Below are 461373 nucleotides of genomic sequence, written 5' to 3' on the forward strand. Positions count from 1 at the left end.
TAAATGATTTTTTTCCATCATAAATTAGCTGATATGTTTTTTTGAGGTCGTCTGTACTTTTAACGGTCTTAAAAGTGATATCCATAATATCTTTAACCAAAACATTTTTATTGGAGTTGTCAATAATGTTTTTATGGTATAAGATGCCTACAACTTTGTGGTCTTTAACTACAACAAAATTAGTTTCGGTGCCAGATATTATTTTATTAACAACCAAATCTAAGGCGTCTTCTGGACTGAAGGTGGTTATGTTTATTATCATGGCTTCTTCTATTGTGTGGTCCTTGAGCAATTCTAAATGTTGTACCATTTGATTTTCGCCATAAGCACCTAAAAAAATAAACAGTGCAATAATGACTAAAAAGGGGTTGTACAATAAACCTATTAATAAAAAGAAAACTGCGATAACTTGCCCTACACTAGAGGCAATTTTAGTAGCCTTAACACGACTCATTTTCATGGCTAATAATGCTCTTAAAATGCGCCCGCCATCCATTGGAAACGCCGGGATGCTATTAAAAAGGACCAACCCTACATTAACTATAAATAAATAAAAAAGAAAATTTTGTAATGTAAAAGCCATTAATACATCAAAGGTTTCTGTAAAATTTAAATCCATATATTCATTTACAGGTACGATAAAATATAGGAGTAACGCAATTATGATATTAACCAATGGGCCGGCCAAGGTTACCAAAAGTTCTTGTTTTGGAGATTCTGGAATACGCTCCAAACTTGCCATACCACCAATGGGCAATAAGGTTATTTTTTTAGTGTCTATGCCAAACCTTTTAGCAGTTAAAGCATGGCCTAATTCATGCAATACCACACATGCAAAAACAGTTAAAACCAGTGCGACATTAAAGAATATACTTTCGTTAGTGCCTCCTCGTTTTAATTCGCTAAAAACAATCCAGGCTATTAAAAAAAAGAAGGTCCAATGTACTATGATTTTAATGCCAGAAATACTTCCTAAATTTAGATTTGCTTTCATTTAAAAGGATTCTAGTTATTAATAGATACAATACTCCATTTTTTATTCTCGTCTAAAACTGCATAGAGATTATTAGAAATCTTTTCAGAAGTAATTTTAGGTGGCGTGCGCAGAAATTTCTTATCTAAAGCTATATTAATTCCTTTTGGGTTTAAAAAGTCTTTAATGTTTCCATCAGTATCTATTGTGACTTCGTAATATCTGTGATATACTATGTTCTTACCTAACAACTCATTCTTACCGAGTTTCTCTTTAATCACGTGTAATACCAAAGCTTTGTCATTATCGAAGTTAGATGCATTTAAAAATTTTGGTTGTATTATCGTTTCACCTTTTTTATCTATATAGCCAAAATAGGTGATGCCGGCTTTCTTTTCTGAAATTAAACACCTGCCATCTTTAAAAATAGGGTAACGACCATCATCAAATTTGGTTAAAACTAAATCGTTTCTAAAATCTATAATAATGGCGCCTTTATCATTTACAAAACCCCAGGAATTATCTTTTTTAATGGCAGCTACACCGTCGTACATGGGTGCTACAAAGTCTAGGGCTTTTGTAGTTTGTGTAAAAGCAAGGACAGGAATAATTAATAAAATAATTAGTACTTTTCTCATGAGTAAATATTTAAAGTTAATATTTAAAAGTATCATGTTTGTTTGTTCTACAAAATGATATTCATCATGAGTTGTGATTTTACTGATGTTGTTTTATTACTGAGATAATATCATTTTTTTGTAGAACACCAGATTGTCGCCAAAGCTGTTTTCCGTTTTTAAAAAGGATCATGGTTGGAACACCTCTAACTTGATATTGAGCTGCTAAGGATTGATTTTTATCCACATCAATTTTAATGATTTTTATAGAATCATCAAGCTCATGTTTAACTTCTTTTAAAATAGGTGCTAGCATTTTACAAGGACCACACCAATTGGCATGAAAATCGATTAAAACGGGTGTTGTAGAATTTATAATCGTATTGAAATTATTTTTCATGGGACTTTATTTTCTTTAGTTCTATATCCAATTTTGCGAGCATGATTAATTCTGATTTGTTTATTCCAGAAAATGATGCTGCTATGGCACTGGCTGTTTTTAAAATAAGTTGCTTTACTTGATTTGTAAACAGATGCTGTTGTTCATTTTTGAAATTTACAAAATCATCAAAACATTTTTTTGCATTTATCGCATTTTCTTGATTTAGATGATTAAAAACGAATTCTATTTGGTGGGCTGCATCAGTATTAAATCTGTTATTTGTATCATTTATCTCTGGCCATTGTTGTCTTATTAATGCTTTTAATTTATCAAATTCCACTTCGCGCACTTGCTTATCTGCTGCTGCTATGGCATAAAATAACTTGCCGAGGTTTTGATAAAACTTGAGTGTCAATTTCTTTTTAGCGACCATTTTAAGCAAAGTTGAATTTTAGTAAAATTACATACATGTTTTTTATTTTTATATGATATAAATCAGTATAAATATAATGGATTTTTCATACTTTTAATGTACCATCCAAAAGCATAATTTTTTATGTTTCCGCAAGACCAACAAATATTCAATATTCTTTTAGAAACCGTCTCAGATGGCGTTATCATTGTTGATAATCATCAAAAGATTATGGAGGTTAACACCTCTGCAGAATATATTTTTGGATATGCTAAAAGTGATCTCATTGATAAAGATTTAAATTTACTGCTCCCTTCAAATTATCATAAAAGCCATTCAGGGTATTTTGAAAAATTCACCCAAAGAGGTAAGCGTCGAAAAATGGGTGAAACCACTGATATTTTTGCTTTAAAAAAAGATGGGACTATTTTCCCAATAGAGGTTGAATTGAATCCTTTTACCATATACAACCAAACCTATGTTATGGCTTTGGTTAAGGATGTTTCAGAAAAAAAGGAGATTGAAAAAAACCTCATGCTTCACTCTAAAGCTTTACAATCTGCCAACAATGGTATCATTATTACCGATGCTTTAAAACATGATAATCCGGTTATTTATTTTAATTCGGCTTTTCAAAAGCTTACCGGGTATTCTGAAAAGGAAATACTAAATCATAATTGCAGGTTTTTGCAGGACAAAGACAGAGACCAAAAACCACTTAAAAAACTTCGTGAAGCTATAAAAAATGGTGAGAGCTGTCAAGCAACACTCCGCAATTATAAAAAGGACGGTACCATGTTTTGGAATGACTTGTTTATTTTTCCGATAACAAATACTCAAGGCACGGTTACAAACTTTATTGGCATACAAAATGATGTGACGCTGAGAAAAAAAGCTGAGGCAGAACAACACCACCTAGCGACTATTTTTGATGAGTCTTTGAATGAGATCTATGTTTTTGATGCTAAAACATTAAAATTTATAAATGTAAACTTCGGAGCACAAAAGAATATTGGGTATACTTTAGAGGAATTAAAGGAGATGACACCTTTGGATATTACAACGATTGACAGTAAAATTGAATTTATAAAAACTATTGAGGTCTTACTGAAAAAGAATGTAGAAAAAATAGAGTTCGAGACGGTACACCGTCGTAAAGATGGGACTATTTATCCGGTGGATGTACATTTGCAGTTATCAAACTTGGGTGAAAAAAATGTTTTTGTGGCCATCATTTTAGATATTACCGAACGTAAAAACTACACCACAAAACTAGAATACAAAGTTGAAGAGAGAACGCAGCAACTTCAAATCGCGCTTAGTAAAGAAAAAGAGCTTAATGAATTAAAAACTAATTTTCTATCCTTGGTTTCGCATGAATTTAAAACCCCTTTAAGTGGCATTTTAACCTCGTCTTTATTATTGAGTAAATATCAATTAACTGAGGACCAACAAAAACGCGATAAGCATATTAAAATAATTACAGATAAAGTACATTTTTTAAACAATATTTTAAACGATTTTTTATCGGTAGAAAAACTGGAGAGAGGTAAAGTGAATTATAGGTTTAGCCATTTTAAACTGAGCAAGGTTGTTAATGAGGTAGTTTATGATGCCAACATGCTTTTAAAAGAAGGACAACAAATTAAGTACCCAGAAAATATTGATGATTTATCGCTTTACCAAGACGAAAAAATTATTCAGCTGATATTCTTTAATTTAATCCATAATGCCATTAAATATTCATCTGAAGGCACAGTTATAAGCTTAAATCTTAAGCAGGATCAAAACTTTACGACGTTTGCTATAAAAGATGAGGGGATAGGCATTCCAGAAAAAGATCAAAAAAATATTTTTGAACGCTATTTTAGAGCAGAAAATGTTATTAATACACAAGGTACGGGCATAGGCCTAAACATTGCTAAAAACCACTTAGAAAATCTGGGAGGCTCTATATCTTTTGCAAGCAAAGAACATGTTGGCTCAACCTTTACAGTAACTTTTCCAAATACAGTAAACTTATGAAAACAGTTTTACTTATAGAAGACGATATTGTTTTAAGAGAAAATACAGCCGAACTTTTGGAGCTAGCGCATTACAAAGTACTAACGGCTTCAAACGGCAAAGTAGGCATAACTTTGGCAAAAAAACACCTACCAGATATTATTGTATGTGATATTATGATGCCGGAACTAGATGGTTATAGCGCCCTGAAAATACTTTCTAAAAGCAAAACAACTAAACACATTCCTTTTATATTTTTATCCGCAAAAACAGAGCGCTCCGATATAAGGAAGGGCATGAATTTAGGGGCAGATGATTATATAACCAAGCCATTTTCTGAGGACGATTTGATTAGTGCTATTGAGAGTCGTTTAGCAAAGGTTTCGATTCTAAAAGATTTAGGGAAAAAACTTCATAATATAACAGAAGAAGTTCATGAAGAAGATGAAATAAAAACACTCAATGAGTTAAAAAACTTTTTTGATGATTATGGCGATGAATTTGAGTTTAATAAAGACGATGTTATTTATCATGAAGGCGACCATTCTAATTATATATATCTAATAAATCGAGGCGCTGTAAAATGTTATAGGATTGATGAACAAGGTAAAGAACTTGTAACCGCACTGTATAAAGAAGATGATTTATTTGGTTATACATCCTTTACGCAAAATATAGCCCATAAAGAAACCGCGACAGCCATTGCAAACACTAAATTATTTGGGGTTTCAATTATAGAATTTAATACTATTCTTGATAAAAATCACAAAGTAGTATTAGAACTTATAGAATTATTAACCGATGATTTGTCTGTTATCAAAGAACAACTCTTACAAATGGCCTATGGTTCGGTAAATAAAAAAACAGCGGATACTATTTTAAAATTTGCAGAAAAAATAAACAAAAAACCAGGTGACCCTATTCAAATCTCTCGAAACGATTTGGCAAGCGTTGCAGGCATCGCAACAGAAACTTTAATTAGAACCTTAACATTATTTAAAAAACAGGGCATAATTGAAATAAATGGCAGGAATATTAAGGTAGTAAACCTGGATAGATTGAAAAGAATTAATTAGATTAATATTAGATTTTATAAAATGACATTTATCATTTCATGTAAGTCGACTAAAATATAAATTTGGTTTTGTAAAGATGATAATAAATGAAAAATATACTATTACCAACAGATTTTTCAGAGAATTCATGGAATGCTATTAAATATGCTCTCAATTTCTTCGAGAATGAAACCTGTAATTTTTACTTACTACATGTAAGCAGTTTGAGATATATTGTAATTGATGACTCTCCATATATTGGTGCAGAAAAGAGTTTAGAGGCTATTTATACTACACCAGCAAAACAAGAATTACGTAAAGTCTTAAAACGTATTGCTGAACAGTTTTCACCCAACAAAAGCCATAGGTTTTATACACTTTCCGACTACAGTTTTTTTATAGAATCAATTAGAAAACAGGTTGAAGAAAAGAAAATCGATATTATTGTAATGGGCACTAAAGGTGCTTCTGGGTTAAAAAAAGTAATTGTAGGAAGCAACACCGCGGATGTTATTACCAAAGTAAAATGCACCACTTTAGCCATTCCAGAAAATGCTAATTTTAAGAGTTTAACAGAAATAGCATTTCCAACAGATTTTTCATTAAGCTATGATATAGATACGTTGAACACTATTTCGGAACTATTAGAAAATCATTCTGCCTCATTAAGAATTATTCATATAAGCAAAAAGCGGCAAGACTTAAATAGTAGTCAAAGGAAACACAAAGAGTTATTAGAAGATTTTTTTATTCATCATCCGGTTGTGTTTCATTTTTTAAAAAATAAAAGTGTAGAGGACGCCATTCAATGTTTTGTAGAAAGTAGAAATATTGATCTCATTTGTATGATAGCAAAGAGCTTGAATTATTTTCAACAAATTTTATTTCATTCAAAAGTTAAAGAAATCAGTTACCATACAGATGTTCCATTTTTAGTGTTACATGAAAAAAAAAGATTATGAACCATTCTATTTTTTTAGCGAAGTTTTGGGGTTGGTACCTTATTATTTTCTTTTTGATATTAAGTTTTAACCCCAAACGGATTCAGCAGATTTTTAATGATCTTAAGGATGAGAAATTTTTAATTATTGGTGCATTTTTGGTTCTTCCTCATATTTGGGGAAACATCAACCAGTTTGAGATAATATCACCTTCTTACGCAATAGATCAAAGCTAGCCCTGCCATACATTTGTCTTTTTATACTCTTTATCCGGTTTACATGGCCTTCCACAGCACCATTGCTCCAGGGCATGTTAATTCCGTTTTTAACGGCTTTAATATCCCTCAATAAACCATTGGCAAAAGAGGTTAAGCCCGGCATTTTGTATTTTGAGCGTTTTATAAATTCAATCCATCGGTTTATATTGCCACATCCTCTTTTTAACATCGTTTTGAAAATCTGCACCAATTTTCGAATGACCTGTAGTTCTGATATATTATCTAATAGTGTTTGTGGATACTTTCGCTCATCAGGATCTTTAATAACAGTTAAGCAAGAACCAATATATTTAGCCAGTGTCCTTGAACTTAAGGGTTTTATATAGGGGATTTTTGAATTTGTGCAAAATCCGGCGTGGATATTTCAAATCTTTCCTTTATGATATTTATATTGTGGTAAGCCTGCGTTCTACTTCCTTTGTATCCCAATTCATAAATCTCGTCTATTATATCTTTCATCATATATCCTTGGTCATTTAATCGAGCAACAATGTGCTGGGCAAATAACTCAATATTGGTTGACTTAGAGCTTATTCTGGGAGGTAATGATTCTAGTGGGAGATATGAATGAACAGTATTACGGCTTATGCGCAAATCCCTTGCAATCTTTCGTTTAGATATGCCCTTAGCCTGTAATTCCTTAACCTTATTGAAGGTATCCTGCCTCTGGTCTACTTTTATTTCAACTATTTTTTGGACTTTTGATAATGGTTGCGACTTTTTTCCCTTATCACAGCCTGCATTCTGACCATCGGACATATTTAAAAGCCCATTGCTTTTATCTTTAATAAGCTTTTTAATTTTTGGATTCACACTTTTGAAATACTTGTCCAAAGCATCGGATAGGTTCATTAATAAATGAAATCGGTCCGCGACCTGTTCAGCATTTGGACAAACTTCATTGATAGCAGAAGCATACGAACTGGCCCTGTCTCGAAGGTAAAATATCAATAGGCTTTGAAGTCTCCATATCAATGAGGATGGTTCCGTAACTTATCCCTTTTCGGTATGCAAAATCATCAACGCCAAGCACCTTTGGCTGTATTATTGGTGGTAGTTGTTGTCTGTGGACTATTCGTGTAATGGTTGGGCTGCTAACCGAAATTAGTAGTTGTTTAGACAGTATACTGCCCAGTTTTCCTGTTAATTCAATTGACAAGGCATCCAGTATCTTTGATACCCTTTTTGTCCTTCTTGAATACCTCAGAATATATGGTGTTTGTTCTGAGAATACTTTTCGGTTACATTGTGGGTTTTGGCATTTAAATTTGCGCGTCTTTAGGATAATAGTGGTTTTGTTTTGAAATACTGGAAGATCTGATAGTGTTCGGGTATAATGATCGTGGACTTTATTGCTATATTTTTCACATTTCGGACATTTTGATCGCTTAGCTTTTACTGATGCGTATATTTTAACAATGGAGCAAGAGTAATCAATATTATTTACAATTAGCACAGGCATGCCAATCAGTCGTTTTATGGTCATAAGTAGTTGTCTGATAACTACTTAAAGATAATAAATATGGTCTTACAAAACAAAAGAATATGCTTTTATTTATCTGACTATCAACAATATAAGACGCCAACCAATGTTTGTGGATTTCCCCAAATATGAGGAAGAACCACTTTTACCGGATTATCCACATTATCAATTCGGGACATTAAATCTACATAATTTGCAGTTTTTTCATCATCCTCAAATATGATTTCTATATTCGAATAATCTTCTCCGTACTTTATGTAATCTTTTTTACCGACTTTCAGATATCTGTTTTGTTCAACTTCTAAAAGGTCTTTAAATTTCTGTCTTTTTAGTTCAATCAATCCATCTAAAATATTGCCTAATAAAAGAGTTTTACCAGAACCGTTTTTACCAATAAAAACTATAGGTTTGGGATTTCCATTTTCCTTAAATTTTGGCTGTATATCCAAATTAGATATTGGTCCATAATTCTGGAATTTCAAATTCTTTATATACATTCTATTATTTTTCTATCAGGCAGTCAAAATGGTTGCCAACGTTTATGTGTATGGTTTGCGTGGTTAAGCAACTAATTTAGCAAATAAATCACAGATAGAATATTCCGCAGGAATGTTCGTAAGTCGGCAGTGACCAAGCAATTAATTATACAATGTTGAACTAATCCTCGTACCTCGGAAGCTTTTAAGTTCGTTATAAAAATACAGTAACTTCATGACTTCACAAAAACCTGAAGATATGTATTTAAAAAAAAGCGAAGACAATTTTAGAAACTGCCTTAGCACAAGTACCTGAATTTAAAAAACTTGCAGATACCTTAGAGAGAAATTTTGCCATAAATGGTAAAGCAACCAGTACCTTAAACAATTACTTGCGCTGTTTAGCGCACATCACTATTCATTATAAATGTAGTCCAGAGCACCTTGAAGAATCTCAGATACACGATTATCTCTATCATTGTCAAAATCTGCACAAAACACCTTCCGAGAGTTTTTTTAAACATACCATTTATGGGCTCCGAACCACTTACAAGGTTCTGGGGATGGATAAAAAGCGCATTCAACTTCCACAAATAAAAAGGCAAAATGACCTTCCTCTTGTTTTGAACAAACAAGAGGTTCGCGAATTATTAAACGCTCCTAAATATCTAAAACACCGGTTAATTCTGGGTATGCTTTATGGCTGCGGATTGCGCAGTTATGAACTTTGTAACCTGTTACAGTCTGATGTAGATTTTGAACGAAAAACGGTATTTGTAAAAAAGCAAAAGGGAAAAGCAGACCGTTATGTGCCTTTAAGCACACACCTTGTTCGAGGGCTAAAAAGATATTTTGCAACCGAGAACCCTGTAAAGTATGTCTTTAATAGTCAGGTTACCAAAGACGGGGTTGTGCAACCACTTACCACCGTTGGTATCCAGTGGGTTATAAAAGAGAGTCGTTCCAAGGTAAACACCCAAAAGAAGTTTACCACCCATACGCTTCGCCATTCTTACGCCACGCATTTGCTTGAAGACGGGATGAACATTATGTGTTTAAAGGAACTGCTAGGTCATGCTCGTATTGAAACGACCATCGTGTATTTGCAGGTATCTAATTCCGGGAGCTCGGTTAAATTTAGTCCGTTGGACACCTTGTTTGCAAGGTAATGCAAGGGATACATAAAGTGGCAGATGTGTTAAATTTAGAAGTAGACCATCTGCAGGACATCGCGCATACCAGTTGGAATTCAAGGGCTTTGCATGCCATTAGAAAATGCCGTACTAAGGACCTAGGTGGGCATTTAGATTGGTGCATGCATTGTGATAAACTACATTTACAATTTAACTCTTGTCGTAATCGGCATTGTCCTACCTGCCAAGGCCATAAACAGCAGCAGTGGATTGCCGCTAGAACACAAGAACTGCTTCCTGTGCCTTATTTTCATGTTGTTTTCACACTTCCCGATACTCTAAATCCTTTGGCATTACAACATCCGCGAGTGCTTTATAAGCTGTTATTCGCGAGTGTTTGGGAAACACTTAGTGCTTTTGGGAACAACCCCAAACATCTAGGGGCAAAACTGGGCATGATTGCCGTATTGCACACTTGGGGTCAGAACTTAAGTCTACATCCACATCTGCATTGTATCGTCCCTAAAGGTGGCGTATCTAAATCAGGGTTTTGGAAAAAAGGTAACGCAAAGGATGATTTTCTATTTTCAGTAAAAGCCATGAGCAGAAAATACCGAGGTGTTTTTGTAGCAAAATTACGAAGGGCACTTCCAGAATTACCACAAAGTTTATACGATACCCTGTTTAAAAAAGAATGGGTCGTTTATGCGAAACCCCCTTTTGGCAGACCAGAGCACGTGATTGAATATTTAGGAAGGTACACCCATAAAATAGCCATTGGCAACCACCGCATCTTGAATATTGATACGGTAGATAAGATCGTTACCTTTGGTTTGAAAGATTATAAAAAAGGAGGTGAGAAAACAACCTTAACACTACAGAGCAAAGAATTTATACGGCGTTTTCAACTTCATATATTACCTAAAGGGTTTACTAGAATACGGCATTATGGATTTTTGAGTAGCAGTTGGAAGAAAGACAGGTTGCCCATGTTGCAATTACAATTAGCAGACAAGGATTTAACACAAATAGAACACCCTATCAATCAAAAGGAAGCACTACATCGCTGTTGCCCGAGTTGTAAAAAGGGACGGTTAATAACGCTTTTAACCTTTGGTAGCCGTGGCCCGCCCAAGAATTATATACAAATTATAAAACGTAAACTACTAAACTACAACACTTAAAAATGGTTCTAAAAGGAACCCTAACATACTAGTGCCTAGAACGAAATAAAGCAACAAAAGCAAGGCAAATTCTCATAAAAAAATGAGAATTAATCTAAATAAATTTTTCTTATGTTAATACGCTTAGAAAAAAGAAACCATAAGAGGTATAAGCACAACCTTCTTGTTTGCTAAAGATCTTGTAAACTTCTCGTATTCCCCCTTATCCTCAAATCCCGGATCAGTCAACATAGCATATAGCGTTGGCCTATCGGCACGCCATATGCTTAGTTATTGTGGTTAGTTTTTATTTTCTTCCTTCAAACCGTCCACGAATTATATTGCCTGTTATTATATCAGCCCAAGCTTCATATCCAATCCCATAACCTAAATATAATTGGTTGTCTTGAATACTCAAATTTGATACTTCAAATTCATGCTCGCCAAAGACAGGCTTATTTAACTTTAAAAGCCCCGTTTTGTATATTAAATTACCTTGTAGGTCAAACTTCAGTACATTATTCTCTTTGGTGTTTCTAAGTTCGGGATAAGCTTTACTCATGTATTCTGTTAAATAGGTACATACATATATATAGTCATCATTGAGTATAAATTGATTGATTCTTCTTTTATTCAAATGTTTACCAAGCGTAATGGTTTTATCATTTAATTGTATTATGCCTAATGAGCTAAATGAAATCATATTTTTAAATTAATTAAAGAAATTTGAAATTACCTCTGTTGTTTCTACCCAAGCTTCTTGGACTGTTCCATTAATAAAAAACTGAAAACCACCTCCATCAAAACCATATAGCCCATTAGCAGAACCAGAATAAATATTAGTTCCAGCGGGTACGGTCATAGTGCTATAGTGAGTTAGAGAATTTGAAGATGGTATGGAATAGAAATTTCTTATTTCGTCTATTGAATTAAATCCTTTAACATCTGACAATTTCATTACCCAAGGGTGTGCAGGATTAGCTGTATTATGGAATCTAACAAACTGTTCAGATTCTTTGGTTGCAAATTATTTCTTAAAAACATACTCTTCTCTTATGAATTTTCCAGAGTCTATATCACACCAAGCTTCATAGTTGGATTGATAATATAATTTTAAATTTTCACCTTCTATTTCAATATAATCTGAATAAGAAATAAAGTCATTATTCTCTTTTCTGCTACCGAAATTAGATAATAAGCTTCCTTGGAGATCAAAAACAAAAACATTATCCTTACTGAAATCTTTATCTATATAATCACAAGGAGGAGTAAGATGTCTTTTAGGCATTCCTAGTATAATAATTTTATCTCTGAAAAGAATTACCTGTTTAATTTCTAATTTGTACTTGTTAAAAATTGAAATAGTTTTTTCTTTAAATGAAATATTTTGGAATTGTATATTTATATTTATCATTGGTTTTAATTTAAAAAAGTAGAAATAGGTATTGGTGGACTAAAGAATGATGAAGGAATAAAGGCATCATTTCCTCCAAACTGAACTCTATCTATAAAGAATTGACTACCACCCCCGTCAAAACCATAAAGTCCATTTGCTTTTCCATTAAACAACTTAGTTCCTGCAGGAATATCCACATAACTAACTAATGGAATAGAGTTATCAACAGGTATAGCAAATAAATTTCTTATTTCAGATTCTGTCAAATTTTGAACATCTGAAGCTTTCATAATCCAAGACCTTGCTTGATTCCCTGAATCGTGAAATCGAACAAATTGACCAGACTCTTTAGTCACGAACTCAACTACGTTACCAACAAAAGGGGGATCTATGTAACCCTGCAATTTTACTAGATTATTGGTTTCACCAGCAGTTCTAAAAATCACAGAACCATCCACAGCTTTAATACCATGTTTGGAAACCGTCATGACTCCGTCCACAATTTTAGCCACTTGATTACCAGAACTGTCAATAAGCTTTAAAATACCACTACTATCCAAAACAGTTTTAATACCGTTCTCTATTGCAGTTGCAATACTCGCCAAAAAGTTATAGGCAATCTTAAAAATCTTAAAGGCACTTTTGCCAATATCGTAAATCTTTGAGGCTATTTTAGCAAGTTTAGCCCAAGGCACAAACTCCATAATAATGCCTACCACACCAATTACGGCGGTTGTGTAATCTCCGCTACTTAAACCAGCTAAAGTATCTTTACCAGCATTGAAAACGCCACCACCGGGCAGGAACTCAATACCAATTTCCAACAAAAGTGGCCCCATAAGGTTAAAGAGTACGCCCCATTCCTCGCTATTTTTGGGCCAAAACTCACCAATAATAGATTTTACGCTAGAAAACAAGGCCATTTCTGTGGTATTCTTGGTATAGCTTTCCTGTTCCTGTGCATCCAGACTAGAGAAAAACGTATTGAATGTACTAGGTGAAGTAGGGTTGTTGTTCTTTACAATATCATAAAGAGCCTTACTCTTTGCCCATAAATTAGCTCTATCTGTAACATTAAGTGTACTGTCATAAAGGTTTATGGCCAATAAAGTGCTTAAATCTTGAAATACAGGTTGGTTGGTCTCCATGAGATAACCAATCAAAGCACTATTTTTTTGTGCGATCTCACCTTCAGATGGAATTCTGGACAAGGGCGCTTCAATAATTTCGGTAAGTACATCAATAACATTAAAATCTTCTTCTTGCCCAGCTGGAGGAGGCATGGTTGTAATTGGAGATGGTGTTCCCCCATTATCAGGAACATCTCCAACATACCCACCGCCTGTGTCTGTTCCCCCACCAGAGCCATCAGAACCGCCTGTATCACCACCAGTTCCAGAACCACCACCACCGCCAGTACAAGTAATTGTGTACTCAATAATAACATCGCATTCACCAGGATGTTGACAAACAGAACCCTCGCCATATACAAATTCTCTGCCATCAGGGATGCGGTGGTAGACCACAAAGGTTACTGTACAATCACCACTTGATTTTGCAGATAAGCCTTCTTTGGAAGATGATTTTCCCGAAATAGCAGAAGTATCGTTACTGGACGAAAAAAAATTATAATCTGTGTCAAACTTTGAAACGGATAGAAATTTTTTAGAGTTGTTTTTAACAAACTCCAATTGGTCATATTCATATCTCAAAATGAATTCTTCAATCGTTCCATCATGATTTTTTTGAATTACATAATTGTCAAATGTAAATAAGGGTTGGTCTTGGTTTTTAATTCTAAAAGTATAGGCTTCGTAATCTTTGAAAGATGCTTTTGAAATATCATCGGTCAATATACTATAATCGTTAGTGTTTTTTGAGCTTGATGAAGTTTTGGATTTGTAAACGTCAATTTTTGAAGTTTTATTAGAAATAATTGAACTAAAAAGCGAATTGTTCTCAATCTCATTAAGGGAAACAGTTTCAACAATGAGGTTATTGTTTTTAAATTCTTGTAAATCGATGATTTCATCTTTATTACAAGATTGAAAGAAGAGCGAAATCCCGAGAATCAGAATTCCGATTTTAAAATAGTTTTTTAAGTTTTGTTTGTTCATGCCGTTTGGCTTAATTTTAATAAAAATGTTTAATAAGTGGTCAAATTAACCACAACTGTCTCGGCTATGAGTAGTTGCGTCGGTTAGCACTCAACTTTGCAAGTACACACCAAGTTGGAAATTCCGCAGGAATTTCCAAAATAGGCGAGAACAAGCAATTACTTATAGCCATTGTGTGTGCCCAGCATGGGCATCTTTAAATTTACCGAAAGGTAAATAATTAATCTAGAGGGTGCAAGTCCCTTATGGGCAGGGGTACGGCCTTGAACCATTAGTAAGCTGCAAGGTTGCTAGTTGCGAAACTAGGACTAAAGGAAGCAGGACTACAAAGCTCGGTACTGACGAACAGAAACCGTATACGAGGCATTTATGCACGGGTAAGCAAGCACATCATTGTAACGCCCAAAAGATTACCAAAAGTGTATTTATGTAGATACGGCAGCGATTGAGTGAAAGAAGATGCCATTACCTGGGGAGGTCTCTATAACCACGAGTTGGTAAAGTAGAGAAGTCAGCAGAAGTCATAGTAACCGACCGCCTGATAGGTTGGTGAAGGACAGAACGATAATGGTCTTTAATAAACTCAGGAGTTGTTTTACGTTACGGATAGCTTTCCAGTAAAATAATAGCCTTTGATTAAGCGAGACAGCAAATCAATTTAGTATTAATGATTAAACAATTAACAAGTAAAAAGAATCTAAACTATGCCTATGAGCGGGTATATCGTAACAAGGGTTCAGCAGGCATAGACAGAGTTCATATCACTGAACTCAAATCTATATTGCAAACCCAAGGTAACCGATATATCTGGCAAATAGAAAGAGAGATGTATCAGGTGTCTCCAATATTGGGCGTTGAAATACCAAAAAGCAACGGGAAGAAACGATTACTCGGTATTCCCACGGTTGTTGACAGGGTGTTTCAACAAGCATTACATCAAGTTTTGCAACCTATATTCGAGCCAGACTTTCAACAGCATAGTTATGGATTCAGACCACAGCGCAACGCCCATCAGGCAATTGCACAGAGCCTAGAAAATATCAATTCAGGCTCTAAGGATATAGTAGATATAGATTTAAAGAGTTTCTTTGATGAAGTAGAACACTATATTCTTTTAGAATTGATTTACAAAAAGGTAAAATGTAAACCGACGATGAAGCTACTGCGCTGTTTTCTTAAAGCCCCGATACTAATCAATGGTAAATTACACAAACGGAAAAAAGGTGTTCCACAAGGTTCGCCTTTAAGTCCATTGCTCTCTAATATCCTGCTCAATGAGTTGGATAAAGAATTAGAGCAACGAGGACATCGCTATGTAAGATACGCTGATGACTTCAGTATTTATGTTAAGAGTAAAATGTCTGCAAAACGAGTAGGTAACAGTATCTACAAGTTCCTGAAAGACAAACTTCAACTGCCAATAAACAGGGAGAAAAGTGGTATACGTAAGCCTTTAAGTTTCCAAGTATTAGGGTTTGGTTTTGTACCGACCTACAAGAAAGGAGAAAAAGGTAAATATCAACTGGTGGTAAAACCGTCCAAATGGAAGGAATTCAAAGCAAAGCTTAAATACCTTACCAAAAAGACGATACCCGCAAGTTTTGAAGAACGTATCGACCGTATCAATCTGCTAATACGTGGTTGGATAAATTACTTTAGACCGGCATCCATTCAAGCGAAACTTAAAAAGCTGGAAGAGTGGTTAAGAAACCGATTACGGTATTGCATATGGCATCATTGGAAGAAACCAGAACGAAAACGGAAAAACCTGATTCGTCTAGGAATTGACCAAGACCATGCCTATGCGTGGAGTCGTACAAGAATGGGAGGATGGGCAGTCGCTCAAAGTCCTATACTACGGACTACCATTACCATAAAACGTTTAAAGAGGAAAGGTTATGTTAGTTTAATTGAATACTACAAACGATAAGTTTCATTATCGAACCGCCGTATACGAGACCCGTACGTACGGTGGTGTGAGAGGCGCACTCTCCTTTAGTCAGGAGAGCCGTCTACTCGATGTGTGCTGTGAGGTGTCTATTGACACCGTAACTAAAATTAAGATGGAAGTAGACCTTCCGATTAGGGCTTTTAGGAGCACTAATCAAACCACTTTTATGATGTGCCAGCGGTAACAACGGTGCATGAAGCGATAGAAGAAAAGGCTGTTTAAAACAGTCAGGTGTGAATAAGAGAGATGAGCGAAAGCGAACCATCCGATGAAGTGACGAAAAGGCAAGTTGTTGTCAAAACCTAAGGACTATCGAGGTTTTAGGGATAAGTATAGCGGCAACCTAATTACTGGCTATACGGCAACCGTCATAAAGGAGGCATGACTTTTATTTAGGCTTTATTTTGGAACACAGGAAACCTAAACAAAGTATGAAAGGGAAAAACCAAGCAGGAAGTACCTGTAAGGCGATTACCAATATTTGTTTAGGTGGCGGATGAATCCGTATTAGTGTTGAAGCCTCTGTAATGGAAGTGGAGCAAAGGGATTCAATTATGTAGTTTAGAATTAAAAACAACTTAAAAAGTAAGGATGATTTTTAAGGAACAAACAAAGTCAGTACCCATTACAAAGATGATGGTATGGGATGCGTATAAACTGGTAAAAAGGAACAAAGGAAGTGCTGGAGTGGATTTACGGACCTTGGAGGAATTTGAAAAAGTTCGTTCTAAAGAATTGTATAAAATCTGGAATCGGTTATCTTCTGGGAGTTACTTTTCATCAAATGTTAAACGTGTAGATATTCCAAAAGACGGCGGTAAAACACGTCCATTAGGAATCCCAACGGTTGGCGACCGAATCGCACAGCAGGTTATCAAAACGTATATCGAACCGCGCTTGGATGCTGAATTTATGGACAACTCTTATGGTTATAGACCAAACAAGAGTGCGCACCAAGCTGTAAAAGAAGTGCAGAAAAACGCACGAAAATACAGTTGGGTAATAGATTTAGATATTCAAGAATTTTTTGAGAATGTCAACCACGAATTACTCTTTAAAGCGCTACAAGTTCATGTTCCTGAAACATGGGTGCAAATGTATATTAAGAGATGGTTAGAAGCACCTATCCAACTTGAAGATGGTACATTAATACACTCAAAAGGAAAAGGAACTCCGCAGGGAGGAGTAATTAGTCCATTGCTATCCAATTTGTTTTTACATTATTGTATAGATAAATGGCTTGCAAGTCATTTTCCTGAAATACAAATGGTTCGTTATGCTGATGATATGATTATTCATTGCAGCACACAACGGGAAGCAAAGTATTTGCTTGATAAAGTAACCGAACGTTTTAAGCAATGTGGGCTCCGTGTTCATCCGCAAAAGACGAAAATAGTGTACTGCAAGAAACAGGGAAGAAATCTAAAAGGATTACCAGTGCAGTTTGATTTTCTAGGTTTTAGTTTCCGTCCTATTATGATTAAACTAAGAAAGGGAGGATTCTTTTTACAATATGATTGTAAGATGAGCCGAAAATCTAAGAAGCGAATTCTAAAAGATTTAAGGGAATTGAACATTCATAACAAAACTCAATCTAATTTACAAGACCTAGCATTTATGCTAAACCCTAAAATTAGGGGTTGGATAAATTATTATGGGAAAATAAAGCGTAACGCTCTTAAACCTGTTTTTTACTATCTCCATCATCGCATTATTAAATGGATTTTGAACAAGTATAAACGCTTCAAAAGAAGTCGGGTTTTAGCCGTAAAATGGTTAAGACGTATTACTAAAGATTATCCAAATATGTTTTATCATTGGGCGTTGGGTTATCAGTTAACCTAACTATTGACTACATAATAAGAGCCGTATGAATTGAGAGGTTCACGTACGGTTCTGTGAGAAGTTAGGGGTGAAAATCCCCTGGCTTACTCGACTGTGGTTAGTTTTTATAAATCAGTTTCATCAAATGTCAAATTAAAGTCTCTCACACGGTTTGATGTTGAACTTCCATTCTTTTTCTCATATTCTGCGAAATATAATACATCTCTCCAGTCAGAAATGGCTGTTTTAATATTATGTTTTAATTCAAATAAACTCCCATTTGATAGGTATATAATAGACCTAATAATTCTAGGGTGATTTATACATTCATTTTCATTTATATTTTTATTTAAAATAGTCAATGCTTTTTCTGAATCAATTTGAAAATCTTCTTCAATTTTTTTTATTATATCTTTTTCAATTATCATATCTTATATATTATGGTGTGAATTCAAATGTATTAGGATTAAAAGTATATCCTGCTAGATTTAATCTATTTACCTCTAAACCAAAAGGAGTCAATTCGTTGGTAACATTCCCAAAAGAATCTAAACGAAATAAGTTTCTATCATCCAATGGATTTGAAACGACTCTAATAACATCATTTCTTTGAATAGCTTCATTTAGCCAATTCAAGTTAAGTTCTTCCGTCCATGTTCCAGGTGGTGCATCTAGTATATTAATACCTCCTATGTTTTCACCATAATTAAATAGGCCGCTTTCTTTTATCTTACTGACACCTCCGCCGTGTATGGCATCATTTATTACATTTATAATTGGAGGATAAATACCGTCATAAAATCTGACAATTACTGTGGTTGTGGTTAGTTTCTAAAGTTCATTTCTTTTAATTTGATTAAATATTCTCTATAAACTAATTCCGATTTATTTTTATACCATTTTATAAATTTTTCAACTTCATCTTTTTTATTTAATACTAAAAACAGACCTGTTTCAAATACTAATTTATCAAAATACTTTAATATTTGATTTTCAGTTTTATCACCTAGCCTTTTACTAATTAGATATTCTATACTTAAATTATCTTCAAAAATCTCAAGAGTAAAGTCTAATTTTATATTATTGCTCGATGAATTTGAAAAGTATATCTCAATTTCATTGAATCTTTGCTTTATAAGTTTGAAAACGATATTTTTTTTTGTGAAGTATAAGATAGAATTATCTTCATTTACCTTGTATCCATATTTTTCAAACTTACTTTTTAGATTATCAATCATGGGATGTATATTTTATTAATAGTATCGTAGGTGTAATTTGCAATATTGATAAGATAATCATGCTCCATGCCAAAGTAGGATAAACCATTAAAAGTATTTGGGTTTGCAAGATTTGAAGCTACATTTGGGTCAGAAACAGCTCGAATTATATCACCTCTTGAAACAGCTGCTTCTAACCATGGTTTATTTACAGTATTCCAAATTTCTGAAGATGAAAGACCATCAACGACTTCATTAAGAGCATTTATACCGCCTAAATTTTCACCAGATTTAGAAAGACCAGATTCGATAATTTGTTTTGTTCCTCCATCATTAACACTATCTATCCATTTTCCAATAACCGTAGTAGTTTTATTAGGATTTGTAACAATATCTCCACCATAACCCGAATATTTAAAAGTCAAAATATTATTTACAATCCTACCCACTTGGTTACCAGAATTATCAATAAGCTTTAAAATTCCACTGCTGTCCAGTACGGTCTTTATACCATTTTCAATAGCCGTGGCAATACTAGCCAAAAAGTTGTAGGCGATCTTAAATATTTTAAAGGCACTTCTGCCTACATCATAAATCTTGGTGGCTATTTTGGCAAGTTTTGCCCAAGGCACAAACTCCATGACGATGCCAACTATACCTATAACGGCAGCAGTATAGTCATTATTAGCAAAACCTGCCAAGGTATCCTTGCCCGCATTAAAAACACCGCCACCGGGAAGGAACTCAATACCAATTTCCAGCAATAGCGGCCCCATAAGTTTAAAAAGCACGCCCCATTCCTCAGCGTTTTGAGGCCAGAACTCACCAACAATGGATTTTACACTTGAAAACAAAGCGGTTTCCATAGTGTTTTTCGTGTAGCTTTCCTGTTCCTGTGCATCCAGACTAGAGAAAAACGTATTGAATGTACTGGGTGAAGTAGGGTTGTTGTTCTTTACAATATCATAAATAGCCCTACTCTTTGCCCATAAATTAGCTCTATCTGTAACATTAAGTGTACTGTCATAAAGGTTTATGGCCAATAAAGTGCTTAAATCTTGAAATACAGGTTGGTTGGTCTCCATGAGATAACCAATCAAGACGCTATTTTTTTGTGCGATCTCACCTTCAGATGGAATTCTGGACAAGGGCGCTTCAATAATTTCGGTAAGTACATCAATAACATTAAAATCTTCTTCTTGCCCAGATGGAGGAGGCATGGTTGTAATTGGAGATGGTGTTCCCCCATTATCAGGAACATCTCCAACATACCCACCGCCTGTGTCTGTTCCCCCACCAGAACCATCAGAACCGCCTGTATCACTACCAGTTCCAGAACCACCACCAGTACAAGTAATTGTGTACTCAATAATAACATCGCATTCACCAGGATGTTGACAAACAGAACCCTCGCCATATACGAATTCCCTGCCATCAGGGATGCGGTGGTAGACCACAAAGGTTACCGTACAATTACCACTGGATTTTGCAGACAAACTGCTATTAGAAGATGATTTGTTAGAAATGGAAGACGTATCTTCACTAGAAGAAATAAAATTATATTCAGTGTCAAACTTTGAAATTGAAAGAAATTTTTTAGAATTGTTTTTAACAAACTCCAACTGGTCGTACTCGTACCTTAAGATGAATTCATCAATTGTTCCATCATGATTTTTTTGAATGACGTAATTATCAAAAGTAAATAAGGGTTGGTCTTGGTTTTTAATTCTAAAAGTATAGGCTTCGTAATCTTTGAAAGATGCTTTTGAAATATCATCGGTCAATATACTATAATCGTTAGTGTTTTTTGAGCTTGATGAAGTTTTGGATTTGTAAACGTCAATTTTTGAAGTTTTATTAGAAATAATTGAACTAAAAAGCGAATTGTTCTCAATCTCATTAAGGGAAACAGTTTCAACAATGAGGTTATTGTTTTTAAATTCCTGTAAATCGATGATTTCATCTTTGCTACAAGATTGAAATAATAGCGAAATTCCGAGAATCAGAATTCCGAATTTTAAATAATTTTTAAGTTTTTGTTTTTTCATACCGTTTGGTTTAAAGTTAATAAAAATGTTTCTTGTGTTGGTCAAAATTAACCACAACGGTCTTGTATATGAAAAGTAGCGGATTTTATGCACGAACTTTTCGGTTTAACACAAACCTTTTTTTATATTTACTTACTTTCGTTTAAGCACCAAAGCCGCTATTTTTTTTTATATACGTTGTGTGTGCCCAGCATGGGCATCTTTTATTTACGGAAAGGTAAATAATTAATCTAGAGGGTGCAAGTCCCTTATGTACAGGAGTAACGTCTTGAAGCATTAGTAAGTCGCAAGGGTGAAAACCGTGAGGTTCTATCTGAAGGAAGCGGAACTACAAAACTCGGTACTGACGAACAGAAATCGTATACAGAGGCATATTTACTTGGGTAAGCAAGCACATCATTGTAACGCCCAACGAACACCAAAAGGGTAAATATGTAGATACGGCAGTGATTGAGAGAAAGAAGATGTCATTACCTGGGGAGGTCTCCAAAACTACGAGTTGGTTATTTGGAGAAGTCAGCAGAGGTCATAGTACCTACGGGAAACGAGTTGAGGCAATACCTCAGATGGTCTCACAAGTAGGGAAGGACAGAACATTAAATTACGTTGGAATTCGATTAGGATGCCTAGCTAGCCTAGTTTTAAACCAACAGGAGTACACGAATTATTAAACCTATGATTGAAAACGTATTATCAGCAACAAACCTTTTTAAAGCAACACGACAAGTGGAGCGCAATAAAGGCGCGAGCGGTGTAGATGGTATGAAAACAACGGAGCTTTCCGCTTATATATTAGAAAACCGTTCGACTATACTATCGACTATTCGCACAAACAGCTATAATCCAAATTCAATATTAGGAGTAACCATTCCAAAAGGACAGGGTAAAACCCGACTATTAGGAATACCAACTGTAGTCGATAGGTGGCTTCAAAAAGCGGTAAGTCAACAATTAATGGTTCATTTTGAATATGATTTTGAACCCGTTAGTTACGGTTTCCGTCCACAAAAGAACATCCAAAAAGCAGTATTACAAGCTCAAACGTATATCAATTCTGGTTATCAAGATATTGTAGATATTGATTTAGAAGGATTCTTTGACCAAGTAGACCACTGTATCTTACTGCAACTTATTTACCACAAGGTAAAATGTCCGACCACTTTGCGATTAATCCGAAAATGGCTTAGAGTTCCCATATTAATAGATGGAAAACTCCAAAAGCGCAGAAAAGGCATCCCGCAAGGCAGTCCAATTAGTCCCTTATTATCTAATATTATGTTAGATGTTTTGGACAAAGAAATGAAAAGCATGGGCTTGCGTTATGTTCGCTACGCTGATGATTTTAGCGTTTACGCCAAAAGCAAAAGCGAGGCTAAACAAATAGGAAATAGACTGTTTGTCTTCTTAAAAGATAAACTTAAATTACCTATAAACAAAGCCAAAAGTGGCATCCGCAGACCTGTAAACTTTGAGTTACTCGGGCATGGTTTTGTACCCATCTATAAAAAGGGTGTAAAAGGACAATATGTACTAGTGGTAGCCAATAAAAGTTGGGCAAAGTTTAAACGTAACCTAAAAAGTATAACCAAGAAAACCAAACCCATGTCGTTGTTAGAACGACTCGAACGACTTAATCAAGTCTGCCGAGGCTGGATGAACAATTACCGCTTAACCAACATCTATGCAAAAAGTAAAAAGCTAGATGAGTGGCTAAGAAATCGGTTGCGCTATTGTATTTGGCACGATTGGAAGAAACTAGAACGGAAACGTAAAAACCTAATTCAATTAGGTATAGAAATCGGACAAGCCTATGCTTGGAGTAGAACAAGAATGGGAGGCTGGGCAGTTGCTCAAAGTCCTATTCTAAAGACTACTATTACAGTCTCTAGACTTAAACGAAAAGGGTATAAACCTTTGTTAGATTACATTAATAATACGCAAACTTCAATTTGGTGAACCGCCGTATACGAGACCCGTACGTACGGTGGTGTGAGAGGCGCAGTGACGACTTTTAAGTCGTCACCCGTCTACTCAATTGGCAACTGCTATTTTAGTAAATATTCACACTTCTATAATTATAAAAATTACTACTATTATTTATAATAGATTCGTTTTTAGTGTCGACATTTATTTTAAGTAAATTTCCAATGTCTAATAAAATATCATTGGTTTCGCTAAAAGAAATGATATCAGAAACACTAGGTGAGCCCGTATTTTCAAACTCTTTTATTATATCGATTTCATCTCCATTATTAATATTTACCTCTACAATCCCATAAAAAGTAATTTCTCCTAAGTTTGGATCATATGTTTTCTTGACAGCAAATAAGCGACCATTTCTCCCTAGGGTAATGTCTTCATAATGATTTGTCTTAACAATTTTTTTTGCACCTGAATTAGCATCAATTTTAATTAAGTCGTCTATTGCACCAGGAAGGAAAGAAGTTCTTCTAGGGATTATTAACTCATTAGTGTCATAAGAATAGTATATACTTGACACACCTGTTTTGTCATTACTTGGTGCGTTCTCTAGAGCTTCAAATACTTGCATTGTAGAAATTTTTGAAGCATTTTCTGCATTAATTTCTACTAAATTTATTGATTGAAGTTCTGTATTAGCAACAATGCGTTCGAGACCAAACAGTTTTCCATTTCCAGCAATTATTGTACTGTAATTTTCTGAACTAATAATAGTTTCTTCTTTAGTATCAATATTGACCTTTATTATTTGAGGTCCAATTCCGTTTTCATAAACGTTTCTTCTAATGAACAATTGATTGGTTGTATTAAAATATGTAAAATCAAAGTCTACGCTGGCTTGCATTGGTTCAAAATCTAAAAATGTTGAAGTTGAAACGCCACTTGTAGGATTTACTTCAACAATTTTTAAGTTACTACCAAATCCTTCAATGGCAAGTAACTTGCTTGTTGATTGATTAAAACTATTTTCATTTTCGTTGTCATTGCTACAACTAAATTGTATCAATGTCATTATTGCGAAAATTGAAATTTTAAAAAAAGATTTTAATTGTTGTAATTTGGTTACTGTCATAATTTTCATTTAGGGTTAATGTTCGTCATAGTTGTTGCCAACGTGATTTTATATGATTTGTGCGCCTAAAAATCGGAGATTTTTCGGTGGTAGCAAATCGTTTGTTGATTGTTTGTCGGTTTGTACTAGTTCAAATTTGAGCATAAATTATATGCAGTGTTGGCATTTCGTTATTTTTTTATTTCAAATCGAGTATGAATTCTTTTATAAACCATTCCGTTTTCTGGACTTGACCTTTCTTTATCTATTTCAAATATTCCTTTAAATTTATATAAAACGAAACCTAAATTATCAATACTTCTTGGAAAGGCAATTCTTTTTATCGGACTATTAATTAAATCAGAATAATGTGTGTCTATTCTTCCGTCGATTTTACACTTTTCAAATATGGTTTCTCCGTCGTCTGATATTTTATTATCCCAATCTGCATTTTCGTAGAATTTCGGAAACCACAGATAATGATTATCATAAATTTTGCTCTTAAAATAAGCACGTTGAACTCCTTTGTAATTTTGTCCTAAACAATTACTTGCGTCTAAAATTGTTCTAAATGCGGGATTTTCTTTTATATCCAAATATCCTTTTTTTCTATAAAAATCAGGACTAAATTCTTTTTCTAAATCCCAAGGCTCGTATGTGTTATTTTTTGTTTTTTTTCTTCTCAAGTTTTTTATTAACTCAATGATTTTATCAGTTTGCTCATTGATAGCGTTTGTGCTATCCGTTATTGCAATTCGTTCAAAACAGTGATTTGTTGAGTTTATAACATCAATCTCTCGTTTTTTATCCAGTTCTTCACGACTTATATGTGCTGGTTCATCAATCTCAATATGTAAATCAAATTGAGGAAAAAACATATCAGTTAAGGCATAGCCATTCGGTCGATTAACATATTGTTGAGTTACAAATTTTATGTCTAAACAATTCAAACCGTGCCAAATTCTGGTTACAACATAATTTTCGTAATTCTTTTTATTTGTTTTAGAAATCTGTTTAATTATATATTCTAATTCTGTCATTTTTACGCTTTTTTTTAATGAATGCCAACGTGTTTTTATATGATTTGTGCGACTAAAAATCGGAGATTTTTCGGTGGTAGCAAATCGTTTGTTGAATGTTTGTCAGTTCGTTATTTAGTTTAAATGTAAGCATAAATTATATGAGGTGTTAGCTAAAGTTTTTTTAAATATTTGGGATGTCTCTAATAAAAGTTTCTCCTTCCCAGATTGCACAAAGTCGAAACTCTTGGTTTATAGAATGACTTTTAGCTAATTCTACTTTATCTGTCATATTTAAAAAATCATTTAAAAATAATTGATAATCCTTGTCTCTTTTTGGAGCAATAAAAATAGTCATATCAAGACCTCCATCTTTATAAGTTCCTATTTGTTTTTTTCTTCTCAAAGCTTTCTCTAAATTCATTTTCTTTCTTTTTATTTCATTAATCTTTTATGCAACGAACTGTATAACCATTATTAATATCTTGTTCAACAATTCTAATAGTAGTTTCATTGTTTAAGAACATTGTAAAGACATCAGAATTTACTTGGCTTGAACTTTTTTTCGTAGTAGTCCACCATTCAGCTCTTCCGTCTGGGGAACTACTAAAAGTTCCTCCCATACGAGTTCCAGTTGGGATAGCTGAAAAGCCAGAACTATTAGTTTGGTCATTACCAACCCAACCACTTTTAGACATTAATGCTTTTGCAGATTCTAATCCACCTACGCTAGCTGATAGGTTTAAGAAATCAGTATAACTAGATACTTGCCAACCTTCAGGAGCCAAGCCACGCGAATCATTTACTGCATACCAATTATAGATTTTTCCTCGGTCAGTTACTAATGTACCGTTTCCATTTTCAAAATAACACCAAGCTCCTGTTTTTAAAGAAGCCCATTCAGAACTATTTTGAACTTGTGGAATATCATCTCCATTGCGATATTTTGAAGTGGATAAGTTTTCTTTCATCCAGCATTTGTCTCCAATTGTTACAGTTGAATATATATTTCCATCAATATCTTCAATTTTACCACAGTTAGGAAATAATGAATTTGTTCTAAAACTTAATTCATTTCCATATGATGTTCCAATACTATTTGTTGCGTAAGATCTTAAATAATAATTGGTATCTTCGTTGAGATTTAATATACTTGATTTGAACTCTCCGATTTCGGTTCCATCAGATGTAATATTATCTAATATTGTTGGTAATGTGTTTAGACTCCAACAAACTCCTCTTGAAATTATTTCTTTTCCTCCATTTGAGGTTATATTTCCTCCTGAAACTGCTGTGAATTCTGTAATTTCAGTTATCGTTAATGTTTCCAAAATTGGTTTAGTAAAATTTGTTTCTTCAATTTCAGTTTGATTCAAATCTTCATTAGCACAATTTAATAGTATTAAACTTGTTGCAATTAAAAATAGATGTCTTGTAATTTTGTTCATATTTAGGGTTTTTGTGGAAATTTTAGCTAACTGGTTATATCCGTACATATTATACTGTTTATCGGTTTCTGTTTCCGGATAAACGTAATAAGTATTAATCTTTATTGGTACGTTATATTATTAAAATTAGTAAATTTCCGTTTCAAATATATGATTTTTCTTCAAATTTATTTATCAAAAGCAATATGCCCTTTTAGTTTTACACTAAATTAATGTATTTCTATTATGGAAAAATATTAATAATACTTTAATTGACTTAGAGCGCCCTGCTTATTGGGTTCTCTACCTATCTTTTTCACAGCAACATCTAATGGACTTTCTATTCTTAATAAATCCTTTTTTGAGACGTGTGTATAGATCATTGTTGTTTCTGGTTTGGAATGACCTAATAGTTCTTGGATATATCTTAAATCAATACCATTCTCTAATAAATGGGTTGCATAGCTATGTCTAAGAGTGTGAGGTGTCACTTTTTTAGTGATATTGGCTGCTTTACATGATCTTTTTAAAAATGCTCGGACACTTTCTGGACTATACTTTTCCGAGGGTTTACCTTCTGCGAAATATATGTTAGGTTTATAGGTGTTTAGATAATTCAACACTAATGGAATACAACTCTTCGCTAATATTATATTCCTATCCTTTCTCCCTTTGCTATTTTTCACAATAAGTTGCCTTCTTTGAATATCTATATGTGATAGTTCTAAGCTTAAAAGTTCACTTATCCTTAATCCCGCTGAGTAAATCATAGCTAGTATCGCTCTATGCTTTAAATTTTTAGTACATCTAAGGATATTAATAATTTCTTCATTTGAAAGCACCGTTGGTAATATGTATGACTTTTTAGGTCTATCTAAAGTAAGGTTATCTATTTTGCTATCTGGATAAAAATTAACAAACAGTTTCATAGCACTTATAAACTGACGATGTGTACTGATACTGTATTGTCTTGGTATAAACACCTTTTCAATAAATAGCTCTACATCTCTGTTTGTTAATGATTCAGGAGGAACATGGTTAATAAAGTCAAAAAAATCGGCAATAAATGAGAAATAAGTCTTAATCGTACTTTCACTGTAGCATTTCCCTCTTAAATAGGACACATAAGCTCTAATGATTTCTTTGTTCTTTTCTGAAATAACTCGCTTCTTTTTGGTTGATGGTTGAGTGGGTAGTTTATTGATGGATTGATCAATATTAATTACAGCAATTGTGTCAAAAATTTGGTTTGTGAGTTTTAGGCTATGATTTGTAAATGGTGTGTACCAACATCGTTTTGAAATACTCCATTTAAATGCCTTTGTACGTTTTACGACAGTAATTAATTGATCGTTATATTTAAAGTAAACAAAAATCGAGTCTTGATTTTTGTAATACCCCCTTTTAATGCTAACAGTTGGTAATGTATTCATATGCTAAAATTCATAAAAAAAAATGCTATATTTGATTAATAAACGTTTATATACGTATATAAACGTTTAAAAAATGATTAATGAATACATTATATTGTTTGACTTGTGGCAAAGAACTTAAAGGGCGTTCTGATAAAAAGTTTTGTGACACTCAATGTAGAAGCTCTTTTCATAATACTAATAGAGCTCCCCATGAAGTAACGATTCAAAATATAAATAGTGCATTACGTCGAAATAGGAGTTTGATGGCTCATTTTTGTCCTAGTGGCAAAAGCACTGTTGATAAATACGTTTTGATAAAATTAGGTTTTAAGTTTGATTTATTTACTCATATTTTTCCCTTTAGTAGTGGAACCTACTTTTTTTGTTATGATTATGGGTTCTTACCTATCAAAGATAAAGGAACTGAAAAGATGGTCATTGTTCAAAAACAGAGCTATATGGAAAATCTAAACTTCCATCCTTGGGATTTTAATATTGTAAAAGACAAGTAGTCTTAATATTGTTTAGAGTGAAAATAATATTTCAAAAAAATCCGTAATTTTTTATTAATGAATCAAACTAAATTTTTGTAATTCACCTATAATTAGGTTCGACATTTTTTCTGTTCGGTCAAATTAAATGGGGCTTATTTTCCTTTTATATTTTAAGCTTACTTATTGCAGATAATATTTAAAATAATTTATATTTGATATTGGTAATGAAAAATTGATATTTCGCTATTATTTCACCAATTCTTTTGAAAGGAATTATAAGTCAATAGATAAAACGGGATAATGAAAATAGCTCGAATCCTTCAGGGCTCACTTAAAGCTTCACTATTTTAGTCAGGCTTTTTTGTTTTTAAGGTTTATTGCACACCAATATAATTTTCTCATTATTTAGGTTTGTTGAAAAAAATAAATACAAATCCCCTCCATGTACAATTTTAAATTTTTTCCGAATTTGTTCTACGCTTTCTGGAAAATTTCGCGTGGTTATATTGGCTTTATAGAACCCTGCCTTTTTTAAAGTACGTTTGTTATAGGGAATAGATTTCAAAACTTTAAAAACCCGTCCTGGAAAATCAAGTAAATCATCACTTGTATATAAATGGGAATGTTTATGAAGTTTACTTAATACTAATTTGATAGCTATAGAATTAAAACCTCCAGCCTTTAATATGGCGCTATTTGGCTCGTATAAATAGGCAAGGGGATGGGACAGAATTATGGCATCTTGCTTTTCATCTTCAAAATTAAAATGGAATTGCTCTTCTTCATTTTTTTTAAAATTGATAGTTTGAATTGAGATTCCTTTAGTATGGCCTTTCTCCAAAACCCATAGTAATTCTTTAACATCATTATTAACAGCAACCACATGTATCGTCTTAACGTTCTTCAATTCGTTTAGGCCCATAGAGATATCTAACAATGGTGACGTTTTTATCATGATGTTGTTTGTATGCTCGAAAAGCATTGCTAAATGTTCGGGAACTTTTGGAAGACAATCTTTTAATAAGAAAACCTTGCCTTTGGTATTGTGCCGTCTTGAAGGGTCTATATAAATCCAATCAAAAAAGATCTTAGAATTTTTTACAAATTGAATGCCATCTTCATTAATAGCTTGAATATTATCAACTTTTAAAACCCCATAATTGTGAGCTACAATAGCAGATAAACGGCTATCAATTTCACAATGAATAACCTTATCTGTTTTTTTTGAAAAGTAATACGCGTCCACGCCAAAACCACCTGTTACATCAACTACATATGTCCCAGAGATGCAGCTAGCTTTATATTGTGCTGTACGTTCTGAAGACGTCTGTTCTATATTTAATTTATTGGGATAGTAAATGTTTTTACTATGAAACCATGTAGGGAGTTTGTGTTCTGAGTGCTTTTTGGCTTCAATTTGCTCAATAATTTCCTTGGTATTAACCTTTACAAACGACGTTCCTTTTAGGGCTAAATCAGAAATGGTATCATTTATTTTGTTATTAATATATTCCTGAACATCACTATTTAAAACATCCTTATTCAATTAATTTTTATAGGTTTTTAGTGAGTTTCTTTATTATGGCATTTTCAGATAAAAACTCTTTCATGATAACTTTCATTGCCGTATATGCAGGTACGGCTATAATTAAACCTATTATTCCAAAAAGGATTCCAGCGATGAGAATGACTAGAAAAATTTCTAGAGGGTGCGCTTTGGTGGCTGTTGAGAAAATTTTTGGTTGACTTATAAAATTGTCTACGAGTTGCCCAATGATAAAAACTAAAAGCACCCAAAAAGTTTTGGGTAAGATAACCTCGTTAAAGCTTTGGCCCAAATTACTGGTCATGGTTAGCGTGAGCATTAAAAAGGCTCCAATTAAAGGACCAACATACGGGATTAGATTTAGCAAAGCACATAAAAATGCAATAACAATGGGGTTTTCAACGCCAATAATTAAGAGACCGATGGTATAAATAATAAATAAAATAAGAATTTGAAAAATAAGCCCGACAAAATATCTTGAGAGCAGATCTTTAATTTTTGTGGTCGATTTTTTCCAACGTGATTCTTTGTCTTTAGGCATAAATGTTAAGATGCCATTTTCAAAGAGTTTATTATCTTTTAAAAAGAAGAAGGAAATAAATAATACCGAAAATAAGGCAACACTAAAACTTCCCAATCCGCTAATGATTAAATTTAAAAAATCGGGAATTAAGGAATAATCAATTTTTGCTAAAAAATTAGATTTCTTAATAGATGATTCTAAATCAATATCATAAATATTAAAATAGGTAATAATCTCAGTATAAAGATTTTCTATGGTGCCTTGCAATTCATTAATATCTAAAAGTGATAAGTTTTCACCCTGTTTCAATATGAGTGGAACAAATAAACCCACAAGCCCTAAAAACATACTCAATAGTAAGATTATGGTTATGATAACGGCTACTGTATTATTAAATTTTAAGCGCTTTTCTAAAAAGATAACAATGGGTCTACCTATTAAAGATATTACGGCGGCCATGGCTATATAACTGATGACGGATTGAATTTTATACAGAAATACGGCGAGTAAAACCACACCCAAAATGATGGCTACCGCCTTTAAAATTCCTTTTGTTATTGTTTGTGAAGTCATCCGAGCTTTATATATCTTTTGTTAAGTGCTTCACAATCTTATATTCCGAAAGAAATTCTTTTGCTATTACTTTTATGGTCGTATAAACTGGAACGGCTAAAATCATTCCTAAAATGCCAACTAAAAGACCTCCAATAACAATAACCACAAAAATTTCTAAGGGATGTGATTTGACGCTTTTACCAAAAATGACGGGTTGCGAGATTAGGTTATCAATAAGTTGAACTATGGCTACCCCAGCTAGTACGACTAATAACAAAGGGAATAATTCTGAAGAAAAATCAGCAGAAAGATTGTTACTAATCACTACTAAAATCATAACCACTAAACCAATGAGTGGCCCCAAATAAGGCACTATATTTAAAAAAGCACAAATAAGCGCAATGGCTAATGTGTTTTCTATATCGATATAAAGTAAAAGGAAAAAATATAAAACGGCTATGATAAGCGTTTGAAGAAATAAGCCCATAAAATAGCGTGATAGCAATATTTTTGATTTTTGAAGCACAAGATAAAAGCGACGCTCCTTACCATCCTCGGCAAAAACCGATACGGCCTTACCAATTAAACGGTCATCTTTTAACAGGAAATAGGATATAAATAAAATTGAGAATATACCAGCAACCATGCCTCCTATATTATCAAAAAATACGCCTATAAATTCGAGAACCAGCTCTGAATTAAAATTTCTAGCAAATTCTGTGTTTTTAATATATTCTATAATGTTAATCTGTTCTACACCCAAAAATTCACTGGCCTGTATATTAAGCTCGTTTAAATCTTGTTTCACCATATCGAAATCAATCTCAGATATTTGCTGGCCTTGATTTATAATTATAGGAAAGAAAATCCAGATAACAAATGAGAAGAACCCAATAACAAAAACTAACGTTAAGAAAGCCGATAGGGTATTAGACAACTTTAATTTGTTATTAAAAAAAGCAACAATAGGCCTACACAACAGGGAAATGACACTAGCAACAAAAATATAAATGATTAGACTTTGTATTTTGTATAGAAAATAAATGAGTAAAATAAAACCGAGCACAATAGCTATGGTCTGCAAATGACTCCTTGTAATCTTGTTTGATTTCATAAGTTAAATATAAAGTAAAAATTATATATACCTTGAAATTATATGAATTTAAAAGTGTACAAAACTTATAAAGGTTTTAGTTGTTTAATGATTTCATATAAGGCAAGTGTTGTTGCCTGTACGACATTCATACTACTATTTTGACCATACATGGGAATATGGAGAACAGCATCAGATAATTTTAAGATATCTTCTGAAACACCAAAATTCTCGTCACCTAAAATAAGTGCAATAGGTGTACTAGTGTTAAATTGAAAGGTAGCAAGCGATTGACTGTTTGTCGTTATTTCCAATGAAATAATTTGATAATTTTTGTTTTTTAAATCTTTTACAAGCGCTATGGCTGATTTACAGATTTCGTAGTCCACCACCTTTTCAGTGGATCTGGAAGTTTTTCGAAGTTTCTTACCTACTGAAATATGCTCTCCACAAAGTATTAATCTTTCAATACCAAAAGCGTCGGCAGTTCTAAATAAACTACCCAGATTAGGGGCATTGGTGATATTATCACACACTAATACAATGGGAAATTTTTTGGACTTAAAGTTGGTATTGTAATGAGTTAATTGCAAAATTTGTTTATTTGTTTAACCGTTAAGTCGTTTAAGAGATGATAATTTTTTATCATTAGTGTCCGATTAAAGAATCAAGACCGCTTTGCTGTTAGAACCAAGAACAAAGACTTGATTGTAACTAATTGATAAACAGTGAACTTTAAATTCATAACTTTCTAAAAAATAAAATTTTTCAGTAACAGCAAAAAGCAAGCCCCTCTTTTTTATAAGCCTTGAAAACCCTGTGTTCGCAAAGGTTTTCTTTAAATGAACTATTTTCAATCGGACCACAATATAATTCTTTCATTAATTATTTGCAATTTAGTTGAATCTCAATTCTCAAAAGCATACTTCACAATGTTTGCACCCATTTTTAGGGCTTGTTGCCTCACATCATAGGGGTCATTATGTACTTCAGGATCTTCCCATCCGTCACCTAGGTCACTTTCAAAAGTGAATAATAAAATCAATCTATCTTCATGAAATAGGCCTAAAGCTTGTGGTCGCTGTCCGTCGTGCTCATGAATTTTAGGAAGTCCATTTGGAAAAGCATAAGGGCTATAAAACAACTCATGATCTGCTGGGATTTCTAGCAAGTCTTTATTGGGAAAAACTGTTTTCAAAGCTTCTCTTAAATAAGGTTCCATGCCGTAATTGTCATCTATGTGCAAAAACCCTCCAGAGATTAAATAATTACGTAAATTTTCAGCATCACTGTCGCTAAAAAACACGTTGCCATGGCCAGTCATATGCAAATATGGATATTGAAAAATATCGCTGCTACCCACTTCAACTATTTCTGGTTTCGGATTTATTTTCGTTTTTATATTTTCATTGCAAAAGGTAATCAAATTTGGCAGCGCTGTGGGATTACCGTACCAATCACCACCACCATTGTATTTCAAAATTGCGATATCTTGTCCAATTAAGAAAAGAGAATTAAGAATAAAGAATAAAGAAAAAATTAACTTCATGTTATATTATTCGTTTATAAAAGCGACACTGTGACAAGCAACTATGGCTGCTGTTTCAGTACGCAATCTGGTATTTCCCAAAGTTACGGGAATAAACTTATTTTGGATTGCAGTTTCAATTTCTTTAACAGAAAAATCGCCTTCAGGACCAATAAGAATCATAATATCTGTTTTTGGTTTTAGAACTTGCTTTAAGGATTTTCTGTCTGTTTTCTCACAATGCGCTATAAATAAATCGCCTTTATGCTTTTGATTTAAAAAGTCTTTAAACGACATGGCGTCATTCAGTTTTGGTAGGTAACAATTTAAAGATTGCTTGGTAGCCGATTGTAAAATCTTTTCAAATCGATCGGTCTTAATAATTTTTCGTTCGCTATGGGCACAAATAATGGGCGTAATGGTATCAACGCCAATTTCTGTTGCTTTTTCCAAAAACCATTCGTAGCGATCGTTCATTTTTGTTGGAGCAACTGCTAAGAGCAAATTATAATGTCGCTTTGGTTGTAATGTTTTAGACACTATTTTAACCACGCATTTTTTAATGTCTGGAATGGTAACTTCAGCAGTAAATAACCAGCCATTTCCATTCGTGATATGCAATGTGTCTCCAGAGGATTTACGTAAAACTTTCACAATATGTCTGCTTTCTTCTTTATCAAAAGAAAAGTCTTTTGTGGTTTCGGTAATATTTGGGTTGTAAAATAGCTGCATTATGCGAAGATAAATGGATTTTTAAAATTATGGGTTTCTACTTCTAATAATAAAAATATACTTTGCAATTGAGAAAAGAGAACTGAAAACTAAATCTTCAATCTCGCAGAAGCCATAATATCTTGTTTGGCAAAATCCTTATCAAGGTATTTTAAATAGCCTACAATAGCTATCATAGCCGCATTATCTGTGGTAAATTCAAATTTAGGCACGTAGGTGGTCCAACCGAATTTCTGTTCACCATCTTTTAAAGCTTTTCTTATGCCAGAATTTGCCGAAACACCACCGCCAATGGCAATGTGCTTAATACCTGTTCCTTTGGTGGCCATTTTTAGTTTATCTATTAAAATACCAATGATAGTAAATTGAATGGATGCACAAATATCATTAAGGTTCTCTTCTATAAACTGCGGATTAGCTTTAGTTTGTTTTTGAATAAAATAGAGAATGGCCGTTTTTAGTCCTGAAAAACTAAAATCCAATCCTGCCACTTTGGGTTTGGTAAACTGAAACGCTTTCGGGTTTCCCAGTTGCGCACGTTTATCAATTTCGGGGCCAGCTGGATACCCCAATCCTAAAATCTTTCCGCTTTTATCATAGGCTTCACCTACGGCATCATCAATGGTTTCCCCAATAACAGTCATGTCAAAATAATCATTAACCTTAATAATTTGAGTGTGTCCTCCAGAAATAGTCATAGCCAAAAATGGAAAGGGAGGTTTACTAAAACCTTCCTCATCAATAAAATGCGCCAAAATATGACCTTGCATATGATTGACATCTATTAAAGGAATATTTAAACCATAGGCCATTGACTTAGCAAAAGAAGTACCCACTAATAAAGAACCCATTAAACCGGGACCTCTTGTAAAGGCAATGGCGTTGAGGGATTCCTTAGTAATATTAGCTTTTTTCAACGCTTGGTCTACAACGGGTACAATGTTTTGTTGGTGTGCTCTAGAGGCCAGTTCAGGAACCACACCACCGTATTCAGCATGAATATTCTGGTTGGCTACAACATTACTTAAAATACGACCGTTGTGTATTACAGACGCCGCCGTATCGTCGCATGATGACTCAATTCCTAGTATGTAAATATTTTGTGATGACATTAATTAATATTAGGCACAATAATTGTTAATTTTGACAATAATTAAATGTCACTAAAGAAGGCACTTAATTATTGCATGCAAAACTAGTCATTTATTTTTTCTAACAAATATTGATCGCTTTAATATCAATGTTTAAAATGAAATAGTAAATAATAGTGCTTCGTAGTTGCTGTATTATTATTAAATTATAAATTTAGGCCTTATCAAAAAAGTCATAAAATTAATATCAAAAATAGTAGCAATTTTGCTGCTGCTCTTCATCATTTTGATGTTAATTTTAGCTATTCCAGCAGTTCAGACGCAATTGGGAAGGGTGGTTACCAAACGGATAAACAATGACTTTGGCACGAATATCAATATCGATAAAATTGGACTTCAATTTAACGGTGATGTTGAACTCAAGGATATTTATATTGAAGATTATAAACAGGACACCCTAATTAGTATTGCGGAACTGAACACCTCAATAATCAGTTTTAGGAATGTTTATAATGGCAAGTTGGTTTTTGGTGATATTGATATAATCGATTTATTTTTTAATGTTAAAACATATATAGGAGAAAGCAATACCAACTTGGATGTTTTCGTTGCCAAATTCGATGATGATAATCCACGAGACAAAAAAAGTTCATTCCTATTAGCTTCTAGCGATGTTTCCATCTATAATGGTACATTTAAATTATCTGATCAAAATAGAGAAACATCTAAAGTTCTTGACTTTAATAAGGTGAACATCAATGCTACCAACTTTTTAATTAATGGAAGTGATGTGAGTGCACGTATCAATAAACTTTCATTTAAAGATACAAGAGGGCTTACCTTAAAAAATATGATGACCGATTTCAGTTATACATTAGCTGATATGACCTTTGGGAATCTGCAAATAGAGACACCGCATTCGGTTTTAAAAGGGGATTTGAAATTTTCATACAACAGAGAAGATTTTAAAGAATTTGCCGATAAAGTTGAAATAAAAGCGAGTTTTAGAGACTCTAATCTCTTATTAGATGAGCTTAATGTCTTTTATAATGAGTTTGGTGAAAATCAAATCATTAAATTTAGTTCAGACATATCAGGGACATTAAATGAATTAAAAACTACAAACTTACGCTTAGATTCCAACAGAAATACTAGGGTTTATGGCGATATCAGCTTCAAGAATCTATTTAATAAGGAAGTAAATAATTTTTATATGGATGGTCAATTTTCCAACCTATCATCTACGTATAGAGATTTACGAACCATGCTTCCTAATGTTTTGGGTGAAGCGATTCCATCTTCATTTAGCAGATTGGGCAGGTTCACTATTGTTGGAAATACTCAGGTGTCCACAACAAAAGTTATTGCGAATGTTAGAATTAGAACCGATTTGGGCTTGGTGGATTCCGATTTAGAAATTTCGAAAATAGACGATATTGATAATGCTGGTTACAAGGGAAATGTGGTGTTTGACGATTTTGATTTTGGCACCTTTTTAAATGATCCTAATGTGGGGCGTGCTTCTTTAAACTTTGATGTTGATGGTCAGGGTTTTGTGATGGAGAAAATTAACACTCAAGTGATTGGTGATGTTTTTAAAGTTGAATACAACAATTATACATACACGGGTGTAAAGGTTTTAGGAAACATTAAGAATAATATTTTTAATGGAAACTTAATAACAGACGATAAAAACTTAAAACTCAATTTTACGGGACTCGTCGATTTTTCCGAAAAATTAAATAAATACGACTTTGAAGCGGTTGTAAGTTACGCCAATTTAAAAGAATTGAACTTTTACGAAAAGGATAGCATTTCAATATTTGAAAGCACCGTTAAAATGAACATGAACAGCAGTAATTACGACGATGCCTATGGAAATATTGCCTTCACTAATACGGTCTATAAAAATGAGCACGACACCTATTATTTCGATCAGTTTGATATGTCATCGACGTTCGAAGATGGTGTACGTCTTATAAAAGTAGAATCTCCAGATATTATTGAAGGGCAAATGAAAGGTGATTTTAGGTTTAGGGATATCCCTAAATTATTCGAAAATTCTGTTGGGAGCATTTATACCAATTACCAACCTCATGAAGTAAGACCAGATCAAGTTATAGACTTTAATTTTAAAATTTATAATAAAATCGTTGAAGTGTTCTACCCTGAAATAGAGCTCGGTAAAAACACATTTATTCGTGGGAGGGTAGAGACTGATGAACGGAAATTCAAATTAACCTTTAAGTCGCCAAAAATTATTTTGGGAGATAATTATGTCGATAATGCCACACTGCAAGTAGATAACGGAAACCCTGTATTTAATACCTATGTCGAAATTGATAGTTTAAGTACGAAATATTATGATGTTTCTAAGTTTAATCTTATTAATGTAACGGTAAATGATACGTTGTTTATGCGCTCAGAATTCAATGGGGGAAAGCGTAGCAACGACAAGTTTAATTTGAGTTTCTACCATACCATTAACGAAGAAAATAAATCGGTGGTAGGTTTCAAAACTTCAGATGTGACCATTAAAGAAAATAAATGGTTTATAAATGAAGAAAATAACCGCTACAATAAAGTCACATTTAGTAAGGATTTAACCTCAATTGATATAGATCAATTTAGAATTAACCATAATAATGAGGAGATAAAACTCTCTGGGTTCATTAAAGATTCCACACAAAAAGACTTAAAGCTTAATTTCAAAAATGTAGATCTTGCGAAAATAACGCCTAATATAGATAGTTTGTCATTAGCCGGAAACGTTAATGGAAAGCTTGATATTCTTCAAAAAAACGGAACGTATTTACCAAACTCTACAGTAGTAATTGATGACTTCCAAGTTAATGATTACATGCTGGGATCCTTTGATGCGTCTGTTACAGGCAATGCAGACCTCACCAATTACACGGTAGATGCTACGATTAAAAATGATGTTGCCAAATCGTTTAGTGCAAAAGGAGACATTAATGTGAATGGAAGGCAGTCCATCATCGATGTGGATGTTGTATTTAACAAGTTCAATCTACAACCTCTTAATCCGTTATTGCAAGATGTTCTAAGTGATATTCGTGGCTTAGTAACTGGAAAGGTTGACGTTGTTGGAAACCTTAGGAAACCTGATATTAATGGCGATTTGACGATTTATAATGGGGGAATGGGCGTGCCATTTCTAAATGTAGATTATAAATTCGATAATAAGGCTTCAGTCACTTTGAAAAATCAAAGTTTTATATTTAACAGCATTCAATTAACAGATACCAAGTACAATTCCAAAGGCCTTTTAAATGGATCGCTAAGTCATATTAACTTTTCCAAATGGAGCTTAGGCCTATATTTGAGCACCTCAAGACTTCTGGTGTTGGATACCAAAGAAGCAGAGGAATCTTTATACTATGGTACAGGGTTCTTAGGTGGTACCGCTAGTATCACGGGGCCAACCGATCAGTTGAACATTGATGTTGTTGGAGAGACAAAATATGGTACGGTATTCAAAATTCCATTAAATAATACAGAATCGTTTGGAGACAATTCGTTTATTCATTTTATTACAAAGGAAGAAAAACAAGCCAGGGAAAATGGAGAAGCCTTTACATTTAATGAGGTAAAAGGCGTGGAGTTGAGTTTTGATTTAGATTTAACTGAAGCTGCCGAAGTAGAAATCATCATTGATAAAAACACAGGACACTCATTAAAAGGCCGTGGTAGAGGAGGCCTGTTAATAGAAATAAACACGAACGGAAAATTTGATATGTGGGGGGATTTCTCTGTATTTGAAGGGGTCTATAATTTTGCTTTTGGAGGTGTTATTCAAAAAGAATTTTCGGTGGAACCTGGCGGAACGATTGCTTGGGAAGGCGATCCTTTGGATGCCATAATAAATATGCGTGCTATTTATAAAACACAAGCCAATCCATCACCGTTATTGGATAACCCTATAAATAGAAGTATTCCAGTAGAATTGAATATTGCGTTAACGGGGAATTTAGAGCAGCCAAAACCAGATTTCACTTTTGAGTTCCCAAATGTAAATTCAACTATAAAATCTGAGCTTCAATATCGGTTAGAATCGTCAGATGATAGGGAGAACCAAGCCTTGTACTTAATTTCTACAGGGTCTTTTTCAAGAGGGCTTAATGAACTCAATTTTTCAGGAACCATCGCAGAACGTCTTAACGGCATCATAAATGGAATTTTCACGTCTGATGATAGTAAAATAAATATTGGCCTAAATTACGAAGCTGGGGAGAATAGACCAGACTACAAAACCGGAGATCGTTTTGGTGTAACTTTGCAAACCCAAATTAGCGATCGGGTACTTATAAATGGTAAAGTAGGTGTTCCTGTTGGTGGCGCAGCAGCTTCAGAAACTGTGATTGCGGGTGACGTGGAAATTTCATTTCTTTTAAATGAAGAAGGCACCCTGACTGCAAATGTTTTTAATCGTGAAAATAGTATCAGAAATTTTGGAGAGGCTATTGGTTACACGCAAGGTGTCGGACTTTCTTATAGTGTCGATTTTAATACCTTTAGGGAACTGATTCAAAACTTTTTCAAAAAAACGGATTCAGAAGCGGAAGAAAATCTTATTATCGACGATGATGTGCCAACTACAGAAAACCCTTTACCAGATTTCGTGACAATTAAATCCTCCACAAACGAGTAAATTCACCAGTATTTCCTTGATTTTATTAATGTTATCTTAGTATTTTACATTTATTTATTAACTAAAACGTTATAGTTTAACAGCTTTTATTAAAATTCTGTAAATGCTATCGTTTTATAGTTTTTGTTTAGTAATTTTACTATTTAATCATAATAATTAATGCCAAAAGCAATAAAAAAAATAGGTGTTCTAACCTCTGGAGGGGATTCTCCAGGAATGAATGCAGCCATACGTTCTGTAGTCAGAACCTGTGCATATCATAAGATTGAATGCGTCGGAATTTACCGAGGTTATGAAGGTTTAATGGAGGGTGATTTTAAGGAAATGGATGCGCGTAGTGTGAGAGGCATTCTTAATAAAGGAGGGACCATATTGAAATCTGCACGTTCCGATGGATTCAGAACCAAAGAAGGCAGACAACAAGCCTTTGATATGTTAAACGAAGCGAACGTTGATGCCTTGGTTACCATAGGTGGTGACGGTACGTTTACAGGTGCTATGATTTTTAAACAAGAATTTGACTTTCCAGTTATGGGTATCCCTGGAACAATTGATAATGATATTGTTGGAACCTCGCATACATTAGGTTTTGATACAGCATTAAATACTGTGGTGGATGCTATTGATAAAATTAGAGATACAGCAAGTTCACATAACCGTTTGTTCTTTATAGAGGTTATGGGGCGTGACGTTGGTCACATTGCCTTGAATGTTGGAGTTGCTGGTGGAGCAGAAGAAATTTTAATACCAGAAGAGGATTTAGGATTAGATCGATTGGTTGAATCTTTAAATAAAAGTAAGAAATCCGGAAAAACATCCAGTATAGTTATTGTAGCAGAAGGCGATAAAATAGGAAAGAACATTTTTGAGCTTAAAGATTACGTTGATGAAAATATGCTAGGTTACGACGTTAGAGTGTCTGTGCTAGGGCATATGCAACGCGGTGGTTCGCCATCATGTTTCGATCGTGTATTAGCAAGTAGAATGGGCGTAAAAGCGGTAGAATCCTTAATGGAAGGTAAAACCAATTTTATGGTTGGCTTAATTAATGGTAAAATGGAATTAACGCCATTAGAAAACGCCATTAAAGGTAAAGCAAAAATAAATTTAGAATTATTGCGTGTCTCAGATATCATGAGCACTTAACATTTATATACAAGAATATGTCAAAATTAAAATTAGGAATTAACGGATTTGGAAGAATAGGTAGAATTGCCTTTAGAGTTGCCGCAGGAAGAGCAGATATTGAAGTCGTAGGAATTAACGATTTATTAGATGTAGATCATTTAGCTTATTTATTAAAATATGATTCTGTTCACGGACAGTTTGATGGTACTATCGAAACTAAAAATGGAAATTTAGTTGTTAACGGAAATGAAATCAGAATTTCTGCTGAACGCAATCCAGAAGATTTAAAGTGGGATGCCGTTGGAGCAGATGTTGTTTTAGACTGTACAGGGATCTTTACATCACTGGAAGGCGCTCAAAAGCACATTACAGCAGGAGCTAAAAAGGTCGCTATTTCAGCACCATCAGTCGATGCACCAATGTTTGTTATGGGTGTAAACCATAAAGATATTACTGCAGATGATACCATTGTTTCAAATGCATCTTGTACCACAAACTGTTTAGCGCCATTAGCTAAGGTTATTAATGATAAATTCGGGATTGTAGAAGGTTTGATGACAACGGTTCATGCAGCAACTGCAACACAATTTACTGTAGACGGGCCTTCAAAAAAAGATTACAGATTAGGTCGTTCTTCATTAGTAAACATTGTACCGGCATCTACAGGAGCAGCGAAAGCAGTAGGAAAAGTGATCCCAGAATTAAACGGAAAATTAACAGGTATGGCATTTAGGGTGCCAACAGTTGATGTTTCAGTAGTAGATTTAACTTGTAGAATTGAAAAAAGCGCTTCTTGGGATGAGATTAAAGCCGCTTTAAAAGATGCCTCTGAAAATGAATTGAAAGGTATTTTAGGATACACTGATGAAGGTGTGGTATCACAAGATTTTGTTTCAGAACCAAAAACAAGTACGTTTGACGCTAATGCCAGTATGGCATTAAATGATAATTTCATTAAATTAGTATCTTGGTACGATAATGAATATGGTTATTCAACAAAACTAGTTGATTTGGCACAACACATTGGTTCAATATAATAATTAACTACTAACGCCGCAGAATGAATATGTTTATACCTGTTGATTCTGTGGCGTTTTTTTATACATAAAGCTCATGATTTTAATTGTTGATAGTGGGTCTACAAAGTCTGATTGGATTGCAGTAGATAGCGACGGAAATAAATTATTGGAAAAGATTCGAACTAAAGGGCTAAATCCAGCAATTTTAACAGAGAAGAAACTAAAAAAAATAATTAACAAAAATGAGGATTTAAAAGCCCATAGTGAATCGGTTACGCATGTGTTTTTTTATGGTGCTGGCTGTGGAACGGAGAAACCTAGTGCGCTACTTAAAGGAATTTTAGAGGAAATATTTTCGAATGCCCATGTAGAGGTAAGTGAAGACACCTTTGCAGCTGTTTACTCTACAATTAACGATATTAAAGAGGCAGCTGTAGTTTGTATTTTGGGAACAGGCTCTAACTGTTGCTATTATGATGGCGAAGCCCTACATCAACGTGTTAAATCGCTTGGTTACACCTTAATGGATGATGCTTCTGGCAACTATTACGGCAAACAACTTATACGGGATTACTATTTTAACCATATGCCAGAAAATGTTAAAATTGCTTTTGAAACAAAGTATAACATGGAGGCAGACTATATAAAGTATAACCTATATAAACAAGCTAACCCAAATGCCTATTTGGCCAATTTTGCAGAGTTTATGTTTTTGCATAAAGATTCTGAATATACTATTGAGCTTATTAAAAAAGGTATTCGCTTGTTTGCAAAAAACATGATTATGCAATATAAAGAAGAACTTAAAACCGTTCCCGTTCACTTTGCAGGTTCGATAGCTTATTTTGCTCAAGAAGAAATACAGCAAGTAGCTCAAGAAATGGACTTCAATGTTGGTAATTTTGAACGCAGACCTATAGATGGTTTGGTGTCTTTTCACACTAAAAACCTCAAAGAGAGTTAAGAATAAATCTGATTTTCCTGTTCATTTACCCGAATAAACGTAGTTCGCTTGGTAAGTTCCTTTAAGCGTTTTGCGCCTACGTATGTACAGGTACTTCTTAAGCCGCCCAAAATATCCAGCAAGGTGTTTTCAACTTCTCCTTTATAAGGGACTTCTACAGTTTTCCCTTCACTAGCTCGATATTCAGCGACACCACCTACATGCTTTTCCATAGCGGTTTCAGAGCTCATGCCATAGAATTTCCGAAATGGTTTACCATTTTTTTCTATATGCTCTCCGCCACTTTCATTGTGGCCCGCTAACAGACCCCCAAGCATCACAAAATCTGCCCCAGCACCAAAGGCTTTAGCAATATCGCCAGGCGTAGCGCATCCGCCATCACTTACTATCTGTCCTCCTAAGCCATGAGCAGCATCGGCACATTCAATGATGGCCGAAAGTTGTGGGTAGCCAACACCCGTTTTTACACGCGTGGTACACACAGAACCTGGACCAATACCAACTTTTACAATATCTGCTCCAGACAATAATAGTTCTTCAACCATTTCGCCAGTAACGACATTTCCAGCAATAATTACTTTGTCTGGGTATTGTGTCCGTGTGGATTTTACAAAATCTGAAAAATGCTCCGAGTAACCATTAGCCACATCAATACATATAAATTTGATTAAAGCATTATTTTGAAGAATGCTTTCTAATTTTTTGGAATCCTTTTTACTTATACCAGTACTTACCGCAATAAAGTCTTCCATTTCAGTTGAAATATTTGATGCAAAGGCATGCCATTCATTAATAGAATAATGCTTATGAATTGCTGTAAACAGTTTTTTTCCAGATAATGCCTTGGCCATTTCAAAGGTACCCACCGTATCCATGTTAGCCGCCATTATTGGTATTCCAGTCCAAACTAAAGGGCTGTGTAAAAACTTAAAATCACGTTCTAAAGTAACTTCAGATCTGCTTTTTAAGGTGGAGCGTTTAGGGCGGATCATGACGTCTTTAAAGCCTAGTTTTATATCATGTTCTATGCGCATATGTCAATAAAAGTATAAGGAATAAAAATACAAATTAAAAAATTGATAATTATGAGGGCTTTAAATTATTGTTGGATCCAAAACTTATATTGTTTTGTTAATTCGCACAATTATAGATAAGTTTGTTAAAACATTTGTATCAATGGGGTTTTTACCTTCATCTATAAAGTCAGTTAAGAAAAAGCGAAGTATGTCCATATTCATCATACTTTCGATTGCCACTATCTTATGTGCTGCTTTTTTTTATTTGGAAAAAGTAATGGATGTTAAAATTATTGTACTCATTCTCTTTTTACTGGCTGTCGGGCAAGTGTTAGTACTGCAATATTTCTATAAAAACCAGCTGAAGAACGACTTTATAAAGTCTAGTTTAAGTGAACGCATCGAAGAGGTAAAAGAAGAATTGGAAGCGTCACGTAATATGGCTGAACATAACTCAATATATTTATCGAATATGAGTTATGAAATTAGAACGCCTTTAAGCACGGTTCTGGGGATGTTAAATATGCTGAAGCTAACGGAGCTGGACGGGGATCAGTTTGCACAGGTAGAAATTGCACAATATTCTTCAAAGCACTTGTTGCAGCTTATTAATATGATAACGGATAATTCCGAAGTGGACACCGGTGATTTTGAGCTCAATACATCTGCGATGGATTTAAAAACGGATCTCACCAATCTGTTTAAGGTTTTTGAATATCAAGCTTGGGAAAAAGGACTTGAATTTGAATATTCTTTTTTACTTGAAGAAAATAGCAAATTTTCGTTGATAGGTGATACATCTAGAATACAGCAAGTACTCATCAATTTAATAAACAATGCTATTAAATTTACTAATACGGGTAAGATCGCCATTATAGTAGACCAAACAGTAGGTATTGACAATGAACAAATTGTAACCTTTTATATTAAAGACACGGGCGTAGGGATGCGTCCTGAAGAAGTGAACAGAATTTTTAAAGCGTCAAAAGATAATGACGCATCACTTATTAAGGACTACAGAGGCAATGGCATCGGACTTTCCATTTCCCACCAACTTGTAAAAATTATGGGTGGTGAATTAAAATTGGAAAGTAAAGAGAACGAAGGCTCTACATTCTATTTTAGTTTGCAACTTAAGAAAACCTTGAGTGTTAAAGGTGAAACTACCGAATCAAAGCCTATTTTAAACGATAAATTTAGCGTATTGGTAGCAGAGGATAATAGGATGAACCAGAGGGTCATTAAGTTTTTATTGGAGCAACAAGGAGCCGATTGCACCTTTGCTAAAAACGGTCTTGAGGCAGCTCAGTTATATAAAATATTAGATTTTGATATGATTTTCATGGATATTTACATGCCCGACATGGATGGATATCAAGCCACTGAAGCTATTAAAAAAACACAAAAATACAAAAATAACAAAACGCCTATTATAGCAGTTTCTGCTAGTGCTTTTGAAGAAGATATTGCCAAGGCCAAATTGGCAGGTATTGATGAATTTCTTGCCAAACCTATTGAGGTAAAAAAACTCAAAGGGCTCTTGCTTAAATATTCAATAATTAAAGAAACGTCTGCTTAATAATACCAATCACATTACTTTACAGCAATCATGCTTATTTCAACGTTCACATTTTTTGGTAAGCACGCCACTTGAACTGTTTCTCTCGCTGGTGCGGTGCTATCATTAAAATAGCTTCCGTAAATTTCATTTATTGCTACAAAATCATCCATATTACTTATAAAGATGGACGTTTTGATAACGTTCTCAAAAGTCATATTAGCAGCTTTTAAAACGGCTTTTAAATTCTGCATAACCTGTTTTGTTTCTGTTTGAATAGAATCTAAAACGAGTTCGCCGGTATTTGGATCAATGGCAATTTGACCTGAAGTATATAAGGTGTTTCCACTAAGAACAGCCTGATTGTATGGGCCAATAGGAGCAGGGGCATCTGTGGTAGTTATTATTTTTTTCATAGTTTGATATGTTTAGATAATCAAATTATAATCGAACATCGGGTTGACGCCGTTGTTCGTATTTTAAATCTTTCAAAATGCTTGATTTGATACCAATAAAGAAATTCCAAGAACTTCGTGTACTAAAAGGGACCCAACTAAAATTCATTCGCCAACTTAATAAATCACGTTCAAAACGCAATTGGGTATATGTAAAGCCTTGATTTTTCAAATCGTAACCAGAAGAGGCGCCAACAGACCATTTTTCTGAAAGATCAATATCGCCAGAAAACATTAAGGAATGTGAAGAGATTTCATTTTGGCGTGCTGAATTTGAATAGTTAACCGCATAGGCCAAACGCAAAGACCAGGGTATTTTATAGTTGTAAAGATCGCTGGGAACTTCTTCTTCCTCAACCTCGTCATCAGCAAATTGCTGATTCGCAAAATCTTCAGAAACGCCGAATAAATCATCGGCACGACCGCCACTTCTTAAATTCTCTCGGCTACTATCGCTTTCATCATCATCCTTCTTCCCATCCTTACTAGAAAGCGACCAACTAGCGGTTAAGTTAGCGCTGGTCAATCTAAATAAACTGCCCCCATTATCAATATTAAATTTATCGATTTTCTTATTATTGCTATCTAACGCATAGGGGTCTAAGGTAGCCCCAAAATTGATACTCATTTTATTTTTAAAGAGTTGTGTGCCACCAGACATTCTAACAGCACTCCACTGTAAGGAATCGCCGGCAAAATTATAGGAGGTTGAGAAGTTTAAATTATTTAGAAGGATAACTTTCTTTGGCTCCGTAGCAGTGCTATCTTTATCGCGAACTTTAGCTTCAAAGTTATTGGATAATGACATGCCCATGGAGCTCGAAAAATTTTTATTTGGTGTACCAAAAATGGAGCCTTCAAAACGGGTGAACTCAACATCATCGGTAGTTTGTCCGTCGGCACTAACCACTTCATAGGTGTCGTAATATTTATCAAATGATGGATTAATATTATAACTCAACGAGGGTCTCATAACATGGCGTATCGCCTTTATTTTTTTGTCTTCACCTTCCTTTTCAAAATTAAACATCCCATAAATAGTAGTTCCTAAACTGGTACTAAAATTATAGGTTCTAAAGGTGTCAAAACCGTTAATGGTTTCTGTTACCGGTTGCCTTTCAACAGGGTCATAGGTTCTGTCAATGGTTTTAAAGGTCCATACCTCGTTGTAATTGGTACTGGCACTAACGCTAAAATACTTGAATACCTTAAAATTTGTACTTAGGGGAATGGTGTGTTGGAATCCAGTTTTAGCATCGTCGAACATTTCCTTTTTAAAGAAAAGGGAATCGGTAGTTTGAATTCTATTCTCCGCCCTTAAATTATATTGTAGATTAATGTTTTGAATGACTCCTTTTTTTGAACCGACCTTTGGTGCCAACGGGAATATTCTGCCAACGCTTCCTTGAAAGGTTGGAAGCGTCATATTAATCTGTTCGGTATTCGTATTTTGCGAATGCGTAGCCGTAACACTAAAATTCACTTGGGGTTCTCCTTGAAATGTTTTGGAATACGATACAGAAGATGCTAGCGTATTATTTAAAAAAGACCCAGTGTTTACCTGATTGATAGAACTACGGTAATAGGTGCTACTACCCAAGTTCACAGAAGCCGAAAACCTAGAGTTGGGATTGGATTTTGAGTCTTGGCTGTGAGACCACCTTAAATTATAAATGGTGTTTTTTCCATAATCTGGAAAGCCACGTTCACTGGTTATTAAATTTTCATAACGAAAACTAAGGTTTCCGTTGAATCTATATCGAACTCTGTATTTATTTTCAACGCGAAAGCCATAGCTACCATTCGTATAATAATCACCTAAAACAGCCAAATCAAAATAGTCACTTATGGCAAAGTAGTAGCCACCATTTTGAAGAAAGTAACCGCGGTCATTTTGTTCACCAAAACTTGGAATAATCACACCAGAAGTTTGTTTCTCAGACTGTGGAAAAAAGCCAAACGGGAGTCCAAGAGGGGTAGGGACGTCATAAATAAAGAGGTTAGCTAAACCCGTAACTATTTTTTTTCCAGGCACAATTTTGGCCTTTCTAAGTTTGATATAATATTCTGGATCTTCTAAATCTTTGGCGGTCGTATATTTAGCATCTTTTAAAAAGTAGACCGAATCGTTTTCCTTTTTCGTGATTTCAGCAATAACAGTACCTTCACCTTGCTCAGTTTTAGAATTGAAAATAAGCGCTTTTTTGCTTTCTGTATTAAAAACAATAGAATCAGGTTCTACAACATTGGCCCCTTGTGTAAAAATTGGTGCCTGTGTATAGCCTTCGATAGAATCAGTAATACCACGTGCATATACCGTATTGGTGCTGTAATCTATAATAATATTACCCGCTTTTATATTCATGTCACCATAATCAATAACGGCTTCATTATAGAGATAGAGCTTTCGTTTTTTATTGTTGAATTTGGTATAATCAACAGCACTGTATTTGACAATATATTCTAAAAGATCTTTCTTCTTTTGCGCAGTAGAATCTGTTGCTGTAGTATCCTGAATGGCCTCAGAAATTTCAGGTTTAACTTCTAAACTATCAGTTGCTATAATGACCGTATCTTTTTTGCTCGGATTAATGCTGTCCTGTTTTCTTGGGATATCTTGGGCGAAGCTAAACGTGTTGATAAACACTGTAAAACTTAATGCAAAAAGTATTTTAAAGTTGTTTGTACGCAACGCTTTTAAATGTATTTTTGTAAAAGTATGGCTCGGTTTTTGAATTGCCAAAATTACATATATTTTTCTGTGATTGATTTATTTATTCACTTAAAAATTGAAATTTAAAATAAACCAAGTTTTTTAATCGTTAAGTTCCTCATAGCTTACTGTTTATGGGTTTTTTGTTTAAAAAGGCATAAAGCATAGTTTTGATAGAATGGATTTAAAGCAACAATAGCATATCACATGAAAACGGGTAACATATTACTTTTCGTATCTTTTATAATAGTATTAACATTTTCATCTTTTGTAATAAAGCAAGAAGATAAGTCTTCGGGCAAGTTTATTGTCGTATTAGATGCAGGTCATGGTGGTAAAGACCCTGGTAAGCCTTCTAAATATGGTTACAAAGAAAAAGACATCGCCCTTAAAATAGTATTGCTTGTAGGAAAGCAATTAGAGAAAAATCCAAACATAAAAGTGGTTTACACAAGAAAAAAGGATGTATTCATTGAATTGAAGGACAGGCCAAGAATAGCAAATAAAGCTAAAGCCGATTTGTTTGTTTCCGTACACTGCAATGCCCATCATACCCAGGCCTACGGGACCGAAACCTTTGTTTTAGGAGTGGCGAATACCCAACGTAACTTTGAAGTTGCCAAGGCTGAGAACGAGGTAATATTTTTAGAAGATGATTATGAAAAGAAATATGAAGGGTTTAATCCAAATACTCCTGAAATAGGCATAGGGTTGGCGCTTATTCAAGAGGAATACACAGATCAAAGTATTCTATTGGCTAGTCTAATTGAGAAGAATTTTGCCAATAAGATTAAAAGAAAAAGCAGGGGAGTTAAGCAAGCGAGTTTATGGGTGATGCATCAAACTGTTATGCCTAGCGTTTTAATAGAAACAGGTTTTGTAACCAATAAGAAAGAAGGGTCGTATCTAAACTCTAAAAAAGGTCAACAAGAAATTTCAGAATCCATTGTAAATGCCATTCTAGAGTATAAGAAAAGTTTAGATAATAATATAGGAGATTCATTAGAGGCTGAAGATGATATTTTATTACCTACTGAAGAACGCATTGTTAACGACGTTATCTTTAAAGTGCAAATTGCAGCAAGTTCCAAAGTTCTAGAACCAAGATCTTATAATTTTAAGGGTTTAACTGATATTTCGCGTATCCAAGTTGGTAGTATTTATAAATATTATTATGGTAATACCTCAGATTATAACAAGACCAAAGTTATGGAGCAGGAAGCTAAAAAGAAAGGCTACACCTCAAGCTTTATTGTTGCATTTAAAGATGGAAAGAAAGTCGCTTTGGCAGAAGCTTTAAAATCAACTGCGAATTAAAGGGTATTCTTTTCAAATTTATTTTAAATTTGTGCTTCTAAAACAATCAATTTGAAATTATCTAGAGAAGTTAAAGCCGGAATTTTAGTTATATTAGGGATCGCACTTTTTATATTTGGGTTTAACTATTTAAAAGGCAAAAACTTACTCGATTCCTCCCGAACGTATTACTCAATCTATGATAATGTGGAAGGCTTGTCCACATCAACCCCCGTAACTATTAATGGTTTAACCGTAGGAAAAGTGATGTCAATATCATTCAACGAAGATGCCTCTGGTAAACTTTTGGTTAAAATGCTTGTTGATAATGATTTTCAGTTTTCAAAAAACAGCAAAGCTCAATTATACGAAACTGGACTTATTGGCGGGAAAGCCATTGCCATACTTCCGGCTTTTGACAATGCCGAAAATGCTATTGGTGGAGACTTTTTAGAAGGTTCCACGAAAGCAGGGTTAACCGATTTGGTAAATCAAAGGTTAACGCCTCTCCAAGAAAAAATTGAAACTATGATGGTGAGTGCAGATATCTTGTTAAATAATATCAACGATATTTTTGATGAGCAAACCAAAGCGAACTTAAAAAGTAGTGTTTCAGGTCTTAACTCAACCATAGCCTCTTTCCAAGAAACTTCGATCTCACTTAACCAATTGTTAAAAACTAATGAAGTAAAATTAAATAGCGTACTAACCAATGCCAATAACGTAACCAGTGACTTGGCAGAGGTAACAAAAACTATTGCAGATGCAGATTTAGGGAAAACGATAAAGAATTTAGAATCAACCCTTCAGAATTTTAATAACATCATATCCAATTTAGAAAACGGACAAGGGTCTATGGGTAAATTACTGGCCGATGAACAATTGTATAACAATCTAGAAGGGGCTTCTAAACAATTAGAACAGTTACTTGAAGATATGAAATTAAACCCAAAACGCTATGTTCACTTCTCGCTATTCGGCAAAAAACCAAAACAATATGATGCTGATGGGAATGAAGTCAAAACCGATAATTAACCCAACCTGATTATGGATTACTTACCAAATATAATCTTTGCCATTGCGCTTATTCTCGGACTTGGTTTTTTTGCAAAAAACGTAAAGAAACTTAAACGAAATATCATGTTGGGCCATGATGTCGATGTTAGTGATAACAAATCACAACGTTGGAAAAATATGGCGATGATAGCATTGGGGCAAAGTAAAATGGTGCGTCGCCCCATTGCCGGTTTTTTACACGTGATTGTGTATGTAGGGTTTGTGATTATAAATATAGAGGTTTTAGAAATTATCATTGATGGTCTTTTAGGAACGCATAGGGTGTTTTCTTCAATAGGGCCTTTATATGGCATATTAATTGGAGCATTTGAAATTTTGGCGCTCTTGGTATTTGTGTCAGTTGTACTTTTTTGGATTCGTAGAAATGTAATTAAATTGCAACGTTTCTGGAAAAGCGAAATGACCAGTTGGCCAAAAAATGACGCGAATTTCATATTATACTTCGAAATGGTTTTAATGACCTTGTTCCTTGTAATGAATGCGACGGATACCAATTTTCAAGATTTAAATTCAGGGAATATAGTCAGCCAGTTTATCGCCCCTTGGTTCGATGGATTTTCCGAAACCGTACTGCATACTATAGAAAGAGCGGCTTGGTGGATTCATATTTTAGGCATTTTGGTTTTCTTAAATTACCTATACTATTCGAAACACCTTCATATTTTATTGGCCTTTCCAAATACCTATTACGGGCGTTTAAAGCCAAAAGGTGCTTTAAATAATTTGGAAGCGGTAACTGCCGAAGTAAAAATGATGATGGATCCTAATATCGATCCTTTTGCAGCACCAGAAGAAGGAGTAGAGGACGATGTGCCTGCAAAATTTGGAGCCAGCGATGTTCAAGATTTAAACTGGGTCCAGCTATTAAGCGCATATACCTGTACCGAATGTGGACGCTGTACCAGTGAGTGTCCGGCAAATCAAACGGGCAAAAAGTTATCCCCTCGTAAAATAATGATGGACACTAGGGACCGTTTGGAGGAAGTTGGCAAAAACATAGATGCTAATAACGGCGAGTTTAAGGAAGACGGGAAACAACTTTTGGATACGTATATTACCCGTGAAGAACTTTGGGCCTGTACATCCTGCAACGCCTGTGTCGAAGCCTGCCCCGTAAGCATTGATCCACTTTCAATAATTATAGATATGAGACGCTATTTGGTGATGGAACAATCTGCAGCACCAGTAGAACTAAACAATATGATGACCAATATTGAGAACAACGGTGCACCATGGCCATATAACCAGATGGATCGGTTGAACTGGAAAAATGAATAATTAAATAATTTTGGGCGTTACCAATCCCTAACGCAAAAACAACATACATCCTGCGAGGTTTTGAACCTTGTAGGTATTAAACTTTAAACAATGAGCGAATTACTTAAAGTACCTACGATGGCCGAATATATGGCACAAGGCAAACAACCAGAAGTATTGTTTTGGGTGGGCTGTGCAGGTAGTTTTGATGACCGAGCAAAAAAGATAACAAAAGCATTTGTCAAGTTATTAAATAAAGCAAACGTCGAATTTGCAGTATTAGGAACTGAAGAGAGCTGTACCGGAGATCCAGCAAAAAGATCGGGCAACGAGTTTTTATTTCAAATGCAAGCGGTGACCAATATTGAGGTCATGAATGCTTATGAAATAAAGAAAATAGTCACGGCATGTCCGCACTGTTTCAATACCATTAAAAACGAGTATCCAGAATTAGGTGGGAACTATGAGGTGATGCATCACACACAATTCTTAAAAACACTGCTTGACGATGGCCGTTTGACCATTGAAGGTGGTAAATATAAAGGCAAACGTATTACCTTTCATGATCCTTGTTATTTAGGTCGTGCCAATAACGTTTATGAAGCACCGCGAGAACTCATTCAAAAACTTGAGGCGGAGTTGGTGGAAATGAAAAACTGCAAACGCAATGGCTTATGCTGCGGTGCTGGAGGAGCTCAAATGTTTAAGGAACCTGAAAAGGGTGACAAAGATGTGAATATTGAGCGTACAGAACAAGCGCTGGAAGTAAAACCAGATATTATTGCAGCAGGTTGCCCGTTTTGTAACACGATGATGACGGATGGCGTAAAAGTAAAAGAACAGGAAGGCGATGTTCAAGTCATGGATGTTGCAGAATTGATTGCGAACGCACAGGATTTATAATTTAGAATGAATACTATAAGAATTTCTGGGATTGTCATTTTAATAGTTGGTATTATTATGAACAGATTTTTAAATAACGACGGAATAGATTTTGTTTCTGGATTATTAATTGGATTGGGAATAGGGACTATTATTACAGGACAAATAAGCACCAAATACAATCATAAAAAATGCTAGTAGATTTTAATACCTTACCAGAAGAATCACGTGTTTGGATATACCAAGCCAATCGCTCTTTTACAGAAACAGAGCTTACCGAAATAAAATCGAAGCTCGACGTATTTATAGATAACTGGACGGCTCATGGCAGTAATCTAGAATCAGGCTATATTATTAAATATAAGCGATTTATAGTTATTGGCTTAAATCAAGACTTAAATAATGCTACAGGATGTTCTATTGATGCATCCGTTCATTTTATTCAACAATTAGAGAAGGATTATAACGTGGATTTAATGGATAAGATGAATGTTTCTTATAAGCAAGGCGACTTTGTAGCCTATAAAACACTTACCGATTTTAGAAAAATGGCTAAGGATAAAGCTGTGTCAAAAAAAACGATTGTGTTTAATAATTTAGTAAACAACATCACAGAGTTCAAAGAAAATTGGGAAGTTCCAGCAAGCGAGAGTTGGCATAGTCGATTTATAAAGTAAATTATCAAAAATTTGATATACAAAAACTTTCATGTCTCACCGAGAATAATCATTTTTACACCATTCTAAAAGTAATCATGATATTATGACTAGCGAGATTGTCTTATTAAATATTTCAGGACCAGATAAACCTGGTTTAACTTCTAGCTTAACCTGTGTTTTGGCAGAATATGGTGCTAAAGTATTGGATATTGGTCAAGCCAATATTCATGACACATTATCCTTGGGCATATTATTCGAAATTCAGTCCAAGAAAAAATCTGCAGCGGTTTTAAAAGATTTACTCTTTAAAGCCTACGAACTTGGTATCACAGCGAAGTTTACGCCGATTAGCATGGGAGATTATGAGAATTGGGTTGGTCTTCAGGGAAAAGATAGATATATCATTACTATTCTTGGAGAAAAACTGGCTGCCGAACAGATTTCTGAAGTGACTAAAGTGATATCAGATAAAAACTTGAATATTGATTCTATAAAGCGGCTTACTGGTCGAATATCCCTGATTACAAAGGATGAATATCCTAGAGCTTCCATACAGCTTTCAATTCGGGGAAAAATCGATAACAAAGCAGAGTTTACTGAAAAATTCATGCAAATTTCTAGCGATTTAGATGTAGATATCGCATTTCAAGAAGATAATATTTACAGACGTAACAGACGATTGGTGTGTTTTGATATGGATTCAACGCTTATTCAAACCGAAGTTATTGATGAATTAGCAGAATTAGCAGGTGTTGGTGATGAAGTCAGAGCCATTACAGAGTCGGCGATGCAGGGAGAAATTGATTTTAAGGAAAGTTTTGTGAGGCGTATGAAACTCTTAAAAGGCTTACGCGAAGATGTGCTTCATGATGTGGCCATCAATTTACCAATAACAAAAGGGGCAAGACGCCTTATCGATACCTTAAAAAGCTATGGCTTTAAAACCGCTATACTATCAGGTGGTTTTTCATATTTCGGAAATTATTTAAAAGAAGAGCTTGGTATGGACTATGTGTATGCCAATGAACTGGAGATTGTCGATGGTGTGCTCACTGGCGGGTATCTTGGGGAAATTGTGGATGGTAACAAAAAAGCAGAGTATCTTAAAGAAATTGTTGAAAAAGAAGGCATACACATCAACCAGACCATTGCAGTTGGCGATGGCGCAAATGATTTGGCCATGCTGAACCTAGCCGGATTAGGCATAGCATTTCATGCCAAACCTAAGGTAAAAGACAATGCACAAAATTCTATTTCCAGTATTGGTTTAGATGGTGTTTTATATTTGTTAGGCTATCATGACAGACATATTGATTTACTGGATTAGGTCTAAAAAGATTGATCATGAATTTAGATAGTATTAAGTTAACTAATTCTTTATAAATCTATCTTAAAGTCTTTTTATCTTCTTCTTAAATGTATTAATTTGGCACGGTTATTAGGGGTACGTTGTAGGATCCCTAAAACATTATAATGAATCATTCTATGCGCCAAATTTCAATCATATTTATATTTTCTCTATTTACGATCACTTCTTTTTCTCAAAGTAGTCATAACCCTTTGTTATCGTCAGATAAGGAAGCCCAAGAAAAATGGGTGGATAGCATTTATAAGTCCATGACCCTGCATGAACGTGTTGGTCAATTATACATGGTCCAAGTCATGTCTAATCAAAATAATGCAACTAAAAACAACATCATCAAGCTTATTAGGGATTACCATATTGGTGGATTAATATATTCTAATGGCGGCCCTGTGAGGCAGGCCAAGTTAAATAACGAATTACAATCCCTTTCTAAAATACCCTTGTTGATAGGTATGGATGCCGAATGGGGTTTAAGTATGCGCTTGGATTCTACCTATGCTTTTCCTTGGAACATGACTTTAGGTGCCATAAAAAACAATAAGCTTATTGAACAAACGGGACGGCAAATAGGAGAACACTGCAAACGTATAGGAGTTCATTTTAATTTCGCACCGGTTGTGGATATCAACACAAATCCTAAAAACCCAATTATTGGAAACCGCTCATTTGGTGAAGACCGAGACAATGTAACCAACAAAGCTTTGGCATTCATGAAAGGGATGCAAAGTGCAGGCGTATTGGCAAATGCCAAGCATTTTCCTGGACACGGTGATACTGATCAAGACTCGCATCATACCTTGCCAACTATAGCATTTAATGCAAAACGAATTGATTCCATAGAATTATATCCCTACAAGAAATTGATTTCTAAAGGCTTATCAAGCGTTATGGTAGCGCATTTAAACGTGCCTAGTTTAGAATCGCGAGATGGCTATCCATCATCACTTTCGTCGCATATCGTGACCGATATCTTAAAAGAGCGTATGGACTTTAAGGGGCTTATTTTTACTGATGCTTTAACTATGAAGGGTGCTTCCAATTTTAGTGAAACCGGCGCTATTGATTTGGCAGCGTTTATAGCAGGAAATGATGTCATGCTCATGTCTGAAAACGTAAGTATTGGAATGTCAAAATTAATGGATGCCTATAACAAAGGCACTATTACCGAAAAACGATTAGCCCACTCCGTTAAGAAGGTTTTAATGGCGAAATATAAAGTCGGTTTAAATCAATATAAGCCTGTAGGATTATACGGTTTGGTTTCAGATTTAGACCGAATTGAGGATGATGTTTTATATGAAGAACTGATCGAAAATGCCTTAACGATTACGAAAAATGATAAAAAGCTATTACCCTTCCAACAACTGGAAAAAAAGTCTATAGCTTACGTTGCACTTGGCGATGATTCTGGTGCTGTTTTCTTCAGCGAGTTAAAAAAGTATGGCAAAGTTCATAAAATTACATCAAAGACGCTAGAGGATTTAAAGAACAAACTTCAGCCTTATAATACGGTGATATTTGGGTTACATAAATCGAACGAAAGCCCATGGAAGAGCTATAAATTTTCAACTAAAGAAATTGTTTGGGTTGAAGAAATAGCAAAAACGCATCAAGTCGTTTTAGATGTTTTTGCAAAACCTTATGCACTTTCAGATTTCCAAAATATCGATAACATAGAAAGCATTATTATTAGTTATCAAAATAGTAAAATAACTCAAGAAAAATCGGCACAACTTATTTTTGGTGCCATTCCGTCAAAAGGCGTATTACCAGTTTCAATACAACCTTTTTTTAAGGAAGGCGAAGGCATTTTTAATAATACAGTTAGTAGATTAGGTTATACTATTCCTGAACGCGCCGGTATGAATTCATACAAATTAAACAGGATAGACTCCATAGCTAAGATCGCGGTTGATTCTATGATGACACCAGGAATTCAAATTTTGGTAGCCCGAAAGGGTAAGGTGGTTTATAATAAAAATTTTGGACATCACACCTATGCAGAAAAGAATCAGGTATCATTTGATGATATCTATGATGTGGCATCACTAACAAAAATAGTTGCCACGTTACCACTTCTCATGGAATTGGTAGAGCAGGGTACAATCTCTTTAAACACAAAGTTGTCCGATATGCTTCCAGAGTATAAAAACTCAAATAAAGCGAATATTACCTTAAAGAGCATGTTATCGCATTATGCAAGACTAAAACCTTGGGTGCCGTTCTATTTTAACACCTTAGACGAAGACAGTAAACGACCAAGTGCCAAGTATTATAGAAATTCAAAGAGTGAAAAATTTAATATTGAAGTATCAAAAAATTTGTTTTTAAGAAGTGACTATCAAGATTCTATTCAAGGCATTATTAAGGATTCAGAATTACTTAACAGACTTAGATACCGTTACAGCGATTTACCCTATTATATTTTAAAAAAGTATATTGAAAGGCATTACGGTAAACCTTTAAACGTGTTGGCTCAAGAGCATTTTTACGAGTCTTTAGGCGCTAATTACACTCTATACAATCCGTATCATAAAATTAGCAATAAAAAAATTGTACCTACTGAAGAAGACGACTATTATAGGTTTCAGAAAGTGCATGGTTATGTTCATGATATGGGAGCGGCCATGCAGAATGGCGTAGGTGGGCATGCAGGCGTTTTTAGCAATGCTAATGATCTGGCCAAAATTATGCAGATGTACTTACAGAAAGGGTATTATGGAGGCAAACGCTATTTAAATCCAGAAACTGTAGATAAATTTAATACCTGCTATTATTGCGATGATAATAATAGAAGAGGTATTGGATTTGATAAACCTCAATTAGGTGAAAGTGGGCCAACTTGCGGGTGTATTTCCATGACTAGTTTTGGGCATTCTGGATTTACGGGAACCTATGCCTGGGCAGATCCTGAAGAGGAGATTGTTTACATTTTTCTAGCTAACAGAACATATCCAAGAGCAGGTAAAAACCTACTTCTTAAAGAAAATATTAGAACAGACATTCAGCGTCTTATTTACGAGGCTATTGAAGATAAATAAAAATAAATAATGAAAATTGGCATAGTATGTTATCCTACGTTTGGAGGAAGTGGCGTTGTAGCAACCGAATTAGGTTTAGAACTTTCTAAACGCGGTCATGAAATCCATTTTATAACCTATAACCAACCAGTAAGGTTAGAGTTATTGAGTAATGATGTGCACTACCATGAGGTTAATGTGCCTGAGTACCCTCTCTTTCATTACCAACCCTATGAGTTGGCGTTATCTAGTAAATTGGTAGATATGGTCAAGCTTCATAAAATTGAAATTCTACATGTGCATTATGCTATTCCACATGCCTATGCGGCCTATATGGCAAAGAAAATGCTGATTGAGGAAGGTATTTACGTTCCTATTGTGACCACACTACACGGTACAGATATCACGCTTGTTGGCAGTCATCCATTTTACAAACCAGCGGTGACTTTTAGTATCAATAAATCGGATGCAGTTACAGCAGTATCTCAAAGTTTAAAAGAGGATACCTTGCGCTTATTTGATATTAAAAACACCATTTCGGTCGTGCCAAACTTTATTGATTTGGACAAGTATAAATTTAAATTCACAGATTGTCAACGCGGAATGATGGCAACAGATGAAGAAAAAATTATCACACATATTAGTAATTTAAGAGAGGTAAAGCGCGTACACGATGTTATTTCGGTTTTCTATAATATTCAAAAAGCAATGCCAGCAAAACTAATGTTGGTTGGGGAAGGCCCTGAGCGTGAGAAGATTGAATTACAATGTCAATCGCTAGGAATTTTGGATAAAGTCGTCTTTTTTGGTCGGAGCAATGAAATTGATAAAATTTTATGTTTTAGCGATTTGTTCTTGTTGCCCTCTGCCACAGAAAGTTTTGGGTTGGCAGCATTAGAGGCTATGGCATCTGGTGTGCCTGTAATTTCAAGTAATACGGGTGGTATTCCAGAAGTCAATATCCACGGTGTTTCAGGGTTTCTAAGTGATGTTGGCGATGTTGAAGATATGACTAAGAATGCACTTTATATTTTATCAAGTAGTGAACGACTAAAAAGCTTTAAACAAAATGCAAGAAAAGAATCTAATAAATTCGATTTGCATCAAATAGTGCCTCAATATGAAGCAATCTATGAAGATACTTTGGCGAAGTGTTTAGTGTTATGATATTTTAAACAACTATAACAACTCACCTATTCTGCTGCTTTAATCCGGCAAATAAACCATTAACTTAAATCAAAAGATTTAATATTTTGTTTCCAATTTTAGTCATATAACTAAAAAAACAAAAATATTATGAATTCTAGATTTCAATCTTGTATAGAGGCTTGTTAAGCATGTTTAGTGGTTGTCAAAGTTGTTTAATAGACCCCATAATAATTTTATGCTTGTTCCCTTAGATTATCAATTTGGTCTTGAGCAGTTTTTAATTCCTCGGAAGTAGGAGGGGTAGGTTCTTGCTCGTTAGCTTTTTCGGGTTCAAAACTCAATTCTGTATAAAACGGAAAATGGTCAGAAGAAATATCACTACAACTTTTAAGTGTTTTTACCCTAAATTCTGGGGAAACAAATATATGATCTAAGGGCCATCTCAATAATCTACTGTCCGCACTAAATGTACTAAACATACCGCGCCCAATTCTTACATCCAATAAGGTACTGGTGCGCTTAAAAAGTTTTGAAGTTACCGACCAAGCAACATCATTAAAATCGCCCAATACAATCACGGGTAGCTTTGATGCTCTACTTAATTTTGCAATCATCATCATTTCTGCGTCCCTATCTGTAGATAATGGGTTTTCTTGTGGCATTGGAGGTGTTGGATGAATGGCATATAACTGTAAAAGTTTACCGTTTGGTAATACCACCTTAGTATGGATGGATGGAATGCTATCATCTACCATATAATGTTCTTCAGTATCAGTTAGTTTTAATTTGGAATATAGCAACATGCCGTAAGTATTACCAATAGGAATTTCGTATTTATATTTATAATCCGGACTTAAGTCCTTACTAATATCCTTTAGCCAACGTTCATCTGCCTCAGTAAATAGCATAATATCGGCATCAAGTGCGTTCATTTCTTTAATTAAATGCTCGCTTTCTTCGTTATCTTGTAAGACGTTTGCTGTGAAAACCTTTAGGATTGTATTCGCATCGGCACTAGCATTTTCTACCTCGTACTTATTAAATGCAGTATACGGGTAGATTTTAATAAATTGAAATATAAAACAACCGATTAAGGTGGCTATAAATAAGTAGTCTTTATAATTCTTAAAATCAAACTTTATTATATAGGTTATTATCGCTAAGGCGGTCAAGAATGTGAGTTGAATGTGTGGAAAGTCAAACATTCTAATCCACCAGTGGTCTAAAGGGATATAGGGTAAAATGGTTAAGCCAATGGCCACTATTCCAAAGCCTGTTAAAAAAATCTTTAAGTTCATTAATTTGAATTTTGCCCAAAATTAACAAATTAAACGGGATTTAACCTATTATAAAATTATTAGGCAATATTGTAACTCTGATCAACAGTTGCAGTGAAGTTTTCATTTGAACAAATATTTGAATCTTTCGAGCAAAAACACACCTTGATTATTATTTAAATTGCTATTAATTAATAATCTAAAAAATACAAACATATGAAAACCTTACAAGATTTATTCGAACACGAAATTAAAGATTTATATTCAGCAGAGAAACAATTGGTAGAGGCTTTGCCAAATATGGTGAAAGCCGCTTCAGATAAAAAATTACAAGAGGCATTCTCAAGTCATCTAGAAGAGACCAAAGAGCAATTTGATAGAATACATCGTATTTGTGAATCATTGGATATCAATCCAACAAGTACAAAATGTAAAGCTATGGAAGGCTTAATTGAAGAATGCGATGGCATGATAAATGAAGATGCCGATGCCGATGTTAAAGACGCTGGATTAATTGCCTGCGCGCAACGTGTGGAACACTATGAGATTTCAGGATATGGAACTGCTGTTCGTTTCGCAAAAGAATTAGGGCACAAGGACATTGCTAAAAAATTACAAACAACTTTAGATCAAGAATACCAAGCAGACCAGCATATGGATAATTTGGCTCAAGGACGTTTGAATAAAGAAGCGATGGCATAGAAAAATAAGTTTTTGGAATAGCTCTAAAGCTAATTCTAATTTGAAAACTGAGTAAAAACTAAACAACGGTAATTCCGTCGTTTAGTTTTTTTGTTTTATAAAGTCTATTAATTGAATTTGTGGATAGCAAATTAAAAGAGAACTTTCCATCGTTTATGAAAACACCAATTCCATTTTAATATCACTACGGTCATAAGGGCTTTCCGCTTCTATAGGAATTTCAAAAAAGCCATACTTTTTATAAATATAAATGGCGTTTTCTAATTTGGTATTAGAGTAAATAATTAGTTTGGGAATATCATTTGTCTTTGCAAAATCTAAACAATGCTGCATGAGTTTTTGACCAATTTTAAAACCACGATGTCGAGGAGATACGGCCATTTTTGTAAGTTCGAAAGCATCAAGGTTATTCATAGGCATCAATGCCACGGTGCCCACTACTTTATTCTCCAGCGTAGCGAAGAAAATATGACCACCTCTTTTTATTATATAAGTTTCAGGATCACTCAAAACCTTTTCATCATAAGGTTCTACGTAAAAGAATGTTTTTAACCACTCCATGTTTAGATCATAGAAATTTTTAGAATATTTGGTAGTAAAGGAGCAAATACTAATATCCATTGGCCTTTATAAAATCTGTTATTAAATAAGAAATAAATTTACCAGTTTGTGAAGCCGTTTTCTTTTTTGCAATAGCCTCACAAATGTGTAAATACTTAACATTTTCATGTTTCCCAATAGTATAAATAAAATGTCTCGCTTGTTTAGAACTGAAACCGCTTGGTGTTAAAGCACTACTAGATATGTTTTGAACGGCGTCACAGTCTATTTCGATACCAAAAGCATCAGTAGAGACATGTTCTAGGGCACGGATAGTTTCTTTTTTAAAAGAGAGCTCTTCTCTAACCTCCAGAGCATCGTAGGTATTATATTTAATACTTGGTAATTTATTGAGCGTATCAAATATCTTTTTTGAGGTATAGCTTTCATGTAATCCGAAAATGAAATAGTTTTCAAGGAACCCTTCCGCGTAAGCGTAAGAAAACCCATTGCCACTGTGTCTTCCTTCTTCTGCTCTAAAATCGGAATGTGCATCAAAATTAACAACATTAATTTTACTGTTTAGGGCCAGCGCTGTTCCTTTAATGTTTCCGTAAGCATTATTATGGCCTCCACCAACTATAATTGGAATTTTACCTGCAGAAACAATTTGATATATCAAATTAGAAACATCTTGGTCAATGGTTGAAACCAATTTTCTAGCTTTTAAAATATCTTTCTTCTTATCTACATTGAGATTTGATACTTGAGTTAAAGCGTCTGAAAAATCGAGATGCCCTAAAATTAACACCTTATTTGCATCAATAAAATCATTATTTTGAATATTTAATAAACTTTTAAGAACTGCAATCCAAGTATTGCAAGCGCCTGGTTTTCCATGGTTAGCAATCACGCCGACATCTTCCGGTAAACCTAATATTACATAATGGACATCTAAATTTAGAAGTTGCTCGTATATATTAGTAATATTGGATAAAAGCTGAACGTTCTGCCCAAATTTGGATTCACCTGAGCGTTTAGTTAAAAGTTTTTTTCTTGATGAATCATTAAATAAAACAAGTTTATCCATAAAATAAATTAATTTTGATTATTAAATGTACATCATTATTTAATTATGGCATTAAAAAAATAGTTATTATTAGAATTTAAATAACCTTAGACTTAAAAAACACTTAAAACAATTAATTATGGAAAGTAACAACAGCAGTACTGGATTAAAAGTAGCATTAGGTATCGCATTGGTTTTATTTTTGGCGACAGGATTTTACACGCTTAATTTGTATAATGAAAGTAACGATACGAAAAAGGAATTAGCTCAAGAGAAGCAATTGGTAATGAACGATTTAAATGCTATGGCAAAAGAATATGATGCTGCTATTAGCGAAAACGACGTCGCAAATTCAAATTTGGTTGAAGCTAGAACAAGAATTCAAGGTTTAATTGATTCTTTAAAGATTTCTGAAACTAACGTAAAGAGTTTATGGAGATATAAGAGTAAATATCAATCACTTCAAAAAGAAATGAAAGTATTATTAACTCAAAATGATTCTTTAAGAGTTGAGAATTCATATTTAGCGACTTCATTAGATAGTACAAGAGTACGTTTAGAAGAGCGAACTGTTTTTACGGATTCTTTATTGGTGCAAAATACAGCTTTAGCTGAAGTAGTAGAAAATGCAGCTGTATTATCTACAGTTGGTTTAAAAGGTTTTGGTGTAATTGAAAGAACATCAGGAAAATTGATACCAACAGAACGTGCTAGTAGAACTGATAAAATTAGAGTTTGTTATACGGTAGCTAAAAATGCATTAGTACAAGCTGGAGATCAAGAATTGTATGTTCAAGTAATTGACCCAAAAAACAATACATTAGGTTTAAATGAACAGGTTCAATTTGATGAAAAGACATTAAATTACAGTATGATAAGTAAGTTTAACTACGAAAACGGAAACCTTAATATTTGCGAATTTGTAGCTTCAAAAGGAGAAGATAGATTTGAAAAAGGGCGTTACGTTGTGAACGTTTTTAATGAAAAAGATTTAGTATCTAGTACAGAGTTTACTTTAAGATAGTAAAATATAACACTTAATAATTTAGCCTCAAGATGATTCTTGAGGCTTTTTTATGCTGTAGTTTTTCCGTTAATGATTACAGTTTCTATATTATTTTCTCCGAAGGCATAAGGCAAATAGTTGTAGTTTGGAATGGATTTGGTGAGCATAACGTTCGCTTTTTTACCAACGGCTATACTTCCATAATCTTTAGATACTCCCATAGCATAGGCGCCATTAATGGTGCATGCATTAATAGCTTCTTCAGGTGTCATTTTCATTTTAATACAAGCTGCACTCAATACAAAGTTCATATTGCCGCTTGGTGTAGATCCAGGGTTATAATCTGTAGCCAGGGCCAATGGCAAACCAGCTTCCATAATGCGTCTAGCTGGTGTGTAGGGAATACTTAGAAAAAATGAGCAGGAGGGAAGCGCAACAGGCATGGTTATACTGCCTTTAAGAGCATCAATATCTTCTTGTGACAATTCTTCCAAATGATCTACAGACAAAGCTTTGTGTTTTACTCCTAAAGCTACACCATCGAATGTATTAAATTGATTTACATGAATTTTAGGAATTAAACCATATCGCTTGCCAGCTTTAAGGATTCTTTCGGTATCCTCTAAATTGAAATAACCCTTTTCGCAAAATACATCAATATAGTCTGCTAATTGCTCCTTATCAATAATGGGTAACATGTCGTTTATAATCAAATCGATATAGCCTTCCTTATTATTTCTATAATCTTCTGGTATGGCATGTGCACCAAGAAATGTAGATTTTACCTTAATAGGAAAAGTTTCCTTTATGCGCTTGATAACACGAAGCATTTTTAATTCGGCTTCTACAGTTAGTCCGTATCCAGATTTAATTTCAATAGCACCTGTTCCTAATTGCATTACCTGCTTTACACGTGCGATGGATTCGTGATAAAGTTTGTCTTCATCTATATTTTGAAGCATTTTCGCCGAATTTAAAATACCGCCACCGCGATTGGCAATTTCGGTATAACTTAAACCATTGATTCTATCGACAAATTCTTGCGACCTGTTTCCTGCATAAACGATGTGTGTATGACTATCGCACCATGTTGGCAGAACAATTTTACCGGTAGCGTCAATCGTTTTATCAGGATTAAAACCGTTGCAATTTTCCATACTTCCAAACGCCACTATTCTGCCTTCTTCCATATATAGAAATGCATCGTTTATAGTTGGTAAAACCTTCATGTCTTTACCCGACACTTTTAAGACCTCACTGTCTCTTATTTGAAGCAGTTGTTTAATATTTGTGATGAGTAAGGACATATCTATTTGTTATTTATTTAAAAAGCATGGATAGTTAATTAATCAAAAATTTGAACTTTATTTAAGGGCACCTACCATATCTTCTGGTTTTACCCATGCATCATAGTCTTCAGCAGATACATATCCTAAGTTAATGGCTTCCTCTTTTAAGGTCGTTCCATTTTTATGCGCTGTATTAGCGATTTCTGCAGCTTTGTAATATCCGATTTTTGTATTTAATGCAGTAACCAACATTAATGAGTTATTCAGAAGTTGCTTAATAACCTCATGATTGGGTGCAATGCCAATGGCACAATTTTCATCAAAACTGACGCAAGCATCACCTAATAACTGAGCAGATTGTAAGATGTTAGCAGCCATTACAGGTTTAAAAACATTTAGTTCATAGTGCCCTTGCATACCACCAACCGCAATAGCCACATCGTTACCTATCACTTGTGCACAAACCATAGTTAGAGCCTCACATTGCGTTGGATTCACTTTTCCTGGCATGATAGAACTTCCTGGTTCATTTGCCGGTATGCTAATTTCTCCTATACCACTACGCGGACCAGAGGCCATCATGCGAATATCATTCGCTATTTTATTTAAGGAGACTGCCAACTGCTTTAAAGCGCCATGAGTTTCAACAATAGCATCATGTGCTGCTAAAGCTTCAAACTTGTTTGGTGCTGTAATGAATGGGAGATTGGTGAATTCTGAAATAAATTTAGCAACAAGTTCACTATAACCTTTTGGCGTATTAAGTCCCGTACCTACCGCAGTGCCTCCTAATGCTAACTCGCTTAAATGTGGAAGCGTATTTTCCACAGCCATAATACCATGATCCAATTGTGCCACGTATCCAGATAGTTCTTGACCTAGTGTTAATGGTGTAGCATCCATTAAATGGGTACGACCAATTTTAACAACATTTTTAAATTCCTCAGATTTCTCCTTTAAGGTATTTCGTAATTGAATGACGCCTGGAATCGTAGCTTCTACAACTTTTTTATAAGCTGCAATATGCATGCCTGTTGGGAAGGTGTCATTAGACGATTGTGACTTGTTAACATCATCATTCGGTTGAATGGTTTTGTCACCTTCTCCAATGGTTTTTCCTGCGATTTGATGGGCTCTATTGGCGATGACCTCATTAACGTTCATATTACTTTGTGTACCCGAACCTGTTTGCCAAATAACCAACGGAAACTGGTCGTCGTGTTCACCTTCTAATATTTCATCGCAGACTTGAGAAATTAAGTCGCGTTTCTCTACATCAAGTACTCCTAGTTCACAGTTGGTATGGGCCGCTGCTTTTTTTAAATATGCAAAACCATATATAATCTCTAGAGGTATGGAGGCGGGAGATCCAATTTTAAAGTTATTTCTGGAGCGTTCGGTTTGGGCACCCCATAGTTTATCGGCAGGTACTTTTACCTGCCCCATGGTATCTTTTTCTATTCTGAATTCCATAATAAAATTTATTAAGTTGGAATTGTAAAGTTAATTTTTTTTGAAGCGTTTTTATTATATTTTAGGTGTGTTTTTTAAAAGTTTTTTAACAGCTTTTTTTTTAAAAAAACCATTTAAAAGAATTAACTTTATAAACTTTCTTAAAGTTTTTAACAAGAATAATATATAATCATTCATAAAAACATTCACTACTATGGCAACAATTAGATTAGGCGATGAAGCGCCAAACTTTTCAGCAAAGTCTACAGAAGGAACTATTGATTTTCACGATTGGTTAGGTGATAGCTGGGGCATATTGTTTTCTCATCCTGCAGATTATACACCAGTTTGTACCACCGAGTTGGGTACCGTGGCTAAATATAAACAAGAATTTGATAAGCGTAATGTCAAGGTGGTTGCCCTTAGTGTAGATGGTGTTGACTCACATAATGACTGGATCAAAGATATTAACGAAACACAAGGCACCGTAGTTAATTTCCCTATTATAGCAGATGAAGACAGAAACGTATCAGAGCTTTATGATATGATTCATCCCAATGCCGATAGTAAGTTAACCGTTCGTTCGGTTTTTGTTATCGACCCAGAGAAAAAAGTAAAACTTATTATAACCTATCCAGCATCTACCGGTCGAAATTTTGATGAATTATTACGCGTTATCGACTCGTTACAATTAACCGCTTACCACAAAGTAGCGACACCAGCAAATTGGAATAATGGCGATGATTGTGTGGTCGTTCCTTCTGTGGCAACAGCCGATATTCCGAGTATTTTTCCAAAAGGCTACAAGGAGATTAAGCCTTATCTGCGTATGACACCTCAACCTAATTTAAACTAGTTTAAAAGCGTGATAATAAAATCTATTTTGATATTGTGTAACAATTAGCTTTGCATTATCTTTGCTATATATTTAAATAGATAGTTACCATTATGTTCGAATTTGATCAATATTTAGGCTTTTTAGCATTTTTAACCATTTTGACTATAGGATTCTGGTTAATGATTTTTTTAATAACCTTTGTGATACCTTATTGGATTGGTGGATCTTTAATTGAAAGATTAAAAGAAATCAGGGATGAAAAGAAAGCAAAGCGTCAAAATTTGGAACATTAATGACTTTATAAGTTAAAAAGGGAAGCTGATCAGCTTCCCTTTTTTTATGCATTTACATTTCAATATCACCGCCACCGCCAAAGCCACTGCGTTGTTGTTTCTTTTTTTGATTAAAACGATACGTGAATGATAGATTATAAGTTCTACCACCACGGAACTGAATATCTCTTTCGGTAATAAAATCTTCTGTTTCAACGGTTCCAGTAAATCTTCGACTATTTAAAAGATCCCTCACGTTAAAAGAAAGAGACGCTTTGTCCTTAAACAAATCTTTACTAAAGGCCAAATCTGCAGTGAAAATGCCATCACGATTATTTTGTGCGTCTTGACTTGGCCCTCTATAATTTAAGTTTGTTTGCCAATCGATTCTAGCAGGCAATGTTAATTTATTACTAAAGCGAATAGTATATCTAAGGTTTTCCGAATCAAAATTTTGTCCATTAAAATCACCATCAACCTCAGAATTAAAAATATTGAAGTCTGTATTCATGCGCCATTTTTTTGATGGTGAATAGGTGAGGTTAAACTCAAAACCATAACGCGTTTCTTTCCCTACATTTGCAGGCCCTCTAACAATAACTGGAACATTTTCACCATCAATATCTACCGTGTCACCAGTATCATTACTTACAAATCGAATGATGTTTGTGGAATACTGATAGTATAGTGATGAGCTAAAGGTTACTTTCTCAAAACGCTTTAAATAGCCTAAATCAACTTTGCTAGAATAAGTAGGTATCAAAGACGGGTCTCCTTGAAAAATATTTGTAAGGCTACTTCTGGATGGAAATGGATTTAAGAAAAACGATCTGGGCCTTGAAATTCTCCTATTAAAACCAAGCGAATAGCTTTCAGATTGATTAACCTCATAGTTAATATTTACCGTTGGAAATAATCCTGTATAGCTGTTTTTTTGGAAATCACCACTTGTAGGTTGGTCAATTGTGAGTTGTGTGTTCTCCAAACGTAATCCCAGTAAATATGAAAACTTATTAATTTTGCTACCAAACTGCGTATAGGCAGAATGAATATTATTTCTGAAGTTTAAAAAATTAGTTAGGTTTCTGTCTACTTCGAACACATTGGTCTCAGGGTTTAGAAGTTCTACTCTGTAGTCGGTTGCCGTCTCGCTAAAATCTCCTCTGTAACCAAATTCAAGTTGACTATTTTCGCCAAGGGGTTTCACATAATCCGTTTGCAATAATATTTGAGTTTTTTTGTCATTATCTGACAGGAAGTCTGTGTTGATGCCGCCAGAATTGATTAATGAACTTTCGTTCTCTTCATTATTTTCATACTGAAAATCAAAACTCAATTTATGGCCACTTTCATCAAAATCTTTATTAAAATTAAAAGAATATTGAATGGTCTTATTATCACCTTCCATGGGGTCTAATCGTAGGCTTTCACTTGTGATACTTTGATTGGGGTCAAGCTGTGTTAAAACATTTGTAGACCTTCTGTTATTTGAACCATCATTATAAACAAGAGCCGTAGTTATTGAGGTAGATTCATTTATATACCACTCAATACCAATATTATTGGTGAGCCCTTTTCTAGTATCTGTCCAGTCCCGATTTTCTTTAGCGAAATTTCCTGAGTTTTTGAATTCTGTGAACGTATCCCAATTTCCAATAGACTCATTATATCTATAAGATGTAGTATTAAAAATATTAACATTGCCCGTACGGAAATTTAAATTTCCCGAAATTCCTGCAGCGTCTGGATGACCAACGTTTGCCGTAATAGCACCATTTAGTCCTAACAATTTACTTCGTCTTAAAATAATGTTCAATATACCAGCCGTTCCTTCGGCCTGATAGCGGGCAGATGGTGAGGTGATCACTTCAACACGTTCAATGGCTTCGGCAGGTAATTGCTGCAAGGCTTCAGCAGAATTTAAACCTACTAAACCAGAAGGTTTTCCGTTTATTAGAATACGAACATCGTCATTTCCTCTAAGCGAGACATTACCCTCGGCATCTACTGCCACAGATGGGACGTTGTCTAAAACATCACTTACTGTCCCACCTCGCACCGTAAGATCTTTACCTACATTGTAAATACGCTTGTCAAGTTTTATTTCCACGGTAGTGCGTTCAGCAATAATCTCAACTTCACCTAGTGCTTCCACATCCAAATCTAAGTAAACGACTCCTAAATCGAGGTTTGAATCTATTTTTTTGTTCTTAATTTCAAATGATGTATAAGAAATATATTCGATTTTTATATCATAAATACCATCGGTAATTTTTATTTCAAACTTACCCTCGCCATCGGTAATGATGCCATCAACAATTTTTTGTTCTGAATAGCTGTAGAAAGACACGGTTGCATATTCCAAGGGGAGTTTCGTCTCTTTATCTAAAACGGTTCCTTTTATAGTTCTGTTTTTTAACTCATTCGTTTTGCCGGAAGCAAACAGTGAAACAAAAGTGATAAGCAGGATAGTGAGTGTAATTCTTTTCATAGGTGATTTTGAAATGAATTGCAAAAGTAGAAGTTCAATTAAGAATGTTTGGTTAAAGTCATGTTAAATAAGTAACACAAAAGATTAAACAAAACTATAAGATTCTTTGAATGTTTTCTGGTGGTCTTCCAATCACGGCTTGGTCTTCGTTAATAACTATGGGACGTTCTATGAGCTTTGGGTTATTTACCATGGCATCTATAATCTCAGAATCTTCTAGCGATTTATGTTTGAAGTCTTTCTTCCAAATGGCTTCATTCGTTCTTACGAGATCCATAGGTTCTATGCCCAAAAGTAAAATAATAGCTTGCAATTCTTTTTTTGTGGGTGGATGTTCTAAATAATTTATAATTTCGAATGGCTTTCCAGACGCCTCTAAAATTGCCAGACCTTGGCGCGATTTGCTACAGCGATTGTTATGGTATATTTTAATCATTACAAGTGGATATTGTATGTTTTTAGCTGATTTATAAGTTGCTCTGGATTAGAAAAATGAATGCCTCGAATTCCCAATTTTTCAGCAGCTTCTATATTTCTTAAATTATCATCAATGAAAAGTGACGTTTCAGCATTTAAATTAAAGCGGTTTATAGTGAGGTTGTAGATGGCGTCAAATGGCTTTCGCGTATTTTCTTCACCTGAAACAATGATGCCTTCAAACCATTGGAGAAATTTAAATTTTTTCAAAGCAATAGGAAAAGTCTCGTGACTCCAATTTGTTAAAGCAACAATTTTGTGTTGTTCGCTTTCTTTAAATTTTTTAAGAATTGCAACTGTACCTTCTATGGCTTCACCAAGCATATCTTCCCACTGGCCGTAGAACATACGTATTTCCTTTTCGTACTTTGGAAAAAGAACCACGCGTTCTTCAGTCGCCTTAGCCATAGAATAACCAGCATCTTGATTTTCATTCCAATCACTTGTACAAATGTTATCGAAAAACCATTGCATTTTTTTTCTGTCATTATCAAAAAATTCCAAATACACGTATTCGGGATTCCAATCGATAAGCACGCCGCCTAAATCGAATATAATAGCTTCTATTTTTTTCATAAAGTATTGGTGTCTTCTTGTTTCTGTCCCATCATCATTAAAAAGGCCTTTAGAAACGGTTCTATATGTCCGTCCATAACAGCATCTACATTGCCAGTTTCATGAGCGGTTCGAACATCTTTTACTAATTTATACGGGTGCATCACATAATTACGAATTTGGCTGCCCCATTCAATTTTCATTTTATCAGATTCTATATCCTCACGTTGGGCTAGTTGTTTTTGTAATTCTATTTCATAGAGCTGCGATTTAAGCATAACCATGGCTCGGGCTCTGTTATCATGTTGCGAACGCGTTTCTGAACAGGAGATTTGAATCCCCGTAGGCTTGTGTGTCAACTGCACCTTAGTTTCTACCTTATTCACATTTTGTCCACCAGCACCACTAGATCGAGCTGTTGTAATTTCGATATCTGCAGGATTAATTTCAATTTCAATGGTATCATCCACTAAAGGATATACGTAAACAGATGCAAAGCTCGTATGTCGTTTTGCATTGCTATCAAATGGCGATATGCGCACCAAACGATGGACGCCATTTTCACCTTTAAGCCAACCAAACGCAAAATCCCCCTCAATTTCTAGAGTTACCGTTTTTATACCAGCTACATCGCCTTCTTGAAAATTGAGTTCTTTGACTTTAAAACCACTCTTCTCGGCGTACATTAGGTACATACGCATGAGCATACTCGCCCAATCACAACTTTCTGTACCTCCGGCGCCAGCGGTTATTTGTAAAACAGCACTCAGGCTATCGCCTTCTTCAGAAAGCATATTTCTGAACTCGATGTCTTCTAATAATGCAGTTACCTTTTCGTATTGTTTTTCAACATCTTCAAGAGTGTACTCGCCTTCTTTATAAAAGTCATATAAAACCTCAAGTTCTTCAAGTTGTGATTTAATGATTCTATAATCATCAACCCACTTTTTCTTAACTCTGAGGGATTTCATAATAATTTGAGCCGATTTGGAGTCGTTCCAGAAATTAGGGTCAAACGTTTGTTCTTCTTCGTTTTGAATTTCTACGAGTTTGGCATCTATGTCAAAGATAGTGCCTTAGTTTGTCAAGGCGGGTATTGAGATCTTTAATTTGATCTGAGGTTATCATGCAGTATTTATTTTGAGCAAAAATAGGATATAAAATTACTGAATAAAAGAAAACAGCTTTTATTTTAAGGACATATTGCGTCTCTTAACGATTATTTTTAATAATCAAATTTATTCCATTTATGTTTACAACTCAAAATAGTTATTAAATGAAGCTTAGTATCCTAATTCCAATGTATAATGCCAGTGCGTATATTGGGAATTGTTTAGATAGCTTGATCCACCAAGATTTATCCAAAGACGATTATGAAATAATTGTTATGGATGATGGGTCTACGGATGATTCAGTTAATATAGTTGAGCGGTATATTTTAGAAAATTCTAATATAATTTTATTTAAAGAAGAGAATGCAGGGGCTTATCCTACGAGGAACAAATTACTGAAATTAGCAAAGGGTGATTATATTTACAATCTGGATGCTGATGACTATATAGCCCATAATTCTATTGGCATTTTAATAGAAATAGTTTTAAAGAATAATTTAGATATTTTGGCCTTTGAGACCATAGCAACAAATAAACTTAATATAAATTATAATGACACCAATATCAATCATAAGGAATTAAAGGTTACTAATGGTTATGATTTTTTATGCAATAATAGAAACTTCAGGTTTGAAATTTGGTGGTATTTTGTTAGGAGGAAATTCCTATTAACCCACAAGCTAAAGTTTGAATTTGGCAAGTATTTGGTTGATGTACTTTTTACAACGAGTGTTTTCATCAAAGCTGAAAGAGTTATTAAACTCTCAAATGTTATTCATAGGTATGTGGAAGCTCCAGAATCCATAATGAATAGCAGTGATGTTGAGCATTTAAAAAGTCTTGTATATGAGTACGTCAGTGTTATATCAAGGTTTCAATCGTTAATCGATTCTCAATCAGACAACATCTATTTTGATGAGATTAATAGGATGAGGTATATTAATAATTTAAAATATAAAATGAGTGTAGTTTTGTATTTTATGTTTTATAAGTTAATAAAATCCAATCTTTCTATAAAAAAAATAAATAGCATTCTAAACAAATTTAAGAAGATTAATGTGTATCCAATAACATCTTTCTTAGGAGAAGAATATTATAAAAAAAAGTTTGTGATAACTGCGTTTATATTCAATAATAAATTTTTATTTTTTAGTGTGCTGTATCCTATAAGACTACTTAGTAAATTGAATATAATCAAACTTCCGTAGTCTATGAAACTGAGTATTCTAATATCCATGTACAATGCAGAAGCATATATTGAGAGATGTCTCTATAGTCTCATAAATCAAAATATTCCGGAAAAAGAGTACGAAATACTAGTTTATAATGATGGCTCTGATGATGGTAGTTTAAAAATAGTTGAAAACATAGCGGTATTACATAGCAATGTTACTATAAAATCACGTAAAAATTTAGGTGTAATAGCAACGAGGAATGAGCTCATATCCTTAGCAAAAGGAAGCTATATTTATTTTGTGGATGCTGACGATTATGTTGCTTATAATAGCTTAGGCGGATTATTGGAAGTGGCTTTACAGAACGATTTAGATCTTGTAGGTTTTGAAACTGTGATAACAAATGTAGTAGATAAACTTGAACTAGAGGTTGCTGAAAAGATTCCTAGTTCGCTAAATATCATTGAAGGAAGAGATTTTTTGGCAAATCATAGAAATATGCGATATGAGATTTGGTGGTATTTTATTAGAAAAGATTTTTTATTGAGTAATCAGCTTTTATTTGATAAGGTAGGCTATGATGGTGATGTTGTCTTTACTTTAAAAGTGTTTGGTGGAGCTAAGAAAGTTTTCTTTAGTCCTAAACCAATTTATAGATATTTTCAATCAGATGAATCTACTATGAGAAGTAATAATGACTTTAATAACAAAAGAATAATTAATTACCACCTTTTTTTGATTGCTGATTTCAGTAATTATATAAATTTAATAAAACATAAAACGTGTCAATTTAATAAGCAAATTGTAAACAACCTAACCTTTAGAAGAGATGCCTTTACTGTTTTTACAATTATAAAAATGGTTAAAAATGGATTAGGCCTAGAAGATTTTAATGTCGAGATTAAGAAACTGAAAGAAGTTGGCGCATATCCCATTCATAATTTTATTGGTCCTGAATACAACTCGCTATGTTATAAAACATTGAATTTTATTATAAATAAGGAATCTCTAATTTCACCAATTGTATATTTGAGGAATTTATCGATGAAAACAATTAACATGATAACTCTGAAAAAAATCACTATTGAAGCTTAGCATTATTATACCAGTTTATAATGTAGAACAGTATCTTGCTAGATGTCTTGACAGCATTTTAAATCAAAACATGCTCTCAAAAGATTATGAAATACTTATAATTGATGACGGATCACAAGATAATACTATAGAAATTGCAAATACTTATGCTAAAAAACATACTCAAATTTTAGTGTATAGTAAAACCAATGGAGGTGTAGGTAGTGCCAGAAATAAAGGTATAGAATTATCAAGAGGGACGTATCTTTATTTTATCGACCCAGACGATTATATAGCATTTTATACTTTAAATACTATCATTTCCCATGCATTTCAATTTGATTTAGATATTTTGACGTTCAATTCAATTTCTACAACTCCAGCAGATAGAATTGATTCATCTGTTTCTAAAATTAAAAACTTTGATCTGACTACACAGACTGGTATTGAATATATTGCTCAAAATGGTTATAAGAATGAGGTCTGGTGGTATGTTATTAAAAAGGATTTTTTAAAGGAAAAAGGTATACAGTTTATTGAAGGGCGATGGATGGAAGATGCCATTTTTACTACCGAGCTATTTATTAAAGCGACTCATATAGCTCACATTCCATACGATGTGCACCGACATGTTAAAACACCAGAATCTGCAATGACGAGTAAAGAGCCTAGTCATTATTTAAGAGTGATTAGAGATAACGCAAATGCAGCAGTTGTATTTAAACCATTAATTAGTGATATTGATTTAAAAAGCACTGTTAATCAAATGTGTGTTCAACGACTGAAAGCTAGACAACAATCATTTGTTTTTTTTCTGATGATTAGGATGTTACAATCTACTTTAAAGTTTCCTGAAGTTAAATTGATTATTGAGCAAGTCTCAAAAGCTGGAGCTTATCCCTTAAATTCTTTTTTAGGAACCGATTACAATAGTAAAATTTATTATATTTTAGTTAGATTATTTAATAATAAAAATCTTTTTTATTTTATATTCATAATAAGTAACCCCATTTTAAAAATGAAGAATCCCATAAAGAAAGCATCTTATAACCATACTATCAGTTCCAGAATATGAGCAATGTGTTAATCACTTCTGGAGGACGTCGCGTGTCATTGGTAAGAGCTTTTAAGAAGGAGCTAAAAAGCCTAATTCCTAACGGTGAGGTTTATGTCACTGATGTTAACCCAAAACTCTCTGCCGCTGCACAGGTTGCAGACAGAGCTTTTAAAATATGTAAAATAGAAGACGAGAATTATATATCCGATTTACTTAAGCTTTGTCAAGATCATGCTGTAAGGATTATCATCCCAACTCTTGATCCAGAACTTAATGTTTTGGCTAAAAACGAAAGTAAGTTTAAAGAATTAGATGTTCATTTGGTATTATCAAGCAAAGAATTTATCGACATATGTTCCGATAAGTTAAAAACTCATGACTTGTTTGAAAGCGTCAATATTGACGTGGCAAAGGTGTATGATAAGACTAATTATGAATTGCCAATATTTATCAAGCCAAAAAATGGAAGTAATAGCGTTGATACTTACATTATTGAACATGCAAGTCAAATTTCAGAGTATCATTTAGAAAATGGGAATCTTCAATTCTTCGAATATTTTAACAAGGAGGAATATGACGAATATACTTGTGACTTATATTTTGATAAAAGGAGTCATTTGAAATGCGTAATTCCACGAAAACGAATAGAAGTAAGAGGAGGAGAGGTAAGTAAAGGAGTTACTTGTAATAATTATGTTAAAACCGTACTTGAGAACAAGTTCAAAACATTAAAAGACGCTCGTGGATGTATTTGCATACAGCTTTTTATGAATAAGGATAAAGTTATAAAAGGCATAGAAATCAATGCCCGTTTTGGAGGGGGCTTTCCCTTGGCTTATTTAGCGGGTGGCAATTACCCAAAATGGATTATTCAAGAATATATACTAAATGAATCAATTAATTATTTTAATGATTGGGAAGACAACTTACTAATGTTACGATATGACGACGAAATTATAATTAATGATTATGAGAACTGATAAAGTTGTTGTTTTTGATTTAGATGACACGCTTTACAATGAAATAGACTTTTTAAAATCAGCCTATGCAGAGATAGCTAAAAAAATATCGAATGAAGTTGATGTAAAACAAGAATTGATTTTTGATAAGATGCTGTTTTATTATGGGAACAATAAAAATTGTTTTAAAGAAATATTAAATGAATTTAAATCATTATGTTCTACATCAGATTTGTTGTTCATCTACCGCAATCATAAACCAAATATAACCTTATTGCCCGATAGACTTTTGGTGCTAAATCATCTGAAAAAATTAGGTGTACCTATGGGCATGATTACAGATGGTAGAAGCATTCAACAACGCAATAAACTAAGAGCATTAGGGATAACAGACTTTTTTTCTGAAATTATAATTTCTGAAGAGTTTAAAAGAGAGAAGCCAGATATTAAAAATTTCAAATATTTTGAAAATATTTTTGGAAACGCCCAATATTATTATATTGGCGATAATGTTCGAAAAGATTTTATTTCACCTAATAAACTACATTGGACTACCATCTGTATAAAGGATAACGGCTTTAATATTCATTCTCAAAACACTGGTGCCGTTGATGATTCATCTTTACCCAAATTTTATGTAGCGCACTTTGATCAAATTATAACTTTGTTGAATTTATAGATTGATTATACTACATATATGTAAGCATCCGAGCAACTACATCTTTCTTAACTTTAGCCTCTGACATACCTTTGTTGCAAACAAATATATTGTTATGACAAAAAAAGATACGGCATCACGGATGCACAAATTGGTAAAACAGTATCAGGGTTCTGGTCAGAGTCAAAAGGAATTTGCTGCTTCCCATGACATAAAAGAGGGGAAGTTATATTACTGGGTTTCTAAGTTGACAAAGCCACGTCAAGTGGTTTCTGGGTCTGGGTCTTCTGAAAAGAATTTTGTTCCCATAGCATTCCCTGCATTACAAGAACAACAAGTCCGTAGTATTATCATTCGATGCAGTAGTGGCGTTGAGATCGAAATTTCGTTATAGATGTTTGCATTAGGAACATCCCATCGTTTTCAGCTGTACAATCATCCCACGGATATGCGTAAGAGTTTTGACAGCCTTCGAGGGCTCGTGATCAATGATTTGGATCAGAATCCCGACAATGGCACAGTGTATATCTTTATCAATAAGGTCAGAAACAAGGTAAAACTCTTGCACTGGCAAACTGGAGGGTTTATGTTGTATTACAAAAGGCTAGAATCTGGTACTTTTGAACTGCCATAATATGATAGTGAAGTAGGGGGTTTACGTCTAAGCTATGCCCAACTGATCCTTTTGATCGATGGCATTTCCATTACTCAAACATGTTTATGTTGAAGACATATTACTAAAACAACGCACTAGTAAACTAAAGCCTAATAAATTAACGTTTTGTTAACTTAATGTTGTAATTTGGTTGAAACCAACCAACCAAAATTTTGAAATTGCTAGTTTTTATGACCTTCATGCTCATAGGCATGGCGGGCATCTCTCAAAGTATCAAAATTCCAGATCAAAATTTTGAAAAAGCACTTATCGATTTAGGAATCGACAGTGACAAAAAAATCAATGGTCTTGTGTTAAGAAAGGATGTGCAATCTGTTGCTTTTCTGTATTTACGAAATAAAAATATTCGAAGCTTAAAAGGGATTGAAGCCTTTACGTCTCTAATTTCTTTAGATTGTAAAAAAACTATCCGTTGTCCAGGTTAGATACCTCAAACAATCTTTGCTTGTCCCAGTTGAGTGCCGATGTTCAGGATTTAAAGTCCAATCAAAGTAATATGGCGTTTCTAAATTGGCTAGATTAAGCCAGGTTTAAATGAGTTCATTATCAAAAGAGATCATTCAGAACTTTGGCTAAGCGAATGCCGGCAATTTGAAGCTGACTTCTAACCGTTTTAAAATGGTCGTAAGAGTAGCGGTATCTTAAATTTTCATCAGGTTGTGTAGACTTATAAACCTGTTTCGTTAATTGGTGCGTTTCGTTTACCCAATCTACAATACTTCCTGCTTGAATCGCTTTTACTTGTTTTTTACTTAGTACATCAGCATTTTCGGCGAGTTCGCTATAGCTCATATCAAATTCATCAATCATTTGGGAATCCCAAACACGATGTAAATTGGAATCTTTATAAAACCATTGAAGTTTAAAATCATTGCCACCTTTGTCTTCTTTTAAGCCCACATGCATGGGTTGGTGTAAATCACCAACTAGATGGATAAGCAGTTTTAAGTAAAAGGCCTTATCATCATCTGAAGCATTTTTATTGCGTATCACGCTTTTACAAAACTCAATACCCGTTACTAAATCACCTTGTGGATTTTTTTTAGAAGTTTCATAATTTTCATCCATTGGCATATTGATATAATGCCAAGTATAGTATTTATTATAGCGTTTATCTGACTTTATTTCATCGCCAAAGGTAGAAACGAAAGCCAAAGATTTCCGCTTTAAAAGTTTGGTTACTTCTCTTTTTGCTTTGCCACATAAATAGTTATCCGCTATTTTACCAACCACACGGTGTCCAGTTGCACCCCAAAAATCGTTTGGTGTTTCAGTGTTTTTTGGGATTAAAAAGAATAGTGAAATTAAAAAAATAGTAAGTGTTTTCATTTTACAAATTTATGAATTACTTATCGAGAATTGCACTAATTTTTATAGTTAATAAAAGTTTAATTTAGGAAAGTTCTATGGAAGTTATTATACTTATAAATAGGTTTCAAGAACTTGTAAAACGTCTTTTTTATAACTTCTACTAATAGTTAATGTGGTATTATGGATTGTTATTTCTTCGTTAGTGAATGATGAAATATGTTTTAATGCTATAATGTACGACCGATGGATTCTTAAAAATTTTTTAATCGGTAGTTTGGCTTCAATAGCGCTAATTGTTTCTCGGGTGACAATGGTTTCGTTGCTTAGGTGTATTTTAATATAATCGCTATAACTTTCAATGTAAATGACCGATTTAAAATCAATTTTTATCATGCGCCTATCTGCTCTAACAAACATAAAGTCGTTGCTGTCTGTTCCTAAACTTTCTGTGTGTTTAATATCTGTATGAATATCAAAATAGGTATTTACTGCTTTCAGCAATCTGTCAAACGAAATAGGTTTGAGTAAATAATCTACAGCCTGTAATTCGAAACCCTCCACTGCAAAATCGCGATAGGCCGTTGTAAAGATAATCTTCACCTCTTTATTAATAGACTTAGCAAAGGATATTCCAGATATTTCTGGCATGTTAATATCAAGGAAGACTAAGTCAACATCATGGTTTCTCAACACATTAAAAGCCTCAATAGCATTCGTGCAACTCGCCACGATTTTAATATTTGGTAGTTTTGATAAATGTGTCGCTATCACCTCTCTAGCAATAGTTTCGTCATCTACTATAATACACACTATGTCTTTGTTTTGTGGCATAAATTAAGCGGTATCAAGCTTTAAATTTACTTTAAAAATACCGTTTTCGTTATTAATGTCTAACAGGTATTGGTTTTTATATAACAAATCCAGTCGCTTTTTTATGTTTTCCAACCCAATGCCCTTTGCTGAAATATTATTGGTATTACTTGTGTTTTCAATTTCAAAATGAATGCTTTTATGATCACAAAACAAGTTTATGTCGATATTTAAAACACCGTTTTTAAGGCTCCCATGTTTAAAGCTATTTTCAATAAAAGGTAATAAAAGCATGGGCGCAATTTTTGTATTTTCTAAAACAGCATCCGTTTTAAAATGGATCTGTAGGGTGTCATTAAAACGCATTTTTTCTAACGCGATATAATCATTAATATGATGTATTTCATCGCTAAGTGCCACGAAAGGCTTATCAGCCTGATATAACAAATAATCTAACAGGTTAGAAAGCTTTAATATCATTTCGGGCGTTTCATCAGCTTTTTTTAGGGCAAATCCATACATGGTATTCAAGGTGTTAAACAGGAAATGCGGATGAATTTGCATTTTTAAATAATTCAGCTCTTGCTCTTTTAATTTAAGTTGGGTCTCTAAAATCTTGGTTTCAAGTTTTTTGGTTTCATCACTGTGCTTCAAATTCAGCTTTAAAATTTTAAATGCGCTAACTAATAGGACCACCATATACACGGCTACAGCAACAAAAATAAGGTTTCTGCTAATGGGTGCCATACCTTCATATTCGAAATTTGAGAGATAAACAAGTCCGTAGAGTACAGAAATAACAATAAGGTAAGCCGAAATGATTACCGTATACATGCTATATAAACCAAACAAATTATAGCGTTTGGTTATTAGATATTCAGGTATTAATTTATAGATAAATACATAGGTAACGGCAATGGTAATGGGCATTAAAAACAATGAGAAAGCCAGCACGTAATTAAAATCGCTACTGTCAAAACCAAAAAAGTAGGTGTAAAATAGCAAGACACCACACCAAAAAATCGTGTGCAGGATAATCTGTCCTAGTTTTTTTAAAATAAATCGCTTTGTAAACATCACTCGATATGAACTACAATAATACTATAAATTTAGAGCGCTTAAAGATTTTGTAGACGAATAACAGGTTTAACAATGGTTTTAACATCCTGTTGTTTTCATGGTAAAACAAGTCATCTGTCGCATTTTAATTTATACCATGTATTTTGGCTATATGTTTGTACCACGTTTAATTAAAACCATGAGTTATGTATGTATTTTCAATAATAGTTTTGAATCCTTTTGTAGACCGGTTTATGGAGGGCGGTCCCGTATTTATGTCCCTTATCCTAATATGCCTTTTACTAGCTTTAGTTTTTGTTGTAATGGGATTTGTTAACCTTAAGGAAGATGTTTTAAAATCGAAAAAGATGTCCAGATTAGCTTCAGATATTAGCATTTTAGGACTGGTGTTTGGTTTTTTAGCCTCTACCATAGGCATGATTTCTGCGTTTGATGCCATCGAATCCATTAGTTCTATAAGCCAAGGCATGATGGCTGGCGGACTTAAGGTCGCATTTTTAACCACTGTATTTGGATGTGTCACGTTTATTTTCCCAAGAATTGGCATCATTATATTAAAGGGCTTACAAAAAAGTTAATATGTTTTAGCGGTTCTTCATCAATCAATTCATCAATCCTAAAAATCTCTTTTTCATGTCATGTATTTGAAGTGGGGATTTTTTTGTTAATAACTGTTGGTAATTACGTACAGGTACGTATTGTTTTTTGGTAAGAAGATTCTAATTTAGCTTAGCGTCTATTATTAATTTGTTAAAATGAAGGCATTTTATTAGAATAACTTACTATCTAAACAAACTATAGTATTAAACAATAATCATATTCAGATTCTAAGTTAGAGTATTTATTGCCTAAAAAAGCCTGAAACAATATGTCTCAGGCTTTATATCTTTAAATGGAGTTATATTTTTTTACTCAATAGTGCACAACTCGCCACCTTCGCGACTTGCTCCACTTATAACTGTAAAGTCACCAAAAATAGCACCTGGCCCTATGGGAACAGAACAACTTGTGTGTATCTTTTGAGCTACTTCGCCATTTACGTAAATTGTAATTTCCGTTCCTAAGGTGCCTTTTTTATCATTACCAACAAAACTAAATGTTCCGCCAGCACTTACATCACCTTCAAAAACAATGGGGTTGATGTCTTCATCATTATCATGACCTTTTTTCTTTTTCTTTTTTTCTTTGGTTTTAACTATGATCGTAGCATCTTGGTCACCGTTATATTGTAATTCCAATTCGGTTACTTTACCTTCACATTCACTACAATCTTCACCAGGGGGTGTTTCCGCAGGACATAATTCGCCACCTTCTCTACTGGCGCCTGTTACAACCGTATAGTCACCAAATATAGCTCCTGGTCCTATTGGTTTAGAACAGCTCGTATGGATTTTTTCGTCTTCAGACCCATTTGCATAGATCGTGATTTCTGTTCCTAATGTCCCTTTGTCATCATTACCAACAAAACTAAATGTTTCACCAGGGTTTACTAAGCCTTCAAAAACAATTGAGCCTTCTTCTTTACCTTTGCCTTTTGTTTTAACTATTAAGTTAGCAGCTTCATCACCATTGTATTGTAATTCTAATTCTGTGACTTTACCTTCACAAGGCTGGCATTCTACTTCAGGACATTCAATACGGAAATTAAAATCAATAACATACAAACGAGCGCCTAGTTCTATAGAACTCCCACAAAGCGCACCACCGTTTCTGCTAGAACCAGCTGTTACAAGGAAATCTCCACCAACATAACCAGGTACTACTTTAGGATCAGAACAGCTTGTATGCATTCTAGTGTTTTCTACACCATTAACGTATACTGTAATTTCGGTTCCTAAAGTTCCTTTATCGTCCTGACCTGTGAATGAAAATTCATCACCTGGTTGCACTGTACCTTCAAAAGCGACTAGACCGTCTTTCTTTTGTACTACTTTAATTGTAGCGGCCGCACCACCATTATATTGTAACGTTAAAGCATTTAATTTACCATCACAATCATTACAATTGGTGGTGGTAGATTCATTTATTTCAGTTAAATATCCCCAAGTACTTAACCCAATGGCTCCAATATTAGAATCATAATTAGCACCACCTGGACCTATATGTGCTCCATAATTCATACCATCTGTATATGGATCAGGTCTTTGTTCTACTGCAAAAGTTCCTGTAGCAACACAGTCACCTTCAGCACTAATAATACTCCTTTGAGAATCTATAACATAAAATCGCATGTCCTCAGAATTTGAAGCATCACCAGCAGTCCCTTCTTTTTTATGTGCCCCTGGTATTCCATTTATCTCGGTAGTGCTCCACTCATCCCAAGACTTTTCATCCTTTAGCCAAACATCTACAGTTACAACACATCCTCCATTTACGGTTGTTCCGCTAATATTAGCGGTTCCATTTTCATATTCCGTAAAAACTAAGTTATTATCTGCATCAGAAGAGAAATAAGTTGATCGATCGAAATAATCTGTACCTCCGTTTTTTGACCACCAGAAATTGGCAGGCTGTTGTCTTGCTCCATACGGAGAACGATCTGCATCAATGACTATACATTCTCGGTATTTAACGTCATCATCATGTCCTTTTTTCTTTTTCTTCTTATCACTAGATGATGAGGACGTTAGCGTTCCTTCTTCTTGAACTTCCAAGAGTTCAGTTTGACATGAAAAGAATAAAAAACAAATTCCAATCATAATTAATACATGTTTCTTCATAATTTTTAAAAGTTAATTTATTGATTAATAGCTTTTCTATTATTAAATAATAGGTGATTACCCAGCAATAATATAAGATTGTAGGCCAAAGTCATAATATTTTAGCTAATCTTGAAAAATTATCGGTAAATGGTTTAAAGTCAGTTTTTTATCGATAATGTGATTTTAAAACAATAATACGATTGATAATTTCTCGATAATTATTTACATATTGCAAATTGAAATTTTTCTCATTGCCAAAAAATAAGGAATGACTATAGACCTAAGAAGTGACACCGTAACAAAACCAACAAAAGCGATGTTGGAAGCCATGATACAAGCTCCAGTTGGGGATGATGTGTTTAGAGAAGACCCCACAATCAATAAATTGGAAGATCGCATGGCACAAATGTTTGGTAAATCTTCGGCTTTATTTTTTCCTAGCGGCACCATGGCAAACCAATCAGCATTAAAGCTGCATACCAACCCTGGAGATCAAGTAATTTGCGATAAGTACGCGCATATTTATAATTATGAATCTGGTGGTGCTTCCTTTAATAGCGGAATCTCATGTAAACTAATTGATGGAGAACAAGGCAAATTCAAAGCAAATCAAGTATTGGAAGCTATTAATCCAGATGCCTATTATTACAGTAAAACGACTTTAGTTGAAATTGAAAACACCACCAATAAAGGCGGTGGGGCCTGTTGGGATTTTAATGAAATTTTAAAAATCAGAAAAATCTGTGATGATAATAATTTAGGATTTCATTTAGATGGCGCCCGTTTATGGAATGCATTGGTGGCCAAAAATGAAACGACATTGCAATATGGAAATGTATTTGACACGATATCAGTCTGTTTAAGTAAGGGACTCGGTTGCCCTATCGGTTCGGTTTTGATAGGAGATGACCCCATTATGCAGAATGCTATTAGAATCAGGAAAATATTTGGCGGAAACATGAGACAAGCTGGCTATTTAGCCGCTGCTGGTCTATATGCCCTAGATCATCATATTGAACGCCTTGCCGAAGACCATAAAAGAGCAAAGGAAATAGGGGATGTGTTAAATGATTTGTCCATCATAAAAACAGTAGAACCCATTGAAACCAACATTGTTATTTTTGAATTGCAAACGCATATTGATGAAACCATTTTCATCCGGAAATTAGCAGACAAAAATATTCGTATTATAGGTATGGGTGGCGGAAAATTAAGAATGGTTACCCATTTAGATTATACGAATATCATGCATGATAAATTACTGACTACTTTAAAACACCTAAATTATTAGTTTTACCAATAGCCAACAACTACTTAAACAAATCCATTCCAGGAATATTGGGCATGCCTTCTTTGGCAACCGCAGCTAATTCTGCTTCATTAATGCTAGTCGCTTTTTCAATAGCCTTATTTAAGGTTAATATCAAATAATCCTCTAATTGTTCCTTGTCTTCTAGTAAATCATCGTCAATACTTATGGATTTTATTTGCCTGTTAGCCGTAAGTGTGATTTTAAGTTTTTCGTCATTACTACTTTGGTCAACTAAAACCGTATCTAAACGCTTTTTTGTGTCTTCAACCTTTTGTTGGGTTTCTTTAAGTTTACCCATCATATTCATCATATCTCCAAACATAATATTATATTTTTTTAATCTCTACAAAGCTATTTAATTTTTCTATTTTTGAAGGCTTTAATGTGAAGAAAATAACGATTTGAAAAAAATAATTCAGGCTCCAAAGGCTACCAAGAAACCAAAAGAACTAAAAATTCATAACGATTTACGAATTGATAATTATTATTGGCTGAATGATAAGGATAATCCCGAGGTGATAGATTATCTAAACGCCGAAAATGATTATACCGAGTCTCTACTGGGGCATACGGAAGCGTTTCAGAAGGATTTGTTTGAAGAAATGAAAGGGAGGATTAAGGAAGATGATGCTACTGTTCCCTACAAACTCAATGGGTATTGGTATTTAACGCGTTATGAAAAAGGAAAGGACTATCCCATATACAGCCGAAAAAAAGAAAGCTTAACAGCACCCGAAGAAGTGTTGTTTGATTGTAACGAGATGGCAAAAAATCATGCCTATTTCAACTTAGGTGGTATCGCCATTAGTCCTGATAATACATTGGCTAGTTTTTCAACAGATACGGTGAGTAGACGTCAATATACTATTCAAATTAAAAATTTGGAAACGGGTGAAATCTATCCTGATAAAATAAAAAATACCACAGGAGCTTCAACATGGGCCAATGACAACAATACGCTCTTTTATACCATGAAGGACGACGTGACTTTACGATCTGAAAAGATATTAAAGCACAAATTGCACACCAATTCAAATGAGGATGTTGTTGTTTTTCACGAAGAGGACGAAACCTTCAACACCTTTGTTTATAAGACAAAGTCGAAGAAATTTATAGTCATTGGATCATCTAGTACTTTGAGTTCAGAATATCGAATTTTAAATGCCAATACGCCAGATGCCGATTTTAAAATCTTTCAGAAACGCACAAAAGATTTAGAATATAGTATTGCACATTACGATGATTCGTTTTACATCATTGCAAATGCTGATGGAGCTACTAATTTCAAGATTCTAAAAACCGATGAGCGGTTAACAGGAAAGAAATATTGGCAGGAATTTATGGCACACAGATCAGGGGTTCTTATTGAGGATATTGAAATTTTTAAGAATTACATGGTTGTGAACGAGCGTGAAAATGGTTTGAATAAACTACGCATCATGAGTTGTAATAAAAAAGAGGATTACTACCTGCCATTCAATTCAGAAACGTATACAGCCTATATCGGTAATAACCCAGATTTTGACAGTGATACGTTGCGGTATGGGTTTAATTCACTCACATCACCAAGTGCCGTATTGGAATATAATTTTAACACAAAAGCCACTGAGGTTAAAAAAGAACAAGAGGTTTTAGGAGGTAAATTCCAAAAAGAGCATTACACCTCAGAACGTATTTGGGCAACAGCCAGAGATGGTGTTAAAGTGCCAATATCTCTGGTTTATAAGAAATCCACAAAATTGGATGGAAGCAGCCCATTGCTGCAATATGCCTATGGATCTTACGGTTCAACCATAGACCCTTCGTTTTCGACCATCCGTTTGAGTCTATTGGATAGAGGGTTTATTTACGCGATAGCACATATTAGAGGCGGGGAGTACCTTGGACGCCATTGGTATGAAAAGGGAAAGTTGCTCACAAAGAAGAACACATTCACCGATTTTATTGATTGTTCAAAACACCTTATTAATTTAAAATACACGTCCACCAATCATCTATACGCTTATGGTGGTTCAGCAGGGGGTCTGTTAATGGGAGCCATTATCAATATGAATCCAGAATTATACCATGGTATTTTAGCGGCTGTACCTTTTGTTGATGTGGTTACAACCATGCTTGACGATACGATTCCTTTAACAACAGGGGAGTATGATGAGTGGGGAAACCCTAACAATAAAGAGTATTATGATTATATGAAATCCTATTCACCCTATGACAACGTAGTAGATAAAGATTATCCGCATATGCTTGTCACGACGGGTTTACATGATTCTCAAGTACAATATTGGGAACCTGTAAAATGGGTGGCTAAACTTCGTGATATGAAAACCGATTCCAATAAACTGTTATTACATACTGATATGGATTCAGGTCATGGTGGCGCTTCTGGACGTTTTGAAAGTTTAAAGGAAGTAGCCATGGAGTATGCGTTTTTACTAGATTTAGAAGGAATTAATGCGTAATAAAAAAAAATGTCTTATTTTTGCGAGGTTTTAAGTTGCAATTATTATTAGTAAATTATTGTAGCTTGTAATAAATATGTATGAAACATAAAAATCAAGTTTTTGATAATGTCTTGGATTTAGTAGGCAATACACCGCTTATTAAGCTTAACAAAATAGCTTCGGAATATAATGGTGATTTCTACGCTAAGGTAGAAGCCTTTAATCCGGGTCACTCTTCAAAAGACAGAATTGCGCTTTACATCATAGAACAGGCAGAAAAAAAAGGTATCCTATCTCCAGGTGATACGATTATAGAAACGACTTCTGGTAACACAGGGTTTAGTATTGCTATGGTGAGTATTATTAAGGGTTATAATTGCGTTTTAGCAGTGAGTTCAAAATCTTCTGCAGATAAAATTGACATGCTCAAAACAATGGGAGCCAAGGTGTATGTTTGTCCTGCTCACGTTAGTGCGGACGATCCTAGATCTTATTATCAGGTAGCAAAGCGTTTACATGAGGATATGAAAGGCTCTGTGTATATTAACCAATATTTCAATGAGCTAAACATTGATGCACATTATAAATCTACGGGCCCGGAAATTTGGAACCAAACAGAGGGAAAAATAACGCATTTAGTGGCGTGTAGTGGTACAGGTGGAACCATATCTGGAACCGCGAAGTACTTAAAGGAGCAAAATCCTGACATTAAAATTATTGGAGTTGATGCTTTCGGATCTGTGATTAAAAAATATCACGAAACTAGAGAGTTTGATGAAAAAGAAATATATCCGTATAGAATTGAAGGATTGGGTAAAAATCTGATTCCTTCTGCTACAGATTTTGATGTTATCGACGATTTTGTGAAGGTGACTGATGAGGATAGTGCACACACAGCTAGAGCTATCGCTAAATCTGAAGGTTTATTTGTAGGCTACACTTCGGGAGCTGCCATGCAAGCTATTAAGCAACTAGGTGAGCAAGATTACTTTAAAAAAGGAGATCATGTAGTCATCATTTTTCCTGACCATGGGTCACGCTACATGAGTAAAATTTATAGCGATAAATGGATGAACGAACAAGGCTTCTTTGATAGCATTAACGAGGCTGCTGCTGAAAATATTCAGTATATAAAATAGATATAAAACACACTATATAAAAGAGATAACAATTGTTAAAATAGCAATTTGTTATCTCTTTTTTTATTTTATAAATAATTGAGCGCCAAAAATTATGCTCAAACCATTTAAATATTTAATTTTGCACAACTAACTAAGGACTAAACGCTTTCATGAAATCCGCATAAACACGCCTATTTAGTGTTTATGTTTTTCCTAAAAAGCAACTACCTTACTGTAGTTATGTCTTAAAATAATAGCAATACATTTATAATAGATGAAAGATTTATTTGAGAAGATTTATAAAGATAAGGGACCATTAGGAAAATGGGCATCTCAAGCTGAGGGGTATTTTGTTTTTCCAAAATTAGAAGGAGAAATTTCTAATCGTATGAAATTTCAAGGAAAGGATGTCATTACTTGGAGTATCAATGATTATTTGGGATTGGCAAATCATCCTGAAGTTCGTAAAGTGGATGCTGAAGCGGCAGCACAATATGGTTCGGCTTACCCAATGGGAGCACGAATGATGTCCGGGCATACAGATTTGCATGAGAAACTTCAAAATGAGTTAGCGGCTTTCGTTAGTAAGGAGGCAGCATACTTATTAAATTTTGGCTACCAGGGTATTTTATCTACAATTGACGCTTTAGTTGGTAAGGATGATATTATCGTTTATGATGTTGATGCACATGCCTGTATTATTGATGGTGTTCGTTTGCACATGGGTAAGCGATTTACATATAAACATAACGATATTGTAAGTTTAGAGAAAAACCTAGAACGTGCTACAAAAATGGCAGAACAAACAGGAGGTGGTATTTTAGTCATCTCTGAAGGCGTTTTTGGAATGCGAGGCGAACAAGGTCGATTAAAAGAAATTGTTGACTTAAAAAAGAAATATAATTTCAGGTTTTTAGTTGATGATGCTCATGGTTTTGGGACATTGGGAAAAACTGGCGCTGGTGCAGGTGAGGAGCAAGGTGTTCAAGATGGTATTGATGTATATTTTGCAACATTTGCAAAATCAATGGCGAGTACCGGAGCCTTCATTGCTGCAGATCAAGAAATTATTGATTACTTAAAATATAATTTACGTTCGCAGATGTTTGCAAAATCTTTGCAAATGCAATTAACCGTAGGGGCTTTAAAGCGTTTAGAAATGCTTAAAACCATGCCAGAACTTAAAGAGAATCTTTGGAAAATTGTTAATGCCTTGCAATCTGGTTTAAAAGCACGTGGATTTGATATTGGAACTACACAAAGTTGTGTGACCCCAGTATATTTAAAAGGTAGTATTCCTGAGGCTATGGCTTTAGTTAGAGACCTGCGTGAAAATTATGGAATATTCTGTTCTATAGTGGTTTATCCTGTAATACCTAAAGGTTTAATTCTATTGAGAATGATACCTACAGCCACACATACCTTACAAGATGTTGAAGAAACTCTAGACGCTTTTGATGCGATTAGAGACCGATTGGACAACGGAACATACAAGCGTCTTTCAGCAGCAGTAATGGCGGCTATGGGCGAATAAGAATTTTATCAAATGCATAAAGAAAATCCGATTCATATGAATCGGATTTTCTTTATGCAATATCTTTTCGAAATGTTTTTCTGCGTTTGTAAACTACGGGAAAGAAATGTTTCCAAATTTGATGGATGGCCGTGTTATCTTCCAATTCTGGAGTTCGAAAGCATGTTTCAATACCTTTTTCTTTAAATTTGTTATAATACTCATTAAAGATAACTGCATGAACCCCTTTGTTTTGATAATCTGGGTGTATTCCTATTAAATAAAAAATAACGTCTTTACTATGTTTTTTGGCGTGCATGATATGGCTGAATCCAAATGGAAATAATTTGCCGTTAATTTTTTGCAAGGCTTTTGAGAAAGCAGGCATAACAATAGCAAAGCCAACCATATTGTCATTTTTGTCTACAACAAATTTGATGTATTCCGGGTTCACAAAACTTATAAACTTCTTTTTAAAGTATTCTTTTTGAACATCATTTATCGCTACAAAAGAGGATAGAGAGGCATAACTTTCGTTAAATAAATCAAACATTTTGTCAGCATAAGGCATGACCTCCTCCGTTTTAGTGAGTTTGAGCGCTTTAAGCTGGTAGCGTCTTTTGATGAGTTCTTGGGCTTTAAAAAAGAATTCTGGCTTTACATTTTCAAAGGGAAACTTGCTTTCTGAATAAGATTTTTCTACAACATATCCGGCTGCCTCATAATGCTTGACGTAATATGGATGGTTGTACCACGTAACCATTGGAGCTATAGAGTCAAAACCTTCTGTCATCACGCCGACTTTGTCTAAATTAGAAAAGCCAACAGGTCCTTCTGTAAAATCTAAATTATGGGCTTTACCAATTTTTTCGATTTCTTTAAAAAGAGCTTGCGATACACTTAAATCATCAACAAAATCAAACCAACCAAAACGCATTTTTTTTTGATTCTGGTTCTTTACTTCTAGCCAGTTGATTATGGCAGCAATTCTTCCAACAATTTCATTGCCTTTATAGGCTAAAAACAAACGGGCATCAGCATCGTTAAATACAGGGTTTTCTTTTTTACTGAATGTTTTCATTTCCTGACTGATAATAGGAGGAACCCAGTATTTTGAATCTTTGTAAAGTTTAAAAGGAAATTTTACAAAGGCTTTTAAATCCCTTTTGGATTTAACTTCTTCTATTTTAATCATATAACTGCTAAGAGATTTGATTGGTTAGTCATCAAAATCATTGTCTTTTCTTTTTCTTTTTTTCTTTGTGTCGCCATCTTGTGAAAGATCATCATCACTTTTTCGTTTTCTTTTTTTTGATTTCGATTGTTTTTTGCCATCTAATTCAAAGGGATTTGAGCCTTTTTCCACCTTATCTTTATGAAAATCCAGACGATAAGACATGCCAAAATTAACACTTAATACCGACGGCGTATCTTTCGTGTTGAAAGTAAGCGCCGTATCTAATTGAAAATCTTGCCCCCATAAATAAGCGCCCCCAAATCTAAATAAATTATCTGCGTAAAAATCGCTTTGGATGCCTTGAGTTTCACCAAAAATAACCCACTTAGGGCTAAAGGAATGTGTTAATGTTAAAATATACTGAAAGTCCGATTGATCTGTACCAATTCTATCTTTAATTAAATTCATAACAAAAACCCAACCGCCAGCAAAATTATTTTGAGTGGCAACCATCACCTTAGGACTAAAACCTTCAATAGCCGGAGCGGTATAAGGATTATCCTTAGTATCATAATTCCCTCCAACATAGACGGCTACTGCAGGAATTAAAGAACTCCATTTAAAGCTATGGTTGGCTTTCCAGCTATATAAGTTGGGTTTATCGTTCTCTGGACTTTTGTACGGATCGTAAACTAAGTATTTTGCGCCAACTGCAATGGTTTTGAAATTTGAACGTTTATCTTCTGCTGAAAGGTTAGAAGAAAAGGTCTTTGTATCATTCTGGTAGGTTCCTTCAATATTTAACTCCAACTGTTCAAAAAATAAACCATAACGTACTGCAAAATCGGCTCCAAAACCAGAAACTTCATAAGGAATAGCGGGTGTTCGTTCTTCTTTTATTATATATGGTCCCACTTCAAATTGGGCAACACCGGTACCTACGGAAAACGCACTACGCGATACACCTGGTCTATTAGAATTTATAACATCGGTGTATTGGCTAAAGGCATTTGTAGCCATTAAACTCATTAATACAATTAAGGTAGATTTGATTGGGTTCATAGTCAACATATTGTATCATTATCTATTAAAGCGAACTAATTCGATTATTAAACACCTTTTTAAAGGTTCTCAAATATAGATATTTTATACTTTTTTTATCATTTTTGAGCGTTTTTTAAATTTTTAGATTTGTATTTTTACAAAAAAAATAGATTTATGCTACAATATGCATCTGTAACTGGATTTGTTAGAACTATTCTTATTCTTCTTCTAGTTTATTTTGGTATTAAAATTTTGGCTAGGTTATTTACACCTTTTCTTGTGAAATTTGTCGCCAAAAAAGCGGAACAGCGCTTTGGTGGCCAATTTCAAGGGCAATCTAAACCCAAACAGCCTATGAACGAGGGGGAAGTGACCATTGATAAAGTGCCAAAAACAAAGGCTTCTAATAAAAATGTTGGCGATTACGTGGATTACGAAGAAATTGAATAAGCCATACATCAATTAAATTAGTTTATAATCGGGATAGCTATTCTACAAGGATTAAAAAATTATGATTATTTTCACAATCATGGTTTCTAAAATATTTTCATGCAATTTTCAATAAAAAAAGTGCTTCCGCATTTATTAGTTCTAGTAGGGTTTGTCATCTTGTCATTGGCCTATTTTAGTCCTGTTTTGCAGGGTAAAAAAATTGATCAAAGCGATATTAGACAATACATTGGAATGTCTAAATTGCAAAAGGACTTTAAAGCTCAAACTGGTAAAGAAACCTATTGGACAGACAGTGCTTTTTCTGGCATGCCCACTTATCAACTTGGCGCAAAATATCCACATAATTACATTAAAAAACTAGATTTATCGCTTCGTTTTTTACCAAGACCTGCAGACTATTTATTTCTATATTTGCTGAGTTTCTATATTTTATTGCTGGTTTTAAAAGTCGATTTCAAATTAGCGGCTTTAGGCGCTTTGGCTTTCGGATTTTCAACCTATCTAATTATTATTTTGGGCGTCGGCCATAATAGCAAAGCCCATGCGATAGCATATATGCCCTTGGTTTTAAGCGGAATTCTGCTAGTTTTTCAGAAAAAGTATATTTCAGGATTTCTATTAACTTGTGTTGCCATGGCTTTAGAGCTTGTCGCCAATCATTTTCAAATGACCTATTATTTAATGTTTTTGGTCATAGTAGTTGGCATTGTATATTTAATTGATGCTTATAGAAAGAAGGTGTTGCCACATTATTTTAAGTCCGTTGGTATTTTAATGACAGCTGTTTTGCTTTCAATAGCTCTAAATGCAACAAATATCTTGGCTACTAACGAGTATGTAAAAGAGAGTAAACGAAGTAAAAGTGAACTCACCATAAATCCTGATGGTTCACCAAAAGAAATAACTTCTGGTTTAGATAGGGATTATATCACGCAGTTTAGTTACGGTATTGCTGAAACTTTTAACCTGTTCATCCCTCGATTTATGGGAGGAGGTAATGGGGAGAACCTTGGCAAAGATTCGGCGACCTACGACGCTTTTAGAAAACTGGGAGCAACCACCACCCAAGCACTGGAAGAGTCTAAGCGTGCGCCTATGTATTGGGGAGACCAACCCATAGTTGAAGCCCCCGCTTATGTTGGATCCGTAATCTTATTTCTTTTTGTATTTGCGCTGTTTTTGGTTAAAGGCAGATTAAAATGGTGGATTGTGGGTGGAACTATACTATCATTGTTGCTATCCTACGGAAAGAACTTCGGGATATTAACAGACTTTTTTATAGATTATGTCCCGTTGTATAACAAATTTAGAGCGGTAAGCTCCATTCAGGTCATTTTAGAATTATGTATCCCGTTATTGGCAATTTTTGGTTTGGTCAGATTGTTCAATGATTTTGAGAAAACTGAAGAAAAAATAAAGGCTTTAAAATATGCCGTAGGAATAACAGGTGGAATTGCGGTAATCTTTTTATTATTTAAAACATCGTTATTTGATTTCGTTGGTGTTAGCGATGGCTTTTATCGTCAAAATTACGGACAGGATTTTGTTGATGCCTTAAAGTCTGATAGACAATCCATTTTCACGTCAGATACCCTAAGAAGTTTAGCATTAGTCTTACTTTCCGCAGGAGTAGTCTTCGGTTTCTTAAAAGGTAAATTAAAAGAAACTGCCGTTGTTTTGCTTTTTGCAGCCCTTATCTTATTTGATTTAGTAGGTGTTGATAAACGTTATGTGAATAATGATGATTTTGTTTCGGCCATAAAAGTGAATAAACCATTTCAAGCCAATGCCGTTGACCAAGAAATTTTAAAAGACACCACTTATTATAGGGTTTTCGACTTAGTGTCGGGGCCATCAAAGCCATCCTATTTCCATAAGTCATTAAACGGTTATAATGCAGCAGAATTAAAAAATTACAGTGAAATATTCGATTTTTATATTTCTAGAAATAATATGAACGTTTTAAATATGCTTAATACCAAGTATATTATTGCTCAAGATGAAAAAGGGACTATGTTTCCTTATGTGAATGAAGAAGCCAACGGAAATGCATGGCTAGTAAAGCATCTTAAAGTGGTAGAAACTGCCAATGATGAAATTTTAGCTTTAGATAGTTTAGATAATAAACATACGGCGCTTATTCGAAAGGATCTGTTTAATAACGAAAAGTTAAAATCCAACTACCAATTGGATTCTTTGGCGACAATTAATTTAGTAGAGCATCAGCCGAATTATCTTAAATATAAAAGCACGAATGCTAAGGACGGATTTGCTGTATTTTCTGAAATTCACTATGGTAACGGCTGGAAAACATATATAGATGGCAACAAAACGGATCATCTTAGGGTGAATTATACATTAAGAGGCATGCAGATACCGAAAGGAAATCATACCATAGAATTTAGGTTTGATCCTGATGTTGTGAAAACAGGAAGTACTATCGCGTTGGCGAGTTCGGTATTGTTTGGACTATTACTTCTGGCAGGATTGCTTTTTGAATTTAAGAAGAAGTAGCCGAGTATTGATGTGCACTCCAATAATTATCGAGAAGGGATTTATTATAAAATAACTTTCCATTGGAGCATGTTGCTCCTTTGAAAGCATGATAAAAATGGCAAAAAAAAAAGTACTCATTGTTACCTATTATTGGCCTCCCGCTGGAGGTCCGGGAGTACAGCGCTGGCTAAAATTCGTTAAATATTTACCAGAGTTTAACATTCATCCTGTGGTGTATGTGCCTGAAAATCCAACGTATCCCATAGTAGACAAAAGTCTTCAATCTGAAATACCGAATGAAGTTACTGTTATAAAACAGCCTATTAAAGAACCTTATAAACTGGCCAAATTTTTATCAAAAAAATCATCAAAAACCATTAGTAAGGGTATTATTTCAGAGCGCAAGAAGCAAGGTTTTTTTGAAAAAGCCTTGTTATTTATCCGTGGTAACTTCTTTATTCCAGATGCACGTATCGCTTGGGTAAAACCATCCATCGCATATCTTTCCGAATATATTAAAAATGAAAATATTCAAACCGTAATTACAACGGGTCCTCCACACAGCCTGCATTTAATAGGATTAGGGCTTAAGCGCAGACTTGATATCAAATGGATAGCAGACTTTAGAGATCCATGGACTACCATTGGCTATCATAAAAAATTAAAACTTGCCAAGCGCAATCAAAAGCAACATAAGCTACTGGAACACGAGGTGCTAAATAGCGCAGATACCGTGATTGTAACCAGTGCTGTGACAAAAAAGGAATTTCAAAGAATCACATCAAAACCGATACAGGTTATTACAAATGGTTATGATGTTTCACTAAATTTACAACTTCCTTTAGATTCTAAATTTACATTATCCCATATTGGATCTCTTTTATCAGGAAGAAACCCAAAAATATTATGGCAGGTTTTGAAAGAACTGATTGAAGAGCAACGGGATTTTTCTAACGACTTTCAATTGAATCTGGTGGGTGTTGTTAGTCACGATGTTCTTAATACCATGAAAGAATATAATTTAACTAATCATATAAATGAGGTGGATTATATATCTCACAAAGAGTCTATTATGTTTCAAAAAAAATCACAAGTATTGCTTCTTATTGAAATTGATTCAGAAGACACATCTTGCATCATTCCAGGTAAGTTGTTTGAGTATATGGTTTCTAACAGACCTATTATTGCTTTAGGGCCAAAAGGTTCTGATGTGGCGAATATTTTGAAAGAGACCAATACCGGGAACTACTTTTTTTATGATGATTATGCGTCGTTAAAATCCACTATATTTGATCACTATCAAGCTTATAAAGAAAGTAAATTACAGTCACACCCGATTGGTTTGCAAAAATATAGTAGAAAATCGCTCACCGAATCCTTATCTAAACTTATATAATGGGCATTGTAATTGCACAATCATTCAAAAACACGGTAACTACCTACACGGGTTTTGTTATTGGCGCAATTAACACCTTATTTCTTTATACCGAATTTCTTTCAGATGAATATTACGGTTTGGTTGGTTATGTGCTATCTACCGCAAATATTATGATGCCACTTATGGCTTTTGGAGTCCATAATACTTTAGTAAAGTTTTATTCTACTTTTAAAACGCGGGTTTCTGTAAACAGCTTTTTAACGCTTATGTTGTTTTTGCCTTTATTAATTATCATTCCTGTAAGTCTTATCGGTTACACTGCCTATGGTACCATTGCCGATTTTTTAGCCAAGGAAAACCCCATTATTAAAGGCTATTTGTGGCACATAATTATTACTGCTGCAGCTTTGGCGTATTTTGAAGTATTTTTTGCCTGGGCCAAAGTGCAAATGCAAACGGTGTTTGGTAATTTTATGAAAGAAGTGTTTCATAGAGTAGGAGTAACAGTTCTTTTGTTTTGTGTTTTTTATAACTTTATAGATGTGCATCAATTCATTCAAGGCTTGGTTGGGGTTTATGTGATTAGAATGTTGGTGATGATGCTTTATGGCTTTAGTATCAAACTACCTTTGATAACGCTTAAAAGGGTGCCAGGTCTACATGATATTTTAAAATATTCGTCGTTAATAATTTTAGCAGGATCTATTGCCACTATTTTTTTGGATATTGATAAGTTTATGCTAGGGTTCTACATCCCTATTGAGGAAGTGGCCTACTACAATGTTGCCATTTTTATAGCTACAGTAATTGCAGTTCCGCAGCGGTCCATGCATCAAATTTTATTACCGCTTTCAGCAGAATTGCTAAATAATAAAGATTATAAAGGCTTAAAAGAACTGTATCAAAAAAGTTCGCTGAATCTATTTATTGTAAGCGGTTTTATCTTCTTACTTATTGTTCTTAATATTAACCAGCTATACGAGATTATTCCTGAAGAATTTAGTTACGGTATTTTTGTTGTTTTCGTTATCAGTCTCGCTAAACTGTATGACGCTATTTTAGGTAACAATAATGCCATTTTATTTAATAGTGATTATTATAGGGTGGTGCTTATGTTAGGGCTTGTACTTGTGTTAATAACCATAGTTTTGAATATTGTTTTTATTCCGCTTTATGGTCTGAATGGAGCGGCTTTTGCCACGTTTTTGGCTATTTTTATTTATAATACCATAAAACTGATATTTATTAAAAAGAAATTCAGCATGCTGCCCTTTAGTAATGCGACATTTAAAGTAGGAGGGGTGATTATATTGAGTTTTGTATTGTTCTATTTTTGGGATTTTTCGTTTAACCCCATTTTGAATATCATCATTAAATCTGTATTAATAGCTGCGTTATACGGATTCATTGTGTATTACTTTAAATTTTCAGAAGATGTTTCAAAAATTATAAATAGAATTTTAAATAGGAATTAATACCAATTTCATTTTGTAATTGGTACAAAAGAGAAAACCCCACGATGCTGCTTTGAGGCATACATGTCGCGGGGCTTTCCAAACTAACCAACCAAACTTTTTATGATCGTCTCTTTCTTGAAGTCGATTTTATATTTTTACTAGATTTACTTCTACTTTTTGTGGCCTGTGGTCTGTTTTGCGTTTTTCTAGATACAGTTCGTTGTGCTGTTCTAGGTTTGCTAGGTGCAGATCTTTGGGTAACTTGCTTCGGCGATCTAGTACTATTACTTTTATTGTATGTACGTTGATTTGAGCTGTTCGGTTTACGTGTAACCGCTTTTCTATCTCTACTAACGTTATTGGTACGGTTGCCATTCGTTTGAGGTCTAGAATTTTTATTTACAGTTCTTTGATTTCTATTCGTATTGTCAACACGTGTATTTGGTCTAGCACCTCTTTTAGCAATAGCTTTATTATCTCTTCGGTTAATAGTTCTATTGCCTGTTTGAGAGTTTTGTCTTGCACTTCTATTTATAGTATTGTTATTACCGCGCTTTTGTACATTTCTATTTCCATCAGTTCTGCTAACATTTCTATTTCCATCAGCTCTATTAACAGTTCTACCAGCATCGTTTCTAGATACTTTTCTGTTAGATATAGCATTGTCTCTTCTTACATTTCTTGACTGTGCTATATGTCTTCTAGAGCTTGCTTGTTTATTAATACGTGTTCTATTTTTTGAGCTTCTATTAACTGTAGCATAACCTCTATTCTTTTGAATTTTATAACCTCTTCTGCTAGCAACAGATGTTCGTGGTCTGTAATTGTTATAGAAAGGTCTATTGTAAACATAACGTACCGGGTTGTAGTATTGTCTGTAAGGTCTATTAAATACCACACGGAAATTAATTGATGGTATACTGTAATAATTATGCCATGGTCTGTAGATATATCCTCTGTTGTATACGTTTATAAAGCCAGAATGGTGAGAATACCTGTTATACCTATCGTAATGCACATATAAACCACCTACACGAGATACATACCCGTAGTTATTGTAATTAATGTTTACATTTCCAGCTTGGGAAATACGCCCATAATAGTCATAATAAATAGGAGTATTTTCAATTTGAATAATAGCGCCGAACTCATCATACTGCACATAAGCATTATAATCATAACCTGAGTTAAAACTCAAATTTAAGTTTGGTGAGCCTACGGAAACATTTACGTTAGGGCCGTATTGTTGCATCACAAAATCAAACTGTCCATCGGGGAAAACCGAAAATTCAATACCGTCTTCAACAAATATGAAAGAATTCCCATAACCTCTGTTAAATGTCGTTGTTGCATTTGTTTCGGTTTTGGTTGTCGTTGCGTTAACAGTATATCCTGTAAGGACTAAACCTGCTAATAAAAATATAAATTTTTTACTCACGCCATTTAATTTGTTTAAGTGTTCGCGAAATTTATTTGAAATTTTCATAATTGTGAGTTTTAATACTGAACTAGATCCAGTGATTCGTTTTCAGCTAGGTAATTACAAACAGCGTGCCAAAAAACCTGAATGAGGTTTAACTGACTGAAAATCAATATAAAATAATTAATTTTGGATTTTACACTACCTAAAATGTATAATACTCTATAGAAGAACATTTTCGAATTGACGAATTTCTAAAATAAATTACGTCCATTAAAAAACCTCTAAAGCATATATCGCTCTAGAGGTTTTAATCAAATAACAAAAACTAAACTAATGTTTCTTCTTTTTATGTTTTTTTACTTTACCGTTTTGTTTATAGTAGTAAGTATCATCATCATATCTATCATGGTGTCGTTCCTTGCCATATTTTTCATGCTTGCCAAAGGTGTGCTGTACGTTACAACCAGTTACCCCGCAAATATTGCAATATGTATCATCATAGTTGTTCACATGGCCACGTAAATCCATGATTTCTCCCCATTTGTTATATTTTACATGTAAACCACCTACATGACTCACAGTGCCTTTGCCACGTTTATAATCAATAAAAACAGAACCTATTCTGCTTATATTCCCGATACGGTTATAGTTTAAATACACACTACCAATACGTCTTATTTTGCCGTATCGATCACGAGAGATGGATACATCCCTTGGAGTTCTTGCACGGGTATTTGTGTAGTGCACTGTAGCTCGTGGTCCGTGATAAGTTGCATTGATTGTGCTTCGTTTAGAACGACGATTTTTATAAAACACGTCATCATAAAATGGCATGTTATAATTGGTGTTAAAATCAAAACTGCCGTCGGGAAAAATTAAAAACTCCACATCGCGCTCTACAAACATAATAGGTTGCACATAACGATAGCGATTTGTAATATCTAAATTAGTTCCTTGTTTTTCAGATGTTATATCTGATGCTGATACAGTGGTTAAACTCATTAACACGCCTGTAATTAAAAGTACTATTCTTTTCATAGTATTAGGGTTTTAGATTTTGCCTACTCTTTAGCTTTTCGGCTTACGCTATTGGGTAATGACTTTTCAATATGCGTGCCAAATATTTAATTGATTGAATCATAAGCGTTTATATGATCGATATGTTTTGTTGAAATCAATAATCTTTAAAATTTCAAGTTGTCATGTTTATTTCAAGAAAGAAAACAGCCTGCTTAGGTTCTAAATAATTACTACATTTATACAAACCAATTCCTAGCCAATGGAAGACCAACCAGAAACATGTAAAAATTGCGAAAAAACCTTTGATGAAAGTTTTGAGTTTTGTCCGTACTGTGGGCAGAAATCAAAAGATGAATTGACTCTGGGTGTTTTATTTTATAATACCATTAGTAATTATTTTTCCTTTGATGCACGTTTTTTTAAAAGCTTTATTCCTTTAATGTTCAAACCTGGCGTTTTAGCAAAACGCTTTATAGAGGGTAAGCGATTATTGTACTTGCATCCTGCTCAAATGTATTTGTTCATTTCAGTTGTATTTTTCTTTTTATTGTCTGTAACCGTGGTGAGGGATCAGGTTAAGGATTTAGATGCCAATTTAAAAAGGACTTTGGTAAAGCCTTTAATTTCAGACAGCACAAAAGTCAGGGCACAAGCTGCCATAGATTCTCTTGAGTTAGATAGTATTTTGCAACCTTTAAGGCAAAAAGGAATTCCAGGAGTGAACACTGCCGATGTTAGAGCGCTCGATTCAATAATTAAATTGAATGTAAAAAAGACAGATGGGAACGATATAAGTTTTGATTTTAATGAAAAAAAAGTGGATTCGCTAATTGCTATAAATGCTACAGATGATGAAATCTTAAAGGGTATGGGTATGCATGCAGAGGCAGGCCGCTTTAAAAGAAAATTATACACCCAAGCATTAAAATTTTATAAGCAGCGTAATGGCGGACAAATTTTAAAAGCGGTCTACGATACGATTCCTATTGCGCTTTTCGTGCTATTACCAATTTTTGCATTGATTTTAAAATTGTTATTTTACAGAAGGGGTCTTTATGCCCACCATTTGGTGTTTAGCTTTTATTTCTTTTCGTTTTTATTTACCGTGTTTAGTATAATTCTTGTTTTTAATAATTTTTGGGAAGTGCCAGATTGGATTGATTGGCTCATAGTAGTATCTACTTTTATTTACTTATTCATCGCCATTAAACACTTTTACCAACAGGGCTGGTTTGTTAGTTTTTTTAAAACTAGTGTCGCTACTATTTTTTATATGAGTTTTGTTATACCCATAGCTGTAATTATAGTTGGCTTTATAAGTTTTTTATATTACTAAGTGCAGTGAAAAGGAGAGAAGATCAAAAAAACTCAAGTTATTTGAATATTGAAACTATCGAAAAAACATAAATTTTAGCAAATAAACGCATGGATTAATACTTCAGACTAGAGCTTGTCTTTTAAATATTTTGCAGTTTCTGAAGCTTCTACATTAATAATATGTTCTGGAGTTCCCGAAGCCACTAAATAACCGCCGCTTATACCTCCGGTAGGACCCAAATCGATAATATAATCTGCACATTTTATTAAGTCTAAATTGTGCTCTACAACAATGATGGAATGTCCTTTGGCTATTAATGCATTAAACGATTTTAATAATTTTTGAATGTCATGAAAGTGTAAACCTGTGGTGGGCTCATCAAAAATAAATAGTGCTTTATCCTTAGTATTTCCTTTACCAAGAAAAGAAGCCAGTTTAATACGCTGCGCCTCACCGCCAGAAAGGGTAGAGGAGCTTTGACCTAAAGTGACGTAGCCCAAACCAACATCTTGAAGTGGTTGTAATTTAGTCTTGATTTTAGTTTGATTTTCTGTTTCGAAGAATGTTATGGCATCATCAATAGTTAAATTTAAAATATCATCAATATTTTTCTCACCAAAAGTGACTTCGAGGACTTCTTTTTTAAAACGTTTACCTTTACAAGTTTCACATTCTAAATGCACATCGGCCATAAATTGCATTTCAATAGTTACTTCACCTTCGCCTTTGCAAGTCTCACAACGTCCGCCATCTACATTAAATGAAAAATGTTTGGGCTGATAATTTCTAATGTTGCTTAATTTTTGTTTCGAAAATAAAGCTCTGATATCATCATAAGCCTTGATATAGGTTACTGGATTGGAACGAGACGACCGACCGATAGGATTCTGATCTACAAATTCAATGTGTTTGATGTTACTAAAATTACCGTCCAAACTTGTGAACTGCCCTGGCTTATCTCCAAAATCAGTTAGTTTTTTCTGTAAGGCTGGAAATAAGATCTTTTTAACGAGTGTGCTTTTTCCGCTTCCTGAAACACCTGTAATAACAGTGAGCATCCCTAATGGAAATCTAACATCGATATTTTTTAAATTATGTTCACGAGCGCCTTTAATATCTACAAAATACTTCGATTCACGACGTGTTTTGGGCACTTCAATTTTTAAGGTTTCATTTAAATATTGTGCCGTCAATGAATTTGATGCTAAAATATCAGCATAAGTACCATTGGCAACCACATGGCCTCCTAGAGTCCCAGCTTCTGGACCTATATCTATAATATCATCGGCAGCCTTCATAATATCTTCATCGTGTTCTACAACGATGACCGTGTTTCCTAAATCCCGTAATGCTTTTAATACCACGATCAAACGTTCGGTGTCTTTAGGATGCAAACCAATACTAGGCTCATCGAGGATATACATGGAGCCTACCAAGCTACTGCCCAATGAGGTTGCTAAATTAATACGTTGGCTCTCACCTCCTGATAGGGTATTGGATTTTCTGTTAAGCGTTAAATAATTTAATCCGACATTGGCTGAAAATGATAACCTATTATTGATTTCTTTTAAAAGGCGGTTGGAAATTTTGGTGTCGTGATCGTTTAATTCCAATTGCTTAAAAAAGCTAGTTAAAGTATCCAAGGGCATTTCCACTAAATCTGTAATCGTAGCACCACCAATTTTTACATAATTAGCCTCAATACGTAAACGTTTACCACCACAGGTTTTACATCTTGTCTTGCCGCGATAGCGAGATAACATCACTCTATTTTGAATTTTATAAGCCTTGGCTTCTAATTCAGCAAAAAACGAATGTAATCCTTCAAAATGTTTATTCCCGTTCCATATCAATTGTTTCTGCGCCTCACTTAATTCAAAATAAGGCTTGTGAACAGGGAAATCGAATTTATGTGCATTGTTAATTAATTGATCTTTATACCAACTCATACTCTCACCGCGCCATGGAAAAATCGCGTTTTCGTAAACTGATAATCCAGTGTTTGGAATCACCAAATCATCATCAATACCAATAATATCACCGTAGCCCTCGCATTTAGGGCATGCACCATAAGGGTTATTAAAACTGAATAGATGCACATTAGGTTCTAAAAATGTGATGCCATCCAATTCGAATTTATTACTGAATTGACGCTGCTCATTATCTGTAAGTGTTTCTATAATGCATGCTCCATTACCTTCAAAAAAAGCAGTTTGAACAGCATCTGCCAAACGATTTTGAAAATCTTCCTCGTGCTTTATAATGATGCGATCCACCACTAAAAACACGTCTTCTTTATCTTTTATTTGCGCTTCATCAATTCTTAAAACCTCATTTTTTACTTTAATTCTTGCATACCCTTGTTGTTGTAGCGCTTTAAGTTTATCTGTAATAGCTCTGCCTTCTTCCAAATGAATAGGAGCGAGGAGTAACAGTTTCTCACGCTCTGGAAAGGTTTTTAAGTAATTAAGTACATCACTCACAGTGTCCTTTTTAACTTCAAGACCAGAAACAGGAGAATAGGTTTTACCAATTCTAGCGAATAACAACTTTAAATAATCATAAATTTCTGTGGTTGTTCCAACGGTTGAGCGTGGATTAGTGGAATTCACTTTTTGCTCAATAGCTATTGCTGGTGCAATCCCTTTAATATAATCTACTTTCGGTTTGTTGAGTCTCCCTAAAAACTGGCGGGCATAACTGGACAAGCTTTCCACATAGCGTCTTTGCCCTTCTGCATACAGGGTGTCGAAAGCCAAACTTGATTTTCCTGAACCCGATAATCCTGTTATAACTACAAGTTTGTTTCTTGGAATAACCACATCGATATTTTTTAAATTGTGCAATTTTGCACCTTTAATGATGATGTTTTCTTTAGGGTTTACTTCTGAAAGCTTAGGATACATAGGCGTAAAAGGGAATAATTTTGCAAAGATACTATAAGTATTTTATCTATGTTAAGTTTTTAAGAGGCATTATAAGGGCGCGTTGAGCTTTGATACCCCTATCTGTTTTTCAACATAATTTTAACACATTTTTATAATAGAATTGATTGCCATACGTAAAATAAAATTTAAAAAACTGCGTTTATTTTTGCTTTTTAGGAATGATTGTTGTTATATTTGATTCATCAATTAAAATAAAAAAGCACTCTCGCCTATAGCATAATATTACTTTTAAACTTTAAACCCCAAGCAAAGAAGCCCTCTTCTATGCACTAAAAGTAATGATTATGCAACACAAACTTATTACAGATGCTACATTAGTGAGCAACTACATCCAAGGCGATGAACGTGCTTTAGAGATGCTTATTAAAAGACATAAGCAGAAAATTTATAGTTTTATTTATTCAAAAGTTTATGATAGAGACGTTGCTGAAGACATTTTTCAGGATACCTTTATTAAAGTCATTCGCACACTTAAACGTGGTGCTTATAATGAGGAAGGTAAGTTTTTACCATGGGTTATGCGAATTTCCCATAATCTCGTCATTGATTTCTTTAGAAAAAACAGTCGCATGCCAAAATTTGACAATTCGGGTGAGTTTAGCATCTTCTCTGTACTAAGTGATTCCAGTTTAAATGCTGAAAAAACAATCATTAAAGAACAGGTTGAAAGTGACGTGAGACGTTTGGTTGACGAATTGCCTGCAGACCAAAAAGAGGTGCTTATGATGCGTATGTATAAGGACATGAGTTTTAAGGAAATATCGGAGAGAACCGGTGTTAGTATTAATACGGCTCTGGGCAGAATGCGATATGCGCTTATTAATTTAAGAAAGATTATAGATAAACACAATATAATTTTAACCAATTAAACAATAAAGTAAATAGTGCCACGTTTATAGGATATAATCAACCTAAAAACCATTGAAATGGCAAAACTTTACCCTGAAAATTCTATTAAAAAATCAACAGATCTTGAACCGACAGAAGAAACGGTCAATTTTCTTCTAAGTTACTCTAAGGCTTTAAGTGTTATAAATTGTAATAAAATGAAGTTTGAAGCGCTTCTAAACTAAGTTTTCAAAAAGTCCTAATTAGTCATTAGGACTTTTTCATTTTATAGTCTTTTAAAACAGTTTGTCTTCCAATTGTTTTTGTGATGACGTCCTTTTCTAAATTCCATCCTCGCGCTGGGGAGTATTGCCGACCATACCAAATTATTTGCAAATGTAAATCGTTCCATAGTTCCTTGGGGAATAATCGTTTGGCATCTTTTTCTGTTTGAACCACATTTTTCCCGTTGCTCAAATTCCATCTGTACATCAGTCTATGAATATGGGTATCGACAGGAAATGCAGGAACACCAAAGGCTTGGGACATGACTACACTTGCCGTTTTATGCCCCACAGCAGGTAATTCTTCTAAATAAGCAAAGCTTTTAGGAACTTCCCCGTTATGTTTATCAATAAGTATTTTCGACAATCCGTGAATGCCCTTGCTTTTCATAGGCGACAACCCCACAGGCTTAATGATTTCTCTAATCTCTTCCACGGTCAATTTAATCATATCATAAGGATTGTCTGCGATTTCAAAAAGTAATGGTGTTATTTTATTAACGCGAACGTCTGTGCTTTGCGCAGACATTAATACCGCAATAAGCAAGGTATATGGGTCTTTGTGGTCAAGCGGAATTGGAATCGTTGGATAAAGTTGATTTAGGGTATTAATAACAAACGTAACACTTTCTTTTTTGGTCATTCCATCGTATTTTAGCAAGTACAAAGTTATAAAATATGAATACATTAAAAGCAGGAGATCAAGCACCAAATTTTGAATCTTTAGACGAGCAAGGAAATACTGTAAAACTTTCTGATTATAAAGGGAAAAAGCTAGTCGTTTTTTTCTATCCAAAAGCAAATACGCCAACCTGCACCGTTGAGGCTTGTAACTTGAGCGATAATTACCAAACGCTAAAAGATGCTGGCTTTGAAATTATTGGGGTTAGCGCAGATACACAAAAGAAACAATCAAATTTTAAGAACAAATATGATTTCCCGTTTCCTTTATTAGCAGATGTTGATAAGGAAGTTATAAAAGGGTTTGGTGTTTGGGGTGAAAAGAAATTTATGGGACGAACATTCGATGGCATTCACCGTATTACTTTTGTTATTGATGAAAGCGGTGTCATTTCAAAAGTGATTGACAAAGTAAAATCTAAAAATCATGCGTTGCAGATATTAGGATAGCATAATAAAGTCCTGATTATAAAATTCAGGACTTTATTATTTACTATGTTGTTTTATTTAGTTCGTTTCTTTAACGACAATGGTTTCAATGGTTTACGCGTATAACCAAACAATCTATAATCTTTAATTAGATCAGCAGTGCCTTCAGGAACCATGTCTTCCCATCCGCGTTCTCCATCTTCGATTTGCTGTAAAATTTCTCTTGAAAATATACTCATGATGCTTTCATCATAATCTGTGATATCCACAACTTTTCCATTGTATTTAAAGAATTTATATAATTCCTTCATACGTGGATACACTTTTAAATTCTCGCTGTTAATTAATTCACCCGTCTTAGGATCAAGCATAGGATAGAGATAAACTTTTAAATCTTTAAAGAATAATTTACCGAATGCTTCAAGGATGCCACCACTTAAATGACGGTAATACTTTTCATCAAAAATATCAACTAAGTTGTTGACGCCCATAGCAAGGCCTAAACGTGCTTTGGTATAGTTTGAGAAATATTCTACCACCTTATAATATTCTTGAAAATTAGATATCATAACCGATTGCCCTAATGAGCATAATAAATCGGCTCTATCCATGAAATCTTGTTCGTCAATTTCGCCTTCCGCACGTAGATTAGACAGCGTGATTTCAAAAACAACCACCGTTTTTTCTTTATCAACCTTCTTTTCTTTAATAAACATGTCATACGATTTCTCATACATAGCCATGTTTACCTTAGTAACAGGTCTGAAACTACCTCTTAGCGCAAGAATATTTTTCTTGTAAAACTCTTTTGCAGGCAATACGTTCTTTCCATCAGGGCCAAACATCACCGCATCGGTCATACCATTTTTAACCAACTGTAAACTCATGAGGCGATTATCTACATTTTTAAAAACGGGTCCTGAGAAATTAATGGTATCGATCTCTAGTTGATCCTTGTGCAGATGATCGTATAAGTAACGCAATAATTTCTTGGGCTCGTTATATTTATAGAAAGCACCATAAATTAGATTAGTGCCTAATATGCCCAAAGTTTCTTGTTGCAAGCGAGCATCCGTTTCTTTAAAACGTAAATGCAATATAATTTCATTATATTCTTTGCCTGCTTCAATTTGATATTTAATTCCTACCCATCCATGACCTTTGAATTGTTTTGCAAAATCAATGGTAGCAACAGTATTGGCGTAGGTGAAGAAAATTTTATTAGGGTTTTCGTCTCTGGTTAAACGTGTTTCTATCAAGCCCATTTCATGAGATAGCATCTTACGCAAGCGCGCTTCGGTTACATAACGTCTGTCATCCTCAATACCATAAATAGCATCACTAAAATCCTTATCATAAGCAGACATGGCCTTGGCAATGGTTCCAGAAGCACCACCGGCTCTAAAAAAATTCCTCGCAGTTTCCTGACCTGCACCAATTTCGGCAAATGTTCCGTAGATGTTTTCATTCAAGTTTATACGAAGCGCTTTTGATTTTGATGACGGGACATCGTCAAATTCCTTATCGCCTTTTATGGTAATTTCCATATCATTTATAGGTTATAACTGTTGCAGACAAAGGTATTAAATAAGTAAGGCAAACAAAAAAATAACCCTATTTTTGTATAAATTTTAATTTCTTGAAAGTTACATTTCTTGGTACCGGCACATCCCAAGGCATTCCAGTTATAGGAAGTACCCATCCTGTATGCTTAAGTAAAAATCCAAAAGATAAAAGATTACGGGTTTCGGTTTTGGTCGAGTGGGATGATTGTACCTATGTTATTGATTGCGGTCCAGATTTTCGATATCAAATGCTTCGGGCGCAATGCACGAAGATAGATGGCATTCTTTTTACGCACGAGCATTCAGATCACGTTTTGGGTATAGATGATATTAGACCTTTTTATTTTAGACAAGGCGATATTAATTTGTATGCGCACAAACGGGTGTTTTCAGAAATAAGAAAACGTTTTGATTATATTTTTAAAACTGAAAATAAATACCCAGGTGCTCCAACGGTGGTTGAAAACCTTATTGAAAATAAAATGTTTCAGCTTAAAAATCTTTCAGTAATCCCGATAACAGGAATGCATTATAATTTACAGGTATTTGGATTTAGGTTTGAGAACTTCGCCTATTTGACAGATATGAAAACTATAGAAGATGATGAAATTGAGAAGCTGAAGCATGTGGACGTTTTAGTGGTGAATGCTTTAAGAATAGAACCCCATGTTTCACATTTCAATTTAGAAGAAGCCTTAGAATTCATTAAAAAAGTAAATCCGAAGCAAGCTTATTTAACTCATATTAGCCACCTGCTTGGATTTCATGACGAGGTTGAAAAAGACTTACCAGATCATGTTTTTCTAGCTTATGACGGACTAAAATTAAACCTATAAAATTTTAAAAATGAAACAACGAATTTTTATGTATTTATTTATTTTTGCCACATTGTTGATCTTATTTCAATATGCAAATGCAAAACGGGTTTTTGAAGACATGGACAACAAATTAGTAGGGCGCACCGAGCAGTTAAGGAAGTATAAAGATTCTGTAGCAGTTTTATATAACGAGAATTTAGAGCTATCACATTTTAATTTTGAACGAAACGAAGATGCTATTGGTTATTTTGAATCTGATGGCTATGATGTTTCTGCATTGATTCCTTTTATTAAAGACGAACTCTATCAGTTAAACTTAACTAAAGGCGAGCATCCCATAATTCCGTATGCATCTAGCGAGGGTAGAAGAATGCTTATTAATACCGTTAAAATGCTTAATCATAAGTGGATTATTGCTGACTTTTCGGATGGCGAATTTTGGGGAGAACTATTTATCACCTATCATGTAAGCCCAGAAAAGCAAGTGACCTTTAATCTTGTGGAATCCTTTTTATATCCCTTGCAATAAGCTTAATTCACTTTATAAGCCATACCTAGTTGCTTTTCCTATTTTCACATATTTTCGAAACATCTTTTAAATCATTACTGTCTGATAAAAGAATTAAGACCGCTGTGCTGCTAGAACATCGAATCTAGACTTGGATTTAACTAATTGATAATCAACATATAATATATTTATCATTTCAGAAAGGATATAATTTTTTATTTTTTGTAAAAATAAGGTGCAAATCCTAAAAAAAATCTTTTGACCTTGTCCAACTTATGGTTCGGACTGTTTTACCAATTTTAATCGGACATTAATTGCTATAGAATTTATAAATTGAAACTCAAATCATCCATGCTACTTGGAGTTCCGACTGGCATCGGATTCAACGATTTTAAGAAATAATGAGCAAAAGGCAAAGTAGAACAGTTCGATTTAGGATTGAAACATAAACGTCCTTAAAACCTAAAATCAAGCATGTATTGGCGAATGGTGCGTAGCAATTTCACTATAAATCGTTTTGATTTTTTGGTTCTTTAGTATCAAGGCAAAAGAACAAAGAAAAGTAATCTTGTGGCTGACATCGAATGTCAACTATCGCTTGGGAGTTATTCCTGTTTTTTTTTAAACATTTTTATAACATTCTATAAAAGCCTTGTAAATAATGGAAAAATTTTGAGATTTGTTTTTTGAAAAGCGGGAAGCAGGAGTTAAATCTAATTCATCTTATAAGCCACACCAAGTTGCTTTTTAGTTTCCCCAACATAGGAGTATTCGAAAGTATATGAGGAATCTGTTGTAACCAATATCTTTAAATGAACATCTTTTTGTTCTGCCATGTTTTTCGGATGGATGGTTTTAAAAATAACCTCACAATCATTTATCCAGCGCAAACTTGAGGAATCTATCTTGCCATCATATTTTTCAACTTGTAAGCTGGCTGTTCTTTCAAAACGAGAGCGGTAGATCTCATTGTCAATTTTGACTTCGCTATAGAATTTGCCTGTTTTATAATCTTTACAATTTCGAGGTGATTCGTAACAACTAGTCGCAAAAAACAATAAAATCAAAATTAGAATCCTCATGAATATATTTTGAGGCAAATTTAATTAAAGTAAAGCACTAATCCATATAGTTTTTGAAAGTACCATCAGAATAAAAAATAACAATCCGTTCTATGGTTTTAGATTCAGCATGTTTCGTTATGTTTAATTTCTCCGAAACTTTTGATTCACTAGATGGAATATTGTCATCAGATTGAACTTCATTTGGGAATTGTCCTTTACCATTAATAAGCCAATACAATTCAACTTCTGGAAAGGATGAGAGAATTTTTAAAATAAAATCAAGACTGGGTTTGTTTCTGCCAGAAAGAATATGCGAGATACTAGAACGCTGCACTCCAATTTTTTCAGAAAAGGATGCAGCAGATTCACCATAATAATCCATGACTTTTTGAAGCCTTTTAGAGAAATCCGCGTTGTTTATCATTGTAAACTAATATTATCTGTTTTACATGTTACAAATGTAATAATTCCTAGTTTTATATTGGTATTAATTTAAAAATATGTTCTTATTAATTAAATATTCAGTTTATGTAATCATATTTAATCATTTGGAATACAGTAATATAATGAATTATCAATATTTAAGAATAAATTTTATGGCAATATTCTTCAAAAGCGGATCCATTATGTATACGTATGTAAACAATTATGCTTATAAATCATGGTTACATTTGTAATTTACTAAATGTTTACATTTGTATTTCAATAAAATTCAATGACGGCTGAAGATTACAAATTACTATTCGAAAAATTTAAAGAATCGACTTTACACGGGCGCTATATAACCTATAGTCATATTAAAACATTGCTCGATAATTTTTCTGAATTAATAAATGTTTCAATTGTTGGACAATCTATATTAAAGAATCCAACACATACGATTCAAATTGGTTCCGGAAAAAAAAGAATATTAATGTGGTCTCAAATGCATGGGAATGAATCGACCACTACTAAGGCTGTATTCGATTTATTGAATACTTTGTTAAGTAATGACTCTTCAGCTAAAAAAATTATAGAAACCTGTACCATATGTATCATCCCTATATTAAACCCAGATGGTGCTCAAGCCTATACTAGAGTTAATGCCAATAAGGTTGATTTAAATAGAGACGCTCAGGATCAGTCACAACCGGAAAGTCGTGTATTAATGTCCGTTTTTGAAGCATTTAAGCCTCATTTTTGTTATAATCTTCATGGACAGCGAACCATTTTTAGCGCCGGACATGCAAATAGGCCTGCTACGGTTTCGTTTCTGGCACCGGCTCAAGACAAAGCATGCAGTCTAACCACTAATAGAAAGATTGCTATGGAAATCATATCGGTCATGAACGACACTTTGCAAGTAATCATACCAGATCAAGTTGGTGTATACGATGATAGCTTTAATTTAAATTGTGTTGGAGATACTTTTCAAAGTTTTAATGTACCGACTATTTTGTTTGAAGCTGGGCATTATAATAATGATTACAATAGGGAAGTGACTCGTGCATATATATACATAGCATTATTGGCATCTTTAAATTATATTTCTAAAAACACGATCAGTGGCTCTCGTTTTAAGTCCTATTTTAATATTCCTGAAAATCAAAAACTTTTTTACGATGTTATACTAAGACATGTTAAAATGGAAAGTATCCAAGATATCGGGATTTTATACCAAGAGAAAATTAAGGAAGGTAAGATAGAATTTATCCCTAAAGTTGAAAAAATAGGAAATCTGGATGGATATTATGGTCATAGAGAAATCGATGCCAATGAAAGTGAGGTATTGGATAAAAATGGAAACTGGCTAAAAATAGGCAACGAAAACGTTTGCGTAATATTAAATAATGAAAAAACCTCATTATTATAGCAATAAATCTCATTAAAAATGTATTATTATTAGTAAAAATGTATTAATTTTGATTTTTATTTAAGAATAGTTAATTATGGGAAAAATCAAATTAGACGAAATCGATCATCAAATTCTTGATATGTTAATAGATAACACAAGGATTCCATTCACGGACATTGCTAAAAAGCTTTTAATTTCGGCAGGAACGGTTCATGTTCGTGTCAAAAAAATGGAGGAGGCCGGTATAATAAGAGGGTCTTCTTTAACTTTAGATTATAAAAAATTAGGGTACTCGTTTATTGCTTACGTGGGTGTATATCTCAACAATACATCGCAAACTAAATTTGTACTAGCGCGCATAAACGAAATTCCATATGCCACGGTGGCACATATAACCACAGGCAAGTTTAATATTTTTTGCAAGATCCGTGCGAGAAGTACAGAACATGCTAAAGAAATTATATTTATGTTAGATGCTATTGAAGGTGTTTATAGAACAGAGACGATGATTTCGCTTGAAGAAAGCATAAATGATAAAAAACGATTGATGCACTCTATATTTAATGAGATGTAATTAGACGTTCATAGAATAAAAAAGCCCTTCATCGAAGGGCTTTTTTATATTTTAAAATCATAATTACACATGGCAGTATTTATATGTCAATTCAAAGATTAATTTTGATTGTTAATATCTGATAAGGGATATTTACGACTTGAATTTTAAGAATATGAAAAATTTGCTTATCTCAGTAATAATATAATATGGTATTTAATTCTATTGAATTTTTTATATTTCTCGTTACAGTGTTCCTACTGTATTGGTTTGTTTTTAAAAAAAGTATTAAGGGGCAAAATATTCTTATTCTTATTGCCAGCTATATGTTTTATGGTTGGTGGGACTGGAGATTTCTATCCTTAATTTTCCTTAGCACAACCGTTGATTATTTTATAGGGCTCAAGATTGATGCAAATGATAAAAAATCCATAAGAAAATCATGGTTATGGATTAGTGTTATCTTTAATGTAGGTCTATTGGGCTTTTTTAAATATTACAACTTCTTTGTTGATTCCTGGATTGATATGTTTTCGGCATTCGGATACACCATCCAAAGCACATGGACACTTAAAGTGATACTTCCCGTGGGGATTTCGTTCTACACATTTCAAACCATGTCCTATTCGTTTGATATCTATTATAAAAAATTAAAACCTACTAAAGATTATTTGTCATTCGCAGCGTTTGTTAGCTTTTTTCCTCAGTTGGTGGCGGGTCCTATTGAACGTGCTTCAAATTTGTTAGCTCAGATTCTTAATAAGCGTACGTTTAGTTATAACCAAACTACAAGTGGTTTAAAGTTAATTTTATGGGGATTATTCAAAAAGATGGTCATTGCCGATTCATTGGCTCCGATAGTTGATGATATTTTTGCGAACTATTCGTCTTATCCGGCGTCAACGCTTATTTTAGGCGTTACCTTGTTTAGTTTTCAAGTGTACGGTGATTTTAGTGGGTATTCCGATATAGCTATTGGTACAGCAAAACTGTTTGGCATAGAACTCATGTCTAACTTTAAATTTCCGAATTTCTCTAGAAATGTGGCTGAATATTGGCAACGTTGGCATGTATCCTTATCAACATGGTTTAGGCATTATATATACATTCCGCTTGGTGGCTCTAGGGTGAGCAAGCTTAAATCTGTAAGGAATATTATCATCATATTTTTAGTTAGTGGTTTTTGGCATGGTGCCAATTGGACTTTTATTTTTTGGGGTGCTTTTCATGCCTTGGTGTTTATTCCTGTTTTTTTGATGGGAAGAAATACAATATATAAAAATACTGTTGTTGCTGAAAATTCTGTATTTCCAACTTTTACTGAAATTGGACAAGTACTCTTAACGTTTGCAATCGTTACCTTTTCACGAATCTTTTTTAGATCGGAATCTATAACGGATGCATTTAATTTTATCAGCAGGATAGGTTCTGATTTTAGTTATCAAGCCTATATGCACCCTATGGGTTACAGAATGATTGATTATTATATTCTAATAGCAGTGTTTGTAGTTTATGAATATCTTATCAGAAAAGATGAACGATCGCCATTTAAATTCAAATCTAAAGCCGTAAGATTTTTTGTTTATTCGATAGTTATATTGTCCATGCTACTGTTTTTTGATGATAATGTGGATAGATCTTTTATTTATTTCCAATTTTAATAAGATGAAAAAATTATTTGTAAAAGGTTTCGTATATTTTATTCTAATACTTTGTATATTAGAAGTCTACGTACGTGTTTTTCATTTAACAAAAGATTACCCAACGCGTTACGTTGACGAATATAATGTAGAGAAATGGGTACCTAACCAAGAAGGTATTTCGGTTACTGGTAACAGAAGGCAGAATTTTAGCAAATATTATATAAATAATTCAGGCTATAACTCCTATAGAGAATTTGTACCTGCTGCAGACAAGGTTGAAATAGCATTAGTTGGGGATTCATTTATAGAAGGTTTTCATCAGCATTATTATAATTCCATTGGAAAAAAAATTGAGAATCGTCTTAAAGGTGTAGAGGTTTATGAATATGGCTATGCGGGCTATGATTTAGCAGATCAACTGCATTTAATTAATAAGTATCAGTCTCAGTTTGACTTAATAGATCATGTCATTTTAGGTTTTAAGTTTGAAAATGATTTAACCCGGGGAGAATATTCGATAATGCCAGAGCGTATGAAGCTTGAGCAACCATTGTATAGAAATTTAAGAAAAATAAAACTTTTGGTTTACCTTCAAAGTATCGGGGCACTTGATGCACCTAGGGATTTAGTTGGAAAACTCGTTTCTTTATTAAAAAGAAAGGATAGATCAAAAGAGAATAGGGTAGTAGATAAAGAAGAAAAAAATGAATTGGAACAGCTATACCTATTAAATTTTGAAAGTTTGATAAATACCTATGGATTTGATAAAAAAAGATTTAAATTTCTTTTAAATTCTAAAAACACACCACAATCCTTTTTAAAGTATCTAGACAAAAACGGGTATAATTACATTGATTATAGCGAGATAGATGAATCGACGCGACCAACAACTTTAATTTATGATATGCACTGGAATAACCGTGGAAGATCTATAATTGCAGATATTATCGTAGACAATTTTAAAAAGGAGTAGTAAAGGTTTTTCTAAATGGAATTATGACTAGTCAGTATGACAAAGACTGTTTAATCAGACAACGGTATATCACATTTAGAAAAGAAATTATTTTATTAAAAATATTACAGATTTAGTAAAGAATCCTCGGGGCAAGCCCACGAGGCATTTAGCGGAAGAACGCTTTTTGATTGGATGAAAACCATCCGTTTTCAAACTTTCCTCTAAAATCGAGGCAAGCCTCGGGGAATTAAACCCAATGAGATTAAATGTCATAATTCTTAAATTAATTATAGATTTCTCATGGTTGTGAAGCAAAATATAGACACTTAAAATGATAATATTAGGATTAAATTATTACTTTCATGATTCGACGGCTTGTATAGTAAAAGATGGAGAGCTAATTGCCGCTATTGAAGAAGAACGCTTGAATCGTGATAAACACACGAGGTGTTTTCCAGTCTTATCCATAGATAGATGTCTTAAAATAGCAAACCTATCATATAGTGATATTGATCATATAGCAGTATCAATTAAACCAAGCCATAATTTGGGGAAAAAAGTTGTATATGGATTGAGCAATTTAAAAACGCTTAAACCCTTCATCAATCATGAATTAGTTCACAGTTATAATAAGCATAAAAGTTTTTGGAATTGGTTTGGCAAATATTGGAGTAGGCGATCAAAAGGACCACAGGTACATTTCATCGAACATCACTTAACCCATGCTGCTGGTTCTTTCTTTGTTTCGCCCTATAAAGAGGCTGCATTATTGGGTGTCGATGGATCGGGAGAATGGGCAACCACTTGGTTAGGCTACGGTAAAGCAAATATTGTTGAATGTCTAGGGCAAAGTTATTTCCCTCATTCTTTGGGGTCTTTTTATGAAGCTGTAACACAGTTTTGCGGATTTAGAACAAGCTATGATGAAGGAAAAACGATGGGTCTTGCGCCTATGGGAGATGCCTCTGTTTTTTTAGAAGAAGTTGATAAAATTATTTCAGTAAACGAAAACGGACAATTACTTTTTGATCTCACTTACTTTAATTATCAAAATATGAGTTGGCGGAGATGTTCAGAAAAATTTTATAAAATTTTTGGCCAACCTCAAAAAAATGGAGAGGACTTTAAAAAACATCATATGGATGTTGCAGCTGCTTTTCAACGCGTTTTAGAAAATAAAGTATTAGAAATCTGTGATATCCTTTATAAAAAAACAAAATCAGATTATTTAGTTATTTCTGGCGGAGTATCACTTAACAGTGTTATGAATGGTAGAATTGTAAGAGAAAGCAAGTTCAAGGATGTATACATTATGCCTGCAGCAGGTGACAGCGGTACCGCAATTGGAGCAGCTTACTTTCTTTACAATGGGATATTTAAAAAGCCTAGAAATTTTATACACATAAATCCATATGTGGGAACAAGTTATTCTAATGGAGACATTGAAAAAGTATTAATAGGAGCTAAATTAAGTTATGAATATTATCCTGATGTCTGCGAGGTTGGAGCTAAACTTTTAGAAAAAGGAAAAATAATAGGATGGTTTCAGGGCGCAATGGAGATTGGGCCTAGGGCATTAGGGAATAGAAGTATTCTTGCTAATCCAGCTTTTCCACAAATGAAAAACAAAATCAATTCTGAAGTTAAATTTCGTGAAGCCTATCGACCATTTGCACCCTCTGCATTAATTGAATCTAAAAACGATTTTTTTGATCTTGAAGTTGAGGCGCCATTTATGCTTAAGGTTTGTAATGTACTAAACGAAAAACAAAAAGTTATACCAGCAGTAACACATGTTGATGGAAGTGCAAGATTGCAAACAGTATCCAAGAGTTCAAATTTCAAATATTATAGTCTTATTGAAAAACTAGGAAATAAAACAGGTGTTCCGGTTGTATTAAACACCAGTTTTAACATTCAAGGAGAACCTATAGTAGAATCCCCACAAGATGCTATTCGATGTTTTTTTTCTACAGGGTTGGATTATTTGATTATTGGTGATTTTTTAATTTCTAAACAATTTTAATGGAGCTTAATAATATTATAGAAAATAGTTTTCCAGAGGATTTTGAAACGGAAGTGTACAAGGGTTGGTCCCAAGTTCCAATATATGCTACTAGGGCTGAAAAGTATGTTTTTGAAAAACATCTTAAGGATAATTCGTATAAAACACTCGAAGCTGGAACTGGAGGAGGAAGAATTGCATTTTTTTTAGAGGCAGAATTGCATTTTAAAAACATTACCGCTTTTGATTTAGTCCCTAAATTAATTGAACATTGCAAATTAAAAGCAATTGAGAGAGATTCTAATATAGAATTTTTATTATCAGATGTTTCAAATGTAGAGCATTTTGAAAACCAGAAATTTGAAAATATTTTATATACGGGACAAGTATTGTGCATGCTTCCTAAACACATGTTGAATGATGCGCTGTTAAAGGCCTATACCATTGGAGATACTAGGAGCTGCTATATTTTTACATTTATGGACTGGGATTCAAGGTGGTATAATCCAATATTGAGTTTTCTGATTAATTTTTACAGAACGATAACATTTCAAAAACTAAAGATATTTTATATACCCGAAGTCACACAAAATGCACGTATAAATAAAAACTTTTTTAATTCAAAGGGTTATAGTATTCTATGGATTAAAAAGAAACATGCAATAAAAAAATTAGAAGCTGCAGGTTTTCAAATAAAATCCACATATAGAGAATCTGAATTAAAAAATGGAAAAGGAAGCGTTCTTTTTTTTATCTGTAAAAAAATTTAAGAATAAATTTTACTCAATTGCCATTTCAATTAAAATCAAAAAAATGACAAACACATTTTCTAAAAAATTCGAAGAACAGGTTATTGATGCGTGGGGGAACAGAAAGGATTTAAGCAAGATTGAGAAATACTTGTTACCTAAATATTTAACAAATAATAAACTGAAAGTAGTAGAAGCAGGAACTGCCTCAGGTATTTTTTCTTTTTATATCGAAGAACAATTAGGGTTTAAAAACATTAAGGCCTTTGACCTTATTCCTAAAATGATTGAATTGGCTAGAGAGAAAGCTTTAGCTAAGAAGTCAAAAATTGATTTTGTACAGGCAGACGCCTCAAATTTAAATTGTTTTGAAAACAATTATTTTGATTACCTGGTATATCTAGGACAAATTTTATGCATGGTCCCTAAGGCGTATTTATCAAAATCATTAAATGAAGCATATAGGATTGGTAAAAAAGATTCTACATATATATTTAGTTTTTTAGATTGGAACTCACGTTGGTTCAATCCGATACTGAGTAAAGTCGTGAATTTAGTTAGATTTCTCAATGGTATCAAAACAGAAAAATATTATATCCCACAAGTAAAAACTGTTGATAGATCAATAAATTGGAAATTCTATAAAAAAGAGCAACATGGCATTTTATGGATAAAAAAGAACGCAGCAATAAAATTGTTAAAGAAAACTGGCTTTAAAATCGTAAAAATCTATGATGAGGAGGAATTAACCCATTATAGAGGGGTCGCATTTTATATAATTTGTAAAAAGGTGTAATGTAAGAAATGGATAATTTAAAATTAGGACATTACAAGACTAAATAAATCTAAATTTAAACATATTTGATTCAAATAACTTTAGAACAAAAATTATCGATTATGAAATCTATACAATGGGAAAAAATATTTTTCCATTTCTTCGATATGTATTTTAGCATACTCATCCGAATGATTTGAGCAAAGCAAATCGTAAATTTCATGATTAATTATTTTTCGACCCGTATAGAACATGATATCATCATCTTTTGGGAATAGCGACTTTTTGTGTTTATACAGCCCATCATTGTCCTTTAAACCGCCACCAAGCACATACCATTTATATTTATTGGTAATGGCCCACTTAATAACTTCTACTCTAAGGAAATCATTTGGTCGACAATGGTAGTAATTAGCATCTGTGCCTCCTAAAAACGCATATAGGGTATCATTGAGTTTTATGATTAGCTCAGTAGAAATAGTTTTATTTTCGTAATACGCAAAAACTATTGAAAATTCCGATAAATTATTAAATATTAAGTCCTTGAAATATTCTAAAGAGAAAAAATAGATATCTTTTGCATTATGCCGTTTCATGGTTTCCGTATAAATATAAAAAAATAACAAAATCACATCTTCCGTAATAGCATCTGCATCATAAATCTTAAATTCTAAATTAAAAGATTGTGCTTTTCTATAATTATTTCTAACTTTTGGTAAAAAAGCAGTCCATTGTTTTTCAAAATCATCATATAGTGCTCCTTTTACATTTACTAAAGAGCTCACTAGTAACCCCGAATAGCCTAAATAATTTTTATTTAAACTGAACCGAATAAATTCTGTGATTACACTATTTTCAAAATACCAGGTATCAATATGCTGCCAAAAGTATTTTATGTCGTTTTCCGTTGCCGTATTATTAAACAACGGACCACTATAACCGTAAGGGGTTATGGCATCATAATAACTTAAGATGTCTCCGTTATTATTTTTAATTGTTCTTAAAATAATTGGCATTAAAATTAAATCTGAGCCATTCTTTTTAAAAAGAAAGTATTTTAAAGAATCTGTTTCACTTCTAAAATAATTTAGATGTTCATATACATAATAAATGTTGTTGCTCCAATGTTGCTTTAATAGATCCTTATAATAAGCAATGTCTGATGTTTTTTCTAAGCACCTTACTTCAAAAGTATACGTATTTTCATCTGTGATTTTATGACTTTTAAAATCGGTGATAAGTATTTTAGACAATACTTCTGATAGCCATATAATTCGTCCACAGTGCTCTACATGCCACACGGGTTTTTCTTCTATCACATTACCCGCCAACATTGGTCCCATGATGTAAAGATCCTCTGTTGCTTCAAGTTTTTGATTTACATGAAATCCAATTTTTGATTCATTTGGCCGGCAATAGCCTTTATTGATAATATTTTTAATCAATGGTGGAATACGGTCACTCTGGAGATTGCTACTGCCAACACAATTGATCACTAAATGAAAATCATTTTTATAAATGAGTTCATTACCACTTTCAGTATCTAAATATTTTAATGAATAATCATGATGTTTATTTAAAATTAAATCACTAAACCTACCAGCAATATGGTTAAATCGATTCTCGATTTTTAGAGAATTAACAACATTTGAATAGTGTACACCAGCACACCGCTGTCTTTTCCCTATGTCATTTCCATAATAACATGCAAACTGTTCCAATTCATTAGGATCCAGTTTGTTGAGCAATGATCCGAAATAGGATGAAATTTTATCTACAGTTGATGCAGCGCCCAATCCAATATCATCGGAAAGATCTAAGTCTTTATAAGTTGCTTCAGCAATAGACTTTGCAGTTAAACTAGTTTCTTTTTTTAGAAGAGCTAGATTCATGGGTTTAAACTCTTTTTGTCTAATGATATCTATTTCTGCGTCCGGGACTCGTCCTTGAGTGGATAGGAATGCAAATTTAAGCTTATTTGAATTTCCCAGGATTTTTATATCATTAATTTTATAGAGCAATTCCAGCGCACTTGCATTAGCTCCTACTATGAGTACATTCGTTTCCTTTCCCTCTCGTTTTGATACAAATGATTTGATCTTACTGAGAACGGAACTTAATTCTGGCTGATATGGGTTATTAATGAACATGAAGTTATCTTCCTCAATCAATGCTTTATCTCTCCACAATTGTTTTGTAGGCAAAGATCCTACTGATAAAACTACTTTTTTTGAATTGATTATACCGTGATTAGCCGTATAAATATCATATTTACTATCCTTCTTATCCAAATCTATAACCTCATCAGAAATAAATGTTATTTGGACTAAGGCGTTTTCTTCCAGATCTTTAATCTTGTTCTTTAACTTTAAGTCGATATAGCATCCGAAAAAACGACGTGGAATAAAAAGTTCCTCCCAGTTATTATTGTCAATATCAGTTTTATTAGATTGCAGCCATTTTTCAGAGAGTTTTCCGCCTTCGGTTCTAAACTCTTCCAAAAGCCAATGTTTATTCTCATTTAACCAAGCTATAAAATACTGACGTTCTGGTTCTATTAAGAAATTTTTTAATGACGTAATCAATAAAGTAGAAAAACCAGATCTTGACCCATATGGAATACCCGTATTGAATTCAGAATATTTCTCAATTAGAGTTATTTGAATGGTTTTGTTTTTACCATTACTCTGCTCTAATAAATTCAAAAAATTTAGTAAGGTAAAAGACGTTGATATGCCTGAGCCTATAAATGTAATATCATTGAGATGTTTTGAGTTTTTCAAATTATTGGGGTTTTGAAGTTTTAATAATTCGCGCGGGATTCCCTACTACTGTAGAATAATCTGGAACATCTCTAATAACAACTGATCCTGCACCTATCAGTGTTTCTTTTCCAATTTCTTTAATACCAGTCATAACAGTAGCACCCATGCCAATATATGCGTTTTTTCTAACAATAATTGATGCACCAACATTTACTCCAGATGACATAAAAACTCCGTCTTCTAAAATAACATGATGAGCTATTGTGCTATCTGTATTAATCATGATATAATTACCAATTGTTGTATGGGGCATTACAATATTCCCAGGAAGCATGTAAACAGCTTCTCCTAATTTTACATCTGGTGCGATAGAAACCGTATGGTGGAAAAAACTGGGTATGTTATAACCTTCTTTTTTTAAATTAAATAAATACTGTGAACGTATAACATTTTGGCCTATTGGGCAATAAATATCAGTAATAATATTTTTAAACTTATTTGTAAATAAATCATGATATTTACCTAATACTGAAATCCCAATTACTTCTTTACCTATTAACTTTTCATCGTCATCTATAAAGCCTAGTATATCTATATTAGCTTCTTTCAAATATGAGGCATACACTTGGCCTTGAGTTCCCGCACCGATAATAACGGATTTATTCATAATAATTTGTTTGCTATAAAAAATTCATTTATTAATAATGTCAATAGACAATTTTTTGATAAATTTTAGGACTCATTCACTTGTTGCTTTCTTAAAGTGTCTAATGCAGGTTGAACTAATGATGGGTCGACAATTAGATCTTTTGATTTCAACACTTTATTTATTGTTTTAAACAAAATTGAAATATCAAGCTTTAGAGATATATTTTCGACATATTCAACATCTAGCTTCAATTTATTATCCCAACTAATAAGATTCCGTCCATTTACCTGTGCCAGACCTGTTATACCTGGCTTTACATCATGTCTTCTCTTTTCAATACTGGTATAATAGGGGATATAACGTGGGAGCAATGGTCTTGGCCCCACAAGGGACATATCACCTTTAAGCACATTAAAAAGCTGAGGGATTTCATCAATGGATGTTTTTCTAATAATTTTCCCAACTGTAGTCAGTCTCTCAGTATCTGATAAAAGATTCCCTTCAAAATCAGTCTTATCGTTCATGGTCTTAAACTTAATGATATTAAAATTTTTCTCATGTTGCCCTGGTCGCTTTTGTAAAAAGAAGGGTTTCCCGTCGTTCGCGAAAAATAATAATATTGTAGTTAATAACAATACAGGGGATAAAACAATTACAATTGCTAATGCCGCTATAAAATCCAATAGGGGTTTAAATGTCGATTTGTAGTTCATAGTATGTATATAGAATGGTAGGTAAAGCAATTTATATACCTCAAAGATATAATTATCTTTTACACTGTACGTTTTCTAATAACTAATTCCGATATCCATAGCTATTTTCCCGATGAGATTCCATTATGCATCGTAAATATTAGCTACTTTTCATCTTATTCAAAGTGGCCTTGCGTTTGCCTGAAGCAAGTAAAGGTATTTCGTCTACATATTGAATACTCAAGTTGGCGTCACTACCCAAATATTTTTTGAATTCTGTAAGCACTTGGTTTTCTTCATGAAATGTGTCTTTGGTATTTAATTTTAGTAAATATGTTTTTATAGCTGTTTGTACCAATTGACATTGTTTAATACCATGGAATTTATTGGCATTGATCATGATGAAAGATGACACCATCTCTCCTCGTGTGTTATAAATGACATCCGTTTTTCTGCCTTCAATAGATTTAAAAGCGGGTGGGGAAGAGGTGGCATCTAAAAGGCCTATATCGCCTGTGTCATATCTAATTATTGGGGTGCAGTAATTAAATAAATCCGTGATGACTATGCGTCCAGGTTGACCAGCGACCACGTGATTATCGTTTTTGAAATCAAGAACTTCTATGAAATAACTGGCCCAGTTAATTTCGAAATTAGTTGATTCGCCTATGTTTTGTTGTGCCAAAATACCGTTTTCCATGTTTGAATAACGCGATACGACAGGCGCACTAAAATAATACCCCATTTTCGCTTTTGTGTAATAGTTCAAATGTTCCGACATGGCTATGATCGATTTAACATTGACCTGTAAAGGGAGCATTTTTTTTTCATCAAGAAATTGGCAAAGTTGCTCAAATCCAGAGGCGTAGCCAATAAAACCTTTAGTGGAGCAATCCGTTTTAAGATATTTTATTAGCTTTAATAGTTTTGCATCCTGCATATTAAGGACTTCCACAGGTAAAATGTTCTGGAACCAGGTTTGCAATTTCCCCTTTTTATAATAGGGGTTCCAATGCCTAAGATATAATAGCCTATAACCAATTTTAAAACCGGCTTTTTGAGAAAAATAAATGGTATCTGCGGTATTTCTTATAATTTTTCCCTTGTCATGCTCAACAAACAAAGCAGCGCCAGTAGATCCACTGGTGGAAACGATTTTAGTTTTTTTATTCTTAAATACATTGGATTTAAAATCATCCGGGTATTTTTGTAAGCTATTTTTATCAATGATTGGAAAATCAGTTAACGACTTAAAACCGCCAAATTCTTTATAAAAATCAGTGGTTTGTGTAGCATGATTTAAAAGATTGTTCAAATTTATGGATCTTTGAACTTGGGCTTTTTTGGTATGATAGTGCTCTATGTGATAGTCAATATTATTTAAACTCTTTTTTATTTTAGACCCACGCAAATAATCCATACTCCAAAAACTGAAATAACGCAATCGTTCCAAAGCTCTTATAATTACGCACTTCATTATCTTTTAATTTCTTTTAACATCTCTTTAATTAATGGATGCTTACAGTAACCGCCATAGGCTACGTCGGTAATATGTAAACTTGGATTATGGTTGCCTTCAATGAGAAGGGGGCCATCATTTGTAATAGCCACATCCCATCCTACAATTCTATTTGGAAAGCATAGGTTTGCCCGTTTCGCCAGTTCACAAGCTTCAAAAAAATAAGGCACTTCGAATCCTTCTAATTTAAAATTGGTACTGGGATGCCTCATAAAAATTCCAGCGCCTTCTACGAGATCTTGTCTTCCTATTCCTTTCAGTTTTCCAGAGTTGGCATCAATCGCAATGTAGAACCCACCCGTATGCGTATTATCAGTTATATGTTCCCCTGTGCCAAAACGCATCACGCTAGACAGCACATGAGATTGACCTTTTGCATCTAAATACGTATCTATACGTAATGAGTTGATAGATTTTGAATGGATTTTATTAATTTCATCATGTTGCTTAATACATTTCTGGTGGATATAGCTATTTTTAAAAAGGATTTCTGAAAAGGATTCTATTTCATCTTTTAAATTAAATTTATTCAATATAAAACATCCATAACCACCGATACCATTTTTAGGTTTAAAGAATAATTCATCTATAGAATCAGTCTCAAATATTTTTTTTAACCATTCCAATAATTCCTCTATTTTGGTTATGGTGGTACTTTCGTTATTATAAAAAAATTGATTGCTATGGTTATAACTTAGTATTTCAGGAGTGGGAAGGTTGTTTGTTTTACAAATCAAATAAAATTGATATTTATCAATGAAAAGTTTGGATATTTCTGGAAAAACCATTTTTGGAGAAGTGATGATGCTATAAAACTCCTTTAATGACAAGTGATTTCTATAATTTTCTGCATCTTTTCTATATAAAAACTTTCTTAAATAGTCTGTTGGCGCTTCTTTTTTAATCCACCCATAGTGAAGCACCTCAAAGATAATTTTTAAAACACTCTTTTTATTGGAATCTTTTAAAAAAGGTTTTAAATGATTTATTCTAGAAAAATTCAATTTAATTTAATTTAATGAATTGTACTCATCTAGCATTGCATTCCAGACTTTTTTTCTTTCAAAATTTACTATTACATGTTCCCTAGCTTTTTTACCCATTCTTCTAGTTCCCTCTGGATTGGATAAAACATAGTGCATGGTTTTATAGAGAGCTTCGCTATCTTTTACGGGAATTACATAACCGTTAACTTTATCTTTTATAATTTCGTTACATCCGTTTATATCTGTAACAATACTTACTAATTCCATGGCGGCTGATTGCATGACCACATTAGGAAAACCCTCTCTGTAACTAGGGAAGGTTAGGGCATCTGCTATCGAAAAATAGGGTCTAACGTCATCTACCCAACCTGTGGAAATAATGTTCTTGTTATTGTTTATAATATCTATAGTTTCTGGAAGTAAAGGGTCCAGTTCATGTTCGTAAGTGCCCACAAGTAACAATTTAACATTTTTAAATGTCATATTAATTTTTCGAAACGCAATTATAAGTTCATTGATACCTTTATCTGCTACTAATCGTCCTGTGAAAATAAAAACAAAGTCCTCTTTAATATTTAACTTCTTTTTTAATGTCACTTTAGAGTCATCATTGAAGAGCGCGGGGTCAAAATGTGATGTATCAATACCATTAGAACTTCCGTTTGCTATAACTTTTAATTTACTTTTTTTAGTAAAATTATTGTCAAGAATTATATCTACTAAACCATAGGCATTTGGGTAAATTTTGGTAGCGCAACCATAGGTTATTTTCTCTACTGTATTTAATAGGATTCGCTTTAGCCCAGTAGCTTCCACTAAGGGCAAACCTGCTATGGTGTGCAGACGATGTGGTACCTTAGCAAATCGAGCAGCGATCATGGACAAGGTGCCTGCTTTTGGGGTATGTGAGTGCACAATGAACGGTTTTTCCTTTTTAAAAATCTTATACAACTTAAAAACAGCTACTAAATCTTTAAAGGGTGTAATTTTTCTCGTCATTATTATGGGAAAGGTAGAAACACCCTCTCTTACAGAGACTGCTTCTAATTCGTTCTTAGTACCTGGTGATGAGACTCCAATAACCTCGAAATGATTGGACATAAATTTTAATTGGCCTTGCAAAAGCCCACTTAAAGACTGGGGTACTGTAGTGATTCTAATGATTTTTTTTTTCATAATATATTTAAAATGCTATATAATAATGATGTTATCATTATTTATCAACAAATATAGTAAACCGTTCAGTTTATAATTAGTTTTGCACTTCTTTTAATCCAAAACATATTTTTTTTAATCTAAATAAGATCTAAGTCCTAAACTATTACGTACATATCTACTCAAAAGACTATTCAAGGTTACATTTCATCGATATAAAAAGTATTTTAACGAATATATTTTATTATTTGGAATGTATTTCATCGAAAAAAAATACGTTTTAACGATTTTGAATGGTTTTATTTATAGTATTGAACAATTAATAGCCCCTTATCTAAAAAATTATTAAAATTATTAAAATTATGAAATCTACAATTAAACCATTTTTATTAACATGTTTTGTCTTATTTAGTTTATTGTCTTGCAATAAAGAAGAATTGTTTACAGAAGACGCATTAGCAGAAATTATTACAGAAGAGGAAAACAACGAAGAAGAAACTAATGAGGATGTTGAAGAAACAGCAGAAACTGATTACACATTGCCTTGTGATTTTACTTTGAATGAAATTCAAGCAAACTCAACTATAATTATTAATTGCACATTAGACTTAAACGGAGAAACCATTAATTTGCCTCCAAATGTGACTATCGAGTATGAAGGCGGCGATATTATTAATGGTACCTTGAACTTCTCAGAGGGGTCTACAATTGATGGTAATATTTTAAATAGTACCTTAACTATTGGAGGTTCATCCCCGCAAATGAAAGATACCGCATTTCAGTTTGACCCTCAACGTTGGGGTATTGTGGAAGGTGTTGTTTCTGATGCAGTCGCGTTAAATAATAAAGAGATTTTAAATATAATTATTGCCCAAGCCCAAAGCATGGGTATAACCACCTTTGAAATAGATAAAATAGATGCTTATTTTGAAGTATCCTCTCCGGGTAATAAGCATCAAGAAGAAAACACAATTCTTATCCCATCGAATTTTCATTTCAAAATGGGAAAGGATTGTAACTTAAGAGTGCAACCAACCCATATAGAAAGGTCAGCATTACTAAGTAGTAGAGGAACTGAAAATGTAATCATTTCGGGTGGTAAGTTATGGGGCGATCGTTATACCCATGATTATAAAACGATAACTAGTAGGCACGGCTGGGGTCATGTAATGATGATTAGAGGTGTTCACAATGGTATTATAGATGGTGTAGAGATGCATGAAGGAGCTGGTGATGGAATTCAAATTGCAGGATTAGAGCATAGAAATAACGATGGTTCATTAAAATCCCATGGAAGAGAGTCAAAGAACGTTACTTTAAAAAATTGTTTAATCAACGATAATCGTAGAAACAATATCAGTATGGTTGATGGTACAGATATTTATATTGAATATAATACCATTAAAAATTCAGGTAGTGGAGATGATAGTTCTGAAGTTAGTTCAAATGGGACATCTCCGAGAGCAGGAATAGATATTGAGGCGTTTAAAAATAATGCCCCAGACAACAATTCTGTCTATGATTGGGAGAAAACAGAAAATATACATATTAGACATAATGTTTTTGAAGAAAATTATGCTGTTGATGTCGCACTTTACAATGGTGAAAAAGCATATGTTTATGAAAATACATTTAGAAGTAACAGAGGGATTAGTGCAGCATATAGTTATAATAATAAAATTTATAACAATCGTTTTGAAAGACCAGAAGGCTTAATGTCTGGTTCAGCAGCAATAAAATTAGAACCACGTTATTGGGGGAATGGAACCCATAGAATTAAGGATTTTGAAGTAAACAATAACACGTTTACCGGATATCAATTTGCAATTGTAGCAGGAGGTCAAGGTCATGAATTTAAAAACAATATAATGACTAATTGCCAAAGAGGTATTATATTAATTGTTTCTGAAGATCTTGAATTTGATAATAATAAAATTACAAGTAACGTGGACAGGTCATATGGTTATTATACATTTTCAACAGAATTATCTATAAAAAATTGCTTAATTAAAAATGGAGAAACTAATGTAGAAAACCGTGGACTATATTTTTATAATAATAATAATGATGAAACTGGAGATATCACAATCGATAATGTAACCTTCAATGGAGGAATTTCTTTGAATGCTGCTCAAAATGTTACTATCAAAAACAGTGCTTTTGACGAGATAAAAATCGTTGATTGTGAGCCAATACTAATTAATAATAATTGATAAATAATTATTAAATAAAAAAAGCCGTTAGGAACAGCAATTCCTAACGGCTTTTTTTATTAATTTAATATATAAAAATCACTTATTCTAGCGATAACAATTTCGTGCCTTTTCTTAGAACTTCACTGTATCAATATTTAAAAAAATATAATAGTATTAAATGTTAAAGTTAGAAATAAATCATAAGAATCCACCTTCAAAAAATGTGTTTTTTTAAACATAATTACTTGATTTACTATTAGTTATTAACAATTGTTTATAAACGAGCTAATCTAAAGTATATTTGCATCTCTAATTTTTAAACGTCTAAACTTTACATTGCCTCGTATATACCTTGAAATCCAATAGGAAACTTTAAAAATTTAAATTTATCGAAATTTTTATCTCTCAAAAAAATAAAAAAATCCCTTTATGAAAACTATTTACTTCCTATTATCCCTAGGCATATTTTTTATAAGTAACAAACTTACAGCTCAACAAACTACATATATCCCAGATGACAATTTCGAGCAGGCGCTTATCGACTTAGGTTATGACAATATTTTGGATAATTATGTAGCAAAAAATAATATTATTACTATTACTGACTTAGATATTAGATTTAAGGATATTTCTGATTTAACAGGTATAGAATCTTTTACTGGGTTACTATTTTTAAACTGCACTTTTAATAACCTAAACAATTTAGACCTAAGCAACAATATTTTATTAAAAGAGTTGCATTGTGGCGCTAATAGTATTAGAAGTTTGGATTTAAGCAACAATACCGCCCTCACATATTTAGATTGTGGTTTTAATAAACTAGATGTGTTAGACCTTCGGACCAATAAAGCCTTAACTGGATTATACTGTGATTACAACAACCTAGTTAGTTTGGATGTTAAAAATGGTAATAACACAAATTTTATATATTTTGATGCAAGCAACAATTCTAGATTAACCTGTATAGAGGTTGATAATGCAACTTACAGTCGCACAAATTGGCTTAATAAAGATTCGACCTCAAATTATTGCGATGGCGGAGATGCTGGTGTATCTACAGAACTTACCTATGTCCCTGACAATAATTTTGAGAAGGCCCTAATAGCATTGGGTCATGATGATGTTTTAGACGATTATGTACCTACAAACAATATCAGTGGTGTTACGGTTCTAGACGTTTCTGATAGAGGTATAGAGGATTTAACAGGTATAGCATCTTTTTCAGATTTGACAACTTTAGATTGTGGAAAGAACAACTTGACCAATTTGGATCTGAGTGGCAATACATCATTGGCATGGCTAAATTGTGCGGGAAACAATTTGGGCAGCTTGGATCTGGGCAACAATATATCCTTGTTCTATTTAAACACTGCCTCTAACAGCCTTAGCAGTTTGGATGTAAGTAACAATCTACTCTTGATAAGGCTATTCTGTAATTACAACAACTTGCTCAGTTTGGATGTTAAAAATGGCAACAACACAAATTTTACGGCCTTTAATGCGACAAACAATCCGGATTTAGCATGTATAGAGGTTGATGATGTGGCCTATAGTAACTCGAACTGGTCCAATAAAGATGCTGCTTCAAGTTACAGTACTGATTGTGGTGGTGGAGATGGTGGTGGATCTGAAGAGCTTACCTATGTTCCTGACAATAATTTTGAGAAGGCTCTAATAGCATTGGGTTATGATGATGTATTGGACGATTATGTACCTACAGGCAATATCAGTGGTGTTACGGTCTTAGATGTTTCTGATAGAAGTATTGAGGATTTAACAGGTATAGCATCTTTTTCAGCTTTGACAACTTTAGATTGTAGAAAGAACAACTTGACCAATTTGGATCTGGGCGGCAATACATCATTGGCATGGTTAAATTGCTCGAGAAACAATCTGGGCAGCTTGGATCTGGGCAACAATATATCCTTGTTCTATTTAAACACTGCCTCTAACAGCCTTAGCAGTTTGGATGTAAGTAACAATCTACTCTTGATAAGGCTATTCTGTAATTACAACAACTTGCTCAGTTTGGATGTTAAAAATGGCAACAACACAAATTTTACGGCCTTTAATGCGACAAACAATCCGGATTTAGCATGTATAGAGGTTGATGATGTGGCCTATAGTAACTCGAACTGGTCCAATAAAGATGCTGCTTCAAGTTACAGTACTGATTGTGGTGGTGGAGATGCTGGTGGATCTGAAGAGCTTACCTATGTTCCTGACAATAATTTTGAGAAGGCTCTAATAGCATTGGGTTATGATGATGTATTGGACGATTATGTACCTACAGGCAATATCAGTGGTGTTACGGTCTTAGATGTTTCTGATAGAAGTATTGAGGATTTAACAGGTATAGCATCTTTTTCAGCTTTGACAACTTTAGATTGTAGAAAGAACAACTTGACCAATTTGGATCTGGGCGGCAATACATCATTGGCATGGTTAAATTGCTCGAGAAACAATCTGGGCAGTTTGGATCTGGGCAACAATATATCCTTGTTCTATTTAAACACTGCCTCTAACAGCCTTAGCAGTTTGGATGTAAGTAACAATCTACTTTTGATAAGGCTATTCTGTAATTACAACAACTTGCTCAGTTTGGATGTTAAAAATGGCAACAATACAAATTTTACGGCCTTTAACGCGACAAATAATCCAGGTTTAGCATGTATAGAGGTTGATGATGTGGCCTATAGTAACTCGAACTGGTCCAATAAAGATGCATCTTCAAGTTACAGTACTGATTGTGGTACATCTGTAATAGCAAAATCTTCTAACTCTAAAAAAGCAAACTATAATAACTCTTTAAGTATAGAACAATCAGAAATAAATAATTTCAGATTATATCCAAACCCAGTAAAAGACGTTTTGAATATATATTTAGCAAAAGGATTTAAAATAAACCAGGTTTATATTTATAATGCCTATGGCCAGCGAGTCCTTTCGGCTACTACAAATAGAATAGACGTAAATGGACTTAGTGGTGGTATTTATTTAGTAGAAATTGAAACCACACAAGGGAAATCTACTAAAAAAATAATTATAGAATAGTTACACTTAATTTTTATTTAATATAATAATTACAATTTATATCAAAAGGCTAAAATTTGAATTTTATCGTATATAAATAGAAATCTTATATTTTAGTTCAAAACTTTAAATTTATTTAAAGATTTAACTCTCAAAAAAACAAGAAAATGCTTAAAAAAAGAAACATCATTGTAATATTAATCGCTATGCTAATATTACCAAGTTATAGCTTATTTGCCGACGCAATAAATGAAATTGATGATTTATTTTTAGAAATAAAAAACTCTGGCGGTTTACAAGATCATGTTTTTAAGTTTGACCCTAAACGTTGGGGGATTGTTGAGGGTAAAGTATCTGATGCGGTGGCATTAGAAAATAGAATCATTCTTAATAGAGTAATTACATTAGCGAAAGAAAACGGTGTAACTGTATTTGAAATTGATGAGATGGATGCTTATTTTGAAGTATCCTCCCCAGGAAATAAGCATAGAGAAGAAAACACAATACTTATCCCATCGAATTTTCATTTCAAAATGGGAAAGGGTTGTAACTTAAGAGTGCAACCAACTCATATTGAAAGATCAGCATTGCTTAGTAGTAGAGGAACCGAAAATGTAATCATTTCGGGCGGAAAGCTATGGGGCGATAGATATACCCATGATTATAAAACAATAACAAGTAGACACGGTTGGGGTCATGTCATGATGATTAGAGGTGTTCACGATGGTATTATTGATGGTGTAGAGATGCATGAAGGAGCTGGTGATGGAATTCATATAGCAGGATTAGAACATAGAAACAATGATGGTTCATTAAAACCACATGGAAGAGAGTCAAAGAATGTTACTTTGAAAAATTGTTTAATAAATGACAATCGTAGAAACAATATTAGTATGGTTGATGGTACAGATATATATATTGAATATAATACCATTAAAAATTCGGGTAGTGGTGATAATAGCTCTGTAGTTAGTTCGAATGGCACGTCTCCAAGAGCAGGAATAGATATTGAGGCTTTTAAAGGGAACCCTTCGGACAACAATTCTGTATGGGATTGGGAGAAAACGGAAAATATACATATACGCCACAATGTTTTTGAACAAAATTACGCTGTTGATGTTGCCCTATATAATGGTGAAAATGCTTTTGTTTATGAAAATACATTTAGAAGCAATAGAGGTATCAGTGCAGCATATAGCTATAATAATAAAATATATAACAATCGATTTGAAAGACCGGAAGGTTTAATGTCTGGTTCAGCAGCGATAAAATTAGAACCTCGTTATTGGGCAAATGGAACACACAGAATTAAAGATTTTGAAGTAAATAATAACACATTTACTGGATATCAATTTGCCATTGTAGCAGGAGGCCAGGGCCATCAATTTAAAAACAATGTAATGACTAATTGTCAAAGAGGTGTTATCTTAATAGACTCTAAAGACCTTGTGTTTGACAATAATAGTATTTCAAGTAATGTGGAAAAATCATATGGTTATTATACATTTTCATCTGAAAATTTAATATATGATTCAATAATCCAGAACGAAAAAATCAATGTACAAGGTAATTCGCTACAATTTACAAACAATAACCTAACAAGCAATGGGACGATTCTTATTGACAATGTAGATTTTATTGGTGAAAATGGTGTTGGAAAGATCAGATTCACTAATTCAAAAAACATAACAGTTAAAAACAGTAAATTTAGTGCTATTAAGATTGAAAATTGTGTAGTTGAACTGAGCAATAATAATTAATGAACAAAATAAAAATACTATTGATAAAATTATTAAGAATCTGAAAATTTTTTCTCTGAGTAATAATTAATTAGGACTATCCCATAAAGTGTGTAAATAGGAAAAATAACATTTCAGATTTTAATCTAAAGAATTCCTCGTAGCTTACGGGGGTTTAGCTCAAAAGTTTGAAAAACGGAGAGTTTTTTAAAACACTTTAAAAAAGTGTATATTGGATTTATGAGCGATCATATTCATAAGCGTCATAATAAAAGTTTACTATTTTATCATTTAGTATGCCCAATAAAGTATAGGCGTTCAGTTTTGACGGAACAGGTTAATTCTAGTATGCTTTTGATATGTTCAGAGCTAGAGATTCGGTATAACATTTATTCGCTCTCAGGTTTAATACCTCGAGGCTTGCCTCGTTAATTATTACTATTTTGTGACTCGATGTCACAGAATAGTAAATATATCCATAAAAGTCATAATGTTACAGTTTTACTGTATCATTTTGTAAGTATTGCAAAATATCGTAGGGTAGTTATAACAGATTCAGTCGATAAAGTTATAGTTGAAATTTGTGATGATATTGAAAAGCGTTATAAAGTTAATTTTTCAGGAATAGGAACAGATAAAAACCACGTTCATTTTTTAATTCAAAGTGTTCCTTCTTATAGTATCACAAAAATAGTTACTATGATAAAAAGTATTGTAGCAAGAGAAGTTTTCAAGCGTTGTCCAGAAGTAAAAAAGCAATTGTGGGGAGGAGAATTTTGGGGTAAAGGTTATTTTGTAAATACGGTTGGTCAACATGGGACTGAAAAATTGACAGCAAATTATGTCAAGGAACAAGGTATTGAAAAGGATTATAAAAGTTTGAAAAAGAATAATCAATTGAAATAAAATACCCATCAGGGTCAAATACAGAATCCCGGAGCTCGTCTATGTTTCTTAAATTCCTACGAATCCTGTTATAATGAACCGTCCTATCATACCTTTCAACAGTTATATTATCATCTAATTCGCCTAGGCCTCCTAAAACTTTTGTAATATAATTCACTGTTAATTTATCGCCCACCTTAATCGAATATATATAAGGATTTGACAGACTTTGGGTAATATTTAATATCCTCGTTTGATATTCAATTTCAAAATCATCATCCTTCACGGTCACCAAATCCCCTACGTTTAATTGAATAAGATTTTCTCTTAAATATGGGTGGTGCGGCAATATGGAATAAATAACATTAGGTTTACTGTTTAAATTAATATATTCTGTCGCTTTGACGAGTAATTCAGCCTCTGTATTATCTATGTAAATTTGAGGCATAATAATATCGTGCAGCACATATTTATCTCCAATTTCGGGTTTAAGCGTTGCGTTTGGCAGTACCAATCCGTTCTCATCTTCATAGGATATAATCTCGAACTGTTTTAAAACACTATTATTCAAAATCATACCCCGCTAGATCCCCGGTATTGAGTGACCTTTGCTTTTACCCCTGGCATCAGTTGATCGTTTACATTAAAATCAATACCAGAATAAATATAAATTCATCAGAACCTAACGACGTAATTGTGCCCTCTCTATGTGGATAAATATCATCGAAGGTCTACACCTTCAATGATCCCAAACAAACCAGTGTTCTGTTCAATGATCTTCAATCTTTTACTGCCATAATCATTTGTAATGTTTCGCTCTCCCCCAAAAGCATATACAGCCGTGTCACCAAACTTTTGTCTGATATTTTTTGGCGCTCTATATTTCTTAAGCCTTGTTTGAATTCAAACATAAGGCCTGTGTCTACTTCAATTTTGTCCACAAAATCAATTGTAGTTCCATCGGTTGAGAACTGAAACTCTTTACCGAATTCACTTGATATCTGCTGCAACACCAACAAGCAACTGGAATTAGAAAAGTTTATGTTTTTAACATCCGTTGCGGGCACGGTTCCTAAGTGGTAAAAAGATCCCCCTGCAAGCCTATTAAGATTTACCACAAGCAGATTGGCAAATTTCTATAAATCACCTAACAAAAAGAACTCTCCTTGGCTATCCAATAAATAGATGGCGTTTAATAATCTATAGATATCGCTACCAACTCAAGGTTATATTGAATTTGGTTGGTCTGGATTTTCTTGACCGAAGGTTGTTTAAAAATGGTATATTTTTTCCCTCTCCAATTAATATAATCACCTATCTTAAATTCATAATAATGCTCTAGTGTGAAATTAGATTGTATAACATCCTCTCCCTGTAATTCTTGTTTGAGCTGTGTGTTGTTATCAATTTCTAATGATAAGAATTCGTATATACCCCCTGTATATTATCATATTATTAATTCTTGCGGATTTTTAAATTGATTACTTAAAATCAATAAGCTATCCAGCTTGTTCCGTTATAGTATTGTTTTTGACTTGTTTCATTATTATCATAAACAGCACCAAATTTAATTTCAGTATAATTATCTAAACCGCCTGTTGTTGGCCTTTGAGCCGTTGTACCAGATTTACCGCCTGTGTAAACTTTTCTGAATTGTTCATCAGTTGGTATGTACATAACGACATCATTTGCTCCTGGAGGTGTCACAAAAGAGAATGTACTGCCTGTGAGAGTATAGTCTGTTGTCAACACCTGTAAACTATTGTTTACCAATAGTTGATACCCTGCTGCTGGAATTCCTGTAACCGTCCAATCTGTTTCTGTGCCAGTAAATGTTGCATCAGATGCTGTTTGAGCAAAATCCGCTCGTTCGATAAAGAATTGTTCTTCAGAAAAAGTATCTCCATTCTGTCCAAACCATTCTACCACTATACTGGTTTCAAGATTTGAATTTCCAGAAGTGTCATGTCTGGCAGCTATCATAAAACTAGCATTGCCAGACTTGGGATTTGTACTCAACTTTGGGTCGCTAAAATACCACCCAGATTCACTTGCGCCAATTGCTATAGGGCTGTTCCTGTAAGAAGGATTGGATGTATCTAACCAAGTCTCGGCAAACCCAGATCCTTGACTAGTTGAGTTTGGTACAGATATCTTTACCAATCCGTTTACATTTGGAACATGAATTTTAAAAGCTTCATCGCCATCAATTGTACCACCCAAACTACTAAAACGTACAATAGAGCCTCTTATATCAGGTTTCGGCATATTCGATTGAATATCAAAAGTGCTAATTGAACCATAGTTAATATTAATTTCATTTTTATCAAACGAAGAAGGGTAGTAGCCAAAAGACATGCGTCCTATATTGTTAGGATATTTTGTTCTTACATCTGGTTGAATAAGCCATCTGTTGTTATTTATTCTAGAACCTTTACCTGTTAAATTAATAATTGTGGCACTACCATCACCTCCAACGTCGTTAATAGATATTTGATTAATGATCTCATTATCTTCAAAAACGACATCTTCCAAATCAATTAAAATCCTTGCCATTGAAACTCCAGTAAAAGCAGGGTCTGCTTCATCTAAAAAGTTTGCGCTCATGGCATCAACATAGATAAAGTTATTGCTAACAATACTTTTTCTTACTGTTCCTGCTGCATAGTAATTTCTAACGTCTTGCATCTTTAATATAATAGGAGAAGAAATTACTCCTACACTACCATCTACATTATAAGCTATAATTTCATTATTGATTTTAAATATATTACCACTAAAAGTTGATCCTCCCGCATTTAAATCAACTGTAGAATTAATGAAGGTGTTGTTTAAATAACTATTGTTACCGTTTACTTCGGGGTCAACATCTTGAGGCTCAAACAAACTATCATCAATAAAAGTCGTATTTCTAACTGTTGAGTTAAACGTGCCCCAATGCGGTGCTAATCCTGCACCTCTATTACCTTCTATAGTACATCCCTCAAATAACCAAGAATCTTGATGCCGCCCTTCCATATCGACACCTGCATAAGGAGATGTTCCTAATATTCTACCGTCTACCAATGATATTGTACGACCTGTAAAAGAAAAATGACTATTATAGACTTTACAAAAATCATAACTTACAACGCTCATACCTTGTCTATAGTTGTACAGGGCTTTACAATCTCTCATAACACCACCTTGTCCTACTTTACCACCACTTCTCTTGCCAATATAAAATCCGTCCATAACACAGTTATTGGATTCAATATTTTCTAAGATAAAATTATCAGAAGAATAAATACCAAACCCATGTTGAATATGATAAGGATTATAATCTATTAGATAAGGGTCACGGTAAAGTACGTTTCCATCGTATTTTAAATTATAGATAGAAAGATTATCACAATCTCTAAAGTCGAATCCTTTATTAGATGTTATGTTAGTTTGATTTGGATTTGCAATAATAGTAGAGCCGTTTCCCAGTATTGTTAAATTGGTATATCCGAAAAACTCAAAACCTTGTAGAACCCCTATAGATGATGGTTGACCAAGATCTGGTCTAACATTACCATTACCCGTATAAGGAGTATCGTTATAAGTATAATCTGGATTTGTTCCGTCGCCCTGCATCATTTTTGCATTATGCGGAAAAGCCCACGTCGCACCATCTACTGGCAAAACTGCCATTGAATTCTGTATGGCAATATGGTCTGGGAGCGCACCATTTATAGTTGCACCAGATAATAAATGTGCATTTTTATTGAGACCGAACCACTCTAGGTGCACAATTTTGTCCAGGGACTCTCCAGTTATAGTGCCAGATTGGTCAAAGTACACGGCATTAGGATTTCCATCTGTACTGAAATCACCTAAGTTTATCGAGGTGAAATTTGTTAATTTGCCACCCCCGTCCTTTAGTGTGATGTTGTAAGCGGAAAGGTCTATGACCGCACCTGCACAATCAATATCGGCTTGCAGTTCCCATATTTTACCAGCATTCGCACTTTGGTCTCCTGTTATGTCGCTCACATCATTAACAATATGAATATTTGGATTGGCAACAGCTACCTCGTAAGCACTATCGACGTTCACACCGCTTCCGCCTTGCTCGACGACCTTTACTTTGCTTGCCAGCTCATCAATAGAGTTATAACCCGCTTGTGAAGATTTTGTTCTGTCATCTAGTTCCTTAATCAATTCAGCAACTTCTGTTGCCGAATATTGATTGTTGTTCCATTCCCTTATCGTTTTTTGTACCATAATATTATCTTTAGAAAATTCCTGTTTTAAATAAATCATATTCGAATAATGATTCTTTTATTTTTTTCTGGTTGCCGTTAAAAAACAGAGTTGACCCGAACAAAAAATCTGTAAAAAGACCAACCTGACTAAAGATGTTTAGGTATATGGTAAACTGAATTTTCTCTTTCTCAATTTTTACCGAAAAGCCATTGGTTATAAAACATTTATAATCAACATTTTAGAGGTCAGTATATAAATACTTATTTTTAGACTTAATAAATATACTAAAATATGAACATATTTAAAGGTCAAAATCTTCTAGAGTTCTCTGATCGGTTCAAATCCGACCTTGATTGTAAGGAATATTTGTCAGAATTAAAAGATAAAACCACTTATAAATGCTTAAAATGTAACCATACTGCTTATCAAAGAAAGGCTGATTTTTCAAGATAATGTAATGTTTGTAATCATAAAGAACCTGCTACAGCAAACACGTTATTCCATAAAGTTAAATTTGGTTTGCGCAAAGCCTTTTTTGTTTGTTTTGAAATGTCAACAACGACCAAGAGTTTATCCGCAAGTTATATGGCAGTTCGTTTTGGGATTACCGAAAAGACAGCCCGTTTGTTTATGCTGAAAATTAGAGAAGCCATGGCTTCTAGTGGAAATGATCCCATGGATGGCATCGTTCATGTTGATGAATTTGTTTTAGGCGGTAGAGAAGAAAAAAAGGCTGGTAGGAGTTACGATGCTAAGAAAAAGAAAGCGGTAACGGCGGTTCAATTAACGGATGATGGCAAAGTTAAGAGAATGTATGCTATGAAAACAGATGATTTTTCAGCACAATCACTTCAATACATTTTTATTAATCATATTAGCAGAGATGCAGATGTAACTACAGACAAATGGAGAGGTTATAGACCTATTTCAAAAGCTTATAATATTACACAAATCGAAAGTAATAAAGGAATGAGTTTTAAAGCATTGCATACAATGATACATCAAGTTAAATCTTGGATAAGAACAACTTATTCTTGGGTAAGTGATGCAAATCTAAATCGATATTTCAACGAATTTTGTTTTAGAATAAATCGCTCGCAAAGTAAGGACACAATATTCAATAACTTAATAACAAAAATGGTGGATAGCGATAAAATATATCAAACAAAATTAATAAGTAACTAACTACTGACCTCTACAACATTTTTATAAATTACTTGTCTGAAATCACTTTGAGATAGTAATTTTTTTAACCTTATTTATATTGGTTATATAATCATCGGATTTTAACATATGGCATTTAATCTCAATGTTTTTAAATGTTCTAAAATCTGTTAATTACTTTTGTGGAGTGCCGGTCAGGGCAAAAGCATTTAAAAAAACATTAATTTTTCTCGGTACTCTCTATCAAGCAAGGCTTTGAGTCTTTTGTTGTTTTTACTTTTCTTAAAGGTTTTTTCTTTATTGACTAACAATAGTGCCATTTTCAGAATAAGATTAAAGTTCTCGGCAGAATTCCCAGTTCTTTTTCTAGCATAATCTTCTTCAAAGACTACATCGAGTACCCAATGGAGCTTATTTTCTATAGCCCAGTGCTGCCTTATCATTGTGTTGGTCTGTGATGCGCTGATATGGAGGTTTGATATATAATAACGGGTTTCATATGTTGTTTTTTGAGTGGCCTTATAAAAAACCTCTTTCTGTATGGCAATGAACGTTTTTAAATCTTTCCAACGTTGCCCATCTTCTAAATGGCTTAAATCAGTATAGACATAACAGGTTCGTTTTTCTACACGGTCATGCCCACAATCATCCTGGATGTGAGTACCTGCTGGTTTCTCTAATAAAACGGTGTCTTTAATGGCTTGGTACAATTGTCCTTGGTTCCCTTTTACGGCTATCATATAATTTGCCCGGTTGCTTCGTGCCGTTTCTACGATTTCTGTTTGACAGCCCATGGCATCTATGGTTATGGTACGGTTTTCTATGGAAATAGTGTTCAGCAGTTCTGGAATTGCCGTAATCCCATTAGATTTATCATCGGTCTTTATCTGGCCTAAGCATAAACCCTGTTCACTTGCCAAAGCGGTTATAATATGAGGGGAAACAGAGGTCAAATCACTCTTTGTTGATGCGCCCCTTATGGTCTTGCCGTCTATACTTACAACTTCCAACAAGGCTTCATTGCGAAAGGTGCTTATCCATTACACAAAACAGGATTGAAAACTTTCAGGGTCCAATGCCGCAAAAAACCGCCGTAAAGTATCCTTGGAGGGAATCCCGTTCTCAAAGTTCCCATGCTTTTTTAACCAATCAAGCTCCTGGTCTCCAAATAGAAGGATCTCATCCCATTCTTGACAGCGGCTAAGTACGGCTGAAAGTGTTAATAATAATATATCTGATAAGTGGTGCCTCAAATTGCCTTTGTCCGTTCTGCGTAGGTCTTGAAGATTAGAAAAATATTTAGAAAGAAAAGTAGTGTTAAATTTATGATCTGGTAAGTCTGACATTTTTTTTATACCTGCTACAGCAATTGCTAGCAAGATTTAAATGCTCTATAAAGATAACTAAAATTTGAAACTATCAAAAAAATTTAAATGCTTTTGCCCTGACCTGACCCCAGAAAATGGCTCAAAGAAAAAAGCATCCGTATTGTTGGAAAGCCTATGGGACGCCCACCAAAACAACAGCTCAATGCCTATCAAAAAAGAAAACTAAAGAAAGAGCGCAACCAACGAAACCTTATAGAAGGCAAGTTTGGACAAGCAAAAAATGCCTATGGACTTGGCGACATAAAAGCAAAAAGAAGAGATACCTCAGAGAGTTGGATTGGGGCTGTCTTTTTTATAATGAACCTAATAACTCTTCAAAAAATAGCAGATATATATGTTATTTTTTGTGCCTTATTTAAAAATTGGGTATCCTCCTTGTTTATCTCCATAGCAGAGAGGTGTTTTTATCGCATTGCTGTACCCAAATCCATTTTTTATCGAAAATATCAACCTCTTAAATTAAAACTCTCTTGAATAAATCAGCAAACCCTAATTAAAAACTCTTTCGTTCAACTTATTTTTTAAAACAATTAAACTTAGAAATTAGGATAATACCTCGCACCATTTTTTGTAAAAAGTGTTACTATTGAATTTTATTGAATTTTTTTTGGCATTTTTGGACAGTTCTTCATACAACGATTTTGAATCTATTAATTTTTTTAAAGCTACTGAATATTTACTTACATCATCAAACTCAACTATTAAGCCAGAATTATCTAGTAATTCTAAAGGCCCCTCACAATTATCAAAAACAATAGCAGGTAATCCAATATACTGGCTTTCAATTAAAACTAGAGGTGTGGCCTCCATTCGAGAACATAAACAATAAATAGAAGATTTTAAATATTTTTCTTTAATATTAGAAATTCTACCATTAATAATAATGTCATTTTTAATGTCATAGTTATCAATAATCTTATTGAGTTTTATTTGCTCTTTTTCAGATAATCCAACAATCTCTAAAGTCCAATCATTTTTATCCAATAAACTCCAAGCGTGAATTAAATAATCAAATCCCTTAACATGAATATTATTTCCTATAGCAAGAACTTTTTTATTATCGTACAAATCTACATCCAAAAAATTTAATTCTTCATCAATTGTAATGGGGTTGTAAATTAAGGTTAATTTTCTTGATGGAATGCTATATAGATTGCTCCAGTCTATTACTTCTTGCTCGGACAATAAAACAAATTTATAAGTCCTTATGGATGCATAAAATCTAGATAACCTGAATAAAATCTTATTGAAATTTTTTGAAAGCGAAAAATGTTCCCAAACAATTAATTTAGTTTTTCTAGGTATAAAAAGACTTTGCAGCAACACAGAATTAGAATCTAAACTAATATAATAATCACATGAATTATTTTTAAGTTCTTGATATATTCGTTTATTAAAATCTATAAGCCAAAAAGTTTTTATTAATTTTTTGGTTAAAATTGTTTTAATTTCAATTTCTGAATTTATCTCAAAAAAAGGCTCTTTATCATCAAGTACTATAATAGTAATATTATATTTTTTTACAAGAAGATTCACTAACGAGGTTAATACCCTTTGCGTGCCACCTGCTGCAGATAAAGTGTTTATCAAAAAAGTTATATTTTTCATATATGAAACTTCTATCTTTTAATTTTTAAAACTTTTAAAACTTTTAATATTATTGAATTTACTAATCCTTTTTCGTAGCTATTCATGGCAACGAAATAAATAAGAATTACCGACATAATAATAAAAATTAAGACCTTAAAAGCCAGATTATACCAACTCCCAGAATCAAATGAAATTAAGTTAAGTAAGTAAGCAGAAAAAATTATTAGTGGTATAGAAATTATGTTTCCTTTAAACATGGATAAAGCATAAGTCTTTAAATTTAATCCGATATGCTTTTTGAAATAATAGTTATTATATACCACTTGCCCTAATAAGACTGAAAATGCAATTGCAATTGCAATACCAATACTATCATAAATATCAACCAGATACACTGCTACAACAACACTAACAACAGCTAAAGCTGTATTTACCTGAATTTTACGCACATGCAAATTATAGGCTTCTAAAATAGTATTTCCGACATTTTGTAACGAAGGTATTGTCAATGTTAACATAATCATAATTGCTATAAGCCATGAATCTTCATAACCATCACCAATCCACAATTGGATAAATTGTTTGCCAAAAAACATAAATCCAAATAACATATTTGAAATGACAAACCATTGAATCCTGCCAACTTTTACCATCAAATTGTTCAGTTCAACTTTAGACGCCTTATTTACAAACATTTTAGTTGCCTTTGGCAAAAACAATCCAGATATGGCAGAAGACATGGTCATATAATAACTTATAAAAAGCATACCTATAGCATACACTGCAATTTCTTCCGTGGTAGATTTAATCCCCAATATTGTTTGTCCAGACCTCCAGTAAAGTTGGTCCATTAGAACACCTAAAAATATCCAAATAGAATACGAAAAAATTTTATTGATATACTTTTTGTTAAACTTTGAAAAAATAAATCTTACAGGAAGTTTATAACGGATAAACCCATAGTACGTTAATAAAATTATTAAGTTTAATACAGTATCAATTATGACAATTCCTAGCGCTTTTCCTCCAGATTTTAGTAATATGATAATAGTTATTGCTCTTAAAATAATTCTAAAATAATTTAAAATTTTTGAAAAATTAAATTGCTCGTATGCCATTATAATTCCTACTAGGGCACCTCGTATCATTACCCAGATTAAATTTAATAGCATCAGTAAGTACATCACTTTAAATAAAACCAACTCATCGGCTGAGAGATTAGCAAAAAAGTAATCTATTGTAGTATAAAGAATAAGGCCAATCAAAGCAACAACAAGCGCTATACCAGCATAAATACCTAAATTAGTTGCAATAAAGGATTCTTCTTTATCTTTATTTTTCTCATGTCTATATTTAGAAACGAACCTTACTGTAGTTGGCGTTAAACCAAAGTCTAATAAGGCTAAATACCCAATAAATGATCCGACCAACATATATAACCCATACTCAGATTTTCCTAAACTATCGAGAATTAAAGGCGTTAAACCAATACCAATAATAACATTGGTAATAATAGTTAAATAGGACACAGCAGAAGCTGTTTTAATTTGGCTCATGTATTTATTAAAAATTAATTAAATTTTGTATTAACCACAATACAAATTCACAACATTTTTCTTTCTCTTAGATGATAATTATGATACACATTTAACATATCTCACAACAAGATTGGCATCATCTTCCAAATAATAATTATAAACTTCTATCAATTTTAATTATAAAATAACTTCTCAAACATAACGCTTATTTTCAGAAAGTTACCTAACAAACATCAAGGAAAAAGAATAATTTTATTAAGAATAAAAAAACCAATTAAGACAACAGTAGAAATAAACACTTTTCTAGCTGGGAATGCCTCATTAATTGTATTAAATAATAGTAGGGGAATTATGATCCAACTGTAAATTCCAAATCGATCCGAAAAAGGGATATAAAAATTAAAAAAGAATACCGATGAACTTAATATAAAATATTTAATTAAAAACAAATCTCTAGTATTCCAGTTTGTAAATTTTAAAAATAGTACAAGAAAAAATGTATTATATAATACGAAATCATGTCTAAAACCAATATTATATGTTGTTTCTCCCGCATAACTCAATCTTTGGAAATCTTCACCACCCAATTCTGACAAAAATGGAATGGCGTGAAAGCCGAATCCAGCTAAAGATGCTAATATGGCTACCACATAAAATCCTAAATAATATCTTATATCAATTTTATTGAAAAAAGTAATTACTAAAAAAAGAACTATTGGAATTATTGCCGTTCTATGAAATAGAAATGCAATAATGATATAGATAATAAACTTTTTAGTGTCTTTTTGTAAGATTGAATGGAGACTTAATAAAATAAAACAAAGAGAAAGGCCATTTCTCAAAATATTTATCTCAATGGACATAAAAGAAAAACTACTGGCTATAGTTAAAAACAAAATCAAACTACTTCCTTTTTTACCAAAATCCGTGAATTTTCGAACAAAAACATATAACGACACGTTCATTACAATAGCAACCGTTAATAAGAATAATTTAAAGTTGCGGTGCCAATAAGAAAATGACATTAAGACTTCAAATAAAAAATCGGACTTTAATCTCGTAAAAACTTCAAAATAACTGCTTACCTGTGTTGTTACAGGAATAAAGTAAAAGTTAAAATAATTTGATGTATCTGTACCTATATCAGCTTCTCGAATTCCAACAAAAAAGATTAAAAATACTACAAAGGTTATTAATATTCCTTTGTCATTTCTTATAAAACTTTCTTTTTGAGATATAAGTAATTTTAAAATAAACGTGCCAAAAAGTATATAAAATCCTAAAACAATTTTATATACATCAAGATATTCTTCAGCAGTATAATCCCAAAATATTTGCATATATCAATGTGAGTTGAAAATTAATTTAAAAGAGACTGATTTAAAATATTAATATATTTGATTTTTTTATTCTCTGACAAATTGATAGACCTTCTTGAAATAAGAGTTCCTATGGAGCCTACCAGATAATAAAACATGTATATTAATAACTTAGTTAATTTTATAAAACTATGAATTATAGAAAATTTTATACCTGTCTTATTTCTATTCTTCCAAAATGTTTTTATTGAATATTTTGTTGACTGGATATACTTTTTTATTGAGGATGTACTGGCTTCTCTGTAAAACAACAATGGTTCTTCAATGCGTATAAAATGACTTTTCTCAACTGTTCTAATCCACAATTCAAAATCTTGTGACCTTCGTAAGGTTTCATCATACTGATTATTTTTAAACCACTCCACTTTACCGGTAATTGATGGATGTGCAGTCCACGAACCCTTTAACGCAGTCTTAAGCGTGACTTGCCTCAAAGCGCCGCCTTTTCTTAAACCGATAATATTATTATTATTGTCTATGGCTATTAAACCAGTACCTAATAGGTCAACTTCAGAATTATTTGATAAATATTCGACTTGAACTTTTATTCTATTAGGAAACATGATATCATCTGCATCCATTCTTGCATAGTACTTTCCTTTTGCAAGTTTAGAAAGTTTATTTAATCTTTTTGGAAGTCCAAGATTTTCTCCATCACTAATGACTCTTACCCGCTTATCATTTTTTTCGAATTCTTGAGCAATTTTTAGTGATGCATCTGTACTTCCATCATCCATTAATATAATTTCAAGATGAGTGTATGTTTGATTTAATGTTGATTTAACAGCATCAGATAAATATTTTTCAGAGTTATAAAAGGGAATACCTACAGTAACTAAAGGCACATTCAAATTATCCATATATATTTTCTAGTTTTTTCACACTCTTTTTTATATTAAATCCTTTATTAGATAAAATTTCTAATCTTTGCACTGAACTTACCTCTTTTTGCTTCAATATATCCATTAATTTTATTTCCCAGATAGAGAAATCATCATCCAATGCCGCAAAATCAACTAATTTTAAACCCATATCCACTTCTGATGAGATATTATTCGAAATTAATGACGGCACCCCAGCTGCTTGAGACTCTACTAATACTACAGGGAAACCTTCATGAAATGAAGGCATTATCATTACATCTGTACCAGCCAAAATATTTGGTATGTCTGAACGAACTCCTAAAAATTTGACATAATTATTAATATTTTTTTCATCAACCAATTCTAATAATTTATTTTTCAACGGTCCGCTACCAACAATAGCAATAACAAACTTATGACCTTTTTGAGCCAAATACGCTGCAAAATTTATTGTGAATTCATGGTTTTTCACAGGAGATATCCTACCTATTTGCGTAATTACGATGGTATCATCATCGAGATTAAATTCATCCTTTAAAAAATTTCGATTCGCAATTCTATTATTGGAAAATTCTTCTACATCAATGGCATTAAGCAAATATTCAACCTTATCATTATATGGAAATAGAAATTCGCCTGCTGCTTCCCCGCATGCAATAAAATGTGTTGAAAATTTACTTATTATTTTCTTTGAAGCATTCTGATATAATCTTCCGAAAGATGTTTTGCTATTTACATCACTTGTATTATGAGAATGTGAAACTCTCATCTTTATTTTAGCAAAGAATGCTGCTAAAACATGAAAAGCATTACTAAATAGCATATGAGCGTGTACAGCATGAAAAGGTTTTTCTTTTTTTATCAGCCTTGATAATTTTATGGTTCGAGATATAGGGTTTGAATTACTAATTCTAAATATTCTCCCTCCAAGTTTCATGATTTCATCATCATAATCACATTTAGAATTTTTAAAATATACAAAATCAAACTGGTATTCTGACTTGTCTAATTTTCTATATAAATTCATCAACATAGTCTCGGCTCCAGCTCTATCCATTCCTCCAACAATATGTAAAATTCTTTTCATTATATTATTTGAACTTAGAAGTTTCAACAATTTTCGTTAAATTCATCATTACTAAAAATTATCAAAATTTATCTGATTTAATAATTACTACTTTCTTTTCAATAATTTTAATACTGAATAAAAAACTTTAAAAGGTAATATCTTAAATAAAATAGCTACAAATTTTATTTTAAGTTTTCTTTTATCCTCTTGTAATTTAAAGTCTTTCCAAGGGGTTTTTCTAAGGTACATCAAATACTTATCTGCTAAGGGATGCTCTGACGCTTTTACCCATGGTCGTTTAATAAAAGAAGGTGTAAAATGCACAAGAATGGGCTTATCTATGGCTTCTTGCAACTCTCCATTATTATAAAATATTTTCATACCATATAATTTTTCTATTTGTTCACTATTCATCAAATAAAATGGCGTAATACAGTTGTATTTAGGTGGTAAAGCATAAAAATCATCATAAAATAAAGCATTTATAACGGCTTGATCATTACCATATTTTACTTTACGTTTAAGGTATGTTTTCATATACTCCTCAACCTTGACAATACTTTTTTTATCCCTGAATTTCTTTAAATTCATAACTAACATTCCAGAATTAAAATATTTACCATCCAAAGGAATGTTAATCGATGATTTATGATTTACAGTTATAACATCAGGTACTCCTGCAAAAGAGTATTTCTCAATGTTGATTTCCCATAATTCTTTAAACGAACCCAAAACTAAAACATCACAATCTAAATAAATAACTTTCTCTATTTCTTCAGGTAATAGTTTCGATAGATAAAGCCTAGCATATTTATTAATTTTATCAACTTCGAAAATAAAATCCCCAACTAATTCTTTTGACTTATTGAAATCATAAAAAACACACTCAGCATTATTAGATACTATCATATCTTGAAGTTTCTGCTGGCTGCTCAGGGAAATACCAACAGAAATAATGTGAAATCTAAGATTCGCCTCACCTGTGTTATTTTCTATTATAGAAATAATTGCAGTTGCTAAATACGGCACATAATTTTCATCACTTGATAATGCAATATGTATTTCCATAACTATTCTCTTTTTATAATTTTAAAATGTAATTTTAGCTAAACTATTCCCGTAATTATATATAGTAAGGCTTAAACTTGTCTTACAATCTTCCACTTACTCCATTTTTTAAAACACCTTTTACATCGTATAAAATCCCATTTGGCTTTAATAAGGCGCTAAAATCCAAATCGAGAAATTCATTATGTGCTACGGTAAGCACAATAGCATCGAAAGTTTCATTGGGTAATTCTTTGATTGTATTTAAATTATATTCATGTTTCACTTCTTCTGGGTTTGCCCAAGGATCATATATAATAAGATCTGTTCCGTAACTTATTAATTGATTAATGACATCGACTGCTTTAGTATTTCTAACGTCTGGGCAATTCTCCTTAAATGTAATACCTAGATTTAAAATTTTAGATTCTTTAATTCGAATATCATTTTGAACCATCAATTTGATAATTTCTGATGAAACATATTGTCCCATACTATCATTCACACGACGTCCGGCTAGAATAATTTCTGGATGATATCCTACTTCTTGTGCTTTTTGGGCTAAGTAATAAGGGTCTACGCCTATACAATGTCCACCAACTAAACCAGGCTTAAAAGGCAGGAAGTTCCATTTTGTACCAGCAGCTTCTAGCACATCATGGGTATCTATATCCATTAAATTAAAAATCTTTGCCAATTCATTTACAAAAGCGATATTGATATCACGTTGAGAATTCTCAATAACTTTAGCAGCTTCTGCAACTTTGATAGTGGGTGCCAAATGTGTTCCAGCCGTAATTATACTTGCGTATAAGGCATCAACTTTTATTCCTATCTCAGGAGTAGATCCTGCGGTTACTTTTAGAATTTTATCTACAGTATGTAATTTGTCTCCCGGGTTGATACGTTCTGGCGAATAGCCTGCATAGAAATCTTCGTTAAATTTTAGTCCGCTTATTTTTTCTAACACAGGAACACACTCATCTTCAGTCACACCAGGATAAACAGTTGATTCATAGATAACGATGTCACCTTTTTTAAGAACCTTGCCAACGGTTTCACTGGACTTATATAGAGGCGTTAAATCTGGACGGTTATTTTTGTCAATGGGGGTAGGGACCGTAACTATATAATAGTTACAATCTTTAATATCATCTAGATTAGAGGAGCAATACAATCCTAAATTATCATTAGCTTTATCTTTCAAAACAGATTGTAGAACATCTTCTTCAACTTCTAAAGTGGCATCTATACCGTCTCGTAATTCTTTGATTCTATTTTCATTGATATCGAAACCAACTACATCATATTTCGTTGCAAATAATCTTGCCAATGGCAAACCTACATAGCCTAAACCTATTATTCCTATTTTATCCTTTTTCATATCTTTATTATTGGCCTATTGAATAATAATCAAACCCAATGTTATCCATTTCTGATTTATTTAATAAATTTCTACCATCAAAAATAAAAGCGGGTTTTTTCATTTCAGTATATATTTTTTTCCAATCATAGGTTTTAAACTCATCCCATTCGGTCATTATTGCCACAGCGTGAGCATCCTTTAAAGCTTCATAAGGGTCATCAGTAGCTTGAATTAACTTACTGTTTTCATCTTTAGATCTTGAATTTAAATAATTTAAATCTGATTGCATCTTTTCATTAGAAACTTTAGGGTCATATACAGCAATATTAGCTTGTTCGTTTAATAGGTGATCGGCAACGTATATTGCGGCAGACTCTCTAGTATCATTAGTGTCCTTTTTAAAGGCCCAACCTAAGAACCCTATTTTTTTTCCTGAAACCGTATTATACAGAGTACTTATTAAGTGGTCTGCAAAACGTCTTTTTTGGTGATCGTTCAATATAATGACTTGTTCCCAATAATCTGCAACAGCTTGTAAATTATAACTTCTGGCTATATAGACTAGGTTCAAAATATCTTTTTGAAAGCATGAGCCACCAAAACCAACTGAAGATTTAAGGAATTTAGAGCCAATTCTTGAATCCATACCTATTGCGTTTGCAACTTCATTAACGTTAGCTTCTGTTTTTTCACATAACTCAGAAATAGCGTTAATGGAAGATATACGTTGTGCTAAAAAGGCATTAGCTGTAAGTTTCGATAACTCTGAAGACCAAACATTGGTTCTTAAAATTTGATCTTGGGGTACCCAACTCCCATATATAGTAGCTAAACTTTCTATGGCGTCCTTAGATTCTCCACCTATTAAAACGCGATCAGGGTTTAATAAATCTTGAATTGCAGTACCTTCGGCTAAAAATTCAGGGTTTGATAAAATATCGAAATTAACATCACTTCCTGTATTATCTAATATACTTTTAATAGCTTGAGCTGTTCTTACTGGTAATGTAGATTTTTCAACAACGATTTTGTCAGTTTTAGCAACATCTGCTATGTTTCTAGCACAAAGCTCAACATATTTTAAATCTGCAGCCATACCTTTACCTTTACCGTAAGTTTTGGTTGGGGTATTTACTGATATAAAGATCATTTCAGATTCATCAATAGCCTTATCAATTTCTGTAGAGAAGAAAAGGTTTCTACCTCTGGTTTCCTCTACAATTTCAGCTAAACCTGGCTCGTAAATAGGTAGTTTTGACACATCTGAATCATTCCAAGCATCAATTCTAGCTTGATTTATATCAACGATAGTGACTTTAATATTCGGATTTTTCTTAGCGATAACTGCCATTGTAGGACCGCCAACATACCCGGCTCCAATACAACAAATTTTTGTTACTTTCATGTGTTTATTTTATTGCTTTTTAATGGTCACATGTAGCATCCATATAATCATTGTCCTTAGGTATCGAACTTTTAGTTATGGATGTTTCATGTTATTGATTATAAATGTTTCCAATACCATTTGACAGCTTCTTTTATACCGTCATTAATATTGTATTTAGGGTTATAGTTTAATAATTTTCTAGCTTTATCTACAGAAGCCAGCGAGTGAGGGATATCGCCAACTCTATTTTCGCGATGTTTTATTTCTATATTTTGGATTGAATCATCAAATGTAGAAAGGTGTTCTTTTAATAATGTTGTTAATTCTAATAATGTTGTTCTGTCTCCGTAAGCTACATTATAAACTGTATTTAATGCATTTTCGTTATTAGTTGTTATAGCAAGGATATTCATTTGTATAACATTCTCTATATAAGTAAAATCTCTTGAGTAACTACCATCTCCATTTATTATAGGAGATTCATGATTAATAAATTGCTTTACAAAGAGAGGAATTACAGCAGCATATGCACCATTTGGGTCTTGTCTTCTACCAAATACGTTAAAATAACGTAGTCCAATAGTATCTAATCCGTAGGCCTTTTGAAAAATATCTGCATAAAGCTCATTAACATATTTTGTAATGGCGTAGGGAGATAGTGGTTTACCTATAATATCTTCAACTTTTGGTAAGGCTTCATGATCTCCATAAGTTGAGGAACTAGCAGCATAAATAAAACGTTTAACTCCCGCATCTCTAGCCGCAACAAGCATATTGAGAAAGCCAGAAATATTAACATCATTAGTTGTAATAGGGTCATTAATTGATCTTGGTACAGATCCTAAAGCTGCTTGATGTAATACATAATCGACATTTTTGCAAGCTTTTTTACAATCGTCTAAATTCCTTATATCGCCTTCTATTAATTTAAAGGAATTATTAGTTAAGAAAGGTTCAATATTTTTTCTTTTGCCTGTAGAAAAATTATCAAGACAAACAACCGAGATATTATTATTCAATAATATTTCACATAAGTTAGAACCAATAAAACCAGCTCCTCCAGTAACTAGAATTTGTTTGCCACTTAAAATTTTTATTTGTTCTTCAGTCATTTATTTAGATTTGGGGTTTTATTAATCTGGCGCAAATATGTAAAAAATTAATCAAAGAAATTTTATTATTATACCAAGTAAGCCTTTTTAACGATAAAAACAATTTACTGGATGCATTTAAAAATATCCCATCGATAATAAGCCAATATTATAGATAATAACTCTTATACCAATCTACAAAATTTCTTACACCATCTCGCACTGGGGTGTTAGGGCTATAATCATAATCTCTGATTAAATCATCAACATTCGCCCACGTACGTTCCACATCACCAGGCTGCATAGGCAACATTTCTTTTTTTGCATTTACTTCAAGACTATTTTCTATTTCTTTGATAAAATCTAAAAGCTTTACGGAATTGTTATTTCCAATATTATATAGTTTATAGTAATCTTTATTTTCTTTTCTTTCTACTATTGGTTTTTCAATGATTCGCAGAATACCCTCAACGATATCATCTATATAAGTAAAATCGCGCTCCATATCACCATGATTAAAAACCTTTATTGGTTTTTTATTTATTATAGCGTCTGTAAATAAAAACATAGCCATATCAGGACGCCCCCATGGACCATAGACGGTAAAGAAACGTAAGCCAGTGGTAGGGATTTTAAATAAATGACTATAAGTGTGAGCCATTAATTCGTTGCTCTTTTTTGTAGCAGCATAAATACTTATTGGATGGTCTACATTGTCTTTAGTAGAAAAAGGGACTTTTTTATTTAACCCGTAAACACTAGAGCTACTAGCATATACTAAGTGTTTTATATTAAAATTCCTGCAACATTCAAGAATATTTAGATAACCAACGATATTTGAATCAATGTATGTTTCGGGGTTTTCAAGACTATATCGAACTCCCGCCTGTGCAGCCAAATTACAGACAATGTCAAAATTTTCCTTTTTAAATAACTCAGGTAGGTTTTCCCGATCTTCTATATTCATTTTTACGAAAGCAAAATTTTGATATTGTTTGCTTTGACAAAGTTCATTATAGACTGAGGCCTCTTTTCTGTTAACCCCAAGTAAATTAAGTCTGGAGTACTTCAGATTGATGTCATAATAATCATTGATATTATCCACACCAATAACTTTATGACCTCGTTTTATTAAAATGTCACATAAATGAAAGCCTATGAAGCCTGCTGCCCCAGTAACTAGAATTTTTTCTCCCGATATTTTTTTATCTTCTTGATTGGTCATATTAGATTTGGGATTTCATTTAACAGAGCAAATATGTAAAATAAATAACGAATTCAACGAACAAATATACTAAGGTTTCATTTTTCCCGACGAAATCCAAGTATTTGTAAAATTTCTCGATTAACGTAAGCGTTCTTTTAACTTACCATAGTGATTTACCCAAAAAATGACGCTGTAGTATAATGTAAATTATAAGGTGTGTCATAACTTGTTAAAATTGAAATTGGCAGGACTTTTGGCTAATATCAAATCGATGATTTGCATGTTTAACAGTTAATAAAAAACTAAAATGTATTTAACCGATTTTAATCACTCTTTTGGCGAAATATACGTTAACAAATCATTTTGCTTTAAAACAATTACTAAATTTACACCTGTAAAACAACAGTTGAATTGATTAATAGCATTATTGATTTAATAGTAAATGATTACAATAATATTTTAAAAATCCCTCAATTAAACTAAATACTATTTATGTTTAATTAAATATTGTTAAAGCGTCGTTTAACGTTAAGTGAAAATTAAAAGTTATTAATTATGAAGATCAAAGTGTTTTAACGTCCATGGGGAATCATCAAAATTAATTTAGTATCCATTAAAGAAGTAAATATTATACTTCTCTAAGTTGAATATGTAATAATATTAGATATAAAAAGTAAAATGTTAACTAAAACAAAAATATATTTATCGTCACCACATATGGGAGGCTCAGAGCAAAAGTATGTTGCTGAAGCTTTCAATACCAATTGGATTGCACCATTGGGACCAAATGTTGATGGCTTTGAAAAAGATATCGAAAATTATCTTGGTGAGCAGGTGCATGCAGCGGTTTTAAGTTCAGGTACGGCAGCTATCCATTTGGCGCTTGAAGTTTTGGGAGTGTCTAAAGGTGATGAAGTTTTATGTCAAAGTTTTACATTTTCGGCATCAGCCAATCCAATCTTGTATCAAGGCGCCACACCTGTTTTTATAGATAGTGAGCCCGAGACATGGAACATGTCTCCAGAGTTACTTGAGATTGCAATAAAGGATAGAATTGAAAAATATAAAAAGCCAAAAGCAATCATCGCAGTACACTTATATGGCATGCCTTATAAGTCCCGTGAAATCAATGCTATAGCCAAAAAATATGAGATCCCAGTAGTAGAAGATAGTGCTGAAGCTTTAGGGAGTACTTATTTTGGGAAACCATGTGGCACGCTTTCTGATATAGGTATATTATCCTTTAATGGAAATAAAATAATAACAACGTCTGGTGGTGGCGCTTTTATAGCAGCTAATGAGGCGTATAAAAAAAGAGCTATTTATTTGTCCACTCAAGCCAGAGATAACGCACCACACTATCAACATTCATCTGTAGGGTTTAATTACAGAATGAGTAATGTTTTAGCAGGTATTGGAAGAGGCCAAATGGAAGTGTTAGATGATCGGGTAGCAGCCAGAAGAAAAAACCATGAGTTTTATAAAGAGCAGCTATCTCATTTTGATAATATTGAGTTTTTAGAAGAACCCGAAGGGTTTTACTCTAATAGATGGCTTACATGTATCAAGACATCATCTTACGAATTAAGAGAAGAAATTAGATCAGTATTATTAAAAGAAGATATAGAATCCAGACCGCTATGGAAACCCATGCATATGCAACCTGTTTTTGAAAACTGCTTGCACTTTACAAATGGTACATCTGAAGACTTATTTAGTAAAGGCCTTTGCTTACCGAGCGGTTCCAATCTAGATATAAAAGACCTAAAAAGAATAACCTATTTAATATCAAAAATCCCCCAATTATGATAAAGAATTACTTTGCCTATTACTCTCAAAAATACGCCTCAAAATGGCTTGTTTTCGGCATAGATTTAACAATGGTGCTGATAACATTTTTTATGGCCTACTTTATTAGGTTCAATTTCACGTTAAACTTTGACGTAAATCAATTCTTATACCAAGTCCCATTTATAATGCTTGTTACTGCAATTAGTTTTTTAATTGTGGGATCGTTTAAAAGTGTGATTAGACATACAGGATTTACAGATGTTGTGAATCTGTTCAAAGCCATATTACTAGCTTCAATATTGACTATTTCATTTGTTTTATTCAATAGAATAACGGGGTTAATTGACGGGTTTACTATTCCGCTTTCTATATTAATTATCCATTCCCTTCTAAGTTTCGTAGCATTAGGGGCAAGCAGATTGATTTTCAAGATGGCCTATAAACATCTTAAATGCAAATTAATTCCTGCTAAAAAAGTTATTATATATGGTGCAGGTGATGCTGGCATAGTGACTTACAATGCGCTTGTGAGCAATATTAATTCAGTATTCGCGATTATTGGGTTTATAGATGATAACGCACAGAAAAACGGTAAGTCTATAAATGGAATAACTATTTTTCCTAAAAGTAAAATCACTAAAGAGTATATAGAATCAAATGAGATTGATGAAATCATCATTTCCTCTCAAAATATTGAAAAAGATAACCTGATTGATTTAGTAGATTTAGATGTTAAAATCACTAAAGTACCACCAATTGAGCAATGGATTAATGGTGAATTAAACGTCAAACAAATCAAGCAAGTACAAATTGAAGATTTGTTGGGACGTGCGCCTATACAAATTGATAACCCAAATCTATTAAATGAATTTAGAGGGGAAACCGTTTTAGTAACAGGTGCAGCGGGATCTATTGGTAGTGAATTGGTTAAACAATTGTCTCATTTTGATGTGGCAAAACTTATTCTAGTAGATCAAGCAGAATCTCCTTTGTATGATTTACAGCAAGATTTAAAGCAAGATAAGAAATTTAATTTCACAGCCATAGTAGCAGATATTAGAGATGGTTTGAGGATTGATACTATTTTTCAACAGCATAAACCTACTATGGTATTTCATGCCGCTGCTTACAAGCATGTGCCGTTGATGGAAAAATCGCCTTATGAATCCATCAAGATTAATGTTAATGGGACAAAACTTCTTGCGGATACTGCCTCTAGATATAATGTGAAGAAATTTGTGTTTATTTCTACCGATAAAGCTGTAAACCCAACAAGCGTCATGGGTGCTACAAAGAGATTGGCAGAGATGTACATAAGCTGTCTTCAAAAAGAAAGTAAGACAAAATTTATAACCACAAGATTTGGAAATGTATTAGGTTCTAACGGTTCTGTAATTCCTTTATTTAAAAAACAAATTGAAAATGGTGGCCCATTAACCTTAACACATAAAGACATTACGCGTTATTTCATGACGATTCCAGAAGCTTCACAATTGGTTTTAGAAGCTGGAACCATGGGTAAAGGTGGTGAGATATTTATATTTGATATGGGAGAATCCGTTCAAATTTACGATCTTGCCAAAAATATGATTAAATTATCGGGACTAAGGTTTCCAGAAGATATCGATATTCAAATAACGGGGCTTAGACCTGGCGAAAAATTATACGAAGAATTATTGGCCAATGGCGAAAACACACTTTCAACATATCATAAAAAAATCCTGATTAGTAAAACCAGAGCGTTAGATGTTGTCAAAATAAAAGCTGATATTGAAGAACTGTGTATCACCAATCGTTTTCAGAATAATAATATTGTTATGAAAATGAAAAATTTGATACCCGAATACAAATCAAATAATTCTGATTATGAGAAATTTGATAAGCGTGTTCAAATTTATAAAAAAGCTAAAGGCTTGAGGAATGATAGATCTGATAAAAAATTCATTGACTTATAGTCTACTAATATTTTATAACTCACAACCTATACTCCCTAATGAAATATTTATTTCCTAAGAAATATTTTAAGATATTATTTGCATTATCATGCCTTGTTATCTTAAATTCATGTGCTACGAAAAAAGATGTCGTTTATTTTCAGAATGCAAAAAACTTTGAAACCATTGTAGACACAGACACCTTTAAAGCGAAACTAAAAACAGGTGATATTGTAAGTATATATGTTTCCACCTTAGACTTAACGGTTACTCAACCATATAACATAATAAGAAATACAGGTAATAATGGATCCTTAATTGATTATTTAATTGATAGTGAGGGTAACATTGATTTTCCTGTTTTAGGCAAAGTAAAATTAGTTGGGCTTACCGTTGAGGAGGCCAAAGAACTGTTCAAGACGAAATTTGCTGAAGGAGATTTATTGAAAGATCCAGTTATTATAATTAGAATTCTTAACTTTAGAGTTACTATTGCTGGTGCTGTTAGTAACCCTGGTGTTTATATGGTTTCTGGGGAACGTATTTCTATATTAGAAGCACTCACTCTTGCAGGGGATTTAACCATAAAAGGACGAAGAGATAATGTTCTTGTGGTTAGAGATTTTAATGGAACGAAAACATATACTAGAGTAGATTTAACGAATAAGGAAGTTTTCAATTCCCCCGTGTATTATTTAACTCAAAACGATTATATTTATGTGGAGCCAAATAACTCATCCATTAGCAATGCTTCTGGAGATTCAAGAATTGGCACTATTATTTCGATATCATCATTTGTTCTAACAACAGCCCTCATATTTGTAACTCGAAGATAGAATTTATGAACACAGATCAAAATAAAATACAATCTAGCAAGACATCTAAAGATTTTAATCTTAAAACTGCAATATATACTTATACCAAACAATGGAAATGGTTTATATTAAGTTGTATTATATTCATGACATTAGCATATGTCTATATTAGATATACCACACCTCAATACGCTGCTTCTGCAAAAATAATGCTCATTGACGAGAATGAAGGCGCTGCAGGAACCTCTGCATTAAATGACTTATCCATTTTTAGCGAAAGTGATGATGCGATGGTAGAAGATGAAATTCAAGTTATAAAGTCAAGAAAGACCTTACAGGATGTAGTAAAAAAATTAAATCTAAATCTCCAGTATTTTAAATTAGGTAGAATTTATGAAACCGAACTATATAAAAATGCTCCATTTCAAGTTAGTTTTGTGGCATCTGATTCCATAATTAATCGAACTAGTTTTAATTTTTTTATCGAAATTCTTTCTCAAACAGAATTTGAGTATAAAGTAAATGAAGACGATTCACCCAAGAAAGCTACTTTTGGTGAAAATATTCCAACTCCTTTTGGAGGTATAATTATTACCCCAGAATCCAATATAAAATCTGCATCAGGAAACACATTCAGGGTTAAGTTAATCTCTGTTGAAAGAGTTGCAGATTATATTAAAAACCGCATATCTATATCTCCTTATGGTAAATCCTCAAAAGTTATTGATATTTATTTGAACGATCCAATTCAGGAAAAAGCAAAAGAAATTATTAATACATTAATTGAAGAGTACAATTTATCTACGATAGAAAAGAAGAATACAAGGTCAAAGAATACTGCAGACTTTATTGATGAGCGTGTTGAACTGATTGCTTCTGATTTGGTAAACGTTGATGATAGTATTGTTCGATTTAAAACAGGAAACAAAATTACCGATGTTACTTCTGAAGCCGGTCAGTTTTTGAATTCCAGTATGCAAAATCAACAACAATTGGATGCATCAAAAACGCAATTACGCGTTTTAAATTATATGAAAGAATCTTTGGATAATAGTTCTGATAGTTATAGCAGTATTCCATCAAATTTAGGTTTGGGAGACGCATCTATCAGTTCCATGTCATCGAAATACAATGAGTTATTAGCCAATAGAGAGCGATTGCTACAAAGTGCGGGAAAAAATAACTCTGTTGTTGTTCAACTTGACCAGACCTTGGATGGTATCAGAAATAATTTAGCGCAAAGCATTGATAATGCATCACGGTCTTTAAATATTCAAATTGGTAGTCTACAAAATCAATCACAACGGATTAATTCCAAAATCTACTCAGTTCCCGGGCAAGAGAGTGAGCTTCGATCTATTGAAAGAAAACAAGGGATTAAGGAATCACTTTATCTTTACTTATTACAAAAAAGGGAAGAAGCAACAATTTCTTTAACAGCGACATCTCCAAGTGTAAAAGTAATAGATACAGCATTTAGTACTAGTGAAGATCCTGTATCGCCAAATAAAAGGGTTGTTTATCTTTCAGGGTTATTTTTAGGTCTTTTAATACCTTTTGGTATTTTTTATGTAAAGGATTTATTGGACACCAAGATCCATAATAAGGAAGACTTAGAAAATGAGATAAAAAACATTACTGTATTAGGTGAAATTCCGAGAGTTAATATCAAAAAAGATGATGCTTTAATTAAAAGAAATGACAGATCCATACTTGCAGAATCTTTCCGAATTATAAGAACGAATTTTGATTATATTAGACGTGGTCGAGATATCAAAGATAACGACAATGTGATTTTTGTGACATCAACCATTAATGGAGAAGGGAAGTCGTTTTTTAGTCAAAATTTAGCTTTAACACTTGCTAATACAGATAAAAGAGTATTATTAATTGGGGCTGACATTAGAAACCCTCAAATTAATACCGCCGTTAAAAAGGATATTAAAAACCAAAAGAGTCTACCAAAAATTGGGCTTACAGAGTATTTGGTTGATAAATCAGTAATTATAGGTGAAGCTATAAACACTTATGAAATTAATGGCAATAAGATTGATATTCTTCTTTCCGGAAAAGTGCCACCAAATCCGGCAGAGCTTTTAATGAGCGACAGAATGAAACCGCTATTTGATACAGTGTCAGCGCAATATGATTTCGTAATTGTGGATACTGCACCAGCAATGCTGGTTACAGATACGCTTTTATTTAGTCAATACGCAGGTCATACCATTTACTTAACAAGAGCTGGTTATACAGAGAAGCGTATTTTGAACTTTGCTCAAGAGTTGCATGCTGAGAATAAATTAAACGGTATGATGCTCGTTGTTAATGATGTCAATCAATCTAATTTTGGATATGGTGCGAAATATGGCTACTATGGAGCTCCAGAAAAGAAAAGCATTTTTAAGAGGCGTTAGAAAACTCTAACTCACAGAGAATACACATTTTGTATGCTCTAAGATTTTAGATAAAGGCTCGCTAATTTTACTATCCATAGTAATTTTAGCGAGTTTTTTAATATGTTCCATTCTGTGGGTATCAGTGCCTGCAAAATCTATCAAATTATTAGCAATTAAATATTGTGCTGTCTTTTCCGTAGTGCTGCCATAATGGTCACTAAGGGATAATAAATTGAGTTGAAATAAGCACCCAAGGTCTTTTAACCTCTTATAATACCCAAGATTATCACTATAATACACATAGCGTTCAGGATGCGCTAAAACTGGAATATACCCCTGCATCTTTATATTGAATATTAGTTCCTCCAAATTGATGGGTGGTTGAAAATATGATAATTCAACCAACACATAATTTTTTTTAAGTGTAAAGAGATGCTTTTCTTTTAGAAGGGTTTCAAAATGGGTGTCCAGCATGTATTCTGCTGCGGGATTAATATCAATAGCTCTTCGTGTCTGGGAACTTATTGATTCTAATAAATTTTCATAGGATTTGCTTATAGTTTCTGCATTGTTTGGATAAAAATCCTGCATAATATGTGGGGTAGCGATAAATTCTTTAATTCCTAGTTTTCTGAGACCCTTGATTAAATCAAGAGATTCTTGCATATTAGCTGCACCGTCATCAATACTAGGAAGGATATGACAATGAATGTCAACAAAATCTTCTAAAAGATCTTTAAGATATATTTTCTTTTTGAAGAAATTAAACATTCATTAATAAGTGTAGTTATTCACGATAGTATTCAAAAGCCTCTAAAATAATGGCATCATCAACTAAGCAATCAATTATAGGGTTTCCAATAGACTCTAATAAAACAAAGTTAATATTTCCGTGATGGTTCTTTTTATCATACTTAAGTAAATCGAGTATGGGCTTATGGTCGTCTTCTAGAATCTCTACCTTTCCATAATAATTAATTAGTGATTCCTTGATCATATCCGCTTGATTCAGATTAAGTTCCGATAATTTTGTTGAAATATAACAAGCTAAAATCATACCAATTACGATAGCCTCTCCATGAAGCAGCGTTTGTTTATCCGCTTTGCTCAGAAAGTACGATTCAATGGCATGACCCAATGTATGTCCGAAATTCAAGGTTTTTCTCAAATTGTTTTCAAAAGGGTCTTTTTCGACGACATCTTTCTTTATAAGTACAGATTCATAGATTAATTCATCTAAATCATCGAAAGCCAATTGAGATAAATTTTTAAGTTTATTCCAATAATTGGCATCTTTTATCAAACCATGTTTGAGCATTTCGGCTAAGCCAGAACGCATTTGATTTTGGGCTAAGGTTTCTAAATAAGATGTATCAATTAAAACGAGGTTTGGTAAACTAATAACGCCAATCTGGTTTTTTAAATGTCCCAAATCAACTCCAGTTTTACCACCAACAGAAGCATCAACCATGGAAAGTAGCGTCGTTGGTAAATTTATATAATCAATACCACGTTTGAAGGTACAGGCCACGAATCCGCCTAAATCGGTCACAACGCCACCGCCAACATTAATTAACAAACTCTTTCTATCTGCATCTAATTCCGATAGTGCATTCCAAACCCCAACACAGGTGTCAATATTTTTATTAATTTCCCCAGATTCAATTTCTATTATCTCAACAACACATGCTGTCTCTAGTTTTTCTAAAAGATTTGGTAAGCAATGCACATGAGTATTCTCATCAACTAAAATGAATATTTTAGAAAAGTTAAATTCTTTAATATGTTCATTTAAAGCAGGGTAGCATACCTCATTAAAATGGATAGTACAGCTTTCGTAAGTGATAGAATTCATGTATAGATAATTGGTATTTTGCATTGTAAAATTAAGTAGATTTTATATAAAATGATAGGATAGGTATAATTATATTTGTTTAAATTTTATCATATACTAAATGGAAAGAATCTTTGATAATACTGAAATTGCATTCGCGCTTAAAAGTGATTCCGAACTAGAACGTGCGTATTTTCTTTTTAAGATGATTTCAATTGAACCTTTGGTTCGTATTGGGACAGCTGCCACTAATTTTGCAATAAAAGCCCATTTGCCTATCGAGGGCTTAATTCGGTCCACTGTTTTTGACCATTTTTGTGGTGGTGTTAATGAAGAGGATTGTTTACCGGTTATAGATAAAATGTATGAGAAGGGCGTGAGTTCTGTATTAGATTATTCGGTGGAAGGGAAAGAGAATAATACAGAGTTTGACAATGCCATGCATAAAGTGATTGAACTGATTAATTTTTCTAAAGAAAAAGAAGCCATGCCTATTGCCGTTTTTAAGCCCACTGGATTTGGTGCTTTTCATATTTATGAAAAAGTGAGTCAAGGTTTACAATTATCGGAAACAGACAAGAACGAATGGAATATGATTAAAAATCGATTTGATGTCGTATGCAAAAGAGCCAAAGCATGTGATGTCGCTATTTTAATTGATTCTGAAGAAAGCTGGATGCAAGATGCCGCTGACGAGTTAGTTTCGGCCATGATGCAAAAATACAATACAGAGAAACCTATAGTATTCAATACGCTACAGATGTATAGACACGACAGATTAGCGTATTTAAAACAGCAACATCAACATGGTTTAGAACATAATTACCATATAGGTTTCAAATTGGTTCGTGGTGCTTACTTGGAAAAAGAAAATGATAGGGCAGAGGAGCGCGGTTATATTTCGCCTATATGTGAAAATAAGGAAGCCACTGATGTTAACTATAATAAGGCAGTAGAATATATGCTTGACCATTTAGATGATATGGCATTATTCGCTGGAACACATAATGAAGAGAGCTCTTATTTATTAATGGAAATGATGAAAGAAAAAGGCTTGAATCCTAAAGATGATCGTATTTGGTTTGGGCAATTATATGGCATGAGCGACCATATTAGTTTTAATTTATCACATAGAGGTTATAATGTAGCTAAATATATTCCTTTTGGTCCTGTAAAAGATGTGATGCCGTATCTTATTAGAAGAGCCGAAGAAAACACATCGGTCGCCGGACAAACGGGTAGAGAATTAAATCTTTTGAGTAAAGAAAAGAAACGTAGAAAGCGCCTTTAAGTTTTATAACAGTAAATCAGAAGATTGTTATCCTATTTTGAAATAACTCTAATCACGCTGAGAAAGATAAGTTTCATATCAAATAAAAGATTTCGTTTTTCAATATAAATTTTATTATAAGTTAGCTTGTCAGGAATGACCGTGTTTATATAGAATTCTTCTGGATTTTCGGCTGCTTTTAAAAGTTCTACTTCATTTCTATATTTTAATGATGCTAAACCTGTAATACCGGGTCTCACTGAAAAAATTATATAATCTTCTTTCTTGTAGAAATTCATATAATGAACTCGTTTAAACTTTTTTAATTCGCTAAAAAATTTTCCTCTTTCACCCATGTTTTGTTTTTCTTTCATTCCATAGCGATGCTATGCAACTCAAAAAGAACCTTCAACTGGTCACAAAATGACTAATTTTCGCCTCAATCCAAAAAGTTTAAACGAGTTTAATAGCGCAGTTCGGGTCTTGGGCCTACAAAACTCATATCGCCAATTAAAATATTAATTAGTTGTGGAAACTCATCAATCTTATAACGCCTTAAAAAGTAGCCTACTTTCGTAATCCTAGAATCACTATTGCCTATAGTTAACAAACCTTCAGCTTCAGACTTGGCGCGCATGGTCCTAAACTTAAAAATTTTGAAATCCTTATTGTTTTTTCCAACTCTATTCTGAATAAATAATACAGATTCCTTAGAATCTATTATAATGATTATCGCTATAACTATTAAAAGCGGGGCAAGAATGATTAAGAATAAAAATGAAAAAAAGATGTCAAAAATGCGTTTCGCCATGTGTATTACTGAAATTGGAAGGAAGCTATAGTCACAAGACTATCACAATTTTCAACAGTTAACATGATCTCCCTATCATCAATTTCTCCTTCTATAGCGTACACACCACAAGGAACTTGCCTAGTATTACTTTTAGAAAAGTCAACATCTCCTTTTTTTAATATATATATGATGGACGCCGAATCAATGATACTATTGTTTATTTGATTCCTGATATCTGAACTAAAAACATGTGGTTTAGAATTGATGTTTTTTAACACTCGAGATTCTGGTCCATAGCTACAAGATGTTCTTTTTCCATTTAGAAAAAATGCTAAAATCACAAGTCCGATTGAGAAGCCGCCAAGATAGTAGCCAATACGCTGAATTAATTTCATGTGTTTATTCTTACCGTTTTTTATTGGTCACATGCGACATCCATTTAATCATTTCACTTGGATATCAAGTTTTAGTTATGGATGTTTCATGTTATTATTTAGAGGAGCGAATTCGGGGAATCTATTCTTTTTAAAATACAAGTAAATTAATATCACTGTAATTTAAATCGAACCATTCACCAACAGATTTACTCGTTAGAATGCCGTGGTAAAAGTACAATCCATTTTTTAAACCACGATCAAATCTCAATGAATTTTCAAGGCCACCATCTTCAGCAATCTTTAATAGGTAAGGGGTGAAAATATTGCTAATAGAAACGGAAGCGGTTCTGGAATATCGGGCTGGAATATTTGGAACACAGTAATGCACTACATCATGCTTTATAAATGTAGGGTTCTTATGTGTTGTCACCTCACTAGTCTCAAAGCAACCACCCATATCAATACTAACATCGATAATAATGGCTCCCTTCTTCATATGTTCCACCATATTTTCTGTCACGAGAATTGGTGATCTATTCGTGCCTCTAACGGCTCCAATAACCACGTCACAGCGCTTTAAGGCTTTCATTAAATTTTTTGGTTGAATGGTGGATGTAAATAAAGGTCTACCTAAATTTGTTTGAATACTTCTTAACTTAGTAATAGAACTATCAAAAACCTTCACATTGGCACCTAGGCCAATAGAACTTCTTGCAGCAAATTCTCCCACAGTTCCAGCACCCAGAATAACCACTTCTAGAGGTGGTACGCCACTTATATTTCCAAACATGAGTCCGTTACCATCACGATTATCCGATAGCAACTCTGATGCAATAAGCACAGATGCTGTTCCCGCAATTTCACTTAAAGACCTTACAGCAGGATAGGTGCCATCTGCATCACGGATAAACTCAAATGCTAAAGCGGTAATACGCTTTGATGCTAAAGCTTCAAAGTATGCCTTAGACTGGGTTTTTAGTTGAAGCGCAGATATTAATATGGTCTGCGGGTTTATAAGCTTGATTTGCTCTAAGCTTGGGGGTTCAACCTTTAAAATCATTGGACATGAAAATACCTTCGAGGTGTCTTTCGATATTTCGGCTCCAGCCTCGCTATAATCCCTATCGCTATATCTGGCTCCATCTCCAGCGCCAGATTCTAAAAGTACGCGATGGCCATTGCTAACTAGAGCAGATACTGCGTCTGGTGTTAAACAGACACGTTTTTCCTGAAAAGCCGTTTCTTTCGGAATTCCAATAAAAAGTTCTCCTTTTCGTTTATAAACTTCTAAGGTTTCTTCCTGTGGTAATAGTTGCTGTTTAGAAAAAGGCGAAAGTGATTTAGACATACTGAATTCATTTTATAAAAAATCAAATTACAAATAAATTTTGTATTGGTTGTATTATGATTACATAAACTTCACCGTAGTTAAGAACGTTTGAGAGGTTCATTGAATACGTAAGAAAAAACTTTTTATTTATTATGGTTTACCCGTAAATTCGTTTGGATTAATTATTTTAAGTTTGCAATAGATATATATTTATGAATTCAAAATTACTATTCTTTTTTCTGCTCTCATTTTCCTTTCTAGGTTTATCTCAAAATATAGAACTAACAGGCCTTGTAAAGGATACGAACAACCAACCTATTGCTTATGCCAATGTCACTTTACATGATGCGGAGGATGCCGGTTTTATTTCAGGAACCATCACAAATGTATCTGGTGAATTCAAATTGGAAAATATAAATACAGGTAATTACAACTTAAAAATAAGCTTTTTAACATTTGAAGCGTATCAAATTTCGATATTTTTAAATAAAAACAAATCTATAGATGCGATTGTTTTGAAAGACAAAATACAGACTCTTGATGGCGTTACTATAATTGCAACGCGGCCTACCGTAAAACGATTTGTAGATCGATTGGTTTTTAATGTGGAAAACTCAACACTATCTGATAATAACGTACTTGATGTTTTAAAGCATACACCTGGGGTCTTGGTGAATCAAGATGCTATTACGGTGAGAAATTCTACACCTACAATTTATATCAATGACAGAAAGGTGCATCTTTCTGCGGATGAAATACAACAACTTTTAGAAGGCGCATCTGCTTCAAATGTTAAATCGATTGAAGTGATAACCAATCCGCCTGCAAAGTATGAGGCTGAGGGTGGGGCAGTCCTCAATATAATAACCAGTAAAAATATTGCCGCAGGTTATAATGGTCGTGTTTTCGGTAACTATAAACAAGGATTTGAGTATCCAAAATATGCAGTCGGGACATCCCATTTTTTTAAAACAAAAAAATTAAACACCTATTTTAACTACAGTCTTAGTCCCAGAAAAGATTATCGACATAATGATGAATTTGTCAATTTTATTGAAAATGACCAAGTCGTATCGAGTTGGGAAACTGATTTTAAACGAACAAGGGAGTCATCAAACCATAACATAAACACCAATTTAGACTATCAAATCAATGCTAATAATTCTATTGGTATTTCTGCCAATGCATTAATTGCACCAAGAGCGAACACGGGCACCAAAGTAAATGCTTTTACTGAAGTTTATGGTGCAGATACTGCTTTAGACTCCATCTTTAACACAAAAAATAATATTGATGAGGAGCGCACCAATTTAGCATTTACGGTAGATTATATTCATAAATTCAAACGTGCAGGAGAGAAGCTTTCAATCAGCGCGCATCACACAAATTATGATTTTAAAAATGACCAGATTGTAAACACAGATTATTTTTTAGCGAATAACAATTTTATAAGAAACAATACATTTCAAACCTTATCTAGTCAAGATATACAGTTATTTACAGCTCAAATGGATTATGAATTGCCCATTAATGATTCTGAGCATTTTGAAAGTGGATTAAAAATCACTGAGATTGAATCAAAAAGCATCCTAACCCAAAATAATTTAGAGAACGGTGCATTTGTTTTAGACGATCTAAACTCTGATATATTTCTATATAAAGAACTCAATTATGCTGCTTATTCCAGTTATACAAAAGATTGGGAGTCGTGGAGCCTAAAAGCGGGGTTAAGAGCAGAGTACACCGATATACAAAGTAATTCTTTATCGACAACTCAAGTTAACGATAATGATTATCTCAAATTTTTTCCTTCTATGTATGTCTTACATAATTTGAACGATAAAAATGTGTTGTATTTAAGTTATAATAAAAGGATCCAGCGACCAAGATACAGTCAACTAAACCCGTTTAAGTATTTTATAAATGATAATGCCTATAGCACGGGTGATCCCAATTTAAAGCCTCAAATAGATGATATCGTCACTTTAGGATATACACTCAATGACACCTATACATTTGAATTATATTATCGTTATGAAAATGATCCTGCAATGGAAATTTCGTTCCAAGACAATGATTCAAGAATATTAAAAAATATTGATACCAATATAGATAGAAACATATCCTATGGGTTGGATTTTATTACGTATACGAAAATAATCCCGCGGTGGAACTTGTATGCATTATCCTCTGTGTTCTATTATGAAAACAGGTTTTTTGCGCTTGAAAGTAATAATGAACTCTATACTACAGATGAATGGTCTGTGTACTTACAACTCATTAATTATTTTACTCTATTAAAGGATAAAAGCCTTAACATAGATGTTTCTTTCAATTATATCTCACCCATAGTCGATGGACCACGTATAATAAGTGATAGGTCTGGATTAAATATCAATTTAAGGAAAACATTTTGGAACAATAGAGCATCTTTAAGTCTGGGTGTCAATGATATGTTTAATTCACAAAACTTCACCCAAATCACTAAATATCTTAATCAAGATTCATTTTTGAAATCCAGAATGGAAAACAGGTTGGTCACTTTTGGGTTTAACTATAAATTTGGAAATTTCAGATTGCAAAACAATAGCAAAGCCATTGATAATGATGAACGTGATCGTTTAGGTAGTAATTAGAAATAATTATTGGTTATTAGAAGTACTCTTTAATTTTGTCCCAAAAGTTTTTAGGTGAGATTTTAAATTCATCTTCCAGATCTTCTAAAGATTTATTGGCATCATTAATTTTGTTGAAAATTTGGGCTCTAATTAAATAAATTGATGGCACAATAATAGCCATAAGAGGAATTAAGTAAATTAATTGATTTGAATCTACAATAGCCTTATCCGTTCTAATTGTGTTTAGTATTTGGTAAGAATACATGGATATAGGTACTAATAATGTATGATACCACCAATGCCGGCAGGTGAAAAACCAAATAAACAATAAAAAAAGTGGAATAATCTTCCCTGCTAATGTCCAAGCTAATACAAATATGCTTTCATAGAATTTACTCTCATATCTACCAAAAAAAGTGTCCCAAATTTTTACATCTGGAACACTTTCGTATAAATAAAATAAATAAGGTGTTGTAGCTATTAAGGTAGCAACAATACTACCAATAATTAAGCCTCTCTTATCCGCAAGGCGCGACTTTAATCCTTGATTTTTCGATTTTTGCAGTTGTTTGCTCATCTTGGTCCATTGTGTTAGCAGCATACGCTGTAAACAACATACCTCCGAAAATTGCTATTGCAATTAAGTACTTTTTAGTTTTCATAATATTAGGGATTTAATTAATTAATTACCCAAATGTAACTAAAGAGTATATTGAAGATTTTACTTAAATGTTAAAATTATGTTAAAAACAGTGTTTTTCAACTTTTCCGCTGTGGGTTTCCCGTAAACCTTCAAAATTCGAAGTTTTTTATGTCATTTATTGTCTTTATTAATTCTTAAATTAATTGTTTTAAAGTGATTATTCTTTTATTTTCTGAATCCATTTCTAACCAAATAGCATCATAATTGCCATCTAATATCGGTTCAATTTTTTCTGGCCATTCTATAATTTTCCAATTTTTAGAATATAAATAATCTTCAATTCCAAAATTATAGGCTTCTTCTAAATCTTTAACTCTGTATAAATCGAAATGGTAAATCGATTCATGATCTAATTCATATTCATTAACTATCGAAAATGTTGGACTGCTCACAGCATCATCACTTCCGAGCTGCTTTACCAAAGCACGAACCAATGTCGTTTTTCCCACGCCCATAGAACCATAAAGCAGTAAGGTCTTGCTAGTGAGATGACTAATTAGCTGTCTGGCCACATCATCAACCTCATTCAAACTATAACGTACGTTCAACTTTCAATTCTTTTATGCAATATTAAGAATATATTTTGGGAAAAACTAATAAAAAAGGTATTTCGTCGATGTTTTTTGTATTACATCTATTATTTTGGACTGAAAACCGCAAAAGGAATTATCATTTCTTCTAGCGAAACGCCACCATGTTGATAGGTATTTCTGTAATAACTAACGTAATGATTGTAGTTGTTGGGATAAGCGAAGAACAAGTCATTTTTAGCAAATATATAAGAACTGCTCATATTAATTGAAGGCAGGTGAATTTCTTGCGGATCTTTAGCCACCAAAACATCTTTAGTATCGTAGGTTAAACTTCTTCCCGTTTTATACCGAAGGTTTAAGCTCGTCTCTCTATCTCCAATAACTTTTGATGGGTTCTTAACATTAATAGTACCGTGATCGGTGGTGAGTATTAACTTGAAGCCTAAATTTTGTGCAAGATGTATCATTTCCAAAAGCGGGGAATTTTTAAACCAACTTACTGTTAAAGACCGGTAGGCTTTGTCGTTAGATGCTAATTCCTTAACCACTTCCATTTCTGTTTTAGAGTGGGACAGCATATCAACAAAATTATAGACCACGACAGTGAGATCATTGTTTTTAAGTGTGTTGAAATTTTCAACTAATTTCTTTCCAGATTTAAGGTTGGTAATCTTGTAATACTCGTGAGACAAATGGTTTAACCCTAAGCGCTTCATTTGCGTTTGTAAAAATTCAGCTTCGTATAAATTTTTACCACCTTCATCGGTATCATTTCGCCAGTATTCTGGAAATAATTTTTCCATGTCACTTGGCATGAGTCCAGAGAAAATGGCATTTCGTGCATATTGCGTAGCTGTTGGTAAAATGCTGAAAAAGGCTTCTTCTTTTTCCTTTTTATAATAGTTGTTGATAATGGGTTCAAAAACCTTCCATTGGTCGTATCTTAAATTATCAATGACTAGCAATAATGTTGGCTGTTCCTTACTTAATTCTGGAGCAATTTTTTCTTTAAATAGCGTATGTGACAGAATAGGCGCTTCGGTATGTGGTTTAAACCAGTTTGAATAATTTTTATCAATATATTTCCCAAATTGCGTATTCGCTTCATTTTTTTGGGATTCCAATATTTCGAACATACCTGCATCTTCGATATCTTCCAATTGTAATTCCCAGTAAATAAGTTTTTGGTATAAAGAAACCCACTCTTCATAGGAATTTACCATAGACAGATCCATGGCTATTTTTCTAAATTCCTGCTGATAGTTAGACGTTGTTTTTTCCGAAACCAATCTAGAATGATCTAAGTTCTTTTTTAAACTTAAAAGGATTTGATTTGGATTTACCGGTTTTATAAGGTAGTCTGCTATTTTGTTGCCAATAGCTTCTTCCATAATATACTCTTCCTCACTTTTGGTTATCATAACTACAGGAAGATTATCTTTTTTTTCCTTAATTTCATTCAGGGTTTCCAAACCAGTGAGTCCTGGCATATTTTCATCTAAGAAGACGATATCAAAATTAGTATCATCTAAAATATCAAGAGCTTCCGTGCCGCTTTGACAAGTCGTTACCACATAGTTTCGTTGTTCAAGAAATAAAATATGAGGTTTTAGTAAATCAATTTCATCATCTACCCAAAGTATTTGTATTGTATTCATATAGAATTAATTAATAGCAGTTAGCGTAATTTGTATTTTGAATGGACTTTATAGACCGCATATAATTATATTTGTGTCTATAAATCATTAATTATTAAAGTTTGAACAAACTTAAGATATTAAACGACCCAATTTACGGTTTTATTACTATTCCAAATACGCTAATTTTCGACTTAATACAGCACAAGTATTTTCAAAGGTTACGTAGAATCACTCAAATGGGGATGTCTTATTTAGTTTACCCTGGTGCGCATCATACGCGTTTTCATCATGCTATAGGTTGCGTACATTTAATGCAACAAGCGGTTAAAGTGCTTCGTTTTAAAGGGGTTAGTATTAGTAATGAAGAAGAGGGAGCTTTATATATAGCGATATTGCTGCACGATATTGGTCATGGTCCCTTCTCTCATGCCATGGAACATAGTATTGTAAATAACGTATCTCACGAAGCCATTTCGTTGCTTTTCATGGAGCATCTTAATGAAGAATTTAACGGAAGTTTAACGCTTGCCATCCAAATATTCAAAGGCGAATACCCCAGGGAATTCATGTGTCAGCTAATATCTGGTCAACTGGATATGGATAGGGCAGATTATTTAAAACGAGATAGTTTTTATACCGGTGTTGCAGAAGGCAATATTAATAGCGAGCGTTTAATAACGATGCTTCATGTGGTTAATGATAAACTTGTAGTAGAGGAGAAAGGCATTTATAGCGTCGAAAAATTCATCATAGCAAGACGGCTTATGTATTGGCAGGTCTATTTGCATAAAACGGGTTTGGTTGCGGAGCAATTACTGATTAGAGTATTAAAGCGCGCTAAGGAACTGCATGTAAAAGGTGATAAGTTAAAGGCCAGCGCTGCACTCCAACATTTTTTAAATAATGAAGTCTCATTGAAAGATTTTAATTCTGAAACTTTAGGTGTGTTTGCAAATTTGGATGATTATGATATTATTTCAGCAATGAAAGATTGGCAATACCATGACGATTTTGTATTGGGTAATTTATCTGAAATGATTATCAATAGGAATCTATTGAAAATTAAGCTCAAAAATAAAAACATAAAAAGTCAAAGTCTTGAAAAACATATTCACGCACTCATTAAAACATATCATATTAGTGATTACGAAGCAAGATATTTTGTATTTAGTGGTAGCATATCCAATCAAGCCTATCAGTTAAAGCACAATAGTATTAATATTTTGCACAAATCGGGAAAGATAGAAGATATCGTAAAAGCATCAGATCAACTTAATTTAAAAGCCCTATCCAAACCTGTTACTAAATATTATATCTGTTATCCTAAGGAAATCTTATAGTTACATTCACATTACATAAAAACCTGTAACGTTTTAATATTACAATCAGCTATTAAATGGATAAAGCAGGAGCACATGAAAAACTTTAGTACATTTTTCCTATTTTTGCGAAGATTAATCAAGAAACAACAAACCTAACTAGTGAAATTTACAGCACAACAAATTGCAGGGATTCTTGAAGGAGATGTAGTTGGAAATCCGGATGCAGAAGTGTCTAAACTTTCCAAAATTGAAGAAGGTTTTGATGGGTCTTTAACGTTTTTGGCAAATCCAAAATATACGTCTTACATTTATTCTACTAAAGCTTCAATAACTATTGTCAATCGGAGCTTTCAGCCTGAAGATGATATTAACACCACGCTTATAAAAGTTGATGATGCTTATTTAGCATTTTCCAAAATATTAGAGTTTTATAATGCAGTAAAATTGAATAAAGCAGGTGTAGAACAACCGTCTTATATTTCAGATTCTGCTAAATATGGTGAGGGTGTCTACGTCGGTGCTTTTTCATATATAGGTGATAATGTAATGTTAGGCAGAAATGTTAAAGTCTTCCCGAGTGCTTATATTGGAGATAACGTAACCATAGGGGATGATACCATTGTTTTTTCAGGCGCTAAAATTTATTCTGAAACCATTATAGGAAACCATTGTATTATAAATTCAGGAGCTATTGTAGGAGCCGATGGTTTTGGTTTTGCACCTAACGAAAATGGTGGTTATAATAAGATCCCACAAACTGGAAATGTCATTATTGAAGATTATGTAGATATTGGTGCTGCTACAACTATAGATCGAGCAACCTTAGGATCAACGATTATAAGACAAGGTGTTAAACTGGATAATCAAATACAAATAGCTCACAACGTTGAAATTGGAAAAAATACGGTAATTGCTGCACAAACTGGAATTGCCGGTTCTACTAAAATAGGAGAAAACTGCCAAATAGGAGGACAGGTCGGTATTGCTGGTCATATAGTTATTGGAAATAACGTGAAGATTCAAGCGCAGTCTGGTATAGCGCGTAATATTAAAGATGATGAAATATTACAAGGCTCTCCCGCAATAGCGCTTAGCGATTACAATAAATCTTATGTTCATTTTAAAAACCTGCCTAAGATTGTTAAAAAAATTAATGATTTAGAAAAAAAATAAAATGGGAATAGTTAATACAGAAATAAAGCAAAAAACCATTGAAAAACCGGTGTCATTAACTGGTGTTGGTTTGCATACTGGTAAAAATGTTACCCTAACATTCAAACCAGCGCCAGCAAATTTCGGATTGGTCTTTAAAAGAATTGATTTAGAAGGCGAACCCGTTATTGAGGCCGATGCCAACTACGTTACTAATACGCAAAGAGGAACATGCTTGGAGAAAAATGGTGTAGTCATTCAAACCTCAGAGCACGTACTTGCGGCATTAGTGGGTTTAGATATTGATAATGCTATTATAGAATTAAATGAGTCCGAGCCACCAATCATGGATGGTTCAGCAAAGTTTTTTGTAGCATCTTTAGAAAAAGCAGGATCAGTAGATCTTGATGCTTATAGGGAAGAGTATGTTGTGAATGAAATTGTTTCATATAAAGATGAGAAATCTGGAAGTGAGATTTTGGTGATGCCTTCAACGGAATATCAAATTACAACTATGGTAGATTTTGGAACGAAAGTTTTAGGAACCCAAAATGCCACTTTAGATCATATTTCAGATTTTAAAAAAGATATATCTGATGCTAGAACATTCAGCTTTCTACATGAAATTGAAATGCTTTTAGAGCACGGTTTAATTAAAGGAGGTGATTTAAATAATGCTATTGTGTATGTGGACAAAGCGTTGTCAAAAGAAACCATGGAGAAATTGAGAGTCGCTTTTAAAAAAGACTCTATAGCTGTCAAACCAAATGGCATATTAGATAACCTAACTTTACATTACCCTAATGAGGCCGCAAGACATAAATTATTAGATGTTTTAGGAGATTTAGCTTTGGTGGGCACTCGCATACGTGGAAAGGTTATCGCCAATAAACCCGGACATTTTGTGAATACTGAATTTGCAAAGAAACTGTCAAAATTAATTAAGAATGAAAGACGGAATAATGTCCCATGTATTGATTTAAATCAAGAACCTTTGATGGATGTCAATCAAATCATGGCTATGTTACCGCATAGACAACCGTTTCTTCTAATTGATAAAGTTTTCGAACTTACAGACAGTCATGTCGTAGGGATGAAAAATGTGACCATGAACGAATCTTTTTTTAAAGGTCATTTCCCAGGAGCACCAGTTATGCCAGGTGTTCTAATTGTTGAAGCCATGGCTCAAACAGGAGGTATTTTAGTATTAAATACGGTGCCAGACCCTGAAAACTACTTAACCTTTTTTATGAAAATGGACAATGTGAAGTTCAAAAGGAAAGTTGTACCTGGAGATACCTTAATTTTTAAATGTTCGTTAATAACACCCATTCGTCGCGGTATTTGTCACATGCAAGGCTATGCCTATGCGAATGGTAAACTTTGTGCTGAAGCAGAACTAATGGCTCAAATTTCTAAAGTAAAATAATTATGAACCAACCACTCGCATACGTTCACCCCGGCGCTAAAATTGCTAAAAATGTTGTTATTGAACCTTTTACCACTATTCATAATAATGTAAAAATAGGTGAAGGTACTTGGATAGGAAGCAACGTCACCATTATGGAGGGTGCACGAATTGGAAAGAATTGTAGTATTTTCCCTGGTTCGGTCATTTCAGCAGTGCCACAAGATTTGAAGTATAACGATGAGGACACGACAGTCGAGATAGGTGATAATGTTACCATTCGAGAATGTGTTACTATAAATAGGGGTACGGCAGATAGAATGAAAACCGTTATTGGTAATAATTGCCTCATTATGGCTTATTGTCACATCGCTCATGATTGTATTGTAGGTAATAATTGTATTTTTTCAAATAATAGCACACTCGCTGGGCATATAACCATTGGAGATTACGTCGTTTTAGCCGGTATGACCGCCGTTCATCAATTTGTTTCGATAGGTAATCATGCCTTTGTTACCGGTGGATCTTTGGTAAGAAAAGATGTTCCGCCTTACGTTAAAGCTGCACGTGAGCCATTATCTTATGTTGGTATTAACTCCGTAGGATTAAGACGAAGAGGCTATACAACAGAAAAAATTAGGGAAATTCAAAATATATTTAGAATTCTCTATCAGCAAAATTATAATAATACCCAAGCCTCAGAAATTATTGAAGCTGAAATGGAAGCAACTCCAGAGCGCGATGAAATTCTTCAATTTATTAAGAATTCGCATCGAGGCATCATGAAAGGATATTTTAAATCAAATTAATTATATGGCAACTACAAGTGATATTAGAAACGGATTATGCATTCGTTACAACAATGATATTTATAAAATAATAGAATTTTTACACGTTAAACCTGGAAAAGGGCCTGCGTTCGTAAGAACAAAAATGAAAAGCGTTACCAGCGGAAAAGTGTTGGATAATACCTTTTCGGCGGGACATAAATTAGAAGATGTTCGTGTGGAAACACATAAGTTTCAGTTTTTATATCATGATGGAGAATTTTATCATTTTATGAACACCGAAGATTACACCCAGATAAGATTATTGGAGGCTGCGCTTGATAGTCCCGGACTAATGAAGGAAGGCGAAGTTGTCACAGTGATTATTAACACAGAAGACAACATGCCACTATCTGTAGAAATGCCTGCGAGTGTTGTGTTAGAAGTTACAGCTACAGAACCTGGTGTTAAAGGAAACACAGCTACCAACGCCACAAAGCCTGCTACTGTTGAAACAGGAGCCGAAGTTAATGTGCCATTATTTATTAATGAGGGCGATAAAATTAAAGTTGAAACCGATAAAGGGACTTACAAAGAACGTGTTAAGGAATAATAAACTAGTCCACAGTTGCCAGTATTCAGTAAGCAGTAATTACGGAACCCTGAACACTGAAAACTGTATACTGAAAACTGAATCATGAAGTTTCCTAAGCCACATACTTTAAAAAAAATCTCCCAACTAATTGATTGTGCTTTTATTGGGGATGACCATTTTCCAGTTCTGGGTATGAATGAAATTCATGTCGTGGAACCTGGAGATATCGTTTTTGTAGATCATCCCAAATATTACGACAAAGCCTTAAGTTCTGCAGCAACAATAATCCTTATTAATAAAAAGGTAGACTGTCCAGAAGGTAAAGCCTTACTCATAAGCGATGATCCGTTTAGGGATTTCAACAAGTTGACCAGTCATTTTAAACCGTTCCACGCTGCGAATACTCAAATTTCAGATTCAGCCGTTATTGGTAAAAACACAATTATTCAGCCCAATTGTTTTATAGGCCATAATGTTACTATTGGCGATCATTGTGTGATACATTCTAATGTGAGCATTTATGATGATACCATCATTGGCAATCATGTCACCATTCATGCGGGAACTGTTTTAGGTGCTAACGCGTTTTACTACAAAAAAAGAATGGAAGGCTACGATCGATTAAAATCGGGCGGACGAGTGGTTATTGAAAACCACGTAGATATCGGTGCAGCATGTACTATAGATAGAGGCGTTACAGGAGACACAACTATTGGTGAAGGGTCTAAATTGGATAATCAAATCCAAATCGGCCATGACACTTTAATTGGAAAAAACTGTTTAATTGCTTCCCAAACGGGTATTGCTGGCTGCGTAGTGGTGGAAGACGACGTGACTATTTGGGGACAAGTGGGTGTAAAAAGTGGGATTACCATTGCCAAAGGGACTGTGCTTTATGCACAATCTGGTTTAGGACATTCCACCGATGAAAATAAAAGCTACTTTGGTTCTCCGGCGGTCGAAGCGAGAGAGCGGTTCAAGGAAATGGCATATCTCAAAAAACTTCCAGAAATATTTAAAAAAATAAAATAACTAAGCTTGAAAAGTGTGTGCAAAATGCTACTTTTGCAAAGCTTTATTTAAATAAAATATAACCCATATGAGTGTTTTAGTAAACAAAGATTCAAAAATTATAGTCCAAGGTTTTACAGGAAGTGAAGGGACGTTCCATGCTAGTCAAATGATTGAATATGGAACCAATGTTGTTGGTGGAGTAACACCAGGAAAGGGTGGCCAAACACACCTTGATAAGCCCGTTTTTAATACAGTTAAAGATGCTGTAGATGAAGCTGGTGCAGATACTACAATTATTTTCGTTCCGCCGGCATTTGCGGCCGATGCGATTATGGAAGCTGCTGATGCTGGTATAAAAGTAATTATTGCTATTACTGAAGGAATCCCAGTTGCGGATATGATTCAGGCTTCTAACTATATAAAAAATAAAGATTGCAGATTAATAGGTCCTAATTGCCCAGGTGTTATAACACCCGGAGAAGCGAAAGTTGGTATCATGCCCGGTTTTGTTTTTAAAACTGGAAAAGTAGGTATTGTTTCTAAATCGGGGACATTGACTTACGAAGCTGCCGACCAAGTGGTTAAACAAGGCTTAGGTATAACAACGGCTATTGGTATTGGAGGAGACCCTATTATTGGAACCACAACAAAGGAAGCGGTTGAGCTATTAATTAATGATCCAGAAACTGAAGCTGTCGTTATGATTGGTGAAATAGGCGGTCAATTAGAAGCAGATGCTGCCAATTGGTATAAAGCAAGCGGTAGTAAAAAGCCTATTATTGGTTTTATAGCTGGTGAAACTGCGCCTGCCGGACGTACTATGGGACATGCTGGTGCCATTGTAGGCGGTAGTGACGACACAGCACAGGCAAAAAAGAAAATTATGAGAGCTTGTGGTATTCATGTGGTAGAATCACCTGCCGAAATAGGAAAGAAAGTAGCTGAAGTTTTGGCTTAAAAATCTAAATATATTTATAAAAGACCTCACAAGAATTTGTGAGGTTTTTTTATTTGTTGCCATCAGTATTTGCTATATTTGAATTCAACTTTTTTTCAAATAAGCCTTTTGGAAAGAATAATACCAATTATAATTTAAAATGGGCTTGAAACAATTTGAGTTATAGTGTGCCCAGATGAGATAGAAAATCAAAGCATAGCCTTAGAGCTACGGTTTTATTTTATAGTGATATATGGGTGCAATAGAAACGAATTTTTAAGCGTATTTTATGTTGTAATTGGTATAACACCAACTAAATTTTACATAACTACATGAAACATCCATAACTAAAAGTTCGATACATAAGGGCAATGATTAAATGGATGTCGCATGTGACCAATAAAAAACAATAGATATAAACACATGAAACTATTAGAAGGAAAAACAGCTATTATCACGGGAGCCAGTCGAGGAATTGGTAAAGGCATTGCTCAAGTATTTGCAGCTCAAGGCGCAAACGTCGCGTTCACGTATAGCTCATCTGTTGAAGCAGCTAATGCATTAGAAAAAGAATTAAATGACTTGGGCATCAAGTCGAAAGGTTATAAAAGTAACGCGGCAAGCTTTGATGAAGCCCAGCAATTAGCCGAAGATGTTTTAAAGGAATTTGGCAACATTGACATATTGGTTAATAATGCAGGAATTACCAAAGACAATTTATTAATGCGTATGGGTGAGGAAGATTTTGATACGGTAATAGAAGTGAATTTAAAATCAGTCTTTAATATGACTAAAGCTGTGCAACGCACGATGCTTAAGCAGCGAAAAGGGTCCATTATCAATATGAGTTCGGTTGTTGGTGTTAAAGGCAATGCAGGTCAAACCAATTACGCGGCTTCAAAGGCGGGTATTATTGGGTTTTCAAAATCTGTAGCGTTAGAATTGGGTTCAAGAAACATAAGAAGTAACGTTGTTGCTCCTGGTTTTATTGAAACCGAGATGACTGCAAAATTAGATGAAGAGGTAGTAAAAGGTTGGAGAGCAGCTATACCCTTAAAACGCGGCGGAACTCCAGAAGATATTGCCAATGTGTGTGTGTTTTTAGCCAGCGATATGAGTGCCTATGTTACAGGGCAAACACTTCATGTTGATGGTGGCATGCTAACATAATAATTTATAGATTGACCATTTTAGTTATCTAAAAGCGTCAAGAATACATGCAAACTGAAACACTATTCTATATTATAATTGCAGGAATAATAGCGCTATTTTTAGCGCTTTTTCAGTATTGGTACAAATCAAAAAATAAATCAAATTTACAAATTGCTTTTACGGTTTTAAGATTTGTGACCTATTTTTCGATGCTTTTACTCATTATTAACCCTAAGTTTGAACAAAACACACTTTCCATAGAGAAACCTAATCTGGCTGTAGCAATAGATAATTCTGCCTCTGTAGAACACCTTGGAAGAAGTCATCAAGTTTCTGCTTTTCTAAATGAAATAAAAGAAAATAAAGATTTACAAAGCAAATTTAATATTGAATTTTACACCTTTGGGGAAGCTTTAAAAGCATCAGATTCTACGACATTCATAGAAGAACAAACCAATATCTCAGAGGTCTTTACTGAGCTGTCCCAAATTTACAAAAAAACGATAGCACCAATTCTGTTAATTTCAGATGGCAATCAAACTTATGGTGATGATTATGAATATACATCTCTAGTTCATAATCAAGCAATCTTTCCCGTTATTCTGGGTGATACCGTAAATTACACCGACTTAAAAATCGAACAGCTTAATGTTAATAAGTATGGCTATTTAAAAAACCGCTTTCCCGTTGAAGCCATAGTGGTTTATAATGGTAGCAAGTCTTTGAATTCACAATTTGAAGTAAAACAAAATGGTATTAAAATTTATAGCGAGACCGTCACTTTTTCAAAGAGCAACAATTCCAAAACTATCAATTTTACATTACCAGCAAATAGGGTAGGAGTTTCAAGCTATAAAGCCACGATTGTTCCTATTCAAAATGAAAAGAATAAAATAAACAACTCGCAAAATTTTGCTATTGAAATCATAAATGAACAAACCAAAATTGCGGTTATTAGTGATTTATTGCATCCAGATTTAGGTGTTTTAAAAAAGAGCATTGAAACAAACGAACAGCGTTCAATTCAATCCATGAATCCAAAAAAGGCTTTGTCTCAAATAAATGATTTTCAATTATTTATACTTTATCAACCAAACAATTCATTTAAAAAATTAATTCAAAGTTTAGATAGGGAAAATAAAAACCGATTTGTTATTGCCGGATCTAAAACCGATTTAAGCTTTCTTAATACAGTAAATAAAATTTATCAGTTTGAAACCACGAGCCAATATGAAGATTATCAAGCTGCATTAAATCCTTCCTATGCACCATTTATTATAGACGATATTAATTTTGAATCTTTTCCGCCAATAGTATCTAATTACGGTCGAGTTGATTTTTCAATTCCGTTTGATGTAATTTTGAACAAAACACTAAATGGTATTTCAATTGATCAACCACTATTGGCCACATTTGAAACCAATGGCAGGAGGGAAGCCGTGCTGTTTGGAGAAAATGTATGGAAATGGCGCGCCCAAAGCTATCTCAATTCCAAATCGTTTAACGGGTTTGATGATTTTTTCGGTAAGCTAATTCAGTATTTGGCATCTAATAAACAACGCGATCGGCTCAATGTAGACTACGAATCCTTTTATAATGGCAATACGAATATCATCATTAAGGCGCAGTACTTTGATGCCAATTATGTTTTTGATGGTAGGGAAACTATTGAAATGGTTCTAAAAGATGAGTCGTCAAAAGAAACAAAAACCCTCCCTTTTGTATTAAAAAACAATAGCTATCAACTGAATTTAAACGGAATGGCTCCCTCATCATATAGTTTTACTGTCAGAACCCAGAACAACAAAATGTCGAAATCAGGACGGTTTCAAATTTTAGATTACAATGTTGAGCAAAAGTTTTTGAATGCCAATGTAACAAAGTTGCACCAAGTAGCAACTAACAGTCAAGGTAAAAGCTATTTTATTGACAAGATTGAGGGTTTAATACCTGAATTATTAAAGGATAATCGTTTCCAATCCATCCAAAAAAACAATAAAAATATCATACCTTTGATAGATTGGAAATACCTACTTATACTCATCATACTAAACCTCACTTTAGAGTGGTTTTTACGGAAATATAACGGATTAATTTAAACTAAAAAGAATGGAAAGATTACCAAAAATTGCATTGCCAATAATTATAGCAATTATTGCTTTAATAATATTAATAACCAAATCAGCAGTAACCATAGATTCTGGAGAGGCTGGAGTACTTTTTAAAACCTTTGGGGAAGGTGTTGTTATTGATGAACCACCAATGGGAGAAGGTTTTCATATTGTTGCTCCTTGGAACAAGGTATTTGTTTACGAAGTACGTCAGCAAGAACTTTTTGAAAAAATGAAAGTGTTATCTTCAAACGGATTGGAAATTCAAATTGATGCTTCGGCTTGGTACGAACCTGTTTATAAGGATCTGGGAAATTTACACCAATCTCTTGGTCAAGATTATTTGCAGCGAGTTATTCAACCTGCAATTCGTAGCGCCGCTCGTAGTGTAGTAGGTCGATATACGCCTGAGCAATTATATTCAAGCAAGCGGGACGCTATTCAAGATGAGATTTTTGAGGAAACAAAAAAAATTCTTGAAAAGCAGTTTGTACAGTTAAACGAAGTACTTGTTCGTGATGTCACTTTACCAAATACCATTAAGGACGCTATTGAGCGTAAATTAAAGCAAGAGCAAGAATCTTTAGAATATGAGTTTAGATTGGTAACGGCAGCAAAAGAAGCAGAAAAAGTAATTATTGAGGCTGAAGGAAAAGCAGAGTCAAACCGGATTTTAAGTGCCTCTTTAACCGATAAAATTTTACAGGATAAAGGTATCGATGCGACTATGAAATTAGCAGAATCACCTAATAGTAAAATAATTGTTATTGGTTCGGGAGATAGTGGTTTACCTATTATTTTAGGAAATCAATAAGAAGCACTCAAGATTTTCGATTGTTTTTGATTTTAAATACCAAAAACAATGAAATCACTAATAATCTGAAAAAAGATAACAATCTTTGGAATTGTTAGATATAATTTCAGATATTTGTAACACAAAATCAAAACATGAACTTTATTCAAATCCATCATCATTTTCATATTTGCCCTCAAGCGAAGTGAAAATGTATTGAATAAATTCAAAATATATTTAAACCCGTTTGAGACAATCAAGCGGGTTTTTTAATTTTAGTTCGCATAAATTGTTTCAAACTCATAAAAATGAAAAATGAGTAAATTAAAAATTGCAGTACAAAAATCAGGACGTTTACATGACGATTCCATGGCTTTATTAAAGGATATTGGTATTTCTATAGATAATGGAAAAGATCAATTAAAGGCTTCCGCAAAAAATTTCCCAGTCGAAGTCTTTTATTTAAGAAATGGTGATATTCCACAATATTTAAAAGATGGCGTTGTTGATGTGGCCATAATTGGCGAAAACGTATTGATTGAAAAAGGCAATGATATTCTTATTGCAGAAAAATTAGGATTCTCAACGTGTAGAGTGTGTATTGCGGTTCCTAAAGCCATGACATACAATAGTATGAATGATTTGGAAGGTAAGCGTATTGCTACCTCGTATCCAAATACGGTCAATCAATATCTTAAAGAAAAGGGCATCAATGCGAACCTTCATATTATTAATGGTTCCGTAGAAATAGCGCCTAATATTGGCTTAGCAGATGCTATTTGCGATATTGTGTCTAGCGGAAGTACCTTATTCAAAAATAATCTGAAGGAGGTTGAAACTATTTTAAAATCTGAAGCGGTACTAGCTGTTTCCCCTCTTTTAAGTATAGAAAAGCAAGCCATATTAGATAAAATTCAATTTAGAATTCAATCCGTTCTAAAAGGCAGGCAATCCAAATACATATTGTTGAATGCACCTAACAACAAATTACAAGATATTATAAACGTTCTTCCAGGAATGAAAAGCCCGACGGTATTGCCACTTGCCGAGGCCGGTTGGAGTTCTGTGCATTCCGTTATAAATAAAAACCAGTTTTGGGATGTGATTGACGAACTGAAAAACAAAGGTGCCCAAGGTATTTTGGTTTGTCCAATCGAAAAAATGGTGCTTTAAAGCAAAGGCTATGCAAATTATAGATAATCCTAATAGAAGTGAATGGTCAGATATTTTAAAACGGCCTACGCAGACAGTCTATGCTATTGAAGCGACAGTAAATCAGATTTTTGATGACGTAAAGCGAGAAGGTGATGTGGCTATTAAAAAATATACATCGCAGTTTGATAAGGTTGATTTAAATTCAAACATGGTTTCAGAAGAAGAGATTGAAACTGCCATTTCCCGTGTTCCCAAAAAGCTACAGAATGCCATAAAAACTGCAAAACAAAATATAGAAGTTTTTCATGCTGCCCAGAAAACATCAAGAATAGAAGTAGAAACCACTGCAGGCGTACAATGTTGGCAAGAAAAACGTCCCATTGAAAAAGTGGGATTATATATTCCAGGAGGCACTGCACCCTTGTTTTCAACGGTTTTAATGCTTGCTGTTCCAGCACAAATTGCAGGTTGTAAAACGATTGTATTATGCTCGCCACCAAATAAAAAAGGTGCCCTAGCACCAGAAATTCTATTCGCGGCAAAATTGTGCGGGGTGACTAAAATTATAAAAGTTGGTGGCATTCAAGCCATAGCCGGTTTAACATTTGGAACCGATACGATTCCCCAAGTATATAAAATTTTTGGTCCAGGAAATCAGTTTGTCACAGTAGCAAAACAATTGGCAACTAAGTATGGTGTTGCTATTGATATGCCTGCTGGCCCAAGTGAATTATTAATAGTTGCAGATGCCAACGCCAATGCAGCCTATATCGCTTCGGATTTGTTGAGTCAAGCTGAACACGGCACAGACAGTCAGGTTATTTTAGTGGCCACATCAAGAAAGTTAATTGATTTGGTTTCAAGAGAAGTCGAGAAGCAATTAAAGGTGCTTCCGCGTAAAGCGATTGCAGCAAAAGCAATAGTGAATTCCAAACTGATCTTTGTTGGAAATGATGAAATAGCATTACAACTCATAAATGAATATGGCCCAGAACACTTCATTATTTGCAGCAAAAACGAATCTTTTTTTGTGGATGGTATTTCCAATGCGGGTTCAGTTTTTATAGGAGATTATACGCCAGAGAGTGCCGGCGATTATGCATCAGGAACCAATCATACCCTACCCACTAACGGATTTAGTAAAGCCTATTCTGGAGTGAATTTAGATAGTTTTCTAAAGGCTATGACCTTTCAAAAGATTTCAAAAGAAGGCTTGTTAAATATTGGTGAAACTATAGAACTGATGGCTGAGGCAGAAGGTTTACAGGCTCACAAAAACGCGGTGTCAATCCGATTAAAAGATTTGAAATAATGGATATTCAAAACTTGATAAGGCCTTCAATAAAAGCACTTAAACCGTACTCTTCTGCACGTGATGAATTTCAAGGTAGTAATGAGACTATGGTGTTTTTAGATGCCAATGAAAACCCATTTAATAATGGAATCAATAGATATCCAGATCCACAGCAGGGAGCACTTAAGTCAGTATTATCAGATATTAAAGGTATTGCTCCGGCAAATATTCTATTAGGCAATGGCAGTGATGAAGTTCTTGATTTAATTTACAGAGCATTCTGTGAACCCAATCAAGATAATGTCATCATTTTGCCTCCAACTTACGGTATGTATGAGGTGTTGGCCAATCTGAATGCCGTTGAGATTCGTAAGGTAAATTTACTTGAGAACTTTCAACCCAATGCCGAAGCTATTCTAAGTATTATAGATAATAATAGCAAAGTACTTTTTCTATGTTCGCCCAATAATCCCACCGGAAATAGTTTCAGTCAAGAAAGTGTAGAAGTACTTTTAACGAATTTTAAAGGCATCGTTGTTATTGATGAAGCGTATATTGATTTTTCAAAAGGAGCAAGTTGGTTAAAGCGATTAGAAGAATTCCCTAATTTAATTATCACCCAGACCTTATCCAAAGCTTATGGTATGGCGGGAATACGCCTAGGTATTTGTTATGCTTCGGCAGATATAATCTCCGTTTTGAATACCATAAAACCGCCATATAATATCAATGAACTAACGCAGCAAAAAGCAATAGAACAGTTGGGTGTAGTGGATTTGGCAAAAAACCAAATAGCGGCTATTCTTGAGGAACGTGAGAAATTGATAGCCGAATTAAATCAGGTTACCTTTGTTTCAAAAATTCATCCTTCTGATGCCAATTTCATATTAATAAAAGTCGATGACGCCACACTGCGTTATAATCAATTGATCGAACAGGGTATTGTGACTAGAAACCGAACCACGCAACCTGGATGCAATAATTGCTTAAGATTAACGATTGGCACTTCAGATGAGAATAAAAAACTAATAAAAACCTTAAAGTCTATATAATGAAACGCGTACTTTTTATTGATAGAGATGGCACAATAATTAAAGAACCTGCAGATGAGCAAATTGACTCGTTGGATAAGTTGGGGTTCTACCCAAAAGTATTCGAATATTTGGGGAAAATTGCTAGAGAATTAGATTTTGAAATGGTTATGATTACTAATCAAGATGGATTAGGGACTACAGATTTCCCTGAAACTGATTTCTGGCCCATTCATAATTTTATCATTAAGTGTTTTAAAGATCAAGGCATCGACTTCAAAGAACAGTTTATTGACAGAACATTTGCAAAAGACAATGCGCCAACAAGAAAGCCGAATACAGGTTTATTGACAAAATATTTCTCTGATGATTATGATTTAGAAAACTCATTTGTTATTGGCGATCGATTAACCGATATAGAGTTGGCGAAAAACTTAGGTGCAAAGGGTGTTTTCATAAACGACGATACACACTTGGGCACCAATGAAATAACGGTTAAGCGCGAAGCATTAGATAGTTTTATTGCTTTAGAATCTAATGATTGGGAGAACATCTATGCTTTTTTAAAAACTAAAGAAAGAACAGGTCGTATTGTTAGAAATACAAATGAAACAAAAATTGCCATTGACCTGAATTTAGATGGCACCGGAAAAAGTCAGATGGATACGGGATTAGCATTTTTCGATCATATGTTGGATCAAATTGCACGTCACGGTCAGTTAGACCTAACTATAAAAGTAGATGGCGATCTGGATGTCGATGAGCATCACACTATAGAGGATACAGCCATTGCTTTAGGCGAATTATTCAATACGGTTTTAGGCAATAAATTGGGCATTGAACGTTATGGCTTTTGCTTGCCAATGGACGATTGCTTGTCTCAAGTTGCCATTGATTTTGGAGGTAGAAATTGGCTGGTCTGGGAAGTCGATTTTAAACGTGAAATGATTGGTAAAATGCCTACTGAAATGTTTTATCATTTTTTTAAATCATTCACAGACGGAGCAAAATGTAATCTAAACATCAAAGCAGAAGGCACCAATGAGCACCATAAAATTGAAGCCATATTTAAAGCCTTCGCAAAAGCAATTAAAATGGCCGTAAAACGCGATGTTGAAAAAATGATCCTGCCTTCAACGAAAGGCATGCTATAAGCCCCCTAGCCCCCAAAGGGGGAATTTCAAGATTTGTTTAAAATGCAAATTGAAATTTTAATGAAATTTAAAAAAAATGAGTAAATCTATAGGTTTGAGTAAGCGTCCTTCCCCTTTGGGGAAGCTAGAAGGGGCTTCTTCTTTAGTCATTATTAATTACGGCGCTGGCAACATAAAAAGTATCCAATTTGCTTTTAAACGATTGGGTTATGACGCGGTATTGTCCAACAATCCAGATGAAATATCAGCTGCAGATAAAATTATCTTTCCCGGCGTAGGTGAAGCAAACTCTGCCATGAAGATGTTGAAAGAAAGTGGTCTCGATCAATTGGTTCCCACCTTAAAGCAACCTGTATTGGGCATTTGTTTAGGCATGCAATTATTATGTAATACTACAGAAGAAGGCGATACGAAAGGTCTTGGCGTCTTTGATACGGAAGTAAAAAGGTTTTCAAGCGATGTGAAAGTTCCTCATATGGGATGGAATGTCATAAAGGATTTAAAATCCGATTTATTTAAGGGCATCAAAGAAAATGAATATATGTATTTGGTACATAGCTATTATGCCGAACTTTGCGACCAAGCCATAGCCACAACAGATTATCAGGTAAATTATGCTTCAGCCTTACAACATGATAACTTTTATGGCGTTCAATTTCATCCAGAAAAGAGTAGTATTGCAGGAGCACAAATTTTAAGGAATTTTTTAAATTTATAACAAATAAATTCCCTCTCTTTTGGAGAGGGTTAGGGAGAGGATGAGAATTATACCAGCCATAGATATTATTGACGGAAAATGTGTGCGTTTAACCAAAGGCGATTATGGCACTAAAAAAATATATAGTGAAAGTCCGTTAGAAATTGCTAAAGCCTTTGAGGCCTCAGGTATTGAATATTTGCATCTGGTGGACTTAGATGGAGCTAAAGCGCAACACATTGTGAATTTTAAGGTTTTAGAACAGATTGCCTCTAAAACAATGCTCAAGATTGATTTTGGTGGTGGATTAAAAACAAATGAAGATTTGCACATTGCATTTAATTCTGGCGCAAGGCAAATTACTGGTGGCAGTATCGCCGTAAAAGACCCACAAACGTTTGAAGGATGGATTTCTAAATATGGCGCCGCTAAAATTATTTTAGGTGCCGATAGTGACGATGGTAAAGTGTCCATAAGCGGATGGTTAGAGCAGAGTAAAGAAGAGTTGATTCCGTTTATAAAGAAATATCAAAAGAAGAGCATCCAGTACGTCATTTGTACTGATATTTCCAAAGATGGCATGCTAGAAGGACCATCTGTAGATTTATACAAAAATATTATCTCAGAATGTTCTAACAGTAGTAGCGGTCAGTCTATTAAACTGATAGCTTCTGGTGGTATTTCCTCTATTCAAGAACTACCTATTTTAAAGGACATTGGTTGTGAAGGCGTGATTATTGGGAAAGCTATTTATGAAAATAGAATTAGTTTAAAAGAATTGGAGAAATTTGTGTAGATGCTAACAAAACGAATCATCCCCTGCTTAGATATAAAAAATGGTCGTACCGTGAAAGGCGTTAATTTTATTGATTTACGTGATGCTGGTGACCCAGTGGAACTGGCAAAACAATACGCCGATATAGGCGCGGACGAATTGGTCTTTTTGGACATCTCTGCCACTTTGGAAGGCCGTGCTACGACTTTGGATATGGTTTTACATGTGGCTGAACAGGTCAACATTCCATTTACTGTAGGCGGCGGCATTTCCAGTGTCGAAGATGTTGATGCGCTTTTACAATGCGGCGCAGATAAGGTATCTATTAATTCATCTGCCATAAAAAGACCTGATTTGGTAAATGAATTGGCCAATAAATTTGGAAGCCAATGTATCGTGGTCGCCATCGATGCAAAACAAGTTGATGGAAACTGGAAAGTGCATATAGCGGGCGGTAGCATTCCAACAGATCTTGATTTGTTTGAATGGGCAAAAGAAGTGGAGCAACGCGGTGCCGGTGAAATTTTATTCACGTCCATGAATCACGATGGTACTAAAAATGGTTTTGCCAATAAAGCTTTGTCCCAATTGTCAGAACTATTGAACATTCCAATTATAGCATCAGGAGGTGCGGGTAACGTTCAACATTTTATTGATACATTTAAAATTGGTAAAGCAGATGCTGCATTAGCTGCCAGCGTATTTCATTTTGGTGAAATACCAATTTCAGAATTAAAAAAAGAATTAAAAGCAAATCATATCGAAGTGCGATTAGCCCCTAGTTCTTAAAGGATGGACTAACATTGAATTAAATATTTAAACATGAAAAACGAAATAAATACAGGTGTTATTTCTCCCCCTTGGGAGGAGTTAGAGGGGGCGTTGGTACCCGCAATCATTCAAGATGCCATCACCAATAATGTGTTGATGTTGGGTTATATGAATGAAGAAGCCTACTCGAAAACGATAGAGACAAAACAAGTTACTTTTTTTAGTAGAAGTAAACAGCGCTTATGGACCAAAGGCGAAGAAAGCGGTAATTTTTTAAACCTAGTCAGTATAAAGAACGACTGTGACAATGACACTTTATTAATTCAAGTCAATCCAGTAGGCCCAACCTGTCATAAAGGCACAGACACTTGTTGGAATGAATCAAATACGGTGAATTATGGTTTTCTCTCTCAGCTCGAAGATGTTATAAAAAACAGAAAAGAGAATGCAGATTCAGAAGAGTCTTATGTGGCTTCCTTATTTAAAAAAGGTATTAATAAAATAGCTCAGAAAGTAGGCGAAGAGGCCGTTGAAGTTGTGATTGAGTCGAAGGACAATAATGATGATTTGTTTTTAGATGAAAGTGCTGATTTGCTGTTTCATTATTTAATATTGTTACAAGCTAAAGGGTTCACCTTAAATGATATTGCATCTGTTTTAAAAAAACGCCATAAATAAAAAACGAAACACTATGTTTTCATATAATGCTTCGTTTTAATTATTTAAGATAGCCAACCTTTAGCATTGGCGTGCCTAGAAAATAAAAGAAATAGAATGGCAAATACAATAATCATGATGGTCATTACCATACTGGACTCGTATCCATTAGTTAATACGTAACCCATTTGAAAAATCACGGCAACTAATGAAATAAGCCATAAAGTTGTGGCCCATTTTTTTCTAATGAGCAAGGCAATGCCAGCCAATGCCCCACTAAATACAGCAATTGCAAATGCCGCAGTTACCCATGCCGGTGTATTAGCGACCATATTTAATTGCTCCTCACTGTACATAGCACGAAAGCTGTCCGTATCAAAAGCTTGTTGTAGGTAGGCATTAACGCCCATTAAGTTCCAGATAAGAGCAATGACGCTAATGATCCAAAACCAAATTGGTGGTTTGTTTGAAGGTGTAGTATTCATAATAAAGCGTGTTAGGTTGGTTAATAATGTATACAAGGTATAATTTTTTGCTATAATAATAAAATATCATACTTTCCGAATCTTTAAAATAGTTATGAAGAAATACTTTTACCTTATAAAAATTCAATATTTAGGCTACCGTTTTCACGGGTGGCAAAAGCAACCTAATGTAAAAACCGTACATCTTATGGTTGACAGAACATTGAATTTTATTCTTGAGGGCAAGTATTTTAAAAGTTTAAGTTCCGGCAGAACCGATGCTATGGTGTCCGCAGAATCGGCGGCGTTCGAATTATTTTTAAGAGCGCCCATTGTGGATTTAAAAGACTTTTTAGCATTATTTAATCATAATTTGCCACAGGATATTCGTGCTTTGGATATCGTGGAAGTGGATGCCGGTTTTAATATTATTCAAAGTTCAAAAATTAAAGAATATTTATATTTATTTACACATGGCGAAAAGTGCCATCCCTTTTGTGCGCCCATTATGACAACGATTCTGGATGATTTAGATATAGCGCTTATGAAAAAGGGTGCGAAATTATTTGAAGGGACTCATAATTTTAAAGCCTATTGCTTTCGCCCGACGGATAACGGAATCTATCAACGTGAAGTCTTATGCTGCGAATTGGTAGAAAACACGGTATATACAGCGAGTTATTTCCCTAAGGACACCTACTTCCTTAGGGTGAAGGGCAAGGGCTTTATGCGCAATCAAATCCGACTTATGATGGGCACCTTAATCGATTTAGGCAAAGGGAACATCACCATAAAAAGTATTGAAGAAAGCCTACTTCCTAACTACGATGAGCAAATGAATTATATAGCTCCAGCATCTGGTTTAATACTTCATAGTGTAGAGTTTCAGTAGCGACCCAAAAGGCCGTATTTCCCGTTTTAATCTTTATAAAGGCAATCTAGTTCTCTGGAAATCAGACCACAAATAATATACTATGGTGATTTGAGCACGCATTTAGTTGGAATGAGCTAGGGCCTCTTTTTTATTTCCCTTAAATTTGCCATAGATGTATTAAACATAAAATTATGAAAAAAATAATAGTAACATTCGTATTCTTATTTACACTTTCAACAGTTTTTACAGGTTGTAGAGATGAAAAAACGCCTGACGAGAAAATTGAAGAAGCTATGGAAGACATGGGTGAAGATTTAGAAGATGCTTCTGATGACGTAAAAGATGCTGCTGAAGATTTACAAGATGAAATTGAAGAGGCCAGAGAAGAAGCTAACGATGATAATTAGCATTTAGGATATATTGAACTCATCTTGACTTTTTCTATTTCCTAAAAAATGGCCGAAATCTGACCATATTTCGTTACTTTTTTTATCCGTAGCGATGCTATGACTTTCAAAAAGTGCCTAATCTGGATAAATTTCATCTCATTTTCGGTTAAACACAAAAAGTCAAGATGAGTTCATTTTGAAAAAATAAATTAAGTATAAATAGTTAAAATTTAAAATTATGAAGCATTTATTATATGTATTTGCATTACTAATTGCTGGTAATGTGGTTGCACAGGAAAAACCTACAGAGGTAAAGGAAGAAACTGAAACTAAGACTGTTAAGGTTAAGGACGATGAAAAAACCACTGAAAGAAAGGTTAAAGTTATCACTAGAGAAACTTCTGAAGTAGAATTGGATAAAAGCCAAAAAGAAAAGGTAAATCAGGATCGCGTAAAATCAAGTGCAAAAGTTGAAAAACTGGTGCTTGTTGACAATGATGGAGACTCAGAATATGATGCGATTACTAAAGAAAGTTATTTTAGTCTTAATGACGAGAAATACTTATTCAAACCAACTAACAGAGGTTTTGATATTAATTATAATACAGAAGCTGACGAATTTGAAAGCTTCGGAAATGCTTTAAGCACCAAATCTGATGGGTATTATATTGTAAACGGAAAATCCCATGCTGGCATTGGGTATTTTGACAAGGAAGGGAACTTTGTTGTGGAATACTATAATCAGGAAGCTGATCAGATTGAAGTTAAAACATACATGAAAAGAAAATAAAATAGAGTTAATTGCATTTAAAAAGTCCCAATTTAATTGGGACTTTTTGTATTTTACATACTTTATAAATATAAGATCTTTAATATGAAAGAAACCGTACCAAAGTCAGTTTTCAATTTTCTAAAAAAGTTAGAAAAAAATAATAATAGGGAATGGTTTAATGATAACAAAAGCGAATTCAAAGCCCTCGAAAATGAAGTAAAATTGGTTTATCAGGCTGTTTATAATAATTTAAACAAGCACGATGAACTGGACAAACTCAAGTTGTTCAGAATTTACAGGGATGTGCGGTTCTCTAAAAATAAAGCACCCTATAAAACACACTTTGGTGGATCATTCCACAGAATAAAACCAAGACTAAGAGGTGGTTATTATTTACACCTGCAACCCAACAATGAAAGTTTTATTGCGACCGGTTTTTGGGAGCCAGCAAAAGAAGACCTACACAGAATTAGAAAAGAGTTCGAAATGGATGACGAAGAGATTAGAGCTATTTTAGATAACGAGAATTTTAAAAGTATTTGGGGTGGTTTTGTTGGCGATGAATTAAAAACGGCGCCCAGAGGTTTTGATAAAAACCATAAATCTATCGATTTAATAAAACGAAAACAATTCATATTCACCAAAAAATTCACTGATAAGGACGTTTTTGATGAAGATTTTATACAGGTAGTCGATAAAGCTTTTCAGGCTATTCGCCCATATTTCAATTATATGAGCGATGTCTTAACAACTGATTTGAATGGGATGTCAACGCTTAAAGATTAAACTGCTTTAAGCAATTCGGGTTTTACAAAAAGCTGAACATTACTCAGTAAACGTTCTTTTACAATATTCATCATCCGCTTATTCAAAGCTGATGAATTTTCGATATATAGCAGATATTCTTCAACGGTAAATTGTCCCATAATCATACCCTTTAAAGAATTTCGAAATTTCATATCTCTTTGAATTGAATTTTCAATATAAACCAGACGTTTTTCCAAAGTTAAATTATGGAAAACGGATTTATGCTTTACAATATAATTTTTAAAAGCCTCAACCAATAAGTCATTCTGAAATTTAATGATGGGGCGCAACACTAAGTTTTGAAATCGTTCATCGCTACTCATATAATCATTAATGGTGGCGCTAGGAATTTCCGGTCTAATACTCTTTAAGCTAAACTGTCTCGTGTTCATAATGTATGGTTTTTACTAAAAATATATATAAATGAAGCACGTATGTCGATGACCAACTATAATTATCAACTATATTATTAACAATAAATAATACTATCTTTATTTTAAAAATATTCATATGAAATTTGGAAGCGTAGATAATCCAGAAACTGTTGACTTTACTTTACCTCAGGATCACCCAGATACAAAGCGAGTATTGAATTTGGTAAAGGACGATAATTTACCAGAAATATACGTAGGATGTGCTAAATGGAATCGGGCAGACCTAAAAGGATTTTATCCCAGAGGCACGAAGGACGAATTGGCGTATTATTCAAGACAATTTAATTCTATTGAATTAAATGCTACTTTTTACAGAATTTTCCCTTCTGATCAATTTGCAACATGGTACGATAAAACCCCAGAAGGGTTCAAGTTCTTTCCTAAATTAAATCAAGAAATTAGTCATTGGAAACGATTGAATGGGACGAATGAAGTTGTTCAAAACTATTTAAATAATGCTTCGAATTTAAAAGATAAATTAGGTACTATTTTTCTTCAAATGCACAGTAATTTTGCTCCAAAGGATTTTGACAGGGTTATTGCTTTTGTCGAAAACTGGCCAAAAGAATTCCCACTAGCCATTGAATTCAGACACACAAATTGGTACAATGACGACTCTGTAGCCAATGAATTATATCAACTTTTAGAATCAAATAACATATCCAACGTAATTGTCGATACAGCAGGAAGACGGGGTTTAATGCATATGTGTTTAACAAATTCAACAGCTTTCATTAGATATGTAGGAGCAAATCACCCATCGGATTACACGCGTTTGGATGATTGGGTTGCGCGTTTAAAAACATGGAAAGATCAAGGGATAAAAGAAATTGACTTTTTTATTCATCAAAACATTGAAAAAGAGTCTCCGCTTTTATCAGCCTATTTTATAAGAAAACTTAATTCTGAATTAGGCTATGCGTTAACCATCCCAAATGACAATTCACAACAAACATTATTATAGTTATGAGATTTCACACTAGAAAATGGGTAAAACCTGAAGATTTAAATCCAAATGGAACATTATTTGGTGGCCGTTTATTAGAATGGATTGATGAAGAAGCGGCTTTATATACCATCATTCAATTAGAAAATCAGCGTGTTGTTACAAAATACATGAGTGAAATAGATTTTAAATCGAGTGCTAAACAAGGAGATATTATTGAAATCGGTATAGAAATCGTAAAATTTGGAAAAGCTTCAATCGTACTGAGCAGTGAAGTGAGAAATAAGATGACTAGGGAAACCATTATTACTATTTCCAACATCGTTATGGTTAATTTAGGAGATGATGGCAAAGCGAAACCACATGGAAAAAACCACATCGAATTTGTAAAAGATCGGTTGGATTAAATAGTAAAAATAGCCTGTTTAAAAATTATAAGCAATTTCATAATTCTGTTGCATTAAATTCATTAAAACTCGTATCTGTTAGTAATTTTATAAAAGTTTCTAAGCAAAGCATCTTAAACTTTGAATTAACTTCAAAAAAATGCTGTTTTTTATAAATTTGTGAAGTATTATGATGTAAAATGCTACTGCTTTTTTGGTGCATCATAGTTTAAAATTTAAATTCAGCTTATTTATGAGTCATACATTGTTTGATAAAGTTTGGGATGCGCATGTTGTGAAAAAAATTGAAGATGGTCCAGATGTGTTTTTTATAGACCGTCACTTTATCCATGAAGTCACAAGTCCTGTGGCGTTTTTAGGTCTAAAGAGCCGTGGCCTTGGTGTTCTTTATCCTGAGCGTACGTTTGCTACAGCAGATCATAATACACCTACTATAAACCAGCACCTTCCAGTAGTAGATCCCTTATCTGCAAAACAGTTAAAAGCGTTAGAAGATAATTCAAACGAATATGGCATTAGCCATTGGGGTTTGGGCCATCAAAAAAATGGGATAGTCCATGTTGTTGGCCCTGAAAATGGAATTACTTTTCCTGGTGCCACCATAGTTTGTGGTGATTCACACACCTCTACGCATGGTGCGTTTGGAGCTATTGCCTTTGGTATTGGGACTTCTGAGGTTGAAATGGTTTTGGCTACACAATGTATCATGCAGCCCAAACCTAAAAAAATGCGCATTAATGTCAACGGCCTTTTAGGAAAAGGTGTGACGTCAAAAGACGTTGCTTTATATATCATATCGAAGCTTTCGACATCTGGTGCTACTGGCTATTTTGTTGAATATGCTGGAAATGTATTTGAAAACATGAGTATGGAAGGCCGGATGACAGTTTGTAACCTCTCTATCGAGATGGGCGCACGTGGAGGCATGATCGCTCCAGACGAAACTACCTTTAATTACTTAAAAGGACGTCCGTTATCGCTAACTGGTGAAGCTTGGGATAAAGCGGTGGTATATTGGTCTACTCTAAAGACTGATAAAGATGCAACATTTGATAAAGAGCTACATTTTGACGCCAGCGATATTGAACCAATGATTACTTACGGTACAAATCCAGGCATGGGTATGGGCATTTCTAAAAATATTCCTGAAGCAGGGAAAGCTAAAGGAGGTGAAGCTACTTACAAAAAATCATTGGATTACATGGGCTATCATGAAAATGACAGCATGATTGGCAAACAAGTGGATTATGTATTTTTAGGCAGCTGTACCAATGGGAGAATTGAAGATTTTAGAGCCTTTGCATCCATTGTTAAAGGGAAGAAAAAAGCGGATAATGTGACAGCTTGGTTGGTTCCAGGGTCTCATGAAGTAGAAGCAAAAATTATAGAAGAAGGTATTTTAGATATTATTACAGAAGCAGGTTTTGCACTAAGACAACCGGGTTGTTCGGCTTGTCTAGCAATGAATGATGATAAAGTCCCTGCTGGTAAATATGCTGTGAGTACCTCTAATAGAAACTTTGAAGGAAGACAAGGCCCAGGTTCTAGAACCTTGCTTGCTAGTCCCTTAGTAGCCGCCGCTGCTGCGGTAACAGGTGTGGTGACAGATCCAAGAGACTTACTTTGAAAATAGCTATTAGCTAAAACTTAATAATAAAATATGCCAATAGCCAAAAGCTAAAGGCCAAAAGCAAATTAAAAATGGCTTACGATAAATTTCATATCCTCACAAGTACAGCGGTGCCTCTACCTTTAGAAAATGTAGATACCGATCAAATTATTCCAGCACGTTTTCTTAAAGCGACAGAGCGTAAAAATTTTGGCGATAATTTATTCAGGGATTGGCGTTACAATCCTGATAATTCACCAAAAGAAAATTTCGTATTGAATAATCCAATATATAGTGGTAAAATTTTGGTAGGAGGAAAAAATTTCGGTTCAGGATCTTCGAGAGAACATGCCGCTTGGGCAGTGTATGATTATGGATTTCGTTGTGTGGTTTCCAGTTTTTTTGCAGATATTTTCCGAAATAACTGCTTAAATATTGGCGTATTACCAGTGCAGGTAACTGATGCGTTTTCTGAGAAAATATTTGAGGCCATTTATAATGATCCAAATACCGAAATTGAAATCAATCTACCTAATCAAACCATTACGATTCTATCTACTGGTGATCAAGAGAGTTTTGATATAAACACATATAAGAAAGATAATATGCTGAATGGTTTTGATGATATTGATTATTTACAAAATATTAAAGGCGATATAGAAACATTTGCAAGCAAGCTATTGCTATAATGACTTCAAAACATATTGAAATAATGGACACGACATTGCGCGATGGTGAGCAAACCTCGGGTGTGTCTTTTTCTGCTTCAGAAAAATTAACCATTGCCAAACTGCTATTAGAGGAATTAAAAGTTGACCGCATTGAAATTGCTTCAGCCAGAGTATCTGAAGGTGAATTTCAAGCAGTAAAGGGCATTACGAATTGGGCAACAGAAAATAATTATATCAATGCTATTGAAGTGTTGAGTTTTGTAGATAATGGCGTTTCAATAAAATGGATGGTAGATGCTGGGGCAAAAGTTCAAAATTTATTGACTAAAGGCTCATTAAATCATTTAACTCATCAGCTTAAAAAGACTCCAAATCAGCATTTTAAAGATATTTCAGAAGCTATTCATTTAGCGCAAGAAAGTAATATTGACACCAATATTTATTTGGAAGATTGGAGTAATGGCATGCGAAATTCTAAAGACTATGTTTTCGAATTTTTAGACTTTTTGTCTGGACAAGCTGTGAAGCGTATTATGCTTCCAGACACTTTAGGCATTATGACTCCTAAAGAGTCTTTTGAATTTGTTTCAGAAATAAAAAATAAACACTCTAGTTTGCATTTCGATTTCCATGCGCATAACGACTATGATCTTGGCGTTTCGAATGTTATGGAAGCATTAAAAGCCGGAGCAGATGGTTTACACTTAACCATCAATGGGATGGGTGAGCGTGCTGGAAATGCACCTATGGCTAGCACTATTGCGGTCATCAATGATTTTTTACCGCACCTTAAAATTGGTGTAAATGAAAAAATGCTCTATACCGTTAGTAAGTTGGTAGAGACGTTTTCTGGTGTTTTGATTCCAGCGAATAAACCTATTATTGGTGCCAATGTGTTTACTCAAACTGCTGGGATTCATGCAGATGGTGACAACAAAAAAAATCTATATTTTAGCGATTTATTACCCGAGCGATTCGGTAGAACCCGAAAATATGCTTTAGGAAAATCCTCTGGGAAGGCCAATATTCAAAAGAACTTGCAGGAACTCGGTTTGCAACTCAATGATGCCGACTTAAAAAAGGTCACTCAAAAAATTATTGATTTAGGCGATAAAAAACAGGTGGTTACCAAAGAGGATTTGCCCTATATTATTTCGGATGTTTTGGATAGAACTTATGAAGAAAAGGTAAAGGTTAACTCCTACGTACTTACACATTCAAAAGGATTAAAACCTTCTACTACTGTTTCCGTCTCAATCAATAATGAAATGTTTGAAGAACATGAGCAGGGTGATGGGCAGTTTGATGCTTTTATGAATGCCATTAGAAGTATTTTTATAACGAAAAATATGGTATTACCAGATTTAATCGACTATGCCGTTCGTATTCCTCCTGGCAGTCGTTCTGACGCCTTGTGCGAAACCATTATCACTTGGAAAAGTATAGAAAAAGAATTTAAAACCCGTGGCTTGGATTCCGATCAAACGGTATCTGCAATAAAGGCTACTGAGAAGATGTTAAATATTATAATAAACTAGATTACAAATAGATGAAATTAAAAATAGCACTTTTAGCAGGAGATGGTATTGGACCAGAAGTTATAGAACAAGCCGTTAAAGTTAGTGACGCCGTGGCTAAAAAATTTGGACATGAGATTACATGGACACCAGCCTTAACGGGTGCTGCAGCTATAGATGCCGTTGGTGCACCTTATCCGGATGAGACGCATGAGATATGCATGAATGCTGACGCTGTATTATTTGGAGCCATTGGTCACCCGAAATACGATAATGATCCTAGTGCCCAAGTGAGACCAGAACAAGGGCTTCTAAAAATGCGTAAAAAATTAGGCTTGTTTGCTAATATTAGGCCAACCTTTACGTTTCCTTCGTTAATTGATAAGTCACCTCTAAAAAGAGAGCGTATTGAAGGCACAGATTTGGTGTTTTTACGTGAATTAACTGGAGGAATTTACTTTGGGGAAAAGGGGAGGAGAGATAGTGGTGAAACGGCTTATGACAACTGTGTTTATACAAGAGCCGAAGTACAGCGTTTAGCTAAAAAAGGATTTGAATTAGCGATGACGCGTTCTAAAAAATTATGCTGTGTTGATAAAGCCAATGTTTTGGAAACCTCCAGACTATGGCGTGAAACGGTACAAGCGATGGAGAAAGATTATCCAGAAGTTGAAGTGAGTTACGAATTTGTTGATGCCGTGGCGATGCGCTTGGTACAATGGCCCAATAGCTATGATGTGTTAATTACTGAAAACCTTTTTGGAGATATTTTAACAGATGAAGCGTCTGTAATTTCGGGATCTATGGGTTTAATGCCATCGGCGTCTGTAGGAACAAATAATCAATTATTTGAACCCATTCATGGGTCGTATCCACAGGCAACAGGTTTAAACATAGCAAACCCTTTAGCAACCGTATTATCAGCAGCCATGATGTTTGAAACAGCATTCGATTTGAAGGAAGAAGGTCAGGTCATTCGGGATGTGGTTAATAAGTCCTTAGAAGCAGGCATGGTTACAGAAGATTTAGCTAACGGTGGAAAATCATACGGTACAAAAGAAGTCGGGGACTGGTTAGTCGATAATATATAAGTCTTAACGATTTCATTACCATGACTTTAAATGGATTTAGTACTTTTAACTAAATCCATTTTTTCGTTTTAATCAACCACCTTGCTATGAAAACCTTTAAAATTGCGCTTCCAATATTGTTATTTCTAATCACAATAAATTCTCAATCACAGGATATTTGGGACTTTACTTCAATTACTCCTACCACTCAAACTGACAGGTTTATTATTGCTTCCAGTCACACGTTTCAAAAGATATTAAAAGTTTATTCTCCTTGCTTGGAGAACTCTATAATAAGGACTATAATAGCTTAAGTGAAGTCGAGATCGATTTAAACACGTTTTCATCAGGCTTTTATATCGTAAGATTAAATGATGCGATATCACAAAAACCAGTGATTAATTAGGTGGCACATTGGCTTTAAAATTAGAACTGCTCGGCAGTTCGAAAATTTCCAAACCAAAATAGGGGAGTGCCGCAATAAGATGATCAAATATATCCGACATGATATATTCATAATTTTCCCAGCGTTTATCACTACTAAAGGCATAGATTTCCAAAGGAATGCCTTGATTGGTTGGTGCTAATTGCCGCGCCATGATCATCATATCTTTATTAATGGCAGAATGATTTTTTAAATAAGTATCAATATACTTTCTAAACACGCCCATATTGGTGAGGTTTCTTCCGTTGAGCAATAAGGATTTATCAATGGCATTGGCGTTGTTATAATCTAGAATATCAGACTGTCTGCTTTCTAAATAGCTTGAAATAAGCTGTATTCTTTTCAAATCATCGACAGCATCCTGAGTCAAATAGATGACACTGTCCTGTTTGATAAATAAGGCTCGTTTAATACGGCGACCATCTGAATCCATCATACCACGCCAATTCTTAAAGGAATCAGAAATCAAGGCATAGGTGGGAATAGTGGTTATGGTCTTATCAAAATTTTGAACTTTCACGGTGGCTAAATTGATTTCAATAACATCACCATCAGCGCCATATTTTTCAAAAGTAATCCAATCGCCAATGCGAACCATATCATTTATAGAGACCTGGATACTGGCCACGAAACCCAAAATAGTATCTTTAAAAATAAGGATAATTATGGCCGAAGCTGCTCCCATCGCCGTTAAAAATGAGGTAAGCGAGGTTCCGGTGACAATGGCTACGGCAGAGAGAAAACCACCAAGCCATGCAAAAATCATAAAAACCTGGATATAACTATCAATGGGCTTGTCCCTTAAGCTGGGAAGCGTTTTTAAATAATCTTTTAAAGTATTTAATAGACTTCTAACAATCCACAGTGTTAAAATTATGGCGAAAATCTGTAAGCCTTTTTCAACAATGTTTTCAAAATAGAGAAAGTCCCTAAAAACAATAGGGAAAAATTCCAACGCAATTAAGAGTGGGATAATATGAGCGATATTTCTTGGTACTTTATTGGAAATAAGAAAGTCATCAAAATTAGTTTTAGTACGTGTGGCAAAATTTGTAAATGCACCAATTAAGATTTTTCTAATTAAAAAATCGATCACTAATATGCCCATAAGCATGATGACAAGCAAGGCCAACATGTTTATGTACACTGCAACGTTTTCAGGCGTGCCGTTTGCAACTAAATAATCATGTAGATAATGCTGAAATTTGCTCATGATTCTTTGGGTTTTAAATATTTATTATCCACATAAAATGTTCCGAACGGAATGATGGATGCTGCCAGAGCTACGAATAATGTTTTCCTTGACCAATTTAATTCCTTTGCTATCATAAAAGCTAAAATAATATACGCCATAAAGAGCAAGCCATGGGGCATCCCTAGCATTTTGACATACTGAGGGTCTTGAGAAAGATATTTAATAGGAGTCGCGATAAACAATAAAAGGATATATGAAAGGCCTTCTAACAAGGCAACAATCCTGAAAATATTAAGAAATGACATGGGAATCTTATTTTCGTCAAAAATAGGACAGAAAATGGAATATTCTATTGGATTTAAAAACTAATTACTATAAAGCACTAAATATAATAAACCCATAAACGGCATATCTTACAAGGCGCAAGGAACCATAAAGCACGACATTTTTAAAAGGAAATTCGATAATACCAGCAGTCATGCAGGCCATTGAAAATGGAAGTGGAAGAATCGCACCAACCATAATTAGGAAACCACCCCATTTTTTTGAATTTTTGAGTTGTTTTTGAAGTTTATTTACAATATAATCGTGGACCTTAGGTAAATTGGTAATGTATATTCCAATCCAGTATGAAATTAAGCCACCCACGTAAGACAAAACAGCCAAGTAGCTAAGAAATAGCCAAGGAGAATTCATTTTACTAGACCAGGCGATGAATATCTCTGGAGGAATAAGACCTAATACTATTTCAGAAACAAAAAAGAAAACTAAAACACCATAGCTAGGAAGCACTTCGGTAAGATGAACTAATGCTTTATTAATTCCGAAAAAATAATCGAGCAAATATATTGCGCCAACAAATAGCGTGATATAAGGAAGCGCCTTTTTAACAGCTCCCCAAACAAAGGTATAATCAAATTACGGATTTAACGCTATTAAATAAATTATGATAACATTCACACTTTGTGTTTTCCCAAATTACAATAAGGATGAATCTGAAGAGTTTAAGATTGAAGGGAAAGGAGATTTAGATATTGTTAATGAAAAAGATCCTAAAATTAAAAATCCATCTAAAATTGTTAATACTATTTTAGCAGAAGAATTTTGATAACTTATTTTTAGCTTCAATAACTGGCTTAATCATTCAGATCTAAAGAGTTGTAGTCTAAAGAGTTAAAAATATTCTATTTGACATAATATAAATTATAGTACAAATGTATTGTTTAGTTAATAAGAGTGGTTATCCATTTGATAGCTATAATGTAGTATTATGTAAAATATCCCAGAAGCATTCGTTTTCATTAGAATAATTGGAACTTGGGTCATTAAACTATTAATCGGTTTGCTTCGCAGAGTTTTTTAAAACATTTGTATCTATAATTTGTTGTTATGTAAAATAGCCGCTACCAAGCGCTCGATTGTTTTATAAAATCAAATTGCTCTGGCAATTTATTTTACACACAATTATCCATCGCTTGCCAACGCCAAAATAAAAGCTAACCTTTTTGCGCTTATTAAAAATCGCGTATTCGATAAAATGTACGTAATAAAAAATTTTAAGCGATTCTCGTCAACTTGCCACAAGAGCATAAATTTTAAGAAAAATAAAATTCCATGCACTTGTTATATTTAATCTACTAATTGAAGTTTTCTTTTTAAAGTTTCATTGTCTTTTGTCTTGAAACAAAAGAAACAAAAATTCAAGGCTGCATATAATTTTGGAAACAATTAACGGTTCATTCGCTATATTTTAGGAAACATTGTAACTATTAACATTGCTTTGAAATCCCTTGTATAATTAAAACTCTAAAGAAACTGTATTACTAAACCCCTAAAATATACACGCTCACTTCACCTTATTGTTTTACCAAAATTTTATGAGGCCAAGGTAAACATCGAGGTTCTATTTTACATAACAAATAAAATATTAAGATGAAAAATCTGTAATTAAATCATGTCTAACATAAAATTCTTTTGTTCCTTCTGTAATATCAAAAAAGTCTATCAATTCATGTATAACAGGTACAAAAATCCTGTTTTTAGTACGAATTGTTGTTGTAGGAACTGCAATTCCACCAGTAGATTCTGCACTTAACTTTTGCTTCAATTCTATATCATAATATAACGATATTCTATTAGAAGCATGAGTAAATATATATACAATCCTATGCATTCCCCAAATAACTTTTGTTGTATGAGGTTCTAAAAAGAAATCTAAATGTTTTTTAAATACTCTGTCAGAAATTCCAATAAACATTTTAAAATTATTCAAATGATCATAAGATTCGGCAGTTTTAAGTATTTTCATATTTGTAATATCATCCGACCTATCCAAAGAAGGTAATGCTCCGTAAATATCAAGTTTTGGTTTTTCTTCAGCAGAACTGGCAGCGGTTATACTTGGTACCTCTTGTTCTACGTTACCAATTTGGTTAAGACGAACAGATTGTGAATGCGTTCTTATTATGCTAGAAGATTGCTTTAATAATTCAGAAAATTCTATTTTTTCTGAAACCCATTCACTTATTAAAGATTCAACATCTCCTAAATCAGAATATTCATATTTATAGAGTTCTTTATTCTTCATCAAAATTTTATGTAATGCTTCGGCTCCTTGTCTTGTAGAAGACGGAACATATTGAGCAAATTTTTGATAAAGATGATTTCTAACAAAATCCTTTACAAATCCATTATAAATCTCATGTGCAGTCTCGTAAGCTTTCAAAACTTGTTGTACTGCTCCAGATTCTCTAGATAAGTATACTTCTAATGTTGACCCATTAATTTCTACCATACTTGGTACTTGATGGCTAATTTCTGCAATAAATACTTTGTTGTCCGGAATAAGGTAGTCATCACTCAATACATTAGTAATTCTTAAAATTAACGACGCTTCTGGAAGACTCAATTCTGTCCTATTAAATACTTTAAGCCTTCTTGGACTATCTGGTACTTCAGTTATGCCTTTTTGTTTGATTAATTTATTCTGTATATTTCTTCTAGGATTAGATTGACTTAAATGTATTAGGCTTGAGTTCTCATTTGCGAATGCTAATATTGTTTGTGGATCTCTACCACCATAAAAATATGTGTCTCTATCATGAATTTTTGTTGTTATTTCTTCAAGAGCTATCATTTCGTTAAATGGTTTAACCTCTACTTTAATTTTACCAGCTAAATCAAACCTATTAAACCTAGTAATATAGTTTAAGAAATTAGGATTTAAATCTGAACTTGACAATTTACTTAATTCTGTAGCAGTAATCTGTTCAATAACATTAATGATTTGAGTTACTATTGAAATACTTTCTCTGCTCAAAGCTTCTCTGCCAGCTGTTGGGTGTAAGATAGATAAGTTCACAATCCCACCAAAATTAAATATACTACTAACTGGGATTTGGGCAAGACCAAAATAGTTTCTTAACCCCATAACGCTTCCTCTTCCTTGCAACAAAGAAATATCTCCCATTAAGGGCGTATTTTGAAACACTATTTTGTCTAATTTAATTGATACATATCCAGTTTTGTTAACTTCAATAATTAAATCACCAATTAAATTACCTTGATTTATTTTGCCTTTGTAAGTGTCTAAAATTGTTGTTTCTGGCAATCTAAATATTGATAAATATTCTTTTTGACTAGCAACTTTATTATTAATCAAAATAGGCACTTTTACATATTGTATGTAAGAACTTAAATAATTTAAAGCTCCTTGTTCATTCATAGAATTGCTATTGTCTAAAACGGCAATAACAGTTGTTCCTGGTTCTCTAGTTTCATCACTAGTTTTTATTTCAATACATTTTTCTGATATTGATAATGATTCTCTTTCTGCATAAGTTTCTATTGTCTCGTTACCTTCAATTGAATGCGTTATTACTCTTAATGAGGTGCAAACTCCAAAATTTGCCATTGCCCCTATTCCAAAAGTTCCAACAACACCAGCTTTTTTTGCAGCTTCATTATTTTTACCACTAGAACCTGCTTTCCAAAAGTTATTTGCCACTACTTCTCTATCCATACCAATACCATTATCAGAAATTGTAACAATTCCATCTTTCAATGTAACTTCAATTTTTGGGATAAAACCTTCCGATGTATCAATTGCGATTCTCATCAAAATAGCATCATATGCATTTTGAATATTCTCTCTTAAAAGCGCATAGGGCGAATCATAAATATCATTGGATAAAATTTCCAATACTCTTTTTATCTCAACCTGAAATGCTAGTTTATCAACTCCTTCACTCATTATATTAAGCTTTTAGCTTTATTTTTAGTAATAATTACACTTGGATCAGTAGAATTTTCTATAATAGGCTGAACCAATAATTTACCGATAGTTACTCTATCCTTTAATTCAAATGCCGCATTCAAAACATGTATGGACTCTTCTTCATTTATTGGGTTACTAAAATACTTCAATATTCCCGTGCTATCCTCCAATTCGACAAGGCACTTTAAAGTATATTTTCGAACAAAGACATCACTTGTATCTAATTTAGTAAGAAGGATTAAAGCATTCTCATAATTATTTTCTAAAACCAACGTATCTATTTCCGCTAATTTTTGATCCAAACTTGCACCTACTTTTTGATAATTTATTTTATATTCAAAATAACTATTATTAGTATTATCAATATTACCTTTTGTCCAAACAGGTAATTCTAATGACGAAGCTGCTGTTTGTAATCTATTATGTATTACTACGTTAAGTTCTTTATCTAATTCTTCTATAGTGACAAAATTATATTGACGACTTTGGCCAACAGGTAATTCCCATTCACCTGCGCAAAGAGTACCTGTGCTAAAAATTAGCATTTTTTTCTCTTCTATAATATTTTTCTCTTCTCTAATAATCTCTGTCTTGTGTTGATGCCCATGAAAACCAAGTATAAAATTTGAATCAATAAGGTTTTTAATAAAACTATTTTCCATGTAATCATTGCAATAAGGTGTTCCTTTAGTGTTATGATGCCATACAGCTATTAATTTCCGATTCTGCTTTTTATATTTCCTAGAATTCATTATTGCATTGCCAATACATTCTGGATGTATAGCGCCAGCCTTATTTAAATGGTCATTATTGTAACAACTATTGAAACCAACAATTGCAATATTAAATTTGGGTATGTCAAATATGTCAAATTGCTCATTTGGTCGTAAAGAGTAACTTCTATTCCCTTCATAAAATCTTGAGTAAAAATCACAAAATGCTTTTAACCGATTAGCATATAATTCAATATCAGTAACTTCGTAAAAGCTTAAATCATCCCAATTCCATTTGATATTTGAATGAGTATTTATTGAATCTTCAAGAACAGACGATTTTACATTTCCAGTTTCATTAAGGACATTTGCAGTCTCAACCTTCTCCATACTCTCTTTTGATATACTCCAGGATACATCATGATTTCCTGGTATAATAATGATGCGACTTTTATCGCCATCAAGGAGCTTATTGGTAATACTATTCAAAAACTCAAATGCTTCATTATATTGTTCATTTATTTCATCATTAGAAGCATCAGCATCAATATGATGTGATCCGCGAATAATATCGCCACTTACAATAATAATATCTGGTTTTTTAATTGATGGAGTCTCTCCTTTTATTCTATCAATATCAATAATTAAAGAAGAAAGAAGTGCTGCGTTATTTAATGGGTTTGCCCTACTTCTATGCAAATCTGATAAGTGCAATATTGATACAATTTCATTATTCATTTAAGGCTATCTTATTGTTTATAATCCTTCTACTTAAAACAGAGTTTAAATTTACAAAATATTGTAGGAATTATTTTAGGTCAAAACCGTAAAATAAATAGAATACTTTTTTAAATAATTATTCAACAAAAGCATGCTTCTCCATTTGATAATTTTCATAAAGTAAAAAGTTAGCATATGGTTTGATTAAATTTGAAACAAAATCTTCCATCTCAATTTCATTCAGCTTCTTGTCATCCTTCTGCATTTTTTGCATAATACTAAATAAGAATAATGAATGTAAGTATATAGATAGAAAGTACTTATCTTTTATAAATTTTATTTCTTTTTCCGTTTTTATACTATTCTTTGATATGAAATTTAACAATACATAGGAGTCCATGTTAATTATTATACCTTCAACAACCATTTCATTATTATCTTCACTTCTAATAACTTTCACAATATCATGACCATTCCATTTCAAGTTATCATTATCCCATGATAAACTATTCTCGTCTGTTGGTTTTTTATAAGCTTTTTTTGGCGTTGGAAGATTAGGAAAGGTTTCAGTTGCTTTCTTTTCTTTTGTTTTTGGCTTACTTATTTTCTCATCAACTTTAACATTAAAAATGCATTCAAAATCTTGACCTGGAGCACTTAATTTGGCTTTTATTTCTACTTCATCTCCAATTTGAGCTTGTTCATTCGGTTTAATTAACAGTTTAATTGTTCCATCTGTTGGACCTTCTTTATTTATTGTTAGAATATCAGTAACATCATTTGGAAAAAGGTTTAAAACTGGGTTCACTGGAATATCTGTTTTCTTTTTCTTTTGTAAAACTTGAATTTCAAATTTGCCCTTTTCTACTGGTCTAAATAAGTAATCATCTTCAACATCGGTTTCAATTGTGATGTTCCCATTAGAATTTAAAGGTATTGTTTTGTAAATTTTACCATTTTTTTGTTCCTTTAAATTAAGTTTAAAAATTGATGGGAACCTATCTAGTTTCCTTTGAACATCTTTTTTCGATTGTTGTTTACCATTAACTTTACTCCCACTTAATTTTAGAAAATCTAAAGACCCATTCTTTTTTAATAAGTTGACAACATCTTTGTCTACTGGTAAATTTGATAAAAATGTTTCTAGTAAATCTTTGTCAGTTTTACTATCTCTTAATAAAGAATCTTTACGTTCATTATTCAGCTTTCTTAATTCTGTACTGGATTTTAAAAGAGATACGATTTCACTTTTCAAAGTTTCAGTTTTTGGACCCTCGCGTAAATGAGTTCTGTTTGACATGAAAAGATCTTGTCTAATTTCCGTTGGAATATTAGTGCAATCAACATGTACTAGAGTGTGTTTTTTAATTAATGGAAATCCTAAATCTTGTGAAATAAAGGATTGACCTCCAAATCCATGAACTTGTCCGTTTTGAGTGTAAATAATGGATTTGTTTTTTATAAACTCTCTATGATCTACATTTGAATTGAAAATAATAACATCTATTGGGATACTAAAGTTTCCTAAACTTGAATTTAAATCAAATCGAATATTCTTTTCTACATTTTCCTTCGCGTTATTGACTATTCTAGTTCTGTTTCCAACTACAACTTTATTTACATTTTTTACTTTATAATGCTCTCTTTTTTCATAGACCGTAATTGGTATTGGTAAATGATATAAATACTGATTCAAATCTCTATATAAATCTGTAGATATATCTCCTTTAGAACCGGTAGGTAACTGATAAGAATACATTTTTACAATGGTTCCGAACTGAAAATTTCTATTTAATAAACCAAGGTCTAAAGTATCAATAGAAAAAGAAGCTATATTTTGATCTGGGCAAAAGTATTCATACCAAGTAGTTGTGACATTATTATCGATATCGTAATTATCTAATGGGTGTCTTCTAACAAGTGTAAAACCGAATTCATTAGCATTTCCATTACATAAATTGCTATCTCTTTTTGAACCTATAAGTTGATATTTTTTTTCACCACAAAAAACAACTGCTCCAGTTGAACCCATATTGTATTTTCCTTGTACAAAATGAATATTGGCTTTATTACCTCTATGTAAAGAAAGGAATGTGTTTTCAAACTCTTTTGGGACTTGACCTTCTCCAGCATCATATATCAAAATCGATGGTGTTTTTTGGTCTCCGGAAGCTATAATTTGAATATTTTCAGCTAGTTCTCTTCTTTTAACTGGACCTAATTCACTTATTTCTCCATTGGGTACTTGATAGAACTTCTCAACAGCTTCTATCATTGTTTTTGGTGCTTCTTTAGATTTTGGATCAATGCCAGAAATTCTACATTCTTTTATTAATGTAGCATCAATTGAATTTGTGATTTTTTCAACTAAAGCAGGTATGGCATTATTTTGTTGTGCTTCAAAGGTTCCGAAATTCCCTTCAATACCACCATATGGTTTCCAATTATTTCTATCTTTAAAAATCGCTTTACTATTAATTATTGTAGTTAGTTCATCTTCTGAATTAGCATTGAAAATTCTCCAAAAAAGTTCTTTCATAATTATACCCTAAAATTTAAATTCATTATTTTTCCCTTTATCAAGCTCTTTATTAAAAGATTTCAATACATCACTTACTTTATCTCTTAAAGCTTTTTCCATTTTCCTTATATCATTCGAATTATATTCATAATTGTTTTTATTTGAGCATTTTTCTAGACTTTCTAGTCCTTTTAATATGTTAGCGACTCTATTTGCCGCTACTTTTTCAAATCTTGCTCTTCTAGGAGAATCTTTCATTATACTATATAATTATATTACGAGTCATCCAAAATACTACATAATTATTAGATATGCAACTTATTATACTATATTTTATGAAATATAGTATACAAACAAGTGTGTTTGTGTTCGTTTTGTTCTATTGTAATGAACTCTCAAGAGCAGATGCGTATTGAGTTTTTATTAAAATTATATGATAGTTTTGTATATAATACTCTATCTAGTAAGATTCCTTGCTGAACTATTCATTTCAACTCCCCAAGGGAAAATTCTAGTTGCGAAGTAAGCAATTGGCATAGCTGCACCTAATTGAGTTGTTTTAGATTCATCTTTCCTAATTATTCTAGAAAACCACCTATCTCCTCTATTTGATTCTTCACAGATCAAAAGTCCAGCAAATGTGAAAGCCAAAACTATTGCAGGTATTTCTCCTTTTGAAGTTTGCAATGGCTGATAAGATGAATTATTATTTAGTGGAAAAAAATTATTAATAACCTTTATTAGTTCATCAAAAATCAAATCTATAGTAGTTGGTGTAATTCCTGTATGAACAGTTTTTCCTGCCAAAGTAGAAACGTCTGGCACATTACCGAGAGTATTAAATGATAGACTTGAAAAGAAAGGTAATAAACCAAAATTTCTTGAGGAGGACCAATTAATTAGTGCATCAATTATATCTTTGTGAGAAGGTGCTCCTATTAAAATACCATTATTTCTTAATTCTAACAGTAAATCATGTTCATGTTCAACATGCGTATCACATAAGCCCGAAGTTCTATTGATTCTTATCGGATTACTACATCCATCTATCTTACAAGTCCTATCGTTTGCCAAAAAATTTAATTTATTTGGATTAGGCTTGTTTCTTCCAGCGGTTCCATTATCCAATATTCTAATTTCCCAACCAGAAATTGGTCTATTTACAGTAATAATCATTTACTTATTTGTTTTAGAATGTATCTACTATTAAGCCAATAACATTTCTTTTTTTCTAATGTCCCTTGTGGTGTTTCCATCAAATCTTTTGCATTTACTCCTTTTGGTCTTACATGGCATATTTTATGATCTTTTAATTTCCAGAAATTATCATAATTACCATTTTGAATGTTTGTTTTAGTGTGCTTCCAAAACTTTTCTGCTATTTCTAAATCTTTAGTAGACATTGTCCAAAACATTACTTTTTTAAGTCTCGCAATGTTCTTTTCATCTTTCTGAAATACTACAAAGAAAAAGCGTTTTGTGAGTTTATTATACCAATAAGATTCTTCCCAGACTTCATTGATGATTTCTTTATACTTTATCTGTGCAAAAGACATACTTTCTTTTAAAGTTCCTGTTGCTTCAAGCTTAATAGTTTTTAATTCTATTTCCGCTTTTTCAAATTCTTCAATTTTGTCTTTATTAATTCCCAAAATAGATTTTGCAAACACATAATTTTTATTCTTTGCTCTTAAATTAATTTCGAGCTTAAAATGATCTATTAATTGTTGCTCTGAATAACCATAATATTTAGAAAATTTTTCTATAATGACATCTTCAAAAGTTTGACCTTTTTTGTAGTCAGATATATCCTTAATTATTGCTTCGTGGTCATCAAATAAGTTTCCATAGCCAGTTTTAGGTTCTTTGAAGACATCACTATCATCTTCTAAAAACTGTAGATATTCATTGTCTAACTTCGTTAAATTATAATCTCCTTTCAAGCTTTTGGAAATAATAAAATTTAGATACTTTGATTTTAAGGAAAATGCTCTTTGTTGTGCTTTCTTATTCGAAAACGGTTGAGTTCTTTTTGATTTTGCTGCTGTAGAACCTTTTGTGCAAGCACCAAGATATAATGTGTCTCCTTCGGAGATTTCATGAGCTTTACCTGATTTAATTTTACTAACAATAGTAATCCAATCGTCTTTTATAATTTTTAAGTCTGTTAGAGGAAAACGCCAAAGTCTAGCGATTTTAAAAATGTAATCAATATCTATTTTATCATTTTCATATAAATAAAAAAGCAGAAGTAAAAGACTGTTTTTTTTCCAAAAGCTACTTTCTCTAAAAGTATATTTATACTCCTCATTAAAGTCTATAATGTTGAAAACTAATCGCTCTTTAGAAACAAGCCCTTTTGAGTTTTTTTTTATTGGAGTTGTTTTTAATTCAACACCAGCTTCTGGAAAATCAGGTTCAGGATTGGAGTTTGGTTTATATCCAAAATATAAGAATTCGACTAACTGTCCTAGTTTTCCTTTTCCAGAATATGCATTTTCTAAATCTTTGCCGTATAAATTTCTTAATGATTTATTTAATAATCCTTTGGCATAATTTTCAATTGATATAGGATCTTTTTTATCGTATGGTAATTCTTTATGCAAATTGCTCTTGGTTTACATCTACGTTAATTCTTTCGCTTAATTCTTCTCCTAATTTTCTAACTATTCCAACAACTAGTGCATTTCCCATAAAAAAAGCTCTTTTAGTGTCTGTTATTCCATCTAATTCAGTGTGGTTATCTGGAAACATGTTTAGACGCTCAAGCTCTTTTGGTGTCAGTCTTCTTAATCTTCCATTTTGTTCTACAACATGCTTAAATCTAGATGGAGACTTCCCTCCTTCTCCAGTTATTATTGTTCTAGAAGCATTATCCAATGCATCCGGAAAAATCATTCTTCCTTCACCATAATTATATTCAAAACCTTCTCTAGTCCTTCTTATCTCCTTTTTTGCTCCTTTTAGATAATTCCAACCTCTAGGCCTATGTATATCTTCATTTTCTATAAAAAATTCTTCGGGAACTTCTTCTGTATTAATTAACTTACTACCAAGAGTTTGCTTTAGTCCATTATAATATGGTTTAGTTTTTACAGTAATAAACTCTCCATTAATCATTAAACCACAATTCTCAAATGGACTATTTTTTTCTCCTAAATTAAATTCTTCTGAAATATTAATTAAATCACCTTCTACATTACCTCTTTTGATTTGTTCACTTATCTCGCGAACTGGAAAAGCAGTTGCGATGATTCCATCAGAATCTAACCAATCTTCTCTGTTTTCAGTTTCTAAAATTCTATTATATATTTCAGTATCGTTACGATAAGCTAAAAAGAAAACTCTTCTTCGTCTTTGTGGCATTCCATATTCTGCAGCATTTATAACTCTCCATTCTACTGCATAACCAAGGTTATTTAAGGAAGCTAACATAACTGCAAAATCTCTACCTCTTTGTTTTGATGGAGACTTTAGTAGTCTATCAACATTCTCTAGCATAAGATATCGTGGTCTATTTTCTGCTTTTCTGCGTAATATAGCTTCAATACTCCACCATAAAACTCCTTTTTTTCCAATTAAACCTTTAGAGTTTTTTAAAGTTGTTGCAACAGAATAATCTTGACAAGGAAATCCACCAACTAATAAATCATGATTTGGTATCTCATCAAATTTGTTTTCTATTACATCTTCAATGTTTTCACCACAATGATTTGCATTTGGCCAACGATTCTCATATACCATATTTGCGTGTTGCGTTTTGGTACTCGGTTCCCATTGGTTACTCCATACAACATTATAATTAGCGTCATCTCTTCTTGGATACCCTTCTAACCCTATTCTAAATCCTCCTACTCCAGCAAAAAGTTCAACAACTCTAATTGGCATATATTAATAATCTTTAATGTGAATTATAAAAAAATAAAAATATCATATTTAATCCTAATAAGTAAGGTTTTCGAATTAATTTGATTAAGTATTTTTCAACAATTTAAATATTAATCCATTTCACACACATTACGCTTCCCTCCTACGTCGTCGCATAAAAAGTGTTCCATTAACTTTAGTAGAAGAAACTTTTAGATATAAATTTTTTGAAGAAACTATAGAAATACTTTCGCTTTTAGCCAAAGCTCAAGTTACATAACACGGAACATTATAGTACAAAGTTGATTATCAATGCTTTGAGTCATAACTAATTACAGTTAATGACCAACATTAAAAATAAGCCTAAGTTAACAGAAACGTTAACCCATTATATACCAATCAATATTGCCTTAACGGACTCTTTGAGCCTTAAGATTCCCTTAGATAGCTGTAACGTGATTGATGATAGATTGCTGTCAGCCACTTACATAGTTTATGAAGCTACTGGTGAGGTTGAAAGAATAACTTTGGATAACGGTGAATTTCAGGACGTTAAGCATCCGCCCAAACCGATTATTATATCGAAAAACGGTATAACGGTTCGTATCTCCGTATCGGAAATACCCATTTATAACGAGGAAACCCAAAAAAAAGTTCCTACAAGATTCATCAATCTTACTGTATCGTCAAAACTTCTCAAACATAATTACTTCCAAGGCATCACGAAAGATACCGTTATGAATCTCTATAACGAGTTCATGTATTTTAATGTGTTCAGGTGCTCTTACGATGTCTTTTTAGATGGTTACGCATCAGACATCGACATATGTATCAATCACTACGTTGACAGTCCTCAAATTTTCCATCAGGTTCTAAAATATCTGGTTACGATGTCAGGTGACAAAAGCAAATACGCACATCTAATCTCTGAAGGTGAAAATCTTGGTTTGAGTTTCAATAAACGAAATTATGCAAAACCCTCATTACCTTTTCTAAAGCTTTATTTTAAACATTGGGAACTGATTTCTAAATCTGCAGAATTCTATAATACCTATCTCTTTGATGATTATGCGCATAAGATTTCCAATCTAGCGAGGATTGAAGCTACCATTAAGAATTATGACCATAAAAGACGTCTTGAAAAATTTAAGATATTTCCAAGATTTAAGACCTTACGGGAATACCTGTTGATTCCCCAAGAGGATTTAAGGCGTTTTGTCGTGTTCAGTCTCACCACATATATCGAGAAACAACCAAGATTAAGAGCCCCTAACCTCTCTCCTACTGACCATATCATTTTTGAGCTCATTCAAAATTGCATCCGTTCTGGACATGATTTAACGACCTTGTTATCCATAGTCGAAAGCTTTGAGGGTTCTTCTATGGAAACACAAAAAGTGCAACGTTCACGCATGAGAAAAAAGATAAAGGAACTCTTTAACCTCAATACAAGCAAAGACTTGGAACTACAGCAAAAGGTCTATGAAAACGAGAAAGTAAACGAATATTTAAAACAATTAGGATTATGAAAGAAAACTATCAAATGAGCATCTATGATATCATAGGTGATGAACGTATCAATGAAATCAAAGTTGAATATCAAACTGTAAAATGATGACTTGGTATGACGAAAAACTTTACGAGTATAGGAAATCCTATAGAGATTACAAGGTGTATCTCCTTTTCTCCGACGGAAGAAAAAGGTACACCTACTTTCTTTCCTTGGAAAAAAAGTTCAAAGATATAAGCAGTAGAAAATATTGGGTCAACATCAATATGGCAACTTTCACAAAGAGGGATGAAACCAATAAGGGTTTCTACGTTTATATTTTTTACAAGAAATAATGATTGCAAAATCAACTCCGGTTTCCAGGGTCTCGAGATAAAAATGATTGCAAAACCAAAAGAGCTTTGAATGGCCAAAGCACGATCATTATAAATGATGCTATCAAAAACACTTAAAACTTAAAAATTATGGCAATAACAATTAGAAAATTATCAGTAAAAGCAGAAAATAAGCTTTCTGAAATCATCGAAAACAATCGATTTATTTCAACCAAGACAAAGGCGATTGAGTACGCTCTCGAGCAACACGAATTTTATAAATCCTATAAAGATGAATTAGAGCAAAAAAACGATGAAAATTATGCTTTAAAATGCGAATTAGAGAACATAAAAGAGGCAATAAATCTCTTAAAAAATGTTTGACCCCAAAAAAGGCAAAACGCCGACCTATGATAGTCGGCGTCAGATTAACATATTTGTTAACCGTGCTCCAAAAAAAACAGCCAAAAAAAGGGCATTGAAACCACTCGTTTCAAGGGCTGTGGTGAAATTCTATTTTTCGTTTTGCCAATTTGCCCGAATTTTTACAAATCATATATAAAATCTTACAAAAATGAGTTCACAAACACACACAGAATTACCTAAAAAAAGATGCCAATTATGTGTGCATCAAAGACACGTTGAAATTCACTCGATTGACAATATTTTCTGTTCCTATTGGAATGAAGTCATTCCCTTGAATCATTCGTGCATTAATTTCAAAACTTTAATTAACCCAAATCTTTAGAGCTATGGAAATTATAATCATGATTATAGTAATGTCACTTATAATTGTCACCGTACTGTTAGTGCACATGTTATATGTCTATTACCATGAGTACAAGGATTACCGAAAACTGGTAAAAGAGTCTTTAGATAGAATGCAAACACCTGAACTTAACCCAAAAGAATATGAGCAACCCGATACTTACTTCAAAAGAGTTGGCTAGTATATTGAACGTCAATATATCTACCGCTAAGCGTTATATGTCAGATATGATGATTCACTATCAGCCACCAAGTGGCAAATTGACAATGGCACATTACAAGCATTATTTTGTGATTCCAGAAAAAAAATAGTCTCATATTGTATCATATGGTATCAAAAAGGCGCATTTCTCACATGCGCCTTTTTTTTTGTGTTTAATTAGAGTTCACAATTATAACTAAACACATTTCAAATTTATGGAAATTTATAATGCAACGGGTGTAGTAAAGACACCAATTTTAAGGGTCACCAAAAGTATTGGTGCTCTGGTTTTCGTAGTCGATTTGGCATATGCTTCTATCGCAAACGAAAAAATTACTGCCCATATCGAGCGTAGCAATGGCAGTAACGAGGAAATCGCTACAAATATTTCATTGTCTGCATTTATGGCATCGTCTGTATTTGGCGAGGGAAAAATTATTACCAGTGCAACTAAGACCACGGTCATGTGTGAAATTGGTAATGTCGGTTCAATTCCACTTGGTGAAAATGAGTCAATTGTAATTACTCTTGATGGATTGGATGCGCTTAAGACTTATGAAATTCACGGGATTGAAATGCCAATCCAAGCTATTGAACGCATTTTCTTGACCGAGAAAGTATTCCTTAACGGTCAAAAGAATAGAACCTATGAGGTCATTGCGTTTGATGAGGCTGTTATTATAGGCGCTTTTGACAAGCTTAGATTGACCTATCCAACGGATGAAGGTTCACAGATTGTTGAGTATTCTTATTTGGAAATCAGAGCTATATCTGCGGATATAGGATTACTTCGAGCGGGTTCAATAAGTCAAATTACTAATACTGCTTTATCCTTGGTTGGCGTATCAGATTTGGAAATTTTTGCAAACAACCAAGTTAATCTAGTCTTAAGAGACGTAAACAAAATTTAATTATGGGTTTTTTCAAGAAATTATTCAAAAAGAAAAAAGGGGGTACTTTTTTTGGTAACCTACTAAGAAAAGGTGCAAATGTCGCCACTGGTGGCATCTTAGGTTCTGGTGCTGGTCTCGCTGCCCGAGATGCAAGAGATGAACAGCGCGAGTATGATGCAGCCGTTGCTGCTCAAGATGCTAGAAATGCGGCAGCTTCTAGAATAGGTACAAAAATTGGAACGGCTCTACAACCTACGGTTAAGAGGCTTACTGATTCAGCTCCTGTTCAGGATGCAAAAAAAGCATTCACCAAGGCTTGGTTCAAAAAGAACATGATGAAAATCATCGGTGGTGTGGTAGCCTTGATAGGAACAACTGTACTCATAATGTGGTTGTTTAAAAAGAAGGGAGGTAAACGTTAATGGCTAGGACTACTAAAGTAGACGGAAAGAGTTACACCAAGAAATCGGGTGCAACTTTTTCTACCTATATACCCAAGTCGGGACCGAACAAAGGAAACAATCAATACATTACAAATGGTTGGTTTATCCGAAAAAAAGACCTCATGAATATTTCATGTGTAACCACTACTAAAAGTACCGTGAAAGAATCTGGTTGGATGGGTCACATAGCCTGTACTGTCGTAAACAAGAACACAGGTGAGGAAACATTCTTTTGGGGGAGTATGCAAAAGAGTACGGGCAAAGTAGTCATAGAGAAATTGTCCATGGTTGTAAATCCAAAAGCGCCTAACGGTGGCTACTGTGGAACGTTTATTCGTTCAAACAATTAATCAATTTTATTTTAACCAAAAGGGTTTATTGACAGATAAGCCCTTTTTAAATCCAATATTATGAAATCAATTATCAACATCTTAAAGATGGCAATTAAATACGGAGCTGTCGTAATGGCAATCGTAAAGGTCGTGGAATTTGCAGTAGAGCAGTTCGAGAACATCGACCTAAAGAAGTCTAACCTTAAAAAGCTGTAACAAATGTACCTACAAGTCAAGATATGGTTACTTATTTGGTTCTATAAGAATCTCAATGGTTACTATAATATAAGTACGAAATTGTTGTATGCGCAGGCATTACATGAGACGGGAAAGTTTACGAGTGCGGTTTTCAAACAAAATAAGAACCTTTTTGGCATGCGTCAACCGACTAAAAGGAAGACCACTGCCACGGGTTCTAATTTGGGTCATGCAACTTATACAAGTCATCGCAAAGCTATTATCGATTATTTCATACGTCAAAAGTATTCTAAAATTTTTAATACCAACGATAATCGCTATGTTGTTGATACGGTAAGAAGTGGCTATGCGGAGGACAAATTATATGCCGTCAAATGGCAACGTATAAAGGAAAATACTAAAGTTCCGTTTTTCGTGCATCTTTTGGCTTATGGCGGTCTTTTTTTTTTACTTCTAGTTGTTTTTATCACAATTTTTAAAGGCGAAAGAAACAATAGAAGAAACAACATTAAACGATAAAATTATGAAATCAATATTTACCACATTAAAAAAGTTTTGGTGGCTCATTATAGCCATTCCGCTTGTTTTAGCTCTTATTCCTTTAACAAAAAAGATTTTGAAAGGTAAGGGAACTGACGATACAGCAGATGCAAATAAGGTTATGGATAAGATTGGCGTTAATGCTTCCAGTCGTGCAGAGCTTAACCGTAAAGCGGTTGAACTATCTCATCACTTAGGAACATCATACGGTTGGTTTGACCCTCGTAGATGGTCGGAAAATGATAAAGAAGCTTTTGAGGTACTTCAATATGTCACCCAAAAGGAATTTGATATCATAGCACGGCTTTATTTTGAAGTTTACGCAAAGGGTAGAACGCTCTTAAATGACCTTGCAAAATTTCTCGATAAGAAATACTATTCAAAACTAAATTTTAGATAATATGAAACTGGTCTATTACAACGGCAATGACTTTGTTTTTTTGGATTTACTTGAAAATAATGGCATCCACTCGGTCGGTATCACCGAAAAGAATTTCATTCTGGGCGTTCAGGACGGTGCCAAACATTATCTTATTCCAAACATGTCACCTCTTGAGGTTCTTGCCAATAATCAATCGATTTCCTTTTCCGATATCGATAAGAAGCATTACAATCTTTCAGGTAGAAATATATCGTTTGATGAAAAGGATTTGCTCATTAATGATGATAAAAAAGGCACGACACGTTTGTATGGTGTTTTGCACAATTCGGCAAACGTTCCCATTGCAAACACGTTATTGTTTTTTCATCTATACGATTATGCTACATCAACACCATTGAGCATCTTTTTATCAGTCTTGACAAGTGCCACAGGAAAGTATGTTGTTGAGCTTCCAAAATCAGTTCATTATAGTTTTAGTGTGGACGGATTTGTCAATCTTTTTGATATGAACGGCTCTTTGTCTTTAATAACCGATGTGAATCAGCTTGATTCTATTATTAAGGAAAGAGGTGTATTTTAGATAAAATTGCTATCAATTTTTTCTAGGATCTGTTCTCCTGGAGATAAAAATAAGCTTTAAAAGCTATCATTAGTGAACCTACCTCGGTAGGGGAGTGTCAAAATGATTGACAGTTCATCGAAAACTTTAACATTTTCTTTGAGGTAAAAACAATTTAATTAACTTTGGAATGCGATATTACTAAATAGATTAAAATGACAGACTTAAAGCACTATAAAAAGGCGTACCCATCTGGGTTACGTCTTTTTTTGTTCAGGATAAAGCGAATTTTAAATGCCCTTAAAATTCAAGACATAAAACCAACGAAGGAAATTCAGTTGAATTTACAAGGCGAAAGGAAGGTTCTGTTTGAACTGAGACCAGTTCAGGTGCTACACCAGTAGTGAATTGGTTCTTTTTCATTAAAGAACACATAATATACTTCCTTATATACATGAGTAACTAAAAGACATAAAAAAAGCACCTCAAGTGGAATGCGATTTCCTCGGTGCTAATTTTACTAAACAGACTTCAAAGATACGGTAAAAAAACTTAATTACATACTATAAATTATAGTACAAATGTTCATTATGTTGTTTAAGCAGTTGTTTCCATTTGATAGCTATAATGTAGTATTATGTAAAATATCCCAGAATGTGTAGTTCTTCATAAGAAACCTTTGTACTTGGGTCATTAAACTAATAAGCGGTTTGCTTCGCAGAGTTTTTTAAAACATTATGTATCTATAATTTGTTGTTATGTAAAATAGCCGGTGCGACACGAAGTCGCTCAAATAACTGTTTAACGTTCTTTAAACAAGTTGATTAAACCTTGTGTTCCATCACAAGTAGTCTACCAATATATGCGTGGAGAGCAATTTCTGGGTGTAAAGCTATCGGGACAATGTTTCTTGACAAAGACTGTGAAGTCCTTACAGATTGACAGCAATACTCAATCGGGAACTGACTTAGATGGTAGGGTTAACACATGTGAACTGTTGATAAGCATCGTAATTTATCAGACAGCGAAAATTGATGATACGCTGTGACCAAAAGGTAGATGGACAAGCTATGGTATTTCGGCTATTACCATACATGGATGTTGCTCCATCGGTGTGGAGACAGAGCCTAACCCATCTTGTTATTTGAGCGGAACGTGGTAAGCCTGTATATCTCCCAATCATTGATTGGGAAAGCAAACCGTAAGATTAGCCTATGGATATGCAGGTATGGGATGATGGAAAAAGCAAATGCCAGTTTGTAATGAGTTGGATAGAGGTATATACCTTATTGTGCAAACAAGCTGACTTCCATCGGGTTCTCTTTTACGAGAAAATTGTAATAAAATTTTTAACAAAGGAAAGCAAATGAATCGAACAATTGTAAGATGTGCACCTGAGACACTTTGTGTAGCTTGGCAGTTTATTGACTGGAATAAGGTATATCACAGTGTTAAATTATTACAACAACGTATCGTAAAGGCTATAAAGGAAGGTAGATACAACAAAGCTAAGTCTTTGCAGTGGATGCTAACCCACTCTTTTCATGCTAAATTACTAGCAGTAAAAAGAGTAACCGAAAATAAAGGTAAAAATACCACAGGTATTGATGGTGTGTTATGGAACACTCCATTACGGAAGCTAAAAGCTGCCAAATCATTAGTAAGAAAAGGGTACAAATCTATGCCATTAAAAAGGGTGCTTATACCCAAGAAAAATGGAAAGAAACGCGCTCTTGGTATTCCTACTATGTATGATAGAGCTATGCAGGCACTGTACCTAATGGCTCTTAATCCTGTTTCCGAGACTAAAGCGGATGCCTGTTCATATGGTTTTCGTCCTAAAAGAGGTTGTGCTGATGCCATTGCAAGATGTTTTATTCATCTATCAAAAAGTAACAGTGCAACATGGATATTGGAAGCAGACATTAAAGGATGCTTTGACCATATTAGTCACAGTTGGATGTTAGGTAACATTCTTATAGACAAAATGGTACTTAAACAATGGCTTAAGGCTGGCTTTATTGACAACAAACGTTTATTTCCTACCAAAGAAGGAACTCCACAAGGTGGTATTATTTCTCCTGCCCTTGCAAATATGACGCTTGACGGACTTCAAGTTGCAATTAACGAAGCTTTAAATATTAGGCTGGATAAAAATGGTAACAAAAGGAACAACAAGCACAAGGTTCATTTAGTGAGGTATGCAGATGATTTTATTGTCACTGGGGATAGTGAAGAGATACTCACAAATACAGTTCTGCCAGTTATTGAAAAATTCCTGACAAACAGAGGACTCCGACTATCTGAAGAGAAAACAGATATCATCCATATTAACAAAGGGTTTAACTTCTTAGGACAACATATTAGGAAATATACTAATGGCACTTTACTAATAAAGCCTTCAAAAGATAGCTGTAGATCAGTAAAAGCTAAAATCAAGTTAGTTGTCAATAAAAACAAGGCTTCTCACCCTGTAGAACTTATCCAACAACTCAACCCTATTATTAGAGGATGGTGTAACTATCATAGACATATCTCGGCCAATAAACAGTTCAACAGCCTTGATTGTTATGTTTGGAATACTATTTGGAAATGGGCCAAGAGGAGACATCCAAACAAAGGAGGGATATGGATTAAAGGCAAGTACTTTAAATCTAACTCTACCAGTAACTGGGTCTTTTCGGGGAAGGATAAGAAAGGTAATGAGTTTCAACTAATTAAAGCTAATCGGACTAAAGTTGTCCGACATAGGTTGATTAGAGGTAATGCCAACCCGTTCGATCCTCAATGGGATAAATACTTTCATTGCAGAAGAGTAATTTGGTCGGCAAGAAAACCTAGAAAAAACAGCCATATCAGGATTTATCGGTAAGATTTGCTGGGTGATCAATAGTCGCCTTTAGAGAGCTTGAGCCGTATGCGGTGAAAGTCGCAAGTACGGTTCTTAGAGGACTTGGGCGGAGTAATCCGCCCCGGTTACTCGACCTACCAAGCGCTCGATTGTTTTATAAAATCAAATTGCTCAGGCAATTTATTTTACACACAATTATCCATCGCTTGCCAACGCCAAAATAAAAGCTAACCTTTTTGCTCTTATTAAAAATCGCGTATTCGATAAAATGTACGTAATAAAAAATTTTACGAGATTCTCGTGGATTGCCACAAGAGTATAAAATTTTCCCTCGCCTAAATCCCTAGCTTAAAAATTTCTATACACTTGTTAACTGTAGAATTTCAATTTATCTTTTTTTTATATTTCATTATCTTTTGTCTTGAAACAAAAGAAACAAAAATTCAAGGCTGCATAAACTTTTGGAAACAATTTACGGCTCGTTCGCTATATTTTAGGAAACATTGTAACTCATTAACATTGCTTCGAAATCCCTTTGTATAACTGAAACTCTTAAGAAACTGTATTACTAAACCCCTAAAATATGGACGCTCACTTCACCTTATTGTTTTACCAAAATTTTATGAGGCCAAGTTTAAATCGAGATTCTATTTTACATAATATTAAACGTCAACTTGAATTTCAATTGCATTCTCAATTCTTATCTCATTATACAATTCGATATCTTTATTAATTGCTTCAAAACTAACAGCTATTGAATATGGCATTTCACTTTTTAAATCCTTATCCCAACCAGTATGACCAACTATTCCGATACAGAAGTTCTCTGTTAACTTGTTAGATTTTAAGATAGCCCAATCTTTTTGAACAGTATTACTATTTAGCTTAACGTTATTCACTCCTCCATTTGAACGTGATTGGATAGTCCAAGGTATGTTTTCTTGATTAATATCATCTTCTTCATCTTCTAAATTATAATCTCCTGCAATTAACCTTTTTTCAAATGCATCTGTACTTTCCCCTAATTTAGAAGAATGCCAATCTACCCAACCAGAAAGGTACGATCTAAATCCTACCCGAGTTCTTCTTGGTATTGCTTTAAATGTTAATGTTACCTCTACTAAAATATCAAAAGAGTCTCCTACTCTTCTCATACTTTCAGGTAATTTCACTTCGTAAATATCAGCTTCCTTTGGAGAGATATTCAGTGAATTAACAAGAGTAACCCTATAATCCGTATTTGTAGTAGCTCGTTCAAGGTTAGGTAAGCCATATCCATAAAGTCTTAAGAAACTTAACCTTGCTACTCCATTAAAAATTCTACTTGGCCATCTTGCAGATTGAATAATTAAGGCTTTATAAAGTAATGTTGACTCTTCTGGAAACAATCTTTGCAATTCAGCTAAAATTCCAGATACTTTAGGAGCGGAAAAAGATGTTCCAATACCATCAATACTTGTCGCTGGTCCGCCGTTTAATGTGCTTCTCACAAGATGAATTGAAGATTCTTGTTTTTGAGAAGCTATTCTATTTGCTCCAATTTTTTCTATGACATAATCTCCTCCATATTCAACTAATTCAGGCTTAATAGAATCCCAAATACCTAAACCAGTTCTAGTGAATGCAGACGGAAATTCAATTTCACCAAAAGATTTAAGGTCATCATCTTCATATTCTCCATTACATATTGAACCAACGGTTAAGGAGAATAAACTTTGTGATGGATTTGATATTCTAGATTTGCGAAGTAATAAATAATCTGCATAGTCGGTTCCGTTATTAACGTAATTCTCTATCTGCTTTTTTTTGAGATTTCCAGTCGGTATTACAAATACAATATCCCTTTCCCAACTCTGTCTATCTATAGATTCAGCCCATTTAGACATTCTTGTTGTAATATGTCCTTTTCTTGATGTAATTGACATATTAAAAATTCGAGTACCATAACTTTCATTATAATGCTCAATAATATCTTTCATCAAATCTGGAGGATAAAGATTCGGTTGCATAATATTGTTAGCGTCTAATACTCTTGCGTTTTGAATCCAACTATTTAATTTAATCTCTCTAGCTGTAGGAAGTTTAGGATATAATACAGCTCCAGCAACTCTTGTACCGTGACCTCCACCAACTACTAAATCACTAACTATGTTTTCTTTGTTTTTTACGTATGAAATAGAATGATCATTATCTATTGCCTTTTCTAGTAAGACATGGTTTTCTTGAATTCCACTGTCAATCACACATACATTTGGATCATCATATTCTGGACCATTAATTTCTAACTTACCGAGTTCTTTTAATTCATCATCAATACTTATGCTTTGCTTTAAATTATCATATTCTTCAACTTCAAATAAATATGGGTAATTTAACACTAGATCTTTAAGTCCTAACCCTGAAATCTCTATTCTACAAGAAAAACTATCTGCAGAATCAACATAGCTACTTATTAGTTCTCCTTTATGTTCATTAATAAATTTTTCTAACTCGTCTTGTCTTTTTAAAGCAACATCATCCCAATCAATTTGAGCCTTTTGCTTTTTTTCTTCCCAGCGTGAAACTTTTTCTTCAAATTGTTCTTCTGATATTTCTTCCTCATTACCTCTATTTGGATAAGCTGGAACATGTATAAAACAAGCAATAGCAATGTCTAAAACAAAAATTTCTGAATCATCTATTTCATCCCATTTTTTCAATAATGATTTAGACAAAATGTGATCTAACCTCCATTGTTTGCCAGTAACTATATCCCACAATTGAGAAGCAGTATTCCTAAATTTCCCTTCTTCTTTTAAAAATTTATCTATTTTATCTTTTAACGTACTTAAATTTAAATCAGCAGAAGCACCTATTAAAAACCCATCATCCTCTTCAGATATTATTTCAATACCAAAAGATTTTAAACTATCTGGATTAAATATTTTTGGATCAACTTGCAAAAACAATGGAATAGATTCTGGAATATTTGGTAGACCTAGTTCTTTTCTTTCTTCAAAAGCATTTGTCCATTCTCCTGTAATTACAGATGTTTTCTCTTCTAGAGAATTACCATGAACTTCTCTGTTTTCAATGTTAGTTAGAGTTTCAGGACTAGGAGGTACTACAACAGCCCTTTTACCAGGCCCATAAGGGGAATTGTATAATCCAGTTATTCTGTGTGGAAGAGAAAGATGATCTAATGCCATAAATAGTTATTACTTATTTTCATTAAATCTTATAGTTTCATTGATAATCTTGTCAAAGCTTTTTTTATCAATTTTATCTATATTATTTATGACAGATAGTTTCTTTACATTTTGGGCTATTTTAACTATTTCAGCCGAAGAAAACCCTAAAAGTTGATTAACGTAATCTACTAAATTAACTTGATTAGAAATTTTAGTTGATGATAATGTCATTTGAAGCAACTTTAAAATTTCCTCTTCTTTAGGTTTTTTAATTTCTACAACTTCATCAAAACGTCTGAAAACAGCTTTATCTAATGATGTTTCTAAATTTGTTGTAGCAATAAGTAAACCAGGAGCATTATATTCTTCTAATAAAAATAACACCATATTTACTAATCTATGCATTTCCCCAACATCATGCCCATAATTTCTAGACTTTGCTATAATGTCAAATTCGTCTAATAGTAAAACACAAGGAAAGGAGTTTACACCATCAAAAAGTTTTTTTAAATTTATTAGAGACTCTCCTAAATAAGAAGAAATTACAGCCTCAAATCTGACTTTATAAAAAGGTAAACCAATATTCCAAGCTAATCTCTCTGCTCCCATACTTTTACCACAACCAGGAGGTCCAAAAAAAAGAATTTTTTGTTTAGGTTTTAATCCATGATTAGCAAGTCTTTCTCTTGCTACAAACTCCTTTTCAATTCTAGAAAATTTACTTTCAATTTCTTCCGATAAAACCATGTGATGTCGCAATTCATCTCTCGGAATTTGAACAGCTAAAGGGAAATCTTTGTTATTATGTTTTCTACTAGTATTAGAAAAAATATCCTTTAATTGATTATCAAGTTTCTTGGAAGTAGTAACATTTTGATCTAAAATAGCTTTTAGTTGTTTTGATAATAGATGATGACCTTTGTTTTCTTCATCTTTAACAATATCATATGCAACCTTGACAATATCATCGTCAGGTTTTCCATCAATACTTCTAAATAATCTTTTTAAAATATCCTTATTCACTTCTAAATTATCTATATCTACAAATCTACAAAATAATACTTTCAAAACTTGTATTAATTTCCCATTCCACACATATTATGCTTCCCTCCTACGTCATACCATAAATAAAATTCTATCAGGTTAATACTAATTTTCAATTGCTTTTTTTATACTAGAAATAAAAGTAGGATCTTCAGCTAATTCATTAATTATTTGGCTCTTTATAACTTCCGATTTTATAATAATTGCACGATCAACTTTTCTAGTAACTAAATCATTTAAAGAGCTGTCTAATGCTTTTATCATTTCAGATTTAATAGATTCGCTCAAATCAAAGGATTGTAGAGATTTTGATATTAATTGTTTTATTTCAGTTTCTGTTTTTGAAAATCTTGACGTTAGTGAATCTATTTTAGTATTTTGGTTTTTAAATTCATCATTAATCTCTTCTTTGGAATAAGTTTTACTCGTCTGATAAACAAATATACTCCCTTCATTTATTATATCGAGTTTGCTTTTATTTATTCTCCATGTACCTCCTGCTCTTACAATACCGAAAATTTTCATCGTATTAAAAGTAACAGGCGATAAATCTTTGGCAAAAAAACTATTACCACTTCCCGTAATTGGAGGTACGTTTCTAAGTATTTGCACTTGAGAAAAGGTCAGAGTAGGAATTGCAATAAATAATAATAAAATTTTTGTTTTCATATTTTCAATTTGATATTAATGTTTGTGTTAAAAGTTGTCGTTCTTGTCTATTAAAATATTTATTAATGTTCATGCCATAATAATTGTCGAGTAACGTATTTCTCATTTCTATAGCTTCGAAAATTTCATTTGTATACGATAAGTGCCCAGTTTCAATTTCAATCAATGTTGGTAACTGTAACAAAATATCATCTGGTAAATCATTGTGTTTATTCATTAATTTAAGAAACCAGTTTTGATTTATCCCTAATTTGTTAAGCTTTAGATAGTCATTATCTTTCCAGACAAATTTTGAATTAGGGATACTACCCAAAGATTTTAACAATAACCATGAATCCTCTGTTTCTGGAGAGTTAATGCTAAAATGATACATTCTTGATGTAGTATTATTTTTTTTAAGTTGTTTTAAAACTACATACTTGATAAAATTTGATTTTAATCTAGAATTTAGTCTAAACAATTTGAGGATATTAGACTTTAAAGCTTCATTTTCGCTAAGTAGTATATTATAATAATGAGGTAATAAAGCAGACCCCGAAATTAAATTTTGTTGAAAAATTAGAATATCTAGATGTAGTATCATTCTTGATAAAGTATGACCTAAAGCTCCATTTTCTTCATTATAACCCGCAAGTTCCTTTACTTTTTTCAAGGATTTTCCATCATCAGCCACTGTTTCGTAGAAAACGAAATATTCTTTAAATAGTTTTGCAATTTCTAAAGTTTGAATTGGACTATAATAGTCCTTAAATATGCTTTTATTGCCAGAATTTATGATTTCTTCTAATTGGGATAATCGTTCCGGTGTTATATATTCAATATCACTATTATAAACTTGCTCTATATTTGAAATCCTATAATTTGGATTTAATGACATTAAGAAAAATTTATTAAAACCAATCTGCTCTTCTTCAAGAATTTGAGACATAACAGAAACTTGTAAAGACCAATAACCATTTAAAAATTCGCTTATCTTGTCTCTATCCTCTCCTTGCATGTCAAAGTTCATTTTAAAGGCATTACTTGAAACTCCACCACCAAATGAAATCGTACTATTTAGACCATTTGTACATGGAAGTATGTTATTAGAAGTTGGTTTATTCCATTTTCTAAAGTGTCTATTCAACTTTTTATAATTAAGTTTATCAAAGGTACCTCCAGCGTCTTCTAATGGTGCATAACAAAGTTTATAATTACGTCTAATTAATTCTGTTATACCTTCTCTACTAATATAAATGTCTTCCCGTATTCTTCTAAGTTCGTGTAATAATTCATTATGGTTTTTTTTAATTTGTTCTCCAAGTTTTACTATTTCGTCAAATATGACTTTTTGTCCTTCCAAAATTTGTAATTGATTTTGTTCCATTCGGTTTAATTGCATTTTCATCTCATGTTGATTTTTTAAAATCTTACCAAGAGTTTTCATGATTTGCTTATGTCTGGTTGCTCCTGCATCGGGCTTACCAATTGAAAGTACATTACTAAAGGATGAGGCTGCACTTAAATATCCCATCGGAGAACTTAAAGCTGCAACTCCCTTTAGTATATGATCTCCTGCTTGAACAAGCTTTCCTACATCATCCAAAAGTGGAGAATCAAAACCCAGATTCGATGCAATATTTAGGATATCACTCGCAGAATTTAAATACATACCCATATCTTGAATAATTTGCTCTCTTGCAATTTCCATTTCCAATTGCTCCTTAATCTCTTCTCGTTTATCTGGATCCATATCAAAAAACCCATTATTGATGGCATGCATTCTTTCTTTAGAAGACATCTTACCATACATAAATTCTTGTAAATATTGAATATCGGAACTATTCGCCAATATGTCAGAACTATTTCTATCAATTTGATTTTGTAGATTATTTTTAATAGAAGTCATGTTACTAGCTATTCTTGAAATTCTTTGGTCATTTACTTGAACAGCGTTCCATAAGCTCTGTCCTAAGCAGGGCAAACTCACACTTTTATTCCTAAGATCTTAATAAGATAGTTGTTATCGTAAGCCGCTTTTAGCCTTTTTCCTTTTAGTCCTTGCTTGGTTTGTTTATCTTTTCTTAGCAAGTTTAGTGCAATTTTGCTTAGTATAGAGAAATTTTGGGCAGCATTACCAGCTCTTTTTCTTGAGGCGTCTTCAGAGAAAGCCACATCGAGTACCCAATGTAGTTTGTTTTCAATTCCCCAATGTAAGCGTATCATTTTCTGTAGTGCTTTTGCATCTGTTTTCACACTTGATATATAATATCTTGTAGCTGTTTCTGTTGGCTTGTCGGAGTTTTTAAATTCTCTAATACTTTCTACTTTTACTATACTTTCCAGCCCTGTCCATTTATCTTGGTCTTCAATAAATTTAAAGTCATTGATAACACTACATTTTCGTGTTTCTATCCTGCCGTGTCCCAGATCTTCATCGGTATGGCTATCTATAGTCTTGCCAAAGCGAAATTCGTCTAGAATATCTTGATGCAATTGCTTTTGGTTTTCTTTTACAGCTAAGATGTAATCTGCTTCTTGTTTAATAATAGTTTCTGCAATAGCCTTTTGACAGCCCATGGCATCAATGGTAACTACACATCCTTTTACAGTAATTAGTTCCAGTAGTTTTGGTATGGCCGTAATTTCATTGGATTTTTCAGAAACCTTGACCTGTCCTAAAACCATATTGTTTTTGCTTGCCCAAGCACTTACCATGTGAAAAGGGGATTTCTTACCATTAGATTTAGCACCTCTCAAGGTTTTACCATCAATGGGAATAACCTCGCCAGCCGTTATATCAATCAAATTAGAGACCCAATCTATAAAACAGGTTTCAAATTGTTCTGAATCAATGGAAGAGAACACTCGGTTAAAGGTGTCATCAGAGGGCGTACCATTTGGCAAATCAAGAAATGAACGCAAAAAATCTACTTTTGCTTTGGCATAAGTTTCCATATCTTTCCATGAATCTGCCGCACAAATCACACTAATTATACCAATAAGAAGGATGTCTTCTAAGTTATGAAGCTTGTTTATATCGCTTCTAGGATCGTTTATCTTACTGAATATAGACTTGAATTTGTTCATTGTTTTTAAAACACTTAAATTATTGATTATCAGTATAATATACAATAATTTAAAATGAAAAACAACAGCTATCTAACTAAATATCAGATAATTAAGTGTGTTTTTAAGTAAACAAAATGGCTGAAAAAAGTGTGAGTTTGCCCTGCTGTCCTAAGGCTTTTAAGTTGATAACGTCTTGTTCTATATTTTCTATATTTTCACCTTGTTCAGCCAAAATATTTAATGTGATTTCATCCGTTTTGGATAATTCATTAATCATTGCTCCCATAACTATTTTCTGTCCATTTTCATCTAATGAATCATCAATTTCAATACCTGGGAAATAGCCATTGGCTTGCAATGTCTCAACTACAACCTTCGGATTTTTATCTTTTATACTCTCAATACCGTTATCTCTTAAATAATTTTTTATCCCATGCTTTAAAAACTTACCAGAGGACCTTTTCATTTCATCTTCAGCCATATCAGCTACATGTTCTAATGACTTATCTGCAACATAACTAACACCTTTGTTTATGATAGGTGCAAGAGGACCAGTTCCTATAGTGGCTAAGGATAATGAGCCACTCAAAACATCAAATGTGGTTCTTAACGTGAAATCAGCAATAGCATCTTTCTCCCTCATTGAAATGTACTTTTCTGTAACTCCACTTAGAGCAATATTGGAATTCCTTAAAGAACTATTATTGAATGGAATTGAACTATTTGAGTTAGGAATTTCTTTAGCTAATATTTTTTTTACAACCATTGAACTATGGTTATTAGCAATAGCATTGACACATTCTTCAGTAAAATCTTGAGAAAATAAAGGATTAACAATTAGAGCTAGACTTATATATAAAAACAGTTGTTTTTTTTCAAAGACATCAATTTTTATAGCCTTATTAATAAATTTTATTAAGTTTTTCATGTGTTCATAATTTATTTTAAAGTTTATAAGGTAAAATTCATAAACGGGTTTAAATTTACAGAACCATTACAAATGGATTGTAACTATTAAAATACGCTAAGGTGTTTCTTTTAAAGGGGAGATTTTAATTGTGTCAAACAATCAATAATTTAAAGATAAGAAAAATATTTCAACTAATCCATTCCACACATATTACGCTTCCCTCCTACGTCGTCGCATAAAAAGTGTTCCATTAACATCGTAAAGAAAATTTTTAGAATAAATTTTTTTAGAACTTTAGAAATACTTTCGCTTTTAGCCAAAGCTCAAGTTACATAACACGGAACATTATAGTACAAATGTTCATTATGTTGTTTAAGCAGTTGTTTCCATTTGATAGCTATAATGTAGTATTATGTAAAATATCCCAGAATTTGTTTTCATTAGAATAATTAGAACTTGGGTCATTAAACTAATAAGCGGTTTGCTTCGCAGATTTTTTTAAAATATTTGTATCTATAATTTGTTGTTATGTAAAATAGCCGGTGCGACACGAAGTCGCTCAAATAACTGTTTAACGTTCTTTAAACAAGTTGATTAAACCTTGTGTTCCATCACAAGTAGTCTACCAATATATGCGTGGAGAGCAATTTCTGGGTGTAAAGCTATCGGGACAATGTTTCTTGACAAAGACTGTGAAGTCCTTACAGATTGACAGCAATACTCAATCGGGAACTGACTTAGATGGTAGGGTTAACACATGTGAACTGTTGATAAGCATCGTAATTTATCAGACAGCGAAAATTGATGATACGCTGTGACCAAAAGGTAGATGGACAAGCTATGGTATTTCGGCTATTACCATACATGGGTGTTGCTCCATCGGTGTGGAGACAGAGCCTAACCCATCTTGTTATTTGAGTGGAACGTGGTAAGCCTGTATATCTCCCAATCATTGATTGGGAAAGCAAACCGTAAGATTAGCCTATGGATATGCAGGTATGGGATGATGGAAAAAGCAAATGCCAGTTTGTAATGAGTTGGATAGAGGTATATACCTTATTGTGCAAACAAGCTGACTTCCATCGGGTTCTCTTTTACGAGAAAATTGTAATAAAATTTTTAACAAAGGAAAGCAAATGAATCGAATAAAGCCATCAAAAGATAGCTGTAAATCAGTAAAAGCTAAAATCAAGTTAGTTGTCAATAAAAACAAGGCTTCTCAACCTGTAGAACTTATCCAACAACTCAACCCTATTATTAGAGGATGGTGTAACTATCATAGACATATCTCGGCTAATAAACAGTTCAACAGCCTTGATTGTTATGTTTGGAATACTATTTGGAAATGGGCCAAGAGGAGACATCCAAACAAAGGAGGGATATGGATTAAAGGCAAGTACTTTAAATCTAACTCTACCAGTAACTGGGTCTTTTCGGGGAAGGATAAGAAAGGTAATGAGTTTCAACTAATTAAAGCTAATCGGACTAAAGTTGTCCGACATAGGTTGATTAGAGGTAATGCCAACCCGTTCGATCCTCAATGGGATAAATACTTTCATTGCAGAAGAGTAATTTGGTCGGCAAGAAAACCTAGAAAAAACAGCCATATCAGGATTTATCGGTAAGATTTGCTGGGTGATCAATAGTCGCCTTTAGAGAGCTTGAGCCGTATGCGGTGAAAGTCGCAAGTACGGTTCTTAGAGGACTTGGGCGGAGTAATCCGCCCCGGTTACTCGACCTACCAAGCGCCCGATTGTTTTATAAAATCAAATTGCTCTGGCAATTTATTTTACACACAATTATCCAACGCTTGCCAACGCCAAAATAAAAGCTAACCTTTTTGCTCTTATTAAAAATCGCGTACTCGAGGAAATGTACGTAATAAAAAAATTTACGAGATTCTCGTGGATTACCACAAGAGTATAAATTTTAAGAAAAATAAAATTCTATGCACTTGTTATATTTAATCTTTTAATAGAAGATTTCTTTTAATGTTTCTTTATCTTTTGTCTTGAAACAAAAGAAACAAAAATTCAAGGCTGCATATAATTTTGGAAACAATTTACGGTTCATTCGCTATATTTTAGGAAACATTGTAACTCATTAACATTGCTTTGATATCCCTTGCATAATTGATACTCTTAAGAAAGTGTATTACTAAACCCCTAAAATATGGACGCTCTTTTTTCCTATTGTTTTAACCAAAATTTTATGAGGCCGTTTTTACATTCTAACTCTATTTGACAATAACCTAAAAATCAAAGCTTTTGATGGCCAGTAACCTCATTTTGTTTTATGGTTTATTGTTTGGTCTGAGATTCTCAATAACCTGAGCATCCACCCAATAAGTTTTTCCTACCCAATTAGTAATTCCATCTTCTTTAACCTCCCAGTCTCCCCTCGAAAAAAATAAATAATTGCCATCGTGTGTCACACTTGGGCTACTTTCATTTGATGATGTGTTTATCTTATCGCCCATGTTAATTGCTGCTCCCCATGAACCATCTTGCTGCCTGAAACTAATATAACAGTCACTACCACCATATCCCCCTTCTCTCTCAGCATCCCACATTAAATAGGATTCATCCGGAGCAATGAAGGGATGGGCAATATATTTTCCTGTGTTAATCTCCTTGCTCATTTTTACTGGCTTTTCACGTTTGCCGTCTATGAGACGTGAATAACGGATAGAACCATATCCCCTGCCTTCCTTTTCTCGAAAACCAAAATAATAGGTTCCATTAGATGAAAGCGAGATACCGTGTGCTTGGTCTTTCAAGAATTCTCCAAGACTTTTGAGTTGCGACCAACCAGTGTCGGTTCGTTCCCTATATTCCTTTCCACCGTATATCATATTACCATCCTCAGAGAAGCTTGGCCATTTTATATCGGTCTCAGATTCGTTCCCCCAACTATTATTTTCATATCGAATAACAAAAAATGTACGTTTTTCATATTTTCCATTTTTCCTAGAGAAATAGTACTCCTTCATATCTGGTGAAAACGTACCACCTTCAAAAAGCCCTTCTGGAGAAACAATGTCAGGAGCAAACGCTACAGGAATTAATCCCGGTGGCTTTTCTCCAAAATAGGCGGTTTCTATAGTTGGTGAATCATTGTCTTTTGATTTCTGATTTTTGGTATTGCAAGCATTTAAAAATAGTGCAAATACAAGTACTGCAATTATAAAGTTGTTATTTCTCATTGTTTAAATTTTTGAAATGTTTATTACCAAACCTATGTGCAATTAGTCTCAAAATCATGTGTACTAAAAGTATTTTACTCCTTCTTAAAATAAGCCTTTTTTAACTTATGGATAACTTCTGTACTCACCCAATAAAAGTTTTTTAATCCACCTTCTTCGGTTTTTCGACTAAAAAACAAATATTTACCATCTGGAGTGATACTCGGGACAGATTCATTAAAGTTAGAATTTACTTCTTTTCCAAGGTTAATTGGTTTTGTCCATGTTCCGTCTTGCTTCTTAAAATAGACATAAAGATCATTGTCTTTTCTTTTGTCATCTTTATTTCGAGCATCTACCACTAAAAAATCTTGAGATGGGGCAATAAAACCGTGAAACCCAAATTCAATTTCAACTTCCTGTACTTCGGGAAATTCATCGTTTTTGTTGGGTGCATAATACAGTTTCATTTTTGATAGATTAAAATAAAATAGATCTCCATTTTTTGCTGGACTCGCATGAAAAACTTCATCATCATTTATAGGTGAATCAAGTTGTATTGCATCGCCCCAGGAATCCTCCAAACGGTTTACATACCAAATTTTACTGTCCGTTAAGTCTGAGTTATGAGCTGTGAAATAAATCTTTTTACCACTAAAACTAACAAAGGGTTGCATTTCGGTATCTTTTTTACCTTTAGTGAAATTTGCTTTTTTAATAGGTGTCCATTTTTTTCCTTCGAGTTTTGAGAAATAAATAGCTGCGTCTCCGCTTATTTTATTTTTAGCTGAAAAATATACTTCATCTAATTTAGGAGAAAACGAAATGCCATACTCAGTTCTTCCATTTAATGAAATAATTCCAGGAGCAAAAATTTCAGGGGTTGAACCCGGTGGCTTTTCTCCAAAATAAGGGCCTTCGAGGACTGGGAATTTATCCTGGCTATCACTTTTTCCGTTCATAGTTTGAATAGAATTTTGAATAAAAGCGGGTAAGATCCTCTCTGCCGTTTTTTGCAGGGTGCTAGGTTTTGTATCATGAGCAGTAACCACAACCATCAAGTCAAGTTCCTCGATTAGAATGATAAACTGGCCGTGACCGCCCTGAGCAGATGTGCTGAAATAACTTTTATTGCCGGATTTCAATTCCGCATTCCACCAGAAATAACCATAACCATAATCAGAGACATCTTTGCCGCCGCCGAAGGGATCATCATCGCCAGTATAGAGGATCCTACTAGTTGCTCTGTCGATAAACGCTTCCGGAACCAGCTGTTCTCCATTCCATTTACCTTTGTTAACGGCCAAAGTGCCCCATTTGACCATATCGCGCGATGTCATGCTCGAGCGCCAACCAGATTCTGGCAGGCCGGTAACATTATCAGTCCGCCAGCCATAATTAGTGATGCCCAATTTATCGAGGAGTTCTTTTTTAATAAAGTCTTTAGCCGATCCCGGTACCACGGCGTCAATAACTTGCATTACCAACTCTGGACCGCCCCCATATTTAAAACTTTGAGACGCTATGGTAATAGGCGTGCTATGCTCGAGAATGGCCTGAACTTTCCCTTGACCTTTTAACAGGCTTGGATTTTTCTTGAATTCTTCTTCCTGTTCTTTAGTGATGCGGATACCAGAAGTCATCGTGAGCGCGTGGTGTAGGGTGATTTTTTCTACACCGGCAACAAATTTTGTCGGGTCTAGGTCTTTGAGAAAACTAACTAGAGGTTTGTCTAAATCGGCCATGGTGAGATACCCCAACTGTATAGCGCGGCCAAGCGCAAAGCCAGTATAGGTTTTAGTCGCTGACGCTTGGTAATGAGGCAGGTTGATGCGACCACGTGAATAATAGGATTCAAAGATGAGCTTACCCTTATGGGCAATAAGAAAGCTATCGAAAGGACCATGTTTATTGTCGGCGATCTCCTGGGCCAGCTTAATAATCATCGCTTTATTGCCACCATCGATGCCTAATTCGCCCACGAGGATACCGTCTTTTCTATCGGTTGGTGTTGCATCGATAAAGGGGTCTTTGAGTTCAGAAAGATCCCTGGACAAGAGCCTGACTTCGGCAGATGTAGCCTCGGGTGCTTGGGGATCACTTTGTTGGGCAAAGCTACTATTTGTTATTATAAGAAGAATTAAAAGTAGGAGTCCTGTTTTGTTTTTCATAGTTTTTATTATTTATAAATGTTTGGTAACGACTTGTTAATTACTATTTTTTATGGTAATCTTTATTATATAAAAGTTCGACACCCATAATTAAATGTTGGATAAAAATATATTATAATCATTGTTTAATACCTTAAATAGGATAAACACAACAATTAAATGATAAAGTCATTTCGTCATTGATATAAGGCTTTTGTATAAAAATCATGGAAATTTGTATGTATAGATAGTATCTTTGTTAGATATTTACTAAAAGAGTTTATGATTAAAAAGTCTTTGAAGAATACAATACTCATTAACATAGGAGCCTTTTTATTGGTATTGATACTTGAAATATTGAGTGGATGGTTAATTAGAGATCGATTTGACACTAATTATTCTTTTTATTTATGGGGACTTAGTTATGCAGCTTATATTATGGGTATCGTTTGGATAAATCATTTTGTTTTCATTCCTTTTTTCTTAGATAAGAGAAGATATTTTTTATATGGAATACTACTCATTGCTAGCATATTTCTTGGCGCTTATTTAAAAGCAAATGTGAAAGGTTGGCATGATGTTTCCAAATTCTTTTTCTTTTTTATTTATACGACTGGAACCGGTATGGCTGCTTTTTTTTTAAGAAGAAATATGATCATCCAAAGAGAAAATGTTGAGAAAGAAAAATTACAAAAAGAGATGGAGCTTAACTATTTGAAAGAGCAAGTGAATCCTCATTTTTTATTTAACTCATTAAATAGTATTTATTCACTTTCCAGACAGCAATCGCCAGAAACACCTGATCTTGTAATGCAGCTCTCAGAACTAATGAGGTATCAATTAGAGAGTTCTAAAAAAGATACCGTTTTATTAAAAGAAGAGCTTGAATTTATAGAAAATTATTTATTACTTGAAGAAAAAAGATTGAGTAAACGTTGTAATGTTGAATTTTTAATTGGAGGAGACTGGTTGGACTTAAGGATTGCTCCAATGTTACTAATCCCATTTGTTGAAAATGCTGTTAAACATGGTGCCCAAAGTACTAATGAACAGAGTAAAATTGATATTTCTGTGGCTATAAAAAAAACCGCCCTTCATTTTTGTGTAGTTAATTCAAAACCTCCCATGGATTCTGCATCGAAAAGAAAAGGGCTGGGTCTTGAAAACGTGAGAAGACGTTTGAATCTATTATATCCTAATTCTCACTTATTAGAAATTAATGATAAAGAAAAAGTATATCATGTAAATTTATCTATTGATTTAACAGTTTCAATACTAAAAAAAAATAGATAATGATTAAAATTGGTATCGTAGATGATGAAATACTAGCACGTAAAGTGTTAGAAGATTATTGTTCTAAAATTGACAACTTTGAATTAGTATTAAGCACAGGGAATCCACATGAATTTATCAATTTCACTCAGCAAAATGAAGTTGATCTCATTTTTCTTGATATAGAAATGCCTGAACTTAATGGCATGGAAATTTTGCGTTCTATGATAAAACCACCTAAAGTTATTTTAACTACGGCTTATTCTGAGTATGCATTAGAAAGTTATAATTATGGTGTTGTAGATTATTTGTTGAAACCTATAAAAATTGAACGTTTTTTGAAAGCAATAAACAAAGTTTCAGCTTCAAAAATAACTCAACCTAAAAAAAATAGTGGAAGTGAAGAACTTCAAATAAAATATGATGGAATGCCCGTTAATATTCCATTTAAATCAATTCTGTATATTCAGAGTTTTGGAAATTATTTGAAAATTTTTACAGATTCAAGAATGTACTTGATCTCCGAAACGCTTATTAATATCAACACATTATTATCTGAAAATTTCAAACGCACACATAAATCATATATTTCCAATTTGAGTAGAGTTACAAAGGCAACAAGAACGTATTTGTTAATTGAAAATAATAAAGTCCCAGTTAGTGCTATGTATAAGGTTATTGTTTTTAAAAAATTGGAAGTTTTAGCAAAATTATAAAATAGGTAATTCCCATTTCACACACATTATGCTTCCCTCCTACGTCGTCACATAAAGAGTGTTCCATTAACATTGTAGAAGAAACTTTTTGGAATAATTTTTTTTTAGAAACTATAGTAACAACTTTCGCTTTTAACCAAAGCTCAAGTTACATAACACGGAACATTATAGTACAGATTTGAAATTATAATCAGACATTATATAAAATGTCTTTGTAACATTAAAAATGTTAGTTTTATTGTAATCATGTAAAGAAAAACCTATAAATATAAATTCTTTTCATAATACATACTTTGATTTAGCACACGAACAATCAAAATATCAATATCTGTAGCCAAATAAAAAATAGTGTGAGATTTATAAGAAAACCTTTTTAAAGACCATACAAATTCTGAAGCATCGCGTCCAAGATTAATGTTATCTGATAGAATTTGAAAGATATCGTGTATTCCCAATAGATATGTTTTCGCTTGTTTTAATCCAAACGCTTCAATTCCATATTCGTACATTTTGGTAAGATCACTTTCGGCTTTTCCAGATACTTTATAAACGCCCATCTGCTCGCATTCGTTCTTCGACTTCTTTCATAATATCAGGAACAGATTTATGGCTAATGCCACTTTCCATACCTTCTGTTATGGCTGCTTTAAGAACGGAAAATTTGGCATTTTTTGCTTGGTCACGTCTAACCAAATCACGAAGATATTCACTATCATTAGTAAATTCTCCAATAGTAATTCGTGATTTTATCCACTTATCTTGTTTTTCTGTAAATGTTATTGTTTTTCTAATTGTAGACATGTGTTTTTTTGTTTAAATAATCATACTATTGATGCAATTTAATATATTCGATTGAATATTACAAAATTTTTACACACAAATACGAAGCATTCACGAGTTCCAAAAAATAAAATAGAAATGCACGGGTAATTATCCATCGCTTGGCAACACCAAAATAAAAGCTTTACTATTTACCCTATTTAGAAGATATTTTAAAAGTTTAATTATCCGCTTAGTCCAACGTAATCACTTCGCTCTTTAAGACCCACTTCCCGTTGACTTGTGCACTACGTGTTACTGTAATTTTATTGGGGCCTGTTTTTTTTATAACGTCAATAAGGTTGAGGTTTTTATGAACAGTGGTATTAATTACAATAGGCTTGCTAAGCAACCTACCATTTGATGCACTAAAAACATAGAGGCTCTTGGTCGTAGGTTTTATGTCCCAAAAGCCAATTTCGTCTGCGCCGTCGCTATTAAGGTCTTTGAGATTTTCTAATTGTGATTGGTACGCACCTTCGATAGTGATGGGTTTTAGGTCCTTATTACTAAAGACGATTACGCTGTTGCATCCGCCTTCGCATTGTACCGCATCACTATTTAGGGTATCCGTTTTTGTAGCGGAGGTTATTTCTGGAGAGATCACAGAAGCATAGTCTGATAGACCGTCGCCATTAAAATCGCCAAACAGTTGCCTGTTATTAGAGATTATAGCATCACTTTCGCGAGCACTGGGAAAAATGGGAGCATCAAGATCTTTAGCATTTTTAGCAACGCCTTCTCGTAGTATTTTGAAAGCACCATTTCTAGTAATCACTGAAAGATACGAGGTGTAATCTGCTTCTATTCCGTTGTAGTTGACGTGTTTGGTGAACTCGACTAAATAGCTTCCTGCCTCTTTCGTGATGACAAGTTGATCATTTAAAATACGTTGTGTATAATCTGGAAATTTTTGAAACAGCAAATTCTTATCCTGCTGCACTTGGTTTCTGGTGCGCTCTTTTCCGTAATAGATTACTACATCCATATAGTCGCGTTCTAGGTAAGGTGACTTTATTTGTGTATGGGCATCGTTCCATTGTTTTACAAACTTACGCACCTCTTTTTCGCCCTTAGGATTGACCTCATTGCAACCAAAGAATAGTACGACAAGCAGGCAGGACATAAATTGGGGATACTTCATAGATCGAATGTGATTTTAGCTTAAAAAATGAACCTTAAAGATACATGATTTTTTGATGAATTTGGGCTTCATGTGTGTATACTTTGTAGGACAAAAGTCTCCTTCCAGAATGCCTACTTATATATACACCATATCCAATCCAACATGCGGAGTGGTAACTGATGAAAACAAATATATAGTTGAAAAAAGAGAGAACAAATTATCTTCTGATGTAAGCAATATTCCTGATGATGATAAAATAAATTCAATTCTAGATTTATAAATAGTTTTCTTAATCCCATTCCACACACATTACGCTTCCCTCCTACGTCGTATTCATTATCTCATATTTTATTAAATTAGGAATTCATGAATCTCATTCTTCGATTTCGCATAAAAAGTGTTTATTCAAAAGATTTCTATTGTTTTTCAATGAGAAATAAAATTTGGACACCTGTTTTTAACTAGTAAACTACTCGGGACAAGCCCACGAGGCATTATATAGGAAAAATATTTTTGATTTCGAGGCAAGTCTCGGAGCATTTAAATCTCGATTATCGAGTAAAGTATAGCATTCACTATCTCAACTAAGTGAAAACCGTTGGTGGAAATCCTCGTTTTGGTAATGGTATGTGTGGAATTATTTCCATTTCTATCGTATCTTTGTCTAGCACACTGCACATATTAGGTTGATTTTAAATATTTTACGTGTAGTAACGCAAATATTGGCACCCCTTTTTTACTATTCAAAAAAGTTTAAATCAGTTCAAAGTAAAATAATTCAATTTTAAAAATAGCCTCAATTTGAGGCTCTGTTTGTAATAAAAGTTACTTGGTATTTACTGAGGCTTTTAATTTTTATAGCCTAAAAATTCGGATATGGAAGACATGCTCTTTTACGATAGATTGCAATTTGCATTTACTATCACATTTCACTATATATTTCCACAATTAACAATGGGATTATCATTATTGATAGTCTATTTTAAGTGGAAATATTTAAGAAATAAAATTGAAAAATATAATAATGCAGCAAAATTTTTTATGAAAATTTTTGCTATTAATTTTACAATGGGAGTAATAACAGGAATTCCTATGGAATTTCAATTTGGTACCAATTGGGCAAAATTTTCGGAACTAACAGGTGGTATTATTGGTCAAACGCTTGCTATGGAAGGCATGTTCTCTTTCTTTTTAGAATCCTCGTTTTTAGCGCTATTTATTTTTGGTGAAAAATTAATGGGACAAAAACTACACTTCTTAACAGGGTTTTTAGTGTTTTTAGGGTCTTGGGCAAGTGGTTGGTTTATTTTAGCAACTAATGCTTGGATGCAACATCCGGTAGGTTATGAAATTTTAGATAATGGTAAATACGTGTTGCAAAACTTTTCGGCACTGTTTAGTAACCCTTGGCTTCTACCTGCTTTTTTGCATAATCAATTAGCGTCTGTTGTAACATCTTCTTTTGTTGTAGCAAGTATAGGCGCTTTTTATATTTTAAGAAATAAACATACTGAACACGGAAAATTATTTTTAAAAACAGGTGTAGTTTTTGGATTAATTTCTAGTATTTTATTAGCTTTTCCTACAGGGGATTGGAATGCTAAAAATGTTGCAAAATACCAACCAGCATCTTTTGCTGCGATGGAAGGAATTTTTGAAACAGAAAACGCTGGAGCTGAAATTGTACTTATTGGTCAACCAAATATGGTTGAAAAAAAATTAGACAATAAAATTGCCGTACCAAATATATTAAGTTTTTTAACCTATCAAGAATGGGATAAACAAATCCCAGGAATGGATCAATTTAAAAAAGAAGAATTGCCAGATAATATTCCTGCACTTTACTATTCCTATCATATAATGGTTGGTTTAGGCACAATATTTATTGGCATAATGGCATTAGCATTTTTCTTTTTATGGCAAAAAAAATTGTACAAATTAAAACCATTACTTTGGATAATTATGTTTTTAGTTCCGTTTCCGTATATAGCAAACATTACTGGTTGGTATACAGCAGAATTAGGAAGACAACCTTATCTCGTTTACGGTTTATTAAAAACAAGCGATGGGATTTCTCCAACAGTTTCATCAGGTAATACATTATTTACTTTACTTGGTTTTGTTGCTTTATATATGTTACTAGGTTTATTATTTTTAGTCTTAGTTGGTAAAACTATTAACGAAGGTCCAAAACCTCAAACACATTAAATTATGGAAATATTCTGGTACATAATAATAGCTATTGTTTTAGCTGTATTTTTTATTTTAGATGGTTATGATTTTGGAACAGGAATAATTCATTTGTTTTTTGCAAAAAAGGAAAAAGATAAAGAAGTAATTGCAAAATCCGCAGGTTTATTTTGGGATTCTAATGAGGTTTGGTTAGTTGCTGGTGGAGGAATGCTTTTCATGGCTTTTCCAACTTTCTACGCATCTGTTTTTAGTGGTTTCTACTTACCATTAATAATAGTCTTGTGGTTAATTATTTTTAGAGCTATTGGGCTAGAATTTAGAAGCCAATTTAAGTATCAAATGTGGAAAGATATTTGGGATAAGTCTTTTGGGGTTTCTAGTTTATTATTGGCCTTATTTTTTGGTATTGCTTTGGGTAATATAGTTAGAGGTGTAAATTTAGGTGGTGTTGAAAATGGAGTGTCTGTTTATGAAGGACATTATTTTTTCTTACCATTATGGGATAGTAGTTTTAGTCCATTAAGCAAAACACCTGGAGTTATAGATTGGTTTACAATTATTATAGGTTTAATATCTGTTGTTACTTTAGCTATTCATGGTGCTAATTGGGTGATTTTAAAAACCAATTCATCAATAAATAATAAACTTAAAAGTGTCATTTTTAAGTTAAATATTGTGCTAACGGTACTTACAATATTTTCTTTAATAGTATGGCAAATAGTTAATCCCAATTCTTTAGATAATTTTATTGACAAACCATATTTAATAGTATTTCCTATTATTTATTTTATCGGATTATTTGGATTATTCTTTATTAAAAAAATAAAAAAAGACATCTATAGTTTTGCGTTGTCAACCTTGTTAATCTTAGGAGGAATTACATCATCATTAGCATCATTATTTCCAGTAATATTGCCTTCTATTAATGAAATTAATGAGCCTTTAACAATATATAATACTTCTGCATCAGAATATGGTTTATCTGTAGCTTTAACTTGGGGAATTATTGGCTTTATCCTTCTTTTTGTTTACATGATTATCCAAAAAAGATTAATGGGAGGAAAAATAGATAAAATGGATTATGGACATTAGTATAAAGATCCTATTATGACAGCAACGTTAATTTCCTTAATCAGTATTCTTACAGGAATTATTGCTGCGAACCTACTTGGATATTTTAGGGAAAAATATTCTTTTGGCTTTACAGGAAATACGTTAATTGGTGTTTTTGGAAGTATTTTAATAATAAAATCTTTCGGAAGATTAGGATTCGATCCTTGGTCAATTATGACAGATGGAAATTTTGATGGCTCTTTATTCACAATAAATATCTTGGTATCAGTTATTGGTGGAGCTTTTGGGTTAGTAGTTATTAAATTGATAACGAGTAAATTAAATAAATAACTATTCTAAAATAATCAAACTGTAGTACGTTTGATTATTTTTTGTACATTTGTTAACCAAATGGTTAAACCGTATAGTTGATATGAAGAAAGCAAAAGACGATAACACCGAAGGCCAAATATTGGATGCCGCAAAAAATGTATTTCAATCCAAAGGAATGGACGGTGCACGTATGCAAGAAATAGCAGATAAAGCAGGAATTAACAAAGCCATGCTTCATTACTATTACAGAAGTAAGCAACTACTTTTTGAAGCTGTTTTTAAAAACGCATTCTCATTATTAGCGCCTCAACTAAATGCCATTTTAAATGATGATTCTTCCATTGAAGATAAAATAAAAAATTTCACATCAAACTATATTGCATTTATTATAAAGCATCCTTATTTGCCGAATTTTATCATTCAGGAACTCAATAGAAATCCAGCGTTTATTTTAAAACTTAAAGAAAACAAAGGATTTCCTAATCTTGAAAAATTTAAAAAACAGGTTGCTCTCGAAGTTGAAAAAGGCATTATAAAGCCAATAAGTGCCGAACAATTATTTATCAATATTTTGGCACTTAATGTTTTTCCATTTGTTGCAAAGCCTTTAATCATGGCATTTACAAACGTAAATGATAAAACCTACAAACAACTTATGGAAAATCGTAAAACTGAAGTCGCAGACTTTATTATTAATTCTATAAAGAAACATTAAAATGAAACGCTTCATAATTATTCTAATAATCCTAACAACGCTTCCAAGTGTAGCACAACAAAGTATCACACTGGAAGAATGCTACAGTTTAGTAGCTAAAAATTATCCTTTAGCAAAACAATCACAACTCTTTGAAGCACAAAATAAATTGGATACAGACGTTATTTCCAATGCCAAATTGCCACAATTTAATTTGGATGCTCAAGCTACCTATCAATCTGATGTGATTGAAATTCCTATTCCAAATTCTAATATAGAATCTTTAAATAAAGACCAATATCGTGCAACACTTTCTGTTAACCAACTTATTTATAATGGAGGTGCAACAGATGCTACTTTAAACGTAAAAACCGCTGAAATCAGAACCAAACAAAAACAGGTTGATGTCAATCTGTATCAATTAAAACAAAAGATTAACCAATTATACTTTTCAATTTTATTATCGCAGGAAACCAATGTATTGTTAGAAGCAAAACAAGCACAGTTACAAGCAAAATTGGGCGAAGTACAATCAGGCATTACATATGGCGTGATTTTACCTTCATCCGATAAGGTTCTTGAGGCTGAACTTTTAAAACTAAATCAACAATTTAGGGAAGTAAAAAGTAATAAGGCATCTTTAATAGCAACGCTTTCGAGTATTATTGGTCAATCTTTGGATGATTCGACAATCTTTCGAAACCCTTTGGTTGAAACACCATTAAAAACCGAATTAAACAGACCAGAATTGGAATTATTTCAACTTAAAAGGGATGAAATAGAAAGTAATGAAGCTTTAATAGCCAAACAAAATTCGCCAAAACTACTCGGTTTTGCAACTGGTGGTTATGGTAATCCAGGACTAAATATGCTCGATAATTCATTTCAAACTTTTTATACCGTTGGCATCAAATTAAATTGGAATGTATTCGATTGGAATTCCAACAAAAAACAACGCGAATCCTTGGCCATTAATAAAGATATTGTGGATACAGAGACCGAAACCTTCAAGTTGAATACTAACATAGAACTGAATCAGCAACAAAAGGAAATTTATAAAATTGAAGGCTTTATTGAATCAGATTTAGAGATTATAAACCTTAGGAAAGACGTGCTTAAATCGGCAGACTCGCAACTTAAAAATGGGGTGATAACAGCTTCGGCATATATAACAGAACTGACCAATTTATACGAAGATGAAAACACTTTGGTTAAACATAACATCCAATTACAACTTGCAAAAGCAAATTACAACGTTATTAACGGACAATAAAATATTTCCCGCAGATTTCACAGATGCACGCAGATAAAAAGAATAAAAAAAATTAGAAAAAAATCTGTGTTAATCTGCGAAATCTGCGGAAAACAAAGAGAAACAAAAAAAATAAAACATGAAAAATTACAATTATATATTAGGATTAAGCATTATAGCTACGACTCTATTTTCCTGTGGAAATGATAGCGGAAAAGCAGATGGTTACGGCAATTTTGAAGCGACAGAAATTACCATTTCAGCTGAAAATAACGGAAAATTAATGCAGTTTGATGTTAACGAAGGCAACACACTTGAAAAAGAACAATTTATAGGCTATATCGATACCATTCCATTAGCATTAAAACGAGAACAATTAATGGTGTCTAAAGCTGTGATTAACTCAAAATCTAAAGGTGTATTGTCTCAAATTAATGTGTTGAATGCCAAGTTAAAAACAGCAAACACCAACAAAACTCGAACTGAAAATTTAATAAAAGACAACGCAGGAACACAAAAACAATTAGATGATATTTCTGGCGAAATAGATGTTATAAAAAACCAAATTAGAAGTGTAGAAATACAAAATGCACCAGTTGTTAATGAATTGAAATCTATTGATGTGCAGCTCAAACAAATTGACGACCAAATCCAGAAAAGTAAAATCATAAATCCTGTAAATGGAACAGTTTTAACCAAATACGCAGAACCAAATGAAATTACAGCTTTTGGCAAACCACTTTACAAAATTGCCGATTTAAATACGATGCAACTGCGCGTTTATGTTAGCGAAACACAACTGGCCACTATTAAAATAGGACAACAAGTTACTGTAAAAATTGATGATGTAGAGGCTATGAAATCTTATAAAGGCAAAATTAGTTGGATTGCTTCGGAAGCCGAATTTACACCAAAAATTATTCAAACCAAAGAAGAGCGTGTTGCTCTGGTTTATGCAGTAAAAATTGATGTAAAAAACGATGGTAGTCTTAAAATAGGAATGCCAGCAGAACTATGGATAAACAATTCAGACAATAAATAATCACTAAAACTTAAAACTATGAAATATGTAATTTTCACATTCAGCCTATTGGCTTTAGTAAGCTGTAAAGACAGTAAAAATCAAGAGACAAAAATGGAAAAAGCTGAACAATCTGCTGAAACCCATAACGACCATCAGGAAGCATCTAAGGTCTATGCCAATGCTTGGGCAAGCGAAATCCAATTAAACGATGGCAATAAATGGCAAGCCAATGCAGAAACCAATGAAGGCATATTAAAAATGCAAAACAGCATCGAAACACAAACAACCAGCACATTAGATGCATTTCATAAATTGGCAGAACAGCTGAATGATGACAAAAACTATGTGATAAAAAATTGCACAATGAAAGGTGCTTCACACGATAATTTACACGTATGGCTTTTGCCATTAATGGAAAAAATTGAAGCACTTTCTGAAGCTAAAACGGTGGAAGATGCTTCAAACTTAAAACGCAGTATTGAGGAAAATGTTAATGCTTATCATACTTATTTCGAATAAATGAGTATTACAGTTTCTAACATATCAAAATCCTATAAAAACGTAAATGCTTTACAGGATATTTCTTTTGAGGTAAAAGAAGGCGAACTCTTTGGACTCATTGGTCCTGATGGTGCAGGTAAAACAACACTCTTTAGGATTTTAACAACGCTTTTATTTGCTAATGAAGGCCGTGCAACTGTAGCTGATTTTGATGTGGTTACAGATTATAAAAAAATACGAAACAGTGTTGGCTATATGCCTGGGAAATTCTCATTATATCAAGATTTAACTGTTGAAGAAAATCTAAATTTCTTTGCTACTATTTTCGGAACAACCATTGAAGCAAACTACGATTTAATAAAAGATATTTACGTACAGATTGAACCTTTTAAAGACCGTAGAGCAGGAAAACTTTCCGGTGGTATGAAGCAAAAATTGGCTTTGAGCTGTGCTTTAATCCACAAACCCAAAGTGTTGTTTTTAGATGAACCAACAACTGGTGTGGATCCTGTGTCGAGAAAAGAGTTCTGGGACATGCTAAAACGCTTGCAACAAAAAGGGATTACCATTTTGGTGTCGACACCTTATATGGACGAAGCTGCTTTGTGTGATAGAATTGCACTGATTCAAGATGGAAAAATACTTCAGATTGATACACCTGAAGCGATTGTAAAGCACTATCCGAAGCCAATTTATAATGTAAGCGCAAACAATATGTATCAATTAATAAATAGTTTAAATGCATATGAATTTAATTATAGCGTCTATCCTTTTGGCGAGTTTGTGCATTATACAGACCGTAGAACAGATTTTAACCCTGATGATCTAATAAGATATTTAGAAACTAAAAACGTATTGAATATAGACATTGAAAAAACAATTGCAACTATTGAAGACACCTTTATGGAATTAGCAAAATAGCCTGCAAGGTTTTTAAAATATCCTGCGAGGTTTCCAAAACCTTGTAGGCATAAATAACAAAAATGAACAACAACAAAGTCATACAAGTAGAAGGATTAACCAAAATGTTTGGTGAATTTACAGCTGTAAATACCATTACTTTCGACGTTGAAAAAGGCGAGATATTTGGGTTTTTAGGTGCAAATGGAGCAGGAAAAACCACAGCAATGAAAATGCTGATAGGCATTTCTAATCCAACATCTGGTAAAGCCAAGGTTGCAGGATTTGATGTGTTTACCAATGCTGAAGACATTAAGAAGAACATTGGTTATATGAGTCAGAAATTTGCTATGTATGACGATTTAACCGTTAAGGAAAATATTACTTTTTTTGGTGGAATTTATGGTTTATCGAGAAAACTAATAAAAGAAAAATCAGCAGTTTTAATTGAAGAATTGGGACTTGAAAAAGTTACTAATACACTGGTTGGTGCTTTACCATTGGGCTGGAAGCAGAAATTATCTTTTTCTGTGTCCTTAATTCACGATCCTAAAATTGTGTTTTTAGACGAACCAACAGGAGGTGTGGATCCAATTACCAGACGTCAGTTTTGGGAAATGATTTACAAAGCAGCCAACCAAGGAACTACTGTTTTTGTAACTACTCACTATATGGATGAAGCCGAATACTGTGATCGTGTTTCTATTATGGTTGACGGTAAAATAGAAGCTTTAGATACGCCTAAAAAACTTAAAGAACAGTTTAAGGCAGCAAATATGAATGATGTGTTTTTAAAATTAGCGAGAAACCCATCACCATAAAAAATATCCCGCAGATTTCGCGGATTTTCGCAGACAATAAAATAAAAATCTGCAAAAATATGCGGGAAACAAAAAATTAGAATTATGAATATACTATCAGAAAACGACATATCCTATATCATTCGAGGTGCAATCTTTAAAGTATATAGTGAATTAGGCCCAGGTTTGTTGGAATCTGTTTATGAAACTGTGTTGCTCTTCGAATTGCAACAACAAGGGTTAGATGTAAAAAGGCAAGTGCCATTACCCGTATTTTATGAAGGCAATAAAATGGAATTAGGTTTTCGATTGGATTTATTGGTAAATGATAAAGTATTAATTGAGATTAAATCAGTAGAAAATTTAGCAGAAGTACATCATAAACAGGTATTAACCTATTTAAAGCTTTCAAATTTGAAATTAGGGGTTTTAGTCAATTTCAATGTAGGTAACATATCAAAAGGCATTTTTAGAAAAGTAAATGGCTTGTAGAAAATTAATCCCGCAGATAGCGCAGAATGATGCAGAAATAATAAAGATAAGAATCTGCGAAAATCAGCGCAATCTGCGGGAAACAAAATGAGGTCTACGAGAATCTGTGAGATTTGCGGGAGACATAAGAAAGAAATAAAATTAAAAAGATTCCTGCCTACGCAGGAATAAAGTATGAAACGTTTTATAGGCTTTATAAAAAAAGAATTCTACCACATCTTTAGGGATAAACGCTCGTTGTTTATTCTCTTCGGAATGCCAATTGCTCAAATTTTACTGTTTGGTTTCGCTATCACCAATGAAATCAATAATGTGGATATTGCTATTCTGGATCATTCAAAAGATGCCACTACAGAAGAAATTATTAATAAAATTTCAGCTTCAAAATATTTCACGATAAAACAAATGGTAACTCGTGAAGCAGATATAGCTTCGGTGTTTAAAAAAGGACAGGTTAAAGCAGTTCTAAATTTTGAAAAAGACTTCAGCAAAAACCTAATTAAAGAGCATAAAGCAACTGTACAGATTATTACAGATGCTACAGATCCAAATACAGCAAATACTATTAGTAATTACGTAAATGCCATTCTTCAGAAGTATCAAAAAGAATTAAACAAGGATATTACAATAGCCTATCAAATAGTTCCAGAAACACGAATGGTCTATAATCCAGAATTAAAAAGCGTGTATATGTTTGTGCCTGGTGTTATGACCATTATTCTCATGTTGGTTTCTGCCATGATGACCTCTATTTCCATTACAAGGGAAAAGGAATTGGGTACTATGGAAATTCTCCTGGTGTCGCCGCTAAAACCATTTCAGGTCATTATAGGAAAAGTGTTTCCATATATTTTCCTATCCATCATCAACGCTGTTGTCATCGTTATTTTAAGCATTTTCATTTTTAATATGCCGGTTCAAGGTAGCTTGTTTTTATTGGCTTTAGAGAGTATTCTTTTTATAATTAGTGCTTTAGCCTTAGGGATTTTAATCTCAACCATTTCAGAATCGCAACAAACCGCCATGATGATTTCATTAATGGGATTGATGCTTCCTGTGATATTATTATCTGGATTCATTTTTCCTATTTCAAGCATGCCTATGCCTTTACAAATCATTAGCCATATCATTCCAGCAAAGTGGTTTATCATTATCATTAAAGGCATCATGCTCAAGGGTGTAGGATTACAATTTATATGGAAAGAAACCCTTATTTTATTGGGAATGACGGTGTTTTTTATTGCATTGAGTGTAAAGAAATATAAAATACGATTGGAGTAAAAAAGTAAGTCATCCTGCAAGGTTTTTAAAACCTTGTAGGTATTTTAAAATTAAAAAGAAATTCCCACTTTCGTGGGAAATGATATGAAAACAATTCTATACATCATACAAAAAGAGTTCAAGCAAATATTTAGAAATAAAGGGATGCTTCCTATCATTTTTGTATTACCACTACTCCAATTGGTAATATTATCCAATGCTGCTACATTCGAAGTAAAACACATCAAATTCGGTTATATAGATAATGACCATACATCGACATCAAGAGCATTAGTAGAAAAATTTAATGCGTCCACTTATTTTGATGTCTTAACAGATTTTCCTTCGGAAGCGTTAGCAAGTTCAGCCATGTTAAAAGGCGAAGTGGATGTTGTTTTAGAAATTCCTCATTATTTTGAACGTGATTTACAAAAAGAAAAATACATCGATTTAGGTGTTACCATTAATGCTATTGATGGTGCAGCAGCTGGTGTTGAAAATGTATATGTTACTCAAATAATTCAGCGTTTTAATCAACATTTAAAAGTAGATTTATTACAACCTTCAGACAAACTAGTACAGCCCACAAATATTGACACTATTCCTTTATTCTGGTATAACGAAACCTTGAATTATAAAACCTTTATGGTACCAGGTATTCTCGTGTTATTGGTTTCTATGATTACCTTATTTCTTTCAGGAATGAATATTGTTCGAGAAAAAGAAATTGGCACCTTAGAGCAAATCAATGTGACACCAATTAAGAAAAGTCAGTTTATTATTGGGAAGCTTTTTCCGTTTTGGGTTATTGGAATGGGTTTATTAACGGTTGGATTAATACTGGCAAGATTAATTTTTAATGTGCCCATGCTTGGTAGTTTAGTACTCATGTATTTATACACCTCCATTTATATTTTAGTGATTTTAGGAATAGGGTTATTCATTTCAAATTTTACGGACACGCAACAACAAGCCATGTTTATTGCTTGGTTTTTTGTAGTCATTTTTATTTTAATGAGTGGTTTATTTACACCTATTGAAAGTATGCCTAGATGGGCACAAATAGTTACAGAATTCAACCCTATAAAGTATTATGTAGAAGTGATGCGAATGGTGATGCTTAAAGGTTCTGGATTTATGGATATACTTCCACTGTTATTAAAGACACTTCTGTATGCACTTATAATGAATGGTTTAGCGGTTTGGAGTTATAAAAAGACAACTTAATGAAAACTGTTAAAAAAATAATACTTTCTAAAGACGAGTCCTTGTTTGTTAGAGGTCCTTTATCTCGTTTTAAGGAATTGACCTTTGCTTTTAAAGTGTTTTTTAATTTTATAAAAGCCTTTAGGAAAATGCATTTTATTGGGCCTTGTGTGACTGTTTTTGGTTCAGCACGATTTACAAAAGATTCCGAACATTATAAAAATGCCGAAAAAATTGGAGCTGCCTTAGCCAAAACAGGATTTACAGTGATGACAGGTGGTGGTCCAGGCATTATGGAAGCTGCCAATAAAGGTGCTTTTCAAGCTGGAGGAAAATCGGTTGGTTGCAATATTATTTTACCTTTTGAACAAAAACCAAATCCGTATCTGCATAAATGGATCAACATTCCGTACTTTTTTCTTCGAAAAGTTATTTTGGTGAAATATTCATATGCTTTTGTGGTCATGCCTGGAGGCATAGGTACGCTCGATGAACTCTTTGAAGCTTTAACCTTAATACAAACGAAAATCATTCAAGATTTTCCTGTAGTTATTTTCGATTCAGAATATCATAAGGAATTGTGTCAACATATTCATTTAATGGCAGAAAATGAAAGTATCAGTCCAGATGATATGAAACTACTTTTTGTAACAGATTCTGTGGAAGATGTAATTACTCATATTGAATCGCATTCCATAAAAAAATTCGGACTAGTTAAAAAACAAGTCAAACCAAAATGGTGGTTAGGTGAACAAAACAATAAACTAATACAAAATGAAAACTAAAAAGATTATCAATACTGTAAGTGCTATTATTTTAGCACTGTTTGCATTGCTTACTTTATTTTTAAGTAGCTCTGTCATTTTCGATTGGTTTGGCATTAGAGCCAAAGAAGGTAACTATGTCTTGCTTATAGTTTGGGCAAACTTTATTTGCAGTATTTTATATTTATTTGCTGTATATGGATTTTTAAAAAGAGCAAAGTGGACGTTTTGGTTGTTAATTACAGCTTTAGGTATCTTAATTGTTGCTTTTATAGCTTTGCTGTTTTATGTTAACAATGGCGGAGTTCACGAAGCTAAAACAATAAATGCCATGATTTTTAGAATGCTGGTTACTTTAAGTTTCTCACTTGTAGTATTTTTCAATATAAATAAGAAACTCAAATAAATGAAAACAAAAGCTTGCATCTTGTTTTTGTTTTTATGGTCTGTACAATTTGCTTTTTCGCAAAAAAATATAGATACACTTCCACAACTGGATTTGTATAAAGTAGCTTTAATCAATCAAAGCGATAGTTACATCACATTCCCGACAGATATTGGAAATATAGAACCCTTAATGTTTGAAGCCAAGGTAAATCCATCATTTGTTATAAGAGAACGAAAAGATTCAAAAATATTAGCCTTATTAACACCACAGATTATTATCAGGATGTATAATGAAGAATCCTATCCTGTTCGTACACCAAGTTATATTCCGCAAATTTCATTTTATTATTTAGCTAATAAAACAGACGCACTAAATTACTTGGTATTATTCGGTAAAGTAGCTCATCATTCTAATGGACAAGATGGTAGTTTTTATAATGAAGACAACACAATCAACTTAAAATCAGGGAATTTTGCAACTAATTTTTTTGAATTCGGTTTTCTTAAAACAGGATATAGTAATAGGTTGAAAGCAATTAAAACTTTAAAAAGCTCGATTGAAATTCATCCTAAAAGTTGGATGTTACAAGAATTGAAAGGCAAGTATAGTGGATTGCGTTGGCATAACACATTTACATCGTTTAAGTTTCCTTTAAGGGATTCTCATAGCGATAGAGCAATTTTTTCTTTAAAAGCTGAAGCAACGCTAATGTTAGATAATTATAATGATTTGGACATTTTTGATTTAGATCGATTTAATGCAAGTGTTACCTTTTACTATCATCCCAAATTTTTAGAAGATATTGGGTTATTTGTCCAGTTTTGTCATGGCATGGATTATTACAATATTTATTTTGAACACCAATTATCTATGGTGCGTTTTGGTATAATGACCGAAATCTTAAAATTTTAAAACAATAAATTATGTTGAAACATGAAATATTCGTAAAGAAAAGCACCGAAGAAATAGAGCCATTTTTAATTCAAAAATTAAAACAGTCGCTTCAATCTTGTGGTGCAACTAAAAAAGAGGTGGATGCCATTATTACTCAAATGCAACCCTCTATTTATGATGGAATATCTTCAAATGAAATTTATAAGAAAGCCTTTTCCATATTAAAAAAATACAACAAGATATCTGCATCACGCTACAGTTTAAAACGTGCCATATTTAATTTAGGCCCTACAGGTTATCCTTTTGAGCGATTAGTTGGAGCTTTATTAAAGGAAAAAGGATATAAAACTAAAGTCAGCGTTATTTTAAATGGTGAATGTATAACCCACGAAATCGATGTATTGGCAGAAAAAGAAGGAAACGTGTATGCTATAGAATGTAAGTTTCATTCGGATGCTAAAGCTTCAAGCAATGTAAAAGTACCTTTATATATTAATTCCAGATTTTTAGATATACAAAAACAATGGAACACAAATTTAAAAAATAAAACACATTTAAAACAAGGTTGGTTGGTCACTAATACCAGATTTACTGAGGATGCCTTGAATTATGGGAAATGTGTTGGATTAACCATGTTGAGTTGGGATTACCCAAAAAACAACGGTTTAAAAGCAAATATTGATTCCTTGGCTTTATATCCTGTTACCACGTTAACAACATTAAGTAAAAAAGAAAAACACCAACTTATTGATAAAGATCTTGTTTTGGTCAAGGAGCTAATTAACGCTTCCCATAAAATGAAAAGTATTGGATTATCAGAAAAAAGGATTAATCATGTTTTAGATGAAGTTAAAAAACTGTGTAATTTTTCACAACACAAGGCTTAAAGAAATCAGCTAAAAAGTTCTGGTTTTATTGATTTCATTCCACTGCTGATAAAAAAACTGATATATGCATTTGTCATGAATGGTTTAAAGGTTTGGAGTTATAAAAAGACGTAAACTAAAAATATTATCAACACAGCATTGGTGCAATTGCTCACATTAACTTTTTCACTTATAGGCTTAGTTAAATTTAATAAATTATTATGGAAAAAATAGTCATTTTAAGTATGCTACTGTTTGGCATATTCACAACCAACACTAAAACAGATTCTTATGCATTAACAATAAAAACCGAAGATTTAGAAAACTCTGATGGCACTATCATATTTGCTCTATATAATAAAGGCGGTTCTATACCAGATCAAAAATTTAGAAAATATTATAGAAAAGAAAGTGCAAGTATTATTGATAAAAAATCAGAATTCACATTTAATAATTTGCCACAAGGTGTATACGCTGTCACAATATTGCACGATGAAAATAACAATGGAAAAATAGATAAAAAATTCATGTTGCCATTGCCAGATGAAGGTGTCGGTTTCTTAAATTACGATGATTTTGGATTGAGTAATCGACCAAACTTTAAAAATGCCAGTTTTATCCTAAATAAAGACACAACCGTTGTAGTTAAAGTCATTTATAAATAAGGGCTTTGTGGTTAACAAAGCACGAATTAGTCTATGAACTCATCTTGACTTTTTCTATTTCCTAAAAAATGGCTGAAATTCGCCCATATTTCGTTACTTTTTTTATGCGTAGCGATGCTATGCCTTTCAAAAACTGCCTAATCTGAACAAATCCCAACTCATTTTCGGTATCGGGAGTCACATGCTGTTCGCAATTAATCATTCCCCTGGGTGATGATGCTCCTTTCTTGCTCGTTTCATTTTTTGAAACAATTCTTTAAACAAACCGCGGGCGATCAATAATTTCATGATCTCATTGGTTCCAGCATAAATTCTGGCGACCCTATTATCTGCATACATGCGGGCAATTGGGTAATCCCACATATAACCATAACCACCAAATAACTGCAGGCATTCATCGACGACTTTATTGTGCATTTCTGTTGCTGAATACTTCGCTATTGAGGCGCTTTCAGCGGTTAGCTGATGACTAGATAATAACTTTGTACAACGATCTAAAAAAGCCTGATGCACTTGTAATTGAGCAGCACATTCGGCCAATTTAAATTGGGTGTTTTGGAATCCGGCAATGGGTTGCTTAAAAGCAATTCTTTTAGAGGTGTATTCAATAGTATTTTCTATGGCACCTTCTGCCCCACCAATAGCATTGAGCGCTACTGTTAAACGCTCTCTAGCCAATTCTGTCATCATAATTTTAAAACCTAATCCTTCTTCTCCTAATAAATTTTCTTTTGGAACTTTTACATTATCAAAAAATAATTCACAGGTATCTTGAGCTTTCATACCTATTTTCTTGAAAGGGATTCCCTTTTCAAAACCTTTAGAATCACTTTCCATAATCAATAAAGACACACCTTCTTTATCCGTTGCAGTATTGGTTTTTACGGCTACTATGGACATATCACTCATATAGCCATTTGTGATAAAGGTTTTTTGTCCGTTTACCACATAATGGTCACCTTTATCTACCGCGGTTGTTTTAATAGCTTTAAGATCACTGCCACAGTTTGGCTCGGTCATACCAAGGGATGTGATTAGTTTTCCGGTAGCCATGATAGGTAGATATTTTTGCTTTTGAGCTTCGGTACCATACTTTAAGAGATATGGTGCAATAATATCTGAATGCAACGAAAAACCGGGGCCACTAACCCCTTTTTTTGCCAATTCTTCAATGAATAAGGCGCTAAAGCTAAAATCTAAACCAGTGCCACCATACTTTTCAGGCATATCGATGCATAGCAAACCTAATTCCCCGGCACGTTCCCAGATGTCTCGGCTTACCATCCCATTTTTTTCCCATGCATCTGTTTGATCAATAATTTCGTTGTTGATGAAATCCTGAATCATTTTTTGCATCATTTTATGTTCTTCTGATGCGTATATTTCGCGTTCTAATAAAATATTTTGTAACATATAAGCTAATTTTTGGATGTTATAAGTCTTAATAAGATCCTATTGAAATAATAAAGGTAACTATAAATCCCTTTCCGCTACGCTCCTTTCGTCACTCACTCATTAACCTTTTATTTTATTAAATCGGTATTCGTGAATCTTATCAAAAGATTTGCATTCTGCCAATCTCATTCAAGATTAGCTTCGCTGAATCTTCGATTTCGTGAGCTCTATAATTTCAAGAAATAGAAACCTAAACTATTGCTTACCCTGTTAAAATAAGAAGTATTATTCAATTATTTTAATAATTTTTCAGGATTTCCAGTATCCAAGTTGTTATATATTATAACGAGGGGTTTTAATATCGTAAAATTTAACGGAGTCTTTAATCTTAAAATTAATTCAAATGAAAAATCTTTTCAAATGCATTGTCCTTTCAGTCTTCTTAATAGGATTGGTTTCCTGTAGCAGCGATGATGATTCTAATTCAACACCAGATTCTATGGTTACTTTTGTCTCGGTTCTTGATGGCAACAGCACAGTTCCTGCCACGGGCTCTACAGGAACAGGAACTGCAACACTTGTCTATAATACGGACACAAAAATATTTGTGCTTACCGGAACGCATACAGGCGTAGTCGCAGTGAATGGTCACATACATTTAGGTGCTGTTGGTGTTAGTGGAGGTGTTGTATTCCCCTTAGATTCTTTTGACTCTCCAATGAGTCTAACGAGTCCGGTTTTAAATGCTGTTCAAGAAGCAGATCTTATGGCGAATCTATATTATGTGAATATACATACTGCCCTATTTCCGTCTGGAGAAATTAGAGGCCAGTTAATAAAGCAATAAGCTTCTAAGATCATGTGATTTAATAACAGATCTCAGTGCTATAATAGCAAAAACTGAATGAAGTGATTTAAACTTTTTGTTTTGTAGCGAAAATTATAGATTTTTTATCTTGAAGAAGCCTTTTTAGAGTAGCATAGCCTTAGCTACGGTATGAAAAAAAGTCGAGATCAAGGTAAAATAAAATGAATTTGCAGCAATAAGAAAAAGTTTAAACCACTTCAATAGAATACGGCATTCTTTGGACGTGTTGTATTCAGTTTTTTTATTTAAAAATGCTTAGTATTAATAAGTATGAGTATACAAACCTCCCCTTTTGAGATTCATGAACTCCATTAGTTAAAATAGAGGTTTTGTGAATAAAGCCCATGTGATCGTGAATCGAGTTCCTCTGTAATAAATCAAATCCCGAATGAGTAAATAAATTCATCTACTGGACGCTTTCTTTTGCATCGTATGTAAAATGTCAGCGGTAAAGGGTATTTGTTAAAGTTTATTGACACTAAGCCCCTTCCACAGATTTTACATCCATCACTCCATCAACCATAGCTTTTTTCTCGTTTTTTAATCACCAATTGATATACACAAGGAATGACAACTAAGTTCAATATCGTAGCCGATAGCAAACCTCCCAAAATAACTACCGCCATTGGACTTTGAATCTCACTACCTGGTTCGCCACCTTTTAAGGCTAATGGGATTAATGCCAAGCCTGTTGTAAAGGCTGTCATCAAGATTGGATTCAATCTATCTAAAGCGCCTGTTTTTATCAATTGAAACCCTTGCATGCCTTCCTTTCTTAAATCTTCATAGCGTGATACCAATAAAATACCGTTACGCGTGGTAATTCCAAAGAGACTAATAAATCCTATGGTTGCTGCTATACTGATGACTCCCGATGTGAAATACACAATCAAGATTCCGCCGATTAGAGCTAACGGTAAATTGATTAATACAACAAAAGCCAATTTTACATCTTTAAATTCATAATACAGTAATAGAAAAATAATGGCAATGGCAATGATAGCCGTTATCATAAGTAATTTTGAAGCTTTCGACTCACTTTCAAATTGTCCGCCATATTGTACACGGTAGCCTTCTGGCATATTCACATTGCTGGCAACCACTTCCTTGATTTCGTTTACTGCACCACGTAAATCCCGGCCTTGTACATTGGCGGCCACTACTATTTTACGTTGTACATCCTCACGATTGATGGTGTTTGGACTACTCACGGATTGAATGGTTACCAATTCACCCAATATGGTTTGCCCACCATTTGGTAAACTGATTAAAGTGTTTCCGATGGTTTCAATATTATCTCGAAACGGTTTTTCGTAGCGAACCACCAAATCAAAATAGTGTTGTCCTTCATAAATCTCGCCTGCTTCTTCGCCTGCAAAAGCAATATCTACTTGTTCCATTAAATTGCCTACAGTCATTCCATAAGCCGATAGAATTTGGCGTTTGGGTTTGATGCGTATTTGTGGTACTTCAATTTGCTGGTCGACCGCAACATCTGCCAGTCCATCAATATCTTTGATGTTCTGCTCTACGCTTTTACCTACTTCAAACAAGCGTTGTAAATCTGAACCAAATATTTTAATTGCAATATTGGCACGTGTCCCCGAAAGCATGTGGTCAATACGGTGAGCGATAGGCTGCCCTAATGTAATATTTACACCAGGTGCGATGCTCAATTTACTTCGAACTTCTTCAAAAAATTCTTCCTTGGTTTTGTTTTTTAAAATAAATGGCACATCAATTTCTGAAGCATTTACACCTTGTGCATGTTCGTCTAATTCGGCACGGCCTTGTCGTCGAGTAACGACTTCCACTTCAGGTAAATCCAATAAAATTTCTTCTATCAATTTTCCTGTTTTATTGCTCTCTTCTAAAGACATTCCCGGTGGTCCAACCACACTTATTACCAAAGAACCTTCATTAAATTCAGGCAAAAAGCTTCTTCCCAATTGGGTTAGCACCAAAAGACTTATGATAAATGCAATGACGGTTACACCAATAATGGTTTTAGGAATATTTGTGGCACGTTCCAAGAGGCTGCCATAATGTTTCTGTAACCAACGTTCCACTTTTGTGCCTTCAGCTTGCTTGTTTAGAAGCTTCTCGTTGTTCAATAAATAAGAACATAAAATTGGGGTTACGGTTACCGCAACAATCAAAGAGGTTAAAACCGAAGTTACAAACGCAATACCCAAAGGTTGCAGCAAACGTCCTTCCATACCGCTTAAAAAGAATAGGGGCACAAATGAGACAATAATAATAAGCGTTGCGATAATGATAGAGCTTCGTATTTCTACGGAAGCGTCTCGTACAACCGTAGTGGTCGATCGACGTTCTGATTTTGGTTTTCTAATATTTTCGCGCAAGCGTTTATAGACGTTTTCCACATCTATAATGGCGTCATCCACCAATGCACCAATGGCAATTGCCATACCTCCCAAACTCATCGTATTTATGGTATACCCCAACCATTTTAAAATGATGATGGACACCAATAATGAAATAGGAATAGCCAACAAGGAAATTACCGTCGTTCTCCAATTCATTAAAAAGATGAACAGGATAATCATTACAAAGAATGCGCCTTCCAGTAAGGTCCAATTTAAGTTACTGATGGATGCATCTATAAAATCTGACTGTCTAAAAATGTGATTTTTAATGTTGACACCTTTAGGTAAAGTTTTTTCCAAATCGGCAATCGCTTCATCCAATCGGTCTGTTAATTCCAATGTGTTGACATCGGGTTGTTTTGAAATGGTTAAAATAACTGCTGGTTTTGCATTTAATGACCCATCTCCAATTTTATCCGCAGCTCCAATTTGCACGGTCGCCACATCCTTGATTTTTATGGTTTGTCCATTGACTTGTTTTAAAACAGCCTCCTGTAAATCTTCTAATGCATACGCTCTACCACTACCCTTTATGATGTATTGATTTCCATATTGATTAATCACGCCACCAGGTGCGCTTGAGTTTGCTTCTTTTACGTGTTCTACTAATTCTGAAAGACTCACATCGTAGTGTTTCATCTTTTCAGGATTGGCAAATACTTGGTATTGCTTATAATCCCCACCGATGACTACTACATTTGCAATGCCGCCAATCGCTTTTATTCGTGGGCGAATTGTCCAATCTGATAAGGTTCGTAATTCCATTGGCGATAAACTATCGGACGTTACGCCCAACAACATAATTTCGCCCATAATGGATGAAATCGGTGCCATTGTTGGTGCCCCGATGCCTTCGGGTAAATTCTCCCTTACCATCGGGATACGTTCACTAACAATTTGGCGTGCTCGATAAATATCGGTTCCCCATTCAAATTCTACCCAAACAATGGAAATTCCAGCTGCTGATGACGAACGGATTCGTCTCACATTTGGCGAACCGTTTAAGGCAGTCTCCAATTGATAGGTTACTAATTTTTCTACTTCTTCAGATTCCATTCCGTGCGCTTCGGTAAGAATGGTTACCGTTGGCGCTGTAAGGTCCGGGAATACATCCACGTTCATGGTTCGTGCATAATACACACCCAATACACTTAATGCAACTGCTCCCAATAAAATGAGCAATCTGTTTTGAAGTGAAATTGATAATATTTTGTTTAACATCTTTTTTTTAGTTTTTAATGATGAATTTCTAATGTTGAATTTTTAATGCTGAATGTTTAATACAACCTATAATTCATAATTCAATATTCATAGCTCACAATTCATTTAATCGAGACTTGGGACGTTTTGACAATAGACGTAAGGATTCTGATTAATTCTTCTACTTGAACCAACAGATTTGATGTTTCTACATCCACAATTCGACTATGTTGGATAAGCCTTAACCAATATTTTGTCTCACGAGCTTCCTTTGATGAAATGGCCATTTTATGTGTAAAATCACGCTTGCTTATTCCTGCCGTAGCCTCCTCAACATTCGCGCCTATGCTGGTACCACTTCTTAACACTGGTTAGGATAGCACATACTCATTTTGAGCTTTCATTTGCTTATAGAGCTCAATAATTTGCAGAGCAAAATCGAAGGACTTGGTTAAAATGATATTGTCTTTGTTCATAATTTCTATAATTTTTAATGTTGAATGAATCCTTATTCATAATTCACAATTCATCATTCAAAATTCGTTTAGTGTTCGTGACCATGTGCAGGTGTTGAACCAGACATGGAAGCCATTTTAACTTGGTATGCACCTGCAGTTACCACCACTTCTCCAACTTGTAAACCTTGAAGTATTTCTACATTCTCGCCATTACGCTTTCCTATTTTCACAGGTCGTCTTTCAAAACTTTCGCCTGAAAATTGTACGATAACGGAATAACTGCCATAATCTTCCAACAATCCATTAACAGGAATCGTAGTGTTCTGGGTAGCATTTCCCATTGCAATTTGAACAGGCATTAAACTTCCTTCTGGCATATCGACGACTGCATTTACCTGTGCAAAAACTGAAATCAATGGGTTTTCACGGGCCACATCTTTACCAATGGAAAGAATTTTTCCTTCGGAATCTGTTACATTTGCCCATTGTCCATCGCTCGTTTGATACCAGATTCCCTGTACATTTTCCATAGTGAGTCCGTAGTTGGGAGCTAACTGGGTTTTCAATACTTTGGATTGATGCGTGCCAATAGCTACCAATGCCATGCCTTGCGCAACATAATCGCCATTGGAAACATTAATAGACTTAACGAAACCATCAAAAGGTGCACGAATTTGTTTGCTACCTCCCGAAACGCCAGAAGTCAATGATTGATAATTGGCTTTGGCTATATCAAAATTGCTTTCTACTTTTTCAAATTCTGCCTTAGGGACAATTTTAGAGTCATATAGCTCTTTCTTTCTGTCATATTCAGATTTAGCCTGTTGGTATTTCGCTTTCGCGGAAGCGATATCGGTACTCAAATTATTGGTTGCCAAACCTTGACTGTTCAAACTCATTAAGAGCTGACCTTTTTTTACCGCTGTGCCTTCGGTGAGATTATTTACTTTAAAATCCACCACACCATTGGATTTTGCAGCCAACGACTTTACAGAACCGGGCGAAGGCATCCAAACACCAGAGGTGTTGATGACATCGTAAATTTTACCTGAAACTACTGGCGCGGTTTGAAAATCGATTTTCCAAGCCTGTTCTTTTAAAAACGAAATGCTCCCATCATCTTCGGCAGCACCCAAAGCTTTTATAGCTTCGTCTGTATTTGCATACACCGTAACATCGTCAATCGTTATTTTATCGGAATAGTCTGGCGTTTTCATTTCAAAAACAAGTTGGTAATTACCCACTTCTTTCGGTTGAATGGTAGGCGAGAATATGCCTGGTGATAAAGGTGCTTCGGCTGTATTGCGAATACCTTTATCGCCTTTAATCAAACTAACGGTAACCGAACCTTCCCGAACGGGTTGGTGTTTATTCAACACCGTAAAATGGGCCGCAAAACTGCTTGGATTGCCTACTATTAAGGCCGGAAACTCTACGAATAGCTCTGTTTGGTCTGTCCAAATGGTGTGGTTCAAGCGAGGAATTTCTTCTCCGGCGTGGCTACCATCGGGATTGTGTGCGTGTGCGTCTTCTGCCTTATTATTACAGGACATTGCCAAAAAGGCAAGCATTATTAGTATATATTTCATACGTTTAAATCTTTTTAATTTATTGAAACTAATTAATTAAAAAATTGAGAACGTATGTAACCGCTACGCTCTCACATTAAAAATTTTAAACATCCCCTTTTGTGAATGAATTTTTAAAATTTATTAATGTTCGTTTCATCTTTTGTATCTATTTGTTTCTTTAGTGGTCGTGGTTTGCATTGTCATCATCGTGGTCGTGACCGTGTTCATCTGTCTTTGTTTCCATAGAATCTGTTCCTACTTTAAAATCTTCTTGCTCTATGGTTCCTTCTTCCATATGATTGCCATCTGCATTGTGTTCGTGGCCGTGGTCGTTCGTACTTTCAGTTTTTGTATCTCTACAAGATGTTACAGTAATCATTGAACCTATAGCTATTGCGACTATTATTTTTGAAATTTTCATAATTGTATGTTTTAAAGTTTATAATTGATGTTTTAATAATTGTGATTGAAGCAGTTGTAATTCCTTTTCCATTTCAAGCATTCTATCTGATGCCTTTCGGTAAAACTGAAGCTCTACATAGTAATCCATAAACGAATACTCACCTAACATATAAGCCTTAAAAAGTAGTTCCTCGTTATTTAAATTGCCTATAGTGGTTTGATACTCATTATATTTTTCGAGCATCAATTCGTATCGATTATATGTTTGTTGAAATTGAGCGTAAAGTGAAGTGGTAATTACTTGCGTGTTGGATTGCTGATATTCATAATTTGCTTCGGCAGCTTTTACTTTGTTCTTGCTATTCCAAAGTGGAATTGAAACACCGCCATAAAAACCAGAATAATTACTACCGCTAACGCCTTGATAATTGTAGCCAAGTGCTACGTTTGGTAGTACTTTGTTTTTTTCCAGTTTTACTTTTTGAAGTGAAGATGTCTCAATAGCCTTTAATTCTTGCAGTAAAGGGTCATTTGATAATTTTTCCTGCCAAAGACTTTCCACCGCACCAACTTCAACAGGTAAAGTAAGTCCTGTCGAAATACCACTAATTTCATTGCCGCCGTTCAACGTTTTGAGTTTGGATTGCAAAATTTGTATTTCGCTTTCAATCTGTTCAACAACGAACTGCTCTTGAATCCAAGCAATTTTTCCTTTATTCAAATCCAAAATACCGACTTGCTCTTTATTAAAAAGTTCTTGAATTTGGTCGAAAACCTGTTTGCTCTGGGTTTTTCTTTCAGTTTCAATCGCTTTTTGTTTTTGCAAGAAAACAAGTTCTAAAAGCGTATTTTTTGCTTTCAGTAAGATTTCCAGTCTCTTGTTAGCATAGGCTGACGTTAATTGTTGCGATTTAGATTCGTTCCATTTGCCACGTGCAGCATATACCGTAGGAAATTCAAAAGACTGGGATATTTGATATTCGATATAATCTCCGGTAACATTATCGCCAAAGGGCAAATAATAACCAGAGAGCTGTGGGTCGGGTAAATTGTTGTTGCTCCTGTTTTCGAGTTGCTGGCTTTCAATATAGGATTGATAGCCTTTCAAGGCGGTATTGTTCTGTTCTATTTGATTAAGCAATTCCTCTATAGTTTTAGTTTGAGAGAAACCATTAACAAAGAACAGGCATCCGCACATTGCGGATACGATGTATTTATTCATTGTGTGTAATTTTAGGTTTAATCTGAATTTATAAAAGGAAACAGTACCGTAGCTATACCATATTCCTAAACGATTATCCTAAAGATGGTGGGCCTCGTGAATCGAGGGATGAGAGATATGCGTTAAAATAATTATTAGGTGGATGATAAACCCTTGTCTTTTCGGCTTCATCATAGTTTATAGAAATATTATACTGAATGACAGCTACAGGCGTAGCTATATCCTTTTTAACATCAAGTTGTTTTAAACTGTTTTCGTGTATTAACAGGATTTCATTAGCTACTACAGAATGCACGTGCATTTCCAAAAACAAATCTAAAAGCCCCTTTTTTGGACTTTCTTTTTCTGGAACATCGTGATGGTGGCTATGTGTATCGCTATGCGCAACAGCTTTATGTGTATGCTCACCGTCGTGTTCGTGATGCCAATGTGGCAACACCTGATGCAACAACAGCATAGAGAATATCCCTAAAAAGAAAAGTGCTTTTATGTGCTTATTTTTTTGCATCGAAAACAAAGATAGTATTATTTTTCACAAGTATAACACATAACCTTTCCATACACATTACTTCTCACGTCTCTATTTCATTAAATATAAGGCGTTCATAATTCTCACACATGTCAGCGCATTATAAAAACTTCGCTGTTTGCCATATTTAAAAATCGAGTATTCAATGATATGCTGAATAACTAAATATCCCATTTAAATTTAAATTTACAGTATCTTTAACTGTAACAGGTAAAGATACTTACATAGAAAATGGACAAGCAACCACATAAATTTGGCACGTTTCTAGGGGTATATACACCCAGTATATTGACCATACTTGGCTTGATTATGTACTTAAGGTTTGGATGGGTAGTTGGAAATGTAGGTCTCATAAAAACCATTGTTATTGTATTAATGGCCAGTTCCATTACGTTTATAACTGGTTTAAGTGCTTCCGCCATCGCTACTAACATCAAAGTTGGGGTTGGTGGCGAATATTATATGATATCGCGAAGTCTTGGTCTAGAAGCTGGTGGCGCTATCGGGATTCCCTTGTATTTATGTCGGACCTTAAGTGTGACGTTCTATTGTTATGGCCTTTCAGAAGCCATACTCGTATTATGGCCAGAAAGTCAAGGTATAATGCCGTCATATGCTTTGCAAGGCCTAACTATCGGTTTTATTGTTTTAGTGACGACACTCTCTGGTAAAAGTGCAAAACTGGTATTAAGATCACAAATCCCAATTATGATTATTGTTGGAGCCTCTATTCTTGCTTTAATCATTGGTGTACTCAGCCAAGACCTTCATGCACCCATTATAGAGCCGACCTATCAAACGGCCCCAGAAGGCTTTTGGTATGTGTTTGCCGTATTTTTCCCTGCCGTTACAGGGTTTACGGCTGGAATTGGTTTAAGTGGCGATTTGAAAAACCCTAAAAAATCGATTCCTAAAGGCACACTTGCCGCCGTCATCTCAGGAGCCATAATCTATCTTATCATTCCGTTGCTTTTGGCCATAACCGGGGCATTGACCTTGGAGCAAATGGCAGACCCTGATGCTGGTGTTACCATTTGGACGCGGATTGCTGTTTTTGGACCATGGATTGTGTATCCTGCCGTTTGGGGTGCCGTTTTATCATCTGCATTTGGGAGTATCTTGGGCGGACCAAGAATTCTTCAGGCGTTATCTATGGATGGTTTGATGCCGAAATTTTTATCCAAACTGTCAAAATCAGGCCAGCCCACGATTGCCACATGGATCAGTGGTATTATCGCTATAGCAGCCGTTTTTCTGGGCGGATTGAATACGATCGCACAATACGTATCTGTTCTATTTTTAACGCTCTATGTCGCTGTTAATGTGAGTGCAGCCGTGGAGCAACTGATTAAAGAACCTTCGTATCGACCAAAAATACATGTACCGTGGTACGTATCCCTTTTAGGTGCTCTAGCCGCCATGGTTGTGATGTGGTTAATCAATCCACTGGCATTCGTGTTTGCTCTAGGTCTTGAAGCTGTTATTCTTATTTATTTAATCAGCAAAAAACTGGAGCAACAATGGGGCGATGCTGCCACCGGAATTTGGATGCATATGGGTAGATATGCCTTACTTCGATTGAATTCCAAAAAGGTACATAGCAGAAACTGGCGTCCCATTATTATTTTATTTGTACATGAGTTAAAAGGACAGATGCCATTGATTAAATTAATGGAAATGCTAGGGCAAAATAGTGGCTTATTAAGCATTTCAAAACTGGTTACTTTCGAGGATAAACAAGAATTAAAAAAACGCAATCAAATTGCCTTTGAAATGCAAAAAGAATTGGAGAAGGAAGGTTTGGAAGCGTTAACTGAAGTGAATGTGGTTAACGATATAAAACACGGCATGTTCCAAGTGGCTGCTTCACATGGTATTGCCGGTATAAAAACCAACACCGCAGTCTTTGGTTGGTCCAGGACCATAGAGGGTAAGATTCAAGAGCTACAGATCGTTAATAATATTGCGGCATCTGGGAAGAATATTTTAATTGCACATCTAAACACGCCATTTACGGAGCGTCCTGATAAACGTATCGATATCTGGTGGCGCGGTGAAGATAGAAATGGTGACCTGATGCTACTGCTCTCCTATTTGATTCGATTGAATAATAAGTGGAAAAAAGCTGTAATTAATATTTTATCCGTAGCGGATTCTGAAAAAGAAAAACACGTATTGGAAGCACTTATTCAATACTCAATTCATGAAGCACGTATTGATGCTGAAATTCATGTACTTATAAAAGATAGTGAGGACATTGTGGGTACGCTAATCAAAAACAGTAAAACCGCCGATATTGTTTTTTGCGGATTAGCTAGAGCTAATGATAATTTTGAGAAACGCACTCAGATTATGGAACGTATTGTGACCAGTTTAAAGGTTGTTGTGTTTGCACAGAATAATGGCATGGAGAACGATATTCCTGTAATTTTTAGTTTGACGAAGGCGTAGTAATTTTAGCGCGGTGAAATTGTAGAAACCCAGAATGTTTGTGCATAAAAAAGAGGCTATCTAAAAACCAACTTTTTAGATAGCCTCTTAATAGTCATCTTTCTGATACCAAATATAAAATTTCGGTTTTTGCCCCAAGGGCAAAATGAAACTGGCGAAATACCTCTATGTCTCTGCCTCGAGGATAGTCGGTTTCAAGAAATTTTATATTTGGTATCAGTTCAATATAAAGTCTTCTTTCTTAAAACCATTATTAAATTTAATTTGGCTAAACGTATATACACCAATGGGTACATACGCTCCTTTTTCATTTGGCATAAATCCTTTTCGCACCGTAGACACCAAAATACCATCCACTTTTTCGTAAGCCAAGGTCATTTTTAATATAGGCATATCAATGCCCCAATCGGGCAATGAAAAATAGAATTGATCTACTAAATGCGTATTCGGGTTGAAATACAAGATGTATTCATCGTTGTTTTCCTTTTTGGTAATATCGGCATCATATTTTAGGCTTACTTTATCATACGTGATGTCGCCTACTTTTTCTGTGCCTAAATAGTTGTAATTGGCTCCTGGGTCTTTTAATTTGTACATCATGGTAAACCAATAGAAATTTACTTTACGTAAAAACACGGTGCCACCAATGGCTTTTTCATCTGTTATCGCTTTTCCGTCTAAGGTTAAAGCTGGCTTGTTATCTACATACGATTGTATAGCCGTCCCTTGTGTTCCAGGCATCACATTTAAATCATGCTGCCCATAAGACGCCCAAGAATGCTCCCCATGAAAAATATGGCGTTCTGTTGATACATCTTTTCCTTTGTCAAAATTATCGTATACATAATTAAATTGAACATCTTTTTTGGCTGCCAATGTTTGGTAACCGCCATTTACAGCTACTAAAGCATCTAATAATGCTGCGGATTTAGCATCTGCGTTTTGTGCGTGTATTGAAAATGTAATTACGAGTGCGACTAAAATACTGGCAAGGCTTTTAGTTTGTGATTTCATGTTTATAAAGGTTTTAAGTTAGAAATTTATAGTATTGATTAGTGTAAAAGTCGCTATGAAGTTAAGAACTTACAGTTAGCGATTATAAATTGCTAAAACCCTAAATATGAACGTTCCTCTCTCCTATTGTTTTAGTTGAAATTTTATGAGGCGGCATAATACTTGCCGCTTTTTACTTTTTTCGACAAGTGCAGAAACATTAGAAACTAATCTATTATTAATTTGATAATAATCAATTTCATTAACAATGATTTCAATGAATCCATCTATGTAATCTTTGTTTTTAAATAAACCCTTATAGCTATCAAAGAGATCCTTTTCCTTATTAAAATGATTAGTAAGTCTAAAGAAAATTAAATCAATAACAATTGGTCTGTCATCAGGTTTATCATTTGTACTCAATGGAAATTCAGGTTACTCGTCAACCCTTTTTATTTCTTTATCTCTTAAATCATTTAATTTACTGATGTTACGCACAAAATTATTAAATTTCATTTATGAATGTTAATAACCTTTTAGACTTATATACTGACTATTTGTTGGTGACGCCCACTTATAGTACAGCAACAGGTTTGTCATTAGTGACAGATAATAGTGTTGGTCATGACCAAATAACACGGTTGTTATCTAGTAAAATAGACTCAAGAACCCTATGGCTAGAAGCTAAAGCTATGGTTCAAGAAATTAAGTCATCAGATGGGTTGTTAATTATTGATGATTCCATTGAACCCAAAAAACACACAAAAACCAATCCTTTAATAAATTGGCACTACGACCATTGCAGTGGTAAAAGCGTTAAAGGCGTAAATTTTGTAAGCTCCTATTATTATAGTCCTAAGTATGATATGGGTCTTCCTGTAGGTGTTGAGTTTATAAAGAAAGACGTAGCCGTTTTAGGCAAGCATGGAAAACCTTCTTTTAAAAGTAAAGAAACCAAGAATGAAATGATGCGTCGCATGGTAGTCCAAGCAAACTACAACATAGGTTTTAAGTATGTTTTGGCAGACAGTTGGTTTTCATCATCAGAGAATATGAGCTGTATCGCACAAGACTGCAATTCAGATTTTATAATGGCCCTTAAACCAAACCGGGGCCGTAATATTTAAATCATTCCAAACACATTCCACTACGCTCCTATCGTCGCTTCGTAAAAAGAGTGTTCAATTAAAATAGTAGAGAAAAATTTTTCGCTTTAGAACCAAAACTCAAGTTACATAACGCGGTACATTACTACAAATGTATATTTAATGATTTAATGGATGCTTCACATTTTACAGCTCGTATTTGTAAAGCGCTCATAATAAGAAACATTTTGCATTCAAAACACCAATTTTACCTAAAAATTTCGTAACTTTAAGATGATCCATTAGCATCGTTTAATTGCACTCAATAAGGTCAATTTTCGATTTAGTTTTTAAAAAGGCAAGAACCCATAAATAACAGTGTGTCACAGGTTCATTGACTTTTCATGTGCGTACAGATAGATAACTTTAATACATTTTATTATGAACCGGTTTGGCATTCTCGCTATTATTGTCGGGGTATTTCTTCTTTTTGGTATTCGAATCATTTTTGAATACAAAAGAGCTATTAAATTTAGATTTGGAAAATATATAAAAACCTTAAAACCTGGCCTTCGATGGATTATTCCTTTTGTTGAAACCATCCAAATTGTAGACATTAGAGTTATTACATTCAATATAGATTCACAGGAAGTGATGACAGAAGATAACGTGCCTTGTAGTATAGATGGTGTGGTGTTTTTTAAGATTGTGAATCCTGAAAAAGCCGTTTTGGAAGTTGAAGAATATAAGTTTGCGATTACCCAATTGGCACAGGCAGCCCTTCGGGATGTTTGTGGTAAAGTGGAATTGGACACCATCCTTTCTAAACGTGAGGAAATGGGTAAAAATATTAAGGACATTGTTGAAAAAGAAACCCAGGATTGGGGTATTGAAATTAGCGATGTGAAGATAAAAGACATTCAGTTGCCCGAAAACATGCGCCGCATGATGGCCAACCAAGCAGAGGCTGAACGCTCACGTAGGGCTAAAATTATTTTGGCATTGGCTGAAGAACAGGCTGCTGGAAAGTTACTTGAAGCAGGAAAACTGATAGATCAGTCGCCATCGGCCATAAAACTACGTCTGTACCAAACCTTGTCGAATATTGCAGCAGAGAAAAATTCAACCATACTCTTCCCTTTCCCAGAAGAAGTATTGCCCGTTAGAAAAAAGAAATCAAATCTTGTTAAATAATTAATTTTTAACTTCATAAAAATCGATGTTACGGTTAAATATATCCATGCCAATCGACTGTGCGTGATGATGTAAAAAATCAACTACTAAACGCTCGATTGTTTTTACTAAAGTTTTATGAGGCCAAATTTAACATCGAGATTCCATTTTACATAATGTTATTAATTATTGTGTGATTATCAAATCATTAGATTGTACAAATTCAAGTGGTTCATTATTCCTATTGTAGTATAAAACGATTTTTGTATTCATTTAATTGATATATTTAAGTATCTAAAATAACGGGCTTATTTTATGGAACAAAAATCAAAATTTACCACGCTTCCCGTATTTTTAACAGCAATTTCTACAATTTTAGGAGCTGTAATGTTCCTGCGATTTGGTTTTGCAGTGGGGTCCGTTGGTTTTATGGGGACACTGCTCATTATTTTTATAGGTCATTTAGTTACAATCCCAACAGCCATGGCGTTGGCCGAAATAGCTACCAATCAGAAAGTTGAAGGTGGCGGCGAGTATTTTATTATTTCCAGATCTTTTGGAATTAATATTGGTGCGGCAATAGGTATTGCCTTATATTTCTCTCAGGCTATAAGCGTCGCATTTTATGTTATTGCCTTCGCAGAAGCTTTTGAAGTTATTAAACCTTGGGTAGAAGTCAATCTTGGGTATATCATTTACGATAACAGACTGTTTAGTATCCCTGCGCTCCTTTTGTTAATTTTGTTAATGGTTAAAAAAGGTGCTGTTCTGGGAATGAAAGCCTTATATATTGTGGTCACAATCCTGGTCATATCCCTTATTTTTTTCTTTGCAGGCTCTACTCCATTTAATGAGACTTTTGACGCTTCACTACTTTTTAAAAACATACGGGCTGATAAGGGATTCTTTTATGTATTTGCCATCATTTTTCCAGCATTTACAGGAATGACAGCCGGAGTTGGACTCTCTGGAGATCTAAAAGACCCGAAAAAATCGATACCACTCGGCACGCTGTCCGCTACAATTATCGGCATGATCATTTACGTTTTTATTGCCTATAAACTGGCATCATCTGCATCGGTTACAGATCTTATTTCCGATCAACTTATTATGAGTAAAATAGCTTTTTGGGGACCTATTATACCCATTGGATTAGCCGCAGCAACCATTTCATCGGCATTAGGCTCTTTTATGGTTGCCCCAAGAACGCTTCAGGCCATTGGCGGTGATAAGGTTTTTCCAAGAGCATTGATGAATTCATGGGTTTCAAAGGGTACAGAAAAAAATAACGAACCCAGAAACGCTACTATTATAACCAGTATCATAGCCTTTGTTTTTATTTTAATGAGTGATGTTAATGCCGTTGCCGAAATAATTTCCATGTTTTTCCTGGTAACCTATGGGTCACTTTGTCTAATTTCATTTCTGCAGCATTTTGCAGCTGATCCATCCTACAGACCATCGTTTAAATCGAAGTGGTACTTATCACTTTTAGGAACTATAATGTGTATTTACCTGATGTTTAAAATAAATACACCATATGCTCTGGCAGCCATATTATTAATGATTTTACTCTACTTATATATTTCTTCAAAAAGTGGCACTAAATCAGGCATGGCCAGTATTTTTCAAGGGGTCATTCAACAATTGAGCAGAAGATTACAGGTATTCCTTCAAAAAGCAGAAAAGCAAAGTACTGAAGAAGATTGGAGACCTGCTGTCATTTGTATTTCTAAGGACAGTTTTAAAAGATTTGGCGCTCTGGAATTGATGAAATGGATCTCTCACAGCTATGGATTTGGTATGTATTTGCATTTTGAAAAGGCTTATCTATCTAAGGAATCCAAAAAATCTGCCCAAGTAATACTCGAGAAATTAATACAGAATATAGCTGATAACAAATCAAATGTATTCGTTGAAACCCTGGTGACACCATCTACAACATCGGCTATAGCACATGCCATTCAGCAACCGGGAATTTCAGGACAACCAAATAATATGATCTTATTCGAATATAAAAGAGGTGAAACTGAATGGTTATCTGAAATATTCGATAATTACAGTTTAATAAAGACGATAGGTCTGGATATCGGAATACTGGCGAGTTCAGATAGAGGATTTGGGTACAAAAAAGATATCCATATTTGGATAAGAAAAGAAGATTATGAAAACGCCAATTTAATGATCCTGCTATCGTATGTCATTCTGGGGCATCCTGAATGGAAAAAGGGGAAAATAAAGATCTATGCCGCATTCCCAGTTGAGCATTTGGAAGAAGAAAAAAACAATCTGATTCAACTGGCCTCAACGGGTAGATTGCCAATTTCTTCAAATAATATTTATATATTGCCTCTTGATGTATCTAAAAACAAAATAGATCTAATTAATGAATTTTCGGCAGATGCCGACCTTACTTTAATTGGCTTTCATGAAAGTGTAGCAAAATTTGAAGATAGAATTAAACTTTTTCAGGGATACGATAAATTAGGCAATATCCTTTTTGTTAACACCTTAAAAACAAAATTAATAAAGTGAACGCATTTAGACTTTTTGAATTGGATTATCCAGTGGATGATTTGTAAATGAACTACCTCGTACCCTTGGGTCGAGGTAGTTCATTTTCCAAAAAACAGCCCATATGATTCCTGTGGTATCATACTATGTACAATCATTCATTTTAAATTGACAGATAATTAGTAACTTCATGGACAGAATTTACTAAACCAATCCCATGAGTACTCCACCCAAAACCATAAAAAAATTCGGCACCCTTGGAGGTGTTTTTACGCCAACGCTGCTCACTATACTTGGTGTTATCATGTATTTGCGTTTGGGTTGGGTTGTTGGAAATGCCGGTTTATTGGGGGCATGGCTTATTATTATTATTTCATTTTTAATTACGCTATGTACGGCATTGTCCATGTCTGCCATTACGACAAATATTCGTATCGGTGCTGGTGGTGCCTATGCCATTGTTTCGCAAGCGCTAGGTTTGGAGGTTGGTGGTAGCTTAGGTATTCCAAGATATATTTCGCAAGGTCTGGCAGTAACGATGTATATTTTTGGTTTTAGAGAAGGTTGGCTAGGTATTTTTCCAGAGCACAATGCTTTTCTAATCGATATTATAGTCTTTGCATCACTTTTTACCATTGCTTATATCAGTGCTAATTTGGCCATAAAGACACAGTTTATCATTATGGGTATTATTGTACTCTCACTAGTTTCTATCGTTATTGCGGCTTATGATGGTTCTATGCAGCAACCCATAAGTGACTCTTTAAGTTGGGGCTCATTTAAGGGGTCGGCAGAAAATCGTTATAGCGGGAGTAATTTTTGGATTGTATTTGCCGTCTTTTTTCCTGCGGCAACTGGTATTATGGCTGGTGCGAATATGTCAGGTGAACTCAAGGACCCCAAACGAAGCATTCCTACAGGAACACTTTGGGCTATTGGAGTAAGTTTTGTAATATATATGCTCTTGGCATTTTGGATATCCCGCAGTGCGACAGAACAAGAACTCCTCACCAATTACTATATTATGGTTGATAAGGCCTACTTTGGGCCAATAATTATTGCTGGGATTTTAGGCGCGACATTCTCTTCAGCATTAGCATCTATTGTGGGATCGTCACGTATTTTATATGCCATGGGAGAACATAAGGTACTGCCCTTCTCTAATATGCTAGCTACAACAAGCCATAGTGGACAACCTCGAAACGCCATGATGGTGACTGGGATATTAATTTTCTTTACCTTATTGCTACGTAATCTTAACGCTGTGGCACCTTTAGTGACGCTCTTTTTTCTCATTACGTATGCCATGATAAATATTGTGGTGATTATAGAACAACGCTTGGGGCTCATTAGTTATCGACCTGTTTTCAGGATTTATAAATGGGTGCCTTATTTAGGATTAATCTCGTCCATTTTTGCTATGTTTATTATTAATCCTTCCATAAGTTTAATCTCAATTGCTATTGTTTTAATGGTGTATTGGTATTTGTCCCGTCAAAATCTGGAGACACCTTTCGAAGACGTGAGGTCTGGGCTTTTTGTGGCGTTTGCCGAATGGGCAGCCAAGCATACATGGGGAATGAAAAAAATGCAACAGCGTGCATGGAAGGCCAATCTTATGGTCCCAGTACGCGATGTCAACGGATTAAGGGGCACTTTTGAATTTTTGCGGAATATTGCCAAACCCAAAGGATCTATAAAGCTTTTAGGGATTGAGCCCTTTACAGAACAAAGCAAATTGATTGAGCAACTAGAAGATATTTCGGCATCATTTAGAATAAAAGGCGTGTTTTCGTCGTCAACGGTCATTCATGCCGATCAATTTGCCAATGGTATTAACTATGGCAGTCAGGCATTACAAGGTGCTTTTTTTAGACCAAATATTATGTTTTTAAATTTGCAGGATCATGACGATTACGAAAATGAACTAAAACCAGTGATGACCGAATCTATACGATTGGAAATTGGTATTCTGCTATTTAATCTGCATTCTAAAGCTTTATTAGGGCAACGGAATACCATTAATGTTTGGGTTAGTGAACGAAAAGGAAATTGGCAATTAGGCGGTTTGGATATTGGTAATTTAGACCTTTCCATATTAGTGGCCTATAAACTGAAAATGAATTGGGAGGCGCGCATACGGCTCATCACTGTAGTAGATAACCTAGAGGAAGAGACTGAAGCTAAAATGTTTTTAAAGACTTTAACGCAACTGGCACGCTTACCCGAGACCTTAACGGAAGTTTACTTAGGTAATTTTACAGACATGGTTACAAAAGCTCCTCCAGCAGATCTAAATATTTTTGGTATGCAAGATGCCCTACCTTACGACTTTATTAAAGACATGTCTCAAAAAACCAATAGCAGCTGTTTATTCGTAAGAGATTCAGGTCAAGAAAGTATATTGGCTTAATCGTTTTTCGATTTAATTAACTTTATTTAAATCGTTAATTATTTGAATATTAATTAATTAGTCACAATTAATTCAATTTTAACATTCACTAACTTATTTTGAAAGAAGGTGCTTTTGGATCTTGTTTTTATCCGGTATTATCCCATTAGTCAGTTTGATAATTCTGAAATTAAGCTTACAAAATCTGTAAACGAATCTGTTTGCGCATCAAAGCCATCAGGATCTGCACATCTAATAGCGACAATATTTTTCTCTGGAATTATAACTAGATAGTTTCCTCTATAACCGTCGGCATAATATGCGACAATTCTTTTTCCATAAATTCTTTTGCTAGACATGACAGAATGCGGTAATTGTTTATTGAGTACACTATTCCAACGGTCTCCAAATAGGTCTTTTAAATCTTTAAAGTAGTCATACTTGTTATTATAGAGTTTATGTTTTAGTGGTTTTATCTGTTTTAAAAAGTCCTTATTCACATTGGCCTTTTTCCATGAATCCCATATATCTTCATCAATAATTCGTTGTTCATATTCTGGTAAACGCCACCAAAGTAGCCCAAATCTAACATCAAATTCTTGCCCTTGTTTAAAGGATTCCTCAATCCAAGACTCACTAATCAATCTTTTTCCATTATATAGGCCTTCATTTAAGATTAATTGACCGAACTTTATGAAATCTGATGGTTTAATTACAAATGCACCATGGGTTGTAGGGTTTCCTTCTTTATCCTGTATCCAATTATAATTGGCAATATCCATAGGTTTGTAAAACTCTTCAATAAAAAAATGATCAAAACGCTTTCCAGAAGCCTTTTCAACAATACCGCCTAATAATGCTACAGCTTTATTATTATAGTTGAATTTATCGCCTGGAATACTCGATAGTTCTGCCGTGAGTGCTAATTTAATCACATTATTAATCTGAAAATCGGGTGCAGGTTCTAATTCAATCATAGGATTCGGATTATTTTGTAGACCAGAGGTGTGATTTAAAAGCATCCGTATGGTCACCTCACGTTTTTGGCCTTGCTTCCACTCCGGGAAAAGTGTGTAAATTGGCTGATCTAACGAATCTAACTGTTTGTTGTCTATCAATTTTCCAATGGCAAGACTCACTAATGATTTACCAGCAGACGCAATATAAATAGGCTTTTCTTCCTTTCCGAAATAGTCTTCGTATACCATTGTTTCACCCTTAATTATGATGACCGCATCAGAATGAGTTTCTCTAGCCTTCTCTTTAATTTTATTTAAGATAGTATCGTTAATAGTTTGAGAACTGAGGGTCGTATGGGCACAGGAAAATAAGATTAAATTTAAAATAAGTAAACGCATAAATTTATAGCTTGATTAGGCACAAATCTACACATACAACTTAGCACTAATTTATTTAATACATTACATCAGATACTGTGTAATGTATTTATGATTTTTTTAAATGCTTTATATACTCTTTTGGAGAGGTCTTCTTCATTTGTTTAAAATACCTGTAGAAAGAAATGTAATTTTTAAACCCACATTCACTCACTATATAATCTAATGAAAAGTCGTCATGGTCACCATTGTGCAACCTTTCCAATACCAGCTCAAGACGATATTCATTAATAAGGTCATAGAAGTTTTTGCCAAATCCTTTGTTTATAATCATGGAAAGCTTAGACCGACTCCAACCTATTGAATTTGCCAAAGTCTGTAAATTTAACTCTTGACTTGAAAAAGGTTTATTTTCAACCATAAAAGTTGTCAAGTCAGATTTAAAGACTTCTAAACCTTGAACCTTAATGTCAACGTCATTTTTGTCACCCGCTTGTGATGTGTTTGAATAATCAACAGTCCTGAGCGTAAGTATAGCGATAAGAATAAAATGTGGGATTAAAGAAAAAAGTATGAAGAGAATTTTGTCAAAAATCTCAGTTTCAAAATTAAAATACTGAATTGATAGCGCTATAGGAATAATGATAAATAGCAGACTTGATAACAACACCAATTTATTCGAAAACAACTGTAGTTCAATAGCATTGCTTGCGTATTCATTTAACAAATAGTGCTTATGCCTTTTATTTTCAATGAGTGTTTTAATACTATAAAATATGGCAAATATTAAATACAGCAGTATAATCCAAATAGGGTCATGTATTCCTGTTGTATAATACATATCCAATTTATCACTATTGCTCATAGTTATCGTTGGCAACAATAAAATAAATAGCAAAAAAGGAATTATAAAATGTAAATACTCATGGTTTAGTCTTTTATTTAATCGTTTCTGAAACACATAAATCAATGGAAGACTAAAGAAAAATAAAGGACTTGAAATAAATAGAAACTCAGGATATGATGCTTCCAAATCTGAAAACCTTATAATTCGTTCAAATAAAATTAAGCTTACAGATGCTAAAATTAAAATGATCCAAATTAATGGTCTTATTTTGTAATTGTTTTTATTGAAAACTAATATTACAACTGAAATAAAGGCATTAATAATACCACTAAATAGTAGTAAGGAAGACCAATCAAAAGACAACACATTCATAAAATCAACATATAATATTCTAAATTAAAGAAAATTATTAACTAAATTTTTTGATTTTTAACTTTACTGAGGAACCAGATTCATAAACTAATTATTAAAATTGAGAAAATGTGAATAGAGCTTATATTATATAAACTACAGTAGCTTATAAGAAATTTTAAGCGCAGATTTGATACTTAAATACCTACAATTAGATACTATATACCCGAACCTTTTTCTTCTTCAACCGTACATTGTTCAATTTTGACACCAATTCATCTGCAAGCGATAGTGGAACTGCAACAAAGGCGCAATCTGGCTTTAGCTCTATGGTCCCTAATTGGTCTTTATTAATAGCACCTTGCTTAAAAAATAATCCTGCTATGTCACCTTTGGAGATTTTATCTTTTCGTCCACCAGAAATAAACAAGGTTTCCCAGAATTGTGGTTTATGAGGTGCTTTCTTAGAAATATTTATACCTCTAACATCTTTAATAAATTCGGGCAGTAGCTCGTTTTCCCACTTTAAGACATAGGCTGTTCCTTTGGCGTTCACTCTTGCCGTTCGTCCATTTCTATGAATAAATTCTTCTTCATGCCGTGGCAATTCGTAATGAATAATATATTTCATTTCTGGAATATCGATACCTCTCGCTGCTAAATCTGTAGCAACCAATACTTGGGAGGTCCCATTTCTAAATTTAATCAGCGCCCGTTCCCGATCTTTTTGCTCCATGCCACCAGAAAAACAAGTATGGCTAATTTTATTTCGCTTTAAGAAGTTACTGACCTCATCTATGCTGTCTCTTAAATTACAGAAAATAATTCCGGGTTCATTACCAATATGTTGAACCAAATCCAACAAGGTTTTTAGTTTGTTTTTATTAGGAGAAACCACCGTTTTAATGGCTAGTTTAGATCCTTTTTTTTCTTTTAAATAGTTGACTATGGTGGGCTTATCCAATCGCACAAAACCTGGAATAGCAACCCCTTGCGTCGCCGAGGTTAAAATGCGTTTGTTAATACTCGGTAATTGACTTATAATGCCTTTCATTTCTTCCTCAAAACCGTCTTCCAATGACTTATCAAATTCATCTAATATCAGTATTTTTATACTTGCTTTAGAAAACCTGTCGCTATCAAAATGATCTAAAATTCTACCAGGTGTTCCTATTAAAATAGCAGGATTATGTTTGATTTCAATTTTGTCCTTAGACATCGGCCGCCCACCATAAACCGCATTTACTTTAAAACCAGAACCCATAGAGCGAATCACTTGCTCAATTTGAATGGCCAGTTCCCTTGATGGTACCAGGATTAATGCTTGAATTTCTTTAGACTCCGGCTTTAACACTTTTAAAAGTGGTAATGAAAAGGCTAATGTTTTCCCCGTTCCTGTAGGAGATAAAATGATGGTATTTGTTGTTGCTTCAATGACGGAAACAGCTTCCTCCTGCATCGGGTTCAAGGCATGGATATTTAGTTTTGTTAAAATATCCTGTTGATTTTTAATTGTATTTGCCATAATGATTATTTCTTATTAGACGCCTCAGACTTTGGACCATCGGTACCCGATTGTGCTAAGTAATTTGCTAATATTTTATCTACGAGTTCCTCTTTTGTTAAATGATGAAAAATGGTTTTTATCTTGGCTTTAAAATCTTCGGAAACGTCACGATTAGGTTTGGTCTTGAAAATTTTTTTAGCCCATAATAAGCCATTATTTTCTTCAATACTTTGTGCATCTGCTTTTTTCAATTCATTAAAAACAATACCCAATTCATTTTCAAAACCTGTAATATCGGGCACTTCTTCTTTTTGCAAAACGGTTAAGGAAAGTCCTTTTGCCCCTGCCCTAGCCGTTCGTCCACTTCTGTGCACATAGGTGTCATAGGTGTCTGGTAAATGATAATTGACTACATAGGACACTTCTTTGACATCAATGCCACGTGCTGCTAAATCGGTAGCAACCAAAATATCGATATAACCTTCACGGAATTGCTCCATAATACGATCGCGAATGCCTTGCGTTAAACTCCCGTGAATGGCTCCAGATGAGAATTTATTAATGGCTAATTTTTTTGCCAATTTATTAACGGCAGCTTTAGTTTTGCAAAATATAATACCGCGCTCACCTGCTTTAGAACTTAAAAAATGAAGGAGGACTTCTAACTTTTCGATGGGTTCTACAACCACATATTGATGGTCAATACCTTGATGGCCAACCGTTGCCATGTCTGCTTCAATATGCACAACATGTTTCGACATGTAATTTTGAACCAATTGTTTTATGGTTCCCGGCATGGTAGCTGTAAACAATAAAGTTCTTCTAGATTTAGGAATGTGTTTTATAATCGTGTCGACCTCTTCTTTTAAAGTGCTCACCATTTCATCAGCTTCATCCAGTACTAAATAGTTTAAGTTTTTAAGATGAATAGCATCGCGTTTAATTAAATCTACCAAACGACCGGGAGTGGCTACAACCACATGCGTTGCACTTTTTAAATATTCAATTTGAGGTTTGATGAGACTACCGCCACATAAGGATGCCATCGATATTTTTGGGCTATCCGCAGAAAACGACACTAAATTATTATAAATCTGTTGTCCTAATTCTCTGGTAGGTGCTAATATGAGCGTCTGTATATCGCTGCTTTCTTCATCAATCAGTTGTAGCAAGGGTAATCCAAAAGCAGCTGTTTTACCGCTTCCGGTTTTTGCCAAAACCACAAGGTCTTCTTTTTGATTTAGAACAATCGGAATCGTTTTTTCTTGTATATCCGTTGGGATAGAGATTTGTAAGTCGACTAAACTTTTTTGCAATTGTTTATTAATCCCTAAATCTGAAAACTGTTTTGACATAAAATATTTTTCAGCAAAGATAACCACACTTTCACAGGGAATGGCAGCAATTTGATTTGTTATTTATTTAATTGAAACGATGATAAAAACATTTGTAATGAGAAGGAGTTTTGGACAATTTCATTGTGCTGGATATCTAAAGTAAAAGCACATTCAAATAACATTTGAATGTGCTTTTACTTTAGTACTGAAAGAGTTTTTAATACTCTGCGTTTTCCTTGCCTAAAACAATATCTCTTTGTGCGACATACAAGCCTTCTTTTTTATCCAATTTAAGGATTCTATTCGGATTGGTTCTAATAATTTTTTCCCGACATGATGCGGTTAACGAAGGATCGTCATCAAAAAGAAAGGTCTCAATTTTTTGTTCTGGCTTGTTCGGGGCCTTAATAATGGGGAGTATTTGTGTCAGTTCATTGCCGTATATACTCTTTCCTGGGACAAACGTATAAAACGTATAGCGTCCGTCGGCATTCGTTTTTATCCAACCTCTGTGGTGTACGTAGCGTTTTTTATTTTGTCTTTTCAATTCAAAATTACCATCCTCATCAGTTTGATGAATAAAAAGCATAACATTCTTTGCAGGCGTTACACCATCACTTTCATAAATGGTTCCTGTAATTTTAAGTTTTTGTGATTTTGAAGAGAAATCAGGGATGGTGTCTGTGTTGTTCAATTGCTGTTCGCTATAATCATATATAGGACTTCGCTTTTTATAGTTTTCTGGAATGGTTTCCGAAACTTCTGCCGATTCTTGGGATATTAATACATTATTAACACATAGAAAACAGAAGAAACAAACGTAGGTAATTAGATTTTTCATGGGCCAAAATTATTAATTTGTTTAAAATTAAGGCTTTAGTATAAAAAATAACAAAAAACTATTTGAACGTTTAAATTTTAAGGTCGAACTGTTGTTGAAGGTAAATTTTACCGATAAAAGGACATTAATAAATGTAATCATCCAATCCATGTAAGTACAAATATGTCAAATATGACCTCAAAAAAAACATTTTAGAAAGAGAGCAGGAATAAAAAAATTCTTGAAATTTTGTATTTTACCCCACCCGGAACTGCAAAAAGGCAGTTCCGACCTCTCCAAAAGAGAGGTGAATCGGAAATCCCGAGGCAGGGCCATCGGAGAATTATTTAGATTAAATTAAGTTTGAAATAATAAAAACAAAACTATTTTGCCACTATTTAAGCGACTTGAAGATTCTTTTTTACTTTCCTATAGGTATAGTTGGGGTAAATGCTACGTTTAGCAAAACGGTTGATTTTGTTTGAATTAATCATTTTAATGTAAACTTGTTTAGTTACGCCAAAGTATTCGTATATCGTTCCGTCTGCAAAGGTAATCTCAAGCAGTAAGCCCTTATGCTGAAAATCCAAAACACCAGAATTCGTAATGGTTTCGGTATAATGTTCTAAGTTTGCTGCGATGGTTTCTGGAGCTATACTTATAAGAAAATGGTAGCCATCTATAATCTTACGGCTATTAAGTTCAGCTTCTTGAAATAAAACGTCACCTTCTTGAAACTTATCAGGATGCCATTCTTTAACCAAATTGCGGTATGTTTTTTTTAGATTTTTAAGGTCGATATCCTTATCTATACTAAACAGTTTCTTATATTCATTTATACGCTTCATAACCAGATTTTTTTGAGGGTGCAAAAGTACGGTATTTATTCACATTAAAGATCCAAATATTTATAATCATTATTGTCCGATAAAAGAATTAAGACCGCTGCGCTGCTAGAGCAAAGAATCAAGACGTGGTTTTAACTAACTGATAATCAATATATAATACATTTATCACTTCAGAAAGGATATAATTTGTGTTTTTTGTAAAAGCAAGATGCAAATCTTAAAAAAATCTTTTGCCCCATGCCCAACCTATTGTTCGGGCTGTTTTACAAATTTTAATCGGATATTATTGATTTATAATTAAAAAAACGCGGGAATAAACTAGTCATATGAAGGTTTTTAATTCACGCTATATGCAGCACTAAACTGTAAATGGCATGAACTTTGAATATGGTAAATCGTAATATGAATCGTTATATTTGTATTTATAAAACTACTCCAATTCCCTGTGCAGCAGATAAAAGATTACTTAGACCAAATTGCAACCATCTCAGATTTTGATTGGGATTTTTTTATTTCAAAAATGCAACGTCAATTTATTCCTAAGAAAACAATCTTTTTAAAACTAAATGAGGTTGAAAATCATATTTCCTTTATAGAATCTGGCACCGTACGTTTATTTATACCCAAGGAAGACCCAGATAAAGAAATTACTTTTGGTTTCAGTTTTGAAAATCAATTCATAAGCGCTTACGATTCTTTTTTAACACGTAAACCATCTGCGTATCAACTACAGGCTTTAACGGATACGACCTTACTGAGTATAACGTATGACGATTTACAAGAGGTTTATACCACGACACTAATGGGAAACCTAGTCGGTAGGTTGACTGCGGAGCGACTATTTTTAATCAAATCGAGTCGTGAGCAAAACTTATTGAATCTCAGTGCAGAGGAACGTTACGTAAAGCTATTTAAAGAACGTCCTGAATTATTAAAGGTCATTCCGCTAAAGTACATAAGTTCTTATATTGGCGTTACGGCACAGGCATTGAGCAGAATTAGAAAGCGGGTTTAATTGATTTAGGTTCATTGTTTACATCAAACATTGAAATTATCTTTGTCAAAAAAAACATTATGACTATAGTTATTCTAGTTCTAGTCCTTTGGTATGGCGGATTATTTTTTCAATCCTTCTTTTTACATCGGTATGCGGCGCATCAGGTTTTTACCATGTCTAAAACTATGGAACGTCTCACGTTTATCTTTACGTGGCTTTTTCAGGGTCCTAGTTACTTAAGTGCGTATGGTTATGGTATTATGCATAGAATGCACCATGCTTATACAGATACTGAAAAGGATCCTCACTCCCCTTCTTATGACGATAATTTATTCGCTATGATGTGGAAAACAAAAACAATATATCAAGATATCAATCAACAACGTGTTGCGGTTGATGATCGTTTTACAAAAAATGTTCCGCAGTGGTCTGGATTTGATGCGTTTGCAAGCTCAAGATTGTCAAGATTATTGTGGGTGTCTTTATACATCCTATTTTTTATATACTTTGTGTCTTCTTGGTGGCAATGGCTATTGTTGCCTGTAACATTCTTAATGGCGCCCATTCACGGGGTCATCATTAATTGGTTTGGGCATATTTATGGTTATGTGAATTATCAGATGAAAAATACAAGTAAAAATTTATTCCGATTTGATTTTCTAATGATGGGTGAAGGCTATCATAACAACCATCATAAACATGCCAGTCGTGCGAATTTTGGTGTAAGATGGTATGAGATCGATATCACTTATCTGATTATTTTAACCTTAAACAGCATAGGCATTATCCGTTTGAAACCTATTTCAATAAAAAAATAATTACAGATTTTATTTAAAGGATTTATTTAGAATTTAGTCTGATAACCTTAATACCTTTTAAATAATTCACCGTTACTTTTTTAGATTGTTCCCGTATACAGTCTAGCTTAAAGAAGGTATATTCTATTTCTAAAATTTTAAATCGCAAATCAGCACCCATCTAAGGGAAAAGCGTTAATGCAGCACACTTTAATTTTATAATTTCGCATAGAACAAAAAATAACTATGGAATTATTAAATAAATTAAAATGGCGTTATGCTACCAAAGCCATGAATGGTAAAGTTGTACCACAAGGCAAAGTGGATAATATTATAGAAGCAGCTCGACTTGCACCAACTTCAAGTGGCTTGCAACCCTTTGAAATTATTGTTGTAACAAATAAGGACATTAAGGAAAAAATTAGAAAAGTAGCCTGGAATCAATCCGTTGTTACAGAATGCTCACATTTATTGGTATTTGCGGCATGGGATACTTATACCGAAGAGCGTATTAATTATATGTTCGATTTAACCAATGAAATTCGCGGGTTTAAAAATGAAGGTTGGGAAAATTACAGACAACAGCTTTTAAATTCATATCCACAAAAAGATGCTGAAGAGAATTTTCAACATGCTTCAAAACAAGCATATATAGCCTTTTCACAAGCGCTTGCTGCTGCAGCTTTTGAGAAAGTGGATGCTACACCAATGGAAGGTTTCACCCCAGATGCTGTTGACGATATTTTAGGACTTAGAGAAAAAGGACTGCGCAGTGCCGTTTTACTTCCGATTGGATATAGAGATGCCTCCGACGATTGGTTGGTTGATTTGCCCAAAGTTAGAAAATCCACTGATGATTTAATTACCCTAGTCGATTAATTTAAATATAAGAATTATGAAACTAGCTAAGACGCTAGCCTTATTATTAACGATAATAAGTATTTCCAGTTGCAATAACAAGAGTGAAAAACAATCTTCTGAAACCGTTTTAGAAGACACTATTAATAAAAAAACAAAAAAAGAAATGAAGGTATTATTTGTATTGACGTCTCACGATAAATTAGGCGATACAGGAGAAAAAACAGGGTTTTGGGTTGAAGAATTTGCAAACCCATATTACACACTAACAGACAAAGGGGTTACCATAACCTTGGCGACACCAAAAGGAGGAAAAGCACCAATAGATCCAAGAAGCACTACAGAAGATGCTACTACTGAAGCAACAGAGCGTTATAATAAGGATGCTGATGCACAAAAAAAAATTAACAATACTATGGTTTTAGCTGAAGTTAATCCGAAAGATTATGATGCCGTATTCTATCCAGGTGGTCATGGGCCATTGTGGGATTTAGCGAACGATGCCTATTCGATTACACTAATCGAAACATTTAACAAACAGAATAAGCCTATTGCTTTTGTTTGTCATGCTCCAGCAGCTTTAAAAGGTGTAAAAAAAGAAGATGGTTCGCCTTTAGTAAAAGGTAAAAAAGTAACTGGATTTACAAATTCTGAAGAAAAAGCAGTTGGACTAACAGATGTTGTACCCTTTTTAGTTGAAGATATGTTGAAAGAAAACGGTGGCATCTACTCTAAAGGTGATGATTGGGCCGTGTACACATTGCAAGACGGTAATTTAATTACAGGTCAAAATCCGGCTTCGTCTGAGATGGTTGCTGAAAAATTATTGGCCATGCTTAAATAAACAGTTAGAGCTTGTACGATACTAATAGCCTATACATTTTAAAAATGTATAGGCTATTCTTTATACCATTGGTTTTTTTAATACGTTCTTAACGTGCTAATGGATAAACTTTAAAAACCTCTATTTTTCGACAGTAAGAGAATCAACTGTACCACTGTATCGAATGTTAAAACGTTGTGTACTGTTAATATCAATGGTACTCGTTAAATTGGGAAATAATTTAATATAAATTTGATAGTTTTCTGATCTTGAGTTTTTATCATCGATCTTAAAGCTAATAGCATAATCAGATTTTTGCCCTTTAGTAATTTGCAGGCCTTTTGGTATGCCAGCGAACTCTATACCTGTTTTATTGCTGTAGCCACCTCCAAATTGTCGTTCACCATAATATGGTAAATATGCCATAACGCTATCCTTGGTCATGGTCAAGAAATTAGCATTACCAATAAGACTGATGTTTCCTGCTGTATTTCCAGGACCAAATATCCCGGTGTTCCCCAGCTGTTGCATGGCGTTGGTAACTTGCGGTTGGGCAGATGTTGATACTATTTTAAAACGCTTATTACTAACCATAGCATCAAGCGCTTCACTTGTTTTTTTGGTACTTCTAAAACTAGAACCACAAGAAACAATACCAAAGACTATCAAAGTAATTAGAATTTTTTTCATGTGTTTATATTTATTGTTTTTTATTAGTCACATGCGACATCCATTTAATCATTTCACTTGGGTATCAAGTTTTAGTTATGGATGTTTCATGTCATTTTATATTTTCAAATAAATTTTGAACCTAAAGTTAATCAATCCAAATGGATTTTGTATTCACAAATTCGCGAATACCATAACTAGAAAGTTCCCTTCCATATCCACTGTTTTTAATACCTCCAAAAGGTAGTCTAGGGTCTGATGCCACTAATTTATTCACGAAACTATTTCCTGCTTCCAGTTGAAGCGCTACTTTTTCACCTCGATTTTTATCGCCTGTAATAACGCCAGAACCCAAACCAAAATTCGAATTATTAACCAATTCAATAGCATGATTTTCATTTTTGGCTTTTATAACCGATGCTACTGGGCCAAACAGTTCTTCATCAAAACCTTCCATACCTGGTTTTAAATCCGCTAGAATAGTAGCAGGGTAATAAGCGCCCTTTCTATCCGGCACAACACCCCCTAAGACCAATCGGCCACCCTGTGCTATTGTTTTTTCCACCTGTTCATGAAGTTCGTCTCTTAAGTCCGCTCGGGCCATAGGACCATAATAGGTGTCTTCATCTGTAGGTGCTCCCATTTTAGCAGTTTTCATTTTCTTGGTAAACAGTTCTAAAAAATCATCATAAATGGCATCGAGCACTACAAACCGTTTGGCTGCAATACAGGTTTGTCCATTATTTTGTAATCTCCCGAAAGTAGCCAACTCGGTAGCTTCTTCTAAGTCAGCATCGTCTAAAATAACATAGGCATCACTCCCTCCCAATTCCATAACAGTTTTCTTTAAATTTTGTCCTGCTATTGAGGCGACAGAACGCCCCGCAGGTTCGCTACCAGTAAGGGTAACGGCAACTATATGATCGTTTTCAATAATATTTTTTACATATTTAGCACTTACATTCAAATTTGTAAAAGCCCCTTTTGGAAATCCTGCTTTTGTAAAGGCGCCTTCTAAAGCAAAAGCACAACCTTGTACGTTGGAGGCGTGTTTTAATACCCCAACATTACCCGCCATTAATGCAGGTACTGCAAAGCGAATGACTTGATAAAACGGAAAATTCCAAGGCATAACCGCTAAAACAACCCCAATAGGTTGAAATGTCACATAGCTCTTCGTGGCCTCTGTTTCTACGGTTTCATTGGCCAATAGCTTACTGGCGTTATCGGCGTAATATCTACAGATCCAGGCACATTTTTCAATTTCTTTGCGTGACTGACCAATGATTTTACCCATTTCCTTGGTAGCCAGTTGCGCATAGGTTTCTTTATATTCATCCAAAACATCTGCTAATTTATGCATCAGTTTTGCTCGTTTTTCAAATGAAAAATGTTTCCACTCTTTAAAAACCTTATTCGCCAGTGTTATTTTATTGGTTGCTTCATCAGCAGTAATACGTTCATATTCGGCTACTTTTTCACCGTTTGCTGGATTAATTGTTATTGTAGTAGACATATTTTTTAATTTTTACGTGTTTCAGAATATTCTTTAATAAGAACATTCAATATTTTATGATTTAATGAATAATCAACTACTAAGTCAATAATATGAATCCCTTTGGAATCCAATGCTTTTTGAAGGATGGTTTTAAAGTTTTCAATAGAATCTGGTCGATACCCTTTAGCACCAAAACTTTCGGCATATTTCACAAAATCTGGGTTCTTGTAATCCAATCCATAATCTTTAAAACCTTCATCTTTTTGTTTCCATTTTATCATCCCGTATGCGTTGTCGTTTAAAATGATAACGACCAAATCCAATTGCATACGCATGGCGGTTTCCAGTTCTTGGGAATTCATCATAAAACCGCCATCACCATTTACTGAAATCACTTTTTTGTCAGGATTCAATTCTTTTACCATCATCGCAGAAGCAAGTCCAGCACCCATGGTTGCTAAAGCATTATCTAAAATCAAACTATTTTGTGCGTAAGCTGGATAATTACGTGCAAACCATATTTTATAAATCCCATTGTCAAGCGTTACAATGCCGTCTTCTGGCAGCATATCTCTAGTGATTTTAACCAAACGTTGTGGTAGTATGGGGAAACGATCATCCTTTTCATACTTTGATAAATGCGTAGCGACGTTGTTTTTTACATCTAAAAAGAACTCCAAACCCCATTGGTTGGCATGCGGTTTTAGTACATCGCTTAATTTTGAAATACTTTCGGCAATGTCACCTATAACATTAAGCTGTGGAAAATACACTTCGTCAATTTCTGCTGGGAAAAAATTAACATGAATCACTTTACTGTGATCGCCATGATTCATAAAAAATGGTGGTTTTTCAATAGTATCGTGGCCCACGTTAATAATCAAATCTGCTTTACTGATGGCTTCGTGCAAAAAATCATAATCTGATAAAGCTGCGGTTCCTAAATATAAAGGATGGCGCTCGTCTATAATCCCCTTCCCCATTTGTGTATTGAAAAATGGAATGCCCAGCGTATCTACAAATTGGGTCAATGCTTTTGAAGCACGTTTGCGGTTTGCACCGGCACCAATAAGTAACAGCGGCATGTTTGCCACTTTAATCATATCGGCGGCATGGCTTATGGCTTTTGGTATCGCATGAGGTATTTTAAAATCAACCACATCAAAAATATGAGGGCTTTCTATGTCTTCTTGTGCAATATCTTCGGGTAATTCTATATGAACCGTTCCTGGGCGTTCTTCCTGTGCCAGCCTAAACGCTTCTCTAACTATAGATGGAATATGGCCACCATGTGTCACTTGTTTCGTGAATTTAGTAAGGGGCTCCATCATCTCGACCACATCCACAATCTGAAATTTACCTTGCTTACTCGTTTTTATAGGTTTTTGCCCTGTAATAATAACGAGTGGCATGGCGCCCAATTGCCCATAAACAGCAGGTGTTACCATATTGGTAGCTCCTGGGCCAAGGGTAGACATACATACCCCTGCTTTACCGGTTAACCTGCCATAGGTAGCTGCCATAAATCCAGCGCCCTGTTCGTGGCGTGTGAGCACAAATTTTATTTTATTGGATTTCCGAATGGATTCTAACACATCCAAATTCTCTTCTCCTGGTAATCCAAAAATATATTTGACACCTTCGTTTTCCAATGCTTTTATAAATAGGTCTGATGCCTTCATGTATCTTAATTAAATTCCATATAATTTAATATAAAAAAAGGTAAAGACAAAACTTTACCTATAGGCATTTTCTATATTAAAATTGGGTACTTTTTAGGCTGTTGGCTTTCTTAGAGTTATAAATAATTTGTCGTGCCATATTATTATGAATACTTCCAATTAAGCTGTGATTTTGAAATCGTTCTTTAATAATTATATAAGTTTTTTTTAATAAATTGAAGTGGTTTAAACTTTTTTGGATTGAGGCGAAAATTAGTCATTTTATGACAAATTGAAGGCTTTTTTAAGTTACATAGCATCGCTACGGAACGAAAAAAAGACAAAAAGTAGGTGCAAAAGGACAATTTTTTAGCCAATTAAAAAAGTTTAAACCACTTCATTAAAGCTGAGCCTAAATCCTTTTTGTTTCAATAAAAAAATAAACAATCATTGATTAAAAAGCAAAAGAGCTCACTAATTATAATTATATAAAACAAAAAAACCATCAATTAAGATGGTTTTTTTAAGTAATAATTTTGCTTAGATGTATTAAACTAAGCTCACTTTCACTGCGCTTAATCCTTTGTCGCCTTTTTCAATTTCAAATTGTACTTTGTCATCTTCTCTAATATCGTCGATTAGATTTGTTGAGTGAACAAAGATTTCTTCATTTGTTTCATTAACTGTAATAAAGCCAAATCCTTTGGCATTATTGAAAAATTTTACTGTACCTTCTTTCATTTTGTTCTCTTTATTAGTATTTATTAATTTATTTATTAACTGTTTTAGCATAATTTATGTTTTAATTAGAATTCATATTTTAAGTGACACTGATTTCTTTTCTTCCTAAAAATTTTAGCATTTTACGTGATCCACTATGGCATGGGCAAAACTCTTTTTAACATGATATGGGATGCCATATTCTCTTGCAGTCTCAGCGACAATCTTTGTTAACTTTTTATAATGTACGTGATAAACATCGGGTAATACATGATGCTCAATTTGATGATTCAAGCCACCTATAAGCCAGAACAAAAATTTGCTCTTTGGTGCAAAATTAGTGGTGGTTATAAATTGATGTTTGTACCAATCGTCTGTCATCATGCCCTTTCCATCAGGAAGTGGAAATTCATTGTCTGGCATAATATGAGCAATTTGAAAAACAGTACTCACTAGCAGCCCCGTTACGGTATGCATGCATAAAAATGCCAATAAAATAACCCACCAAGATAATGGCACTATAAGCATTGGAAGCACAAGTGCATACGAATAGTATAAAAGTTTCCATACTGTCATTTCTGCGAGTACTTTATTGTATTCATTTTTCCCATCTAAAAACCTCATGTCTTTATAGCGTTTTAAACGTACAAAATCTTTTGTAGTGATCCATGAAATTGTAGAGATACTATAAAAAAACCAGATATATATATGCTGAAATTGGTGTACCCAATAGTATTTGGCATGCGGTGAAAATCGCAGAAAGAATGGCGCATTTATATCATCGTCTGCCTCTTCTATATTCGTATACGTGTGGTGTAAAATATTATGTTGGATTTTCCAAACCACAGCGTTTGCTCCTATTAAATTAAATGAATATCCCAGAAAACGATTGACATTTTTATTTTTTGAATACGATCCATGAATGGCATCGTGCATAACCCCCATACCTATGCCTGCCATCCCTAATCCGCTCATAGTATATGCTAGAAAAAGCATCCAGGTTTTAGTTACAAGCCCCAAAGACAGTGCCATGAGAGGAATGAAAAATAAACTAAGCATAATAACCGTTTTAACAACCATCGTAGCGTTCGCATGTCTACTTATCTTGTTAGATTTAAAATAGGTATTGACTCTACTTCTAAGCGTTTTGGAAAAATCTCGATTTAAAGTTCTTGAAAATACAGGGTTATTTGTATTGCTACTCATTTATCTTAATATCATAACATATCTAATTGCAATTCTGTTCTATCGCTTAGAACATTCAAATTGTTTTTGATAATGGCGTAGTAAAAAATATTGATGATATAGAAAGTCTTTTTTTGGACATACCATTAAACCTATTATATAAGCTTTTACTCATAAAATGCCTAATGCACTACGACTTTTAAAGTATTTAAGAAAGCGAAGGATTGATTAAAATTTGGGAGAAATTAAAAAAAGATAAGCTACTCGAATATTTCAAGCCAAAGGTAGTTTAAATTATCGGGGGTTCAACACAAAATATGTTAAAGTATTGATTTTCAATTTCATATATTTTTAAAGCACTTAAAATAGCCCCATAATAATGATAAATTGAATTACAACATTTTTTAAAAAGGTAATTGCGTGATATCCACATTGCCACCCGAAATAATTAGACCCACTTTCTTATTTTTAAATAATTCTTTTTCTCTAATTATAGCCGCCAATACGATAGCACTTGAAGGTTCTACTACAATTTTTAAGCGTTCGAAAATAAGTTTCATAGCATCCACAATTTCAACCTCTTCTACTCTGATGATATTATGAATATGTCTTTTAATAATTGGAAAATTAATACTGCCTAATTGCGTTCTTAATCCATCCGCAATGGTATTTGTAGTAACATTCGTTTCAATTTTTCCACTAATTAATGATCTGTAGGCATCATCCGCTTCAAAAGGTTCTGCACCAACAACTTCACAATTATGTCCAAAATAATGAGCGGCTAATGCCGTACCTGCAATTAATCCGCCACCCCCAACAGGCGAAATGATAGCATCTAATTTTGGATAATCATTGAGCAATTCTATAGCGGCAGTACCTTGGCCATGTATAACATCAATGTCATTCGACGGATGGATAAATGTAGCTCCTGTCTGTTGTGAGATTAATTTAGATTCCCGTTCTCTAGATTCAAGTGTCGGTTCACATTCAGTAATTATCCCTTCATAACCTTTAACCGCATCTTTTTTTACTTGGGGAGCATTATTGGGCATAACAATATAGGCAGTCACATTTAAACTTTTTGCGGCTAAAGACAAAGCTTGGGCAAAATTACCGGACGAATGCGTGACGACACCACTGCCTCTTTGCTTGTCACTTAATTTTAAGATGGCATTTGTGGCTCCCCGCATTTTAAAAGCTCCCATTCTTTGAAAGTTTTCACACTTAAAATACACATCAGCTCCTACCAAATTATTTATTTGTGATGAAGTAAGTACAGGTGTTTTATGGATGAATGGCGAAATTCTCTTATGTGTATCTATAAGTATTTGATTGTCTGAATATTGCATAATTAGTGTTATTAGATTAGGAGTATGAGTTTCTAATTTACAATAATTCAGCCATTAAATTAAATATTACGTTTTTAATGAAATTCTGATATGTCGTTCATCTATTAATCGAAATAATCGGGTCTTAGGACTAACAATTTTGGTAACTTTTTAATGTGACTCTATTTTTATTAAACCCAAATTTAAAATATATATACTATGGATGCTAATTTATCAATATTCAATCAGATTAATAGTTTATCATATTGGTTCTTAACCGAAAGTAATTACAAAAGTTCTGTGATACTGGATGCAGAAAAAGACTCTTTCTTTGTAAATATCAAAAAGGGAAACCAGCCATTGTACGCACAACGCATTAGCAATTTCAGTAGGAAAAACAAGCGTTTCTTACAATTTGAGCTGGTAGCTATTGCAAATAGTTTACTTCATATAAAAGAAAAAGTGGAGGACAGGCAATTGGAGAGCGCCTAATTAAATGGTAAGATTTAACTAATTACTTAGTTTAATATTAACTTTCGCTCTATTTTTTAAGTATTGAATCTATGCCCGAGATCCAATCCTCGATATTTGTAATTTTGGTATCCATAGGAAAACTGCCGTTTCCGTAGGGTTGATAAACATTGGGATTAGTTACAGAGAAGAATCCAACGGTAGGGGTTTGCGATGCACTAGCCAAATGCATCACGCCGTTGTCTGCAGCAATAAAAATGGACGTATTATGAATAATTGCCCCCATTTCCCTAATGTCTTTACTATAAAAATGTGGTGCCTTAAAACCAATTTTTGAAATATTTTCAATAGGCAACATTTCTATTATAGTGTATTCCGGATACTCTTCTAACAGTCGATTATAAAAGGTTTCCCACCAATCTTCAGAATAGCATTTTTTTCCAGTGGCATTCGTATAAATACATATAATTGGTTTACCATTATCAACAATCCCTTTTAACAGCTGCTTCCCCTTTTCTATTTCTGAAGGACTTAATTTAATATCTAATAAGGGCACATTACTATTATTTTCAGGAAATCCAAGTTGTTTTAAATAATGCCTTAAATTGTAAACAGGATACTTCGAGATATGTTTACAATCTTCATATTTACTTTTAATTTCTTCATTGACATCACCAAAGACTTTATACTTTGCCTTAGCCAATTGTGTAGATAATCTACCCGAAGATGAATTTTTATCGCCATTAATAACCAAGTCATACTTCTTTCTTTTCAACTTAACCCAACACCAACCATAATCTAATAGGTGACTAAAGGCTTTTTTGGGCAGTTGAATAATGTTTTCAACCTGCTCATAATTTTCAAAAACAGGGTATGCTACCCCGCCTTTAACAAATAAATCGATTTTGCAATCTGGAAAGGTATGTATAACCTCTTGCACTAAAGGTGTTAATAATAGCTGGTTACCTAAACGATGGTTTGGTCTACTAATAAGTATCTTTTTTATTTTAGGCTTATTTTTTAAATCAATCGTAGGGTTTGTATAGGATTGTCCAATGTTTTTGGTCAGTGAATTCATCACCTTCCGCCTTACATGATTGATTCTTTTTTTGATACTCATTTCACCAATTAGGTTTTAAAAATATAAACGCGCCAAAATTACAATAATGGTTAAGACTAGCCAAATACATTAGGGAATTGGAGACGACAGATTGTCGTTTTGCCTTTGTTTAAATAATACGTTGAATACCAAGTTATTAAAATCGTTCACTAAGGTGAAAGCCATTGCGCTGACTATCAAATATTTTACAGCCCTTTTAACGTCCAATAAAACGAATTCTAAATTTCTTTTTTGAAGTTATAAAATAGACCCCTGTTAACAGTACAGCAGCGGCAATAATGGTTTGGACATTTAATTGTTCATCTAAAATAAACCAGCCTAAAAATATTGCAATTACCGGGTTTACATAAGCCGATGTTGAAACTTTTTCTGTAGAAACCGTTTTTAACAAATAATTAAATGCCGTAAACGCGACGATACTACCAAAAATGATTAATAGTCCTAGAGACCATTGTACGGATGCACTCCATTGTAACGGTGAAATCCAATCTTCTCCCAAAAACAAACTTGTTATTGCTAATAGTAAACCTGCACTAATCATTTGATAGCCCGTGCTCACTAAAAAGTTAGCAGGTAAATCGGCCTTGGATACAAATACACTGGCATAACTCCAACTCAATACACAGGTTAGAATCATGAACATGCCCAAGAGGCTGCCTTCATCTGACACCAATTCTTTTTGGCTCACTAATAGGTACATCCCTACAACGCCAAGTATAATGCCAATGATGGACTTTTGCTGAATTTTTTTTCCGTCGATTAATCGCATTAATAATAACACGAATAGAGGTTGGGTAGATGCTTCCAATGCCGCAAAACCACTATCTACGTACTTAAGTGCCCAAATAAAAACACCATTGCCATACACCAGAAATAAAAATCCTGCGATGGTGCAATTGATGAGTTGCTTTCTGCTAATTTTTAAAGAGCGCTTTAAAAACTTAGCAATAATGAATATAAGCATACCGGCCGAAGTAAAACGAATGGTGGCAACGAAAAACGGTGGGATTTCGGTAACTGCAATTTTATTAAGCAAATAGGTGGAGCCCCAAATAACATATATGGCAAAGAATGCCAAAATAATGAGAATCGTTTTACGAGGTAAACTCATATATTTATATTCAAGACATTAAATTGCCATAAAACACACTAAATCAATATGTTGAAAGTGTTTATATTTTTTTTACGCGAACGGCATTCATGCCTTTTTGTCCACGCTCTAACTCGTAAGTTACTTTATCGTTTTCTTCGATATCTTCCAATAAGCCGCTTACGTGTACGAAATATTTTTCTTGATTTATGCTGTCAAGAATAAATCCAAACCCTTTTGAATGATCGAAAAAAGAAACTTTTCCTTCTTTGTTTGCAGGCTCTTCTTCTTCTCTATCTTCTTTTTTAGGAATACCCAATTCAATACTTTCAGCCTCTACTTTTTCACGCATAGCAGGATCTGGCGGCGTATCTGTTAGATTCCCGTTAAAATCTACGTAGGCAAATTGAATCCCTTGTGGGTTTTCTTTTGCTTCAGCTTTACGGGCGTCTTTTTTCTTTTGCTTGTCCTCTCTTTTCTTTAAGCGTTTTTTTTCTTTTTCAATCTTATTAAATGTTACTTGAGATTTTGCCATTGTTTATATAATGTGGTTTAAAATTTAAAGGTTTAACTTTTAAAATAACTGCTCATGCGCATCACATTTCAAAAATGAAAATGGCATAATTATTCTATAAAGGATAAATGTACGTAAAGGTACATTATATTTTAAGGATGTTATAATTATATGTTACGTAATTTAATTTTTGATTTTTTTAATCTTCTGGTGGATAGCCATGGATGGTCTCAAAAATAGCATCAAAATTAGACCGCAGATGTGCGTTAAGCTTTTTCCGGTAATCGCCTTTTAACCATTCTACAAAGTTAAATGTACTTTTACTAATACATTTGGTATAACGTTGAATTCTGAAATCTATATCATCACCAAGTTTTTTGGCAAGGGCTAAGGCATCATATACATCTTCACTATTTTCAGAGCAAATATATGCGTGTTGCGCGATTGAACGCTCTAAAACCACCTTTGATGATTCGCCATCCCTGATAGATTGTACGTAAGTTTTCTGAACATCAAAATGGACGTCCTTAGATTTTGAAAATTCAGCACGCAATTCATCAGGCATTTCATACCTGAAATTACTTTCTAATTCCTCATCACTAAGAAGCGCATCTAAATAGTAGTTTGGCGATCTGAATATACGTTGCCAATCTAGATCATCTCCCCACGGACCGAAGCGGTGAAAATTATTTCCTAAGTCAATAACACTAAACGTCTTTTTATTTTCCAATACACGCGACCCACGACCAATCATTTGGTAATACAAAGTCAATGATTTGGTTGCTCTATTTAAAATGATACTATCCACGGTCGGTTCATCAAAACCAGTCGTCAAAATACTTACTGATGTTAAAATGGCATCAGGTGTTTTTTTAAACCACTTTAGGATTAAAGCACGTTCCTTTTTTGTATTCGTATTATCTAAGTGAGCAATTGGGTATCCCGCGGCCCTAAAGGTGTCATAGACATGTAAAGACGTATTTATACCATTATTGAAAATTAATACTTTCTTTCCTTTGGCACGTTCTTCATAAGCCTGTAATAGCTTGGTAAGCATGTCATTATCTGTATACAGATCCTCTGAAGATTTAACAGTGTAATCCCCATTCGCCCCTACTACTAAAGAGGTTAAGCCTACATTATAGCTAAACATTTCAGCCCGGGCCAAAAAGCCATTTTCTATTAGAGATTCTATCGTTTCACCAACTATTAATTCATCATAATTATCAGTCATTGGTAGTTCCATACTAGAACTTAAAGGCGTTGCTGTAACGCCTAAAATAAAGGATTGACTAAAGAATTTAAAAAGTTTGGTAAAGGAGTTATAGTGGGCTTCATCGATAATCACCAAACCAATATCCGATATATCTAATTTATCATCATTTAACCGATTATTCAAGGTCTCGACCATAGCCACAAAACAGCTATAATCCGATTGATCACCAAGGTCTGCTTTACTATCTATCACCTTATTGTCAACACCGAACTCGGTAAGCATTTTAGAGGTTTGTTTACACAGTTCTATCCGGTGCGTCATGACTAACACCTTTTTTTTGTGGTGCTTAAGGTATTGTCTTACAATTTCAGAAAAGATAACGGTTTTCCCGCCACCAGTCGGTAACTGATAGAGTAAATGATAGTCGTCTGGCGACTCTTCAAAGCTTTTAAAAATTTTATCTATAGCCCCTTTTTGATAGCTATATAAATTTTTACCAACGTTTCTTTCTTCTAATTCTGTTTTGGATATGGACATGCATCAAACTTTGTAGCGTGCAAAAATAACACCTTTAAAGCGTTTATCAAGACTGTTTGGAAGGAAAATTATAAATGAATTTAAATTTTATCAAAGAAATAATAAATTTTGTTTCTAAATCCCTATAATCTTTCAATTATGATGAACAATTTATACATTTACATCTTATAGAAAAACTTATAAGACATGCAAAATAATAATCATTTTGATGAACAAAAACATCTAGCTAACAGCAATCGATATGATTCCATGTCCTACAGACGGTGTGGAAAAAGCGGTGTCTTGCTACCTGCAATCTCCTTGGGATTATGGCATAATTTCGGATTTGTGGACAAACTGGAAAATGGCACGAATATTATAAAAACGGCATTCGATTTGGGAATAACCCATTTTGATCTAGCCAACAATTATGGCCCGCCTCCCGGATCTGCCGAAGAAAATTTTGGTAAAATTCTAAAAGCTAATTTTAAATCGTATAGAGATGAACTGTTTATTGCGACCAAAGCTGGCTATGGGATGTGGGATGGTCCTTATGGTGATTTCGGCTCTAGAAAATATTTAATATCTAGTTTAGATCAGAGTTTAAAACGCTTGGGCTTGGACTATGTAGATGTGTTTTATCACCACAGACCAGACCCTGATACACCTCTTGAAGAAACTATGAGTGCCCTTGCCGATATTGTAAGACAAGGGAAAGCATTATATGTGGGGGTTTCTAATTATCAACCTAAAGAAACTGAGCAAGCCGCTAAAATTTTAAAGGATTTAAAAGTTCCTTTTATTTTACATCAAGCCCGATATTCTATGTTTGATCGTTGGGCGGAAGATGGTCTTTTAAACACGTTAGAAGATAACGGAGTTGGATGTATCGCTTTTTCTCCATTGGAACAAGGCCTGTTAACGGATAAATATTTAAATGGCATTCCTAAAAACTCACGTGCGGGTGGTGATTCGGTTTTCTTAAATGCGGATAACGTAAACAGTAATATTGAGAAAGTCAAGACATTGAATGCTATTGCTGAGACACGAGGACAAAAATTGTCTCAAATGGCTATTGCTTGGCTATTAAGACAAGCTCAAATAACATCGGTTTTAGTTGGGGCGAGTTCCTCAAATCAATTAAAGCAAAATGTAAAATCCTTGGATAATCTGAAATTTTCTGATGAAGAAGTTAAAAATATTGAATCTATAATTTAGAAACAATTACTCTTTAACCACTATAATCGTCGCTTTTACACCAGCTGATAAATTCCATTGATTTGCCGCCAGGACAATGCCTTTATCGTCAATAACCTGAAATTCGGCTGTATTGGGTAGCGAGTACCCTTCGTTGAGGGCCAAAAAGTCTATTTTGTTGAATCCATCCAGTAAGGTTAATTTAACCGATTTATAACCATTAGTCAACAAAATACGGGGTTGAATCGTTTCATCATTAACCAAAATACTTATGATATCGCCATCTTCTAAACCAAAATCACGAAACAGCAACCGCACATATTCTGATTTACTTTTAAAATCACCAAAATACTGATCTGTTTTACTGCCTTTTGAACCTAAGCCGGCTTCAACTTCTATATTCTTGGTTTGTTTATTTAACCGACCCTCGTACTGTTCACCAGGATTTCCAAAAGTTTCGCCAAACATTGAGAATTCTTTCTTTGGCGTTTCCATATTGGTAGACACTCTGGGCACGCTCAATCCATTTAACTTATTAGAGTTAGTTTTTGGACTAGCGGGCAACAGGACATTCACACTTGCAGAATCTTTTTTGCTTTCTACTGCGGGAATTATTATAGATTTTTTTTCGTTATCAATCTGTCCATAGCCTGAAAGGGCTAAAAATGAAAGTATAAATAAAAGAAAAAAACGCTTCATTAGACTAATACATTATTATTCACAATGGCTTGAAAGTTTAAGCAAATCCATGCCAAAGATATTCGTTTATATGACATAGTCCTTTGAATATGTCCTTTTTTAGAAAATCAAAAACCGTACCTAAGTAAAAAATCAATACCTAATTCTCTACTTTTTAGTCGTCAATATGTTAAAATTTGTTAATATATTACTATGTTATACAAAGTACTGTAACATTTTTAAGTTTGTGTCGTCTATCTAGTATAAATCAATTAAAAAAACATCAATTATGAGAACTTTAAACACCAATCAATTAACTGGAACTTTATCATCAACCAAAAGTAACGAATGGAACAGTAAAAGACGTTACAGATAAGTAGCGTCTTTTTAAAACAAATCATCCATCAAACAATCAATCAACTAAAACCAACAGAAATCATGAGAACATTAAACACCAACCAATTAACTGGAACTTTATCATCAACCAAAAGTAACGAATGGAACAGTAAAAGACGTTACAGATAAGTGACGTCTCTTAACCCAAATGCTTTCATCAATCAATTTCAATCAACAATCAAAATGAAAACAATCACTAAAATATCTAGACGCCTAGACAACATCACTCAAGAAAAACTATTAGACTGTAGACGCATTTTAAATTTGCATACCTCGAATACAGCTACTTGGAGAGGGACCAAAAGATATGCACACTAAATCTTGAAATCATTATATGGTATTGTTTTTGTGAATTAAATTTTACAAACGATTAAATCCAACATTATGAGACATTCAAAACTAGTGCCAGAAGTCAATGCGGGGTCTATGGCAGACATCGCATTTTTATTACTCATCTTCTTTCTTGTTACTGCGGCTATTCCTAATGATAAGGGAATTAATCGAAAACTTCCAGCAAAATGCCCTCCCAACACCGTTTGCGATAGTGCCATTAAAGAACACAATATCCTACGCATTCTCATTAATAACGAGGATGACATCATGGTAAATAGTAATTTTTATCCAAAGTAAATCGTTATCCAAAGTTATTACCCAAAAAGTTCATAAATAACTGTAAACCAATCTTACTTGTGATAATATTATCGTGATAATATTTGTTATTTCCAAATGAATGCAATGGTGCATTCCACTAAAAAAATAACAAATGGACACAGAAAATGAAATCAAATCCCTGATCAGGGATTGTGTAGCTTACCTCAGGAAGGAAGGCTATGGTGAGCCACGGATCAAAGACTACCATCGGTTGTGGCGTAATGGAATTGAGCAGTACATGGATAAAAACTTTTTGGCAAACTACCATGCTGGAATTGGCAAAAAATTTTTAAGCAGTATCCCGTCAATGAGCGACTCACATATGCGGGCAATCCGCCGCAGTGTGCACGTACTGGATGACTTTCTCTTTTATGGAAAAATCAGGAAAAGAAGTATACGCTACGTGCATCACGAGTTGCCAGGTAAACTAGGGGAAGTTGCCCTGGAGTTTATAGTATCCCAAGAAAGGCTCCGTCGCTGCAAACCTACTCTTAATAACCACCGTCGTATTTTGAGTTACTTTATTACCCATCTTACATTAAGGTCGATAGACCAAGTTTCAGCTATTGGTGAAGAGGATGTTCTTGCCTTCATATCATCAGTCCAGAATTGCAAGGACAGGTACCTAAGTACTATCCGACTATTCTGCCGGTTCTTGTATCAACATAAATACATTGACAGAAATGTGGAATACGTCATCGGAAGAAACAATTATCGGTTGCGTGAAAAACTGCCCTCAGTCTATAATGCCGATGAGATAAGACATATCGAAAATACGGTAGAGCAATCCAGTGCGGTGGGCAAACGTGATTATGCAATGCTCATTCTGGCCACACGGCTTGGCCTCCGCTCTTCGGACATAGCGGGGCTGACCTTTGGGAATTTGGATTGGGAACACAATCTCATATCCCTGGTGCAGTGCAAGACAAAGAAAATAATAGAGCTCCCGCTTTTGGCCGATGTGGGCGGAGCCATTATCAACTACCTGAAGTTTGGAAGACCAATATCCGATTTTCAGCAAGTGTTCCTGACTGCCATTGCCCCCTACCGCCCCGTGAACAGTATGGTCATCAGTGGAGCGGTAAGTAGAACAATAAAAGCATCTGGCGTTGACATCAAAGGCCGTAAGTTCGGCCCTCATGCCATGCGGCACACCTTGGCCAGTCAGCTATTACGTAATGGAACTTCGCTCCCGGTTATATCCGAAACACTCGGACACTCCGACACGCAGGCCACCATGAACTATTTACGCATAGATATAAACAGTCTTATGCAGTGCGCGCTTGATGTACCCCTGGTACCCATAAATTTTTATGAGCAGAAAGGAGGTGTTTTTTATGGATAGGCAACTTAAATATGAAAGCGTGTTTGCCCCCTATTTTGATAGCTTCCTGAAGATGAAGGATGCCATGGGGTATGGGCTTTACAAGTTCGAGCGTATCTTTTTAGATCTTGACAGGTTCTTCCTGAAATCCAGAGCCACAGCGACCTACATAAGCAGTGAACAGATTGCAGCTTGGAGGGCAACCCGGGTAAACGATAAACCCCGGACGCTGTATGACAAATACTCCGTCTTGTCGCAGTTCTGCAAGTATATGTGCCATCTTGGTCATGAATGCTACATCCCACGGCTTCCCAAGAGAAAGGAGCTGGACTTTATCCCCTATGTTTTTACTCATGAGCAGATGAAATGTATTTTCCGGGAATGTAATAGATTGTCCCTGTTCTGTGGCAATATGGACACAGCCCTTGTTGCCGTACCTGCCTTAATACGCTTCCTCTACAGTACAGGAACAAGGATCAGTGAAGCCCTATCTATTAAGAATAAGGATATCGATTACCAGAATCACTGGGTCATTATAAGAAAAACAAAAAACAAGTTGCAACGAATGATTCCAATAAACCCATCCCTGAAGGAAGTAATGAAGCAATACGAGGGATATAGGGATCGTATGCCGGTTGAAGGCCTGGCGGACAAGGAGCATTTTTTCTTTGTGAAAGCCAATGGAAAAGCGTTTACAAATAAGACTTCATACAGGTGGTTCAAAAAGGTGCTAAAACAGTGTGGGATACCACATATAGGGAAGCTGCAAGGGCCCCGTATACATGATATCCGGCATACTTGTGCGGTTCACTCCCTTGAAAAAATGGTGAAAAGTGGAATGGACACTTATTGTGCGCTCCCGATCCTATCTACTTTCCTGGGGCATAAGTCCATAAAAGGGACCGAAAAATATGTTAGGATGACACAGGATATTTATCCAGAAATCATCAAAATGGAAAACCCGATTACTTCCTTTGTGTTCCCCAACCAAATCAAAATAGACATCGATTATGGAAACAACCACTGATTTTGCAAAATACCTGACAAGGTTCTTCTCGGAATATCTTGTTGGTGAAAGGGGGGCAAGCTCCCATACGATAAGATCGTACAGTGAAACCTTTACCCTTGTACTCACCTATATGGATAAGGTCAGGGCTAAAGCAGCGGACAGGTTGACCCTCAACCATTTTAACAGGGAAACCGTCCTTGGCTTCCTTGACTGGCTAGAGAAAATCCGGAAATGCTCCCACTCGACCCGAAACCAGCGATTGGCCGCTTTGCATTCATTTTTTAGATATATGCAATATGAAGATGTCAAACGTCTTGAGCAATGGCAGGACATCCTGTCCATCAAAGTCAAGAAGCAGGGGAAAAGAAGTGCTGTTAATTGCCTGAGCGTTGAAGGCATCAAATTCTTGCTGGAACAAATACCGATCAACACCAAAGCAGGGCGGCGGAACTTAACGCTGCTGGCATTGCTTTATGATAGCGGGGCAAGGGTGCATGAACTCATAGACCTAACCCCGACATCCTTGCATTTGATCAAACCATATTATGTTACCCTTTTGGGAAAAGGCAGCAAAAAAAGAATCGTTCCGATGCAGAATGAACAGGTAAACCTGCTGATAGCTTATATAAAGGAAAATCGCCTTGATAATCTGGCATACAACCAACGCCCCTTGTTTGCTAACAATAGGGGCGAAAGGCTGACCAACTCAGGGGTGACCTATATCCTGAATATTTATGTTCAGAATGCCCGGGTACTGAGGCCTGATCTGATACCTGAAAAAATGAGCCCACATACGTTGCGTCACAGTAAGGCAATGCACCTTTTGCAATCCGGGATAAATCTGGTATACATACGTGATATCTTGGGACATGTATCCATCCAGACTACTGAAGTTTATGCTAGAGCTGATTCAAAACAAAAACGTGAGGCATTGGAAGCCGCTTACGTTAATATTATACCAGATCAAGTAAACGAAGCTATCTGGGAAAAGGACTCGAAACTTAGGGAATGGTTAAGGAATTTTAACAAATAATCAATATCGTTATCCAAAGCTGTTTTAAAAAGTAAACAAGTTAAAACACTGACTATCAAAGATGTTCATGATTGCACTTTGGATAACGATTTACTTTGGATAAAAATGATTATCACGAGTCGTGATAACCATTTAGTTACCATTGATGACCTTAAAAATATTGTCAAAGATTTTATTGATAATAATGGTGATAGTAGTTGTAACTATTGTAACGGATCAAAATCAGAAAAAGCATCAGATAATCCTAAAAAAGCAGTAATCTCATTGCAAAATGGTGAGCAAACCAGCTATAATACATTTATAGCAGTTCAAGACAAATTAACCACAGCATATTTTGAATTAAGGGCAACTTACAGTGTGAATGTATACGAAAAAACTTTTGAAGATTTAAATTCTGAACAATTGTCAGCACTCAAAAAAGCCTATCCTTTTATATTATCTGAAGCAGAAACCAAATAGTTAGTCGGTTTTCGCAATGCCATAATCTATACACACTTTTCTTCTGCCCCACGCTTTAGCCGCCTTAACATTGAGTCCCATATAGATATCAATGCGTTTGCGCCAACGGTAGTGCATTTTATCTTTTACAAAATAGACCCCATCAAAACCTTCAATTTTTACGGGCGTGTTGTATTTAAGTCCGCTTTTCAGCAAATCCCTAGACACCGCAATATACTTTAAACCAGGTCTAATACTATCGCCCCATGCCGTGATATGTGGATCTGAACTGGTTTGATATGCTAATGAGTTGTAAGCCGTTGCGGTCACGTGCATAGAATCCCAAATATATTGGTCTTCAAAAGTATCTTTTACTTCGTTTGAATCGCAGCCAAAAATCAAAAAAAATAAGGCTAATAGTTTAATCTTCATCACTTAAATATACAATATTTTTTAAGGGCTCTTGATTATTCGTTTTTGTATCTTCACAACAAATTCAACCAAACACCATCTAAAAATGAAGTATCGCTACCTTTCTGTATTTATTTTAATCAGCCTTTTTTCCTGTAAAGAAGATGTGAAAAAAAACAGTGAACCATCTATGATAAACAAAGATTCCATAGCCCTTATTAAAAAGGCCAAAGCCATTCATAAACGTGTTATTACTTTAGATACACATTGCGATATTGACGTACGCAATTTTACTGATACTTTAAATTATACACAAGATTTAGAGTCACAAATCACCTTACCTAAAATGGAAGCTGGCGGATTGGATGTGGCATGGTTTATAGTTTATACTGGGCAAGACGCCCTTAGTGATGCCGGCTATAAAAAGGCTTTGGATAATGCCATATCGAAGTTTGAAGCTATACACAGATTAGTCGAAGACATAGCACCAAATCAAATAGCATTGGCACTTACATCTAAGGATTTGAGGCGAATTCATGCTTCTGGTAAAAAGGTGGCCATGATTGGTATTGAAAACGGATATCCCATTGGAACAGATATCAATAACGTGGAAAAGTTTTATAATATGGGAGGTCGCTATATGTCCTTGGCGCACAATGGGCACAGTCAATTAAGTGATAGTAATACGGGTGAAGCGGACGGTGTTTGGTTGCACAATGGTTTAAGTGATTTGGGAAAAGACGTTATTAAAGAAATGAACCGATTGGGTATGATGATAGATGTTTCCCATCCATCTAAAGCAGCCATGAGGCAAATGATTGAATTGACTAAAGCGCCAATAATTGCTTCGCACTCTTCGGCAAGAGCCTTATGTAATCACAGTAGAAATTTAGATGATGAGCAATTACAATGGCTAAAAAACAATGGCGGCGTCGTGCAAACCGTTGCCTTTCAAGGTTATTTAAATACCGAAAAGTACAAGGCTAGAAATGATAAGCTCAAAGCTTATAGAAGCGAAGTTGCAGGTTCCATGGGTGTCACCTGGTATGAGTATGACGAACTCAAAACATTGAGCAATGATGAAAAGGAAGCCTTTTATAAAATAAGAAATGATATTACTACAATAGCTGATAAAAAAGCAATGCATTCTGGGAATTTACCGCCTGAAGTGAGCGTTACAGATTTTGTAGACCATATTGATTATTTAGTGGAAAAAATAGGCATTCAGCATGTAGGTATTAGTAGCGATTTTGATGGTGGTGGCGGAATTAAAGGATGGAATGATGCCTCTGAAACACTAAACGTTACTATAGAATTAGTGAAACGTGGTTATACTGAAGATGACATTAGCAAACTATGGAGCGGTAATTTACTCCGTGTTTTAGATGAGGTTCAAGCAGTAGCAGCAACACTAGATTAAATGAATTAAAACATTATTGTCCAAATTAAAGAATCAAGACCGCTTTGCTGTTAGAACCAAGAACAAAGACTTGATTGTAACTAATTGATAAACAGTAATCTTTAAATTCATAACTTTCTAAAAAATAAAATTTTTCAGTAATCGCAAAAAGCAAGCCCCTCTTTTTTATAAGCCTTGAAAACCCTGTGTTCACAAAGGTTTTCTTTAAATGAACTATTTTTAATCGGACAATAATGGAATTAAAATATCAATTCTGAATTAGTTTCATAATCTCATAAACTAAATTTCGGGAGTCTAAAAATAGAACGGCTGGATTTAACTAATATTCGAGCAGTGCTTTTAAATCGTGTTCAAATCTATTTTTGGGTAAATACTGGTCTTCAAGTTGTTTCGCAAAAGGAATTGGAGTTTCCATACTGGCAACACGTTTTACGGGAGCGTCTAAAAATTCAAAACAATTTTCCATGATTAAAGCCGAAATATCACTAGCAATACCGCCAAAAAGTGAGTCCTCGTGATAAACAATAGCTTTCCCCGTTTTTCTTACAGAAGCATAAATAGTTTCTACATCAAGTGGTTGTAATGTTCTTAAATCTATTAAATCGGCTTCAATAGCCGCATTAGCTTCCAAGGTTTCCAAAGCCCAATGAACGGCTGCTCCATATGTAATGATAGTCACTTGAGAACCTGTCCGCAACATAGCCGCTTCACCAAATGGTAAGGTATAATAATCTGTAGGAACCTCTTGGCGCATACTTCGGTACAAGGCTTTATGCTCAAAAAACAAAACGGGATTAGGGTCGTTAATAGCGGTGGCCAGTAAGCCCTTAGCATCGTAAGGAAATGCCGGATATACAACCTTTAGCCCTGGAGTTTTAGTAAACCAAGCTTCGTTGGTTTGCGAATGAAATGGTCCTGCAGCCACCCCACCCCCACAAGGCATTCTAAGCACCACATCGGCATGTTGATTCCATCGGTAAAATGATTTTGCCAAATAATTCACAACCGGATTAAATCCTGAAGTCACGAAATCTGCAAATTGCATTTCTACAACACTCTTCATACCGGCAATCGAAAGTCCCATTCCTGCTTCTACAATGGCCGATTCACAAATGGGCGTATTTCTAACACGGGCTTTTCCAAAGGCTTCAACAAATCCATCGGTTATTTTAAAAGCACCACCGTATTCTGCAATATCCTGGCCCATGATAACCAAATCATCATGTCGCTCCATACTTTGTTTTAGACCATCTGAAATGGCATCGATAAAACGTTGTTCTTTCTTTTCGGAATTAGGAGTTATCGCATGATATTCAAATGGTTTATAGACATCATTCAATTCAATATTCACATCTGCAATAACAAGGTCTTCATTGAAGGCGATATCTAAATGTTCATTAATTTCACTGATGATAGCTTGTTTTATGGAGACTTCCATTTCCTCTGATAATAGATTTTTATCCTTTAAAAAGGATTGGAAATTTATAACAGGATCCTTGGCTGCCCAAGTATCCATGAGCTCCTGTGGAACGTATTTTGTGCCACTAGCCTCTTCATGACCGCGCATTCTAAAAGTTTTAAACTCTAATAAAATGGGTCTGGGATTTTCTCTAACACTATCGGCAATGGCGCTCAATTTAGTATAAACTTCAACTATATTATTACCATCTATAATATGAGCCTCCATACCGTAGCCTAAAGCACGATCGGCAATGTCTTTGCAATTGTATTGTTCGGTAGTCGGCGTTGACAAACCATAACCATTATTTTCCACACAAAACAGCACGGGCAACTGCCATACCGAAGCCACATTTAAGGCCTCATGAAAATCGCCTTCGCTAGTCCCGCCTTCTCCTGTAAAAACAGCGGTGACTTTATTTTCGTTTCTTAATTTATGAGCTAAAGCAATACCATCGGCAACTCCTAATTGTGGCCCTAAATGGGAAATCATTCCGACAATAGAATAATCTTGAGTTCCAAAATGAAAAGATCGATCTCTACCCTTAGTGAATCCAGACGCTTTACCCTGCCATTGCCCAAATAATCTGTATAATGGAATCTCACGTGTTGTAAAAACGCCTAAATTTCTATGCATTGGTAAAATATACTCATCTGCTTGTAATGCCATGGTAACACCTACCGCAATAGCTTCTTGTCCAATACCAGAAAACCACTTGCTTATTTTTCCTTGACGCAATAGAATCAACATTTTTTCTTCAACCATTCTTGGCTTAAGCATGTTTTTGTACAATGTTAAAATCACGCTATCATCAAGATTATCAGTGTGATAATTCATATTCAAAGTGGCAGATTCCTTACTCATAAATTGGGTATATAACTTATTCAAATATACCATAAAATAGGAATAACACTAAAAAAGTTATGCAAATTTCATTCTCAAATTTTTGCAATCTTTTTGTACATTTGTAATACTTACATTAATTATTTTCCTAATGAATATTATACCATCAGTTGATTTAAAAGATTTTATTTCTGGCGACCCTGAGAAAAAACAACAATTTGTAGACGCGATTGGAAAGGCTTATGAAGAGATAGGGTTTGTAGCATTAAAAGGGCACTTCTTGGACGACGCTTTAGTGGACAATCTATATAAAGAAATAAAAAACTTTTTTAGTCTGCCAACGGAAACAAAACAGAAGTATGAAATCCCTGGAATTGGAGGTCAACGTGGTTATGTCTCTTTTGGCAAAGAAAGCGCTAAAGGTAAAAAAGAAGGCGATTTAAAAGAGTTTTGGCATTTTGGACAGTATGTTGAAGACAACCCAAAACTCGAAGCTGAATATCCAAATAATGTTGCTGTTGAAGAATTACCAGACTTTAATAAAATTGGTAAGGAAGCATATAGAATGCTTGAAAAAACGGCTAAATATGTATTGCGCGCCTTAGCGTTGCATTTGGATTTAGAAGAAACATATTTTGATGAATACATTTTAAATGGTAATTCGATATTAAGGCCCATTCACTACCCGCCTATTCAGGAAGAACCTAAAGAAGCTGTTCGTGCTGCGGCACATGGCGATATTAATTTAATAACCTTGCTTATGGGAGCTCAAGGTCGAGGTCTACAAGTGCAAAACCACAAAGGGGAATGGATTGATGCCATTGCTGAACCCGACGAGCTCATGATTAATGTGGGAGATATGCTATCAAGGCACACTAACAATAAATTAAAATCGACCATACACCGTGTTATTAACCCACCAAAAGAACTTCGGGGCACTTCTAGATATTCCATTCCATTCTTTATGCACCCCATTAGCGATATGAAATTAGATGTGTTAGAAGGGTGTATTGATGAAAATCACCCAAAGGAATTTGATGATATTACCGCTGGTGAGTTTTTAACAGAACGCCTTATAGAACTAGGTCTTATTAAAAAATAAGCGATCATGGACTTACAGGATCAGCTTAAAAATTTGTTTCCAGAACATGTTGAAGAACCCGTTGTAAATAAGGCGGCGCCCTCAGAGATATGGTTGCAAGACGAGCCTATACTTTGCAAATACGAAAAACGTAAAGGAAAGCCTATTACCATTTTAGAAGGTTATACTGGTGCCACCGAGGACTTTAAAGCATTAGCTAAAGAAATTAAAGTAAAGCTTAGTGTTGGAGGTAGCTTTAAGAATGAAAAAATCATCATTCAAGGCGATTATCGGGATCGAATTATGGTCATGTTGAAAGCCAAAGGGTTTAATGTAAAGCGCGTAGGAGGTTAATTTATGGATAAGCAAATACTGCATATTACCAATGGCGATAGCTTGACAAGCTGTTTAAGGGATTTAGACTTTCCAGGTGAAATCCTGACTTGGGAAGAAATGCTTTGTGAGGGGCCGACATTAGAATATATTTACACTAATAAATTTCTAGATCTTAGAAAATCCTTTTTCAGTAGCTATTATGATATTGAATTGGATGTCACGAAGATAAAGCAAGAAATAGATAAGCTCAATCATCCAGAACACTACTCAGAAATCGTTCTTTGGTTTGAATATGATTTATTTTGTCATATTAATATGGTAGCTGTTATCACTTTAATTCATCAAAAAAAAATAAAGCTACCTATCTCATTGGTTTGCAGCGGAAGAACTGTAGGAAGTAAAAACTTAAAAGGATTGTCAGATTTATCACAGGACCAACTTGAAAATCACTATAACAGCAAAGTGAGACTGACTGAAGACGATATCAGTTTAGCTAAAAATGTCTGGCGTATTTATTGTGGCATTGATCACAACCTCTTTAAACCATTAATAATGCAAAGCTCATCATTTAAATACTTGAGCAATTGCTTAAAAGCACACCTTGAACGCTTTCCAGATTCTAAGACGGGACTCAATATATTGGAAACAAATATTCTTAAAATAGTTAAAGATAGTGCTATCACATCTAGACATCATTTATTGGGCTACGCCCTAAACTATCAAGGTTATTATGGGTATGGCGATTTGCAATTATCAAGAATGATTGATAATTTGAGTGTGTTTTTTACCGAAACAGAGCAGAGCCTAACCTTGAACAGGAAAGGTCATGAGGCGCTCCTAGGGTTACATAATGTGTCTGCTGAATTTCATAATGATATGATTTTCGGTGGTGTCAAAAAGGTCGGTTTTCAATTCAGCAAAGAAAAAAATAAACTCATCAAATCTATATTAAATGCCTATTAAAGAATCAGAACTCATTTTAAATCCAGACGGTAGCATCTACCATCTAAATTTAAAACCAGAGCATATTGCCAATACTGTCATTTTTGTGGGTGATCAAGATCGTGTTGCTAAAGTGTCACGTCATTTTGATACCATAGAATTTGAAACACAAAAACGCGAATTTAAAACCCATACAGGAACTTACAAAGGGAAACGTATTACGGTTATTTCGACAGGTATTGGTCCTGACAATATCGATATTGTAATGACTGAGCTAGACGCTCTTGTTAATATCGATTTTGAAACCAGAACCATTAAGAAAAACTTGACTAGTCTTGATATTATAAGAATTGGCACTTCTGGATCACTGCAAAAGAATATCCCTGTAGACTCCTTTTTATTAAGCACTTATGGCCTAGATGTTAATGCGATGCTTCATGCCTATCAAATAGATACCATATGTAATAAGGCTATTGAAAATGCCTTTATAGATGCTACTAATTGGGATTCAAAAAAAGGAAGGCCTATTGTTATAAAAAACAGTTCAAATCTAGAACGGAAGTTTGAGAGTAATAAAACACACAAAGGCATAACCATAACGGCAGGTGGTTTTTATGGGCCTCAAGGTCGTGTCTTGCGCCTACCTTTACAAGATCCGCTTTTAAATAAAAAAATTGACAGTTTTAGTTATCAAGGGGAACGTATTACCAATTTAGAAATGGAAACATCTGCCATCTATGGTCTATCTAAACTCTTAGGTCATCAGGCTTTATCATTAAATGCTATTATTGCTAACCGAGCAACAGGCAATTTTAGTTCAGATCCAAAACAAACTGTGGAAAATTTGATTACATATACGCTAAATAAGATTGCAGACTAATACCGATTAAATGACATGAAGACAGTAAATATTGGTGGTGTTCCAGAACATTTTAATTTAGCATGGTACCTGACTTTAAAGAACCAAGAGTATAAAAACCAAGACATAAACCTGAGATGGCATGATTACCCAGGAGGTACGGGCGCGATGAATAAAGCACTTCGTAAGGGTGAAATTGATATGGCTGTAATTTTGACTGAAGGCATCATTAAGGATATTATAGATGGCAACCCTAGTAAAATCGTTCAAACATTCGTCCAAACCCCTTTAATTTGGGGTATCCATGTGGCTAACGATTCGCCCTATGAAACCATTAACGATTTAAAAGGAACTAAGGCCGCTATTAGCCGCTATGGCTCTGGATCTCATTTAATGGCCTATATTAATGCACAAAATAATGATTGGAATTTAGAAACCGATTTAGGTTTTGAAGTCATAAAAGATTTAGATGGCGCTGTCGAAGGCTTAACCAATGGAACTGCCGATTATTTTCTTTGGGAAAAATTCACAACAAAACCTTTGGTTGATGATGGTACGTTTAGGCGTATCGGTAATTGTCCATCCCCGTGGCCTTGTTTTGTTATCGCTGTAAGAGAAAATTTTATAGCAAATAATAAACCAGATTTAGAAACTATATTAGAAATTATTAATAACACAAGTTCCGAGTTTAAAGACATCCCTAGCATTGATAAAACCATTGCTAATCGCTATAAACAAGAATTAGATGACGTACAGGAATGGTTAGGCTTAACCGAATGGTCTCAAGAACTCATAGACAAACAAACTGTTATGGATACTCAAAAGCAACTACATGCTTTAAATATAATTCCTGAAATTACAGATTACGAATCGCTGACTTACAAATTATAAGATTTTTTTTGAATTTGGGTGTTTCAAAGCCGAAAACAGGAGAAGAACCGGATGTTAAAGATGCCGAACAAATCAAGATATTTAAGAAAATTGTAACCCGTTCATTAATTTGGTAATAGCAATACCAGTAGAAATTCATCTTAAATCATTCAATTTAAAAGAAGCCGAACCATCATTTTTTTAGTTTTTATAAATTGAAACCCGAACCATTCTTACTACTTGGCGTTCCGACAGTGGTCGGAATCAACGATTTTCAGAAATAATGAGCTAAGGACAAAGTAGAACAGTTCAATTAAGGATTGAATACGTAAACGTCTTTAAAAACTAAAATCAATTATGTATTGGCGAATGGTGCGCAGCAATTTCCTTATAAATCGTTTTGATCTTTTGGTTCTTTAGCATCAAGGCAAAAGAACAAAGGAAAGTAATCTTGTAACTGAAATTGAGTGTCAACTAGCGCTTAGTGGTTATTCTTTATCAATTTGATAAAGAAATTCAGCACGTAGGATTGTAACGAACGTTAATAATTCATAAAAAATTATGTGAAACTATAACAATTCTTTATTTTCGATAAAATTTATATTTAATTATATTTAAAATAATGAAGAAATTACTTTTTATACTATTAGCAATAAGCATTGTAGCTTGTAAAGAAGAACCAAAAGACTATGTTACTTTCTCGGGTAAAATCACAGATAAGAATAGTGATTCTGTAGTCGTGAGGAGCAGAAGCTACTCTAAAACTATTGAGGTCAACGAAGATGGTACTTTTAAAGATACCTTAAAAGTTGACGCTGGGGTTTATAATTTTTTTGATGGCAATGAAAGTTCCAACTTATATCTTAAAAACGGCTATGATATAGCGATGACTCTCGATACAAAGGAGTTTGATGAAACCATTACATATTCTGGTAACGGATCTGAGCATAGTAACTTTCTAGCTGAAAAAGCATTGTTGGAAGAAGATCTTTTGGATTTTGAAAAATTCCTGACATTAGATGAATCTGAAGTTGAACCTGCTATGGAAGATGTAAAAATCAAACTTGAAGAGTTTTATAATTCCAATAAAAATGTTGACACCTCTTTAACGAATAGTGCTCTTAAAAATCTTGAGCCTATGATGAATTATTATAAGAAGTCTGTCGCTGACAAAATTTATTTAGAAACAAAATTAGGAAAAGGCACCCCCTCACCCACTTTTGAAGCTTTTGAAAATTATGACGGAAGTACCACGTCGCTTTCAGATTTAAAAGGAAAATTTGTATATGTTGATGTTTGGGCAACATGGTGTGGTCCTTGCAAACGTGAAATTCCTTCTTTGAAAAAAGTAGAGGCTGATTATCATGGTAAAGACATTGCATTTGTAAGTCTTTCCATTGATGATGACAGATCTCACGGAGGTTCATGGGACAAGGCCAAGGAAGATTGGAAAGCCATGGTAGCCGATAAAGAATTAGGAGGCATTCAATTATTTGCACCTAAAGGTTGGCAAACAGATTTTGTTCGAGAGTACAAAATAAATGGCATACCTCGTTTTATTTTAATAGATCCGAATGGGCAAATTGTTAGTGCTGATGCACCAAGACCTTCAGATCCTAAATTAAAAGATTTATTTACTGAGCTAAAAATCTAAACAATTTTTTATCACAATATATTAAAGAAGATGTTGTCTAAAAAGTCCATTTTTAGCTTAAATGTCACATTGAGCGCAGTCGAAATGCTTTGGTTTTCAAAACATTAAACTTCGACTGCGCTCAGTTTGACAAGAGTTAATTAATTTTTAGACAGCATCTTAATTTCATACATCTATTTAACTTGTTTCTTTTCTTCTTCTATAGTTGGCTCCGGTTGTTTAAATAAGTCTAAATAAGCCTTACCTATATAATTGATGACATGACTTGCTATTAAGCTCTGGTACCCATAATCTTGAATGGCAATATCGGCAGATTTCCCATGTAAATACACACCAAAAATAGAGGCATTTAAAGCATTATGGCCTTGGGAAACTAATCCGCAAATGATACCAGTAAGCACATCGCCACTGCCCGCTGTGGCTAACCCAGGATTTCCTGTTGTATTTACATAAATTTTTTCGTTTCCTATGGTGATGCTGTTGGCACCTTTAATAACGATAATAATCTTATATTTTTTAGAAAGGGCTTTTACTTTTTTAATTTTCTCAAAATCGTCTTTCCAAGTACCAATCAACCGTTCTAATTCCTTAGGATGTGGTGTCAATATCGTGTTTTCAGGCAGTAATTTTAATAATGTTTTTTTTTTAGAAAGCATGTTTATGCCATCGGCATCTATAACTAAAGGTGTCTTTTTGTTCACTTTTAAAAAGGCTTCAAATGCACTTAATGTTTTTGGGCTTGTGCCAGCTCCCATCCCAAAGCCAATTACGGTTGGTTTGACTTCGAAATCTATTTTAGTGAGTAGTTCTTCATCCGTATCAGTAACTACCATAGCCTCTGGAAAAGACGATTGTAGTACCGTATAACCACATTTAGGAACAAATGCAGAAACCAGTCCTGCGCCAGCAGAAAGTGCCGCCTTGCTTGACAAAGTTACAGATCCAATTTTGCCATAACTGCCACCGATAATCATGGTATGTCCAAAACTACCTTTATGAGAGTATTTTTCACGAGGCACGTACATTTGTAGTACTTCATACTTCCCAATTAAGTGGACCTCCGTTTCGGTTTCTTTAAGAAATGCTGGATCGAGTCCAATATCCAAAACTTCCCATTGACCAATAAATTTTGCGGTTTCAGGTAAAAAAAACACCAACTTTGGCGCAACAAAACTCAGGGTGTAACCTGCCCAAACGACGTCGTTTTCATCAGTTGGTACCTGATCGGTTCGTAAACCTGAAGGAATATCGACCGACAAGGTAAACGCTTTTGAATTTTTAAAATGTTGAAATAATTGACCTAACCATTCATCTACTGGTCTGTTCAATCCAATCCCGAAAATACAATCCACAATAATAGCGTCTGGTGTTATTTCTGGAAAATCTTCCTTACAGTTTAAAAGGACGGGCCAATCTTTTGTGACATTTTTTACACGGTCATAATTGACTAAAAAATCTTTAGAACGCTTATCACTGCAATTCGCAATATATGTTTTCACATGATAGCCATATGTTATTAAATGCCTTGCTAAAACCAATCCATCACCACCATTATTGCCAATTCCACAAAACACGTGAATGGGCACTTGTGCGCCTTGCATACGTTGGTGGATCCATTCAAAAATCTGTGTTCCTGCGCGCTCCATTAAGTCTGTAGACGAAATATTCTGCCGCTCTACTGTAAGGTTGTCCCATTGATATATCTGTTCTTTAGAAAAAATTTTCATTTGTAAATTATTGATTTTTCAATTCTTAATATTTTAAACGCATTTTATGAACCAAAATTTAAGACTGAATAAGAATACTGTAAAAAAATTTGTTTTGTTTTTTTATTAGGTTAAAAGTAATACTTTTGAATAGTATTATTTAAATATACATGAATCATTTAAGCCAAAATTTGAATATCAGACTGCTCTTAACTTTAAGAGCCATAACTGCATTTTTTGGAACTACTACAATTATTAAGACCCCTTGGGGTTATTAGTTATATATTCTTCGGTTACGTTTGCAATAATTATATTGCACCATTTAAGTCTATTTTTTAATTATACAACGCATTAAAACATGAAGGTTCTAAAATTTGGAGGCACTTCGGTAGGGTCATCAAAAAATATACAAAAAGTTATCAATATTTTAGAAGACTATTCTAAAACACAACCCGTCATTTGTGTAGTTTCTGCCGTTGGAGGTGTGACAGATAAATTACTCTTAGCTGGAAAGCAAGCTCAAAATAAAGATAAGGGCTATAAAGATACGTTTGAAGCCATTTCAACAATTCATAGTACCATAATAACGGAATTAAATTCTAATAATAGTGATTCTATTAACCAAGAGGTAAATAAACACTTAGCGGCTTTAAAAAGCTTGTTAGATGGTATCTATCTCATCAATGAATTATCTCCCAAAACGTCGGATAAATTGGTCAGTTTTGGCGAGATTCTGTCCTCATTTATTATTGCGGAAACTATGATAAATCAAGGTCTATCAGCTCAAAGGAAAAATTCACAAGAGCTTATTGTAACGAACTCTAATTTCACCAAGGCGGAAGTTTATTATGATCTAACTAATAAAAATATAAAAGATTATTTTGAAACGGCATCACAACAAATCACCATACTTCCTGGGTTTATTTCAAAATCTAAACTGGGTGAACAAACAACCTTAGGACGTGGGGGTTCCGATTTTACGGCAGCCATCATTGCAGCAGCACTAAACGTAGAGCAACTGGAAATCTGGACAGACGTTAGCGGCATGTTTACAACAAACCCAAAATTAGTCAAACAAGCCTATCCTATTGATAAAATCTCATATCAAGAAGCTATGGAATTATCCCATTTTGGTGCCAAGGTCTTATATCCACCAACGGTACAACCTGTGTTGGATTTAAACATTCCAATTCATATTAAAAACACCTTAGATCCAGAAGCAGTTGGCACTGTAATCTCTAATGATAAAAGTCCATCTGCAACACCCGTAAAAGGCATTAGTAATATTGGAAATATTGCGCTTTTAACTTTAGAGGGAAGCGGCATGGTTGGAATTCCTGGGTTTTCCAAACGTTTATTTGAAACCTTATCACAAGAAAAAATTAATGTGATTTTAATAACACAGGCTTCGTCAGAGCATTCTATATGCTTAGGTATTGAAGATCGAGATTCCGAAAACGCTAAAACAGCTATTGATGCTACATTTGAAAACGAAATAGCATTACATAAGATAAATCCGATAATCGTTGAGACAAACTTATCTATTATTGCGCTGGTTGGTGATAACATGAAGAATCATCAGGGAATTAGCGGGAAAATGTTTAGTACATTAGGCAAAAACAATATCAATATAAGAGCCATAGCACAAGGCGCTTCAGAAAAAAACATATCAGCAGTTATTGACGAGAAAGATGTCAAAAAAGCACTGAATACCCTTCACGAACAATTTTTTGAAAGCAAGACCAAACAACTCAATATTTTTATCACGGGTGTTGGAAATGTAGGGGAGCGTCTTGTGGAGCAAATAAAACAGCAAAAGCATTTTTTAAAGGATAATTTAAAAATCAACCTGAGAGTTGTAGGGCTCTCAAATTCCAGAAGTATGGCTTTTAATGAGGATGGTATTGATCTTAAGACTTGGAAAGAAGCCCTTTTAAAAGGAGAAAAAGCAACCTTGCCTGGTTTCTTTGAACAAGTCAAAACCCTTAATTTGCGAAACAGTATTTTTGTCGATATTACCGCTAATAGAGATGTTGCTAATTTATACCCAGACTATTTGCGACAAAGTATTGGCGTGGTGGCTTGCAATAAAATTGCCTGTTCTAGTAATTATGACACCTATAGTTTATTAAAGAGACTCTCTTTAAAATACAATGCGCCTTTTTTGTTTGAAACCAATGTAGGTGCAGGGTTGCCTATTATTGACACGCTCAATAATTTAATCGCTTCTGGCGATAAGGTAACCTCTATTGAAGCGGTGTTATCCGGGAGTCTAAATTTTGTTTTTAACAATTTTGATGCGCATACTAAATTTCATGATGTCGTTAAACAGGCGCAAGCAGAAGGTTATACCGAACCTGATCCAAGAATAGATTTGAGCGGCGTTGATGTGGCTAGAAAAATTCTGATATTGGCTCGTGAAAGCGGTGTTAAAATGAATTTAGAAGATATCGATAATGACTCTTTTTTAACTGAATCTAATTTAAAGAGTGATACGGTTGATGATTTTTATAAAACCTTAATTGATGATGAAGCTCATTTTCAAAACTTATATGCTTCAGCAAACGCCAAGGATTGTCAGTTAAAATATGTAGCGCAATATCATAATGGAAAAGCCAGTGTAGGCTTAAAGGAGATTCCGCAAGGCCACCCTTTTTACAATCTAGAAGGCAAGGACAATATTGTTATGTTCTATACCCAACGTTACCCAGAGCAACCCATGATTATTAAAGGTGCTGGAGCAGGTGCCGATGTGACGGCTTCAGGACTTTTCGCAGATATTATAAGAATTGGAAATGATTGATTCAGTATTTAGTAAACAGTCGCAGTGACAGTCTTTAGTTGGCAGTCGCTTATATGAGGTCATTAGTAGGAGAGAAACGAATGACGTGGCAATCTTTTCAAAACAAACAGATTGCCAAGTCGTACCTCCTCGCAACGACGGAAAAACTATCAAATGAAAAACGAAATAAAAATATTTTCACCTGCAACCGTAGCCAATGTCGCTTGTGGTTTTGATGTTTTAGGCTTTTGCTTAGATACTATTGGTGATGAAATGGTCATTAGGAAAACTTCTAAAAAAGGTATTTATATTACCAAAATAAAAGGCTTTGATTTGCCCTATGAAGCCGAACTTAATGTTGCTGGCGTTTCGGCATTAGCCATGTATGACACGCTCGATATAGATTTTGGTTTTGAAATAGAAATTTATAAACACATAAAACCAGGAAGTGGCATAGGTAGTAGTGCTGCTAGTGCTGTAGGCAGTGTTTTTGGTATGAATGAATTGTTGGGAAAACCATTCAATAAAACCCAATTGACTGAATTTGCCATTAAAGGCGAAGCCGTGGCGAGTAAATGCGAGCATGCCGATAATTTGGCACCCGCCATTTTTGGTGGTTTTACCTTAGTGAAAAGCGTGTCTCCTTTAGACATATTAGAAATTCCAACACCAATGGATTTGTATACCACAATCATTCATCCGCAGATAGAAATCAAAACCTCGGAATCAAGGGCGCTTTTACCAAAAGATGTTCCGTTACGTGACGCTATTACCCAATGGGCCAATTTTGGAAGTCTGATCCATGCCTTGCACATGAGTGATTATGAACTCATAAAAAAATCAATACGTGACGTCATCATTGAACCTCAAAGAAGCAAGCTCATTCCCAAGTTTGATGAAGTGAAATCTGCTGCAATAAAAGCAGGCGCTTTAGGCTGTTCTATCTCAGGATCGGGTCCTTCAATTTTTAGTTTAAGTAAAGGTTTAGAAACAGCAAATAAAGTCAAAGACGCTATGCAAAGTGTCTATTCAAAATTAGGAATTGAATTTGACATACATGTGTCCAAGATTAATGTGGACGGTATCAAAATATTATAATAGAGCGTCACTGTGAGGCGTTATTACCACGTGGCAATCTTTTAAATGGAAGTTAATCATCAACAGATTGCCAAATCACGGAAAAAACGTGATTCGCAATAACGAATAGATTAAAATTAAGAATTAATAATAAACAGATTCCTGCCTTCGCAGGGATAACAGAAAAATGAATTACTATAGTTTAAATAAAAAAGCCCCAAACGCTTCCTTTAAAGAGGCTGTTGTAAAAGGATTGGCACCAGACAAAGGCTTGTACTTTCCAGAGCAGATTACGCCACTATCACCAAGTTTCTTTGATAATATAGATCGTTTATCATATACAGAAATAGCTTTTGAGGCCATTAAGCAATTTGTTTCTCCAGACATTCCTGAGCCGATTTTAAAAACGATTATAGAAGATACTTTATCTTTTGATTTTCCAATAGTGAAGCTAAATGAAAATATTTCAACATTAGAGTTGTTTCATGGACCCACCATGGCCTTCAAAGATGTTGGGGCACGTTTTATGGCCCGTTGTTTGGGCTATTTTAATAAAGATAATAATGAACAGGTCACTGTTTTGGTTGCCACTTCTGGTGACACTGGTGGCGCTGTGGCCAATGGCTTTTTGGGAGTCAAAGGCGTGAATGTAGTCATCCTCTACCCTAGCGGAAAAGTGAGTGATATCCAAGAAAAACAGCTGACCACACTTGGGCGAAATATTACAGCGCTAGAAGTTCATGGGAACTTTGATGATTGCCAAGCGATGGTGAAAACGGCATTTTTAGATGAGCAATTAACAAGCAACATGCAGCTCACATCTGCGAATTCCATCAATGTAGCCCGTTGGTTGCCACAGCTGTTCTACTTTATATTTGCTTATAAGCAATTGCACCATACATACAATGATATTGTCTTTTCGGTACCCAGCGGTAATTTCGGAAATGTCTGTGCAGGAATGATGGCGCAAGCATTAGGTTTACCAATCGCACACTTTATAGCGTCCAATAATACCAATAATGTGGTCACCCGCTACTTACAAACACAGCATTACAAACCGAAACCCTCTGTGCAAACCATAAGCAATGCGATGGATGTCGGCGAACCAAGCAACTTTATTCGCGTTCAGGAAATTTATAAAAACACGTTTAGCGATTTAAAAGACAACTTGTCTTCTTATAGTTTTACAGATGATGAGACTAAAGCAGCTATGTTAGAAATTTATAATGATTTCAATTATGTGGCAGATCCGCATGGTGCTGTTGGGTATTTAGGTTGTAAAGCCTATTTAAAAGAAAACCCGAAAGCGCATTGCGTGTTTTTAGAAACAGCGCACCCTACTAAATTTTTAGGCGTTGTTGAAGAGGTTATCAATAAAAAACAACCTTTACCAGTGCAAATACAATCGGTGATGGGAAAGGAAAAAGAGTCTATTATTATTTCAACCTATGACGAACTGAAAGGGTTTTTGTTGAAATAATGCTATTATTTATGAGAAGAAAGACATCTCAAAAAAAGAAACTTGATGCACTTGATTATAATCTATATCTTTGATTATGAACTGAAAAAGTCATATTTCGGAAAAATTCTTTAAAAAACCGAATAAAAGTTTGTTTCTTACTGGGCTCATTTAAACTTTTAAGTTAATCTTATACAAACACATTACTTACTCTAAACAAATAAAATAAAATGTCGAATAACCCTATACAATACAGTCCGCAAAAGCTTGAAAAATTCAAAACTCTTATAGAAGATGAATTAAAAATTACCAAGGAAGAGCTCGCCAAATTTCAAGATGACCGAAAAGATCAAAAAACAACGCTTGGCTGATACCAACGTGGACTTTAATCAAAGTAGTAAACATTTTCAACAACAAGCTAAAAACAAACAACTTATTAATCGTCTCCAACGCAAGTCAAGAGAGCTCCAAGCGGCTTTAAAGCGCATCCAGAACAAAACTTATGGCGTTTGCGATAGAACCGGTCAACTTATTCGAGAAGAAAGACTGATGGCTAGGTCTATTGCAAGATTCGATATTCTGCCAAAATAATTCTAGTCTATAATAACATTTGATTGTACTTGGAAAATCCTACGGGGTTTCCTTGATTCTACACATTTTTTTTTTCCAACATAAAACGCAAACACTCGAAAATAATTTTGAGTATCTAAATATTAATCGTAATATTGCAATGAATAAATAAAGAACAAAATGGGATTAGCAAAAACCGAAATGTTTACCGACCAACAAAATAAAATTGCGCTTTTTGCAAAAGTTTTTGGGCATCCTGCGAGAGTTTCAATTTTGCAACACTTGTTTAAGATAGACTCTTGTGTTTGCGGAGATTTGGTCAACGAAATTGGATTGGCCCAACCTACGATTTCGCAACATTTAAAAGAACTAAAACATCTAGGTCTAATCAAGGGAAATGTTGAAGGAACGAGTGTTTGCTACTGCATACACAAAGAAAATTGGACTGCAATGAAAACCGTTATGTATGATTTTCTTAATCAAGACCTAACCCAAAAGCAAGATTGCTGTTAAAAAATTTTGAATTCATTAATCGTATAATCGCAATAAACAAATGTAACTATGAAATTATCAGAAGTAAAATTAGTCTTAGAAGAATTGGAAACCATAGGCATTCAATTACCAAATGGAGAATTAGTGCCTAACCACTTTCACGTTACAGAAATTGGCAAAATCACAAAACATTTTATTGATTGTGGTGGAACTGTAAGAAATGAAGAAGTGGTAAACTTCCAACTTTGGAACGCTAATGACTATGACCACAGGTTACATCCAGAAAAGCTTTTGAATATCATCCAACTTTCTGAAAAGGTTTTGAAAATAGAAGATTTAGAAATCGAAGTAGAATATCAAGCAGAAACGATTGGAAAATTCGGACTTGATTTTGACGGAAAAAATTTCTTGTTGACCTCTAAACAAACCGATTGTTTGGCAAAAGATACATGTGGAATCCCGGTAGAAAAAAAAAAAAAAAAAAAAACAAAAACAAAGGTAAAACTATCTGATTTGAATGATGAACCTTATTGTTCACCAGATGGAAATTGTTGCTAAAATAAAACTTCAAGAAAATGATAATAACACAATCAACCCTATTTTCAGAGATAGATAAATTAATTAAAGAATTAAATCCTCAAACTATTTCAGATGAACGAAAAGCTGTTTTACAACCGCTAACTGATTTTATGCAGTCAAAAGTTTCAAATGGTCAAGACATTCGAATCAACTTTATCTGTACCCACAACTCACGTAGAAGTCATTTGTCTCAAGTTTGGGCACAAACTATGGCTAACTATTTTAATGTTAAAAATGTGTTTTGTTATTCAGGTGGGACAGAAAGTACGTCACTTTTCCCAATGGTTGCAGAAACTTTGCAAAATTCAGGTTTTGAAGTCAAAACGATTTCAGAAGGAAACAACCCTATTTACAGTATTAAATATGCTAAAAACGAGCATCCTATTATCGGATTTTCAAAAAAATTAGATGATGACTTTAACCCAAAATCTGAATTTGCAGCGATTATGACCTGTGATTCAGCAAATGAAGCCTGTCCATTTGTTCCAGGTGCAGAAAAACGTATTCCAATAACATTTGAAGATCCAAAATTATTTGACAGCACACCACAACAAGCTGAAAAATATAAGGAAAGAAGTCTTCAAATTGCAACTGAATTATTCTACGTTTTCTCTCAAATCAATTCATAAAAATGGGAACAAAAAAATTAAGTTTTCTTGACAGAAACCTAACCTTATGGATTTTTGTCGCCATGGCAATTGGAGTAGGCCTTGGGTATTTTATCCCAACGTTTCCAAATATCATAAACTCTTTTAATAGTGGAACAACTAATATTCCGATTGCTATTGGTTTAATATTAATGATGTATCCGCCTTTGGCAAAAGTAAATTACGCTTTGTTGCCAAAAGTTTTCCGCAACACAAAAATCCTTTCCATTTCATTAATTCTCAATTGGATAATTGGTCCTATTTTAATGTTTGTATTGGCAATTACATTTTTGCGTGATTATCCAGAATATATGGTCGGACTTATTTTAATTGGTCTGGCACGTTGTATTGCTATGGTTTTGGTATGGAACGACCTTGCAGAAGGAAGTAGCGAATATGGTGCAGGTTTAGTGGCGCTAAACAGTATTTTTCAAGTTTTTGCGTACAGTTTTTATGCGTGGATTTTTATAACAGTGCTGCCACCCTATTTTGGGTTTGAAGGTGCTATTGTAGATATTTCAATCAGAACGATTTCGGAAAGTGTCGCTATTTATTTAGGCATTCCTTTCGTAATGGGAATATTGAGCAGACTCATTTTAGTGAAACTAAAAGGAGAGGAATGGTACACACAGAAATTCATTCCAACAATTTCCCCTATGACCTTAATAGCACTTTTATTTACAATCGTGGTTATGTTCTCGCTAAAGGGAGAGTTAATCGTTGAAATCCCGATGGATGTTCTGATTATTGCAGTTCCTTTGCTTATCTATTTTACATTAATGTTTATTATCGGATTTTTCTTTACCAAAGCAACAGGAGCAGAATACGATAAGACAGCTTCAGTTGCCTTTACAGCAGCAGGAAATAATTTTGAATTGGCGATTGCCGTTGCTATTGCTGTTTTCGGTCTCAATTCAGGGCAAGCATTTGCAGGAGTCATTGGACCATTGGTGGAAGTGCCTGCATTGATTTTATTGGTTCGGGTTTCTTTTTGGTTAAGGAAAAAATATTATTCGTGAAAAATAACGGAAAATAAAAACTATCAAAATATTAGGGACAGGATGTCCAAAATCCAATAATGTGATCACGCGCTATTTACAAACGCAACTGTATCATACAAAGCCATCTGTACAGACCATATATAATATAGAAAACGTTTGGGCTTTGGTACCGCTTTATTCATTGTATAGTTTTATGAAAAAGCATTTTTATTTTGTCAGAAAAATTTGCTAATTTCGTGTAATTGCTGATATAAAACATTAAAACGATTTCATATTTTAAAGGCATTGTGCCACATGCAAAAACTCTCAAATTCAAAATATTTTCATAGCTTTATAAAAAATTGAAATAGAATGGAAACTATCCGCATTAATATATTCAACCCAAAAGCTAAAAAACTTTTAAAGGGTTTGGCTGACTTAAACTTGATTAAAATCTGTGATAAAAAAAAGAAACCGGACTTCTCATCGCTTTTAAAAAAATAAGGTCAAAATCCAAGACGAAATTTCATTTGAAGAAATAACTAAAGAAGTAGAGGAAGTAAGAAAATCACGAGATGGAAAATAAGAAGGTATTCCTGGACACAAACCTGTGGATTAGCTTTCTGATTTCCAAAAAATTCAATCAAATTGATGAACTTATTGAAACCCAAGAGATCACCTTAGTTTTTTCCAATACTACTCGCCTACAGCTTAAATGTTTTAGGCAAAACCTCCAATAAAGATTTATCATTTATTCTACTTAATCTTGTTGGAGCTGCTATGGCGTGTTTAGCATCTATTCTTTTAAACTATTGGCCTTTTATTATTTTGGAAGCGGTTTGGGCTTTGGTTTCTTTGTATTCATTATTTAGTTATAAGAAAAAATAGCTAACTTCGTCTGCCATCGGATAGAAAAACACCAAAAAATTGATATTCGAAAAGTACATTAGGCGTCGTTAAAAAGACAATATGGAAATATTTAAGGACTTTTTGGAAATTGAAATTATTAGTTTTGGTGAAACCAAATTACGGGTTTATACATTAGCGACTGTTTTGTTAATTATTCTGATTACTAAGCTAATATTATGGTTAATTAAGAAAACACTTTTTAGTAAACGTAAGTTTAGAAATCTTGATAAAGGTAGTGTTTATGCACTATTCCAAATCATTAGATATATAATTTGGATTGTCGCAGTAGCGCTAATTTTAGAAACTATTGGTGTTAAAGTTACTGTTTTAATAGCGGGTTCTGCTGCTTTGCTTGTTGGAATAGGGTTAGGATTACAACAAACATTTAATGATGTAATATCAGGAATAATTTTACTTTCAGAACAATCTATAAAAATTGATGATGTTTTGGACATTGATGGTGATATTGTTAAGATTCAGACTATTGGATTACGAACATCTAAGGCATTAAATACAGATGATGTTTCTATCATAATTCCAAATTCATTAATTACAACAAATAAAGTTATTAATTGGAGCCATCAAACTAGCAAGACACGCTTCAGAATTGATGTTGGTGTTGCTTATGGGAGTGATGTAGATTTAGTTATAAAAATTTTGGAAGAAAGTGCATTCAAACATCATGATGTTTATGACCGTGAATCGACTGAGGCACGATTAGTGAATTTCGGGAATTCATCATTAGATTTTCAAGTGTTATTTTTTAGTCAAAATATATTCCGAATAAGTAAAGTGAAAAGTGATATACGTAGAAATATTAGTCAGAAATTTTCTGAAAATGACATTGCTATACCTTTTCCTCAGATGGATTTACATTTAAAATCAAATCATACTAAAGATTTGAAGAAGGATGAACTATAATTTTAAAGCATAAAGCTAATATATCTACTTTTTACGAACTAGGAAAACCTTACGGCTTCTCTCAAAGTTCATTCTTTCTTACTAAACACGAAAGAACATCAAGCTAATCTTTAAAAAGCTCACACTTCAGCCACAAAATTTAATAAACCTTTTTCATCATTCAGCGAAAGCGATAATATAAATTTTCAATACATTTGCTTCATACAAATTTCAAAGCAAATTGTAAATGAAAAATACCACCTTAACTGAAACCCATAAAGCCCTCGGCGCTAAACTAGTGCCCTTTGCCGGCTACAATATGCCTGTTCAATATGAAGGGGTGAATATAGAACACGAAACCGTAAGGAATGCTGTAGGCGTTTTTGATGTATCGCACATGGGCGAGTTTTTAATTGAGGGCGTACAGGCGCTTGAATTGATCCAAAAAGTATCAAGTAACGATGCTTCAAAACTAACTGTTGGAAGAGCGCAATACAGTTGTTTACCAAACGATGATGGCGGCATTGTGGACGACTTAATCATTTACAAAATAAAAGAAAACCAATATTTATTGGTGGTGAATGCCAGTAATATTGAAAAAGATTGGAACTGGATCGCATCTAAAAATGATGTTGGTGCTACGATGCGTAATTTAAGCGAAGATTACTCCTTATTGGCCATTCAAGGTCCGAAAGCTATTGATGCGATGCAGACCTTGACCAGTCATGATTTATCAGAAATTAAATTCTACCATTTTGTTGTGGATGATTTTGCAGATGTTGAACATGTTATTATTTCGGCAACTGGTTATACTGGTAGTGGTGGCTTTGAAATTTATTGTAAAAACTCTGAGGTAAAACAAATTTGGGACAAGGTGTTTGAAGCTGGTGCCCAGTATGGCATCAAACCCATTGGTTTGGCGGCACGCGATACCTTGCGTTTAGAAATGGGTTATTGCCTTTACGGGAATGATATTGACGATACCACCTCGCCTATTGAAGCAGGTTTGGGATGGATTACAAAATTCACCAAAGACTTTACAAATTCTGAAGCCTTAAAAAAAGAAAAGGAACATGGTCCAGAACGTAAGCTCATTGCTTTTGAATTGGATGATCGCGGTATTCCACGCCATGGTTATGATATTGTGGATGGCAACGGAAATAAAATTGGGATAGTGACCTCCGGTACCATGTCGCCATCACTTGGCAAAGGGATTGGTTTAGGCTATGTACCTACTATATTATCTGAGGTTGGAAGTAACATACATATTCAGATCCGCAAAAATGCCATTCCTGCCACGGTAGTGAAATTACCATTTTATAAGGGATAAGAATGCCTGATTTCCAAGCCATATTAGACCAGATCCACAAAACCTTAACTACGATGCCAGATAAAGGTACAGTAGCATCTTATATTCCAGAACTGGCTGATGTGAATGCTAACCATTTCGGGATGCATTTACGGCTCCATGATGGCACAGAATATGGTGTTGGGGATTATAACCAACTGTTTTCCATACAAAGTGTATCAAAAGTATTGGCGCTTTCTAAAGCCATGTCTTTGGTTGGTGAATCTATTTGGGAACGCATGGATGTGGAACCCAGTGGAAACCCATTCAATCATTTATCCTTATTAGAAATTGAAAATGGCATTCCTAGAAATCCTTTGATAAATTCTGGAGCGATTGTTATTGCAGATATTTTACTGTCTCATTTAAAAAATCCAAAAGATGATTTTTTAGATTTTATTAGAGATCTTGCGGGCGATGATACCATTCAGTTTAACAAATCTGTAGCCCATTCAGAGAAAATAACGGGTTTTAAAAATTATGCCATTGCGAACCTTTTAAAGTCTTTCGGTAATTTAAAGAATCCCGTAGAAGATGTTTTGGATTTTTACTTCCACCAATGTTCTATTGAAATGACTTGTAGTCAATTAACCAAGGTGTTTTTCTTTTTGGCCAATAAGGGCAATTGTTTAATGAATAAAGCACGACTTACTAAAACGCAAGCGAAACGCATCAATGCCATCATGCTTACTTGTGGCTTTTACGATGAAGCGGGAGAATTTGCTTTCGAGGTTGGATTACCAGGTAAAAGTGGTGTAGGTGGTGGCATAATTGCTCTTTTGCCAGATCATTTTGCGATTACCACATGGTCTCCGGGACTTAATAAAAAAGGAAATTCGCAATTGGGCATGCTCGCCTTAGAACAATTCACGACCCAAACCAAACTATCCATCTTTTAACCGTCAGAAGTTTAAGACCTCTCTATGATTAAACGTGAAGACAAACATACTATTTTAATACTGGGAGCTAGTGGTTTTTTGGGTGGTGCCTTATATAAAGAGCTCTGTCCCTATTTTAGAACTTTTGGAACATATAGAACTTTAAGTCAAACATTCGAAAAAAACAAGCATTTCTTTCAGTATGATATGGAAGAGGATGATGTCTATGAGATTTTAGAAATCGTTAAGCCAACAGTGGTGATTTCGGCGCTTCGAGGAGATTTTTCGGCGCAATTGGTCGCACATCAACATATTGCAGAGTACATTTTTACAAAAAAAATAAAACTTCTATTTCTATCTTCAGCCAATGTTTTTGATGCCTATAGTAAATATCCAAGCTATGAGCATGATAAAACCTATAGCAATAGCATCTATGGGCATTTCAAAATAAAAATTGAAAACATGCTTCTGCGCTTGCCTAAAAAACAAGTTGCTGTTCTAAGGTTGCCTATGGTATTTGGCAATCAATCGCCACGTATCAATGAGATGCTTCAAAGTGCTTTAGAGGAAACACCTATTGAGATCTTTCCAAACTTAGTCATGAATGTGACCACAGATAAAAAAGTCACCCAACAAATACATTATATTATAAATAGAAATAAATCGGGAATTTTTCATTTGGGAAGTAGTGATCTGGTACACCATGATGATTTTATAAAGGAAATTACAGAATCGTTGTATATTCAAAACGCTATATTTAAACGCGTATATACGACGAATGACGAACGCTATTTAGCGGTATTGCCAAAATATAACTTACTACCTAAAAACCTACAATTAGTCAGTCAAGATATATTAACAGAATTAAAAATAAGTTGATTTTAAGCTTTGAAAGTATTACATTGTATACAGAACCCGTTCAATCAAATTTAATTATAAAAACACATCTATTATGAGTAAACTTAGTGAAGAGGACATAGAAAAAAAATTACTTCGTTTTCCAGATTGGGAATATTTTGATAATGCCATTCATGCCGAATTTGAATTTGAAAATTTCAAAGACTGTTTTAGTGCGATGAGCAGAATTGCCTTCGAATGTGAAGCATTAAACCATCACCCAGACTGGTCTAATACCTATAATATATTAACGATTGCATTATCTACACATGATGCCAAAGGTGTTACAGATAAAGATTTTAAATTGGCAGAAGCCATTGAAATGATTGTAGAGCCTGAGGAAGACTAAACTAGTACGCAGTTTACAATAGCAGTTTTCAGTATTTTAATTAAACACAAAACGATTAATAATCTTAAGTGCTTTACTTTTTGCTTATTTTTTTATTTTTGTGATTTCAATAAAACAACAAACAACATAACAAACTATGGGAAGAGCTTTCGAATTTAGAAAAGCACGTAAAATGAAACGTTGGTCTGCCATGAGCAAAGCTTTTACACGTATTGGTAAAGATATTGTTATGGCAGTAAAAGAAGGCGGCCCAGACCCTGACAGCAATTCTAGATTAAGAGCCGTGATACAAAACGCCAAAGCTGTAAACATGCCGAAGGATAATGTTGAGCGCGCCATTAAAAAGGCAAGTGAAAAAGGACAGGGCGATTATAAAGAGGTTATTTTTGAAGGTTATGCACCACATGGTATTGCTATTCTTGTTGAAACCGCTACAGATAATAACACGAGAACGGTAGCTAACGTACGTAGTTATTTTAATAAATGCGATGGCAGTTTAGGTACTTCGGGTTCTGTAGTATTCATGTTCGACCATACCTGTAATTTTAGAATTAATAGCGACGGATTGGATCCGGAAGCGTTGGAATTGGAGTTTATTGATTATGGTGCAGAAGAAGTATTTGCAGATGACGATGGCATTTTAATTTATGCACCCTTTGAAAGTTTTGGTGCTATTCAAGCAGAATTAGAATCTAGAGAAATTGAAATTCTATCTTCGGGTTTTGAACGTATTCCACAGGTCACCAAACAACTGACTCCAGAACAAGCAGAAGATGTTGAAAAGCTTTTAGAAAAATTGGAAGAAGACGATGATGTACAAAACGTTTATCATACCATGAAAGAAAATTCTTGATGATCATTTTTATTTGTGTGCTTAATCGATGTTTTTTGTTGTTTTATCTTTATTTAGTTACATTCGCCCCATTATAAATTAAAAAATAACCTACATTATGAAAAATTTTTTTTTAACATTATTTGTAACAGCTAGTGTATTATCCTGTAGCAAAGATGATGATGGAGCGTCTGCTATGACTTCCAACCAAGTAAGTCTTGGAGATTCAATGATTACTTTTTCAAATGAAAATGCTGTAGTTCTTGATTATGGTCAAGACGGCACTCACTACAACCGCGATTTTGAAATTGATGGAACCATCAACGGAAAAGAAGTTGAATTAGATATAGAATTGTATGCTTTAGGTGAAGCCTTTTCAACTGGAGTATTCCAAGTAGATAATACTGAAACTGCCTCTTACCTTTATGCTGAAATGGATATAATAACTCCAGCTATAGGAGGGAATGCTGAAACAACAGAATATTACAATTCTACAAGCGGTACAATTACTGTCACTAAAATTAAAGGAAATACGTATACATTTGTTATAGATTTGGTATTTGAAGGTGGTGAGGCATTTATTGGCACTCTTCAAATTACCTTTACTGAAGGCACAATATAATTGAAGTTTACTAAATACATTGTTTTATATAAAAACCCAGAACTCTAATAATTTTGGGTTTTTATATTATTTATTCTTTACATAAATTAATTTAAACCGCCCATTTACTTGGTCTCGTTGTTCCATGTGAAATTGAGGTAGCGATTTAAATAATGGGGTTAATTTTGCAAAGCCAAAGTTTCTAGAATCAAAGTTGGGTTGCTTTTTTAATATAAGCGAGCCAACATCTCCCAAAAATGCCCAACCATCTTCATCGGCAGCATCGTCAACAGAATTTTTTAGTAAAGTGATGACTTTTGGTGTAATATTATATAAATTCTTCTTTTCGGTTTTTTTACCGTTGTCCTCAGGCTTTTCATTATACTTATTAAGAATCTCCAAATAAATAAATTTGTCACAAGCCACAATAAACGGGTTTGGGGTTTTCTTCTCTCCTATACCGTAAACTGTTTTTCCAGCTTCACGTAAACGGGTTGCCAATTTCGTGAAATCACTATCTGATGACGCTAAGCAAAAGGCATCGACTTGATTGGAATACAAAACGTCCATCGCATCAATAATCATAGCAGAATCCGTGGCATTTTTACCTGTGGTATAACTGTATTGCTGTATTGGAGTAATCGCATTTTCGAGTAGAATTTTTTTCCATTTTGATAAATGCGGCTTTGTCCAATCGCCATAAATACGCTTGATAGTAGGCGTACCATATTTTGTGATTTCTTCCATCATTTCTGAAATATATTTTGATGGTATGTTGTCGCCGTCTATAAGAATGGCTATTTTAATATCTTTAGTCATGTAGGCAAAGTTAATGAAATATAAATCATACTATAATCCAAAAACAGAAAAAGCTACATCTGTAGATGCAGCTTTTTTATAGATGTATTGGTGATGTTTCTTTTTAGGAACAATCAATTGTTTACTTTATGTTTCATGTCCCAATACCCTAATATTAATTCAATATATGTACCAAAGTCAGTTTTCTATAAAAAATTCATGAATATTCAGTCACTTTTCCTTTAATGCCTTTAAAGAAATTATGCATTATTTTAAAATCTTCTTCTTTGTTATCAGTTGGATAAAATGGTTTCGAAATTCTATTCTCTTTGTGCTCAAAATCAAAGGCAACCATTATAATAGGCACTTGCGCTTCTTTCGCTATATAATAGAACCCAGTGCGCCACTCCTCTACCCGCTTTCTCGTACCCTCTGGTGCCATGGCCATTCTAAATTCTTCTTTACTTTTAAATATTTCGACTATTGCTTCGACCTTGTTTTCGTTAGACTGTCTGTTAATTGGTGCACCGCCCATGGCTCTAAAAAACAATCCTAATGGAAAAACAAATAATTCTTTCTTACCAACAAAATTAATTTTAATGCCTATGACCGTGCGCAATAAAATACCTATATAGAAATCGTGCCAACTTGTATGAGGTACAGCAATAACTACCGCCTTTTTAATTGAATTTTTTGATGCGTCTACATTACCGGTAACCTTCCAGCCAAAAAGCTTAAAATAAATAAATTTGGCTAGCCATTGCATATTACATCTTCCGGTAAAGGGCTTTAAGTTTTTCTGGAGTCATTATGTCCTGCCAATGGGTTCCGAGTGCATTTTCCCAAAGTGGTTCTAAACTTAATGCAATGTTTATCATGGTATCAAATTGTTCATCATTTAAGTTAGCACATAACCCTTTTGGTAATTCAATGTCGTGCTTATGCATCATCTTCTTAAATAGACTAACGCCTTCAGGATAATACGCTTCTAAATGATTAAAAACGATACAGTTTCCAATCCCATGTTTGGTGCCTAATAAGTACGACAAACCATAACTCATAGCATGCGCAACACCTACTTGAGAATAGACAATGCTCATCCCGCCATGCCAAGATGCCATCATAAGCTTTTCTTGTGCCTCTGTCTTGCTTAATTTATCTTCTAAAAAAATTTCTTTGCAAAGTTGTAGCGCCATGTTGCCATAAGTCTCACTAAATGTATTTAAATAGGTGCCGTTTAAAGATTCAATACAATGAATATAGCAATCCATTCCCGTATAAAACCATTGTTGTTTAGGTACGTCTTTTGTGAGTTCAGAATCTAATATAACTTGATCAAATGGCGTAAAATCAGAATTGATACCAAGCTTTTTTTCTGGCCCAGTTAGTACGGTTGTTCTAGATACTTCAGATCCTGTCCCCGATATGGTTGGAATCCCGACATGATAAATAGCTTTATTTTTAACTAAATCCCAGCCTTGATAGTCTTTTGATTCACCTTTATTAGTCAGCATTATAGCTACGGCTTTAGCCAAATCTAGAAGGGTACCACCTCCTATGCCAATAATTCCAGAAGGTCGCTCTTTTGTTTCCAAAATAATGTCTTCTACAAGCGCATCTACCTGAGATGTTTTGGGTTCTTCTTTAGAGGATATATATATTATTTTGTCATCGTAAGACAATTTAATTCTTGAGGTTAACCAAGATTTATTCTTAAATACATCATCTATTAAATAAATGAAAGGAGCATGAATACTTAAGCGTTTTGGGGCTAAAATATCATTTAATTGATTAAAACTACCTCTACCAAAAATAACTCTTGGCACCATTGGAAAGTTCTTATAACTCATTTAATATATTTTCAATTACTAATGGCAAAAATACCATTATAGATTTAAATAGTGTTGAAATTTCTTAGAAAATAAACCGACGTGATAGCCATCAACCAAAGCATGGTTTACATTGATCGATACGTTCATGACCATACGATTATTTTCATGTGTTACTTGACTAAAAGCAACTTTTGGCACAGATTCAACCTCACCAGAAACAGGTTCTTTATGACCGGTGAAATTTAACCAAGGTAATGCAGAGCAATGAATACAGTCCAGCCCATTTTTTGTTGGATATAAATCTGTTGAATTTTGAATGCGTCTTTTTTCAGATTCTAAGTGGTTTATAAAGATCCTTAAGTCATTATCAAAATCAATAAATGAAAACCCAAAAGTATTATCGTCACGCATTAAGGTGGCAGATGCGTGGATAACATCGTAAATAACCACTTTGCCCTCTTCAATTCTGTATCTAAAATTTTCTATATCGTTTAGCGCTTTTAGACAGTCGTGCAAATACCTTCCAAAAAAACTGATGCCATTTTTCTTTGAAATTTTATAAGCATTGGTCACATCAAAAGGAATTGTTACTCCAAAATACGGATCTGACAAGGCTGAAAAATGGTGAAAATGGGCTTTTCTATTCCATGTATTTATATCTAATACTTTCAAATTAGTGAATTAAATTTAAAACTTCTTTAAGTGAACTCAGCGTTTTGTATGCCTTTCCGTTGGTTTCTTTTTCAGTAACCTGCTCGTGTGCCCAAGTGGTATGAAATGGAACATGAATGGCATGTGCTTTAATATTGATAAGTGGCAGAACATCTGATTTTAAGGAATTTCCAATCATTAAAAATTCTGAAGGTTTAATGTCTAAATGATTCAAAAGCCTTGAATAGTTTTTTTCCTTTTTATCACTTAGCACTTCTATATGATGAAAATAATCTGTTAATCCAGATTTTTCCAATTTACGTTCTTGATCCAATAAATCCCCTTTGGTCGCTAAAATAAGCCTGTATTTTTTTGACAAGGTGCTCAACACCGTTTCAACGCCATCGAGCAACTCTACGGGCTTATTAATCATATCTTTACCAATATCCAATATCGCTTGAATGGTTTTGATGCTCACATTATTATTAGAGATTTCCATGGCACTTTCTACCATTGATAACATAAAGGCTTTAACACCATAGCCATAAATGCCTAGATTTTGCATTTCCATTTTAAATAGTTCCTGATCTATTTTATTAATGGTTTCATACTCTGATAATAATTTTCCAAAGGCAATTTCCGCATCGCGAAAATAAGTTTCGTTCACCCATAGGGTATCGTCAGCATCAAAACCAATTACTTTTATTTGACTGTAATCTATTTCCATAATTTTTTGGCACGTTCTAAATCTTCTGGCGTATCAATTTCTACACCTTGGACATCTGTTTCAACCATTTTAATGCGTTTGCCATATTCTAAATAGCGAATGCATTCAATTTTTTCAGAAGCTTCTAATGGCAACATCGGTAAATTATAAAAATCTAAAATGGCTTCTTTTCTAAAGGCATAAACACCTTTATGTTTGTAATATTTAACATCGGCCTCTACTTCTCTTGGAAATGGTATCGGACTTCTAGAAAAATACAAGGCAAAATTTGATTGATCGACTATAACCTTTACGGTATTGGGGTTGTTAATTTCATCGGTATCTGTAATATGAACCATCAATGACGCCAAATCAATTTGTTTTTCATTATCCTCTTTAAAAACCTCAATGAGTTTAGATAACGAGATTTTATCGGTGAACGGCTCATCACCCTGAACATTAATGACAATATCAATATCCATCTTCTCTACCGCCTCCGCAATTCTGTCGCTACCACAATCATGATCCTTTTTACTCATAATGGCTTTACCACCATGATTTACAATCTCGTCATATATAATGGTACTATCTGTAACGACAAATACGTCATCAAACAGTTGCGTATTCACAGTCGCTTCATAGGTTCTTAAAATCACCGTTTTACCGCCTAAATCTTGCATCAGCTTTCCAGGGAAACGGGACGCGCTATAACGCGCAGGAATCATTGAAATTATTTTCATTTCATATACTTCTTAGAGTATTTCAAAAATAGTATAAATATCAGATGTTTTCAGGTGTATTGGAATTAAACTTTCTATAAACCCTATAAATTATAACAAAGAGGATAACTACTAAAATGACAGCAATTACGGGCAGGAAAATTGAAACGACTGACATGACGACTGCGGTGCCTGTTTCAACCGTGGACACTATCGGGTTACCCAATCCACCTGTGGTCGCCGTTGATGCTAATCGCGTTGTGCTTGCTGAACCTGCAATTGCCGCCGCTGTACCACCTCCTGCTATAATAGCCAACGACCATGTGATTACTGGGCTCAAATCGGCTACCGTTGAAAGCATTACTGCTGTACCTGCTAAAGCGGCAAGTGGTACCGAAATGGTATCCAGCAAATTATCTATATAAGGAATAAAATAGGCAAAAACCTCAATAAGCATAGCCACGCCTAATGTGATAAGTGCAGTCGTACCACCAATCCACTCCCAAGATTCATTAAGTTCCCATACGTTAAAATAGGACGCTAAACTGAGTGCAAATAAGGGTAAAAAAACCCTAAACCCAACAGACGCAGACAATCCAATTCCGAGGCAAATACTAATAATGGTTTCAAATGTCATAATAGCCCTCCCTTAAATCCCCGAAGGGACTTTTTGTTTTTAGTTAATATTACACTTTTTATAATAAAAGTGAAATGTTTAAGAATTCAACGAAACTGACCGCAAACCGCCACTGCATACTGCGCCTTTTTTCTTTATTCTTCAAAAAAATCGTCATTAAAGCCAATAAGATACAACTTTTCTTTGGCTCTGGTAACTGCGGTATAGAGCCATCGTAAATAGTCTTTATCTATACCATTTGGCAAATACGGTTGTTCGACAAAAACAGTATCCCATTGCCCACCTTGTGATTTATGACAGGTCATGGCATAAGAAAACTTTACTTGTAAGGCATTAAAATGCTTATTACTTTTCACTTTTAAAAATTTACGATAATTGCTCGTTTCATTTTCGTAGTCTTTCATGACTTCTTGATACAATCTATTGGATTCCTCATATGGTAATGAAGGGGTTTCGGCATCAATGGTATCTAATAACAGTACCGTTTCAAAGGTGCTCATTTTTGGGTAGTCTACCATCCGTACTTTAACTTCCGCAAAGCGAAAACCGTAAATTTCTTGAATGCTAAAAATTTCAAGCACTTCAATAATATCGCCATTGGCAATAAAACCAGCTTCGGTTGTAGGCTTTATCCAAAAGTAATTGTTCTTCACCACCATTAAATAATCGCCAGCACAGAGTTCATTCTCATTAAATAAAATTCTATTTCGTATTTGCTGATTATAAAGGTTAGCTCTTTTATTGCTTCTCACAATAATGGCCGTTTCCTCATTACCTAAACTACTGTATGCATCATTAATGGCATCCATAATGTCATGACCATCAATAAGTCTAACGATATCTTTAAAATCGTTTAAATCAAATTTAAAAGCATCGTGCATCCCATTGGATAAGGCCTCGCGCAAGACCGTTGCATTGGCAAGGATGCCAGAATCCTGCTCCTGTCTTACAACTTCGTCAAGTTCCATTTTAGTCACCTCTTTATTATAGTTGATGCTGAGGGTGTGTGCATCCAAGGCGGGACTTAAATCTAACTTTACTGGTGGCAGCTGTGCAGTGTCACCAATGAGTAACAGTTTACACTGATGACCAGAATACACGTATTTCATTAAATCATCTAACAAAGACCCATTATCAAAAAATTTTGATTCACTGGGAGTATCCGGAATCATGGAAGCCTCATCCACTATAAAAATGGTATTTTTATGTTTATTGGGCTGTAAAACGAATTTTACACCACCACCCTTTTCTTTTTTAGGGAAATATATTTTTTTATGGATTGTGAAGGCCTCTTTTCCAGAATAATTAGAAATCACTTTTGCTGCTCTTCCTGTTGGTGCCATTAAAACAGCACTTTTTTTAGCTTTCCAAAGGTTCGTTACCACAGTACCCACAATGGTTGTTTTTCCTGTTCCAGCATAGCCTTTTAAAAGGTACAGATCATTTGGGGATTTACTGAAAATAAACGCTGCTAATTGCTGAAGCACAATGTTTTGCTTTAGGGTTGGCTGAAAGGGAAAACCACTTTTAATAAGCGAATAAAATTCTGATGACGTCATGGATTATTTTAGCAAATTAAAAAATAATTCAAAGATAGAAATGATTTTTACCTTCTTTGGTTTTTACGATTAAAAAAAAATTGTAGATTTGCGAAAGACCATTATTAACTATTTTAATCAAATAAAGTACTATGTTAACAATAATTCTTATTGCAATTGCCGGAATTTTAGTTACAATTGGCTTAGTAAAGTTAGTTGACAAATTCATTCCTTCAAAATTCAAACCTGTATTAATTATACTGCTTTGGGTGATTATTGGTGTATTAGGGTACCAAACATTTATGTCTATTTATGAGCCTATACAGTTTAATAAAATTAAAGAAAAACGATATACTCTCGTTATAGACAATTTAAGAGATATAAGGGACGCTCAATTAGCACATAGGCAAGTCACCGGTAAGTTTTCAGGAGATTTTAATAGCTTAGTAAAGTTTATTGACACGGCTGATTTTGTTATTACACAGCGTCGTGACTCTAGTGTTATTGATGAAGAGCTAACAAGACGTTACGGTGGTGTTGAAACCACAAAGGATATTGTTATTATAGACACTCTAAATTTCGTTTCTATAAAAGATTCATTATTTAAAGGGTCTGATCGCTATAAAACCATGATGAATGTTCCCGTTGGCGAAGCGGGTGCTAAATTTCAGCTGAAGGCTGGCATGTTAGAGCAAAACGACATGAAGATACCAGTTTTTGAGGCTTTTGTTAAGAAAGAAGTCGTTTTATTCGATCAAAATAAAAACCTGATTGATCAAGAAAACCAAGTTATATCTTCAGTAGTTGGTGTTCAAGGTGATGCTATACGAGTTGGCACTATGGATGATGTTGATACTAGTGGAAACTGGGCAAAATTTTATGATACCAAAGAATAATATTTCAAACAACATAAAAAATAAAGTACTGTCCATTCAAATAAGTTTGAGTGGACTTTCTTTTTGTATCCTGCAGAAAGACACCCAAACTATTTCTGTTTTAAGAGAGATTTTATTTGATAAGGGAAGTAATCCGTTAGAAGTATTAGATTATTTAAAACAGCTTTTTGAAACCGACGCAGACTTAGATAGTGACTTTTCCGATATTCATATTATTCATGATAACGCACTTTCTGCCTTGGTGCCCAAACCGCTTTTTAATGAGGATTGTTTAGCTGATTATTTAAAATTTAATTCCAAAATCCTAAAATCAGACTTCATTACTTATGATGAAATATCGGCGCACGACAGCGTTAATGTTTATATTCCTTATGTAAATATTAATAATTTTATTTTTGATAAGTTTGGTGCGTTCACTTATAAGCATATTTCTACCGTATTAATGGAGCAAATAATACGTCTCGAACAAAATCAGGATGATTCTGAAAAGATGTATGCTCATGTAGATAAAACGCATTTTGAGATTGTTGTTATAAAGCAATCCAAAATTCAACTTTATAACGCCTTTCAATACCATAGTAAAGAAGATTTTATTTATTATATGCTCTTCACGGCAGAACAATTAGAGTTAGACCCCGAAAGCCTAGAGTTAATTCTTATTGGCAAGGTCGAAAAGCATGATGCCCTATATAATATCGCTTACAAGTATATAAGACACATACGCTTTGGAAAGCGCAGTGACACATACAATTATCAAGAAGCACCAAATTCAAATCATTCTAACTTCACCTTATTACAAAATTTTTAATGCGAATAATTTCAGGTTTATATAAAAGTAGAAAAATAGTGGCTCCAAAAACCTTGCCAGTGCGTCCCACTACAGATATGGCCAAAGAGTCTCTTTTCAATATTTTAAATAATACCTTTTATTTTGACGATATCACCGTGTTAGACCTTTTCTCAGGAACGGGAAACATTAGTTACGAATTTGCATCACGAGGCACGACAGATATCATAGCGGTGGATCAAGATTTTGGTTGCATTAAGTTTATCAATAAAACTGCAGACGATTTTGATATGCCCATTCAAACCATTAAAAGTGATGTTTTTAAATTTTTAGAGAAATCATCTTTAAAGGCTAACGTCATATTTGCAGACCCACCTTACTCCTTTACTGTAGATCAATTTTCTAAAATTCCAGAATTCATTTTTAAAAATGGGATGTTATTAGATGGTGGGATATTAATTATCGAACATTCAAAACACACCAGTCTTTCCCATTTGGAACATTATAACATTTCAAAAAGTTACGGGGGAAATATGTTTAGTTTTTTTAAAAATTAATAAATCCATCTATATTTCTTTTAAATTCCTTTTTTTTATCTAAATTAGAGTCTTCCTAAGAGTCCCGTACTCTATACATATCTTGATCTTTTTAGAAAAATACATTTTTTTTCTTAAACATGACTATGGTTTAATTTAATTGCTAACCTTAAAACCATAAATTAAAGATGAAAAAATTCCTTTTATTAATAATTGTAACTGCGCTATTTTCAGCATGTAATGAGCAAGAGAAACGATATACTCAGGATTCTTCAGAAATTGATAGTATGAAGGCACTAATAAGTGATTATAATGCCATGAACTATGAATCCTTAGTTACGTATTATGCAGACACTTCGCAGACACGTTTTAACAATGCCAAAATGAAATCAACTGATATTCCAGCATATCATAAAGCCAATGATGCCAATTATTCCAGTAGAGGTTTTGAAGACAAAGATCAAGATTTTGAAATGGTTGTCACAGATAAAGGTCAAACATGGGTCAATTTTTGGGCTACCTGGAAAGGCACTTTAGCTGCAAACAATAAAGAAATAACCATTCCCGTTCATCTCACCGCTCAATTTATTAATGGAAAAATCGTAGAGGACTATGGCTATTGGGATCCTTCGGAAGTCATTTTGTCACTTCAAGAAATAGAAGCTGAAAAAATGAACATGGAAGCAGAAACAACTCAAGAATAATATTAATTAACCAACCTTAAATAATGAATTATGAAAACATTAAAAACTAGCGTATTAGTCATTTGCATTTTATGCTTATCATTTAATTTTGTGCAAGCCCAACAATCGTATTGGATACATCAAGACAATGTAAAACCATCCAAAATCAGGGAGTACGAAAAAATAGCCAAGGAGTTTAGAGAAGCCTGTAAAAAACACCAACCAGACACCCAATGGGTTACTGCTGTAACAAACGACATGACCTATTTATACATAACGCCAATGGAAAATTTCGCCGAAATGGATGAACGTCCGTTTAAAGATATGGCAGAATCTATGGGCGATGATTTTGGTAATATGTTTGAGCGCTTTGATACTTGCTATGATTCACATGGGGATTATGTGATTACCATGGACGAATCGCTTACGTATATGCCAGAGGGCATTTCGCAAACACAAGAAGGTATGAATTACAGAAAATGGTTCTTTTTGTATTTCTCTCCAGAAAAGGAAGATGAATTGAGAGAAGGTATGAAAGCGGTGAAAGAGTTGTATACATCCAAAGATTCAAAAGGCAGTTATCGTGTGTATAGAAGCGGCTTTGGAGCTATGGAGAGCTATTATGTAGTCGTTGTATCTGCTAAAGATGAAATAGACGCTGCAACTAAAGGAAAGAAAAATGACGAAACCTTAGGAGAAGAACGTTGGGATGTTTTTATGAAGGTGATGGGCAATATTACTAGAATGGAAGAAAAAACTGGTGAAATGCGGCCAGATTTGGCCTATATGCCAAATTAAGTAAACAATTAAAACCTTAAAAGCACAAAGTGCGACACAACATGTCGCACTTTTGTATTTTTAAGCAAATCTATAAGCCGGATTCTGTACTCAAAATGAGCCCTTATCATTTATCTGCGTGTATTGTTACCAATCCACTTTAGCTGTCTACCCTCCAGTATCGAGCGTGCCACCCTCAAGCACTGGTTTACATGACATTGCACCATATAGAGTTTACCTGGTTTCACTACAGCATGATCTGTACATACTTTCTGTTGCACTTTTCCTAGCCTCACGACTGGTGGTTATTAGCCACTATATTGCACTATGGTGTCCGGACTTTCCTCCATTCATTTTCATGAACAGCGATAAGGCGAATTGCTTGCTGCAAAAGTACGTAAATTGTTAATAACTCCTTTTAAATATCATGCACATATTCCCTAATTTTGAGTTGAATTTTTAACTTTGTTATTCAATAATCTTTAATGGAACATTTTGTAGTATCGGCTCGAAAATATAGACCTCAAACATTTAAGGATGTTGTGGGGCAGCAGGCTATTACAAATACCTTATTAAATGCTATTGAAAACAACCATTTGGCTCAAGCGCTCCTGTTTACAGGGCCTCGTGGTGTGGGTAAAACAACCTGTGCTCGTATTCTTGCTAAAATGATCAATAGCGATGGTACTGAAAGTGCCGACGAAGATTTTGCTTTTAATATTTTTGAACTGGATGCCGCTTCAAATAACTCGGTTGATGATATTCGAAGTTTAACCGATCAAGTCCGTATTCCCCCACAGGTTGGTAATTACAAAGTTTATATTATAGATGAGGTACATATGCTGTCTCAATCCGCCTTTAATGCCTTCTTAAAAACATTAGAGGAGCCACCTAAACATTGTATTTTTATTCTAGCAACTACTGAGAAACATAAAATTATTCCGACTATTTTATCGCGTTGTCAAATTTTCGACTTTAAGCGAATTACGGTCAAAGACGCCAAAGCGTATTTAAAATATATTGCAGGAGAACAAGGTGTAACTGCCGAAGATGATGCACTTCATATTATTGCACAAAAGGCAGATGGCGCTATGCGAGATGCACTATCCATTTTTGATCGTGTCGTCAGTTTTTCGGGTAAAAGCTTAACGCGTCAGGCGGTGACAGAAAACTTAAATGTGCTGGATTACGAAACGTATTTTTCGAGTACCGATTTAATTTTAGAGAATAAAATACCAGATTTACTCCTTCAGTTTAACAAAACGCTTTCAAAAGGATTTGATGGTCATCATTTTATTGCAGGTCTCGCCTCGCATTTCAGGGATTTACTGGTGTGTAAATCACCAGAGACCATTGAACTTTTAGAGGTTGGTGAACAAACCCAAGAAAAATATTTAGAACAGTCCATAAAAGCCTCACAGGAATTTCTGCTTCAAGGCATCCAACTGGCAAACGATTGTGATCTCAAATATAAAACCAGCAAAAACCAACGCTTACTTGTTGAGTTATGTTTAATGCAGCTTGCCTCTATCACTTTTGATGGAGAAAAAAAAAATAGCAAACATTACATAATTCCACCCTCCTATTTTAAAAATAAAGGCATTACGCCTATTCCTATCACACGGCCTAAATCATCAGTTCCTGAAACTGCCCTAAGGGAAGATAACGAACCTTTGGATTCTAGTTCTAACACCAATCTGCCAATAAAGGAAGAAGCCGTTAAAGAACATATTGCCTCATTGCAGGTTAAGGAACCACCAAAGATTGTATTAAAAAAGGATGTAAAACGTGCGTCTGGATTGTCTTTAAGCAGTATTAGAGCTAAAAAGGAACATCAAATCAGGCAAATGGATGTGGTCGTTGATGAAGAAAATCTACCCAAGGAGCCATTTGCAGAAGACGATTTAATTAAATATTGGAATCTTTTTATTGAAACTACCCAAAAGGAAGGCAAACATAATTTAGCGTCTATTCTGTCGATGGATGTACCAAAAGTTAAAGGGACTGCAGTGCATTTAGAGTTTCCAAATGCCACCAATAAAGTAGAATTAGAGCGTCAGCAATATGATTTATTAACGTTCTTAAGGAAGTCTCTTAATAATTTTGATATTCATTTATCAATAGCAATTAACGAAGAACTAGATAAGAAATACGTTTACACGGATATGGAAAAGTTTAAAAAACTTGAAGAAAAAAATCCAGCGCTTGAGACTTTAAGGAAAACTTTCGATTTAGACATATAACTATTTAATAATGAAAAATTTAATTATAATTATTTTTCTTATCTACACATTCAGTATCATGAATTGTGACGGCAGATATCGTAGTCAAAAAAGCCATCAACAGGTACTGGTTGATAATAAGTTATTTGATTCTTTTTCAAAACAAGTACAATATATTCCTGAAGGTTATTCTGAAATTGTTACAGATACCATCCTAAATAATGGCTATCAAATAAAAATGAATTATCACTCTATTGAAACGGACTATGTTTTAGAGGAAAATCAAACTTTAAATCAAATAGAGACCGCTCACCATTATAAAGATTTTGAGGCACACCTCATGGTTTTAAAAGACGACCATTTACTTATTAATACATTAATAGACAAATCTGATTTTAATAAATTCGAAAATCCATCTTTTTGGAAAAAGGCAATTATGCAGTTTTTATGGGTAGATTATGCACGCAGTGAAAATAACACGCTTTATTTAAACACTTCTTTTTGTACACCAGATAATCAAGTTTGCAAAGACTTCGTTATCAAAATAAACGAAATCGGCAACTTAGAAATAGATGCAATTAATTTAGATGAACATATACTTTAAATTATGCTAGGATTAATATTACCAACCGATCCCCGATGGGTAAACATCGTCGAAAAAAATATTGAAGAGATCTTAACAGATCATGCGTTTTGCGAGCAGAAGGCTGCAAGCACCGCAATATCTTTAATAGTGAGTTTTCCTGAATATAGTGACTTGGTCCAAGAAATGACCGCTTTGGTTAAGGAGGAAATCAGCCATTTTAAAATGGTACATGATAAAATTATTGAAAGGGGCTGGACACTTGGTCGCGATCGAAAAGATGACTATGTGTCCCAATTGGTTACATTTTTCCCTAAAGGCGGTAGCAGAACCACACAGTTGGTGCACCGCTTACTTTATGCGGCTTTAATTGAAGCGCGAAGCTGCGAACGTTTTAGACTGCTTTCTGAAGCATTGAAAGAAAAAGAACTCGCCGAATTTTATAATAAACTAATGATTAGTGAAGCCAATCATTACACCATGTTTTTAGGATTCGCTCGAAAATATGGCGATAAGAAAGAGGTGGATGCTAAATGGCAAGAACTTCTACAATACGAGGCCGAAATTATTTCTAAGTTAGGCAAAAGTGAGGCCATACACGGTTAGAATTTATAACCGATTCCTATTTGGATATTTGTATTTTTTGCATCAATACCTAGTTTATCATCAAAAATATTTGATAGACCATAGGTGTATCGTGCGTCTAAAAATAAAGAGTATGTGAGTTTATATTCTAAACCACCCACGGCAGAATATGCCATATTCCGAATCCCATCTTCATATTTATGGACTTTTAAACCAATTTGCGGACCAGCAGCCACATGAAATTTTTCGCTTAATCTGAATCTTAGTAGAATGGGTGCTTGTATATAATCTAAATGCAAGGCTTCGGCATTGGCACCTTCGGCTGAAAATTGTATTTCTGGCACTAAAGCCATAGTTTTTGTTAGACCAATATTCGTAAAAAAACCAATATAAAAACTATTTCTGTGTTTGTTTGCCATAATTGGCGTCGCGTCAAAGTCTAAATTTGAAATATTATACCCTGATCGAATACCATACTTCATGTCTTGTGAAAAACCGTGGTATGAGCAGGTCAACATTAAAAGAACAAGTAGAATCTTTTTCATAATTAAATAGTTTTGGGATATAACCAATTATAACTTAAAATACGCCAACGAATATATATTATAAAATTTATATGATGATACTTTAACAGTTAAACCGCAAAATTTTACTGTGTATTACTGGAAACAGTATTGAAATAGACACTTTTAATAATGCCATCTGCTAATCCAATTTTAGGGACATAAATGTTCTTGGCGCCACTCCATTTCATCGCAGATAAATATATCCGCATCGCAGGAATAATAACATCTGCACGATCTTGATTTAAATCCAGTTCTGTAATACGCTCTTCATAAGAATAACTTTGTAAAATATGGTAATAAGAGGTTAAATAAAAATAAGTAAGCGGTTTTCCTAAGGCTTTGCCTGAAATTTTAAAAATCTTATTAATATTTCCTCCCGAACCAATAACTTCAATCTTATCGTAAAGTTCTGCGTTGGTATGGATCCATTGCTCCAATTCTTGCCAAGCTTCTTTTTTTACAATATCATTTAGCAGTCTAACGGTTCCTATTTTAAACGATTTTGAAGTCACCGATGTCCCTTGATGAATTACTGTAAATTCTGTACTACCACCTCCTACATCAACATATAGGTATGTTTTGCTATTATCTATATACGTATGCAAATCTGTAGCTGCAATAATGGCTGCTTCTTCTTCGCCTCCAATAATGTCGATACTTATTCCAGATTGTGCTTTGACTAAATCCGCAACCTGTTGACCGTTAACTGATTCACGCATTGCAGAAGTGGCACAGGCTTTATATTTCACCACTTTATGGGATTTCATGAGGAGCCTGAAAGCCAGCATGGTATCTAAAATACGTTGTGTGTTTTCCTTTGAAATTTTATCTCTTAAAAACACGTCAGTACCCAAACGGATAGGAACACGTACTAAGGAGTTCTTTTTAAATTGAACAGGTTTTCCTTTTTGTTCAATGATATTTGATATAAGTAATCTTACGGCATTTGATCCAATATCGATGGCCGCGTACTTTTTTATTGTAAGCATATTAATTTTTCAACTTTTCTAAATAATAATCATAAAGTGCAAATTGCGACCTTAGTTTTGGCTTATCGTTTTTTCTATATTTATTTTCTTGTGAAGCGTTTAAAACCCGAGCTTTTACATTATCGTCCCAAGTGATATTGAATGTGTCAATGATCTCTTTCTTAATATCTTCATCATAAATTGGGCAACTGACCTCTACTCTATTATCTATGTTTCTAGTCATCCAATCTGCCGATGAAATATATATTTTAGTATTCCCATTATTCCCGAAAATATAAACCCGTGAATGTTCCAAAAATTTATCAACCACACTAATGGCTTCAATATTTTCGCTCATGCCTTTCACACCAGGAATCAAACAACAAATCCCCCTAACAATCATTTGAATTTTTACTCCGGCATTACTTGCCTCATAAAGTTTATCAATCATTGGATAGCTTGATATACTGTTCATTTTTAATCGAATAGAACCGCCAATTCCATTTTTGGCATGTTCAATTTCTGTATCTATTAATTTCGACAGTGCGTTTTCTGTATAATGCGGCGACGTGATTAAATGCTTATAGCGATAGATTTTATAATTGACATTGAAGAATCTAAATATTTTATTAACATCTTTTAATATACTCTGGTTGGAAGTAAAAAGTGTATGATCTGTATAAATTTTTGCTGTAGATTCATTAAAATTTCCCGTGCTTATAAAACCATATCTTTTGTTTTTACCTTCTTCTTCACGTTCGATCACGCACATTTTACTATGCACCTTTAATCCTTGAACTCCAAAAATCAAGTTTACGCCCTCATCTTCCATTTGTTGGGCATAATCAATATTGGCTTGCTCATCAAAACGTGCACGCAATTCTATAGATACCGTAACCGCTTTACCATTAATAGCAGCATTAATGAGCGAACTGGCAATATGCGAAATTTGAGCAAGACGATAAATAGTAATTTTTATAGTCTTCACTTGCGGGTCTAAAGCGGCTTCTCTTAAGAATTTAACGATATATGAAAAAGTTTGATACGGCGCATGAAGCAGATAATCTCTCTTTGCTATCGCCTTAAAAATACTCTCTTCTAAGCTAAGTCCCTTTATAGGTAAGGCCTCAATTTTATTGTATAATAAGTCTGTTCTGCCAAGGCTTGGAAACCCCATGTAATCTCTACGATTGTGATAGCGACCACCTGGAATAATACTGTCCGTACTGTCAATCCCCATTTTAGACATCAAGTATTCTAGGGTTTCTTTATTAATTTTTTTATCATATACAAAACGAACGGGTTCCCCCAATTGCCTGTGTTTCACACTATCTGAAATTTTATCAATAAAACTTTTACTTAAGTCACTCTCAAAATCCAGTTCAGCATCACGGGTGATTTTAATCATGTGTGCAGAGATTTCCTTATAGTTGAAAATATCAAAAATATCGCCCAAGCAATAACGCAATAAATCATCAATAAGAATAATAAAATCTTTATTGCCCTCTTTTGGCAACTCTACAAAGCGATTGATTGATTTTGGTATTTCGATCAGTGCAAATTGCCTTTTATCATCAGGCATAAGCATTCTAACAGCCAAATATGCAGCACTATCTTTTAAGTTTGGAAGCACTACCGATTCATTTAAAATAATGGTCACAAGCGCAGGACTTACATGCTTTATAAAATAGTTTTTTATAAACTCATGTTGAATCTTATCTATTTGATTTTCATTAATTATGAAGATGTTATCCTCGGCTAATCGATTCCAGATAATCTTTAAAATCTTTAAACTTTCACTTTGCTGTTTAATGACTATTTGAGTGATTATTTCTAAGAGTTCCTTAGCTTTTATACCTCCTAATTCACTCTTACCTCCTTTACCAGCTTCAACGATTCGTTTTACAGTGGCATACCTTACCTTAAAAAATTCATCTAAATTATTAGAAAATATTCCCAGAAATCGCAATCTTTCAATAAGCGGAACGGTTTCATCTGAAGCTTCTTGTAGCACCCGAGCATTAAATTGTAACCAGCTTATTTCTCTATTTATATAGCTATTCTTATGCTTTTCGGCTTTCGTCATTATCTCATTCAAATTAAAAAATGTTTCGCAAATATATTCTATTTAAGTGTAAATGTATAGAAATATTTGATTATCAAAGTAGGCGATTTTACAACTAATTATAAAGTATTAGATGTGAAATTTTTATTAAGAAATAAAGCTACTTTAAATCCCTTGGAAATATAGTCATCCTGGTAGTCCCCTTTTTCAAGTCTTGCCAATTGTCAATATCAAATTCTAAAATCGATAAGCCGCAAGTGGGGACATTTTCAATAGTATCGTTACCATAAGCATTCACAAACCAAGTAATGGCATGGTTATGTCCAAAAACCATGAGCGTGTTTACATTTGCAGTACAGTTTTTAACAACTTTAAGCAAGTCATTTCCAGAAAAATCGTAAAGATTATGATTCAGTTGTACGATATTTTTGTCAATATTAAGGTTGTCAATAAATATGCTAGCGGTGGTTTTTGCACGCATGGCATCGCTACTTATAAGTAAGTCTATGCTCTCACCAACAGATTTAAAGGCTTTTGAAACCAAATCAGTATCTGTAAAACCGCGGGTATTTAAAGGCCTTTCGTGGTCTACTACATGATGCTTCCAAGAAGATTTAGCATGACGGACAAGTATTAATTTTTTCATAAAATATAGATTAAAAGCAAATTTTATCGATTAAATGCGTATTTATTCATTTAAATTTACGTTATTTGACATGGAAAGTTAGCAAATTTAATAATATAATTATTGTTTGAGTTAACCCATTTTATATGAACTAGTTAACTATCGAAAATAAAAAAGCAAGTTAATTTATGTTTCAATCACATAAAATCAAGCCTTTTATCGATTTTATTAGTGAGTTGGCACTTAAATTTGAGTAGGAACAATTATATGTTTTTTTTTGTTCTACCTATATAATAAAGAAAGTTATGACCCCAAATCTAAATTTCAAATATGGAAGTTACAAGAACCTCCTTATTTGCCCTCCAAAGAACAAATTCCCTCATTTTTTGTATGTTTTAGTTTTTGTCATTCTTTAATTAGAAATAGATAAAGCTTATTTGTGGTTTAAATTATAATTAAATTAGAGTTATGAAAAATAAATTAACTGTTACACTTCGCGTATTTTTAATAGCCTTAGGTTTTTCACTTACTGCTGTTTACCCGTCTCATGCCCAAGACCGTGATATTTACGAATTGGAATTAACTAAGGATGCTAAAACAGCTTTTAAAACAAATAAAAAGAAGGGTTTAAAGAAAAATACAAAAAGAGCTGATTTTTACAACTTAGCCTTTAAAATTCATCCTTCTGTTTATATTCAGAATGTTAAAGTTATTGACCAGTCAAAAGGCAAAAAAGTTGTTAAAGCTATTTTCCAAAATACACAGTCATTTCGTCAGTTGAATAAGATGCATAACCATCTAAAGGATGTTCAGTTTATAGAAGTACGTCTAACAACACCAAGTGATCTAAACAATGTATTAAACGTTTCAAATTTGGAGGTCTTTAATCAGCTTAAGTATATCATAATAAAAAGCCCTTTTTCATTAGATAATGAGAAAGTAAGCAAGTTTATAAAGACGGCACCTAATTCAAATATTAGGGTTTTTTATAAAAATGATGATCCATCTTAATAAAAGTATAAGGTGAATTTAAAACATAATATAATGGGAAAACATTACAATAACAAAACTCTACCAATTAGCGTATCAAGACTGTTGATGCTTCTTGTAACTTTGATGATCACTTCTCTAGGTTTTAGTCAAGTACGAGTAGATTTTGAACCCAGGACATCCTCCAATACACCTTCGCAAGAGGTTTATAATATTAAAGGCGATTTTACCATGATGGGGAATACCAATTTATCATTGGTTACCTATGGTAATAACACCAACAATAATAATGACATGGTTTATGTGGATGTTGATGGCGATACAAGTACCTGGAACTCTTCATCATCAACCTTAACCTTATCTACAGAGAATGGTGCGCTCCCAGAATGCTCAAATATTATTTATGCGGGTTTATATTGGACCGGACGCGCTGGTGCTGATGAGGTTTTTACAGTAACTAAGGATGGTGGTACAAAGACTTTTGATAAACGCAAAGTAAAAATAAAAGGCCCAACATCTGGAAGCTATACAGAAGTTATAGCCAGCGGTATCTATTACCCTTCGGGAACTGATTTCGATTTATATTCGGCTTATGCCGAAGTAACCGATTATGTTATTGCTAATAATGGTATTGGTGAATATTTTGTAGCCGATATTGCCGCCTTGGAAGGCAACCCAGATAATACCGGTTATTACGGCGGTTGGGGTATGGTCGTGGTTTATGAAAACTCTAAAATGAGATATAGAGATGTGACGGTGTTTGATGGACATGCCTTTGTTGATGCTGGTATTTATAATTATCAATTTGATGTAGATGGTTTTCAGGCCATTCAAAACGGTGACGTGAACATTAAACTAGGTGTCATGGCTGGTGAAGGCGACGTGAATGTTGCTGGAGATTATTTCGAAATTCAACGTCAAGTGGATAGCCAGTTTCAACAATTGAGTCACAGCGGAAATAGCGCCACTAACTTTTTTAATTCATCGATTGTCACTGGGGGAAACCCTAGAAACCCAAATCTTCAAAATAATACAGGGGTTGATATTGCCATGTTTGATGTGCCTAATACTAACAATGATATTATAGATAACAACCAAACGGCAACCACATTTAGATATGGATCCACAAGAGATACATATATCATTTTTAATGTCACTTTTTCTGTTGATGCCTATGTTCCAGAATCGGAAGGCGTTTTAACTACGACTTCAATAAACGGCGTCCCTTTTGATCCCAATGTACCCACAACGCCATTAGAGCCAGGACAAGATGCAGACTATGGTATTGAAATTAGAAATACGGGTACAGAAGCTACAAATAATACGATAATAACTATTCCGTTAACAGAAGCTGTTAACCCTGGTAACTTAAATATTGATTCTAATGTGTACTTTACCCCAACGGTTGCTATTCCAGATCCATTTTTTGATGAGAGCGTAGGACCTTATGGTGCTATCATTTGGGATTTAGGGACACTTCCTGTACCTGATAATCCAGATTTTGTACTTGCAGACATTAGCTTTAGGTTTACTGTTACTACAGATTGTGCTATTCTAAAAAACCCATCATTTGACTCCACGATGTCCGTTGAGGGATCTATCAGCGGTGTTGGAGCAATATCCAATGTGGTTTTTAATACGCCATTAATACAAGGCTATGAAACAACAGGCGTTTGTGTTGGAGAGCCCATTCCAACACCTAGCATCATACCAATTGATTATGCGAATTATGTTAATGAACCGCCAACGGCTAGCGACCCAGATCCTATAAATGTACAATGTGCCGCAGAAATTCCTGAACCTGATGTCAACGTAGTAACAGATGAAGCTGATAACTCAGGTATTCTTCCTGTTGTGGAGTATGTTTCTGATGATTCAGATGGTAATACATGTCCTGAAATTATTACTAGAACCTATAGTGTCACAGACGATTGTGGAAATTCCATAGAAGTAAAACAAATTATCACAATATCAGATGATATCGCTCCAGTAATTACTTCAGCCGCTAACAGTCTAAACGCAACACTTGAATGTAGTGATGCCGATGGTATTGCTGCTGCTTTAGCACTTTCACCTACAGCGACCGATAATTGCTCGGATACAGTGAATATCGTTTTAGTAAGCGACAATATCGATATGGATGCTACTTGTCCCAATACTTACGTACAAACGCGTACTTGGAACTTTACAGATGGCTGTAATAATGTCAGTGATAATTTTGTGCAAATCATTACTATCGTAGACAATACGGCACCAGTTGTAGTTACTACTGTTGGTAGCTTAAACGCAACACTTGAGTGTAGTGATGCCGATGGTATTGCTGCTGCTTTAGCGCTTTCACCTACAGCTTCTGATGACTGTAGTACGCCTAATTTAGTTTTGATAAGTAACGAAACCGTAATTGATCTAACATGCCCCAATGCTTACGTACAAACACGCATTTGGAACTTTACAGATGGCTGTAATAATACCAGTGAAGACTTTGTGCAGACCATTACCGTAGTAGACAGCACACCTCCTGAAATCGATATTACCAATAAGGAAAACATAGAAATCGAATGTGGTGTAGGTGATACTCAAACCGCATTGACTGCATGGTTGACTTCTAATGCGGGAGCTACGGCCACCGACAACTGTGGTGATGTCACCTGGAGCAACAACTACGGAGCCGACAATACCGTCCAATGTAACGATGGCGCCATTACCGTAACCTTCACGGCAGTAGATGCCTGTAACAATGCAAGCACAACTACCGCGACATATTTGATAAAAGATGGAACGGCACCTATAATTAGCAATACTGCTGGAGATTTAGATACAACACTTGAGTGTAGTGATGCCGATGGTATTGCTGCTGCTTTAGCGCTTTCACCTACAGCTTCTGATGACTGTAGTACGGCTAATTTAGTTTTGATAAGTAACGAAACCGTAATTGATCTAACATGCCCCAATGCTTACGTACAAACACGCATTTGGAACTTTACAGATGGCTGTAATAATACCAGTGAAGACTTTGTGCAGACCATTACCGTAGTAGACAGCACACCTCCTGAAATCGATATTACCAATAAGGAAAACATAGAAATCGAATGTGGTGTAGGTGATACTCAAACCGCATTGACTGCATGGTTGACTTCTAATGCGGGAGCTACGGCCACCGACAACTGTGGTGATGTCACCTGGAGCAACAACTACGGAGCCGACAATACCGTCCAATGTAACGATGGCGCCATTACCGTAACCTTCACGGCAGTAGATGCCTGTAACAATGCAAGCACAACTACCGCGACATATTTGATAAAAGATGGAACGGCACCTATAATTAGCAATACTGCTGGAGATTTAGATACAACACTTGAGTGTAGTGATGCCGATGGTATTGCTGCTGCTTTAGCGCTTTCACCTACAGCTTCTGATGACTGTAGTACGGCTAATTTAGTTTTGATAAGTAACGAAACCGTAATTGATCTAACATGCCCCAATGCTTACGTACAAACACGCATTTGGAACTTTACAGATGGCTGTAATAATACCAGTGAAGACTTTGTGCAGACCATTACCGTAGTAGACAGCACACCTCCTGAAATTGATATTACCAATAAGGAAAACATAGAAATCGAATGTGGTGTAGGTGATACTCAAACCGCATTGACTGCATGGTTGACTTCTAATGCGGGAGCTACGGCCACCGACAACTGTGGTGATGTCACCTGGAGCAACAACTACGGAGCCGACAATACCGTCCAATGTAACGATGGCGCCATTACCGTAACCTTCACGGCAGTAGATGCCTGTAATAATGCAAGCACAACTACCGCGACATATTTGATAAAAGATGGAACGGCACCTATAATTAGCAATACTGCTGGAGATTTAGATACAACACTTGAGTGTAGTGATGCCGATGGTATTGCTGCTGCTTTAGCGCTTTCACCTACAGCTTCTGATGACTGTAGTACGCCTAATTTAGTTTTGATAAATAATGAAACAGCAAACGACACTGAATGTCCCAATGCTTACGTACAAACACGCATTTGGAACTTTGTTGACGCCTGTGGAAATCTAAGCGATACCTTTACGCAAACCATTACAGTTGTAGATACTACGCCTCCTACAGTGGTATTTCCATCGAATGTTACGGCTGAGTGTAGTGACGATTTATCACCTATAGCTTTTGGTACAGCAACTGCAACCGATAATTGTGATGACAACCCAGAAATCACATTCAGTGATGTTACTACCGATGGATCATGTCCTGGGAGTTTCACAATAACAAGAACTTGGGTAGTTACGGACGCTTGCGGTATTACAACTACAGCTGATCAAATTATATCCACTTCGGATACGACTGCTCCAGAATTTGTTGAAGATTTGCCTCAGGATTTTTCTATAGAATGTGATGCAGTTCCTGCTGCGGAAACCTTAACAGCCATTGATAATTGTGGAAATGCGACAGTTGAAGTTGTAGATGTTAAAATTGATGGCGGTTGTCCAAATAATTATACAATAGAACGTACATGGACTGCGACCGATGAATGTGGATTGACAAAAACTCATATGCAAACAATTACGGTCGAAGATGTTACACCACCTACTTTTGTTGAAAATCTTCCAGCTAGCAATTTGGTAGTGGAGTGTGATAATATTCCTGAAGCGGAAACATTAACGGCCACTGATAATTGTGGTACAGCATCAGTTATAGTAAATGATGTTAGAAATAATGGGGATTGTAATAATAACTACTCCATTATTCGAACTTGGACAGCAACAGATGAATGTGGTCTAACAACCATTCACAACCAAGAAATTACTGTAAGAGATACCACGGCACCAACTTTTGACACGACCATGCCAACAGATGTAACGGTAGAATGCGATAATATTCCAAATGCGCAAACAGTGACAGCTTCTGATAATTGTGGAACAGCTACAGTAGTGGCAACAGACATAACAACACCTGGAGATTGTCCTAACAACTACTCTATAGCTAGAACTTGGACAGCTACCGATGCATGTGGTTTAACCACCTTACATACGCAAACTATTACAGTGCAAGATACTACGGCACCAGTGCCATCAACCACATTTGATATTACCTTGAATGTGAGTTGTACTGCCATTCCTGAGGTTCCAAATTTAGAATTTACCGATAATTGTTCCAATAATGTGACGGTGGTTTTTAATGAAACCAATTCATTTGATGAAAATATACTTTCAGATTACGAGATAGTAAGAACTTGGACCGTTACTGACGAATGTAATATTGAAGCACAGTACACGCAAACCTTAATGGTTGCGCTTGATGAAGTGGTTACTACCGTTGATGCTGGCGACAGATGTTTTGATGATGGTCTTGTAGATTTAAACAATTTCATCATTACAACAAATGACACTGGTGTATGGGAAATTGTTGAAGGCGATTCAGCTGCAATCTTAACAGGAAGTATTCTTGATCCTTCTGGTTTAGAATTGGATGAAGACTTTTTGCCAAATAGTGGCGGCATTGATTACTTGTTTAGATATACTACAACTGAAGCAGGTTGCTTAAGTGTCACAGATGTTTCTCTGAATATTAATGCAGATTGTACGGTATTGCCTTGTGGAGAAAATGATGTGGTCATCTCTAAAGCGGTAACACCAAATGGAGATTTAATGAATGACTCTTTCGATATTACAGGTATTGAATTATGTGGATTCACCGCAGACGTAAAAATCTTTAACCGATGGGGAGCATTAATCTATGAGTCCTCAAGTTATCAAACTGGAGAGAACATGGGTGGTTGGAAAGGCACTGTTAACAAATCGTCTTTAGGAAATGCTGGTCAGGTACCTAATGGGACTTACTATTATATCATAACCTTAAAAGATAGTGGATTGCCTCCGTTTACGGGTCCAGTTTACTTAGGAACCAAATAAAATATTAACCTATGAAACTTATTAAACAGTATATAATAGCTTTTGCGTTGTTTAGTTGTACTATAGGGGTTGCACAACAATTACCGCAATTCACACAGTACATGTACAACACAATCTCTATAAACCCCGCCTATGCAGGTAGTAGAGAAGCATTAAGCGTTGTAGGATTACATAGAAGCCAATGGGTTGGTTTTAAAGGTGGACCAATAACACAAACGCTTTCTGTACATACCCCATTACGAAATGATAGAATTGGTGTTGGCTTATCTTTTATTGAAGATGATTTAGGCCCAGAAAATTTCACGTATTTATACGGTGATTTCTCTTATACCATTCCAACAGGTAAAATTGCCAAACTGGCCTTTGGTTTAAAAGCAGGATTTACACAATACAGTTTGGATGCAGATTTTAGGCAATCAGAAAGTTTAGATGACGTGATTTATGGCATAGAAGACAGATGGACACCAAATATAGGCCTTGGCGTGTATTGGCATACTAACAAATGGTATTTAGGCTTGTCTAGCCCTAGAGTTTTAAACACCGATAAAAACACAGAACAAGGCTTTGAAGCGTTAGATAGATTAAGCTATTATTTTACAGGTGGCTATGTTTTTGACCTAAGTAAAAACCTGAAACTAAAACCAGCCTTTTTAGTTAAAGCCACAAATGGTGCGCCTATATCTTATGATTTGACAGCTAACTTTTTATTTGCTGAAAAATTCTGGTTAGGAGGCTCTTATAGAATTAACGAACAAACGGCAGCCATTGGTGGTATTGTAGATTTTCAAATCTCACGTCAATTACGAATTGGTTATGCTTATGAAAAACCTATTTCAGAAATAAATGATTACAGTACTGGTTCGCACGAGTTATTACTTATTTACGAATTTAAGTTCTTGAGTTCAAAATTAAAGTCCCCAAGATATTTCTAATCAGAACTTATAACAATGAAAATAAAAAATTACATACTCATATGTTTTGCTTTAATGCTGAGCTTTTCGGTATTCTCTCAACAGGGAAAACAAAAACGAGCAGATACATTATTCAATAAATTCTCCTTTGTAAAAGCAGCTAAAGTTTATAGAGAACTTATTGATAATAGATACAATACAGATTATGCCACGCGGAGATTAGCCGACTGTTATGCGCTCTTAAGAGACCCTAGAAATGCCAGCAGATACTACAAACAGGTGGTCAAGCAAGAAAATGTACCTGTAGAATATTATTATAGCTATGCGCAATCTTTAAGAGGTATTGAAAAGTATAAAGAATCCAGGGAATGGTTGCAGACTTTCAAAGATTCTGGAGGGGTTGTTAACGAAAATGACTTCTCAAAAGATGTCAATTTTATTACTAGGGTGTTTAATTCCAAACAACAGTACTTTATAGATAAAATAAGATTCAATTCCAAATTCAGTGACTTTGGTGCTTTTGAGCATCAAGGAAAAATTTACTTCGCCTCTACCCGAGATGAAGGTGTTGCCATTAAACGCTTATATGGTTGGAACGAACAACCTTTTTTAGATATTTATGTTACAGAAGTAGGCAGTAAAAAAGCAGATCATACTTCAAAATTAAAAGGCGATATTAACTCTATTTATCACGATGGTCCCGTTACCATTACTAAAGATGGTCGAACCATGTATTTCTCAAGTAACAATTTCAGAAATGATATTGAGAAAAAAGATAGTAAAGGACTAACCAACATGAAAATCTATAGAGCCCATTTAAAAGATAGCCTATGGGCCGATGTTGAAGATCTATCGATTAATGGTGATGATTTTTCTACACAACATGCCGCTTTAAATAAAGATGATTCTAAGTTGTATTTTGCTTCAGACAGACCTGGCGGTTTTGGTGGATCGGATGTTTATTATGTAGATATCAATCCGGATGGCAGTTTAGGTGAACCTCAAAACTTAGGAGATGTGGTCAATACAAAAGAAGCTGATGGTTTCCCTTTTATTAATAATGAAGGGGTCTTGTTCTTTTCCTCATCAGGGCATATTGGGCTTGGGCTTTTGGATATTTTCGGAACTATTAAGGGTGAAGATGAGAGTTCCATTGTAGATGTTATTAACATAGGCGTTCCTGTTAATTCAAATAAAGATGATTTTTCCTTTACCATGAATCCAAATGGTATCACAGGCTATTTCGCATCCAATAGAAAAGGTGGTCGTGGTGATGATGATATTTACGGCTTTCACAGAGTACCATTATTAAATGTTGAGGGTGTAGTCATTGATGCGATTAACACCAAACCCATACCCAATTCAATCATTACTTTATTTGATGATAAAGGCCAGCAGATTGCTTATATTGAAACGGACGAAAATGGCTATTATCAAATAAATATTGAACGCAATAAAGATTACAAGATTGTAGGTAGTCAAGACAAGTATATTGATGATTATAGAAATTTCACCTCAAAGAATATTCAAACCGAATTGACTACCATTACGGCGAATTTAATCTTAAACCCCGTACCTAACGTGGTGAAACTTGCAGAACTCAACACCATTTATTTCGATTTTGATAAATACAATATTAGAAAAGATGCCGCATTAGAATTGGATAAAATTGTGAATTTAATGCAAAACGATTATCCAGACATGGTGATTAGAATTGAATCGCATACCGATTCAAGGGGTGAACTCTCATATAATGACAAACTATCTATTGATAGAGCAAATTCAACTTACGACTATCTTATTTCTAAAGGCATAGACCCTTCTAGAATAACAGAACATGAAGGTTTTGGTGAACGTAGATTAACAAACGGTTGCGAAGACGATACCAAGTGCGAAGAAGAAGCGCATCAATTAAATAGACGTACACAGTTTATTGTTATAAAAATGGAATAGTATTAATTAAGTCTGGTGCTCTCCATAGTATACTAAATAAAAATTTCTTACCGTCATGAGAACTTTTTAATAAAAATTATGACCGACATGAAATTCAGAACAATTATAATAGTTGTGTTTTTAATAGGACTCAACACCGTCGTATTTTCTCAAAGTGGCTTGCAAAAAAAAGCCGATAAGCTATTCAATAAATTTGCTTTTGTTGAAGCTGCTAAGACCTATCATGAGCTTATAGAGAAAGGTGACAACATCACGCATGCAACGCGCCAACTAGCAGATAGTTATGCCTACATGCGTAATCCAGACAGCGCTGCAGTATATTATAAACTGGCAGTTCAACAAGAAAACTTACCCAAAGAATATTATTATAAATACGCGCAAGCATTAAGAGGCACAAAAGATTATGAAGCGTCACGTTTGTGGATGAAACGGTTTAAAGATGCTGGTGGAACTATTGAGGAAGCGAAGATTTTAAATGATGACAATTTTTTATCATCTATTTTTAATGCCAAACCGCAATACACTTTGTCACCTGTAAACTTCAATTCAAAATTCAGTGATTTTGGGGCCTATGAGCAAGATGGTAAAATATATTATGCCTCCGCTATACATGAAAGTGCTGCCATAAAGCATGTTTATGGTTGGAATGAAGAACCCTTCTTAGATATATACGCTAAGGAAAAAAGCAGTACAGACAGCCTTGTTCCGCATAAATTAAGATTAAAAGGCGCAATTAATTCCATATATCATGAAGGGCCGTTGACCATTTCGCAGGATGGAAAAACCATGTACTTTTCTAGAAATAATTTTACTGAAAAGACCTTAGGAAAAGATGACAATGGGACTACACATTTAAAAATCTATAAAGCGGCACTAGTTGAAGATGAGTGGACCAATATTGAAGAACTACCCTTTAACAGCGATACTTACTCTAACGGGCATCCTGCCTTAAACCATAATGGTTCACGATTATACTTTACCTCTGATATGCCCGGAGGATTCGGTGGATCTGATATTTATTATGTTGATATTAGTGATGATGACACCTTTGGCGAACCACAAAATTTAGGAGATAGAGTTAATACAGATAAAAATGAAATGTTCCCTTTTTTAAATGATGAAGATGCACTATTCTTTTCATCCCATGGGCATTTAGGTCTGGGGCTATTGGATATTTTCGGAACCGCAGCAGATAGCGGCGGGATTATTACCAATGCTATTAATCTTGGCATTCCTATTAATTCAAGTAAAGATGATTTTTCGTTTTTCATGAATAATGATGGTGTAACTGGCTATATCGCCTCTAATAGAGGTGGCGGTTTAGGTAGTGATGATATTTATGAATTTAAGAAAACACCGCTACTTAATGTTGAAGGTATAGTGAGCGACTCTCAAACAAATACACCCATCGAAAATGCCGAGATCAAGTTATTTTCTATCGATAACCGTATTATTACAACCTTGAAAACCGATGAAAATGGTTTTTATAATATTCAAATTGATAGGGATACGAATTATAAAATTATAGCCAGTAAAGACAATTATAAAGAGAATGGAGAAACCTTTACTTCATCAAATATAGAAAACACCATTACAGCTATAACCATAAATTTAAAACTCAACCCTCTCTCAAACATTGTTGAATCCCCGGTAAAATTAAATCAAATCTATTTTGATTTTAATAAGTCGAATATTCGAGCAGATGCAGCACAGCAATTGGACAACTTGATTTATAAGTTGCAGAATACCTATCCTAACATGACAATACGCATTGAATCGCATACAGACGTTCGAGGGTCTAACGATTTTAATGATGAACTCTCAAAAGATAGAGCAAAAGCAACCTATATTTATTTAATTTCGAATGGTATTGAACCATCTAGAATTAAAGCGTATGAAGGCTTTGGTAAGCGATTGCTCAGTAATAATTGTGATGGTACTGTACGATGTACTGAAGAGCAACACCAATTGAATAGACGAACGCAGTTTATTGTAGTTAAAACAGAATAATTTTTAAGCTTAGTTTTATAATGAAAGGCATAAGTATCAAGAGATGTTTTTATTAGTTTTCCGTATTTTGAAAACAGTTTTTTAATAAAAATCACACCTTCTTAGAAGGTGGCTTTGGGTTGCCCCTAAAAGGGGCTATTAAGGCTTGGTTCAAAAATCAAACTTTTGTTGATTCTCTTCAACTATTTTTTCTTCCTTTTCTTGATGCTTTGCATATTTCCGTATCATTTCCTCATCTAATCCAACAGTACTCACAAAATAACCTCTTGTCCCAATATGGTTTTTGCTTTAATTTGGGGTAACTCTTGAATAGTTTTATTGCAATTTTTTCTTTCAAAACTCCCATTAATTTTGAAATTGATACTTTCGGTGGTACAGAAACTAACAAATGAACATGGTCCTCTTGGACATTTAATTCTTGTACCTCGCAACTTTTCCATTCGCATAATGAGCGAATATCCCTTTCTACCAAGGTTTTTATTTCTCCTTTCAGTATTCGTAATCTGTATTTTGGAACCCAAACTATGTGATAATCACATTTATAAATAACATGGCTAAGTTTCTTATATTTACTCATAAACAAATATAGGCATAGCCTTTAGAACATGACCACCTGCAAAGCAGGTGGTTTTATAAGATGAAATAAAAAAAATGAGACATTAACAACCTGAATTCGACTAATATTTAAAATTCAACAACAGATAATTCTTTTTCATATTTCATAAGGTTCTTATTTTGAGCTTGTAGGTATTAGAATTACAAAATAAACCTACAAGATTTTCACAACCTTGTAGGATTTTAATAATTAATTGTTGACTAAAATTTATTGATCCAACTCAAGTTAACAGGATAAAAATATAGAACCTAAATTAATTGACCTGCGTTATAGAAAAGATTATTTTTACATAATGCCTATTAATAATGAAAACTAGCTTAAAAATATTAATTGTTTTATTAGGTGCTATAAGTTTCTCTTGTAGTTCATCAGACATCAGTACTAGTACTCCTCTAGTTAATTCAACATGTACGGATGGCATTCAAAATGGTACTGAGACAGGAATAGACTGCGGTGGGGATTTATGTGATAGTTGCCCACCAACATGTAATGATGGGATTAAAAATGGAACAGAGACAGATGTAGACTGCGGAGGGGATTCTTGTGCTCCTTGTCCAGATCCTCTGGTAAGCATACCTACTACTGGCTATGACGCCCCCACATTTTATGTGGGTTATAATTTAATTTGGAGTGACGAATTTGATCAAGAAATTTTACTAACCGATAAATGGGGTTTTCACTTAGAAAATGGCTGTCCCAGTCTATGCGGATGGGGAAATGGCGAACTGCAATATTATACAAAAAAGAACCACACTTTTCAAGATGGAAATTTAATTATTAGTACAAAAAATGAGAGCAGTAATGGCTTTGATTATTTTTCATCGGCTAGAATCCATACCGATGACAAGTTTGAGTTCAAATATGGTAGAATTGATATTAGAGCAGCAATGCCATCTGCTGTTGGTACATGGGTGGCATTATGGTTGCTTAATAAGGACTATTCAATTTTATATCCTGATGCAGAATGGCCAAGTGGTGGGGAGATTGATATTATGGAATATGTAGGTCATAAGAAAAATGAAATTTTAGCCACAGCTCATTTTGGGAATGATATAGCTAGCCACCAATTCATATCTACCTTTCTTAAAGCTCCAGCTAATGATTTTGATAAAACTTTCCATGTGTTTTCATTGGTTTGGGAAGAAAATAAAATAACATGGTTATTAAATAATATACCATACAAAACTTTTTCTACAGCAAATACGACCAATAGCAAACTGCCCTATCCTTTTAATGATGAGTTTTATTTAGTGATAAATACATCTGTTGGGGGAAACTTAGGAACGATCCCCTTGGTTTCAGAATATCCAACTTTTTTAATAGTTGATTATATTCGTATTTATCAGCAATGAGTTTTGTGCTATATCATAACGAACTGGAAGTTAAGCCAGATTTTATATTATATTTATTACTCACCATAATATAAAAACAACATTTCATTTTTGTATATCCGTTTAATGTCCATTAGCTGTAATGCTAGCAATAATAAGCCTATCAAAGATTCGTTCTCCAAAATACCTGCGGTTGAGCTTATAAACAAACTCGTTCAGATATAATTGCAAATATTTCTTCTTGATTTTATGATAAGTTCCCGCAAAGTTCCTTTTAGCATTGCTTATTGCTATATGCACCCATTTGAGTGTTTCTTTGGTGGTTTGTTCGTTTGATTTCTCTGTCATATGTATTTCTACATAGTCTGCAATATTTACATATGAAGTACTCTTATCTGTAAATATAATAGTTTGCTCGTCATCAATAGCGTCTTTGAAGCTTTGGTCTGTGCCATCTGCCTTGTGGTCTTCTAATACCTTAGCTTTAAAATAACGGCATTGTCTATCTACTTTTCCTGTTTCTATATCTTCCAGTATGGTGCTTTCTGCCATAATCATAACATTGGATTTAGTTTTGCTCCCTCGACCTGCTTTTTGGGTTTTGTGTGCTTGTTCCGAGGCTTCAATAGTAAAATAGCCTTCATCCATTTCTATCATTCCTTCCAATGTGTACCTGTCATCACGATCCCCCATTGCTCTACGCAGTTTATGGACCATTGCCCAAACTGGCTCATAACGTTTTAGCCCCAACTGGCGCTGTATCTCTTTACTGGAAAATCCTTTTTTTGTGGTGCTCATCAAAAAAATGGTCTTGTACCAAACCAGAAATGACAATTTAGAGCTTTCCATTATGGTGCCACTGCGCAATGATGTCCTTGAGCTGCAGGATTTACATTGATAGCTCCATTTATTGATCAGCCAATAGTGGTCTGTACATCCGCAACGCTTACAAACAACACCTTGCTTGTCCCTTTGCTCCTTGAAATGAAGCCTGCAACTCTTTTCATCTGTGAAATGAACCCCAAAAGAAAATATATCCATAGCTAACTGTTTTTGAATCAATTAAATATACAAAATATTAATCAATATAGGGGTGTTTACGGATATACAATTTCATTTTTAAAGAAGATAACAATAAGCTTATGTAGAATAAGACTATAAAAAAATCCCCTCATTATGTGAGGGGATTTTATACCTAATGCTAAATTCAATAACTGGTAAGAGTTATCAATATATAACCATTTAATTTTTTGAATGCTAAAAATCAGTTCAATTAAAAGGTTATGCGTTTTGTTGTTAAAGCTATAACAACCTTATTTTTTTATAAATATATTGGTGTAATACCATTTGTTATCAATACTTTTTTCTGCCGACACCTCGAAGTTTGTAAAATCTCCTTCAAGAGTAGCACGGTGCGCTTCGCTATTAATCCAAGCCTTTACAACAGACTCTGCTGTGCTATAGCCATATGCTACATTTTCAGAAACACGTGTAGCTCCAGTATTAGATTTTAAATAATTACTTCGCGTATAAAAGTTGTCGTGTGACACCGTTCTTGTATCTACCATATAATCCGTATGCGTGTAGGCAACAGATTTTATAATAGTCATATTTTCCAACGGATTTAAACCCATGGACAACCTGTGGTCATTTATGAGCTCTAAGACCTCCACTTCAATGGTTTTCTCTTCTATTTCAACTAGGGAAAGGGCTATGGAATCTGCTTTATCATCTAGGCTATCGGTAGAGCAAGAAAAGCTCAACATAGCTAACAATGCCAAAATTGGCAGTTTAGTTAATAACTTCATAAGTAGGTAAATTTAGATTTGATCCTATAAAATTAGGATTCTTACCTGAAGCAACTGTTAACTAAATGTTAAAATCGACTAAAAACATGTCGTTTATCGATTTATTATGTTTTTAATCGATGAAATACATAGGTAAATATCAATTACCTGTCTTTTGTCGACGATTTAAGGAGATAGTCGATCTATTTTCCAATTGTAATCCGATTGAAGCTGAAATCGGATTCTATCATGCAGACGGTTGGGGCGTCCCTGCCAGAATTCAATTTCTATAGGTTTTACAATATAGCCTCCCCAATACTTAGGTCTTTCAATATCTTTCCCTTCGTATGTTTTTTCTAAATCAGACATCTTATGTTCTATATAATCTCTGTCTGGGATAATGTCACTTTGATTAGATACTATGGCTCCTAACTGACTTCCCCTTGGCCTAGATTCAAAATAGCCATCACTCAAATTAGCTGCTATTTTTTCAGCTTTGCCTTTAATAATAACTTGACGTTCTGCACCTTCCCAAAAAAAAGATAAACATACATTAGGGTTATGGGAAATTGCTTTTCCTTTTTCACTTTCGTAATTCGTGTAAAAAACAAATCCTTCGTGCGTATAGCGCTTAAGCAGTACTACCCTACTCTTTGGAAACCCATCTAAACCCATCGTAGAAATAGTCATGGCATTGGTTTCTTGATTATCAAAATTGGCATCGACATCATAAAACCATTTTTGAAACAACTGCATTGGATTATCTCCAACATTGGTCTCAAGTAGTTCTTCCTTTTGATAGGATTTTCTATAATCACCTAAGTTTGTATCCATTAGAATATCGAGCGAATTTTAATAATTATAAATGCTTTTCTATTTGAAAAAATCTTTTAAATTTAAGCATTAATTCAGCACTATGCGATTTGAGGACAGTAAATATTTTAAGACTTTAAAGCACGAAAAAATGGCTTTATCATTTGGTGATTTTTATTTATGTGACACCTTTGTTGTTTCAGAATTGCATGACGGTATTCATTTTGATTGGTCAAAAGTAACAGAAGTTGCAGAAGGGCTCTTCCATTTTTATGGTGAAAATATGCAGTTGGGGTATATATCAAATAGAGTAAACTCCTACTCTTTAGAACCACAATCTTGGTCTAAGGTCCAAGATGAATACAGTATTATAGTGGCTAGTGCTATAGTGTCATATAATAATTTGACATATATGAATGCCACATTGGAGAAGCAATTTTCTAAAAAAAGCATTAAGCGGTGTACCAGTTTAGAAGTAGCCATTAATTGGATTACCAGTATTAAGGAATTTTCTTAGAAAGAAAACGTTTTTCCATCTTCACATAATTCCACATGGTCAAAAACCTCAAGTGCCTCTTCCTTGAACACATGCAACCCGTCATACCGCGTTGAATAATGTCCAAGTAGAAGTTTACCTACATCCGCCAGTTTTGCAATTTGAGCTGCTTGTTTAGCTGTGGAATGTTTTGTTTTGCTTGCTAAATGTTCATGCTTATCTAAAAACGTGGATTCATGATAGAGCACATCAACATTTTTAATTAAAGGGACAATGTCTTCTTTATAAATGGTGTCACTGCAAAAGGCATAACTTTTAGGTTTTTTACCGTCCCATGTTACTGTCTCGTTTTTTATAAGTTGGCCACTTTCATTCTCAACATCAAAGCCTTGCTTAAGCTTATTATAATAGGCTACATTGATGTTGGCCGCTTCTGCAGCATTCACATTTAGAGTGCGTTCACCTACTTTCTCTTTAAACAAATAACCATTGGTATACACCCGATGATCTAAAGGAATCGTAAGCACCTCCACTTTATCATCTTCAAATATCAATTCTGACTTGGTAGATGTCAGTTCATGAAAATACAAATTATAATTCGTCCAAGAATCTGCTAATTTCATTTGAAGCATCACCACTTCCTTAATACCTTTTGGTCCGTATATATGTAAATCTGTCTCTCTGGTAAGTAATCTGAAGGTTGAAATTAAACCAACCAATCCAAAAAAATGATCACCGTGCAAATGGGATATAAAAATGTGCTTAATCCGATTGAATTTTATTTTATGCTTTCGTAAATGTACTTGTGTGCCTTCCCCACAATCAATTAAAAACATGTGATTATTAATTTCCAATACTTGTGCGGTAGTGTTTGTTAAGGCTCTGGGCGTGGCGCTATAGCAACCTAAAATCGATAGCCTCATATTATAAAACAGGATTGTAATTTGTGAAATCTATTGGTGTAAATTTTGTTTTAAAGGTAAATGCATAAGGGGTGTCACCGTGTTTATTTATATAATCCAAACGTTGCTTTGCATCTTGGAATGTAGGCTCAACACCAATGGGCACGTACCAAAAGGCCATGTGTGTCATCTTAATTTTGCTAAACCATTCTTTCTTTCGTTTAAGAACCTCTATGTGTCCTGAATTATAAACATAGTTAAAGAGTGACTCCATATTTTTCCAAACAGACATATTAATTATCAGCGTATCATCTTGAAAAACGTCTGTAGCTTCATCTTCATCGTCGTCTTTCAAACGCCAAACAAACCCGTCACTTATATCGGCAATCGCATTTATTTTACCCAGATTATTAACAAAATCTTGCATAATAGGATCCTCCATCGGCGCCAATCTTTTTGCAATATTAACCTGTGCTACATGGAATTCGTTCATATTAAAACCCTAAATCGCGCTCCATGTCTTCCATCTCAATAATATCATGCGCTTCTTCTATGGTTGGAACAATCATAATTTCATTGGGCATGTTATCAAAGTTCACCTGATCGGTCACAATGACAAATGATTGTTTAGCTGCGCGATGCGTATTTGATAATTCTAAAAATTCAATAATGTCTGAAAGCCCTAGTTGGTCCAAAGTGGTCAGGCTGACGATAATATTATCATTTTTGAATTTTGGGTATAATGCTCGAATTTTTTTTACTAACTTTATTATGGTTGCTTTTTCCTGAGTAATAATAGAGATATTATCATGCTGATCTATAATCATAATCTACTGTTTTATTTTTGACGCTAATAAATATATAACGGCCATTCTAATAGCCACACCATTTTGAACCTGGTCTAAAATAATGGCTTGCTTAGAATCGGCCACATCACTTGTAATTTCAACACCCCGATTTATAGGACCTGGGTGCATGATTACAATGTCTTTATCTAAAGAGTCCAATAACTCTTTATGTACTCCAAATTGTTGCGTATATTCCCTGGTGGAAGGGAAATAATTAACTTCCATGCGTTCATTTTGTACGCGAAGCATGTTAGCGACATCACACCAGTTTAATGCTTTCTTTAAGTTGGTTTCTACTTTAACTCCTAAATTGCCAATATATTTTGGAAGCAATGTTTTAGGGCCACAGACCATAACTTCGGCGCCTTGTAATTGTAGCGCAAAAATATTTGAAAGCGCAACACGACTATGTAAAATATCACCCACTATAACGACCTTTTTACCTTTGACTTCACCTAATCTTTCTCTTATAGAATACGAATCCAACAAGGCTTGTGTGGGGTGTTCGTGTGCACCGTCACCGGCATTAATAATACTTGCATTAACATGCTTGGATAAGAATACACCAGCGCCGGGATTCGGGTGACGCATAACGACCATATCAACCTTCATTGATAAGATATTATTAACAGTATCTATTAAGGTTTCTCCTTTTTTTACTGAAGATTGAGATGATGAAAAATTAAGAACATCTGCCGATAGGCGCTTTTCTGCAAGTTCGAAAGATAACTTCGTACGCGTAGAATTTTCAAAAAATAGATTGGCAATGGTAATATCCCTAAGCGAAGGGACTTTTTTAATGGGTCTGTTAATCACTTCTTTAAAATGATCTGCAGTTTCAAAAATAAGTTGAATATCTTTTTTGTTGAGATATTTAATTCCTAATAAGTGATTAACACTTAATTCGCTCATATTCTTTTAGTATTCAGTTTTCAGTATTCAGTCATCAGTTATACTAGATAACTTAAATTCTAAATTTCTTTTTTTATTACCATTCGTAAATTTAAGATATGCTTTGGCATTCTTTAAAAAAACATATTCTTTTAATATTGGAAGCATTAATTTAAATAGCTCCTCAGCATTTTTTCCATAGGTAAAAAACCTCCCATGCGTATCATCCATAGCAATTTCGTGCATATCGTGAGTTCCAAGTTCCTCTGGAATCAATTCTATCAATCGATTATCAATTTCATGGATGACATCTAGCCCACTAAACGCTTCAAATTCTATAATTACTGAATCCCTTTTTTCAATATTCTCAAAGTTTAATTTTTCAATATCTAAGAGTTTCATGCTTTTTCAATATTCAATTGCCAGTTATTTTTCTTTTAACTTTTAACTTTTAACTTTTAACTTTTAACTTTTAACTTTTAACCAAAATTATTATTTTTCAATTAAGTAAACAGCATCTTCATTTTCATTTTCCTGCCAATTTACTTTTACTTTTTCATTATTTATCACATCAACTTGTCGGCCTCGATAATCTGGTTGGATGGGTAAATGCCTACTAAATCGTCTGTCAATTAAAGTTAATAATTCTATTTCATTAGGTCTGCCAAACGATTGAATAGCTGTTAATGCGGCTCGAATACTTCGGCCAGTATACAGCACATCATCAATAAAAACAATGTTCTTATCTTCCACTAAAAAATTAATATCGGTGCTATTCGCTTCTAAAGGTTTCTCGCCACGTCTAAAATCATCTCTATAAAATGTGATATCCAATTGTCCTAACTTGATATTCTTTATTTTATAATCGTCCTTTAATATTTTGGCAATCCGTCTTGCTAAATATATGCCTCTTGGTTGTAAACCAACTAAAACGGTGTTTGAGAAGTCGTTGTGTTTTTCAATAAGTTGACAAGCCAATCGATGAAGAATGATGTTTACCTCTTTTGCGTTAAGTAAAACTTTTTGACCCATAAATTATCCAAACGTATTTGGAATACAAAGGTAGTGCAAAATATTAGAAGTTAAAACATAAAATTGCGTACAAAAAAAGCCTCCGAACATCGGAGGCTTAGTTTTATAAATGAATAAAAATCCAATAATCTATATCAGATTATTTCTTCCCGTCCATTTTATCTTTAAGAGCTTGTAAAGCATCATTAGCATCACCAAGTGTTGGTTTTGCTTCTGCAGCAGCAGTAGCTGCCTTCTTAACAGCTGCTTTTACGTTTGCCACTTCTTCTGCTTTAAAAATAGCAGTATGAGACGCTACAACACGTTTAAACTCTTTGTTAAATTCAATAATTTTGAATTCTGCAGATTCACCTTTCTTAAGTTTAGTTCCATCTTCTTTTTCAAGATGACGTGATGGCACAAAAGCAACGATATCTTCGTTAAACTCAACCGTAGCACCTTTGTCAACGATTTCAGAAATTTCAGCAGTGTGAACAGTTTCTAAAGCGAATTCAGTTTCGTATTTATCCCAAGGATTATCAGTTGTTTGTTTATGACCTAAACTTAATTTACGTCCTTCAACATCCAACTCTAATACAACCACATCTAACTTATCACCAACGGCACAGAACTCCGATGGATGTTTAATTTTCTTAGTCCAAGATAAATCTGAGATGTAAATTAATCCATCAATACCTTCTTCTAATTCAACAAAAACACCAAAGTTTGTAAAGTTACGAACAATACCTGTATGCTTAGAACCTACTGGGTATTTTTCTGTAATATCTGTCCATGGATCTGGAGTAATTTGCTTGATACCAAGCGACATTTTACGGTCTTCTCTATCTAAAGTTAAGATGACAGCATCCACTTCATCTCCTACAGAAACGAAATCTTGAGCCGAACGTAAGTGTGTAGACCAAGACATTTCAGATACGTGAATTAATCCTTCAACGCCATCTGCAACTTCAATAAACGCACCATAATCAGCAATTACAACCACTTTTCCTTTTACTTTATCGCCTACTTTTACAGTATCGGCTAAAGCTTCCCAAGGGTGTTTGCTTAATTGTTTTAATCCTAATTGGATTCTTGATTTGTTTTCGTCAAAATCAAGGATCACCACATTCAGTTTCTGATCTAATTCAACAATCTCATTTGGATGGTTGATTCTAGACCAAGATAAATCTGTAATGTGAACTAATCCGTCAACGCCACCAAGATCGATAAATACACCATAAGACGTAATGTTTTTAACAATACCTTCCAGTACTTGACCTTTTTCTAATTGACCAATGATTTCTTTCTTTTGTTCTTCAATATCGGCTTCAATAAGCGCTTTATGAGACACCACTACGTTTTTAAATTCGTGGTTGATTTTCACAACTTTGAATTCCATAGTTTTGTTTACATACTGATCGTAATCCCTAATTGGCTTAACGTCAATTTGAGAACCTGGTAAGAATGCTTCAATTCCGAAAACATCTACAATCATACCACCTTTAGTTCTGCATTTTACAAAACCATTAACGATTTCTCCAGTATCGTGCGCTTTATTAACACGATCCCATGCTTGAATAACACGCGCTTTTCTGTGAGATAGTACTAATTGACCTGTAGCGTCTTCACGTACATCAATTAAAACCTCTACTTTGTCTCCAACTTTTAAATCTGGATTGTAGCGGAACTCATTTAATGAGATCACACCTTCCGATTTTGCGTTGATGTCAATAATGGCATCACGATCTGTCATGTGAACGACAGTACCTTCAACAACTTCGTCATCTAAGGTATCTACAAAATTTTCGGCTACTAATTTTTCAAATTCCTGTAATTGTTTGTCATCAACTTCATCAATACCTTCTTGGTAATTGTGCCAGTTGAATTCTTTTAAGAATTTTTCAGGGTTTGCTTTAGCTTCAGATACTACTGGAGCCTCTACAGCGGTTGCTTCAGTTGCTTCAACTTCAGCTTGTTTTGCTTTTTCAGCCATGTGCTGATTATTTTTTGTATTCTGATTGCTTTGGAAGATTTAAGCGATTAACAAGCAGAAGTGTTAAATTGAGTTATGTTCAGTCCCTTTTATCATTCCAATAATCCGCTAAAAGGAGTGCAAAAATACAAATTTTTAACAAATCTGCCTAATTTGAAATAGCTATTTTAAACACCTGAAAATTAAGTTAATAATTATACCTAATCTTACACGTTTTCAATCATTTGGATATCTATTTTCAGAACTTCAATCTTTTTTAAAAAGAGTTCGTTTTTTATCCTTTCCTGACTCCTTTCCGAAGGAAAGGACACTGTTGACGGTTTACTCATGCGATCAACTGAAACTGAACGACTCCTATACTACTGAATACTAAGACTGCAACTGAATACTGCGACCGTGACTGAGACTATTCACAATCCTCAATAGTCATCTTTACGAGTTGAAGTATTTTTTTAAACTGTTCATCTAAAGTCATATTGGAATTGTCTATTTCAATAGCATCATCTGCCTTAACTAACGGAGAGTCCTTTCTTGTAGAGTCCATATAGTCACGTTCTTTTACGTTTTGTAGAACAGCATTATAACTCACCGTATCACCTCTTTCTGTAAGTTCTTGATAACGCCTTTCTGCTCTGGTAGCTGCTGAGGCAGTCATGAATAGTTTCAGTTCTGCTTTAGGAAAAACCACCGTACCAATATCCCGACCGTCCATGACAATCCCTTTATCTTTGACCATTTTTTGTTGCTGCTCCACTAATTTAAGTCTAACTTCAGAAATTGTAGAAACCTGACTAACAAAACTTGAGACTTCTAACGTACGAATTTCTTTTTCAACATTAACACCGTTCAAATATACTTCAGCGAAACCCAAAGCTTTATTAAACTTAAAACTGAGTTCAATATTTGGTAACTGATACACGAGGGCTTCTGCATTAAAATCGGTATTGTCAATTAAACCATTTTTCATGGCATAAAATGTTACCGCTCTATACATGGCGCCCGTATCGACATAAACGTAACCCAAATGTTTTGCAAGTTGTTTGGCCACGGTGCTTTTTCCTGTTGATGAAAATCCATCTATGGCAATGGTGATTTTATTCATTTTAATCTTAAAAGTTAAAAGTGTCTAAAGTACTTAAAGTCTTCTAAAGTGAAAAACACTAATCAGTTTAATTATAGTTAAATGAGAAAAACAAACATTTGACTGAGACTGAATACTGGGACTGTTTACTGAATACTAATTTTACTGTAAATCTATTTGCAAACCAAAGAAATTCGAATTTCCGGCACTTGTATATTTGGCGTGCGTATAGCTGAATCTCATTTTACTCATTTTTATGGAAATTCCGGCAGACAACCCTGAAAAATTACGCTGATCTACGATTCTTAATTCTTCGCCTCGCCTAAAATTGTATCCCAGTCTAATATTAAAACCTCCTTCTGGAAATAGTTCTGCTCCCAAAATGGTATGCCTCATGACCTGACCCAAAAACCCAATTTTTTCATCAGACTGATTACCACCTAAATCACTAGTCGCTCTAGCCGGATTTGGTTGTGAAATAGGCCATTTTTGCAAATTCTCCAAGGTCACATGCCAGCGAATAGGGACATTCTCTAAACGTTGGGAAATACCAAAATCTACTTCAAAAGGCAGTGGCTCATTCAAACCAGCATAGGTTGTTATTTGACTCCCTAAATTTCGGATGGCCAATGCCGCATGAAAATCTAAATCCTCATTAATATATATTAATCCTAAATCTACGGCAGCACCAAAGGAACTGTATTGCTCTAACTTGGAAGTAATCAATTTTACATTCGCTCCAAAATAAAAATCTGTGTAGCCCACTTGCATGGCATAACCAAAAGACAAAGCCGTTTCATTTCCTGAAAATGATCCCGTAGAAACACCGTTTTCATCATAGCCATCAAAAGATCCGTAATTAATGTAGGTCATTCCAGCGTGAAAAGTCTGCGTTCGACGATCAATAGTATACGCGTAGGCTGCCGTACCATAACCAATGCCTCCTAAATAACTACTGAAATTTAATGCTAACTGGTTATCCATAGCTACATTTATAGTTGCTGGATTAAATAGCGCCTGTGTCACATCATAATCAACATTGGTGAGCACCTTCCCTCCCAATGCTGCTTGACGTGGCGATGATATCAAGTTCAAAAACTGATAGGTCGCTTCTCCCCCAACCTGAGCTTTGACACCAAGGCTAAAGAGCAAACAAAAAAGAGCAATTATTTTTTTTAGCATATTTACGATACAAAGTAAGTAAATCTATCTTAAAACGTTGGGTGGTATCTTTTATTTTAATTCATAAAAAAACCCCGACAAAAGTCGAGGCTATCTTATATTTTAAAGTCTATAAAGTTTTAGCATTCTTGACCTTTTGGTCCGTCACTGCAATTTTAATCACGTCACTCATATCTGTCACATAATGGAAAGTTAAACCTTTTAAATAATCAGGTTTAATTTCTTCTATATCGCGTCTGTTATCCTCACATAAAAGAATGTCTTTAATTCTGGCACGTTTTGCCGCAAGGATTTTTTCTTTGATACCGCCAACTGGCAACACCTTTCCTCGTAAGGTTATTTCACCAGTCATGGCTAAGCTTTTCTTGACTTTACGTTGGGTAAATAAGGATACCAGCGAGGTTAACATCGTTACACCTGCACTTGGTCCGTCCTTTGGTGTGGCGCCTTCGGGTACGTGAATGTGCACATTATACTTATCAAAAATAGTTGGGTCAATGCCAAATGCGTCGGCATTTGATTTTATGTATTCCATGGCAATGGTTGCCGATTCTTTCATCACCTTTCCAAGATTTCCTGTAATGCTTAGTGTTCCTTTTCCTTTTGATAAAATGGATTCTATGAATAAAATATCACCACCAACACGCGTCCATGCTAAACCAGTGACTACACCGGCAACATTATTATTTTCATATTTATCGCGTTCTAACTTTGGTCCGCCTAAGATTTCAATAACGTCTTCATTGGTTACCTTAATGTTATAATCTTCCTCCATGGCAATGTTTTTTGCAGCAAAACGCACCATTTTAGCGATCTGCTTTTCTAAACCACGCACTCCAGACTCTCTAGTATATCCTTCTACAATTTTCTCTAATTGAGGTTTGTCAATTTTTAAATGCTTTTTTGTTAAACCATGTTCTTTTAATTGCTTTGGTAGCAAATGCCGTTTTGCTATTTCAACCTTTTCTTCAATGGTATAACCCGTCACATTAATAATCTCCATTCTGTCCAACAAGGCTGGCTGAATGGTAGATAAGCTATTTGAGGTAGCAATAAACATAACCTTTGACAAATCATAGCCCATTTCTAAAAAATTATCATGGAACTCACTGTTCTGCTCCGGATCTAAAACCTCTAACATGGCTGATGATGGATCGCCTTGATGCGAATTAACCAGTTTATCAATTTCGTCTAAAACAAACACCGGATTTGAGGTTCCAGCCTTTTTTAAACTTTGGATAATTCGCCCTGGCATAGCACCTATATAGGTTTTCCTATGTCCGCGAATTTCCGCTTCATCACGTAATCCGCCTAGAGATACCCTTACGTACTCTCTACCTAAAGCTTCTGCAATAGACTTTCCTAACGATGTTTTTCCAACTCCAGGAGGGCCGTACAAGCACAAAATGGGCGATTTCATGTCGTTACGCAGTTTTAACACCGCAAGATATTCAATGATTCTTCGCTTAACATCTTCCAAGCCAAAATGATCCCTGTCTAAAATGCGCTTGGCACGTTTTAAATCGAATTTATCCTTGCTGAATTCATTCCATGGCAAATCAAGAATCAATTCTAAATAATTGCGTTGAATGGAATATTCTGAAACCTGAGGATTCATACGTTGTAATTTCCCCACTTCTTTATCAAAATGTTTTTTAACATTAGCATCCCACAACTTCTCACTGGCGCGTGCCTTCATCTCATCAATCTCCTCATCATGACTCACCCCACCAAGCTCTTCTTGGATGGTTTTCATCTGCTGATGTAAAAAATACTCGCGCTGTTGCTGACTCATATCCATCTGCACTTTGGATTGGATATCGTTTTTAAGCTCTAGCTTTTGAAACTCAACATTCATGAGTTTGAGCGTTGCCAAAGCACGACTTTTTAAATCGTTGTTTTCTAATAGCAACTGTTTTTCTGAAACCGATAAATTCATGTTTGACGACACAAAATTTATTAAAAATGAGTTGCTTTCAATATTCTTAATAGCGAAAGAAGCTTCGCTAGGAATATTTGGATTTTCCTTTATAATTTCAAGGGCCAAATCCTTGATAGACTCAATAATAGCCGAAAACTCCTTATTCCTTTTTGCGGGTTTTGCCTCAGGCATTTCGCGTATGGTCGCGTTCATATAGGGCTCTTCAGTGATAACTTCCGCTATCTTAAATCGCTTTTTACCCTGAATAATCACAGTAACGTTGCCATCTGGCATTTTTAGGACTCTTAAAATCCTAGCGACCGTTCCAGTTTCATGAATGTCTTTAACAGACGGATCTTCCACCGTTTCGTCTTTTTGAGCGACGACTCCAATCACCTTATTGCCTTTATTGGCATCGTTAATAAGTTTAATGGATTTATCGCGGCCCGCCGTAATAGGAATAACCACTCCAGGAAATAATACCGTATTTCTTAAAGAAAGAATGGGTAAAGTTTCTGGTAAGGATTCGTTATTTATTTCTTCTTCATCCTCGGGTGTCATTAACGGAATAAGTTCTGAATTCTCATCAAACTCCTGTAATGACAAACTGTCAAGGGTAATAAAATTAGATTTCTTCATATATGTAATTAGGTCAATCTGTCATTAAAACAGATCGAGCTTTATGTTTTTGTGATTAGAATAAATTTTAAAATATTGAAAATCAATGATTTAAACTGAATTACATCTATTGATTTCTTTTATAAATTCAATAGTTATGCCATAACGATTAGTTGTCGCAAAAGTTTAGATTATCGTAATCATCTCTTTTACATCTTCCCTGCCTTTTTCAAAGCAAATAATAATACTATTGGCAATGCCAGCAACCCTATCATCAATAAATTGGTTTGAAGTAACCAGGGCGCCAATAACAATGTTATCGCATAACCGCCAATGGCACCTCCAAAATGTGCATCATGTCCTATATTTCCTATTCGTTTTTTCATGCCGTAAATAGAATAGAGCAAGTACCCAATTCCAAAAACATATGCGGGAATGGGAATAGGAATAAAAAACATGTACAAACTCATTCCTGGCTGTAATAAAATAGCAGCATAAATAACACCCATAACAGCACCACTAGCACCTACCGCACTATAATGATATTCGTCCTTATGAAAATATAAAGACAGCAAACTCCCTAGCAATAAACTCCCGATATAAATGATTATAAAACTAAAACCTCCCAACAAGCCAATAACTACATCAGCAAAAAAGTAAAGTGTAAACATATTAAAAAATAAGTGCGCCGTATCTGCATGTAGAAACCCTGAACTAAATAAACGGATTTGTTCTCCTCTTCGAACGGCACCTACGTTGAATTTATACTTTTCAAAAAAAGCAAAATCACCAAAACCTTTATAAGAGATGATGACATTGGCAGCTATGATTATAATGGTGATCAAATTTAAATTACCCATGTACTTAAAACGTTTAAATTTATTGGAATACCGTTTACCTAGTCAATTTTCTAAAAAAACATCGTTTTCTTATTCAGTAAATTAAATTAGTAACTGGTATAGCATATATTTGTTGCTGCAAATCTAAAATTAATTCATGCAATTTCTAGTTTATATTTTAGTTTATCCATTTTTGTGGCTGATTTCCATCCTTCCATTTAGATTGCTTTATTTGGTTTCCGATTTTCTATATGTACTACTCTACTATATTATAGGCTATAGAAGAAAAGTGGTGACTGGAAATTTGGAATTGGTTTTTCCTGAAAAACCCAAAGCGGAAATCGCTTATATCAGAAAAAAATTCTACAAGCATCTTTGCGATATGTTTTTAGAAATGACCAAAACCATGACCATTTCGAGTGCTTCATTAAAAAAACGGTTTAAAGTTTTAAATCCAGAAGAACTTAAACGTTTAGAAAGCTTAAATAAAAGTGTGCTTCTAATGTACGGCCATTATGCCAGTTGGGAATGGTCTTTAGAACTTCAAAACCATTCGCAACTACAAGGTTATGCGGTTTATAAAAAACTCGCTAACCCGTATTTTGATAAATTGGTTAGAAACATCCGCTCAAAATTTGATACCGCTCTCATTAGTACTAAAGAGATTATTGCTATTATCAAGCAAAATGAAATTGAAAATAAAAAAAGTATTACTGCCTTTTTAAGTGACCAATCACCGCGGCTGAGAAAAGATGTCTATTGGAGTGAGTTTATGGGGGTTAAAGTGCCATGTTTTACAGGCGCTGAACGGCTGGCAAAAAAACTAGATTTAACTATCGCTTATCTAAAAGTGACTAAAGTAAAACGTGGCTTTTATGAAGCTGAAATTATTACACTAGCTGAAAAACCGAAAGCGTATAAAGATTACGAATTAACCGATTTATTTCTTCGTGAAGTGGAAAAACAAATCCATAAAGCACCAGAATATTACTTCTGGACCCACAAACGTTGGAAACATCACGGGAAGTTGAAGGAATAATTTTCTCGTAAACTTTTTATTTTATTTCTGAAAATCTTATTAGCCGATTTTAAGCTTTAGCGATCTCCCCAATCTCTTTAATAAATTTATCGGCCAAATCATCCGCTTCTGTTTGAGATTGCGCTTCGGTATAGATCCTGATAATAGGTTCGGTATTGCTTTTACGTAAATGTACCCAACTCTCTGAAAAATCAATTTTTACACCATCAATGGTTGTTAATTGTTCATTATGGTATATGTCTTCAATGCGCTTTAAAATCCCATCAACATCTAAACCGGGTGTTAACTGAATTTTCTTTTTGCTCATAAAATAATTAGGATAGGTCTTTCTTAATTCGCTAACGCGCATTTGTTTTTCTGCTAAAAGACTTAAAAATAAAGCGACGCCCACCAAAGCATCACGACCATAATGCAGCTCCGGATAAATAATACCACCATTGCCTTCACCACCTATGACCACTTTGTTTTTCTTCATAAGGGCAACAACATTCACTTCTCCTACAGCACTGGCTTCGTAGGTACCGCCATGTCTTTCGGTCACATCCCGTAAGGCTCGTGTAGAACTCATATTGCTTACAGTATTGCCCGGGTTTTTACTTAACACATAATCTGCGCAAGCCACCAAAGTGTATTCTTCTCCAAACATATCACCATTCTCATCCACAAACGCCAAACGGTCTACATCTGGATCTACAACAATACCAAAATCGGCATGTTCTTTCACAACCGTTTTAGATAAATCTGATAAATGCTCTTTTAGAGGTTCTGGATTATGAGGAAATTCGCCATTGGGTTCGCAAAACAATTTTACCGGATGCACATTTAATCGCTCTAATAACAACGGAATGGCAATGCCTCCCGTAGAATTCACACCATCTACAACCACTTTAAACTTGGCTTTTTTAATAGCATCTACACTTACTAGCGGCAAATCTAAAACCTCATCAATATGCAAATCAATGTAAGCTTGATTTTTTGTTATCTTTCCTAAACTATCTACACCTGCAAAACTCATGGCATCACTTTCCGCGATATCTAGGATTTTTGCACCTTCAGCAGCATTTAAAAACTCACCCTTCTCATTTAATAATTTTAAAGCGTTCCATTGTTTCGGATTATGGCTCGCTGTTAAAATAATACCGCCGTCTGCATGTTCCATAGGCACAGCAACTTCCACCGTAGGTGTGGTAGAAAGTCCTAAATCTACAATATCGATACCAAGTCCGACCAGTGTATTCATGACTAAATTCTGAATCATTCCACCAGAAATTCTAGCATCTCTTCCAACGACAACTTTGTAATGTTCCTTTTCACGCTGCGTTTTTAACCAAACACCATAAGCCGATGCGAATTTAACAGCATCTATAGGTGTTAAATTATCGCCTACCGTACCACCGATGGTGCCTCTAATTCCTGAAATTGATTTTATAAGTGTCATGTTATGTGTTATTTTTTAGCAAACCTACATATTTTTTTTAGTTTGTATTTTAATATCATTCAAAATATGTTTAATGGAATAATATTTTGGTTAAAATGCCCTTATGCCATTTGAATTTGTAAATTACACCAATGAATTACTTATCACATATTTATCTTTCTGGCGATAACGAATTGGTTACTATTGGTAATTTTATTGCAGATGGTATTAAAGGAAAGCGTTATAAGAAATATGACAAACACATTCAAATTGGTATTTTATTGCACAGACATATAGACACCTATACCGATGCCCATAAAACCGTTAGAAAAAGCACCAAGCGCTTACATGAAAAGTACGGTCATTATTCTGGGGTTATTGTAGATATTCTATATGATCATTTTTTAGCAAAAAATTGGGATGCCTATTGTGAGACGCCGTTAAGTGAATATGTCGAAACTTTTTATAATTCATTAGAAAATCATTATCACATCCTACCATTACGCATCCAAAAAATGATGCCTTTTATGATTGCCGATAATTGGTTATTAAGTTATGCCTCTATAGAAGGTATAACCAGAGTGTTGGAAGGTATGAATCGCCGTACTAAAAATATTTCTGGAATGAACGAGGCAACTGTAGAATTGCACACCTTTTACAAGGAATTCGAAATAGAATTTACATCGTTTTTCGATGACCTTATAATATCCTCTAAACAAAAATTAACCGAATTAATGAGCTCAAAATCCTTATGAAAAAATCAATTATTCTTCTATTAGCCCTAGTCTTCATATCATGTAAAAGCGCTAATAATAAACCCGAAACCTATGTGCCGGTAAGAGGCTTGGTTACCCAAAATGCCATGGTGGTTTCTGCCAGAAAAGAAGCATCTCAAATTGGTAGTGATATTCTTGAACAAGGTGGCAATGCTTTTGACGCAATGGTGGGTACAGAACTGGCATTGGCTGTGGCTTTTCCTAATGCTGGCAATATTGGCGGTGGCGGTTTTATGATTTACCGAAAAGCAAATGGTGATATGGGGGCTATTGACTATAGGGAAAAGGCGCCGATGGCAGCAACTAAAAACATGTATTTAGATGCTAATGGCCATGTGATTCCAGACATAAGCACCTTAGGTGCTATGGCGGTTGGCGTTCCAGGGACTATAGCTGGCGTTTTTGAGGTTCATAAAAAGTTTGGGTCTTTGCACATTGAAGCTATATTACAGCCAGTCATTGACTTAGCCAATAGAGGAGTTATCGTTACCGAAAAGCAAGTGCAAACTATATCAAGTAAGTACGATGATTTTTCAAAAGCGAATAGAGATACGATTCCTTTTATGATGCCCTGGAAAGCAAATGACACTATTAAATATCCCGCTTTGGCCAAAACCTTGGAACGTATCATGCTTAATGGGCCTGACGAGTTTTACAAAGGTGAGACTGCTAAAATTTTAGCAGGTTTTGTTCAAGGCAATGGGGGCATACTTACAGAAGCCGATTTAGCAAATTACAAAGCCAAATGGCGTACCCCAATTACTTTCTCTTATGACGATTTAAAGATTACATCTATGTCGCCGCCTTCTAGTGGGGGTATTTGTTTAGGACAGATTATGACGATGATCGAACCTTTTCCCTTAGATGAATATGAACACAATTCATTAAAGTACATTCAAGTTCTTACCGAAGCAGAACGTCGTGCCTACGCCGATAGGAGTTTCTTTTTAGGAGATCCTGATTTTGTGACCATTCCTCAAGACACGCTTGTTAGCAAATCTTATTTAAAAGATAGAATGGCTTCATTTTCATTTGACGCAGCAACACCCTCTCATGCATTGTCACACGGTAATATAGCCATTGTTGAGAGCAAGGAAACAACCCATTACTCTATCGTGGACCGTTATGGAAATGCTGTGTCCGCTACCACCACCCTTAATGCAAGTTACGGCTCAAAATTATATTGTTCAGAATTAGGTTTCTTTTTAAACAATCAAATGGACGATTTTAGCAGCAAACCTGGGGAATCCAATATGTATGGACTTATTGGCGCCGAAGCCAACAGTATTTCACCAGAGAAACGCATGTTGAGTTCCATGACACCTACCATTGTAGAAAAAAATGGAGTCCTTTTTATGGTGGTTGGAACACCAGGTGGCTCAACTATAATTACTTCAGTTTTACAAACCATCTTAAATGTGCATGAGTTTAATATGACCATGCAAGACGCTGTAAACGCCTCAAGATTTCATCACCAATGGCTTCCAGACCGTATTCTAATGGAACCCAATTCGTTTAATGAAAAAACCATTAAAGCCTTAAAAAAATTAGGCTATAAAATAAATGAAGACATAGCACCTATAATTGGCAAGGTCGATGGAATACTTGTTTTAAAGGACAACACGTTAGAGGGTGGTGCAGATTATCGAGGGGATGATACAGCCATCGGTTTTTAGAACGTTTCCTTTATTAAACCAATCCTATTTAATAATTTAGACCTCAATTTAAAGAACGTGAATGTCCTCAAACTTCATCATTTTTAAAATATGAAATCAAAAAAAATTATTAAAATAGTAGTCGGTGTTATTATATTTTTAACACTACCAAGTCTGCTTTTTTATGGTTTCATGTATTATAAGTATAATGAACACCTGCCCGAAGGCGTTCAAGGAGAACAAGCAGATGCATTGGCCTATAGCATGCTAGAAGCGCTTAATTATGATGCTTATACAAAAACGAATTATATTGAATGGAGTTTTAAAAAACGGCATCATTATAAATGGGATAAATTAAAAAATGCCTGTGAAGTCTATTGGAAAGAATATAAAGTAAATCTAGACTTGAACGATTATTCCCAAAGCAAAGCCTATGTGCATAGTTTTAAAGTAGACAGTGAACTCGCTGATGAACTTATAGAAAAAGCCATTGGTTATTTCAATAACGATTCATTTTGGTTGGTAGCTCCTTATAAGGTTTTTGATGAAGGCGTTGAACGCCGAATAGTTAATTTAGATAATAATGAAAAGGGCTTACTCATAACATACACTTCGGGAGGTTCTACACCTGGAGACTCTTATTTATGGTTGTTAGATGAATCTAAAAAACCCAAAGCCTTTAAAATGTGGACCTCTATTTTACCAATTGCTGGGCTAGAAGCGAGTTGGAGCGATTGGGTTGTTACAGAAAGTGGTGCCTATCTCCCTACCTTTCATAAATTGTTGTTTATTGGATTAGAAATTGAGCATATTAAGGGCGAAAAATAAATAAGCCGTACAGCAAATTTCTCATTGTACATTGAGGTAATTCTCATAAAAAATCATTAAATTTATTTTCTAAATTTTGAAATCAAAGCCTAAGTGTAATTAAAATTATTGATTTATGAAAACGCTGACTTTAATACTATTCTTTTGCATTAATTATGTAGTTGCAAGTAATACTGAAGCACTAACTCAAGACCTTCCTGAAATTGGGGATGTACTGATAATCAATAAACCATCTGGACATATTTTCAATCATATCTCATTTCCACGATTAAATTTCATTGTAAAAAGAGGCGGTTTGGCAAGCTATAAAACGGTGCTTGGGAATCAAGTTATTGTCAAAGATGTAATAATTGAAGATAATGATGTGGTGTATGTTGTATTAGAAAGAAAAAAAGGAAAGAAATTTTTTGGCTTTCTACAACACGTAAAAGCAGATTATAGCAAATCTCTAGATTCTGGTGAAATCTACATTCCGAAGGGTTCCTAATTACTTCAGCTATTTGATTAGCATTTTAATTCTAAATAAGACTTCGCAACAAATTATCATCTAAAATCGTACCTTTGCACTTTTGCAAATTTATGAGTCAATTTGAGGATTTTATTGAAGTAAAAGGTGCCCGTGTTCACAATTTAAAAAACATTGATGTATCCATTCCGCGTGAGAAACTTGTCGTTATTACGGGACTCTCTGGCAGTGGAAAGTCTTCTTTGGCATTTGATACCATTTATGCCGAAGGGCAACGTCGTTATATTGAAACTTTTTCTTCTTACGCCAGACAATTTCTAGGAGGTCTAGAGCGACCGGATGTTGATAAGATTGACGGACTATCTCCTGTTATTGCCATAGAGCAAAAAACAACGAGCAAATCGCCACGTTCTACCGTTGGCACGATTACCGAAATTTACGATTTCATGCGTTTGCTATTTGCCCGTGCCAGTGATGCCTATAGTTACAACACAGGTGATAAAATGGTAAGTTATAGTGATGAGCAAATCAAAGCACTTATCAAAACTGATTTTAAAGGAAAACGCATCAATATCCTAGCGCCTGTAGTACGATCCCGAAAAGGGCACTACCGTGAATTATTCGAACAAATTGCAAAACAGGGCTTTGTAAAAGTACGTACCGATGGAGATATTAGAGACCTTGTAAAAGGCATGAAATTAGACCGGTACAAAACACATGATATAGAAATTGTTATAGACAGACTAGTTATAGATCATACCGATGATAATGATAAAAGGCTAACAGAATCCATAAACACAGCCATGTACCATGGTGAGGATGTGCTTTTAGTAATAGATCAAGATACCAGTGAAACCCGGTATTTTAGTAGAAGTTTAATGTGTCCTACTTCAGGAATTTCATATCCCAATCCAGAACCAAACAATTTCTCATTCAATTCACCAAAAGGCGCCTGCGCTAATTGTAATGGTATTGGGGAATTGTATCAGGTCAATGAAAATAAAATTGTCCCAGATAGTACGCTGTCCATTAAAACCGGAGCACTAGCGCCTCACGGTCCAGAAAAAAATAGTTGGATTTTTAAGCAGTTTGAAACCATTGCGCAACGCTTCGATTTTAAATTATCTGATGCATACAAGGATATTCCCGAAGAAGCTAAACACATGATTCTATATGGTGGCAACGAGAAGTTTTCTGTTGAAAGTAAAACTTTAGGGGTTACCCGAGATTATAAAATCGATTTTGAGGGTGTTGCCAATTTTATAGAAAATCAATATAAAACGGCAGATTCAACATCGTTGAAACGTTGGGCCAAAGCCTATATGGATAAAATTACTTGTCCTGTTTGTGAAGGCTCAAGATTAAAAAAAGAATCGCTGTATTTCAAAATAAACAATAAAAATATTGCTGAACTCGCTTCAGCGGATATTATAGAATTATCGGCGTGGTTTAATGCCTTGCACGAACACTTATCTGATAAACAATTCAAAATTGCAGAAGAAGTCATTAAGGAAATCAAATCGAGGTTGCAGTTCTTGCTGGATGTTGGTTTGGATTATTTGTCAATCAGTAGAAGTTCAAAATCCTTATCTGGCGGTGAAGCACAACGTATCCGTCTGGCCACTCAAATTGGTTCACAATTGGTTGGGGTGCTCTATATTTTAGATGAACCGAGTATCGGTTTGCATCAACGGGACAACGAAAAACTTATTAACTCCTTATTGGCATTGCGTGACATAGGAAATTCTGTCATTGTGGTCGAGCATGATAAAGACATGATTGAACGTGCAGATTATGTGATTGACATTGGCCCTAAAGCAGGTAAATATGGTGGTGAAATTATTAGTATTGGCACACCCGAAGAGTTAAAAGAACACGATACCTTAACCGCAGATTATTTAAACGGAAATAAAGCCATTGAAATCCCTGAAAAACGCAGAAAAGGAAATGGCAAAAAATTAATTCTAAAAGGCTGTACTGGGAACAACTTAAAAAATGTTTCGGTGGAATTTCCTTTGGGTAAAATGATTGGTGTTACAGGGGTATCCGGTAGCGGTAAATCGACCTTAATCAACGAAACCCTCTACCCTATTTTAAATGCTTATTATTTTAATGGTGTTAAAATACCTATGCCTTATAAAAGCATTAAAGGCTTAGATCACATTGATAAGGTCATTGATATTAACCAATCGCCTATTGGGAGAACACCTAGAAGTAACCCGGTGACATATACAGGCACGTTTAGCGAAATTAGAGCCTTGTATGCCAAAATACCTGAAGCCATGATACGCGGTTACAAAGCCGGTCGCTTTAGTTTTAATGTTAAAGGTGGGCGTTGTGAAACCTGCAGAGGTGGCGGTCTTCGAGTCATCGAAATGAATTTCCTTCCAGATGTCTATGTAGAGTGTGAAACCTGCCAAGGTAAACGCTTTAATAGAGAAACTTTAGAAATTCGTTATAAAGGAAAATCAATTAGTGATGTCCTAAACATGACTATTAATGAGGCCGTAAGCTTCTTTGAGCATATTCCAAAAATATTCAACAAACTAAAAACCATAAAAGACGTTGGTTTAGGGTATATAACCTTAGGGCAACAAAGTACGACGCTCTCTGGTGGTGAAGCCCAACGTATTAAATTGGCTACGGAGTTAAGTAAACGTGATACTGGGAATACTTTTTATATTCTAGATGAACCTACAACCGGTTTGCATTTTGAGGACATTAGGGTGCTCATGCTTGTTCTAAATAAGCTTGTAAATAAAGGAAATACGGTGGTTATTATAGAACATAATTTAGATGTTATTAAAACCGTAGATCATATAATCGATATCGGTTACGAGGGAGGCAAAGGCGGTGGCGAAGTTATTGTTGTGGGTACTCCAGAACAAGTGCTAAAACACCAAGGAAGCTATACTGCCAAGTATCTTCGAAAAGAATTTGATTAACAACCCCTGAAGACATGAGCAATTGTGTCCAATCCATATCAATGTTAGCCCATATGCAATTAAAAGTGTGTAGTTCAAATACTTTTTGTATATTTATTCTATAACTAATAAACTATTACATTATGAAAAGTATTCTTTGGCTTGTTGCCGTAATTTGTATTATCGTTTGGTTGCTAGGTTTGCTTGGTATTATACCAGGTATAGGAACTGGCGGTTTAATTCATATTCTTTTAGTTATCGCAATTATCGTGATACTATACAATATTATTAGCGGGCGCAAGGTCCTGTAGAAATTAAGCATATTTTATATACTAAGGTGAGCCATTATGGCTCACCTTATTTTTGTTATACCTATTATAGAATCTATTGTTTTTAGTTGCGCATACTTCAAAATCTCTTACATTTACTTCTATAAAATAACATATTAATATATTTGAATTCAGATGAGAAAAGAACAACACCATAAAGGTTGGAATGAAATTAAAACGAATGACTCTTGGGCCATTTTCAAAATCATGGGTGAATTTGTAAACGGATACGAAAAACTTAGTAAAATTGGGCCTTGTGTTTCTATATTTGGCTCTGCTAGAACAAAGCCTGACAATGAGTATTATCAATTAGCTGAAAAAATAGCGCGACGTATTGTAGAATCTGGCTATGGTGTTATTACAGGCGGAGGGCCTGGGATAATGGAAGCTGGAAACAAAGGCGCACATCTTGGTGGTGGAACCTCGGTAGGTTTAAATATTGAATTGCCTTTCGAGCAACACGACAACCCTTATATAGACCATGACAAGAGCTTGGATTTTGATTATTTTTTTGTTAGAAAAGTGATGTTTGTGAAATACTCTCAAGGCTTTGTGGTCATGCCTGGAGGTTTTGGAACGCTGGACGAATTGTTTGAAGCCATAACACTCATCCAAACCCATAAAATTGAAAAATTCCCAATTATTTTAGTGGGTACTCATTTCTGGAAAGATCTCATGGGATGGGTGAAAAAGACACTTTTAGACACTTTTGAAAATATAAGTACAAAAGATTTAGACCTTATCCATTTGGTAGATACCGAAGATGAGGTCATTCATATTCTTGATGCTTTTTATGGCGATTCAGATTTAAGTCCAAATTTCTAAATACTAGATACATCAAAATTTACGTTAAAATTAGACCACTTCAAATGATTGTCGCTATAAGCCATCATTTGTAACGGTCTATTTTACTATATTGCAGCGCCTTAAATTATTAACCTTTAATGTTTTTTACAGATTGAAATTACCCTACATAAGTTTAGTGATCTCTTTATTTGCCTGCTTCATAAGCTTTAGTCAAAATAAAATTGACCTTAAGGCATCTTTTGATATAGCGCAAAGGCAAATTTCAATCTCCCAAAACATCCAATATCAAAACACTTCAAAAGATGAATTAAAAACTATTTATCTCAACGATTGGAATAATAGTTATTCAACAAAAAAAACACCGCTAGCGATACGGATAGCTGATGAATATAATAATGATTTTCATTTGGCAAAAAATGAAGAGCGCGGGTATTCAGTAATAACTTCAATGAAACAGAATGGTCGAGATTTAACTTTTGAACAAGTTAAAAATCAAATTGACGTTATTAAAGTTGAATTGAACAAACCGCTTAAGCCTGGGGAGTTTTACAATATTGATTTGTCTTATTTAGTTCACATACCTAGTGATAAATTCACCAATTATGGTATTTCCAAAACTGGGGAAGTCAACTTAAGATACTGGTACATCACCCCTGCCGTTTATGATGGTGAGTGGCAATATTTTAGCAATAAAGCTTTAGATGATCTATACATCCCTCCTGCCCAGCTCAAACTGGAAATTGAGTATCCTCTAGACTATTTACTAACTTCAGAACTTAATATAAGTAAAATAACACAATTACATGAAAGTCAAATTGTTACCCTTGAAGGAGAAAATAGAATTAACAACAAACTCTTTCTTAATAAAATACCAAAATTCAACACGATTCAAACTGGTGACTTTTCATTAATTTCAAGTATAGACGATGAAGGTTTGGAGCTTATTGATAAAGTGTTAATCACTGAGAAAGTTATCAATTTCATTAACGAGAATTTTGGAGATTACCCGCATAAAAAACTGGTGTTAAGTGATATAGATTATAATAAAGATCCTATGTACGGACTAAACTTTTTACCAAGTTTCATAAAACCTTACCCAAATCATTTTCAGTATGAATTAAAACTTTTAAAAATTGCACTTCACAATTATTTAGAGAATACGCTATTTATTAACCCCAGAAAGGAACAATGGCTAATAGATGGCATTCAAATTTTTTATCTCATGAATTATGTTGATGAGCACTATCCAAACATGAAGTTTCTTGGCTCTATAGCGAGTTTTTGGGGCGTACGGTCTTTTCATGCCGCAGACATGGATTTTAATGATAAATATGTGTTAGCGTTTATGCTCATGGCACGAACCAACAGAGATCAGGTGTTGACCATGCAAAAAGATTCTCTATTAAAGTTTAATAAAAATATTGCCAATAAATATAAAGCAGGTGTTGGTCTGAAATATCTTGATGATTTTATTAATAGTCAGGTTCTAGAAACAAGCATAGAATCGTTTTTAGCCGAAAATAAATTAAAGCAGACTTCGGTTAAAGATTTTGAAACGTATTTAAAAACTCAAACAGATAAAGATATCGATTGGTTTTTTGAGGACTACTTGACTACCAGAAAAAAAATCGATTTCAAAATTAAAAGAGTTCATAAAACGGAAGACTCCATCACATTAACCATTAAAAACAAACGGGATAACAGCATGCCTGTTTCTCTATATACACTCCATAATGACAGTGTGATTTCAAAACGTTGGATTGAAAATATCACCAACACTAAAACCATTACTATCCCTAGAGATAGCGCCAATAAACTTGTGCTAAATTATAATAAAGTTATTCCAGAGGTAAATATTAGAGACAACTGGAAATCGTTAAAGGGGTTCTTTTTTAATAATAAACCGCTTCAGCTTAGGCTATTCAAGGATATTGAAGACCCTTATTACAATCAGGTGTTTTTTATGCCAACTGCTGAATTTAATAATATCTATGATGGATTCACACTTGGGGTAAGGGCCTATAACAAGACCGTATTAAGAAAATTATTTAATTATAAAATCGAACCACAATATTCATTCAAATCCAAATCGTTAACAGGATCTGCTTCAGCTACCATGACGCATTATTTAGACAGTGGCCTTTACTCAATAAACTATGGTTTAGGTGCTGGCTATACCTCGTATGCAGAGGGGTTATTTGTTAGACAGCTAACCCCAACCTTAGCACTTCAATTTAGGGAGAAAGATGATTTTAGATCCAATAAAAGAAAGTCCTTGGTTTTAAGATATATTGATATCCAAAGGGATGAAGACGTTAACAATATTATAAACAGTACCGAACCCAACTACAGTGTTTTTAATTTAAGATATATCCATTCTAATGATAATTTAATAAATTTCAAAAAATGGTATACAGATTTCCAAATTGCTAAAACATTCTCCAAAGCTTCATTCAATTATGAATACAGGCGTTTATTTGAAAGCAACAGGCAATTAAACCTTCGATTTTTTGCAGGTACTTTTATTAAAAACAACAATGAAGCTGGGTCAGATTATTTTAGTTTTGCACTAGACAGACCTACAGATTATTTATTTGATTATAACTATTTAGGAAGGTCTGAAGCCTCTGGAATATTCAGTCAGCAATATATTGATGCTGAAGGCGGTTTTAAATCAAAATTGGAAACACCGTTTGCGAACCAATGGATTACTACGTTCAACGCGAGTACCACACTTTGGAGATACATCTTGGCTTATGGTGACATTGGGCTTGTTAAGAATAGATTTAATAGTCCGAAATTTGTGTACGATTCGGGTATAAGAGTAGATTTGGTGACCGATTATTTTGAAATCTATTTCCCCCTATATTCTAATCTAGGGTGGGAAATGGGTTTGCCGCATTATGATGAACGCATAAGATTTAAGTTTACACTAGACCCACAATCCCTTTTGGGCCTATTTAGAAGACGTTGGTTCTAAAACGTTAATTATTTAACTTTTTATTTGAATTAATTAATTTTAAGTGCGTAATATTCAATATTTGATGTAATTTTATTGTTATTTTACGAATATCATAATTATATACCCATTCTATTAATTGTAAAACCCATTAACTTTAATTACTTTTGCAAATATAAAAGCATTAAAGTATGCAAGTAATTCCAGATTTGAAAAGCAAAGTGTCATTTGAAGATTTCAAGAAAGAAGTCTTAAGTGATTATCAACTTGCAGTAAGAAGTCGCGAGTGTAGCCTATTGGGTCGACGTGAGGTTCTTACAGGTAAGGCAAAGTTTGGAATTTTTGGAGATGGCAAAGAAGTGCCGCAACTCGCTATGGCAAAAGCCTTTAAAAAAGGTGATTTCCGTTCAGGATATTATCGTGATCAAACCTTTATGATGGCCATTGGAGCACTTACTATGGAACAGTTCTTTGCTGGTTTATATGCCAATATCAATTTAGATCAAGAACCTATGTCTGCTGGTCGTCAAATGGGCGGACATTTTACAACGCATAGTTTAGATGATAGTGGTAACTGGAAAGATCTCACAAAGCAATATAACTCTAGTGCAGACATATCCCCTACTGCGGGACAAATGCCGAGGTTATTAGGTTTGGCACAAGCTTCAAAAATTTATAGAAACGTTAAAGGCATTGATGCTACTAATTTTTCAGAAAATGGTAATGAAGTCGCATGGGGAACTATTGGAAATGCCAGTACAAGTGAAGGACTATTTTTTGAGACCATAAATGCTGCGGGTGTTTTACAGGTGCCTATGGTGGTTAGTGTCTGGGATGACGAATATGGCATATCGGTGCACGCTAGACATCAAACTACAAAAGAAAACATATCAGAAATCCTAAAAGGTTTCCAAAGAGACGACCAGAATAAAGGTTACGAAATTCTACGCGTAAAAGGCTGGGATTACGCCAATTTAATTGAAACCTATCAGGAAGCTTCTGCCATAGCCAGAGAAGAACATGTACCTGTACTTATTCACGTATCAGAATTAACACAGCCTCAAGGCCACTCGACATCAGGTTCTCATGAGCGTTATAAAGATAGAGCGCGTCTAGAGTGGGAAAGTGAAAACGATTGTAATTTAAAAATGCGTGAGTGGATCATTGAAAGCAATATTGCCACAAATGAAGATTTAACTGGTTTTGAAAGAACTATAAAGCGTGAAGTTAGAGAAGCTAAAAAAAATGCTTGGATAAAATTTCTAAAACCCATTCAACGCGAACAGCAAGAACTTATAGCCTTATTGGAAAATGTAGCGCAGTCTAGCATTAACAAAGTGTTTATTGCAAAAATAAAGACTGATATCGAAAAAATTGACGAACCAACGCGACGTGATTTATTATCAAATGCTAGAAAAGTTTTAAGATATACTTTAGGTGAAGATTCCAAAGAGAAGGATCAGCTAAGTGACTGGATTACTAACATTTTTAAAAATGTACAACCCCATTTTAGCTCACACCTCTATTCACAAACAAGTAAATCGAGCACCTTAATTAAAGAAGTGAAACCTACCTACGATAATGATGCCGCTCAAGTAGACGGTCGCATTATTTTGCGTGATAATTTTGATGCCATTTTCAATAATTATCCAGAAGCCCTAATTTTTGGAGAAGACACCGGTAATATTGGTGATGTTAATCAAGGCTTAGAAGGTTTACAAGAAAAATACGGAGAATTACGTGTAGCGGACACAGGAATTCGTGAGGCCACTATTGCTGGCCAAGGTATTGGAATGGCGATGCGTGGTCTACGCCCCATTGCCGAAATTCAATATTTGGATTATATACTTTACGCCTTGCAGATTATTAGTGATGATTTGGCTACGCTTCATTATAGAACCAAAGGGAAACAAAAAGCACCGCTTATTCTTAGAACTCGCGGGCACAGATTAGAAGGTATTTGGCACTCTGGATCTCAAATGGGAGGTGTTTTAAACTTGGTAAGAGGTGTAAACGTTTTAGTTCCTAGAAATATGATCAAAGCGGCAGGTTTTTACAACACGCTTTTATTAGGTGATGATCCAGCTATAGTTGTAGAATGTCTTAATGGCTATAGATTGAAGGAAAAAATGCCTAATAATCTAAGTGCTATCAAAACACCTATTGGTGTTGTTGAAACGGTGAAGGAAGGTACAGACATCACTTTGGTATCCTATGGTTCTACCTTAAGAATAATACAAGAGGTGGCTATGGAATTATTAGCTGTTGGCATTGATGCAGAAGTTATAGATGTACAGTCATTATTACCTTTTGATATTAATCATGATATTGTTAAAAGCGTCGCAAAAACGAATCGCTTAATGGTTATTGATGAAGATGTGCCAGGAGGTGCTTCTGCATACATATTAAATGAGATTCTAAATACGCAAAATGGATACCAGTATTTAGATGGACAACCTAAAACATTAACTGCAAAAGCTCACAGACCGGCATATGGGAACGATGGTGATTATTTCTCAAAACCTTCGGCTGAAGATATTTTTGAGGCTGTTTACGGTGTGATGCACGAATTGAGTCCTATTGATTTTCCAAAGCTGAGATAATGATTCTATTTTTAGATTTCTAAATGAGACCAGTAAAATTATTATATTAATTACAAGAATAAACCAATAAAAACCATGACAGCAGTTATGGTTTTTTTATATTTATAAGCGAATCAAAAACAGACTATGAAAGCCGTATCATTACGAGAGATTAGACAAGAATTAAACACGCTTTCATCTTCTGAAATTCAGGAACTTTGCTTAAAGCTTTCACGATTTAAGAAAGAGAATAAAGAACTGCTCACCTATCTCTTGTTTGAGTCTCAAGACGAAGAAGGGTACATTGACAGCATCAAGATTCATATGGACGCGCAGTTTGAAACTATAAATACAAATAGCTACTTTTATATTAGAAAAAGTATGCGCAAGATTTTAAGGGAGACAAAAAAGTTTATTCGATATTCAAAAAAGAAAGAAACCGAAGCTGAACTTCTCCTCTATTTTTGCACTAAGTTGAAAGATTTTAAACCAAGTATAAAAAGAAGCGCACAACTGCAAAACATGTACAATCGGCAAATTTTATTGGTCAAAAAAATCATCACAACGTTTCATGAAGATTTACAATATGACTATCAACTTATCCTAGAAAATTTAGAAGCTTAAATTTATCAATTATGTATAAAAAAACATGTTTAATACTTTTCATATTAACAGTGACTTTTAGCTGTAAAAAAAGTGATACCGACCGATTCTCCCCAAAAAATTTCGATGGGGATATTCTTGCTATAGAAAATGGATTATTACCAGCCATGGTTCTTAAAGGTGAAAAAATACTACACTTTTCATTAACGGAGCAGATGGAATTACATAAAGTTCCTGGTGTAAGTATTGCAGTAGTAGATAATGGCGAGCTGGTTGTAGCTAAAGGTTATGGTATGGCGAATACGACGACCAAAACGGAAGTAGATGTTAATACTTTATTTCAAGCAGCATCTATAAGCAAACTCATTACGGCGCTTGCGGTATTGAAATTGATGGAAGATGGTCATGTCAATTTAGATACAGATGTGAACACTTATTTGAAGTCGTGGAAGGTTCCAGAAAATAAATTTACAACGAACCAAAAGGTAACTCTTAGACGATTATTAACACACTCCGCTGGGGTTACTGTTCATGGATTTCCAGGATATAAAAGAACAGATGCGTTTCCATCGACCCTCGAAGTTCTCAATGGTGAAGGCAATACTGATAAAATTAAAGTAGATACCATCCCGGGCATGATAGCAAGATATTCTGGTGGCGGTTATACCATTATACAACAAGTTATTGAAGATATAAGCGAAACTAAGTTTGAGGATTATATGGAAGCTAATATTCTTACCCCATTGGGAATGACCAACAGTACGTTCAAGCAACCTTTGCCCAAAGGTTTATTCGATCAAGCCAGTGCTGCCTACGATGACGAAGGCAATATATTAGATGGATATTGGCATAATTATCCAGAAAAAGCAGCCGCAGGGCTTTGGACAACCCCTATAGATTTAGCAAAATATACAGTTGCTATTCAAGATATTATGCAAGGCGATGAAGACGGATTATTACAACCTGAGACTGTAAAACAAATGCTTTCAAAAGGGAAATTTCAACACGGATTGGGACCAGGCATTGCTAAAGAGGCTGATTCTTTAATTTTTAAGCATGGTGGTAAAAATGCAGGTTTTACAAACAGGCTAGTTGCCTTTGCTAATAAAGGACAAGCGTTAATAATCATGACGAATGGAGATAACGGAGGACGCCTATTAAGTGATATTGAACGTGCGGTTTCTAAGCATTTCAATTGGAACTTAAACAAAACCAAAGTGATTGACCCCGTACCTTTATCACAAGAATACCTGGAAAGATTAACAGGGACTTATAAATATATTAAGCCCGTTGAACGAGTTGGCGGCGATTATATCGTAAAGGCCAGAATTGAACACAATAACCTTGCGGTTTTTGACATACCCGATAACGAAGATTTTCACTTTGTCGCTACAGACTCCTTAAAATTTATTGATATTGAAAAGAATGAACATATTAATTTTAAGAAAGCAGATAGTACATATACCTTATGGTGGGATAATCAATTTGAATTCAAAAAGATTGAAGACAACTAATTGATTTATAAAGCCAATTGTTTAAGTGTTTCGGCACGTTGGATTTTACCAGAATTGGTTTCAACGAATTTACGAATCGTATAAATTTCTTTTGGTATTTCGTATTTATCCAAGTCTGAAAAAATAGCAGGATCAATCTCATTCTTTTCACCTTCGACCACCAGTATGGCTTTGTTACCTAATAGGTCATCTTTTTCAGAAGCAACAAAAAACCGTTGCTCAATGTGATTTTGAAGTTTTGTTTCAATGCCTTCAGGAAACAATTTCACGCCCCCTGAATTTATAACATTATCATAGCGCCCCAACCAATCAAATGCCTCATCAGAATGGATTGTAACAACATCGTTAGTCACTAAGGTTTCATCTAAAAGCTTAGGCGCTTCAATAACCAAGCACCCCCTTCTGTCTTGAGATATCTTGATATTTGGCAATACTTTAAAAGGAGCTTTACCCACGTGCTGGCCTGCTTCGAAATGATTTAGTCGTCTAGCGGCGATATGCGTTATGGTTTCAGTCATTCCATAAGTTTCAAAAGCAACCGTCGGTATATCTTGTAAACTCTCTATTAGGCTTTTAGGTACTGATGTGCCACCAATAATGAGCGTATCAATCTGACTGAGATTAGAAAAAACATTTTGGGCTTGCATCGGAATCATAGCGCAAAAACGATAATGCATATTGGGTTTTATTTGAGGGTACATTGTGGGTGCAATAATATCTAATTCCAGACCCAAAATCATAGCTCTAATAAGCATCATTTTCCCTGCAATAAAGTTAGATGGCAGACAATGCAAAGCAGAATCACCCGGTTCCAATTTAAAAAAATCGCCTGTAGCAATGGCAGAATTCGCCATAGCTTGCTTAAAAAGTGTAATCGTTTTGGGTTTGCCTGTAGAGCCAGACGTATTAACTTTTATAAATGGTTTATGATCTAACCAATCCAATAAAAAATTACCAATACCTTGTTCAAACGGCTCGCCTTCCTTTACATAACTATAGGCCACTTCCATGACATCATTATAGGAATAATGTATGCTGTTCAATTTAAAACGATTATGTACTTTATTGAAATCTGGTATCATAACTATTCTGTAATTTTATAATTTTCTATTCTTGGATCCTCAACTCGGCCGAATAATTTATCTTTCCAATTGTTCCAATTATACTTCTTTGACAAAATGAATAACAGGATTGGAAACACAATAAATACCGGCATAAAAATTTCAGTAAAACCCATTTCGGTAGGATCGGACATGTCCTTTAATATAGAATGCGTTTGAAATGCGGTCCAATCGGCAGTTACTAAAAGCGCGGTAAAGAGGTTATTGGCCGCATGAAACCCTAATGCCAACTCCATACCGTCATCCATTAATGTCATAATTCCTAAAAACAAGCCGGTTCCTATATAATAAATCATAATGACATTCCCCAATTTATCCACTTCTGGATTGGCAATATGCAGTAACCCAAAAACCACGGAAGTCGTTATTAATGGAAGCCACTTATTCTTAAAAATCACTCCAAGTCCTTGCATTAAATAACCCCTAAATAGATATTCTTCAAAACTGGTTTGTAAAGGGACTAAAATAATAGCGATAACGCAGAGAATTAAAAAAGGGGCTAAATTAAAATTGATCACATAATCACTAGGAGACAAAACATAATCGAGTATTATAAAACCGCTTGAAAGGAGTCCCCATAGTATAAATATAAACCAAAAACGTTTCCAATCTATTTTTGGCCTCGATGTTGTTAGATGTGTAATACTCTGTTTGTGAATTGTTTTAACGACTATAAATAGCCCAACTAAACCCACAGCAAACGACAGGAGCATCAAAAATAAATTGAGGTTAGGTTCTAACAAGGACATCATTGTAGATTCATCTAAATTATCAAAACCATCTCCATCTTTATAAGCTTTCATAAACACTGCTACAGTGAAGGGGATTTGCCCTAAAACTACAGCTATAAAAATGATAATAATTCCAACGACATACCGCCACCAATTGTGTAAAACATTAAATGCTTGAGCTATATACATATACTATAATTTGCTTTTTATTAATTTTGGCATGAAATTAAATATTAAAACGAAACCTTAAAGTTTCATGTTTTCTATATTCCAAGCTCTTTCTTTTTCGTAACGCAATGTACCATTTTTAACTAAAAGTGGCGAATCAAAATTGTTGCTAAATAAACTTCCAGTACCTAGACCCTGTGGTAAATTGCTATGCTTGGTAAATGTATATTGGGCAATGGCATTTAAGCCAATATTACTTTCTAAAGCACTTGTTATCCACCAACCAACATGAAGTTTTTCTGCTTCCTTAATCCAAGTATCACTACCATAAAAGCCCCCTATTAAACTTGGTTTTAAAATGATATATTGCGGATTTATAGTTTGTAGTAATTTCTGTTTTTTTGTTACAGAATACACCCCTATTAATTCTTCATCTAAAGCGATAGGCAATGGTGAAATGCCACACAATTTTGCCATTTCATGAACCTGTCCTTGTTTTATAGGTTGCTCAATAGAATGTAAATCGAGCTCTGCTAAGATTTTCAATTTATCTAAAGCTTCAGATACTGAAAAAGCACCATTGGCATCTACGCGTAATTCAATATCTTTTGAAGAAAAATCATTACGAATAGATTTAATTAATGCTACTTCTTTTTTAAAATCAATAGCCCCTATTTTCATTTTAATGCATGTAAAACCAGAACTGATCTTTTCCTCAATCTGCTGCTTCATAAATGATTCACTTCCCATCCAAATAAGACCGTTAATAGGAATTACGGCATTATTGATAGTAAACTTTGAAGGAAACAATTCAAACAGATTAGTGCTTTGTAAAGACAATAAAGCCATTTCTAATCCGAACTGAATACTTGGAAATTCTTCTAATTCGCCTAATAAAAAATTAAGGCTCAGGTTAATATTATTACAAACCCATTTGAGTTTGTCTTCATAATCTGGCCTGTCATCAATAGATAATCCCCTAAAAAGTCCACATTCACCAATGCCACGTTTACCATTTGATTCTAAAATAAGAAACCAGGTTTCCTTGGTTTTTAAAATTCCACGGGATGTTCCGCTAGCTTGTTTAAAATTGAGAAGGTATTTTTTGTAAGAGGCAGTAGTCATTTAAAGTTCTATATAATCGCCTATGCCCAAAAGCATTAAATCTTTGTTTTTTTGGAAGAATTTCCGCTTCGCCACTTCATGGTCAATTTCAATATATCCAAAGGTATCAAAGTGGTATCCTAAAATTTTATCGCACTCAATAAAGTCACTTGCTAAAATGGCATCATCAATCCCCATGGTAAAATTATCGCCTATAGGTAAAATAGCCAAATCGAGGGTGGTTTGCATGGGGATTAATTTCATATCAAAAGTCAAGGCTGTATCACCTGCTATATAAACATTTTTGTGTTCGCCTTCTATAACAAACCCACCAGGTTGTCCACCATAACTACCATTTGGAAACGATGACGTATGGATAGCATTGACATATTTCACATTTCCAAATTCAAAGTCCCATTGACCACCATGATTCATAGGGTGTCCTTCTATTCCTAATTTTTCGTAATAGCCCACAATTTCATAATTAGAAATCACCACTGCTCCCGTACGTTTAGCGATAGCTTCAACATCTAAAATATGATCTTGATGTGCATGGGTAACCAAAATATAATCGGCTTCCAAAGTTTCAATATTTATATGCGATGCTTTTTCATTACCCGTAATAAATGGATCTACAAGAATATTTACATCATCTACTGTTATTCCTAAACTGGCGTGTCCGTAAAATGTAATTTTCATAATTATAAATTTAATGATGTGTTAGAGTATATGTCCGATACCCAATAAAATGGATAAGAGCACGGTTGTTAAGGCTAGTTTTTTGAGTTCAGGGTCTAATAATTGGGGTATTTCATTCTTATTCACCTTAAAAATATGAATAATTAACGGGATATACGCTATCATAAATATGAGATTATATGGCAATGTATAGTATAAAACACCAAATAATGCAGATATTACAATAGCCAATACAACGAGCCCTATGTGATACATTTTGACTTTCTCTGCTCCCAACTTTACAGCTAAGGTGATTTTATTCGATTTTTTATCAGAAATCATATCCCGCATATTATTTAAATTCAACACGGCAGCGCTTAAAAGCCCGATAGTACAAGCAGGTAAAATAGTGACATGATCCATAGCTTTTGCATAAAGCACATAACAGCCCATGGTACTAATCAGTCCGAAAAAAACAAATACAAAGACATCGCCCAAACCTTTATAACCATAGGCATTAGTTCCTACGGTATATCGTATTGCGGCCACGACAGACGCAATTCCTAAAATAAAAAAAAGTAATGTTAAAAAGAAGTGTTTCACACCAAAAGCGGAAAAAATAAGAAAAAAGGATAAACCAATAGAAATTAGAATATTAATTTTTATGGCATTAAACATTTGTTCTGGTGAAATTTTACCACTTTGTATGGCGCGTTCAGGACCAATTCTTTCGTTGTTATCGGTGCCTTTAATACCATCGCCATAATCATTAGCGAGATTCGACAGAATTTGAAGACTTAAGGTGGTAAGAATGGCCAATATGCAAATTCTTAAATCGAAATAACCATTGTATGCGGCTAGAAATGAAGCCACAATAATTCCTGAAACGGAAAGTGGCAGTGTTCTCAAACGCATCGATGAAATCCAAAGGGACAAGTTGCTCATCAAGGAATCCATTTTTTATCAAAGTTAGGCTTACGCTTTTCAAGAAATGCGTTTCTGCCTTCAATGGCTTCTTCTGTCATGTATGCTAATCTGGTAGCTTCCCCTGCAAATACTTGTTGCCCTACCATACCGTCATCAGTCAAATTCATTGCAAATTTAAGCATCTTAATAGAAGTTGGTGATTTGGCCAAAATCTCCTGTGCCCATTCATAGGCTGTGGCTTCTAATTCATCATGGGGAATGACACCATTTACCATACCCATATCAAAAGCTTCTTGAGCTGAGTAATTTCGACCTAAAAAGAAAATTTCACGAGCTTTCTTTTGTCCAACCATTTTAGCTAAATACGCAGAGCCGTAACCACCATCAAAACTCGTTACGTCGGCATCAGTTTGCTTAAATATAGCGTGTTCCTTACTAGCTAGTGTTAAATCACAGATCACGTGTAAACTATGTCCGCCTCCTACTGCCCAACCTGGGACAACTGCTATGACGGCTTTGGGCATAAAACGAATTAAGCGCTGCACTTCTAAAATATTCAAACGGTGGTATCCATCTTCTCCAACATACCCTTGATGCCCTCTTGCTTTTTGATCACCACCACTACAAAATGAATATACGCCGTCTTTAGTAGAGGGGCCTTCGGCAGACAGCAATACAACACCAATGTTTATATCTTCATTTGCATCGTAGAAAGCATCATATAATTCACTCGTGGTTTTTGGTCTAAATGCATTTCGCACATCTGGTCTGTTAAACGCAATTCGAGCGACACCATTCGACTTTTTATAGGTAATATCTTGATATTCTTTTACCCTTACCCAGTTAGCTTGCTCCATTTTCTTTATTTTAGTCAAAAATAAATTTTATTTCATTAATAACTGACTTCATATGAAAAATAATATTGCCTTTCTTCTTTTAATGATTACCTGTTTTATTGGAAATTCCCAAGCTTATAAATTCGAAACGATTGTTGATCTTGAAGCTACAGATGTTATTAGTCAAGGTAAAACAGGCACCTGCTGGAGTTTTTCAACATCATCATTTTTAGAAAGTGAAATTATACGTCTCACGGGAAAACGTATTGATTTATCTGAAATGTTTACGGTAAGAAACACGTATCCAACGAAGGCTTGGAATTATGTTATGAGACAAGGCAAAGCACAGTTTAGTGAAGGTGGCTTAGCACATGACGTTATGAACAGCCTTAGCGAATATGGATTGGTACCAAATAGCATATATTCTGGGCTTCAAGATGGCACCACTAGCCACAACCACAGCAAATTGATTGATACTTTAAAAACTGTGCTGGATTTATATATAAAAAATCCACATGAATATACTTCAAACTGGAGCACTGACTTTGATGCTATTTTGGATGGATTTTTAGGTAAAAATATTACCACGTTTGAATATGAAGGAGTTGTGTATACACCAAAGACATTCTTAGAAATGACTCAGCTTAACCCTGATGAATATGTCACAATAACGTCATTTAGCCATGTACCCTTTAACTCAACCTTTATTTTAAATATACCTGATAATTTCTCTAATGGCAGCTATTATAATGTTCCACTAGATGATATGGTTCAAATTACCAACCATGCTCTGAAATCCGGTTACACTGTTGAACTTGATTGCGATGTTAGCGAAAAGACTTTTTCAGCGAAAGCGGGATTAGCAATTATTCCTGAAAATGATTTAAATGTATCCCCAGCCTTGACAAGTATTTCCAATGAAAAGGAAATAACCCAAGAGTTTCGTCAAAAAGAATTTGAAAATTTTAATACAACAGATGACCATTTGATGCATATTACTGGACTTGTAAAAGATCAAAATGGCATCATGTACTACAAAGTAAAAAATTCTTGGGGCTCTAATTCTGAACGCGTCGCTAGAGGTGGGTATTTATATATGAGTGAAGCCTATTTTAGACTTAAAACCATATCCATAATGATACATAATAGTGCCGTCTTAAAAAACTAAATAAAATTTTCAGAAAATCTCAAAAAACCAATATTTATTTTGTTTTTTTTGAACAAAAAAATACGTGTATCTACGTATTGCATTGTAGTCTTTTATTTATTAAATTTGTGGTAATATTAAAGTTTAATCGATAAAATTTGCGCTTTAGCCTTATTTAGTGTATTTTGCCGACAGTTTAACCCCAATGCTTATGTTATTAATCATTACTATTTCCGTTACTTTATTAGTAGCAATTAATTTTATATTACTAATATTTAGCTGTAATAAAACTCCAAAAGGAGTTAAAACCAATAAACAACCTGTAATATTCAAGCCAGAATTTACCATTGAATTGGAATCTCACACGCTTGCTCCAACAGGAAGTTAGTTTTACTAAAGTGCTTGTTATCAAACCAGTGTCCTCTATTTGCGCTAAGCGGAGATGGATGTCCTGACATCAGTGTTTTATGTTTTTCCGTATCAATACGTTTTATTTTACTTTTTGCATAACCTCCCCAAAGCAAAAACATGACTTGCTCTTTTTTAGTGCTTATTAGTTCAATTACAGCATCTGTAAAAGTTTCCCAACCCATCTTTTGATGACTTCCAGCTTCATGAGCCCTTACCGTTAATGTAGCATTTAATAATAAAACACCCTGTTTTGCCCAACGGTCCAAATTCCCACTTTCTGGATATGAAATACCCAAATCTGACTCAATCTCCTTGAAAATATTTTTTAATGAAGGTGGATGCTTAACGCCATCGTGAACACTGAAACACAATCCATTGGCTTGTCCATAATTGTGATACGGATCTTGACCAATAATGACCACTTTAACATTATCAAAATGGCAGTGTTCAAAAGCATTAAAAATTTGATTCCCTAGTGGGAAACACTGATGGTTTTTATATTCGTTCTTTACAAAATTTGCTAAGCTTTTAAAATAGGGTTTATTAAACTCTAGGTCTAAATGAGGCTTCCAACTCTTATGAATATCGACGTTCATAAACTATTATCGTTATAATATTCTAATTAATAACTCTTTTAGCAAATCCCCTTGTGGTACACCGCTAGCACCAACACCTTTACTTTTTAAATCGAATTCTCTTAAGGTAGCTACAATGCCACTAACCTTTCTCATTGGAAAATTTCGAGCTGCGTTGATATAGTCATTAACAAAATATGGGTTCACTTTTAATGCCGAGGCCACACTCCTTGGAGATTTATCTTTTAAACCATGAAAGTGTAGTAATTGAGAAAAAAAACTAAAGAGTAACGACACGGTAACGACCATGGGATTGTCCTTTGGATTTTCAGCAAAATATTTTATTATTTGATGCGCTTTTAAGGTATTTCTCTCGCCAATAGCCTTTCTTAATTCAAAATTATTATAGTCCTTACTGATACCAATATTTTCCTCTATGATTTCTGGGGTAATTTGATTTCCTTTTGGTAGGATTATTTGAATTTTATCTAATTCATTAGTAATCTTACTCAGGTCATTCCCCAAAAACTCCACAAGCATTTGTGCTGCTTTTGGTGCTATCGTGTACCCTTTGGGAGATAACGTTCTTCTTATCCAATCTGCTACCTGATTTTCATAAAGCTTTTTGCTTTCATAAACCACACCTATTTTTTTAATGGCCTTATAAAGCGCTTTGCGTTTATCAATTTTTTTATACTTATAATTTACAACCAAAATGGTTGTGGGTTGTGGGTTGAGCGCATAGGCTGATAATTTCTCAATAGTACGCGATAAGTCTTGGGCTTCTTTCAGAATAATAACTTGATATTCCGCCATCATGGGATACCGCTTGGCATGTCCTATAACATCTTCAACAGTAACGTCCCGACCATAGAGAACCATTTGGTTAAACCCGCGCTCCTCCTCTGTTAAGACATTTGCCTCTAGATAATCTGAAATTTTATCAATATAATAGGGTTCTTCACCCATTAAAAAATAAATAGGTTTCAGATTTCTGTTTTTTATATCAGCTACTAACTGTTTTACTTCATCCATTAAAAAAAAATCACCAAATTTGTGTAGTGCAAAAACTTAATTTCCCCACATATACGTTTCGATTCAAAAATAGCGAAAATAAAGTTTCTATTTTCGATGCTATTCGTAAAAAATTCGTGATTTTACAACCCGAAGAATGGGTAAGACAACATTGTGTTGCCTATTTAATCCAGGAAAAAGGCTATCCGAAATCATTAATTAACGTTGAAAAAGAACTGAAAGTTAATGGTTTAGCAAAGCGTTATGATATTGTAGTTTTTAATCCGGATGGGACTATTCATTTAATTGTAGAATGCAAATCTGCAACTATTGAAATTAACCAATCTACTTTTGACCAAATTGCACGCTATAACCTCACCTTGTCCGCTGATTATTTAATGGTTACTAATGGAATAAATCACTATTATTGCCAGATGGATTTTAAAAATGAGCGTTATCAGTTTTTAAAGAATCTTCCAAGTTATTCTAAACTATGAAAATAGCCATTGTTATTTTAAATTGGAATGGAAAAAAATTGCTGGAAAAGTTTTTACCATTTGTTATTCTACATTCTGACGAGGCGAGTGTTTATGTAGCGGACAATGCTTCGACGGATGAGTCGGTCTCCTATATAAAAGCAAATTTCCCAACGGTTCATATTATTCAGAATAAAACCAATGGCGGTTTTTCAAAAGGCTATAATGATGCTTTGCAACACGTAGATGCTGATGTTTATTGTTTACTCAATAATGATGTTGAAGTGACCAGAGACTGGTTAGTCCCAATTATAAAAACATTTAATAGCGAGCCACAAACAGCCATCATTCAGCCAAAACTATTAGATTACAATAACAAGGATTATTTTGAATATGCGGGTGCCGCAGGTGGATTTATTGACAAATTTGGTTACCCATATTGCCGTGGTAGAATTTTTAATACTGTTGAAAGAGATTCAGGCCAATACGATGAGAACAGCCACATATTTTGGGCTTCTGGAGCTTGCTTTTTTGTTAGAAGTCAGGTATACGACCAGCTAAACGGTTTAGATGAAACCTTTTTTGCACATATGGAAGAGGTTGATTTTTGCTGGCGGGCAAAACACTTTAAACATGATATTAAATATGTGCATGAGTCCGTGGTGTATCATGTTGGCGGCGCCACCTTAAGCAACTCAAATCCGAAGAAGACCTTTTTAAATTTTCGTAACAGTTTGTTCGCGCTAACTAAAAACGCTAAGGGCAATTTGTTGTTTTTAATATTTGTCCGTCTTATTTTGGACGGCATTGCTGGTATTAAATTCTTGTTTGAATTTAAATTCATGCATACCCTAGGCATCATCAAAGCCCATTTCAGTTTTTATAGTCATTTGCCGAGATTGATTTCACAGCGGAAACAGATTTATCGTAAAGCCAATTATTATCAAAAAACTTCCATTATTTATGAATATTTCATAATTAGAAAGACGGTTTATAAAAGTTTATAAATAGTTAGTAAAAGTTTTGTTAACAGTACAACATTCAACTGTTTTTTATATACTTTTGTCGGAAATCAATTCGCAAAAAATTTAATCTTATAATTATGAAAAAAGTTCTATTACTTAGTTTTTCAGCACTATTACTTTTAAGTTCATGTGTGTCTAAAAAAGAATATTTAGCACTAGAAGAAAAACAAAAAGAAACTCAAGATTTACTTAACTCTGCAACCGTAAAATTAAATGCTTGTTTAGAAGACAAAGCAGCTGCTACTGCAAGAACAACTGCACTAGAAGAGCAAATAGTTGATTTACGTAAAAACAATGAGAGTTTAATAATTAGCAACAAAGACCTAACGCTTTTAACCTCTAAAGGTGCCAGCAATGTTGAAAAAACATTAGAAAGCATAAGAGAAAAAGATTTAAAAATCACACGTTTGCAAGATGCTTTAACTAAAAAGGATAGTGTTACACTAGCTTTAGTAACAAGCTTTAAGCGTGAAGTAGGAATTAACGATCCGGATATAGAAGTGAATGTTGAAAAAGGCGTTGTTTATATTTCAATTGCCGATAAATTGTTATTCCAAAGTGGAAGTTACACCGTAACAACTAAAGCTAAAGAAGTACTTGCTAAAGTGGCTAAAGTCGTGAAGAGCAAACCTGATTTTGAATGCATGGTTGAAGGACACACAGATAGCAGATCATACCAAAGTGGTGTACTTATAGACAACTGGGATTTAAGTGTAAAACGTGCCACATCGGTGATTAGAGTGTTACAGGATTTAGAAATCAATCCAGGAAGGCTTATTGCTGCGGGACGTAGTTCTTATGTACCTTTAGTAGATAATGATACTGCTGAGAACAGAGCAAGAAACAGGCGTACACGTATTATTGTACTTCCTAAAATTGATCAATTCTATGATTTAGTGGAAAAAGAAATGAAAAACCTAGAGGCCGGTGGCAACTAATTAGTTTCTCAAATTTAATAGTAAGGGCCCAATTGAAAGATTGGGCTTTTTTATGCTTAATAAATTGATGAAAATTTAATTTTGGAATGAAATAAATCAGAAATGATTAAATATTTAAACATTATTGTCCGATTAAAAAATCAAGACCGCTTTGCTGTTAGAACCAAGAACAAAGACTTGCTTGTAACTAATTGATAAACAGTAATCTTTAAATTCATAACTTTCTAAAAAATAAAATTTTTCAGTAATCGCAAAAAGCAAGCCCCTCTTTTTTATAAGCCTTGAAAACCCTGTGTTCGCAAAGGTTTTCTTTAAACGAACTATTTTTAATCGGACAATAATGATATTTAAAATATTTCTAAACTTCCTTTTCCTACCCTCACAATCACAGGTTCCTGCTCAGATAAATCAATAATTGTAGATGCCTCATTGCCACCATAACCACCATCTATCACCAAATCTACTAGATTATCCCATTTTTCTAAAATTAATTCTGGATCGGTACTATACTCTAAAACGGCATCTTCATCATAAATAGAAGTAGAAATTATAGGGTTACCTAAACGTTTTACAATCTCCAGAGCGATGTTATTGTTAGGAACGCGGATACCAACCGTTTTTCGCTTTTTAAAAGGGTTTGGTAATGATTTTGAACCTGGAAGTATAAAGGTATACGGCCCTGGAAGCGCACGCTTCAATATTTTAAACACAGCGGTATCAATCTGCTTGACGTAATCGCTTATATTGCTCAAATCGTGGCAGACAAACGAAAAGTTCGATTTTTCTAATTTTACCTGCTTAATTCTAGCTACACGCTCAAGCGCTTTAATATTGTTAATATCACAACCTAAACCATAAACGGTGTCCGTTGGGTAAATTATAAGTCCTCCTTTTTTTAAGACAGCTACAACTTTCTCAATCTCCTTTGGATTAGGATTCTCTTCATATATCCTTAAAAATTCAGCCATAATATATATCTTGCATTTGAGATTACAAAGTAAAAATTATTTTCGTTATGCAGACTATTAAAAATGCTTTCCTTTATTTCTGTTTATTTATGCTATGTTTTAATTGCTCTAACGACACAAAGAGCAACGAAGAAGTAACAATCGAGACTGAGTCACTTAACTTTTATCAAGAATTAGATGTTTCATACGGAAGCCAGATCGATCAGAAATTTAATTTATATCTTCCTGCTAATAGATCCACAGACACAAAAATCATGATATTGATTCACGGTGGTGGTTGGACATCTGGTGATAAATCAGAAATGAATGCTATTAAAGATGTCATCCTTCAGGACTTGCCAGAAATTGCCATAGTAAATATGAATTATAGATTAGCAACTAGTTTTAGTGATGCGTATCCCAAACAGCTCGATGATATTACAGAAGTTGTTAATTATTTAAAAACAAATGCTTCCAATTACTTTATTTCTAACGATATTGGTTTTGTTGGTGTTAGCGCTGGTGCGCATTTAGCCCTACTTTGGAGCTATGCCTTTGACACGAACTCTCAAACGAAAATGGTATGCAGTATTGTAGGCCCAACAAATTTTACAGATCCCGCCTACTTAGAAAACGCCAATCCAATCTTACAACTACTGCTTGGCACCGATAATGCAACAACCGATTATCTGGAAGAGGTAAGCCCTTATCATCAAGTTAAAGTTTTATCTCCACCAACCATTCTTTTTAACGGTGGGAAAGACCCATTGATTCCCATAACACAAGGCACAGATTTAAGAGATAAGCTCAATGTATTAGGCATTAAAAATGAATTTACTTTATATGAAAACGAAGGGCACGGTTGGGATGGTGAAAGTCTTTTAGATACTTGGGCAAAATTAAAAGTGTTTACTAAAACCCATTTATATTAAATGCTGTAACATTTATAACATATGTGCGTCTTAATAATATGCTTAGGTCATTCTTTTATATACTAATTTTAAACCTTTCGGGTTATGCTGCATACGCTGCAAATGACCTTACGAATCCTATTAAATTTCCTAAAGCAGAGTATTTAAACGAGTATACCACGCGCATCCCCTTTAAATTGGTCGATCATTTAATAGTTGTTGAAGCAGAGCTATTTAATAAACGAGGCAATTTCATAATCGATACAGGTTCAGAAAGCCTTATTTTGAATAAAGTCCATTTCAATAACCTATACGAACATCAGAAGAGCAGCAAAGCAAGTTCAGGCATCTCGCAGTCTATTGATAATATTTACGAAAAACGCATCAAGGAATTTATACTTGAAAATTTCAAACTTGAAAATAAAACTTCTGATATTTTCGATTTAAGTCATATAGAAAAAAGCAAAAAAATTAAATTATTAGGTATCATAGGTTATGATATTCTAAAAGACTATGAAGTTTTTGTTGACCTTCACCTAAACCAAATCACCCTAACAAAAGTTGATAAATTAGGTAACAAATTAAATAAGCATGTTTATTTGGAAAAAATTGTTGACAGTTTAGATTTCAACTTAAAAAATCATACCATTGTTCTAAACGCCACAGTAAATTATCAACCTGTAAAACTAGGTTTGGATACCGCAGCAGAATTTAATCAAATTAATAAAAGTGTTCATAAGCACGCACTCAAATATTTCATCCCCAAGCGAAGATTGAAACTGACTGGAATAGGAAATAAAACCATTAAAGTTATGGCAGGAAAATTGCATCGTGTTAAGCTAAGCCCCACGGTATATTTTGGCCCTATGCAAACTGTTCTAACCAATTTAAATAAAATGAATGAAGCATTCGGCACATCTTTAGATGGTGTATTGGGGTACGAGTTCTTTGTACAAAAAAGAACCATTATTAATTATAAAAAAGAAAAGTTATATTTCATAAATTACCCTATAGATTTTAAATGAAAAAAGGTGCTCTAAATATAATATGCTTCATTTTTACATTTATGTGCATAACCATGTATGGACAAAACGGTCAGTTAAAAGGTTATAGAATAGATGGAGATACCATTATATTTTCATTTGATAAACGTGACTATAACAGGTTTTCCCCTGACAGTTATAAACTTAAACAAGATTTTAAGGATTTAGATATTGAAAGTGTCGTGGTATCTGGTGAATTTAATAGTTGGTCAAAAGATAAATGGTACATGTCTCAAGTTGACGAAAACAGATTCGAATTAAAAAAAAGCATAGACGATTTCACTGATGAATTTTCATGGGAGTTTAAGTTTGTTGTGAATAATGCTTATTGGGCAGAACCTACGAGTAAAGACCCTAATATTGCAAAAGCCATAAAAAATGGCATGCGTATAAGCGGTGTTTATAATCTAAAAATGTATACCGCATACCCAAACCCAAATGGCAACGCCTGTTTTAAACTAAAAGGCTTTGAAAATGCCAAATCGGTCATTTTAGCAGGGTCTTTTAACAAATGGGATGAAAATTTGTTCAAGATGAATAAAGTTGAAGATGGTTGGGAACTGACTTTACAGATGAAACCAGATGTATACGAGTATCGATTTATTGTTGATGGACAATGGATGGAGGATCCAGATAACATTAGTAAAATAAGAAATGAATTTCATGAATTTAACTCAGTAATTAATATTAAGGAATACACCGCCTTTAAACTTAGAGGCTACACCGACGCAAAAAAAGTCATTCTTTCAGGTTCCTTTAATAATTGGAATGAACATGAGTTAGTCATGGAAAAAAAGGATTATGGTTGGAAATATGTACTACCATTAAAAGGCGGAAAGCACCATTACAAATTTATTGTGGATGGCCAATGGATTACCGATCCTAATAATTCAGTAAAAGAATATGACGGTGAGGGTAACATTAACTCGGTTTGTATGGTTAAATAATTATCCTATAATTTCCAATTTCGCAAAGCGCAATAACAATTTCTTGATGCCACCGTGTTGAAAATTAATTTCGGCCTTTACGTCTTGTCCAGATCCCTCGATCTTCATGACTTCGCCAGTACCAAACCGAATGTGCTTAACCACATTACCAACCACGAGCTTATCATTAAATAAATTGGTTGTTCCAGTAGATTGTGCCACTGGTTTTAAGTTTTTAGGCGTTGATACTTGAAACTTTACAGGGTCAGTTTTTGCTTTATTTCCTTTTTTAAATTCTGGTTGTTTTGCTGGTTTATATCTTATTTTATTGGGCTCAACATCACCAAAAATATCGGCGGAGAGCATGGGATTGAAACGACGCTCTTCAATAGGGGTCACAATATCTAAATACTGTTCATCAATTTCCTCAATAAAACGACTCGGTTCAGAATCGATTAATTTACCCCAACGGTAGCGTGATAAAGCATAGGTTAAATACGCTTGCTTTTCGGCACGTGTAAGGGCTACGTAAAACAATCGGCGCTCCTCCTCCAGTTCACTTCTGGTATTCATACTCATAGCACTAGGAAATAAATCTTCCTCTAAGCCTACGATAAACACATGTGAAAATTCCAATCCTTTGGCTAGATGAATGGTCATAAGCGCCACATGGTCACTATCGCCCTTATCGGCATCCAAATCTGTAGCCAATGCCACATCTTCTAAAAATTCAGCTAAAGAGCCCGTGGTATCTGCCAGTTCTTTTTGGCCTTCCACAAAATCTTTCATGCCATTTAAAAGCTCTTCAATATTTTCCATTCGGGCAACACCTTCCGGCGTACCGTCTTTATTGAATTCACGAATTAAACCAGTGGTTCTTGTGACATGGTCTGCCAGTTGAAACACATCAGCTGTTTGGTTCAACACCTGAAAACTTTCAATAAGCGTTACAAAATTCTGAAGTTTTGTCTTCGTACCTGAATTGACCTTTACATCGGTTTTATCGATATGCTTCATAACTTCAAAAATGGTTCTGTTATAACCATTTGCAGAAACAATAAGTTTATCTACCGTAGTTTGCCCAATGCCCCGTGGTGGAAAATTAATAACTCGCTTTAAGGCTTCTTCATCCGCAGGATTGATAATGAGTCGTAAGTAAGACAGCACATCCTTAATCTCTTTTCTTTGATAAAATGATGTGCCTCCATAGATTCTATACGGAATATCACGCTTACGCAACGCATCTTCAATAGCACGAGATTGTGCGTTGGTTCTATAAAGGATTGCAAAATCGCTATTCAATAACTGATTTTGCATTTTGGTTTCTAAAATAGTACTGGCCACATATCGGCCTTCATCGCCATCGGTTAAGGAACGATTGACCTTAATTTGCGTCCCTTCATCGTTAGCAGTCCAAACGATTTTATCAAGCTTGGTCTGATTTTTATCAATTACCGAATTGGCAGCGTTTACAATATTTTTAGTAGATCGGTAATTTTGTTCTAATCTGAAAACGTTGACGTCGTCATAATCCTTTTGAAAATTTAAGATATTGTTAATATTAGCGCCCCTAAACGCATAGATACTTTGGGCATCATCACCTACAACACAAATATTTTGAAACTTATCTGATAACGCCCTAACAATTAAATACTGTGAATGATTGGTATCTTGATACTCATCAACCAAAATATATTTAAAACGATTTTGATATTTCATGAGCACTTCTGGAAAACGGGTAAGCAACTCATTGGTTTTTAAAAGTAAATCATCAAAATCCATAGCGCCCGCCTTGAAACAGCGCTCTACATATTCTTTATAAATATCACCCATTCTTGGGCGTCTCGCCATGGTATCTGCCTCAACTAATTCAGGATTTTGAAAATATGCCCGTACCGTAATCAAACTGTTTTTATACGATGAGATTCTTGAACGTACTTGCTTGTACTTATAAATATCTTTGTCAAGACGCATCTCCTTGATAATAGAAGCGATTAACCTATCGGAATCTTGGGTGTCATAAATTGTAAAATTACTGGGATAGCCTAACCTATCGGCTTCAATGCGTAAAATTTTGGCAAAAACGGAGTGGAAGGTGCCCATCCATAAGTTCTTAGCTTCACTGGCTCCAACTATCGTTGCGATACGGTCTTTCATCTCGCGAGCCGCTTTATTGGTAAAGGTTAACGACAAGATATTAAAAGGGTCTACACCCTGACTCATGAGGTAGGCAATTTTAAAAGTAAGCACACGCGTTTTTCCCGATCCCGCACCAGCAATAATAATCATAGGGCCATCTTTTTGCAATGTGGCCTCTAATTGTGCTTCATTTAACTGACTTAAATATTTCTCCAAACTATAGTGATTTTACAGCGTGAAATTAACCATTGTAACGCGTTTAATTAAGTGGAATTATTAATAATTATAAACAAATTACATCATGGCGTCAATAAGCCCCGCTTTTACACTAAGCCATAAAAAGTTAAAAACAGATTTGGTTTTATCTCTTTCAATACCTGTTTTTTTACCTTCCGAAAAATTACTTTTCCTTTTTTTGCTGTTATTAGATACCAAAAGATTAGCAATGGTAGATAAAAGTTTGTTTTTCTCCCTGCCGTTCGCTTTTAAAACCTCAATGGCAAACTCATCATAATTCATCTTCAAATCTATTGCAGATGCATGGTTGTTACCATCAATAGTAAAATAGGTTTCAAGAAGTTCACCCTTTAACTTTATATTTAAATTGGGTTCCATAAACTGGTTCATATGCGCTGCTTTAAGCATTCCCACTTGTGCCTTAAAAATAAAATTGTCATTTATATTATTCACATCAAATTCCCAATGGGATTTTATAGATGTATTCTCCATAAATATAGCATCTGTTTCTATAGTGGTTTTTATAGAACCCTCACCATAGGTATTGCTTACATTTTTTAATCTGGACTCTAATGCTGTAAACCTGAGTTTACCTGGATAAGCATTATAATTAACGCTTTCCTCATATAGAAATTCTCCCTCTACAATATTAATAGTATGCAGGGCAAGGTCAAAACTTAAATCTCTAAGCGTTTTACTATATAAGTTTTTTTGTTTGTAATTATCTGCCACCAACTTATCTCTATAAACTGCTAATTTAGGTTTGAAAATGGTCATGGATTCTCCTTCAACATTAAATATACTATCCTGTTTAAAACCTAATTCCAAGGAACTACAAATAATAGAATCTGCTGTTACACTATAATGATCTCGTTCATTTTTAATCTGTTTTGAGAAATCTTCTTTAGAATAGATTGTTTTTAATGCTATAGATTTTACAGAAGCAGATGTATTATTTATTCTAAATGCCCCTAAGTGTAAGCTTTCAAATTCACCAAGTTTTAATTCAACTGATTTGGCCAGCACATTAAAATCAGTAAAAGCTATGGGCATGTTTTTGTTATTGGAAACCTTATTGCTTACATTATTTAACTTTAAATTCAAGCGTTTTGTACTAAACAATAAAGAGTCCTTATCTAGAACCTTAGCTTTACCATTTATGATTTCAAAATTATTAATGGTTATTAATTTACCCTTAGACTTGCTTAAAAATTTGGAATATTGAGGTCTATCTGCAAGCATATCACGATAATAAATTATATTGGGCTGATGTAATTTAATATCATTAATGCTAATTTTGTCATTAAACAGCATATCCCAATAACTTAAATTTTCAACACTTATATCTTTAAACCCTACTTGTAATTTTATCTTTTTTGTAGTGTTTCCATATACGGCAAAGCGGGTGTGTTTTAACGTTGCATTTCCCAATAAAGCGTTGACCGAAATATCTTTATACTGGACCTTAACCTGCTGTGGTAAAGCATCCAAGTAATCTGAAATTTCTTTTTTAATGAGGTAATTAGCTAATGTTAATAAGCTGAGAACAGTTATAAAAACTGTGGATAGAATAATAAGTGTTTTTTTTAAATGTGAGGGCATCGTACAAAGATATATATATTCGATAGTCTATAACAATTTATTTTAAATATCTTTAAGCACCAAAAAATCCACCAAGATTAATATGAAATACCTTATTTATATTTTTATTTTCTTCGGAATTACAATCAGTTTCGGACAAAATAATTTAGAAGATCAATACGAAGCTATTGAAGAAAAAGTTATTGAGTGGCGACGCGATTTTCATCAGAATCCTGAACTGTCTAACAGAGAGTTTAAAACAGCCGAAAAAATTGCAAAACATTTAAAATCCTTGGGTTTAGAAGTTCAAACAGGTGTGGCGCATACAGGTGTTGTTGCCTTATTAAAAGGAAAACAATCAGGTATGGTTATTGCGTTACGCGCAGATATTGATGCCTTGCCTGTAACCGAGAGAAATAATCTAGCTTTTAAATCTGAAGTTAAAACCACGTTTTTAAATACAGAAACTGGGGTGATGCATGCCTGCGGTCACGACACGCATATCGCTATCTTGATGGGTGTTGCCGAAATACTTTCCAATAACAAGGATAAAATAAACGGTACTGTAAAGTTTATTTTTCAACCCGCAGAAGAAGGGCCACCACCTGGTGAAGAAGGCGGTGCAAAACTAATGATTAAAGAGGGTGTTTTAGAAAACCCTAAAGTGGATGCTATTTTTGGATTACACATCAATTCCCAAACCCCAGTTGGAACCATAAAATATAAAACTCAAGGTATTATGGCGGCCGTAGAGCGATTTACAATTCATGTTAAAGGAAAGCAAACCCATGGCTCACAACCTTGGTCTGGCGTAGATCCTATATTAATTTCTGCAAAAATTATTGATGGGCTACAAACCATTATAAGTAGAGAAGCCAAATTAATTGAAGAAGCTGCCGTAATCACCGTTGGCAAAATTACGAGTGGCACACGATTTAACATCATTCCAGAATCTGCAGAAATGATTGGAACCTTGCGAACACTAAATCCTGAAATGAAAACATTAATCGTGAAACGCATGCATGAGATGGTAGAAACCATAGCAAAAGCCTATGGCGGTTCTGCCACCATTACATTTGAGAATTTCACAGCCATTACTTATAATAATCCAGAGCTGGTAAATAACATGCTCCCAAGTCTGAAAAAAGTAGCAGGGGAAAAAAATGTAACTATTATGAAAGCCACAACAGGGGGTGAAGATTTTTCATATTTCCAAGAAGTAATTCCTGGTTTTTATTTCTTTGTTGGTGGAATGACACCTGGTGCTGTTGAATCATTTCCACACCATACTCCAGATTTCACTATTGATGAAGACGGATTACTATTAGGAGTAAAAGCATTAACACAAATTACCTTTGACTTTTTAAATAACTAGCATGGATCCTATTTTAAACTTTTTATCAAACGTACCGTGGTGGGTTTGGGTACTCATTATTGTATTAATAGTTGCCATTAGGGACCGTGTACAGCGACATCATACCATTAGCAGAAACTTCCCCATTGTTGGCCATTTTAGATATTGGTTAGAAGGTATTGGCCCAGAACTCAGGCAGTATTTGGTGGCTAATAATAGAGAAGAATTGCCTTTTAACCGTATTGAGCGAGGTTGGGTGTATGCTTCTGCTAAAAGTGAGAACAATTATGAGGGCTTCGGCACCGATAGAGATATTTATGCGCATCAGCATATTTTTATCAATAATGCCATGATTCCTTATAAAGTAGAGGAAAATCATCCAAATGCAACGAATAAATACTTCTTACCCTGTGCCAAAGTTATGGGAGCGTTTCATAAACGTAAAAAGCCATACAGACCCGCTTCAGTTATTAATGTTTCAGCGATGAGTTTTGGTTCATTATCCGCGAAAGCGATAGAATCCTTAAATAAAGGTGTTAAAATGGCCCATGCTTATCACAATACCGGTGAAGGTGGCCTATCCCCATATCACAGTCATGGTGGCGATGTTGTGTTTCATTTTGGAACTGGTTATTTTGGGGTACGCGCTGAGGATGGTCATTTTTCTATGGAAAAGATGAAACAACTGGTTGAGGATAATCCTTTTATTCGGGCTATAGAATTAAAAATTTCACAAGGTGCTAAACCGGGGAAAGGTGGTGTTCTTCCAGGATCAAAAATAAGTCAGGAAATTGCAGATATTAGAGGAGTTCCTGTAGGCAAAGATGTGCTTTCGCCTCCTAACCATAAAGCATTTACCACCATTCCTGAAATGGTCGATTTTATTGAAGCTATTGCCGAGGAAACGGGATTGCCCGTGGGTATAAAAGCCGCTATTGGTAAATTAGAGCAATGGGAAGAATTAGCAGATATCATGAAGACTACTGGTAGAGGACCAGATTTTATAACCGTTGATGGTGGCGAAGGTGGCACTGGTGCTGCACCGCCAAGTTTTGCCGATCATGTGTCTCTCCCTTGGGTTTATGGATTTGGTGATTTATATAAATTATTTTTGGATAAAGGACTTGCAGACCGAATCGTGTTTATAGGAAGCGGGAAATTAGGATTCCCTGGAAAAGCGGCTATGGCCTTTGCTATGGGAGCAGATTGTATCAATGTAGCAAGAGAAGCCATGATGAGTATTGGTTGTATCCAAGCACAGGTGTGCCACACCAACAGATGCCCAAGTGGTGTGGCGACTCAAAATAAATGGTTACAGCGTGGTATTGATGTGCCTTTAAAATCTGAACGCTTAGCACAGTATTTCAAAACCTTTAGAAAAGAATTCTTAGAGATAACACATGCCGCAGGTTACGAACATCCTTGTCAATTTAAGATGGGTGATATTGAAATGAATGTTGACGACCACAATCTCTCGCAAGAATTAAACAGAACATATCTCTATGACAAATTGCCCGTTCCATTTCATGGAATGCAAGAATTAAAAGATTGTTTATATTTGGGGGGAGCTAAAAGTAACCTTAAAACGAATTAATATATTATGGACGCCAACAGAATTATCGACCTCTTTTTATTCGCTATTCCGTCTTTAATAACGGGTCTTATCGCTTATTATTTTTTTAGGGAGCACACCAAAAATGAAGACGGAAGAAGACGCTTTCTTTTAAAAAAAGATATGCAAATAAACGCCATGCCATTGCGCTTACAAGCCTATGAACGCATGGCTATTTTTTTAGAGCGGATTTCGCCATCAAAATTACTGATAAGAATAACCCCAACTAGCTCAAATAAAGATGATTACGAAGCTTTAATTATACAAAGCATTGAACAAGAATTTGAACACAATTTATCACAACAAATTTACGTATCAGACCGCTGTTGGAGCATTATTACCACGGCTAAAAATGCTACGATTCAATTGATAAGGAAAGCTAATTTATCTGAAAAAACAGATACTGCAAATAAACTTCGTGAGGTGGTTTTAACAGAAATGATGGAACGCCGTTCGCCAAGTGATGCGGCACTTTCTTTTATTAAGGAAGAAGTTTCAGATATGTGGTAAATTACTCGATGCGAATTTTATTTGATTTATCGAGGTTATGCTTTTCACTAGCATACTCAAAACCTTGTTCCCACCAAGACTTCATTAGCTTCTTATTAAAAATAAGCGAATTTTCAGTGAGTTTAGAAGGTGTGTAATATATATTAAGTTTCACATTTTTATTTTTTGCCGCCAGTTTCCCTATGGTGATATCACTACGTTCCACCTGATCTAATAAATGCCCAAATAGATTAATCATTAACGAGAATGGATTTTTACCCAAAACCTTATTGTATTCCATATGTTCAGACTCTAAAACTACCGCATCCACTTCAGTAGCACCTCTTAGAATAGCTTCGCGAATGGGCACCACACAACCTAAACCGCCATCGGCATACTCAAAACCATCCTTTTTAACTAAGGACATAAACGGTATGTAATTGCAAGAGATCCATATCCAATCGCAAAATTCTTCATAAGTAAAATCCTTAATAGACTTATACTCTACTCTATTTTTAGATAAGTTAGAAACCGTCACCACGACATCCTCTTTATTTGCTATGATGTTATTATACTCTTCCTTTGAAAAATTCCTGTTTATATGCCTTCTTAAAGACTTACTTTCTCCAAACGTTCGCTTCATTTTTATAAATTGCCAGAGCACATTTAAAAAATCTATCGATACAAATTCCCGATCACCCTTTTTACGGATTACGAATGGATTCACACTAAATATGTCATTTTGATTGACACTCGTGAAAATATTATAAAGTTTATCAATTTGTCCTGCAGCCAGATGCGGTACGAGCAAACTACCGGTAGAAGTCCCCAAATACATATCATAGTTGCGTCCCTCCTCCTGTATTAAATATTGAGCTACACCACCTGCATAGGCGCCTTTACTACCGCCACCTGAAATTACCAATGCTTTCATTCTGTTTCTAAAGGGCTTAATTGTTCGTTCTTATATTTGGCGTAAACATAACCACTTTTCCACCATTTCACCATCTTTTCTTTGTCAAAAATTAATGAATTGGTGGTAAGAACGGTTGGTGCATAATAAAAATCTATAATGGCTTCGTTATGATTTGCGACAAATTTACCAATTCTGATATTTTGGGCTTCAATTCTATCAAGCATAAAACTGAACATATTTGTTAGTAAGGAAAATGGATTTCTGGAGGACATTCTGTTTAATTGGTTGGTCTCTGTTTGCAATATAATGGCATCAACACTGGTAGCGCCTCTTTTTATAGCTTCTTCAATAGGAACCATGGACCCTAATCCACCATCAGCATATTCACAACCGCCTTTTTTTACCAAAGTCATGAATGGCGTGTAATTACAGGAAACCCAAATCCAATCACAGAATTCTTCATAAGTAAAATCCTTGATTGACTTGTATTCCACTTGATTCAAAGATAAATTTGAAACGGTTACTACCACATCCTTTGTACTGTTTTTAATATGTATAAATTCATTTTTAGTGAGGGTCTGTCTAATAAGTTGTTTTAAATTATGGCTTTCTCCGAAGGTCTTACTGCCCTTCATAATATTTTTTATGACATTAAAGTGGTTTATTTTTATAGTTTCAATGCCTCTCTTTTTTTTAATAAGAAATGGGCATCTACTAAATATGGAACCTTGATTGACACTGGTGTAAACTTGCTTTATTTTTTCAACATTATTAAGTGCTAAATGGGACACAAGTAAACTTCCGGTTGACGTGCCGATAAAAATATCATATTGCTTTTTCTTAGTTTCGATAAGATATTGCGCAACGCCTCCGGCAAAAGCCCCTTTACTACCACCACCAGAAATCACTAATGCTTTCATTATAGTTTTAATGTTAATTTAAGCTAATATTACTTAAATAATTGATGAAACAAAAACCCAAAATCAATTAATTTTTTAACACCTCTTTCGCAAACTTTGAAAACCGCCAATTATGATGATTGGTAGCTTGATTTAGATTTTTTTGACATGCCTCACGGCACGCATTTATTTGCGCTAAATATTGAAAAGCATTCTGGCGGATTTCGAAACCATATTTCGGACTAGTATAATCCGTTAATTCGTCAAAGTACCGGTATTTATTTTGGAGCTCAAAATCTTCAGTAATTAAAGCAAGTGTTAGCCAAAGAATGTGAATATTTTTATCATTAAAACCCTGAATACCTTTAGTCTGACCTAGGTATTGGTTTCGCTCTTGCGGAAAGCTTTGCCAGAGATTGAACAATGCCGCTTCGATAGTTACATATGATGTATCGGTTAAAAGCGTTTCATAATCTGCTTTTAATTCTGAAGGCATCTGAGACATGGTTTTAGCAACTTCTTGACGAACTTTTAAATCCTTTGATTTTAGAACAGACCTGATCAGCTTCCTATTATCAACCGTTGTGTCTTTCATCAATTCCTTAAAAACAGATACTCTATAAAAATCGCTAATCCCATGAAAAGCTGCATCCCAATCAACATATAATTTTGATGATTCCAATTGTAACTTAAAACTTGCTCCACTTTGATTCGGATATTTAATGTTTAGAATTTCACTTGACCGTTTTATTAATTCAGTTCGAAACGATTCAGTATTTATTAAATAATCTTGAACAAATTCATCCAAATCTTGACCACTCACGCGCTCAACTTCATTTATAAAATCATCAGTCTCCACATTTTTAAATTGATATTTTAACAAATAATTTTTAACTGCCGTTTTAAAAACCTTATCCCCTACTTTTTCTCGTAACAAATGTAATATCCAAGTGCCTTTTTTGTAAAACGTTGCACCACTGGAATTAGGGTCCAAAAGCGAAGTACTTCCTCCCGCTTGGTCTTGTTCCAATAATTCTTGAGCGTATTCGTAGAGCCTACAATAGTAATAATCATCTCCAAACACAGCCTTCTCTGCTAATAATGCATAATAGGTAGCAAATCCCTCCTGTAACCAGTGGTGTGTTCCGGAAGTTTCAGTGACTAAATTGCCAAACCATTGGTGTGCTAATTCATGAGCATTGACATTGACATAATTTTTATCCACAAATGCAATAGAATCAATAACGAAACCATCAGAAAAAATAGTGGTACTTGTGTTTTCCATTCCAGCATACAAAAAGTCTTTGACAGGAACTTGCTTATAATTTTGCCAAGGATATGGGACACCAATGTCTTCTTCCAAAAAATCAAATATCTGTTTTGTATAGCGATAGGTCGGTTCAAATTTTGTCGAATCCTCTGGGTAGTAATACATTTCTAAAGGAATTCCACTTTTAGAATACGCTAACTTTTTATCGTAATTACCAATAGCCAAAGCCACCAAATAGCTAGACATAGGCTGCTGCATATCGTAATGCCAAGTCGTTGTTGAGTCGTTGATTTGTTTTTCTATTAGTTTTCCATTTGCAATGACTTTATAGTCTTTATCAAAAGTAACAGTCAAATCAAATTCCAATTTTTCATTCATATCATCAAAACTAGGGAGCCAATTACTGGTGTATTTCCCTTGACCTTGGGTCCAAATTTGCCCTGAGCCTACTGAAGGGTTTCCCCAACCAATAAAATACATAGCTTTTTTTGGTGTAGCTTTATAACTGAGACGAATTTCATTATTTGAAGAAGGTTGAAAATCATGAATCAACCATAATTTAGTCCCATCATTGTGCGTTGCAACAGCTTCTTTATTAAAGTAAACACTCTCAGACGCCATCTTCTGCGCATCAATAAAAATGGAATCCACGGGTTTTAAAATATCGAAAGTGTAGGTTACCGAACCTGCAACTGACTTCTCATAGGGGTTTATATCAAGTTTTGCCGTAACCTGATTAAAATCGACAGCATCAATTTGCTGCGCATAAAAAACATGGCAAATTAAGTAGATGAATAAAATGAGATGTTTCATGATTTGTAGACAGCAATGATTAGACCAAAATAGTACTTTTAATCTTAATTGAAATACCCTAAATTCGCCTTTATGAGTGTTAACCTTCAAACTCCTATCGATTACTTAAAAGGCGTTGGCCCAAATCGGGCCGATTTGCTTCGAAAGGAGTTGGGCATACATACCTACCAAGATTTAATCAACTTATTCCCCAACAGATATATAGACAGAACACGGTACTACAAAATCAATCAGCTACAACGAAATACCGCAGATGTGCAGGTAATTGGAAAAATTATAGGGTTTAAGGACGTTGCTCAAAAAAGAGGAAAACGTCTTGTGGCCACTTTTCAAGATGATACAGGAACCATGGAATTGGTCTGGTTTCGTGGACAAAAATGGATTCGGGAGACACTCGAACTCAATAAGCCCTATGTCATTTTTGGAAAAACCAACTGGTTCAGTGGTAAATTCAATATGCCCCATCCAGATATTGAACTGGTTGAAGCACATGAAAAAAACTTACGCTCTGCGATGCAGCCCATTTATCCTTCCTCCGAAAAATTATCAAATAAAGGTATTTCGAATCGGGTTATTGGCAAAATCATGCAACAACTCTTCATCGAGACCAATGGCAAGTTTATTGAAACCTTATCAGAGCAATTACGCTCAGAATTAAAATTAATCGATAAAAAATCTGCGCTTTTCAACATCCATTTTCCCAAGAATCAAGAACTCCTTTCAAAGGCCCAATACCGGTTAAAATTTGAAGAATTATTTTATATTCAATTGCAATTAATCCGTAAAAATTTGATTCATAAATCAAAAATAAAAGGATTTCCATTTGACCACGTTGGCAAGCTTTTCAACTCATTTTTTAAAAACCATTTACCCTTTGAATTAACCAATGCGCAGAAACGTGTTTTAAAAGAAATTAGAGCCGATTTGGGAAGTAATGCACAAATGAATCGGCTTTTACAAGGCGATGTGGGCTCCGGAAAGACCATTGTAGCGTTCATGTCAATGTTAATAGCACTTGACAACGGTTTTCAAGCCTGCCTAATGGCGCCGACTGAAATTTTGTCAGTACAACACTATAATGGATTACATAGTCTATGTAAAGATTTGAATATCAGTATAAAATTACTCACAGGATCAACTAAAACTTCAAACAGAAGAACAATTCACGAATCGCTTGAAAATGGTGAATTAAACATCCTTATCGGTACGCACGCGCTACTTGAAGATAAGGTGAAATTCAAGAATTTAGGACTCGCCATAATAGATGAACAGCATCGATTTGGAGTGGCGCAACGAAGTAAATTATGGCATAAAGGCCCTTCTCAATCCTCCCAATGGGAGGACGCAAAATCCATCCGTCAAAAGTACATGACTGCTCGTCCGTCGACATATAAATTATTAAAAGAACTTCAAGCTGAAAATAGAAAATACAGCACGCAAGCTGAATCCATTTTATGGAAATATTTAAGAAACAAAAAACTTGACCATAAGTTTAGAAGACAACATATTATTGATGAATTTATAGTTGACTTTGTTTGCTTGGAAAAGAATTTAATTATTGAAATTGATGGAGGTTATCACCATACTATTAAACAAAAGGAAGCAGATACTTTGCGTACCCAAATATTAAGTGAAATAGGTTTTAAAGTTATCCGATTTACTAACGAACAAATAATTGGAGATATTGATCATGTATTAATATATATTGAAGACCGTTTAAAAAGTCTCCCCTCTGGGGAGATTAGTGGGGCTCCAATTCCACCACATGTTTTAGTAATGACGGCCACCCCTATTCCTCGTACTTTGGCCATGTCTGTTTATGGTGATTTGGACATCTCAGTGATTGACGAATTACCTCCCGGCAGAAAGTCGATTAAAACCGTTCATCGTTACGATAAAAATCGGTTAAATGTGTTCCGCTTTATGCGTGATGAAATTGAAAAAGGAAGACAAGTTTATATTGTTTATCCTTTAATTCAAGAAAGTTCCGCTATGGACTATAAAGATTTGATGGATGGTTACGAAAGTATTGCTAGAGATTTTCCACTACCTAAGTACCAAATATCCATTGTACACGGCAAAATGAAACCCGCAGATAAGGATTACGAAATGCAGCGTTTTATTAAGGGAGAAACCCAAATTATGGTGGCGACCACCGTTATTGAAGTGGGCGTTAATGTTCCGAATGCCTCAGTTATGATTATAGAAAGTGCAGAGCGGTTTGGATTGTCTCAATTACATCAATTACGCGGGCGTGTTGGGCGTGGCGCAGAGCAAAGTTATTGTATTTTAATGACGAGTCATAAATTGAGTAGCGATAGTAAAACCCGCTTAGAAACCATGGTAAGAACTAACGATGGTTTTGAAATTGCAGAAGTAGACTTAAGGCTAAGAGGCCCAGGAGATATTATGGGCACACAACAGAGTGGAATTCTAAATTTAAAAATTGCAGACATTATTAAAGACCATGATATTTTGCAGCATGCCAGATTCCATGCGAAAAAAATTCTTAAAAATGACCCAACGCTTTCAGCATCTGAAAACAAAATTATTTTAGACACCTATAAGTCTTTAGGAAAATATAAAAATATCTGGAATTATATAAGTTAGCTGAATTGAACTAAAGTCTTTATAATTACATTTACTAAAAAAAAGCGCATGCTCCATTTAAAACTAGAAACAGACCCAAGATGGGCAAATATAGCAGAGGCAAATATTGAAGAAATTCTAACAGATCATGCTTGGTGCGAACAAAAAGCAGCGACCAATGCCATAACCATCATTACCTTAAACTCTGAATATACTGATCTAGTTACCGATTTATTAGCCCTTGCAAAGGAAGAGCTTGAACATTTTGAAATGGTTCATAATATTATTAAAAAACGTGGTTATAAACTTGGGCGAGAGCGCAAGGACAGTTATGTAAATGAATTATATAAATTCATGAATAAGGGCGGGAACCGCTTGCAATGCATGGTAGATAGACTCTTGTTTTCTGCCATGATCGAAGCCCGAAGCTGCGAACGGTTTAAACTCCTATCCAATGAAATCAAAGACCCGGAACTTTCTAAATTTTATTATGATTTAATGGTCAGCGAAGCTGGACACTACACGACTTTTATAGGCTTCGCGCGTAAATACGGAAAGGATGTTGACGTTGATAAACGCTGGAAAGAGCTCATTGATTTTGAAAGTGAAGTGATTAAAAATTACGGCAAAACGGAAAGCATTCACGGATAAAAAAAACCAACCATTTCTGGTTGGGTTTAATAAACTGTTTGTAGTTTGATTGATGTGTTTTATAAGGCACCTAATTCTTTCAAGTGTTTTTCTGAATTGGCCTTTACGTTAGCTGGAGGATTAAGCGCTAACGACTTTTTAAAATATTTTATCGCATTCTTTTTATCACCTATGGTTTTATAATATTCACCCAAACTATCGTGGGAATTGGCATCCTTTGGATTATTTGCTACGTTTAGTTTGAAATATTTTAAGGCTCTATCATAATCTTTGGCCGCTACCATTTGATAGCCTAACGCATTTAGTTGATTTGTAGTGGCCATGGCAGAAGCTTCGTCCATTAAAGCAGCATATTCATTGGTTTTACCTAATTTGTTTAGGATTTTCCCCTTGATTGCCAAGTTATTAAAGGTCTTCTGGCTATAAAACTTGCCTTGTATTGCTCCATCTATCCAACCTAATGCCTCATTTAAATCACCACCATTATTAAGCGCATAATTAGCTGCCTGCTCCCAGTTTTGTCTTTGAAAACCTAATTGACCTTTTGATTTTTCCCTGAAATCATCCAATACAATGTTAGTCACATCAAATGCTACTTTAAATGGAATTTCTTTCTTTTTCCAAACCAGAGACGCTATCGCAAAATTTGGATTTACAGTATTAAACTCAAACGTGAGTAATTCATGATGTGGCGAAGATTTTGTAGCAATATCTGCTCGAATGGCATCATTTTTTTCATCATAAAAGAAACTTCCCCAGGCCGCTGTATCTTTTGATAATATAAGTGTTGCAGAATCGGCATCTTTCATTTCAATATGTAAACCATAAGTCCCAGCTTTTATTGGTTTGCCTTCTACTGTGGCATTGTGAGTAAATGTAATGAGTGTGTTTTCATTTGCGCCAACTCGCCATGGCGCGGCCGTAGCAGTACCAAAACCCAAGTTATTCATACCGTATGGCACTAATTTACCCCAAATCTCTCGATTATTGACACTAGGCCTTGAATAGGTTATTGAAACATCCGACACACCGATACGTTGTGAAACAGTAGCTAATTGACTACCGCGTGGCGTGTTAAGTTGAGCATATGTGCTAAGGCTTACAGCCATTAAAAAGCACACAAAAATTGTAGAGCGTTTGTTTGTTTTCATATGAAATAATGTTTTGGTTTGTTGCAACAAGGTATCTACAATTATACTTGGGTATTGTTATTGTTTTGTTAAAGAACTGCCGTAAACTGTTAATTAACTATTCATTAAGAGAGTTGAGGTATCGCATTTAATCATCACCATTAAGTATCTATTGCCTATTCTTTTATAAAAAAGTATTTTCGCTTTTAAATTTTTTATGTAATTAGAGATGAAGATGAAACTCCCTTTGAATATAGATAAAAGCCAATTGATCGATGCTTTAAGATTGGCACTTCAATCGTCTGTTTCAGCCCTTATCACCTTCACCGTAATGAGTAGCTATAATATTCCTGAAATTTTTCTGGGATTATTATCTGCTGTATTAATTGTAGAACCAAGTATAGGAAACACCTTCAACCAAGCTAAGGGACGTATTTTAGCCACTTTAGTAGGAAGTGCTATTGGTTTCCTTTGTGTATCTGTATCGCCTTGGGGCTTTGCTACAGCCATTTCAATTTTTATTGTCATGTTTATAATGAATGGTATTTCGAGCTATAGACCAGATTGGAGATATGGCGTTGTTGCAGCATTGGCCATTGCACTAGGGTCTGAAAACGATGCACTCTCCACATCCTTAGATCGAGTGATTGCTATTTTAATAGGCGTTGTTATTGGGATTGTTGTGTCTTTGATTGTTTGGCCAGATCGCGCTAGCAATAGAAGCAGACGTTACCTAAATAAAGCACTATTAGCGGCTAGTGATCGTTTTGATAAAGCTGTTATCAATACAAGACAGACTGAAAATGAAGGTTCAGAATCAATAGAATTAAACTATCATAAAAATATTGATGCGGCAGAGAGAAGTGCTGAAGCCATTCGTTTTGGAGACAAAGAAAAGATTCAAAAAGAAATTAATATTACTAAGAAATTATATAATTCTATCATTATTATTCATCGTGTGGCCGTTCATTCAGACAGTCATGTGAGCGATGGTGAAGCTGGTATTGAGAATGACTCTGAAAATGCAAAAAATTTAGCCTGCAAGATTACAAAAGCCTTTGCTAATAACACTGAAGTTAAAACCTCTGAAATTGAGGAACTTTCAGATATGGTAGACAACATAAAATCCAATATTCAAAGTAGCGACGATGATAAACGTATTAATACTTTACGTTATGCCTTCATATTCGGTCTTTATGAAATTAAGGATAGCCTAAAAGCGTTATATGATGCTGAACAAAACAAGGACAACTAATCGTACTTTGATTTACTCATTCAGCAATTGATTTACAAACGTATTAAATTCTGTCTTGAATTCTGTAAACATTTCTCCGGTAGCAGGTCCATTGAATCCCGTATGAATCTTTCTGACCGTTCCTTTTTTATCAATAAAAATTGTAGTCGGATAAGATAATACATGATTTAACATGGGTAGCTTTTCTTGGGCCTTTTCTTTACTGGAAGACCCGTATTGAGCCAATAAAATAGGATACTCAATTCCAACATTATCTTTGAGTCGTTTGATATTCTTAAAAGCGGCTTCTTCGGTTTTTACATATTCAAAAGCTAAGGCTATAATTTTTAAATCTTGATTCTGGTTTTCTTTATAATAACTCGCATAATACTTACTTTCATCTAAACAATTTGGGCACCAAGTCCCCATAATTTGGATAAGTACCACCTTATTCTTAAAACGGTCGTCTGCCATAGACACCATATTCCCGGAAGCATCTGGAAATGAAAAATTAATTTTATCATAGCCTTCGTTTAAAAACGTTAACGAATCGGCTTTAGGCAATTCAAATAAGTCGTTTCGTTTTGCTACAAAAGGCTCCTGAAAATGATTTCCAGAAAAGAACGTTCCACTCATGCTGCTATCATTAACCTTTGCTGTAAATAAAAAAGCGTGAGTACCATCAAATGTAGATAGTTTTAAATCCGCACCATTCATGACGCCCTCTAAATACCTGTAATCTCCAGTGGTTGTTCTAAAGGTGCCCGTAACTTGATTTCCACGTTGTTCAAAAACACCTTTCGCTATATATCTATCATCTTCAGAATTTGGACTAAACACGGTTTCCCAACTTCCAGAAATATCGTGCATCGGCTCTTCTATAACATCAAAACGGGTTTTGTTTTTAAATGCTTCAAAAGGCATCACCCTATTCAAATTGGTTTTTACAAAGCTTCCAAGTAATCTATTGTCTTTAATTTTAGCTACAATAAACCCTTCAAAAACTGGTGTTTTAATATATATGGAGTCGTTTTTATAAGTGATTTCATCAACCTCTATAACCTCTTCTGCATTAAAAATCTTCAATTGGTTTTCTGAGATCACTTCAAATCTAAATGGTAATTTCACGGAGTCATTCACTTTTAAAGTCGCTCTGTAAGTACCCACTTCAAGTTTATTTACATAATCGCCTTTCTTACATGAAAAACTTAATAGTATCAGTAATACAGCAACAATTTTCTTCATAATTCACCTATTGAATTTAATTATTCGAATTAACAACAATATCCTTACAAATAAAAGAAGTCACGCTTTCTTTTTAAATTCACAATTTACAGTGCTTTGTTTGAATGCTGCTTGCAATATTTTATCTTTGCAAACTTAATTAGCAAAAGGATTTATGAAGATTTCATACAATTGGTTGAAGCAATTTATTAAAATTGATTGGACACCTGAACAAACAAGTGAATTACTGACCGATTTAGGACTTGAGGTTGAAGGCGTAGAAGCCTACCAGTCGGTTAAAGGTGGATTAGAAGGTATTGTTGTTGGTGAAGTTTTAACTTGCATAAAGCACCCCAATGCTGATAAATTAAAACTAACGACCGTTAATATTGGAACTGACGCGCCTGTTCAAATAGTTTGTGGCGCTCCTAATGTTACTGCTGGACAAAAAGTACCAGTTGCCACGATAGGCACGACACTATATACCGAAACTGGTGAGGCTTGGAGCATAAAAAAAGGAAAGATACGTGGTGAGGAAAGTCATGGAATGATCTGTGCCGAAGATGAATTAGGTCTAGGAAAGTCGCATGACGGGATTATGGTTTTAGACGACAAAGTAAAAGTTGGCACAAAAGCATCTGAGCTATTTGATATTGAGAATGATCATGTTTTCGAAATTGGCTTAACTCCAAACAGAGCTGATGCCATGAGTCATTTGGGCACCGCAAGAGATTTAAAAGCGGGATTGGTGCAAAAGGACATTAATTTGGAGTTGATCACGCCTTCGGTGAGTTCATTTCATATAGACAACAGAACACTTAAAATAGATGTTGATGTAAAAAATAAAGATTTAACTCCAAGATATTGTGGGGTCACTATATCAGGATTAAAGGTTGGTGAATCGCCTTCATGGTTACAGAACCGTTTAAAAGCGATTGGTTTAGCACCCATAAATAATATAGTAGACGTTACCAATTATGTGCTTCATGATTTGGGACAACCCTTACATGCTTTTGATGCTGTTAAAATTTCTGGGAATAAAATAGAAGTTAAAACATTAAAAGCTGGCACTAAATTTACAAGCTTAGACGGTTTGGAGCGCGAACTCCATGAGGATGACTTAATGATTTGCGATGCAGAAAAACCCATGTGCATAGCTGGTGTTTTTGGCGGAATAGCATCTGGAGTGACTGAAACTACTACAAGTATTTTCTTAGAAAGCGCCTATTTTAACCCCGTAAGTATCCGAAAATCGGCCAAACGCCACGGATTGAATACAGATGCCTCTTTTAGATTTGAGCGCGGTATAGATCCCAATATTACCGAATATGCCTTAAAACGAGCTGCTTTATTAATTCAGGAATTGGCAGGCGGTGAAATTACCAGTGATATTGTTGATGTCTATCAGAACAAAATTGAGGACTTTCAGGTACGCTTAAGTTTTGATAACGCAAAGAAGCTTATTGGTGAAGAAATTCCGAAGGAAACTATTAAACGTATTTTATCCTCATTAGAAATCAAAGTCAATAACGTTACTGAAACCGGACTCGGTTTAACAGTACCGGCATACAGAAATGATGTGCAGCGCGAAGCAGATGTGATTGAAGAAATATTGCGTGTTTACGGGTATAATAATATTGCAACTACCAAAAAACTTAATGCTTCTATTTCCAACTCCTCACGTTTTGAAGATCATAAAATTCAAAATACAGTTGGTAATCAGTTAGCTTCACAGGGCTTTTTTGAGATTCTTTCAAATTCCCTAACAACGCCTAATTACGTGCAGTTAAGTGAGCAGTTAAAGGAAGAACATCATGTGACCATGCTAAATCCATTGAGCAATGATTTGTCCATTTTAAGACAGTCTTTATTATTCTCAGGTTTGGAAGCCTTGTCTTTTAATATCAATAGAAAACGGGGAGATTTAAAATTCTTCGAATTTGGTAAAACATATCATAATTATAATGAGTCTAGGGAAGAATATAAACATTTAACGCTTTTTGTTACAGGAAGCCGAGACGCCGAAAGTTGGCACACCGCCACTAAACCTAGTGATTTCTTTTTCTTAAAAGGAAGCATCGCTGCAATTCTTGAGCGCTTAGGTATTTCAAGATATCAAGAGAAATCGAGTACGAGCGATGTATTTAGTGAAGGCTTAACATTAAGTCTTGGTAAAACAAAGTTGGTGGAATTTGGGCTATTGAAAAAACCTGTTTTAAAACATTTTGATATTTCCCAGAATGTGTTGTTCGCCGATTTTAATTGGGATGCCATTTTAGAGCTTGTTAAACGTAACGCCATAACTTTTCAAAATATTCCTAAATACCCAGGGGTTCGTCGTGATTTCGCCTTGTTATTAGATAATAACGTGAATTTTGATGCTATTTACAAAATTGCTAAACAAAGCGAGAAACAATTATTGAAAGACGTTAATCTGTTTGATGTCTATCAAGGTAAGAACTTACCCGAAGGCAAAAAGAGTTACGCCATTAGTTTTAAATTACAAGACGAACACAAAACCCTTACCGATAAACAAATTGATAAGATTATGTCGAAATTGCAATCCAGTTTTGAGAGGCACTTAGGTGCAGAGTTGAGATAAATTAGCATCTTTTAGCGTTATATTTAGCATTGTTTTTGTGGATGCTATTTTTCAAATTTAAGAACTGACCTATTCTTTATATATTCTTAAAACTGAAAATCGATTAACATTCCGTATCTTTAATTGACAATTAAAAACCTAAAGCTATGACAGACTCAAATTATATAAAAATTTACACGGGTAATTTTATTGTGGTTCAAAGAATCATTCAAGATTTAAAAAAGCAGAATATTAACGCTATCATTAAGGACGAAACTGAATCTGGTCGTTTGGCAGGTTTTGGAGCCCCCATTCAAGGTCAGCAGGAAGTTTTTGTTAACAAAGACGAACTTGAAGAAGCAGTTTTAGTAGTTGAAAGTATTACTTCAAAAATTAAATCGTAACATACTATAAATCAATATTTAATAAAAAAAAATAAGACCTCATTAATTATTTATATTAATGAGGTCTTATTATATAAACCTATCTACATTTTAAGCCGTAACCGCGTACATTTTATCACGCAATTCTTTAATTTTTTTGTCTTGCATGTACTCGTCAAAGGTCGTATACCTGTCAATCACACCATTTGGCGTTAACTCCACCACTCTATTGGCCACAGTTTGTGCAAACTCATGATCATGGGTGGTAAACAAAATAGTGCCTTTAAAGTTTTTAAGCGAATTATTAAAGGCTGTAATACTTTCTAAATCCAAATGATTGGTAGGTTCATCCAGCATTAATACGTTTGCTCTTACCATCATCATTTTACTTAGCATACAGCGTACTTTTTCACCTCCAGACAACACATTCGATTTCTTAAGTGCTTCCTCTCCACTAAAAATCATTTTACCTAAAAAGCCGCGAATATAAACTTCTTCGCGTTCTTCTTCAGTGGTTGCCCATTGGCGTAACCAATCTACCAGTGTTAAATTATTGTCAAAATATTCACTATTGTCTAACGGCAGGTATGATTGTGTCGTGGTTATACCCCAATCAAAAGAACCAGCATCTGCTTTTTCGTTATTGTTCAAAATCTGATAAAACGCTGTTGTAGCTCTAGAATCACGAGAAAACACGACTACTTTATCACCTTTGGCTAAATTTAAATGAATCTTCTTAAACAATACTTCGCCATCTGTGGAAGCTGCTAATCCTTCTATATTTAAGATTTGATCTCCTGCTTCCCTGTCGCGTTCAAATATGATAGCTGGATAACGACGACTTGTGCGCCTAATATCAGAGATATTAAGCTTATCAATCATCTTTTTTCTACTCGTTGCCTGTTTACTCTTTGCAACGTTTGCAGAAAAACGGCGGATAAATTCTTCTAGTTCCTTTTTCTTCTCCTCTGCTTTTTTGTTTTGCTGAGCGTGTTGACGTGCTGCTAATTGAGACGACTCATACCAAAAGGTGTAATTTCCTGAGAAGTGATTTATTTTCCCAAAATCAATATCAGAAATATGTGTACAAATAGCGTCTAAAAAGTGTCTATCATGCGATACAACAATCACACAGTTATCATAATTAGCCAAAAAGTTTTCTAGCCATGATATCGTTTCGTAATCCAAATCGTTGGTAGGCTCATCCATTATCAACACATCTGGATTTCCAAATAAAGCCTGAGCCAGTAACACACGTACTTTCTGCTTACCATCTAAATCTGCCATTAAGGTATAATGAAACTCTTCCTTAATTCCTAAATTAGATAACATGGCAGCCGCATTACTATCTGCATTCCAACCATCCATTTCTTCAAATTTCACTTGCAGCTCTCCTATTTTATCAGCATTTTCGTCTGAATAATCTGCATAAAGGGCGTCAATTTCAGTTTTGATTTTATACAATGGCTTATTTCCCATCAAGATGGTTTCCAAAACGGTATGTTCATCGTATAAATTATGATCCTGTTCCAACACAGACATACGTTTACCAGCCTCTAGATGCACTTGTCCAGAAGTAGGTTCTTGCTTTCCTGAAATAATTTTTAGAAAAGTTGATTTACCAGAACCATTTGCGCCAATAATACCATAGCAATTGCCATTATTGAATGTCGTGCTCACTTCATCAAAAAGAATGCGTTTACCGAACTGAACCGATAGATTTGAAACTGATAACATATAGGGTGTTTTTATTTTTTGCAAAAGTAAAAAATTCCTTTGGTTAGACGAAACATCGTGCATCTAATTTTTAGGTTTATACGATATGGATGAGGCCATTATCATGAAATACAGTCTTTTAAAGCATTATTAACATTTAACAGCGTATTAACAGGTGTTTAGGGCTACAAATTTTACTTTTGTTCTATATTAGTTTTATACATTTTGAGGGATCTATGAAGATATATTATACATTACTACTCCTTATTCTGACAGTTTTTAGCTGCAAAAATGAGGTTGATACGCTAGAAGAAAATTATGCGTATTTAGGAGGGAAAATTATCAATCCTAATACAGATTATGTTATTCTATCTAAATCTGATGCGACTATCGACACCCTGTTTTTAGATGCTAATGACCGTTTTATGCATAAAGTTGAAAACTTAGAGGCAGGACTATACAAGTTTTATCATGGTGGTGAGTTTCAGTTAGTATTGTTAGAACCAAGGGACAGTATTTTGTTTCGATTAAATACGCTGGATTTTGATGAATCCTTAGTATATACAGGTGATGGGGCGAAGAAAAACAATTACCTCATCAATGATTTTTTAATGAATGAAAAGGAAAAAAAAACTATTTACAAACTCTCCCAATTGGATGCCGATGTGTACGAAAAAAAAGTAGACTCCATTAAAAACAGAAAATTAGATAAACTAGCTAATTTTGAAACAAAATATGCTACCACAGGTTTATTCAACAAAATTGCGAAGGCCAATATAGATTATAGCTACTATTATAGTAAAGAAATTTATCCTTTTTACCATTATGGGCAAAGCAAAAAAGAAATCCTAAATACACTGCCTAAAGGTTTTTATGATTACAGAAAAGATATTAATTACAATGATGCCTTTTTAAAAGACTACTTTTATTATAATTCCTATCTCATATGGAATTTTAACAATCTAGCCCTACAGCGCCATTTTGACCATTCAAATTCAAGTCGCTTTAATAAGCTGTCTTTGTGCTTTAACTTAGACAAATTTAAAATGATAGATAGTTTGGTGACTAATAAGGATATTAAAAACAACTTGCTTTATGACTATACTATGAGCTATTTAGCTAGGAGCAGAAATAATGAAAACAATACCGCAATTTTAAATGCGTATTTAAGTAAAAGTACGAATGAAGAATCAAAAGCCATGGTAAAAAGGTTCACACGCGCTATAAATAATTTAAAGGAAGGTTCTCGTTTTCCTGAGATTTTTGTAAATGATTATAACGGTAATAAGCATGACGTAAATGCTTTAATTGATAGACCTACCGTTATAAGTTTCTGGACACACAGCTATTTTGACCATTTTAAGGAAAGTCATTATAAGATTAAAGAACTTAGATTAAAATACCCCGAAGTAAAATTCATTAATATCAACATTGATGGCTATGATGTGACTACCAGTAAGCAATCTCTCCAATCTAACAGATTTAGTATTAAGGACGAATATCAATTTGTAAATCCTAAGGAATCGATTGAATTGTTAGCCATACAACCTATGAATAAATCCATCATTATAGATAAGAATAAAATAATAGTAAATAACAATACGAATATTTTTTCACATAGTTTTGAAAAGCAACTACTTGGATTGATCAATAGGTAACGAACGAAGTTTCTACAACTTATAATGCATCATTAACATTTTTTCATAAACCTTATCTGGCAGTATCCGTTTTAGGACTATTGAAAATTTCTGCATAAACTCCCCTACTTTATAATGTCCTTTAGGATTTTTGGTAGTGATAATTTTATACACTGCTTTGGCCATAATATCCGGATCGCTCCCACTTTCAACGTGGGTATTCATGAGCTCTAAAGTTTTTCCGTAAGGCTTTCTATATGGTGAATCATCATATACAGGGGCATGAAATCTTCCAGCCGCTATATTGGTAGCAAAATCACCAGGGGCAACATTAGTCATATGAATATTGAATGCTTTCAGCTCCATTCTAAAGGCCTCTGTCAATAATTCTAAGGCACCTTTGCTCGCACTATAAATACCACGATAAGGTAAGCCCATATAGCCGGCTATGGAAGTTACATTGATAATAAGTCCGGAATTTTGAAGTCGCATTTGTGGCAACACGGCTTTAATCACATTTATAGGGCCGAAAAAATTAGTATTAAAATTCGCTTTTATTTCTTCTTCGGGTATTTCCTCTATAGGCCCTGTAATACCAGCTCCAGCATTATTAATCACCACATCAAGCCTACCTTCTGCTTCTATAATACTTCTTACTGTATTTTTAATGGTTTCATTATTTTTTACATCCAACTTTAAAATAGGAAAAAGGCTGTCTTTGTAGTTGTCTGGATCTCTGCTGGTTCCATAAACTTTGAAATTTTTGCCCAATAAAAACTCACCAATTGATTTTCCAATTCCAGAAGATCCGCCAGTGATTAAAACAACTTTTGACATAAGATTTTAAAATTTTAGAGTTTAAAAATACAATAATTACGATGAGATATCATAAATCTGAACATCCAATAAACTAAAAAATCTTGATTAGCCGTGGCTTTCAAGATTTGAGTTTGTTGTACAAAAAAAGGCAAGCTACCTACATCACACCGCTACGACCATTTACCTTTGCTTCGTTCCCGACCTGGAGGATTCAACAGGAGCTGGTTGTGTAGGACTTGCCGAGTGCAAAGATACAAACTTTTAAAATTTTCACAATCATTTTTTATACTGATTTTAAATAAATATCTTGCTTCAAAATTAAAGAGCATCATGGCTGCATTCAAACATCTCACAATCATAATTTTAAGTAGTATTCTAATATCCTGTGGTTCAAATTCAGGAAAAAAGAATGCGGATTTTAAGATTATCACAAATGCTGAAAAAGGAGATATCGCTATTGATGGGACTTTAAAACTTTCTATTCAAAATAAAAAAAACCATACAATAGATTCTATTGTATACACTTTGGACGGTAAAGTCTTAGCTGCGGAAACGCCACTGCTAAACTTTAAATTAGGTAAGCAAAGTATTATTGCCAAGGTGTTTTATAATAACGAACAGCAAACGGCTTCAACAAACATTACTATTTTGAACGATGAGACTCCGAAAATTTTTACTTACCGTATTATTAACGAATACCCACACGATATAACATCGTACACACAAGGCATTGAGTTTTTTAACGATACGCTCTATGAAAGTACTGGGCAATATAAAGAATCGAAACTCAGAAAGATAAACTACCACACCGGTGAGGTTTTAAAAAATATTAATTTGGCAAATGAATACTTTGGAGAAGGATTAACCATTCTCAATAATAAAGTATATCAGCTTACATGGCAAAAAGGAACTGGTTTTGTTTATGATGTGAACACCTTCGATAAGCTAAGCAGCTTTAAATATGGTAACAGTAAAGAAGGCTGGGGCTTGTGTAATAATGGTACTGTTATTTTTAAAAGTGATGGCACCGAGAAGATTTGGTTGTTAAACCCTGAAACATTAATAGAAGAAGAGTTTATACAGGTTTATACCAATAAGGGTAAAATAGTTGGCATTAATGAAATGGAATATCTCGATGGAAAAATTTATGCCAACCGTTACCAAAAAGATGGTGTTGCCATTATAAACCCAAAAAATGGTGCCGTGATTGGCGTGGTCGATTTTTCGCCACTAAAGAAACGCGTTACCCAACATGATGGTTTAGATGTATTAAACGGTATTGCCTATAACCCTACCACCAAAACGATGTTTGTAACCGGTAAACGCTGGGACAAACTATTTGAGGTAGAAATTATAGAAAAATAATAAAACCCGCTTAAAGCACGCAACGCCTCCTAACCGTTTCTTTTTTTGTCTTGTTGATGATGTATAAGGTGCTTTTTTTTATATGAACTCATCTTGACTTTTTGTGTTTAACCGAAAATGAGATGAAATTTGTCCAGATTAGGCACTTTTTGAAAGGCATAGCATCGCTACGGATAAAAAAAGTAACGAAATATGTGCAGATTTCGGCCATTTTTTAGGAAATAGAAAAAGTCAAGATGAGTTCTATACACCAAAATTTACTTCAAGACCCAAAGCTTAAAATAAACCCTGGTTTTTTTTAATTATAAATGAATTAAATTATTGTTTTTATTTAAAAAAAAAGCAGTGAATTTTCATAATTCATCACAATTTCCCAATATTTCATTAAAAATATCCAAATATTTTAAGCTATGATAAAAGTCATATTCTAAAATGAACTATACGCAGACCTTTGTAGTATAAATGTAAAACGACAAGGTCATGTATCTATTCAATAAAAAACAAATTAATGTAGCAGCCGCTATAATAGTCACTTTTCTAGTTTCTCAATTGGGAAACGCACAACAATTTAGCTTAGATAATAAAGAATCCTCCTTAATTGTACTTGGTACATCAAATTTACACGATTGGCATATTACTGCTGAAACGCATAAAGGGCTTATTCAGTTTAATGATATAAAAGCTTGTGGTATTGAAAAACTAAAAATCGCTGTTGTAGTTGAAAGCTTGAAAAGTGGAAAAAAATCCATGGACAAAAACACTTACAAAGCTTTACATAGTGACCGATTTGGAAAAATCACTTATGAGCTTACCGATATTAAGGACGTCACCAATAAATCCGATGGGAAGTTTCATATAACATCTTTAGGAAACCTCACTATTATGGATGTTACAAAGCCAATTTCTTTAGACTTAAGTGTCGACATTATAAAGAATAAAATAGTGGTCTCAGGGACTAAAAAAATCAATATGACCGATTTTAATGTAAAACCTCCAACAGCATTATTTGGCACGATTACAACTGGTGAGGATGTCACTATCAAATTCACAACAATTTTTAAAGAACAATCAATAATAACAATCAATTACTAAATCAATAATTATGAAAACAATTTTAAAAAAATCAATATTACTAGGCATTATCTTAACTGGATTCAGTTTCTATGCTCAAAACAGGAGTTTAGACAACTATAGAGAACCCGATCAACGTGGCATTAATGTTTTTGAAGCCCCTAAGGATACACTAAGTACTTTTTCAGATGTTAAAGTACGCGTTGGAGGCTCTTCAACTTTACAATATCAATCTATAGATCACGAAAATTCAGGAGCTGTAGCTTTAAAAGAAATTGGAGGTAATTTTAACTTAGCAACCGCGAATTTAGATTTAGATGTCGCACTTTACGATGGTGTTAGAATGCACTTACGTACGTATCTGTCTTCACGTCACCACCCAGAACCTTATGTAAAAGGTGGTTATTTTCAAATTGACAAATTAGACTTCATCAGTGAAGGTTTTATGAGTGGCTTTATGAAGCATGCGACTATTAAAATTGGTCATATGGAAAACAATTATGGTGATGCACACTTTAGAAGAAGTGACAACTCACAAACCATTTACAACCCTTTTGTAGGTAACTTAATTATGGATAGCTTCACTACAGAAGTTGGTGCTGAATTGTACTACCAATGTGATAGTGGCTTTTTGGGAATGGTCGGGTTTACAAACGGTAAATTAAACCAAGCTGTAGATAACCCGGATACTGGTGGTGCATCATTCTTAGCAAAAGTAGGTTATGATAAACAGTTTAATGACGACTTTAGATTCAGGCTAACAGGGTCTTTATATAATACAGGAGCTGTTAGAACATCTTACTTATATAGTGCAGACCGTGCAGGCTCAAGATATTATTTAGTGTTAGAAGATGAAGATGCATCTACTTCAGGGAATTTTAGATCTGGACGTTATAATCCTAATTTAAGAAACAACATTACAGCTATCATGTTTAACCCATTCATCAAATTTGGTGGCTTGGAGTTCTTCGGAACAATAGAAAGCGCAAAAGGTAAAGCGGATTCTGAAACAGAAGAACGAACTGCTAAACAGTTTGCTGGTGAGCTTATATACCGATTTGGTGACAGCGAAAACTTCTATTTAGGAACCCGTTACAATAAGGTAGATGCTGAAGATGCAAACGATGGTGATATTGAAATATCAAGATTTCAAATAGGTGCAGGTTGGTTTATGACTAAAAACATATTACTGAAAGCTGAATATGTTACACAAAAACATGACGGCTATGGTACTGCTAGCATTTTTGACAAAGGTAAATTTAATGGTCTTATAGCAGAAGCTGTTATAAGCTTTTAATTAAGTAGATTAATTTTTAGCAAGTCTCAATAACACTGGTGCATCTCATTTGGCCTTGTTTTTGAGACTTGTTTTTTAATTCATGTGGTATCAATTTAAACTATTTCAAAAATGAAAAAGGTTCTAATTTTTATTTCAATCCTTGTATTACTAGCATTCACAACTCGCGATTACTTTGAGAACACTTCTGTATTAATAACTCCAGAAAGTCAATTGATTTTAAAAGGAAAAACCAATGTGAATAAATTTCAGTGTGTATTCAATGTTACTGAAATCAAAAATCCTATTCCTGTTTATTTTAAAGTGTTAGGAGACAAATTACTATTTAATAATACACAACTTGTTTTAAAAAATGGTTGTTTTGATTGTGGTAATAAAGCCATGAATAGAGATTTTCAGGATTTATTAAAATCTAAAAAATATCCTCAGATAAATCTTAAATTAAAAGAACTTAAAGAACTAAACACGCAGAAAGGACATGTGATGCAGGTTTTATTAGATTTAGAAATTGCAGGAATAACAAAATCGTATAAAATCCCCGTGACTTTAGAAGGTAGTGATAACTTGTTTGTAAGAGGCCTTTTAGTCTTGAATATTTGCGATTTCAATATAGAACCTCCAAAAAAGCTTATGGGCATTATCAGCGTAGACGAAATTATTGAAATTGATTTTCAGTTACTCATTGAAGAATGCTAGATCTTGCATTTTTCCAGTTCTATTTATGAACTGCACTTTGTGTACACGGGCAATTACTAATCCCTTGCAAAAAGTCTAATCCAATCGTCACGACATGCGTACCGGAATTAAACCCGGACAGTTCATTCATAGTTACTTGATAGGCATATCCAAAGTAAAAAATAGATTTCTTAAATCCTACCATAGGACCAATATTTAAGGGTTTTAGTAATTGATCATTTAAAAAACGATACGAAATTCCTGCCCAGTAATAATCTTCATTTCTATTAAATTTTCTTAATTTAAAATTCAAATCAGTACTGGATCGTTTATCACTACTAAACAATTGATAATAGACCGATGGTTCAAATTCCAAGCCGCTTTTTTTAGGACCTTTAAACGTATATCCAGAGTAGATTTGATAATTTAAAAGCAAGTTAGGCTCTAGTGCCCGGATAGATTCTTCTATATCCTTACCTAAAATGTTATTGGCGTTAAAACTTAAAAAGAAGCCTTTATTTCTATACAGTAAACCCACATCAAAATTATGGTTTGTGGTTTTTCTATTATCAGTAATATATGGATCAAAATCTATTGGGGTACCGTCACCTTCATAAGCTATAAAATTGCTGGTATCAATTCTAAAGTTATTGATATTGTATGAAATACCAAAGGACAAGTATTGTTTGGTGTAATAATCTAAAATGATATGATGTGCAAAAGAGAATTTGGCACCTGTTTGAATGGTGTTTCCGTTTCTATCATTATATAGTGACAGTCCCACTCCAGAACGATCCGCTATTCTAAAATCGGCGTATAATGATTGATTATCTGGCGCGCCTTTTATGCCCACCCATTGCGTTAAGCCATTCGCTCTAATTTTTAAATTGTCTCCAATACCTGCATAGGTTGGAGAGACAACAAAGTTATTATCTGCCAAATATTGCGTAAAAACAGGCAAATTCAACTCCTGTCCATAAGCATTTGCTATGACTAAGAGCATTAGATATATTATTAATTTTTGCATTTCAATGTTTTTATTTAGTGGTTTTCACCACTAATTCTGTTATCTGTAAAGCGTAAAGTGCCCAACAAATTCTCGATTATCTTTTGCATCATTCAGTTGCACGACGTACCAGTAATCACCAGTAGGCAACTCTTTTCCATTATAGGTTCCATCCCATTTTTCACCCACATTTAAGGTAGCAATTTTTCTGCCATACCTATCAAAAATATCAACCGTTAGGTTGCGATATTGACCGGTACAGCCTGGTTCCCACCCTCCATTTTGCGGCACAAAATAATTTGGAATACACACATCTATATACTCATAATACTTTGTGGCTGTTGCCATACACCCATTACTGTCGGTCACTACGACGGTATAATCACCAGATTCGTAAATTAGAAATGTATTGGTACTGCCGTAAGACTCTCCGTTAAGCGTAAATTCATAATCTCCTGATCCGCCGGTAGCAATAGCTACAATTTCATTTAATTCACCATCTTCCAATACAAGTTGTAAAGGATCATAAGATTCAATATCGAACATTTCGGTTCTTTGAATACAACCATTGGTATGTCTTACATCTATAAAATGGTTTAATCCTGGCAGAACATTTATAAACACGTTACTTGTTTGATATGGGCCACCATCAAGTGAATAATCTAAGTCGGCAGGATTGGTAATACTATCGTCTACGGTTACAGTTACCGAATTAGTGGATACATTATCTGTACACCCATATTCCACAACTGCAATGGGATCAATACTAACCGATTTTGGAAATGTAATGTTCCACTCAGATTCACAACCTAAATTATCACGTACATAGACCACATGGTCATCTCCTCCCAAATTGGTGAAATCAAATTGTGTCTGTGTTGAAGTTCCAATAGTATAAGTACCATTAATGTCATCTAAACTCACGCTATAAGGCAAGTTTCCGCCAGAAATATCGATACTGAATTCACCATCTAAATCGCCTTCACAAACCTCAGCTAATATAGAGTTAGGGACAATCGTTAAAATAACCGGTGTTGGTTGATCAATGGTAAAATCGAAAAGAACGAAACAACCCAACTCATCTTGTGCAATGGCTTGATAGTCTCCTGGCATTAAGTCTTCAAAAATAGGAGATTCGAAAAACTGATTTAATTGTGGTGAAATAGCATACTTAATAATACCAGAACCTCCAGATGCCATGATTTCCATCATCCCGTCATCACCTCCATTACAAGTCACATCATTCACTGTGAAATTTGCCACCAATGGTAAATCAGGTTCTGTAATTGGAATTTGTGCAGAGGTTGTTAAACAATCCCCACTATCAACTCTAATTTGGTAGGTACCAACAGGTAAATCTGTAAATACCCCTGGAGTGTTTTGAATAGGTGCCGGTGCGATAGCATTTCCTGAAGCATCTTGTAAGGTATATATATAATTACCTAAGCCACCTTGGGCAGTCGCTACAATAACACCTGTATTATCTCCGGCACAATTAATGGTCGCATTGGTCGCATCTAAATCAACCACCAATGTTGGTAAAGGATCTATGGTAATTTCATTAGAAATAGAATTTAAACAACCATTGGAATCACGTACATAATACATGTAAGTTCCGGGTGCGACAGAAAATGTGACTGATGATGCAAACGGCCCTAAAACCGTTGTAAAATTACTAGTATTACTGTATTCATAAGGTGCGTTTCCGCCTAGGGCACTTAATGTTAATGTTGTGCTTGTAAAACAAGTTTGCGATGTTTCCTTAACCAAAGTGGCCTCTACTTGAGTTGGCGCATCAATAATGATATCTGCCGAAGTAAACGAACAATTGTATCCGTCTGTGACAACCACTTGATACGTGCCTGCTCCTAATCCACTAAACACAGGATCCGATTGTGGACCAGATGAACTTGTGGTAGGCGACATCATATTTAGGGTATACGAGTAATTACTTCCCTGTCCACCAGTTGCACTCACGGTTATGCTCGCATCAGTATCTCCAAAACAAGCTAGTAACGAAGTACTTGCGGTTATTGTGCCGTCAATTGGGTTTGGAATATCCAATACGACATTTTCTGAAGCAATACATCCTCCAGCATCCCTAACATTAACCGTATAGTTTCCTGCACTTAAGTTTGTAAACGTTCCGTTTGTGGAGTAAACTATGGTTGCCGTTCCTGTCAATTCATATTCATAAGTTCCCCAACCACCATTGGCTATAGCAGTAATAGTGCCTTTATCATCATCGCAAGTTACGTTTGACGTTTCAGTAGCATTCAATGTTAATGCTTCGATTGGTGAATTAATTATAACTGTGGAAGTCGCGCCACAAAACGGACTAGCAGTTTCTGTAATATCCACGGTGTAACTTCCAGCTAACAATCCAGAAATGGGCTGTGGGTTTGTTGATGTATTCGCAGAAACAATTCCTGTTACAGAGACCCCCAAACTATTAAACACTTCATATGTATAAGCTCCTGTATAACCGCTAATGGTTAAATCAAAAGCACCACTGTTATCTCCAAAACAGGTGACTGCTGTTGGTAGCGTGGTAATAGTCGGAAGCTGTTCAGATGGCATGACTATGGTCACATTTTCTGAACACAAGGTCGTTGCATCTGTTAAGGTTACGGTGTATGTTCCAGATGGTACACCTGTATAGATGTTTCCACTTAAATTAATACTAGCTGGATTCGGACTTATGATATAATCATAAGTTCCTGTTCCTCCAGATCCGATTATTGTAATTTCCCCATCGTTATCATTACATGTTGCTAAGGCTGTTACGGTAGGCTCTATAAATAAAGGTGCTTCAATATCGACTGATTCTAAATTACCACAACCATTTATATCTTGTATCTCAATGGTATGTGTGCCAGAAGCCAAGTTTGATATGGTAAACGGTGCCGTTCGAGTTTGAAAAGCGCCACCATCAACACTATAGCTATATGGAGCAACGCCTCCAGTTGCTAGTGTAACATCGATTTCAAAATTACCTTCAGTAACTGTACATCGGTTGTTAACTGTTGCAGTAATTACTGGTTCTGGATCTGTAGGTAAATCTAAGACCAGTGTCGATTTTATACAACCATTTGCATCTACAACATGTACAAAATAGCTGTTAGCATCCACATTAAACGTACTCGCAGACGCCCATAAAGGATCTGTTGCCAATGGTGGAATTGCTGATATTGTAATTTGATATAAATATGGTGCTGTACCATTTGTAGCTATAGCACTAATTAGTCCAGAGTTTGGATTACAATTGGCATTATTGTCGATAGTAGCAGTAATATCTAAATCAATAGCAGATTCATTGATTTCAAAAATGGTAGATGCTGATAGACATCCGTTAAACGCACCTGTTCCGTTTTCAGTAAAAACAATATAATATTGTCCCACAGACAAGTTTCCTGGCGCTGGTGTAGTCACCGTTTCCGGCACTCCAAAAGTAACAGGTAAATTGGTTGGCCCGTCGATTAATACATTTGTAAAAGCTGTATAAATAGCATAATCGACAGAAGTTGTTGTGCTATCAAAATTATCAATAGTAAAGGTGACACTGCCGTTGTTTTCTCCTTGACACACGACATTATTTGGAACAACTGATGATGTTAGCGTTGAAGCTGGGTCTATAGCCGAATCTGCAGATTTTACAAAATAGCAACCTGTAGCTGTATCGTAAACGACAAAAGTATAAACAACTCCTGGTGTTAAGTTATCAAATGTTTTTCTATCTGGAAAACCAACATCTGAAGGAAAATACGATGTTGCTGGAGCATAAGGTATTGTATTGAATTCTAAAATAGCAAATTCGTAATTCCCACTTCCCAAAGCTGAAATTGCCTGTACCACAGCTGTACCACCAGAAGCACAATCTGGCACTACGGTTGTAACATCGATTAATAAATCTGATGGTGGTGACGCGATAACTATTTGCTGAGACAAACTACAGCCATTAGCATCAATTACATTTATAGTGTAGGTCCCAAAATTAATTATGTTGAATGTATGATCTTCATTTGAGGCTGCCGTATAAGGACTTCCTAGAATAACATCACCAAAATTATTTGTAATGTAATAGGTAAATGGTTGCGTTCCTCCTGAAACGTTTTCAACAGTAATAGACCCTAAGCTTGATCCTCCAGGGTCATTACAGGTAATATCTACTTTAGTTAAATCAAAAATTATTGGGTTAGGTTCTGATATAGTTATGGTTTCCGTATCTGTACAAGCTTTAGAATCAGTTAAAGTAATTGTATAATCCCCAGCTGGTAGCCCACTTGTTTGTGTACCGAAATCAGTTCCAGTAGTATCGTTATTCACATTAATAGTAAAAGGCGGGGTCCCCACTGCATTATTAATGTTTATCTGAATAGCAGCATTGGAATCACCATTACATAAAATTGGTTGTGTTTGAACTACCGAAATGATGTCTGGTAACGAAATGGCATTAATGGTTTGTACGGAAGATTCGGCAGTACAGCCATTAGCATCCGTTACTTGAAATTGATACGTACCATTTGCAGCAGTTGCATAATTGAAAGGTGTACCTGTTGCTCCTAATGAAGCATAAGCACCGCCATTAAAGGAAACGGCGTAAACATATGGTGAAACACCTCCAGAAATTGTTCCTGAAATTGAAGCATCTGGTGATGCTGTACAATCTAAATCTTTAGTTAAAACCGTGCTTAACGTTATTGGTGGCAATGGTGCAATGGTATAAGATTCACTATAAACACAATCGTTGGCGTCTCGTACCTGAAACGTATAGGTGTCTGGCTCTAAACCATTAAATACATTTGATGATTGATAGCCTGTTGCTGATGCAGCTGGAGCTATAATCTGGTATTCTAATGGAACAGTTCCTCCTGTGACGGTTAAAGTAACATCCGAAGTATTAGAAGGACAACTTACTGGTGTATTACTAAACGTTAAATCCGTTGGCGGATCTAATGAATCTATAGTAATTGGTGCTGCAACGAAAGTACAAGCGTTAGTATCTCTAATAGTTATGGTGTAAGTGCCACCTGTTAATCCTGTAAATGTTAATCCGGATTGAAAGGTGATACCGTCAATACTATAGGTATACAGTCCTGTTCCGCCTGTAACCCCTGAAACGGTAATCGTTCCGTTAGAAGTACAGGTATAAGGCGCTGTTAGAGTCACGGTGCCATTCACCGCATCAACAGCTGTAATACTTACTGTTTGAGGTGTTGTTGAACATATGTCCGTTCCTATGCTATATTGAACCACCACATCGTAATCTCCAGTAGAAAGCCCTGTGAACATTGGGGAATTATAAAAGGTGACACCATTATCAATACTGTATTCTAAGCTGTTTCCGTTTGCATTGGAGACGTTTATATTTATTGTTCCATTATCGCCAGCATCCGAACATAAAATATCGGTTTTAGAAACATTGAAATCTGGTGGCAACGTTGCATCCACTGTAATAGATGTTTCTGCGGTACAGTTATTTGAATCCACTACCGTGATATTATACATACCAGGAGTTGATACATTGATTATTGGTGAATCCTGAAAATCTGTGGTACTGTTAACGAAATAAAAATACGGTGATGTTCCGCCCACGGGATAGACTGTAATCTCTCCATCGGTACACGTTAATGGTTTTGTAAGTGCTGAAGTTGCGGTTAATATCGGTGGATTGATAATTTCAATATCTCCGGTATAGGCACAACCATCTTCAGTAGATATATTTACCGTATAGATTCCTGGGTTTAAATTCGCGAAAGTATAGTCACTCTCCATTATGGATCCTACGCTATTTATTAATGTAGCACCTTGATAAATTGAATAAAAATATTGTGGGCGAACGTCGTTAGCAGCTAAAATAACACTACCCTGTTCTCCATTACAATAAGGTTGAGTTATCACGGTGGAGACTGTAAAATCACGTTGTCTTATTTGGACGTCTGGTACAGAAAAGATACAAGGGTTTGGATCCACGCCAATTTGTCTCACATACACCGAATAAACGTTTGGAGCATTTATAGAAAATATATTGCTAGATTGATAATTAGCCCCATCAATACTATACTCATAACCACTAGGTACACCACCAACTACTATCTCACCTGGTGTTGTACAAATGATATCCCTTGAGGTCACTGTAGGAATCAATAAATTGGTATACACATTGAAATAAAATCGGTTAAAACAACCACCATCATAGTTTAAGGTCAATCTGTATTGACCTGCTGTGTCTGCTAAAAAGTTAGGACCTGTTTCAACTTGATTCCATGTACATGCGACATCTTCATTGGCACAGTCTTGGTCAACTACGGCAGCACAACTGGTTTCATCCAATCTTTCCCAAATCATAGAAGACGTGTCTGTGATATTTGTTTCAATAGATCTTGAATCATTAGCACCACATAAAAAAATATTTGGCAATGATTTCCCATCATTAGGACAGGTTACTACCTCATCTGCAAAAGGAATGACTGGGTTTGTGACATTAGAACCAAAAGTGATCACTTCAAATTCCTGATCGATTGATTGACAAGGCGCAATGGCCGTGTTAAATACATAGTAAGTTCCTGTAGTGGTAACCGTTAAAGATTGGCTTGTACCAATTACGGGTGTTCCTGATGGGCTTGTAGACCAAGCATAGGAATCGTAGCCATTAGCCGCTGTTAAGACCGTACTGGCACCACAAAGCACCACATTTTCATTAAACGTACAATTAATATCAGCCAAAAAATTGGTTGCAGCTGGTGATAACAAACATCCGGTATTTGTACTAAAACTAGGATCGTCTGAAATGGTAAATGTTGGATTAAGCGTCCCATTATAAGTTGAAAATGCCTGATTACTTATAATATTAGAACACGCATCACTTAACAAACTACAAGTGGCAACAACGGTTACTTTAAAACGAATTTCCTGTACGGGATCATTTTCTTCAACAACAGAATTATCCACACTAAAAACAAGTTCCCTAGTGGATGTATCATAACTTTGAACTGTTACCCCGGGAGGTAACAATTCCATATCTGCCGGATAGTTAAAATCAATGTTTGTTGGAAGAATATCCCTAATTATCAAATTTGTGGCATCATCATTTCCTGTGTTCTGAAAGCCAATGACATAATTTAATTCATCACCTAAATTTACTAACTGTCCACCAATATCGTTTCCTGAAGCATCTTCAACTATTTTTGTAAGTACAATATTGGGTTCAATAATATCTACAGCTAAAGCGAAAAAATAATTGAAATAGGTATCGCCACTAGTCTCGAGTCTTACCACCGCATCTGTAGCATTATTAGCAATCACCGCATTAGATGGATTTGGAACGACCATAACCCCCGTATCAAAACCCAAAGTGTTTGTACTGTTAGGGTTTCTGTTATTTACAGGCAATGCGCTTAGTTGGGTTACCGAACTATTAAAAAAGTTATCTACAGGGCGATCAGCCGTAGATAAATTAACACCATTAAGTAATAATTGATCTCCTACAATAGGGCTATCGCCTTCTAAAGTAGCAAATGCAAAATTAGCTCTTACTGGCGCCGGTGCAGGAATAGTTCTAAATCCAGAAACAGGAATGTCTAGAGAAGGGTTTCCTCCTGCTACACTAATAGCACTAAAGCCATCAAAACTGGTAATGGACTTACCAGGCATGGTTGGATCCTCGTAAACAACAAATAATGACCAACCCGCTGAATATCCTGTACCATTTCTAGGTGTAAATGTTTCTGTTTCCCCTTCCGCACTGGACACATTTGCTACGGTATACGTTCCTAAATCTGTGGTTAACCCCGTCACTATAGCCGTTACATCTGCATAGCAGGCGTATGAAAAACTATTGCCCCCGTCTACTGATGTCCCATTGGCATCATAAATGATGGTACCAACGATATCATTATAGGCACCTGTAGGGCCTTTAAATTTTACTTGATTTATAGGTTCAGTGCCATTAGTCACTGCTCCCCAATATAGACCTGCATGAATAATACTATAACAATTTGGATTTGCAATACCTAAATCTGCACTTGATGAACTGAATGTTAAAGGATCTGAATCAATGTCAATATACCGCATATCAACATTATGATTATAGACAGAATTATCATTGAATGCATTGTTGTCCGGACCTAAAATATTATTTCCGATCAATACGATATCACCCTTTAGATCTTGATTGAATCGTGGTGTGAACGGTGTGTAGTTTTGTGCAACTAATTGCACACCCATAAGGAAAAGGAAAACAACTAATAAATTTTTGCAAAAAGTAGGTTTTTTCATGGTTGCTATATTTAATATTTCTTTTTTGGTGGGGGCAAAAGAAATAATCCTGCTTATTAAATAGATTAAAATTTTGTAAGTACATTACTTCTTATAATCCATTTTGTCCTTTTTTAATGCCTTTAAACGAGATAAATATCGTGTTTTTTTTTGTAACGATGAAAAAAGTTATAATAATTTAAGCACTTTATCGATATAATACTGCTTTCAACTGCATTTAATCGGTAAATTCGTAGTATTTTAAACACCATTTCATATAAGAGATATGGCCAATTGAAATATTTCTATATAGTCGCTCCTTAACAAGTCAATTTTAAGGTAGAGATTCTTTTAAAGCTTTGTAGTCAATGGTACAAGAAGATTTGAGAAAAAAGAAATCGTAGATAGCTGTGAATATATTATCTGTAGAGCGTAAAGTGTCCCATAAACTCCCTATCGTCTTTCGGGTCATTTAATTTCAATAAGTACCAATAGTCTCCTGATGGAAGCTTTTTCCCATTATAATTCCCATACCATTTATCATCTACATGCAACCTTTCAATATTCCTACCATACCTATCAAAAATATCAACCGTTAAATTTCTATATTGACTAGTACATCCTGGTCCCCATCCTCCATTCTGCGGTACGAAATAATTTGAAATACACACATCAATATATTCAAAGAATCCAGTAGCAACAGCGGTACAACCATTACTATCGGTCACTGTTACCGTATAATTACCTGATTTATAAATAATGAACGTATTTGTATTTCCATAAGGTTCGCTACTGGAATCAAATTCGTATTGTACCTCATATTCATAAACCCCAGAGCCACCAGTAGCTGTGGCTACAATTTCATTTAAATTACCATCGGCGATTGCAAGTTGTAAGGGATCAAACTGTTCAATTTCAAAATCGATGATTACCTCACAAGTGTTAGTGTGCCTAACTGTTATATAATGGTTGCCAGGTGCTATGTCAATAAATGTATTATCAAGCTGAAAAGCACCGCCATTTAAAGCATAATCCAAATCGGTAAGGTCAACAAAGGTATCATCTACCGTTACGGTTACCATATTACTTGTAGCATCTGTATTATCCGTACAATACGCAATATCAAGTTCTGCTTCGATGCGCACAGACTCTGGGAATGTAATGTTCCATTCAAATTCACACCCTAAATTATCGCGTACGTAAACAACATGGTCTCCGCCAGCCAATCCAGTAAAGTCGAACTGTGTTTGTGTTAAGGCTCCGGTAGTGTAATTGCCATTAATATCATCTAGACTTACACTGTAAGGCATACTGCCTCCAGAAATAGCAACGCTAAATTCACCATCTAAATCGCCCTCACAAGCCTCTGGAATTATGGAGTTGGGTACAATGCTCAATATTACCGGATCTGGCTCGTCGATGTTAAAATCAATAAGGACAAAACATCCCAATTCATCCTGTGCGATAGCTTGGTAAGTTCCAGCAACTAAATCTTCGAAAATAGGAGAATCAAAAAACTGGTTCAATTGGGGTGAAATCGCATATTTAATAATACCTGTTCCTCCAGTAGCTATAATTTCCATAATACCATCATTCCCGCCACTACAAGTTACATCTGTAACGGAATACGTTACTTGTAATGCGAATGCTGGCTCTGTAATTTCAACTTGGGTAGACACCGCTTCACAATCTACACCACTGGTCACCCTAACTTGGTAAGTACCTGCTGGAAGTTCTGTAAATACGCCTGGGGTATCTTGCGTTGGAGCTGGTGTAATATCTGTTCCAGATCCATCTTGCAATATATAAATATAATTGCCCAAACCACCTTGAGCCTCTGCCACAATCACACCCGTAATATCACCAGTACAATTAATAGTTGCATTAGTAAGATCTAAATTTACAGTTAATGCTGGCAATGGATCTATAGTTATTTCGTTTGATATACCAGATGAACACCCATTAGCGTCCCTTACATAATACTGATAGGTTTCTGGTGTTACAGGGAATGTTACATCTGAAGTAAACGGCCCTATAACTGTTGAAAAATCCATAGTCTCGCTATACTCATAAGGCCCTGTACCTCCAGTTGCGCTTAACGTTAGTGTTGCATTTGTTAAACACGTCTGTGATGTTGCTTTTACTAATCTAGCTTGAATAAGGCTTGGTTCTGCAATGACGACATCAGCAGTAATGAATTCACAATTATACCCGTCTCTTACAGTAACATTATAAGTGCCTGCTCCTAATCCATTAAACATATTTGATGTTTGAGGACCAGATGATGTAAGTGTTGGAGACACCATATTAAGTCTATACGTATAGTTGGATCCTTGTCCACCCGTTACATTGCTTACGGTTATACTAACGTTTGTATCCCCAAAACATGATACCAATGCAGGCGTTGCAGTTACTTGGGCATCAATTGGGGTTGGAATGACCAATACTACATTTGTTGATGCAATACAACCTTGACTGTCTCTAACGTTTACTGTATAATCACCTGCTGTTAAATCTGTAAAATCGAATACTGTACTATAAGATGAAACAACTGTTCCTCCTGTTAATTCTAATTGATATTCATAAGCGCCTGGCCATCCACCAGTTGCACTAGCAGAGATTGAACCATCATTATTACCACTTATACAGGTAATCTCAGTATGTGTTTCGGTAATTGATAAAGCTGCTGCAGGTGCAGTAATGGTAAAGTTTTTGCTAATTGTACAAAATGGGGTGTTGGCTAAACTTGCCGTCAAGGTATAAGTTCCTGATACCAAACCAGAAATTGATGTTGGCCCTGCATTTGGAACTGTTCCTGAGATTACTGGATTTCCTAGTCCGTCAACAATAGTGTAGTCAAAAGCACCAGACTCATCGGTTGGTATAGGCACTCTATCAATTAGAGTGATATCAACACGACCATCAGAATCACTAAAACAAGTCACATCAACCACATTGTCTATCGTGAAATCAAAAGTATTTGGTTCGTTAACATAATGCACCGTTTGTATACTACAGCTTGTATCCAAGTTAATAACCGTAATGGCATAATTACCTATTGGTAAGCTTGTAAAAATTCCTGTTGCATTGGTTTGACTATAATTTGCACCTATTAGGGCACCATCAACATCTTCAACGGTGTACTCTAAATTTACTGGTGTGCCACCTGTACTAGTTACTGAAATTGTGATATCCTCATCGTTAGTACACGTTATTGTATTATCGATGGTTATATCCAAAGTATCCAATTCTATATAAGGTTGAATAGTTGCCGTTGTTGTGCCTAAACAACCGTTATCATCATAAACGTTGATGGTGTATGTGCCACCAGATAAATCTGCTTCGGTATAAACATTATTAGCGTTAGATTGAAGAATAGTTCCTCCTTTAATGAATTCATAAATAGTATACGTTCCTGAGCCTTCTGTTACGCCACTTACGGTAATCGTAGCAAAATTTGTTGTATTGGTACCTACCGTACAAGCGTATTCCAAAACTGTTGGCGTAGGTACTATAATAGCATTTGGTTCGCCAACGGTTTCAGATTGTGTTAATGTACAATTTCTTCCAGAAGTCACCGTAATATTATAAGTTCCTTGAATTAAACCAAAAAATACGTTTGAGGTTTGGGTTGTGGCACCGCCATCCAAACTATATGTATAAATAGGATTATCATTACTTGTTGGTAGGTTCACGGTTATTATACCGTCGTTTCCGCCGTTACAGCTTACAACCGTTGGTGTGGTTGTAAATGTCACAGGCGTTGGAGCATCTACAGTTACGCTTATATTTCGTGTACAAGTTGTTGTAGCATCTGTAATAGTCACCGTATATATGCCTGCTGGCAAGCCCGAAATTACATTTCCAGAAATTGATCCCGCAGTTGGACTGATGGTGTAAGTATAATTTCCGGAACCTCCTGACCCAGTCATTGTAATCATACCATCATTATCTGAACAGCTCGGTAACATCGTTACTGCTGGTGATGCATCTAAAGCTGGATAAACCGTTACCGAAGTTGCACTAATGGCTTCACAACCATTTGCATCTCTAACGGTAACAAAATAATCTCCTGGAGTAGATACCGTAAATGCGGTACTTGATTGGAATCCATTTCCTATAGAATATGTAAAAGGTGCTACTCCTGTCGTACCTATAACAGTAAATGTATAAGGGTCGCCAACTAAGTTACATTGGTTTGAAGTCAATGCTGGAACTGTTACTGTTGGTAATGGATCAGTATCTATAACAACATCAATTTGGTCTGTACAATCATTACTATCTATTACCCAAACATCCCAGTTTACATTTACCGCTGGATCTAAAACAGCACTTGCACTTGATGTATAGTCTGATGTGTTAGGAACATTTCCGTTTTCAACAAAAGCATATAAGTAATTTGGTGTACCTCCATTAGCTTCTACAGTAACTTGTGCTCCAAAATTACAATGCGCATTTATGTTGATTGTCTCTGCTAAAGATAGAGCGATAGGTTCACTTACGTTTACGGTAAAGGTAGCGGTACAGTTAGTAACCTCATCAGTTACCACGATAATTTGATCCCCTATCGATAATCCTGTTAATTGGATTATTGAAGAAGTTTCTCCTGTACCAGTTAGTGTACCGTTAATAGTATAACTATAAGTTGAAGAATAGTTTCCAACTGTAAAATCCACTGCTCCGTCCGAACCACCATTACAGCTTACATTGCTAACCAATAATCCTGATACTGTGATATTTGTAACTGGAGCTACTGTATAGGATTCTGTATAATTACATCCATTAGCATCGGTAACCGTAAAGGTATAGGTATCTGGTACTAAACCTGTATAATCCCCAGTTGTATCTCCAGAAGTGTTTCCAGTGGCACTAGCTGGTGCTATTATAGCATAACTTAATGGTCCAACACCATTTGTGGTTGTTAATGTAACATCACTATCTAAATCAGTACAAGTTACTGCTGTAGCCATAAAATCTAAATCTGTTGGAATATCTAATGCTGGTACAACAACATCTATTGGTGTTACTATAATACATCCATTAGCATCTTTTACATAAGCAGACACCGTTCCTGAAACATAAGTAGAATATGTATTTGTTGAGGTATAATTTACACCACCATCAAAACTATAAGTATATGGTGCTGTTCCGCCACTTCCGAAAATTTCAACTTCTGCTGGTTGTGTGGCATTACCTGCTCCACATGCAAGTCCTTGATTTAATGCTCCTGAACCTCCAACTAAAGTTGGCTCATCTATGGTCACTGGAACTGTTAATGATACACAGCTCTTACTATCTCTTACAACAATATCATAAGTTCCTTGTGCCAAACCGCTAAACACATTAGACGATTGGAAGCTTGTTCCGTTGTCATTACTATATTGATATGGTGCTATTCCAGAAGTTGCAGTAACTACAATACTACCATCTGCCCCACCATTACATGTTACATCGGTATGTACTTCAGTAAGTGTTGGTGTTGTTCTTGGCGTTACTATTATTTCAGCTGATTCTGCTTGACAGCCTTGTGAATCCGTAACTCTAAATTGATATGTTCCATCTGTAGTAGTTGTATATGGTGAACCTGGAATTACCGCATATCCTCCACTATTAATGTTAACTTCATAAGTTGAGTATGTTCCTGTTCCCCCACTTGGTGTTAAAATAATACTGGCATCTGCAGCACAAGTTAAATCTTGGGTCATATTAGCATCTAACAACAATGAAGTTTCTACTACATATGTTGTTGTTGCAATACAGCCATTACCATCTCTTATAGTTAAATTATAAGTACTCGCTGAACCTATTGTAAATGTATCACTAGACTGATATGCGCCACCTATACTATAGGTTAATGGTGTAATTGCAGTACCAGTTGCTTCTACTAAAGTTATATTGAAAGGTGTACCATCAAAACATTCTTGCGGAACTGGATTAATGGTTGGGTTTGGGTCAGAAGCAATCGTTTCATTAACTGTTACAGGACAATCATTTGCATCTATAACCACAATATCCCAATTAGTCCTAATTGAAGGATCCAAGTTCAACACATTACTTGTTCCAAAGTCTCCTGAAACAGGCGTAAATCCTAGAGCACCTGCAGCATATTGATAAGGCCCCGTACCTCCACTAGTTGTTAACGTCACTAACGCCCCTGAATTACAATTAGCATTTACATTATTAGTTACAGCAGATGTAATTGCCTGGGATGGTTGAGTTATATCAAAAGTAAACGCATTAGAGCAAAGTGTTCCTGATGCCTCTGTAACTTGTAATACGTAATTACCAGCTGCCAAGTTAGTAACACTTCCATTTACTGGTCCTCCTGCTGGTCCTGATAATGTTTGAATGGCATTAACTGGAACTAAAGTTAAGGCATTTAATATTTGATAATCAATATCCGTAACTGTTGGATCATAATCTTCAACAGTAAAATTAATAGTACCATTAGTATCACCGTTACAATTTACATCTGTAGTTATGGTATTTGTTATTACAATGTTAGAAGGCGGCGGTGGCATAGTCGCTTCTAAAATTGAAATACAATCATTAACATCCTTGACTTGTAAAAAGTAAGTTATACCATGTGATAGCCCTGTAAAAGTATACGAAGCACTTGCTATAGGTGCCGTTTCTGTGGCTGGTTGACCAAAAATTGAATATCTAAAAGGTCCAATGCCTCCAGATGTATTCACCGTATAATCTACACCCGTTGCACAATTGCTACTATCAACAAATCCTGTTAATTGTAAGAATGGCGGTGTTTCAATTCTTAGCTTTCCACTATTAAATTCACATCCGTTAGCATCTACAATAGTAATGTAATAATCTCCAAAATTTAAACCACTAAAAGTATAAACTGGACTAGGAGATGCATTAGTTTCTGTATAAGTCGATAATACAGTATATGCATTATCAAACAATGTATACTCAAATGGCGCTATCCCTCCAGAAACCAAATTAACATCAATGCTACCCGGAGTATTAGCATTACACTCTATCGGTTTTAAATCAATATTAGCTAAAATCGGATCTGGATCGGTTAAGGTAAGTGTTCCTGTTCCATCACAACCTTTATTATCTCTAACGACATAATCATAATTCCCAGCCGCTAAACCTCCAAATACATTTGAAGACACGAAAGTAGTTCCTCCATCAATACTATACGTAAAAGGTGGCTCTCCTGCTGTCGCTGCTAATTGAATAGAACCGTCAGTACTTCCGTTACATGTTGGATCTATTGGTGTAGTTGAAACTGTTACGGATACTGTTGCATTAACAGTCACCACATTAGTTTCTCGAGTACAAGAATTAGCATCAGTTATTCTAAACTGATAGTTACCTGCCGTTAAAGTTGTATAAGGAGAACCTGCAATACTAGTATACGTAGTACCCCCATCTGTACTAACTTCATAAGTATAAGGTGCATTACCACCAGCTACCGTAATATCAATACTCGCATCCGTTGGAACTGGTGAACATGTTATATCTTTAGTTAAAAGAGCGCTTGTTGTAATAGGCGCATACACCACAGTTGGAGTTGAGCTGATATTGGTACAACCATTCGCATCTCTAATAGTCACGGTATAAGTTCCCGGTGTATTTACCGTAAATGTTGAACTCGCTTGATACGATGCACCGCCATTAATACTATAATCGTACGGGGGAACACCATCTGCGCCTGCAGCGGTGAACGTAAACCCTGAATTTACTGAACATTGATTGGATGCTAAAGGTGGTGTCGTTACCGTTGGTAAAGGATCTAGTGTAATGGTTACTTCTATTTGTTCAATACAACCATTGGCATCTTGTACATAAACATCCCAAACTAAATCTGCTGTTGAATTGGTATCTACATTTATGACATTACTACTTGCATAAGTTACTGGAGCTGGTGCTGTTGAAACTACCGCTGCATAGGTATAACTAGTTGTTCCACCTGTTGCAGTTACCGTAATTTGTGAATTAAAGTCATTACAGTTTACATTTTTTGCGTTAACCGATGTAATACTTAATGCATTTGTTGGTTCCGAAACTGTAATAGTTTCAGTTGCTGTACATCCTGTTGTTTCATCTGTAACGACTATGATTTGATCTCCTGCTGACAAGCCTGTTAAAGGTATGGTTAAAGCTGTT

General features: G+C 34.4%; 398 protein-coding genes, 2 other RNA genes and 5 pseudogenes (2 of these 405 only partly in view). 217 read left to right on the forward strand and 188 right to left on the reverse strand.

The genetic code is table 11. The features are described 5' to 3' along the window. The 4 genes from FAF07_RS15215 to FAF07_RS15230 form a co-directional block, all read right to left on the reverse strand. On the reverse strand, window positions 1-994 hold the 5' portion of the coding sequence (locus FAF07_RS15215; protein WP_142785911.1) for a site-2 protease family protein. The gene continues 92 nt to the left of window position 1, outside the view; only the first 994 of its 1086 coding nucleotides appear in the window; its start codon is at window positions 992-994; its stop codon lies beyond the left edge, outside the window. Between the two features lie 11 nt (window positions 995-1005). Continuing rightward, on the reverse strand, window positions 1006-1611 hold the full coding sequence (locus tag FAF07_RS15220) for a WG repeat-containing protein (RefSeq protein ID WP_142785912.1): 606 nt from the start codon (window positions 1609-1611) through the stop codon (window positions 1006-1008). A gap of 79 nt (window positions 1612-1690) precedes the next feature. Then, window positions 1691-1990: a thioredoxin gene (gene trxA, locus FAF07_RS15225; RefSeq protein WP_142785913.1), complete on the reverse strand. Its 300-nt coding sequence runs from the start codon at window positions 1988-1990 to the stop codon at window positions 1691-1693. After that, complete coding sequence (locus tag FAF07_RS15230; RefSeq protein ID WP_142785914.1) at window positions 1980-2405, reverse strand: hypothetical protein; 426 nt, start codon at window positions 2403-2405, stop codon at window positions 1980-1982. Before FAF07_RS15230 ends, trxA begins: the two co-directional genes overlap by 11 nt. 123 nt (window positions 2406-2528) lie before the next feature. Here FAF07_RS15230 and FAF07_RS18915 point away from each other — a divergent pair, with 123 nt between their 5' ends. From FAF07_RS18915 to FAF07_RS15245, 3 genes are all read left to right on the forward strand, one after another. Next, window positions 2529-4409, forward strand: a complete 1881-nt coding sequence (locus FAF07_RS18915; RefSeq protein ID WP_142785915.1) for a PAS domain-containing sensor histidine kinase — start codon at window positions 2529-2531, stop codon at window positions 4407-4409. Next, window positions 4406-5464, forward strand: a complete 1059-nt coding sequence (locus tag FAF07_RS15240) for a response regulator (protein WP_142785916.1) — start codon at window positions 4406-4408, stop codon at window positions 5462-5464. Before FAF07_RS18915 ends, FAF07_RS15240 begins: the two co-directional genes overlap by 4 nt. Before the next feature lie 86 nt (window positions 5465-5550). Beyond that, window positions 5551-6405, forward strand: coding sequence for a universal stress protein (locus tag FAF07_RS15245; RefSeq protein WP_142785917.1), 855 nt, complete (start codon window positions 5551-5553; stop codon window positions 6403-6405). Window positions 6406-6570: 165 nt separating this feature from the next. Here the strand turns inward: FAF07_RS15245 and FAF07_RS18720 are convergent, their stop codons facing one another. The 5 genes and pseudogenes from FAF07_RS18720 to FAF07_RS15270 all read right to left on the reverse strand — a co-directional run bounded on the left by FAF07_RS18720 (window position 6571) and on the right by FAF07_RS15270 (window position 8642). Continuing rightward, window positions 6571-6831, reverse strand: coding sequence for a transposase (locus FAF07_RS18720; RefSeq protein WP_221930751.1), 261 nt, complete (start codon window positions 6829-6831; stop codon window positions 6571-6573). A gap of 149 nt (window positions 6832-6980) precedes the next feature. Next, complete coding sequence (locus tag FAF07_RS15260) at window positions 6981-7514, reverse strand: hypothetical protein (RefSeq protein WP_246067694.1); 534 nt, start codon at window positions 7512-7514, stop codon at window positions 6981-6983. Further along, a pseudogene (locus FAF07_RS19125) lies at window positions 7515-7568 on the reverse strand (hypothetical protein); the annotation flags it as partial. It abuts the gene before it with no gap. Beyond that, complete coding sequence (locus FAF07_RS15265) at window positions 7561-8148, reverse strand: transposase family protein (RefSeq protein WP_142785348.1); 588 nt, start codon at window positions 8146-8148, stop codon at window positions 7561-7563. The pseudogene FAF07_RS19125 and the gene FAF07_RS15265, both read right to left, overlap by 8 nt. Before the next feature lie 80 nt (window positions 8149-8228). Next, entirely contained in the window at window positions 8229-8642 is a 414-nt protein-coding gene (locus FAF07_RS15270; protein WP_142785919.1) for an AAA family ATPase, read from the reverse strand. A gap of 542 nt (window positions 8643-9184) precedes the next feature. Here FAF07_RS15270 and FAF07_RS15275 point away from each other — a divergent pair. Then, complete coding sequence (locus FAF07_RS15275; RefSeq protein ID WP_246067722.1) at window positions 9185-9790, forward strand: tyrosine-type recombinase/integrase; 606 nt, start codon at window positions 9185-9187, stop codon at window positions 9788-9790. After that, on the forward strand, window positions 9790-10938 hold the full coding sequence (locus FAF07_RS15280; protein ID WP_142783763.1) for an IS91 family transposase: 1149 nt from the start codon (window positions 9790-9792) through the stop codon (window positions 10936-10938). The genes FAF07_RS15275 and FAF07_RS15280 overlap by 1 nt, the downstream gene beginning before the upstream one ends. Before the next feature lie 286 nt (window positions 10939-11224). Here FAF07_RS15280 and FAF07_RS15285 read toward each other — a convergent pair whose 3' ends face one another. From FAF07_RS15285 to FAF07_RS15300, 4 genes are all read right to left on the reverse strand, one after another. Then, window positions 11225-11620 (reverse strand): hypothetical protein, encoded by a 396-nt coding sequence (locus FAF07_RS15285; RefSeq protein ID WP_142785921.1) that lies wholly within the window; start codon window positions 11618-11620, stop codon window positions 11225-11227. 9 nt (window positions 11621-11629) lie between these two features. Continuing rightward, a complete protein-coding gene (locus tag FAF07_RS15290) occupies window positions 11630-11875 on the reverse strand; it encodes a hypothetical protein (protein WP_142785922.1) in 246 nt (81 codons plus the stop codon). A 69-nt stretch (window positions 11876-11944) separates the two neighbouring features. Beyond that, window positions 11945-12331, reverse strand: coding sequence for a hypothetical protein (locus FAF07_RS15295; protein ID WP_142785923.1), 387 nt, complete (start codon window positions 12329-12331; stop codon window positions 11945-11947). 5 nt (window positions 12332-12336) lie between these two features. Beyond that, window positions 12337-14430: a hypothetical protein gene (locus FAF07_RS15300; protein ID WP_142785924.1), complete on the reverse strand. Its 2094-nt coding sequence runs from the start codon at window positions 14428-14430 to the stop codon at window positions 12337-12339. A 667-nt stretch (window positions 14431-15097) separates the two neighbouring features. On the opposite strand from FAF07_RS15300, the gene ltrA (FAF07_RS15305) reads away from it, so the two are divergent. Together ltrA (FAF07_RS15305) and ltrA (FAF07_RS15310) are read left to right on the forward strand one after the other, a co-directional pair. Continuing rightward, window positions 15098-16360, forward strand: a complete 1263-nt coding sequence (gene ltrA, locus FAF07_RS15305) for a group II intron reverse transcriptase/maturase (RefSeq protein ID WP_142785223.1) — start codon at window positions 15098-15100, stop codon at window positions 16358-16360. Between the two features lie 612 nt (window positions 16361-16972). Further along, window positions 16973-18226, forward strand: coding sequence for a group II intron reverse transcriptase/maturase (gene ltrA, locus FAF07_RS15310; RefSeq protein ID WP_142785222.1), 1254 nt, complete (start codon window positions 16973-16975; stop codon window positions 18224-18226). Window positions 18227-18330: 104 nt separating this feature from the next. Here the strand turns inward: ltrA (FAF07_RS15310) and FAF07_RS15315 are convergent, their stop codons facing one another. The 4 genes from FAF07_RS15315 to FAF07_RS15330 form a co-directional block, all read right to left on the reverse strand. Beyond that, window positions 18331-18633: a hypothetical protein gene (locus FAF07_RS15315; protein WP_142785925.1), complete on the reverse strand. Its 303-nt coding sequence runs from the start codon at window positions 18631-18633 to the stop codon at window positions 18331-18333. A gap of 10 nt (window positions 18634-18643) precedes the next feature. Next, a complete protein-coding gene (locus FAF07_RS15320; RefSeq protein WP_142785926.1) occupies window positions 18644-18841 on the reverse strand; it encodes a hypothetical protein in 198 nt (65 codons plus the stop codon). A 188-nt stretch (window positions 18842-19029) separates the two neighbouring features. Further along, window positions 19030-19443: a hypothetical protein gene (locus tag FAF07_RS15325; protein WP_142785927.1), complete on the reverse strand. Its 414-nt coding sequence runs from the start codon at window positions 19441-19443 to the stop codon at window positions 19030-19032. Further along, a complete protein-coding gene (locus FAF07_RS15330) occupies window positions 19440-21470 on the reverse strand; it encodes a hypothetical protein (protein ID WP_142785928.1) in 2031 nt (676 codons plus the stop codon). Before FAF07_RS15330 ends, FAF07_RS15325 begins: the two co-directional genes overlap by 4 nt. A gap of 675 nt (window positions 21471-22145) precedes the next feature. Here FAF07_RS15330 and ltrA (FAF07_RS15335) point away from each other — a divergent pair. Beyond that, window positions 22146-23426 carry a group II intron reverse transcriptase/maturase gene (gene ltrA / locus FAF07_RS15335; RefSeq protein ID WP_142783376.1) on the forward strand — a complete coding sequence of 427 codons (1281 nt, stop codon included), beginning with the start codon at window positions 22146-22148 and terminating at the stop codon, window positions 23424-23426. Window positions 23427-23520: 94 nt separating this feature from the next. Here the strand turns inward: ltrA (FAF07_RS15335) and FAF07_RS15340 are convergent, their stop codons facing one another. The 5 genes from FAF07_RS15340 to FAF07_RS15360 all read right to left on the reverse strand — a co-directional run bounded on the left by FAF07_RS15340 (window position 23521) and on the right by FAF07_RS15360 (window position 28380). Further along, on the reverse strand, window positions 23521-24522 hold the full coding sequence (locus tag FAF07_RS15340) for a hypothetical protein (protein ID WP_142785929.1): 1002 nt from the start codon (window positions 24520-24522) through the stop codon (window positions 23521-23523). 170 nt (window positions 24523-24692) lie between these two features. After that, window positions 24693-25541: an AbaSI family restriction endonuclease gene (locus tag FAF07_RS15345; RefSeq protein ID WP_142785930.1), complete on the reverse strand. Its 849-nt coding sequence runs from the start codon at window positions 25539-25541 to the stop codon at window positions 24693-24695. Between the two features lie 163 nt (window positions 25542-25704). Beyond that, complete coding sequence (locus tag FAF07_RS15350) at window positions 25705-25944, reverse strand: hypothetical protein (protein ID WP_142785931.1); 240 nt, start codon at window positions 25942-25944, stop codon at window positions 25705-25707. 19 nt (window positions 25945-25963) lie between these two features. After that, on the reverse strand, window positions 25964-26968 hold the full coding sequence (locus FAF07_RS15355) for a fibrobacter succinogenes major paralogous domain-containing protein (protein ID WP_185956453.1): 1005 nt from the start codon (window positions 26966-26968) through the stop codon (window positions 25964-25966). A 236-nt stretch (window positions 26969-27204) separates the two neighbouring features. Further along, window positions 27205-28380 (reverse strand): tyrosine-type recombinase/integrase, encoded by a 1176-nt coding sequence (locus FAF07_RS15360; protein ID WP_142785933.1) that lies wholly within the window; start codon window positions 28378-28380, stop codon window positions 27205-27207. Between the two features lie 80 nt (window positions 28381-28460). Between FAF07_RS15360 and FAF07_RS15365 the strand changes: the two genes are divergently transcribed. Then, window positions 28461-28874 (forward strand): hypothetical protein, encoded by a 414-nt coding sequence (locus tag FAF07_RS15365; protein WP_142785934.1) that lies wholly within the window; start codon window positions 28461-28463, stop codon window positions 28872-28874. A gap of 349 nt (window positions 28875-29223) precedes the next feature. Here FAF07_RS15365 and FAF07_RS15370 read toward each other — a convergent pair whose 3' ends face one another. The 7 genes from FAF07_RS15370 to tsaD form a co-directional block, all read right to left on the reverse strand. Beyond that, a complete protein-coding gene (locus FAF07_RS15370; protein ID WP_142785935.1) occupies window positions 29224-30402 on the reverse strand; it encodes a THUMP-like domain-containing protein in 1179 nt (392 codons plus the stop codon). 7 nt (window positions 30403-30409) lie between these two features. Further along, window positions 30410-31498, reverse strand: a complete 1089-nt coding sequence (locus tag FAF07_RS15375; protein ID WP_142785936.1) for an AI-2E family transporter — start codon at window positions 31496-31498, stop codon at window positions 30410-30412. Window positions 31499-31505: 7 nt separating this feature from the next. After that, on the reverse strand, window positions 31506-32594 hold the full coding sequence (locus FAF07_RS15380; protein ID WP_142785937.1) for an AI-2E family transporter: 1089 nt from the start codon (window positions 32592-32594) through the stop codon (window positions 31506-31508). A gap of 65 nt (window positions 32595-32659) precedes the next feature. Beyond that, window positions 32660-33166: a TrmH family RNA methyltransferase gene (locus tag FAF07_RS15385; protein ID WP_142785938.1), complete on the reverse strand. Its 507-nt coding sequence runs from the start codon at window positions 33164-33166 to the stop codon at window positions 32660-32662. Window positions 33167-33480: 314 nt separating this feature from the next. Further along, a complete protein-coding gene (locus tag FAF07_RS15390; RefSeq protein WP_142785939.1) occupies window positions 33481-34122 on the reverse strand; it encodes a DUF4159 domain-containing protein in 642 nt (213 codons plus the stop codon). 6 nt (window positions 34123-34128) lie between these two features. Next, the gene (locus FAF07_RS15395) at window positions 34129-34833 is read right to left on the reverse strand and encodes a 16S rRNA (uracil(1498)-N(3))-methyltransferase (protein WP_142785940.1); all 705 of its coding nucleotides are present in this window, start codon (window positions 34831-34833) and stop codon (window positions 34129-34131) included. Between the two features lie 89 nt (window positions 34834-34922). Continuing rightward, window positions 34923-35945: a tRNA (adenosine(37)-N6)-threonylcarbamoyltransferase complex transferase subunit TsaD gene (gene tsaD / locus FAF07_RS15400; RefSeq protein WP_142785941.1), complete on the reverse strand. Its 1023-nt coding sequence runs from the start codon at window positions 35943-35945 to the stop codon at window positions 34923-34925. A 268-nt stretch (window positions 35946-36213) separates the two neighbouring features. On the opposite strand from tsaD, the gene FAF07_RS15405 reads away from it, so the two are divergent. From FAF07_RS15405 to FAF07_RS15420, 4 genes are all read left to right on the forward strand, one after another. Next, complete coding sequence (locus FAF07_RS15405) at window positions 36214-40596, forward strand: translocation/assembly module TamB domain-containing protein (protein ID WP_185956454.1); 4383 nt, start codon at window positions 36214-36216, stop codon at window positions 40594-40596. Window positions 40597-40755: 159 nt separating this feature from the next. Next, the gene (gene pfkA, locus FAF07_RS15410; protein ID WP_142785942.1) at window positions 40756-41742 is read left to right on the forward strand and encodes a 6-phosphofructokinase; all 987 of its coding nucleotides are present in this window, start codon (window positions 40756-40758) and stop codon (window positions 41740-41742) included. A 17-nt stretch (window positions 41743-41759) separates the two neighbouring features. Beyond that, entirely contained in the window at window positions 41760-42761 is a 1002-nt protein-coding gene (gene gap / locus FAF07_RS15415) for a type I glyceraldehyde-3-phosphate dehydrogenase (RefSeq protein ID WP_142785943.1), read from the forward strand. Window positions 42762-42837: 76 nt separating this feature from the next. Further along, window positions 42838-43707: an N-acetylglucosamine kinase gene (locus FAF07_RS15420; RefSeq protein WP_142785944.1), complete on the forward strand. Its 870-nt coding sequence runs from the start codon at window positions 42838-42840 to the stop codon at window positions 43705-43707. Here FAF07_RS15420 and FAF07_RS15425 read toward each other — a convergent pair. Continuing rightward, window positions 43704-44741 (reverse strand): GMP reductase, encoded by a 1038-nt coding sequence (locus FAF07_RS15425; protein WP_142785945.1) that lies wholly within the window; start codon window positions 44739-44741, stop codon window positions 43704-43706. The genes FAF07_RS15420 and FAF07_RS15425 overlap by 4 nt on opposite strands. A gap of 190 nt (window positions 44742-44931) precedes the next feature. Here FAF07_RS15425 and FAF07_RS15430 point away from each other — a divergent pair, with 190 nt between their 5' ends. Then, on the forward strand, window positions 44932-46302 hold the full coding sequence (locus FAF07_RS15430) for an ATP-binding protein (protein WP_185956455.1): 1371 nt from the start codon (window positions 44932-44934) through the stop codon (window positions 46300-46302). 14 nt (window positions 46303-46316) lie between these two features. Here FAF07_RS15430 and FAF07_RS15435 read toward each other — a convergent pair whose 3' ends face one another. Further along, entirely contained in the window at window positions 46317-46697 is a 381-nt protein-coding gene (locus FAF07_RS15435) for a RidA family protein (protein WP_142785947.1), read from the reverse strand. A 25-nt stretch (window positions 46698-46722) separates the two neighbouring features. Next, window positions 46723-49479 carry a putative LPS assembly protein LptD gene (locus FAF07_RS15440; protein WP_142785948.1) on the reverse strand — a complete coding sequence of 919 codons (2757 nt, stop codon included), beginning with the start codon at window positions 49477-49479 and terminating at the stop codon, window positions 46723-46725. 177 nt (window positions 49480-49656) lie between these two features. Here FAF07_RS15440 and FAF07_RS15445 point away from each other — a divergent pair, with 177 nt between their 5' ends. From FAF07_RS15445 to bshA, 9 genes are all read left to right on the forward strand, one after another. Further along, a complete protein-coding gene (locus FAF07_RS15445; RefSeq protein WP_142785949.1) occupies window positions 49657-50766 on the forward strand; it encodes an N-acetylmuramoyl-L-alanine amidase family protein in 1110 nt (369 codons plus the stop codon). 51 nt (window positions 50767-50817) lie between these two features. Then, complete coding sequence (locus FAF07_RS15450; protein ID WP_142785950.1) at window positions 50818-51780, forward strand: MlaD family protein; 963 nt, start codon at window positions 50818-50820, stop codon at window positions 51778-51780. A gap of 12 nt (window positions 51781-51792) precedes the next feature. Further along, complete coding sequence (locus tag FAF07_RS15455) at window positions 51793-53100, forward strand: (Fe-S)-binding protein (RefSeq protein WP_142785951.1); 1308 nt, start codon at window positions 51793-51795, stop codon at window positions 53098-53100. A gap of 90 nt (window positions 53101-53190) precedes the next feature. Next, window positions 53191-53982 carry a (Fe-S)-binding protein gene (locus FAF07_RS15460; protein WP_142785952.1) on the forward strand — a complete coding sequence of 264 codons (792 nt, stop codon included), beginning with the start codon at window positions 53191-53193 and terminating at the stop codon, window positions 53980-53982. Window positions 53983-53988: 6 nt separating this feature from the next. Next, entirely contained in the window at window positions 53989-54159 is a 171-nt protein-coding gene (locus FAF07_RS18595) for a hypothetical protein (protein WP_185956456.1), read from the forward strand. Continuing rightward, window positions 54153-54638, forward strand: a complete 486-nt coding sequence (locus FAF07_RS15465; RefSeq protein WP_142785953.1) for an ABC transporter ATPase — start codon at window positions 54153-54155, stop codon at window positions 54636-54638. Before FAF07_RS18595 ends, FAF07_RS15465 begins: the two co-directional genes overlap by 7 nt. 85 nt (window positions 54639-54723) lie before the next feature. Further along, complete coding sequence (serB, locus tag FAF07_RS15470) at window positions 54724-55947, forward strand: phosphoserine phosphatase SerB (RefSeq protein ID WP_142785954.1); 1224 nt, start codon at window positions 54724-54726, stop codon at window positions 55945-55947. 158 nt (window positions 55948-56105) lie between these two features. Then, window positions 56106-59027, forward strand: a complete 2922-nt coding sequence (locus tag FAF07_RS15475) for a glycoside hydrolase family 3 N-terminal domain-containing protein (protein WP_142785955.1) — start codon at window positions 56106-56108, stop codon at window positions 59025-59027. A 9-nt stretch (window positions 59028-59036) separates the two neighbouring features. Next, window positions 59037-60173 carry an N-acetyl-alpha-D-glucosaminyl L-malate synthase BshA gene (gene bshA, locus FAF07_RS15480; protein ID WP_142785956.1) on the forward strand — a complete coding sequence of 379 codons (1137 nt, stop codon included), beginning with the start codon at window positions 59037-59039 and terminating at the stop codon, window positions 60171-60173. A gap of 215 nt (window positions 60174-60388) precedes the next feature. Here bshA and FAF07_RS15485 read toward each other — a convergent pair whose 3' ends face one another. Next, entirely contained in the window at window positions 60389-61453 is a 1065-nt protein-coding gene (locus tag FAF07_RS15485) for an endonuclease/exonuclease/phosphatase family protein (protein ID WP_142785957.1), read from the reverse strand. Between the two features lie 195 nt (window positions 61454-61648). Between FAF07_RS15485 and FAF07_RS15490 the strand changes: the two genes are divergently transcribed. After that, entirely contained in the window at window positions 61649-62134 is a 486-nt protein-coding gene (locus FAF07_RS15490; RefSeq protein ID WP_142785958.1) for a ferritin-like domain-containing protein, read from the forward strand. A gap of 153 nt (window positions 62135-62287) precedes the next feature. On the opposite strand, the gene FAF07_RS15495 is transcribed toward FAF07_RS15490, so the two are convergent. After that, window positions 62288-62695 carry a GNAT family N-acetyltransferase gene (locus tag FAF07_RS15495; RefSeq protein WP_246067723.1) on the reverse strand — a complete coding sequence of 136 codons (408 nt, stop codon included), beginning with the start codon at window positions 62693-62695 and terminating at the stop codon, window positions 62288-62290. Between the two features lie 49 nt (window positions 62696-62744). Then, entirely contained in the window at window positions 62745-63764 is a 1020-nt protein-coding gene (locus tag FAF07_RS15500) for a formimidoylglutamase (protein WP_142785960.1), read from the reverse strand. Between the two features lie 118 nt (window positions 63765-63882). Between FAF07_RS15500 and FAF07_RS15505 the strand changes: the two genes are divergently transcribed. Next, window positions 63883-64767, forward strand: a complete 885-nt coding sequence (locus FAF07_RS15505) for a chromosome partitioning protein ParA (protein WP_142785961.1) — start codon at window positions 63883-63885, stop codon at window positions 64765-64767. Window positions 64768-64817: 50 nt separating this feature from the next. Here FAF07_RS15505 and hutI read toward each other — a convergent pair whose 3' ends face one another. Beyond that, window positions 64818-66056: an imidazolonepropionase gene (hutI, locus tag FAF07_RS15510; RefSeq protein ID WP_142785962.1), complete on the reverse strand. Its 1239-nt coding sequence runs from the start codon at window positions 66054-66056 to the stop codon at window positions 64818-64820. Between the two features lie 57 nt (window positions 66057-66113). Then, window positions 66114-67511 (reverse strand): class II fumarate hydratase, encoded by a 1398-nt coding sequence (fumC, locus tag FAF07_RS15515; RefSeq protein ID WP_142785963.1) that lies wholly within the window; start codon window positions 67509-67511, stop codon window positions 66114-66116. A gap of 193 nt (window positions 67512-67704) precedes the next feature. On the opposite strand from fumC, the gene FAF07_RS15520 reads away from it, so the two are divergent. Continuing rightward, window positions 67705-68346, forward strand: coding sequence for a peroxiredoxin (locus FAF07_RS15520; protein ID WP_142785964.1), 642 nt, complete (start codon window positions 67705-67707; stop codon window positions 68344-68346). 92 nt (window positions 68347-68438) lie between these two features. Further along, entirely contained in the window at window positions 68439-68621 is a 183-nt protein-coding gene (locus FAF07_RS15525; RefSeq protein ID WP_142785965.1) for a hypothetical protein, read from the forward strand. A 52-nt stretch (window positions 68622-68673) separates the two neighbouring features. On the opposite strand, the gene FAF07_RS15530 is transcribed toward FAF07_RS15525, so the two are convergent. From FAF07_RS15530 to prfB, 4 genes are all read right to left on the reverse strand, one after another. Further along, window positions 68674-71091, reverse strand: a complete 2418-nt coding sequence (locus FAF07_RS15530; RefSeq protein ID WP_142785966.1) for an outer membrane beta-barrel family protein — start codon at window positions 71089-71091, stop codon at window positions 68674-68676. A 94-nt stretch (window positions 71092-71185) separates the two neighbouring features. Continuing rightward, on the reverse strand, window positions 71186-71527 hold the full coding sequence (gene arsC, locus FAF07_RS15535) for an arsenate reductase (glutaredoxin) (protein ID WP_142785967.1): 342 nt from the start codon (window positions 71525-71527) through the stop codon (window positions 71186-71188). After that, on the reverse strand, window positions 71527-72144 hold the full coding sequence (locus FAF07_RS15540; RefSeq protein ID WP_142785968.1) for an HAD family hydrolase: 618 nt from the start codon (window positions 72142-72144) through the stop codon (window positions 71527-71529). Before FAF07_RS15540 ends, arsC begins: the two co-directional genes overlap by 1 nt. Further along, a protein-coding gene (gene prfB, locus FAF07_RS15545) for a peptide chain release factor 2 (protein WP_142785969.1) occupies window positions 72141-73251 on the reverse strand; the annotation gives its coding sequence in 2 pieces (ribosomal slippage) (window positions 72141-73187 and window positions 73189-73251; 1110 coding nt in all). The genes FAF07_RS15540 and prfB overlap by 4 nt, the downstream gene beginning before the upstream one ends. Window positions 73252-73399: 148 nt before the next feature. On the opposite strand from prfB, the gene FAF07_RS15550 reads away from it, so the two are divergent. The 8 genes from FAF07_RS15550 to FAF07_RS15585 all read left to right on the forward strand — a co-directional run bounded on the left by FAF07_RS15550 (window position 73400) and on the right by FAF07_RS15585 (window position 79259). Then, window positions 73400-74443 (forward strand): glycosyltransferase, encoded by a 1044-nt coding sequence (locus tag FAF07_RS15550; protein ID WP_142785970.1) that lies wholly within the window; start codon window positions 73400-73402, stop codon window positions 74441-74443. A gap of 3 nt (window positions 74444-74446) precedes the next feature. Further along, window positions 74447-75505, forward strand: a complete 1059-nt coding sequence (locus FAF07_RS15555) for a glycosyltransferase (protein ID WP_142785971.1) — start codon at window positions 74447-74449, stop codon at window positions 75503-75505. Then, window positions 75495-76559 (forward strand): glycosyltransferase, encoded by a 1065-nt coding sequence (locus FAF07_RS15560; RefSeq protein WP_142785972.1) that lies wholly within the window; start codon window positions 75495-75497, stop codon window positions 76557-76559. Before FAF07_RS15555 ends, FAF07_RS15560 begins: the two co-directional genes overlap by 11 nt. Further along, entirely contained in the window at window positions 76556-77521 is a 966-nt protein-coding gene (locus FAF07_RS15565; RefSeq protein ID WP_142785973.1) for an ATP-grasp domain-containing protein, read from the forward strand. Before FAF07_RS15560 ends, FAF07_RS15565 begins: the two co-directional genes overlap by 4 nt. Then, window positions 77511-78179: an HAD family hydrolase gene (locus FAF07_RS15570; protein ID WP_185956457.1), complete on the forward strand. Its 669-nt coding sequence runs from the start codon at window positions 77511-77513 to the stop codon at window positions 78177-78179. The genes FAF07_RS15565 and FAF07_RS15570 overlap by 11 nt, the downstream gene beginning before the upstream one ends. 94 nt (window positions 78180-78273) lie before the next feature. After that, entirely contained in the window at window positions 78274-78552 is a 279-nt protein-coding gene (gene tnpA, locus FAF07_RS15575; protein WP_142785975.1) for an IS66 family insertion sequence element accessory protein TnpA, read from the forward strand. 54 nt (window positions 78553-78606) lie between these two features. After that, window positions 78607-78792: an IS66 family insertion sequence element accessory protein TnpB gene (gene tnpB / locus FAF07_RS19130; RefSeq protein WP_185956458.1), complete on the forward strand. Its 186-nt coding sequence runs from the start codon at window positions 78607-78609 to the stop codon at window positions 78790-78792. A gap of 194 nt (window positions 78793-78986) precedes the next feature. Continuing rightward, a complete protein-coding gene (locus FAF07_RS15585; RefSeq protein WP_142785977.1) occupies window positions 78987-79259 on the forward strand; it encodes a hypothetical protein in 273 nt (90 codons plus the stop codon). Between the two features lie 121 nt (window positions 79260-79380). Here the strand turns inward: FAF07_RS15585 and FAF07_RS15590 are convergent, their stop codons facing one another. From FAF07_RS15590 to FAF07_RS15600, 3 genes are all read right to left on the reverse strand, one after another. After that, on the reverse strand, window positions 79381-80163 hold the full coding sequence (locus FAF07_RS15590; protein WP_142785978.1) for a S1/P1 nuclease: 783 nt from the start codon (window positions 80161-80163) through the stop codon (window positions 79381-79383). 93 nt (window positions 80164-80256) lie between these two features. Next, the gene (locus tag FAF07_RS15595) at window positions 80257-80976 is read right to left on the reverse strand and encodes a LytR/AlgR family response regulator transcription factor (RefSeq protein WP_142785979.1); all 720 of its coding nucleotides are present in this window, start codon (window positions 80974-80976) and stop codon (window positions 80257-80259) included. 3 nt (window positions 80977-80979) lie between these two features. Further along, on the reverse strand, window positions 80980-82032 hold the full coding sequence (locus tag FAF07_RS15600) for a sensor histidine kinase (protein ID WP_142785980.1): 1053 nt from the start codon (window positions 82030-82032) through the stop codon (window positions 80980-80982). Between the two features lie 188 nt (window positions 82033-82220). Here FAF07_RS15600 and FAF07_RS15605 point away from each other — a divergent pair, with 188 nt between their 5' ends. Next, window positions 82221-82613 (forward strand): MotA/TolQ/ExbB proton channel family protein, encoded by a 393-nt coding sequence (locus FAF07_RS15605; protein ID WP_142785981.1) that lies wholly within the window; start codon window positions 82221-82223, stop codon window positions 82611-82613. 330 nt (window positions 82614-82943) lie between these two features. Here the strand turns inward: FAF07_RS15605 and FAF07_RS15610 are convergent, their stop codons facing one another. Continuing rightward, on the reverse strand, window positions 82944-84755 hold the full coding sequence (locus FAF07_RS15610) for a DUF7467 domain-containing protein (RefSeq protein ID WP_142785982.1): 1812 nt from the start codon (window positions 84753-84755) through the stop codon (window positions 82944-82946). A gap of 250 nt (window positions 84756-85005) precedes the next feature. Between FAF07_RS15610 and FAF07_RS15615 the strand changes: the two genes are divergently transcribed. Beyond that, window positions 85006-86028, forward strand: a complete 1023-nt coding sequence (locus tag FAF07_RS15615) for a threonine aldolase family protein (protein ID WP_142785983.1) — start codon at window positions 85006-85008, stop codon at window positions 86026-86028. Window positions 86029-86047: 19 nt separating this feature from the next. On the opposite strand, the gene FAF07_RS15620 is transcribed toward FAF07_RS15615, so the two are convergent. Then, a complete protein-coding gene (locus FAF07_RS15620; RefSeq protein WP_142785984.1) occupies window positions 86048-86371 on the reverse strand; it encodes a YbaB/EbfC family nucleoid-associated protein in 324 nt (107 codons plus the stop codon). A 79-nt stretch (window positions 86372-86450) separates the two neighbouring features. Between FAF07_RS15620 and FAF07_RS15625 the strand changes: the two genes are divergently transcribed. The 3 genes from FAF07_RS15625 (at window position 86451) to FAF07_RS15635 (ending at window position 91148) form a co-directional block, all read left to right on the forward strand. Continuing rightward, window positions 86451-88511 carry a S9 family peptidase gene (locus FAF07_RS15625; protein ID WP_246067724.1) on the forward strand — a complete coding sequence of 687 codons (2061 nt, stop codon included), beginning with the start codon at window positions 86451-86453 and terminating at the stop codon, window positions 88509-88511. Window positions 88512-88591: 80 nt separating this feature from the next. Continuing rightward, window positions 88592-89632 (forward strand): PLP-dependent cysteine synthase family protein, encoded by a 1041-nt coding sequence (locus FAF07_RS15630; protein ID WP_142785985.1) that lies wholly within the window; start codon window positions 88592-88594, stop codon window positions 89630-89632. Window positions 89633-89888: 256 nt separating this feature from the next. Beyond that, window positions 89889-91148 (forward strand): aminotransferase class I/II-fold pyridoxal phosphate-dependent enzyme, encoded by a 1260-nt coding sequence (locus FAF07_RS15635; protein WP_142785986.1) that lies wholly within the window; start codon window positions 89889-89891, stop codon window positions 91146-91148. A 52-nt stretch (window positions 91149-91200) separates the two neighbouring features. On the opposite strand, the gene FAF07_RS15640 is transcribed toward FAF07_RS15635, so the two are convergent. Together FAF07_RS15640 and FAF07_RS15645 are read right to left on the reverse strand one after the other, a co-directional pair. Further along, on the reverse strand, window positions 91201-92322 hold the full coding sequence (locus FAF07_RS15640; RefSeq protein WP_142785987.1) for a GTP cyclohydrolase: 1122 nt from the start codon (window positions 92320-92322) through the stop codon (window positions 91201-91203). A 24-nt stretch (window positions 92323-92346) separates the two neighbouring features. Continuing rightward, window positions 92347-93366 carry a transporter gene (locus FAF07_RS15645; RefSeq protein ID WP_142785988.1) on the reverse strand — a complete coding sequence of 340 codons (1020 nt, stop codon included), beginning with the start codon at window positions 93364-93366 and terminating at the stop codon, window positions 92347-92349. A gap of 156 nt (window positions 93367-93522) precedes the next feature. On the opposite strand from FAF07_RS15645, the gene FAF07_RS15650 reads away from it, so the two are divergent. The 4 genes from FAF07_RS15650 (at window position 93523) to FAF07_RS15665 (ending at window position 99150) form a co-directional block, all read left to right on the forward strand. Beyond that, window positions 93523-93798: a DUF4834 family protein gene (locus FAF07_RS15650; RefSeq protein ID WP_142785989.1), complete on the forward strand. Its 276-nt coding sequence runs from the start codon at window positions 93523-93525 to the stop codon at window positions 93796-93798. Between the two features lie 99 nt (window positions 93799-93897). Continuing rightward, window positions 93898-96315 (forward strand): YfhO family protein, encoded by a 2418-nt coding sequence (locus FAF07_RS15655; protein WP_142785990.1) that lies wholly within the window; start codon window positions 93898-93900, stop codon window positions 96313-96315. A 97-nt stretch (window positions 96316-96412) separates the two neighbouring features. Then, window positions 96413-97693: a glycosyltransferase gene (locus FAF07_RS15660; protein WP_142785991.1), complete on the forward strand. Its 1281-nt coding sequence runs from the start codon at window positions 96413-96415 to the stop codon at window positions 97691-97693. Then, window positions 97693-99150 carry a lipopolysaccharide biosynthesis protein gene (locus tag FAF07_RS15665; RefSeq protein ID WP_142785992.1) on the forward strand — a complete coding sequence of 486 codons (1458 nt, stop codon included), beginning with the start codon at window positions 97693-97695 and terminating at the stop codon, window positions 99148-99150. The genes FAF07_RS15660 and FAF07_RS15665 overlap by 1 nt, the downstream gene beginning before the upstream one ends. Before the next feature lie 100 nt (window positions 99151-99250). Here the strand turns inward: FAF07_RS15665 and FAF07_RS15670 are convergent, their stop codons facing one another. Together FAF07_RS15670 and FAF07_RS15675 are read right to left on the reverse strand one after the other, a co-directional pair. Then, window positions 99251-100618: a hypothetical protein gene (locus FAF07_RS15670; RefSeq protein WP_142785993.1), complete on the reverse strand. Its 1368-nt coding sequence runs from the start codon at window positions 100616-100618 to the stop codon at window positions 99251-99253. 267 nt (window positions 100619-100885) lie between these two features. After that, a complete protein-coding gene (locus FAF07_RS15675; protein ID WP_142785994.1) occupies window positions 100886-101593 on the reverse strand; it encodes a hypothetical protein in 708 nt (235 codons plus the stop codon). Window positions 101594-101834: 241 nt separating this feature from the next. On the opposite strand from FAF07_RS15675, the gene FAF07_RS15680 reads away from it, so the two are divergent. Then, entirely contained in the window at window positions 101835-102911 is a 1077-nt protein-coding gene (locus tag FAF07_RS15680; RefSeq protein ID WP_142785995.1) for a DUF3667 domain-containing protein, read from the forward strand. Window positions 102912-103018: 107 nt separating this feature from the next. On the opposite strand, the gene uvrA (FAF07_RS15685) is transcribed toward FAF07_RS15680, so the two are convergent. Further along, window positions 103019-105799: an excinuclease ABC subunit UvrA gene (gene uvrA / locus FAF07_RS15685; protein WP_142785996.1), complete on the reverse strand. Its 2781-nt coding sequence runs from the start codon at window positions 105797-105799 to the stop codon at window positions 103019-103021. Between the two features lie 326 nt (window positions 105800-106125). On the opposite strand from uvrA (FAF07_RS15685), the gene FAF07_RS15690 reads away from it, so the two are divergent. Further along, a complete protein-coding gene (locus FAF07_RS15690; protein WP_142785997.1) occupies window positions 106126-106710 on the forward strand; it encodes an RNA polymerase sigma factor in 585 nt (194 codons plus the stop codon). A 57-nt stretch (window positions 106711-106767) separates the two neighbouring features. Next, on the forward strand, window positions 106768-106914 hold the full coding sequence (locus tag FAF07_RS18600) for a hypothetical protein (protein WP_185956459.1): 147 nt from the start codon (window positions 106768-106770) through the stop codon (window positions 106912-106914). Window positions 106915-106939: 25 nt separating this feature from the next. Here the strand turns inward: FAF07_RS18600 and FAF07_RS15695 are convergent, their stop codons facing one another. Then, a complete protein-coding gene (locus tag FAF07_RS15695; RefSeq protein WP_142785998.1) occupies window positions 106940-107596 on the reverse strand; it encodes an endonuclease III domain-containing protein in 657 nt (218 codons plus the stop codon). Window positions 107597-107631: 35 nt separating this feature from the next. Here FAF07_RS15695 and bcp point away from each other — a divergent pair, with 35 nt between their 5' ends. Continuing rightward, window positions 107632-108084: a thioredoxin-dependent thiol peroxidase gene (gene bcp / locus FAF07_RS15700; protein ID WP_142785999.1), complete on the forward strand. Its 453-nt coding sequence runs from the start codon at window positions 107632-107634 to the stop codon at window positions 108082-108084. Window positions 108085-108137: 53 nt separating this feature from the next. On the opposite strand, the gene FAF07_RS15705 is transcribed toward bcp, so the two are convergent. Beyond that, a complete protein-coding gene (locus FAF07_RS15705) occupies window positions 108138-109610 on the reverse strand; it encodes a TonB-dependent receptor (RefSeq protein WP_142786000.1) in 1473 nt (490 codons plus the stop codon). A 92-nt stretch (window positions 109611-109702) separates the two neighbouring features. On the opposite strand from FAF07_RS15705, the gene FAF07_RS15710 reads away from it, so the two are divergent. Both FAF07_RS15710 and FAF07_RS15715 read left to right on the forward strand, forming a co-directional pair. Then, the gene (locus tag FAF07_RS15710) at window positions 109703-110464 is read left to right on the forward strand and encodes an MBL fold metallo-hydrolase (RefSeq protein ID WP_142786001.1); all 762 of its coding nucleotides are present in this window, start codon (window positions 109703-109705) and stop codon (window positions 110462-110464) included. A 10-nt stretch (window positions 110465-110474) separates the two neighbouring features. Next, complete coding sequence (locus FAF07_RS15715; protein WP_142786002.1) at window positions 110475-110975, forward strand: hydrolase; 501 nt, start codon at window positions 110475-110477, stop codon at window positions 110973-110975. Window positions 110976-111667: 692 nt separating this feature from the next. Here the strand turns inward: FAF07_RS15715 and FAF07_RS15720 are convergent. Next, window positions 111668-112036: a DNA topoisomerase IV gene (locus FAF07_RS15720; protein ID WP_142786003.1), complete on the reverse strand. Its 369-nt coding sequence runs from the start codon at window positions 112034-112036 to the stop codon at window positions 111668-111670. Window positions 112037-112073: 37 nt separating this feature from the next. After that, window positions 112074-112442: a helix-turn-helix domain-containing protein gene (locus FAF07_RS15725; protein ID WP_142786004.1), complete on the reverse strand. Its 369-nt coding sequence runs from the start codon at window positions 112440-112442 to the stop codon at window positions 112074-112076. 291 nt (window positions 112443-112733) lie between these two features. Between FAF07_RS15725 and FAF07_RS15730 the strand changes: the two genes are divergently transcribed. From FAF07_RS15730 to FAF07_RS15760, 7 genes are all read left to right on the forward strand, one after another. Next, the gene (locus FAF07_RS15730; RefSeq protein ID WP_142786005.1) at window positions 112734-113870 is read left to right on the forward strand and encodes a M14 family zinc carboxypeptidase; all 1137 of its coding nucleotides are present in this window, start codon (window positions 112734-112736) and stop codon (window positions 113868-113870) included. A gap of 76 nt (window positions 113871-113946) precedes the next feature. After that, a complete protein-coding gene (locus FAF07_RS15735) occupies window positions 113947-114426 on the forward strand; it encodes an Lrp/AsnC family transcriptional regulator (protein WP_142786006.1) in 480 nt (159 codons plus the stop codon). A gap of 188 nt (window positions 114427-114614) precedes the next feature. Continuing rightward, a complete protein-coding gene (locus FAF07_RS15740; RefSeq protein WP_142786007.1) occupies window positions 114615-116066 on the forward strand; it encodes an MBOAT family O-acyltransferase in 1452 nt (483 codons plus the stop codon). 4 nt (window positions 116067-116070) lie between these two features. Beyond that, on the forward strand, window positions 116071-117021 hold the full coding sequence (locus FAF07_RS15745) for a hypothetical protein (protein ID WP_142786008.1): 951 nt from the start codon (window positions 116071-116073) through the stop codon (window positions 117019-117021). A gap of 313 nt (window positions 117022-117334) precedes the next feature. Continuing rightward, window positions 117335-119029, forward strand: a complete 1695-nt coding sequence (locus FAF07_RS15750; protein WP_142786009.1) for a carbamoyltransferase family protein — start codon at window positions 117335-117337, stop codon at window positions 119027-119029. After that, window positions 119029-119778 carry a class I SAM-dependent methyltransferase gene (locus tag FAF07_RS15755; protein ID WP_142786010.1) on the forward strand — a complete coding sequence of 250 codons (750 nt, stop codon included), beginning with the start codon at window positions 119029-119031 and terminating at the stop codon, window positions 119776-119778. Before FAF07_RS15750 ends, FAF07_RS15755 begins: the two co-directional genes overlap by 1 nt. Before the next feature lie 43 nt (window positions 119779-119821). Then, window positions 119822-120553, forward strand: coding sequence for a class I SAM-dependent methyltransferase (locus FAF07_RS15760; protein ID WP_185956460.1), 732 nt, complete (start codon window positions 119822-119824; stop codon window positions 120551-120553). Window positions 120554-120645: 92 nt separating this feature from the next. On the opposite strand, the gene FAF07_RS15765 is transcribed toward FAF07_RS15760, so the two are convergent. From FAF07_RS15765 to FAF07_RS15790, 6 genes are all read right to left on the reverse strand, one after another. Continuing rightward, the gene (locus FAF07_RS15765) at window positions 120646-123315 is read right to left on the reverse strand and encodes a GNAT family N-acetyltransferase (protein WP_142786012.1); all 2670 of its coding nucleotides are present in this window, start codon (window positions 123313-123315) and stop codon (window positions 120646-120648) included. A 1-nt stretch (window position 123316) separates the two neighbouring features. Next, entirely contained in the window at window positions 123317-123964 is a 648-nt protein-coding gene (locus FAF07_RS15770; protein WP_246067725.1) for a NeuD/PglB/VioB family sugar acetyltransferase, read from the reverse strand. 65 nt (window positions 123965-124029) lie between these two features. Further along, complete coding sequence (locus FAF07_RS15775; RefSeq protein ID WP_142786014.1) at window positions 124030-124659, reverse strand: sugar transferase; 630 nt, start codon at window positions 124657-124659, stop codon at window positions 124030-124032. A 139-nt stretch (window positions 124660-124798) separates the two neighbouring features. Further along, complete coding sequence (locus FAF07_RS15780) at window positions 124799-126115, reverse strand: CoF synthetase (protein ID WP_142786015.1); 1317 nt, start codon at window positions 126113-126115, stop codon at window positions 124799-124801. Continuing rightward, window positions 126115-127161 carry a sugar-transfer associated ATP-grasp domain-containing protein gene (locus FAF07_RS15785; RefSeq protein ID WP_142786016.1) on the reverse strand — a complete coding sequence of 349 codons (1047 nt, stop codon included), beginning with the start codon at window positions 127159-127161 and terminating at the stop codon, window positions 126115-126117. The genes FAF07_RS15780 and FAF07_RS15785 overlap by 1 nt, the downstream gene beginning before the upstream one ends. Window positions 127162-127167: 6 nt before the next feature. Next, the gene (locus FAF07_RS15790; protein WP_142786017.1) at window positions 127168-128319 is read right to left on the reverse strand and encodes a glycosyltransferase family 4 protein; all 1152 of its coding nucleotides are present in this window, start codon (window positions 128317-128319) and stop codon (window positions 127168-127170) included. 341 nt (window positions 128320-128660) lie between these two features. Between FAF07_RS15790 and FAF07_RS15795 the strand changes: the two genes are divergently transcribed. From FAF07_RS15795 to tnpA (FAF07_RS15815), 4 genes are all read left to right on the forward strand, one after another. Continuing rightward, window positions 128661-130511: a right-handed parallel beta-helix repeat-containing protein gene (locus FAF07_RS15795; RefSeq protein ID WP_142786018.1), complete on the forward strand. Its 1851-nt coding sequence runs from the start codon at window positions 128661-128663 to the stop codon at window positions 130509-130511. A 411-nt stretch (window positions 130512-130922) separates the two neighbouring features. Then, a complete protein-coding gene (locus tag FAF07_RS15800; protein WP_142786019.1) occupies window positions 130923-133547 on the forward strand; it encodes a T9SS type A sorting domain-containing protein in 2625 nt (874 codons plus the stop codon). A 146-nt stretch (window positions 133548-133693) separates the two neighbouring features. Further along, a complete protein-coding gene (locus FAF07_RS18605) occupies window positions 133694-135286 on the forward strand; it encodes a right-handed parallel beta-helix repeat-containing protein (RefSeq protein ID WP_185956461.1) in 1593 nt (530 codons plus the stop codon). A 432-nt stretch (window positions 135287-135718) separates the two neighbouring features. Then, window positions 135719-136171 carry an IS200/IS605 family transposase gene (tnpA, locus tag FAF07_RS15815; protein WP_142786022.1) on the forward strand — a complete coding sequence of 151 codons (453 nt, stop codon included), beginning with the start codon at window positions 135719-135721 and terminating at the stop codon, window positions 136169-136171. Here the strand turns inward: tnpA (FAF07_RS15815) and FAF07_RS15820 are convergent. The 3 genes from FAF07_RS15820 to FAF07_RS15830 form a co-directional block, all read right to left on the reverse strand. Further along, window positions 136110-136721 carry a phage tail spike protein gene (locus FAF07_RS15820; protein WP_185956462.1) on the reverse strand — a complete coding sequence of 204 codons (612 nt, stop codon included), beginning with the start codon at window positions 136719-136721 and terminating at the stop codon, window positions 136110-136112. The genes tnpA (FAF07_RS15815) and FAF07_RS15820 overlap by 62 nt on opposite strands. Before the next feature lie 208 nt (window positions 136722-136929). Beyond that, complete coding sequence (locus tag FAF07_RS15825) at window positions 136930-137268, reverse strand: phage tail protein (protein ID WP_185956463.1); 339 nt, start codon at window positions 137266-137268, stop codon at window positions 136930-136932. Between the two features lie 373 nt (window positions 137269-137641). Beyond that, window positions 137642-140437, reverse strand: a complete 2796-nt coding sequence (locus tag FAF07_RS15830; protein WP_142786025.1) for a hypothetical protein — start codon at window positions 140435-140437, stop codon at window positions 137642-137644. A gap of 234 nt (window positions 140438-140671) precedes the next feature. Between FAF07_RS15830 and FAF07_RS15835 the strand changes: the two are divergent. Next, window positions 140672-141565, forward strand: a pseudogene (locus FAF07_RS15835) (IS1595 family transposase). Between the two features lie 188 nt (window positions 141566-141753). Here the strand turns inward: FAF07_RS15835 and FAF07_RS15840 are convergent. Next, window positions 141754-142557: an ISAs1 family transposase gene (locus tag FAF07_RS15840; RefSeq protein WP_185956464.1), complete on the reverse strand. Its 804-nt coding sequence runs from the start codon at window positions 142555-142557 to the stop codon at window positions 141754-141756. A gap of 27 nt (window positions 142558-142584) precedes the next feature. Beyond that, the gene (locus FAF07_RS15845) at window positions 142585-142890 is read right to left on the reverse strand and encodes a transposase family protein (RefSeq protein WP_142786027.1); all 306 of its coding nucleotides are present in this window, start codon (window positions 142888-142890) and stop codon (window positions 142585-142587) included. Between the two features lie 111 nt (window positions 142891-143001). Here FAF07_RS15845 and FAF07_RS15850 point away from each other — a divergent pair. Next, window positions 143002-143406, forward strand: a pseudogene (locus FAF07_RS15850) (transposase); the annotation flags it as partial. A 69-nt stretch (window positions 143407-143475) separates the two neighbouring features. Here FAF07_RS15850 and FAF07_RS15855 read toward each other — a convergent pair. The 10 genes from FAF07_RS15855 to FAF07_RS15900 form a co-directional block, all read right to left on the reverse strand. Further along, window positions 143476-144540 carry a glycosyltransferase gene (locus tag FAF07_RS15855; RefSeq protein ID WP_142786028.1) on the reverse strand — a complete coding sequence of 355 codons (1065 nt, stop codon included), beginning with the start codon at window positions 144538-144540 and terminating at the stop codon, window positions 143476-143478. A gap of 11 nt (window positions 144541-144551) precedes the next feature. Continuing rightward, complete coding sequence (locus tag FAF07_RS15860; protein ID WP_142786029.1) at window positions 144552-146078, reverse strand: oligosaccharide flippase family protein; 1527 nt, start codon at window positions 146076-146078, stop codon at window positions 144552-144554. Between the two features lie 215 nt (window positions 146079-146293). Beyond that, a complete protein-coding gene (locus FAF07_RS15865; RefSeq protein WP_142786030.1) occupies window positions 146294-147400 on the reverse strand; it encodes an EpsG family protein in 1107 nt (368 codons plus the stop codon). Window positions 147401-147420: 20 nt separating this feature from the next. Beyond that, window positions 147421-148299, reverse strand: a complete 879-nt coding sequence (locus FAF07_RS15870; protein WP_142786031.1) for a glycosyltransferase family 2 protein — start codon at window positions 148297-148299, stop codon at window positions 147421-147423. Further along, a complete protein-coding gene (locus FAF07_RS15875; RefSeq protein ID WP_142786032.1) occupies window positions 148292-149389 on the reverse strand; it encodes a glycosyltransferase family 1 protein in 1098 nt (365 codons plus the stop codon). Before FAF07_RS15875 ends, FAF07_RS15870 begins: the two co-directional genes overlap by 8 nt. Window positions 149390-149476: 87 nt before the next feature. Further along, complete coding sequence (locus FAF07_RS15880) at window positions 149477-150439, reverse strand: glycosyltransferase family 8 protein (RefSeq protein WP_142786033.1); 963 nt, start codon at window positions 150437-150439, stop codon at window positions 149477-149479. A gap of 82 nt (window positions 150440-150521) precedes the next feature. Then, entirely contained in the window at window positions 150522-151802 is a 1281-nt protein-coding gene (locus FAF07_RS15885; RefSeq protein ID WP_142786034.1) for a nucleotide sugar dehydrogenase, read from the reverse strand. Between the two features lie 7 nt (window positions 151803-151809). Then, entirely contained in the window at window positions 151810-153189 is a 1380-nt protein-coding gene (locus tag FAF07_RS15890; RefSeq protein WP_142786035.1) for a nucleotide sugar dehydrogenase, read from the reverse strand. Between the two features lie 98 nt (window positions 153190-153287). Then, a complete protein-coding gene (locus FAF07_RS15895; RefSeq protein WP_142786036.1) occupies window positions 153288-154283 on the reverse strand; it encodes an SDR family oxidoreductase in 996 nt (331 codons plus the stop codon). A gap of 148 nt (window positions 154284-154431) precedes the next feature. Next, window positions 154432-155487 carry an NAD-dependent epimerase gene (locus FAF07_RS15900; protein WP_142786037.1) on the reverse strand — a complete coding sequence of 352 codons (1056 nt, stop codon included), beginning with the start codon at window positions 155485-155487 and terminating at the stop codon, window positions 154432-154434. A gap of 660 nt (window positions 155488-156147) precedes the next feature. Here FAF07_RS15900 and FAF07_RS15905 point away from each other — a divergent pair. From FAF07_RS15905 to FAF07_RS15920, 4 genes are read left to right on the forward strand one after another with little or no spacing between them, the layout of a single operon-like run. Next, on the forward strand, window positions 156148-157278 hold the full coding sequence (locus FAF07_RS15905) for an aminotransferase class I/II-fold pyridoxal phosphate-dependent enzyme (protein ID WP_142786038.1): 1131 nt from the start codon (window positions 156148-156150) through the stop codon (window positions 157276-157278). Further along, the gene (locus tag FAF07_RS15910) at window positions 157275-159215 is read left to right on the forward strand and encodes a polysaccharide biosynthesis protein (RefSeq protein WP_142786039.1); all 1941 of its coding nucleotides are present in this window, start codon (window positions 157275-157277) and stop codon (window positions 159213-159215) included. Before FAF07_RS15905 ends, FAF07_RS15910 begins: the two co-directional genes overlap by 4 nt. A gap of 38 nt (window positions 159216-159253) precedes the next feature. Then, the gene (locus tag FAF07_RS15915; RefSeq protein ID WP_142786040.1) at window positions 159254-160030 is read left to right on the forward strand and encodes a polysaccharide biosynthesis/export family protein; all 777 of its coding nucleotides are present in this window, start codon (window positions 159254-159256) and stop codon (window positions 160028-160030) included. Window positions 160031-160035: 5 nt separating this feature from the next. Next, window positions 160036-162423, forward strand: coding sequence for a GumC family protein (locus FAF07_RS15920; protein WP_142786041.1), 2388 nt, complete (start codon window positions 160036-160038; stop codon window positions 162421-162423). A gap of 6 nt (window positions 162424-162429) precedes the next feature. Here the strand turns inward: FAF07_RS15920 and FAF07_RS15925 are convergent, their stop codons facing one another. Together FAF07_RS15925 and aroB are read right to left on the reverse strand one after the other, a co-directional pair. After that, window positions 162430-163176: a tyrosine-protein phosphatase gene (locus FAF07_RS15925; protein ID WP_142786042.1), complete on the reverse strand. Its 747-nt coding sequence runs from the start codon at window positions 163174-163176 to the stop codon at window positions 162430-162432. A 16-nt stretch (window positions 163177-163192) separates the two neighbouring features. Further along, on the reverse strand, window positions 163193-164260 hold the full coding sequence (gene aroB / locus FAF07_RS15930) for a 3-dehydroquinate synthase (protein ID WP_142786043.1): 1068 nt from the start codon (window positions 164258-164260) through the stop codon (window positions 163193-163195). Between the two features lie 100 nt (window positions 164261-164360). Here aroB and FAF07_RS15935 point away from each other — a divergent pair, with 100 nt between their 5' ends. Next, complete coding sequence (locus FAF07_RS15935) at window positions 164361-165530, forward strand: proline dehydrogenase family protein (protein WP_142786044.1); 1170 nt, start codon at window positions 164361-164363, stop codon at window positions 165528-165530. 32 nt (window positions 165531-165562) lie between these two features. Here FAF07_RS15935 and FAF07_RS15940 read toward each other — a convergent pair whose 3' ends face one another. The 4 genes from FAF07_RS15940 to FAF07_RS15955 form a co-directional block, all read right to left on the reverse strand. Beyond that, window positions 165563-165883: a sugar transferase gene (locus tag FAF07_RS15940; RefSeq protein ID WP_142786045.1), complete on the reverse strand. Its 321-nt coding sequence runs from the start codon at window positions 165881-165883 to the stop codon at window positions 165563-165565. A gap of 89 nt (window positions 165884-165972) precedes the next feature. Continuing rightward, the gene (locus FAF07_RS15945; protein WP_142786046.1) at window positions 165973-166320 is read right to left on the reverse strand and encodes a sugar transferase; all 348 of its coding nucleotides are present in this window, start codon (window positions 166318-166320) and stop codon (window positions 165973-165975) included. A gap of 5 nt (window positions 166321-166325) precedes the next feature. Next, complete coding sequence (locus FAF07_RS15950) at window positions 166326-166697, reverse strand: hypothetical protein (RefSeq protein WP_142786047.1); 372 nt, start codon at window positions 166695-166697, stop codon at window positions 166326-166328. 130 nt (window positions 166698-166827) lie between these two features. After that, a complete protein-coding gene (locus tag FAF07_RS15955; protein WP_142786048.1) occupies window positions 166828-168027 on the reverse strand; it encodes an alanine dehydrogenase in 1200 nt (399 codons plus the stop codon). A gap of 194 nt (window positions 168028-168221) precedes the next feature. Between FAF07_RS15955 and FAF07_RS15960 the strand changes: the two genes are divergently transcribed. Beyond that, on the forward strand, window positions 168222-170645 hold the full coding sequence (locus FAF07_RS15960) for an outer membrane beta-barrel protein (RefSeq protein WP_142786049.1): 2424 nt from the start codon (window positions 168222-168224) through the stop codon (window positions 170643-170645). Between the two features lie 16 nt (window positions 170646-170661). On the opposite strand, the gene FAF07_RS15965 is transcribed toward FAF07_RS15960, so the two are convergent. The 3 genes from FAF07_RS15965 to porX all read right to left on the reverse strand — a co-directional run bounded on the left by FAF07_RS15965 (window position 170662) and on the right by porX (window position 173521). After that, window positions 170662-171204, reverse strand: a complete 543-nt coding sequence (locus FAF07_RS15965) for a hypothetical protein (RefSeq protein ID WP_142786050.1) — start codon at window positions 171202-171204, stop codon at window positions 170662-170664. A gap of 260 nt (window positions 171205-171464) precedes the next feature. Next, entirely contained in the window at window positions 171465-171878 is a 414-nt protein-coding gene (gene tsaE, locus FAF07_RS15970; RefSeq protein ID WP_142786051.1) for a tRNA (adenosine(37)-N6)-threonylcarbamoyltransferase complex ATPase subunit type 1 TsaE, read from the reverse strand. An 89-nt stretch (window positions 171879-171967) separates the two neighbouring features. Then, window positions 171968-173521, reverse strand: a complete 1554-nt coding sequence (gene porX / locus FAF07_RS15975; RefSeq protein WP_142786052.1) for a T9SS response regulator signal transducer PorX — start codon at window positions 173519-173521, stop codon at window positions 171968-171970. A gap of 101 nt (window positions 173522-173622) precedes the next feature. On the opposite strand from porX, the gene FAF07_RS15980 reads away from it, so the two are divergent. From FAF07_RS15980 to hisIE, 18 genes are all read left to right on the forward strand, one after another. After that, window positions 173623-174843 carry an HD domain-containing protein gene (locus FAF07_RS15980; protein WP_142786053.1) on the forward strand — a complete coding sequence of 407 codons (1221 nt, stop codon included), beginning with the start codon at window positions 173623-173625 and terminating at the stop codon, window positions 174841-174843. Window positions 174844-174984: 141 nt separating this feature from the next. Next, complete coding sequence (lpxD, locus tag FAF07_RS15985; RefSeq protein ID WP_142786054.1) at window positions 174985-175998, forward strand: UDP-3-O-(3-hydroxymyristoyl)glucosamine N-acyltransferase; 1014 nt, start codon at window positions 174985-174987, stop codon at window positions 175996-175998. Window position 175999: 1 nt separating this feature from the next. Next, a complete protein-coding gene (locus FAF07_RS15990; RefSeq protein ID WP_142786055.1) occupies window positions 176000-177406 on the forward strand; it encodes a bifunctional UDP-3-O-[3-hydroxymyristoyl] N-acetylglucosamine deacetylase/3-hydroxyacyl-ACP dehydratase in 1407 nt (468 codons plus the stop codon). A gap of 2 nt (window positions 177407-177408) precedes the next feature. Beyond that, a complete protein-coding gene (gene lpxA, locus FAF07_RS15995; RefSeq protein ID WP_142786056.1) occupies window positions 177409-178194 on the forward strand; it encodes an acyl-ACP--UDP-N-acetylglucosamine O-acyltransferase in 786 nt (261 codons plus the stop codon). 4 nt (window positions 178195-178198) lie between these two features. Further along, window positions 178199-178765: an elongation factor P gene (efp, locus tag FAF07_RS16000; RefSeq protein WP_142786057.1), complete on the forward strand. Its 567-nt coding sequence runs from the start codon at window positions 178199-178201 to the stop codon at window positions 178763-178765. Between the two features lie 84 nt (window positions 178766-178849). Beyond that, a complete protein-coding gene (locus FAF07_RS16005; RefSeq protein ID WP_142786058.1) occupies window positions 178850-179779 on the forward strand; it encodes a UDP-3-O-(3-hydroxymyristoyl)glucosamine N-acyltransferase in 930 nt (309 codons plus the stop codon). A gap of 67 nt (window positions 179780-179846) precedes the next feature. After that, window positions 179847-180719, forward strand: coding sequence for a succinate--CoA ligase subunit alpha (sucD, locus tag FAF07_RS16010; RefSeq protein WP_142786059.1), 873 nt, complete (start codon window positions 179847-179849; stop codon window positions 180717-180719). A 402-nt stretch (window positions 180720-181121) separates the two neighbouring features. Next, on the forward strand, window positions 181122-181868 hold the full coding sequence (fabG, locus tag FAF07_RS16015; RefSeq protein ID WP_142786060.1) for a 3-oxoacyl-[acyl-carrier-protein] reductase: 747 nt from the start codon (window positions 181122-181124) through the stop codon (window positions 181866-181868). Between the two features lie 47 nt (window positions 181869-181915). Further along, on the forward strand, window positions 181916-183949 hold the full coding sequence (locus FAF07_RS16020) for a VWA domain-containing protein (protein WP_142786061.1): 2034 nt from the start codon (window positions 181916-181918) through the stop codon (window positions 183947-183949). Window positions 183950-183959: 10 nt separating this feature from the next. Then, entirely contained in the window at window positions 183960-184775 is an 816-nt protein-coding gene (locus tag FAF07_RS16025; protein ID WP_142786062.1) for a prohibitin family protein, read from the forward strand. 294 nt (window positions 184776-185069) lie between these two features. Then, a complete protein-coding gene (hisG, locus tag FAF07_RS16030) occupies window positions 185070-185927 on the forward strand; it encodes an ATP phosphoribosyltransferase (RefSeq protein ID WP_142786063.1) in 858 nt (285 codons plus the stop codon). Window positions 185928-185937: 10 nt separating this feature from the next. Next, the gene (hisD, locus tag FAF07_RS16035) at window positions 185938-187221 is read left to right on the forward strand and encodes a histidinol dehydrogenase (protein WP_142786064.1); all 1284 of its coding nucleotides are present in this window, start codon (window positions 185938-185940) and stop codon (window positions 187219-187221) included. Continuing rightward, window positions 187221-188255 (forward strand): histidinol-phosphate transaminase, encoded by a 1035-nt coding sequence (gene hisC / locus FAF07_RS16040; RefSeq protein ID WP_142786065.1) that lies wholly within the window; start codon window positions 187221-187223, stop codon window positions 188253-188255. Before hisD ends, hisC begins: the two co-directional genes overlap by 1 nt. After that, window positions 188255-189388, forward strand: coding sequence for a bifunctional histidinol-phosphatase/imidazoleglycerol-phosphate dehydratase HisB (gene hisB / locus FAF07_RS16045; RefSeq protein ID WP_142786066.1), 1134 nt, complete (start codon window positions 188255-188257; stop codon window positions 189386-189388). The genes hisC and hisB overlap by 1 nt, the downstream gene beginning before the upstream one ends. A gap of 76 nt (window positions 189389-189464) precedes the next feature. Next, window positions 189465-190106, forward strand: a complete 642-nt coding sequence (gene hisH, locus FAF07_RS16050) for an imidazole glycerol phosphate synthase subunit HisH (RefSeq protein WP_142786067.1) — start codon at window positions 189465-189467, stop codon at window positions 190104-190106. Between the two features lie 40 nt (window positions 190107-190146). Continuing rightward, entirely contained in the window at window positions 190147-190881 is a 735-nt protein-coding gene (gene hisA / locus FAF07_RS16055; protein ID WP_142786068.1) for a 1-(5-phosphoribosyl)-5-[(5-phosphoribosylamino)methylideneamino]imidazole-4-carboxamide isomerase, read from the forward strand. After that, complete coding sequence (hisF, locus tag FAF07_RS16060; protein ID WP_142786069.1) at window positions 190882-191649, forward strand: imidazole glycerol phosphate synthase subunit HisF; 768 nt, start codon at window positions 190882-190884, stop codon at window positions 191647-191649. 33 nt (window positions 191650-191682) lie between these two features. Next, window positions 191683-192309, forward strand: coding sequence for a bifunctional phosphoribosyl-AMP cyclohydrolase/phosphoribosyl-ATP diphosphatase HisIE (hisIE, locus tag FAF07_RS16065; RefSeq protein WP_142786070.1), 627 nt, complete (start codon window positions 191683-191685; stop codon window positions 192307-192309). A gap of 44 nt (window positions 192310-192353) precedes the next feature. Here hisIE and FAF07_RS16070 read toward each other — a convergent pair whose 3' ends face one another. After that, window positions 192354-192773 (reverse strand): hypothetical protein, encoded by a 420-nt coding sequence (locus FAF07_RS16070; protein WP_142786071.1) that lies wholly within the window; start codon window positions 192771-192773, stop codon window positions 192354-192356. A gap of 94 nt (window positions 192774-192867) precedes the next feature. Between FAF07_RS16070 and FAF07_RS16075 the strand changes: the two genes are divergently transcribed. The 4 genes from FAF07_RS16075 to FAF07_RS16090 all read left to right on the forward strand — a co-directional run bounded on the left by FAF07_RS16075 (window position 192868) and on the right by FAF07_RS16090 (window position 195573). Continuing rightward, window positions 192868-193644: a tRNA pseudouridine synthase A gene (locus FAF07_RS16075; protein ID WP_142786072.1), complete on the forward strand. Its 777-nt coding sequence runs from the start codon at window positions 192868-192870 to the stop codon at window positions 193642-193644. A gap of 173 nt (window positions 193645-193817) precedes the next feature. Next, window positions 193818-194033, forward strand: coding sequence for a hypothetical protein (locus FAF07_RS16080; RefSeq protein WP_142786073.1), 216 nt, complete (start codon window positions 193818-193820; stop codon window positions 194031-194033). A 220-nt stretch (window positions 194034-194253) separates the two neighbouring features. Beyond that, a complete protein-coding gene (locus tag FAF07_RS16085) occupies window positions 194254-194805 on the forward strand; it encodes a hypothetical protein (protein WP_142786074.1) in 552 nt (183 codons plus the stop codon). Window positions 194806-194889: 84 nt separating this feature from the next. After that, entirely contained in the window at window positions 194890-195573 is a 684-nt protein-coding gene (locus tag FAF07_RS16090; protein ID WP_142786075.1) for a DUF2461 domain-containing protein, read from the forward strand. Here the strand turns inward: FAF07_RS16090 and FAF07_RS16095 are convergent. Then, window positions 195570-195986 (reverse strand): glyoxalase, encoded by a 417-nt coding sequence (locus FAF07_RS16095; protein WP_142786076.1) that lies wholly within the window; start codon window positions 195984-195986, stop codon window positions 195570-195572. The two genes, FAF07_RS16090 and FAF07_RS16095, sit on opposite strands and share 4 nt — an antisense overlap. Before the next feature lie 118 nt (window positions 195987-196104). Here FAF07_RS16095 and FAF07_RS16100 point away from each other — a divergent pair, with 118 nt between their 5' ends. The 6 genes from FAF07_RS16100 to leuB all read left to right on the forward strand — a co-directional run bounded on the left by FAF07_RS16100 (window position 196105) and on the right by leuB (window position 202269). Next, entirely contained in the window at window positions 196105-196992 is an 888-nt protein-coding gene (locus tag FAF07_RS16100) for a DUF72 domain-containing protein (protein ID WP_142786077.1), read from the forward strand. 2 nt (window positions 196993-196994) lie between these two features. Further along, window positions 196995-197381 carry an acyl-CoA thioesterase gene (locus tag FAF07_RS16105; RefSeq protein ID WP_142786078.1) on the forward strand — a complete coding sequence of 129 codons (387 nt, stop codon included), beginning with the start codon at window positions 196995-196997 and terminating at the stop codon, window positions 197379-197381. Between the two features lie 232 nt (window positions 197382-197613). Further along, complete coding sequence (leuC, locus tag FAF07_RS16110; protein WP_142786079.1) at window positions 197614-199008, forward strand: 3-isopropylmalate dehydratase large subunit; 1395 nt, start codon at window positions 197614-197616, stop codon at window positions 199006-199008. A 74-nt stretch (window positions 199009-199082) separates the two neighbouring features. Then, on the forward strand, window positions 199083-199679 hold the full coding sequence (leuD, locus tag FAF07_RS16115) for a 3-isopropylmalate dehydratase small subunit (protein WP_142786080.1): 597 nt from the start codon (window positions 199083-199085) through the stop codon (window positions 199677-199679). Continuing rightward, window positions 199679-201199, forward strand: coding sequence for an alpha-isopropylmalate synthase regulatory domain-containing protein (locus FAF07_RS16120; protein WP_142786081.1), 1521 nt, complete (start codon window positions 199679-199681; stop codon window positions 201197-201199). Before leuD ends, FAF07_RS16120 begins: the two co-directional genes overlap by 1 nt. Before the next feature lie 11 nt (window positions 201200-201210). Beyond that, window positions 201211-202269: a 3-isopropylmalate dehydrogenase gene (gene leuB / locus FAF07_RS16125; RefSeq protein ID WP_142786082.1), complete on the forward strand. Its 1059-nt coding sequence runs from the start codon at window positions 201211-201213 to the stop codon at window positions 202267-202269. A 377-nt stretch (window positions 202270-202646) separates the two neighbouring features. On the opposite strand, the gene FAF07_RS16130 is transcribed toward leuB, so the two are convergent. The 3 genes from FAF07_RS16130 to FAF07_RS16140 form a co-directional block, all read right to left on the reverse strand. After that, window positions 202647-203906 carry a mechanosensitive ion channel family protein gene (locus FAF07_RS16130; RefSeq protein ID WP_142786083.1) on the reverse strand — a complete coding sequence of 420 codons (1260 nt, stop codon included), beginning with the start codon at window positions 203904-203906 and terminating at the stop codon, window positions 202647-202649. After that, window positions 203903-204193: a DUF3817 domain-containing protein gene (locus FAF07_RS16135; RefSeq protein ID WP_142786084.1), complete on the reverse strand. Its 291-nt coding sequence runs from the start codon at window positions 204191-204193 to the stop codon at window positions 203903-203905. Before FAF07_RS16135 ends, FAF07_RS16130 begins: the two co-directional genes overlap by 4 nt. 67 nt (window positions 204194-204260) lie before the next feature. Beyond that, window positions 204261-204731, reverse strand: coding sequence for a YqaA family protein (locus tag FAF07_RS16140; RefSeq protein WP_246067726.1), 471 nt, complete (start codon window positions 204729-204731; stop codon window positions 204261-204263). 103 nt (window positions 204732-204834) lie between these two features. Between FAF07_RS16140 and FAF07_RS18610 the strand changes: the two genes are divergently transcribed. After that, window positions 204835-204996: a hypothetical protein gene (locus FAF07_RS18610; protein WP_185956465.1), complete on the forward strand. Its 162-nt coding sequence runs from the start codon at window positions 204835-204837 to the stop codon at window positions 204994-204996. A gap of 819 nt (window positions 204997-205815) precedes the next feature. Here the strand turns inward: FAF07_RS18610 and FAF07_RS16145 are convergent. From FAF07_RS16145 to dcm, 7 genes are all read right to left on the reverse strand, one after another. Continuing rightward, on the reverse strand, window positions 205816-208140 hold the full coding sequence (locus tag FAF07_RS16145) for an ATP-binding protein (protein WP_142786086.1): 2325 nt from the start codon (window positions 208138-208140) through the stop codon (window positions 205816-205818). Further along, window positions 208140-209615 (reverse strand): metallophosphoesterase family protein, encoded by a 1476-nt coding sequence (locus tag FAF07_RS16150; RefSeq protein WP_142786087.1) that lies wholly within the window; start codon window positions 209613-209615, stop codon window positions 208140-208142. The genes FAF07_RS16145 and FAF07_RS16150 overlap by 1 nt, the downstream gene beginning before the upstream one ends. Before the next feature lie 118 nt (window positions 209616-209733). Then, window positions 209734-212136, reverse strand: coding sequence for a hypothetical protein (locus FAF07_RS16155; protein WP_142786088.1), 2403 nt, complete (start codon window positions 212134-212136; stop codon window positions 209734-209736). Between the two features lie 9 nt (window positions 212137-212145). Continuing rightward, entirely contained in the window at window positions 212146-212376 is a 231-nt protein-coding gene (locus FAF07_RS16160) for a hypothetical protein (RefSeq protein ID WP_142786089.1), read from the reverse strand. Window positions 212377-212574: 198 nt separating this feature from the next. Beyond that, window positions 212575-213294, reverse strand: a complete 720-nt coding sequence (locus FAF07_RS16165) for a hypothetical protein (RefSeq protein WP_142786090.1) — start codon at window positions 213292-213294, stop codon at window positions 212575-212577. Then, window positions 213291-214724: a MutH/Sau3AI family endonuclease gene (locus FAF07_RS16170; RefSeq protein ID WP_142786091.1), complete on the reverse strand. Its 1434-nt coding sequence runs from the start codon at window positions 214722-214724 to the stop codon at window positions 213291-213293. Before FAF07_RS16170 ends, FAF07_RS16165 begins: the two co-directional genes overlap by 4 nt. Next, window positions 214717-216006, reverse strand: coding sequence for a DNA (cytosine-5-)-methyltransferase (dcm, locus tag FAF07_RS16175; RefSeq protein WP_142786092.1), 1290 nt, complete (start codon window positions 216004-216006; stop codon window positions 214717-214719). The genes FAF07_RS16170 and dcm overlap by 8 nt, the downstream gene beginning before the upstream one ends. Before the next feature lie 320 nt (window positions 216007-216326). Here dcm and FAF07_RS16180 point away from each other — a divergent pair, with 320 nt between their 5' ends. The 10 genes from FAF07_RS16180 (at window position 216327) to ltrA (FAF07_RS16225) (ending at window position 224998) form a co-directional block, all read left to right on the forward strand. After that, window positions 216327-217514 carry a hypothetical protein gene (locus FAF07_RS16180; RefSeq protein WP_142786093.1) on the forward strand — a complete coding sequence of 396 codons (1188 nt, stop codon included), beginning with the start codon at window positions 216327-216329 and terminating at the stop codon, window positions 217512-217514. A gap of 445 nt (window positions 217515-217959) precedes the next feature. After that, a complete protein-coding gene (locus FAF07_RS16185) occupies window positions 217960-218193 on the forward strand; it encodes a hypothetical protein (protein ID WP_142786094.1) in 234 nt (77 codons plus the stop codon). 368 nt (window positions 218194-218561) lie between these two features. Further along, complete coding sequence (locus tag FAF07_RS16190; RefSeq protein ID WP_142786095.1) at window positions 218562-218759, forward strand: hypothetical protein; 198 nt, start codon at window positions 218562-218564, stop codon at window positions 218757-218759. A 235-nt stretch (window positions 218760-218994) separates the two neighbouring features. Then, window positions 218995-219690: a hypothetical protein gene (locus FAF07_RS16195; protein WP_142786096.1), complete on the forward strand. Its 696-nt coding sequence runs from the start codon at window positions 218995-218997 to the stop codon at window positions 219688-219690. 2 nt (window positions 219691-219692) lie between these two features. Continuing rightward, complete coding sequence (locus FAF07_RS16200; protein WP_142786097.1) at window positions 219693-220094, forward strand: hypothetical protein; 402 nt, start codon at window positions 219693-219695, stop codon at window positions 220092-220094. Beyond that, entirely contained in the window at window positions 220094-220465 is a 372-nt protein-coding gene (locus FAF07_RS16205) for a hypothetical protein (protein ID WP_142786098.1), read from the forward strand. Before FAF07_RS16200 ends, FAF07_RS16205 begins: the two co-directional genes overlap by 1 nt. Window positions 220466-220666: 201 nt before the next feature. Continuing rightward, on the forward strand, window positions 220667-221164 hold the full coding sequence (locus FAF07_RS16210) for a glucosaminidase domain-containing protein (protein WP_142786099.1): 498 nt from the start codon (window positions 220667-220669) through the stop codon (window positions 221162-221164). A gap of 4 nt (window positions 221165-221168) precedes the next feature. Continuing rightward, on the forward strand, window positions 221169-221585 hold the full coding sequence (locus tag FAF07_RS16215) for a hypothetical protein (protein WP_142786100.1): 417 nt from the start codon (window positions 221169-221171) through the stop codon (window positions 221583-221585). Window position 221586: 1 nt separating this feature from the next. After that, the gene (locus FAF07_RS16220; RefSeq protein ID WP_142786101.1) at window positions 221587-222147 is read left to right on the forward strand and encodes a hypothetical protein; all 561 of its coding nucleotides are present in this window, start codon (window positions 221587-221589) and stop codon (window positions 222145-222147) included. A gap of 1345 nt (window positions 222148-223492) precedes the next feature. Beyond that, window positions 223493-224998: a group II intron reverse transcriptase/maturase gene (gene ltrA / locus FAF07_RS16225; RefSeq protein ID WP_142786102.1), complete on the forward strand. Its 1506-nt coding sequence runs from the start codon at window positions 223493-223495 to the stop codon at window positions 224996-224998. 641 nt (window positions 224999-225639) lie between these two features. Here ltrA (FAF07_RS16225) and FAF07_RS16230 read toward each other — a convergent pair. The 6 genes from FAF07_RS16230 to FAF07_RS16255 all read right to left on the reverse strand — a co-directional run bounded on the left by FAF07_RS16230 (window position 225640) and on the right by FAF07_RS16255 (window position 233839). Beyond that, a complete protein-coding gene (locus FAF07_RS16230) occupies window positions 225640-228165 on the reverse strand; it encodes a S8 family peptidase (protein ID WP_142786103.1) in 2526 nt (841 codons plus the stop codon). 9 nt (window positions 228166-228174) lie between these two features. Continuing rightward, a complete protein-coding gene (locus tag FAF07_RS16235; RefSeq protein ID WP_221930763.1) occupies window positions 228175-229215 on the reverse strand; it encodes an AAA family ATPase in 1041 nt (346 codons plus the stop codon). Window positions 229216-229296: 81 nt separating this feature from the next. Beyond that, the gene (locus FAF07_RS16240) at window positions 229297-229860 is read right to left on the reverse strand and encodes a hypothetical protein (RefSeq protein WP_142786104.1); all 564 of its coding nucleotides are present in this window, start codon (window positions 229858-229860) and stop codon (window positions 229297-229299) included. 4 nt (window positions 229861-229864) lie between these two features. Next, on the reverse strand, window positions 229865-231748 hold the full coding sequence (locus FAF07_RS16245; protein ID WP_185956467.1) for a hypothetical protein: 1884 nt from the start codon (window positions 231746-231748) through the stop codon (window positions 229865-229867). A 77-nt stretch (window positions 231749-231825) separates the two neighbouring features. Further along, a complete protein-coding gene (locus FAF07_RS16250) occupies window positions 231826-232929 on the reverse strand; it encodes an ISAs1 family transposase (RefSeq protein WP_142784254.1) in 1104 nt (367 codons plus the stop codon). Between the two features lie 103 nt (window positions 232930-233032). Then, window positions 233033-233839, reverse strand: coding sequence for a hypothetical protein (locus FAF07_RS16255; RefSeq protein ID WP_142786106.1), 807 nt, complete (start codon window positions 233837-233839; stop codon window positions 233033-233035). A 1118-nt stretch (window positions 233840-234957) separates the two neighbouring features. Between FAF07_RS16255 and FAF07_RS16260 the strand changes: the two genes are divergently transcribed. Beyond that, window positions 234958-235446: a group II intron maturase-specific domain-containing protein gene (locus FAF07_RS16260; protein ID WP_142786107.1), complete on the forward strand. Its 489-nt coding sequence runs from the start codon at window positions 234958-234960 to the stop codon at window positions 235444-235446. A gap of 668 nt (window positions 235447-236114) precedes the next feature. Here the strand turns inward: FAF07_RS16260 and FAF07_RS16265 are convergent. Further along, a complete protein-coding gene (locus FAF07_RS16265; protein WP_142786108.1) occupies window positions 236115-237026 on the reverse strand; it encodes a PD40 domain-containing protein in 912 nt (303 codons plus the stop codon). A 74-nt stretch (window positions 237027-237100) separates the two neighbouring features. Then, entirely contained in the window at window positions 237101-239176 is a 2076-nt protein-coding gene (locus FAF07_RS18725) for a serine hydrolase domain-containing protein (protein ID WP_221930764.1), read from the reverse strand. 261 nt (window positions 239177-239437) lie between these two features. On the opposite strand from FAF07_RS18725, the gene FAF07_RS16280 reads away from it, so the two are divergent. After that, window positions 239438-240448, forward strand: a complete 1011-nt coding sequence (locus FAF07_RS16280) for a sensor histidine kinase (RefSeq protein WP_142786109.1) — start codon at window positions 239438-239440, stop codon at window positions 240446-240448. After that, complete coding sequence (locus tag FAF07_RS16285) at window positions 240448-241143, forward strand: LytR/AlgR family response regulator transcription factor (protein ID WP_142786110.1); 696 nt, start codon at window positions 240448-240450, stop codon at window positions 241141-241143. Before FAF07_RS16280 ends, FAF07_RS16285 begins: the two co-directional genes overlap by 1 nt. Before the next feature lie 260 nt (window positions 241144-241403). Here FAF07_RS16285 and FAF07_RS16290 read toward each other — a convergent pair whose 3' ends face one another. From FAF07_RS16290 to FAF07_RS16300, 3 genes are all read right to left on the reverse strand, one after another. Continuing rightward, window positions 241404-241700: a type II toxin-antitoxin system RelE/ParE family toxin gene (locus FAF07_RS16290; protein ID WP_142786111.1), complete on the reverse strand. Its 297-nt coding sequence runs from the start codon at window positions 241698-241700 to the stop codon at window positions 241404-241406. After that, on the reverse strand, window positions 241687-241944 hold the full coding sequence (locus FAF07_RS16295) for a type II toxin-antitoxin system ParD family antitoxin (protein WP_142786112.1): 258 nt from the start codon (window positions 241942-241944) through the stop codon (window positions 241687-241689). The genes FAF07_RS16290 and FAF07_RS16295 overlap by 14 nt, the downstream gene beginning before the upstream one ends. Window positions 241945-242155: 211 nt before the next feature. Then, window positions 242156-243106 carry a hypothetical protein gene (locus FAF07_RS16300; RefSeq protein WP_142786113.1) on the reverse strand — a complete coding sequence of 317 codons (951 nt, stop codon included), beginning with the start codon at window positions 243104-243106 and terminating at the stop codon, window positions 242156-242158. A 109-nt stretch (window positions 243107-243215) separates the two neighbouring features. Here FAF07_RS16300 and FAF07_RS18615 point away from each other — a divergent pair, with 109 nt between their 5' ends. From FAF07_RS18615 to FAF07_RS16385, 18 genes are all read left to right on the forward strand, one after another. Continuing rightward, complete coding sequence (locus tag FAF07_RS18615; RefSeq protein ID WP_185956468.1) at window positions 243216-243368, forward strand: hypothetical protein; 153 nt, start codon at window positions 243216-243218, stop codon at window positions 243366-243368. A 596-nt stretch (window positions 243369-243964) separates the two neighbouring features. Next, window positions 243965-245296, forward strand: a complete 1332-nt coding sequence (locus FAF07_RS16305) for a cytochrome ubiquinol oxidase subunit I (RefSeq protein ID WP_142786114.1) — start codon at window positions 243965-243967, stop codon at window positions 245294-245296. Between the two features lie 3 nt (window positions 245297-245299). Then, complete coding sequence (gene cydB, locus FAF07_RS16310) at window positions 245300-246373, forward strand: cytochrome d ubiquinol oxidase subunit II (RefSeq protein ID WP_142786115.1); 1074 nt, start codon at window positions 245300-245302, stop codon at window positions 246371-246373. Between the two features lie 15 nt (window positions 246374-246388). Then, a complete protein-coding gene (locus FAF07_RS16315; protein ID WP_142786116.1) occupies window positions 246389-246685 on the forward strand; it encodes a hypothetical protein in 297 nt (98 codons plus the stop codon). Between the two features lie 82 nt (window positions 246686-246767). Further along, complete coding sequence (locus FAF07_RS16320; protein ID WP_142786117.1) at window positions 246768-247382, forward strand: TetR/AcrR family transcriptional regulator; 615 nt, start codon at window positions 246768-246770, stop codon at window positions 247380-247382. Between the two features lies 1 nt (window position 247383). Then, on the forward strand, window positions 247384-248634 hold the full coding sequence (locus tag FAF07_RS16325) for a TolC family protein (protein WP_142786118.1): 1251 nt from the start codon (window positions 247384-247386) through the stop codon (window positions 248632-248634). 118 nt (window positions 248635-248752) lie between these two features. Continuing rightward, a complete protein-coding gene (locus FAF07_RS16330) occupies window positions 248753-249655 on the forward strand; it encodes an HlyD family secretion protein (protein WP_142786119.1) in 903 nt (300 codons plus the stop codon). 18 nt (window positions 249656-249673) lie between these two features. Beyond that, complete coding sequence (locus FAF07_RS16335; RefSeq protein WP_142786120.1) at window positions 249674-250156, forward strand: hypothetical protein; 483 nt, start codon at window positions 249674-249676, stop codon at window positions 250154-250156. Next, window positions 250157-251059: an ABC transporter ATP-binding protein gene (locus FAF07_RS16340; protein ID WP_142786121.1), complete on the forward strand. Its 903-nt coding sequence runs from the start codon at window positions 250157-250159 to the stop codon at window positions 251057-251059. A gap of 62 nt (window positions 251060-251121) precedes the next feature. Then, on the forward strand, window positions 251122-251859 hold the full coding sequence (locus FAF07_RS16345; RefSeq protein WP_142786122.1) for an ABC transporter ATP-binding protein: 738 nt from the start codon (window positions 251122-251124) through the stop codon (window positions 251857-251859). 84 nt (window positions 251860-251943) lie between these two features. Beyond that, on the forward strand, window positions 251944-252330 hold the full coding sequence (locus FAF07_RS16350; RefSeq protein WP_142786123.1) for a GxxExxY protein: 387 nt from the start codon (window positions 251944-251946) through the stop codon (window positions 252328-252330). Window positions 252331-252504: 174 nt separating this feature from the next. Continuing rightward, window positions 252505-253611 carry an ABC transporter permease gene (locus FAF07_RS16355; RefSeq protein WP_142786124.1) on the forward strand — a complete coding sequence of 369 codons (1107 nt, stop codon included), beginning with the start codon at window positions 252505-252507 and terminating at the stop codon, window positions 253609-253611. An 84-nt stretch (window positions 253612-253695) separates the two neighbouring features. Then, window positions 253696-254817 (forward strand): ABC transporter permease, encoded by a 1122-nt coding sequence (locus FAF07_RS16360; RefSeq protein WP_142786125.1) that lies wholly within the window; start codon window positions 253696-253698, stop codon window positions 254815-254817. Continuing rightward, window positions 254817-255581, forward strand: a complete 765-nt coding sequence (locus FAF07_RS16365) for an LOG family protein (protein ID WP_142786126.1) — start codon at window positions 254817-254819, stop codon at window positions 255579-255581. The genes FAF07_RS16360 and FAF07_RS16365 overlap by 1 nt, the downstream gene beginning before the upstream one ends. Then, on the forward strand, window positions 255571-255966 hold the full coding sequence (locus FAF07_RS16370; protein WP_142786127.1) for a hypothetical protein: 396 nt from the start codon (window positions 255571-255573) through the stop codon (window positions 255964-255966). The genes FAF07_RS16365 and FAF07_RS16370 overlap by 11 nt, the downstream gene beginning before the upstream one ends. Further along, window positions 255967-256860 carry a hypothetical protein gene (locus FAF07_RS16375; protein ID WP_246067727.1) on the forward strand — a complete coding sequence of 298 codons (894 nt, stop codon included), beginning with the start codon at window positions 255967-255969 and terminating at the stop codon, window positions 256858-256860. An 11-nt stretch (window positions 256861-256871) separates the two neighbouring features. After that, window positions 256872-257729: a restriction endonuclease gene (locus FAF07_RS16380; RefSeq protein ID WP_142786128.1), complete on the forward strand. Its 858-nt coding sequence runs from the start codon at window positions 256872-256874 to the stop codon at window positions 257727-257729. 200 nt (window positions 257730-257929) lie between these two features. Further along, entirely contained in the window at window positions 257930-258373 is a 444-nt protein-coding gene (locus FAF07_RS16385) for a DUF2141 domain-containing protein (protein WP_142786129.1), read from the forward strand. 198 nt (window positions 258374-258571) lie between these two features. On the opposite strand, the gene FAF07_RS16390 is transcribed toward FAF07_RS16385, so the two are convergent. Beyond that, a complete protein-coding gene (locus tag FAF07_RS16390; RefSeq protein WP_142786130.1) occupies window positions 258572-259786 on the reverse strand; it encodes an acyl-CoA dehydrogenase family protein in 1215 nt (404 codons plus the stop codon). A gap of 385 nt (window positions 259787-260171) precedes the next feature. Here FAF07_RS16390 and FAF07_RS16395 point away from each other — a divergent pair, with 385 nt between their 5' ends. Then, window positions 260172-260615, forward strand: coding sequence for a CHRD domain-containing protein (locus FAF07_RS16395; RefSeq protein ID WP_142786131.1), 444 nt, complete (start codon window positions 260172-260174; stop codon window positions 260613-260615). A 536-nt stretch (window positions 260616-261151) separates the two neighbouring features. On the opposite strand, the gene FAF07_RS16400 is transcribed toward FAF07_RS16395, so the two are convergent. The 6 genes from FAF07_RS16400 to FAF07_RS16425 form a co-directional block, all read right to left on the reverse strand. After that, window positions 261152-264247 (reverse strand): efflux RND transporter permease subunit, encoded by a 3096-nt coding sequence (locus FAF07_RS16400; RefSeq protein ID WP_142786132.1) that lies wholly within the window; start codon window positions 264245-264247, stop codon window positions 261152-261154. A 101-nt stretch (window positions 264248-264348) separates the two neighbouring features. Beyond that, window positions 264349-264594, reverse strand: coding sequence for a four helix bundle protein (locus FAF07_RS16405; protein ID WP_317130305.1), 246 nt, complete (start codon window positions 264592-264594; stop codon window positions 264349-264351). 176 nt (window positions 264595-264770) lie between these two features. After that, on the reverse strand, window positions 264771-266273 hold the full coding sequence (locus FAF07_RS16410; protein ID WP_142786133.1) for an efflux RND transporter periplasmic adaptor subunit: 1503 nt from the start codon (window positions 266271-266273) through the stop codon (window positions 264771-264773). Window positions 266274-266433: 160 nt separating this feature from the next. Continuing rightward, on the reverse strand, window positions 266434-266676 hold the full coding sequence (locus tag FAF07_RS16415; RefSeq protein ID WP_142786134.1) for a hypothetical protein: 243 nt from the start codon (window positions 266674-266676) through the stop codon (window positions 266434-266436). Window positions 266677-266694: 18 nt separating this feature from the next. Beyond that, window positions 266695-267879: a TolC family protein gene (locus tag FAF07_RS16420; protein ID WP_142786135.1), complete on the reverse strand. Its 1185-nt coding sequence runs from the start codon at window positions 267877-267879 to the stop codon at window positions 266695-266697. Window positions 267880-267952: 73 nt separating this feature from the next. Next, complete coding sequence (locus FAF07_RS16425; RefSeq protein ID WP_142786136.1) at window positions 267953-268387, reverse strand: hypothetical protein; 435 nt, start codon at window positions 268385-268387, stop codon at window positions 267953-267955. Between the two features lie 252 nt (window positions 268388-268639). Between FAF07_RS16425 and FAF07_RS16430 the strand changes: the two genes are divergently transcribed. Further along, complete coding sequence (locus FAF07_RS16430) at window positions 268640-270859, forward strand: APC family permease (protein ID WP_142786137.1); 2220 nt, start codon at window positions 268640-268642, stop codon at window positions 270857-270859. 216 nt (window positions 270860-271075) lie between these two features. Here the strand turns inward: FAF07_RS16430 and FAF07_RS16435 are convergent, their stop codons facing one another. Both FAF07_RS16435 and FAF07_RS16440 read right to left on the reverse strand, forming a co-directional pair. Next, complete coding sequence (locus tag FAF07_RS16435) at window positions 271076-271873, reverse strand: DUF6503 family protein (protein ID WP_142786138.1); 798 nt, start codon at window positions 271871-271873, stop codon at window positions 271076-271078. A 123-nt stretch (window positions 271874-271996) separates the two neighbouring features. Beyond that, the gene (locus FAF07_RS16440) at window positions 271997-272275 is read right to left on the reverse strand and encodes a hypothetical protein (RefSeq protein WP_142786139.1); all 279 of its coding nucleotides are present in this window, start codon (window positions 272273-272275) and stop codon (window positions 271997-271999) included. Between the two features lie 95 nt (window positions 272276-272370). On the opposite strand from FAF07_RS16440, the pseudogene FAF07_RS16445 reads away from it, so the two are divergent. The 4 genes and pseudogenes from FAF07_RS16445 to FAF07_RS16460 form a co-directional block, all read left to right on the forward strand. Beyond that, window positions 272371-272964, forward strand: a pseudogene (locus tag FAF07_RS16445) (transposase); the annotation flags it as partial. Window positions 272965-273378: 414 nt separating this feature from the next. Then, window positions 273379-274131: a slipin family protein gene (locus FAF07_RS16450; protein ID WP_142786141.1), complete on the forward strand. Its 753-nt coding sequence runs from the start codon at window positions 273379-273381 to the stop codon at window positions 274129-274131. 294 nt (window positions 274132-274425) lie between these two features. Beyond that, window positions 274426-276645 carry an APC family permease gene (locus FAF07_RS16455; protein ID WP_142786142.1) on the forward strand — a complete coding sequence of 740 codons (2220 nt, stop codon included), beginning with the start codon at window positions 274426-274428 and terminating at the stop codon, window positions 276643-276645. A 196-nt stretch (window positions 276646-276841) separates the two neighbouring features. After that, a complete protein-coding gene (locus FAF07_RS16460; RefSeq protein ID WP_142786143.1) occupies window positions 276842-279037 on the forward strand; it encodes an amino acid permease in 2196 nt (731 codons plus the stop codon). A gap of 149 nt (window positions 279038-279186) precedes the next feature. Here the strand turns inward: FAF07_RS16460 and FAF07_RS16465 are convergent, their stop codons facing one another. From FAF07_RS16465 to FAF07_RS16490, 6 genes are all read right to left on the reverse strand, one after another. Then, complete coding sequence (locus FAF07_RS16465; RefSeq protein WP_142786144.1) at window positions 279187-280374, reverse strand: serine hydrolase domain-containing protein; 1188 nt, start codon at window positions 280372-280374, stop codon at window positions 279187-279189. A gap of 88 nt (window positions 280375-280462) precedes the next feature. Then, on the reverse strand, window positions 280463-281572 hold the full coding sequence (locus FAF07_RS16470) for a helix-turn-helix domain-containing protein (protein ID WP_142786145.1): 1110 nt from the start codon (window positions 281570-281572) through the stop codon (window positions 280463-280465). 190 nt (window positions 281573-281762) lie between these two features. Then, window positions 281763-283076 (reverse strand): DEAD/DEAH box helicase, encoded by a 1314-nt coding sequence (locus tag FAF07_RS16475; RefSeq protein WP_142786146.1) that lies wholly within the window; start codon window positions 283074-283076, stop codon window positions 281763-281765. Window positions 283077-283081: 5 nt separating this feature from the next. Next, on the reverse strand, window positions 283082-284413 hold the full coding sequence (locus FAF07_RS16480) for a DEAD/DEAH box helicase (RefSeq protein ID WP_142786147.1): 1332 nt from the start codon (window positions 284411-284413) through the stop codon (window positions 283082-283084). A 199-nt stretch (window positions 284414-284612) separates the two neighbouring features. Beyond that, window positions 284613-285236, reverse strand: a complete 624-nt coding sequence (locus FAF07_RS16485) for a peptidase associated/transthyretin-like domain-containing protein (RefSeq protein WP_142786148.1) — start codon at window positions 285234-285236, stop codon at window positions 284613-284615. 377 nt (window positions 285237-285613) lie between these two features. After that, complete coding sequence (locus FAF07_RS16490) at window positions 285614-286063, reverse strand: KTSC domain-containing protein (protein ID WP_142786149.1); 450 nt, start codon at window positions 286061-286063, stop codon at window positions 285614-285616. A 445-nt stretch (window positions 286064-286508) separates the two neighbouring features. Between FAF07_RS16490 and FAF07_RS16495 the strand changes: the two genes are divergently transcribed. The 4 genes from FAF07_RS16495 (at window position 286509) to FAF07_RS16510 (ending at window position 289559) form a co-directional block, all read left to right on the forward strand. Next, entirely contained in the window at window positions 286509-287078 is a 570-nt protein-coding gene (locus tag FAF07_RS16495; protein ID WP_142786150.1) for a Crp/Fnr family transcriptional regulator, read from the forward strand. 59 nt (window positions 287079-287137) lie between these two features. Then, complete coding sequence (locus FAF07_RS16500) at window positions 287138-287878, forward strand: acyl-CoA desaturase (RefSeq protein WP_142786151.1); 741 nt, start codon at window positions 287138-287140, stop codon at window positions 287876-287878. A gap of 225 nt (window positions 287879-288103) precedes the next feature. Continuing rightward, complete coding sequence (locus FAF07_RS16505) at window positions 288104-288736, forward strand: nitroreductase family protein (protein WP_142786152.1); 633 nt, start codon at window positions 288104-288106, stop codon at window positions 288734-288736. Window positions 288737-288752: 16 nt separating this feature from the next. Beyond that, window positions 288753-289559 carry a type 1 glutamine amidotransferase domain-containing protein gene (locus FAF07_RS16510; RefSeq protein ID WP_142786153.1) on the forward strand — a complete coding sequence of 269 codons (807 nt, stop codon included), beginning with the start codon at window positions 288753-288755 and terminating at the stop codon, window positions 289557-289559. Between the two features lie 120 nt (window positions 289560-289679). Here FAF07_RS16510 and FAF07_RS16515 read toward each other — a convergent pair whose 3' ends face one another. The 6 genes from FAF07_RS16515 to FAF07_RS16540 form a co-directional block, all read right to left on the reverse strand. Continuing rightward, window positions 289680-290228 carry a DUF4251 domain-containing protein gene (locus FAF07_RS16515; protein WP_142786154.1) on the reverse strand — a complete coding sequence of 183 codons (549 nt, stop codon included), beginning with the start codon at window positions 290226-290228 and terminating at the stop codon, window positions 289680-289682. Window positions 290229-290355: 127 nt separating this feature from the next. Continuing rightward, complete coding sequence (locus tag FAF07_RS16520; RefSeq protein WP_142786155.1) at window positions 290356-291723, reverse strand: NAD-dependent succinate-semialdehyde dehydrogenase; 1368 nt, start codon at window positions 291721-291723, stop codon at window positions 290356-290358. A 5-nt stretch (window positions 291724-291728) separates the two neighbouring features. Further along, window positions 291729-293387 carry an acetolactate synthase large subunit gene (locus FAF07_RS16525; protein WP_142786156.1) on the reverse strand — a complete coding sequence of 553 codons (1659 nt, stop codon included), beginning with the start codon at window positions 293385-293387 and terminating at the stop codon, window positions 291729-291731. 528 nt (window positions 293388-293915) lie between these two features. Next, entirely contained in the window at window positions 293916-294158 is a 243-nt protein-coding gene (locus FAF07_RS16530) for a cold-shock protein (protein ID WP_317130306.1), read from the reverse strand. 63 nt (window positions 294159-294221) lie between these two features. Beyond that, on the reverse strand, window positions 294222-295292 hold the full coding sequence (locus FAF07_RS16535) for a fatty acid desaturase family protein (RefSeq protein WP_142786157.1): 1071 nt from the start codon (window positions 295290-295292) through the stop codon (window positions 294222-294224). Window positions 295293-295675: 383 nt separating this feature from the next. Continuing rightward, entirely contained in the window at window positions 295676-296620 is a 945-nt protein-coding gene (locus tag FAF07_RS16540; protein ID WP_142786158.1) for a pyridoxal-phosphate dependent enzyme, read from the reverse strand. Window positions 296621-296818: 198 nt separating this feature from the next. On the opposite strand from FAF07_RS16540, the gene FAF07_RS16545 reads away from it, so the two are divergent. Beyond that, window positions 296819-297091, forward strand: a complete 273-nt coding sequence (locus FAF07_RS16545; RefSeq protein WP_142786159.1) for a hypothetical protein — start codon at window positions 296819-296821, stop codon at window positions 297089-297091. Window positions 297092-297140: 49 nt separating this feature from the next. Here the strand turns inward: FAF07_RS16545 and FAF07_RS16550 are convergent, their stop codons facing one another. The 4 genes from FAF07_RS16550 to FAF07_RS16565 all read right to left on the reverse strand — a co-directional run bounded on the left by FAF07_RS16550 (window position 297141) and on the right by FAF07_RS16565 (window position 301547). Beyond that, on the reverse strand, window positions 297141-298190 hold the full coding sequence (locus FAF07_RS16550; RefSeq protein ID WP_142786160.1) for a glycosyltransferase family 9 protein: 1050 nt from the start codon (window positions 298188-298190) through the stop codon (window positions 297141-297143). Between the two features lie 196 nt (window positions 298191-298386). Continuing rightward, window positions 298387-299301, reverse strand: a complete 915-nt coding sequence (locus FAF07_RS16555; protein ID WP_142786161.1) for an EamA family transporter — start codon at window positions 299299-299301, stop codon at window positions 298387-298389. 61 nt (window positions 299302-299362) lie between these two features. Next, window positions 299363-299815, reverse strand: a complete 453-nt coding sequence (locus tag FAF07_RS16560; RefSeq protein WP_142786162.1) for a cold-shock protein — start codon at window positions 299813-299815, stop codon at window positions 299363-299365. 178 nt (window positions 299816-299993) lie between these two features. Next, window positions 299994-301547, reverse strand: coding sequence for a DEAD/DEAH box helicase (locus FAF07_RS16565; RefSeq protein ID WP_142786163.1), 1554 nt, complete (start codon window positions 301545-301547; stop codon window positions 299994-299996). 186 nt (window positions 301548-301733) lie between these two features. On the opposite strand from FAF07_RS16565, the gene mgrA reads away from it, so the two are divergent. Then, window positions 301734-302744, forward strand: a complete 1011-nt coding sequence (gene mgrA / locus FAF07_RS16570) for an L-glyceraldehyde 3-phosphate reductase (RefSeq protein WP_142786164.1) — start codon at window positions 301734-301736, stop codon at window positions 302742-302744. Window positions 302745-302750: 6 nt separating this feature from the next. Here the strand turns inward: mgrA and FAF07_RS16575 are convergent, their stop codons facing one another. Then, complete coding sequence (locus tag FAF07_RS16575) at window positions 302751-303422, reverse strand: hypothetical protein (RefSeq protein WP_142786165.1); 672 nt, start codon at window positions 303420-303422, stop codon at window positions 302751-302753. A gap of 759 nt (window positions 303423-304181) precedes the next feature. On the opposite strand from FAF07_RS16575, the gene FAF07_RS16580 reads away from it, so the two are divergent. From FAF07_RS16580 to FAF07_RS16600, 5 genes are all read left to right on the forward strand, one after another. Then, a complete protein-coding gene (locus FAF07_RS16580) occupies window positions 304182-304427 on the forward strand; it encodes an ExbD/TolR family protein (protein WP_142786166.1) in 246 nt (81 codons plus the stop codon). A 133-nt stretch (window positions 304428-304560) separates the two neighbouring features. Next, complete coding sequence (locus FAF07_RS16585) at window positions 304561-305793, forward strand: site-specific integrase (RefSeq protein WP_142786167.1); 1233 nt, start codon at window positions 304561-304563, stop codon at window positions 305791-305793. After that, complete coding sequence (locus FAF07_RS16590; protein ID WP_142786168.1) at window positions 305762-306799, forward strand: tyrosine-type recombinase/integrase; 1038 nt, start codon at window positions 305762-305764, stop codon at window positions 306797-306799. The genes FAF07_RS16585 and FAF07_RS16590 overlap by 32 nt, the downstream gene beginning before the upstream one ends. After that, window positions 306783-307814, forward strand: a complete 1032-nt coding sequence (locus FAF07_RS16595; RefSeq protein ID WP_142786169.1) for a tyrosine-type recombinase/integrase — start codon at window positions 306783-306785, stop codon at window positions 307812-307814. Before FAF07_RS16590 ends, FAF07_RS16595 begins: the two co-directional genes overlap by 17 nt. A gap of 105 nt (window positions 307815-307919) precedes the next feature. Next, on the forward strand, window positions 307920-308273 hold the full coding sequence (locus FAF07_RS16600) for a hypothetical protein (RefSeq protein ID WP_185956469.1): 354 nt from the start codon (window positions 307920-307922) through the stop codon (window positions 308271-308273). Here the strand turns inward: FAF07_RS16600 and FAF07_RS16605 are convergent, their stop codons facing one another. Then, window positions 308274-308684: a 3D domain-containing protein gene (locus FAF07_RS16605; RefSeq protein ID WP_246067728.1), complete on the reverse strand. Its 411-nt coding sequence runs from the start codon at window positions 308682-308684 to the stop codon at window positions 308274-308276. It lies immediately after the preceding gene. An 85-nt stretch (window positions 308685-308769) separates the two neighbouring features. Between FAF07_RS16605 and FAF07_RS16610 the strand changes: the two genes are divergently transcribed. Continuing rightward, window positions 308770-310083 (forward strand): dipeptidase, encoded by a 1314-nt coding sequence (locus FAF07_RS16610; RefSeq protein ID WP_142786171.1) that lies wholly within the window; start codon window positions 308770-308772, stop codon window positions 310081-310083. A gap of 319 nt (window positions 310084-310402) precedes the next feature. Here FAF07_RS16610 and FAF07_RS16615 read toward each other — a convergent pair whose 3' ends face one another. Continuing rightward, window positions 310403-312379 (reverse strand): alpha-ketoacid dehydrogenase subunit alpha/beta, encoded by a 1977-nt coding sequence (locus FAF07_RS16615; RefSeq protein WP_394344978.1) that lies wholly within the window; start codon window positions 312377-312379, stop codon window positions 310403-310405. Between the two features lie 157 nt (window positions 312380-312536). Here FAF07_RS16615 and FAF07_RS16620 point away from each other — a divergent pair, with 157 nt between their 5' ends. The 6 genes from FAF07_RS16620 to FAF07_RS16645 all read left to right on the forward strand — a co-directional run bounded on the left by FAF07_RS16620 (window position 312537) and on the right by FAF07_RS16645 (window position 318127). Continuing rightward, window positions 312537-313487 (forward strand): isopenicillin N synthase family dioxygenase, encoded by a 951-nt coding sequence (locus FAF07_RS16620; RefSeq protein WP_142786173.1) that lies wholly within the window; start codon window positions 312537-312539, stop codon window positions 313485-313487. 6 nt (window positions 313488-313493) lie between these two features. Continuing rightward, the gene (locus tag FAF07_RS16625) at window positions 313494-313820 is read left to right on the forward strand and encodes a translation initiation factor (RefSeq protein ID WP_142786174.1); all 327 of its coding nucleotides are present in this window, start codon (window positions 313494-313496) and stop codon (window positions 313818-313820) included. 3 nt (window positions 313821-313823) lie between these two features. Continuing rightward, the gene (locus FAF07_RS16630) at window positions 313824-314765 is read left to right on the forward strand and encodes a DUF1835 domain-containing protein (protein WP_142786175.1); all 942 of its coding nucleotides are present in this window, start codon (window positions 313824-313826) and stop codon (window positions 314763-314765) included. Continuing rightward, window positions 314755-315624 carry a nucleoside phosphorylase gene (locus tag FAF07_RS16635; protein WP_142786176.1) on the forward strand — a complete coding sequence of 290 codons (870 nt, stop codon included), beginning with the start codon at window positions 314755-314757 and terminating at the stop codon, window positions 315622-315624. The genes FAF07_RS16630 and FAF07_RS16635 overlap by 11 nt, the downstream gene beginning before the upstream one ends. Window positions 315625-315639: 15 nt before the next feature. Continuing rightward, the gene (locus FAF07_RS16640; RefSeq protein ID WP_142786177.1) at window positions 315640-316494 is read left to right on the forward strand and encodes a substrate-binding domain-containing protein; all 855 of its coding nucleotides are present in this window, start codon (window positions 315640-315642) and stop codon (window positions 316492-316494) included. Window positions 316495-317095: 601 nt separating this feature from the next. After that, window positions 317096-318127, forward strand: coding sequence for a redoxin family protein (locus FAF07_RS16645; RefSeq protein WP_142786178.1), 1032 nt, complete (start codon window positions 317096-317098; stop codon window positions 318125-318127). Window positions 318128-318300: 173 nt separating this feature from the next. Here the strand turns inward: FAF07_RS16645 and FAF07_RS16650 are convergent, their stop codons facing one another. Then, on the reverse strand, window positions 318301-319854 hold the full coding sequence (locus tag FAF07_RS16650; RefSeq protein WP_142786179.1) for an NAD(P)H-hydrate dehydratase: 1554 nt from the start codon (window positions 319852-319854) through the stop codon (window positions 318301-318303). Window positions 319855-320191: 337 nt separating this feature from the next. Here FAF07_RS16650 and thrA point away from each other — a divergent pair, with 337 nt between their 5' ends. From thrA to FAF07_RS16735, 17 genes are all read left to right on the forward strand, one after another. Beyond that, entirely contained in the window at window positions 320192-322636 is a 2445-nt protein-coding gene (gene thrA / locus FAF07_RS16655) for a bifunctional aspartate kinase/homoserine dehydrogenase I (protein WP_142786180.1), read from the forward strand. Between the two features lie 153 nt (window positions 322637-322789). After that, window positions 322790-323713, forward strand: a complete 924-nt coding sequence (locus FAF07_RS16660; RefSeq protein WP_142786181.1) for a homoserine kinase — start codon at window positions 322790-322792, stop codon at window positions 323711-323713. Between the two features lie 166 nt (window positions 323714-323879). Continuing rightward, on the forward strand, window positions 323880-325172 hold the full coding sequence (gene thrC, locus FAF07_RS16665) for a threonine synthase (RefSeq protein WP_142786182.1): 1293 nt from the start codon (window positions 323880-323882) through the stop codon (window positions 325170-325172). A 209-nt stretch (window positions 325173-325381) separates the two neighbouring features. Beyond that, window positions 325382-325522 carry a hypothetical protein gene (locus FAF07_RS18620; RefSeq protein WP_185956470.1) on the forward strand — a complete coding sequence of 47 codons (141 nt, stop codon included), beginning with the start codon at window positions 325382-325384 and terminating at the stop codon, window positions 325520-325522. Further along, on the forward strand, window positions 325515-325742 hold the full coding sequence (locus tag FAF07_RS16670; RefSeq protein WP_142786183.1) for a TraR/DksA family transcriptional regulator: 228 nt from the start codon (window positions 325515-325517) through the stop codon (window positions 325740-325742). Before FAF07_RS18620 ends, FAF07_RS16670 begins: the two co-directional genes overlap by 8 nt. 159 nt (window positions 325743-325901) lie before the next feature. After that, the gene (locus FAF07_RS16675; protein ID WP_142786184.1) at window positions 325902-326234 is read left to right on the forward strand and encodes an ArsR/SmtB family transcription factor; all 333 of its coding nucleotides are present in this window, start codon (window positions 325902-325904) and stop codon (window positions 326232-326234) included. A 48-nt stretch (window positions 326235-326282) separates the two neighbouring features. Continuing rightward, window positions 326283-326771 (forward strand): DUF6428 family protein, encoded by a 489-nt coding sequence (locus tag FAF07_RS16680; RefSeq protein WP_142786185.1) that lies wholly within the window; start codon window positions 326283-326285, stop codon window positions 326769-326771. Between the two features lie 17 nt (window positions 326772-326788). After that, complete coding sequence (locus tag FAF07_RS16685) at window positions 326789-327421, forward strand: arsenate-mycothiol transferase ArsC (protein ID WP_142786186.1); 633 nt, start codon at window positions 326789-326791, stop codon at window positions 327419-327421. Window positions 327422-327423: 2 nt separating this feature from the next. Further along, window positions 327424-328458 carry an ACR3 family arsenite efflux transporter gene (gene arsB, locus FAF07_RS16690; protein ID WP_142786187.1) on the forward strand — a complete coding sequence of 345 codons (1035 nt, stop codon included), beginning with the start codon at window positions 327424-327426 and terminating at the stop codon, window positions 328456-328458. Window positions 328459-329172: 714 nt separating this feature from the next. Continuing rightward, a complete protein-coding gene (locus FAF07_RS19160) occupies window positions 329173-329307 on the forward strand; it encodes a hypothetical protein (RefSeq protein WP_449384926.1) in 135 nt (44 codons plus the stop codon). 81 nt (window positions 329308-329388) lie between these two features. Beyond that, entirely contained in the window at window positions 329389-330249 is an 861-nt protein-coding gene (locus tag FAF07_RS16705; RefSeq protein WP_142786188.1) for a mechanosensitive ion channel family protein, read from the forward strand. A 226-nt stretch (window positions 330250-330475) separates the two neighbouring features. Continuing rightward, the gene (gene gcvT / locus FAF07_RS16710) at window positions 330476-331558 is read left to right on the forward strand and encodes a glycine cleavage system aminomethyltransferase GcvT (RefSeq protein ID WP_142786189.1); all 1083 of its coding nucleotides are present in this window, start codon (window positions 330476-330478) and stop codon (window positions 331556-331558) included. A gap of 2 nt (window positions 331559-331560) precedes the next feature. Further along, entirely contained in the window at window positions 331561-332475 is a 915-nt protein-coding gene (locus tag FAF07_RS16715; RefSeq protein ID WP_142786190.1) for a glutaminase, read from the forward strand. A gap of 24 nt (window positions 332476-332499) precedes the next feature. Further along, complete coding sequence (locus FAF07_RS16720; RefSeq protein WP_142786191.1) at window positions 332500-333333, forward strand: sugar nucleotide-binding protein; 834 nt, start codon at window positions 332500-332502, stop codon at window positions 333331-333333. Window positions 333334-333406: 73 nt separating this feature from the next. Further along, a complete protein-coding gene (locus FAF07_RS16725; RefSeq protein WP_142786192.1) occupies window positions 333407-333700 on the forward strand; it encodes a 4a-hydroxytetrahydrobiopterin dehydratase in 294 nt (97 codons plus the stop codon). 136 nt (window positions 333701-333836) lie between these two features. Beyond that, window positions 333837-334553, forward strand: a complete 717-nt coding sequence (locus tag FAF07_RS16730) for a YebC/PmpR family DNA-binding transcriptional regulator (protein WP_142786193.1) — start codon at window positions 333837-333839, stop codon at window positions 334551-334553. 97 nt (window positions 334554-334650) lie between these two features. Further along, window positions 334651-335154: a hypothetical protein gene (locus FAF07_RS16735; RefSeq protein WP_142786194.1), complete on the forward strand. Its 504-nt coding sequence runs from the start codon at window positions 334651-334653 to the stop codon at window positions 335152-335154. A 66-nt stretch (window positions 335155-335220) separates the two neighbouring features. On the opposite strand, the gene FAF07_RS16740 is transcribed toward FAF07_RS16735, so the two are convergent. From FAF07_RS16740 to FAF07_RS16775, 8 genes are all read right to left on the reverse strand, one after another. Further along, the gene (locus tag FAF07_RS16740; protein WP_142786195.1) at window positions 335221-335952 is read right to left on the reverse strand and encodes an NYN domain-containing protein; all 732 of its coding nucleotides are present in this window, start codon (window positions 335950-335952) and stop codon (window positions 335221-335223) included. A gap of 196 nt (window positions 335953-336148) precedes the next feature. Beyond that, the gene (locus FAF07_RS16745) at window positions 336149-336697 is read right to left on the reverse strand and encodes a 1-acyl-sn-glycerol-3-phosphate acyltransferase (RefSeq protein WP_142786196.1); all 549 of its coding nucleotides are present in this window, start codon (window positions 336695-336697) and stop codon (window positions 336149-336151) included. Window position 336698: 1 nt separating this feature from the next. Continuing rightward, window positions 336699-337781, reverse strand: coding sequence for an iron-containing alcohol dehydrogenase family protein (locus tag FAF07_RS16750; RefSeq protein ID WP_142786197.1), 1083 nt, complete (start codon window positions 337779-337781; stop codon window positions 336699-336701). Window positions 337782-337817: 36 nt separating this feature from the next. Continuing rightward, on the reverse strand, window positions 337818-338435 hold the full coding sequence (locus tag FAF07_RS16755; protein ID WP_142786198.1) for a CatA-like O-acetyltransferase: 618 nt from the start codon (window positions 338433-338435) through the stop codon (window positions 337818-337820). Between the two features lies 1 nt (window position 338436). Further along, window positions 338437-339141 (reverse strand): HAD family hydrolase, encoded by a 705-nt coding sequence (locus FAF07_RS16760; RefSeq protein WP_142786199.1) that lies wholly within the window; start codon window positions 339139-339141, stop codon window positions 338437-338439. After that, window positions 339132-339860 (reverse strand): 3-deoxy-manno-octulosonate cytidylyltransferase, encoded by a 729-nt coding sequence (kdsB, locus tag FAF07_RS16765; RefSeq protein ID WP_142786200.1) that lies wholly within the window; start codon window positions 339858-339860, stop codon window positions 339132-339134. The genes FAF07_RS16760 and kdsB overlap by 10 nt, the downstream gene beginning before the upstream one ends. A gap of 40 nt (window positions 339861-339900) precedes the next feature. Next, entirely contained in the window at window positions 339901-340476 is a 576-nt protein-coding gene (locus FAF07_RS16770; protein ID WP_142786201.1) for a DUF4126 domain-containing protein, read from the reverse strand. A 134-nt stretch (window positions 340477-340610) separates the two neighbouring features. Continuing rightward, window positions 340611-342035: an ATP-dependent DNA helicase gene (locus FAF07_RS16775; protein ID WP_142786202.1), complete on the reverse strand. Its 1425-nt coding sequence runs from the start codon at window positions 342033-342035 to the stop codon at window positions 340611-340613. A gap of 131 nt (window positions 342036-342166) precedes the next feature. Between FAF07_RS16775 and FAF07_RS16780 the strand changes: the two genes are divergently transcribed. From FAF07_RS16780 to FAF07_RS16800, 5 genes are all read left to right on the forward strand, one after another. Further along, complete coding sequence (locus tag FAF07_RS16780; protein ID WP_142786203.1) at window positions 342167-342910, forward strand: hypothetical protein; 744 nt, start codon at window positions 342167-342169, stop codon at window positions 342908-342910. Further along, entirely contained in the window at window positions 342894-343718 is an 825-nt protein-coding gene (locus tag FAF07_RS16785; RefSeq protein ID WP_142786204.1) for a DUF3822 family protein, read from the forward strand. Before FAF07_RS16780 ends, FAF07_RS16785 begins: the two co-directional genes overlap by 17 nt. Then, window positions 343718-344254, forward strand: coding sequence for an RsmD family RNA methyltransferase (locus FAF07_RS16790; RefSeq protein ID WP_142786205.1), 537 nt, complete (start codon window positions 343718-343720; stop codon window positions 344252-344254). Before FAF07_RS16785 ends, FAF07_RS16790 begins: the two co-directional genes overlap by 1 nt. A gap of 167 nt (window positions 344255-344421) precedes the next feature. Continuing rightward, the gene (locus FAF07_RS16795; RefSeq protein WP_142786206.1) at window positions 344422-344937 is read left to right on the forward strand and encodes a nuclear transport factor 2 family protein; all 516 of its coding nucleotides are present in this window, start codon (window positions 344422-344424) and stop codon (window positions 344935-344937) included. 30 nt (window positions 344938-344967) lie between these two features. Next, window positions 344968-345714: a hypothetical protein gene (locus tag FAF07_RS16800; protein WP_142786207.1), complete on the forward strand. Its 747-nt coding sequence runs from the start codon at window positions 344968-344970 to the stop codon at window positions 345712-345714. A gap of 57 nt (window positions 345715-345771) precedes the next feature. On the opposite strand, the gene rnpB is transcribed toward FAF07_RS16800, so the two are convergent. After that, window positions 345772-346078, reverse strand: an RNA gene (gene rnpB / locus FAF07_RS16805) — RNase P RNA component class A. 100 nt (window positions 346079-346178) lie between these two features. Between rnpB and FAF07_RS16810 the strand changes: the two genes are divergently transcribed. The 3 genes from FAF07_RS16810 to miaE (FAF07_RS16820) are packed head-to-tail and all read left to right on the forward strand — an operon-like array spanning window position 346179 to window position 349104. Continuing rightward, complete coding sequence (locus FAF07_RS16810; RefSeq protein WP_142786208.1) at window positions 346179-347936, forward strand: DNA polymerase III subunit gamma/tau; 1758 nt, start codon at window positions 346179-346181, stop codon at window positions 347934-347936. Between the two features lie 10 nt (window positions 347937-347946). Further along, window positions 347947-348519 (forward strand): DUF4738 domain-containing protein, encoded by a 573-nt coding sequence (locus FAF07_RS16815; protein WP_142786209.1) that lies wholly within the window; start codon window positions 347947-347949, stop codon window positions 348517-348519. A 3-nt stretch (window positions 348520-348522) separates the two neighbouring features. Beyond that, entirely contained in the window at window positions 348523-349104 is a 582-nt protein-coding gene (gene miaE / locus FAF07_RS16820) for a tRNA-(ms[2]io[6]A)-hydroxylase (RefSeq protein WP_142786210.1), read from the forward strand. On the opposite strand, the gene FAF07_RS16825 is transcribed toward miaE (FAF07_RS16820), so the two are convergent. From FAF07_RS16825 to FAF07_RS16840, 4 genes are all read right to left on the reverse strand, one after another. Then, a complete protein-coding gene (locus tag FAF07_RS16825) occupies window positions 349101-349628 on the reverse strand; it encodes a porin family protein (RefSeq protein ID WP_142786211.1) in 528 nt (175 codons plus the stop codon). The two genes, miaE (FAF07_RS16820) and FAF07_RS16825, sit on opposite strands and share 4 nt — an antisense overlap. Before the next feature lie 104 nt (window positions 349629-349732). After that, window positions 349733-350638, reverse strand: a complete 906-nt coding sequence (locus tag FAF07_RS16830) for a Ppx/GppA phosphatase family protein (protein WP_142786212.1) — start codon at window positions 350636-350638, stop codon at window positions 349733-349735. A 1-nt stretch (window position 350639) separates the two neighbouring features. Further along, on the reverse strand, window positions 350640-352703 hold the full coding sequence (ppk1, locus tag FAF07_RS16835; protein ID WP_142786213.1) for a polyphosphate kinase 1: 2064 nt from the start codon (window positions 352701-352703) through the stop codon (window positions 350640-350642). A gap of 139 nt (window positions 352704-352842) precedes the next feature. After that, a complete protein-coding gene (locus FAF07_RS16840) occupies window positions 352843-353328 on the reverse strand; it encodes a SixA phosphatase family protein (RefSeq protein WP_142786214.1) in 486 nt (161 codons plus the stop codon). 447 nt (window positions 353329-353775) lie between these two features. On the opposite strand from FAF07_RS16840, the gene FAF07_RS16845 reads away from it, so the two are divergent. The 5 genes from FAF07_RS16845 to FAF07_RS16865 all read left to right on the forward strand — a co-directional run bounded on the left by FAF07_RS16845 (window position 353776) and on the right by FAF07_RS16865 (window position 365087). Next, the gene (locus FAF07_RS16845) at window positions 353776-354318 is read left to right on the forward strand and encodes a hypothetical protein (protein ID WP_142786215.1); all 543 of its coding nucleotides are present in this window, start codon (window positions 353776-353778) and stop codon (window positions 354316-354318) included. Window positions 354319-354351: 33 nt separating this feature from the next. Further along, window positions 354352-360213, forward strand: a complete 5862-nt coding sequence (locus FAF07_RS16850; protein ID WP_142786216.1) for a gliding motility-associated C-terminal domain-containing protein — start codon at window positions 354352-354354, stop codon at window positions 360211-360213. Between the two features lie 11 nt (window positions 360214-360224). Then, window positions 360225-361145, forward strand: a complete 921-nt coding sequence (locus FAF07_RS16855; RefSeq protein ID WP_142786217.1) for a PorP/SprF family type IX secretion system membrane protein — start codon at window positions 360225-360227, stop codon at window positions 361143-361145. 15 nt (window positions 361146-361160) lie between these two features. Beyond that, entirely contained in the window at window positions 361161-363077 is a 1917-nt protein-coding gene (locus FAF07_RS16860; RefSeq protein ID WP_246067729.1) for an OmpA family protein, read from the forward strand. Window positions 363078-363164: 87 nt separating this feature from the next. Next, on the forward strand, window positions 363165-365087 hold the full coding sequence (locus tag FAF07_RS16865) for an OmpA family protein (protein ID WP_142786218.1): 1923 nt from the start codon (window positions 363165-363167) through the stop codon (window positions 365085-365087). 150 nt (window positions 365088-365237) lie between these two features. Here the strand turns inward: FAF07_RS16865 and tnpA (FAF07_RS16870) are convergent. Next, window positions 365238-365664, reverse strand: a pseudogene (tnpA, locus tag FAF07_RS16870) (IS200/IS605 family transposase). Between the two features lie 344 nt (window positions 365665-366008). Here tnpA (FAF07_RS16870) and FAF07_RS16875 point away from each other — a divergent pair. After that, window positions 366009-367055, forward strand: coding sequence for a glycoside hydrolase family 16 protein (locus tag FAF07_RS16875; protein WP_142786219.1), 1047 nt, complete (start codon window positions 366009-366011; stop codon window positions 367053-367055). Between the two features lie 102 nt (window positions 367056-367157). On the opposite strand, the gene FAF07_RS16880 is transcribed toward FAF07_RS16875, so the two are convergent. From FAF07_RS16880 to pdxH, 3 genes are all read right to left on the reverse strand, one after another. Then, window positions 367158-368075 carry an IS1595 family transposase gene (locus FAF07_RS16880; protein WP_142786220.1) on the reverse strand — a complete coding sequence of 306 codons (918 nt, stop codon included), beginning with the start codon at window positions 368073-368075 and terminating at the stop codon, window positions 367158-367160. A gap of 272 nt (window positions 368076-368347) precedes the next feature. Then, entirely contained in the window at window positions 368348-368842 is a 495-nt protein-coding gene (locus tag FAF07_RS16885) for a CAP domain-containing protein (RefSeq protein WP_142786221.1), read from the reverse strand. 165 nt (window positions 368843-369007) lie between these two features. Continuing rightward, a complete protein-coding gene (pdxH, locus tag FAF07_RS16890) occupies window positions 369008-369655 on the reverse strand; it encodes a pyridoxamine 5'-phosphate oxidase (protein ID WP_142786222.1) in 648 nt (215 codons plus the stop codon). A 130-nt stretch (window positions 369656-369785) separates the two neighbouring features. Here pdxH and FAF07_RS16895 point away from each other — a divergent pair, with 130 nt between their 5' ends. After that, a complete protein-coding gene (locus FAF07_RS16895; RefSeq protein WP_246067730.1) occupies window positions 369786-370151 on the forward strand; it encodes a hypothetical protein in 366 nt (121 codons plus the stop codon). Here FAF07_RS16895 and FAF07_RS16900 read toward each other — a convergent pair. From FAF07_RS16900 to FAF07_RS16950, 11 genes are all read right to left on the reverse strand, one after another. After that, window positions 370148-371053: a ribonuclease Z gene (locus FAF07_RS16900; RefSeq protein WP_142786224.1), complete on the reverse strand. Its 906-nt coding sequence runs from the start codon at window positions 371051-371053 to the stop codon at window positions 370148-370150. The genes FAF07_RS16895 and FAF07_RS16900 overlap by 4 nt on opposite strands. Window position 371054: 1 nt before the next feature. Continuing rightward, window positions 371055-371525, reverse strand: coding sequence for a DUF3291 domain-containing protein (locus FAF07_RS16905; RefSeq protein WP_142786225.1), 471 nt, complete (start codon window positions 371523-371525; stop codon window positions 371055-371057). 1 nt (window position 371526) lies between these two features. After that, window positions 371527-371859, reverse strand: coding sequence for a ribonuclease Z (locus FAF07_RS16910; protein WP_142786226.1), 333 nt, complete (start codon window positions 371857-371859; stop codon window positions 371527-371529). Window positions 371860-371862: 3 nt separating this feature from the next. Continuing rightward, on the reverse strand, window positions 371863-372792 hold the full coding sequence (locus FAF07_RS16915) for an aspartate carbamoyltransferase catalytic subunit (RefSeq protein WP_142786227.1): 930 nt from the start codon (window positions 372790-372792) through the stop codon (window positions 371863-371865). A gap of 27 nt (window positions 372793-372819) precedes the next feature. After that, window positions 372820-373173, reverse strand: coding sequence for a hypothetical protein (locus tag FAF07_RS16920; protein WP_142786228.1), 354 nt, complete (start codon window positions 373171-373173; stop codon window positions 372820-372822). Window positions 373174-373263: 90 nt separating this feature from the next. Beyond that, the gene (pyrR, locus tag FAF07_RS16925; RefSeq protein ID WP_142786229.1) at window positions 373264-373803 is read right to left on the reverse strand and encodes a bifunctional pyr operon transcriptional regulator/uracil phosphoribosyltransferase PyrR; all 540 of its coding nucleotides are present in this window, start codon (window positions 373801-373803) and stop codon (window positions 373264-373266) included. Between the two features lie 139 nt (window positions 373804-373942). Continuing rightward, window positions 373943-375775, reverse strand: coding sequence for a 30S ribosomal protein S1 (gene rpsA / locus FAF07_RS16930; protein ID WP_142786230.1), 1833 nt, complete (start codon window positions 375773-375775; stop codon window positions 373943-373945). Between the two features lie 406 nt (window positions 375776-376181). Next, window positions 376182-376877 (reverse strand): (d)CMP kinase, encoded by a 696-nt coding sequence (cmk, locus tag FAF07_RS16935; RefSeq protein ID WP_142786231.1) that lies wholly within the window; start codon window positions 376875-376877, stop codon window positions 376182-376184. A gap of 141 nt (window positions 376878-377018) precedes the next feature. Next, complete coding sequence (gene porQ, locus FAF07_RS16940) at window positions 377019-378038, reverse strand: type IX secretion system protein PorQ (RefSeq protein ID WP_142786232.1); 1020 nt, start codon at window positions 378036-378038, stop codon at window positions 377019-377021. Between the two features lie 109 nt (window positions 378039-378147). Continuing rightward, window positions 378148-380598, reverse strand: coding sequence for an endopeptidase La (gene lon / locus FAF07_RS16945; protein WP_142786233.1), 2451 nt, complete (start codon window positions 380596-380598; stop codon window positions 378148-378150). 188 nt (window positions 380599-380786) lie between these two features. Further along, a complete protein-coding gene (locus tag FAF07_RS16950) occupies window positions 380787-381437 on the reverse strand; it encodes a rhomboid family intramembrane serine protease (protein ID WP_142786234.1) in 651 nt (216 codons plus the stop codon). 136 nt (window positions 381438-381573) lie between these two features. Between FAF07_RS16950 and FAF07_RS16955 the strand changes: the two genes are divergently transcribed. Next, entirely contained in the window at window positions 381574-382455 is an 882-nt protein-coding gene (locus FAF07_RS16955) for a lysophospholipid acyltransferase family protein (protein WP_142786235.1), read from the forward strand. Window positions 382456-382504: 49 nt separating this feature from the next. On the opposite strand, the gene glmM is transcribed toward FAF07_RS16955, so the two are convergent. After that, complete coding sequence (gene glmM, locus FAF07_RS16960; protein WP_142786236.1) at window positions 382505-383893, reverse strand: phosphoglucosamine mutase; 1389 nt, start codon at window positions 383891-383893, stop codon at window positions 382505-382507. A 131-nt stretch (window positions 383894-384024) separates the two neighbouring features. Between glmM and FAF07_RS16965 the strand changes: the two genes are divergently transcribed. The 11 genes from FAF07_RS16965 (at window position 384025) to FAF07_RS17015 (ending at window position 399315) form a co-directional block, all read left to right on the forward strand. Further along, the gene (locus FAF07_RS16965; protein ID WP_142786237.1) at window positions 384025-384627 is read left to right on the forward strand and encodes an acyl carrier protein phosphodiesterase; all 603 of its coding nucleotides are present in this window, start codon (window positions 384025-384027) and stop codon (window positions 384625-384627) included. Beyond that, on the forward strand, window positions 384624-386324 hold the full coding sequence (gene ggt, locus FAF07_RS16970) for a gamma-glutamyltransferase (RefSeq protein ID WP_142786238.1): 1701 nt from the start codon (window positions 384624-384626) through the stop codon (window positions 386322-386324). The genes FAF07_RS16965 and ggt overlap by 4 nt, the downstream gene beginning before the upstream one ends. A gap of 90 nt (window positions 386325-386414) precedes the next feature. Then, window positions 386415-387131, forward strand: coding sequence for a hypothetical protein (locus FAF07_RS16975; protein WP_142786239.1), 717 nt, complete (start codon window positions 386415-386417; stop codon window positions 387129-387131). Window positions 387132-387246: 115 nt separating this feature from the next. Beyond that, window positions 387247-387618: a hypothetical protein gene (locus tag FAF07_RS16980; RefSeq protein WP_142786240.1), complete on the forward strand. Its 372-nt coding sequence runs from the start codon at window positions 387247-387249 to the stop codon at window positions 387616-387618. A 92-nt stretch (window positions 387619-387710) separates the two neighbouring features. After that, window positions 387711-390542: an excinuclease ABC subunit UvrA gene (uvrA, locus tag FAF07_RS16985; RefSeq protein WP_142786241.1), complete on the forward strand. Its 2832-nt coding sequence runs from the start codon at window positions 387711-387713 to the stop codon at window positions 390540-390542. A 122-nt stretch (window positions 390543-390664) separates the two neighbouring features. Then, window positions 390665-390832 carry a lmo0937 family membrane protein gene (locus FAF07_RS16990; protein ID WP_142786242.1) on the forward strand — a complete coding sequence of 56 codons (168 nt, stop codon included), beginning with the start codon at window positions 390665-390667 and terminating at the stop codon, window positions 390830-390832. Window positions 390833-390985: 153 nt separating this feature from the next. After that, entirely contained in the window at window positions 390986-391675 is a 690-nt protein-coding gene (locus tag FAF07_RS16995; protein ID WP_142786243.1) for an LOG family protein, read from the forward strand. Window positions 391676-391808: 133 nt separating this feature from the next. Further along, window positions 391809-394637 (forward strand): gluzincin family metallopeptidase, encoded by a 2829-nt coding sequence (locus tag FAF07_RS17000; protein ID WP_142786244.1) that lies wholly within the window; start codon window positions 391809-391811, stop codon window positions 394635-394637. Window positions 394638-394807: 170 nt separating this feature from the next. Continuing rightward, window positions 394808-397219, forward strand: a complete 2412-nt coding sequence (locus tag FAF07_RS17005) for an alpha-ketoacid dehydrogenase subunit alpha/beta (protein WP_142786245.1) — start codon at window positions 394808-394810, stop codon at window positions 397217-397219. A 126-nt stretch (window positions 397220-397345) separates the two neighbouring features. Continuing rightward, window positions 397346-397822, forward strand: coding sequence for a hypothetical protein (locus tag FAF07_RS17010; protein ID WP_142786246.1), 477 nt, complete (start codon window positions 397346-397348; stop codon window positions 397820-397822). An 11-nt stretch (window positions 397823-397833) separates the two neighbouring features. Further along, window positions 397834-399315 carry a serine hydrolase domain-containing protein gene (locus FAF07_RS17015; RefSeq protein ID WP_142786247.1) on the forward strand — a complete coding sequence of 494 codons (1482 nt, stop codon included), beginning with the start codon at window positions 397834-397836 and terminating at the stop codon, window positions 399313-399315. Between the two features lie 5 nt (window positions 399316-399320). Here FAF07_RS17015 and FAF07_RS17020 read toward each other — a convergent pair whose 3' ends face one another. The 6 genes from FAF07_RS17020 to FAF07_RS17045 are packed head-to-tail and all read right to left on the reverse strand — an operon-like array spanning window position 399321 to window position 404901. Next, window positions 399321-400397: an AMP-binding protein gene (locus tag FAF07_RS17020; protein WP_142786248.1), complete on the reverse strand. Its 1077-nt coding sequence runs from the start codon at window positions 400395-400397 to the stop codon at window positions 399321-399323. Between the two features lie 2 nt (window positions 400398-400399). Next, a complete protein-coding gene (locus FAF07_RS17025) occupies window positions 400400-401356 on the reverse strand; it encodes a CPBP family intramembrane glutamic endopeptidase (protein ID WP_142786249.1) in 957 nt (318 codons plus the stop codon). Window positions 401357-401413: 57 nt separating this feature from the next. Further along, window positions 401414-402460, reverse strand: a complete 1047-nt coding sequence (locus FAF07_RS17030) for an o-succinylbenzoate synthase (protein ID WP_142786250.1) — start codon at window positions 402458-402460, stop codon at window positions 401414-401416. Beyond that, window positions 402461-403138, reverse strand: coding sequence for a metal-dependent hydrolase (locus tag FAF07_RS17035; RefSeq protein WP_142786251.1), 678 nt, complete (start codon window positions 403136-403138; stop codon window positions 402461-402463). Between the two features lie 21 nt (window positions 403139-403159). Further along, complete coding sequence (gene menA / locus FAF07_RS17040; protein WP_142786252.1) at window positions 403160-404074, reverse strand: 1,4-dihydroxy-2-naphthoate octaprenyltransferase; 915 nt, start codon at window positions 404072-404074, stop codon at window positions 403160-403162. After that, window positions 404062-404901: a 1,4-dihydroxy-2-naphthoyl-CoA synthase gene (locus FAF07_RS17045; RefSeq protein WP_142786253.1), complete on the reverse strand. Its 840-nt coding sequence runs from the start codon at window positions 404899-404901 to the stop codon at window positions 404062-404064. Before FAF07_RS17045 ends, menA begins: the two co-directional genes overlap by 13 nt. Before the next feature lie 52 nt (window positions 404902-404953). On the opposite strand from FAF07_RS17045, the gene FAF07_RS17050 reads away from it, so the two are divergent. Then, the gene (locus FAF07_RS17050) at window positions 404954-406048 is read left to right on the forward strand and encodes a C1 family peptidase (RefSeq protein WP_142786254.1); all 1095 of its coding nucleotides are present in this window, start codon (window positions 404954-404956) and stop codon (window positions 406046-406048) included. Between the two features lie 320 nt (window positions 406049-406368). Here the strand turns inward: FAF07_RS17050 and FAF07_RS17055 are convergent, their stop codons facing one another. Next, a complete protein-coding gene (locus tag FAF07_RS17055; RefSeq protein ID WP_142786255.1) occupies window positions 406369-407034 on the reverse strand; it encodes a uracil-DNA glycosylase in 666 nt (221 codons plus the stop codon). Between the two features lie 12 nt (window positions 407035-407046). After that, a complete protein-coding gene (gene holA, locus FAF07_RS17060; RefSeq protein ID WP_142786256.1) occupies window positions 407047-408048 on the reverse strand; it encodes a DNA polymerase III subunit delta in 1002 nt (333 codons plus the stop codon). A gap of 26 nt (window positions 408049-408074) precedes the next feature. On the opposite strand from holA, the gene FAF07_RS17065 reads away from it, so the two are divergent. The 3 genes from FAF07_RS17065 to FAF07_RS17075 all read left to right on the forward strand — a co-directional run bounded on the left by FAF07_RS17065 (window position 408075) and on the right by FAF07_RS17075 (window position 410466). Further along, on the forward strand, window positions 408075-408524 hold the full coding sequence (locus FAF07_RS17065) for a type I restriction enzyme HsdR N-terminal domain-containing protein (RefSeq protein WP_142786257.1): 450 nt from the start codon (window positions 408075-408077) through the stop codon (window positions 408522-408524). Then, window positions 408521-409510 (forward strand): glycosyltransferase family 2 protein, encoded by a 990-nt coding sequence (locus tag FAF07_RS17070; RefSeq protein ID WP_142786258.1) that lies wholly within the window; start codon window positions 408521-408523, stop codon window positions 409508-409510. The genes FAF07_RS17065 and FAF07_RS17070 overlap by 4 nt, the downstream gene beginning before the upstream one ends. A gap of 95 nt (window positions 409511-409605) precedes the next feature. Continuing rightward, window positions 409606-410466 (forward strand): OmpA/MotB family protein, encoded by an 861-nt coding sequence (locus FAF07_RS17075; RefSeq protein ID WP_142786259.1) that lies wholly within the window; start codon window positions 409606-409608, stop codon window positions 410464-410466. A 347-nt stretch (window positions 410467-410813) separates the two neighbouring features. Here the strand turns inward: FAF07_RS17075 and FAF07_RS17080 are convergent, their stop codons facing one another. Next, a complete protein-coding gene (locus FAF07_RS17080) occupies window positions 410814-411434 on the reverse strand; it encodes an L-threonylcarbamoyladenylate synthase (RefSeq protein ID WP_142786260.1) in 621 nt (206 codons plus the stop codon). 47 nt (window positions 411435-411481) lie between these two features. On the opposite strand from FAF07_RS17080, the gene FAF07_RS17085 reads away from it, so the two are divergent. Genes FAF07_RS17085 through FAF07_RS17095 form a run of 3 tightly spaced genes read left to right on the forward strand, consistent with a single transcriptional unit; the run spans window position 411482 to window position 414314 of the window. Then, window positions 411482-412345, forward strand: a complete 864-nt coding sequence (locus FAF07_RS17085; RefSeq protein ID WP_142786261.1) for an alpha/beta hydrolase — start codon at window positions 411482-411484, stop codon at window positions 412343-412345. A gap of 38 nt (window positions 412346-412383) precedes the next feature. Then, on the forward strand, window positions 412384-413349 hold the full coding sequence (locus tag FAF07_RS17090) for a pepsin/retropepsin-like aspartic protease family protein (RefSeq protein ID WP_142786262.1): 966 nt from the start codon (window positions 412384-412386) through the stop codon (window positions 413347-413349). A gap of 53 nt (window positions 413350-413402) precedes the next feature. Then, window positions 413403-414314, forward strand: a complete 912-nt coding sequence (locus tag FAF07_RS17095; RefSeq protein ID WP_185956471.1) for a glycogen-binding domain-containing protein — start codon at window positions 413403-413405, stop codon at window positions 414312-414314. On the opposite strand, the gene FAF07_RS17100 is transcribed toward FAF07_RS17095, so the two are convergent. Together FAF07_RS17100 and FAF07_RS17105 are read right to left on the reverse strand one after the other, a co-directional pair. Beyond that, entirely contained in the window at window positions 414315-416648 is a 2334-nt protein-coding gene (locus FAF07_RS17100) for an ATP-dependent helicase (RefSeq protein WP_142786264.1), read from the reverse strand. Between the two features lie 78 nt (window positions 416649-416726). Further along, entirely contained in the window at window positions 416727-418271 is a 1545-nt protein-coding gene (locus FAF07_RS17105) for a hypothetical protein (protein ID WP_142786265.1), read from the reverse strand. An 82-nt stretch (window positions 418272-418353) separates the two neighbouring features. On the opposite strand from FAF07_RS17105, the gene FAF07_RS17110 reads away from it, so the two are divergent. The 3 genes from FAF07_RS17110 to FAF07_RS17120 are packed head-to-tail and all read left to right on the forward strand — an operon-like array spanning window position 418354 to window position 421726. Beyond that, a complete protein-coding gene (locus tag FAF07_RS17110; RefSeq protein WP_142786266.1) occupies window positions 418354-419625 on the forward strand; it encodes an amidohydrolase in 1272 nt (423 codons plus the stop codon). A gap of 1 nt (window position 419626) precedes the next feature. Continuing rightward, entirely contained in the window at window positions 419627-421198 is a 1572-nt protein-coding gene (locus FAF07_RS17115) for an FMN-binding glutamate synthase family protein (RefSeq protein WP_142786267.1), read from the forward strand. A gap of 6 nt (window positions 421199-421204) precedes the next feature. After that, complete coding sequence (locus FAF07_RS17120) at window positions 421205-421726, forward strand: DUF7935 family protein (protein ID WP_142786268.1); 522 nt, start codon at window positions 421205-421207, stop codon at window positions 421724-421726. 1 nt (window position 421727) lies between these two features. Here FAF07_RS17120 and FAF07_RS17125 read toward each other — a convergent pair whose 3' ends face one another. From FAF07_RS17125 to FAF07_RS17135, 3 genes are all read right to left on the reverse strand, one after another. Then, window positions 421728-422639: a patatin-like phospholipase family protein gene (locus tag FAF07_RS17125; protein WP_142786269.1), complete on the reverse strand. Its 912-nt coding sequence runs from the start codon at window positions 422637-422639 to the stop codon at window positions 421728-421730. Next, window positions 422636-423541 (reverse strand): patatin-like phospholipase family protein, encoded by a 906-nt coding sequence (locus FAF07_RS17130; protein WP_142786270.1) that lies wholly within the window; start codon window positions 423539-423541, stop codon window positions 422636-422638. The genes FAF07_RS17125 and FAF07_RS17130 overlap by 4 nt, the downstream gene beginning before the upstream one ends. A 67-nt stretch (window positions 423542-423608) precedes the next feature. Continuing rightward, window positions 423609-425603 carry a M1 family metallopeptidase gene (locus FAF07_RS17135; RefSeq protein WP_142786271.1) on the reverse strand — a complete coding sequence of 665 codons (1995 nt, stop codon included), beginning with the start codon at window positions 425601-425603 and terminating at the stop codon, window positions 423609-423611. 72 nt (window positions 425604-425675) lie between these two features. Between FAF07_RS17135 and FAF07_RS17140 the strand changes: the two genes are divergently transcribed. Both FAF07_RS17140 and miaE (FAF07_RS17145) read left to right on the forward strand, forming a co-directional pair. After that, window positions 425676-428213 (forward strand): DUF559 domain-containing protein, encoded by a 2538-nt coding sequence (locus FAF07_RS17140; RefSeq protein WP_142786272.1) that lies wholly within the window; start codon window positions 425676-425678, stop codon window positions 428211-428213. A 48-nt stretch (window positions 428214-428261) separates the two neighbouring features. Beyond that, window positions 428262-428843 (forward strand): tRNA-(ms[2]io[6]A)-hydroxylase, encoded by a 582-nt coding sequence (miaE, locus tag FAF07_RS17145; protein WP_142786273.1) that lies wholly within the window; start codon window positions 428262-428264, stop codon window positions 428841-428843. Between the two features lie 59 nt (window positions 428844-428902). Here the strand turns inward: miaE (FAF07_RS17145) and FAF07_RS17150 are convergent, their stop codons facing one another. Beyond that, a complete protein-coding gene (locus FAF07_RS17150; RefSeq protein WP_142786274.1) occupies window positions 428903-429994 on the reverse strand; it encodes a DUF2911 domain-containing protein in 1092 nt (363 codons plus the stop codon). A 208-nt stretch (window positions 429995-430202) separates the two neighbouring features. On the opposite strand from FAF07_RS17150, the gene FAF07_RS17155 reads away from it, so the two are divergent. Further along, window positions 430203-431228, forward strand: a complete 1026-nt coding sequence (locus tag FAF07_RS17155; RefSeq protein ID WP_142786275.1) for an FUSC family protein — start codon at window positions 430203-430205, stop codon at window positions 431226-431228. A gap of 12 nt (window positions 431229-431240) precedes the next feature. On the opposite strand, the gene FAF07_RS17160 is transcribed toward FAF07_RS17155, so the two are convergent. Further along, complete coding sequence (locus tag FAF07_RS17160; protein WP_142786276.1) at window positions 431241-432452, reverse strand: peroxiredoxin family protein; 1212 nt, start codon at window positions 432450-432452, stop codon at window positions 431241-431243. A 154-nt stretch (window positions 432453-432606) separates the two neighbouring features. On the opposite strand from FAF07_RS17160, the gene pheT reads away from it, so the two are divergent. Beyond that, window positions 432607-435033, forward strand: coding sequence for a phenylalanine--tRNA ligase subunit beta (pheT, locus tag FAF07_RS17165; RefSeq protein ID WP_142786277.1), 2427 nt, complete (start codon window positions 432607-432609; stop codon window positions 435031-435033). Window positions 435034-435179: 146 nt separating this feature from the next. Further along, window positions 435180-435416 carry a DUF2007 domain-containing protein gene (locus FAF07_RS17170; RefSeq protein ID WP_142786278.1) on the forward strand — a complete coding sequence of 79 codons (237 nt, stop codon included), beginning with the start codon at window positions 435180-435182 and terminating at the stop codon, window positions 435414-435416. 90 nt (window positions 435417-435506) lie between these two features. Here FAF07_RS17170 and FAF07_RS17175 read toward each other — a convergent pair whose 3' ends face one another. Continuing rightward, entirely contained in the window at window positions 435507-437132 is a 1626-nt protein-coding gene (locus FAF07_RS17175; protein WP_142786279.1) for an ABC-F family ATP-binding cassette domain-containing protein, read from the reverse strand. Between the two features lie 215 nt (window positions 437133-437347). On the opposite strand from FAF07_RS17175, the gene FAF07_RS17180 reads away from it, so the two are divergent. Continuing rightward, the gene (locus FAF07_RS17180; RefSeq protein WP_142786280.1) at window positions 437348-438769 is read left to right on the forward strand and encodes a hypothetical protein; all 1422 of its coding nucleotides are present in this window, start codon (window positions 437348-437350) and stop codon (window positions 438767-438769) included. A gap of 12 nt (window positions 438770-438781) precedes the next feature. Here the strand turns inward: FAF07_RS17180 and FAF07_RS17185 are convergent, their stop codons facing one another. Next, a complete protein-coding gene (locus FAF07_RS17185) occupies window positions 438782-439585 on the reverse strand; it encodes an SDR family oxidoreductase (protein WP_142786281.1) in 804 nt (267 codons plus the stop codon). A 125-nt stretch (window positions 439586-439710) separates the two neighbouring features. Beyond that, an RNA gene (gene ffs, locus FAF07_RS17190) (signal recognition particle sRNA small type) lies at window positions 439711-439809 on the reverse strand. An 88-nt stretch (window positions 439810-439897) separates the two neighbouring features. Here ffs and FAF07_RS17195 point away from each other — a divergent pair. The 4 genes from FAF07_RS17195 (at window position 439898) to FAF07_RS17210 (ending at window position 443996) form a co-directional block, all read left to right on the forward strand. Further along, complete coding sequence (locus FAF07_RS17195) at window positions 439898-440932, forward strand: glutaminyl-peptide cyclotransferase (RefSeq protein WP_142786282.1); 1035 nt, start codon at window positions 439898-439900, stop codon at window positions 440930-440932. A 480-nt stretch (window positions 440933-441412) separates the two neighbouring features. Continuing rightward, the gene (locus FAF07_RS17200; RefSeq protein ID WP_142786283.1) at window positions 441413-442024 is read left to right on the forward strand and encodes a YceI family protein; all 612 of its coding nucleotides are present in this window, start codon (window positions 441413-441415) and stop codon (window positions 442022-442024) included. Between the two features lie 10 nt (window positions 442025-442034). After that, entirely contained in the window at window positions 442035-443300 is a 1266-nt protein-coding gene (locus FAF07_RS17205) for a hypothetical protein (RefSeq protein ID WP_142786284.1), read from the forward strand. A 111-nt stretch (window positions 443301-443411) separates the two neighbouring features. Continuing rightward, window positions 443412-443996 (forward strand): YceI family protein, encoded by a 585-nt coding sequence (locus FAF07_RS17210; protein ID WP_142786285.1) that lies wholly within the window; start codon window positions 443412-443414, stop codon window positions 443994-443996. A 19-nt stretch (window positions 443997-444015) separates the two neighbouring features. Here FAF07_RS17210 and FAF07_RS17215 read toward each other — a convergent pair whose 3' ends face one another. The 3 genes from FAF07_RS17215 to FAF07_RS17225 form a co-directional block, all read right to left on the reverse strand. Next, complete coding sequence (locus FAF07_RS17215; RefSeq protein WP_142786286.1) at window positions 444016-445002, reverse strand: PorP/SprF family type IX secretion system membrane protein; 987 nt, start codon at window positions 445000-445002, stop codon at window positions 444016-444018. 39 nt (window positions 445003-445041) lie between these two features. Further along, a complete protein-coding gene (locus tag FAF07_RS17220; RefSeq protein WP_142786287.1) occupies window positions 445042-453258 on the reverse strand; it encodes a T9SS type B sorting domain-containing protein in 8217 nt (2738 codons plus the stop codon). A gap of 398 nt (window positions 453259-453656) precedes the next feature. Beyond that, a protein-coding gene (locus tag FAF07_RS17225) for a T9SS type B sorting domain-containing protein (protein WP_185956472.1) crosses the window boundary here: on the reverse strand, window positions 453657-461373 show its 3' portion. The gene runs 5504 nt beyond the window's last position; only the last 7717 of its 13221 coding nucleotides appear in the window; the start codon falls outside the window, past its right edge; it ends in the stop codon at window positions 453657-453659.

It is taken from the genome of Changchengzhania lutea (assembly GCF_006974145.1).
Taxonomy (GTDB): Bacteria; Bacteroidota; Bacteroidia; order Flavobacteriales; family Flavobacteriaceae; genus Changchengzhania; species Changchengzhania lutea.

Bases quoted from the DNA above. Each gene is read 5' to 3' on its own strand.
- FAF07_RS15220 (WP_142785912.1), bottom strand. From the start codon at position 1,611: ATGAGAAAAGTACTAATTATTTTATTAATTATTCCTGTCCTTGCTTTT.
- trxA (WP_142785913.1), bottom strand. From the start codon at position 1,990: ATGAAAAATAATTTCAATACGATTATAAATTCTACAACACCCGTTTTA.
- FAF07_RS15230 (WP_142785914.1), bottom strand. From the start codon at position 2,405: ATGGTCGCTAAAAAGAAATTGACACTCAAGTTTTATCAAAACCTCGGC.
- FAF07_RS18915 (WP_142785915.1), top strand. From the start codon at position 2,529: ATGTTTCCGCAAGACCAACAAATATTCAATATTCTTTTAGAAACCGTC.
- FAF07_RS15240 (WP_142785916.1), top strand. From the start codon at position 4,406: ATGAAAACAGTTTTACTTATAGAAGACGATATTGTTTTAAGAGAAAAT.
- FAF07_RS15245 (WP_142785917.1), top strand. From the start codon at position 5,551: ATGAAAAATATACTATTACCAACAGATTTTTCAGAGAATTCATGGAAT.
- FAF07_RS18720 (WP_221930751.1), bottom strand. From the start codon at position 6,831: ATGTTAAAAAGAGGATGTGGCAATATAAACCGATGGATTGAATTTATA.
- FAF07_RS15260 (WP_246067694.1), bottom strand. From the start codon at position 7,514: ATGAACCTATCCGATGCTTTGGACAAGTATTTCAAAAGTGTGAATCCA.
- FAF07_RS15265 (WP_142785348.1), bottom strand. From the start codon at position 8,148: ATGACCATAAAACGACTGATTGGCATGCCTGTGCTAATTGTAAATAAT.
- FAF07_RS15270 (WP_142785919.1), bottom strand. From the start codon at position 8,642: ATGTATATAAAGAATTTGAAATTCCAGAATTATGGACCAATATCTAAT.
- FAF07_RS15275 (WP_246067722.1), top strand. From the start codon at position 9,185: ATGGATAAAAAGCGCATTCAACTTCCACAAATAAAAAGGCAAAATGAC.
- FAF07_RS15280 (WP_142783763.1), top strand. From the start codon at position 9,790: ATGCAAGGGATACATAAAGTGGCAGATGTGTTAAATTTAGAAGTAGAC.
- FAF07_RS15285 (WP_142785921.1), bottom strand. From the start codon at position 11,620: ATGATTTCATTTAGCTCATTAGGCATAATACAATTAAATGATAAAACC.
- FAF07_RS15290 (WP_142785922.1), bottom strand. From the start codon at position 11,875: ATGAAATTGTCAGATGTTAAAGGATTTAATTCAATAGACGAAATAAGA.
- FAF07_RS15295 (WP_142785923.1), bottom strand. From the start codon at position 12,331: ATGATAAATATAAATATACAATTCCAAAATATTTCATTTAAAGAAAAA.
- FAF07_RS15300 (WP_142785924.1), bottom strand. From the start codon at position 14,430: ATGAACAAACAAAACTTAAAAAACTATTTTAAAATCGGAATTCTGATT.
- ltrA (WP_142785223.1), top strand. From the start codon at position 15,098: ATGATTAAACAATTAACAAGTAAAAAGAATCTAAACTATGCCTATGAG.
- ltrA (WP_142785222.1), top strand. From the start codon at position 16,973: ATGATTTTTAAGGAACAAACAAAGTCAGTACCCATTACAAAGATGATG.
- FAF07_RS15315 (WP_142785925.1), bottom strand. From the start codon at position 18,633: ATGATAATTGAAAAAGATATAATAAAAAAAATTGAAGAAGATTTTCAA.
- FAF07_RS15325 (WP_142785927.1), bottom strand. From the start codon at position 19,443: ATGATTGATAATCTAAAAAGTAAGTTTGAAAAATATGGATACAAGGTA.
- FAF07_RS15330 (WP_142785928.1), bottom strand. From the start codon at position 21,470: ATGAAAAAACAAAAACTTAAAAATTATTTAAAATTCGGAATTCTGATT.
- ltrA (WP_142783376.1), top strand. From the start codon at position 22,146: ATGATTGAAAACGTATTATCAGCAACAAACCTTTTTAAAGCAACACGA.
- FAF07_RS15340 (WP_142785929.1), bottom strand. From the start codon at position 24,522: ATGACAGTAACCAAATTACAACAATTAAAATCTTTTTTTAAAATTTCA.
- FAF07_RS15345 (WP_142785930.1), bottom strand. From the start codon at position 25,541: ATGACAGAATTAGAATATATAATTAAACAGATTTCTAAAACAAATAAA.
- FAF07_RS15350 (WP_142785931.1), bottom strand. From the start codon at position 25,944: ATGAATTTAGAGAAAGCTTTGAGAAGAAAAAAACAAATAGGAACTTAT.
- FAF07_RS15355 (WP_185956453.1), bottom strand. From the start codon at position 26,968: ATGAACAAAATTACAAGACATCTATTTTTAATTGCAACAAGTTTAATA.
- FAF07_RS15360 (WP_142785933.1), bottom strand. From the start codon at position 28,380: ATGAATACATTACCAACTGTTAGCATTAAAAGGGGGTATTACAAAAAT.
- FAF07_RS15365 (WP_142785934.1), top strand. From the start codon at position 28,461: ATGAATACATTATATTGTTTGACTTGTGGCAAAGAACTTAAAGGGCGT.
- FAF07_RS15375 (WP_142785936.1), bottom strand. From the start codon at position 31,498: ATGACTTCACAAACAATAACAAAAGGAATTTTAAAGGCGGTAGCCATC.
- FAF07_RS15380 (WP_142785937.1), bottom strand. From the start codon at position 32,594: ATGAAATCAAACAAGATTACAAGGAGTCATTTGCAGACCATAGCTATT.
- FAF07_RS15390 (WP_142785939.1), bottom strand. From the start codon at position 34,122: ATGAAGTTAATTTTTTCTTTATTCTTTATTCTTAATTCTCTTTTCTTA.
- FAF07_RS15395 (WP_142785940.1), bottom strand. From the start codon at position 34,833: ATGCAGCTATTTTACAACCCAAATATTACCGAAACCACAAAAGACTTT.
- tsaD (WP_142785941.1), bottom strand. From the start codon at position 35,945: ATGTCATCACAAAATATTTACATACTAGGAATTGAGTCATCATGCGAC.
- FAF07_RS15405 (WP_185956454.1), top strand. From the start codon at position 36,214: ATGTTAATTTTAGCTATTCCAGCAGTTCAGACGCAATTGGGAAGGGTG.
- pfkA (WP_142785942.1), top strand. From the start codon at position 40,756: ATGCCAAAAGCAATAAAAAAAATAGGTGTTCTAACCTCTGGAGGGGAT.
- gap (WP_142785943.1), top strand. From the start codon at position 41,760: ATGTCAAAATTAAAATTAGGAATTAACGGATTTGGAAGAATAGGTAGA.
- FAF07_RS15420 (WP_142785944.1), top strand. From the start codon at position 42,838: ATGATTTTAATTGTTGATAGTGGGTCTACAAAGTCTGATTGGATTGCA.
- FAF07_RS15425 (WP_142785945.1), bottom strand. From the start codon at position 44,741: ATGCGCATAGAACATGATATAAAACTAGGCTTTAAAGACGTCATGATC.
- FAF07_RS15430 (WP_185956455.1), top strand. From the start codon at position 44,932: ATGTCCATATTCATCATACTTTCGATTGCCACTATCTTATGTGCTGCT.
- FAF07_RS15435 (WP_142785947.1), bottom strand. From the start codon at position 46,697: ATGAAAAAAATAATAACTACCACAGATGCCCCTGCTCCTATTGGCCCA.
- FAF07_RS15445 (WP_142785949.1), top strand. From the start codon at position 49,657: ATGAAAACGGGTAACATATTACTTTTCGTATCTTTTATAATAGTATTA.
- FAF07_RS15455 (WP_142785951.1), top strand. From the start codon at position 51,793: ATGGATTACTTACCAAATATAATCTTTGCCATTGCGCTTATTCTCGGA.
- FAF07_RS15460 (WP_142785952.1), top strand. From the start codon at position 53,191: ATGAGCGAATTACTTAAAGTACCTACGATGGCCGAATATATGGCACAA.
- FAF07_RS18595 (WP_185956456.1), top strand. From the start codon at position 53,989: ATGAATACTATAAGAATTTCTGGGATTGTCATTTTAATAGTTGGTATT.
- FAF07_RS15465 (WP_142785953.1), top strand. From the start codon at position 54,153: ATGCTAGTAGATTTTAATACCTTACCAGAAGAATCACGTGTTTGGATA.
- serB (WP_142785954.1), top strand. From the start codon at position 54,724: ATGACTAGCGAGATTGTCTTATTAAATATTTCAGGACCAGATAAACCT.
- FAF07_RS15475 (WP_142785955.1), top strand. From the start codon at position 56,106: ATGCGCCAAATTTCAATCATATTTATATTTTCTCTATTTACGATCACT.
- bshA (WP_142785956.1), top strand. From the start codon at position 59,037: ATGAAAATTGGCATAGTATGTTATCCTACGTTTGGAGGAAGTGGCGTT.
- FAF07_RS15485 (WP_142785957.1), bottom strand. From the start codon at position 61,453: ATGAACTTAAAGATTTTTTTAACAGGCTTTGGAATAGTGGCCATTGGC.
- FAF07_RS15490 (WP_142785958.1), top strand. From the start codon at position 61,649: ATGAAAACCTTACAAGATTTATTCGAACACGAAATTAAAGATTTATAT.
- FAF07_RS15495 (WP_246067723.1), bottom strand. From the start codon at position 62,695: ATGGAGTGGTTAAAAACATTCTTTTACGTAGAACCTTATGATGAAAAG.
- FAF07_RS15500 (WP_142785960.1), bottom strand. From the start codon at position 63,764: ATGGATAAACTTGTTTTATTTAATGATTCATCAAGAAAAAAACTTTTA.
- FAF07_RS15505 (WP_142785961.1), top strand. From the start codon at position 63,883: ATGGAAAGTAACAACAGCAGTACTGGATTAAAAGTAGCATTAGGTATC.
- hutI (WP_142785962.1), bottom strand. From the start codon at position 66,056: ATGTCCTTACTCATCACAAATATTAAACAACTGCTTCAAATAAGAGAC.
- fumC (WP_142785963.1), bottom strand. From the start codon at position 67,511: ATGGAATTCAGAATAGAAAAAGATACCATGGGGCAGGTAAAAGTACCT.
- FAF07_RS15520 (WP_142785964.1), top strand. From the start codon at position 67,705: ATGGCAACAATTAGATTAGGCGATGAAGCGCCAAACTTTTCAGCAAAG.
- FAF07_RS15525 (WP_142785965.1), top strand. From the start codon at position 68,439: ATGTTCGAATTTGATCAATATTTAGGCTTTTTAGCATTTTTAACCATT.
- FAF07_RS15530 (WP_142785966.1), bottom strand. From the start codon at position 71,091: ATGAAAAGAATTACACTCACTATCCTGCTTATCACTTTTGTTTCACTG.
- arsC (WP_142785967.1), bottom strand. From the start codon at position 71,527: ATGATTAAAATATACCATAACAATCGCTGTAGCAAATCGCGCCAAGGT.
- FAF07_RS15540 (WP_142785968.1), bottom strand. From the start codon at position 72,144: ATGAAAAAAATAGAAGCTATTATATTCGATTTAGGCGGCGTGCTTATC.
- FAF07_RS15550 (WP_142785970.1), top strand. From the start codon at position 73,400: ATGAAGCTTAGTATCCTAATTCCAATGTATAATGCCAGTGCGTATATT.
- FAF07_RS15555 (WP_142785971.1), top strand. From the start codon at position 74,447: ATGAAACTGAGTATTCTAATATCCATGTACAATGCAGAAGCATATATT.
- FAF07_RS15565 (WP_142785973.1), top strand. From the start codon at position 76,556: ATGAGCAATGTGTTAATCACTTCTGGAGGACGTCGCGTGTCATTGGTA.
- FAF07_RS15570 (WP_185956457.1), top strand. From the start codon at position 77,511: ATGAGAACTGATAAAGTTGTTGTTTTTGATTTAGATGACACGCTTTAC.
- tnpA (WP_142785975.1), top strand. From the start codon at position 78,274: ATGACAAAAAAAGATACGGCATCACGGATGCACAAATTGGTAAAACAG.
- tnpB (WP_185956458.1), top strand. From the start codon at position 78,607: ATGCGTAAGAGTTTTGACAGCCTTCGAGGGCTCGTGATCAATGATTTG.
- FAF07_RS15590 (WP_142785978.1), bottom strand. From the start codon at position 80,163: ATGAAAACACTTACTATTTTTTTAATTTCACTATTCTTTTTAATCCCA.
- FAF07_RS15595 (WP_142785979.1), bottom strand. From the start codon at position 80,976: ATGCCACAAAACAAAGACATAGTGTGTATTATAGTAGATGACGAAACT.
- FAF07_RS15600 (WP_142785980.1), bottom strand. From the start codon at position 82,032: ATGTTTACAAAGCGATTTATTTTAAAAAAACTAGGACAGATTATCCTG.
- FAF07_RS15605 (WP_142785981.1), top strand. From the start codon at position 82,221: ATGTATGTATTTTCAATAATAGTTTTGAATCCTTTTGTAGACCGGTTT.
- FAF07_RS15610 (WP_142785982.1), bottom strand. From the start codon at position 84,755: ATGAAGAAACATGTATTAATTATGATTGGAATTTGTTTTTTATTCTTT.
- FAF07_RS15615 (WP_142785983.1), top strand. From the start codon at position 85,006: ATGACTATAGACCTAAGAAGTGACACCGTAACAAAACCAACAAAAGCG.
- FAF07_RS15620 (WP_142785984.1), bottom strand. From the start codon at position 86,371: ATGTTTGGAGATATGATGAATATGATGGGTAAACTTAAAGAAACCCAA.
- FAF07_RS15630 (WP_142785985.1), top strand. From the start codon at position 88,592: ATGAAACATAAAAATCAAGTTTTTGATAATGTCTTGGATTTAGTAGGC.
- FAF07_RS15635 (WP_142785986.1), top strand. From the start codon at position 89,889: ATGAAAGATTTATTTGAGAAGATTTATAAAGATAAGGGACCATTAGGA.
- FAF07_RS15640 (WP_142785987.1), bottom strand. From the start codon at position 92,322: ATGATTAAAATAGAAGAAGTTAAATCCAAAAGGGATTTAAAAGCCTTT.
- FAF07_RS15645 (WP_142785988.1), bottom strand. From the start codon at position 93,366: ATGAACCCAATCAAATCTACCTTAATTGTATTAATGAGTTTAATGGCT.
- FAF07_RS15650 (WP_142785989.1), top strand. From the start codon at position 93,523: ATGCTACAATATGCATCTGTAACTGGATTTGTTAGAACTATTCTTATT.
- FAF07_RS15655 (WP_142785990.1), top strand. From the start codon at position 93,898: ATGCAATTTTCAATAAAAAAAGTGCTTCCGCATTTATTAGTTCTAGTA.
- FAF07_RS15660 (WP_142785991.1), top strand. From the start codon at position 96,413: ATGGCAAAAAAAAAAGTACTCATTGTTACCTATTATTGGCCTCCCGCT.
- FAF07_RS15665 (WP_142785992.1), top strand. From the start codon at position 97,693: ATGGGCATTGTAATTGCACAATCATTCAAAAACACGGTAACTACCTAC.
- FAF07_RS15670 (WP_142785993.1), bottom strand. From the start codon at position 100,618: ATGAAAATTTCAAATAAATTTCGCGAACACTTAAACAAATTAAATGGC.
- FAF07_RS15675 (WP_142785994.1), bottom strand. From the start codon at position 101,593: ATGAAAAGAATAGTACTTTTAATTACAGGCGTGTTAATGAGTTTAACC.
- FAF07_RS15680 (WP_142785995.1), top strand. From the start codon at position 101,835: ATGGAAGACCAACCAGAAACATGTAAAAATTGCGAAAAAACCTTTGAT.
- uvrA (WP_142785996.1), bottom strand. From the start codon at position 105,799: ATGTATCCTAAGCTTTCAGAAGTAAACCCTAAAGAAAACATCATCATT.
- FAF07_RS15690 (WP_142785997.1), top strand. From the start codon at position 106,126: ATGCAACACAAACTTATTACAGATGCTACATTAGTGAGCAACTACATC.
- FAF07_RS18600 (WP_185956459.1), top strand. From the start codon at position 106,768: ATGGCAAAACTTTACCCTGAAAATTCTATTAAAAAATCAACAGATCTT.
- FAF07_RS15695 (WP_142785998.1), bottom strand. From the start codon at position 107,596: ATGACCAAAAAAGAAAGTGTTACGTTTGTTATTAATACCCTAAATCAA.
- bcp (WP_142785999.1), top strand. From the start codon at position 107,632: ATGAATACATTAAAAGCAGGAGATCAAGCACCAAATTTTGAATCTTTA.
- FAF07_RS15705 (WP_142786000.1), bottom strand. From the start codon at position 109,610: ATGGAAATTACCATAAAAGGCGATAAGGAATTTGACGATGTCCCGTCA.
- FAF07_RS15715 (WP_142786002.1), top strand. From the start codon at position 110,475: ATGAAACAACGAATTTTTATGTATTTATTTATTTTTGCCACATTGTTG.
- FAF07_RS15720 (WP_142786003.1), bottom strand. From the start codon at position 112,036: ATGAGGATTCTAATTTTGATTTTATTGTTTTTTGCGACTAGTTGTTAC.
- FAF07_RS15725 (WP_142786004.1), bottom strand. From the start codon at position 112,442: ATGATAAACAACGCGGATTTCTCTAAAAGGCTTCAAAAAGTCATGGAT.
- FAF07_RS15730 (WP_142786005.1), top strand. From the start codon at position 112,734: ATGACGGCTGAAGATTACAAATTACTATTCGAAAAATTTAAAGAATCG.
- FAF07_RS15735 (WP_142786006.1), top strand. From the start codon at position 113,947: ATGGGAAAAATCAAATTAGACGAAATCGATCATCAAATTCTTGATATG.
- FAF07_RS15740 (WP_142786007.1), top strand. From the start codon at position 114,615: ATGGTATTTAATTCTATTGAATTTTTTATATTTCTCGTTACAGTGTTC.
- FAF07_RS15745 (WP_142786008.1), top strand. From the start codon at position 116,071: ATGAAAAAATTATTTGTAAAAGGTTTCGTATATTTTATTCTAATACTT.
- FAF07_RS15750 (WP_142786009.1), top strand. From the start codon at position 117,335: ATGATAATATTAGGATTAAATTATTACTTTCATGATTCGACGGCTTGT.
- FAF07_RS15755 (WP_142786010.1), top strand. From the start codon at position 119,029: ATGGAGCTTAATAATATTATAGAAAATAGTTTTCCAGAGGATTTTGAA.
- FAF07_RS15760 (WP_185956460.1), top strand. From the start codon at position 119,822: ATGACAAACACATTTTCTAAAAAATTCGAAGAACAGGTTATTGATGCG.
- FAF07_RS15770 (WP_246067725.1), bottom strand. From the start codon at position 123,964: ATGAATAAATCCGTTATTATCGGTGCGGGAACTCAAGGCCAAGTGTAT.
- FAF07_RS15775 (WP_142786014.1), bottom strand. From the start codon at position 124,659: ATGAACTACAAATCGACATTTAAACCCCTATTGGATTTTATAGCGGCA.
- FAF07_RS15780 (WP_142786015.1), bottom strand. From the start codon at position 126,115: ATGAAGTGCGTAATTATAAGAGCTTTGGAACGATTGCGTTATTTCAGT.
- FAF07_RS15790 (WP_142786017.1), bottom strand. From the start codon at position 128,319: ATGAAAAAAAAAATCATTAGAATCACTACAGTACCCCAGTCTTTAAGT.
- FAF07_RS15795 (WP_142786018.1), top strand. From the start codon at position 128,661: ATGAAATCTACAATTAAACCATTTTTATTAACATGTTTTGTCTTATTT.
- FAF07_RS15800 (WP_142786019.1), top strand. From the start codon at position 130,923: ATGAAAACTATTTACTTCCTATTATCCCTAGGCATATTTTTTATAAGT.
- FAF07_RS18605 (WP_185956461.1), top strand. From the start codon at position 133,694: ATGCTTAAAAAAAGAAACATCATTGTAATATTAATCGCTATGCTAATA.
- tnpA (WP_142786022.1), top strand. From the start codon at position 135,719: ATGTCACAGAATAGTAAATATATCCATAAAAGTCATAATGTTACAGTT.
- FAF07_RS15830 (WP_142786025.1), bottom strand. From the start codon at position 140,437: ATGATTTATTTAAAACAGGAATTTTCTAAAGATAATATTATGGTACAA.
- FAF07_RS15845 (WP_142786027.1), bottom strand. From the start codon at position 142,890: ATGTCAGACTTACCAGATCATAAATTTAACACTACTTTTCTTTCTAAA.
- FAF07_RS15855 (WP_142786028.1), bottom strand. From the start codon at position 144,540: ATGAAAAATATAACTTTTTTGATAAACACTTTATCTGCAGCAGGTGGC.
- FAF07_RS15860 (WP_142786029.1), bottom strand. From the start codon at position 146,078: ATGAGCCAAATTAAAACAGCTTCTGCTGTGTCCTATTTAACTATTATT.
- FAF07_RS15865 (WP_142786030.1), bottom strand. From the start codon at position 147,400: ATGCAAATATTTTGGGATTATACTGCTGAAGAATATCTTGATGTATAT.
- FAF07_RS15870 (WP_142786031.1), bottom strand. From the start codon at position 148,299: ATGGATAATTTGAATGTGCCTTTAGTTACTGTAGGTATTCCCTTTTAT.
- FAF07_RS15875 (WP_142786032.1), bottom strand. From the start codon at position 149,389: ATGAAAAGAATTTTACATATTGTTGGAGGAATGGATAGAGCTGGAGCC.
- FAF07_RS15880 (WP_142786033.1), bottom strand. From the start codon at position 150,439: ATGGAAATACATATTGCATTATCAAGTGATGAAAATTATGTGCCGTAT.
- FAF07_RS15885 (WP_142786034.1), bottom strand. From the start codon at position 151,802: ATGAAAAAGGATAAAATAGGAATAATAGGTTTAGGCTATGTAGGTTTG.
- FAF07_RS15890 (WP_142786035.1), bottom strand. From the start codon at position 153,189: ATGAAAGTAACAAAAATTTGTTGTATTGGAGCCGGGTATGTTGGCGGT.
- FAF07_RS15895 (WP_142786036.1), bottom strand. From the start codon at position 154,283: ATGACTGAAGAACAAATAAAAATTTTAAGTGGCAAACAAATTCTAGTT.
- FAF07_RS15900 (WP_142786037.1), bottom strand. From the start codon at position 155,487: ATGACCAATCAAGAAGATAAAAAAATATCGGGAGAAAAAATTCTAGTT.
- FAF07_RS15905 (WP_142786038.1), top strand. From the start codon at position 156,148: ATGTTAACTAAAACAAAAATATATTTATCGTCACCACATATGGGAGGC.
- FAF07_RS15910 (WP_142786039.1), top strand. From the start codon at position 157,275: ATGATAAAGAATTACTTTGCCTATTACTCTCAAAAATACGCCTCAAAA.
- FAF07_RS15915 (WP_142786040.1), top strand. From the start codon at position 159,254: ATGAAATATTTATTTCCTAAGAAATATTTTAAGATATTATTTGCATTA.
- FAF07_RS15920 (WP_142786041.1), top strand. From the start codon at position 160,036: ATGAACACAGATCAAAATAAAATACAATCTAGCAAGACATCTAAAGAT.
- FAF07_RS15925 (WP_142786042.1), bottom strand. From the start codon at position 163,176: ATGTTTAATTTCTTCAAAAAGAAAATATATCTTAAAGATCTTTTAGAA.
- aroB (WP_142786043.1), bottom strand. From the start codon at position 164,260: ATGAATTCTATCACTTACGAAAGCTGTACTATCCATTTTAATGAGGTA.
- FAF07_RS15935 (WP_142786044.1), top strand. From the start codon at position 164,361: ATGGAAAGAATCTTTGATAATACTGAAATTGCATTCGCGCTTAAAAGT.
- FAF07_RS15940 (WP_142786045.1), bottom strand. From the start codon at position 165,883: ATGAAAGAAAAACAAAACATGGGTGAAAGAGGAAAATTTTTTAGCGAA.
- FAF07_RS15945 (WP_142786046.1), bottom strand. From the start codon at position 166,320: ATGGCGAAACGCATTTTTGACATCTTTTTTTCATTTTTATTCTTAATC.
- FAF07_RS15950 (WP_142786047.1), bottom strand. From the start codon at position 166,697: ATGAAATTAATTCAGCGTATTGGCTACTATCTTGGCGGCTTCTCAATC.
- FAF07_RS15955 (WP_142786048.1), bottom strand. From the start codon at position 168,027: ATGTCTAAATCACTTTCGCCTTTTTCTAAACAGCAACTATTACCACAG.
- FAF07_RS15960 (WP_142786049.1), top strand. From the start codon at position 168,222: ATGAATTCAAAATTACTATTCTTTTTTCTGCTCTCATTTTCCTTTCTA.
- FAF07_RS15965 (WP_142786050.1), bottom strand. From the start codon at position 171,204: ATGAGCAAACAACTGCAAAAATCGAAAAATCAAGGATTAAAGTCGCGC.
- porX (WP_142786052.1), bottom strand. From the start codon at position 173,521: ATGAATACAATACAAATACTTTGGGTAGATGATGAAATTGATTTACTA.
- FAF07_RS15990 (WP_142786055.1), top strand. From the start codon at position 176,000: ATGGGAATAGTTAATACAGAAATAAAGCAAAAAACCATTGAAAAACCG.
- lpxA (WP_142786056.1), top strand. From the start codon at position 177,409: ATGAACCAACCACTCGCATACGTTCACCCCGGCGCTAAAATTGCTAAA.
- efp (WP_142786057.1), top strand. From the start codon at position 178,199: ATGGCAACTACAAGTGATATTAGAAACGGATTATGCATTCGTTACAAC.
- FAF07_RS16005 (WP_142786058.1), top strand. From the start codon at position 178,850: ATGAAGTTTCCTAAGCCACATACTTTAAAAAAAATCTCCCAACTAATT.
- sucD (WP_142786059.1), top strand. From the start codon at position 179,847: ATGAGTGTTTTAGTAAACAAAGATTCAAAAATTATAGTCCAAGGTTTT.
- fabG (WP_142786060.1), top strand. From the start codon at position 181,122: ATGAAACTATTAGAAGGAAAAACAGCTATTATCACGGGAGCCAGTCGA.
- FAF07_RS16020 (WP_142786061.1), top strand. From the start codon at position 181,916: ATGCAAACTGAAACACTATTCTATATTATAATTGCAGGAATAATAGCG.
- FAF07_RS16025 (WP_142786062.1), top strand. From the start codon at position 183,960: ATGGAAAGATTACCAAAAATTGCATTGCCAATAATTATAGCAATTATT.
- hisG (WP_142786063.1), top strand. From the start codon at position 185,070: ATGAGTAAATTAAAAATTGCAGTACAAAAATCAGGACGTTTACATGAC.
- hisD (WP_142786064.1), top strand. From the start codon at position 185,938: ATGCAAATTATAGATAATCCTAATAGAAGTGAATGGTCAGATATTTTA.
- hisC (WP_142786065.1), top strand. From the start codon at position 187,221: ATGGATATTCAAAACTTGATAAGGCCTTCAATAAAAGCACTTAAACCG.
- hisB (WP_142786066.1), top strand. From the start codon at position 188,255: ATGAAACGCGTACTTTTTATTGATAGAGATGGCACAATAATTAAAGAA.
- hisH (WP_142786067.1), top strand. From the start codon at position 189,465: ATGAGTAAATCTATAGGTTTGAGTAAGCGTCCTTCCCCTTTGGGGAAG.
- hisA (WP_142786068.1), top strand. From the start codon at position 190,147: ATGAGAATTATACCAGCCATAGATATTATTGACGGAAAATGTGTGCGT.
- hisF (WP_142786069.1), top strand. From the start codon at position 190,882: ATGCTAACAAAACGAATCATCCCCTGCTTAGATATAAAAAATGGTCGT.
- hisIE (WP_142786070.1), top strand. From the start codon at position 191,683: ATGAAAAACGAAATAAATACAGGTGTTATTTCTCCCCCTTGGGAGGAG.
- FAF07_RS16070 (WP_142786071.1), bottom strand. From the start codon at position 192,773: ATGAATACTACACCTTCAAACAAACCACCAATTTGGTTTTGGATCATT.
- FAF07_RS16075 (WP_142786072.1), top strand. From the start codon at position 192,868: ATGAAGAAATACTTTTACCTTATAAAAATTCAATATTTAGGCTACCGT.
- FAF07_RS16080 (WP_142786073.1), top strand. From the start codon at position 193,818: ATGAAAAAAATAATAGTAACATTCGTATTCTTATTTACACTTTCAACA.
- FAF07_RS16085 (WP_142786074.1), top strand. From the start codon at position 194,254: ATGAAGCATTTATTATATGTATTTGCATTACTAATTGCTGGTAATGTG.
- FAF07_RS16090 (WP_142786075.1), top strand. From the start codon at position 194,890: ATGAAAGAAACCGTACCAAAGTCAGTTTTCAATTTTCTAAAAAAGTTA.
- FAF07_RS16095 (WP_142786076.1), bottom strand. From the start codon at position 195,986: ATGAACACGAGACAGTTTAGCTTAAAGAGTATTAGACCGGAAATTCCT.
- FAF07_RS16100 (WP_142786077.1), top strand. From the start codon at position 196,105: ATGAAATTTGGAAGCGTAGATAATCCAGAAACTGTTGACTTTACTTTA.
- FAF07_RS16105 (WP_142786078.1), top strand. From the start codon at position 196,995: ATGAGATTTCACACTAGAAAATGGGTAAAACCTGAAGATTTAAATCCA.
- leuC (WP_142786079.1), top strand. From the start codon at position 197,614: ATGAGTCATACATTGTTTGATAAAGTTTGGGATGCGCATGTTGTGAAA.
- leuD (WP_142786080.1), top strand. From the start codon at position 199,083: ATGGCTTACGATAAATTTCATATCCTCACAAGTACAGCGGTGCCTCTA.
- FAF07_RS16120 (WP_142786081.1), top strand. From the start codon at position 199,679: ATGACTTCAAAACATATTGAAATAATGGACACGACATTGCGCGATGGT.
- leuB (WP_142786082.1), top strand. From the start codon at position 201,211: ATGAAATTAAAAATAGCACTTTTAGCAGGAGATGGTATTGGACCAGAA.
- FAF07_RS16130 (WP_142786083.1), bottom strand. From the start codon at position 203,906: ATGAGCAAATTTCAGCATTATCTACATGATTATTTAGTTGCAAACGGC.
- FAF07_RS16135 (WP_142786084.1), bottom strand. From the start codon at position 204,193: ATGTCATTTCTTAATATTTTCAGGATTGTTGCCTTGTTAGAAGGCCTT.
- FAF07_RS18610 (WP_185956465.1), top strand. From the start codon at position 204,835: ATGATAACATTCACACTTTGTGTTTTCCCAAATTACAATAAGGATGAA.
- FAF07_RS16145 (WP_142786086.1), bottom strand. From the start codon at position 208,140: ATGAGTGAAGGAGTTGATAAACTAGCATTTCAGGTTGAGATAAAAAGA.
- FAF07_RS16150 (WP_142786087.1), bottom strand. From the start codon at position 209,615: ATGAATAATGAAATTGTATCAATATTGCACTTATCAGATTTGCATAGA.
- FAF07_RS16155 (WP_142786088.1), bottom strand. From the start codon at position 212,136: ATGAAAGAACTTTTTTGGAGAATTTTCAATGCTAATTCAGAAGATGAA.
- FAF07_RS16160 (WP_142786089.1), bottom strand. From the start codon at position 212,376: ATGAAAGATTCTCCTAGAAGAGCAAGATTTGAAAAAGTAGCGGCAAAT.
- FAF07_RS16165 (WP_142786090.1), bottom strand. From the start codon at position 213,294: ATGATTATTACTGTAAATAGACCAATTTCTGGTTGGGAAATTAGAATA.
- dcm (WP_142786092.1), bottom strand. From the start codon at position 216,006: ATGCCAATTAGAGTTGTTGAACTTTTTGCTGGAGTAGGAGGATTTAGA.
- FAF07_RS16180 (WP_142786093.1), top strand. From the start codon at position 216,327: ATGACCAACATTAAAAATAAGCCTAAGTTAACAGAAACGTTAACCCAT.
- FAF07_RS16185 (WP_142786094.1), top strand. From the start codon at position 217,960: ATGGCAATAACAATTAGAAAATTATCAGTAAAAGCAGAAAATAAGCTT.
- FAF07_RS16190 (WP_142786095.1), top strand. From the start codon at position 218,562: ATGGAAATTATAATCATGATTATAGTAATGTCACTTATAATTGTCACC.
- FAF07_RS16195 (WP_142786096.1), top strand. From the start codon at position 218,995: ATGGAAATTTATAATGCAACGGGTGTAGTAAAGACACCAATTTTAAGG.
- FAF07_RS16200 (WP_142786097.1), top strand. From the start codon at position 219,693: ATGGGTTTTTTCAAGAAATTATTCAAAAAGAAAAAAGGGGGTACTTTT.
- FAF07_RS16205 (WP_142786098.1), top strand. From the start codon at position 220,094: ATGGCTAGGACTACTAAAGTAGACGGAAAGAGTTACACCAAGAAATCG.
- FAF07_RS16210 (WP_142786099.1), top strand. From the start codon at position 220,667: ATGTACCTACAAGTCAAGATATGGTTACTTATTTGGTTCTATAAGAAT.
- FAF07_RS16215 (WP_142786100.1), top strand. From the start codon at position 221,169: ATGAAATCAATATTTACCACATTAAAAAAGTTTTGGTGGCTCATTATA.
- FAF07_RS16220 (WP_142786101.1), top strand. From the start codon at position 221,587: ATGAAACTGGTCTATTACAACGGCAATGACTTTGTTTTTTTGGATTTA.
- ltrA (WP_142786102.1), top strand. From the start codon at position 223,493: ATGAATCGAACAATTGTAAGATGTGCACCTGAGACACTTTGTGTAGCT.
- FAF07_RS16230 (WP_142786103.1), bottom strand. From the start codon at position 228,165: ATGGCATTAGATCATCTTTCTCTTCCACACAGAATAACTGGATTATAC.
- FAF07_RS16240 (WP_142786104.1), bottom strand. From the start codon at position 229,860: ATGAAAACAAAAATTTTATTATTATTTATTGCAATTCCTACTCTGACC.
- FAF07_RS16245 (WP_185956467.1), bottom strand. From the start codon at position 231,748: ATGACTTCTATTAAAAATAATCTACAAAATCAAATTGATAGAAATAGT.
- FAF07_RS16250 (WP_142784254.1), bottom strand. From the start codon at position 232,929: ATGAACAAATTCAAGTCTATATTCAGTAAGATAAACGATCCTAGAAGC.
- FAF07_RS16255 (WP_142786106.1), bottom strand. From the start codon at position 233,839: ATGAAAAACTTAATAAAATTTATTAATAAGGCTATAAAAATTGATGTC.
- FAF07_RS16260 (WP_142786107.1), top strand. From the start codon at position 234,958: ATGAATCGAATAAAGCCATCAAAAGATAGCTGTAAATCAGTAAAAGCT.
- FAF07_RS16265 (WP_142786108.1), bottom strand. From the start codon at position 237,026: ATGAGAAATAACAACTTTATAATTGCAGTACTTGTATTTGCACTATTT.
- FAF07_RS18725 (WP_221930764.1), bottom strand. From the start codon at position 239,176: ATGAAAAACAAAACAGGACTCCTACTTTTAATTCTTCTTATAATAACA.
- FAF07_RS16280 (WP_142786109.1), top strand. From the start codon at position 239,438: ATGATTAAAAAGTCTTTGAAGAATACAATACTCATTAACATAGGAGCC.
- FAF07_RS16285 (WP_142786110.1), top strand. From the start codon at position 240,448: ATGATTAAAATTGGTATCGTAGATGATGAAATACTAGCACGTAAAGTG.
- FAF07_RS16290 (WP_142786111.1), bottom strand. From the start codon at position 241,700: ATGGGCGTTTATAAAGTATCTGGAAAAGCCGAAAGTGATCTTACCAAA.
- FAF07_RS16295 (WP_142786112.1), bottom strand. From the start codon at position 241,944: ATGTCTACAATTAGAAAAACAATAACATTTACAGAAAAACAAGATAAG.
- FAF07_RS16300 (WP_142786113.1), bottom strand. From the start codon at position 243,106: ATGAAGTATCCCCAATTTATGTCCTGCCTGCTTGTCGTACTATTCTTT.
- FAF07_RS18615 (WP_185956468.1), top strand. From the start codon at position 243,216: ATGCCTACTTATATATACACCATATCCAATCCAACATGCGGAGTGGTA.
- FAF07_RS16305 (WP_142786114.1), top strand. From the start codon at position 243,965: ATGGAAGACATGCTCTTTTACGATAGATTGCAATTTGCATTTACTATC.
- cydB (WP_142786115.1), top strand. From the start codon at position 245,300: ATGGAAATATTCTGGTACATAATAATAGCTATTGTTTTAGCTGTATTT.
- FAF07_RS16315 (WP_142786116.1), top strand. From the start codon at position 246,389: ATGACAGCAACGTTAATTTCCTTAATCAGTATTCTTACAGGAATTATT.
- FAF07_RS16320 (WP_142786117.1), top strand. From the start codon at position 246,768: ATGAAGAAAGCAAAAGACGATAACACCGAAGGCCAAATATTGGATGCC.
- FAF07_RS16325 (WP_142786118.1), top strand. From the start codon at position 247,384: ATGAAACGCTTCATAATTATTCTAATAATCCTAACAACGCTTCCAAGT.
- FAF07_RS16330 (WP_142786119.1), top strand. From the start codon at position 248,753: ATGAAAAATTACAATTATATATTAGGATTAAGCATTATAGCTACGACT.
- FAF07_RS16335 (WP_142786120.1), top strand. From the start codon at position 249,674: ATGAAATATGTAATTTTCACATTCAGCCTATTGGCTTTAGTAAGCTGT.
- FAF07_RS16340 (WP_142786121.1), top strand. From the start codon at position 250,157: ATGAGTATTACAGTTTCTAACATATCAAAATCCTATAAAAACGTAAAT.
- FAF07_RS16345 (WP_142786122.1), top strand. From the start codon at position 251,122: ATGAACAACAACAAAGTCATACAAGTAGAAGGATTAACCAAAATGTTT.
- FAF07_RS16350 (WP_142786123.1), top strand. From the start codon at position 251,944: ATGAATATACTATCAGAAAACGACATATCCTATATCATTCGAGGTGCA.
- FAF07_RS16355 (WP_142786124.1), top strand. From the start codon at position 252,505: ATGAAACGTTTTATAGGCTTTATAAAAAAAGAATTCTACCACATCTTT.
- FAF07_RS16360 (WP_142786125.1), top strand. From the start codon at position 253,696: ATGAAAACAATTCTATACATCATACAAAAAGAGTTCAAGCAAATATTT.
- FAF07_RS16365 (WP_142786126.1), top strand. From the start codon at position 254,817: ATGAAAACTGTTAAAAAAATAATACTTTCTAAAGACGAGTCCTTGTTT.
- FAF07_RS16370 (WP_142786127.1), top strand. From the start codon at position 255,571: ATGAAAACTAAAAAGATTATCAATACTGTAAGTGCTATTATTTTAGCA.
- FAF07_RS16375 (WP_246067727.1), top strand. From the start codon at position 255,967: ATGAAAACAAAAGCTTGCATCTTGTTTTTGTTTTTATGGTCTGTACAA.
- FAF07_RS16380 (WP_142786128.1), top strand. From the start codon at position 256,872: ATGTTGAAACATGAAATATTCGTAAAGAAAAGCACCGAAGAAATAGAG.
- FAF07_RS16385 (WP_142786129.1), top strand. From the start codon at position 257,930: ATGGAAAAAATAGTCATTTTAAGTATGCTACTGTTTGGCATATTCACA.
- FAF07_RS16390 (WP_142786130.1), bottom strand. From the start codon at position 259,786: ATGTTACAAAATATTTTATTAGAACGCGAAATATACGCATCAGAAGAA.
- FAF07_RS16395 (WP_142786131.1), top strand. From the start codon at position 260,172: ATGAAAAATCTTTTCAAATGCATTGTCCTTTCAGTCTTCTTAATAGGA.
- FAF07_RS16400 (WP_142786132.1), bottom strand. From the start codon at position 264,247: ATGTTAAACAAAATATTATCAATTTCACTTCAAAACAGATTGCTCATT.
- FAF07_RS16410 (WP_142786133.1), bottom strand. From the start codon at position 266,273: ATGAAATATATACTAATAATGCTTGCCTTTTTGGCAATGTCCTGTAAT.
- FAF07_RS16415 (WP_142786134.1), bottom strand. From the start codon at position 266,676: ATGAAAATTTCAAAAATAATAGTCGCAATAGCTATAGGTTCAATGATT.
- FAF07_RS16420 (WP_142786135.1), bottom strand. From the start codon at position 267,879: ATGAATAAATACATCGTATCCGCAATGTGCGGATGCCTGTTCTTTGTT.
- FAF07_RS16425 (WP_142786136.1), bottom strand. From the start codon at position 268,387: ATGCAAAAAAATAAGCACATAAAAGCACTTTTCTTTTTAGGGATATTC.
- FAF07_RS16430 (WP_142786137.1), top strand. From the start codon at position 268,640: ATGGACAAGCAACCACATAAATTTGGCACGTTTCTAGGGGTATATACA.
- FAF07_RS16435 (WP_142786138.1), bottom strand. From the start codon at position 271,873: ATGAAATCACAAACTAAAAGCCTTGCCAGTATTTTAGTCGCACTCGTA.
- FAF07_RS16450 (WP_142786141.1), top strand. From the start codon at position 273,379: ATGAACCGGTTTGGCATTCTCGCTATTATTGTCGGGGTATTTCTTCTT.
- FAF07_RS16455 (WP_142786142.1), top strand. From the start codon at position 274,426: ATGGAACAAAAATCAAAATTTACCACGCTTCCCGTATTTTTAACAGCA.
- FAF07_RS16460 (WP_142786143.1), top strand. From the start codon at position 276,842: ATGAGTACTCCACCCAAAACCATAAAAAAATTCGGCACCCTTGGAGGT.
- FAF07_RS16465 (WP_142786144.1), bottom strand. From the start codon at position 280,374: ATGCGTTTACTTATTTTAAATTTAATCTTATTTTCCTGTGCCCATACG.
- FAF07_RS16470 (WP_142786145.1), bottom strand. From the start codon at position 281,572: ATGAATGTGTTGTCTTTTGATTGGTCTTCCTTACTACTATTTAGTGGT.
- FAF07_RS16475 (WP_142786146.1), bottom strand. From the start codon at position 283,076: ATGGCAAATACAATTAAAAATCAACAGGATATTTTAACAAAACTAAAT.
- FAF07_RS16480 (WP_142786147.1), bottom strand. From the start codon at position 284,413: ATGTCAAAACAGTTTTCAGATTTAGGGATTAATAAACAATTGCAAAAA.
- FAF07_RS16485 (WP_142786148.1), bottom strand. From the start codon at position 285,236: ATGAAAAATCTAATTACCTACGTTTGTTTCTTCTGTTTTCTATGTGTT.
- FAF07_RS16490 (WP_142786149.1), bottom strand. From the start codon at position 286,063: ATGAAGCGTATAAATGAATATAAGAAACTGTTTAGTATAGATAAGGAT.
- FAF07_RS16500 (WP_142786151.1), top strand. From the start codon at position 287,138: ATGACTATAGTTATTCTAGTTCTAGTCCTTTGGTATGGCGGATTATTT.
- FAF07_RS16505 (WP_142786152.1), top strand. From the start codon at position 288,104: ATGGAATTATTAAATAAATTAAAATGGCGTTATGCTACCAAAGCCATG.
- FAF07_RS16510 (WP_142786153.1), top strand. From the start codon at position 288,753: ATGAAACTAGCTAAGACGCTAGCCTTATTATTAACGATAATAAGTATT.
- FAF07_RS16515 (WP_142786154.1), bottom strand. From the start codon at position 290,228: ATGAAAAAAATTCTAATTACTTTGATAGTCTTTGGTATTGTTTCTTGT.
- FAF07_RS16520 (WP_142786155.1), bottom strand. From the start codon at position 291,723: ATGTCTACTACAATAACAATTAATCCAGCAAACGGTGAAAAAGTAGCC.
- FAF07_RS16525 (WP_142786156.1), bottom strand. From the start codon at position 293,387: ATGAAGGCATCAGACCTATTTATAAAAGCATTGGAAAACGAAGGTGTC.
- FAF07_RS16530 (WP_317130306.1), bottom strand. From the start codon at position 294,158: ATGCTAAAACAGTTAATAAATAAATTAATAAATACTAATAAAGAGAAC.
- FAF07_RS16535 (WP_142786157.1), bottom strand. From the start codon at position 295,292: ATGAGTAGCAATACAAATAACCCTGTATTTTCAAGAACTTTAAATCGA.
- FAF07_RS16540 (WP_142786158.1), bottom strand. From the start codon at position 296,620: ATGCAATATTCAGACAATCAAATACTTATAGATACACATAAGAGAATT.
- FAF07_RS16545 (WP_142786159.1), top strand. From the start codon at position 296,819: ATGGATGCTAATTTATCAATATTCAATCAGATTAATAGTTTATCATAT.
- FAF07_RS16550 (WP_142786160.1), bottom strand. From the start codon at position 298,190: ATGAGTATCAAAAAAAGAATCAATCATGTAAGGCGGAAGGTGATGAAT.
- FAF07_RS16555 (WP_142786161.1), bottom strand. From the start codon at position 299,301: ATGAGTTTACCTCGTAAAACGATTCTCATTATTTTGGCATTCTTTGCC.
- FAF07_RS16560 (WP_142786162.1), bottom strand. From the start codon at position 299,815: ATGGCAAAATCTCAAGTAACATTTAATAAGATTGAAAAAGAAAAAAAA.
- FAF07_RS16565 (WP_142786163.1), bottom strand. From the start codon at position 301,547: ATGTCCATATCCAAAACAGAATTAGAAGAAAGAAACGTTGGTAAAAAT.
- mgrA (WP_142786164.1), top strand. From the start codon at position 301,734: ATGCAAAATAATAATCATTTTGATGAACAAAAACATCTAGCTAACAGC.
- FAF07_RS16575 (WP_142786165.1), bottom strand. From the start codon at position 303,422: ATGAAGCGTTTTTTTCTTTTATTTATACTTTCATTTTTAGCCCTTTCA.
- FAF07_RS16580 (WP_142786166.1), top strand. From the start codon at position 304,182: ATGAGACATTCAAAACTAGTGCCAGAAGTCAATGCGGGGTCTATGGCA.
- FAF07_RS16585 (WP_142786167.1), top strand. From the start codon at position 304,561: ATGGACACAGAAAATGAAATCAAATCCCTGATCAGGGATTGTGTAGCT.
- FAF07_RS16590 (WP_142786168.1), top strand. From the start codon at position 305,762: ATGAGCAGAAAGGAGGTGTTTTTTATGGATAGGCAACTTAAATATGAA.
- FAF07_RS16595 (WP_142786169.1), top strand. From the start codon at position 306,783: ATGGAAACAACCACTGATTTTGCAAAATACCTGACAAGGTTCTTCTCG.
- FAF07_RS16600 (WP_185956469.1), top strand. From the start codon at position 307,920: ATGATTATCACGAGTCGTGATAACCATTTAGTTACCATTGATGACCTT.
- FAF07_RS16605 (WP_246067728.1), bottom strand. From the start codon at position 308,684: ATGAAGATTAAACTATTAGCCTTATTTTTTTTGATTTTTGGCTGCGAT.
- FAF07_RS16610 (WP_142786171.1), top strand. From the start codon at position 308,770: ATGAAGTATCGCTACCTTTCTGTATTTATTTTAATCAGCCTTTTTTCC.
- FAF07_RS16615 (WP_394344978.1), bottom strand. From the start codon at position 312,379: ATGAATTATCACACTGATAATCTTGATGATAGCGTGATTTTAACATTG.
- FAF07_RS16620 (WP_142786173.1), top strand. From the start codon at position 312,537: ATGAATATTATACCATCAGTTGATTTAAAAGATTTTATTTCTGGCGAC.
- FAF07_RS16625 (WP_142786174.1), top strand. From the start codon at position 313,494: ATGGACTTACAGGATCAGCTTAAAAATTTGTTTCCAGAACATGTTGAA.
- FAF07_RS16630 (WP_142786175.1), top strand. From the start codon at position 313,824: ATGGATAAGCAAATACTGCATATTACCAATGGCGATAGCTTGACAAGC.
- FAF07_RS16635 (WP_142786176.1), top strand. From the start codon at position 314,755: ATGCCTATTAAAGAATCAGAACTCATTTTAAATCCAGACGGTAGCATC.
- FAF07_RS16640 (WP_142786177.1), top strand. From the start codon at position 315,640: ATGAAGACAGTAAATATTGGTGGTGTTCCAGAACATTTTAATTTAGCA.
- FAF07_RS16645 (WP_142786178.1), top strand. From the start codon at position 317,096: ATGAAGAAATTACTTTTTATACTATTAGCAATAAGCATTGTAGCTTGT.
- FAF07_RS16650 (WP_142786179.1), bottom strand. From the start codon at position 319,854: ATGAAAATTTTTTCTAAAGAACAGATATATCAATGGGACAACCTTACA.
- thrA (WP_142786180.1), top strand. From the start codon at position 320,192: ATGAAGGTTCTAAAATTTGGAGGCACTTCGGTAGGGTCATCAAAAAAT.
- FAF07_RS16660 (WP_142786181.1), top strand. From the start codon at position 322,790: ATGAAAAACGAAATAAAAATATTTTCACCTGCAACCGTAGCCAATGTC.
- thrC (WP_142786182.1), top strand. From the start codon at position 323,880: ATGAATTACTATAGTTTAAATAAAAAAGCCCCAAACGCTTCCTTTAAA.
- FAF07_RS18620 (WP_185956470.1), top strand. From the start codon at position 325,382: ATGTCGAATAACCCTATACAATACAGTCCGCAAAAGCTTGAAAAATTC.
- FAF07_RS16675 (WP_142786184.1), top strand. From the start codon at position 325,902: ATGGGATTAGCAAAAACCGAAATGTTTACCGACCAACAAAATAAAATT.
- FAF07_RS16680 (WP_142786185.1), top strand. From the start codon at position 326,283: ATGAAATTATCAGAAGTAAAATTAGTCTTAGAAGAATTGGAAACCATA.
- FAF07_RS16685 (WP_142786186.1), top strand. From the start codon at position 326,789: ATGATAATAACACAATCAACCCTATTTTCAGAGATAGATAAATTAATT.
- arsB (WP_142786187.1), top strand. From the start codon at position 327,424: ATGGGAACAAAAAAATTAAGTTTTCTTGACAGAAACCTAACCTTATGG.
- FAF07_RS16705 (WP_142786188.1), top strand. From the start codon at position 329,389: ATGGAAATATTTAAGGACTTTTTGGAAATTGAAATTATTAGTTTTGGT.
- gcvT (WP_142786189.1), top strand. From the start codon at position 330,476: ATGAAAAATACCACCTTAACTGAAACCCATAAAGCCCTCGGCGCTAAA.
- FAF07_RS16715 (WP_142786190.1), top strand. From the start codon at position 331,561: ATGCCTGATTTCCAAGCCATATTAGACCAGATCCACAAAACCTTAACT.
- FAF07_RS16720 (WP_142786191.1), top strand. From the start codon at position 332,500: ATGATTAAACGTGAAGACAAACATACTATTTTAATACTGGGAGCTAGT.
- FAF07_RS16725 (WP_142786192.1), top strand. From the start codon at position 333,407: ATGAGTAAACTTAGTGAAGAGGACATAGAAAAAAAATTACTTCGTTTT.
- FAF07_RS16730 (WP_142786193.1), top strand. From the start codon at position 333,837: ATGGGAAGAGCTTTCGAATTTAGAAAAGCACGTAAAATGAAACGTTGG.
- FAF07_RS16735 (WP_142786194.1), top strand. From the start codon at position 334,651: ATGAAAAATTTTTTTTTAACATTATTTGTAACAGCTAGTGTATTATCC.
- FAF07_RS16740 (WP_142786195.1), bottom strand. From the start codon at position 335,952: ATGACTAAAGATATTAAAATAGCCATTCTTATAGACGGCGACAACATA.
- FAF07_RS16745 (WP_142786196.1), bottom strand. From the start codon at position 336,697: ATGCAATGGCTAGCCAAATTTATTTATTTTAAGCTTTTTGGCTGGAAG.
- FAF07_RS16750 (WP_142786197.1), bottom strand. From the start codon at position 337,781: ATGAGTTATAAGAACTTTCCAATGGTGCCAAGAGTTATTTTTGGTAGA.
- FAF07_RS16760 (WP_142786199.1), bottom strand. From the start codon at position 339,141: ATGGAAATAGATTACAGTCAAATAAAAGTAATTGGTTTTGATGCTGAC.
- kdsB (WP_142786200.1), bottom strand. From the start codon at position 339,860: ATGAAAATAATTTCAATGATTCCTGCGCGTTATAGCGCGTCCCGTTTC.
- FAF07_RS16770 (WP_142786201.1), bottom strand. From the start codon at position 340,476: ATGACATTTGAAACCATTATTAGTATTTGCCTCGGAATTGGATTGTCT.
- FAF07_RS16775 (WP_142786202.1), bottom strand. From the start codon at position 342,035: ATGACGTCATCAGAATTTTATTCGCTTATTAAAAGTGGTTTTCCCTTT.
- FAF07_RS16780 (WP_142786203.1), top strand. From the start codon at position 342,167: ATGTTAACAATAATTCTTATTGCAATTGCCGGAATTTTAGTTACAATT.
- FAF07_RS16785 (WP_142786204.1), top strand. From the start codon at position 342,894: ATGATACCAAAGAATAATATTTCAAACAACATAAAAAATAAAGTACTG.
- FAF07_RS16790 (WP_142786205.1), top strand. From the start codon at position 343,718: ATGCGAATAATTTCAGGTTTATATAAAAGTAGAAAAATAGTGGCTCCA.
- FAF07_RS16795 (WP_142786206.1), top strand. From the start codon at position 344,422: ATGAAAAAATTCCTTTTATTAATAATTGTAACTGCGCTATTTTCAGCA.
- FAF07_RS16800 (WP_142786207.1), top strand. From the start codon at position 344,968: ATGAAAACATTAAAAACTAGCGTATTAGTCATTTGCATTTTATGCTTA.
- FAF07_RS16810 (WP_142786208.1), top strand. From the start codon at position 346,179: ATGGAACATTTTGTAGTATCGGCTCGAAAATATAGACCTCAAACATTT.
- FAF07_RS16815 (WP_142786209.1), top strand. From the start codon at position 347,947: ATGAAAAATTTAATTATAATTATTTTTCTTATCTACACATTCAGTATC.
- miaE (WP_142786210.1), top strand. From the start codon at position 348,523: ATGCTAGGATTAATATTACCAACCGATCCCCGATGGGTAAACATCGTC.
- FAF07_RS16825 (WP_142786211.1), bottom strand. From the start codon at position 349,628: ATGAAAAAGATTCTACTTGTTCTTTTAATGTTGACCTGCTCATACCAC.
- FAF07_RS16830 (WP_142786212.1), bottom strand. From the start codon at position 350,638: ATGCTTACAATAAAAAAGTACGCGGCCATCGATATTGGATCAAATGCC.
- ppk1 (WP_142786213.1), bottom strand. From the start codon at position 352,703: ATGACGAAAGCCGAAAAGCATAAGAATAGCTATATAAATAGAGAAATA.
- FAF07_RS16840 (WP_142786214.1), bottom strand. From the start codon at position 353,328: ATGAAAAAATTAATACTTGTCCGTCATGCTAAATCTTCTTGGAAGCAT.
- FAF07_RS16845 (WP_142786215.1), top strand. From the start codon at position 353,776: ATGAAAAATAAATTAACTGTTACACTTCGCGTATTTTTAATAGCCTTA.
- FAF07_RS16850 (WP_142786216.1), top strand. From the start codon at position 354,352: ATGGGAAAACATTACAATAACAAAACTCTACCAATTAGCGTATCAAGA.
- FAF07_RS16855 (WP_142786217.1), top strand. From the start codon at position 360,225: ATGAAACTTATTAAACAGTATATAATAGCTTTTGCGTTGTTTAGTTGT.
- FAF07_RS16860 (WP_246067729.1), top strand. From the start codon at position 361,161: ATGAAAATAAAAAATTACATACTCATATGTTTTGCTTTAATGCTGAGC.
- FAF07_RS16865 (WP_142786218.1), top strand. From the start codon at position 363,165: ATGAAATTCAGAACAATTATAATAGTTGTGTTTTTAATAGGACTCAAC.
- FAF07_RS16875 (WP_142786219.1), top strand. From the start codon at position 366,009: ATGAAAACTAGCTTAAAAATATTAATTGTTTTATTAGGTGCTATAAGT.
- FAF07_RS16880 (WP_142786220.1), bottom strand. From the start codon at position 368,075: ATGGATATATTTTCTTTTGGGGTTCATTTCACAGATGAAAAGAGTTGC.
- FAF07_RS16885 (WP_142786221.1), bottom strand. From the start codon at position 368,842: ATGAAGTTATTAACTAAACTGCCAATTTTGGCATTGTTAGCTATGTTG.
- pdxH (WP_142786222.1), bottom strand. From the start codon at position 369,655: ATGGATACAAACTTAGGTGATTATAGAAAATCCTATCAAAAGGAAGAA.
- FAF07_RS16895 (WP_246067730.1), top strand. From the start codon at position 369,786: ATGGCTTTATCATTTGGTGATTTTTATTTATGTGACACCTTTGTTGTT.
- FAF07_RS16900 (WP_142786224.1), bottom strand. From the start codon at position 371,053: ATGAGGCTATCGATTTTAGGTTGCTATAGCGCCACGCCCAGAGCCTTA.
- FAF07_RS16905 (WP_142786225.1), bottom strand. From the start codon at position 371,525: ATGAACGAATTCCATGTAGCACAGGTTAATATTGCAAAAAGATTGGCG.
- FAF07_RS16910 (WP_142786226.1), bottom strand. From the start codon at position 371,859: ATGATTATAGATCAGCATGATAATATCTCTATTATTACTCAGGAAAAA.
- FAF07_RS16915 (WP_142786227.1), bottom strand. From the start codon at position 372,792: ATGAGCGAATTAAGTGTTAATCACTTATTAGGAATTAAATATCTCAAC.
- FAF07_RS16920 (WP_142786228.1), bottom strand. From the start codon at position 373,173: ATGAAACTCTTAGATATTGAAAAATTAAACTTTGAGAATATTGAAAAA.
- pyrR (WP_142786229.1), bottom strand. From the start codon at position 373,803: ATGGGTCAAAAAGTTTTACTTAACGCAAAAGAGGTAAACATCATTCTT.
- rpsA (WP_142786230.1), bottom strand. From the start codon at position 375,775: ATGGCTGAAAAAGCAAAACAAGCTGAAGTTGAAGCAACTGAAGCAACC.
- cmk (WP_142786231.1), bottom strand. From the start codon at position 376,877: ATGAATAAAATCACCATTGCCATAGATGGATTTTCATCAACAGGAAAA.
- porQ (WP_142786232.1), bottom strand. From the start codon at position 378,038: ATGCTAAAAAAAATAATTGCTCTTTTTTGTTTGCTCTTTAGCCTTGGT.
- lon (WP_142786233.1), bottom strand. From the start codon at position 380,598: ATGAAGAAATCTAATTTTATTACCCTTGACAGTTTGTCATTACAGGAG.
- FAF07_RS16950 (WP_142786234.1), bottom strand. From the start codon at position 381,437: ATGGGTAATTTAAATTTGATCACCATTATAATCATAGCTGCCAATGTC.
- FAF07_RS16955 (WP_142786235.1), top strand. From the start codon at position 381,574: ATGCAATTTCTAGTTTATATTTTAGTTTATCCATTTTTGTGGCTGATT.
- glmM (WP_142786236.1), bottom strand. From the start codon at position 383,893: ATGACACTTATAAAATCAATTTCAGGAATTAGAGGCACCATCGGTGGT.
- FAF07_RS16965 (WP_142786237.1), top strand. From the start codon at position 384,025: ATGAATTACTTATCACATATTTATCTTTCTGGCGATAACGAATTGGTT.
- ggt (WP_142786238.1), top strand. From the start codon at position 384,624: ATGAAAAAATCAATTATTCTTCTATTAGCCCTAGTCTTCATATCATGT.
- FAF07_RS16975 (WP_142786239.1), top strand. From the start codon at position 386,415: ATGAAATCAAAAAAAATTATTAAAATAGTAGTCGGTGTTATTATATTT.
- FAF07_RS16980 (WP_142786240.1), top strand. From the start codon at position 387,247: ATGAAAACGCTGACTTTAATACTATTCTTTTGCATTAATTATGTAGTT.
- uvrA (WP_142786241.1), top strand. From the start codon at position 387,711: ATGAGTCAATTTGAGGATTTTATTGAAGTAAAAGGTGCCCGTGTTCAC.
- FAF07_RS16990 (WP_142786242.1), top strand. From the start codon at position 390,665: ATGAAAAGTATTCTTTGGCTTGTTGCCGTAATTTGTATTATCGTTTGG.
- FAF07_RS16995 (WP_142786243.1), top strand. From the start codon at position 390,986: ATGAGAAAAGAACAACACCATAAAGGTTGGAATGAAATTAAAACGAAT.
- FAF07_RS17005 (WP_142786245.1), top strand. From the start codon at position 394,808: ATGCAAGTAATTCCAGATTTGAAAAGCAAAGTGTCATTTGAAGATTTC.
- FAF07_RS17010 (WP_142786246.1), top strand. From the start codon at position 397,346: ATGAAAGCCGTATCATTACGAGAGATTAGACAAGAATTAAACACGCTT.
- FAF07_RS17015 (WP_142786247.1), top strand. From the start codon at position 397,834: ATGTATAAAAAAACATGTTTAATACTTTTCATATTAACAGTGACTTTT.
- FAF07_RS17020 (WP_142786248.1), bottom strand. From the start codon at position 400,397: ATGATACCAGATTTCAATAAAGTACATAATCGTTTTAAATTGAACAGC.
- FAF07_RS17025 (WP_142786249.1), bottom strand. From the start codon at position 401,356: ATGTATATAGCTCAAGCATTTAATGTTTTACACAATTGGTGGCGGTAT.
- FAF07_RS17030 (WP_142786250.1), bottom strand. From the start codon at position 402,460: ATGACTACTGCCTCTTACAAAAAATACCTTCTCAATTTTAAACAAGCT.
- FAF07_RS17035 (WP_142786251.1), bottom strand. From the start codon at position 403,138: ATGAAAATTACATTTTACGGACACGCCAGTTTAGGAATAACAGTAGAT.
- menA (WP_142786252.1), bottom strand. From the start codon at position 404,074: ATGGATTCCTTGATGAGCAACTTGTCCCTTTGGATTTCATCGATGCGT.
- FAF07_RS17045 (WP_142786253.1), bottom strand. From the start codon at position 404,901: ATGGAGCAAGCTAACTGGGTAAGGGTAAAAGAATATCAAGATATTACC.
- FAF07_RS17050 (WP_142786254.1), top strand. From the start codon at position 404,954: ATGAAAAATAATATTGCCTTTCTTCTTTTAATGATTACCTGTTTTATT.
- FAF07_RS17055 (WP_142786255.1), bottom strand. From the start codon at position 407,034: ATGAACGTCGATATTCATAAGAGTTGGAAGCCTCATTTAGACCTAGAG.
- holA (WP_142786256.1), bottom strand. From the start codon at position 408,048: ATGGATGAAGTAAAACAGTTAGTAGCTGATATAAAAAACAGAAATCTG.
- FAF07_RS17070 (WP_142786258.1), top strand. From the start codon at position 408,521: ATGAAAATAGCCATTGTTATTTTAAATTGGAATGGAAAAAAATTGCTG.
- FAF07_RS17075 (WP_142786259.1), top strand. From the start codon at position 409,606: ATGAAAAAAGTTCTATTACTTAGTTTTTCAGCACTATTACTTTTAAGT.
- FAF07_RS17080 (WP_142786260.1), bottom strand. From the start codon at position 411,434: ATGGCTGAATTTTTAAGGATATATGAAGAGAATCCTAATCCAAAGGAG.
- FAF07_RS17085 (WP_142786261.1), top strand. From the start codon at position 411,482: ATGCAGACTATTAAAAATGCTTTCCTTTATTTCTGTTTATTTATGCTA.
- FAF07_RS17090 (WP_142786262.1), top strand. From the start codon at position 412,384: ATGCTTAGGTCATTCTTTTATATACTAATTTTAAACCTTTCGGGTTAT.
- FAF07_RS17095 (WP_185956471.1), top strand. From the start codon at position 413,403: ATGTATGGACAAAACGGTCAGTTAAAAGGTTATAGAATAGATGGAGAT.
- FAF07_RS17105 (WP_142786265.1), bottom strand. From the start codon at position 418,271: ATGCCCTCACATTTAAAAAAAACACTTATTATTCTATCCACAGTTTTT.
- FAF07_RS17110 (WP_142786266.1), top strand. From the start codon at position 418,354: ATGAAATACCTTATTTATATTTTTATTTTCTTCGGAATTACAATCAGT.
- FAF07_RS17115 (WP_142786267.1), top strand. From the start codon at position 419,627: ATGGATCCTATTTTAAACTTTTTATCAAACGTACCGTGGTGGGTTTGG.
- FAF07_RS17120 (WP_142786268.1), top strand. From the start codon at position 421,205: ATGGACGCCAACAGAATTATCGACCTCTTTTTATTCGCTATTCCGTCT.
- FAF07_RS17125 (WP_142786269.1), bottom strand. From the start codon at position 422,639: ATGAAAGCATTGGTAATTTCAGGTGGCGGTAGTAAAGGCGCCTATGCA.
- FAF07_RS17130 (WP_142786270.1), bottom strand. From the start codon at position 423,541: ATGAAAGCATTAGTGATTTCTGGTGGTGGTAGTAAAGGGGCTTTTGCC.
- FAF07_RS17135 (WP_142786271.1), bottom strand. From the start codon at position 425,603: ATGAAACATCTCATTTTATTCATCTACTTAATTTGCCATGTTTTTTAT.
- FAF07_RS17140 (WP_142786272.1), top strand. From the start codon at position 425,676: ATGAGTGTTAACCTTCAAACTCCTATCGATTACTTAAAAGGCGTTGGC.
- miaE (WP_142786273.1), top strand. From the start codon at position 428,262: ATGCTCCATTTAAAACTAGAAACAGACCCAAGATGGGCAAATATAGCA.
- FAF07_RS17150 (WP_142786274.1), bottom strand. From the start codon at position 429,994: ATGAAAACAAACAAACGCTCTACAATTTTTGTGTGCTTTTTAATGGCT.
- FAF07_RS17155 (WP_142786275.1), top strand. From the start codon at position 430,203: ATGAAGATGAAACTCCCTTTGAATATAGATAAAAGCCAATTGATCGAT.
- FAF07_RS17160 (WP_142786276.1), bottom strand. From the start codon at position 432,452: ATGAAGAAAATTGTTGCTGTATTACTGATACTATTAAGTTTTTCATGT.
- pheT (WP_142786277.1), top strand. From the start codon at position 432,607: ATGAAGATTTCATACAATTGGTTGAAGCAATTTATTAAAATTGATTGG.
- FAF07_RS17170 (WP_142786278.1), top strand. From the start codon at position 435,180: ATGACAGACTCAAATTATATAAAAATTTACACGGGTAATTTTATTGTG.
- FAF07_RS17175 (WP_142786279.1), bottom strand. From the start codon at position 437,132: ATGTTATCAGTTTCAAATCTATCGGTTCAGTTCGGTAAACGCATTCTT.
- FAF07_RS17180 (WP_142786280.1), top strand. From the start codon at position 437,348: ATGAAGATATATTATACATTACTACTCCTTATTCTGACAGTTTTTAGC.
- FAF07_RS17185 (WP_142786281.1), bottom strand. From the start codon at position 439,585: ATGTCAAAAGTTGTTTTAATCACTGGCGGATCTTCTGGAATTGGAAAA.
- FAF07_RS17195 (WP_142786282.1), top strand. From the start codon at position 439,898: ATGGCTGCATTCAAACATCTCACAATCATAATTTTAAGTAGTATTCTA.
- FAF07_RS17200 (WP_142786283.1), top strand. From the start codon at position 441,413: ATGTATCTATTCAATAAAAAACAAATTAATGTAGCAGCCGCTATAATA.
- FAF07_RS17205 (WP_142786284.1), top strand. From the start codon at position 442,035: ATGAAAACAATTTTAAAAAAATCAATATTACTAGGCATTATCTTAACT.
- FAF07_RS17210 (WP_142786285.1), top strand. From the start codon at position 443,412: ATGAAAAAGGTTCTAATTTTTATTTCAATCCTTGTATTACTAGCATTC.
- FAF07_RS17215 (WP_142786286.1), bottom strand. From the start codon at position 445,002: ATGCAAAAATTAATAATATATCTAATGCTCTTAGTCATAGCAAATGCT.
- FAF07_RS17220 (WP_142786287.1), bottom strand. From the start codon at position 453,258: ATGAAAAAACCTACTTTTTGCAAAAATTTATTAGTTGTTTTCCTTTTC.